We start from the raw sequence: 455,142 nt of genomic DNA, 5'->3' as shown, positions 1-455,142 counted from the left end.
AAGGTATAGGTACCGGTAGCGGTATTGCTTACTGTAGCCGGGCTCCAGGTGCCGGTAATGCCGTTATTGGATGTTGCAGGCAGCACGGGAGCGGTAGCGCCGGAACAGATCGGGGCTATGGCCGCAAAGGCGGGTGTTACCTGGGGGCTCACCGTGAAGGTCAGGGTAACGATACTGTCACAGCCTACTGCATTCGGCTGGGTATGGGTATAGGTGCCGGAGGCGGTGAGGCTCTGCCCGTTCCAGGGGTAAGGCAGCTGCGTCTCGCAGACCGTAACCGTTTGCGTGGTATGGATCGTAGGATTTACGGTAAACGTCAGGGTTACGGTGCTGTCGCAGCCATTCACATTAGCCTGGGTATGGGTATAGGTGCCCGCTGCTGTAAGGCTCTGCCCGTTCCAGGGATAAGGCAGCTGCGTCTCGCAGACCGTAATCGTTTGCGTGGTATTGATCGTGGGATTTACCGTTACCGTTAATGTTGCGGTTGTGGCACACTGGCCGGCATTGGGGGTAAAGGTATAGGTACCGGTGACTGTATTGCTTACTGTAGCCGGGCTCCAGGTACCGGTAATGCCATTGGTCGAGGTCGCGGGCAGCACGGGAGCGGTAGCGCCGGAACAGATCGGGGCTATGGTCGCAAAAGCGGGTGTTACCTGGGGGCTCACCGTGAAGGTCAGGGTAACGATACTGTCACAGCCTACTGCATTCGGCTGGGTATGGGTATAGGTGCAGGAGGCGGTGAGGCTCTGCCCGTTCCAGGGGTAAGGCAGCTGCGTCTCGCAGACCGTAACCGTTTGCGTGGTATGGATCGTAGGATTTACGGTAAACGTCAGGGTTACGGTGCTGTCGCAGCCATTCACATTAGCCTGGGTATGGGTATAGGTGCCCGCTGCTGTAAGGCTTTGCCCGTTCCAGGGATAAGGCAGCTGCGTCTCGCAGACCGTAATCGTTTGCGTGGTATTGATCGTGGGATTTACCGTTACCGTCAATGTCGTTATTGTGGCGCACTGGCCGGCATTAGGGGTAAAGGTATAGGTACCGGTGACTGTATTGCTTACTGTAGCCGGGCTCCAGGTACCGGTAATGCCATTGGTCGAGGTCGCGGGCAGCACGGGAGCGGTAGCGCCGGAACAGATCGGGGCTATGGCCGCAAAGGCGGGTGTTACCTGCGGGCTCACGGTAAGATTCAGCGTCGTCGTGGAATCACAACCACCTGAAGAGGTCGTGGTGAAACTATAGCTTCCGCTGGCAGAATAGGTGGTCCCGTTGAAGGTAACGTTTCCTCCCTGGCATATTGCCTGATCTATATTGACCTGTATCGTAGTACCGACCGTCATCGTCAGGGTCACTACCGAGTCGCAGCCGTTGGCAGCTGTAAAGGTCTCCGCATAGGTGCCGGCAGCAGTGATCGTTTGGCTACCGAAGGGATAAGTGCCACCGGGACAGATCTGTGCTGTCGTCGTATTATGCTGCACAGCATTTACCTCGACGACGATGGGTGTACGCGGACTTTCGCAACCATTAGCTGTCTGGCTTACATACCAGGTAGTATTACCGGGCGCGGTGGTAGAAGGCGTGGGTGCTGCTGCGCTACCGGTACCGCCGGCAGCTGCAGTATACCATAGGAGGCCGGTACCGGCAGCGGTAAGGGCTGTCGCTGCTGCACCCTGGCAATACGTTACGGGACTGACTACAGCGGGGGCAGTTGGCGGTAGCGTTCTTACCAGCAGCACCGAATCCGTATTGCTCAGCGCAATTCCTGAGCAAGCGGTATAGTTGGCTCTGATATAATACTGTGCGGATGTTCCACCAACGCAAATATTATTAAAGGAGGTGGTAAGCACACCGGCAGAAGCTGCAGAAGACACACCTGTGGCAATCACGGCCTGGCTCGAATCCAGCAACTGTACGCTGTTGAGCAAAGAAGGGCCGTTGGGGATAAAGCGCCACGCTTCGCTGCTGGCGGTAGTTGTGGTCCACACTGTTGCATTACGTCCCGGCGCGGCAATTGCCTGGTTACAGGCCAGGTTCTGGACGCCTATGGTCGCCACACCGCAGTTCCAACCGGAGCAAACCGGCTTCTTCTGTATGTACATTTCGATCACATTCGTGTTCTCGTACAGCACGCATTGAAAAGTCGAGCTGGTGCTGATACAGGAAAACTGCGGGATATTACGCCAGTTCACCACCAGCCTGCGGCAAGGCGCCGTACCGATGAGCGCAAATTCGATCCCTTTATCCGCCGGACCTACCACCGTCGGATCAATATCATGAAAACAGGCGAAGATGGCGTTGCGTGGAAAAGGGCTTTGCGTGGTCGGAATTGTATAGGGTGTTGCCCACCATGAGCACATCGAATAACCGCTGGCATTGCCCGCATAGCTTACATCGAAGCTGATCGTACCATTGGCACCTACAACAACCTGGTTATATTGCCCGCCATAAAAGCAAAAGGTGAACGGCAGGTTGATCACACCTGAATACACATCATCCTGATTCACGAGAATGGGCGTGGCTCCGGGTACCTGGAACTGCTCATGACCGGCATAGGGAATGGAATTGACCAGGTAAGCATTAGGTGCATCGACTGTCTGCCGGATGTCGGGATAGGTAGCCGTCAGGGTTGTACATTCTGTGCTATCAGAACAGGGAAAAGTAATCTGCGGAGCACCCGATATCTCTACATCAGGACACTGAGCCGACTGCCCCCACAGTAGCACCGGCAAAACACTCCATAAAAACAAACAGGATAAAGCTTTTGACATAGGCATTCAATTTTAGCATATTTTATGAATATGTTATCTGAATAGACAGCTCCCCTATATCCGGCAAATCGCTTGCGGGATACGCACTAAAACAGGATCGATACATCAGGAGAAAGGATTAGGAACAGCAAGCACGCGTAACAGCCGACGGAGGCTATACGGGCTCATTTGTAATCCGGCATTGGTTGGTGGTTTTGGAATGATCTTTGCCCTGGTTAATGAACCCGGGAAAGACCGGCATTCGACGATCCCATTTGGAAAAATCTATATGCCATACAATTTTACTCATTTTATATACGTAAGCAACGTTAATTAATGCAAACACTAAAATCGCCATGGGTAATTCATGAAAAATCAATTTCGTATATACAAACAAGAAAAGAAAGCCCCCATATAAGCTCATTTTATCAAATAATCGCCGGCGGGGAATACATATCCCACCCTTTTCGTATTTTTGACACCCTTAAAAAAATAGCTTTGCGCTTAAAATCTCTGGAAATAAAAGGATTCAAATCCTTCGCCGACAAGACACAGGTATTGCTCGACAACCCGATAACCGGTATTGTAGGTCCCAATGGTTGCGGCAAGTCCAATATTATCGATGCCATCCGCTGGGTGATCGGCGAGCACAAGATCAAATCCCTGCGCTCCGACAACCTCGAAGACCTGGTGTTCAACGGCTCCCGGAGCCGCTCCGCTTCAGGTATGGCCGAAGTGTCGCTGACCTTTGAAAATACACGCAATCTCCTGCCTACAGAATTTACTACGGTAACCATTACCCGTAAATTCTATAAAAGCGGGGAAAGCGAATACCGGCTTAACGATGTGACCTGCCGCCTTAAGGATATTCACAACCTCTTCCTCGACACCGGTGTCAGCAACGACTCTTACGCCATCATCGAGCTGGGTATGGTCGACGATATCATCAAGGATAAGGAAGGCAGCCGTCGTCGTATGCTGGAACAGGCCGCTGGTATTTCTATTTACAAAACCAGGAAGAAGGAAGCCAAGCAGAAGCTGGATGCTACGCTGCAGGATATTGCCCGTATCGACGACCTGCTGTTTGAGATCGGCAACAACCTGAGAACCCTGGAAAGCCAGGCCCGCAAAGCGGAACGTTATTTCCAGATCAAAGGCGAGTACAAAGAGGTGAGCATTGAGCTGGCCAAAGCCTCGCTGGAAGAGTTTAATGGGAAATACCAGGATCTGAACACGCAGCACGATATCGAGCACGATAAAAAGCTGAAGATAGAGACTGAGATTGCCGGCGATGAAGCCGAGATCGAAGCCAACAAGGTGAAGCTGGTACAAAAAGAGCAGGAGCTGAACGGACTGCAAAAGCAGTTCAATGAGCTGGTGAACCGCATCCGTTCGCTCGAAAGTGAAAAGAAGCTCGCTGCACAAAGGCTCGACCATCTCCAGGACCGGGAAAAGAACCTCAACCAATTCCTGCTGAACGCCGACCAGCAAGGCAAGCAGCTGAACGAATCGATTGCCTTCGCAGGGAAACAGATCGCGCTCGAACAGGAAGCCATCGAAGAGCTGAAAGAGCAGCTGGAAAATCTGAAAGATACACTGGAAGATAAGCGCGAACATTTTGACCGTAAACGGCAGGAGCTGGAGCAGCAGCGCAATCACCTGCAGCAATTCCAGCGCCGGCAGTTTGATGCGGAAAAGAAGGTGGCTGTAGCCGACACTTCGGTAATGAACCTGCAACGCTCTATTCACCAGGTGCAGGAAGAGAAGGCGCAACGCAACGCCCAGGTCGACCAGCTGCGCCGTGAAAAGGAAGATACAGAAGAGCAGGCACAGCAGAAGCAGGACGAGCTGCAGGCGCTGCTTACGCGCCATGAAGAAATCAAGAACAAGATATTACAGGGACAGGAACAGCTGGAAAACCTGCGCGCCCAATCGGTAGAGCAGAACCGGAAGCTGGATGCCCGCCGCAATGAGCATGACCTGCTGAAGTCGCTGGTCGACAGCCTCGAAGGTTATCCCGACAGTATCAAATTCCTGAAGAAGAATAAAGATTGGGACAGCGATGCTCCGCTGCTCTCCGATGTATTCGTGGTAAAAGATGAATACCGTACTGCCCTGGAAAATGTACTGGACAGCTATCTCAACTATTACGTGGTAGAAGATGTAGCTGAAGCCGCCCGGGCTGTACAGCTACTCGACACCCATAAAAAGGGAAAGGCCAATTTCTTTCTCCTGAACCAGTTCAATGGTAAGTCCGGGAAAGAGACACAGCCACAGGAAGGGCTTACCCCGGCGCTGAGCGTGGTGACCGTAGATCCGCAATACCAGGCGCTCGCCGACCATCTGCTCGGGCATGTTTATATAGCAGAGCAGGAGGCCGCGCTGACAGGGGCTGACGTGCACAACGGTAATGTGCTGATCGAAAAAAGCGGCAGGACCTTAAGAGGGAAGTATACCCTGGGCGGCGGCAGCATAGGCCTGTTTGAAGGCAACAAGATCGGACGCGCCAAGAACCTGGAACGCCTGGCCACCGAAATCGAAGAGCTGAGCCAATCGACCGCCTCGCTGAAGCAGCAGATCAGCGAAACGCAGGTGATGATCACAGGCTTCAACCAGGAGCTGAACGATAAAGCGATCGAGCAGAGCCGCAACGAGATCAACCGTCTCAACAACCAGTCCATCAACCTTACGCACCGGATCGAGCATCTCGAGCACCTCAACGGCTCAGGTGAGAAACGCCTGCAGGACCTGGAAGAGCAGCTGGCCGATACCCAGGACAATATCAGCGGTACCAGGGGCGAGCTCGACGAGATCACAGGTCAGCTGGAAAGCCTGCAGGACGCCATCCGCAAGGCTTCGGAAGAATTTGCTATGGTGGAGCAGGATTTCAATATGGCGCAGCAGCAGCACAACAACCAGAACCTTCAATATACCCGGCAGCAAAGCAAGATCGAGAACCTGAAGCAGGAGCTGAACTTCCGCAACAACCAGCTGAGCGACCTGGAAAAGCAGATCGACAGCAATAAGGAGCAGCTGAAAGAAACTGCCTTGCTCATCAGCGAAACCAGCGGCAAGCTGCACTTTGGCGACAACGAGCTTTATGAGCTGCTGCAGAAAAAAGAGACGGATGAAAAAGCGCTGAGCGAAAAGGACCGTACCTACTATGAAATGCGCAACGCCATCAGCGAGCACGAAAGCAAGATCAGCCGACAACGCAGGGAAAAAGAGCAGGCCGAGACCCTGCTCAACGGTATCCGCGAAAAGCTGAACGAAATGAAGCTGCAGGTAGCCGGCATGAAAGAACGGCTGAGCGTGGAATTCAAAGTAGACCTCGAAGCCATTCTGGAAGAGCCCCGCAAGAATGACATGACCGTGGAGGAACTGAACAGCGAAGCCGAGCGCATGAAGAAACGGCTCGAAAACATGGGCGAGGTCAATCCCACCGCGATAGAAGCGTACAGCGAGATCAAGGTGCGTCACGATTTTATCGTCGACCAGAAATCCGACCTGATGGAAGCACACGATACACTGCTGGCCACCATCGAAGAAGTGGAGAACACGGCCAACAGCAAGTTCCGGGAAACCTTTGACGCTGTGCGCACCAATTTCCAGCAGGTATTCAAGGCCCTGTTTACTGAAGAAGATACAGCCGACCTGAAGCTTACCGATCCCGACAATATTGCCGACAGTGGCATCGAAATCTATGCCCAGCCCAAGGGCAAACGGCCCAGCACTTTGACGCAGCTTTCAGGTGGGGAGAAGACGCTGACCTCAACAGCATTTCTTTTTGCTATTTATCTCATCAAGCCGGCGCCCTTCTGTATCCTCGATGAGGTGGACGCCCCGCTGGACGATGCCAACGTAGGCAAGTTCACGCAGATGATCCGCCGCTTCAGCGACAATTCGCAGTTCATCATCGTTACGCATAACAAGCAAACGATGGCTGCTGTCGACGTGATCTATGGCGTCACCATGCAGGAAGCTGGTGTGAGCAAGCTGGTACCCGTCGATTTCAGGAGCCTGAATTAGACAGAAAATATAATGGTACTGCTGCAGAGAGAGGCTACTCCCGAAGAGTAGCCTCTTGCTTTTTCCCCAAGCATGCAATGGGGATCTCCTTGCGTCGCCATGAAGAAGGACCGCTTATAGCTATCCGCGTTATAAGGCTCCATAGGAGCCGAACGTTTGTAGCGCCAGCATGAACAAACATAAATTGCTCCGTGGAGCAAAACCAGGGTTGCTAAGAAGAAGATCTGCATCCAGCCGCCGTTCAGGCCGTTGCACGTCCCGACCGGCCTGGCCGTGCCGGTGCGGTACAAACTCACCCATAAGTACTGAAGCGTTCCATCCTCCGGGTTCTGAACCGATGCTTCGCATTTCATCAGGACATACCTATATTGTATCCTCAACTTTTATGTTTGACCCATGATTACTTTGCGGCGTTAAGTGTCCTCCATTCTTCCACGATGGCTTCAAGCTCGGACAGGATCATAGCGGTAGCGCCCCATATGAATTGTACATCGTCCATCATATAAGCGATCGTATGAATGACGATATTGAGCCCGGAGGCTTTTACATCGACCATTTCTTTCCTGGAGAAGAGCGAGGATAGCGGCAGGCGCAGGATGCGCGCAACTTCTGCTTCAGAAGCGATCAGCTTGGGCTCCTCTTCCATGAAAGCAAGCACAGGCGTGACCTCAAAATTGCTGACCGGGATATACAGGCAGGACAGCTGCCCCATCACCGTTACCTTATTGGCATTGAGCGCTACCTCTTCGGCTGCTTCCCGCAAGGCCGTATCGATAATGGTGGCATCGGTATCTTCCTTGCGACCGCCGGGCAAGGCAATCTGGCCGCTATGTACGCCGCCATCGGCGCTGCGCTCGATCAATACTAGGCGCAGATCGCTCCCATCGGGATAGAGCAGCAACAGCACGCCGCTCTTACGCGCATGCGACGGTGCTTCATGTCCATCGGGACGGTTGACATTCATCATTCTCTTCTGCGCCTCATAACCGGGCAAAGGCCAGGCCAGGCGCTCCTGCAGCCATGGGATAAATCCTTTCCATTGATCCATATACTGCGAAGATAAAGGCAATTGGAACAACATATCCATGTTTAAGGCGTTTGATGGATTACGTTTTTTCGATAAATCTTATATTTGTCGTATGAGCACAAATCCAAACGAGAAACATATACATCAGGGACGAAACATCAAACGCTTTCGCGAAATACTGGGCATCAAGCAGGAGGCTATCGCTATGGAGCTGGGCGATGACTGGACGCAGAAGAAGGTATTGCAGTTAGAGGCTAAAGAAACGATAGAGCCCGCCCTGCTGCAACAGATGGCCGCTATATTGAAGATCCCTGTAGCGGCTATTGAAAATATGGACGATGAAGGTGCGATCAATATTATCTCCAGCACATTCAATGCTGATAATTCTTCCGTTGGCTTTTCTGTCCATACCGAAATTAATACTGCGGAAAAGTGGCTGGAAACCTTGGAAGAAAATAAAAAGCTTTATGAGCGCTTATTGCAATCAGAGCGGGAAAAAGTAGAGATGCTGGAAAAATTGATAAGGGAGAAGTAAAATTGCAATAAGTTTCCTTCTGCGTAGATATGTTGCATGCAACGTATCTACACACAACCAGGATATCAACGACAAAGCCAGCTCTTGAAAAGCTGGCTTTGTCGTTATGCGTATATCTGTTCTTTAATTTCCGTACTCGCTCAAAAACTTAATGCGCATCAGCTGCAATTGCTCTATGCTCACGTCGCGGTCGCGGAACTCTTCAAAAGCTTCCTCCAGGTCGTCGTCCGTCGCAGCGCGGAAATAGTCAAAGATATCTTCCTGCTCATGCTCGTCCAGTTCTTCATCCAGGCAATAACCCAGGTTGAGCTTGGTACCGCTGGCTACGATGCCTTCCATAGCTGCCAGCAGGTCGGCAACAGAGATATCTTTGTTACGCGCAATCGCTTCGAGCGGTATTTTCTTATCGATGTTCTGGATGATGTACACCTTCAGCGCGCCTTTGTTGGCCACGGTTTTCATTACAAAATCATCCGGCTTTTCGATGTCGTTCTCCTCAACATATTTGGCGATCAGGTCGACAAACTTGCGTCCGAATTTCAGCGCCTTGCCCTTGCTCACACCTTGTATCTTCTCCAGCTCTTCCATTGTTGTAGGATAGCTGAGGGCCATATCTTCCAGCGAGTTTTCCAGGAAGATCACAAAGGGCGGCAGGTTCTTTTCCCTGGCCACCTGCTTGCGCAGCTCGACCAGCATTTCCAGCAGGGCCGGATCAGCGGCCGCTGTGCCGCCGGCGTTGGTTTCCTCATCATCTTCTCCCGTATCCAGGTCTCGGTACTGATGGTTTAGCGCCACTTTGATAGAGAAGGGCTTTTTGAGGAATTTACGGCCGTTGTCGGTGATCTTCAGCAGGCCGTATTCTTCAATATCCTTGCGGATAAAGTCTTCCAGCATCATCTGCCGGATGAGCGACTGCCAGAAGGTGTCGTCCATTTCCATGATAAGACCCGCGCCGAAGGACTTCAGCTTATCGTGCTTGAAAGTCTTGATCTGGGGATTGTTCTTGCCCAGCACCAGGTCGACAATATAATTGATGCCGAAACGTTCGTCCAGCTCGTTGATGGCGTCCAGCACGATCTTCACGCTGTCTTTCACGTCCAGCTTCTCTTTGGGGTGGCAGCAGTTGTCGCAGTTGCCACAGTTCTCGATACGGTCGATCTCTCCGAAGTAATGCAGCAGCTGGCGGCGGCGGCAGGCGCCGCTTTCCACGTAGGCTACTGTTTCGGTGATCAGCTGGGCGCCCATTTCCCGTTCGCTCAGCGGCTTGTCGCGCATGAGGTGCTCCAGCTTTTGTACATCTTTGTAAGAATAATACAGGATACACTTGCTGTTACCGCCGTCGCGACCGGCACGGCCCGTCTCCTGGTAATAATTTTCCAGCGATTTCGGAATGTTGTAGTGCATGACGAAACGCACATCGGGCTTGTCGATGCCCATGCCGAAGGCGATGGTCGCCACGATCACCTCTACATCGTCTTTCAGGAACTGGTCCTGGCGTTGCGCGCGGGTAGTGGCATCCAGGCCGGCATGGTAAGCCACCGCCTTGATACCGTTGGCGCCCAGCATTCCGGCCAGCTCTTCAGTCGTTTTGCGGTTCAGGGTATAGATAATACCGCTCTTGCCTTTTACCTGGGAGATGTAGCGTACCATATGCTTCAGCACCTGTGCCTTCGAAGTCTTGGGTACTACTTCATAATACAGGTTGGGCCGGTTGAAGGAAGCTACAAAAGTAGCGGGCTCTTTCAGCTCCAGGTTCTTGACTATGTCATCCTGGACCTTGGGCGTAGCCGTAGCCGTCAATGCAATGATCGGCAGGTTGGGATTGATCTCACTGATCATATCGCGCAGCTTGCGGTACTCGGGCCGGAAATCGTGCCCCCATTCCGAGATACAGTGCGCTTCATCTACGGCAACAAAGGAAATATTAATATCGGAGAAGAAGTCGATATTCTCTTTTTTGGTCAGCGTTTCGGGCGCTACGTACAGCATCTTGGTCTTACCCTCGCTGAGATCGGCCTTTACTTTACGCTGTTGTACGCGGCTGAGGCTGGAATTGAGAAAATGAGCCACATTATCATCGTCGCTATAGCCCCTGATAAGGTCTACCTGGTTTTTCATCAGCGCGATGAGCGGCGAAACGATCAGCGCCACCCCTTCGCTGATGAGGGCCGGCAGTTGGTAACACAGGGACTTACCTCCCCCTGTAGGCATAATGACAAAAGTATCTTTTCCGTTCAGAATACTCTTAATGATCTGTTCCTGCTCTCCTTTAAAACCGTCAAAGCCAAAATACTTTTGCAATTCTTTCTTGAGATTCGGGCCTCCCTTGGTCTTTGTTTTTGCTACGGTTGTTTCCATAAATGGATCATTATTTCAATATAATCAAAGAAATTTCGCATCGCACCTGCTGTTTCAGAGGGACATTTTCAAAAATGGATGCGAATTTACGAAGGTTAAAGTAAATAACACGGCCGAGATATGCAAGTTTTCATTATTTTTCCTATAACCGGCACCGGATACAGCCTATCTTTATAAAGATAACGGTTTCCGGCTATACGCCGGAAACCGTTACATAATTTATCCTGCAAAATCCCCCGCTAATTCACCCTCAGGGCTTCGGGAAAGCTATCTTACTTCAGGAAAGGCATTTTCACCACAACAGCCTTCAGCGCCTTATCTCTTACAGACACCCATACTTCGGAGCCTTCACCGGCAAAAGCCTTCTCCACGTAAGCCATAGCGATAGCCTTGCCCAGGCTGGGCGCCTGCGTACCCGAGGTCACATAGCCGATCTCGCGGCCTTCTGCATCCTGCAGCTTATAGCCATGGCGGGGAATACCTTTATCTTCCATTTCGATACCCACCAGCTTGCGTTGAACACCTTCCGCCTTCTGTTTTTCCAGGATGTCTTTGGCCGTAAAGTCTTTGGTGAACTTGGTGATCCAGCCGAGACCTGCTTCCAGGGGAGAAGTCGCATCGTCGATATCGTTGCCGTACAGGCAGAAACCCTTTTCCAGGCGCAGGGTATCCCTGGCGCCCAGGCCGATAGGCTTCAGCCCTTTCGGTCCGCCAATACGAAAGACCTCTTCCCATACCTTTTGCGCATTGCCGTCTTTGTCTTCAAAGTAGATCTCGATACCACCGCTGCCGGTATAGCCCGTAGCGCTGATGATCACGTTATCCACGCCGGCAAAAGTGCCTTTGGCAAAGGTGTAGTATTTCAGGTTGACCAGGTCGACGTCGGTCAGCTCCTGCATGTATTCTACCGCCTTGGGTCCCTGTATGGCCAGCAGGGCTGTTTTGTCCGAAATGTTGTGCATCTCCACGCCTTCGGTATTGTGGCTGCTGATCCAGTTCCAGTCCTTTTCGATATTGGACGCATTGACCACCAGCATATAGCTGGCATTTTCTTCCAGGCAATAAACGATCAGGTCGTCCACGATGCCGCCTTCTTCATTGGGCAGGCAGGAGTACTGCGCTTTCCCGGCGGTAAGCTTGGCAGCATCATTGCTGGTTACCCGCTGGATCAGGTCCAGGGCTTTGGGTCCCTTCAATATAAATTCACCCATATGGCTCACATCGAACACCCCGGCATTATTGCGTACCGTAGCGTGTTCATCATTGATGCCTGTATAGGAAATAGGCATGTTGTAGCCGGCAAACTCGGCCATCTTTGCGCCCAGCGCAATGTGTTGCTGTGTAAATGGTGTATTTTTCATTATTGTTTTTTTCTGGTTCCGCCGCTGCGGAAAAGCGCCCAAAAATAGGATTAAGTGCGCATATTATGGCCGGTGTTAAAAAAATCCACAATAACTTTTTGTTCAAATTCGTTTATTTGCAGAGCTTTATTTTTGTCTGTAACCTGTTGTTCAGTGCTCTGTTGCAGCGCTGGCATACCTGAGAGACCGATATGTTCCGTTTTCAGCACATAGAAGCCCTATGGGCTCTTTTATTGATTCCCCTGGCTATTGCCCTCTATATTGCTTACCTGCAGTGGCGCGTCAGCCGCCTGCGCAAGCTGGGCGACCCCGCGCTTACCCGCAATCTGCTGGCCGGAAGGATCAATGGCCGCAGCACCACTAAGTTTGTACTGCTGACTGCTGCCCTTGGCCTGGCAGTCGTGGGCCTGGCCAACCTGCAGCGTGGCGCGCAAACAGAGAAAGCCCAGCGCAAAGGCGTCGATGTTTTCTTCGCGCTGGATGTGAGCCGTTCCATGCTGGCCAAAGATGTTCAGCCCGACCGGCTTACCCGCGCCAAGCAGCTCATCAGCCGCATGATGGATAAGATGACCAACGACCGTGTAGGCCTGGTCGTTTTCGCCGGCAAATCTTACCTGCAGGTACCACTTACTATCGATTACAGCGCTGCCAAGATGCTGCTGGAGACCGTAACACCCGACGTGGTACCCACCCAGGGCACAGTGCTGTCGGAAGCCATCTCACTGGCTGATGAATCGTTTAGCCAGAAAGAGAAAAAATACAAGACCATCGTCCTGATCTCCGATGGAGAAGACCACGACGAGAAAGCGCTGGATGCCGCAAAGAAGGCCGCCGAGCAAGGCGCGGTGATCCACGCGATCGGTATCGGTTCGCCACAGGGCGCGCCGATCATCGATGCAGCTACAGGCCAGCAAAAGCTGGACGAGAACGGGCAACCCGTGATCACCAAGCTGAATGAAGAAGAGCTGAAGTCGCTGGCCGGGGCCACAGGAGGTTCCTATACCCTGCTCAGCAATACCAATAAGACGGCCGATGAGCTGGTAGGTATTATCGACGAAATGGAAGGAAAAAATTATGGCAGCGTGCTGTTTACCGATTATTTCAGCTACTTCCAGTATTTCATTGGAGCAGCCCTGCTGCTGCTGATCGCCGAATGGCTGCTCCCGGCGGCAGCTGCTTTAAGAAAACAATTTGAGACCAGGAAAGCATGAGGAAATTATTGATCATTTTATTGCTCACTGCAAGCTGCGGCCTTAAGGCGCAGGCCCAGGCACCTGTGAAGCGGCAGAATGTACGGCCCGAGCTGCGTAAGGGCAACCAGCTGTACCGCGAGCAAAAATACAAAGAAGCGCAAGGGGCTTATCTGTCCGCATTACAGAAAGATCCGACTTCTTATACCGGCATGTTCAATATCGGCGATGCGCTGTACAAGTCAAAGCAATATGAGAACGCCCGCCAGGCCATGACCGCCAGCGCAAAAGCCACTACGGACAAGAAAGAACAGGCCAGGGCCTACCATAATGTGGGCAACACTTTTATGGAAGAAAAAAAATGGGAAGATGCCATCAACGCCTATAAGCAATCGCTCCGGCTCGACCCCACCGACGCCGATACCAAGTATAACCTTGCCTATGCCAATGCTATGCTGAAAAAGAACGGCGGCAAGGATAACAAGGACAATAAAGACAAGAATAAAGACAACAAAGACAATAAGGATAACAAAGACAATAAGGATCAAAACAAGGACAATAAAGACAACAAAGATCAGAATAAGGATAAGCAGGATAAAAAAGACCAGGATAAAAAAGAGGGGGATGATAAGGATAAGCAGGACCAGGGCGACAAAGACAAGCAGGAGCAGCAGCGTCCCCAGGGCCAGCCCAGCAAGCTGAGCCAGCAACAGGCGGAAAACCTGCTGAACGCGCTTCGCCAGGAAGAAAAGAAGCTGCAGGACAAAAAAGAGAAAGGCAAAGGTGTGCCGGTCAAGCTGGATAAAGACTGGTAGCTTTTATGCGCGATATACCGGAGCGCCGTCCCTGGCAGGGACGGCGTTTTTTTGTGATACCGCCGGGCCACCGTTAATGTAAGCCAGTCGTTATTGACGGGAGTTTAGCAAAACCCGGCCTCACCTCTCCGGGCCTGCTTTTGTCTTTCTGAGTAACCAATAATCCACTGATGAAATCAATCTTACTCCGGACCTTGCTGCTTTCCTGCCTGGCCGGCCACACATTTACCCTCAACGCCGGACAACCCGGGTTCCTTATTGCAAAAGGCCTGCGCGGAATTCCCGACAGCAATGCCAGGGAACTGCTGTATCGCTCGCTCGACGGTTTCCTGCAGCAGAAAGAAGGAGACAATGCCCGCAATACCTATATATGGCAGCCCGAGTTGGCAGCCACTTCCCTGCTGCTCGACGAAATGAAAGGCATCGGCTACCACAACAGCCTTAAAGTGCAGGACTTCTACAAAGCAAAGCTGACGAATGTCGTTGCCCTGAACGATCATGAATACCTGCTGCAGCTTGCTTACGAGGCGGTCGTCGATGACCAGGCCGTACAAAGGGCAGCCTTCCGGCTCATCGCCAGGAAACAGCGGGACGGCTACCTTTTCTATGCCCCGCTCCGTCGCCATACCCTGGGCTGGAAACAGCACAGGGAACAAGGTGTGCTCTTTTATTATAAGGATACGATCAACCTGGCTAAGGCCCGCGCATACAGCGATTACAATGACCGCTACCTGGGAAAGCTGAGCAAGCCGCAGCAAACGACGCTGTATTGCTGCGATGATTTCCCCGAAGCCCTGCAGCTTTGCGGAGTCGACTACAAGGCCGCCTATAACGGCTACAGGCGGAATACCCTTTCCACATTTGAACAGGGGCAGAACCTTATGCTCAACGGAACGCTGACCAGCGATTTCAACACATTTGATCCGCACGATATGTGGCACGACAAGCTGCGTACGGTACTGCCGGCGGCAAAGATCAACCGTGCCGTGGATGAGGGCTGTGCTTACCTATACGGCGGCAGCTGGGGGCTAAGCTGGGATTCGGTAAAATACCTGTTTAAAGCCTATGTCCGGGCGCATCCTCAGGCCGATTGGCTGCAGCTGTATCTTAACAGCAGCGACTTCCGGAGCGGCAATGAACCGCTGAAAGTCGCGTACTTCATCAATGCGCTCATCGTACAGCAGATAGAACAAGAGCGGGGCTTTCCCGCAGTGATGAAGCTATTGTCCTGCGGCAAGAGGGAGGACGACGACAATTATTTTGCGGCGCTGGAGCCGCTTACCGGGATCAGCAAACGCAACTTCAACAGCCGTATCGGGGAGCTGATCCGACGGCTGTAACAGAAACCGGCAAAAGGTGATATAAAAACAATCGCCTCCACTGGCCGTGGAGGCGATTGACAATAAGGTTTTAGAAGGGATCAGCTGGATTGTGATGCCGTTTCAAAAGTGCTGTAGAAGTAAGGCGTTCTGGCTTCAAACTCCGCGCTGCAGGTATCCACCATTTTGAAAACGCGGGTGATGCCTGCCGCCTTCCTTTTCTCATATACTTCTTCTGCGGTGCAGTCTTTGACCAGCTCTGCGATCTGCTCGTCGCTGAAGCCCATTTGCTTGGCCTCTTTCAGCAGGTCTACCGGCAGCTTGTCCAGGTGCTGGTAAGCTTGTATCTTTTGTTCCAGGGCGACAAGGTCCTGTATCTGGTAAAGGAACCAGCGGTCGATCTGTGTCAGCTCTCTTATGGTTTTAATGGAAATACCAGCCTGCAGCGCCTCCTTGATACGGAAAATACGGTCCCAGGTAGGGCGCTTCAGGTAGTCTATCAGCTCTTCGGGACGCATCTGGCTACGGCTGATGGAGGTCAGACCTGTGGCGTTGTTTTCGAGGCTCTGGCAGGCCTTCTGCAAAGCTTCGGGGAACGTACGGCCGATGGCCATCACCTCTCCTACCGATTTCATCTGGAGGCCGAGCGTGTCGTCGGCGCCTTTGAACTTGTCGAAATTCCAGCGCGGCATTTTAACGATCACGTAGTCCAGCGCCGGTTCAAAATAAGCGGAAGTCGTTTGCGTGATCTGGTTTTTCAGCTCATCAAGCGTATAGCCGATCGCCAGCTTGGCGGCCACTTTGGCAATGGGGTACCCCGTCGCTTTGGAAGCCAGGGCCGAAGAACGGCTTACCCTCGGATTGATCTCGATCGCGATGATCTCTTCGGTTTCGGGATTCAGCGCAAACTGGACATTACAGCCACCTGCGAAATTACCGAGATTGCGCATCATGTCGATAGCCGTATTGCGCATCAGCTGGAATGCCGTATCGCTCAGGGTCATTGCCGGCGCCACCGTGATGCTGTCGCCCGTATGAATGCCCATGGGATCAAAATTTTCTACTGTGCAGATAATGACCACGTTGTCGTTGACATCGCGCAGCAGCTCCAGTTCAAATTCCTTCCAGCCCAGAACAGCCTTTTCCACCAGCACCTCGTGAATGGGAGAAGCCTTTAAGCCTGCTTCCAGAGCGGGCTCCAGCTCTTCTTTGGATTTAACGAAGCCACCGCCGGTACCTCCCAGCGTAAACGAAGGCCGTATCACCAGCGGGATGCCGATCTCCTGGGCATACTCCTTGCCTTCCAGCATAGAATTGGCTACGCGGGCCGGAGCCACCGGGATATTCATTTCCAGCATCCAGTTGCGGAACAGGTCGCGGTCTTCCGCCTTATCGATGGCCTTGATGTCGACTCCGATCAGGCGCACTTTATATTTTTCCCACAAGCCCAGCTCTTCCACTTCCTTGGCCAGGTTAAGCGCTGTCTGGCCGCCCATTGTCGGCAATACAGCGTCGATCTCGTTCTCCTCCAGTATCTGCTCTATGCTTTCAGCTGTAAGGGGCAGCAGGTATACGCGATCGGCAACCAGCGGATCTGTCATAATAGTCGCCGGGTTGGAGTTGATCAGGGTCACCTTGATCCCTTCTTCCCGGAGGCTGCGGGCTGCCTGGGAACCGGAGTAATCAAATTCACAGGCCTGGCCGATAACGATGGGGCCGGAGCCGATGATCAGTACAGATTTGATGGAAGTATCTAATGGCATTGCGTTGCGGTAAATTGTGGATAGACAATCAGGCGGCAGGGCGCCTGTACGGCCCGCAAAAGTAACTAAAATTTCTGAGAGCTGAAGGCGGATACGGAAGCGGCGGACAGAATTCTCCGGACGACCATTCCCGCCTGTATCAGAAGAAAACGCCCCGGAAACGGGGCGCTCTCTTCTTCTTTTGGGTTCGATATGCAAAAGGATTAACGTTTTATCATTTTAGTGCTCCAGGATTTACCTGCAGCATCCTGGATCAGCAGCACATAGCTGCCGTCGGCTACAACAGGAATGTCCAGCTTATTCTGTCCGGATTTCAGGACCATTTTACCGTGGAAAACTTTCTGCCCCATTATATTGACGAGGCGTACCGTTGCATCGCTCTGCTGACGGCCCTTCCAGTCAATATTGATCGTATTGGCAAAAGGATTGGGATATACCGTAAAGTCCTGGTTAGCCGACAGAGGCTTTACAGACGAAGTCTGATCGTCATACGTTTCATAGTAGAAACGGTAAGCCACGATTTCCACAGGCATATCGACGGGAGCAGCGAAGAGCGTTTCCGGATTACCATAGCTGTTGTAGGCGAACCGCAGTTTTCCTTCCTGAACCCAGGGCGAAGTATTACCCGACAGGGAATAGAAATGCACAGAATCGACCAGGCCTGCTGCATTGCGGAATAGCACCTGGCGATCTCCGTAGCTCAGTACATCTTCTTCATATTGGGTTGTTTCATAAAAGGTGAAATCTGCTACTCCGGGAGTATAGCCCAGACTATCTATGCTGTAAAGGGAAGCCACTCCGTTAATTTCATCAAAATCGTAATTCTTGATTGTAACTATCTTACCGCCGCTGTTGTAGGCAATATAGTAGCCTTGCCTTCTTACCGGAGCTGCTCCCTGAAGGTCCCAGTTAATAAAAGAATCCAGCTGGTTCGCTGCATTGTAATAGTATACATTCGCTTCCCGGGGAACGAGGTCGGTAAAGCCAAACCAGAAACTGTCCCGGGTTACCTGGGTAAAGGCACTGTTGTAGCTGAAACGCTGAAGCGACATAGTATCCCAGTCTGTCCCTACTTGCCGCATAGCATAAGTCGCAGTGATATGCCCCTGGGGATTATACACATTTACGGTTTTCGAAGCGGAAGTGCTTCCGGTGCTTCTGTATATTACGGAGTCTATCTTTTTATCTGCCCGGTAGAAGGCTTTCTCTGCACTAGTCATACCTGAATTGTCATACAGGATAATGCTGTCGGCAAGCACATCCATGCTGCCGGGAATACCCGGCAGCTGGAACATTGGAGCATAAACGCTGGTAAACCCTTCGCTATAGTTCAGCTCCTCCATGTTATAGCTATACCGCGAGCCATTAATGCCAGAGTAAGCATAACGGGTAGAGTCGATATGATTATTGTTAATTTCGGGATTAAGCGCCTGTGCAATCACTCTTTGCTTGATTGCTGTGGGCTTCTGTACGGCACTGGTTGCCGGTTGAGATTGTAACAGGCGGGCGGTCATACCGGCATTTCTGCGTTCGGACCTGTGACGGCCTAAAAGGACATCCAGCGAATGCTGCGCGCTGGCTTCTGCAATGCTCAACGCCGCTATTGACGCCAGTAATAAGGCTTTTTTCATCGTGGGATTCTTGTTTTTGTCTATTAAAGGATAATGGTTATTCAGGTTAAAAGCTTTGCTGCATACGCTATAGCGGCAGGAGAGCGATGGTAAATCTTTTCATGGTTATTCCCGGCGATGGGCTAACAATAAGCAAGACGATGCCGCAATTTCTTTTAATCGATAGCTAAGGCCAGGGTCGCTACACTGATCAGCACTTCGCCGGCTTTCTTCAGCTCCAGCGCACAGGCTTCAAGCGTGGCGCCGGTAGTCAGTACATCGTCGACCAGCAGAACGTGTTTGCCTGCAAGCAGCTCTGGTCGCTTCAGCCGGAAGGCCTCCTGTACATTCGTGATCCTTTCGGTCCGGCTCTTTCGCGTCTGTGTTGCCGTAGCCTGCTTCCTGACCAGCAACCTGTCCCATACCGGCATTCCCGATGCTTTCGCAATGCCTTCAGCAAAGAGGCCAGCCTGGTTATAGCCACGCTGGCGTACTTTTGACCAGTGTAAAGGAACGGGCACTATGGCATCGATAGTATCCAGCCAACCGGTTTTTTTCAGCTCTTCTCCCATCAGGCTCCCCAGGTATACGCCGATACTAGGACGGTTGCTGTATTTGAGTCGATGCAGCAAATGCTGCATCATGCCTTGTTTTGTAAAGTAGACGAAGGAAGTGGCCCGCTCAATGGGTGCCCTGCCCTTAAAATTTTGATAGGCCCGGTTCTCGGCTATGTGGTGGAATGCTGTGCGGGGCAATGCCAGGGCACAACTCAGGCATAATATGGCTTCATCGCCTTTGAGCTCGCTGCTGCAGTTTTCGCAGCACTGGGGGAAAAACAGCCGGTCAAGCCCCCACAGGCCTTGCTTTAGCCATGCTTTCATAAAATACGATTGAAAGGGTGAATGATAACATGAGCTACCCGAAAACAGGTAGCGGCAGGCATCAGCGGGTATGGATTGGCTTGGCCGGGATAAGCTATCCCCGATCAAAATTAAATAAATATAACAGGCTCTTGTGCATTCCCATCCGGAACAGCATCCTTATTTTGCTTTAATTTGCAATCATTCAAACAACATATAACACTATGTGGCAACGTGTTTCTATTGCATTCCTTATCCTTTGCTGTATCCCTGCAGCATTGTTCGCACAATCCCGCACGATGAAACAGCCCTATCAGAAAGAATGGGAAAAGGCCGACTCCCTGATGGACAAAGGCCTGCCGCAATCCGCGGCCGAAGTGATCAACAGGATACTGAAAGATGCCGAAAGCCGGCACGACGGTCCCAATACGATCAAAGCGCAACTCTACCTGATGAATACCAACCAGGATGACAATGCGGAAGCGACCAACATCAAAAAGGCGGAAGCTTACATCCAGGCGACAACTGGTCCGGAAAAGGCCCTCTGGCAAAGCATTACCGCCTCGCTTTACTGGCGCTATTTCCAGCGCAACCGCTGGCGTTTTTACCAACGCACGGCATTGGCAGAAACCCAGTCAGGCGACATCGACACCTGGGATGCCCCGGCTTTCTTCCGTAAGATTTCCGGCTTGTACCAGGAATCCATAGCCGGCAGGACCGCGCTGCAGGAGATACCTGTCGAAAAATATGCGCCCCTGCTGGTCGAAGGTGTCAACACCCGCAAGCTACGTCCCACCCTGTACGATCTGCTGATCTTCCGTGCCATCGCTTTTTTTGAAAATGACGAAAAAGAAGTGATCAATCCTGCCGGCCAGTTCCAGATCGAGGGACCGCTGTGGTTTGAAGATGCGGCGCGGTTTAGCGAAGTAAAAGTAAAGGTAAAAAATCCGGAATCGCTGCATTTCCAGGCCCTGCGCCTGTACCAGGAGGTTATCGCCTTCCATCTGAAAGATGCGCAGCCCGACGGCCTTATCGACGCCGACCTGCAGCGCCTGCGCTTTGTATACAGCAATTCGGCAAATGCCGATAAGGACAGCCTTTACCTGGCTGCCCTGCAGCGCCTGCGCCAGCGATACGAGGGCCGGCCGGCAGTGGCACAGGTAGCTTACCTGATCGCAGAGCGGCAAATGGGCGAACAGCCCGCCAGGCCTTATTACGGGAAAAGGATACCTGCGCCGGCAAAAAACAAACGCCCCGAACGCGATCTGCGCCGTATCAAGGCCGACCTGGAGCAGATTGTAGCGAAATACCCGAGCACAGAAGGAGCAATCAATGCCAGGAACCTGATCAATACCCTCGATGCCGTAAGCTTTTCCCTCAACATGGAGGAAGTCAGCCTGCCCGGCGAAGCCATGAGAGCCCTGATCCATTACAAGAACAGGAACAAGGTATACCTTAGTGTTTTTCGCGTGCCCAATGCCATCGAGAACCAGAATTATGAGCAGGAAGCCGTGCTGCTAAAACGGCTTGCAGGACTGAGTCCTGTAAAAAAATGGGAGCAGGCCTTGCCGGCATCCGAAGATATGGAGGAGCATAGTGCAGAGATCAGGGTCGATGAGCTGCCTGCCGGCGCCTATCTGCTGGTGGCCTCTTCGGAACCCGGCCTGAGCGGCGGCATTGTCAACGCGACACCGTTCAAAGTATCTGGGTTAAGCTTTATCCGGAAAGCAGACAAAGGCTATGTGCTGGATCGCAAAACCGGCTACCCCGTAGCCGGAGCAACCATCCGCTTCTGGGGCCAGCAATACAACAACAAGGCCAACCGCTATGAGGCGCGCGCCCTGGGTACAGCCAGGTCAACGGCCGACGGCAGTGTAGATCTCCCTGCAGAAGAAGGGAACTATGAACACTATGTCCGTGCGCTTACGCTGATCAAGGACAAAGACTCGCTCCAGCTGGGCGGCTACCTCAATGGAAGGGATCCTGATGACTTTACCCGGAATGCGGCGACCACAAGAAGCTTCTTCTTTACAGACCGGTCGATCTATCGCCCGGGTCAGACGATCTATTTCAAAGGCATATTGCTCGATGTCGGTCCCGGTGGACGTAAGGCTGGCGTAAGAAGCAAAACGCCTTCCGTAGTAACGCTCTATGATGCCAATGGACAGGTTGTGCAGTCGCTCAACCTGGTCAGTAACGAGTTTGGATCAGTTACCGGGAAATTTACAGTGCCCGAAGGGGGGCTGGCCGGCGAAATGCGCCTCGGCGATGGTAGCGGCAACGCTTCTTTCTCAGTGGAAGAATACAAGCGACCCAAGTTCCACGTCGATTTTGATACGCTCAAAGGAAGCTATGCGCTCAACCAGGAGGTTAAAGTAAAAGGCTATGCCAAAGCTTATGCGGGCAACAATATTGACGGCGCCACTGTAAAATACCGCATCGTGCGTGCTGCCCGGTTCCCGTATTTCTGGTGCTATTATATCTGGGGCAGGCCTTCCTCTCCTGAAATGGAAATTGCCAATGGCACTGCTGTCACAGATGCTGATGGTGCTTTCGAGCTTTCGTTCCAAACGATTCCCGATAAAATGGTCGATCCGCAATCCCTGCCGGTATTCACCTACCAGGTTTATGCAGACGTAACGGATGTGAACGGGGAGACAAGAAGCGGCTCAGTGGGTGTCAACGCCGGCTACCGTTCCCTGCAGGTCAGCGCTGTACTGGGCGAGGACAGCCGTCCGGCCGATCTCAAAAAAATAATGGTGCGTACCGAAAACCTGAACGGCATATTCGTTCCGGCCACAGTTAAGCTTTCCGTTGCGCAGCTGAAGTTCCCCGGCTTTTACCGCAAGCGGCTCTGGGACATGCCCGACCAGTTTGTAATGACCGAGCAGGAATTCAAAGCGGCCTTCCCGCAGGACGAATACAAGGAAGAAAGCAATTACCTGAACTGGGAAAAAGGCAAGGTATTGCATGAACAAACCTTTACCAGCACGGAAAAAGGAGAAGTGGCTTTGCCCGAAGAGACCTGGTATCAGAATGGCTGGTATGTGATCGAGCTCAGCACCAGGGATGCCCAGGGTAACGAGATCGTGGAAAAGAAATACACCCATGTATGGGCGCCCGGCAAGAAAGAGCCGGTGCAGAAGCCGCTGGTGATCTACACAGGAAAGAACAGCTACCAGCCGGGCGACGAGCTGGAGCTTTGGCATGCGACCGCAGCCGACAACCCTTACCTGATGGTGATCTCGGCCCGCGCCGGCGAACGCCTTACAGTCGACCCGGCGATGAATCCCTGGAGGCTGAAGCTGACGGAAGCCGATCGTGGCGGCCTGGCCTTCGCCTGGATCTATGTGTGCAACAACCGGGTTTACACTTCCGAAAGGACCGTAGATGTACCCTGGAGCAACAAAGAGCTGCAACTGGAATGGGCTACCCACAGGGACAAGCTGCAGCCGGGCGCTACCGAAGAATGGTCGCTGACCATTAAAGGACCAGGCAAAGAAAAAGTAGCAGCGGAGATGGTAGCGGGTCTGTATGATGCTTCGCTAGACGCTTTCAGGCCCCATGGCTGGGAACGCGGTGGCATCTTCCCCAATGCTTATCTGCCCGACAGCTGGCAAAGCAATTTCGGCTTTGCGCTCAGCGGTTCGCGCCAGCTGCGCTATCCCCAGGGTAATAGCTACCAATCCTACGAAAAAAGATACGACCAGCTTATCGGGGATCAGATGCGGCCAGGCGGTTATGGCAATTTATACTACGACACGAGAACATTAAGCAGGAACATGACGATGGAGGACCGTGCAGCGGAGCCTGTTGCCGAAATGGCGGCCGGTGCGCCGGCACCTGGTGCCACAGATAAAGTAGCTACCCGCATGAGAAAAACGGAAGAAGCAAAAGCGTCTTCCGCAGAGCAGCAAAACGCGAAGGCGCCTGGCGATGCCCCGGTGCCGGTACGTTCCAACCTGCAGGAAACGGCTTTCTTTTTCCCGCAGCTGGCTACAGATGCGGAAGGCAATGTAAAGATCAAGTTTACGCTGCCCGAAGCGCTTACCGAATGGAAGCTGATGGCCCTGGCCCATACCAAAGAATGGCAGACCGGCTACCTGGAAGGTAAAGTGAAAACCCAGAAGGACCTGATGGTAATGCCCAACCTGCCCCGCTTCCTGCGCCAGAACGACGAGCTGGTGATCAGCACCAAGATCAGCAACCTGAGCAGCAATGCGCTGAACGGGGAGGCCCGCCTGGAGATCCTGGATGCCGCCACGCTGCAGCCGCTCGACCTGCCCTTCCGCCTGAAAGAGCAAAAGCAAAGCTTTTCAGCAGCAACAGGGCAAAGCACTACAGCAAGCTGGACCGTACACATACCAGAGAGCCGCTATACGCCTGTGGTGCTGCGCATCACAGCCAGAGCCGGCAACTTTACCGATGGTGAAGAAAATACGCTGCCGGTGATCACCAACCGTACGTTGGTTACCGAGACTCTGCCGCTGCCGGTACGGGGCAACCAGGAAAAGACCTTCACCCTGGACAAGCTGCTGAACCAGAACAGCAGCACCCTGGCCAACCACGCGCTTACCGTTGAATTTACCGGCAATCCGGCATGGTACGCCGTACAGGCATTACCCTACCTGATGGAATATCCCTACGAGTGCGCCGAGCAGACTTTCAACCGGTATTATGCCAATGCCCTGGCGGGTCATATTGCAGGCCAATCGCCTAAGGTGGCGCAGATCTTTGAAAGCTGGAGAACAAAAGATACTGCGGCTTTGCTTTCCAACCTGAATAAAAACCAGGAGCTGAAATCGGCCCTGCTGGAGGAAACCCCCTGGGTACTGGAAGCCAATAACGAAACGGAGCAGAAACACCGCATTGCGCTGCTGTTCCAGACCCATCAGCTGGCCAAAGAGCTCCGCCGCAACCTGGATAAGCTGAAGCAGATGCAGCTGGGCGATGGCGGCTTCCCCTGGTTTAAGGGTATGCCCAACGACCGGTACATTACACAATACATCGTTACCGGCCTGGCCCGGCTGAAGCACCTGGGAGTGGGATCAGCAGCGGATAAGGATGCCTCGGACATCGTTGAAAAAGCGCTGCCTTACCTGGACCGCAGGCTGAAGGAAGATTACGATGAGCTGGTCCGCAACAAGGCTAAACTGAGCGAGCAGCAGATCGGCTATACCCAGGTACAATACCTGTATATGCGTAGCTTCTATGGCAATAAGAATATACCGGCTGGTTCGCAAAAGGCATTTGATTACTACAGGAAACAAGCAGCGCAGTACTGGAACCGTTTCAATCCTTACCTGAAAGGGCAGATCGCGCTGGCGCTGCACCGCTTCGACGAGAAGCAGACCGCTGCGCAGGTGATGGCCTCCCTGAAGGAAACATCGACCAATAAGGAAGAGATGGGCATGTACTGGGCATCTATGCCATCCGGCTACTGGTGGTACGAAGCGCCGGTAGAAAGCCAGTCCCTGCTGATCGAAGCCTTTGCAGAAGTGAGCAAAGACCCGGTATCTGTAGACGCGATGAAAGTATGGCTGCTGAAGCAAAAGCAGACCCAGAACTGGAAAACCACCAAGGCCACTGCCGACGCCTGCTATGCCCTGCTGCTGGAAGGCAGCGACTGGCTTAGCGCCGAGCCCGTGGTCACCATTAACCTGGGCAGTGAAACCATACGCTCTGCCGAAATCAAGACGGAAGCGGGTACCGGCTATTTCAAGAAGCGGTATCCCGGCCAGGAAGTGAAGAACAATATGGGGACCATTAAAGTAAAAGTGGACAACCAGCAGGGTACCAACACCGGTGTCAGCTGGGGCGCCGTATACTGGCAGTACTTTGAAGACCTGGACAAGATCAGCGCTGCGGCTACACCGCTCAGCATCAAAAAGCAGCTGTTTATCGAACGCAATACCGATCGTGGTCCGGTGCTCACCGAGATCAAAGCCGGCAATGAGCTGCAGGTGGGCGACAAGGTAAAGGTGCGCATCGAGCTGAGGGCCGACCGCGATATGGAGTATGTACATATGAAAGACATGCGCGCCGCCTGCATGGAACCCGTCAATGTATTGAGCAGCTACAAGTACCAGGGTGGCCTGGGCTATTATGAAAGTACCCGTGATGTAGCAACGAATTTCTTCTTCGACTACCTGCGCAAAGGCACCTATGTCTTCGAATACCCTGTATTCGTATCGGCCAAAGGTGATTTCAGCAATGGCATCACTACGATACAATGTATGTATGCTCCCGAATTCAGCAGCCACAGCGAAGGGATCAGGGTGAAAGTGAAATAAGGACGGCTTACCTCCGAAGACAATATTTCTTAGGACAGAGAGCGGCTTCGACAATGAGGCCGCTCTTTTGGTTGTCTATCGTCGTATAATGATTGTCAATGTCTTCATTGTCACTTTTAATTTAAAATTCCTGTTACTTTAACCCTCACTTACGATTTCGTAACCTTCATTACCCTATCTTTGCCATAGTCATGAGAAAGGCGCTCGCCATATTGTTCCTAACAATTTTTACCATACAGATCCTCCCCATCAGAGCGATCGGTAAAATGCTTTGGAACAGCCAGATGACCGAAGAGGTCCACGAGCATGGCCCCTGCCACAAGAAAATGACCAACGATACCCACGATAAATTCTGGTATCTTCACTTCATTACTCCTCCCAATGCTGAACAGGAAACCCAAACCTGTTTCAAGCATGCCTTCCGCGACGAGACGCTGATCAAGTGTCCTCACCTGGAAGTGCCCTTACAGCCTCCCAACCTGGCATAATATGTTTGCTTCCTGTTTCCGGCCCGGCGGCTTGCATCGCTGTGCCCGGTAGCTGGTGTATCCCTATTATTTTATTGCTTAACACCCATGTTATGTCCACGGAAAAATCCTTTTTCGCGAATGCGAAGAATGACTTGACGGCAGGCCTCATTGTATTCCTTATTGCGCTGCCGCTCTGCCTGGGTATTGCCCAGGCCTCTAATGCCCCTTTGTTCTCAGGTATCGTTTCCGGTGTTATCGGTGGTATCGTGATCGGTTTTTTCAGCAAATCCAGCCTTAGTGTCAGCGGTCCGGCCGCTGGCCTGGTGGCGATCGTTATCGGGGCTTTAGCCTCGCTCAGCCCTGTCGTGAACGGCAAGCCGGACACAGCGGCCGGCTTCAGCTTCTTCCTGTGTGCAGTGATGATCGCCGGCTTCATCCAGCTGATCCTGGGCTTTATCCGCGCAGGCAGCATCGCCAATTATTTTCCCACCAGTGTGATCGAAGGAATGCTTGCCGGTATAGGCCTGACCATCATCTTTAAGCAATTACCCGACGCCTTCGGCTATATTAAGACGGCTGCTCATAATGCCGGCATTGAAGATGGCGAGGCCGGTGTAGCGCTCGATCCTATCCGCAGGCTGATCGACCATATTGAGCCTGGCGCTGTCATCATTGCGCTGATCGGCATCGCTATACTGGCGCTCTGGTCGACCAGGGCCATGAGTCGTTTCAAGATGATACCGGCAGGCCTGCTCGTTGTCATATTGGGTACATTGCTCAACGAGCTGTTCAAACATGCGCTGCCCGCTCTTTATGTGAGCGGTACACACCTGGTAAGCCTGCCTGTACCGAAAAGCGCCGGCGACTTTTTCAACCAGTTCCGCATGCCTGACTTCAGCGGCTTTGCCAATCCGCTGGTGTGGCAGACAGGCGCTACCATTGCTATCGTGGCTTCTATAGAGACCTTGTTGTGCATCGAGGCGACCGATAAGCTCGATCCGATGAAACGCTATACCTCAGGTGACGCTGAACTGAAGGCACAGGGTATCGGTAATTTGCTGAGCGGATTGGTCGGCGGCCTGCCGATCACTTCGGTTATCGTAAGATCATCGGCCAATATTAATGCCGGCGCACGCTCCAAGCTCTCGGCCATTACACACGGTGTGCTGCTGCTGGTTTGCGTCGCTACCATTCCCATGATACTTAACCTGATCCCGAAAGCAACGTTGGCCGCAATCCTGATCTTTACCGGGTACCGGCTGTGCCGCCCTGCAGTATTCAGGCATATGTGGCATGCAGGCTTGTCTCAGTTCATCCCCTTTGTGGTAACGGCCGTATGTGTGGCGCTTCCTTTCCTCGGCCTACTGAAAGGCGTGGGCATCGGTATGATCATCAGCATTTTCTATATCCTACGCAATAACCTTCGCATTCCTTTCTTCTATCACCGTACGGTGTACGAATCCGGGGAAGTCGTACGGCTGGACCTCGCGCAGGAAGTGTCTTTTCTCAACAAGGCCAGCATTAAGAAAACCCTGGAGAGCATACCGGAGAAGAGCACGATTATCCTGGATGCCTCCGGCACCGAGTATATTGACTACGATGTGCTGGAGCTGATCCGCGAATTCCAGATCACCAAAGCGCCGGACAAGGATATCAAGATGTCGCTCGTAGGCTTTAAGAACACTTACAAGCTGGCCGGCGATGAGGATGAGGTTCCGGAGAATGAAGAGCGGGAAACGGCGCATGGGCAAGCACCTATCAAACGCACTGCCGGCAGGTACAAAAAGCTTCTGAAGCAACTGACCTCCTCCTGAGGCCTGTAATACATACCCGTAACATACACGTACAGGGCGATACCCTGTACATAAGCATCACTGATCCTTAAAAACTAATTACATGACCTTTTATCAGAATGATTCCAACGATATGGCGCCCGACCTGGCTTTACAATTGCTGCAGAGCGGCAACGAACGTTTCATCAACGGCCTGAGCGCCAACCGCGACCTGCTGCGGAAAGTAGCAGAGACCAAAGACGGGCAGAAGCCCTTCGCTGCTATCCTCAGCTGTATGGACTCCCGCGCTCCGGCCGAGCTGATCTTCGATCAGGGCATAGGCGACATCTTCAATATCCGCATTGCCGGCAACGTTGTTTCTCCTTACGTGCTGGGCTCGCTGGAATACGCCGTAGCAATAGCGGGTTCCAAGCTCATCATGGTCATGGGCCATAGCGGCTGCGGGGCTGTAGCCGGAGCCTGCGACGACGTTAAGCTGGGCAACCTTTCCGGCCTGCTCGACGAAGTGAAGGTCTGCCTGCCTCAGGAAACCACGGAGACGGAAGATCGCAGCAGTAAGAACAAATCGTTCGTCAATAAAGTAGCGCTGCTGAATGTACACCATTCCGTACAGCAGATACTGGCACAAAGCGAGATCATCAGGGAACATGTAGCCACCGGCAAGATCCGCATCGTTCCGGCCATGTATGATATCGCTACAGGCATCGTATCCTTTCACCATGAAATGGTCCCCGCCTAAGTCATATAAATAGTCTCAGTAACAAGGCGCTGCTCCACCCAGGCGGCGCCTTGTTGTTTTCAGCACGTAAAGGCAGGACTTCCGCAGCCGTTTGGCACATCCATTATTCATTAAAAAATACAGGAGCGGATCAGGGTTTTGCCTTTGTGCCCGTGTCTAAACAGGAGAACCGATAATACAATACTGAACATGAACGCCGTGAAGATTAACCGGCTGCTGTCGCAGGCGGCCCTTACTTTTATTTCCGTCGCTATCCTGTTTATCTTCAGCCACGCAGGAAAGAACAAAGAATGGTTTCAAAAAATAACGAGCTATTGGGAAGACTACAAAGAGCAAAGGGCCAGCACGGCTTCAACAGAGGAAATCAGGGAAGAGCGCTGGGGCCTTACTTACCAGATCTGCAAGTCGATCAGGAAGAATATAGCGGACAGGCACATCAAAAATCCCCTGATCCTGCTTGAGCCCAATAGCTATGTCGAGAAAACGATAGGTATAAAAATGCCGGAGCCGGTGGTCTTCTATTATTTTACCGGGCTGCGGGCTGTATGGACCAATGCAAGCAACGTAAACGAGGCCACACATATCCTCCGTTTCCAGAAAGGCGGAACGATGCGGATAGACAGCATCGCATCGCCTGAACAGCTTCAGCAATTTCTTAATTTCTACAAACCCTACCCGCAAGCATTATGAAGTACCTGCTGATACTGGCCGGGCTGGCAACACTGCATTTTATCACAGGCTATGGCATCCTGAACCTGTTCAGGATCAGGCTAAAGCTCTTTCCCCGTATAGGATTGGCCGTTATCCTGGGCATACTTGTCGCCTCGATGGTACCTTTCCTGCTCCAGCTTATTTATATCCCCATTACCGCCGGCAACGTTTTCGGTACATTGATCGCGCTTACAGGCTTGCTGAATATCCGGTCGGTAACCGATCTGAAGAAGCATCCACCCCAATGGACTTTTAAGTTCAGGCTGAGGCTCTATGAGCTCCCCGCCATGTTACTGATCAGCTTCATGCTCTTTGTAAGCGCATGGCGCTGCTTTTATTATCCACAATATACAAGAGATGGCATGTCGGGACCGGAACCTATTGCAGCTTATGCTGTCCGGGAACATTCGCTGATCAACTCTGTATTCAGGACCAATCTTGAATCGACCAACAACCAGTTTAAGTCGCCCTTCCTGGTCGACCTGCAGGTTATTTATACTTATGCAGGGTTCCCGTTTGCATCGATGTGGCTGCCCCTCCTGGTCATCGGCTTTTATATCTTTTTGTACCATGCCCTGTCGGAGCGCCTGCATCCGGTCATTTCCGGCCTGCTCCTTGCATGCTTTATCTTTACACCCGAAGCCTACGCCTATACCTTTCTGTGCCTCTTCGATTATACCAATATGGCACTCTTATTCCTGGGCTTTTATTACCTTTTCCGCTTTTTCAGAACAAGACAACTAAATGAGTTCTATTTCTCAGCCTTACTGATGTTCTTTGCAGTTTTCGTACGCTCGGAAACATTAGTACTGATCGCTATGGCGTCCCCGGCGATGCTCTATTCTGCCTGGCGTACGAAAGAGAACATGGCAAAAGCTGTGCTGCATATTGCCGCTTTCCTGCTCATCTGTGCGATCGGCTACCTGCTACCCGCGGAGATATACAACAACCTGTATCTTCCCAAAGGCCTGACCACAGAAAGTATGATGAACAGTGACCTGGGTAACCTGCAACCTTTCTTTCAACGCCTGTCAGACATGACTACCCTCCTTATGTTCGGAGGAAGCGGTAAAACGCTATGGGCCTACTTTATGCAGCTCTTTATACTCTTTCTTGCAGCCGAGCTGATCTTCAAACGCAAGCTGGACAAAGTTGCCCGTAACTGGCTGATCGCAGTACTGATCGTTTATATAGGCCTTCCTTTCCTTGGCTACCTGTTTCCGCTGATCACTCTATATGACACAACCAAACGTGGTCTTCTAAAAATTTTACCCTTAATGCTGTTTTTTATGGCCAATACCCAGCTCCTTATCCGGTTGTCGGAAAAGATCAGGAAATGGGAAGAGGCCTGAGCCTACCAGGCAAGAATAAAGCGCTGCACAGAGGTGCAGCGCTTTATATTCGTTTTATGTTGGGACTATCGGGATAAGCAGAAGGATCAGGCGGTAGGTACAGCTACCCAGCTTTCAACAAGCGCTTTTAAGATCGCACGGCCATCGGTGTTATTCAATGTATCGCTGCAAGCTCTCTCAGGATGCGGCATCATACCGTATACGTTCCGGCCTTCGTTGCAGATACCCGCAATATCGTTGATCGCACCATTGGGATTGAATTTACGGTCTACGGTACCGTTCTCGTCGCAATACTGGAATACGATCTGGTTATTCTGCTCCAGATGGGCCAGTGTGGCTTCATCGGCAAAATAGCGTCCTTCGCCGTGGGCAACGGGTATTTTCAGCGCTTTATCTTCCACGGCCTTGCCCATAAGATTCTGCTCGCTGGTTTTACGGATGTAGACATTCCGGCAAATAAACTTCTGGTTGTCGTTCTGCAACAGCACCCCTGGCAGCAATCCCGCTTCGCAAAGGATCTGGAAACCATTACACACACCCAGCACCTTACCGCCACGACGGGCAAAGCCGATCACCTGCTCCATCATTGGGCTGAACCGGGCCAGGGCGCCGCAGCGCAGGTAGTCGCCATAGGAAAATCCTCCCGGCAGCACAATGCAGTCGTCTGTAGAGAACATGCTCAGGTCCTTGTCCTTATGCCATAACATCACGACTTCCTGCTGCAGCTCGTCCTGCAGCGCATGCTGCATATCTCTGTCACAATTGGATCCCGGGAAAACGACAATTCCGAATTTCATAATATTTATATTGTATGTATACGATTACAGTTGATGATCAAGCTTGTCTTATGTGGTGTTATTGGTGCAGGTTTTTTCCCGGATGCAGGAGCGGACGCCCGTTCGGGCATTCCCGGGTACCATTGTGCAAAAATAACAACTGCTGCAAACAAATAAAAGAAAATCGTTGTGATCCACTTTTTCCGTTCTTCAAACCAAAGGTTGGCGACAATGAAGGATACCGGCACCAGCATAGCCATCCACTGGTGATAGCCGCGCGCTACAGTAAAGGCTCCGGCCAGCAGGCTGATGAGGAAAGACGCCACTACTACCCACCACCATTTTTTGTTCTGGAACAGCATGCGGCTCATAAAGTGATTCAGATACCAGGTACCAACAAGCAATAAGAGCAGCAGGAAACCGGCCGCCGTACCCACAATTTCGGGATGCTGCAGGCGCCCCGGAAGCTTAAAGCCGATAACGATCATTTGCCGTAGCAGCCCCAGGTTGTCGGTAAGGTATAAGATCCCGGTAAGGAAATAAAATGGAGTGATAATGCCGAGCAGGCCCACCATCCATTCCGACGCCTTGAAGGGACGCAGCACACCCAGAGCTACAAGCAAGAGCAATACAAAAAGGATATTGGGAAATACCAGCATCGCCGTCAGGGAAATAAAGCAGCCGATATTGAAGATCTGTTTCCGCACATCGGTAGGGGAATACAGCTGCAGCATAGCCGACAGCATAGCCAGCACCAGCCAGTTGGCGATCAGCTCAGCCGACAAGTAGTTCCAGTCTTTAAATAAAGAAGTGACCAGGATATAGGTCAGGGCAGGCAGGTACGTTGCTTTGGGATAAAGGTGATGCCGGTTGGCAATCCGGTTCAGAAAGATAGCCTGCCCGAAGAGATTTACCAATGCAAAAAAGGTGATCAGGAAAGCGGAGCCGCCCAGGAAGGACTCCAGGAAGCCGGCCAGCTTCAGCCATACTACCTGGCTATGTCCAGCCGCAAAAGCCATTTCGGGATGGATCAGGATGGCCAGTTTCAGGAAAATGGCCACAAGAAACAGTACGATTACCGAATAGGGATTATAACTCCTGAATAAATTAAGCACCTGGGATCAGATCAAATGTTTTTATCTGCTGAATGTAAAGCCGCGAAGTTCGTGAAAAGATTTGGTTATACGAAGCCGGTCCCTGGTTTAAGCTAAAATTAAGCATCCGCTATGGCATTCATTGATCCGGCTTCCGTTTCGTACCTTTGCAGCCCTTTACCGTCCAGAAACATCCATTTATGATCATTACTCCCGGTGAGATCAGCACCAAACAATTACATGCCTACCTGCTGGGCAGCGTGGCCCCGCGACCGATCTGCTTCGCCAGCACCATCGACAAAGAGGGCAACCCCAACCTGTCCCCGTTCAGCTTTTTCAACGTCTTCGGCAGCAAGCCGCCGATCGCCGTTTTCTCTCCCGCCCGCCGGGTAAGGGACAATACGATCAAACATACGCTTGAAAACATTTACGAAACCAGGGAAGTAGTGATCAATGTGGTTACTTACGACATGGTACAGCAGATGAGCCTGGCCAGCTGTGAGTATCCGAAGGGTGTCAACGAGTTCACGAAGTCAGGCTTTACTCCTGTCGCTTCAGAGCTGGTAAAGCCGTTCAGGGTGAAGGAATCGCCGGTGAGCATGGAATGCAAGCTGCTGCAGGTGATCGAAACCGGCACGGAAGGCGGTGCAGCCAACCTGATCATTTGCGAGATCATTAAAATGCACATCGATGACCGCATCCTGGGCGACGATCAGCAGATCGACCCGCACAAGATCGACCTTGTAGCCCGCATGGGCAAGGATTTTTACTGCAGAGCCTCAGGCGATGCCGTATTCGAGGTGCCCAAGCCCAACCTGGAGCTGGGCATAGGCATGGACGCACTGCCCCCGGCTATCCGCAACAGCAATATTCTTTCCGGCAACGACCTGGGCCTGCTCGCCAACAGCACAGAGATTCCCGTGGTATCAGGACTACAGGACGATGAAAGGCTGCGACAGATCATACAGGACTATATCCAGGACCGGCCATTGCTGCAAAAGGCGCAGCACCAGTATGCCAAAGAGCTGCTCGCACGCCATGAAGTAGACCGGGCCTGGCAGGTGCTCCTGGCCGAGCTCTAAATACTGCGCAACCTATCGTATAAAGATCCGGCCCTGTATGGCCGGATCTTTTTGTTTCCGGAGAGTATACCACGCATTGCGTTTATTTTTTAATTGTTATTTTTAATGCGTCTTTGTTTTCCCAAGTCCCGGTTTCGTTGATACCGCGTCCTGCTCTCCGGTCATTTTTTTTGCTATGGCTGCTGCTTTACGGGCAGCTGTCAGCTTCGCCTTGTTTGCCCGCTCTTACAAGATTATTCACTTTCAACGCAGCAACGGCTTCTCCGCCAACTACGTGCACCAGGTATTCCAGGATAGCCGCAACTATATCTGGATGGCGACGGATAATGGCCTGGTCTGTTACAATGGATATGCGTTCAAGTCATTTACGACCAAGGACGGCCTGCCCGACAATGAAGTGTTCGGCATCTGCGAAGATATCCGCCACCGGCTTTGGCTGACGCCCTTTGCAAAGGAAGTCTGCTATTTATGGAAAGGCAAGGTCTATAACCGGCATAATGATCCTGTATTGAGACAGGTAGAGCTCCGGAACATCGCGCTCCACCTGGGAACAGATCGCTGGAGCAATATCTTCACTCAAAGGAAGGGGTGGCTACATTACGCTCGACGATGATTCTTCGATACCTGTGGCGCGCTCCAAGAAGGAAGAATTCTTACGGCTCTTCCATGAAAAAACAGGATAGCAATAACGCATTATCGACAGGTCTGGCACACAGTAACCTTTTTATTGGGAAAAGCGGCTAACCGTATAAGCTATGCCAGCGTACGCTATCTTACTTTGCATTGGTCTATAAAATATTTATTTTAATAATGTACATTTTTTAAAGAAAAAAGGATCATTTTTGCACACGAAAGAAGAAATAATACAACATTATATTTTATTTTAATTTCAAATTCAGATTCTCTTTTTATTCATTCTTAACCCCATTTTATGTCCTCATTCCGTTTTGAGTCGATCGAAAATGTTGATGCGCACAGCAAGATGCAGATCAACAGCTACAATGGCAGGAAAGTGACCGCCATTTTTGGTTCCAACGTTTTTACCGGCGCCGCATTGCGACAGTACCTCACCGATGAAGCCTATAAAAGCCTGACCAAATCCATACAGGGTGGCACCAAGATCGAACGAAAAATGGCCGAGCAGATTGCGGCCGGGATGAAGACCTGGGCCGAAGAGCGCGGCGCAACGCACTTTTCGCATTGGTTCCAGCCACTTACCGGCACCACGGCAGAGAAGCATGATTCCTTCTTTACCCTGAAATCGGATGGCACGGCGATCGAAACCTTCGAAGGCGACGCGCTGATCCAGCAGGAGCCCGATGCTTCCAGCTTCCCCAACGGCGGCATACGCGCTACGTTCGAGGCCCGTGGTTATACCGCCTGGGATCCGGCTTCACCCGCTTTCATTATCGAAACGGCCCAGGGAAAAACGCTGTGCATCCCCACCATCTTCATCGCCTATAATGGTGAATCGCTGGACTACAAAGCGCCCCTGCTCAAATCCATCGAGGTGCTGGATAAAGCAGCAGTGGATGTGTGTCACTATTTTGACAAGAATGTATCTAAAGTAACCGCCACGCTGGGCTGGGAGCAGGAATATTTCGTGATCGACGAATCGATCGCTAATGCCCGCCCCGACATCGTGATGTGCGGCCGCACTCTTATCGGTCATACGCCGGCCAAAGGACAGCAGCTGGAAGACCATTACTTCGGCTCTATCCCCGAACGCGTGTTCGCCTTCATGCAGGATTTTGAGCAGGAGTCGTACAAGCTGGGCATTCCCCTCCGTACCCGCCACAACGAAGTAGCGCCGGCACAATTTGAATGCGCCCCTATATTTGAAGAAGTGAACATCGCAGTGGATCACAACACCCTGCTGATGGATGTAATGAATAAAGTGGCCAAGCGGCACAAGCTGAAAGTGCTGTTCCACGAAAAACCTTTTGCCGGTGTGAACGGCAGCGGCAAGCACAACAACTGGAGCCTGGCCACCGACACCGGCATCAACCTGCTGGGCCCCGGCAAAACGCCTCGTACCAACCTGCTGTTCCTTACCTTCTTCGTCAATGCCATCAAAGCCGTGCACGATCATGCCGACCTGTTGAGGGCAGCCATTGCATCGGCCAGCAACGACCATCGCCTGGGCGCTAACGAAGCGCCGCCTGCAATCATGTCCGTATTCATCGGCACTTACCTGACCAGCGTGCTGGACGAGATCGAAGAAAGAGTGAACGGTAAGTTCAGCGAGCAGGACGAAGTTATCCTGAAGCTCGATATCCACAAGCATATCCCCGAGCTGATGATGGACAATACTGACCGTAACCGTACCAGCCCCTTTGCCTTTACCGGTAACAAATTTGAGTTCCGCGCGGTAGGTTCCTCTGCCAACTGCGCCTCTTCCATGTCGACCCTGAATACTATTATGGCCGCTACCCTGAAGCAATTCAAAGTGGAGGTGGACGCCAAGATCGAGAAAGGAGAGAAGAAAGAGATCGCGATCCTGCAGATCCTGCGCGACTACATCAAGGCTTCCCGGAACATCCTGTTCGAAGGCGACAATTACAGCGAAGCCTGGGCCAAAGAGGCTGAAAAACGCGGCTTGAGCAATTTCAAAACCACGCCTGAAGCCCTGGAAGTGCTGATCAAGAAAGATACCCTCAAGCTGTTTACCGATCTCGGCATCTACAGCGAACGGGAACTCCACGCCCGTTACGAGATCGTAATGGAAGAGTATGTGAAGAAGGTACAGATCGAAGCCCGTATCCTCGGCTATCTCTGCACCAACCATGTATTACCGGTTGCGATCCAGTATCAGAATACGCTGATCGAAAACGTTCGCGGCCTTAAAGAAGTAGGGCTCAAGCCCTCCTCCTACAAAGCGCAGCTGAACCTGCTGGAAGTCGTGTCGGGCCATATACAGGAGATCAACGACAATGTTGAAGCCATGATCGGGGAGCGCAAGAAAGCCAACAAGATCGAGCATGCCCGCGATCGCGCCTTCGCCTATTGCAACAATGTCAAAACCTTGTTTGACAAGATCCGCTACCATGCCGACAAGCTGGAGCTTATCATCGATGATAAGCTATGGCCGATGCCCAAATACAGGGAACTGCTGTTCTTACGCTAAAGCATACCATCCATACGATAAAAAAGACAGCGCGGCTAGCCGCGCTGTCTTTTTTGTTACAGTCCCGTAAATTTTTGCCCGCTAACAAGCAGGCCCGGTGGTAATACAATACAGGCCCGTGCAGGGGCCGGTTTGTGTCGCCGGGCACTGGATCTCGTACGACAAGCGGAAAATTTCGATCGTGCAGCGCTGCCGGTCGCGGGTAGTCGTCGGCTGCGGCGCTGTTACTAGGTCCCCGCCAGCCAGTTGCTGCTGGCCGGCCACATCCAGGTTGGCAATGGTGCTTTTGTTCAGCCAGAGTTTACGGCTTAGGGCCATTTGCTTCTTTTTCATACGTCTTGGTGTTTATGTGTTTGGATAAAAAACCAAGTTAAATCAAAACCGGGGCGGCGACAGCCTTAACCTGCAAAGCGGCCGTTTTCTTCGGCAGAACGCCTGGCTTTCTCTTTTATCCGCAAAAGGAGCACTACTATTGCCTGTTCCCTGCATCGCGTCCTCGCCGCTGACGCCGTGCCTCCCGTAATGCTTTCAACGTGGGCATCGTTGTGCCCTCCTCCCATAGCAATCCCTTAGCGCCGGCAACACGCTGCGCACCGTAAATACCGTTGTGCCCACTGAAGTAGTAGGCCGTAAAGCAGGCGATGGCATAATACAGCGCATGATCGCCACCAAACAATTCTACCGCCATCAGGGTACAGGCCAGCGGCGTATTGGTAGCGCCGGCAAATACCGCGACGAAACCCAGACCGGCCATCAGGTCGACGGGCGCGCCGGTCAGCCCGGCCAGCATATTGCCCAATGCAGCGCCGATAAAAAACAGGGGCGTTACTTCTCCACCTTTGAAGCCTGTCCCCAGCGTGATCGCGGTGAACAGGATTTTCCAGAACCAGCTGAAGGCATCGGCCCCATCTTCACGAAAACAGCTGAGGATGGTTACGGCGCCGGGGTCGGGACTGCTGACACCCAGGCCGAGGTAATCCCTGCCCAGCAAAAAGGTCAATACAATAACCGCCAGGCCGCCGCCAACGGGGATGAGCCAGGGAACAGGCAACAACCGTTGCCCCAGCTCCTTTACCCTATGCGTGGCCTCCGCAAAAAAGGCGCCCACCAATCCGAAACAGGCGCCGGCAAAGATTACCTTCAGCAACAGCAGCAGATCAAAATGCAGGAAAGGAATATTGCCGCGGAATTGCTCCCGGAACGAAATAGCATAGACAGTATGATGAATGCCCCACATTCCGCAAACCTTATCGGCCAGCACAGCGGCAATCAGGGAAGGCAGCAGGGCTTTGTAATGCATACGGCCGATGTACACCACCTCCAGCGCAAATACGGCGCCTGCCAATGGCGTACCGAATACCGCCCCGAAACCTGCCGCAATACCGGCATAGAGAATGATACGGGTATCTTCCCGGTTTAGCCGGAACTGCTTACCCAGCCAGCCGGACAAGCTTCCGCCGATCTGGACAGCGGTCCCTTCACGACCTGCAGAGCCTCCGAAAAGGTGCGTAAGTATCGTTGAAAGCAATACCAGCGGCGCCATACGGAGGGGGACGCCGCCACCCGGCTCATGGATCTCGTCCAGGATAAGGTTGTTGCCGCTATCGGCCTGCTTACCTGCCAGCCGGTACAACCACCAGATGAGCACGCCTGCTGCAGGCAACACGTACAGCAGCCAGCCGTGCCCGTAACGCAACGAAGTTACCGTATCGAGCAGCCAGAGGAACAGCGCGACGACAGAGCCGGTGAAACCGGCGACCGGCAAGGCGATCAGGCTCCAGCGCAGCAAATGCAGCGTAATATTATAGTGGGAATAAAAGGGATGACCGGGCTTCATATACCTGCAAGCATTTAGCGGGACTTTAAGCCCCGTGTTAACATTTTGCAGGCGTCATCATCCCTGGGCGGGCGGTTCAAATAGGTGGAGCACCATCACCTTGAACGGCAAAGGTAATATGATAGGGCTTATCAACAAAATATCGCGTTCGGCCTGGGTCCTAAATGCATTATCTTTGCGCCTCACTTTGAGAGCATTCATTTTGACAAAGATTGAGCTTACGGCATTTGAGCAGCAACTGTTGGAAAAGGTATCGCATGCGGCGCAGCGTCTGAAGGTGCCGGCCTATGCCATTGGCGGGGTAGTACGGGATAAAATACTTGGCCGCCCTGTTAAAGATATCGACATCGTATGCGTAGGCGATGGCATTGCCCTGGCACATGAAACGGCGACCGCCTTCAAGCCGAAACCCAAAGTCAACTTTTTTAAAACGTACGGAACGGCGCAGATCAAGCTGCCTTCGATAGAGCTGGAATTCGTAGGCGCCCGCCAGGAATCCTACGAAAGAGGCTCGCGTAATCCGAAGGTGAGCACCGGCACCCTGGAAGATGACCAGAACCGCCGCGACTTCACCATCAATGCCATGGCCATTAGCCTGAACCAGGAAGATTTTGGCCGGCTGATCGACCCCTTCGACGGATTGCAGGACATCAAGGACAAGATCATCCGCACTCCTTTAACGCCCGATCAGACCTTCAGCGACGACCCGCTGCGGATGATGCGGGCCATCCGTTTTGCCACCCAGCTGCAGTTTCACATCGAGACCCATTGCTTTGACAGTATCAAACGGCAATCGGAACGGATCAATATCATCTCCAAAGAACGGATCGCCGATGAGCTGAACAAGATCATGATGAGCGGCAAGCCGTCGATAGGCCTCGACCTGCTGTTCCGCAGCGGGCTGCTGGCCCATATTCTGCCCCAGCTTACCGCGCTGGCCGGTACCGAATACGTAGACAACAAAGGCCATAAGGATAATTTTTACCATACCATCCAGGTGGTCGACAATATCGCCCGGCATACCGATAACCTTTGGCTGCGCTGGGCGGCTTTGCTGCACGATATCGGCAAGGCGCCGACCAAAAAATTCGAACCCGGCCATGGCTGGACTTTTCACGGCCACGAGGTGGTGAGCGGCCGCCTGGTGCCCAAAATATTCAACAACCTGCGCCTGCCGCTCAATGACCGGATGCAGTATGTCAAAAAGCTGATTGAGCTCCACCACCGGCCGGTATCCCTGACGAAAGAGAACATTACTGATTCGGCTATCCGCCGCCTGCTCTTCGATGCCGGCGACGATATCGACGACCTGATGACCCTTTGCGAGGCGGACATTACCTCCAAGAACAGGGAAAAAGTAGTGCGCTATCTTGAAAACTTCGAGCTGGTAAGGGTTCGGCTTAAGGAAGTTGAGGAAAAAGATAAGATCAGGAACTGGCAGCCCCCGGTGTCGGGCGAAGAGATCATGGAGACTTTCGGCCTGTCCCCTTCAAGAGAGGTCGGCACCATCAAGACTGCGATCCGTGAAGCGATACTCGACGGCATCATCCCTAACGAACATGAAGCCGCCAGGCAATTCATGCTGGAATTTGCTGCGACGCTGAACATCAAACCTGTGGCCTGAGTCCGGGACATCGATCCGTAAAGCGCTCAGACCTCTTTTCCCTGGTAGGTTTATAGCCGGCCTATGATACGTATAGCAGTTCAGTGTCCCGCCAGCAATATTTTTATGTAAACGATGTTCCAGCCCCTTTTTCCAACCGGAAACAAAGCTATTTTTCCAGCAACATAAAAAGGAAAGCTTATTTTTGCTTCCCTGAAAAAATTGAATTTAATTCCAAAAACAATGCGAACAAAGATCAAAGCAATTCTGCTCAACGAACAAACAGATTACGAGGTAACCATTAAAGGCTGGGTGCGATCCTTCCGCAATAACCAGTTTATTGCGCTCAACGATGGCTCTACCTTGAATAATCTGCAGATCGTTATTGACTTTGCGCATGCGGACGAAAGCCTGCTGAAGCGTATTACCACCGGTGCAGCGCTCGAAATAAAAGGCACAGTGATCGCCTCCCAGGGCAAAGGCCAGCGCGTGGAAGTAAAAGCAGCCTCAGTAACCGTGCTCGGCGATTGCAGTGGTGAGGAATACCCCCTGCAGCTGAAAAACCGTCCCTCGCTGGAATACCTCCGGGAAATCGCACACCTGCGTTTCCGCACCAATACTTTCGGCGCGGTATTCCGTGTGCGGCACAGCCTAGCTTATGCCATTCACCGCTTCTTCAACGAAAAGGGTTTCGTCTACCTGCATACCCCTATCATCACGGCTTCCGATGCGGAAGGCGCCGGCGAAATGTTTCGCGTAAGCACCTTGTCTCCCGAGAACCCGCCCCGGACCGAAGAAGGAGCGATCGACTATAAAGAAGATTTCTTCGGCAGGGCGACAAACCTTACGGTGAGCGGTCAGCTGGAGGCCGAGCTGGGCGCTATGTCCCTGGGCGAAGTCTACACCTTCGGACCTACCTTCCGCGCCGAGAATTCCAACACGGCGAGGCACCTGGCGGAGTTCTGGATGGTAGAACCCGAAGTAGCCTTCAATGATCTGAAAGACAACATGGACCTCGCAGAAGAATTCATCCAGTACATCATCGGCTATGCCCTGGAGCACAACCGCGAAGACCTCGAATTCCTGACGCAGCGACTGGCCGAAGAGGAAAAAGCCAAGCCCCAGGCGGAGCGCAGCGAAATGAGCCTGATCGAGAAGCTTGAATTCGTGCTGAACAATAAATTTGAACGCATCACTTATACAGAAGCCATCGACATCCTGCTGCAATCCAAACCGTACAAGAAAAAGCAATTCCAGTACGAGGTCCAGTGGGGCGCCGACCTGCAAAGCGAGCATGAGCGCTACCTGGTGGAAAAGCACTTCAAGAAGCCGGTAATCGTTACCGACTATCCCAAAGAATTCAAGTCGTTCTACATGCGTTTGAACGACGATGGCAAAACCGTTGCCGCCATGGATATCCTTGCGCCGGGCATCGGCGAGATCGTAGGCGGCTCGCAGAGGGAAGAAAGGCTGGATAAGCTGCAGCAGCGCATGGAAGACATGCATATCCCGGCAGAGGAAATGTACTGGTACCTCGACAGCCGGCGCTTCGGTACCGCGCCCCATGCGGGTTTCGGGCTGGGCTTTGAACGCATGGTGCTGTTCGTTACCGGCATGACCAACATCCGCGATGTGATCCCCTTCCCCCGCACACCCAAGAATGCCGACTTCTAGTCATTAGTACTACGAATCAATTATTTACCGGGCAGGTCTTCTGTAAGGCCTGCCCGGTGTCGTTTATGACTACATTACATCAAACGGAATCCTTTACCCTGCAGCACCGAGATATTGATCTCCAGCAGCACCCCATGCCGTCCGTAGCCCGGGAACAAGTCTTTATCGCGCAGCAGGAAATTGTGCAGATAATAGATACGCAGCAGGCCTGTAGCGAGTGAGAAACCGGCTTTGGGCGTGAGCATGACCGAGGTCTGCTTAAAATCGGTAAGCAGACCGGCATCCAGTCCGAGGTTGAAGCAAAGCAGCTCCTCACGGTCGATGGGAAAGACAGCAGCCTGCAGATCCAGCTTCGGCATAATCATCATATGTCGCCCGATATAGGTCATGATGCTGATATTGGCATCGTAATACCGGAACTTCGACTTATCGGGAATATAGCTGTAGCCGATCAGCCCGAGGTCGACGAGGAAATTGCGGGACATGCCCAGGCCCAGCTTGGGCAACACCTGGAAACCGGCGCTGGACGCTGGCTTTCGATCTGTAGTAGTAATAGCCGCCGCTTTCAGGCTGTCCTGCCGGGAAGCGGCCGGGAAGCAAAGCAACAGGCCGGCCAGGACCGGTATTCCGAACAAAAGACGCATAACATGCATTATATGTGCTGATGACAAACAAAGAGAGGAAAAGTTGCCCGCAAACGGAAACGAATGAGGTGCCCTATATTTGCTTACCAAACGCTATCCACATGCCCCTGCTGAACTATAATGGTGTGATCTGTTCCGACGAAGAGCCTTTGAGCGATGCCCGGAACCGGGCGCTTCGCTACGGAGAAGGCCTTATTGAAACCATGCTCTGGCAGCAAGGCCGGATAAGGTTCCAGGGCCTGCACGAACGAAGAGCGCAGGAAAGCCTTGCCTGTCTTGGCTTTCCGCACGCCGACCTGGAGGCCTGGCGAAAGGCGTTGCTGCGGACCGTCTCCGTCAACCCGGCAACCACTGCAGGCATTCTCAGAACACAGTTCTTCAGGGATGATCGCATGGACCTGTTGCAATACATGGTCGAGCTGCAGCCCCTGCCCGATACGCATGGCGCCTGGCCCGAAAGCGGTCTGCATACCGGTGTATGCAGGCAGGTAGTCAAAAGCCAGGATCACATTTCCCATTTAAAAACTACATCCCGGCTCAATTATATACTCGCAGCCAGAACGGCTGCGCAGCAGGGCTGGGACGATGCACTGCTGCTCAACCCGGCAGGCCGCATAGCAGAGAGCACCATATCCAATGTCTGGATCATCAGGGATAGCACTATGATCACGCCGCCATTAAGCGAGGGTTGCATTGCTGGTATTTTCCGTAGCTACCTGCTGGAATGTAGAACTGTGGCTGGCCTGGCAGTACGGGAAGCGCCGCTGGGTGAACCGGATCTGGAGGATGCCGATGAACTTTTCCTGACCAATGCCATAAGAGGAATCCAACCGGTGCACCGCTTCGGGGAACGGATCTATACTTCCGATCTGACCCGGGCCATTTTTGAAGACCTTAGCACCCGGCTATGAAAATCGCAGCATTCTGGTTCCGGCGCGACCTGCGCCTCGAAGACAACGCCGGGCTTTACCATGCCCTGAAAGGAGAACACCCCGTATTGCCGGTGTTTATATTCGACACCAATATTCTCGAAGAGCTGGAAGAAAAAGCGGACCGGAGGGTACAATTTATCCATCAGCATATCGTCGCGCTCGATAAGCAATTGCAGCAATGGGGTTCAGCCCTGGAGGTACACCACGGCACACCGGGCGAGGCCTTCGCCCAGCTCACCGCCAAGTATGACATTGCCTGCGTATACACCAATCGCGACTACGAGCCTTATGCCAGCCGGCGTGACGAAGAGATCGCCCGCTTCCTGAAGCAGCACGACATCGCTTTCCGCACCTTCAAGGACCAGGTTGTCTTCGACTACTCTGAAGTGGTTAAAGACGATGGCAAACCTTATACCGTATTTACGCCCTACAGTAAAAAATGGCTTTCCCTACTGACGGATGATCATTTGAGATCGTATTCTACCCTGAAGTACAAAGACCATTTTCACAAGGTTAATCATAAGGCCATACCCTCGCTGCAAAGCCTTGGCTTTACTGCAGGCAGGCAGGCATTTCCTCCCGAAGCGATAGACGAGGCCCTGATACGGCACTACAGCAAGACCCGCGATATTCCTGCCATAGAAGGCACCTCAAGGCTGGGCGTTCACCTGCGTTTTGGCACGATCAGCATCAGAACGTTGGCGCGCCGGGCGGGAGCCTTGAGTGAGACCTTCCTCTCAGAGCTCATCTGGCGCGAGTTCTTTATGATGATCCTCTGGCATTTTCCACGGGTGATCAACACTTCTTTCCGCGAGGAATACGACCGGATCAAATGGCGCAACCACGAAAAAGAATTTGAACGCTGGTGCACCGGGCAAACCGGCTACCCCATCGTCGATGCCGGCATGCGTCAGCTGAACGCTACCGGTTTTATGCATAACCGCGTGCGCATGATCGCTGCCAGCTTCCTTACGAAGCACCTGCTGATCGACTGGCGCTGGGGAGAAGCTTACTTTGCCAAAAAGCTGCTCGACTACGACCTTGCCGCCAACAACGGCAACTGGCAGTGGGCCGCAGGCTGCGGCTGCGACGCTGCCCCTTATTTTCGTATCTTCAGCCCGCAAAGGCAGACCGAAAAGTTTGATCCCGGTGGTCAGTACCTGAAGGCATGGCTCCCCGACCTGGGCAGCGAAGACTACCCGGAACCTATGGTAGACCATACGGTAGCCCGCGAGCGCTGCCTGGCTGCTTATAAGAAAGCCTTGCAACGATAAACGTTACACTGATATGAAAGACCTTATCTTGCTTCATGGCGCGCTGGGCCATACACAGCACTTCGATCCCTGTATGAGCTGGCTGCAGCAGCATTTCAAGGTACACACTTTCCTGTTTGCAGGGCATGGCGGCACAGCACTGCCGGGGAACGACTTAAAGATAGACGACTATGTGCGGCAGCTGGAACAATATTGCGCACAGCAACAGCTGCAGCAGTTCGACGTCTTTGGCTACAGCATGGGTGGCTATGTGGCGCTGTGCTATGCACTGCGGCATCCGGGCACTATCGGTTCGCTGCTGACCTTAGCCACCAAGCTCAGCTGGACGGTCGAAGGCGCAGCGAAAGAAACACAGATGCTGCAGCCCGACAAGATCGCGGAAAAGATACCCAAATACGCGGCGCAGCTGGCCACTTTGCATGGCGAGCAGGAATGGCGCATGCTGCTACCCGCGATAGCCGGTATGATGAACGACCTCGGCGCGCATCCCTTGCTGGATGCTGCGGGCTACGCGAACATATCCGCCAGGATACAGCTGATGGTAGGCGATAAGGATAACATGGTGAGCCTTGATGAAACCCTTGCCGCAGCCCGGCTGATCCCCGGCGCCCGCCTGGCAGTGCTGCCTGAGACCAGGCATCCTTTGGAACAAGTACGCCCTGAGCTGCTGATGAGCCTGATGAAAGATTTCTGGAACCATTCTATTCAAAGAGCGCCCCGGCTTATAAGCCGGGGCGCTCTTTGAATAGAATGGTTATCGCTTAAGCACACTGTTATTGCTATGAGAGGATCATCAGCTTGGCATAAGCCAGCATGATCTTCTTGTCGCCGCCGCCGGTGGGAAAGCTGATCGTTGCAATACGGTTATGCGCGCCACCTTCCAGCTTTTTGATAGTACCGATACCGAACTTCTGGTGCTCTACGCGCATGCCTTCTTCCATATCTTCCGGATCGCTGGCCGTAAAGTTAGCCGAAGGCACATGAGTAGTTATCTGCGCCTGGGCCTGCTTCTGGGCCATCACCCGCGCTACATCGCTGGTACCGCCGGACGCTGCCGGACGCGCCTGCTGGGGCGCCTTTTCCCTGGGGGTGAAAGTCCTTTGCTGCGCAGCCGCATTACGCGCCACAGCGCCGGTACGGGCGCCGGCCAGGCCGGCAAAGCTGCGGTCGATGTACTCCTGCGGCACCTCGTCGATGAAACGGCTGGGCTCGTTCTGCACCAGCGAGCCAAAGCGGTAGCGGCTGTTGGCAAAGCTGAGCCACAAGCGGTGCTTGGCCCTGGTGATCACCACGTAAAACAGGCGACGTTCTTCTTCCAGGTCTTCCCGGTCGTAAAGGCTCATTGCCGAAGGGAAGATATTTTCTTCCAGGCCCACGGCAAATACACAGGGAAACTCCAGGCCCTTCGCCGCATGAATAGTCATCAGCTTTACTACATCCTGGTCTTCATCACCATTTTTGTCCGCATCCGTCAGCAAGGTAATGTTCTGCAGGTAGGTGCCGAGACTTTTATCGGTCAGCTCGCCTTCTTCATCAGGCGTTTCGGTGTACTCCTTGATGGCGTTCAGCAATTCCTGCACGTTCTCGTAGCGGGCAAGGCCTTCCACCGACTTATCGTTATACAGCTCTTTGACCAGGTTGGTATGCTTGCCTACAGTGAAAGCGACTTCATAGGCATCCGACTTGGTCAGCATAGCCTGGAAGCTTCTGATCATGATGACAAACTGTTCGATCGCGGCTGCTGCCGCACCTTTGAGACCCGCCAGCTGCGGTTGCTGCAAGGCATCCCAGAAGGTGATGTTCTGTTCATTGGCGACGATAATAACCCGCTCCATGCTGGTTTTACCGATACCCCTCACGGGATAGTTGATGATCCGCTTCAATGCTTCTTCATCCTGGGGGTTGACCACCACGCGGAGATAAGCGACGAAGTCTTTGATCTCCTTACGCTGATAAAACGACAGGCCGCCGAAAATACGGTAAGGAATATTGAGCCGGCGCAGGCTTTCCTCGAAGGAGCGGCTTTGCGCATTGGTCCGGTACAGGATCGCAAAATCTTTATTGTGATAATGATTGCGCAACTTCTGCTCGGCTATGGCATCGGCCACGAAGCGGCCTTCGTCGTTGTCAGTAAGCGTGCGCACCAGCTTCAGCTTTTCGCCTTCGCCATTATCGGTCCACAGGTTTTTGGGGATCTGGTTCTTATTCAGCCCGATTACCTTATTGGCCACGTTGAGTATGTTCTGAGTGCTGCGATAGTTCTGCTCCAGCTTCACCACTTTAGCGCCTTCATAGTCCTTCTGGAATTTCAGGATGTTCTCGATGGTGGCGCCGCGGAAGGAGTAAATGCTTTGCGCATCGTCGCCCACCACGCAAATGTTCTCGTGTACAGCACCCAGCATTTTAATGATCTGGTACTGCGCAATATTGGTATCCTGGTACTCATCAATAAGAATGTAGCGGAACTTATGCTGGTACTTGGCCAGCACATCGGGATGCTTCACCAATAGCTCATACATCTTGAACAGCAGGTCGTCAAAATCCATAGCGCCGTTGCGGAAACAGCGGGCTGCATACTGGGCATACAGCTGGCCCAGCAAGGGGCGTCCGCTGCGGGCATCCTCCTGCTGGATAAAATGGTCCTGCATATATTCAATGGGACCCATCAGGTTGTTTTTGGCAGCAGAGATACGTCCGTATACATACTGCGGCTTGTACAGCTTGTCGTCCAGGTTATTTTCATTGATCACGCTCTTCAGCAGGCTCTTGGCATCGTCTGAATCGTAGATCGTAAAGCTGTTGGGATAACCGATCTTATGCGCTTCCGCACGCAGGATACGGGCGAATACGGAGTGGAAGGTACCGATATACAGGTTCCGGGCCTCGTTGTTACCCAGTATCTTTTCAATACGCTCCTTCATTTCGGCGGCAGCCTTATTGGTAAAGGTGAGCGCCAGTATATTGAACGCATCGATACCCTGTTTCATCAGGTGGGCGATACGCGTAGTGAGCACTTTTGTTTTACCGCTGCCGGCGCCCGCTACGATCATCAGCGGCCCGTCCATATGCGCAGCAGCCTCTCTTTGCTTCTCATTCAGTTCTTTTAAATAATCCTGCATAGAGCGCGAAGTTACGGAGGAAATTCTGCATCGGCAGGAGCAGGTTATCCCCATATAGAGAGAACACATGCCAATTGAATCCCATACGATTATCCTGACCCCGGCGTGCTTAACTTTGGGGTAAACTCGGAAATAAACGGCTCTTACTATCCCAATATAGGAAATGGACCGAAGCTTATTTGTTTCTGATATCGGGATAATCAGCTAAACGGAAATATTATGCATGAAAACAAAACACCCCGGCAATTGATCGAACAATGGGTAGCCGCCTTCAACCGCGGCGATGCCGACACCCTGGAAAGCCTTTATGCGGAACAGGCGGTCAACCACCAGATGCCCAATGAGCCTGTGAACGGCAAAGCCGCTATTGGCCGTATGTTCCGCGGAGAGTTTGCCGCCGCACCGGAAATGCATTGTATCCCTGTACAGATCATCGCAGAAGGTAGCTGGGCCGTACTGGAATGGCACGATCCGAAAGGCTTTGGCGGCTGCGGATTCTTCGAGATCAAAGAAGGATTGATCCATACCCAGCGGGGCTACTGGGACAAGCTGACCTTTATGAAGCTTTATGAGCTGTAAATGCAAAAAAAGACCGCCCGGCAGGCGGCCCCGGTCACTTCAATGACAGTTTAAGATAGCTCTCCATTGTCGTGATCGCTGTCGGAAGGATAAGCCATGGTTACCTCATCGGAATCCGTAGGATATTTCCCGGTTGTAAATTCATCGTTATCCGAGGGATGCTTCAGGGTTACATAAGGATTGTCTCCGCCTTGCAGTGTTTCCTGCTTTACCTGGCTTTCCAGGAAAAGGGAAAAGAAGGGCTTGCCGCTTTGTTGCTTCTTCATAATGGATCGATTTAATAAGATTAAGGAATACAAATTTACCGGGCTTCACTGCAGGAATGGTGCAGTGCGCTTAGTGGTGAACCGGCTTTTTCCTGACAGAAATTGCGCTTACTTTTGGGGCTGCGCTACCGGCGTCGCCGGAGTCTTCACCAATCGACCTTTAAATGAATAAGCTACTGTTTTTTTTGCTGCTCTTTGCCGCCGGACAGGGATTTGCCCAGCAGGCGCCTTCTACCAGGCCTTTTGCTATAGGAGTGATCGACTCGCTTCGCTCGGGCATCCTGGGTGAGACACGCCCGCTGAATATTTATCTCCCGGCCAGCTACGGGCAAGACCTCAAGGCAACTTATCCCGTTATTTACCTGCTCGATGGCTCAGCCGATGAAGATTTCATTCATATCGCCGGGCTGGTGCAATACTATAATTTTCCCTGGATCAACCGCTTTCCCGAATCCATCGTGGTTGGTATCGCCAATACCAACCGCAAGCGCGATTTCACCTTTGCCGTTCCAAACCTCGATTTCCTGAAGGCGATGAACTTCGATAAATCGTTGTTCCCTGCCTATGGTGGCTCCGCCGCATTCATGGACTTTATCCAAAAAGAGCTGCAACCCTATGTTGCCGCACACTATCGCACAACATCCGGCAAAACGCTGATCGGTCAATCGCTTGGCGGCCTGCTGGCTACGGAGATCCTGCTGAAAAGGACCAGCCTGTTCGATACCTATATCCTGATCAGCCCCAGCCTGTGGTGGGGCGCCGAAGCCCTGCTGCAGCAGAAGCCGGCCCCCGGCAAGCCCAGGGTTTACCTGGCTATCGGTAACGAGGGAACGATTATGGTCTCCGATGCCAGGAGGCTGTCGTCATGGCTGAAGCAAAACGGTATTCCCGTCCTCTTCGACTACATGGGCGACGAAGACCACGCCACGATAGGCCACCAGGCAGTCATGAATGCCTTCAAGCGGCTTTATCCTGCACCGAAACACTAAACACACCCTATCCCACAACACCATGCAGCTTACATTATTCTGCTGAGCCTGATAGCAGCCTGTATATACTTTCCCCGCCTTGGGGGGACTGTCCACAAATGACCTTATATTGTCGCAATCACACCGCAAACGACGAGGGACAGGGTATTACTTTTGCAGGATCAGCTCATTTTTGAAACCTGCTAAAACAAAATAACATGAACACCCTGGGAAACAACACACAAAAAATTGTCACCTTTTTATGGTTCAACGATCAGGCCGAAGAGGCCATGAACCTGTACACCAACCTTTTCAATGATTCGAAGATCCTATCGGTCAACCGTATGGGAGAAAAGGTGCTGACCGCTACCTTTGAGCTGGCCGGACAACAATTCATTGCGCTCAACGGCGGGCCGCAGTTCCCCTTCACAGAGGCGGTATCGTTGTTCATCAAATGCGACAGCCAGGAAGAAGTAGATTTTTTCTGGAACAAGCTCACTGCCGACGGTGGCCAGGAAGGCCGCTGCGGATGGCTGAAGGATAAATTCGGCCTTTCCTGGCAGGTAGTGCCTACCCGGATGGGCGAGCTGCTGGGCGATCCCGATCCGGCAAGGGCAGGCCGGGCCATGCAGGCCATGATGCAGATGAACAAGCTCGATATCGCCGCATTGGAAAAAGCAGCGAACGGAGCATAGATTTTTTCCGCATATAAAAACGGGATGCCTGGCTTTGCTTTTCAGCACTGCAGCATCCCGTTTTTTTTGCTTGACCAGATTTTTCTATTTTTATTCCAAATTCAATTTATATGGCTATCGGTTCCTGGATCATTTTCGGCCTGCTGGCCGGCATTATTGCCAAACTGATCATGCCCGGCAAAAATCCCCAGGGTTGTATCATTACTATTGTACTGGGCATCCTGGGCGCTATGGTAGGCGGCTTTATCGGCACGCGCATCGGCTGGGGCACTGTAAAAGGCTTCGACCTGCGTAGCTTCGGCCTGGCCGTAGGCGGCGCGTTACTGCTGCTCTTTGTCTACCAGGGCTTCCGGGGCAAATAGGCCGCTATACCCTTATCAGGAGAACCGTTTCCTTTTTGCTCAAAAAGGATTAATTTTGCTGCATAATTGTCTTAAAGATGAAAGAAAAGAACAATCTCCGTATTATCTTCCTTTGCGCTGCGCTAATCCTGGTTGCGGCTATTTCCCGTATCGTCAATGCGGAAACTCATTGGTATAACTTCGGACCCCTGGTTGCTATCAGCCTGTTCAGCGGCGCTATCCTGAAAAACAAGACAGCAGCTTACCTGATGCCCCTGGCAGCCTATTTCCTTTCAGACCTTTATCTTCAGTTGGTGCACCACAACGGATTTTATGGTGTGAGCCAGTTCTTCGTCTACGGAGGTATGGTGCTGGTCGTATTCCTCGGCACCCTGATGCGTAAGGTCAATGCACTTAAAGTGCTGGGCTTTACTATTGGCGGCTCACTACTGTTCTGGCTCATATCCAATTTCGGTGTATTTGTGAGCGGCTATTACGGTCCCGGTCTGAGCGGTTTATCTGCGACCTACCTGGCCGCCATTCCTTTTTACAATCAGGACGGCGTAGGTACAGAGCTGTTTTTTAATGCAATCATCGGCGACCTGATCTTCAGTGGTGTTTTGTTCGGCGCCTACGCTTTGCTGAAGAACAAAGTAACAGCATCAAGGGCTATTGCCAGATAATTTGTCTATTCGTATTTCTCATTATAACAACGCAGATTATTTTTCCCGGAAAAGTAATCTGCGTTATGCTTAAAAGGCCTGTCGTGGCCGATAAACGATCAACAGTGAAATCAGTAGCGTTCCATACCTTAGGCTGCAAGCTGAACTTCTCCGAAACCTCCACGTTGAGCAGAACGCTGGAGGCGGAAGGTTTCTTGAAGAAAGAATTTGAAGAGGAGGCCGATGTGTACGTGATCAATACCTGCTCGGTAACCGAAAACGCCGATAAGGAGTGCCGGCAGCTGGTGCGTCGCATCCAGCGCCGCGCCCCCGAATCCCTGGTAGTGATCACAGGCTGCTACGCCCAGCTGAAGCCGCAGGAGATCGCTTCCATTCCCGGTGTAGACCTGGTGCTGGGCGCGGCGGAAAAATTCAATATTGCCGAGCACCTGCGCGAGCTGTCAAAAGGGGACAGCGCCAAAATATGCAGCTGCGAGATCGAGGATGTGGAAGGCTTTCACGCGTCCTATTCCGTCAACGACCGCACCCGCACGTTCCTCAAAGTGCAGGACGGCTGCGATTACAACTGCAGCTTCTGCACCATCCCGCTGGCTCGCGGCCACAGCCGCAGCGACAGCATCGAAGGTGTATTGGAAAATGTGAAAGCGCTATCGCAATCAGGCACCCGCGAGATCGTGCTTACCGGCATCAACCTCGGCGATTTCGGCAAAGGCACTCATGGCGGCAAAAAACGTGAGGAGACTTTCTTTGAGCTGATACAGGAGCTGGATGCTACCGATGGTATCGATCGCTACCGCATCTCTTCCATTGAACCCAACCTGCTCAGCAACGAGATCATCGATTTTGTAGCGCAAAGCCGGCGGTTCATGCCTCATTTCCATATTCCGCTGCAGAGCGGTAGCAATGAAGTGCTGGGCCAGATGCGCCGCCGTTACCGCCGGGAGCTCTACGCCGATCGCGTGGCCCGCATCAAGGAGCTGATGCCGCATTGCTGCATCGGTGTCGATGTGATCGTAGGCTTCCCCGGAGAGACCGAAGAGCTGTTCCGTGAAACGTTCGATTTCCTGCACCAGCTCGATGTTTCCTACTTCCACGTATTTACCTACTCCGAAAGGGCCAATACACTGGCTGTAGATATGCCCGGCGCAGTACCCATGCACATCCGCCAGGAGCGGAACAAAGTGCTGCGCAACCTTTCCTACCAGAAGATGCAATACTTCACGCAGCAGCAGATGGGCGCCAAACGCGCTGTGCTGTTTGAAAGCGCTGAAAAAAGCGGCATGATGGAAGGCTTTACCGACAACTATATCAAAGTAAGAACACCTTACCGGGAAGAATGGGTAAATGAGATCGTAGACTGGGAGCTGCGGTAGGTGGTTTTTTCGGCCGGGACGCACAGCCAACACCTTCCCGATAAGAAACCGTTACTTAAAGACCTGGTACACCAGCAGGGCCGCGAGATAAGCCAGGCCGGTCATATAGGCCAGCTGGACCAGGGGCCATTTCCAGCTGCGGGTCTCTCTTTTTACAATCGCGATGGTGCTCATGCATTGCATGGCAAAGGCATAAAAGATCATCAGCGAAAGCCCGGTGGCTAAGGTATAGACCTTCGTTCCATCGGCACGGCGGGCGTTGGCCATTTTCTGCCGCAGCGGCATACTGGTTTCATCTGCGCCGCCGACGCTGTACAAAGTAGCCATTGTACCCACAAATACTTCCCTGGCGGCGAATGAAGAAATGAGGGCTATCCCCATTTTCCAATCATAGCCCAGCGGCCTGATCACCGGCTCTATTGTCTTACCCAGGATACCGGCATAGGATTGCTCCAGCTTGTCTGAAGCTTTCTGCTCCTCCTGCTCTATCGTCAGCTTACCGCCATTGCTTGTGTTGAGCGCTGTATAATGTTCTTCAACGGCTTTCATTTTGCCGGGCGGTCCGTAAGTGGCCAGGGCCCAGAGCACCAATGCGATGACCAGGATCACCTTACCGGCATCGGTTACGAAGATGCGGGCCTTTTCATACATGGTGATCAGGGCGTTCTTCCAGCGCGGAGCGCGGTACACGGGCAGCTCCATCAAAAAGATGCTGTGCTCGCGGCTTTTCATGACCCAGCTCATGACCTTGGCAACGACCAGCGCCATAAAAAAGCCGAGCAGGTACAAGCCCATCATCACCAGGGCCTGTAGCTTAAATACGCCCAGCAGCATCGTATCGGGTATGACCAGCGCAATGAGGATCACATAGATGGGCAAGCGCGCAGAGCAGCTCATCAGAGGGGTCACTAATATGGTAATCAGGCGTTCTTTCCGGTTTTCGATCGTACGTGCCGCCATTACCGCGGGAATGGCGCAGGCCATGCCGCTGATCAGGGGCATTACGGAGCGGCCGTTGAGCCCGGCCGAGCGCATCAGGCGGTCAGTCAGGAAGCTGATACGGGCCATGTAGCCGCTGTCTTCCAATAAGGTGATGATCCCGAACAGCAAGGCAATCTGCGGCACAAATACGGCTATCCCTCCGATCCCGGCTACGAGGCCATTGACCAGCAGGTCGCTCCACCAGGCTTCGGGCAACCCCCGCGACAAACTACCCTGCAGCCAGGCAAAACCGCCTTCAATCCAACCCATGGGAAATTCAGCCAGCCAGAAGACACACTGGAACATGAGGAACAGCACCACCAGCAGGATTACATTGCCCCATACACGATGCAGCAGCACTTTATCCAGCCGCTCGGTAAAGAGCTGCTTCTTTAAAGGGCTTTCCTCTACTACAGTGCGCTGCATGATGCGGCTGATGCGCTCGTAACGCAACATCACTTCTTCGGCCTGTACTTTTCCTTTATGGAAGGCATGATGGCTGAGCGCCGACTGGATCTGCGCCTGCTGCCCGTTGCTGAGGAAGTCTATTTTATCCACACCCGAAGCCAGGTGCAGGGCGCCGTAATCGCTTTCCACACCCGACAATTCTTTCACAGCCTTTATCGCATGCGCCGCCAGCATTCCCACCGGCACGAAATCGTTCTGTGGCTGAAAAGTGCTCTGCTGCACCTGGACGATCACCTTTTTAAGATGGTTGAGCCCTTTATTCTTCCTGGGATTGACGACGACTACGGGCACGCCCATTTCCCGCTCCAGTCCTTTCACATCGATGGTGATGCCCTTTTGACGGGCAATGTCCATCATGGTCAGTACGATGATGACCGGGAGCTTGAGGTCGATGATCTGGGAACAGAAAAGAAGATTGCGTTTCAGGTTGGAAGCGTCGGCTACAACGAGGGTAAGGTCGGGACGGTCTTTACCGGCGGGGTTCAGCAGCACTTCATAGGCCACGTATTCATCTGCGCTTTTGGGATACAAACTGTAAGTGCCCGGCAGGTCGATGATACGGGCCTGAAGCTCCGGCGTCAGCACAGCACGGCCTGTCTTTTTATCTACCGTGACGCCGGGAAAGTTGCCCACTTTCTGATTCAGACCGGTAAGGGCATTGAATAAGGAGCTTTTCCCGCTGTTCGGATTTCCGGCTAATGCTATCTTGTACGTTCCTGTCATGAAGCTGTGGCGCGCAAAGGTACTAAATAGATGAGGCCAAAATCCAGCCGCAGCAGAGAAATGACAATTGTATGATAAAGTTGCATACCACTGAGAACAAGGCTGCTATACCGTTACCGACCAGGCAAAATCGGCTTCTATACCCCCATGCAGGTGAATATGCACAGCCGGCTCTTCGCGCAGGAATTCCATTTTAATCGTCGCCATTGTCCCATCGACCTGCATTTCACGGATGGGCATATGCCGGATGAAGTCGACTGCGCCCAGGCCGTAACGCTTGAAGGCGGCCTCTTTCGCCGCCCAGGCCAGGGTAATGCGCGCGGTATGGTTATCGCAAAGCGCCTGCTCTTCGGGCGACAGGAATTTATACTGGATCTTCACGATCTTTTCCTGCAGGGTTTGCACATCGATGCCCACGTCGCTGCCCGATACCGCTACGCCGACAAAGGGAAAAGAATGAGATATGGAAAAACAGGGGCCGTTGCCCCGAAAAAAAGGCTTTCCCAGGTGACTGACTTCAATCTGGTTCAGGGAAGCGCCCGGCAAAAGGTACCGGAGCAGGAAACGCCCCGCCAGGTGCTCCAGCCGGCGCACAGCACTTTTTTTATCGGATTGCAATCCCGTTCCCTCTTCAAAAAAGGACTCCGGCTCTTCGATCTTCCAGATAGCAACGCGAATATCCTTTCCCGGCTGCCATTCCTGATACATGGGCATGGCGCAAAGATAGCACATTACAACGCAAGGGCGGAGCCGGTCAGATGGCATCATAGATCACCACCCGCTCAAAGCTGGGACTGAAGCGGGCCAGGAAGGCCTTATGTACCGGATCGACCTGGTAAGCATCGTGCGCAGCCAAATCTTCAAAAAAGATCAGCAGGGAGAAAGTATAGCTGCGATCGACCACGGCACGGTCAATGGCCGAAGGCGTACCGATGTGAAAGCTCTTTACCGAACCGATGTCCTCCAGGGACTGCAAACCTTCACGAAAGGCCTGCTTTTCAGCGTCTGAAGTATCGGGCTTCAGCCAGAACAGAACATGATGTGCCAGCATTTTTCTTTTTTACGCCAAAAATAGCCGATTACAGGACTAAGAACGCGGACTGCTATCAATTTCTTCTTTTATACTATCACGATTGTTTCGCTTGCCGGATGATTGTATTCCGTACCTTTGCCGTACAAATGCTATAATTATGTTGAAAACCGGAAGCACTATCGTAAGCATATATACCGAGATGACTCCTAACCCGGAGACCATGAAGTTTGTCGCCAACAAGCTGTTGTACCCCGGCAAAAGCATCGACTTCCCCGAGGAAAAGGATGCCGCTCCTTCGCCCCTGGCCCAGGAGCTCTTCGGCTTTCCCTTTGTACGTGGTGTCTTTATCGCCAGCAATTTCGTCACCCTCACCAAAACGCCCGAAACCCTTTGGGAAGAGGTGATCCCTTCCATCCGCCAGTTCCTGAAGAACTACCTGGAAGAAGGAAAAGCAGTGATCAATGAAGAGCTGGTGCCGGCGAAAGAACCGGATTACGTGGTAAATGCCGACGACAAAGATGTGGTGGAACGCATTAAGGAAATGCTGGAAAACTATGTGAAGCCTGCAGTAGAAATGGATGGTGGTGCGATCAGCTTCCGCGGTTATGATGATGGTGTGGTGAAGCTGATGCTGCAAGGCAGCTGCTCCGGCTGTCCTTCATCTATGATCACCCTGAAATCGGGCATCGAAGGCATGATGAAGAGAATGATCCCCGAAGTGAAAGAAGTAGTAGCAGAAGCAGAGTAATATATTCCAATAAAAAAAACGAGAAGTCAAGTTTTGATCAAAACTTGACTTCTCGTTTTTTTTATCCCTATTCCGCGTCCCGCTTAGCCGCCCACATCATGTCAAACACTTTCTGCTTCAGGCCGGCAATATCATCGACAGCAAAATTGTCTACGGCAACTTCAGGCAGAAAGATCGCCCGGTTGACGCCCGGCGACCAGCTCCAGAAGCTGCGGTAGTGCCAGCGTTTCACCGCATCGGGGAACACCACCGGCAAAATAGGCGTCCGTGTACGCAGCGCCAGCCGGAAAGCCCCGTCATAAAAGAACTTCAGCGGATCGGCCGTTTCATTAAAGGTCCCTTCGGGAAAAATAAAAATGCTGCCTTCGCGCTGCAGGGTACGGCGCAGCATGTGCACGCTCCTGTATTTGCTTTTAGCATCATTGCGGTCGACCAGCACGGCCATTTGCCGGTACAGGAAACCAAAAAGCGGGATGCTTGCCAGCTCCTTTTTGGCCAGCGGCCGCACAAAGAAAGGGATCGCGCGAAAGATCAGCGGCGTGTCAATATAGGAGGCATGATTGGCAACCACGATATAAGGCTTTCCTTTTACCGGTCTTTGCTGATAGATACGCCTGACCGGCATGCCGATCAGGAAGAACCATACATAGCTCCAGCCCCGGATCAGCTGCCATATGGCTTTCCTGCCCCAGCTTTTAAAGAGGCTGAGCAGCAGGAAAAAAGGAAAAAGCAAAAGGAAAAGGGCCACAAACCACACCATGGCCCAGATCACATACAGGTAACGCATGCAAGACTCGTTCGTTAAGCACCAGGCATCCATCCGCGGCCCAGCGCCTCGCGGAAGGGCCAGGGTATAGTAACCAGGATCAGTATCAGCGCAATAAGGAAGCACCAGAAAGCTTTATTGAACTTCTTCTGGTCGCTGACAGCTTTCTTAGTGGCGGAGTAGCCGATATGCACCAGGATCACGCTGATGAGCATCCCCAGCAGGTGTTCTACTGCGAAGAAACGCAGGGCTTTATCGTGCATCACCACACCCATATCGTTGTTCTTCAGGCTGGCAAATCCCCATACCGGGCTGCTGAAATACAGGTACAGGCCGATCAGCAGCTGAAGGTCCATAACGATGAGAAAGAACAGCGCCGGGCGCTTATCGGAAGGGGAGAAGGCTTTGCCGCCTTTCCTGCCCGAGGCCATTTTAATGATCGCCCAAAGGGCCACAATCAATACGATCCAGCGTAGGATGGCGTGCAGGTGCAACATTCCGGTATGCATAAGCCAATGCGTTTTAAAAGCGTTTGAAGAAAAGGGTATTTACAAAATCAGCATAAAAAGCATGCTGGTACATCCTCTTTATGCTGAAAAGATATTGCGTTGAGAAAGCAGGTGCTATCCTACCAGGGCTTCATAAGCTTTGGCATCCAGCAATGTTTCCACATCTGCGGGATTGCTTACCTGCATTTTGATCATCCATCCGCTGCCATAGGGATCCTGGTTCACCGACTCGGGCGCACCGCTCAGACCGCTGTTCACCTCAGTAATCTTACCGCCAACCGGCAGATACAGGTCAGATACTGTTTTTACCGCTTCTACAGAACCGAATACATCGCCGGCATTGAGGGCCTGGCCTACCGTTTCGATCTCTACATAAACGATATCGCCCAGCTCGCGCTGTGCAAATTCAGTGATGCCTACAGTGGCGGTATCTCCTTCGAGCAACACCCATTCGTGTTCTTTGGTGTATTTCAGATTTTCAGGAAAATTCATTTCTGTTCAATTTTTTATGGGGCGAAAATAAGCGAAAAAAATCACAAAGCGACAAAATCATTCCCTCAACGGATCAGGTGTCTACACTCCTGCGCAGCTCACGGGTGGAAGTAAGCCTGCTGATCGTAAGACCCTGGACGAGGATAGAAAACAGTACGATAAAATAGGTGATCGCCAGGAAGAGGTTCTTGTTCAGACCATCATCGATCGACAGCGCCAGGGCTATAGATACCCCGCCCCGCAAGCCGCCCCATACGAGGATAGTGATGGTCTTTCGGTCAAATTTATTGCTTCGGAAAGGAATGATCTTGGAAGGGATCCATATAGAAAAGAAACGTGCTGCCAGCACAATGCCGATGCAAAGCATACCGATCTTCCAGTACAGAGTCAGATCGGGAATGACCAGCAACTCGAAGCCGATAATAAGGAACAGCAGGGCGTTCAGTATTTCATCGATCAGCTCCCAGAACTTATCCAGGTAATCTTTCGACACTTCGCTCATGGCTTTGGTACGACCATAGTTGCCCACTACCAGGCCTGCCGCCACCATAGCCAGCGGACCCGACATGTGCAGGCTGTGTACGATAAGATAACCGCCCATAACAATGGCCAGGGTAATAAGCACATCGACTTTATAATTGTCGATCCGCTTCATCATGCGCGAGCCCAGGAAGCCCAGCAGCAAACCGATAGCCAGCCCGCCCAGGGCCTCCTTGGCCAATAGCAGCGATACGCTGCCGAAAGACAGGTCCACCTCTTTACCTTGCGCCACCTGCAGCAAGGTAACAAATACCACGACAGCTACACCATCGTTGAACAGGGATTCGCCGGCCACTTTCGTCTCCAGCGATTTGGGCACACCGGCCTGCTTCAGGATGCCCAGCACAGCCACAGGATCGGTAGGCGAAATAAGCGCGCCGAAGACGAGACACTGGATCATCGGCACATCGAAACCCAGCCAATGCAAAGCGTAATAGCTCAGTATGCCGACAAAGAAGGTAGAGATGATCACGCTTACTGTAGAGAAGACCACAACGGGTATGCGTTGTTCTTTCAGGTCGCTCATATTGATGTGGATAGCGCCGGCAAAAAGCAGGAAGTTGAGCATAGCGCCCATCAGGATATCGGCGAAATCAAAATCGTTAAGCAGGCGGGACAGCCGGTCGAAGGTATGCGGGAAAATATTATTGGTAGCGAAAAGGCCTATAGACACCATTAAAGCAATAAGCATAATGCCGATAGTAGCGGGCAGCTTCAGGAAGCGGGCGTTGATATAGGCGAAAATTGCAGAAAGGACGATGAGGATAGAGAAAGAGTAGTACAGTTCCATAAGTCAAAAAGCCGTTAATAAACAATGCGATCCGGCCGAAGATACGAAATCTATATCTTTGTTTTCTATGAGCGAAACAGCGGCCGTACCGGCCATCGAGATCATCAATGTCTCCAAAAGCTACGACAGGCCTGTATTACACAATATCAACCTGACGATCCCGCAAGGGCAGGTCATCGGTTATATCGGCGCCAACGGCGCCGGGAAATCCACTACTGTAAAGATTCTTACCGGCCTTATCACCGAATACCTGGGACAAGTCAACATTATGGGCAAAGACTTCCGGCAGCATATGCAGGAGCAGAAAGCCCTGATCGGCTACATCCCGGAAAACGCTATGCTGTACGAGATGCTGACGCCGATGGAATACCTTCACTTCATCGGCGGCTTGTACAATATGGACGAAGCGGTAGTCGAAGAACGTGGTCACCGCATGCTGGATATGTTCGGCCTTACGGAAGCGCTGCACCAGCGCATGGATGGCTTTTCCAAAGGCATGAAGCAAAAGGTCCTCATCACTTCGGCCTTACTGCACGACCCTCAGATCGTGCTGATGGACGAACCGCTTTCAGGGCTGGATGCCAATGCAGTCATCCTGCTGAAAGAGATCATCGGCGGTTTGAAGAAAGCCGGGAAGACTATCCTTTACTGCTCGCATATTATGGATGTGGTCGAAAAAGTATCCGACCGGATCGTGCTTATCCGCGACGGCCGCATTATGGCCAACGGTACCATGAGCGAGCTGCGGGCGCAGGCAGGTACTGAAAGCCTGGAAGATATTTTCGCGCTGCTCACCGGACGCGACCGCAGCCACGATCATGGCGGCGATTTTATTTCGATCTTTAACCGGGAAGGAGGAGCAGTATAATGGACCGGATATTTTTAGCGCTGGTAAAGCTGCTTAGCCCTTTCTGGACGTTGTCCGGCGCCGACAGCCGCCAGCTCCTGCTCATCCTGAAGCTAAAGACAACGCTCTCCAACAGGGAGCCTATATCCTGGCGGGCGGGCGGCAGTAAAAAGCAATACAATCTTCATCCTGTGCTGCGATCTTTGCTGCACATGCTGCTCCCTGCGCTGCTGGGCCTTACCTATGTACCCTTGCTGCTGATCATCCCCGACAAGGAGATCGGCCTGCTGCTGGTCACCTTTTCCTATTTCCTGTTCGCGGCGCTGATGCTGGTGATGACTTTCTCCAGCCAGCTTACCGACACCAGCGACAACAGCATTCTGCTGCCCCGGCCGGTCAACAGCAGAACGATGATCCTGTACCGCCTGCTGTTTATGGGCTACAAATTCCTGACCAGCGCCATTCCCTTATCCTTTGCAATGATTATCGCGCTGAGCATCAGGGATGGCTGGCTCCGTGGCCTGCATTACCTGGCGCTGCTGCTGCCGGGGCTTACGATCCTGTTTGCAGCGGTACAATTGCTGCTGATCTTGGTGCTGCGCTTCGTTTCAGGGCAGCGGTTCAAGAAGATAGTTTACTGGCTGCAAGCCATTTTCATCGGCTGGATCTACCTCAGCATGCAGCATTCCTTTATGGATAAGCTGGAAAGCGCGAACCTCTCGGTGGTGCTCCGGTATTCGCGCCTGCTCTCCTGGATGCCCCAGTACTGGATCACTGAAGCCTGGATGCATAAAGCAACCTGGCGGATGCACCTTGCACTATGGGGGAGCCCGGTCATAAGCCTGCTGTTCATTGTGCGGGTATTGGCGCCTAAATTTTCGGAACGCCTGAGCGAGATGGGATCTGGCTTTGAAACGGCAGCGAAAGGTCGGACCAGGGAAGCCCGCAGCACAAGAGCAAAGCAGAAGCATTACCTGCTGCTCAGGCACCCCGCCGCTCAAGCGGGCTTCCTGTTCGCACGCAGGTTCGCCAGCCGCACTACCGAGTACAAAATGATGGTGCTTCCCGCTTATGCCTATGTCATTTTCACCGCCTTTCCCCTGCTGTCGGATATCTGGAAAGTGATCAGTACCGGCGAAGGCAGCATCAAGGCCGCCAAATGTCTCCTTCCGGTGTATATGCTGATGTACCCGGTTACCGCAGCGCTGATGAGCATCAAAGCATCGGCGCAGTATAAAGCAGCCTGGGTTTATGAAACCGCACCGGGATCGTTCAGGGGACATGTACGGCTGGGTACCGGCTGGGCATTGTTCACCCGGTATTATTTCCCGGCCTTCCTGGCCTGGTCGGTTGTCCTGCTCATCGCTACCAGGGGCGCGCTGTGGAGCAATCTTATCCTTATGGCCTGCAATTGCATCGCCGTTTATTTTGTACAGGTGCTGGTGCTCTTTAAAGAGATGCCGGCTTCTGTATCGGCCGAAAGCCTGAAAGAAGAAAAAAGCCAACGTTTCTTTACGACCATTCTTGTGCTGGCGCTGACGGCGCTCGTGGGCGTCCTGCATGCCTTCCTGCTGCTGCCGCTGTACTGGTGGGTGCACCTGCTGGTTGCGTCCTTGAGCCTTATCGCGGCCTGGCTGCTGTGGGACAAAATTGCCAGAACGCAATAAAATTCATAACAGGTACGCATTCAAAAGCTTGCTATAAAAGATAAACATCGTCAATAGTTTTATAACTGCCCCTGAAGGGGCATGTTATATATTCTTTGTAGCTTTGCGGCGCAAAACTGAGCATATGCAAATACAGGTAATGAAGTCGAAGTTGCACCGGGTGGTGGTGACAGAAGCCGATCTGAACTATATCGGCAGCGTGACCATTGATGAAGACCTGATGGATGCCGCCAACTTTATCGAGCATGAAAAGGTACAGATCGTAAACCTCAATAACGGCGAACGGCTGGAAACTTATATCATCAAAGGTATAAGGGGTAGCGGCAAGATATGCCTGAACGGACCGGCAGCCCGGAAAGTGAGCCCCGGCGACCTGGTGATCATCATTTCCTATGCGCTGATGGACTTTGAAGAAGCCAGGTCTTTCAAGCCTACGGTGATCTTTCCCAAGGAAGGTAACAAATTGTAATCTTGATTTTTCTCAGTGGAAATCAGAAATTGAAAATTTATTTTTGATTTTTGGTTTCCATCTTTTATTACGGCCAACCGGTACCTTTACGCCTAATCCCTGTTAAACAACAATGACCAAAAAGACTATATCCACGATACTGCAGCTGATCATTTTCCTGGGACTGGGTATCGGATTGATCGCCTGGCGCTATAACGCGATGAACGACGTGGAGAAGGAGGCGATGTTTGCCGCCTTTCGCCATGTACGCTGGTGGTACGCGCTGCCCATCTTTACCATCGGCTTCCTGTCGCATTTTTTCCGGGCGCTCCGATGGAAGCTTATCCTGCAGCCGCTTGACATTTACCCTTCCACTGCCAATACTACCTTCTCGGTGCTGATCGGCTACCTGGCCAACACGCTGGTTCCCCGCCTCGGAGAGGTCGCCAAATGCACGGTGTTGGCCAAGTATGAGAAGGTGCCGGCCGATAAGCTGGTGGGTACCATTATTGCGGAGCGGGCCTTCGATATGGTATGCCTCCTGGCTATTGTGTTCCTTACCCTGGGCCTGCAATATGATGTGATCTACCCGATCGCCCGCGATCTTTACCTGAAATTATTCACCGATGCCGGCGGCCAATTCATATGGGCCAGGATACTGATCGCGCTCGGCGTTGTACTGGCGGGTATCGCAGCCATCGTGCTCCTTTACCGGAAGATCAAAAATTCTAAAGTAGGACACATTATCAAGGGTATTGGCGAAGGGCTCAAAGCTATCGCCTTAGTGAGAAAGAAAGGCCTGTTTCTGCTGTACACCCTGCTCATCTGGACCTGTTATACCGGCGCCATTATTGTCGGCTACCAGGCCCTGCCCGAAACCGAACACCTGCCGGCATTATCCGGGCTGGCGGTGATCTCTTTCGGCAGCGTGGGCATGATCGCGACTCCGGGCGGTATAGGCGCCTACCCGGTCATTGTTGCACAGGTGCTTATTCTATATGGCCTCAGCGAAGGCGTGGGTCTGGCCTACGGCTGGGTCAGCTGGGCGGCGCAAACCGCCATTGTGCTGGTGCTGGGCCTCTTCGCTTTAATCGCGCTACCTTTATACAATCGTAAACAACATGAAGCTTACCAAGAAGGAATCCGTACAAGCTAAGATCGTGAACCGGGAAGCCCTTGCGCATCTTTGTGCCGGCTGGCGGATAAAAGGTTATAAGATCGTGTTCACCAACGGCTGCTTCGATGTGCTGCACCAGGGCCATGTACAGCTGCTGCTGGCTGCTGCGGAAGAAGGCAGCAAGCTGGTGCTGGGGCTCAATACCGATGCGTCGGTAAAGAAGCTCAAAGGCGAAGGCCGCCCCGTCAATGACGAACATTCAAGGGCATTGGTGATAGCGGCGCAGCTGTTTGTAGATGCCGTTTGCCTCTTCGACGAAGACACCCCACTTGAGCTGATCCGGACGATCCGTCCCGACGTGATCGTAAAAGGAGGCGATTATACACCTGAAACCGTAGTAGGCAATGATTTTGTAAGCAGCTACGGAGGCCGTACGGTGATCGTACCTACGCTGGAAGGCTTTTCCACCACCGCCATCATCGACAGGATGAAGCAATAAGCAGATCGGCTATTTCAATGTGACCATAGCGGCATTAGCCTTAAATTTGTAAGCGCATGACTACCGAAAAGCTATCCATCCCGCAACTTTATGCCTGGCTGTCCGAGATCTCCGATCCCGAAATACCGGCTGTGTCCATTATAGACCTGGGTATTGTGCGCGACGTGATCCTGGTAGACGACGGCCGCGAAGTATCGGTAACCATCACCCCCACCTATAGCGGCTGTCCGGCTATGGATATCATCAGCATGCAGATCCGGATGGCTCTGATGGGACGAGGTATTCCTAAGGTAAATATCGAGCTTCAGCTGGCCCCGGCCTGGACCACGGACTGGATCACAGAAGAGGGCAAGGCCAAAATGAAAGCTTATGGCATTGCTCCCCCCATACGTCGCGCACAGCAGGCGCTGGATCTTTTTGAAGAAGAAGAGATCGAATGCCCCCGCTGCCACTCGCTTCATACGGAGATGATCAGCCAGTTCGGTGCAACGAGCTGTAAATCGATGTACCGCTGCCTCGACTGCAAAGAGCCCTTCGAGCATTTCAAATGTCATTAGTTTTCCGGACATTTTTCCATTTTTTTGAGAAATCCTGCGATAACAGCCCCTTTACGGGAAATTAATATGCAGTGTTTTGCAATTTATTTTTCCTTTATTACGTTTGTGGTCCAAATAATGTTCTATGCGTCCGCGCCGTTGGCTGCTTACCCTTTTCGCCCTTTCCCTGCTCTTCCCTGTTTTTGCTCAAAATAAAGTCGCTATTTATGTGGTCGCGCATCCCGACGACTGGCAGCTGTTCATGGGTAATGACGCCTATACCGATATCCAGGATACCAGCAACCGGGTGATTTTTATACTGACCACATCCGGTGATGCTACGGGCAACCGGCCCGGGCCCAACCTCCGTTTTGCGCGTTCCAGGGAAAGAGGCGTGCTCAATTCGGTCCGCTTCAGCGCAGATATGAAAACCGTAGTGGACTCAGCTTGCAAGACACGCCATGTCGCCATCAACGGCCATGAGCTGCTCTGCTATCCTTATAAGCATGTACGCACTTATTTCCTGCGGCTGCCCGACGGCTGCTTCAGCTCGGGCTATAGGGGACAAAGCCTGGAATACCTGCATGACGGCCGCATCGACCGTATTACTGCACTTGACAGCTCCACCACTTACGAGGGATGGAAAGACCTGGTGCAAACCATAAGGGCCATTATGCAGAAAGAAACCACCGGCTACACCAATGTGACCCTGAACTACCAGGATCATGATAGGCAGGTAAACACAGCCGATCATCCCGATCATCTCTTCAGCGGCCTGGCCGCGGCACAGGCGGGCTCGGCACTTGCCGTGCTGCAGCATACCGGTTATCAGGATTATTGCATTGCTGACAAGCCGGCCAACATCAGCGCCGAAGAGGTGGCCTTCAAAGCCGGTGTATTTGCCCTGGCTGACTTCGGCATTACCGAGCAGGGCGATGGCAGCTCCTTTAACCGGTCGCATCTTGCCTTCCTTACCCGTACCTATTCCCGCAAATTACCGCTTGTCGATTCTGCCGGGAATCCCCATTTCAGTTCCCATATTACGGTATATCCCAACCCCGCTGCAGGCAGCTCGGTACAGGTGAGCTATACGCTCAGTGCCGCAAAAATGGTGCAGCTGGCATTGACGACTGTGAACGGCACAACCGTCTGGCAGTCCGGGAATATTCCATCGATCAACGGCAATAACGAATATACGGTGCCACTCAACGGCATCGCCCCGGGCGTTTACTTCCTGTCGCTCCTCACCGCCTCCGGTGCAGAACAGGTGAAGCTGATCCGGCTCTGATGCGGTTTTAATGATTTTACCACAACAATCGGGAGCTGCTCCTGTTTTCCAGGGCAGCCGCTTCTTTATTGTCGCAAGCGCCCCCTTATTTTGTCAGGTTACCACGCTATTTTACCAGACAGAACGAAGCACCTTTGTATCGTAAACATAGGGTGCGCGACACGGCCGCTCATTATTCATTCTTTAAACAGCAACAAAATGGAAGCGCTACTGCAGCAATCGATCAGGAAAACGTTCAATGAGCTTACCGGCATGCTGGACAGCCTCAGCCAGGATCAGATCGACCGTAAGCCCGCACAGGGCTGGTCGGCCGGCCAGGCAGCCGAGCACATCATCAAAGCCTCTTCAGGCATGACGGGCTTGTTCCGCGGCCCTGCGGAGCCGGCACAGCGCCCGCCCGACGCACAGATCCAGCCCCTGCGCGAGCTTTTCCTGGACCGCAGCATTAAGATGCAATCGCCCGACTTTATCCTGCCTACCGAAGAGGCGCATCCCAAGACAGAAATGCTCGGCACCCTGAGAGGCATCAGTACAGAGCTTGAAGGCCTGGCAGACACGATGGATCTCGACCTGGTCTGCAGCGCGTCGGAATTCCCTGGTTTCGGTACCCTTAGCCGCAGGGAGTGGCTGAACTTCGTGCTCTTCCATACCCAGCGGCATACAGAGCAGATCAGGGATATCATTAACCAACAGGCCTGACATGAGCCCGCAGCAAGGAACGAAGCGTGTTTGCCCGCAGGGACACGTTTACTACAAAAGCAGCGACTGCCCTACCTGCCCTCTATGCGAGCAGCTACGCAAGCCTGAAAACGGCTTCCTGGCTTTCCTGAGCGCACCGGCACGACGGGCCCTGGAGCATGCCGGTATCAACACTCCGGAAAAGCTTGCGACCTATACACAAAAGGAGATCCTGAAGCTGCACGGCATGGGCCCGGCCAGCATACCTGCGCTGAAGAAAGCATTACAGGAAGCCGGACTGGATTTTAAAGCAGCGGAATAACCTGCCAGGAATAATGCCTGTAGCATTGGCTAATCAAAAATTTAAAACGCAAACATTATGACACCAAAAATGATATGGGCCAACCTGACCGTAAGCGACCTGGAGCGAACTAGCCGGTTTTATACAGAGCTCGGGTTTAAATCCAACGGCGCCTCTAAAGAGCTGACCAGCTTTTTCTTCGCCGAAAATAATTTCATCATTCACTTTTTCCTGAAAGAAGTGCTCCAGGCCAATATGAAGATCGACATCGCCGACGCGCAGAAAGCAAGCGAAGTGATGTTCTCCCTTTCCGCTGAAAGCCGGGACGAAGCGGATGGCTGGGCGAAAGCTGTAGAAAGTGCCGGCGGCCAGATCATCGCCCCGCCGGAAGCTTTCGGGGAAAACTATTATGGCTTCACCTTTGCCGATCCGGACGGCCATAAATTCAATGTCCTGTGCAGGTGAGGTCCTGCAGCGGATAGCCAAGAATCCCTTTACGCTTGTGCATAAACGACCGGCATGCTGTCCGGCAAAGTGTGACATCCTGAAAGATACAAAATGCTCCGGCGCGATCGCGCCGGAGCATTTATAATTTAACACGGTAACCTTAAAGCTCGATACAAACATTCTTGGGCTCGGTAAAGAAGCGCAGCGCTTCCCAGCCGCCTTCACGCCCTACACCGCTGTTCTTAAAACCACCGAAAGGTGTACGCAGATCGCGCAGGAGCCAGCAGTTTACCCATATAATACCGCTGTGCACCATGGCAGCCATGCGATGAGCGCGGGTTACGTTTTCCGTCCAGATGGTTGCCGCAAGGCCATAATCGCTGGCATTGGCCAGGCGCAACGCCTCTTCTTCCGTTTTAAAGGTCTGGAGGCTCACTACCGGGCCAAAGATCTCTTCCATATTGGTCCTGCTGTCAGGACCAATACCTTCGATAACGGTCGGCTCAATAAAATATCCGTTGGCACAGCGCCCTTCGGGATGAACGGTATTGCCGCCCAGCAATATCGTTCCGCCTTCCTGCCGTGCCAGCGCTATGCAGCCCAGCACTTTGTCGTAATGCAGCTTGCTGACCACGGCGCCCTGCTTCGATTCCGGGTTAAGCGGATCTGCGGGACGCAGCGCCTTTACCTTTTCGATAAATTCCGCTTTGAATTTTTCATAAATGCTTTCCTCCACCAGGATACGGCTACCGCAAAGGCATATCTGGCCCTGGTTGGCGAAGGAAGATTGCAGGGTGGTCCGCATCATCTTATCCCAGTCGCAATCGGCAAAGATGATATTGGGATTCTTGCCGCCCAGCTCCAGCGAGAGCTTCTTGAACATAGGCGCTGCGGTAGCGGCAATGTCTTTACCCGCGCGGGTGCTTCCGGTAAAAGAGATCGCTTTGATATCCGGGTGGGCGACAATGGCCGATCCGCAGCGGGGACCACCACCATGTACTATGTTGAGCACGCCCGCGGGCAGGCCGGCCTGCTGCGCGATCTCGCAAAGCAGGTAAGCTGTCATGGGTGTTACTTCCGAGGGCTTGGCGACAACGCAGTTACCCGCAGCCAGCGCCGGCGCTATTTTCCAGGTAAATAAGTATAAAGGAAGATTCCAGGGAGAGATGCATCCGACCACACCGATAGGATTGCGCAAAGTATAGTTGATCGCTTTGCCCTGCATGCTGTGACTTTCAGAAGCAAAATGCATCAGTCCTGTAGCGAAGAAGCGAAAATTGTCAGAAGCCCGGGGAATATCCACTTTTTTACTTAGCCAGAGCGGCTTGCCGTTATCGTTGGTTTCAGCAAGAGCAAAATCTTCAAGATTTTCTTCGATCAGCTCGGCAATGCGGTTCAGTATTTTAAAGCGGAATTCGGGCGTAGAAGTGCTCCAGGCGGGAAAGGCCTTTTGCGCAGCATCGACGGCTAATTGTACGTCTTCTTCATCGCTGTCGGGTGTTTGGCTGTAGACCTCGCCGGTAGCGGGGTTGACGTTGTCCATGAACTGCCCTTTTTCAGGATCGCAAAATTCGCCGCCGATATAGTTCAGTATCTGCTTGGGTGCTGCTATTTTCATCATACAAAGATAAAATACAAAAGGGAGGAAACACCATCCCTTTTGCATTTGTCTTCAGGGCAGGGCATATAGGGGCCGCTGTGCCACAACAGCAGCCGGCAACGGGGAAAACCGGGCTGGCCGTCAGTTCAGTGCTGGCTTGGAGAAATGAGGTGTATTGAAAAACAAGCAGGAACGGACCGGCGCGTTGGCCGCGTCGTACGGGTGCAGTGAGTGCGGCACTGCCCCGGCTGTCCAACGAATTCAGGCTATGGTGCATCCAAGTCTGGCCGGTTCCGTCAGCTGCGGTTTTCTGTTTATGGTTTAGCAGGCAGGCGGCGGTGTCAGCAATGACGCCTCTGCCGGTAACGCGTTTCAGGATCGGACAAGGCCGGCAGATCAGCGGAATGCTGCCGCAGGCAGTTGCCGTACCGGGATTCAGTCAATTGGTCGTGTTGGAAGGGATCGGCTACCGGCATCAAAACGGTAGTATTCCGTTGTATTTCTCGTTTCATGTTGCAGGTATGGGGTTTAATAAGGTAATACAAAGTTGATAAGAAAGACAATGTAGCGCAATAGGGATTCCTGCTTTAATCTATGGGTATATATACCTATTCCGGGCTGTTTTTCCTGCCCGGCCTCATTCGATCCCGTTCCTGATGGCAAACTTCACCAGTCCGATGGTTGATTTACAGTTTGTCTTTTCCAGCAGATGCGCCCTGTGATTGTCCACAGTCTTCTTGCTGATGAACAATTGCGCGGCGATCTCCTCGCTGGTATACTCCCTGACGATAAGCGACAATATTTCCCGCTCCCGCTGCGACAGCATCGCCAGCGCTTCCTCCTGCAGCTTTTCCTTTTGGTATTGTCCGTAAATGATCGACAGGATATCCTGGGTAAAGTAGGTACCGCCATCGGAGATACGATGCAGCGCCGTGAGGAGCTCAGTCTTACCAGTATTTTTCAGGATGTAGCCGTCGGCCTCAGCAGCAACCGCTTCTTTCACCACCGACACACTGTTGTACATCGATAAGATCAGCACCTTGATATCGGGATAGCATTGCTTTACTTTACGGCAAAGCGCCACACCCGAAAGCAGGGGCATGCTGATATCGGTGATCAGCAGGCGAAAACGGTCCGGCCCGGCCGATATCGTGGTCCAGGCCTGGCCGCCATCGTTGGCCTCCGCTTCAATACGATACTGAGGTTCGGAGGCCAGCATGCTTTTAAGCCCGTCGATGACCAGCTGATGATCGTCAGCGATCAGTATGGGTATTGTCTCCATTTCATTATGCATAGGGTATCGCGATCGTTACCTGGGTTCCGTTTATTTTTTCCGATTGAACGGTCATTTTCCCGTTCAGCAGCTGCACCCGGGCACAGATGTTCTTCCAGCCCAGGCCGCCTGTGCTATCCAGCATACAGGTGTCGAAGCCGATGCCATCGTCGGCTACAACCAATGTCAGACCGTCCTCCCGCGGTTGCAGCTGTACTTGTATTTGCTTTGCCCTGGCGTGTTTCAGCATATTGGTCAGCAGCTCCTGCACGATCCGGTAAAGGGAAAGGGCGAAGGCTTTTTCCCATTCCTGCCTGCTCATCTCCTCCGGTATATCCAGCTGCACATGGGTATCGCCGGCATCATTGATCTTTCGGCACAGTTCCCCGAGCGCGTTCACAATGCCGAAGTCAAGCTCTTCAGGAATCAGGTTATGCGAGATATGCCTGACCTCCTGTATCGTTCGGTCCACAATAGCCAGGGTATTGGCCGTGGGCTCCTGTTCGCCGGGCGGGGTATGATGATGGATGTTGGACACATTCATCTTGACGACCGATAGCATTTGTCCTATGCTGTCGTGCAGATCACGGGCAATGCGCATACGCTCCTTCTGCTCCGCCTCCAGCATCGACCGGAAACGCTCTTTCTGCTGGTTGGCCTTGCTGCGCTGGAAAAAGATAACACTACCGGCGCTAATGAGCACCATGAAGCCGGCAAGGCTGAACAAGGCTACTTTGGCCCTGTCCTGCTGATGCAATATCACAAGCTTCTGGCGACCGATCTCTCTTTCCTTTTTGTCGGTCTCATAACGGGCCTCCCTATCGGCCAGTTCTTCCTCCAGGTTTTTCCGGTACACGGAGTCCTTTATCGCCATGTGCTCCTGGTAAGTTCTTGCCAGGCTTTTGTAATCTTTTCTGCGGGCATAATTGGCTTCAAAAGCTGTATAGATCATCGGCAGCTTAGCCTGTATGCGATATTGCCGGGCCATAGCCATCGCCTCGCCGGCTGCAGCCAAACCATCCTCCGTGCGGCCCATGCTGGCATAGATATTAGAAAGGATACAGAGATCGGAGAGGAAGTAATAAGGGTCCTTCAGCATTTTCCGCAGCACAATTGTCTGCTTCATCAACGCCGTTGCTTCGGGATAGCGCCCTTCTGCAAGAACGATATTGGCTTTGATCACAAGAGAATTGGCTTCGGAAGTAAAGTCTTCATATTGCCGGGAGAAAGCCAGTGCCTTTTCGATATAGTAATGCGCCGAATCCTTTATCTTCAGGGCGCCATAGCAGGAGCCCAGGTTGCTGTACACCGGGCAGAAATTATTCTCCCGTAGCAAACGTCCCGGCACATCCAGCGCTTTACGGAACCATTTGATCGCTTCTTCGTACTGCACCATTTCCATATATACCCAGCCGATCCCGTTGAGCGCCCTGATCTGCAGGGCCGCGTCATGGCTCTTTTCCGCCAGGCTAAGTACCGTAAAAAAATCATCGAGGGCCAGCTTGTGATCATTCTTGCGCAGATAAATCCCGCCTTGCAGCAGCAGGTAGTACCGTCGCCATTGGGCTATGCTTTTGTCCCGGAGACCGGCTACAGCCTTCAGCCGCTGCGCCACAACCACCTGCGCCGAATCGGTCTTACCCATACGCAGGTAATAATATGCTCTTGCCTGGTCGATGGCCAGGGCGGCTTCCGCAGTAAAAGGAGGAAGCGCAGCAGCCTGAACAATGTAGCGATGCAAACTGTCCAGGTTGAGCGAACGCTGCAGCTGCAGGGCATCCAGCAACAGCTGTTTTTCCCGGGCAGGATCTGCAGCGCTGCAGATCTCCCGGCGTATGCTGTCGATCGCCCTGGTCTGAGAAAAAGCAGCCGCTACCGGCAGGAAAAACAATATGGCGAGCAGGCGTCTTTTCATACGGGCTGCGGCACAGGTTTAATGGCTTCGATATAAAAGTATAAAAACAAAGCGCAATTCAAAATACCCGTTCACGGTGATTCCGGAAGAAGAATCTACCCGAAACAGGAATATCATATACCTGAAAAAAGCCGGTGAGACCACCGGCTGCGGCAAAAGCCGGTATGCGGCTGCTGCCTGGGACTACTACCCTCTTCAGGAATTGCCGCTGGCGGCCCTGTTCTTTTCTTCTTCCGCACCACCACTGCGCTTGCGGATGGGCGAAACCGTATTTTTCCCGAAACGGTAAATGAAAGCAATGTTCGCTACCCGGATTTCCCTTTCCGCCACAAAATCCTCGCGGTACCCGGTATAGGTCGAAGTCGCCCTGGGATAGCCGGTAAAGAAGATATCCTGGATATTCAGCTTTATCGTCGCCCTTTTATCCAGCAAATGTTTTTGTATGCCGGCATTCAGCATCCAGAGCGGCTGTACATCCATGTAACCATATACCTGACGTGCCTGGTAAAACAATCCCAGCTCGGCTGAGCAATCACCCGGCAGCAGGAAGGTATTGCTGGTATTCAGATCGAAGGTGGGACTGCCGTTACGCAAAGGTGTATTGGCTATATTGCCTTCGTACAAAGCATAGTAAATATTGACATTGGTGACATTGCTCCACCAGCGTGTGAACTGGAAAGGATAAGCTCCGCTCAACCCCACAAAGGTCATCCGCTTCAGGTTCTTATTGGTCTGCACCGTAACAGAATCTTTGTTCTCGCTGGGCTGGATCACTTCCGTGATGATCCCTTTATTGACACCGAAGGTAAAGGTGGTTATGAAACGCTGATTAAAGGTATGCGCCAGCTCGACCGAATAAAAGGAAGCAGGTTGCAGATAGGGATAACCTTCACGGTAAGTTGTTTTATCGATGAAGTATTTGAACGGATTCAGCTGCTGGTAATTGGGTCTTTCGATCCTGCGGCTGAAAGTGACACCCAGGTCATGTTTGGGATGGAGATGATACTGCAGCGCTAGGCTGGGAAACAGCTGAACATAGCTGGTATCGTATTGCTGACCGGTGGCGCGCTGCTCCCATTGCGCATTGGTATTTTCCATTCTCAGGCCCAGCTGCATGTTCCATTTGGACCAGTCTTTACCGGCATTGACATAAGCGGCATTGATGTTCTCCTTATACAGGAAATGATTGCTCCTTTTCGTATCGAGCGTATAGTCGCCATCGATCTTTTCGTAGAACATCGGCTTATTATCAGCCTGGGCAAAGCTGGCTTTCAGACCACCTTCCAGCCGCAGCGTCTTATCCAGGGGATGAACATAGTCGGCTTTCAACGACTGTATCCGGGTAACGCCATCCAGGTTGCTTTTCAGGTAATAGTCGGGCTGGTAAACACTACCGTCAGGATTACGGTAAGCAGTTACAAAAAATTGCTTGCTCCTGGTGTCAAAAGCCGCATAGTCGGCATCTATGCTCAATGCTCTTCCGCTGCTGTCGAAGCTGTGACGCAGATTGAGGTTCGCTGCATAGTTATAGTAGAAACTGCTGTGCCGGCCGGCCGTATTAAAATCATACAATACCTTATTGTTGCCGTCAAGTGCCTGCGAAGCATTATCAGCTTTAGGATCGAAGCTATTGCTGCTGAAGCTCAGCGAGGTCCCGATGGTCGTGCGTGGCCCTATACTATAGTCCAGGCCAGTACCGGCAATGTGGTTGCTGAAATTGAACAGCGCATAATTGTCCTGGTTATAACGAAAGAGCTGGCGGCTGTCACCTGCTGTGTCCAGGAATTTCCGGTCCAGCAAAAGGTGGTTGAACCAGTAGCGATAAGCATAGTTATAGTTGGCATATACGTTCAGCTTCTTATTGCGGTAATTAAGGTTAAGCCCTGTCCCGTATTTAGGATACTTGCCCTGTCCGTAGCTCAGTGTGACCATGCCATTCGTGCCCAACCGCTTATCCTTCCGGGTTTTGATATTAATAATTCCTCCGTTTCCGGCGGCATCAAAACGAGCGCCGGGGTTGGCGATGATCTCTATCTTATCCACCGAGCCGGCAGGCATAGCCCTTAGCACCGTCGCCAGGTCGGCGCCCTGCATGGGCGAGGGCTTACCGTCGATCCAGATGGCGACGCCGTTCTTCCCCTTCAGGGAGATGTTATCGTTGTTGTCTACCTTGACACCCGGCGAACGCTGCAGCACGTCCATCACAGAAGAGCCGGCGCTGACAATGCTGCTCTCCACATTAACCACAATCTTATCGGCTTTCACTTCAATGAAGGGCTTCTGTTCCTGTATCGTGACCTCCTGCAGCTGGCCGCTTTGCGCTTCCAGGATAATATCGGGCAGCATAAGGTCTGTACGAAGCGCAATGACTTCCGAAATATACGGGGCAAAGCCAATCGAAGAGGCTTTTAGTATATAAGTATCTTCGGGTACCTCCTCAAGCATGAATTTACCATCGGCATCGGAGAGCGTCGTCCTCAGCAGAACCGTATCCCGGCAGAGCATCAGGGATGCACCGGCTAAGGGCTCCTGCTTGTCATCCATGAGCCGGCCTGAAAGAGAATGGCCGGTCTGCGCCAGGGCGATGCTACCGGAATAGAAACAAAGGAAGGATAACAGTAGCGGTAATTTCATAGGAAAGGTTTAGGGCTTAAAGGTAAGCCCGGCCTTTACCCGAAACCATAACCCCAACCGGGTGAAATGCTTTACCATAGCGCATTTCAGCATCACCCGGAAAGGGTGATTTTTCATTTCCCACATAAAAAGATCCCGGCCTGCAGGCCGGGATCGACTTCTTTTTGCCTTTATATCTTTACAGCTGAACTTCTTTTACCTGGTCGGAGATCACCAGGCGACCGGCCGTTTTGGCTTTGATCTCATCGATCGTAACACCAGGAGCATACTCTGTACAAAGGAAGCCTTCGGGTGTGATCTCAAACACACCCAGGTCGGTCACCACCTTCTTCACGCATTTCAGACCGGTGATGGGCAAAGTACATTCCGGCAGCAGCTTGGAGTTCCCGGCTTTATCGGTGTGCTGCATCGCAACGATGATGTTCTTGGCCGAAGCCACCAGGTCCATAGCGCCGCCCATGCCCTTTACCATCTTGCCCGGCACTTTCCAGTTGGCGATGTCGCCATTGTCCGCTACTTCCATTGCACCCAGCACGGTGATGTCCACCTTGCCGGCACGGATCATGCCGAAGCTTAAGGCGCTATCGAAATAGCTGCCGCCGGTGCGCAGGGTTACGGTTTGCTTGCCGGCATTGATCAGGTCAGCGTCCACTTCCTCTTCCGTCGGGAAAGGACCGATGCCCAGCATGCCATTCTCGCTTTGCAGCTCGATCTCGATATCTTCCGGTACAAAATTGGCGACCAGCGTGGGAATACCGATGCCCAGGTTCACATACATACCATCCTTCAGCTCCCTGGATATCCTTTTTGCAATCTGATTTTTATCTAAAGCCATATGATTTTTTTACAGCGTAATCATTTTTTATGCCGCACAAAGTAAGGGAATTTCCCCCAATTGCATTTCATCGCAACAATTTAATATTGAAAGAAGCAGCTCAAAAAAATTTGCTTTCCCTGTTCAAATGCTTATATTGTGTTTTCAATTGCTCATCACTTAAAATCGTTCCACTTCATGCTGGTAATAGGTGTATTGAAAGAGCCTGAACACGACACGCGCGTATCGCTGGTACCGGATATAGCAGCAGCCTTTATAAAGAACAAGCTTACCGTACTGGTAGAAAAAGGCGCCGGGAGCAGGGCCTTCCACTCCGACCAGCAATATGAACAAGCAGGCGCTGCTGCTGCCGGCAGGGATGAGCTTCTTTCGCGCGCCGATATCCTGCTTTCCATCAATGCTCCCACAGATGAAGAAATCGCTGCGCTGCTCCCCGGCCGTATCGTACTGGGTGTTTACCAACCCCTGTTCCATGCGGATAAGATGAAGCATTGGGCGGGTAAAGCGATCACCACCTTCAGTATGGATACCCTGCCCCGGACCACCAGGGCGCAGGCCATGGATGTATTGAGCTCGCAAGCCAATATTGCCGGCTATAAAGCTGTGCTGCTGGCGGCCAGTGTATACCCGCGCTATTTTCCAATGTTCATGACCGCGGCGGGTAGTATCCCGCCGGCCAAAGTGCTGATACTCGGCGCCGGTGTTGCCGGCCTGCAGGCTATCGCCACGGCGCGCAGGCTCGGCGCGGTAGTGGAAGTATTCGATACCCGGCCTGCGGTAAAAGAAGAGGTGATGAGCCTCGGCGCCAAATTCATTGAAGTGGAAGGTGCGGCCGATGCCAGCAAGGCGGGCGGCTATGCGGTAGAGCAATCGGAAGACTTCCAGCAAAAGCAAAAAGCAAAGATCGCCGAACATGCTGCTAAAGCAGATGTGATCATCACTACCGCGCAAATCCCAGGGAAAAAGGCCCCGGTGCTCATCACCGCAGAAATGATCGCTGCGATGAAAGCCGGCTCGGTCATTATCGACCTGGCAGCAGTTACCGGCGGCAATACGGCTTATACAAAGAACAATGAGACCGTAACCGAGCATGGCGTTACGATCATCGGCAACTCTGCCTTGCACACCACGGCGCCTGCCGACGCCAGCAAATTATACAGCAAGAACATCCAGAATTTCATGAAGCTGATCCTCGACAATGAAGGACAGCTGAACCTGAACTTCCGGGACGACCTGGTACAGGGCTGCTGCATTACCCACGACGGAAAGATCGTGAACGAACGCGTGGCGCAGCTGGTTGCAGGTTAAAATTTATCAAGCCATTATCCTTCTGCCGGAGGTTTTAAAATAGCACATTTGTTATGGAGCAGATCATTGCCTTCTTTACCGAACATTATGACAAGATCACCATCGTGATCCTTTCCATTTTCCTGGGCGTGGAGATCATCGGCCGGGTACCTTCCGTGCTGCATACACCGCTGATGAGCGGCGCCAATGCTATACATGGTGTGGTGGTAATCGGCGCGATCATCATTATGGGGCAGGCCGAAGCCGACAATTACCTCGCGCTGATCCTGGGCTTCCTTGCCGTAGTGCTGGGCACATTGAATGTGGTCGGCGGCTTCGTGGTTACCGACAGGATGCTGGAGATGTTCAAAAAGAAGAAAAGTGCAAATTCGAAATAACAAATTCCAAAATCCAAATTCCAAACTAAGTGTCGGATAACAACCAATACCATATGAGACCAAAAGAGCATTGATTATTGGATCAAACTTCATCTATGTCTTACAACCTGGAACAACGGTGCCTGGATTTTGCTATGGCGGTAAGAGGCTTCTGTCGTAGCCTAAAGAAAGACACTATAAAACCTGATATACATTAAACAGCTAATCCGTTCGTCGTCTTCAATTGGAGCGAACTATATCGAAGCCAATGAAAATCTGGGCAAACAGGATATTAAAATGCACATGCGCATTGCCAGGAAAGAAGCAAAAGAGACCCAGTACTGGCTGCAACTGATCTTTACCGATGATGAGCAGACAAGATTGCGCCTCTACCAGGAAGCAGAAGAATTGAGAAAAATACTTCCCTCGATCATCAATAAGCTGCCGTGAGGCATTATTTTGGATTTTGATTTTTTGTTATTTGGAATTTGATACTTGGAATTTGGATTTTGGAATTTGGTACCTGGAATTTGCTTATTGGAATTTGAACTGTAATAAAACCTTGTATTAAAAATATGAATGCCATCCTTCTGCTTTCCTACCTCATCGGTTCTATTACGTTTATCGTAGGCCTTAAAATGCTGTCGCATCCCGATTCTGCCCGGAAAGGTAACCTGGTAGCGGCTTTCGGCATGACCCTGGCAATCATCGCCACGATCTTCCTCTATGGCAGGGACAGCGGCGCTCCTTTGCACAATTACGGATGGATCTTCGGCGGGCTGGCTATAGGAGCCGTAGTCGGTACGCTAGCAGCAAAGAGGGTAAAGATGACGGCCATGCCCGAAATGGTAAGCCTGTTCAATGGTATGGGCGGCGCCTGCGCTATGCTCATTTCTATTGTCGAGTTCAATCACCTGCTGCATGCCGGTACGGAAAACATTGGGAAAGGTATCCTGCTCATCATTATCCTGGGACTGATCATCGGCACGGTATCCTTTGCCGGCAGCATTATTGCCTGGGGTAAGCTCAACGGCAGCATCAGGGATCGCCGTATCCCCGGCGGGCAAATGCTGAATTTCATTTTGCTGGCCGGTATTGTGGTGCTGGCCGTGCTGTTGTTGGCTGGTAGCGGCATCAACCCTGACGTGCTGTTCTATGCCACGCTGGCGCTGGCGGCTTTATATGGTATTCTTTTCGTGATGCCGATCGGTGGCGCCGATATGCCGGTGGTGATCTCCCTGCTGAATTCCTTTACCGGTGTAGCTGCAGCCTGCGGCGGCTTCCTGTACGACAACCCCGTTATGCTCACCGGCGGTATCCTGGTCGGCTCCGCAGGTACGATACTTACCATTATGATGTGCAAAGCGATGAACCGCTCGCTGAAGAACGTGCTGATCGGCGCGCTGGGAGGCAATAAGACGGCAAGCGCGGGTGGCAGCAAGGAACAAGGCAATTACAAAGAGATTTCCATTAACGACTCGGCAGTACTGATGGCGTATGCCCGTAAGGTGTTCATCATCCCGGGCTATGGCCTGGCGGTCGCCCAGGCGCAGCACGTATGCCACGAGCTGGAAAAGCTGCTGGAAGAAAAGGGTGTAGAGGTCAAATATGGCATTCACCCGGTGGCCGGCCGCATGCCGGGACACATGAATGTGTTGCTGGCCGAGGCCGATGTACCTTATGAAAAGCTGCTGGAAATGGAAGAGGCCAACCAGGAATTTTCCACTACTAATGTAGTGCTGATACTGGGCGCAAACGACGTGGTGAACCCTGCAGCCAAAGAAGACCCTTCAAGTCCTATTTACGGTATGCCTATCCTGGAGGTAGAGCTGGCCGAGCACATTATCGTGAACAAACGCAGCATGAAGCCAGGCTATGCCGGCATTGAGAACGACCTCTTCTTCAAACCCAAAACATCTATGCTGTTCGGCGATGCCAAAAAGGTGCTGCAGGAGCTGGTCAGCGAGCTGAAAAATCTGTAATAGCCTTGCCTGGGATGACAGTAAATTGCAAGGTCATACCAAGCCCGGGCTAAAGGTTTTCCACCACCAGCTTGAAGCCGAAGCCCCGGATATTTACGATCGACAAAGCGGGATCATGCTTGAGGTATTTGCGCAGCTTGGCAATGTACACATCCATGGTACGGCTGTGAAAAAAGCTGTCGTCGCCCCAGAGCTGCAGCAGTATCTCTTTACGGGGCATCAGCGTATTCTTGTAGGCGATGAGCGCATTGAGCAGCTCCGACTCCTTGAAGGAGAGCTTGAACGTCTCCTCTTCAGACCGCAATATCTGGGTCACCGGGCTGAACTGGTATTTACCGATCTGGTGCTGCTCGGACGGAGCCGTATCGGGAACCGGCTGGCTGTTGCGGCGCAGCAGCTCTTTAATGCGCAGCGTCAGCTCTTCCAGGCTGAAGGGTTTTTTCAGATAGTCGTTGCCGCCTACCTCAAAGCCCTTGACCACATCATCAGTTTCCGAGCGGGCTGTCAGGAAGAGCAAAGGAATATCTTTGGTCAGGGATCGTATCATTTCCGCCAGCACAAAGCCGTTGATCGCCGGCATCATGACATCCAGGATGCACAGGTCGGGCTGATTGCTGCAAAACAGGTCGTAGGCCTCCTGCCCGTCCTTCGCCCAGAGCACCTCGAAGGATTTTCTTTCCAGGGCTTCCTTAACCAGCTTGCCCAATACGATTTCATCTTCTGCCAGCAGTATTGTTGCCATATGCTTAATCTTTTTCCGGTAGGGTAATTGTAAAGGTCGTGCCTCTTTTCACTTCGCTGTCCATCACGATATCGCCATGATGCAGCCGGACAATAGCATAGGCGTAGCTGAGACCCAGGCCGTAGCCCTTGATCTCGTGCTGATCGCCGGTAGGTACCCTGAAGAATTTATCGAAGATCCGGTCCTGGTATTGTTCGGGGATACCTTTCCCGTTGTCTTTTACCTGCAGGTACATTTTACCGTTGCGCCGGCCGGCGATGACCTCTATGTTGAGCCGTGGCTTATTCTTGTCGGCATATTTGATCGCATTTTCCAGGAGATTCTGCAGTACGCTGCTCAGCTGCTGCCTGTCCGCGTCAAACTGCAGCGTTTCGGGATATATGGCAATCCGGAAATGTGCCTGGTTAGCCTCGGCAAGGGGTCTTACCGAATGCATCACTGTATCGATCCATTCCCTGACATCGAAGGTCTGGGGATTGATCTTGATCTGCGTCCTTTCGAAAGCCGACATGCGCAGCACTTTATCGATCAGTCCTGACAGGCGTCCCAGCTCATTGCCGGCAATTTGAAAGTATTCGTCCTTCACCTCATCAGAAACGGTAACGGAATGGTCCTGGAGCAACTCCAGCGCTACTGAGATCGAGGCAATAGGCGTTTTGAGCTCATGCGTCATGTTGTTCATGAAATCGGTACGGACCTCGGCTTCCCGTTTTTGCTTATAGAACAAGGCCACCATGTAAGAGAAGGAAAAAGCACAAACCCCGATGAGGCAAAGCGACAGCACCAGCACCACCCACATACCTTTGAGCAAGTAAAAGCCGGCGCCCGGAAAAGCCAGTTGCATACGTCCTTCCAGATCCGGGCCCAGGGTAACAGGAATCGAGCTGTTGAGGTCCGTTTTCAATCCCGCCTTTTCAAAGGATCCTTGCAGCCCGCTGGTGGCGATGATACCACCGTTGCCATCGACAAGGGCCAGCTCGAAGGGCGCATCGAGGCCTATCTGGTGCAGGGTCTGCTCCAGCTGCTCCTTATAGCCGGAAAGCGTATAATGCTGACGTTGGGCACTGTCCACCTTCAAAGCTTTCATCAGGCGCTGCTTGATCTCGGCCCTTCCCGCGATCAGCGTTTCCGGCTGAATATTGCCTACAGAATATTGTTCGATCCCGTTCAGCACAATGGTATCCTTATCGGTCCCTTTAGGATCCAGCTTGTCCAGCATATCGGTCGCCAGCGATTGTACCGAACGGTTGAGATTAGCATTGACTCCTGTTCTGATATGCGTTTGCAGCAAGACGGCACTTGCAGCATTCAGCAGCTTCTCTTCCTGTTCCTGGTAGGCCTTGAACAACCAGAACACCTGCAGCGCAACGATACCGAGCAACGCAATACAGGTGATCCAAACCAGCCGGGTGAGTTTCAAACGCATCTAATACAGTTTTCAACCAAACAAAGATATTTGAATGTCAAGCGCTTTTCTATGCAGTTCGCACTATTTAACACAAATAAACGGTTTTTAACCCGGAATGCTCTGCGATTAAAGCGGACTCGTTGTGTCAACAGCAACAAGTGACCTGTTGCAACGTTTCAGAAAGGCCCGTAATTCCTTGTTTGTTTTTTTGTTTTCCGGACGCCCCTTACAGCTGCTCTATTCCCCCGGCGCCTTTCTTTGCACCGCTCAAAACAGGTTGCTAAAGGCCGGAGCCCTGTACGGTATTGAACAAAAAGACCTTCCGGTTGTTAAAACGGATATGAAAAAGCTATATAGTTTATTTTTCATGATCTTTGCTGCCGTGTATGTTTGCCCGGCGCAGCAGCGGCAGCAAGTAACGCTTACTGCCGAAGATTCGGTACGTAACCTTATAGAAGCCTTGCCAGAAGTAAAAGAAAAAGATCACGTGTATGATTCCCTGACCAACAGAAAGCAAAACATTATCATTAAGATCACCCCACCCGATTCGGCGGTGCCCATGTACCATGTCGAAGCCGGCTACCAGGGCAACAACCGCTTCCAGCCTCATTTTTACTTCTACGTGGACCTTGCCGGCAACATGATCTATATCGAAGATCTGGAGCGCGGAGACCGTACTACCCTCGATGAATGGCGCGCCCGCCGCAACCAGGCAAAGGACAAAAAATAGTTTTCCACGTTATGCACACCTTGTGTAAATCTTCGGTCTGCTTTTTATTTTTTCAGAACCATCTTTGTATTGCATTAGGTTGATTTGTTTTCAAATTCTGCTGAAAACGTCTCATCAAAAGGGAAGTCCGGTTCAGAGCCGGCGCTGTCCCCGCAGCTGTAAGTAGCTCCTGAATGGGATGATCGTTTTGCACAGGCCACTGATACCATAGAAACGGGAAGGCGCAAAAGGAAACGACTACAAGCCAGAAGACCTGCCTCAATGCTTACAATCATTTTTGCTTTCGGAGGAAAAGCGGTGCTTTATCATCTTCCTGTCTTTGATCAACAGAAACAGGAACGTTTTGCTGACCCCGCCATTTTCTCCCGGAGCATATCGCTGGAAAAAATAAATGCAATATGCAGATCGAACCTATACTTGAAGACAATAAAGACCGCTTTGTCATTTTCCCCATCAAGCACGATGACATCTGGCAATTTTACAAAAAAGCGGAAGCCAGCTTCTGGACTGCGGAAGAGGTGGACCTCTCTCCCGACCTCAACGACTGGAACAATAAGCTGAATGCCGATGAACGCTATTTCATCTCGCATATCCTGGCCTTTTTCGCAGCCAGCGACGGTATCGTGAACGAGAACCTGGCCATCAACTTCCTGCAGGAAGTACAGTATCCCGAAGCTCGCTGTTTTTATGGCTTCCAGATCATGATCGAGAACATCCACTCGGAAATGTACTCCCTGCTGATCGACACCTATATCAAAGACAACCAGGAAAAGGACCGTCTGCTGCGCGCCGTCGATACCATTCCCTGCGTTCAGAAAAAAGCGGAATGGGCTTTGCGCTGGATCCAGCAAGGAACTTTTGCCGAGCGCCTGATCGCCTTCGCCGCAGTGGAGGGTATCTTCTTCTCCGGCAGCTTCTGCTCTATCTTCTGGCTGAAAAAACGCGGTCTGATGCCCGGCCTTACTTTCTCCAACGAGCTGATCAGCCGTGATGAAGGCCTGCATTGCGATTTCGCCTGCCTGCTGTACCAAAGCCATATCATCAACCCGCTGCCGGAAGCTACGGTAAAAGATATTATCAGCAATGCTGTGGAGATCGAGAAAGAATTTGTCCGCGATGCGCTCCCGGTAAGGCTCATTGGCATGAATGCCGACCTGATGTGCCAGTATATTGAGTTTGTCGCCGACCGCCTGCTCGTGGCCCTCGGCTGCTCCAAGATATGGCATGCCACCAATCCTTTCGATTTCATGGAGCTGATCTCCCTGCAAGGCAAGACCAACTTCTTTGAAAGACGTGTGGGCGAATACCAGAAGAGCGGCGTAGCAAATAAAGATAAAGGCTCATCTTCTTTCTCGCTGGACGAAGATTTTTAGAAATTGTGTTGAGTTGTGAGTAATGAGTAGTAAGAACCCCAATACCCAATACCCAATACCCACACTATAAACCCCATTACATAACCCCCATCGACTAAAATACCTCCACATATGTTTGTAATTAAACGCAGCGGCAAGCCGGAAGCCGTACACTTCGACAAGATCACCTCCCGTATCATGAAACTGAGCTATGGCCTCCAGGTGAGCTCGGACGACATCATCGAGATCGCAAAAAAGGTGATCCAGGGTATTTACAACAACGTTACGACTACGGAGCTGGACAACCTGGCTGCAGAAACCTCTGCTTCCTTTACCACCCAGCATCCCGACTTTGCCGTGCTTGCGGCGCGCATTGCCGTTAGCAACCTGCACAAGAATACCCGCAAATCCTTTTCCGAGGTGGCGGAGATCCTGTACAACTATATCGACCCGAAAACGAACGAGAAGGCGCCGCTGTATTCCGACGAGGTATATGACATCGTGCAAGAGAATGCTGACCGTATCGATTCGGCTATTATCTACGAAAGGGATTATCACTTCGACTATTTCGGATTCAAGACCCTGGAGCGTTCCTACCTGCTGCGTACCGACGGGCAGATCACCGAACGCCCCCAGCATATGTTCATGCGCGTGGCCATCGGCATTCACAAGAACGATATCGACGCAGCCATCGAGACCTACAACCTGATGAGCGAAAAGTGGTTTGTGCATGCCACACCCACCCTGTTCAACGCCGGTACGCCCAAAGCGCAGATGTCTTCCTGCTTCCTGCTGAGCATGAAAGAGGACAGCATCGACGGTATCTTCGAGACCCTGAAGCGCTGCGCCGTGATCTCGCAGAGCGCAGGCGGCATAGGCCTAAACATCCACAACATCCGCGCCACTGGAAGCTATATCAAGGGCACCAACGGCGTGAGCAACGGCATTATTCCCATGCTGCGGGTATTCAACGATACCGCACGTTATGTAGACCAGGGCGGCGGCAAGCGTAAAGGCGCTTTTGCCATTTACCTGGAGACCTGGCATGCCGATATCCTCGACTTCCTGGAGCTGCGCAAGAACCACGGTAAAGAAGAAATGAGAGCCAGGGACCTGTTCCCCGCACTCTGGGTTTCAGACCTGTTCATGAAACGTGTGGAAGAGAATGGTGACTGGGCACTGTTTTGCCCCAACGAAGCACAAGGCCTGGAAGAGCTGTATGGCGCTGCATTTGAAGAACGCTTTATCCAATACGAACGGGAAGGCCGGGCGCGGAAAACGATGCCCGCCCGTGAGCTGTGGAACGCTATCCTGGAAGCGCAGATCGAGACCGGAACCCCTTATATCCTGTACAAGGATTCGGCCAACGAAAAGTCCAACCAGAAGAACCTGGGTACTATCAAGTGCTCCAATCTCTGCACCGAGATCATCGAATACACTGCTCCCGATGAAGTAGCGGTATGCAACCTGGCTTCGATCTCCCTGCCCCGTTTTGTTGACGGCAAGGCTTTCGACTTCAAAAAGCTGTACGAGATATCCAAGATTGTGACCCGCAACCTCAACAAGGTGATCGACGGTAACTACTACCCGCTGCCTGAGGCCGAAAACTCCAACAGGCGCCATCGTCCCATCGGCATCGGCGTACAGGGCCTGGCCGATGCATTCATGCTGCTGCGCCTGCCTTTTGAAAGCGAAGAGGCCGCGCTGCTGAACCGCGATATTTTTGAGACCATTTACTTCGGTGCCATGGAAGCGTCCATGGAGCTGGCTAAGGAACATGGCGCTTACGAAACGTTCAAAGGTTCGCCGCTGAGCGAAGGACAATTCCAGTTCGACCTGTGGAATGTAACGCCTACCGATCGCTGGGATTGGGATAGCCTGCGCAAGGAGGTCATGCAATACGGCGTGCGCAATTCCCTGCTGCTCGCACCCATGCCCACCGCTTCCACTTCACAAATCCTGGGTAACAACGAATGCTTTGAGCCTTATACCAGCAATGTGTACAATCGCCGCGTACTCTCCGGTGAGTTTGCGGTAGTAAACAAGCACCTGCTGAAAGACCTGATCGGGCTGGGGCTCTGGAACGACAGCATGAAGAACAGGCTGATCGCCGAGAACGGCTCTGTACAGAATATTGCGGAGATTCCCCAGGAGCTGAAAGACATCTATAAAACCGTATGGGAGATCAAGCAGCGTACCATTATTGACCTGGCAGCCGACAGGGGCGCCTACATCTGCCAGTCGCAATCCCTGAACCTGTTTGTGGATCAGCCCAACTTTGCCAAGCTGACCTCCATGCATTTCCACGCCTGGCGCAAGGGTCTGAAGACCGGTATGTATTATCTGCGTACCAAAGCGGCTGCCGATGCCATCAAATTCACGGTTGACGTTGCTGCGCTTAACCGCCCGCAGGTGGAAGCACAGGCTCAGCAGCAGAGCGAGATCGCCTGCTCGCTCGATAACCGCGACGAGTGCCTGGCTTGCGGAAGCTAAGTTTTTTTGAATAGTTATAAAGGCCCCTGGCCTTAACCCGAAAGTCCCCGGCATTGCCGGGGACTTTTTTGTTCGGACAAACCGATACAGCAGAGCGCTATACGCGCGGCGCTTCCTTCTTAAAAGCGGCCACTACGGCTTTCAGGCGGAGATCGTAGCCCGCGCTGACGTTCACATCATCAACAGCGATCGACTGTGCAAAGGCCATAAATTCTGCGGGATGCTCCTGCCGCTTGCCGGACTGGATGTTCACCGGGATAAATTTTGTCCAGAGCAGCGCCTTCAGCTGCGTCTGTGCTTCGTTCGTCATCTGCATCTCTACCAATAGACTCTCCGTGTCTGCGCCGATCAGCATGCTGCTGATGATTACCTGTTCCCGATAAGCTGCTGGTTTCAGGTAGGTGATCTGGTGCCCGCCCACCAGCCAGCTGAGCCCTTGCTGGTAATAATCGGCCAGGCTGAGCTGGTAAGCCTGCAGCAGGTGATCTTCCCGCGCCTGCAGGAAATAATCGAGGTACCGCGCATTATTCAAATGACCGAAGGGGTCACAATCGGCAAAACGGATACCGTAGCCGGAAGAAGGAATCTTATGCATAGTTAATTAATTTAAAGACCGATCGGTCTGTTTTTATTAAAAAAAACAGGATTGCCGTACGGAAACCCTTTGCTTAAGCGGATTGCGGCTGAAAAATCAAACGACAAAACGCTGTTCTACTTCTTTCTTTAAATGCCTCAGCAGCTTGTTCAGGATACCGGGCTGATCGGAGAGCTTGCTCATCATAATGCCTCCCTCTATGATGCTGTAGATGAGCATTGCTTCCTGCCGGGCATCCAGCTCCGGGTCGAACTCCCCGGTATCGATGCCCCTCCGGATAATGTACTGCAGCGATCCCAGCATTTCCTGCATGGCAGCCGCCGCTTTCTGCTTGAGAAAAGGTAGCTGATCATCCGTTTCCACGGCGGTATTCAGCACAGGGCATCCGCCGGGGAACAGTGGATTTACGGTATAATTATGATAAAATTTAAAGATCGCCTGCAGCTTGTCCTGCGCCGATCTTTTGCTCAGCACCCTGGCCCTGATCGCCGCCAGCACCGCCCGGTAGGCATAATCGAACACTGCCGCTGCCAGCTCATCCTTGTTCTGAAAATTGCCGTAAATGCCCCCTTTCGCCAGACCGGTCGCATCCAGTATGTCCTGCATCGAGGTACCGGCATAGCCTTTCCGGTTGAATACCGGCGCCGCCCGTTCCACAATCATTTGTCTCGTTCTTTCTGCTTTGGATAACATCAATACAAATATAGACCAATCAGTCTTATTTTCAAAATAATTCAGAGATCAGATGTTAGACATTAGGTGTTAGATACCAGAAGTTGGAAGTTTTGGGTTGGGGATACTTCGCACTTAATACCAGAGATACTTGATTCTTACCGTCTTGATTAATACCTGTTTCCCCGGGCGCTCAGATCTGGAAACCGGAAATTAGATTTTCGAAATTGGCAATTGTACTGTAAACTTTGATTTGGAATTTATTGCTTAGGCTCCTTATATTTGCCCCGTTGCTCCGCCAACATTGTTCTTTATCATATTTTCTCATAGCCTGGCGCCCTTTGGTAAAACCGTTACCGGAAGGGATTAAAAAGGAACCGTGTGCAATTCACGGGCTGTCGCGCAACTGTGATCCCGCAAGGGAGAGTCAGATACTTGCCTGCTATGTTTGGTTCATGCTTTCGCGATCTGAAGCTATGGCGCCGACGAAAAAGAGCAGACCCACCTGTCCATAAGGCAACCTACAGGTTGTTCCTGTCTCTTCGTCTTTCCCCTATCTTACTCTTCGCAAGCATATCGCAACCCTGTTTATTCATCTTTAAAAGCGATAACGCATGTTACTCAACAACCTGGGCTACCCGCGCATTGGTGCCCGACGCGAACTAAAAAAAGCCTGCGAACAATATTGGGCAGGCGAGATTAACCGGGATCAGCTGTACGATACAGCGCGCGAGCTGAGCCGCAGGCACTGGCAGATCCAGGCTGACAGCGGCATTGACCTGGTACCCTGCAACGATTTCAGCTTTTACGATCATGTGCTCGACATGAGCCTTACCCTGGGCGTTATCCCCGAGCGCTATACACCGGTTCTGACCAATGTGAAAGGCAATACGGAGCTCGATCTTTGTTTTGCTATGGCCAGGGGCTATCAGAAAGACGGCTTTGACATCACTGCCATGGAAATGACCAAATGGTTCGACACCAATTACCATTATATCGTGCCCGAATTCCAGGCGGAGCAAACCTTTCAGCTCTTTTCCCAGCGGGTGTTCGAAGCATTCAACGGCGCCAGGGAAACATTGGGCCGTGTGCCTAAACCCGTTTTGATCGGCCCGGTGTCTTTCCTGCTGCTGGGCAAGGAGAAGGGAGCGGGCTTTGACCGAATCGATCTGTTGCCCCGGCTGCTGCCGGTATATATCAGCCTGCTTAGCCGGCTGGCCGACTATGGTGCGGACTGGGTGCAGCTCGATGAGCCGATGCTGGGCCTGGATCTGCGGGAACAGGATAAAAAAGCTTTCGTAAGCGCCTACCAGGCCATCAAAAGAGCATGCCCGCAGATCAGGATCTTACTGACCACCTATTTCGAAGGACTAGAAGAGAACATGCCACTGGCGCTCAGCCTGCCGGTCTGTGCACTGCACCTGGACCTGGTGAGAGCGCCGCAGCAGCTGGAAGCCGCGCTTGCGGCCATCCCCGAAGAACGCATACTTTCGCTCGGCCTGATCGACGGGCGTAATATCTGGAAGAATGATTATGAGCAATCGCTGCAGCTGCTGCAAACCGCACTGGAACACATTGGAGCGGACCGCATCATGATCGCGCCTTCCTGCTCCCTGCTGCATAGCCCCGTGGACCTTAGCCTTGAAACCAGGTTGCCCGAAGAGATCAAAGACTGGATGGCCTTTGCACAGCAGAAGCTGCAGGAGCTGAAAGCGCTGAAAGACATTGTCAACGGGGATACCGCTTTGCTGGAAGCGCGCTGCCAGAGCATTGCCCGGCGCCGTGCTTCACCCCTGATCCATAAGGAGGCCGTACAGCAAAAGACCGCGGCGATCACTGATGCCGATGCCCGACGGCAACAAGCCTTTCCCGGCAGACAGGTATTGCAGCAGCAGGCCTTCGGGTTGCCGCTGTTTCCCACCACAACCATAGGCTCCTTTCCCCAGACGGCAGCTATACGGCAATGGCGGCAGCAATGGAAGAAAGGTCAGCTGAGCACAGCACAGTATGAAGCGCTGCTACAGGAAGAAACGGAACGCACCGTACGCCTGCAGGAGGACATTGGCCTGGATGTGCTGGTGCATGGGGAGTTTGAGCGCAACGATATGGTCGAATACTTCGGCGAGCAGCTCGAAGGGTTTACCTTCACTCAAAACGGATGGGTGCAGAGCTATGGCAGCCGTTGTGTGAAGCCGCCGGTGATCTACGGCGATATCAACCGTCCGGGCGACATGACCGTTGCCTGGAGCCGCTACGCCCAATCCTTGACCGATAAGCCTATGAAGGGCATGCTTACCGGACCGGTAACTATATTGCAATGGTCCTTTGTAAGGGATGATCAGCCGCGTGAAGCGACGGCCAACCAGATCGCGCTGGCGATAAGGGAAGAAGTGCTGGCCCTGGAAACGGCCGGCATCCGTATGATACAGATCGATGAGCCGGCTATAAGAGAAGGGCTCCCTTTACGCCGCCACAAGCAGGACCATTACCTGCAATGGGCAGTAAAGGCTTTCCGCATTGCCGCGGGCGGTGTGCAGGACAGCACGCAGATCCATACCCACATGTGCTATTCCGAATTCAACGACATCATCGCGCACATCGCTGCAATGGATGCCGACGTGATCACCATCGAGACCTCCCGTTCCCAGATGGAACTGCTGGAAGCCTTTGCCACATTCAGGTATCCCAATGAAATAGGGCCGGGTGTGTACGATATTCATTCACCCAGGGTACCTTCGATAGCAGAGATGAGCGAGCTGCTGCAGAAGGCTGCGGCTTTGCTGCCGGCAAAGAACCTGTGGGTAAATCCCGACTGCGGGCTGAAGACCCGCAACTGGCCCGAGACCGAGACGGCGTTGCGGCATATGGTCGCCGCAGCGACGAAAGCCCGCGAGATGGTGCCGACCGCCTGACAACACGGCTCCGGCACTTTCCTGACGGAAAGCGCCGGAGCTATACTCCTCTTAATTTCCAACCGCTTAACTTTGCCGGTATGCCCTGTCATGAAACCAAATATTGCCCGCGCTGCAATGCCCCCTTTGAATGCAAAGTGGGCAATGTGACCGAGTGCCAATGCAGCGGCATCAGCTTCAAGGATACCGAGAAGGACTATATCGCCCGCCGCTATGCCGATTGCCTGTGCCGCAAATGCCTGCTGGAAATCCGCCATGAGATGCGCGTCGAGACCTTCAATGAGAAACTAAACCAGATTTTTCCTCCCACACAAAAGCAATGACCTTAGAACAAAGAATCCTGGATTCGGAAACCCGTATTTTTAAAGCCGTTTTTCCCAACAATACCAACCATTACGATACCCTATTCGGCGGCACGGCCATGCAGCTGATGGATGAAGTCGCCTTTATTGCCGCTACGCGTTTCACCCGCAAAAAGGTAGTGACAGTATCCTCCGACAAGATCGACTTTAAAATGCCTATCCCGGGCGGCACCATTATCGAGCTGATCGGCAGGGTAACTTATATCGGCACCACCAGCCTTAAGGTGAAGGTGGATATCTACATTGAGGAAATGTATTCGGTAATGCGTGAAAAAGCGATCACCGGCACTTTCACTTTCGTCGCGATCGATGAAAACAAAAGGCCGGTGAAGATTGCCTGATCAGGCGAATCGCTTTTCTAGAAATCGAAGTTGATCCTGGCCCGGACACCCAGGTCGGAAATATAAGGATGATCCAGGTAGGAGAGGCGTTTCACCAGGTCGACCCGGAACAGGTTAAGAATATTCTCCACGCCTACGCTCACTTCCATATAAGGCTCCTTTTCGAGCGAATAGGTAGTTGTGCGTCCGTACTGGTCGACGGGGAAGCGGAACAGGCCCGGGTCGTTCTGAGGCCGGTTCTCAGCCCGTACGCCGCCATACAGCAGCTTGAAGGTGGCCACCTCACGCAGCTTCAGCTTTTTGAACAGGGGTATTTTGTTAAAGATAAAGCCATACATGTGGTAATCGATATTCAGGTTGACATAACGGTCGCTCACAAATTCCAGGAAGTTCATCAGCGAGTAGGCCTGCAGTTGGTAGGCATAGGTCTGGTTGGCTTTGGCGATATCCAGCAAAGGATAAGGTACTTTTCCGAAAATATAGCCGCCGCCGATAATCACGTCGGCCAGGCCCAGCTGCGATAAATAAAAACGCTTATAAATATTGCCCCTGATGGCCTGGTAGTTGTATTGCCCGCCAAACAAGCCTTTCACGCCGGCGTTAAAGCGCACGGTAATGATGGGATAAGCATTGGGAATGGGTGTGCGGTATAGCTTGCGCTGGAAGAACTGCTCGTGGGGCGCCCAACGCCATTCCAGCCCGACTTCGGAGTTGCGGTACGATTGCACGGTATCTTTCAGGCTGCCGTCGGCATAGATAAAGTCGAGGCCGCCGGCTGCTTCCTGCTTCTGGTTCTTGTACTGCGCCCTTACGCTCATATGGTCGCCGAATTCGTATACATACTCCAGTTTTAAGATGTCGTTATACATCCACTTATCATTGATGCCCCGCTTGAAGGAAAGCAGCAGGTTGTCCTCTTGTACAAACTGCAGATCCTGGCCGGGAATGCTCGTTTCCCGCTGGAAGCTGGCCCTGAAATAATTCAGGGGGTAGGTGTAGATGCTCTTATTGTTGATCGAATAAGTACCGCCGAGGTAGAACTTCCAGCGCTCATCCTTGAAACCGTAAGCGCCGTATGCCTCGGTATAGAAACGCTTGCTGAACTGGGTAGTGGTACGGCCACCGAAACGCAGGCGGAAGCCTTCGACCGGGTTGAAGCTGTAGAAAGTGCTCAGGGGGCCTATTTCTACGGGACCGTTTACATTATAACCGGCGAGGAAGGTAGTACCGATCCACATCAGCGTCTTGAACGACTTCATGTTGTTGAGGCTGTCCATGTTGCGGTAGGTATTCGCCTCCACGGCAGAGAGCGAGTCCGGGCGGTTTTGCAGCCAGTAATCGTTGCTGTGGTTGAGCGAGCTGTCGGCCCTTACGGTCTCCTGCCCTTTGAATATACTGTCGGCGATACGATCGGTCATGTTGAAGTTACGGATCGTTACCGAACGCTCTCCGAAGAGTCCTTTCTTACCCTGGAACAAGCCAAAGTTCACCAACAGATTGCTTTTGGAAGGATGGTAGCGGCCGTCAGCGCTGCGTTCGAAGTCCAGTGTAAGGTCCAGGCTGGTCACCCAGTTCAGGTTCACATCTTTGTTTACACCCAGCACCGCTTTCTGTACGGCGTAATTGCCGTCGAGCGTGACATACAGCTTACCCTGGAAAAGCAGGTCGTTCTTATTGCGCGGAAACAAAGACAGCTCCACCAGCTTGATCCCATCGGCAGATACGGTATCGGTAATATAGAATTTGTAAAAAGTGGGCGACATATCGGCAATAGGACTCAGGAAGGAGTTCGTCACTACGTAGACATTATTTTCATAAAGATCTACATCCTGGTACAGGTGCTTGAGATAAGTCGTAATGCTTTCGTTGTTGATATAGCGCTCGTCGAAATTGATGCGCTTGGTCGCCGTTATGATCACCTTTTTCTTTTCCGGGCTCTTACGGAAGTACTTCTGGGAAATATTTTCTTCAAGGTAAACCGGCAGCAGCGCCTTACCGGCGATCTTGGTAGTATCTACATTGTCCAGCACAAACTTATACTTCCGGAACAGGAAATTCTTCTTGATGGCTTCGGGCGTATTGTTGATGGCCACCTGCATCTTTTCGTATTCCTGGTAGGAAACATAGTCATAATGTTCCATCCGGTTCTGCTTCTTATGCTCGATCACCCTGCGGATGAGCTCTACGGCAGGATTATTCTTGTTACGGTATTTTTCTTTCTTGGGCTTGATCACTACTTCGTCCAGGGTCTTGTTGCTTTCCTTCAGTGATATATTGATCGTCTGTGTCTGCCCGATCACGAGGTCGCGGGTCTCGGTAATATATCCCAGGAAGGTGAATTGTATTTTAGCGGCCTGCTCAGAGGTCTGCAGCTCGTAATTACCCTGCACATCGGTAGTGGTGCCAGAAGTTGTTCCTTTGATGGCCACGCTCACAAAGGGCATAGGATCGCCCGAAGTCGCATCCTTTACAGTGCCGCGAACAATGGTCTGCGCCCATCCCTGCACCTGTCCGGCAATAAGCAGCAGCAATACCAGCGCCAGCCATTTGCCGGTCTTAAGCCCTTTGCTGTCGCTGCTTTCTGAAAACAAAAAATTTCTGAAGTACATAATTATAACCTATGCCTACGAGCAATGATATCGCGATCTTGGATATCCAATCCTCTAGTTTGATGATTTCGGTGAACACATACACTCCGCCGGCATTAAGCAGGAGATTACCGGCCCACACGATGATATATTTTAATGCCTGCCAACCTGCCCCGTTCTCCTTAGACGAAAAAACCCAGTTCCTGCCCAGCAAGAAATTGGTAATTCCGCCGGAGATATTGCCGACCACACTGGCTGCAAAAAACCACTCGAGCAGTTGCTTGCCAATAAAAGTGACCCCAAAGTCAACCCCGGTCGAGATCAGCGACGAGGCCTGGGCTTTTAAGAAAGTTCGCATTACCGTGATGAGCGGTTGTCCCGGCAGTTTAAAAAAACAATTATTTAAAAAGAACGACAATGATCTGCAAAAGGATGTTGGCATATATACCTGCCAGCACATCGTCCAGCATCACGCCCCAGCCGCCTTTGAACGCTTCCATCCTGCGGATGTAAAGCGGCTTGGCGATATCGAAAAAGCGGAACAGCACAAAGCCGGTGAGCAGCCACTGCCAGTCAATAGGAATGAACAGCACACTGATGAACATACCGGCCACCTCGTCGATCACGACCCGGTAGCTATCCTTGCCCCAGTCTTTCTCCACCACATTGCCGGCCCATACGCCCAGCAGGGTGATAGCCAGGGTAAGCACTACCTGCCATACAAATAATGTGCCATAGTTATGGAACAGGAGCCACCATACAAATGCAGCAAAGGCGGCAGCAACCGTACCACCGCCTTTGCGTATATATCCTATTCCGAAAATAGAAGCGATCCATTTCATTAATGAAGCTGCTTAATGCTTGCGCCGGTTTAGAGGGCCTCTACCAGGTCCTGGTAGTAATCGAGGCCCAGGTGCGTAATGAGGTCTTCGCCCATAATGTGGCGCAGCGTATTCTGCAGTTTGATCAATTGCTTGAAGATGTCGTGCTCGGGCTTCAGGCCTTCGGCAGTTTGCGGCGACTTGAAGTAGAACGACAGCCACTCCTGGATACCGCTCATATTGGCGCGCTGGGCCAGGTCCATGAACAGGGCCAGATCGAGTACGATAGGCGCTGCCAGGATAGAGTCGCGGCACAGGAAATTGATCTTGATCTGCATAGGATAGCCCATCCATCCGAAGATGTCGATGTTGTCCCAGCTTTCTTTGTTATCGCCGTGAGGCGGGTAGTAGTTGATCCGTACTTTGTGGTACAGCTCGCCGTACAGCTCAGGATTATGCTCGGGCTGGAAGATCTCCTCCAGCACGCTCAGCTTGGATACTTCCTTGGTCTTGAAGTTTTCGGGATCGTCCAGCACCAGGCCGTCGCGGTTGCCCAGGATATTGCTGGAGAACCAGCCGTTCACGCCCAGGGCACGTGCAGCCAGGCCGGGGGCTACGATGGTTTTCATCAGGGTCTGACCGGTTTTGAAATCTTTACCGGCAATGGCCACGTTCAACTCTTTGGACAGCTCTACCAGGGCGGGGATATCGCAGGAGAGATTGGGTGCGCCATTGGCAAAGGGAACGCCCATCTTGATCGCGGCATAAGCATAGACCATGCTGGGCGCGATACGGGGGTCGTCGTTCTTCATCGCTTCTTCAAACAGGGCGATATCGTTGTGGATATCGGCCGGCTCGATATATTTTTCTGTAGAAGCGCACCACACCATTACCAGGCGCTCGCAATTGTTCTGCTCTTTAAAGTTGCGGATATCTTCCATCAAAGCCAGGGCCCAGTTATATTTGGTATCCTTTGCCTTGATATGGGTACCGTCGAGGTTCTTCACATATTCGTGGTCGAATACAGCCTTCATCGGCTTGATCTGCTCGAGCTCGGTTTTGATCGCATCCAGCTGGTGCTGCTGCAGCACTTTGGCATTCGAAGCGGCTTCGTACACGTTGTCGCTGTACACATCCCAACCGCCGAAAACGATATCTTCCAGTGTAGCCAGGGGCACAAAATCCTTGATCTTGGGGTAACGGTTCTCGGTACGCTTACCCAGGCGGATATTGCCGAGCTGGGTCAGGGAGCCGATCGGCTTGGCAATACCTTTTTTTGTCGCTTCCACACCGGCAATGAAGGTAGTGGCTACGGCGCCCATACCGGGTATCAGCACACCCAGCTTACCTTTTGCTGCTTCGATTTGATAATCCATTGTATTCTGTTTTGTATGTAAATTGTATAAAGGCTAAAATGAAAAGCGTCAATTAATGCCGCAAAGATAATAACAATTACCTAATTTAAACAAACGTTTAATTAATTTTTTCAATTGGCTTATTCCTTTTCGTTGTATTCCCCAACGATTGTACTTTACAACCACTTCTGCTCCCGGTACCAGGCCAGGCTTTTCGCCATTCCTTCTTCCAGGAAATGACGCGGTTCATAATCCAGTTCCGTCCTCGCTTTTTCGATGCCCACGTTCCAGTTGGGCGCAGTGATCTCACCCACTCTTTCGGGGTACAGCAAAGGCAGCTTAGCGCTGTTACGATATATCCGCTCCAGAAGGACAGCCAAAGCCCTGACCACCCCTACCGGTATATAAAAGCGGAAAGTCTTCCTTCCCAATATCTTTTTGATGATCTGCGCTACTTCCTCCCGGGCATAGACCTTGCCGTCGCTGATATTGCAGGCAACACCAGCCGTCGTATTCTTCAGCAACACGTCGAGGCAAAGGTTTACCAGGTCTGCCACATAAACAAAGCTCAGCCATTGGCTCTGCCGCCCGATATAAGGCTCCCAGCCCTTCGACAGGCTGCGCAGCATTACAAACAGGTCTTTTTCCCCGGGGCCATATACCACTGTAGGCCGCAGCGTCACCAGAGGCAGGGCTTCCAGCCCGGACAGGTACTGCTCGGCCAGCAGCTTGCTGCGACCGTAAGCCGTGATCGGCTCAGCTGTTTTCGCTTCCGTGATGGGTGTTGGGCTATCGTAGGTCACGGGCCCCATCACGGCGAGGCTGCTCAGGAACACGAACTTCTTTAAAGGAATATTTGCCTGTAAGGCAGCCTGGGCCAGGTTCCGGGTCAACCCGGCATTGACCTGGTTGAAAGCCTCCTGGTTTTTGGCGCGGATAGCGCCGGCCATATGGATGATGTAATCGAACCGCCCGGCAGCCAGCACTTGCTGCAAGGAGGCTATATCGTAAAAATCGGGATAGACATATTGTACCGGGAAATCCTTTAGCTGATCGAGCCGGCTGCTTTTGCGCACCGCTGCTACGACCTCGAAGCCCCGCGCTACTGCCTCGGCTACCAGGTGATAGCCGATGAAGCCGGAAGCCCCGGTAAGAAAGATTTTACCCTGCGTCGCCACTCGTTTTCGTTTGGTTTTCTTTTCTCATTAACCTCCGGCAGCGCCGGAAGCTATCATCAGGACAATTGTTTTTCAAAAATCCGGTAGGTTTTATACCGCACACCATGCATATGCTCTATCGCTTTATTCATCAGATCATTATGCTCCAGCATCCAGGAAGCTTCAGCCATTTTGAAGCCCTTCTCCCTGCCCTTTTTCATAATGGTGGCATAGAAGCAGGCTTCAATCCCCATTTTGCGGTAAGGTTCCAGCACGCCCAATGCCAGTATCCGCAAGGCGTTGATCTTTTTGCGGCCAAACAGGAATTTGAACACACCGGCAGGAAACAGCCGGCCTCTTTTGATCTTTTTCAGTACCTGGTTGATATCGGGCAGGCATAAGGCGATACCCACCACTTCGCCGTTGTGCTCGGCGGCCAGGCAAAAGTCGGTATCGGCGATCATTTTCATATCCTTGCCCATAAAGTCAAACTCCTCTTTGGTCATGGGTACGAAGCCCATATTCTTATCCCACGCTGCATTGTACACTTTGCCGAACTGCTCCAGCTCTCTTTTGAAATTATGCTTGAGGTCGAAAGGGCGTACCACAATTCCCTTTGAGGCAAGGCGCTCGGTAAGCGCTTCCTGAAGACGTATTGGTTTATCGCCCAAATCGTTATCGTACAAAGCATAGGCCACAAGATCCACCTGCTTGGTCAGGCCGTAGCGCTCCAGCAAGGTTTTATAGTAAAGCGGATTGTAGGGCATCAGGATCATGGGCGAACTGTCGAAGCCATCGACCAGCAGGCCGCAGGGCTCGTTGGTAGAGGGGTTCACCGGTCCGATCATCGTGGACAGGCCCTGATCGCGCAGCCAGCCTTCCGCAGTCTGCAGCAGGGCATTAGCCACTTCCTGGTCGTCGATGCAATCGAAGAAGCCGAAAAAACCGTCGTTACCTTTATTAAAGGTGTTGTGGTTGCCGTTGAAGATCGCCGCCACACGGCCGGCAAGCTTCCCGTCCTTATGCGCCAGGAACAGCTGCATGCGGCCGTGCTTGAAAAAAGGATGCTTGTCGGGGTTCAGCAGGTCGCGCTGGGCCATGAAAAGCTCCGGTACGTAATAGGGATCGTCGCGGTGCAGATCGTGCGGAAAATCGATAAAGGTCCTCAGGTCTTTTCCTTTGGAGGGGATGGCAGCTACTTTGATCATTGCATGGTATGATTAAGTGCGTAAATCAATGGGTGGTTAATGGTCATTGGTGCAGGCGCTAAGGCCCTAAAAAAACAGAACGCCGATCATTGATCCGTTCAGCGTTCTGTTTTTATTATCGTTCATTTGCAGGGGGCAAATTATACTCTTTCTTTTACAGTGGCAATGTTCAGCTCTTTGGCCAGCTTGGTCAGCTTACCCAGGGCTTCTTCGATCTGGGCGAAGGTATGGGTGGCCATCAGCGAGAAGCGGATCAGGGTGCTGTCGGGCGGCACGGCGGGCGATACTACGGGGTTGACAAATACACCCTGCTCCTGCAGACCGCAGGTCAGGTTAAAGGTTTTAATGTTGTCCCGTACGTAGATCGGGATAATGGGGGTTTCCGTAGGGCCGAGGTCGAAGCCTTCATCAAGCAGCAGCTTGGTCGCATAGCGGGTATTGGCCCACAGCTGCTCGATGCGTTCGGGTTCGGATTCAATAATATCCAGAGCTGCCAGTACGCTGGCGGCGGAAGCCGGTGTCATGCTCGCGCTGAAGATGAGGGAGCGGGCATGATGCTTCAGGAATTCGATCACGGCTTTATCTGCTGCCAGGAAGCCGCCGAGAGAAGCCAGGGATTTGCTGAAGGTACCGGAAATGATGTCTACTCTGTCGGTCAGGCCGAAGTGGGAAGCGGTACCTGCGCCTTTTTCGCCGATCACACCGAAGCTGTGGGCATCGTCCAGCATAATACTGGCGCCGAACTCATCGGCGATGTCGACCATTTCGGGCAGCTTGACAATATCGCCTTCCATGCTGAAAATCCCATCCACCACGATCAGCTTTACTGCGTCTTCAGGAAGCTGGCTCAGCTTCTTGCGCAGATCGGCCATATCGTTGTGAGCATATTTAATGACTTTGGAGAAGGAAAGGCGGCTGCCGTCGATAATGGAAGCGTGATCGTATTCGTCAAGGATCAGGTAGTCGTTACGGCCGGTAAGGCAAGACAGGGCGCCCAGGTTAACCTGGAAGCCCGTGCTGAATATTACGGCAGCCTCTTTGCCTACATAGGCGGCCAGACGGCGCTCCAGTTCTTCGTGTATGTCGAGTGTTCCGTTGAGAAAGCGGGAACCAGCGCAGCCAGTACCATATTTGCGGGTAGCTTCTATTGCTGCTTCTGTGATTTTGGGGTGATTGGTCAAACCCAGATAAGAGTTGGAGCCGAACATTAACACCCTTTTCCCGTTAATATAAACTTCTGTGTCCTGTCCTGAGGATATTGGTCTGAAATAAGGGTAGATACCTTGTTCACGGGCTTGCGCCGGTGCGGTATACTTTGCTGCTTTCTGTTGTAACCGTTTCTGCATGTAAGGCCAATTGAAGGTGCTAAATTAATATAAATTTAATTTAGTGCTCCCTTTTTGTTTTGGGGATATAAGGCCGGCGTTCCTTCCTCATTTCCGCGCAAAGCACGACGCCGGGTTCCCAAAGCTAATTAAAAAATTAAGTACAAAAATAAATTAAACACTTGTTTAAAGGCAAAAAAGCGCATTAATAATTTACTAAGGAGAAGTTAATGAAATAAATTTAATACTAAAAAGCCCCGTTTCTTTCCTATACTTTTTGCCTTCTTTTCTTCAAAATTACCAATCTTTTCTCCTGTGTAACTTCTTCTCTGACAACCGCTTCTTCATATTCAACCGTTTTTCTACCACAGCTTTTGAGGGCTTCGACGCCAACCGCTTCCTGGGCTTCAGGACGCTCTGATTGACAAGGAGCAACATTTTTTCCACAGCCTTTTTCTTATTGCCCAATTGGGTGCGCGCCTCGCTTGATCTGACCTGCAGCCAACCTTCGCTGCTGATTCTGCCGGCCAGCTTTTCGCGGATCATCGCCTGTTGTTCCGCATTAAAGAAACCTGTGTTACTGATGTCCCAGAGCGCCTCGGCCAGCGTCTCTACCTTGTTCACGTTCTGACCGCCTTTTCCGCCGCTGCGGGCCGTGCGGAATGTTATTTCCTTCGAAAAATCGATCATGACCCTCTCTATTAATAAGGCAAAAGCCACCAGACCCCGGCAGCTTTTGCGTTGTTTTGTTCTCTTTTATAGTGGGAGCAGAACGATTGGCTACTACCTTAATAGTTTATTATCAATCTATTAAGCCTTCATCGTCTTGGCGTACTTGTTCCGCTCGTTTTCATCCAGCAAGATCTTACGCAGCCTGATGCTTTGCGGCGTACACTCGATGCATTCGTCCTGCTGGATGTACTCCATACATTCTTCCAGCGACATCTGGATCTTGGGGGCAATGCTGGTAGCTGCATCGCTGCCGCTGGCCCGCATATTGGTCAGCTTCTTCCCTTCTACCACATTAACGTTCAGATCGCCTGGTTTGATATGTTCCGCCACGATCTGGCCGGTATAGACTTCCTCACCCGGATCGATGAAGAAGGAACCGCGATCCTGCAGCTTGTCGATAGAGTAGCCGGTAGCGCTGCCGCCCTGCTTGGCGATCAGCACACCGTTGTTACGGCCGGGGATTACACCCTTCCAGGGCTTGTAAGCGGCAAAGTTGTGCGCCATTACAGCCTCTCCGGCAGTAGCGGTCAGCATCTGCGAACGCAGACCGATCAGGCCGCGGGAAGGCATATCGAATTCCAGGTGCTGCATTTCTCCTTTGGACTCCATGATCAGCAGCTCTCCTTTGCGGATGGTAACCAGGTTGATCACCTTGCTGGCAAATTCTTCGGGCACATCCACCACCAGGGTTTCAAAGGGCTCGCATTTCTGGCCATCGATCTCCTTGGTAATTACCTGGGGCTGACCTACTGTAAGCTCGTAGCCTTCGCGGCGCATAGTCTCCACCAATACGGACAAGTGCAGGATACCACGGCCATAGACCAGGAATTTATCAGCATCATCGGTATCTTTTACACGCAGCGCCAGGTTCTTTTCAAGCTCTTTGGTCAGGCGGTCGCGCAGATTACGGCTGGTAACGAATTTACCTTCGCGGCCGAAGAAAGGCGAGTTGTTAATGCTGAACTGCATGTTCATCGTCGGCTCGTCGATATGGATCACAGGCAGCGGCTCGGGGTTTTCGAAATCGGCAATGGTCTCACCGATCTGGAAATCGTCGATACCCACGACGGCGCAGATATCACCGGCTGCTACTTCAGATACCTTCTTTTTGCCCATACCCTCAAAGGTGTACAGTTCTTTCACTTTATTGCGCACCATGCTGCCGTCCAGCTTGCACAGCTGTATATTTTGTCCTTCTTTGATCGTTCCGCGGGCAACACGGCCTACGGCGATACGGCCCAGGAAGGAAGAATAATCCAGGGAGGTGATCTGCATCTGCAGGTTACCTTCAGACACTACCGGCTCGGGCACTTTTTCCAGCACGGCATCCAGCACAGCATTGATATTGTCTGTAGGCGTGAGGGAAGTATTGTACCAGCCTTGTTTAGCCGAGCCGTACAGCGTGGGGAAGTCGAGCTGCTCTTCGGTAGCATCGAGCTGGAAGAACAGGTCAAATACCTTATCGTGCACTTCATCGGGACGGCAATTGGGCTTGTCCACCTTATTGATCACCACGATCGGACGCAGGCCCAGACCCAGCGCCTTTTGCAGTACGAAACGGGTTTGCGGCATAGGGCCTTCGAAAGCGTCGACCAGCAGCAGCACACCATCCGCCATCTTGAGCACGCGTTCTACCTCGCCACCGAAGTCGGCGTGGCCAGGAGTATCGATCACATTGATCTTTACACCTTTGTAAGTCACAGAAATGTTCTTGCTCAGGATAGTAATGCCCCGTTCTCGCTCCAGGTCATTGTTGTCCATGATCAGCTCGCCGGTTTCCTGGTTGTCGCGGAATACCTGCGTAGCGTGGATGATCTTATCCACCAATGATGTTTTGCCGTGGTCAACGTGAGCGATGATGGCAATGTTACGAATGTTCATATGTGCAAAATAAAACAGAGAAAAGGTTTTACCGGCGATACCGGGTGTTAAGATGTCTTTACCATTTCCCCCAGATAGTTTCTAAAAAGTGCGCAAAGGTAAGGAAAATATGACAAAAAACCACAGGATACGGAGACCGGCTACGTGGCCTGTGGGCAACACCAGGAACCGCAGAAAGATTCAGCGGGTAAAAGCGCCCGGGTTCATCCCGCGGTATTTACGGAACAGCTTATTGAAATGGCTGGCGTCGTTGAAGCCCAGGCGTTCGGCGATCTCGCTGATGTTGAGCCGGCTTTGCTTCAGCAGCAATTCAGCGGCTTTGATCCGGGTCTGCATAATGTGCTGCTGCAGAGAAAGCCCGGTATGTTTTCTTACATAGATGCCGATATAATTGGGCGACAAATGAAACTGAGCCGCCAGGGCCTCCCGCGTTACTTTTTCCCGGTCGCCTACATGCAGGCGGATATAGCCCAGTATATCGCCGGTCCTGTCTTTTTCCCGGTTGAGCGGCGCAGGGTTATCATTACGTGCGATAAAGATCATCAGCGCACCGAACAGCTCCAGCACCGCTTCCCGGCTGTAAAGGCAGGATTTTCCGAATTCTGCGAGCAACAACCGGGCCAGCAGGAATACAGGACGGCGGTCTTCTGCCCGCCGCACGATACTGCCCGTAGTAGCATAACGCGGCCGCAGCAGCCCCCGCACAGCATCAGCCCACTTTCCTTTCCTGTTCCCGTCCAGCTTTTCAAACAGGATCTGTTCGGTAAATTTCACGAAAAGGAAACGGGTCTTCCGTGCCACAACAAAATAATGCGCGTCGTCGGGCCCCATCAGGAATACGTCGCCTTTGCGGTAGGGTATCTCGATATCATTCAGCAAATGCTTTCCCGAACCGCTTTCGATCAGGATCAGCTCGTAAAAGTTATGCCGGTGACGGGGATATTCCCAGGTATCCCTTTCCAGCACAAACACATTAAGCGCGTAAAAGCTATTAAAGCGTTCCATCCGGCAAAGATCGTTTTTTACAAAAATACCTTTGCTTTTTACCTGGTTTGCTATAGCCTTGTCCGGTACTTTTGCTCCCGTAAAAAGTAAAAAAAATGAGAACATACTACTTCATCCTGGTCCTGCTGCTCGGCACCCTATTTCCGGGCGCTGTGCCGGCACAGCAACGCAATCGCCCGGCAGGCGCCGATAAGCAGGCAAAGACCTATTGGCCGAACGGCGCCCGCCTGGTCATTTCCTTTTCCATGCAATTTGAAACAGGTGGCCAGCCCGAAGGCGCGGAAAGCCCCTTCTCGGGCAATCCCCTGCCCAAAGGGCGCCCTGACCTGCCTGCGGAAAGCTGGTTCCGCTACGGTGCTACGGAGGGTATCTACCGGATGCTGGCATTATGGAAGAAATACGACATCAAAGTGACCTCGCATGTGGTGGGCGTTGCAGCCGCACGTTACCCGGAGGTAGCCCGTGCTATAGCTGCCGGCGGACATGAGATCGCAGGCCATGGCCTGGCCTGGGATAACCAGTGGAACATGAGCTATGAACAGGAGCTGGACTTCGTCAGGAAAGGAACAGATACGGTAGCGGCCATTACCGGTCAGCGTCCGGCCGGTTACAACTGCAACTGGCTCCGCCGCAGTCCCAATACGCTCAAAGTGTTGCAGGACCTGGGTTATATATATCATATCGACGACCTGAGCCACGACGAGCCATTCATTACCAAAGTGCGCGGCAAAAACTTTGTGATCATCCCCTATACCTTGCGCAATAATGACATCGTCAATATCGAAGGCCGGCACTGGAGCCCCGATCAATTCCTGGCGCAGCTGAAGATGGAATTTGACCAGCTCTATGCCGAGGGGGCAACACAGCGCCGTATGATGAGCGTAAGCCTCCACGACAGGATCGGCGGCAGCCCGGCTATGGTACAGGCGGTCGAAGCGTTTATCCGTTATGCCAGGGCTAAACAAGGTGTAATCTTCCTGCGTAAAGTGGATATTGCCCGCATGGTACAGAACGATCCGGCAACTCCGGTCGATAATGCCGAACTTGAGTACAACCAATAACGCTGCAGGAAAGGCGAGGAGCGGGCTAACGATTTAATCACATGTTCCGTCAAGCCCATGCGGATACGGTTACGCTGCCGGTATTTTATTAACCTGGTAGGTGATCAACTTGCTGATCCTGCCTCCGCGCATTTCAAATACGTCGCAGAACAAGGCGTCCAGCACAAAGCCGCTCTTCATCGTGCACTGCACCGCGCCTTCGGCAATTACCACATCGCCTTCTTCTGTCATGCGGAAAATGGCTATCGCCGGGCTGCCGGTAAAGGCGTCGTTCTCGATCTCTTTGTCGAAGGCATCGATCCCTTTGTGATGAAAATAGCCCGGCATATACCATTCGACATCATCAGTAAGGCAGGCGAGAATACGGGCATGGTCCGTTTCGCGGAAGCCCTGCATGTATTCGGCTACAACTTCTTTATTGGTCATGGTTAGTGATTTTTAAAACAAGGTACCCTTATTATTGATCGCCTTCTTTCTTAATGCCTTTAAACAGGGCGAATAACGCCATCGCATGGCCATGCCCCAGCGCATAGTCGTCTTTGAGCCATTGCACGATCTCGCCGGCTTTAACGTCTGCTGCCAGCTTTCCCGCTTTCAGAAAGCCCTTTTGTTCGGCCAGCTGTTTAAAATCAGAAGGACTTTTACCGGTCTTGGCCCGGATATTGTCGAGATAAGCCTGGAAGGACATCGTATATCAGTTTTAAAGGTTCTGGAAACTTGTACAGGCAAAGATACCGGGACCGCACGGGCTCCGGCACGGGTTACACCGACAAATAAGGGGTAAAATCCGTCAATTTTGAAGAAAGACCTGTTTTCAGCAAAGACGGTGAAAAACTCGATACCTTTGCGCCCATGTTACCCAACCCGGAAAAGATACGCGAATACGCTATTCATACGATACAAAGTGAGATCGCTGCTTTGCAGCGCATGAACGAGTTTGTCGACGACAATTTTGTGCAGGCGGTGATGCTGATGCATGAGGCCAAAGGCCGTGTGGTGATCACCGGTATCGGCAAAAGCGCCATCATTGCCCAAAAGATCGTGGCGACCATGAACTCGACCGGCACGCCCGCCTTGTTCATGCATGCCGCCGACGCGATACATGGCGACCTGGGCATGATACAGCCCGACGATGTAGTGGTGGTGATCTCCAAAAGCGGCGAAAGCCCTGAGATCAAAGCGCTGCTACCCTTTGTAAAGAACTTCGGCAACAAAGTGATCGCTATCTGCGGCAATAAGGACGCTTACCTGGCTACTCATGCCGACTATTTCATCAACACGACCATCGATGCGGAGGCTTGTCCCAACAACCTCGCGCCGACCACCAGCACCACGGCCCAGCTGGTCATGGGCGACGCCCTGGCAGTAAGCCTGCTGCAGCTGAAGGGCTTCAGCGATCGCGACTTTGCGCGCTTTCATCCCGGCGGCGCCCTGGGCAAACGGCTTTACCTCACCGTTCAGGAGCTCAGCAGCCGGAATGCCCGTCCTAAAGTTGATGCCGGCGCTTTGCTGCGGGAGATCATTATCGAGATATCGGGCAAATTCCTCGGGGCTACCGCGGTAATGGAAGACGGGCTGCTGATCGGGGTGATCACCGACGGCGATCTTCGCCGCATGCTGGAAAACAATACCGACACTTCGCTGCTTACCGCGAAAGACATTTGCACCCGCAATCCCAAAAGCATCGAGGATAGCGAGCTGGCTGTCCAGGCGCTTGAGCTGATGCGGCAACACGACATTACCCAGCTCATCGTCACCCATGAGGGCGAGTATGCTGGTATGGTGCACCTGCACGACCTGGTACGCGAAGGATTGATCTGAAGACCGGCAGCAAATAGAACGAACATTTCCAGATATTCAACCGGCAAAGGGATACGACCAAACAGGAGGACAATATTTATATATTTTCTTTTCGCAAGGCGATTAAACTTTTGCTCCTGTAACTATTCTAATAGCCAGGTTCGATTATGCAAATTGGTTCAAATGAAGGGCCCGGCAAGCTTTTGCCGGGTTTCTTTTTGACCCTTAGCTTCGGATCGCACCACGGGCTTATTCCAAAAACGCCACCAGCCGGATCACTTTTCTGCCTGCCCCATACTTCTTATTTTTGCGCGAACAGAATTGATCGCCGTTGCCAAACGAAACCGTCTTAGATACACCCGTCGAATTTCTGAAAGGGGTGGGCCCGCTCAGGGGTGAGCTCCTGCGCAAAGAGCTGGATATTCATACCTTCGGCGACCTGTTGCAGCATTTCCCCCTACGCTACCTCGACAGCGCGCAGGTCCAGCATATCGGCGCTTTATCCCCGGAGCAGGATTATGTACAGCTCCAGGGCACTATTGTCAACCTGAGCGAAGAGGGCAAATCTTTCAAAAAAAGGCTCACCGCTACTTTATACGATAAGACCGGCCGGGTAGAGCTGATCTGGTTCCAGGGCATCAGCTATGTCCAGAAGAGCATACAGCCCAATGCCACGTACAGCGTGTTCGGCAAGCTGACCTATTTCAACGGGCTACCAACCATCAGCCATCCGGAAATAGAGCTGTTCCAGCCCAATGCGCAAAAGATCGGCGGTATGCAGCCTGTATATTCCACCACCGAAAAGCTGAAGGCCAAAGGCCTGAGCAACCGTGCTTTTGCCAAAGTGCTGCAGGCCCTGTGGGAACGACTACAGCCCAACGATATCCCCGAGATCCTGCCGGAAGCGCTGCGACAGCATTACAGGCTGGCCCCACGTTTCGAAGCTTACCGGCAGATCCATTTTCCTGCGGGTGAAGACCACCGCAAGGCAGCGGAACGGCGGCTCAAATGGGAGGAACTATTGATTACCCAGCTGCGCATTCAGCGCCTGAAGCTGAACCACCACCAGCAAGCGGGCTTTGTATTCCCCACAGTAGGCGCCTATTTCAACAGCTTCTTCGAAAAACACCTGCCCTTCGCGCTTACGGGTGCGCAGAAAAGAGTGCTGCGGGAGATCAGGCAGGATACTTTTTCCGGCAAGCAAATGAACCGCCTGGTGCAGGGAGACGTCGGCAGCGGCAAAACGATCGTGGCCCTCATGGCCATGCTCCTGGCCCTCGACAACGGCTTCCAGGCCAGCCTGATGGCGCCTACCGAAATACTGGCCCAGCAACACTATCACGGCATTAAAGAGCTGCTGGAGCCACTGCAGATCCCGGTTGCCCTGCTTACCGGATCCGTAAAAGGCAAAGAACGCAAACAAGTGCTGGAAGGCCTGGCCAAGGGATTGATCCCGGTGGTGATCGGTACGCATGCGCTGGTGGAAGATTCGGTAAAGTTCCGCAACCTGGGCCTCGCGGTGATCGACGAGCAGCACCGCTTCGGCGTTACCCAGCGGGCCAAGCTCTGGGCCAAGAATGAGCGTCCGCCGCATGTGCTGGTGATGACGGCCACACCTATACCCCGCACGCTCGCCATGACAGTGTACGGCGACCTGGATGTATCGGTGATCGACGAGCTGCCACCAGGACGTAAGCCTATCGAAACGATCCACCGCAGCGAGAATTTCAGGCCCAAAGTGATGCAGTTCATGAAGCACGAGATCGAAAAGGGCCGCCAGATCTATATTGTGTATCCCTTGATCGAAGAATCGGAAAAGCTGGATTACGAAAGCCTGAAGGCCGGCTACGAACAAGTGCGGGCCTGGTTTCCCGATCCCCAATACCGCGTGGCCATGGTGCACGGCAGGCAAGCCCTGGACGAGCGGGAGCGCAATATGGAGCGCTTTGTCGGCGGCGATGCCCATATATTGGTGGCCACCACGGTGATCGAGGTGGGCGTGAATGTGCCCAATGCCTCGGTAATGGTGATCGAAAGCGCCGAACGCTTCGGCTTGTCCCAGCTGCACCAGCTGCGGGGCCGTGTAGGACGCGGCAGCGAAAAAAGCTATTGCATCCTCCTTACCGGCTACGAACTGAGCAAAGAAAGCCGCCAGCGCATGCACATCATGACACAGACTAACGACGGTTTCCTGATTGCAGAAGAAGACCTGAAGATGCGCGGTCCCGGCGATATCTATGGCACCCGCCAGAGCGGTGCGCTGGATTTCAAGATCGCCGACATCATTCACGATGTCGATATTATGGAAGAAACAAAGATCGCCGCTCAGGAAATCCTGTCGGCCGATCCCTACCTGGAACAGCACCAGCGTCTGAAAACGGATATCCACCGGAGCCGCAACCAACAGATGCAATGGAGCAAGATCAGCTGAAATAGGGATGAAGAAGTCAAAAATATTTTTGACCCGATAGTTGTTTGTTAAAAAAATATCGACTTACTTTGTTTTTCAAAGTGCTTTTATGAACACGGAAGAAAAAGACAATTCGCTGGAAACCCTGCAACAGATCCGCAGTATTATGGAACGTTCGGCACGCTTTCTCTCGCTTAGCGGCTGGAGCGGCGTATGGGCGGGCACAGTGGCTCTTGCCGGCGCCGCAATAGCCTTTGGGTGGCTAGAAAAATCCCATGGTTTTACTTACTATTATGGCTCATTTGAGGCTGAGCTTTCTGCTGCTGGCGCTATTGAAAATTATCTTGAAGATTTCAGAAGCTATATGCTGCAGTTCCTCGTTCTTGCTATCAGCACCTTTACTGTAGCCTTTATCGGTGGCTTCTATTTCACCTACAGAAAGAATAAGCAGACCGAGGTAAAAATGTGGAATGCAGTTTCCCGTAAAATGGTGATCAACCTGGCTATTCCGCTAGTCGCCGGAGCTATTGTTACTTTAGCTTTTGCTTATCGTGGCGATTGGATCTACATTTCACCCGCCTGCCTGATCTTCTATGGTCTGGCGCTTATCAATGGCAGCAAGTATACCGTTTCGGATATTAAATACCTGGGTTTAACGGAAGTGATCCTGGGCTGCATCGGATTATTTCTTTCACCGGGATATGGGCTTTATCTTTGGGCTCTCGGCTTTGGCGTGCTGCACATTGTCTATGGCATTATCATGTGGCGCAAATATGATCAGTAAATGAGGAAAGAACTCGAACAGCTCAACAAGGTTTTCGACAGCCGTATCCGGATCGGCATCATGAGCGCCCTAATGGTGAATGAAGACATCAACTTCAACGACCTCAAGGCGCTGATCGATGCTACCGACGGTAACCTGGCTACCCACCTGAAAACCCTGGAGGAGCACAAGTATATTAAAGTGGAAAAAGGATTTATCGGGCGTAAGACCAATACCGTCTATTCCATTACCCGCGCCGGCGAGAAGGCTTTCCGCCAGCACCTCGACGCGCTCGAAAAGATCATCAAAAGCGTTAACTAAAGGCTGCGCAAGCCGGGCGCTCAACGCCGCCGGCAAAAAGCGCAGCTCTTATTTTATCTATTTACTTTGAAAAACAAAGTACTTTTAATGAAACAAGAATGGGCATACCCGATCATTGTCGCTGCAGCCTGCTACCTGCAGTTTGTGCTTGCCGGCATCAACCTGCTGAACCAAAGTATGGGCGGTAAAGGTGCTTGGGTGTTATTGACAGGCATACCGGTCAGCGCAAGTTGCGGCCTGCTGTTCCGGCTGCTGCAAAAAGGACGGCGATGGATGCGGCAGCACCGGCCGGGCGATTGGGCTGTCCTTTCTGCAGTAGGAACTGTCTTAGCGATCTTCTTCGGCATTGCTGCTTGTATCATTACACTGATCGTATTGGCAGCCGGTTCAGCAATGGGAGACCTTAAGTTCTAACAGGCCCACAGGCCAGCTCTTTTATACTATGATCTACAAAACATTCCTGATAAAAGCAAGATGGACAACAGCTACGATGATTGCTATCGGCTGCTTCCTCCTGTTTACAGTTGCGGTCATTACAGCTTGCCTGCGGTAGCTGGATGTACGCTGAGCAACCGGCAATACAAGCATTCCGAAGCCCTGACTATTCATTTCTCTCCCTCAAAAAAATGTCACTATTATGAAAATACAACTCAGTTCCCTGCGCAAACGGCTCCTGGTCTACCTTGCACATGAGGTCGCCCTGCCCTATTTCAAGCTTGTCCGTAGGGGCTACCGCTTTCCCTATTCGCTAAAGCAATTGCAAAAGCTACCTGATGGCACGGTAGGCAAAGCGCTGTATTCCTTTTTTGAAGACAATGATCTTCACCTGCTGCCTCATTACGAGAAGCACGACATCAAGCATGTGGTGCTGGGTTATCCGCCTACGGAAGAAGGAGAGGTATGCCTGCAATGCTTTATGCTGGCTAACGGTCGTATTACCGCCCCTGTGCTGTTCAGCGTAGCGGTGGGCCTGCTCCTTATGCCCGAGAAATGGGGTGTTTTCCGGCGGGCCTGGATCAGGGGCCGCAGCACGCCCTCGCTGAACCGGCTGAACTGGTTCAGCTTAGTACAGCAACCCATTGAGGCGGTACGTAACCGGATCCGGCTGGCCGCCTGAGCTTAGTATTACACCTGTTCTTTTTTCTACCCAAGCCCCTGCCCTATGCCGGTTGCCCTGCAGCTTATGCGTTGCGGGGCCAACCTTTTGGCAGCAGAATTGTCGCCTTTTGTAAAGGAAATTGCTTATGAGAAAGGAACTATCGCGGCTGGGGAAAAGCTTTCGTTACGCTTTTCAAGGCTTGTATACCTTAATCCGTTCGGAGCGCAATATGCAGCTGCATGCTCTGGCGACCGTGGTGGTGCTGTGCGCCGGCAGCATACGCGGCTTAAGCCCGCTTCGCTGGGCCTTGCTCCTGTTAGCTATAGGTGTTGTGTGGCTCACCGAAGCGCTTAACACCGCACTGGAACGGCTGGCTAATGCGGTGAGCAAAGCGCATCATCCGCTGATCGGGCAGGCTAAAGATATCGGTGCTGCAGCGGTACTGATCGCAGCGGTGCTGGCTGCAGCGATCGGCATCCTGGTATTCCTTTGCTGATATGCCTCAGGCTACCTGCTGGTAATAACCGTCCATAAATTTCTTAAAGCCGCGGGTTCTCAACAGTACACTGCGGAAAAGGGTGATCCCTATGATCGCGCACAGGATACCGACCAGCACATCCAGCAGGTAATGGTGATCGGTATAGAGGGCCGCAAACCAGGTACCCAGGCAAACGATGGTAAGGAATATTTTCCAGCCCAGGGCTACATTCTTCCTGAACGCATAATAAACCGAGAGCAATGCATAGGCGGTATGCAGGGAAGGCATCGCCGCAAATACATTGGAGCTTTTGGCGTAGAGACCGTGGAAGATCTGCACGCCAAAGAAATGATCGAAGCCTGCCAGTCCGGCAATATTACCGGGTGTGGCCGGATTGAAGGCGAGGCCATGCTCGTGGATATACCATGGCGGCGCCGCCGGGTAGCCATAATAGCCGATAAAGCCTACGAAATTGGTAAGCAGGAAAGTGAGACAGAATTCGATAGCTGCCCGCCGGTTCTTAAAAAACAGGTAGCCGGCAAAAGAAATGGGTACCGGCATCCAGCAAAGGTAGAAGAAGCCGTTGAGCACATCGAGAAAGGTGTTGCGGTTCTGGGTCCAGAATTCGTTAATGGTGTGCAGGCTACCCTGGTAGCTGAAGCCAAAGTACTTTTTTTCCAGGGCATACAGATCCCCGATATGCACTGTATTGAACCGGTAATTGGGAAAGGCCTTCATATAATCGAAGATCACCCAGAAAACGATAAAAGGCATCAGGGTAAGGACGAAGTTGCGTGTCTTCTTGGAAAGCGTATACAGGAGGAAGAACACACCCGATATAAAGATCTGCTCGGGACGGAAACCGATCAGGAAAAAGGAAAGGATCAGATACGCGACGCTGATACCTCCCGCAAGCAGCAGCCGCCGGTGCACGGGCATGGGACTGATACGGGAAACATTCGTTATGGTTGTTGAACTCATTAGTTTTTCTTCTTCGGGAAGCCGGAATTCAGCACTTTATCCCACAGTTCTGAACTCACGCCAAAGCCTTTGCTCGCGTCGGAGTAGTGATGCAGCATATGGTGCTTCTTGATCTTTTTCCAGAATTCACCTTTAAAATTGAAATGGTGCAGCGCGTAGTGCATAGTATCGTAAATGATGTAGCCTACCACAAACGCGGAAAAGAAGGGATAGAGGTATACAGGCGGCATCAGCGCGCGTAAAGCAAAATACACGCCAAATGCCAGGGGAATGCTTACGGAAGGCGGCATAACCAGCCTTTTCATGTCGTTGGGGTAGTCGTGGTGTACGCCATGGAATATAAAGTGCAGGCGCAGCGCCCATTTGGCCTTGGGTACATAATGGAAGATCCAGCGGTGCAGCACATATTCGAACAGGGTCCAGGAAAGCAGGCCGGCAGCAAACATACCCAGGAAAGTCAGCACAGGGGTATGCGCTACAAACAACCCCAGGTAGGCAAATACCAGCACCACCGGTACATACAGGATCATGGGCACCGTCCAGTGAACCTTTGAAAAGGTTTCCAGGAAGTTGCTTTTGAACATGCGTATGGATTCGGTAGAGTTGGAAACGTAATTCTTTTTCATTGTCTTTTTTTTTCTGATCAGGCCTTTGCCGGTATGCCGCTACTGCTTCGGGGGCTTCCACTTCGGGTTGATCCTTTTGATCACTTCCTTTCCGCTCGCGACTTCCGTCCCTTTGAACTCCACGTATTTTACATTGGGCGCCCAAAAGGTGCCACCCGGATCGATACGGATATACAACCTTTTCAGCACAACCATTTTGCCGTCCAGCTCCACGTAAGTGTGGTAGATACCGGCAGTGGATTTCATCAGGTAAAAAGGAATTTTGTCGTAAGCGGCGAAGAGGAGCTTGAATTTTTCATCCGCGATCTTCACCGTTTTAACACCATAGGCAAATTTACGCTGAATATATGATAATTCCTTTGTGCCGCCACCCTCCGTATATCTTATCCAGTACACATGAATGGGATTGTCTTCGTTCAGCTCGCCGTTCTTCATGTTCAGCTCGTACATGATTGTATTGGTATTGGGGGTACGCTGTACGTAGAACTGGGTCTTGGCATTGAACTTAGGTACCGGAAAAGTATCGACCGCTTCGGTAAAGGTTGCACGGCCGTCGTCGATACGCGGGGGATGCGCCATCGCCGGCGCGGCAAATAAAGTAGCACCCAGCAGGAGCACGGCGGCTATATTGGTGGTGGAAACTTTTTTCGCTTTTTCTGCATCGATCTTATCCAGTGCTTTTTTGGCATCGATAAGACGCTTGAACGCAGTGATATTGGTTAAAACAGCCATTATTGCTATGGGGATTGTAAAGATGCTCATTAATTCAAACACATGAAAACGGATACCAGGAATAAATACTTTGCCGTCGCCCTCTACAAATGCGGCTGCGACACCGGTGGTGATCGCCGACAGGGCGATCAGGATCACGCGCTCGGGCCTTTGCATCAACCCGCCCTTGTTCTCAATACCGAGCCCTTCGCTGCGGGCCCTGGTATAGCTCACCATCATCGAGCCGATCATGGCGATAAAGGCAAACAAAGAGCTTAAAAAATAGTGATGGGAGATAAGATAGTAACAGATACCGAGGAACAGGATCAGCTCGCTGTAACGGTCCAGCACCGAATCGTACAGGGCGCCGAAAGTAGAGGACATCTTGCCCAAACGCGCCACCTGGCCATCCAGCATGTCGAAAAGGCCTGCAAACAGGATCAGACCACCGGCCCAGCCGACATAACCCAGCTCGCCGCGGTTCCCCTTTTCTGCGCCGATGATGAAGATCACCGCCACCCCTATGTTCAGCAACAACCCTATTGTTGTTACCGCATTGGGCGTCAGCCCCAGCCGGATCAGAAAACGCACAAAAGGATTAATAATCTTATAAATGCCCTTTTGCGCCCTTTCCCTGAAAGAAACATCACTCATACACCAGATAATTGTCACTGTTTTCAGATGCAAAATTAACCAATTTCAGAAATTAAACAAACGTTTAATTAAACTTTCTTTGGCCGCATTCGCCGGTTGCGGTTGGGCTTAAGCCCGAAACGCGGGCAAAGGTCGTAATTGTTGGCGTAAATCCCGACCAAAAATATTATTGAGAATATTTATACCTCTACAAAAAGAGCTGTATAGGGGAAAGGGTATCTGTACACAGCGCATTTTTGCCGCCACGGAGCGGCAAGAAATGAGTGTGGGGGCTATTCATTTAATCCGTAACTTTCCCGGCAAATGATACAGTGGAAAAACCTCAGGACGCGTCTGCGTTATTATGGGCAATATTTTCCGTTAACCCTTAATGCCTTCGTTGTCGCAATAGCCTTGTGGCTATGCTTTAAGATCGTGAAGCCTGCAGAACCGGTAAAAGGCGAGGATATTTCCTCCTTCAAGCCGTTGATCCTCCTGATGGGTAAAACGGCGCTATGGTTCGTGGTAGCGCTCATCGGCTTTTCCGTCCTCACTACATTTCTCTGCTGGCTGCATTACCTGTGGCTACGCCGTCGTCACCGTTACCAGCTGGAATTTGAATTCAGACCTGCGGAAAAGAACAAGGGTCTGTGGATAGAAACCCTGTTGCGCAAAGCCCGGCGTCCCTTCCTGGGCTTTATTAAAGGCCGGCTTTTTTATGATGACCGCCACATGACCGATAAGTTCCCTCTGGCTTCCAACAAACGTAAGGCGCAGCAATTCTGGCGCGAAGGTGTGGCCGGCAAAAGCAGGATACTGCTGCCCGACATTAAAGAATATGCCATCAATGGCGGCGCGGTGTACTTTGAAGATATGCTGCAGCTCTTTTCCCTTCCCGTCATCCAGAAGGTCAAAGGACATTTTTACCAGGCGCCCGACCAGGTACAGCTGCATGAGAAAGAAGCCTTGCCCCGCAAAACCGAGCAGACCGATACCCGTATCGACCAGCTGAGGAAGGTCGAGGGAGAATACCTGAATTATAAAGGCTTTGAAGGCGGCGATGATGTGCGCCGCATTGTGTGGAAAGTATATGCCAAGAGCCGGGAGCTGGTGGTTAGGGTGCCTGAGATCTTTGATCCTTACGCCTCTCATGTTTATTTCTATGCCAGCTTCCATACCTCTATCAGAAGCGGGCAACGTCACAACGACTTTGCTGCCGAGATGCTGAACTATTATAAGGAGCGGGTATGGACTGCCTATGAGACCCTTACCGGCAGGGAATGGGAAGTCAGATTCATTCCCGATCAGCAATTGCAGGTGCCTGAGCAGCTCAATGGCGCTGCCTTCGTGCAAAGAGTGATCAGTAACAGCGCCTGGCACAGGGACCGCGAGCTCACCGGCTACTTCGAGCCGCGCTATGGCTCTGTCCTCTGTATTTCTTCCTTCAACGACCCTGCGGAAGTGGCACAGCTGCTGGATCAATGCAGCGCCGAAACGGTTGTGTATTACGTCAAGCTCTCCGACACCTTCCGCACTTTCCTTCCCTGGACCTGGCTTAAACGATTGTTCCTACTGACACCCGAAGACCGGCTGAAGCGTATCCGGGGGCGCTGGCTGCTCAGCCCGCTCCGCGTGCAGCTGATCCGCCGGGAAAAGGAGATCGAGCGGGCCTTGCAAAACAGCAACGTTACGGTAGGTAATATCTAAGCCCTGTCCTTTTAGCGGAGTTCCGGCTGCTTAATGCTCCAACCCGTCCCATCGCCCCGGATATAAATGTTCCGGCGCCTGCAGAAAGAGGCAGTGTAAATTAAATTATGATTTTTCATTAGGTAATTGTATCTTGGGAAATGGCCTTTCTTCAGCCATGATGCCCCATAAACCAATTCCGGTTTTTTAGTAACCAAAAAAACGTGAAAGATGATGACCAAACCATTTACACTGAACACTCCTATCAACCATTTATCCAGGAAAACTTTATTCAGGAAAACCTCCGGCAGTATAGGCCATGCCCTTCAGGCCTTGCTCATCCTGGCTATCCTGCTGAATCTTCCGCGCAGTGCTTCAGCCCAAACCTATTGCGCCGCTACGAGCAATACCAATACCGGCATCTATTATATCGCCAGCGTAACCACTACCGGCGGCTCAACGAACATCAATAACACCGGCACCACTGCTTCGGTGAACGGCTATGCCGACTACACCGCTATGGTGGTTACGGCAATTGCCGGCAACAGCTTCACGCTGACATCCAACTCCGATGCCCTGTTTACCTACAAATGGGCAGTATGGATCGACTGGAACCACGATGGCGACTTCGACGATCCCGGGGAGACGGTATATACGCTTTTATCGAGCACCGGTGTGTCGACCATTACCACATCGGTTACGATTCCGGCCACGGCCACTACCGGCAATACCAGGATGAGAATACGCATACTGAGAGACTGGGCTACCGATCCCTTGCTGCCCTGCACCAACGGCCTTTATGGCGAAATAGAAGATTATACTGTCAATGTGATGTCGGCTTCCTGCAGCGGCACCCCGACACCTGGCACAACCAATGCGGCCGCAACTTCCGTTGCCTGCAACGCCACCACTACCCTCAGCCTCACCGGCAATTCCGGCGGGCCCACCATCAGCTACCAATGGCAATACAATACCAGCGGCACCTGGGTCAATTTCGGTACCAACGCCGCCACCCAGACCACACCACCCATTACCCAGACCACCCAGTTCCGTTGCCGGCTTACCTGTACCAATCCCGGCGGCAGCAACAGCAATTCGGCACCGGTAACGGTAGGCATAAATGCTATCGGGGTCAACCTGGGCAACGATACAACCATTTGCCCCGGCATTAGCTATACCTTTAATGCCGGTAATCCCGGCGCTACCTATGCCTGGAACACCGGCGCCACCACACAGACGATCAATGTCGCCACCCCGGGTACCTACTCTGTGGCCGTGACCCTGCCCAGCGGCTGCAGCGGCTCCGATGCCATTACCATCACGCCGGGTATCGTTCCCGTCAACGTGCTCCCGGCCACCACCAATCTCTGCAGCGGTGAAACCGCCACGCTGAATGCCGGCAATGCCGGCAGCGCCTTCAGCTGGACACCGGGCAGCGCCACTACGCAAAGTATCAACGTTACCACTGCCGGCACCTATACCGCACAGATCAAAAGCGTAAACGGCTGTGTGATCAGTAGCAGCACCAATGTGGTGATCCGCCCGCTGCCCGTACCTTCCCTCGGCAACGATACGGCGATCTGCAAAGGCGATGCCATTACCCTCGATGCCGCCAATCCCGGCTACAGCTACGACTGGAGTACCGGTGCGACTACCCAAACCATTTCGGCCGCCGACTCCGGCGCCTATACAGTTACCATAACCACACCGTATGCCTGCGTGGCTGCCGACAGTATGCATATCGCCTACCTGCCCTCCCCTGTGGTAGAAGGATTCAACTTCGTTCCTCTCTTCTATGAAGACCTGGGCAAGGTGAGATTTGCCCCCCTGAACCCAACTAATGTATATGCCTATGAATGGGATTTCGGCGATGGTAGCGAGCATAGCACAGACACGATGCCATTACATATTTATGCAGCCACCGGCTTTTACAATGTTACACTTAAAGTATTCAACGGCTGCGGCGACTTCTCCATCAGCCAGACCATCAATGTCGACCTTGCCACGGGTATCGCCACCCTTAATGCCGGCCGGGCCGATGTAATGCTTTATCCGAATCCTTCAAAAAGCCGGGTGACGATCGACAACAGGAGCAGCAATATCCGTATGGAGCGCGTAGCAGTGTTCAACACGCTGGGCGCAATGGTCTGTGATCAAAAGGCCGACGGAGATCGGCAACATCAGCTGACCGTATCCGGACTGGCAGCCGGCATCTATACCGTCCGTATCCTTACGGACAAGGGCTTTGTTGTCCGTAAACTGGAAAAGATCAGGTAATTTTTTAATAGCGGCTTACGCCAAAAGCGGCCCCTTAAGGGGTCGCTTTTTTGTTTCGTCAAATAAATACTACATAATAATGTAGGTCAAAAATTTAATTGTATATTTACAGTTCACCTATTCCTTCGCAATGAAAAAATCTTTATCATTCCAGTTTTCACCGCATCTTTTACTCCTGCTTCTGTTCTTAGCGGCCTCCGCTCCGGGCCGTGCGCAATATTGTGTCCCTACGGGCGCCATCGACTGCACCGATGATGACCGCGCCACCAATGTTACCTTTGCCGGCATAAATCACAATCCCAGCTGTAATGCCACCACAGGCTACAATGACTACACCGCCAGCGTAACACCGGGCGATGTGGTCCAGGGCAGCAGCTACCCCATATCGGTAAGTGTGGGTACCACGAGCGATTATGCTGCGGTATGGATCGACTACAACCAGAACAATACTTTTGATGCCAGCGAATTCACCATACTGAACGGCGGCAGTTCTTCCACGACAGCGGGGCAGGCCATGACCGGCACCATTTCCATACCGGCCGGCGCGCTCTCGGGCACCACCCGCATGCGTGTAAGGGTCCGTTTTTCTACGGCGATCACCGGCGCCGATGCCTGCTTCATGTCAGGGCTCTACGGCGAAGTCACCGATTACAACGTCATTATCGGATCCCTGACCTGTAGCGGTACGCCAACACCGGGCACTACCAACGCTGCCGCCACTGCTGTGGCCTGCAATGCCACCACTACTCTCAGCCTCACCGGCAATACTTCGGGTCCCACCATCAGCTACCAATGGCAATACAATACCAGCGGCACCTGGGTCAACTTCGGTACCAACGCCGCCACCCAGACCACACCACCCATTACCCAGAGCACCCAGTTCCGTTGCCGTGTGACCTGCACCAGCACAGGCGGCGGAACGGCAGACGCTACCCCCGTAAGTGTGAGCGTCAATTCCATAGCGGTTAACCTGGGCAACGACACGACCATTTGCCCAGGTGTCACCTATACACTGGATGCCGGTAATCCCGGCGCTACCTACGCCTGGAACACCGGGGCAGCAACCAAAACGATCAATGTCAATGCTGCAGGTACCTACTCTGTGGCCGTGACCCTGCCCAGCGGCTGCAGCGGCTCCGATGCCATTACCATCACGCCGGGTATCGTTCCCGTCAACGTGCTCCCGGCCACCACCAATCTCTGCAGCGGTGAAACCGCCACGCTGAATGCCGGCAATGCCGGCAGCGCCTTCAGCTGGACACCGGGCAGCGCCACTACGCAAAGTATCAACGTTACCACTGCCGGCACCTATACCGCACAGATCAAAAGCGTGAACGGTTGCGTGATCAGCAGCAGCACCAATGTGGTGATCCGCCCGCTGCCCGTACCTTCCCTCGGCAACGATACGGCGATCTGCAGGGGCGATGCCATTACCCTCGACGCCGCCAACCCCGGCTACAGCTACGACTGGAGTACCGGTGCGACCACCCAAACCATTTCGGCCGCCGACTCCGGCACCTATACAGTTACCATAACCACACCGTATGCCTGCGTGGCTGCCGACAGTATGCATATCGCCTACCTGCCCTCTCCTCTCGTGGAAGGCTTCAATTTCATTCCTTTATTTTACGAAGACCTGGGCAAGGTAAGGTTCTCGCCCCTGAACCCGACTAATGTATATGCGTACGAATGGGATTTCGGCGACAACAGTCCGGGGAGCACAGACGTCAACCCGCTGCATGTGTACGCGGCCAGCGGTTACTACAATGTTACGCTTAAAGTATTCAACGGCTGCGGCGACTTCTCCATCAGCCAGACCATCAATGTCGATCTGACCACGGGGATCGTTCTCCTCAATACCAGCCAGGCCGATATGATACTGTATCCCAATCCTTCGAGAGACCAGGTAACAATCGGCAACAGGAGCCAAGACCTCCGTATGGAACAGGTAACGGTATTCAATGTGCTGGGCGCGGTGGTGTACGATCGCAAGGCCGATGGCGGCGGGCAGCACAAGCTGGCCGTATCCGGGCTGGCTGCCGGCGTATACACGGTGCGGGTCCGCACGGATAAAGGCTTCGTCGTCCGGAAGTTTGAAGTGCTGCATTAAATAATTAACAAGCCCCTCTCTACCCATAGCAGCCCTGTAGCATCTACCCTGTCAACGGGCTGCACACCACAAAACCGGAAACAACTCCAATTCTGTACCAAACAAAAAAGCGTTGCTCCTACCGGGGCAACGCTTCATGCTTATAAATCGTGTTCAACGCAGTGTTACAGTTCCAGCAAAGCTTTTACGGGATCTTTCCCGATGAGCAACAGCTCGGGGCTTTCCAGCAGCTCCTTCACCCTTACCAGGAACCCTACGGATTCGCGGCCATCAATAATACGGTGGTCGTAGCTGAGGGCCACATACATCATAGGGCGGATCTCTACTTTACCATTGATCGCCATAGGACGGTCCTGGATCTTGTGCATGCCCAGGATAGCCGACTGTGGGATATTGATGATAGGCGTGCTCATGAGGGAGCCGAACACGCCGCCGTTGGTGATGGTAAAGGTACCGCCGGTCATCTCTTCGATGGTCAGCTTGTTATCGCGGGCTTTGCCGGCCAGCTCCATCACTTTTTGCTCAATCTCGAACATGCCCAGGCTCTCGGCATTACGGATCACCGGCACCACAAGGCCTTTGGGGGCCGATACGGCGATAGAGATATCGCAGTATTCGTGGTAGATAATGGATTCACCGTCGATATAGGCATTCACGGCAGGCCATTCCTGCAGGGCGATGCAGCAGGCCTTGGTAAAGAAGGACATAAAGCCCAGGTTGACGCCGTGTGTTTCTTTGAATTTATCTTTATATACCTTCCTGATCTCCATGATGCGGGTCATATCAATCTCGTTGAAGGTGGTCAGCATTGCCGTTGTGTTCTTCGCTTCCACCAGGCGGCGGGAAACTGTCTTACGCAGATTGCTCATCTTCTCGGGACGGTTCTCGCGGCTGAACAGCGGCTTGCCCGGAGTTCGGCCGGGATTTTCCAGCGCGGCCAGCACGTCATGCTTCATGATACGGCCATTAGCGCCTGTTCCTTTCACGGTATCGGGCTTCACTTGTTTGTCGGCCATGATCGCATTCGCTACAGGAGAAGCCTTTACAGAAGGATCGGCAGCAGGCTGGGCTGCGGCGGCAGGCGCTTCCTGCCTGGGGGCTTCTGCTTTCTTTTCTTCCGCTTTGGGAGCGGCAGCTGCTGCGGGCCTTTCGGCAGTTTCATCGATCTTGCAGGCAATGTCGCCGATATTGAGGGTATCTCCTTCTTTGGCAACGGTTTGCAGTATGCCTGCCTGCTCAGCGTTCAGCTCGAACGTAGCTTTCTCTGATTCCAGCTCGCAGATGATCTCATCGCGCTCTACCCAATCGCCGTCATTTTTGATCCATTTTACAAGGGTTACTTCGCTGATGGATTCGCCAACGGGGGGCACTTTTATTTCAATCATGGAATGAAAAATATGATTAGCTAATTTTGTATCTCTCCAGAAAAAGAGCATTTTCTATCGGGCTGCTAAATTAGGAAACCACCTTCACTTCACAAAAGTTATTGCAAAATAGCTGCTCGGGACCAGGAATCTATTGAGCTTTGTCATGATACCGGCGGTTAAGTATTCCCATTGCCCTGCAATCACAGATCAAAAATTTTTTTCCCGTTTTGAAAAAGTTCTTTATCTTTGCGGACCAATTGCAAAAGTCAAAAGGCACTCTTTTGACTTTTTGTTTTGAGTTCTTTCCAATACACGGGTATGGTGCAACGGTAGCATACGGGTCTCCAAAACCTTTGATCTGGGTTCGAATCCTAGTACCCGTGCAAATTTTTTGATGCAAAAATTGATTTTAATTGTTAAATTTGATTTTTGCATTTTTAATTTACAACATTTTATGAGCAAATTCGGAACCTATATACAGGAATCTTACGACGAGCTGGTCCATAAGGTAAGCTGGCCTTCCTGGAGTGAATTGCAGCAAACCACCCTTATTGTTCTGGTTTCCCTGGCGATCATCACCCTGCTGGTGCTGGGTATGGACGCTGCCTCCAAATTCGTATTGAAAGACCTGATCTACAACATGGCGGGCAAATAAGCCGCCGGTAGCTATTCCAACCGGACCTAAGCAATTAAATTACAAAAATGAGTGACCTAAATACGCCTCAGACTGTCGAGCAGGAAACCAAATGGTACGTGCTCCGCATTGTGAGCGGAAAAGAAAGAAAGGTAAAAGAGCACCTGGACAAAGAGGTGAAGATTAACGGATGGGGTAACGTCATCCTGCAAATCCTTTGCCCTGTGGAAAAGGTATTCAAAGTGCAGAACGGCAAAAAGGTGCTGCGTGAAAAGACCCTGTTTCCCGGCTACATTATGCTGGAAGCAGTAGAAGGGAAACTGAACGATACCATGATCCAGGGCATCACCGGCGTTACCAGCGTGATCCACTTCCTGGGCAAGGAGCATCCCATCGCACTGCGCAAAAGCGAAGTGAACAAGATGTTCGGCAAGCTGGATGAAGTATCTGAGCAGGGTATCGGCTATGCAGAGCCTTACATCGTAGGCGAGACCATCAAAATCATCGACGGTCCGTTCAACGATTTCAACGGCACTATTGAAGAGGTGAATGAAGAGAAAAAGAAGCTGAAGATTGTGGTAAAGATCTTCGGACGCGCTACTCCGGTAGAGCTGAATTACTCGCAGGTAGAAAAGATCGCTTAATTTATTCTTACAAATAGAAAGCCAGGTTGTTATTTCAACCTGGCTTTTTTGTGTTCCCTGGTTTCTCAAAACGGACATTGGATCTGCAAGCCCTTCCCGATCCTATAGGAAAGGCTTGCAGATGATTCTATAGCTATCCACGCTATAGGGCTCCGTAGGAGCCGAATGTTTGTAGTACCAGCATGAACAAACATAAACTTGCTCCGTAGGAGCAAAACCAGGGTTGCATGTATCCAGCCGCCGTTCAGGCCGTTGCACGTCCCGACCGACCTGGCCGTGCAGGAGAGCACAAGCTCACCCATAAGTGCAGAAGCGTTCCATCCTCTGGGTAGTGTTCCGGATTTCATCAGGGCATACTTAAATTGCATCTCCCAACTTTTTCGCTTGATCCGACATGGCCTCCAATGCGCCCTGCTTCCGCTTAAAACAATCGCAGCGCTGAGCATGGATGCCGTAGGCTTTCAGCAGCCTGCTCGTACCGGGTATCTATGTGCGCATCACTTATACCGATCAGTCAACCGAAGCACGGAAAGTCAGCATCCATTAGCATGAAGACAACCGGAACGATCGCTTCATTTAGTTAAACAGGAAAGAGCCAGGCGTTGCCCGGCTCTTCTTTATTGATGAGCATCATACTATCGCTGGCCTAAAGCTTGTAGCGTAATCCCGCATAGATGCTCCGGCCCATGCCCGGCCCCCAGATAACGGAGCCGTCGAAGTTATGCCCGAAAGGATTATCAGCACCGGTGATCAGGTCGTGCTGCATGTAACCGGTCAGGTTCTCCCCGCCCAGGTACACTTCTATATTTCCCTCCTTCCAGCTTTTGCTGACCTGCGCATTCATTTGCACAAAGGAAGGAGAATCGCCGCCGGCCACTACGCCATGATCGTCGCTATACCGCTGTGGCAGGCGTTTCGGACCGATCCACTGTATCGTGTAGTCAAACTTCCAGCTGTTCTTCGTTTCATAGCCCAGGTTGAGAAAAGCCCTGTGCGCGGCAACCAGGGGCTTCAGCTTCTGTTCGCCGCTGTATGTGCTGCGTACATTGTAATAGCGGTAGGCCAACCGTACATCCAGCTTACGGAGCGGTTCGTAATCGAGCTGCGCCTGAAAGCTGTGGGCAAAAGAGCGCCCGTCCAGGTTGTAGAAGCGCACCTCACCCGGCTTTTCAATATCCACCACAACCTGGTTGGTAAAGTCGGTGTAGTAATAGTCCGTGCTGAAAGAGCCGTCGCGGTAGTTGAGCATGAACTTCTGCGTAAAGTTGACGCCCATGTTCCAGGCGACTTCAGGGTTCAGTCCATAAGGCTTGTCCGTAGCATTGCCCGATAGAACATAGTTTCTGCTGCTGGCCATATAGCCCAGGTTCTCGGCAAAGATATTGGCTGTACGCTGCGCGCGGCCTACCGATGCACGGAACACGCTATTGTCGGCCGGTGCATAGCGCACATGCAGCCGGGGTGTCACGAAAGCGCCGAAAAGATTGTGATAATCGGCGCGCAGCCCGGCCACCAGGTTGAACCGGGTGAGGTAGCTGTAGCTGTATTCCACAAAAGCGCCCGGCACATATTCCCGGCGGCTGTAGGGCGTTCCGGCAAAGTTTTCTTTATAGTTGTCGGCCACAAAGCTGGCGCCGCCTTTGATAATATGGTTCGTATTGCTAATGATCGTCTGGTAGATGTAGTTGGCATAAAAGCTCTCCTGGCGGCCCTTATAGCTCCTGCCGCCATAGGTGCTCTGCTGATCGTGGTAGACACCGGACAGCTGCAGCCCCATACTTTTCCATACTTTTTCGGAAAATACCTTCCCGATCTTCGCCCAGCCTTCGACCCGTTGGATCTTTTGCCGGTAGCCCCAGGGATTACCTTCTACCTGTTCCATCCCTTTTTCATAGCGCTCCTGCCCTCCGGTGTTATCGAGGTAGACGCCTTTGACGCCGCCCTGGATCTCGAAGCCCGATTTATCGAAGAAGAACCAGCGGTTGGAGCCCACGAAGGTCTGGCCCAGGGGCTGATCCAGAAAACCGTCGCCGTTCTGATCTACCTTGGCCCAGTCGCTGCGGCCATGCAGCAGCAGGTTGGTGCTCAGACTTTCGCCCAGGCGCTTGCTCAGCACCAGGTTACCTTCGGTGCGGCCCTGAGAGTTCTGGTAACCATTCAGGTATAAAGTCGGCTCTTTATCGGCAAAAGGCTTGCGCCACTCCACGTTGATCTGTCCCGTGGTTCCCTCGTAACCATTCACGACGCTGCCGGCGCCTTTGCTCAGCTGCATGCTTTCCACCCAGGCGCCGGGAGTAAAGGTAAGGCCGGTGATTGCCGCCAATCCCCGGATATCCGGTATATTCTCACGGGTAAAGGAAGTGTAGCTGCCCGCCAGGCCCAGCATCTGGATCTGCTTATAGCCGCTCACTGCATCGGTAAAACCGACATCGACCGAAGGCGTTGTCTCAAAGCTTTCGCTCAGGTTACAGCAGGCCGCTTTCATCAGCTCGCGCGAGCCGATCTTCTCCACTTTCGCCGTGCTCAGCAGGCTGATCTCCGTACTTTTTTTCCGGCTTTCGATCTTCACTTCGCCCAGGGTTTTTGCCGGCACCAGCCGCAAAGCGCCTCCCGCAGCCAGCCCGGCAGCAGGTAAGGTATCATTTTCAAAACCGACATAGCTGACCACGATCCGGCTTACAGTATCGGGCAGCTCCAGCTCGAAATGCCCTCCTGCATCAGATACGGTAGCATGAGTAGTATATAAAGCACGGATCGCCGCGCCGGGTAAGGCTTCCTTACCCTGTTCGTCGTATACTGTTCCGGACAATTGCCTGAAGGAAGCATCCTGCGCCGATGCATCCGAAGGCATAAGCCATAGTCCGGAAAGAACGCTGCATAATGCCTGGCGCAAAGTCCTGTGCCAGGCCCTTATCGTTATACCTGCCTTCATTAATGATCGGCAGCAGTTTCTTCTTTATAGGCGCAGCATTCAGGAAGATTGTTGTAATCCTTTTCGGAGGCTTTCACTTCCCCGGCATCATGGCCGGCCTTGGCGATGCTCTCCTCGATCTGGTGCAGAGAGGTTTTGGAAGCGCGGTAAGTGATGGTAAGCTCTTTGGTATTTTTATCCCATTCGGCGCGCTTAACGCCGGGAATATAGGCTGCGTTTTCAATGCGCTTTTTGCATTGGCCGCAGGTGCCGCTTACTTTGATCTTTTCGGTGGTTATATCTTTTTTCTCCTGGGCAGCAGCAAAGCTGAAGGAGGCGATAAGAAGGGCAAAAATGCCGAGGATACGTTTCATTTTTTTTGAAATTACGGGTTGAATAATAGTTGCTGTAAAAAAGAAGGGGAATGCCTTGTCTCAGGACAGGCACAGCAACTCAGCCGTAATAAGTGAAACGGGAATGCAGCTTATACAGGGGAATATCCTGCCATCGGCCGGGCGGGGCTTTGGCGCGGTAGGCGATTACAGGCCTTACCAGCGGCCGATCTTCAAAAACCTGCGCCGGCCATCCGGGCAGCAGAGCCACCTGCAAAGCAGATAGTTGCAGGAAGACACCCTGGGTCGTATTCTGGTCCTGGGCAATCTTTAAGGTAACCGTCTTGTCCTTGCAGCAATCATCATCGTCCGCCACCACAGCTTTACCGGGCCGGGCCGATGCTTTGGGACCACAACAGCAGGAAGCTTCTTTCGCTTCATTAACCGAGAACGAAGCCAATTCCTGTCCGCAGAAATGGAACTGCACCATCGCGCCGGACACGGCAACGAGATACAGGATCAGCAGCGGTATGGCAATCAGCTTCTTCATCGGATGCAGCAAAGCTACGGATTATCTTCATACTGCATGTTAACGGGCCGCAAAAGCAGAATTTTACAGCATTGATACCTTATTCCCGGCAGCTGGTGTAAAAAATGCCGGTGATCATCACAGCAGGGCAGCGGGTCTTCGTGCCGTTCTCTATCTTTATGGCATGAAGAAGACCCACAGACCAATAATCGCCATCGCAGCCACGCTGTTGCTGCATTCCCTATCTTATGCGCAATCCTTCAACCAGGCTAAAATGGACAGTCTTTTCAGTGCGCTGGAAAGCAAGGATAAAGCTATGGGCAGCATCTGCATCCGCCAGAACGGAAAAGAAATTTACCGGCGCAGCATGGGCTATAGCTTCGCAGATCTGCAGAAGAAAGCCGGAGCCAGCACCAAATACCGCATCGGCTCCATTACCAAAATGTTTACGGCAACCATGGTATTGCAGCTGGCCGAAGAGAAAAAAATCGACCTTGCTGCGCCACTCGCGCGCTACTTCTCCCGGGTACCCAATGCTGCAAAGATCACGATACGCCAGATGCTGCAGCACCACAGCGGCATTCACAATTTTACCGACGATGAAGCGTACCAGGGCTATATGCAGCAGACAAAGTCTGAAGCGGAAATGCTGGACATCATCGTCAAGGGCGGCAGCGACTTCGAACCTGGCACCAAAGGAGCATACAGCAATGCCAATTATGTGCTCCTGGGTTATATCGTAGAAAAAGTAACGAAGAAACCTTATGCCAAGGCGTTACAGGAGAGGGTATGCAGCAAAGCCGGCCTGAAAAACACTTATATGGGCGGCAAGGCTGAGGCTGCTAAAGACGAAAGCCGTTCATATGAATACAGGAATGGCTGGCAGCTGATGCCGGAAACGGACATGAGCATCCCGGGCGGCGCCGGTGGCATCGTATCCACGCCCGGCGATCTCGGCCTGTTTATCGAGGCTTTGTTTGCAGGCAAGCTGATTTCCATCGCCAGCCTGGAGCTGATGAAAACGATGCAGGATGATTACGGCCTGGGTATGTTCGTCTTTCCCTTCGATGATAAGAGAGCATATGGCCACAACGGAGGTATCGACGGCTTCAGCTCCCTGCTCGGCTATATCCCGGCAGACAAGCTGGCTTTTGCCTATTGCGGCAATGGCAGCAGTAGCTTCAGCACCAACGACATTGCAATAGGCGCGCTCAGCATTCTTTACAATAAACCTTACGTCATTCCGGCCTTCAATACCATAACGGTTAGCACCGAACAGCTGGACCGCTATACCGGCACCTATTCCAGCAAGCAGCTTCCGCTCAAGATCACGATCAGCAAAGAAGGCGCTACCCTGGTTGCGCAGGCTACCGGGCAAAGCGCTTTCCCGCTGGAAGCTACTGCAACAGATCAATTCCGGTTTGACGCTGCCGGCATTGTGCTGGAATTCAAACCCGATCAGAAAGAAATGACCCTCAAGCAGGGCGGTGGGACCTTTTTGTTTACCCGGGAGTAAGGGAAGTCAAGTTTTAAAACTTGACTTCTCTTAGGGAGAAGGCTGGCCATCAGCCTACCGGTCACCCGCTACCCAATAAGTAATCGGTATAACCGGCGTTTTTACATCTATAAAAAAGAAGTCGAGTTTTTAGAAACTTGACTTCTTCGCCGTCATCCGCAAAAAGCGCAGCGACAGGAAAAGTGCTGACAGTGTAAGACCGGTGATAAAGCCCAGCCATATGCCGGAAGCACCCATCTTAAAAGTGAAGGCCAGCAGGCAGCCGACCGGGATACCCACTACCCAATAGGCTACAGCGATCAGTATCGTAGGTGTTTTCACATCCTTAATGCCCCGCAGCAGGCCGGCAGCTATCGCCTGGGTGCTGTCGGATATCTGGAAGATGGCGGCAAACAGCAACAGCATAGCGGCCATTTCCACCACTACCTGCTCGTCATTAAAGGCAAAGGGCAATACATTCCGTAAAGAAATAAAGCTGATTGCGCAGAAAAGACCATACAGCAAAGCCATGATAAGGGTGCTCTTGCCGATGGCATTGATGTGTACCCAGCTGTTACGGCCGAAGGCATTGCTGGTACGGATAGAACCGCCCTGCGCCAGGCCCATCGATACCATAAAGGTAAAGGAAGCGCATACCAGCGCAATCTGGTGCGCAGCCTGCGCTACCGGGCTGATGGTACCGATAAGGATGCCCGATACCGCGAAGGCGCCGGCTTCCATACCGACCTGCAGGCTGCTGGGAATACCGATATGCAGCAGCTCCCGGATGGTTTTCCATTTCAGCTTCCACTGGTTGCCCCTTACGGCGATATAGCGACGAAACGTTTTATGCGTCAGGATAACGGCGCCCATAACGAGGAAGATCAGCGTACGGGTAATAAGCGTGCCCCAGCCCGCGCCGACCAGCTCCAGCCGGGGCGCGCCCAGGTTGCCGAAGATGAGCAGCCAGTTGATAAATACATTGACCGGCAGCGCCAGTACGGAGAGCAGCATCGCCGTGCGGGTAAATTCCAGGCCGTCGGTAAATTGTTTCAGGGCCATGAAAAGGATCATGGGAATTACCGACCAGCCCATCAGCTGCAGGAAAGGCACAGCCAGCCGGGCTACCTCCTCGTCCTGTCCCAGGTGAAAAAGCACATTTTTACCCAGCTCCAGCCCCAGGGAAATGAGCAGCGCAGACGCCGCGCACAGCCAGAAGCCGTTGTACAGGTAATGGGAAACCTGCTGACTATCCCGACGCCCATGGGCCATAGACACCATCTGCGATACGGCTATCGTAATACCGATACCGATCACGAAAGGAATATTGAGCACGCTCATCACCAGGGCAGCTGCGGCCAGCTCTTTATAGCCGACACGGCCCACCATAGCACTGTCGATAATGTGGAGCGCCATTTGCGCCAGCTCACCGAATATGATGGGCAGCGCCAGTCTGATCGTTTTACCTGCTTCTTCGCGTAACATAACCTATTGCTATAATTAAGGGCCAAATAATGCGGGGGAGGAAAGCCAAACCGCGGCAAAGCTGCCGGTCGGTTACCTTTTGAAAAAAGGGCTGCAAATATAGTAAAGCGTGGCGGCACTACCTTCTATTGCGATCAAAGGCGGCTTACTTTTTGTTTTATTTATCAATAGTTTATTCCTATTTGTCGTGAAAAGGAAAATTAAGTAGCTGTTTACATACGAATAACGAAAATTCGCCGCAATTATCTCTTCGTAAAGCTTAAACTAACTGATATTTGCCAAGTCAAAAAGCCTTCAAAACACAACTCATGCATTGCCGCCCCTTACTGCTTATTCTCCTTCTGGCGCTTTTTGCCGCACCCGCACAGGCACAGAACGGACACACGATCTCCGGGATCGTCAAGGACAATGTAAACGAGACGCTCATCGGCGCTTCTGTATCGCTTAAAAACAGTAAAGATTCTACGGTAGCCGGGACCTCGGTAGACCTCGACGGGCATTTTGCTATCAGCGATATTCCTGCAGGTCCTTACCGGCTGACGGTCTCCTACCTGGGTTACGAGGATTATAATAAAGAAGTAAATGTGCTGGATGCTGAAGTGAATCTCGGCATTATTAAAATGTCGGTATCCCAATCGACAAAGCTCAACGAGGTCAAGATTGTAGAGCGGGTACCGCCGGTGCAGCAAAAGGAAGACACGACGCAGTTCAATGCCGGCTCTTATAAAGTCAATCCCGATGCCACGGCAGAAGACCTGGTCCGTAAAATGCCGGGTATGGACCTGAGCAGCGGTAAACCACAGGCTCAAGGCGAACAGGTAGCCAAAGTGCTGGTCGATGGCAAGCCTTTCTTCGGCGACGACCCCACCTCTTCGCTCAAGAACCTGCCGGCCGAGGTGATCGATAAAATACAGGTGTACGACGAAAAAAGCGACCAGTCGCAGTTTACCGGCTTCGACGATGGCAATACCTCCAAAACGATCAATATCATTACCAAATCCAACCGCCGCCAGGGCGTTTTTGGCAAGGTATATGCCGGTGGCGGCAGCGATGGCGTGACCGATAACGATGCCAGCCGGGACTTCAAGTATAACGCGGGCGGTAACATCAACTTCTTCGAAGGTAACCGCAGGATCAGCCTGATCGGGCAGACCAATAATGTCAACATCCAGAACTTCTCCTCCCAGGACCTGCTGGGCATTTCAGGAGGCAGCGGCGGACGTGGCTTCGGCGGCGGCGGTGGTATGGGCCGCGGTGGCAGCGGCGGTGGCGGCATGATGGGCGGCGGCAACAACGCTTTCAGCGTAGGCACCCAGAACGGCATTTCCAAAACCAATGCTATCGGTCTCAACTATTCCGACAAATGGGGCAAGAAGATCGATGTGACCGCCAGCTATTTCTTCAACAACAGCAACAACACTACCACCCAAGACATTGAACGCAGCAATTATGTGCTGCCCGAAATGCAGGGCCTCACCTATCATGAGAACAACACCTCGAATACGATAAACAACAACCACCGCTTCAATATGCGGTTCAACTATACAATAGATTCTTCCAACTCCATACTCTTTGTTCCGTCTTTATCCTTCCAGAGCAACAACAGCAATTCGTTCCAGGACATCAGGACACTCAACAGCAACTCCGATGTGCTCAATTCATCCAACAATACTTATAACAGCGATCTTTCCGGCTATAACATGAATGGCTTGTTCCTGTACCGGCATAAATTCAAAAAGAGAGGACGGACCCTCTCGCTCTTTGCCAACGGAGGATACAACCGCAGCGACGGCAACAGTTCTTTATATGCACCCGTGACCAGCAGCGATTCCAGCTATGTGCTCAATCAAAACGCGAACTTCCTGAAAAACGGCTGGAACATCAACTCCAACGTAAACTATACCGAACCCCTGTCCCGCAAGAGCTTCCTGCAAGTACAGTATGGTTTAAATTATCAGCAAAGCAAATCGGATAAACGCACCTATAATTTCTCCGATATTACCCAGGCCTATACTGATCCGGATACCCTGCTGAGCAATACCTTCAATACCGATTACCTGACCCACAGGGGCGGCCTCACCTATCGCTACTCCGACTCCTCGTTTAATTTCAATGTTGGTGTCGATTTCCAGAATGCCAACCTGGACAACGAACGGATATTGCCCTACAGTAACAATTTACAGCGCAGCTTCAATACCATCATGCCTTCGGCCCGGTTTCAATACAATTTCGACAAGAAAAAGAACTTGCGCCTGTTTTACCGCACCTCGACCACAGCTCCCTCCGTCGACCAGCTGCAGGATGTAATCAACAACAGCAATCCGCTGCAGCAATCTTCCGGTAATCCCGACCTGGTGCAGAGCTACCAGCATACGCTAATGGCGCGCTACAGCGCGACCAACACCAAAGCCGGCAGCACGTTCTTTGCTATGCTTGCCGGTACGGCCACACAAAATTATATCGCCAACAGCACTACCATCGCCAGCACTCCCATGCAGCTGGACAACGGGGTAGTACTACGTGTAGGCGATCAGTTTACCCGCCCGGTTAACATGAGCGGCTATTATAACCTGCGCAGCTTCGTTACCTATGGCTTGCCCGTAACCGCGCTGAAATCCAACCTGAACGTGAATGCCAGCGCCACCTACACCCGTACGCCCGGCCTCGTGAATGAGCAAAAGAACTACGCCAACAATACCGGCCTGGGACTGGGACTGGTGATCAGCAGCAACATCAGCGAGAAAATAGACTTTACCCTGTCGAGCAACAGCAATTACAATATCGTCAACAATACCCTGCTTACCGCTTCGAACAACCGCTTCTTCAACCAGGCCAGCCGGCTCTCCATCAACTATATCTTCTGGAAAGGGATCGTGTTCAACACCGAGCTGAACCACCAGTACTATACCGGGCTGTCACAGGGCTTCAACCAGAACTTCCTGCTGTGGAACATGAGCCTGGCCAAAAAGCTGTTCAGGAAACAGCAGGGCGAGATCAAGCTGTCGGTATATGATCTGCTGAAGCAGAATAACAGCATTGTACCCACCGTAACGGAAACCTATACACAATATACCCAGACCAATGTGCTGCGCCAGTATTTCATGCTGACCTTCACCTACAACCTGCGTTTCTTTAAAGGCGGCGCCTCTATGAAGGACGTAGAGAACAGCAATCGTGGCCGCCGCGGCGACTTCCAGGGGCCAGGCCCCGGCATGATGGACGGACCGCCCCCGGGCGTCCCCATGATGCCCCCTCCGGGCGGTATGCACTAAGTGCTGAAAACATCTGCGAACATAAAAAGAGGCTGTCTCCTGTTTGTAGTGCACCCCAAAAGTTAGACAAAAAACTTTTGGGGTGTATTATTTATGGCAAGACACACATTTGAAGAGAAACCAGCTATACTACCACCTGTAAAAAGTACCACAAAACGCAGATTCGCTACCACTGCATCACCGGGACGCATCGTATCTTTGCTTCATGAAAAAGGACAACAGGATACCGGTCTACGATCTCTGCTCGCTACAGGAGCAGCAGCGGCAGGACGACTTCCTGATCGAGCCTTTTGCAGCCTATCTCAGGCGGCACCCCAACCTGTTCATCCCGCACCGGCACAGCTTCTACCACCTGGTACTTTTTACTGCCGGCAGCGGCGCCCATACCATCGACTTCGAACAGTTTGAAGTAAATAAGGGACAACTCTATTTCATGATTCCCGGCCAGGTACACAGCTGGCAGTTCCGCGACGATATCGACGGCTATGTGATCAATTTCTCAGAGGCCTTTTTCCCGTTGCAACAGGAGCAAGCTTCCCTACTGGAACGTTTTTCTTTTCTTGAGGGCATTGCAGCCCAGTCAGTGATACAGCTGGGTACAGAGGCCTGCAGGAGGGCAATACAATTGATGAAAGAAATGCTGCAGGAGCGAAAGACCACAGACCGGTGGCAGACCGACCGGCTGCAGCTCCTGCTGATGGAACTGTTCATCCTCACGGCACGGAACAGCCCTGCAGCCACAAACCCTGCGGGATCGGGCAGCGATATGACCTTAAGGCAATTCCGCAAGCTGGTCGAGCAGCACTATACCCGTTTGCATCTGCCCAAGGATTACGCTGCGCTGCTGTACATCACGCCCAATTACCTCAATGGCCTGTGTAATGAGCTCCTGGGGAAACCGGCGGGCGAAGTGATCCGCGACAGGATATTGCTGGAGGCCAAACGTCTCCTGGTCAACGCCTCGCTGCACATCAACGAGATCGCCTGGCAGCTTCACTTCGCCGACAACTCTTACTTTACCAAATTCTTTAAAAAGCAAACAGGGATCACGCCGGAAGCCTTCCGCAAATCGCTGGCGGCATCCCTGCCTAAAGCATCCTCTGTATGAATACTCCCGCTCCCGCCCGCAAGCCCGGGCTCCTGCTCAGCGTGCTGGGCAACAAATGTCCGCGCTGCCGCAAAGGCCACCTGTTTACCAGCGCCAATCCCTACCGCCTGAGCAAGATCACCGAAATGCCGGAAAAATGCCCTGTATGCGGGCAAGCCACCGAAGTTGAGATCGGCTTCTATTATGGCACCGGCTACGTGAGCTATGGCCTGTCCCTGCTCTTCAGCATTGTTTCCTTCCTGATCTGGATCGCCACAGTAGGTATCTCTCTGCATGACAACCGCATCTTCTGGTGGCTGGGCATCAATATTGCCGTGACGATATTGATACAACCCATCCTCATGCGGCTTTCCCGTTCGATATGGATCGCGTTCTTTGTCAAGTATGAAGGCGCACCAGGGCAACAGACCAAAGTACAAACAGCATAAGCGTTACAGGTTAAACGCTATAGCTCTTTCCGGTAAATGCCATTAATTTTTGCAGGTAATTATTATTCGCCCTTGCAAATAACTGACTATAAAAAATAAACAGTTCTTTACTTTTTGTGTTCCGAAAAAGAGCAGGATGTCACTGATCCCGGCTTTACGCAAATGGGATATCTTCACAGCAATACTTTATTTAAAACCAAACTAAAACCAAACAAAATGCGCAAAGCCACCTTCCTGTCTCTCCTCCTCCTGGCCCTGGTTTCCTTTAGCGGCTTCAAAGCTGCAGCTCAGAATTCTGCATGCGACCTTTGGGTTGAGAACAACACGGCGTCAACCCTGACGAACATCAGTTTTACTTCTCCTATCGACATGGTGACTTTCAGCAATATCGCTGCGGGCGGTACCCGGGCCGGCGTATTACAATACGCCATCCAGGATGATGCTACGGTAACCCTGTTTTTCAGCAACCCGCCGGTGGGCGCCAAAGCCAGCATTTACAACAGCAGCTCCAGCACACCCGATGGCGTGATCAGCATACAACCGGGTCTGAATATTTTCCAGCTGAACGGCCCCATTGCCTCCGGCGCCATATGGGTACGCATCAACTAGCGAACTGCCGCCGCTTATAATTCATAGAGAAAGGATATCTCCTGCAAATACCGGAGATATCCTTTCTCTTTTTAGTTCAGGGCGAAAGAGACGGGCAACATGAAATACACCTTTACCGGATGACCGCCTTGCCGGCCGGGCTTCCAGCGCGGCATAGCATTGACCACGCGTAAGGCTTCCTTATCGCAGCCGCCGCCAATACCCCTGAGCACCGTTGCACTTTCTATATTCCCGTCAACATCTACCACAAAGCGGATGATGACTTTTCCTTCGATGCCATCGCTGCGCGCGGCCACCGGGTAAGAGAGGTTCTGTTTCAGATAGGCCATCAGCGCTTTCCTGCCACCGGGAAACTCCGGCATCTCCTCTACGAAATCGTGTGGCTGCTCCTTGCCCGGTCCGCTGCCGGTTACCGATCCCGTCCGGTCGCCGCTGCCGGCGGGCCCTTCCGGCTTATCCGCAGTGGTCGCAGGGTGATCACCGCCATTACCGGGGTTGCTCACCGGCCCCGAAACCGCGTCGATCAGCTCGTCGCGTGTTGGCGGCTTGAGATCGGGCTTCACATCATTAGTGGGTACGATCTCCGGTTCTGTATTCCGTATGGTATTCGCTACCGATGGCGCGTCGGCAGCTTTGTGTTCCGGTGGCTTCGGCGCTTCGGGCGGCTCCGGCATATCGATGCTGTGGATCTCCACCTCGCGTACTACCGTGGACGCAGCTGCGGGCAAGGGTTTGGTATTCCCCAGCAGCGCCGGGATACCGATGCCCAGCAGCAGCAATGCACAGGTAAGAAGGAGCGCCTTCAACGCACGGCTGTTGTAATGCTTGCGCAGCTCATAGCCGCCATACTGTTTATTGCGGTGTGCAAAGATCAGGTCGAGATAGTCGGCCCTGAGAATGTTTTCGCTTTCCATAAGATAGTTATTTTATCTTACAGAAGCAGCTGGATCAAATTTCCATAAAACAGCGATGGAGCCTTCCGGTAAGGATAGCTCCGTCGCATGCTTTGTTTTTATAGTTGCTTATATGTAATTCAATGCAACAGATCAGAAATAGCGGGCTTGTTCGAGATAACGGACGAGGTAATCGCTGATGCCCTGCTCCAGTGTAAAGAAGGGTTTGTCGTAACCCGCCGCCCTCAGCTTGCTCATATCCGCTTCGGTATAATACTGGTAGTTGGCCCGTATATCTTCGGGCGTGTCGATGTATTCGATCTTGCCGGGGATATTCAATACCGAGAAGAGGGTATGTGCCAGGTCATTAAAGGTACGCGCCTTACCAGTACCCAGGTTATAGATACCACTGGCAGGATGTTGCTCCATCAGCCAGCTCATCACCGACAGCAGGTCTTTCACATAAATGAAATCGCGCAGCTGCTCTCCGTCCTTGTATTGCGGGTTATGAGATCGGAACAGGCGGATATAGCCTCTTTCCTTGATCTGCTGGTAAGCATGAAACACCACCGAAGCCATCCGGCCCTTATGGTATTCATTTGGCCCGTATACATTGAAGAACTTGAGACCGGCCCAGAAAGGCGGCCGGCGTTTCTGTTCCAGCGCCCATATATCAAATTCGTTTTTGGAAATACCGTAGGCGTTGAGAGGCTTCAGCTCAGGGATCAGCGTTTCATCGTCTGTATATCCCAGCTCACCATTGCCGTAGGTCGCCGCAGAGGAGGCGTAGACCAGGGGTACATTGTGCTCTACACAATACTCCCATACGCTTTTGGAATACTCCAGGTTAAGGCTGCGGAACACCTCATAATCAGGTTCGGTAGTATCGGTACGGGCGCCCAGGTGATAGATCACTGCGATCTTATCCGGGTGGGTCTTCAGCCATTCAGAGAATTGCTCGCGATGGACCTTATACAGGTATTTGCTGCCTTTGAGGTTATATACTTTTTTCTCGTCCGAGAAATCGTCTACCAGCACCAGCTGTTCAAAGCCGAGATGGTTGAGATGCGCCACCATGCAGCTGCCAATAAAGCCGGCGGCGCCGGTAATGGCAATGACATCTTCTTTTCCCATAGTATTATGGATAGATGAAATTAGTGATGCGCCTCTTCGTGAGCAGGCTTTTCCGCAGGCGCTTCATGAGCTTGCCCGGCAGCGCTGTCATGACCGGCAGCAGCGGGTGCAGCATGCTCGCCAGCCTCGTGGCCAGGTTGCTGTGCTTCATGGCCGGCCTCATCATGACCTTCGCCATGCGTAGCGGCGCCATCATGCTGCTCCGTAGCCGCACCATGGCCGCCATGGCCTTCGCTCTTGCTTTCGGCCTGCACGAAGTTAATAGCGGCAATAAGAAGGCCGACAAATATCAGCGTTGCCCACAATGCGGAAGCGCTCGAGATATTGGGTTTTTCAGCTTGTACTGGATGCGACATATGCTTTAAAAAGTCTTTTATAAAAGAGGTAGCAAAAGTAGCCCTTTTTAGGTAATGTAGTAGCGGAGCGCGGCTATTTTATTTGCCTGGAGAATAAATAAATAGCCACAATACCGAAAATAACATTGGGTATCCACATGGCGATCAGCGGATTTAGCCCTGCATTGGTGGAGAAGGTTTGGGAAAACTGCATGAACAGCATATATAAGGCACTCATTACAATACCCATGGCCAGGTGAAAGCCGCTACCGCCCCTTACTTTCCGGGAAGCGATGCAGGCGCCGATGATAGTGAGGATGAAACCGGCAAAGGGCTGGGCCGTACGCTTATGTAATTCGATCAGGTAAAAGTTAACGCTCTCGCGGCCGCGTTGCCGTTCCCGCTCGATATAGCGGATCAGCTCGGGAGTGGTGAGCGCTTCTTTATTGCGGTCGTCGTCGTCCAGGTCCTGGGGAGAGAAGGGGAATTTGCGCCGCAGCTCGGGCTGCACCACAAGCGTTTCCTTTAACCCATTGTTGGTGCGTACCTGCACATTGGTCAGCCGCCATTCTTTTTTGGCGCTGTCGTAATACGCGCGGTCGGCCATAATCTTCTCCTTCAGCACAGTTCCGTCCACGGTTTCAACGGAAAGACGGCGGCCATAGCCGTCGTTGAAGTTGTATCCTTCGATGTACACATAAGTGTGCGCATTGAGCCTCAGGTGCACATTGTTATCCGTGGCTACTTTTTTCGGCCAGATGTATTTGATGTGGAATTCGGTAATGTTCTTATTGGCCTCGGGCACCACCCAGTGATTGGCCAGCAAAGAAACGATGCCCAGCAGGAAGCTGCCGATGACATAGGGACGCAGGAAGCGCTGGAAAGAAACCCCTGCGGCCAGGGTAGCGATGACCTCTGTTTTATAAGCCATTTTCGACGTAAAGAAAATGGTGGCGATAAAAATAAACAAGGGGAACAGCAGCGCCGTAATGTGCGGAACGAAATTGACGAAGTAAAAAATAACCTCCCCGGTGGGCGCCTTATTTTCTACAAAATAGTCGATCTTTTGCGAATAGTCGATCACACAGGCGATCACCGCCAGTATCAGGATGGCGAAGAAGAAGGTCGACAGGAACTTCTTCAGGATGAACAGGTCGAGTATTTTAAAGTATCGCTTCAGCAAAGGGGAACAGTTTCGTGCCGGCAGCCGCCGGGATTATAATCTTCTCTTCACGATCTCCAGCATTTCCCTGCGCCAGGCGCCGAAGTCGCCGGCAATAATGTGCCGGCGCGCTTCCTTCACCAGGTGCAGGTAAAATGAGAGGTTCTGCAGGCTGGCCAGCTGCAGCCCCAGTATCTCGCTGGCAGCAAACAGGTGGCGCAGGTAAGCTCTTGTATATACAGTGCTGGGACCATCTTCCAGTCCGGGATCGATGGGAGAAAAATCATCTGCCCAGCGCTTGTTCTTGATATTGACCACACCTTCTGTCGTAAACAGCATCCCGTTGCGGCCATTGCGCGTCGGCATCACACAATCGAACATATCCACGCCGAGGCCAATACACTCCAGTATATTCCAGGGTGTGCCCACGCCCATAAGATAACGCGGCTTTTCCCGTGGCAGTATGTCGCAGACCAGCGCACACATTTCGTACATGTCCTGCTCGGGCTCGCCTACCGATAGCCCGCCGATCGCATTGCCGTCTGCCTCCATCCCGGCGGCAAACTCGGCCGATTGCGTTCTCAGATCTTTATAAGTGCTGCCCTGCACGATGGGGAACAGGCTTTGGCTGTAGCCGTATTTCGGTTCGGTCTCGCTGAACCGTTTCATACAGCGTGCCAGCCAGCGGTGGGTCAGCTCCATCGACTGCTGGGCATAGCGGTAATCGCAGGGATAGGGAGTGCATTCATCAAAGGCCATAACAATATCGGCCCCGATGCTGCGCTGTATATCCATTACATTTTCGGGTGTGAACAAATGCCGGGAACCATCGATATGCGATTGAAAAAGGGCGCCTTCTTCCTTCAGCTTGCGGTTGGAGGAAAGGGAAAAGACCTGGTAGCCGCCGCTATCCGTAAGAATAGGCTTGTCCCAGCCATTGAAACGGTGAAGGCCTCCGGCCTGCTCCAGGATATCGGTTCCGGGCCGCAGATACAGGTGATAGGTATTACCCAGGATGATCTGGGCTTTTACGGTATCCACCAGCTGCTCCTGCATTACCGCTTTTACGCTGCCCACAGTACCTACCGGCATAAAGATGGGCGTTTCGATAGTACCATGGTCGGTATGCAGCAGACCAGCCCGCGCCCCGGTTTCAGGGTCCCGGGCAATAAGTTCAAATTCCATGCGGCTGCGAAATTAAGCATATTCTTCAAGACCGGGCAGACCCGGCGCACAACATCTCCTTTACATCTTGCTTACAGCGCGTAAATAATTTAAACTTATCTTTGCTTCATCCCGAAAGCGCTGGCAAAGGCCGGCCGATTGCAGATCGTATTTAAATTGCTTAATGAAAGATCAACTTCAGAAGATAAAACTGCGCGACTGGACCGAACCCCAGGCACACTCCAGCTGGCAGCTTTTTAAAATAATGGCCGAATTTGTAGAAGGTTTTGAGAAGCTGGCCAAAATAGGACCTTGTATTTCCATTTTCGGATCGGCCCGCACACAGCCCGGACACCACTATTACGAGCTGGCGGTGGAAGTAGCCCAGAAACTCTCCAAGGAAGGATTCGGTATCATCAGCGGCGGCGGCCCGGGCATTATGGAGGCAGCCAATAAAGGCGCCAACCTTGCAGGCGGCAAATCCGTAGGCCTGAATATCGACCTCCCTTTCGAGCAGCATTTCAACCCTTATATCGACAACGACAAAAACCTAAACTTCGATTACTTCTTTGTGCGCAAGGTCATGTTCACCAAATACGCGCAGGGCTTCGTGATGATGCCCGGCGGCTGGGGCACTATGGACGAGTTCTTCGAAGTAGCTACGCTGATCCAGACCCGTAAATTTACCCAGACGCCGCTGGTCTGCATGGGTACAAGCTACTGGGGGGGCCTTTTCGACTGGATGAAAAAGGTGATGCTGGAAGAAGAAAGCAATATCAGCCCCGGCGATCTCGATCTGGTGAAGATATACGATACTGCCGACGAGGTGGTCAACTACATTGGCGAGTTCTATACCCACAATAAGCTGAAACCGAATTTTTAAACCGTTCTCCCTGCCCGCACCCGGAAACCAGCCTAAAGCCAACTGCATAACGATAACCCATAAATTACCCAGCTATGCAACACATCATTACACCCGACCCGATCAATTTCTACGCGGAACAATATACAACACCCGAAGATACCGTGCAGGCTTCGCTTAACCGTGAGACACATGCTCACGTAAAAGGTGCGCAAATGATCTCGGGCCACCTGCAGGGAGTAGTGCTGCAAATGCTCAGCCAGATGATCGCCCCTATCCAGGCGCTGGAGCTGGGCACTTATACCGGCTATTCCGCCATATCGCTGGCCAGGGGTTTGAAAGCAGGTGGCAAGCTGCATACCGTCGATATTGACCCATACCTGCAGGAGATGCGCGACAAATACTGGAAAGAAGCTGGCGTGCAGGACCGCATCGTACAGCATATCGGCGAAGCCGCTACGGTAATCCCGAAGATCAAAGGGGATTTCAACCTGGTGTTCATCGATGCCGACAAGAAGAATTACGGTCATTACTTCGACTTGCTGATCGACCGTATTCCCGGCGGCGGCTTTATGATCGCCGACAATGTACTGTTCCATGGCGAAGTGATCCTGCCCAAAGATCAGCAGAGCAATACCGCTGCCTATATTCATGAGTTCAATAAAAAGATCGCAGCAGACGATCGCGTAGAGCAGGTTATCATGCCGGTTCGCGACGGTCTCATGCTGATCCGTAAAAAATAACCGATATCCAAGCCTTTAACCAGCTTTAGCAAAGCGCCTCATGGCCATTTTTCCAAAACAGAAAAATCTTATGATCCGCAAGTACTTTTTTTTACTCACCTTAAGCGCCTGTACCTTCAAAGGCTTTGCGCAGAAGTCGTACAACGAGCAGGTGCAGGACTATATCGCCCAGTTCAAAGAGCTGGCTATGGAAGAGCAGCGTCGCACCGGCATCCCTGCTTCCATTACCCTTGCACAGGGTATTTTTGAAACCGCAGCAGGCAGCAGCGAGCTTTGCCAGAATGCCCGGAACCACTTCGGCATCAAATGCAAGAATACCTGGGCAGGGGAAACCTATGCCTACACAGACGACGCCAAGGATGAGTGCTTCCGCAAGTATGCCTCCGCTACACATTCCTACAAGGATCACTCCGATTTCCTGAAGAACAATAAACGCTACAGCTCGCTTTTCGCCTTGTCGCCTACCGACTATGCCGCCTGGGCCTACGGGCTGAAGCGCTGCGGCTATGCAACCAACCCGCAATACGCCAAAAAGCTGATCAAAACGATAGAAGACTTCCGGCTGCAGGAATATACTTATGCTGCAGCGGAGCATACTAACGACGGCGACATTCTGCTGGCCTCGGCCAAGGCGATGCCCCTGCCCCGGAAAACAATGGCGGCGGGAGAGCATATCCCGTCAAATGACGGCTACAGCTCCGGCGATGCCGCTCCGGCCGAAGAACAAACCGACGAGCTGTATGTAGACAGAGCTGGCTACCAGGAGCAGACCTCAGGTAATGTAACCGATTATTATCGGGTAACCACTAAAAATAACATCAAAGGTTTTTATGGTAAAAAAGGCGACATGCTGCTGGAATACGCAATCAAGAACAAGATACGCTATGCCAAGCTGCTCGAGCTGAACGACCTGCCCGATGCGCCGCTCGAGGCCGATATGTTCATCTACCTTGAACGCAAAGCCAAAACCGGCCAGAACCCGACCCATTCCGTTGAAGACGGAGAAAGCCTGATCCAGGTCGCCCAGCAGGAAGGGATCCAGCTGCAGCAGCTTCGCCTGCTCAATCACCTGGAAAAAGGAGAGGAGCCGGTTGCGGGTACGGTACTTAACCTGCAGACCAGCGCCGACAGTAAACCGGAACTGTATGCTGCCGGAACCACACCAGGGAAAAATACTTATGCTCCGAAGACCAAACCCCGACTCAGCAACGACAGTGGTTTTGTGCCTGCCGGCAAAAAGACCGACTCTGTCCCGGAAAGGAACATCGGCGATGATCCGGAACCGAGCACAGCCGAAGCACAGGCCAGCGCAGCCAATGACAGGGTAAACATTGCCAACGAGCGCCCTGTTGAGGAAACCATGGCCGAAGAACGCCGCAGCCAGGTCCCGTCAAAAGATGAAAGTAAGATGACCGCGCTGGAGAAACTGAAGGCACATATGGACAAGACCGTTTATGCCAACCGGGATTTTGAGCCGAAAGCTTCGGGTCATTACGATGAGAACAGCAATACGGAAAGCGATGTTACTGTGCCTGCACGCAGCAACACGGCACCGCTGGCAGCAACAAGCCGCCGCGCGAAAGAAGAAGTAAAGGTTACGAGCAGGAAAGAGGCGGAGCGTCAGAAGAAAGAGACCGTAAAATCCAAAGCACGCGCCAAAGCCAAAAGCCATACGGTGCGCAAAGGAGAAACCCTGTTTGAGATCGCCCAGAAATACGACCTCAGCGTTGCTGAGCTGCAAAAGATGAACAAGCAATTGCACGGCGCCAAAAAGATCCAGCCGGGCATGAAGCTCAAAGTGGCTAAATAAGCACACTAACCGAATTACATGCATAAGCTGCTCAGGGGAAACCGGGCAGCTTTTCTTTTAATAATACCTACATCTGCGCAGCCACCAGGCCTATACCCGCCAGCAACAATACGCCAGCCCTTATGGCCAGCCACAGGTAGAAGGAAGAGGGCTGCAGCATGTGCTTTGCCAGGGCGAGCGCGCCTACAGGCACAGTAAAGAACATACCCAGGCACCAGAAAAAAGAAGCCAGCCGCCAGTAATTCAGCACGAACAGGATACCTGTCAGGGCGATGCAAAAGATAATACCGGCAGCCACAGCAAGAATCCTGCGAAAAGCCGGCTCCCTTTGTAACGACAGGGAGGCAGCGCCATTCGCAGGCAAGGAAGCGGGATCAAACCTTCGCCGGGCAAATACAAGATAGTACAAGGCCAGCAGGGCAAAGGCTGCTGTGGCTATCCATTCGCTTCCCGGCACGGAAGAGACACGCAGCACCAGGCTGAGCAGGGCCAGCAATACAAGCGCTAATTCTGTTTTCTTGATCATTCCCGATGAGACAACGGAGGTGCTATTCCTTCCGGCCCTTAAAATTACGGCATTCGGATTGATGTTAAGCGCGATAAAATACATTGATATTTTTTCCGAACGAGGAAGCAAGACATAGCGCTTAAGGCACGATCGTGACATCGCCCTTAACCGTCTCTTTAGTCCCATCAATAAACTCGACGCGAATGAAGTAGAAATAAGTTCCGGGCTCCGCGCGCTTGTCCTTATTGTAGTAATAGCCATTCCAGCTAGCTTTGCGTGTACCCTCGGCCAGGTACACCAGCTGTCCCCAGCGGTTGAAGACTTTAAAAGATTTGACCACATAGCCGCTCTTGTTCACAAACTTCGGCTCGAACACATCGTTAAGCCCGTCGCCATTGGGCGAAAAAGCATTGGGCATGATAAATACTGGGATCAGTGAATCGGCCTTGATATAGAGCACAGCGGTATCCACGCAACCGAGCGCGCTGGTCCCGATCACTTTTACCGTATCCGATTCCTGGATCAGGATGCTGTGGTCTTTCCCGAACTGGCGGGGAAACACATGCCGGGGATACCAGGCATTAATACTGTAGTCAGGCACATTGGCTGAGGTCGTGAACAGCACATAGTCGCCCTTCACCGGCTCGGGAGGGTCGGCCGTTACCGTAAGCTCGAAATGCTCTACGTAAATATTGTAGATATGCAGGAAGCTGTCGCAACCCTGCCGGCTACGGAAGGTGTCCGTCACCGTAGCATTCTCCAGGTACATCTTTCCGCGGAAGATCACAGTATCGCAATCGCCTACGGTCTCTTCAAAACGCTCCGGCTCACTATATACTTTAATATTGGTCACATTGTAAATGCTGTCGCAGCCACCCTGTCCGCGTATGGTATCGCGCAGCACAGTGCTTTGTGTGTAGGTCACACCCTTATAGATCACGGATGTGCAGCCGGCTGTATCTATCGTATGCGTTACGCTGTTGTTGGAAAACACATTCAGCACAAGAGAAGCCGGCAGCGCCAACGGATTATCGCAGAGGTCCAGCAAGGTATTGCCATCACTGCCGGTCCTGGCCTGGAGGCTATAGACACCGCCGCTGAGCGGTGGGCTGAAGGTCAGCTGTATCTTATCAGTATAGCCCTGGTTGCTGGCATTGCAATTGATGCCGGCAGCGCCGCTGATGGTTGCGCCGGGTATTGCGAAATCGCTGCCGTTAGCAGCAATGGACGAGCATTTTATGGGTTCAGATAACTGGACTGTAGCGTCTGTCGCAGTGAAGCAGGAAGAAGTGACGCTGACCATGCGGGGTGGGATCTGGTCGTTGAAGACCGCTGTGGAGCCCGAAAAGTCGATACGGAACCCTGAGCTCAGAGAACCATTGGCGCCGAAATTATTGATCATGATCAGGAACACTTCGCCGGCGACGGCATCTACCCGGCGGCAATAGGGGTTTCCAGAAAAGCCGGCAGGTACTGAAGTAATGGTAGAAGTATTGTTTAGCCCCGTAACCCCATTATTGGGTGGCGTGCCGCCTATAGGGATATTGTTGTTGAAATTGCATCGGATCACATTAGCCGAAGACACAGCGCTGCAGGGTGTATTGCCTAAAGACAGCATGGCCCAGTCATAATCATCAAAATTATCGACAGGTGTTATAGTGAATACGATCGTTCCAGAGGCGGTTACCCGCAGCTTCAGCCACATCGCATTATCTTCGCCCGCTCCCGGAGGCGATCCTCCCGGTGAAGTGCAGGGCGTTGATGTAAGGTCGAAAACAACACCATGGCCCTGATAGCTGTAAGGACTGTAAAAGCCATTCCCGCAAATTTCCAAAGCGCCACAGGCATCCTGCTCCGGCCGGTTGGGCGGCAGCAGCTGCGCCCCCGCGTGCATAACGCCGAGCACAGAGATCATCAGTAAAACGAACCTATACCAATATTTCATAAATGAATACAGCCAACACACTGTAACGGACAAGGACATAATTATAGTATGCATAAGGGAAACGCCCCCTGCAGAAAAGATCATATTGCCAGCAGCTGGCCGGCAACCACTTTGTCGATCGGCAGGCTCAACAGACCGGGCAGGTCATCGGTAAGGGGAAGAAAATAAAAATGCTCCTGCCCGTTCCTGTATGGTAAAGATACGGCATTCAGCGGCTCCACCAGGTAGTAAATACTGATCACCTGCGACTGATCCCATGCCGAGGGCTGAAAAAAATCGGTCGTATAGAAATGGCTGCGGATATGAATAGCCTGGCCCATTTCCTCCATCCATTCCCGTTTCAGGCCATCCAGGGTACCTTCGCCCCACTCCAGGCCTCCACCAGGAAACTTAATGATCTGCTGCCCGTGGATCAGCTCCTCGCTGACCAGCACCTGTCCCTGCTCCCGCCATATTCCATATACCCTGACATTGAAACGTTTCATAAGATTCGTGATCTGAAAAAACAAAGGCCCCTTCCTGGATGGAAGGGGTCTTTAAACTTATATGTTGCTAACATTATCCTCTGCGTTTGCGCTTGCCGAAGTGATTGCCACCAGCATCGTTGTTGAACCCGGGGCTGCCCAGACGGTCCATCACACAGCGGAAACCTACTTTGCTGCTGGTATGGTTAGCCTGCATGAAACGGCGGGTACCAGGAGAGAGCCAGTAAGCGCGGTCGTTCCAGGAAGCACCTTTAATTACGCGGCTATCATTATTGATCAGGGTAGTTCTGCCATAATCGTAAACAAAGCCGGACAAGGTATCACCATCTTCAACGGCACGGGCATCATAACCAACGTAAGCACGATCATAGCGGCCGATCAGGTTAGTAGAATCGATGGGGACTTTAGTGAGGTTACCCAGGCTGTCTTTTTCGGTCAGGGTACCATCAGCCTCATAAGTATTTTTGTAGAACTCGTTACCACGGAAAGGATTGAGATCGTTTACGTCCTGGTGCGAGGTAGGACGATATACATCCAGCACCCATTCGCTCACGTTACCAGCCATGTTATACAGACCGAAGGCGTTGGCGCCGTAAGAGTACACGGGAGCAGGCCTGTCGGCATTATCGTTCAAGCCGCCGGCTACACCCATCGCGTCGCCACTGCTGCGCTTGTAGTTGGCCAGGTATTCGCCGCGATAGCTGCCACGGTTCTGGTAGCGGGTGCTGCGTACGTCACCCCAGGGATATACTTTACGATCGGTGATCGCTTCTTCACCACGACGACGCTTGGTGCGGGGAGCAGGGTTTTTATCGATCAGGCCGTAGGCTGCATATTCCCATTCTGCTTCTGTAGGCAGGCGGTAGTTGGGCAGCATATAACCATCAGCATAACTGGCGTTCCTTTTACCGGCGCCATTGGGATCCAGGTCGCGCTTCTGATTGCGGCCGGGTGTACCCAGGTATTGTCCGCTGACATAAGCTTCAGAATTGAACACGTCCTCATTTACCTGGTTCTGGTTCTTTTTCAGCATGCCATTTTTGATGAGGATCATTTCGTTCACCCTGTCTGAACGCCATTTGCAATAAGCGTTGGCCTGGTACCAGTTCACACCCACTACAGGATAGTTATTATAGGCAGCATGACGGAAATAATTCGTAACTAAAGGCTCGTTGAAAGCCAGGGCTTCGCGCCAGGCGGTCGTATCGGGCAGCGCTTTGCTGATTTCTTCAGGATAGTCCGCTCCGTAAGACCGCTGCAGCCAGTAAATATATTCACGGTAGTGCACATTGGCTACCTCCGTTTCATCCATATAGAAAGAAGAAACTGTTACATCGCGCGGGATGTTATTACGCTCATAAGTAATGTCCTCTTCGGTCTGCCCCATAGTAAAGCGTCCACCCTCAACAGGTACCAGACCTGGCCCTGTCTGTTGGCCGGGGTAGTTGGCTACATCGAATCCACCCAGGCGGGGGTCGTTGTAGTTCCATCCGGTCTTATCCGAAACGCCCTTCGTTTTGGACGAACAGGCCGGAAAGATGGTCGCTGTTCCGACACACAACATACTCAAGCCTAATAGTGTTCTTTTCATAATAAAAAAACAGTTTGTTTTTGCTGAACAAAACAATTGCAATGTAAAATTCCCTGCAATGATAAATGTTAACTTGTATAAAATGAGTTACAATGATAGAATATTCTTTTTGAAAAGCAAAGCCATTTCAAAAATTTCTTTGATTTTTTTTTGAACAAAAGGGAAAAGCGCCCTGGCAGGCGCTTTCCTTAAAAACAACTGGGAAATTCAAAATATTTAACGGCCACGGGGAGCTGCTCTTTCTACCCGCTGCGGCTGGGCCCGTTCCACACTCCGTTGCTGCTGTTGTTGCTGCGACCGTTGCATTTGCTGCTGTTGTGCCCGCTGCTGCTGCATTTGTTGTTGTTGCTGTGTCCGTTGCATTTGCATCTGCTGTTGCTGCGCCCGCTGCTGCTGCATTTGTTGCTGCTGCTGCGCCCGTTGCATCTGCATCTGCTGATCGCGCTGGGCCTGTTGTTGCTGCGCCCGCTGCATCTGCATTTGCTGATCCCTTTGAATCCTTTGCTGCTGTTGCTGCTCGCGTTGCATTTGCATTTGTTGATCGCGTTGCGCCTGCTGCTGGACTCTTTGCTGCTGCATCTGCTGATCGCGCTGAATCCGTTGCTGTTGTTGCTGGTCACGCTGTACCTGCTGTTGTGCACGTTGCTGCTGCATTTGCTGATCGCGCTGAATCCTTTGCTGTTGTTGCTGATCACGCTGTACCTGCTGTTGTGCACGTTGCTGCTGCATCTGCGGATCGCGCTGAACCCGTTGCTGCGCCTGCGGATCGCGTTGAGCACGCTGCTGGCCATTCTGCATCTGCTGGCGTGCCGCCGGAGTTGCTACTCTGGCTGGCGGACGTCCGCCGCCGGCATTGGTGATTACAGAGCGTTCCACATTCTTCACCTGCCGGGGCGCCGGCATTTCCCTGCTGCTGCTCACCGCACGGATAGTGGGACGATACACGTTTACCTGCCGGCCGCTTACTTGTACCGCCCCGGCGCGGGTACGGTTGCTGACGTTATAAACCGGCACCCTCTGGCGGGTATAAGCCTCTACTTCACTACGGCGCGGACCGGAAATATAAGTGGACCGGCTACGGTTATCGACATAAGTGTTATTAATGATCGTCGTATTGTTGATAATATTGACCGTACGGCGCGGAGAATAATACCGGGAATAGTTACCGGAGTAGATGTTGCCACAGGGGATAAAGGTCCACCAGGGTGTAGGTATGTTATACCCGGAACCAAAAGAAATATTGATGCTGATGCCGGGTCCCATAGGCGCCCATCCGTAATAGCCGCCCCCCTGGCGCCAGTTTACCCACGCGGGGCCCCATTGCCGGCCCGGTATCCAGATCCAGCCGTAGATGCCGCTCTGAGCCCAGCGTCCGTAGTGGAAAGGCGCCCATCCCCAGGGATAATCGGACACCCACATATTACCATATTCGGTCATTACCCAGTGACCATTGGTATAATAAGGCCTGAAGCCGGCATCGACGCCGGGCGCCCATACATAACCATACTGGGGGTCGTTCAGCCACTGACCGTAAGGCGAAAGATCGTCGTAGAACTCCTGGTAATCGCCGTAATCACTATAGTTGTCATCGTAATAGTCCTGAGCATTAACTTTCGAAACCGTCAATCCTGTCGTTGTTATCATCAGAACAGCAAAAATGAGAGCAGGAATCCATCCGCCTGTCCGGTTGCTGAGCATTTTCATAGCTGTGTAATTTTTAAATAATTGGAACATTCTGCTTATATAGACCTTGACCAGAAGTATTCGTTTAGTAAAGGACGGTAAATTTTCCCCAAAAAATTGTTATTGCCAATCGCAATTATGCTGCAACACATTGATCCAGCGCCGCCAACAAAATAGTGCAAGCCTGTTTTATTTCCGCCTCAGAAATGGTGAGCGGCGGTACCAGGCGGATACAATTGGGCGCGAACAGGAACCAATCGGTAAAGACGCCAGTTGTTTCGCCCGGCGTATTCAGGCAATAGTTGATCGCCTTTTTTACCTGTTCGTAGCTGTCCAGCTCCAGGGCCAGCATCAGTCCGCGGCTGCGCAATGCCTTTATCGTTTTATGCTGCAGCAGGTCTCTGAACAATCGTTCTTTTGCCGGTACCGCTCTGACCATCTGCTCGTCCAGCAGCGCTTCCAGCGCCGCTTTACCCGCGGCGCAGCTTACCGGGTGTCCGCCGAAGGTAGTAATATGGCCCAGCACCGGCTTATCGGCCAGGACCTGCATGCGCACGCCGGAGGCAATAAAGGCGCCAAGCGGCATACCACCGCCAAGCGCTTTACCTAATAACAGGATATCGGGAATAATATTGTATTGTTCAAAGGCCCAGAGAGAGCCGGTACGGCCAAAGCCGGCTTGTATCTCGTCAAGGACCAGCAGGGCGCCGGTATCGCTGCAGCGTTGTCTCAGGGCCTGCATCCAGGCGGGATCGGGGGCAATAACGCCGGCTTCTGCCTGCACCGTTTCCAGCACAATGCATGCTGTATGCACGTCGATATGCGCCAGATCCTCCTGGTTGTTGTAGCGGATATGCCGGATGCCTGGCAGCAGTGGCCGGTAGGCGCTGCGCCAGTATTCGTCGCCCAGCAGGCTGAGCGCGCCTTGCGTCGAGCCGTGATAGCTGTTGTGGCAGGCAATAATCTCTGTCCGTCCGGTAAGCCGCTTGGCCAGCTTCATTGCGCCTTCGACGGCCTCGGCTCCCGAATTGGTAAAGTACACGCAATCGAGCGTATCGGGCAGATGCTTTGCCAGTAGCGCCGCATACTGCACCTGGGGGCTTTGCACCGCCTCGCCGTACACCATTACATGCAGGTATTCGGCAGCCTGGGCCCGGATAGCCGCCACTACCCTGGGATGGCAATGCCCTACATTGCATACGCTGATGCCCCCGATGAGATCAATAAAGGTCTTACCGGTATCGTTGTACAGCAAAGCACCTTTTGCGCGGCTGACAGGAAAGGCCATAGGCTCTGTGGAAGTGGGCGCCAGATGTTGCTGGAATAATTGTCTTTCGGTCATTGAGATAAGAAAAGCCGCTAAATTAAAAAGGAATATCAGCAAACAAAGCGCCCGCTTTTTCCAGGCTCTCCGGCTTACCGACATCGATGAGCAGGTCGCCGGTATGCTCCCAGCCCCTGATCTGTCCCGAGGCACAAAGATCGAGATAAACATCCACCAGCGAGAATTTACCTCGCTGCCGGATCTGCTGCAGCAATACCGGGCTGATGACATGGATACCGGAAAAAGCATAGGAAGACCAGGAGGGTATACGCTTGCCGGAGGGAATACGTTCTTCTCCGGTCTGCACATTTTCCCAGCCTTTCAGCACCAGCTGATCGTCGAATATAAAGTAGCGGGACGACTTGCGCTGCTGTATCGCCAGGGTAGCCCAGCAGGGATGTGCCTTATGCCGGGCGATCAGTTTACTGATATCTGTATTGGTAAGGATATCCACATTCATTACCAGGAACTCCGGTTCCTGCGCCAGGAAATGGGCCGCCTTTACCAGGCCGCCGCCGGTCTCCAGCACAGCATCGCTTTCATCGGATATCTCGATGCGGCTGCCAAAGCCGTTTTCGGCTTCGAGTATATCGATGATCTGCTGTGCGAAATGATGCACGTTGACCACGATATCGTAAATACCGAAACGCTGCAGGTTGCGGATGTTCCATTCCAGCAGGCTGCGGCCGTTGACCGGCGCCAGCGCCTTGGGATGATGATCGGTAAACGGCTTCAGCCGTGTACCCAGGCCGGCAGACAGAAGTAAAGCTTTCATGCGTTATGACTCAGTGGCTGCAAAATAAGCAATGATTTTCCGAACAACAATGCATAGCGGCCCGACCGAACAATTCGGGAACACGCCTGTTGTAATCCGTTTTTCTTAATTTTGAATTCTTTAGAAGAGCTAAAAGGCTTTCCGTACCCAATCAAGCGCTTATGAGTGAATATCGCCTTGGAGGATTCCAGATCCTTCCGCCGGTTATCAAAAACCTGATCATTATTAATGTTCTTGTTTTTGCCGCTACTTATGTTTTCAAAAAAGCCGGGATCATCGACCTGGATTATTACCTGGCGCTTTTTCACTGGCGTTCCCCTTTGTTCAAGCCCTGGCAGGTGGTGACGCATTTGTTCATGCACGCCAACCTAACACACCTTCTCTTCAATATGTTCGCCCTGTGGATGTTTGGGAATCTCATTGAAAACACACTTGGCCCCAAACGCTTTCTTATCTTTTACTTTGTATGCGGTCTCGGCGCAGCGTTATGCCATATGCTTGTATTCAGTTGGGAAAATGCGCAGGAGATTGGCTTTTATGCCAACCTGACCAACGTAGACAAACAGGCTATTATGACCCAGTTTCTCAACTCTAACAAGGAGTATGTGTACGCTCAGGTAGCTCCATTGTTTGTGCCTATGGTCGGTGCTTCCGGCGCCATTTTCGGCGTCCTTTTCGCTTTCGGGTACTTATTCCCGAATATGATGATCTATATCTATTTCTTTATTCCGCTACGTGCTAAATATTTTGTAGCAATCTATGCTATTATTGAACTCTTCTCAGGATTCCGCAATAACCCTGCAGACCAGGTAGCCCACTTTGCGCACCTGGGCGGCATGCTCTTTGCCTTCCTGCTGCTGCGGGCCTGGAAATTATCCAGCCGCAATATGTGGCGATACTAAGAGGACAAAGCGATCGTTAAATTGGTTGTGAGGCAACCGTTTTCATCGAATTATTGTTAATTTGCTATAGAATCGCCTCGGTGCTTTATGAAAACAGTGTTTACCAGACAGCGGAGCAATCTGATGTCCAATTACGGGCAGAATGCATTGATACAGCTTATTATCGCCAATGCCGTCACCTTCATATTGGCTTATGCCATGTATGTGATTATACTGGTGCTGAGCCCTAACCAAATGATCGAGATCAACCATGTAGCGCAAAAGGTGACCTTTCATAATGTGATCAGCCCTAATATCGGCTTGCAGCCCTTTCAGCTTTTCCTGCACAAGCCATGGATACTGCTGACTTACGTTTGGGCGCATGCCGGATTTTTTACCCTGCTCAGCAATATGCTGTGGCTGTACTGCTTCGGTTCTGTGATCCAGTCGCTGGTGGGCTACCGTGAAATTATACCGCTGTTCCTCTTCAGCTATATCCTTGGCGGATGCCTTTACCTGGCTGCTACGGCAATATGGCCCGGTCTCATTTACACAGGTCCCGCGCTGGGCGCTACGCCCGCTATTATGGGCTTTGCCATAGGGGCCATTACGCTGGCGCCCAAATTCCGCTTCTACCTTGGCGACCGCTTCTCCGTGCCCCTGTGGGTAATGCTCTGCATTTACCTCGTGCTGAGCCTGATGAACTATGCACCCAACCGCTATGATATGATGATCCTGGCAGGGGCAGGCGGTCTTACAGGATTTGCTTATATCCGCCTGCTGCGTACCGGCAGCAAGCCCGGCGCCTGGTTTTACCATCTTGGCGGCCGCATCCAGGGCTGGTTCACACCCGATGAATTCAACGCGGAAAAGCATCAGAAAAAAAGGCTGGAAACCTTTCGCCAGTTGCAGCAAAAGACCCGTAGCCGCGAAGAATCGATCGACCTGCTGCTGGATAAGATCAACCAGAAAGGTTATGATTCGCTGACACCTGAAGAAAAAGAGCAACTGATGAAAGCCAGCAAAGAAAACTGATGCTGCGTACGCCTGGTTCTGGCCTGTCCGTTTTTTTATCTTTCCTCATCCGACTGTTTTGAAAAAACCTTCCCTTCTTTCCCGCATCATCAGAAGCACACTCCTGATCTTGAATATCGGTGCAGCAGTATGGCTGCTGCTGTGCAAATGGGTTTCTATAGCGGATGTTGCAGGCAAGCCCACTGTACTGAGCTTGCTGAGCTTTACCTGCTCCTTCGCCGTGATGGCCAATCTTTTCTTTATCCTGGCCTGGCTGTTTACCCGTAAGAAGATCCGTATCCTGCTGTCCCTTGTTCCGCTGCTGCTTTGCTGGAGCCTTATACGGCCATTGTTCGGACTGAATTACTTTGGCGCCAACCATATTTCTCCTACCAGCACCGAAGGACTTAAGGTTATGAGTTGGAATGTACACCTGTTTGACCTGGGCGAATGGACCAAAGACAAGACAGCCAAAGCCAGAATACTGAAGCTGATCAAGGAGGAAAATCCCGATATCCTTTGCCTGCAGGAATTTTACTGGGACGACCAGGACAATACACAGCCTTATACGGAAATACTGCAGCAGCTCGGCTATCCCTTTGTCGCTTTTGCTGAAGAGGACAAGATGCGCAAGCGCGTGATCACCAGCGCCGCGGGAAAGGATGAGCTGATCAATATCGGCCATGCCATATTTTCAAAATATCCCCTGCGCAACCAGCAGCGCTACCCTCTGTTCCGGCAAACCTATAATATGCTGGGCGTGGAGGTCGTGGTCGACAGCAGCAATATTTTCAACCTGAATGTCGTACACCTTACTTCCGTAGGATTTGGCCGGAAGGAAATGGAGTATATATCGGATGTAAAGGCCAAAGGCATTGATGCCCAGGACGAAAGCCGCTCCAAATCCCTGATGCGCAAGCTGCGCGATGCAGCGGCCAGCAGGGCTATGCTGGCCAACAGGATCGATTCGCTGAAACGCCGCATGGATTATCCCCAGATCATCTGCGGCGACTTCAACGATGTACCCGGCTCCTATACCTACACCACCGTTAAAGGAAAGCTTTCGGATGCTTTTGCAACAAAGGGCACCGGCCTGGGTCGTACCTACCGGCATATCTTCCCCACCCTGCGTATCGATTATATTTTCTACGATCCGGCCATGCTGAAGATCGAGGGCTATAAAAGGCCAGACGTCGATCTTTCAGACCATTATCCCATCATTGCCAACTTCTCTCTCCGGAAAGTCAAAAAAGTCTAATCCTTGCAATGTCATAGTCAAACTTTTTTGATTAACAAAAATATATATTCAAAAAGCACCCAACGAGCCTTCCTGGCGCTTCGTCTATACAATTAACAAAAGGAAAAATTAAATTTTCGCAGGCGGAGATCTTGATTTTCTTTTGTGGAAATAACTATATTTGCCACCTTCTTATCGACAACGCTTATAGGCATATTATCTACACTTTTCATTTTAATCAATCCCAAGGCGTAAGCACACACGCTGTTATTGTTTAAATCTTTGTAGACAAACTATATGAATAGCCTGAAGCAGCACTCAGACCAGGACCTGGTACATTTATTCCGTAACGGAAGCGAAACAGCAATAACAGAGTTGGTTTACCGGTATCAAAGCAATGTCTATACCTCCATTTACCTGATGGTAAAGGATAAGTATATCGCTGAGGACCTGTTTCAGGATACCTTCCTGAAGATCGTGAACAATATCCGGAACAACAAGTATTCGGAGCAAGGCAAATTCCTGCCCTGGGCCTTGCGTATTGCGCACAACCTGTGTATCGACCATTTTCGGAAGGTCAAGCAGCAGGTGAAGATCACCTTATCAGACGGTTCCGACTTTTTTGCCCTGCTCCCGCTGAAGGAAGAACATGTAGAAGAGCGGATCATCCGCCGCCAGTCGGAACATAGCGTGCAGCAGATTATCGACCGCCTGCCCGAAGAGCAGAAGGAAGTCGTGATCATGCGTGTGTACGGCGATATGAGCTTCAAGGAGATCTCCGACATTACCGGCGTGAGCATTAATACCGCCCTGGGCCGTATGCGCTATGCGCTCATTAACCTGCGCAAAATGATCAATGAATATAAAATGGTGCTGCGCTAAGCGCACCTGGCTATCCTATAAAAAAGCAAACAGCCCGCAAATAGATTGCAGGCTGTTTTTTTACCGTCGAACTTAATTTTCCGGCTTTATTTTACTTCTTCGTAATCGATATAATCGCCGTCTACTCTTTTGGACGGCCGGCTGCCTTGTCCCTGCTGCATTTCCTCCATTTTTTTCCGCATATCATTCATATGCTGGTGTGTCATGCGGGTCATCTTCATAATAGGAAGAACAAAGCGCATGAGAAAACGGAGCAGCAGGAAAACAACGACCAGGAAAAGAACAATTCTGAAAATCATAACCCAAAGTTACGGCAATCGGAAGGGAAATGGCTGCGACGCAGGCCTTTTAACATAAACCTTATAAGAAGCTGTAGCTGGCCCTGATGCCGAAGCTGAACAGGCTCATTTCCACTTTTTCCCTCGTGATCACTTCATAGGCGTAATTCTTGTACTCCAATGAGGAATACCCCACCTGCTGCACATACATGGGCAACACGGCCTGGATGCCTATGGCAAAGTGGTTCAGGAAATCGGAAGTAGTCTTGTACCAGCGCAGACCTACATAAATATTACCGGTAACGCTTCCCCAGGTATTGGGCTGGCCAAAGGAAGCCTGCTCGGTATTATAATATTGATAGGTATAGCGGTTTTTGGCATCAGTAACTTTGCCTTCTCCTTTGGCAATTGAATCTTTGCTTTGCGCCAGGTAAGCATGCAAACCTACGCCGCCGCGCAACTCCACCAGGTACACTTTTTTAAACGGGCCAAAAAGATAGCCCAGGTCGATCTGGGGCATTACAAAGGCCGAACCATGCTTGACCGTAGTATATTTATCGAATTTCTTGCTGATCATCGGCGTAAAATTATCGGTAAGGCTGTCGAAGGTCTTGGCATATTTATAGGCATAGGAGCTATAACCGAAGGCAAGAGAACCCCTGATGGAAAGCCGTTGCCCCAGGCCTATCTGTATAAAACCGCCAAGGCTGGGCACGGTACTCAGCGCGCCTTTGGCCGTATGTGAATAACCATCGCCTTTTTTAACCATAGGAGCGGTGGAATTGAGGGAAAGCGATGCAAGGATACCTGCTTTGACGCCGTTGGCTGCCACATCGTCGTAGTCAAATATACTTTGTGCCCGGCCGGCAAAACAAAGAAGCCCTCCCAGCAGGGCAAGCAAAATAGTCTTTTTCATCCAAGAGGTGTGTTACTCAAATATAAGACCGCCGGGAGGATAAAAAGTACTACTATATTACATATACTTTATGCCCATTTAAAAAACAGCATGCTGCTTAGGCCAGCTGCTGCTCGGAAGCCATAGCCGTAGTGTACATTTTGTGGTAAACGCCTTTAAGGTCGAGCAGCTGCTCGTGATCGCCCTGCTCGATGATCTGTCCTTTGTCCAGCACGATGATCTGGTCGGCCTTGCGTATGGTAGACAGGCGATGGGCGATGACAATTGCCGTGCGGCCGGAGATCAGCTTGTCGATCGCCTGCTGGATCAGTATTTCAGACTCGGTATCGACCGATGCGGTCGCTTCATCGAGAATAAGGATAGCCGGATCATATAAAAGCGCTCTGGCAAAGGAAAGCAGCTGGCGCTGGCCCTGGGATAGCATATTTCCCCTTTCCCGCACGTTGAAATGATAATCGCCGGGCAGGCGCATGATAAAGTCGTGTATGCCGAGCAGCCGGCAGGTTTCCTTTACCTGCTCCAGCGATATGCTGTCGTTCCGCAGCGTAATATTCTCGTAGATGGAACCGGAAAAAAGGAATACATCCTGCAGCACGATACCGATGCGGCTGCGCAGCGATTCGATATCATATTCCTTCAGATCGTGGCCATCGATCATTATTTTTCCTTCCTTGATCTCGTACAGGCGGTTCAGGATACTGATGATCGACGTTTTGCCGGCGCCGGTATGGCCCACCAGGGCAACCGTGTCGCCCGGAGCCGCGTCAAAGGAAATACCGCGCAGTACCGGCACATCTTTCTTGTATTCAAAATGCACATGGTCGAAGCTTACGCTGCCCCGGATCTCTTTGGGTGCATAAGTGCCGTTGCCATGCAGGTACTCCTCGCTGTCCAGCACACCCAGCACGCGCTCACCCGCCACCATACCCATCTGCAGCGTGTTGAACTTATCGGCCAGCATACGCAGCGGGCGGAAAAGCAGGTTGAGGTACATGATAAAGGCAATGATCACGCCCTGGGTCACATGGTAGTCCAGCATACGCGAAGCCCCCGACCACACCAGCATACCCATCGAGATCGCCAGGATGATCTCGACTATGGGGAAGAAAACGGAGTAAGCAAAAATGGCTTTGATATTCGCGTTGCGGTGATCCTTATTGATCTCTGTAAACTTTTTCACTTCCCTGTCTTCCGCGGCAAACACCTGCACCACATACATCCCGGCGATATGCTCCTGTACAAAGGCATTCAGCCGGGCCACGGCATTGCGCACCTGGTGAAAAGATTTGTTGACGCTTTCCTTGAAGAAATAAGTGGCCAGGATGAGCAGGGGAAAGACTGCCAGGCTGACGAGCGTCAGCTTCCAGTCGGTGTAGAACATGATGCCGATAATGGCGATAATAGTGAGCACATCAGCTATGATAGAGATAAGCCCTTCGGAAAAGATATCGTTGATCGCTTCGATATCGTTGACCGTACGCGTGGTGAGCGTACCGATAGGGGTGTTATCAAAGTAGGAAAGGTTCTGGTAGATAATCTTCCGGAACACCTGCTGCCGCATATCGTTCACCACCGTCTGCCCCAGCCAGTTGGTAATATACATAAAGATGAAGCGGAGCAAGGTCTCGATCAGCAGGATACCCAGCTGGATCACGGTGATCCAGATAAGGCTCTGCAGCAGGCCGTTGATGATATAGTGGTCAACGGAAAGCTGGATCAGGTAGGGCCGTACCGGCGCCAGGGTCGCCAGCACAATGGCAAGGGTAATGCTGCTGACCAGCCGTACCTTGTAAGGACGTGTAAAAGAAAAAATCCGTTTTAAAGTATTGAGGCCGCCGCTCTTCTTAGAATCCAAGATTATTTTTTTAAATTGCTATCAGGTAATCGCTAAACGTTTGCCAATATTGGAAGGCCGTTTTTAGGACAAGCCGGCATTTGATATTTTCGCAAAATTCCCGGCAAAGTTACGTGGATTTCAGGCACGGAACAGGGCCGCAATAGCGGGATTAATTCAATCTATAATCAAAGGAATTAGGGTTAATTTTGCCGGGGCATTATTCCCCCTGTATAAAATAGTTCCCGGCATATTTTTTAAAATGGCAGCTCCAAAAACAAAGAAAAACAATACTTCAGGCTCAAAAAAAGCGGCTCCGGCGGGTAAAGACCCCAAAGCGGCGGCAGCCCAGAAAAGGAACCTCCGGCTGGCCGCAGGCTTTATCTGTCTGCTTATCGGCTGCTTTTTCACCTTATCTATCATCAGCTATTGTCTCACCTGGCAGCAGGATCAGAACCACCTGATCTCTTCGCGGGGCTTATTCAACTTCCTGTTCCACGACAAATCGCCGGTAGAGAACTGGTGCGGCCGCCTGGGCGCTGCTGCTGCGCACCTGCTGGTGTATCGCGGCGTGGGCATTGCCGCGCTGCTGTTCACGGTATGGCTCAGCGCCTGGGGCATCAACCTGGTGTATGGCCGCAAGGTGATCCCTACGTTGAAATGGGTACGCTGGATGGCCCTCGGCTTCCTGTTCATTTGCCCGCTGCTCTCCTTTGTTTTTCCCAACAGCGCTTTCCCCCTGGGCGGCGCGCTGGGCAATGGCCTTGTCGACTGGAGCAATGGTTTCCTCGGCAAAGCGGGCAGCCTGTTCCTGCTGATCACGGTGTTTTGCTTCTTTGCCTTTATCGTATTCCAGTGGGACATCAAGCCCTTGCTGCAAAGAGCCCGCGACCTTATTCCCGCCCGCCGTGTGGATGTAACCGATGTTCCGTTTACCGGAAACCTCCAGCCGGCAACTACGACGCCACAACAAACCGTACCGGCAGCAGCGTTCGAGCCGGAAACAGAAGAGGAGACGCCGGAACCCTCCAGCCAGGCCGCCAGCAGCAATAAGCTCAAAGCCGGCATCGCTGAAGAGCCCCTGTTTGAAGAAGAGGAAGAGGATGACGTTCCTTTTGAAATGACGATCATTGAAAAGCAGGAAGAACGACCCTCTGCTCGTGAAAATAGCAAGGAGAAGAACGGCATCCACCTGGAGCTACCACAGGAAGAAGCCTTGCTGAACGAGCCGGGAACGGATGATGCTATGGAAAGCTACGAGGAAGAAAGCTATGAAGAAGAGGAAGAGCTGCCGGAAGAAGAGGCCGTAGCCGATATGGACTTCGAGATCCGTACGGTTGAAGAGCCTGCAGCTGTTCCCGCGCATGGCGCGCATATCACGGTGCAAAGCGGCGAACCTTACGACCCGGCGCTGGACCTCCCCAGCTTTAAATTCCCCACACTGGACCTGCTGGAAGACATAGAGCAGGGCGCTATCTCCCTCGACAGGGAAGAGCTGGAAAAGAATAAGAACCAGATCATCAATACCCTGCGCAGCTTTGGCATCGAGATCCAGCGGATTACGGCTACGGTAGGTCCTACGGTAACCCTGTACGAGATCGTTCCGGCCGAAGGTGTGCGTATTTCCAAGATCCGCAACCTGGAAGACGATATCGCGCTCAACCTCGCAGCCCTGGGCATCCGCATTATTGCACCGATACCGGGCAAAGGCACCATCGGCATCGAAGTACCCAATACCAATAAGCAGATCGTATCGATGCGTACCCTGCTGGCCAGCGACAAGTTTGTCAACAATAAGATGAGTCTGCCTATTGCCTTGGGTAAGAAGATCGACAACGAGAACTATATTGTAGACCTGGCGACCATGCCGCACCTGCTGATGGCGGGCGCTACCGGCCAGGGTAAATCGGTGGGTATTAATGCCATCCTGGTATCGCTGCTGTACAAGAAGCATCCTTCGCAGCTGAAGTTTGTGATGGTCGATCCCAAAAAGGTAGAGCTTTCTATTTATCGCCTGATCGAAAAGCATTACCTGGCCATGCTCCCCAACGAGGAAGAGCCCATCATTACCGATACCAAGAAAGTGATCAATACGGTGAATGCGCTCTGCATCGAGATGGACAACCGCTACGAGCTGCTGAAAGATGCCGGGGCCAGGAACATTAAAGAATACAACGACAAATTCATCCGCCGCAGGCTTAACCCCAACAACGGGCACAAGTACCTTCCCTTCATTGTGCTGGTGATCGACGAGTTTGCGGATCTCATTATGACGGCAGGCAAAGAGGTGGAAATGCCGATTGCCCGCCTGGCGCAGCTGGCGCGCGCTGTAGGCATTCACATCATCATTGCCACGCAGCGTCCTTCGGTGAATGTGATCACCGGTATCATCAAAGCCAACTTCCCGGCCCGTATGGCCTTCAAGGTATCGGCTAAGGTGGACAGCCGCACCATCCTGGATGCCGGCGGCGCCGAGCAGCTGATCGGCCGCGGCGACATGCTGGTATCGCATGGTAGCGAGCTCCTGCGCCTCCAGTGCGCTTTTGTGGATACACCCGAAGTGGAGCGCATTGTAGAGTTCATCGGCAGCCAGGCCGGCTACCCTTCCGCCTTTGAGCTGCCCGAATACGAAGGCGCCGAAGAAGAGCAAAGGGAAAGGGAAGCAGTAGATCTCAGCAAGCGCGACAAGATGTTTGAAGAATGCGCCCGCCTCGTTGTCAATTCTCAAAGCGGCTCTACGTCGATGCTGCAACGGAAATTCAACCTGGGCTACAACCGCGCCGGCCGTATCATGGACCAGCTGGAAGCCGCCGGTATCGTAGGCGCCGCTTCGGGCAGCAAGCCCCGCGATGTGCTCATCACTACGGAATACGAGCTGGAGAAGCACCTGGAAGAACTGTTTTAGCACCCGGCAATACTTACCTGTGGTAAGCTCCTGTTGCGTATCTTTATCTTCAGAACCTGTTACCATGGCCGGAATCCTCCACAGCTTAGCCGGGCTCATCTTCCTGGCAGGCATTGCCCGTTGCTCCTGGCGCCGGGCAGCATCGCTATCCCATTTGTACCTAAAATAAGTTATCTTGCAGATCATCATTTGCCCTTCCCGGTCGCAATGCCGGAAGGGCAACAGATTTGAGCATGAAATGTTACTTAGCATTATTTTTCCTGAGCCTAGGCTTGTCCCATTCCCTGTGGGCGCAGCAAGACTATCCCCAGGGTTATTTCCGTAACCCGCTGGACATACCTATCCTGCTGGCAGGCAATTTCGGCGAATGCCGTCCCAATCACTTCCATACCGGTCTCGACCTGAAGACCATGGAGAAGGAGAACCTGAAGGTTTACGCTGCAGCGGAAGGCTACATCTCCCGTATGTCTATCTCCCATTCCGGCTATGGCAATGCCCTTTACATTACACATCCCAATGGCTACACTACACTTTACGGCCACCTCAACGACTTCTTCCCCGAGCTGCAGCGCTATTTACAGCAGCAGCAATATGAGCGGGAAAGCTGGAACGGCGATTTTTATCTCCAGCCGGGCCAGTTCCCGGTAAAGAAAGGACAACTGATCGCCTATTCCGGCACCACCGGCGGCAGCACCGGCCCGCACCTGCATTTCGAGATCAGGGATACCCGTACCGAGCATGTGCTGAACGCTGCTTTGTTCGGCCTGCCCATCAACGACACCAAAGCCCCGGTGCCTAAAGGCGTGGCCGTGTACAGCAGTGGTAGCATTTATGAGCAGCAGCCTGTGCTTTACCCGATATTAAAAGTGGATGGAAACTATATGATACCCGGTATCACGGCAATGGATACCCACGTACGCCTGGGTGTGCTGGCCGACGATTTTATGGAAGGTAGCCCCAATCCGCTGGGCGTGTACAGTATGAAGCTTTACCTCGATGATGTATTGCAGGCTTCCTGGGCGCTGAACGATATTAATTTTGACGAGAACCGTTATGTCAATGCCTTTGCAGACTACCGGCTGAAGGAAGATAAGAAGGGCTGGTACCAGACCCTGTTCCGGGTTCCCGGCAACCGTATCGCCAACTATACTTTCCTGAATGATGCCGACGGTGCACTCGACATCAGCGATGGCCTTACCCATATGCTTCATATCGAGCTCAGCGATGCGGCGGGCAATACGGCACACATCAGGGGACGCATTACCGCAGGGAAGAGCAAGCCAGGCACGGCCTGCAAAAACTGGAAAGCAGGCCAACCCTATGAGCTGAAGACCCATACGCTTTCCTTCAACGCCGGCGAAGATGCGCTGTACGACGATCTTTGCTTCCGGTACAGCGAGCAGGCTTCACCGAAATATTACTCGGCGGTGGTGCAGCTGCAGGATACCCGCATTCCCCTGCACAGCAATGCCCGCCTGGCCATCAAACTGAACCGGATGCTGCCGTTCGACCTGAGCAGCAAGCTGGTATTCATACACCGGATAAAAGCCGCGGCGCTGCCGGGCAATAACCCGCAGGATGCAGCAGCGGTCAGCTTCGAGCATGGCTGGGCCAAAGGCAACATACGTACCTTCGGCAACTATTACGTAGCCCTGGATACTATAGCTCCGTTGATCGTACCGTTACAGAAAAACACCGTGCTGACCAAAGCTAAACAAATCAGGTTCAAGGTAACCGACAATCTGACCTCAGTACAACAATTCAGGGCAGAGCTGGATGGCCGCTGGCTGCGCTTCGTCAGGGCAGGCAATACTTATACTTATATCTTCGACGAGCATTGCCCTCCGGGAAAACACAGACTGGTCGTTACTGCCGCCGACGAAAACGGTAATTCCCGGGAGTATAGCCTTATCTTTACCCGCTAAGCTTAAGCCACTTCCCCATTCCTGACAAAAGATTATCCGCGTGCAGCAGAACAAGATCATCCTCAAATTACTAAGACCCGGCCAGCAGAAAGGACGCATGTACGGCTCCTGGGCCGCCCTGTGCATCGGTATGCTGCTGCTGTTCGCTGCGGCGCTGGCCTGGTTCGACTTCAGGGCCATCCTATCCCGCAAAGGCAAAGAAGATACTATGGCGGCTTACCTGGTGATCGGCAAACAGGTGACCAATGAGCGCATGACGCAGGACCCGGCAAAGAACCTGTTTTCCGGCACAGAGATCGGCGAGCTCAAAAAGATAAAAGGCGTGAACGAGGTAGGTGCGCTCACATCGAACAGCTTCCCGGTATCGGCCAGTATGGGCGGCAATCTCCATTTTTATACAGAAATGTTTCTCGGCGCCGTCGAAGACAAGTACCTGGATGTGCTACCGGAAGACTGGGCCTGGCAACCCGGACAACCGTCGCTGCCAATCATTATGTCCAGCGACTTCCTTAACCTGTACAACTACGGGTTTGCCTTAAGCCAGGGCCTGCCCCAGCTATCACAAACCTCGATCAAGGCACTGCCTTTCGAGATCGAAGTCGCCAGGGGAAAAGAAAAATACCGTGCCCGGGTAGTGGGCTTTACCGACCGGATCAGCTCGGTGCTGGTCCCCCGCAGCTTTATGGAAGAAATGAACCGGAAGTACGGCAACAGCGCTACGCCCGACCCTTCCCGCCTGGTCGTTAAGGTGCAGGACCCTTCAGATAAAACCTTCGTTGATTTTCTCAAATCCAGAAGCTATACGACCAACGAAGAGCAGCTGCGCTGGAACCGGATACGCACCGTAGTGCAGGCCATCGTCAGCTCAGTGGGTGGGGTAGCTCTTATTGTGGTGGGCATGGCGCTGCTTTCTTTCATCCTTTTTGTCGAGATCACAATACAGCGTGCGGCAGGCCATATCCGGCTGATGAAGCAGCTGGGCTATGCGCCGCGCACCCTGCGCCGTATCCTGAACCGTTTCTTCCTTCCCTGGATCAGCTCTGCTGTAGTAGCAGCCGCGCTCATCACCTTTGGCATTCATTGCGTTATGATACAATGGCTGAATACAATGGACCTGCATATCCACCTGGAAGATGCCTGGATCATCGGCGCCCTGATGGTACTGATGCTGCTGGTATTGACTTTGCTGCTGCTGCGCTCGTCCAGGAATATGCTGCGCCGGATATAGCGACAGACTTCTTTTGTCTTGATGGCCGGTCCCTTTCGTTAATAACAATTCCCTACCCCACGATACCGGAGTCTGAATCTGTCTTTTTTCGTGTAATTTTGGTAGCCTTTTCGCTATACTACAGCTTGGTATTTTACGTTATATAGTACCCGGGAGCGGGATTACTATCCTAAAATTTTCAGAATGAAGAAATTTTTCTTGTGTGTTTGGTTGCTTGGCGCAGTTCCCTTTTGCCTCTCGGCACAACAAAAAGTAGTGGTATCCCATCATACCGTTAATAGCTACAATACCAATAAGGGCGTCGTATCGGAGAAGATCCAACTGAAATACAACAGCACTCCTATTGTAAAATTGATTAACGTAAAGACAGAGCCTGTAGCTGCTGTACCTGCCGGCGTCAGGAAGACCGGTGGCTTTGAGCCGGACATCTTTACGGGTATAGAGCGCAAACAAATGATGGCTTTTGTGCAGATACCTGCCTACCGTATCGTTGACGGTCGCGCGGAACGCCTGGTCTCCTTCGACCTGGAGGTAACCGAAACGGACGACGGTTCAGGCAACATTGTTCAAAAGCCGACGGATGTGCCGCATTCGGTGCTGGCATCGGGCACCTGGTACAAGATCGCGGTGCCTTCCCGGGGCATTTACAAGATCGATTACAATTTCCTGCAAAGCATGGGCATCAACCCGGCTGGCATCGACCCGGCCAATATCCGTGTTTATGGCAACGGCGGTACGGTATTGCCCGAAAAAGTAACCAACGATCAGCCCGAGGACCTGATCGAAAATGCCATCCTGGTACAGAGCTCCGGCAGCAGCTTCGCTCCCGGCGATTATGTACTGTTCTATGCCAATGGCCCCACCTTATGGAGCAAGGATTCTGTGAATCAAAGCTTCAATCACACCAGCAACTATTACGAGAACCAGAGCTATTATTTCCTGAACTTTGATCTCGGACCGGGCAAGCGCATTACCAGCGAAGCTGCCACAGCGCCGGCAACGCTCAATGTTTCCACCTTCGACGACTACTACCTGATCGACAGCGACAGCTTTAACCTTGGCTCTATAGGAAAGATGTGGTGGGGCTATAAAATGAACTCTATCGGAACCAGCAATCCTTCGCAAACCATGAATGTGAACCTGGGGCCTGCTGTTGGCAAGATCAGGATCAGGTCCAATGTAGGCAATATCAACACCAACAGTGGCAACAGCCTGAGGATGAGCTTTAATAATGTAACGGTAGCCACATCAATCCTGGGGCAGGCGCCAAATGAAGATCTGCTCATTTTTCCCAGCACCAGGCTTGATTCCGTCGACGCTCCGGGAGGCAGCGGCCCGGTTCCCTTAAGGTTCCAGTACTTCCCCTCCGGTACAGGAGCGGCTTATGTTGACTATGTCTGCTTCAACTATAAGCGGCAGCCGGTATTTTCCGGCCCCCAGCTTGCCTTCCGTTCCTGGCAGAGCACCACTATTCCGGCAGGCGAAAACGCTTCTTATACGCTGCAGAATGCACCAGGCAGCCTGAAAGTATGGGATATTACCAACCCCTTTTCGCCGGTCAACCTGGAGGGCAGCCCGGGCAGCGGCAGCTATACTTTTTCCAGGGCTGGTAAAAGCCTCAAGGAATTTATCGCATACGACGGCAGCCAGTACGGCACTCCTGTTGCTATAGGCAATGTGGCCAACCAGGACCTGCACGGCATGAGTCAGGTCGACTTCCTGATCGTAACGCCGGAAGCGTTCAGGGCAGCATCTGAAGACCTGGCCAACTTTCACCGCCAGAAAGACGGGATAACCGTAGCCGTGGTGCCCCTGGGCCAGATCTACAATGAGTTTTCTTCCGGCGGGCAGGACATCGGCGGTATCCGCAACTTTGTCCGCATGTTCTACAACCGCGCACAGAGCAGCGGAGCCGGTATGATCCGGAACGTATTGTTTATGGGAGCAGCTTCCTACGACTATAAAAACCGCATCGGCTTCAACACCAATTTTGTCCCCACCTACGAGACGTATAACAGCACGATGAGCACTTCGGCCTTTTCTTCAGACGACTTCTTTGCGCTGCTGGATGAAAATGATGATATCAATGCCGATCCTTTACTGTACCCGACACTTCATATCGTAGATGTAGGCACCGGGAGGATACCGGCCTATACTGCCCAGGAAGCTCAGGATTATGTCAACAAGGTAAAGCACTATGTCAGCCCGGCCTCCTTCGGCCCCTGGAAAAATGTGGTCACCTATATTGCCGACGACCATGACAACATGGCTACCGAGAAGAATAATTCGATGAACCACCTTGATGACTGCGAAACAGTAAACCGTTTTTTCTACGATTCGGCTAATGTGTATAATGTGTACAAGATCTATTGTGATGCCATGAGCGAGGTCAGCACACCTGCGGGACCCCGTTATCCTACGGCTAATAAAGCAACAGATGACCAGATTGCCGCCGGCACCGTGCTCGCCAGCTATACCGGCCATGGTAGTCCCGAGCGCTGGGCCCACGAAGCTATCCTTACCTCTGAAGACTATAATGCCTGGAAAAATAAGGATAAGCTGCCCGTAATGGTTACAGCCACCTGCGACTTCGGCCGCTTCGACGACCCCGGGCAGCGTTCAGCCGGCGCCAAGCTCACCATAAGCCCCGAATATGGCGCTATCGCCATGATCACGACCACGCAGGTGGTTTATCCCGGTCCCAATAAAAGCCTCAATACTGCCTACACGCATGCGCAGTTTGGTAAAGACGCACAAGGGAAATGGCGCAACCTGGGCGAAGCGCTGCGTACAGGAAAAACTACTTTTATCAACGACCCCATGAACAACCACAAATATGCCGTGCTGGGCGACCCTGCCCTCTATATCGCTATGCCCGTGCACAAAGTGGTTACCGAAAAGCTCCAGATGGAACAGGACGGCAGCGCATTTGATACGGATACCATCAAAGCATTGGGCCGGTATGTGCTCAGCGGCTTTGTGAAAGACCAGAACGATAATGTGCTGAACGACTTCAATGGTGTTGTATATGTGACTATCTATGATAAAATGCGCAAAGTCCAGACGGTAAACCCCGATCCAAACACTACTGCCAGCTTTCCTCTGCAGACCACTGTTGTCGCCAATGTACAGGGCACCGTGACCGGCGGCCACTTTTCAGCCAGTTTTATTGCGCCCAAGGATATCAATTACAGCTATGGCAAGGGCAAGATCAGCTATTATGCCAATAGCGACGTAACTGATGCATCGGGCATCGACAGCAGCTACACGGTAGGGGGCTACAACGATAAAGCCGGTGAAGACAATGATGCGCCCATCGTGCAGCCTTTCATAGACAACGACAAGTTCAGGAATGGCGGCGTAACCGGACCCAACCCGACGCTCTTTGTGAAGATGTACGATGACAACGGCTTCAACATTTCCGGAAGCTCTATCGGCCATGATATGGTTGCGATACTGGACGACGATGTTCAGAATCCCATGCCCATCAGCAGCTATTTCAGCACCGAGCCCAACGATTACAGGAAGGGTTATATCCGCAATTTTCAGCTGCGGAACCTCCCCGACGGGATGCATACCATCCGTGTAAAAGCATGGGATGTTTATAACAACTCCGGCGAAGGCACCGTAGTGTTTGAGGTAAAGAACCAGGACAAGGGCTTTATCAGCGACCTCTACAACTACCCCAACCCCATGACCAACATCACCCATTTTGTATTCCAGCATAACCTGGAAAATGAGGATATGGATGTAAGCCTGGCTATTTATTCCGCATCCGGCCAGCTGGTTAAAGTGATCAGGCAGAACCTGACCACAACCGGCAACCGTACGGAAATAACCTGGGATGGCCTGGGCGAAGGCGGCGTACCCCTGGTTAAAGGCGTATACTTTTACCGCCTGGATGTAAAAACCGCTAAAGGAATCAAGGCAAAAGCATACCAAAAACTGGTGTTGCTCCGTTAATAGATACATTGCCCGGTGACCGGGCAGAAACCCTGCCCGGTCATTATTATAATATTAATCCGCGATCTGGATATTTTTACCTTATCTTTGCCACCTGTTATTAACAAAACAAGATTGGTCAAATCCAAAACCTCTTCTGATAAAGCCTATTGTAGCAACACTTCTACATTAAACTTATATTATTAACTAACAAGAAGACGAATGGCTAAACGCTTTGCTATTGTCGGGCTGACTATGCTGACCGGCTTAATAGGTACCCAAACTTACGCACAACGAACCGGAGTAGATGGAAGGGTTGGTGCAATTACTACCGCAGTACCCTTTTTACGCATTTCACCCGATGCCCGCAGCGGCGCTATGGGTGATGTCGGCATCGCCTTATCTCCTGACGCAAATGCCCAATACTGGAATGTTGCCAAGCTGGCTATGAGCCCCAAGGATATGGGCATTTCCGTAACTTATACTCCCTGGCTGAAAGACCTTGTTCCCGATGTTTTCATGGGTTATCTTTCTGCCTACAAGAAATTCGGGAAGGAAAGCAACCAGGCTATCAGCGCCTCTCTGCGTTATTTCAACCTGGGTAATATCGACTATACGACTTTCGATGCCCAACCCGCCGGTAGCGGTAAGCCCAGGGAGTTCTCCTTCGACCTTGGTTATTCTATCCGTCTTTCCAACCAGCTTTCGGTAGGCGCGACAATGCGTTACATCAGTTCCAACATTGCAGCAGGCGCACCCAACGAGGCCGGCGCTTATAGCCCGGGTAAAGCCTTTGCTGTAGACGCAGGCGTCTTTTACACCTCGACCAAAGAAATGGCAGAAGACCGCAGCGGTACCTTCAGCGCCGGCGCCGTATTGTCCAATGTGGGCTCAAAGATCAGCTATTCGCAAAACCAGCGCGACTTCCTGCCGATCAACCTTGGCCTGGGTGCAGCATATACCTATAAGATCGATGCTTACAATAAAGTGACGGCCGCACTGGATCTGAATAAGGCCCTCGTTCCGGCTCCCCGTTACTATAAAGATGTGAACGGCGTGGATTCGGGTGGTTATATTCCCAATGACGGCGTGGTATCCGGCATGCTGGGCTCTTTCACCAAAGCACCTCCCGGCTACGGCACTACCATCTCTATAGGTGGTGAGTACTGGTACCAGGATCAGTTTGCGGTACGTGCCGGTTATTTTTATGAAAACAAGAATAACGGTGATCGTCAGTACTTTACCTGCGGTTTGGGTGTACGCTACAGCGTATTCGGCCTGAACTTCTCTTACCTGGTTCCCTCCGGATCCGGCGTAGCGCGTAACCCGCTGTCCAACACCCTCCGCTTCTCTTTACTTTTCGATTTCGATAAGTCCTTCTTCCAGAAAAAAGAAGGCTAAGCAGACTAAGGTGATAGGCTTGGGACAAAATTCAATTGGCTGTTTTCGTACCGGATAGTCTATCACCTTACCAAATTCTCTTCCTGAAGGAAGATACCCTTAAATAAAAAAGCCGTTTTTACATTTGCCCGGTAAAAACGGCTTTTTTATTTTTGCCATGCATACACCATAACATATTTTATCCACGGAATATTTATCATCATGCAATTACGTATTGGAAACGGAATCGATTTTCACCGTCTGCAGGAAGGAATACCCTTCTGGCTGGGCGGCATACAGCTGGAGCATCATAAAGGCGCTGTGGGTCATTCGGATGCCGATGTATTGCTACATGCCATCTGCGACGCCCTGCTGGGCGCGGTAGGCCTGGGAGACATCGGCACGCATTTCCCGGATACAGATGTCCGCTACAAGGGGATTGACAGTAAAGTATTGCTGCGCAGGAGCTACAATATGGTAAAGGAAAAGGGATACTGGCTTGTCAATATCGACAGTACGGTGTGCCTGCAGGAGCCGAAGATCAAGCCGCATATCCCCAAAATGATCGATGCCATTGCGACTACCCTGGGCATTCCACGCACCGACGTGTCTATTAAGGCTACTACTACGGAACAGCTGGGGTTTGTAGGCCGGGAAGAAGGGGTAATGGCCTATGCCAGCGTGCTGCTCAACAAACATTGATCTTATCATCCGTAATGCGCGAAGGGCGGCGCCTGCAGGCCTGAAACCCTGCTTGCACCGCGCTTGCCTGTAAAGAAAGCTATGCCTTGGTCTCTTCGTGATGATGCTCGTGCACATGCAAGCCGGCAATACCGCCGCTTACCGCGAATTTCATCGCTTCAGCGGCATTCATTCCTTCAACCGGCTTAATTGTATCGCTGTCCACAATGATCACCCAACCGGAGATCGCATAGGAATGCGGCAGGTATACGGCCACTTTGTCTCCCATACCCAACTCGCCCAGGTCCTGGCGGGTAAGAAAGCCGATACGCCATATTTCGGGCTGCTCGCTGGTACGTACCCACACGGGACTGTTGAATTTCTTCTTATCGCCGACAAAGGAATCGATCACATCTTTGACTGACGAGTAGATATGCTTGATCCCCGGCGTATGCTCGAGCAGGTAGCTGAACCCTTCTACGATCCAGCGCCCGAAAAAGAAGCGCGTACCCGTGTAGCCGACCAACGTGATAAAAACCACCACGATCATAAAGCCCACGCCCGGAGCCCATTCCGACACGTAGGGCACCATCCGGTCCAGGCTGGTGAATACAAAATAGATCGCATAAGCAGTAACGCCAATTGGCCCCAGGATAACTAAGCCCTGCAGGAACGAACGAAACAAGAATCCGGCGATACGGCGCATGGTGTACGATAGTTTAATATATAAGGATAGGAAATTGCTAAGCCAGATTTCTTAAGTATTCATTACTTTTGCCCATTATTTCTAGCTAGAATACTGAGATGGCAAAATTAACTTCTTTTCGCTGGTCGGACAACCCTGAACCACATAAAGCACGTACCAAGGAGATCATTCAGAAACATCCCGAGATCAGGACCCTTATCGGAAGGAATCCCTATACTTTACTGGTTATCCTGCTGTGCGTAGGCATACAGGTAGTCCTCTCTTATTTTACCAAAGACATGCCCTGGTGGGCGATTTTCGTAGTGGCTTACCTGGTAGGCGCCTTCGCTTGCCATACCCTCTATGTATGCGTTCACGAGTGCTCTCACAACCTGCTGTTCAAGAACCGCACCCTGAACACCATTGCGAGCCTTATCGCCAATCTGCCGCAGGTATTTCCCAGTTCGATCTCTTTTACCAAATACCACCTCAAGCATCACTCTTTCCAGGGCGTGGAAGCCGTCGACGCCGACATGCCTTTCCGCTGGGAAGCCAAGCTGATCAATAATGCCCCAGTAGGCAAAGCCTTGTGGCTGCTCTTCTATCCGGTGTTTCAGGCCCTGCGTCCCCTGCGCCTGACCAAAGAGATCAAGATCTTCGACGCCTGGACTGTAGTCAACTGGATCATCCAGATCGCGTTCATGGCGGCTGTCGTGTATTTCTTCGGTGCAAAGGGTACCGTTTACCTCGTGGCCAGCTTCTTTTTTTCCATCGGCCTGCACCCGCTGGGTGCGCGCTGGGTACAGGAACACTTCCTCACTCATGGCGACCAGGAAACCAAAAGCTATTATGGCCCGCTCAATACCGTTAACCTCAATGTAGGCTATCACAACGAGCACCATGATTTCCCTTCCGTTCCCTGGAATAAGCTGCCCAAGATCCGCAAATTTGCCGGACAATACTACAACACCTTGGGTTATCACACTTCTTATACCGTATTGCTGTTCCAGTTCCTTTTCGACAAGAAGATCTCGGTGTATTCACGCATGGCCCGCGACAACAGGGGCAAGAAAAAGGCAGAGAAAGCAACAGGAACCACGGAGACGGTGAGCGAACAGGAATAAAGCTGATCTCTTTCTAAAATAACTGCAGGGCTGCCCGGATCACCGGACAGCCCTTTTTCTTTTCTCCTCCTTTCGTGCCACAAAGCGGAACAGGCCTGCGACAAAGTATTCCCCACACGACACCAAACGGCAGTCCGGGCTGCAAAGCGATTATCATAGATTTGGAAATACTGTTGCTTTAACAACGCATCACCAACAACAGTAACGCTGAAAACTCCTTATGGCGGATAAGACAAGGGAGATGACCTAAAAACATCAAAACTTATGAAAAAGAAGGCCATGCAGCTCAAAAAGCTCGATCTGAACAAGCGTTCCATTACTGCATTAGACAACCCGGAACAAAACCAGCTGGCTGGAGGAGCCTCACAGTTCTGCTATACAGCAGGCATTTCTTACTGCGGCCCCTGTATTACCCAGAACCCGGTAACCGTATGCGGCAACTGCCCGACAGGAGCCCAGAACTGCCCGACCAGCGGCTGCGCCTGATAAGACGCCTGCTAATGATAGTCAGGAAATTACTTAAGCCCGAAAGCATCCCTGGCACCTTTTCCTTGCAGCAACATTGAGATGCTTTCCCTAAGACAAAAAGAAAAGCGGCCGGATAAACCGGCCGCTTTCTTATGATCGCAATATCTGCGCTTTAAAACGTGTACCTCAAGCCCAGCTGCATACCCCAGGTGCTGCCGGTAGAGAACAGGTTGCGGAAGGGATCGGAAGGCAGTATGGTTTTACCTGCCTCATCCTTCACCGTGATCATCTGGAAGGAAGGCTTGCTGGAGGGCGTGTAATCCTTATCGGAAGTCGGCCTTCCGTTGGCATCCACTACGTTAAGCAGGGGGAAGTTGTAATCGGAACCACCGCTCAGCTGCTTGTAGAGCCCCCATTTCTTATTCAGCAGGTTGCCTACATTGATCATATCGAGGCTTACCTGCAGGGTGTGCCTGCGGTTATTTTTACCTGTGGAAACAAATACATCCTGGAGCAAACGGAAGTCGAAACGATTGATCCAGGGCATCAGGCCGTTGTTGCGTTCTACATAGCCGCCTTTGCTGTTAGAAAGCGCTTTGCTGCTGGCCACAAACTGCTCGTAAGCCTGCCTTTGCTGCTCGGCGCTGAAAGTGGTATTACCATTCTTATCCTTGATCGGCACGAAGTTCAGATCGGCGGCATTGCTGGGAATGTACAGCAGGTCGAGGCTCACACCATCGGCATTGATATCGCCATTGTAAGTGTAAGCAAAGCGACCCTGGTTAGATCCCTGGTAAAACAGGGAGAATGTAGTGGCCAGGTGATTCAGGTATTCGATGCGGTAAGAGAGGGTTCCTACAATGCGATGCGGTACGGCATATTGCGACCAGCCCATCAGCAGCTCATTGGGATCGTTGACCGCATAGTTGTTGCTCCAGGCCGAACCCGCTGCTGAACCCGGGTTACCGGAAATGTCCTTGGCATTGGTATAAGTATAGAACAGGCTACCGGCAAAACCATGGAAAGGATTGAGCGTTACGCCTATCGAAGAGGTAAAGGAATAGCCCTTACCAGTATTGCTCAGCACTGGAATAACGGTTCCTGTAGCGGGGTTATAGGTAGCATTCCTGCTGCCGCCCCAGTAGTCGCGGTGATCGCCGGAATAATCCAGCTGCTGGGGCGCATCTTTGCGGTTGGCATTGAACTGGTAGACGGCGTTGATATCTTTACTGTAGATCACATCGAGGGTGGCAACCAGGGGCAGACCTGGCAGCTTGTAATCGGCGCCGATATTAGAGCGCCATATCTGGGGCATTTTGAAATCGGGATCGATAAGGGCTACGCTACCCGGCGCTTTGGCACCCGGCGACTTCGGAAAGCGCTCGGGCAGGTGATCTACCCAGTAGCGCGGATCCTTTTCCAGGTGGGTAATCTGGCTCAGCGTCGTGTTATCTACCGGCTCAAAGGTATTCTGCAGCACACCGGCATTGGTAGGCATATTGGTTAACCACACGAAAGGAATATTACCAGTAAAGATACCCGTACCGCCCCTCAGCTGCAAGGTCTTATCGCCCAGCACGTCAAAGTTCACGCCAACCCTGGGAGAGAACAGGGGTTTTGATTTGGGCCAGGAAGCGGTAGTATAGTGTGTCGGCTGCCCGTCTTTGTTCAGCAGGGACAGTGTGTCTACAACAGGATTTGCCGGCGGCTTATCCAGGTAGATGGGCAGGTCGGCGCGAACACCCAGGGTAATGTTAAGTCTTTCATTAGCAGCAATCTTATCCTGTATATAAGCGCCTGCCAGACCGAACTTCACTTTGGCATAGCCATCGCTTCCGGCGAAAGGATAAGTAACTGCATAGCTGGAAGGACGGCCGCCGCTAAGGAACTGTGAGAGTGAGTCGTAGCGGTAATAAGAAGTGCCTTCACGCAGGTAGCTGTTTGCGTAGCTCATGGTTTGGAAGCTCGCACCGGCAGTGAAGGTGTGCCGGCCTGTGATATAAGTAATGTTATCGGTAAAGTTGAAGTTGTGGTTGATCACATCATTATTGTACGAAAACAGCTCGGTGCCAAAGCTGATGTAGTTCCGTCCTTCCTGCCAGATATCAACAAAGGGAAAGATACTTCCAGGGGTTTCGCGGGTATCCTGGATACGGCTGTAGGTAGCCAGAAACTGGTTGCTGATGCGGGAACCAAAGGTGCTGTTCAACTCAGCCGCAACAGAATATACGGTATTTTTGAACGAGTAGTTGGCGTTTTCAAAGGAGATCGACTCGCTGCTGATACGGTTAGCCGAAGAACGGGGATTGGGACCGGAGTTGTTATTGGTACCCTGATCGTTGGTACCGTTCATCTGGTTGTACCGTATAGAAAGCTTGTGCTTATCGTTGATGTTCCAATCGAGGCGCAGCAGGGCCTTGGTGTTCTTGTTGGTATAATTGTTGGCATATCCTTCATAGGCCCCGGGATCGTAGCCGTAATTGGACTTCAGATAGGAACTAACGGCATCGAGATCGGCAGCCGACACGCGGGTAACATTACCACCTTGCGGAAGACCGGGACGCGTAGCCAGCCAGGTATTTCCCGAGGCCTGGCGGTTTTCATATTCGAAATTGGCGAAGAAGAAGAGCTTATCCTTGATGATAGGTCCGCCCAGGCGTGCACCGATAATTTTATTGGAGATACGGGCATCCTCTTTCAGCTTCTGGTTACCTACATTTAAGCCGGTAAAGCTCTTTGGCCTGAGAAACCCGTAGGCCGATCCGCTCAGCTCGTTGGTACCGCTGCGGGTAACCGCATTGATACCGGCGCCGGTAAAGCCGCTCTGGCGCACATCGTAGGGCGCCACATTCACCTGCACTTCATCGATCGCATCCAGCGAGATCGGCTGGTTGCCCCCTCCGGGCAGCGGATCGGAGCTGAGACCGAAACCGTTGTTGAAGTTGGCGCCGTCGATCTGGATATTGTTGTAGCGGCCGTCCCTTCCGGCAAAACCGCCGCTGCTGCTGGCAGGGCTGATGTTACCGCTGGATTGCGGCGTGAGGCGGGTAAGGTCGGTAAGGCTCCTGTTCACATTGGGCAGGCGGCTGATAGACCGGGAGTTGATATTGGTCGCCGCGCCGGTACGGTCGCTGTTCAGGATCGCACTCTTATTACCTACGATCTGCACCTCTTTAATTTCTTCGCCTTCCGTTTCTTTCAGGCTGCGGTTCAGCGTATAGCTTTCGCCCAGGCTCAGCTCGATACCTTCTACTTTTTGCGGGGTCATCCCGATATAAGTAATTTCCACTGTGTAGGGACCACCGGGACGCATACCCTGGATAACGAAGTTACCGTCGGTTTGCGTCATTGTTCCGTAGGTGGTACCTGAGGGCGTATGAACGGCCTTGATAGTAGCGCCGGGAAGCCCTTTATTTTCACTATCCTTAATAAAGCCGTGAAGACCAGCTGTTGTTACCTGCGCCCGGGTTATCCAGGCGCCGCAGAGGAACAGCAGGGTAAGCAATGAACGTAAAGTAAGTCGCATAATGGATTTTGTTGATTATGCTGCAAAATTCTCCCGTTCATATTAAGGCTATATTATCGCCCGTATTAAGATATTGTTTAACTATTGTGAAAGAAACGTGTAATTTTCTTTTAAAAACCGGTTTTTTACCTGAAAATGCGTATTGAAGAAATGCCAATCCAAGGCAATCGTTAGCTGTGCACAAGAGGCGCCTGCAAAGGCAGTAGGGGCAGCGCTGTACCACAATGACTGTTCAGCCGTTCGACCAGGTACCGGATCAGCTTCGGGGCATGCCGTTCGTCACGCTGGTGCACCAGGAAATAGCATTTTTCCAGGCCGGCATCCATCCATTGCTTTATCCGTTCCACCCAATTGTCGATACGGCGGTAATCAGTAGCATGCAAAGCGTTGCCGATAAAGCGGATATAGCATTCCGGCCGGCTCAGCTGCATATGCAGGGCTTCGGGGCTGACGGCCGAATCGGTGATCACCGTTCCTCTTTTTTTCTGCTTCAGGAATTGAAAAAGCTTTGCATCATAGTTTCCCGAGGGATACCAGGCTTTATTGTGCAATTCCAGGAACAAGTCGACGGATGAGGGAACGCTCTCAATAAAGGCTTCCAGCGTATCCCTTTCCTGTGGCTGCATCTGCGGATGCGGCATCAGGAAAACCGGCCCCAGGTTCCTGCCGAAAACGGAAACCAGGTCTACGAATTCGGCTACCTGGCGCTGCACGTCTTTCAGACGCCGCACATGGGTGATGTATTGGGGCAGCTTGGGACAGAAGAGGAATCCCGGTGGGACGGCCTTTTTCCATTTCAGGATCTGCTCCCTGCTGTGGAGGTTGTAGTAAAAGCCGCTGAACTCAATGGTATTAAAGAGCCGGGAATAGTAATGGAGCAGGTCCTGCTCGCCTATCCCGGGAGGATAAATGGCGCCCGCCCAATCCTTTTTTCCCCATTTCGCACAGCCGATATAAAAACGTGTTTTCCCTTTCCCTTTGGCCAGGATCGGCCGGTTGGTCTCAGGATCCGGGGGTAAGCAAAAATCAATCTGATCCAATTCTTGTTGGGTAACCTTTCCAAATTCCATCGCCGGGGGTGTTTTGTTTGGTAACGACAGATCCTATTCTCTGCAAAAAGAAAACCGCTATACAATTTCTGTGGCTGGCAAAACTTTGTCAAGGTACAAAAATTGCCGCGCCTAATAGCAAGACAAAGATAACCCGCCAGGGTACTAACGCGCCGGAGTAGAAAATAGTGTTGGCCGGAAGCATATTTTCTGCTTCCGGCCAATACATACCTTTCATAATCCGGTCATTAAAAATTAATCCTGTCCATCAACAGAAGATCCGGCCACGGGCCGGATCTGGTCATACAGTGGTGTCTGGATGATTATTTTAGTGCTGCCACCAGGCCCATTTCAGGCCCAGGGTTACCCAGCGGCCGGGCATTGGTACAGCGCCTGTTTCAATGTACTGCACATTAGTCAGGTTGGTTACGTCAGCATAAATGCTGAAACGGCGATGCACATAAGCAATGCGGGCATCGAGAAGGCCGTAGTCCTTATAGCTTACCCGCTGCTGGTAACGGGCAGCGACAGTTACTGTAAGCATATGGAAAAACTCCGCGTTGATGTTGGCGCACAGCTGGTGACGCAAATGCTCCAGCGCATACTGTGATAAAACCGGCTTCGCATCTCCTGCTGCCGCATCGGCGCTGATAGAAGCATCAAGATAGGTATAGGAAAGGCCGGTGATCAGCGCTACCGGAGCCTGAGATTCATCGGGGCTGCGCCAGCGGTAATCGGCCGACAAGGTAATTCCCCGCGTGTTGATCTGGCTGAAGTTGCGCGGCTGCCAGGGCGCCGTCACGGTATCTTTCACCCAATCAATAAACCCGTCGGTATGCCGGGTAAAGTAGCTCAGCGAAGCATTGAGCCTGCGGTCGTTGTATTTGACACCGCCTTCCACATTGTAGGCATACTCGGGCCGCAGCTGGTCGTTCCCGATATTTTGCGGTCCCTTATAATACCAATCGGTATAGGTAGGCAGGCGTTGTCCCGCCCCGGCATTGGCAAAGATCCGCCAGCCTCCGTAAATACGGTAACCGGCATCGATGCCCGGCAATACCCGCCAGCCAAACTCGGAATTATAATTGGCGTAGGCGCCCAGGTTCACGAGCAGGTTCTTCACTTTATTAAAGCTGTACTCTCCGAAAAAACCGTAGTTGCTGCGTTGCCAGTTGCCCAGGCTGCTGCTGTTGATCCGCTCGTTGCGCAGCTCCAGCCCCAGGCCAAACATGCCCAGGTCTGTCTCGAAAGTATTGTTCAGTTCGGCATCGATCACATGCGTCTCATGACGGTTATGATAGACCTCTGGCTTCTGCCTTATGTAAATGTAATCGTCGTGGTTGTACCGGTAGCTCACCCTGGGCTTAATGGTCCAGTAAGGATTGGCCTTTACGGTAGCGCTCACGCCCAGTAAACCGGTCTCTACTTTCTCTTTCGACTCCTTATCGCCGGGAGCGGAATAAAAGCTGTTGGCCCCGAAATCGTTACCGGTATAGCCGCCCAGGAATTGCAGGGCGCTGCCTTGTCCCAGCTCAATATTGTTCTGGTAAAAGACCTTGTTGTTGTAGAAAGCCGTGTTGTACCGGTAGCCGGAAGCCTGCTCCCGGCTCAGCGCGATATAGTGCTGCACCTTTTCTCCGGCCAGGCTGGCGGTCATCTGTACGCCATAGCCACCATACAGCTTGTTGTCGCTGCTATCGCGGTTAAAGCTGCTGCCGGCATATACATTGGTTGTAACGCCGGTGCGCTCCGGCTTTTTGGTGATGATATTGATAGCGCCATTAAGCGCATTGACACCATAGATACGGGCCGCGGGGCCGCGCAACACCTCGATGCGATCGATCGCTTCCAGCGGTACCGGGATATTCATCATGTTGTGACCGGTTTGGGGGTCGCTGATCTTGATCCCGTTGATGAGCACCAGTGTCTGGTCGAAAGTGCCGCCGTCGATACCGATATCGCTCTGAACGCCCCAGGGGCCACGCTGGCGTACGTCAACACCAGAAACATAGCTCAACAGCTCATTTACTGATTTCACCGGCAATGTACGGATCAGGTTCTGGTCCAGGATACGGATATTGCGGTTCTGCTCTGCAAAAGGGATCTGCAGGCGGTTTTCCTGGATGGTGATCTCGTTCAGAGGTTGGATATAGTATTTACGGTCGCCGCCGGTATCGGCTGAACCCGTAGTGTACAGCTCGTCGTCTTCACCCATCAGCGGGTTGATATACTGTGGTTCTTCTTCGGTATTTACCGGCGTTTGGGCAAAGGCCGGCGTTACAGCCAGCAACGCCAGGGCAAGCGGAAAGGTAAATTGTAATCGCATAGCGGACATTTGCGGGCAAAGGTAATACGCTACGCCTGTTCTCAAAATGGCCAGCAGCAAGGCCTGGCGGAGCAGCCCGGCATACATGAATATTTTCCGGTACATGCCCTCTTTTCATTAGTACTACTAACATTATTTGCCAGAGCCGGAAACACGGACTGTTTCCAAAACCCTTATCTATTCCATTTCGTTAGTATTACTAACTTTGTCCCGATATTACATCATTTACAAATCATTAACATCATGTCCCGATCGGTATTTGCTGCAAACGATGCTACAGCCCGCATTGTTACAGGACTGGAACGTATCAGCCATCTCATGGAGCAGCTGCTTAAAGCCCAGGCCATAGAGCATGGCCTCAGCCCGCTGCAGGTCAATATTCTTATTCATATTCATTTCAGGGAAAGAAACTGCCAGCTGAACCAATTGGCCTCCTCCTTCCGTTTGAGCAAGGCTACGCTGAGCGTTGCTCTGAAATCAATGGAACAAAAAAAATTGATCCAACGGAAAGCAATGCCAGGCGACAAGCGCAGCCACCAGATCAGCCTTACAGAATGGGGACGTCGCCTGGCACATGTCGCCGGCTTTTATCCCGAGCCGCTACGTCGCATTGTAGCACCTATGGCAGTCGCCGACAAAGACCATCTGTTGCACTATATCGAAGGGCTGCTGCAGCGCATGGAGCCATATGAAGATCCGATGCCGGAATAAGCGGCCAGGCCGTACAAAAAAAGGGCTGTCCGGACACTCCCGGACAGCCCCTGGCATCCCCATCGCCTGTATTACCAGATCTTATTTCTCGTATTCCTGAATTCCTTCGGCCTTACGATGGTGAATATCCTGGAGATATTGAACCCGAAATGGATGTCGCCCTTTTCCCATCTTCCCGTCGTTTGCCCGATCACTGTTCTTTCGGTAATACCGGTCGAATTGGTGAACATCAGCTGAAATACGTGTCCGCCAGTCTCGATATCGAATCCAAGCGTCAGCGAATTGCGGGTATTCCGCATCTTATCGCCCAGCAGCATATAGTATTCACCGGTAAAGGCAATCCGGTTGGTGAGCTTGATCCGTCCGCCTACGCCCATGGCAAACACATCGTTGGGCTCGTCGCGGAACTGCACGAAGTTATAATGAACATGGGTAGGCATCAGCTGCAGCGAAAGCCAGTTTGAAAACTTGCGCGCGATCAGTAGCTGGTTCACATAAGCCACGCGGTTGCTGAAAGGATAATCGGCGCCTTCAGGCTGCTCCAGCAGCTTGACATCCTGCGCCGACACTGCGCCCATATAGCTTACGCTCACCGGCATGCCATTGTTCTCGGTTTGCCGCAGCAGCTTCACTTTTACAAAGCCGTCGACATCTTTCATAAAGGTGCTGCGGCCGATGCCGACCATCAGCCAATCGGTGATGCCGTAATCCAGGCCGATACGCGTGGTGGCATTATCCAGGCCAAAGAACTCCTTAACACCCGCATTCAGCTGACCGAACCGGTGGTTGATCCTCAGGTCCAGGATGCCTTTGCCCACGTTCTCAATGCTGTGCCCATTGGCAATACGGGTGGTTTTAAAGGTAGCAATTGTGTATTCCTTTTTGGCTGCGCCCGGTTCATCGGCCAGCATGGCCATCAGGTCGTCGCCATCGTGTGCCGTAGTATCTTTTTCCTGCGCCTGTACCACTTGCGGGAACAGCTGGAGCAGCAATAAAAGAGAGAAAAGCGTAGTGGTTCGTTTCATATGCGGTCAAATGATTGTTTGCTGGGGGGAGTGAAGCAGCTCATTGCTGCGCGGGACAATGAACTACGGGAATTATTTGGCTTCTTTCAGCACGCTGTCTACCGTGATCTCGATTTTAGAAGCGATCTTGGAAGCGCTTACCGCCGGTATCCTGATACCGAAATCAGCGGGCGCCACCATAAACCTGGACTTCACCGTGGCCATACCCGACTTTACGACAATCGTGCCGCTGGCAGGCACTTCTTTAGTGACGCCATGCATGGTCAGCTTGCCTGTGGTCTTCACGTTGTAAGTACCGTCCTTGCTGAAGTTCACGTCGGAAAGATTAGTGATCCGGCCTTTGTATTCTGCTTTGGGATACTTGCTGCTTTCCATATAGTTTTCGTTGAAGTGCTCCTGCATCAGCGCCTTATCGAACCGGAAGCTTTTGATGGGCACAATAAAGGCGACATCACCGCTCCTGGCATCGATCACGCTGGCTGCTTCATTGTTAAAGGCCTCAATATTTTCAACCGAAGTGGCGGAAAAGAAGGAAACCTTACCGGTGCGGGTCATCCATTTCTGTGCATGCGTAAAGGATGCCTGAAGGCACAACATCGCTACGATTACTGCTGCTTTATTCATCTTGTATGATTTTATGTTTTCTGTGAGGACAAAAGCAAAGGTTAATTATTGGGTGCGCCGCTGTTTACCCACTTTACGATCTTGGCTATGCTGCAATCGTCGAGCTTGGGCAAGCCTTTGGGCATAAAGGAAGCCTGCCCGTCGTGCGTAATGGCTGAGACCAGCTTTCCCGAGTTAGCCACAGCAGCCACACCGCTATAGTGGAACAGGTCAATACCGGTAACGCTGGCATCGAAGTGACAACCTGAGGTAGCGCAATTGGCATCGATAATCGGCTTGACGGTACCGCTGAAGGTAACATTGGCGGTATCGCAGGTACCACCGCTGTTGCCACCGGAAGGGTACATATCTTCGGCATTGTCTTTGTAGCAGGCGGTTGCCCCTGTCAGGATCACGAGTGCGGCGAGTATCCGTTTTTTCATATGCTATCTTGTTTGCTTAAGAGAATCAGTTGTTGGGCGCTCCGTTCCTGATCCAGTTGCGGATCAGGGTAATGCGTTCTGCCGACAGGCGCGGGTTGGGCGTCCTGGGCATGCGATCTTCTTCATCATCGTCGGTAATCGCTTCGTAGAGTTTGGTATTTCCCGGGTCGCCGGGAGTAAATTTCTTAGCGGTAATGGTTTCGTAGCTCACGAATATAAAGCCTTCGTTATTGGTGGTCTGGTTGTGACAGCCGCTGCAATAGGTAAGGAATATCGGCAGTATATCCGTTTTAAAGCTGGGGTGCTCCGGATCGCTTGCAGGACCGGGACCTGCGGGCGGCTGCTCGGGGTCGGGGTCCGAGGGCCGGGGCGAAGGGCTATGCGTACATCCCAGTGCTATGGCCATTGCCAGGCAGGCAAAGCTAGTCGTGCGTTTTCTATTCATTACATTGAAGACTTTAGGGAACAATACAGTCGCTGAGCAGCACTACCAGGGTATAGCCGTTGCAGAATCCTTTTATCGTCATCTTGTCGCCGGCTGCAGCCTTTACACCATCCTCTCTCATGGTGCACTGCACGCCGGACAGGGGATCGCTGCCGGCCAGCACAATCACCGTCTTGCCATCCTGGTTTTTGCTGACCTCGCTCACCGTGCCGCTCACGGCCAGCACCTGGTTGAGGTAAATGCTGTTTGCCTTTTGCTCACTCTCCGTAAAGGCACCGGATAGCGTCATTGCGGTTACGACCATGGCTTTACGGTCTTCTGCCTTCTCATGCGGCTTATTCCACAGGTACAGGCCGGCGCCCGCACAGGCAGCCACAAGGATAAGCAGAATGATAAGGATCTTCTTCATAGGCAAATGATCAGGAAACAAATGTATCCCATCAGCCTGCCGCATAAAAGCCTAATGCTATGAAGCGGGAAAATGCAACAACGAAACGGGAATAGGACCCCTGATCAGCGCTCACCGGCCAGCCATTGCTTGAAATGGGCCGAACGCTCGGAGCTCACTACCGGCTGCTCGGTTGCCTGGGGCTTCAGGGTAACGATCACCCTGGCTTTGGAATAGGTTCTCATCTCGGAGATGGCCTCAAGGCTGATGAGAAACTGTCGGTTGATGCGGAAAAAGAGAGCAGGATCGAGCATAGCCTCCAGCGCGTCCAGGTTGTAGTCGACAGGAAGATTGCGGCCATCGTGGTTGCGAGCAAAGGTGGCCCTGTTCTCGCTGAAGAAGTAAGCGATCTCTTCCACGTTCAGGGTTTTGATATGCTCCCCGAAGCGGATCAGGAAACGTTTCTTGTATTCCTGCCGGCTATCGGCTGCGCTTGCCGGCACTGCATTAACTTTGAACATATCCCGGAACTGCTTCAGCTTGGCGAAAGCCCGCTGCAGGTCATCCCGCTTAACCGGCTTCAGCAGGTAATCGACACTGGATACTTTGAAGGCGTCGATCGCGTACTGATCGTAAGCCGTAGTGAAGATGATGGGACAATCCAGCTTTACCCGTTCCATCAGGTCAAATGCGGAGCCGTCGGCCAGGTGTATATCCATAAAGACAACATCGGGCAGGGTATTGGCAGCCAGCCAGCTGCTGGCAGCAGCAACACTGTCCAGCTGCCCGGTAATATCGGCCAGCGGGGCCATTTCCTGGATCAGCTTGCTGAGCCGGTTATAGGCCGGTACTTCGTCCTCTATGATCAATACTTTCATATCCTGTGCTCTAAAATACAGCTTTTTTACAGCAACGGCAACCTGACGATCCAGTGATCACCCTCCTTTCCGTAATATACCTTTTTCTGGGTAAGCAAAGCATAGCGGTTGCTGATATTGGCTAAGCCTATACCCGACTGCGGCTCCGTTTTGATCTTAGGATGGATCTCATTCTTTACGATCAATTCCTCTTCTGTAGCGCTGACATGGATGACCAGCGGAAGCGACGATGACACGACATTGTGCTTGATCGCATTTTCCACCAGCAATTGCAGGGCCATTGGCGGTATCCGTCGCCGGATCTTCAAGGTTTCGGGAATCTCCTGCCGGAACTGCAAGGCTGCGCCAAAACGGCTTTGCTGTATATAAAGATAGGCGGACAGCAGCTTTAGCTCTTCATCCAGGAAGATTAGCTCTTTGTTGTGATAGGTAAGCATATTGCGGTACAGGTCGGACAGCTGCTCGGTATACTGTACAGCGCTTTCGGGATTTTCTTCAATAAGATTGGTAAGCGTATTCAGGCTGTTGAACAGGAAATGGGGATTGACCTGCCCTTTCAGATGCTCGTAGTCAAACAAGATCCTTTCCTGCTCAAGCAAGGCCAGGCGCTGCATCTTGCGATCGCGAAAACGGATCAGCGCATAAACGACAGCGACAAACGCTAGCCCGGCTATAACCAGGAACCAGGGGCGCCGCCACATAGGTGCGGCGATGCTGAAAGTATAAACTGCTTCACTGGCATTGTCGAAGCCGCCATTCAGCGAGGCCTGTACCCTGAAGGTAAAGGTGCCGGCAGGCAGTTTAGGAAAGGTCGCCACCGGATCATTGGTATAGACCCAGTTGTCACTATAGCCTTCCAGGCGGAAACGATAGTTGAGCCGCTCAGGATTGGTATAGCTGATACCGTCGAAGTAAAAGCTCAGGTAATTCTCATCGGGCGCAAATGCGGTGTGCCCTGTGGCAACCTCTTTCGAGTTGTTGCTGACGCGCAGAATATAAATACCCGGCCGGATATCATATACCGCGTTTTGGTTTTTGAAGATGAGTATCCCTTTTTCAAAAGGAACATAAACATTGCCGGCCGTATCTCTCGCACTGCAATTCAGCACACGGGAGGTGCTGTCCATACCCATACTGTGACGGCTGTTGAAATGACGGAAGAAGCGGCTGCCGGGGTACCACAGGTCGATACAGCGCTGGTACACGGCGACGACCTGCCCGGTGGCATTCGCATTGACTGTCGACAGGTTCACATCAATATCCTGCACTTCTTTTCTCCGGATATTTTCCCACTGATCGCCGGCATACCGGAAAAGATCTTTGTACAAAGTGCCCGCCCAGATAGCTCCTCCCGCATCTTCGGTAAGGGTATAGGCCACGGTGCTGTTGGCACTCTTAAAGGTATTCCAGTGCTGGTATTGCCCGTTATGGAGCAGGCAAACGCCGGCGCCGTCGGTGGCCATCCACAGGCGTTGCCGGCTATCGGCATAGAGCTGATAGATGTAATCGCTGCCGATCCCGGCCATCTTATCATGTGTCCGCAAAGCGCGCAGACCTTCGGGCCGTATTCCAAATTCCTGTACGCCGTTCAGTCCCGATACCCAAAGTGTTTGTCCCGATATCGCAATGCTGAGGATATTCTCGGTGCCGGCTACCGCTTTTACTTTTTCAAAGGTTGTTTTATTGCCCTCTTTGCGCCAGAGACCGTCGCCCGAAGTGCCCAGCCATAAAGTATTGGCCTGGTCGCAGAAAAGCGCGCTCACCGGCTCTGCGGCATGAAAGACTTTCTGCAGCATTTTGATCCCGTCGGCAAGATCGATGTGATACAGGTCGTTCTTCAATGCCAGCCACAGGCGGTTGTCCCGGTCGCAGCACATGGCGGTAACCCCGGTAAGGCTGTAAGGTGTGCTCAATGAAAAATAGTCCAGGAACTCGGCGGTGACCAGGCTGATCCCCTTTGTGGTCGCACACCAGATATTCCCCGATTGATCGAGCGCCAGGTCATTGATTTTTTTATCGGGATGGGCAAAAGAATTGACCCTGGCCGAATCGCGTCCCACAAGAATCAGCTCCAGCAGGTAGCCGTCCTCCGTTGCCACCCACATGCGGTTACCCGGCACCGGGAGAATATCGTTGACCTGTCCCCATTGCCAGCCGCCGGAGACGTTCAGCTTCCGGCATTGTCCTGCCCTGCTATCAAACAAGGACAAGCCTCCCTGCTGTGCGCCGATCCAGTATTGCCCCGCAGCTCCTGTGCTCACCACCACCCTTGCAATATTATCCTGCAGGCCTTCGCCGGAAGAGTAGGCGGTAATTTCCCTGCCGTCCTTCGTTAAGCGGATAGCATTGATCCCCTGGTCGGTGCCCGCCATCAGGTAATGGTCGTCGCGGAATACCAGCTGGTAGATAAAATCGTCGCTGAGACCGGCATCCCTGCCAATAATAGTAACGTGCCCCTGCCGGATCTGTACGATACCAGCCTCCGTACCCAGCCAGAGGCTGCCGTCGGGACGGGGACAGATCGCGGTAACGGCAGCTTCGGGCTTATACTGCTTCGGAACATACTCTGCTATGGAATCGGGTGTCGCCAGGTAACCGATACGCCCGTCTTTATAGCCCAGCCACACGATCTCTTTATCATGCGCCAGGGCCGTTACGGGGGCTTTTATAGCACTCCGTGGCGATTTGAAGGTCGCACCGTTGTAACGGAACAAGCCCTGGTCGGTGCCAACCAGCAGGTAGCCTTTGCTATCGAGCAGCAATACATTCGCTTTGAGCGGGGTCCGATTCTCATTCAGCCATATATCCTGCATAAAAGGACGCTGCGCCGCTACAGCCAGGGGCGCGTAGCAGGCGATCACGATCAGCAGGAATCGGGTAAGGATCATTTGACTTGAGGTTGCAGGCTGGCCTCTACGGTAACTTTTATTTCCGGAGATAATTTGTCGGTCACCACCCTTGGAATTTTGATATTGTGATCGGTAAGCAATACCGTAAAATCGCTTTTTGCTGTAAGCTTACCCCTTTTTATGGTCAGGATCACTTTGATAATACGCTCCTGCTCCACACCATGAATGTTTAGTTTCCCTTTGGCCCTGAGCTCGTAGCTGCCCTCTTTTCCGAAGTCGGCATCCTCGATGATCTTGCCTTTAAAAGTAGCCGTGGGATAGGTCCCGCTTTCCATATAGTTTTCGTTGAAATGCCCCCGCTGCAGGGGATTATTAAAGCCTACGAAGGAAGGTATATCGATCTTGAAGGCAAAGGTCTTGCGACCGGCATCCACAAACCCTTTCAGTTTTTTGGACGAAGCGCTGATCAGCTCCTTGGGGGCTTCCGAAAAAAAATGAACCGCTCCCGATTTCACTTCATAAATACCGGTTTGGGTATAGCCGGCCAGCGGCAGAAACAGGAAGAGGCAAAGCAGCACACGTAGCATAAGCCGGTCGGTTGACAGAAGATTTGGTGCTTAAATATAAGAAAGCCATCCGACATAGATGGCTTTTCTTCCCTAAACAAACAAATCAACGTACAACTTCTTATCGTGCAATAGTAAACTTGCTGATATAGTGCTTGCCATCCTGGCTGATGTTCAGAAAATACATGCCGGCTACCAGGGTACTCACATCGAGCCTCATGTTGCCGTTCGTGATCGCCGATTGCAGCAGCTGGCGGCCGTTTACGTCCATAACGCTTGCTGCTGCGGGCTTAGCCATACCTTTCTGGGTCACCTGCAGCACATTCTTCGCCGGGTTGGGGTAAATATTAAACAAGGTGCTGACGATCTCTTTATCTGAAATACCCACAGGTACATTTACGGTAAAAGTACCCACCATACCAAGGGACTCATGTGGCTTACAAACGTAAGCATAAGTGCCGGCTACTGTGGGCACATAGACAAATGTAGTGCTGCTGGCGGTCAACGGCGCATCCCAGGCCGCTGCGCCTGAAGGGATCGTCTTGCTGGTAGTCGTATGGTCCATGCCGCTTACGTATACAAACTTAACAGTATCGCCCAGCGTGATCGTTACACTTGCCGGATTGAAAACAAGGCCCGCCGCGTTGATCGTTGTAGTGGTCGCCTTTACTGCTCCCGCGGTAAGAAGCATTGCGGCCAGTAAGAATAATTTTTGCTTCATAACATTGTGGTTATTGGATTGAGGTTTTATAAGATGCAAGATAACGCTATAGCCACCATGCCCCTCACCATTGAAGCTTATACAGGAATATCGGCTGCTGAAACGGGAATATTCCGGATCGAAGGAAAGGGGCTGTGCCGGCGGCATACAGAACAAAAAGGCGCTGCATGCTGCAGCGCCTTTCGGTCAATGATTTCTCTTTATCGCTTTATCGCAGGGCAATCTTCTGTGTCATGCGGGCGCCCGTGCTTTCGTCCAGCACCTGGATAAGGTAGCTACCCCGGGCAAAGCCAGTAGTTTGAATATCTGTACTGCCTGATAGCGTTCCGTCCCATACTCTTTGGCCTACGGCATTGTACATTACCGCTTTCAGGGTATTGCCGTTCTGCTTTTTCAGCTGCACATGGATCCGGTCTGTTGCGGGATTGGGGTAGAACGAGAGGCTTTCAGCCAGCTGCTGCTCCCGGATACCGTTGGGGTTGCCGTTAATTGTAATAGCCCCCTGGCCGATATCGAAGAAAACGTTGCCGGCGCCTTTTACTTTGATCCTGCCGGTGGTCGTGACCACATCGGGTACTTTCACTTTGTAGCTGCCATTATTGGGCACATTGGAAGCCAGCTGGTAGGGAAAGGTCATGCCGTTATCGAGCGACAGGTAGATATTCACCTGCTTGCAATTTACCGGCGCGCCGTCTGTACCTGCTACCGACCAGGTCACATCTTCCTTTTCATTTACATCCCAGGTCACATCGGTGTTCGGACCAGTAACCCTGAAATCGCCTGAATTTTCAGTAACCTTAAGCCGCAGCACGCTATCAATAAAGTTGAAGCTGCCCCATCCCTGGAATACGTTGCGGGCAGTAAGCTTAAAGCGCACAGTCCTTTCTTTTTGCGGCAGACGCTCGCCGGGTGCGGTATAGGCAGCAGACAGGATATTGGCGACCGCAGGATAAGTCCTTGTCCTGGAAAGATCAGGAGGATAAGAGCGCACAATAGGGCCATCCGCAGCATTGCCATTCGAAGCTTCGACACCTTCAAAATTGCCCAGGTCGTACTGCTCCCAGGAATAGCGGATCGGCTCGGATGAATAAGTCGCTGTCGCTATCGGCGCCAGCAGCTCAAAGGGTGTATTTCTGGGAATATTGTACGTATCGACAATGGCAGGCAGCGACACGACCGAAACCAGCGCGTTCTCTCTTTCACCGCAGCTGGAACCCTGTGCGGCAAGGAAAGTGCTGATCTGGCTGAAGCTGCTGACATGGAAGTAATCAGCTCCGGGACCGGTATTGTTGGGCGTACAGCCGCCGGAGTAAGACATTACGGAGTTACCGGCGCCGGGTTCATAGGCGGTCAGCGCATTACCGTTGCCGGAGCAAGCGCCCGTACCTGCGCTGAAGGTATGGTCAGAACCGTACTGGTGGCCCATCTCGTGCAGGATCACATGGATATCGTCGGGACCTGAGGAAGTGCTGGTACCGCTGGCCTTGCCGCCACCGCATACGGCTGCCAGCTGGGCCAGGCCGCCGCCTGCTGTACACAGAATGTGACCAATATCGAAGTTGGCTGCGCCGATCACTGCCGTGATATTGTTTTGCGCTTCGCCGATAAGACAGTTTAACGCCGTATTACAGTTATAGGGATCTGTCGAGGGATTTACGTAAAGCACCTGGTCGGTAGTACCGATGAGCTTCATCGATACCGACAATTCTCTTTCGTAAAAACCATTTACACGATTGACAGTGGTAATGATCTTGCTGAGCACCTGCGGCACCGTAGCCGTAGGGCCTACGGCATTCAGCGCATATTCGCCGGTACAGGACATGGCCAGGCGGTAGTAGCGTTTCACACTTCCATTTGTCTTTGCTGCCGTTTTACCCTGTTCCTGGCTGCCTACGTTAACCGGGGCGCCGTGATCGGAGGGGCCAAAGGCCTGACCGACGCCACAGGGGGCGCTGGGCACGCCTGTAGGGGTAAAATCTTTCTGAAGGAAAACGATATAGTAGCCATCCGCTGCATTGCTGTACGGATCGATCATATAGGTCTTATCGCCGTCGAATACATAGCCGGTAAACCCGAAGAGGGTCCACTCCAGCTTGGCGGTCACACCGGGATCGTCCGTTGCTTCGGCTGTAAAGGTTTGCATTTCCGGATAACGCGCCGCAAGCGCCGGCTCCATGGCAGGCGTTTTCCATACACGGAAGCTGCGCCAGGTATTGCCGGGGCCGGGTAGCTGGATCTGCCTGGCCTGCTCATAACTCGAACCCAGGCCGAACAGGAACTGGCGCATGCCCTCCTGGTTGAGCGTAAAGAGGCTGTACTCTTTGGGTGTAACTGCCATCGGCAGGCGTGAAGGAGCGATTTTGCCGTCGAATTTGCTCCAGTACTGATCACTTCCGTAGCTGTGGGTGACGGCCAGCATCATTAGTCCCGCTGTCAGTCCCGTGAATAAATTTCTCTTCATGTTTATTGTGCTTATACCACCGTTTTTCACTGATTATCGCGGCAGGTTCATCCACCAAGATAGTGTTTTATTGAGAAAAAGTTGGGATATGAATCCTTTTTTTGTTGTTGGAAAAGAGGTTAATTAATTATCAAGGAACTGGTCAAGATCCCGGCGCTGCAATTTGGTTGGCCGTCCCACTTTGCTCAGGCGCTTGCCTGTGTAGAAGCTGGAAGCCTGGCTGCCGCCCGCCTCGAGCTCTTCCGGGGGAGTAAGGTCTTTGTAATATTGGATTGCTTCGGCGTAAGCTTTCCGCGTGTGCAGCAAACCGGTTACCTCGATCACCCATTTACGGTCGGGGGTCCGTATGTCGTACTGTTCTCCTACATGAACATGTTTGGAGGCCTTTACCGCATTACCATTCCATTTCACCCGGCCATTGTCGCAGGCGTCGGCTGCCTGCGCTCTTGTCTTGAACAACCGGATCGACCAGAGATACTTATCAATTCTCAGCTTTTCGTTTTCCATAGATCATCTGCATGTTTAATACACTCCCGTCCATAAGTACCAGGAAAAGATTTAAGGGGTGAGCCGCCAATCTATCGGCTGCTTACCCTGCTGCTCCAGCAGCTTATTGGTTTTGCTGAAAGGCCTTGAGCCGAAAAAGCCCGCTGTGGCAGAGAATGGCGAGGGATGCGCGGCTTTCAGCACAAAGTGCTTGCCGGTATCGATCAGCGCTTCCTTCTGCTGGGCAAATTTACCCCAGAGCAGAAAAACCACGCCTTCCTTTTCTTCCGATACTTTCCGGATCACCGCATCGGTAAACTGCTCCCAGCCGATCTTGCTATGCGACATCGGCTTACCGGCTTCTACCGTAAGCGAGGCGTTCAGCATCAGCAAGCCCTGCTGCGCCCATTCTTCCAGGAAGCCATGCCCGGGAGAATCGATGTCCAGGTCGGCTTTCAGCTCTTTATACATATTCACCAGCGAAGGTGGTATGGTGACACCTTTGCGTACCGAGAAGCAAAGGCCGTGGGCCTGCCCGGGGCCGTGGTAAGGGTCCTGCCCCAGCAGCACGGCTTTGACATTACCGAAGGGCGTCAGGCTAAAGGCGCTGAATATCTCGGGGCCGGGAGGGTAGATAACCTTTCCGGCGGCCTTTTCTGCCTTCAGGAATTCGGCAATGCCTTTGAAATAATCTTTCTCAAATTCTGCGGCCAGCACTTTGGCCCAGCTGGGTTCTATTTTTACACTCATTGGTATTTGCGCTATTGTTCGGAAGGCCTGATGTCGATGACCTTCATTTGTATGCTTTTATTCCCGTTCCATTCGTTCTCATCCACGGTATATATAATATCGAAAGGCCGGCCCGATGACAGTATCCCGAATTTGTCGGCCATACCGAAACCGATGCCGGAAAGCACGCAGTCGGGTCCCTGGCAAACGACAAAACGGATATGCATCTCCTTTACAATACGGCTGTAGCCTTTATGATCCGTAACGCCACGGCTGATGAATACAGGACGCAGGTTGGTTGGCCCGAAAGGCTCGAACTGTCGTATGATATTGTAAAAACCGGGTGTAATATCTCTCAGCCGCGTTTCCACATCGATCTCGATCCCTGGCTTCAAAGAGGCCGGCAATATGGTTTCGCTGACCACCTGCTCAAACCTCCGGCTGAAGGCTTCCAGATTTTCGCGCTCCAGCGTCATGCCTGCCGCAAAATAATGGCCGCCATAATTTTCCAGCAGGTCACCGCACTGGTGGATAGCTTCGTAAATATTAAAGCCGGTTACAGAGCGGGCTGAGCCCGTTACTTTGCCATTCGATTCGGTCAGCACAATGGTGGGGCGGTAATAATGATCGATCAGCCGCGATGCTACGATGCCGACAACGCCTTTGTGCCAGTGCGGGCGGAACAGCACAGTAGACCGGTTGCCGGCTGCTGCGACATCCTGCTGCAGGATGTCCAGCGCCTCATCCGTCATGCTTTTGTCCACTTCCTTCCGGTCGAAGTTATCGGCATGAAGGATCTCTGCCAGCTCGCGGGAGCGCTGCGGATCTTCCTCGATAAAGAGCTCTATCGCTTTGCGCGCATCGTCCATACGTCCCGCGGCATTGATCCTCGGCGCTACGATGAACACCAGGTCGGAAATGGTGAACGAGCGGCTCATGCCTGCGATCTCCTTAATGGTCTGCAGCGCCAGGCAGGGCTTTTCGTTGGCTCGCCGCATACCATAATACGCCAGCACCCGGTTTTCGCCATCCATAGGCACAATATCGGCGGCAATGCTGGTGGCCACCAGGTCCAGATAGCATTCCGTGGCTTCGCCGGGAAGCCCCGCGCGGCCGGCCAGGGCGCAGATCAGCTTATAGCCGATGCCGCATCCGCTAAGCTCTTTATAAGGATAGGCGCAATCCGATTGTTTGGGATTGAGGATCGCCACGGCCTCTGGCAGCTGGGCTTCATCGGGCGTATGGTGATCGCAAATAATGATCTCTATGCCTTTCGAAGCGGCATAGGCGATCTTGTCGGCCGACTTGATCCCGCAATCCAGTGTGATCATCAGCTGGATACCTTCTGCGGCGGCAAAATCGATCCCTGCCGCTGAGATACCATAGCCTTCGCGGTAACGGTGCGGCACATAGTAGCTGATGTCAATTCCGGGATTGTTTTTTTTCAGGAAAGAATAGACTACTGCTACTGCCGTAGTGCCGTCTACATCATAGTCGCCATAGATCATGATCTTTTCGCCCTGCTCAATGGCTTGTTCAATGCGCCGCACAGCCGTTTGCATTCCTTTCATCAGGAAAGGATCGGCAAGGTGTGCAAGCGACGGTCTGAAGAATGCCTTTGCACTGTCGTAATCCCGGATCCCTCTTAAAGCCAGCAACCGGCATAGGGCAGGATGGATCCGCAGGTCTTTCTCTATACGGGCAACGGCTGTTTCATCGACCTGCTTTAATTTCCATATTTTCGTCATAGCGTTTTTGTCAGTCCTGCCGGGTTAGAGATCGGGGAGATGTTTCAGGAGAATAGGGAAGTGGGATGGACGCCGGCTCAGCCGCCGCTCATTACGCCATCGATAGGCGCCTGGCCATCCTGCAGTTTCAGCACGGGTACCGCATCTTTCACGAAACGGTAAACATCGCTTTCCTGCTTCAGCCCATCGATCTGCCCCGTAGGGATATAGGTGCTTTTGCGGTTGGGATCGGCAATTTCAGAAGTGATGCGGCTGTACAATATCATTTTCTTGCTGTCGTCGTAATTGAGATAGATCTGGGCGTCTTTCTTGTATTCCAGTATAAACCGGCTGACCTGTGTCATGCGTTCCCCGCGATCGTCGGGCACTACAAATACCGGCGCGCCGAACATCGGTCCCTGCGGATCAAAGCTCAGCACATCGATCAGCTTTTTATTGCTGCCCATAGCTGCCGAATTGAAACCGAAGAGCAGGTACACTTTCTGCCCCCCGATGGTTTGGCTAAGTATTTTGTAGTACTCGCAGCCATACCAATGGTCGGCATTCAGGGTAGTGGTTGCCGCATCCTTCTCCAGGTTGCTGGAAAAATCTTTCAGCGGATAAAAGCGCGGCTCTTCGCCGGCCATCTGGATAGCGCCGTAATAGCGGCGTATATTTTCCGAAGGTGCAATCAGCCAGTTGAAGATGCGGAAGCTTTTATCATCGGCATTGAGAATATGTATCTTACCGGCCAGGCGGGAAAAGGGATAATCAAATGAACCGGCAATCTCAAAAGCCGAGCGCAGCTTTTTGGTAAACCGGACGCAAAAGTCAATCCGGTCGTCGGGCACCGGCGCCTGGATCATGGAATCGGCCAGCGCGACCAGGGAATCTTCGAGCTGTCCCAGCGTTTCCTGGCTTTCCTTACTCAACGAAGAAGTACCTTTTTGCGCAAAGACGGCCGGTCCGGCAAGTATAACCGTCAAACTTAAAAGAACATAAAAAAACTTTCCTTTCTGCATCACCGCTAAGGATTTAAATCAACAATGGTAAGAAGGGTAAAGTTAAGGTAAATATCTTATCTTTGTTAAGCAACCGGCCCAGCGGCCGGTTGCTTTGTTTAATCCCGTTATCTACCGGGAGATTTATTGCTTAAAATACGATCGATGTTACCGACCGCGGCCGCCGGAAAGGTTTTTACCACCCGCCTGCTACAATGGCATTTTGAGGCGAATAACAGGGATCTCCCCTGGAAAAATGAAAAGGACGCCTATAAGATCTGGCTCTCCGAGGTTATTTTGCAGCAAACCAGGGCCGACCAGGCCCTACCCTACTACGAACGCTTTACCACACAGTATCCCGATGTACACCTGCTCGCAGCTGCGCCGGAGGATGAAGTATTCCGGCTGTGGCAGGGGTTGGGCTATTATAACCGCTGCCGCAACCTGCTGCATACGGCCCGTATCCTGAGCAGGGAATATGGCGGGCGGTTTCCCGGCACATACGAAGAGATCCTGGCCCTGAAAGGTATCGGCAGCTATACTGCGGCAGCGATCGCCTCTTTCGCCTTCGGACTTCCTTATGCGGTGCTGGATGGTAATGTGTACCGCGTACTTTCCCGCTATTTCGGTATCAGCACGCCTATCGACAGCCCGGCCGGCAAGCAGGAATTCCAGGAGCTGGCCACCCGCCTGCTGCCTCAGGGGCAAGCTGCTGCCTTTAACCAGGCTATTATGGACTTCGGGTCTTCGGTATGCAAGCCTAAATCACCTGCCTGTACCGCCTGCCCCTTGTCGGCGGGCTGCTTTGCCCAGAAGAAGGGAATGGTCGCACAGCTGCCGGTCAAAGCCAAGAAGCTGAAGGTAAAGGAACGGCACCTGCACTATTTCGTGCTGCATACCGAACAGGAGGTTTACCTGCAGCAACGTACGGCAAAGGACATCTGGCAAAACCTGTACGAATTCCTGCTGATCGAGCCCGTCGGACCTTATACCGGGACGGATACCTGGAAGGCCCTGCAACGTTATCATCCGGATGCGGCAGAAAGTGTATTCCGGAACAGGCAGCGCCTTACGCACCAGCTGGTTGTGAGCGATTTTTACCTTATTCCCCTTGATACGAAACCAGGGCACCTCACCACAGGAATATGGGTACCGAAAGACCAGCTCAAAAATTATGCATTCCCCAAAACAATTCTTTCTTTTTTTAACAGAAAAAAGTATTTTTAGATTCCCATCCTGAAAACGAGGGTCATTGATAACAGATAAATTGATTTAACATGAGAGGTGTCAACAAAGTTACATTAGTGGGGAACCTGGGGCGCGACCCCGACATTCAATACATCGAGGGAGAGATACCGGTTGCTAAATTCCCACTGGCCACTACAGAGATGCGGAAGGAAAGAAATGGCAATGTCGTATCGGAAACGGAATGGCACACAGTGGTTTTATGGAGGGGGCTGGCTGAACTGGCGGGAAAATACCTGCACAAGGGCAGCCTGGTGTACATTGAAGGACGACTGAGAACAAGGACCTGGGAAGACAAGGAGAAGAACCGGCGCTTTCAGACGGAAATCGTGGGAGAGAACCTGGTGATGCTGGAAAAACGCAGGGACGGAGAGCACGACAATACACAACAGGAGGCAGTCAAATCTTCCTCAACTTCAGACAATATTGATTTTGGTTTTTCAAAAGATGATAACGATATCGGAGAAAACGCTACACTTCCCTTTTAAGTTGTCGCCATTATAACGGGACAATCTTATATATTTGCTGCGCTATTGCACCAAGCTACCGCAACGATCATATGCACGAATCCTTTTCAGCAATTTTCCTGGATCCGGTAATTTTGCCTGCGACCCATGTTACGGGATTTGTTATCCTGATACTGGTACTGCTGTTCCTGGCGGCCATTGCCGCAGGGGCAGAAGTGGCATTCTTTACGCTTACGGTAAAAGACATCAACTACCTGAAGACCCGGGAGCAGCCCGGCTCCAGGCAGGCCATCCAGCTGCTGGACGATCCCGATGTGCTGCTGTCGACCCTGAGGGCATCCAAGTATACCCTGGCTATCGCGATCATTATCGCGGCCAATTATATGACCCATATTTTCCTGCCCCCGCTGGAAAACCCTTATTTGTCCTTTGTGGTCAACCTGGTCGGCATTACCTTCCTCCTGCTGCTCTTCGGCGAGATACTGCCCAAGGTTTATGCCCGGCAGAACAATGTGCGGCTGGCGTTGTTCTCGGCGCCTATTGTCAAGGTCATGTTCAGCATTTTCCGCCCGGCGGCCAGCATACTTACCGACTCCAACGAATACAGCGACAAGAAAAAGGCGCGCAAGAAGCTGCTGGATATGGACAGCCGTGAATTTGAGGAAACAGTGGAGCTAAGCATGGGTCATACTGCCACCAAAGAAGAAGTTGATATTTTCAGGGGTATCATGAAATTCGGCAGCATTACCGTAAAGCAGATCATGCACCCGCGTCTGGATATCAGCGCGATACGTGAAAGCTGGACCTTTCCCAAGGTAAGGGAGAAAATGCTGGCGGCCGGCTATTCCCGCATGCCGGTGTACAAATCCAATATCGACGAGATCGTGGGCATGGTCTATACTAAAGATTTTCTTCCTTACACAGAGATTGACGATTTCGACTGGCATTCCCTTATACGGCCGGCCTACTTTATCCACCAGCAAAAGCTGATCGAGGATCTGCTGCACGAATTCCAGCAGAAGCGTAACCACTTCGCTATCGTAGTCGACGAGTTCGGCGGCACTTCCGGTATCGTTACCCTGGAAGATATTATGGAAGAGATCATCGGCGATATCCGCGATGAGTTCGACGAGGAGGAAATGAATTACCGTAAGATCGACGATGACAATTATATTTTTGAAGGCAAAATGCTGATCAACGATATGTGCCGGGTGATGGGGCTGTCCTTCGATACCTTCGACGAGGTACGCGGCGAAAGCGATTCCCTGGCGGGTCTGGTGCTCGAGATCTCGGGCAAATTCCCTACCGTGAACGAAAGGATCAGCTACAACAATTTTGACTTTACAATTTTATCCATCGACAAGCTCCGTATCGGCAGAGTAAAGGTGGAACGCTCGGCGTAACCTGGTATACCTTAATTAAAGAGGGCTGTCCAACCAGTTGGGACAGCCCTCTTTGTTTTCCGGAGCCGGCAATGCCTGCCCAATTCACTACTGTATTATTTCAGTTTGCAGTTATCGCCCCAGGTAAAGCGTTCGCAGGTCAGCTTGGCCTCCGGCTTACGGGCATCGCTGACCTCGAATTCATAGGTTTTATTGTTGGAGGAATCGGTGCAGACGCAGGTCCAGTCTTTTTTGCATGAAGGCAAAACGATAGCAGCTGCACCAGCAATGATAATAAGGCCCAGTATTTTCTTCATATGATCTGTTTTACCGGACAAAGATATACTATTTGAAAAATCAGTTCATACAGGGGAAGCATTAAAAAATAAGCGCAGGTGTTTAAAAGAAAAGCTCCGGATCCCGGACCGGAGCTTTCTGCTATATAGTATCGGGACTATTTACTGTTTGTGCAAAGTCTGATCACCGTTAGTGCCGTTCTTTTTCTTTTTGGCCTTATCCATCCACAGCAGCAATGCGGGCTGCAGGGTGAGGTTAAAGATCATCGCCAGGAAAAGGGTGAGCGAGGTAAGGTAGCCCAGCGATTTGGTACCGTCAAACTCGGAAACGGCAAACACCGCGAAGCCGGCCATCAGGATCAACGAAGTGAAGATGATGCTCAGCCCTGTATCGTGGATACTGCGCCTGACGGTCATTTCTATATCTTCATTATGCGTGGCCAGCTCCTGCTTGAAGTTAACCAGAAAGCGGATCGTGACATCGACCGTGATGCCCAGCGCTACGCTGAACACCAGCACGGTAGAGGGTTTCAGCGGTACCTTCAGCCAGCCCATGATACCGGCAGTGATGAGCAGCGGTACGATATTGGTGACCACGGCGATAAGCACGATACGCCAGTTGCGGAACAATACGATCATGCACACCAGGATCATACCGAAAGCCCAGATCAGGCTGTCGCGGAGACTGTTGATGATAAACTTGCTGCCCTCGAGGAAGGTAATGCTGGTACCGGTGAAAGTAAGCTTGTAATCGGCCGTATCGAAAAGCTGCTCGGCCTGCGGGCGGATCTGGTCCAGCAGCTTCGGCATCTCAACCGAGCCGATATCGGCGACGTTCACACTGATACGAACGTTCTGGATATTGGTATCCACGAAAGAGTTCAGCAGTTTGCTCATCGGGTTGGGATTATTGTTGTCGCGCTTGCGCAGCATGCTGACCAGGTAAGGCTTCAGTGCGCCGAACTCGAACTGGTCGGGCAGGCGGTAGTCTTCTACCGCGCCGCCGGAAAAGCCCTGGCGGGCGAATTTGATGCCTTTGATCAGGGTAAGCCCGCCGCCGATCTCAGGACGGCTTTCCAGCAAATTGGTCAGCGAATCCATTTTCTCCCAGGTCTCCAGGGAACCCAATGCACCAAATTTTTTCTTTGTATCGACAATAATTTCCAGCGGCATAACACCTTTGAAATTCTTTTCGAAAAACTTAAGGTCGGTATAGATCTTATCGGAATGCGGCAGATCGTCGACGATATGCCCCACAGCCTTTAGCCGCAGCATACCCACGACCGATACCGCGCAAACCGCGATCGTGAGCAGGTACAGGACCTTCCGGTTATGGAACACCAGCGTGCTTAAAGAGTCCAGCAGCTTGTTCATCCATTTGCTTTCCAGGTAGCTGGTATGACGAGTATGAGGCGCCGGCAGGAAGCTGTACACTGCGGGAATAAACACCAGGGAGATGAAGAACAGCCCCAGGATATTGATACCCGATACGAGGCCGAATTCTTTCAGGATCACACTTTTGGTAAAGAAGAATACGCCAAAGCCAATCGCAGCGGTAAGATTGGTAAACAGGGTGACAATACCCATTTTACCCACCATGTTGCGTAGCGATGAGATCTTGCTGTTCAGCTGCGCATATTCGGTATGATATTTATTAAGGAAATAGACACAGTTGGGGATACCAATCACCACCACCAGCGGCGGGATTACGCCGGTAAGGATGGTGATCTTGTAGCCCAGCAGGGCCAGCGTACCGAAGGACCAGATCACACCGATCGCTACCACGATCATGGAGGTGAGCACCGCGAGCACCGAACGGAAGAAGATCAGCAGGATCACTGCAGTAAGGGCAAAAGACAGCATCAGGAATACCCTCAGTTCATGCTGCACCTTATTGGCCATCTGCGTACGGATGTGGGGCAAACCGGAATAGTGGACCTCGAAGCGGTGCTTTTTACCGAAGGCATCGCCCAGGGCAATAATATCGTTGATCACGCGGGTCCTGTCTTTGGAGGCCAGGGTCTGCTTGTTGATCCTGATCGCCATCACATAGGCATTGGTCTTCTCATTGTACAAAAGCCCCTTGTAAAAGGGAAGATTCTTAAATATGCCTTCCAGGCTATCGATAGCGCCCGGATTGAGGTTATCGGGAAATATCCGTTGTACATTCAGCTTTTTGACGCTGTCCTGGACGATGGAGACGGCAGCGGGAATACCCAGCACATTCTCAACCGATCTCACTTTGCCGATGTTGTTGGCGAGGGCAACATAATCCATGAATACCCCGGGCTTGAACAGGTCGGGCGTTTGTATGCCCACCATCATTGTATTGCCGTCTTCACCGAACATGGCTCTGAACTTCTGATAATCCTGGTATTTAGGGTTATCGGTAGGAATAGCGCTGGTAAAATCGTAGCTCAGTTCTACCTTGGAGGCATAATAGCCCATGACTCCAGTAACAGCAAACAATAAAACCAGCAAAAGAATGCGGAAGCGTAATACAAAATCAGCGATGCGATGCCACATAGAGGGAAGATGAATATGAACGACAAAAGATCATTTTGTCATTGCAAAATATTGATAAATAAATAATTAACAATTCAATTGATGACAATCTATGATTAAAAAAGTTCAAATAGGTGCGCAAAAGTACGCAATGAAATGCTTTTTAACGGCATTAGATTTGTTAGCGCGCCGATAATATGTAGCTAAGACCCTGGAGATGATATACAAAATACCGGCTGTATAAAGACCGCCGGTATTAGACTGTTAAAATTTCAATCGTTTAATGCTGCGGCCACTACATTCAGGGAATACTTGCAGCATTCCTATCCGGCAGCCGCCATAAGGCAAGGTGCAGCGAACGCAGAAGGTGACCTGGTTGGTCTGCAGACAGGGTGAAGAGACAGAAGGCAGGCATCAGCCCAGCACGCCTCAGCTGCGCAAAGGCTTCAGCAGATATTCCAGCCCGTTCAGCTTTATCTCGTACATTGTTTGCAGCAGCATACCAAGTTTTCCTTTGGGAAAACCTTTCTGCGAAAACCAAACGAGATAGGGTTCCGGGAGGTCGGCAATGAGCCGGTCTTTGTATTTGCCGAAAGGCATCTTAAAAGAGACCAGTTCGGTCAGGAGCTCGGGATTCAATATAAAATATAAGAGGAGTTAAACAGCAAAAATAAGAGAAAAAAGGCACTGGCTATAGATAAGCTTGGCTGTTGGTAAAAACACCGACAGCGGCGGAAGCATTTCAAATCGCCATCTCCTGATCCGTGAATTTTGTTCACAAGCTTCGCCGTCCTTCGGTCATCCCGAGCGGAGTAGAAGGAGACCGGAAGGAACGGGGCATCCCTGTCATGGTTTGACTTCGCTCACCATGACAGTCACGTTATAAGGTTAGCGGTCGCTACCGCCTTTGCGCCGCAGCGAGATCTCTATCTCTACAGAAACGGGCGATCTCATTGAGATCACCCGTTTTGAATTTTTAATTTTGAATTTTGGATTAGAACCAGCTGCCGATAAAGGCTTCGTTCACATCGTTGCGCTTGGCCAGCCTTGCCTTCCTGCGACGTACATCTTTGCGATGCTTGAAAGCAGAGTAGATCATCATCGGGATGAAAAGGAAGATCAGCGGAGGAATGCCCATAAAGGACACCCACTTACCACCAAAGTGACGGCGCATCGGGCGCTTCAGCCTTTCATAGATGAGGTACATGCTCGGCACCATGATCAGCGTCATGAAGAACGCGAAGGTAAGACCGAAGATGATCGTCCAGGACAAAGGCTTCCAGAACATTACATTGTCGCCGCCGAAGAAGATCCGGGGATTCAGCTCGGAGAACAGGGTAATGAAGTTGATGTTGAAGCCTACTGCCAGCGGGATGAGCGCCAGGATAGCCGCCAGGGCAGTCAGCATTACGGGTATGATCCTCGTTTTACCCGCCTGGATCACCGCTTCCCTGGTCTTGAGGCCGCGTGCTCTCAGCTCATCGGCAAACTCGATTACCAGGATACCGTTCTTAATTACGATACCGGCAAGACCCAGGATACCTACACCCGTCATTACGATCGACACCTGCATGCCTGTGAAAGCAAAGCCCAGCAATACACCGATCACGCTGAACACGATCTCTGTGAGGATGATCACCGATTTACCTACGGAGTTGAACTGGATCACCAGGATCAGCAGGATCATCATCAGGGCAATCACCAGGGCCTTTCCAAGGAAAGCGCCGGTCTCAGCCTGCTGCTCGCCTTCGCCCGTCTGGGTGATGTTTACGCCTTCTGTTTTACCAAAGGCTTTGATGTCTTTGGCCAGCTCCAGGTTGACCTCGGTAGGCGTATAGCCCTGCAGCACATTGGACCTCAAAGTAATTACCCTTTTCTGGTTCTTACGCTTTACGCTACCCAGCGTGCTGGTATAATCTATCTTCACCAGGGAGCTGATGGGCACGCTCTTTACCGCACCGCCGGCAGCCATGTCCTGGAAAGTAATATTCATATTCAGCAGGTCGACAAGGTTCTTTCTTTGCATGAACTCATTGCGCAGCTGTATCTTGTACTCGTCTTCACCTTCTTTTACCTTGGATATCTCCTTACCGAAGAGGGCCGTGCGCAGCTGGGCGCCTACCTGGGCCGAAGACACACCTTCGATCAGGGCACGCTCACGATCCACGGTAACAGAGATCTCGGGATTGTTGAGATCAATATCCATTTTCAGTTCTTCCACGCCGGGTACTTTCAGGGAATCGAGGTAATTCTTCAGACCTACAGCCGTCTTGATCATATTGTCAATATCCTCGCTCGCCACTTCAATATTTACAGGAGGATCTGTGGGCGGACCATTCTGCTCCTTGTCTACCGAAAGCTCGGCGCCGGGAATACCTTTGACCGCTTCACGGATCTTCTGCAGGTAAGGAGCGGTTTTGCCGCCATGCCTTTTTTCATATTCCACGAAGGACACCTGGATACGTCCCAGTTCAGGACGGGTACTACGGTCGCCGCTGGCCGGATCGGAAGCGCCGATGGCTACGTTGGCGATCACACTTTCCACCATAGGGTTCTTCTTGCCGTTCTCCATACCCAGCACTTTATTCACCTTGGCTTCCAGTGTACGGGTCATCGAGTCGGTGTATTCTACGGCAGTACCTACAGGCAGCTTAAGGTATACATAGATTTGATTAGGCTCGCCTTCAGGGAAGAACACCGGCGATTTGCCTATTGCCCCGAAAATGAAGAAGGACAGGAAGAACAGGCCTACGGCGCCCAGCAGCAGGTGAACCGGCCTCCAGCCTTTCAGCGCCCAGCGCAGCAGGCTTTCATAGTGGCCCATGATCCAGGGCAGCACCCTGTTCTGGAAGCTATGAATGGCATCGTCCAGTACATATTTGTTCAGCACCACCAGCATCGCAAAGAACAACAGCAGGTTGCCGGTGAAGAAGTAGAAGGCATAAGGCTTGCCGGGTTCTGCTTCCAGTGAGTTGGCTACATAATGTACCTCGGGAGTAGCTGCTTTGATGAGGAAACCGAATATCAGCATCAGCACACCGATGATCACAGGTATCAGGAAAGCCCTCTTCTTAAAGATCGCAGACTTGCGCGGCTTTTCATGCTCCCCTTCAGGATGGTTCATGAAGTCCACTGCAAATACCGGGTTCATGATAAAGGCCACGATGAGCGATGCCGCAAGGGTAAAGATCAGCATGGTCGGCAGGTAAATCATGAACTTACCAATGATGCCGGGCCAGAACAACAACGGGAAGAAGGGCGCCAGGGTGGTGAGCGTACCGGCCAGCACAGGCACAAATACTTCGCCTGCCGCCGCCATAGCCGACTTCTCAGAGTTGACCTTGCCCTTCCCTTCCGTAAAGATACGGTGGGTATTCTCGATCACCACGATCGCATCATCCACAATGATACCCAACCCGAACAACAGTGCGAACAGCACCATGAAGTTGAGGGTTACATGCGTCCCGATGATCATATCGGCTCCGGGAAGACAAACGAAGGCCACAAACATACTCAGCGGTACCGACAGCGCCACGAAGAAGGCATTGGTCACCCCCATAAAGAACATGAGGATAAGCAGCACCAGCAGGAAGCCGATCACGATAGAGTTCACCAGGTCGTTGAACGAGGTCCTGGTCGATTTACTCATGTCGCCGGTAACCACTACATGCAGGTCGGGCGGGAACTGGCTCGCCTTCATCTCCAATACGGTCTTCTTTACCGCATCAGAAGTTTCGATCAGGTTCTCACCGGAACGTTTGATGATGTTCAGGGTAACCACGTTCTTGCCATCCAGACGGGCAAAGCTCTCATGTTCCTTAATGGTATCTTTGATCTGGGCTATGTCTTTCAGGTATATGGCAGCGCCCTTGGTATTACGCACCACTACCTTTTCGAGATCAGCTGCCGTCTTCACCTGGCCTTTCAGCTGCAGGGTCCTTTTCATATTGCCTACCTGCAGCAGACCACCAGTAATATCCATGTTCTCGCGGGCTACCGCGCTTTCGATATTGTCGAAAGTAATGCCCGCCGCCAGCATGCGCTGGTTGTCTACGTTGATCTGAAATTCCCGTTCAGGGGCGCCAACGATGTCGACGCGGTTGATCTGCGACAGCGATTCCAGGCGATCCTGGATATCGTCGGCATACTTTTTCAATCGCACCATGTCATAGTCGCCGCTCACGTTCACATACATGATCGGCTGATCGGAGAAGCTCACCTCCTGTACGGTCGGCTCCTGGGTAAGATCGGTAGGCAGATCCTGTTTGGCTTTATCTACCGCATCTTTTACCTTCTGCAGCGCGACGTCCACTTTCACATTGGCATCAAACTCCACCATGATCGCCGAGAAGTCCTGCAGTGAAGTACTGGTCGTCTTGGTGATCTTGGCGCCGGTAATACCCTTGATCTGCTTCTCGATCGGCTGGGTAATCAGGTTCTCCATATCCTTAGGAGAGTTGCCCACATTGATCGTTTGTATATAGATGGTCGGAATAACAATATCCGGGAATTGCTCTTTGGGCAGCGTCATGAACTGGAATATCCCCATGACCGTGATGATGACCATCAGCAGGTAAATGGACGATTTATTCTTGACGGACCAGCTCGTAGGTTTAAACTCCTTAAACTTTCCTGTGAAGTTTTCTAAAGCACTCATATTTGTTTATGATTTAGCTACGCCCGCACAGACCTTTTGGCGCTGCGGAAGGATAGCGGTAGAGTAATGAGAGGTATAAAGCATGCCGCCTGCTATTGCTGCGCAGCAGCCTTTTCCTGGCTGCCGACACTCTGCGCGTTTTCAGTGATCCGCTGACCGTCGTAAACACTCTGAAATCCCTGGGTGATCAGCCGGTCGCCTACATTCAGGCCACTCCTGATCTCCAGCTTGTCGCCATACAGCTCGCCTATCTCGACCTGTTTCTTCCTGGCGATCAGCTTGCCGCCCTCTTCGGTAGCCACCAGCACAAACTTTCCTTTATCATCCGTCTGCAGGGTGTTCATTGGTATCGTGATCGCATCAGGCTTGCTGTAGTCCATAATCCGGATCATCGCCAGCTGGTTGGCGCGCAGCTTCTTATCCGAAGGTATCTTGCCTTCTACGTAGAAAGAGCGGGTGATGGGGTCGATTACTTTACCCGCAACATTTACTTTGGTGGTGATCGTTTCATTATCCGATTCGGGCAGGGTTGCAACCAGGGTGCTGCCCAGCTTTACGCGATCGGCATAGTTCTCGGGCACGTTAACCGTAAGCTTCAGGTCGCTGTTGTTCACTACCTGTATCTGCTGCCCGCCGCTGAAGAATTCACCGACTTTAACATTCAATATATTGACGGTACCATCGATCTCGGAAACGACATTGGTGGTGTTCAGCTGTTCCTGTGCCAGGCGGATGTTTGCCTGCGCAGCATTGTACTGGCTTTGCAGCGCCTCCATATTTGTCTTGGCGTTCAGTACCTGGATCTCGGTACCGATGTTTTGCTTCCACAAGTTCTGCTGGCGTTCGTAGATGCTCTTTGATTGGTCCAGCTGGGCTTTTACACCGCTCAACTGCTGTTGCGCAGCGGCCAGGCTCTGGCTCAGCACGGCAGCATCCAGCTTCAGTATAGTCTGCCCTTTACGCACATAGTCGCCCTGCTTTACATAAATGGCCTTTACAAAACCACCCTGTCCGCGGGGAGCGATATAAGCCACATTATAGGCATCTACCTTACCCTGCAGGTCGATATAGTGATCAAACGCACCCTGCCCAACCGGTGTTGTCGACACCAGCTTGGCATTGGCATTTGCAGCAGCCGGATCAAGCTTGTCGATCTCGTCCTGCAGTTTGGATATTTTATCAGCAAGTTTTTTCTGGTCCGCTTTCAGCTTTTCCAGGTCTGCTTTCTTTTGACCCAATGCGCCTTTGTCTTGCTTGCCACCGCCGCAAGCCGCAAGCGTCAATAGGAAAGATGCGGCGAAAGCCAGTTTCAGAATCTGTCGCATATATTTTGTTTTGTTGTTCAAAGACTGTTTTAAAGGATTATAATTTACCAACTGCTTTCAGGTAATCGACCTTGGCAACGACGGCGTCATACAGCGCGCTGATATAGTTGGATTGGGCTGTCTTCAGGTCCGTTTGCGCGGTATTGATCTCGGTCTGCGAACCGGTACCCACCTCGTATTTCTTTTTGGTCTGGTTGTACACGGTTTCTGCCAGGGCCATATTCTTCTTCTGGTAGTCCATGATCGAAATAGAGCTCCTGAAAGTATTCTTAGCTGTCTCTACTTCATTGTCGATCGTGTTCCTCAGGTTTTCCAGCTGGTTGTCCGTTTGCTTTACGGCCAGCTGCGCCTGCCTGATCTTGGCATTGGTACCAAAACCCTTGAAGATGGGAATGGATAAACGGAGGCCGACATAGGAGGCTTCAAACCATTGGCCGTTGAAACGGAAATCATTCTCCATGTTCATCCTGTTATAGTTAAAAAAAGCGCTCAATGTGGGGATCTTGCTATACTGATAGCGTTTTACATTAAACTCATTCAGCTTCTGGGACAGCTTAAGGTATTGGTAGTCCCTGCGGTCCTCATAGCTGTAGCCGGCATTTTCGAGCACCTCGGAGCGGATCTGCTCATCGTTCATGCTGTCGGTAAGCACCAGCTGATCCTTTACCGGTATGCCCAGCAGTATCTTAAGGCCATTGTAACCGTTGGCTACCGACACCAGCACCTTTTCCTTTTCGGTATGCAGGTTGGTCAGCTGCACATCGTTCTTGTCCACATCCAGCTTTTCTGCAAAACCATTCTCATACATGATCTGGGCATCGTGCTTCAGCTTTTCAATGAGGGCGATATTGGCATCCAGCAGTGCAACCTGCGTTTTGCTCAGCACCAGCTGGTAATATACTTTATAAACATTGGCCCTTATGGTTTCGTCGGTGATCTCCGCATTTTTCTGCTTCCACTGAATGGAAGTCTTGCGGGCCTGCAGCCCGACGAATACCTGTCCGTCGAACAGAATCTGGGATACATCTACCGCACCGGTAGTCACGTACTTGGTACCGAAGGTAATAGGTACGAAAGTACCCGCCGGCTGACCAAAGAATTCACCTGGCAGCAGTTGGGTCTGCAGCTTCAGGTTATCGGTAAAATTTCCGGTAGCCGATACCTGAGGATAAGCTGCGGAAGTGACCTCCCGGTTGACCTGCTGCTGGATCTGCACATCGATCAGCGCATTCTTTACCTGGACGTTATTCCGGGCGGCGTATTCCAGCGCCTGCTTTACCGAGAGCTCGTGCCGGACCGGTGCAGCCGGTTGCGATTGGGCCTGGGCGCCGGCAAGCGGCCAGCTTAGGCCAAAGGCAGCGATCAATACTTTTAAGGGTTCTTTCATCATTGTATTTCAAAATAAAGGCTGAAAATTGATTCGGTTGACACTTCAACTATACCTTCAGAAGCTCCAGCTTATCGGCTGTTTCCTTGATGGTATTGATCGTGTTCAGTTTGTCTTCCGATTTAAAGGCGGAGAAAATCTCCTCTTCCACTTTCTTGACGATATCTTTGATCTGCTGCGCTACAAAAGTTCCGGTTTCCGTAGTACGCAATATATTCTTCCGCTTGTCGGCCTTGTCCTGGCTTACCGATATCAATCCTTTCTTTTCCAGTGTCACCACCGTGCGCTGAACCGATGACTTATCGCGGTGTACAATATCCGCAACCTCTTGCTGGGACACGCTTCCACAGTTGTAGATACACATCAGTATCGGTAGCTGCTCCATCTTAACCGGCACCGAAGCTTCGTGTATCAGCCCGTTGGCTACCCTGAACATCACACTGTGTATCCGGTGCATCTGAAAGATCAGAGTGTCGTGCATCTCCGCAAAGAAATTGTCCCAGTGCATCGATTCCATCTCACATTTCTTTTTCATTTGCATGATTCCTGCATAACTAGATTTATAGTAAAGTAAATTTTTCATCAGCATTGTAGACAGGACAACTAACTATAGAAATACCCTTACTTGATCATTCACAATCTACAAGCCTGCTGTTAAGGCGCAAAGGTAAAATCCAGTTGATATATCAACCAAAAGTAAATTTTGGCATTTGGATTTATTTAACGTAGCAAAAATAGATTCAATCAAAACAAACGGGAAACATTATTATGCCAAACAGCGCCATTCTTCGATGAATGATCATTTTTTTTCGGTGAATGACGACCGGATCTGGGGGAATTATATCCGGTGATACTTCATCATTCTCCTAATTTTTCTCTTTTTTCACTTGCTCGTATACTCTCGGGTATTCCTTTTCCAATGTCTTAAAAAAGGTGATCGTGCGGGTCAGCGACTCGGAAAACTCATCCTTTTTCTTACGCAGCTTACGGATATCTTCCAGGATCAGCCGGGTCTCCCTGTATTTCTTGACAGCCGTTTCCGGGGCAAAAAGACGCTCCAGCGTTGCTTTGAAATAACGCTTACGGGCGCCGGCTTTAGTCTTCTCCGTAATCACTTCCATAGCCGACAATATTTTAATGGCCCCGGATATCGCACTTTTGCTTACCGCAAAATACTGCACCAGCTCGTCAAAGGTGGCTTCTCCGTCGGGATGCAGGAACAGGTAGCTCATTACTCTTGAAGCTACCGGCGAAAATCCCTGCCGCTCATAGTAGTGACCATATTCCTCAATTTTCTCCCGATACTGTTCCATAAACCGGCGCAAAGCTAAAGTAACTTTTTGGTTCAAAACCAAAAGAACTAAAATATTTTTTAATAAGAAAGAACGACCCAAAACCGCCGTCGAAATTTTGAAAAACAGATTTCCCTTTCTATCTTCGCCGTCCGACCGACGTATGACAAGGCATAAGGTATATAAGAATATGAAACGTTTTACCACTACCAGGTAATCCCGGCATTGTATTGTGTACCCAAAACAAGATACAGGAGGCTTACCAGAATGGTGAGCCTTTTTTTAATTGTAAATAGCTACCCGATGAGCAAACTGAGCAAGCTTGCAGAATCACTAATTGGTTCTGAGATCGTGAAACTCGGCAACGAGATCAACAACAGGATTCGCAATGGCGAAAAAATTTACAACTACACCATCGGTGATTTTGCTCCTGCTATTTTCCCCATTCCCGAAGCGCTGGAAGACGGCATCGTAGAAGCATACCGTGCAGGCATGACCAATTATCCCCCGGCCGACGGCATACTGGCTCTCAGGGAAGCGGTATGCGATTTTATCGATCATTATGAAGGTGTCCGCTATGAACCCGGCGAGATCCAGATCGCCAGCGGCGGCCGTCCGCTGATCTACTCCCTGTTCAGTACAATTGTCGATCCGGGCGATAAGGTGATCTATGCCGTACCCTCCTGGAACAACAACCACTATACACACCTGAACCATGGCACACCTTGCGAGATCACGGCGCTGCCGGAGAACGACTTCATGCCTACGGCCGAGGAGATCGCACCACATATAAAGGGCGCCGCATTGCTTTGCCTTTGCACGCCGCAGAACCCGACCGGCACTACTTTGAGCAAGGAAGCGCTGGAAAAAATATGCGACCTGGTGCTGGCCGAAAACCGCAGCCGTGGCGAGGATGAAAAGAAATTATACGTATTGTTTGACCAGATGTATTTTACGCTTACCTATGGCGATACCCGCCATTATCATCCGGTGGCTTTACGGCCTGAGATGAAAGCTTATACGATCACCATCGATGGCATCTCCAAAGCTTTTGCCGCGACCGGCGTGCGTGTGGGATGGGCCATGGGACCGGCCCCTGTTATGGCCAAGATGAAAGCGCTGCTGAGCCACATCGGCGCCTGGGCGCCTATTGCAGAGCAAAAGGCCACTGCCGATTTCCTGGCCAATACCGAAGATGTGGATGAGTTCCTGGAATTCTTCAAGGAAGAGCTGGAAGTGAGGCTCTGGAAAATATTCAGGGGCTTTGAAACCCTCAAACAAAGAGGCCATGCCGTCGATGCTATCGCCCCCCAAGCCGCTATCTACCTCACCGTTAAGCTCGACCTTAAAGGAAAAACAGCCAAGGGCAAAGTCCTGGATACACAGGAAGCGGTAACACAATATATCTTAAGCGAAGCCGGCCTGGCGATAGTACCCTTCCATTGTTTTGGAGCAGACCGGGAGTCGCCCTGGTACCGCATCAGCGTTGGCACCTGCCGTATGGAAGAGCTCGACGATGTATTTGAAAAGCTGGAACAGGCGCTCCTGGCACTGCAATAAAACCGGCAGCTTTTATCTTTATTCCGGGGCAGGCGCCCCGGCCAACAACCGTTTATTCATCACTGTCTATACAAAAAAAGAACATGCAGGTTTACAAATTCGGTGGCGCATCAATAGCCAACCCGGAACGGATGCAGGCGCTGTTACCGATCATCGCTTACGGCGGCACGCCGTTGGTGGTCGTTGTTTCAGCCTATGGAAAAACAACCAATGCGCTCGAGGCCATTGTTAAGGAAGCGCTGGAGGACCGGCGGGAAGCCGCTTTGGAAAAGCTCGCCACGCTGGAGGCCGCCCATAACGATTATGCCAAGGCCTTGCTGAGCGCTCCAGGTTACGAAGCCATGATGCACCGGCTCAACGAATACTACACCGAAATGCATTGGGCCATCGACGATGCGGGCGTGCAGCATCCGGATTATGTGTACGACCAGATCGTGTGCATCGGTGAGATCCTGTCCACCACCATCTTCAGCGCCTACCTCAAAGAGCAGGGGTACACTAACCAGTGGATCGACGCCAGGGACCTCATCCGCACCGATGATACCTACCGCGACCCGGTGGTCGATTTTGAATTTACAAGGAACCAGGTACAGAAAAACGTGGTGCCTGCGCTGGAGAAAAGCGGCATCGTGATCACCCAGGGCTTCATCGGCAGCACCGCCGACAATAATTCCACCACGCTGGGAAGAGAGGGATCGGACTACACCGCAGCGCTGCTGGCCGCGATGCTTCCGGCACAATCGGTAAGCATATGGAAGGATGTAGAAGGCCTGCTGAATGCCGACCCCAAGCTTTTTCCCAATACCGTAAAGATCGAGGAGATCACCTACCATGAAGTGATCGAAATGGCCTACTATGGCGCCCAGGTCATCCACCCCAAGACCATCAAGCCCCTGCAGAACGCCAATATCCCCCTGTATGTAAAATGCTTCCTGGATACCCGCCTGAAGGGAACCGTGATCCAGAATACCACCGATACATTCGTTTACCCGCCGTTGATCGTGCTCAAGAAGGACCAGATCCTGCTTCAGGTCACCAGCCGCGATTTTTCTTTTATTACGGAAGAAAACCTGCGCAACCTGTACGACATCTTCCATGCCCAGCATGTCAAGATCAACCTTATTCAGAATGCCGCCATCAGCCTTGTGGTCTGCGTCGACAATCGGGAAGACAAGATCCGTTCACTGGTAGAAGCCCTGGAAAAAGACTATAAAGTGCTGAAGAACGACGATGTGCAATTGCTTACCATCCGTCATTATACACCCTCTATACTGGAAGAGCTGACCAAAGGCCGTGTGCTGCTGCTGGAGCAGAAAACCCGGAACACGGTGCAGGTCGTGGTAAAATAAGGTTTTTCCTCTCTTATAGGGTTTCAAACCCTATAAGAGGGGAAAACCAACAAGTGTCTGCCGGAATACTTAACTTAGCTTTATTCAAAAACCTTAAATCTTAATGTTATGAACGAAGAGCAAAAGAAAGAGGAGGGATTCTTCGACAAGCTGAAGGATACCCTGAACGACCTGAAAGACAAAGCAGGCGAAACCTGGGAAAAGGTGGAAGATAAAGCCGAGCAGGTATGGGATAAAGTTGAAGACGCTGCCGGAGATGCCTGGAGCGCCACGAAAGAAAAGGCATCGGAGCTGAAAGAGAAGCTCACCGACAAATTCGACGAGCTGACGGATAAAGATAAGAAAGACCCGCCGAATGCGTAACTCCTCATAACGCTTATAGGGTTTGAAACCCTATAAGCGTTATGAGTTAAAACGTTAAATACGTTGCAGTAGCCTCCCCCACCCGCTCCCCGTCCATCGCCGCAGAAATGATCCCACCGGCGTAACCCGCGCCTTCCGCACAGGGGAATAATCCTTTAACCTGCACATGCTGCAGGCTATCCTTATCCCTTGGAATACGCACCGGCGAAGAGGTACGGGATTCCGTCGCCGTTACGATGGCAGCATTGGTATAATATCCTTTCATTTTTTTACCGAAAGAAACGAATCCCTTGCTCAATGACTGGTAAACCTCGCCGGGCAATACTTCGTGCAGCAAAGCGCTGGTCACACCCGGCAGGTAAGAACAATCGGGCAAGGTCGCTGAGCGTTTTAGGCTGACCATATCCGTCATCCTTTGGGCCGGCGCTTTAAGCAAGCCACCTCCCGCCGTCCAGGCTCTGCGCTCGACCATCTGCTGAAAATGCATGGCGGCCAGCGGTCCCGTAAATCCATAACGTGCAAAATCTTTTTCATCGACCGCGACCACCATACCGGAATTAGCGTAGGGATTATCTCTTTTTGAGGGCGACCATCCATTCACCACCAGCGCTCCTTCTTCGGTAGAGGCCGGCGCGATGATGCCCCCAGGGCACATGCAGAAAGAAAATACACCGCGGCCCAGCTCCTGACTTACCAGAGAATAGGAAGCCGGTCCTACCATATCGCCGAATGCCGAAGGATCGCAGCCATATTGGATGTCATTGATCAGCTCCTGCGGATGTTCGATACGCACACCCAGAGCAAAGGGTTTCGCTTCGATATGGATATTACGACGATGCAGCAGCTCAAAAATATCCCGTGCCGAATGCCCTGTCGCGAGGATCAGCGCCCGGGCTTCGATCCGCTGCCCACAGTTGACCACAGCGCCTTTCAGCGTGTCCCCCTCCAGGATGAAGTCTGTAAGCCTGGTATCGAACAGCACCTGCCCGCCGCAAGCCTCGATCGCTTCGCGCATGGCTACGATGATACCCGGCAGCTTATTGGTACCGATATGCGGATGCGCCTCGTACAATATCTTTTCTTCCGCACCGAAATTGCGGAACCATTGCAGGCTGCGCAGCACGCTACCCCGCTTGGTCGACCGGGTGTACAGCTTACCATCGCTGTAGGTTCCGGCGCCACCTTCGCCGAAGCAGTAATTCGATTCCGGGTTCACGATACCCTGTTTGTTCATGGCCGCCAGGTCGCGGCGCCGGTTGCGGACATCCTTGCCCCGTTCCAGTATGACGGGACGCAGTCCGCTTTCGATCAGCTTCAGCGCAGCAAACAAGCCGGCCGGGCCTGCGCCCGCCACGATCACCGGCTCTTTTCCGCTGACGTTCTGCAGCCGGTGTGAAAAAGCAAACGCATCTTTAAAAGGCTCCTCAACGAATACATTGACCAGCAGCTGCATCATGATCTGGCTGCCGCGGGCATCTACCGAGCGGCGCAGCACCTGCACGGCATTAATTCTTTCGGGCTTTATCTGCAGCTTTTGCGCGGCGTAGCGCCGCAAAAGAGGCTCCTGCGCAGCTTCGGCAGGACTGAGGCGAAGGGTGATTTCCTGTGGCATTCTATTTAGGAATGAAGAACGATCAATACGGCGGCAAAAATACGGCTATTCCGGCACTATAGTCCGTACGGCAATTCCTATTACGGCATTCCCAACTATCCCTTATTTTTGCGGTTCACCTTTTGGAATATGTCGACCTTACATTTATACAACTCCTATACCCGCCAGAAAGAAGCATTTGTCCCCATTACCCCGGGCCATGTAGGCCTCTATGTCTGCGGACCTACGGTAAGCGGCGAGTCTCACCTGGGGCATGCGCGCCCCTACATTACTTTCGATGTGGTGAACCGCTACCTGCAGCACCTGGGCTATAAAGTGCGTTATGTGCGCAACATTACCGATGCCGGGCATTTTGAAGAGGAGGGACGCGAAGCGGAAGACAAGGTCGCCAAGAAGGCCTTGCTGGAAATGCTGGAGCCTATGGAGCTGGTGCATAAATACACCAGCCTTTACCACTGGGGCATGCGCAAGTTCAACAACCTGGAACCCTCTATAGAGCCTACGGCGACCGGCCATATCATCGAGCAGATCAACATGATCGAAGATATTATCGCCAAGGGCTTTGCTTATGAGGTGAACGGTTCGGTATATTTCGATGTCAAAAAATATGCTGCGGAATATCCTTACGGCAAATTGTCGGGACGCGTGATCGAAGACCTGCTGGAAACCACGCGCGAGCTGGAAGGCCAGGAAGAAAAAAGGGACCGTGCCGATTTCGCCCTATGGAAAAAAGCGCCGCCCGAACATATCATGCGCTGGAAAAGCCCCTGGGGAGAAGGTTTTCCCGGCTGGCACATCGAGTGCTCGGCCATGAGCAGCAAGTACCTGGGCCAGCGCTTCGACATACACGGCGGCGGCATGGACCTGCAGTTCCCTCATCATGAAAGCGAGATCGCACAAAGCACCATCGCGCACGGCTGCGCGCCTGTAAACTACTGGATGCACAACAATATGATCACCATCAATGGCCGTAAGATGGGGAAGAGCTATAACAATGTGATCAAGCTTACCGAGCTCTTCAGCGGAGACCACCCCATGCTCGAGCAGGCTTACCATCCTATGGTGATCCGTTTCTACATCTTGCAGACGCATTACCGCAGCACGCTGGACTTTTCCAATGAAGCCCTCCAGGCATCCGAAAAGGCGCTGCGCCGGCTATGGGAAGCCTATGAGGTCTTGCAGAAGCTGCCCCTGACGGGTAGTACGACAGCAGGAGATCCAGAACTGGAAAAGAAAGTACTGGACTACTGCCATGCCTGCGCCGACGATATGAATGACGACTTCAACACGGCCAAAGTGATCGCTAATCTGTTTGAGCTCGCCCCGGTGATCAATGGCATTAAGGGCGGCCAGATCAAGGCCAATGCTATCAGCCAGGATGCGCAACAGCTGATGCTGGATACCTTCCACACCTACCTGGAAAATATCCTGGGCCTGCAGCCGTTGCAGCAGAACGATGACAGCAAGCTGGACAGCGTGCTGCAGCTGGTGATTGAAATGCGCCGTGAAGCCCGTGCCCGCAAAGATTATGCCGCCTCCGACAAGATCAGGGATATGCTGGCGGCTGCAGGTATACAGCTTAAAGACGAAAAAGATGGCGCAGTAAGCTATTCTATAGATTAAAAAGAGAAAAGTTGAGATCCGGTCTCAACTTTTCTCTTTTGCCCCTTGCGATGCAGTAAGTTGTCCTGCAAACATCGCCTTCTTTCAATCTGCGCTCTACTGCAGGTAGGGCAGCTTCAGGCATTGCGTTCCAGCACCCCCTTAACGAAGGCCTGTACCAGGTAGCTCAGGAGCTTGCCCGTAAATACATCCTGCTGCCCGTCGGCTCTTTCCACCACACCTTCTGGCAGGTGCAGGTAAACGGCGTTGACCGCAAGGCCGCAATGGTACAGGTATTGAAGGGCATGATGCGTAGTCATACCCACCGGAGTGGCAGCACTGCTCAGCGCCTGCTGTATGCAATCCACATCGAGCTCAACACCAAAGGCATTGCCCTTTACAAAGTCCAGCGCCTGCTGCAGGCTTTCCTTCCAGCGCATTTTTCCCCTTACAAATATATCGTCCCAGAACAGGGGTAGCAGATCGGGATTGGCTTTCAGCTCAGCAGCTACGGGCTGGCTGTTGTACGCTTCATGCAGGCCCAGCATGGCATAGCGGGTCAGGAAATGCTCCTGGTGCGCGTAACGGAAACCGTTGCCGCTATGTCTTCCCTCCATCACCCTGTAGTCAGAATGCGCATCCAGGTTGATGACGTTAAGTGATTTTCCCAGCGCCAGCGCCGTTCCTTTAAGCAGGGGATAAGCATTGTTGTGACCACCGCCGATCACGAGCGGTATCTTACCGGCAGTAACAATCTTATGGATCAACGGGTGCACTTCGGCGTCGATATGCGCAGTATAGCTTCGCAGCTGCTCAATCCCCGCATCGCTGCAATTCAGCAACCAATCGTTAAAGTTGTATTCGCCCAGCAGCAGGAAATCTTCTCCCCGGAAAGCAGCCGTTTGCTGGATATGCAGAAAGCTTTTGAGGAATCCCGGCCAGGCGGTATGTGCCCCGCCGATCCCGCCGTTGGCCCTTACGCCGATATCCTCGGGCAGCCCCAGGATCACGAAGCGGGCGGGCGAGCCGGCCAACGCCTCATCGGCATTGCCTGCAACAGCGGCCAACCCAATCGTTTCTCCCAGCCGGGTTTCCCCTTCCCGCCGGGCAACCAGCGTCTGCCGTTCCTCTTCATGATAAATGCGGAGTTGTACCATCGGAAATTAGTTGCTGTTTAAGGCACAAACTTAGCAAGCCTGTGCGAAAATTTTATTCTGCTATAGAAAAACCTGAACCGCTGCTTTCGCCAATGCCGGGGAAAAGGACTAATTTTGCTGCAGAATCATATTAAAAATATAGAATATTATGTATCCCGCAGAACTCGTTAACCCCATGAAAGCCCAGCTGACGCAAAGCGGCTTTCAGGAACTGCTGACTCCCGAGCAAGTAGACAGTACTTTACCCCAACAAGGCACCACCCTGCTGGTGATCAACTCCGTATGCGGATGCAGCGCAGGCACTGCCCGTCCCGGCGTATTGGAATCCCTGCAAGGCGATGGCAAGAAGCCGGATCGTACCGTAACTTCTTTTGCCGGTTTCGATCTTGACGCCGTCAAGCAGGCCCGTACCTATCTGCTGCCTTACCCTCCGTCTTCACCGGCTATTGCCCTGTTCAAAGACGGCCAGCTGGTGCATATGATCGAGCGCCATATGATCGAAGGCCGCTCTGCTGCCATGATCTCGGCCAACCTGAAACAAGCTTACGACGAATATTGCTAAGCCATAAATAAATTTTTCTCAAAGAGCTGCCTTCCGGCAGCTCTTTTTTTGTACCTGTCACAGCCGGGAGGAATTTTATTTTTGCCAAACCTTACAGAAAATTAATCGTTAATATTTTTTGTGGCATGTATTTTGATTAAAACACTTGTGTATTTTGCTGACGTACTCTTTTGTTTCTTTTAAACACTTACTCCAAAAAAAGAACGCTTATGAATTGGAAACACACCGCAATGACCCTTACCCTCGTAGCCGGACTGGCTGCTGGTATGACTTCCTGCAAATCCCAGGAAAAGAAGGACGCCGAAGCTAAGGCTAAGATCGAAGCCGCAGCGCCCGGCGTAGTCGTAGACGTTAAAGATGGCGTCGCCACCCTGAGCGGCGAAGTAACCGACGAGGCCGCCAAAGCAGCGGCTGAAGAGGCCGCTAAGAAAGTAGAAGGCGTAAAATCCGTAGTGAACCAGACTACCGTAGCACCGCCCCCCGCACCGGCACCCGCGCCTGTAGTCGTAAATCCTGATGACGCCCTGACTACTGCCGCTACCGCTGCTATCCAGGAATATCCCGGTGTAACCGTTACCGTAAAAGAAGGTGTTGTGACCCTGAACGGCGAGATCAAAAAAGCCGACCTGCCCAAGCTGATGCAGAAAGTGAACGAGATCAAACCTAAAAAGGTTGAGAACAAAATGACCGTTAAATAATCCTTCCTTCTTTAAATTCAAAACAGACAATCATGGCATTGCAAGATAAATACGCAGAGCTGATCAATACAGCCAATGCAAGCGGCGCAACCAACCTGCAGGTACGCGAGCAGGACAATGTTCTTTATATCGACGGCGAAGTACCCACCGGCGAGGTCAAAGACAAGCTGTGGAATGTTTACGACAAGATCGATCCCGATTTCCGTTCAGGCGACGTGGTGATGAATATTAATGTATCGCCCTCCGCTGCTGCCACACAGCTGAAAGTAACGACCCAGAGCTCCAACCTGAACATCAGGAAAGGCCCAGGCACCGACCAGCCTATACTGGGCAAGGCCGCACACGAATCGATTGTGACCCTGCTGAGCAAGTACAACGATGCCTGGTACCTCATCCGTACCAATGATGGCGTCGAGGGCTATTCTTCAGCAGAATACCTGACAGCGATCTAAATTTTCGCTTTCCAATAGAACAAGCCGCCCCTTAAAACGGGACGGCTTGTTTGCATTTTCAGAACCGGAGAATGATGTCGGGGAAAGATTGCGTACTATTTTTTCCCTTCATATAGTATGACCGGCGGGGCCGTGTGTCTCATTCATACCATGCATTTCAGCTGCATTGTTTTCTGTTTATAACGGGCGCCTTTCCAGGCAGCCCGTTTTTTAATGCAACGGGGATCAGAATATCGACCCTTCTTTTTCCTTGGCTTCCCGCACCTGGTCCAGCGCATCGGGGATCACATCGCTGATGATCGTAATAAAAGAATCTTTACGGGCATTAGCGAGCGCGAATTCGATCGCTTCCCGCTCTTTGGGAATGACATGAATCGGCAGATCTGTATTGATGTTGCGAATCCCTTTTTCAATAAGCCCGATGATTTCCTGCTCGGTACGGCCACGAAGGTTCTTGTCCTGGCGAATGATGATCTCGTCAAACATTTTAGCGGCCTCTTCGCCCAGCTCGATGGTATCCTCGTCGCGCCGGTCGCCTACACCGGCCACAATGCCTACTTTATGGGAAGCGTTGACCTGCGAAACAAATTTGCCAATTGCTTGCATACCATGGGTATTGTGGGCATAGTCGAGCATCACGGTAAAATCGTTGAACTTAAATATGTTCATGCGGCCGGGCGTCAATGCCGGAGAAGGCACAAAGGTTTGCAGCGCCAGCCGTATGTTCTCGATCGATACGTCCGATACATAGGCCGCCAGGATCGCACCCAGCGCGTTGGCGATATTGAACTCCGCCGTACCGGCAAAGGTAATGGGTACATTGCCGGCCTTTTCCACCCTTATCTTCCACCCGCCTTTGATAATGGTCAGGAAGCCATCTTCGTATACCGCACCCAGGCCGCCTTTCCTGCAATGGTCCAGCACACGGTTGCTCTTTTCATTGAGGGAAAATAAAGCGATATGGCAGTCCAGCTCTTTGCGCATAGCATACACCAGGTCATCGTCGGCATTTAAGATCACATGGCCCGAAGGAAAAACGGTTTTGGGCACCACGGCCTTCACCCGCGCCAGCTTCTCGATCGTGTCGATACCGCCCAGGCCCAGGTGGTCGCCGGCCACATTGGTTACAACAGCCACATTACAGTTATGAAAGCCCAGACCCGCCCGTAGAATACCGCCCCTGGCGCATTCCAGCACAGCTACCTCTACCGTGGGATCTTTGAGAATGAATTCGGCAGAAACCGGGCCGGTACAATCCCCGGCCTGCATCAGCTGGTTCTGGATATAAATACCGTCGGTGGTAGTGAAGCCTACCGTAGCGCCGGTCTGCTTCATGATGTGCGCGATGAGACGGGTTGTCGTGGTCTTGCCATTGGTACCCGAGATCGCGATGATAGGAATACGCGCCGATTTACCGGGAGGGAACAGCATATCGATCACGGGTTCGGCCACATTACGGGGCAGGCCTTCCGAGGGATCAAGGTGCATACGGAAGCCCGGCGCTGCATTGACCTCCAGCACCGCGCCGCCGTTCTCGGTCAGCGGAGTGGTGAGGTCGGGTGCCATTACATCCACGCCGCAGATATCCAGGCCTATGATGCGGGCAATGCGTTCAAACAGGATAATGTTGCTGGGATGCACCTGGTCGGTAAGATCGGTGCTCGTACCGCCTGTGCTCAGGTTGGCCGTAGGCTTCAGCCACAGATTTTCTCCTTTGGGCAATATGCTCTCCAGGGTCAGCTCCTTATCCTTTAGTATATTTTCCGTTTGCCCGTCGACCACGATATGGGTCAGCACCTTTTCATGGCCGAAGCCGCGGCGGGGGTCGCTGTTCACGATGTCGATCAGCTGCTGTATCGTGCTTTTTCCATCGCCCGTAATGGCAGCGGGTGTGCGGCGGGCGGCGGCCACGAACTTATAATTGATCACCAATGCTCGGTGGTCGAAACCGGTGATGAACTTTTCACAGATCACAGCCCTCGAATATTTCTGTGCGATGGCCATGCCTTCCTTCAGCTCCTCCCAGGTTTTCAGGTTGGTGGTGGCGCCTTTGCCATGGTTGCCGTTCAGCGGCTTGGTCACCAGGGGATAGCCGATACGCTTCACTGCTTTTTCCAGGTCTTCCTCATCGTATACGATCAATCCTTTGGGCACCGGTACCTGCGCGGCCTCGAGCAGGTTCTTGGTATCTTCCTTATCGCAGGCCAGCTCTACGGCAATGGAGCTGGTGGTCCCGGCTACCGTTGCCTGTATGCGCTGCTGGTTCTTGCCATAGCCAAGCTGCACCAGCGAATGACGGTTAAGACGTATCCAGGGTATCTTACGGCGGCTGGCTTCTTCCACGATAGAACCGGTGCTGGGCCCCAGGCGCTCTTCTTCCCGCAGCTCGCGCAGCTTCTGGATATCGCTGTCCAGGTCGTAAGGCTTACCGTCGATCAATGCCTGTGCCATCGCCACCGAAGCTTTGGCGGCATAGATGCCGGCTTTGGCCTCATAATAAGAGAACACGACATGATACACCCCGCGTTTATCGCTTTGGCGCGTGCGGCCGAAGCCCACATCCATACCGGCCAGGGTCTGTATCTCCAGGGCAATGTGCTCGATCACATGCCCCATCCAGGTCCCTTCCTTTACCCTCATGAAAAAGCCGCCTTCGACACCTTCGCTGCAACGATGCGAATACAGGGAGGGCATCAGCGCCTGCAAGCGCTCCAGGAAACCATCAATGGTATTGGTGGGCCTTTCTTCCAGCGATTCCAGGTCGAGCAGCATTACAATCAGGTGATGGCGCTTCGTCGACCAGTAATTAGGCCCCTTCATTACTTTTATATCCAGTATTTCCATGAGAACAGTCCGGGTTTAGTTTTTTACATAAAATAAGATTAGCTCAGTTAAAGTATGATTTTATTTTTTCAATTAAAAAATTTCTGTTCGTAAAAAGAGAAAAATCGGGAAACTTAAGCGAGGGCAACAACCAAAGCCTGGGAAAAAAGTTGAAAAATGCTTAAATTTAATAGAGCCGGCAGCGAAAGGGAAAGCAATGGGAATAGCTTTACTTTTGCCCGGAAAAACCAACAGAAATACAAGCGACATACATGATCCGGAACGAAAAACTGTTTCTTGAACGATACCAGCAATTGAACAGGCAGCAGAAAGAGGCGGTAGATACCATAGAGGGACCGGTAATGGTCATAGCAGGGCCGGGTACCGGCAAAACGGAGATCCTGGCCATGCGCATCGCCAACCTGCTGAGAAGCGATGCACAAGTAAAACCCTACGAAATCCTTTGTCTTACTTATACCGACGAAGGCAGCGTTGCCATGCGCAAGCGGCTGCTGCAGATCATCGGCGAGGATGCGCACCGCGTACATATTTTTACTTTTCACGCCTTCTGCAATAACCTGATCCAAAGCAATGCCGAGTATTTCGGCATCCGCGACCTGCAGCCCATCAGCGAGCTGGAGCGCATCGCCTTGCTGCATGCGCTGCTTGAAGACTTGCCCGAGGGGCACGCGCTGCGCCGCCTGAAAGGCAATATCTATTACGATGCCCGCAACCTGCAAGCCCTCTTCGACCTGATGAAGTCGGAAAGCTGGACACCGGAAATGGTGACGGAGGCTGCTGAAGAATACCTGGCTAGCCTGCCAGAACGGGAAGGCTTTGTCTATAAAAGAGCCAATGCCAAGCAAGGTATTAAGGTAGGCGATCTTAAGCTGAAAGAGATCGCCAAAGAAACAGCCCGTATGGAGCGTACCATCGCCTCTGCAAAATTGTTTGACCAGTACCAGGCCCGCATGCAGGCCATGGGGCGTTACGATTTCAGCGATATGATCCTGTGGGTGCTGAGGGCTTTTAAAGAGAATGAAAATTTCCTGCGCAATTACCAGGAACGCTTTCAATACGTGCTGGTCGATGAGTTCCAGGATACGAGCGGCGCCCAGAGCGAGCTGCTGACCCTGCTTATGGATTTCTGGAACAGCCCCAATCTCTTTATCGTAGGAGACGACGACCAAAGCATTTTTGAATTCCAGGGCGCGCGTCTCCAAAACATTGTTGACTTCTATGACCGCTACGAGGCAGAGATCAAAGTGATCGTTCTGAAGGAGAACTACCGCTCCACACAAGCCATCCTGGATAAGTCCGGCCGCCTGATCAACTACAATAAGGAACGCCTGATCGTGAAGCTGCAGCAGCTGCAGCTGGACAAAAATATTATTGCGGCCAATGCCCGCTTCAGCAAAGAAGAGCGGGTAGAACCGGTGATCCGCGCTTACCACAATATACTCCACGAAGAAGCCGACATCGTAGAGCAGATCGGGCAGCTGCAGCGCGACGGCGTCGACCTCAGCCAGGTGGCTATCCTCTACTCCCAGCACAAACAGGCCGGCAACATTATCGACCTGATGGAACGCAAAGGCATTCCTTATTGGGTCAAGCGACCGGTGAATGTGCTCGACCTGCCGCTGATACAGCACCTCATCGGCATTTTGCGCTATATCGATACCGAACAGCGTAAGCCGTTCAGCGGCGAGCAATTCCTGTTTGAGACCCTACATATCCCCCAGCTGGGCATTTCGTCCATCGACCTGGCCCACCTGAGCCTGTACAAGCAGGGAAAAGAGAGCAAGCACAAGCACTGGCGTCTGCTGCTGCTCGATACCTTCCTGCTGCATTCCCTGGAGCTCCGCACCGCCGAAGAGCTGGTGCGCACCGGAACGGCCCTGGAAGCCTGGATACAGCAATCGAAGAACCTGACCATTGCCATGCTGCTGGAGAAGATCCTGTACGAGACCGGCATTATGGCACAGGTGCTGCAGAGCGAACAGCAGATATGGGAAATGCAGGTGCTGCATACCTTCTTCAATTTTGTAAAAGAAGAATGCACACGGCAACCCAGGCTGACGATCGCCGGCTTCCTGCAAATGATCGACCAGATGCAGCTGGAAGACATCAGCGTGCCGGTACAGAAAGTGGTCCGCCAGGAGAACGGTGTCCGCTTCTACACGGCCTTCAGCGCCAAGGGGCATGAATTTGAATACGTGTTCCTGATCGGCTGCACCAAGAATTTCTGGGAAAAGAAAAAGGGCGGCAGCCGGGGCTTTAACCTGCCTGATACGCTCACGCATACCAATGACAGCGAAGAAGGCAGCAGCGCTGAGGAAGTGATGCGCCGCGTATTTTTCGTCGCGCTTACCCGCGCACGCAAATACCTCCAGGTATCCTATGCCGTAAAAGATAATGCCGGCAAAGACCTCGAAGCCTCACAGTTTGTTGATGAGCTGGGCCCGGAAGAAAGGCAGGCTGCAGAAAAGCAATTATCCTACCTCGACGACGGGCAGGTGATCGCTCACCTGCAATGGGCCTTTGTGCCGCCGCCGCCGGTACGCATCGAGCTGGCCCGGAAAGAGCTGCTGGACCGCCGTCTTGAACGTTTCGAGCTGAGCGCCTCGGCCCTCAACAAGTACCTGCGCTGCCCGGTAGCTTTTTATTACGAGACCATCCTGCAGGTGCCTGTGGCTAAAAATGACGCCATGGCTTTCGGTACCGCGATACACTACGCGCTGGAAAAGTTGTTCAAAAAAATGCAGGCGGCGCCCGACAAAAGCTTCCCGCCCAGGGAAGAGCTGATCACCGACTTTGAACGCATGCTGTGGCGCAACGAGGACGCCTTTACCGAAGTGCAGTATAAACGCCGGAAAGAGTTGGGACAGCAGCTGCTCAATGACTACTACGACAAATATATTCACACCTTCAACAAGGTTGTAGCGATTGAAATGATGCTGGGCAATATGGAAGTGGCGGGCGTTCCCGTAAAGGGCAAGCTGGATAAGATCGAGTTCAACGGCAACGCCTGCACTGTAGTCGATTACAAGACCGGCAACCCCGAATACAGCAAGAAGAAGGAGCTGCTGCCGCCCAATGAAGGCAATCCGAATGGCGGCGACTATTGGCGGCAGATGGTCTTTTACAAGCTATTGCTCGACAATTATCCTATGGCCCGCAACAGCGGCTGGCATATGGAAGCAGGCCTGTTCGACTATGTGGAGAAGAATGATGCCGGCGAATATGTGCGCTATATCGTTCCTATTGCCGATACCGACCTGACCACGGTGCGACAGCAGATCAAAACAGCCTACACGCAGATCATGAACCATGAATTTGACCGGGGCTGCGAGCAGGAAGATTGCCCCTGGTGCACGTTTGTCAAAACGCATAAGCTGATCAGGCCTGCAATAGACGAAGAAGTGCTTTAATGCAAAGGGACGCCTGCGGCGTCCCTTTGCATCGAATAACATTACTCAGATCAACCCTCACCGTGCAGGCGCACTTTCAGGTTATGCATCTTATTGTTGAGCTTCAGCTGGCAGGCCAGGCGCGAGTTGGGCAGCAGATCGGGAAGGGTGTCCAGCATCGCGTATTCATCATCGCTCATCGCTTCCAGAGTTTCTTCACCTTCCAGCACATCCACACAGCAGGTAGCGCACAGCGCCATGCCGCCACAGGTGGCCAACACATCGTATTCATTGGCCACCAGGAGCTCCATAAGGCTAAGGCTCATATCGGTGGGCGCTTCAAGCGGATTGACCGTGCCATTACGGTCTTCTACAAAAACAGTGATCGTATTTTCCATAAAACAAAGCCGGAACCGGCTAACTGAGCCGTATTCCAGGCTGCAAAGCTATACAATTTTACGGTTAAGCCCTATGGCAAGGCGCTATGAAGGGATAATCGGCGCCTGCATATTTCATCGGTACCTGCTGCGGTAATTATTAATCCAGGGTTCATGCAGATTGCCTTATTTTTACTTCAGCTAAATCAAACCAATGAAAAGCATAACCGTCTTCTGCGCTTCCAGCCCGGGCTTCGACGCCATTTATCATACTACAGCCTTTGCCCTGGGCCAGCTGCTGGCCGAGAAAGGCATTACCGTCGTTTATGGGGGCGCCAGGGTCGGCCTTATGGGCGCAGTAGCCAATGGAGCGCTGCATGGCAGCGGAAAGGTGATCGGCGTGCTGCCACATTTCCTCCGCACCAAAGAGATCGCGCATAATGAGCTGACCGAGATGATCCTGGTAGAAAGCATGCACGAGCGCAAAACGAAGATGAACGAGCTCTGCGATGGCGTAATTGCTCTGCCCGGCGGCTTCGGTACCATGGAAGAGCTTTTCGAAATGCTGACCTGGGCGCAGCTGGGCCTGCACCGCAAGCCTATAGGTCTGCTGAATATAAACGGCTTTTATGACAGCCTGCTCGCGCTGCTGGAACACATGACGGAAAGCGGCCTGCTGAAAGAGACCAACCGCCGCATGCTGCTCGTCAGCGATAAAGCAGAAGACCTGCTGCAGCAGATGGCCAACTATAAAGCGCCCGAAGTAGGCAAATGGCTTTCGGAAGAGACGACCTGAACAAAGGCTTTTATGTAAATAAAAAGCCCGCTTTTTTTGAAGCGGGCTTTGTCTTATAACCATTTCGTACTTAGAACTCGCTGATACCATTTACCGTAGTGTACTTCATCGTATATTTCACACCGGGATTGATATACTTGTACACGCTGTGGCTCATGAGCGCCGCTTCGTGGAAGCCGCAGAGGATCAGCTTCAGCTTGTTCTTGTAAGTATTGATATCGCCGATGGCCCAGATACCAGGGATATTGGTGGAGTAATCTTCGGTATTGACCTCGATGGCGTTCTTATCGATATTGAGATTCCAGCCTTCGATAGGACCCAGCTTGGGGCTGAGGCCGAAGAGCGGGATCAGGTAATCGGTTTCGATGGTCTTCTGCTCTTTGGTCTTGCTGTCTTCCATCGATACGCTGTGCAGGCTTCCGTTGCCATGTACCTGGGTCAGGTTGGTGTTCAGGATCAGATCGATCTTTCCTTCCTCGGCCAGCTGCATTACCTTATTGACGGAGTCGGGCGCGCCACGGAAGCTTTCGCTGCGGTGCACCAGAGTTACCTTTTTGGCGATATTGGCCAGGTGGATGGTCCAGTCGAGCGCGCTGTCGCCGCCGCCGGCCAGCACCATATGCTTGTCGCGGTATGCTTCCGGCTCCAGGATCATGTAGTTTACCCCTTTACCGTTCTCAAAGGCTTCCAGGCCTTCCACAGCAGGCTTACGGGGCTCAAAGCAGCCCAGGCCGCCGGCAATCACCACCGCTTTGGCTTCGATCTGCGTACCCATATTGGTTGTCAGCACAAAATCCGCTTCTCCGCGCTTTTCCAGGCCCTCTACACGCTCACCCAGGGTATAGGAGGGATGGAAGGGGGCGATCTGCTCCTTCAGATTATCGATCAGCTCCTGTGCCAGCACAGAAGGGTAACCGGGAATATCATAAATCGGTTTCTTAGGATAAATCTCAGAAAGCTGGCCACCGATCTGCGGCAGGTAATCGATCAGGTGGCAACGCATCTTCAGCAACCCCGCCTCAAACACGGCAAATAAACCCACAGGGCCGGCGCCAATAATGGCTATATCAGTCTGTATCATTTTTCCAATTTGGCGGCAAAATTAAGCAATCATTGCGATATAGCAGCAATATCGATATAAGGCTTTCCGATCGGGAGCCCAGCAGCGCCAAATAATTACAAATCCGTGACAGTACGCCGGGCCAGAGCCGGGTCAGGCCGGATGAGCCCTCCCGACGCAGCTTGGCCTTCACCAGCAGGACATACAGCACCCGGCGCATAGCTTTCAGCAGCAGGGAAGGCAGCGCCGTGGTCAGCATTGGCTTGAGTCGTTCATGGAAAATGTTCTCCTTTCCTGCACATTTATCCTTCAGACAAGCATGGCACTTCAGAACCCAGGTTAAAATGGGCAGAGCATATAGAAATATAGCTTCCGGCGTAATCCAAAAGCGCGGCCAGATTCAAGGCGATTTTTTAAAGGTATGCCATCAAAAATCAAGCGGCGCCCGGTGAAAAAAAATTTACCGGAAGAGGCCGGCACCAGGCTTTTGCTGCAACGGGAAAAATGGAAGCGCAGACAGGACATATATCCCGTTCATAATTATACTTTTTTTAGGAAAACTCTTGGCAAAACCGGTTTATTTTTCGCACTTTTGCATGATATTTTACAGACAAGTAAGTTTTCACCTCTTTTTATAATATCGAGTTCCGATCAATAATGGGATTGTTTAATTTTTTAACGCAAGAAATTGCGATAGATCTTGGCACCGCCAATACTTTAATTATTCATAATGACCAGGTTGTAGTAGACGAACCCTCCATCGTTGCTAAAAACAGGACCAGCAATAAAATCGTGGCCGTAGGCAAAAAGGCCATGATGATGCACGAAAAAACACACGACGATCTGAAGACCATCCGCCCGCTGAAAGACGGGGTGATCGCCGACTTCGATGCAGCCGAAGGTATGCTGCGCGAAATGATCAAAATGGTTTATCCCAAGAAGCCTTTGTTTCCTCCCAGCTGGCGTATGGTGATCTGCATTCCTTCCAGCATTACCGAAGTGGAAAAACGTGCCGTGCGCGACAGCGCCGAACAGGCCGGCGCCAAGGAAGTGTATATGATACACGAGCCTATGGCGGCTGCACTGGGTATCGGCATCGATGTTGAGGAACCCACCGGCAATATGATCATCGACATCGGCGGCGGTACTACCGGTATCTCTGTTATTTCCCTGGCCGGTATTGTATGCGACCAGAGCATCCGCATCGCGGGCGACGAGTTCACTACCGACATTATGGAAGCAATGCGCCGTTACCACAGCCTCAACATCGGCGAACGTACGGCCGAGCAGATCAAGATCCACGTTGGCTCTGCACTGAAGGAGCTGGACAATGCCCCTGATGACATTGCCGTTAACGGACGCGACCTTGTAACCGGTATTCCCAAGCAGATACAGGTATCTTACCAGGAAGTAGCCGAAGCCCTGGACAAATCTATTTTCAAAATTGAAGAAGCTATTCTGAAGGCGCTGGAAAGCACACCGCCGGAGCTGGCTTCTGACATCTACCGCCGCGGTCTTTACCTCACCGGCGGCGGCGCCCTGCTGCGCGGGCTGGACAAGCGTATCTCCCAAAAGATCAAGCTGCCGGTGCATGTGGCCGAAGATCCGCTGCGCGCTGTGGTGAGGGGTACGGGGATGTCGCTCAAGAACATTAACCGTTTTACTTTCTTAATGAAATAATCTGCAAAGCCCGCTATCAACGGGCTTTGCGTTTTGATCCCCGTTTGCCGGCGCCCTCATGCGTAACTTTATCCTTCTCATACGCCGATTCTGGAACGTTATCCTCTTCCTGATCCTGGAAGCAGTCAGCTTTTCCATGATCTCCAAGAGCCGCAACATGCAGGGTATGGACATCGTGAGCTCTTCCAACGCTGTAGTCGGCTATGTGTACAAAAAGCAGAACGATGTTGTTTACTATTTCCAGCTGAAACGACTTAACGATAGCCTGCTGGATGAGAACACACGCCTGCGCAACCAGCTGGCACAGTATAAAGCAGATACCTTCAGGGATATGATCGCCCGTATTCCCGTTACGGTCAGGGACACTACCCGCCGCGACAGCAGCGGCGTTACCCTGGCGCCGACCGGCGCCGTAAAAGTGATCCGCTATGCCAACTACCGGTATATCCCGGCCCGCGTGATCAACAATTCGATCTCAGGCGACCGCACCAATTATATCACGATCAATCGCGGCGCTGCCGACGGCGTGCGCAAGGAAATGGCCGTTGTAACAGGCAATGGAATTGTAGGCAGGATCAACAATGTATCGGAACACCTGGCTACCGTGGTTTCCGTGCTGAGCGACCGGAAGGTAAGCACCAAGCTGAGCGATGGCACGGCTGGGCTTTTCACGATATGGAATCCCGGCTCGCCGGAATATGTGGTTACAGAAAAGGTACCGATCTATGCGAAAGTAAAAAAGGGCGACAGCGTATTTACTACCGGCTACTCCTTTTTTCCGGAAAATATATTGATCGGCACAGTGGCAAAAGTGGACACCATGAAAGCCACCAACGCGAAGAACCTGAAAGTAAAGCTATCGACCAATTTCAGGAATCTCCAGTATGTATATATAGTGGAAGACAAGATCAGCGCCGAGCGTAAGGAGCTGGAAGCAAAAAACAAACAGAATTAAGTATCCATAAGGGCATATGAGCATTTACCTTCGCAACGTCATCCGGTTTATCTTACTTGTGCTGATTCAGGTCTTATTGCTGAATAAGATACCGCTGCGCTGGTGGTCCAACCCCGGTGGCCTGCCGCCTTATACGCCTTATATCTACCCGCTTTTCATCTTACTGCTGCCTTTATCCACGCCCATCCCCTTCCTGCTGATCGCCAGCTTTACCATGGGCATTACGATCGATGCTTTTATGGATACCGGTGGTATACATGCCGCCGCCTGCGTGCTGATGGCTTTCCTGCGTACCAATGTATTGACGCTGCTGCTGCCCAAGCGGATCTCTGAGTATCAGAATATGTCGCCCAATACCAAGTCCATGGGCTGGACCCCGTTCATGACCTATGCCGCTATCCTGCTGGCGCTGCATCATGTGGTCTTTTATGTGATCGAGATATGGAGCTTCCACAGCATCGGCTATATGCTGATGAAGGTCTTTATCTCCCTGCTCACCAGCCTCGTGTTCGTGGCTTTGTATTCGTTGTTCTTCTCCAGCTCGATCAGCACTGTTTACTACGACAAATAGACCGGCCGACCCTCGGCCCCGGCATTAAATCATAACTGTAAGGGCAAACAATCTGCTGTTAAAGGTAACGCAAGGGCAAAAAAATAACGGAACAAAGGTTGTTGCCTCTGTTCCGTTAGCTGAGCTGAGCCCCTCTTTAGTATTCATCTTCGTTAAAGAAGAAATCTTCCTGAGTAGGGTAATCGGGCCATATATCTTCTACGCCTTCGTACATCTCGCCTTCATCTTCCAGTTCCTGCAGGTTCTCCACTACTTCCAGCGGTGCACCTGAACGGATAGCATAGTCGATCAGTTCATCTTTAGTTGCAGGCCAGGGCGCATCTTCAAGGTGTGAGGCCAATTCAAGTGTCCAAAACATATCTTAAATAATTTTATTCAAAATTCAATTTGTGCAAATGTAAGGTTTCCGTTTCAATTATGAACAAGGAGGAAAATATTGAATCGTTTTATTTTTGTTATCTGTTTTCTTCCCGCTCATCCTCAAAACGCAAGTTAGGATCGAATAGTTTTCCAAAGGTTTAATTTCTTTGAAAAAATAAATCCGGCGCGGCTTTCGGCCGTCATCAGCAGCTGCCCGATTGGATTTAATGTGGTACATTTGGGCTCTTTGTCTGATACGGCTTTCATGAAAATAAGTGGTTTTACCTACGTACGCAATGGTTTCCGGTACGGTTATCCCTTCATTCCTTCCATCCGCTCCCTGCTGCCCCTGGTGGATGAGCTGATCGTGGTTGTAGGCGATTCGGAAGATGGTACGCGGGAAGCGATCACAGCGCTGAATGAACCAAAGATCCGGATCATCGATACCGTATGGGACGACGCTCTGCGGGAAAACGGCAAGATCTTTGCGCAGCAGTCCAACCTCGGGCTCGACCAGGTAAGCGGCGACTGGGCCATACACCTCCAGGTAGATGAAGTGCTGCACGAGCAGGATCATGCCCGCCTGCTGCAGCAGCTAAAGGAAGCCGACAAGGATCCTGCGGTAGAAGGCTTATTGTTCCCTTTCTATCATTTCTGGGGCGACTTTAACCATATCCGCCATACCCGAAAGACACATCCTTTCGAGATCAGGGCGTTTAAGAACACCGGCAATATCCGCTCCTACAAAGACTCCCAGGGATTCCGCAAATACCCTTCCCGCACTGCTTATGAAGAAGGCGCTGAAGGCAGCAAGCTCAGGGTCATCAATTGCGGTGTGCCGGTATATCATTACTCTTACTCCCGCAACCCGGCATTGATGAAGAAAAAGGCAGAGTACTTCAATCGTTTCTGGCACGACGATGCCTGGGTAGCCCGGAACAGCAAAGATGTGCCCTTCGACTTCAACGAGGTCGACCGGCTCGACTATTTCGACAAGCCGCACCCGGCCTATATGAAAGAGGTGATTGCGGCGAAGGACTGGGAATTTACTTACGATCCGTCCCGTTCTAATATGAGCTTTAAAGACCGTATGATGTATCTGCTGAACCGGCTGACCGGTAAGCGCCTGTTTGAATTTGAGAATTATAAACTGATCCGAAAATAACCGCTATGCTCAGCGCCCGGCAACTTTCAAAGAAATACGGACAACTTACCGTACTGAATCATGTAACGCTGGACATCCATAAAGGAGAGTTCGTCGCCATTGCCGGCCCTTCGGGCGCCGGCAAAAGCACTTTGCTGCATTTGCTGGGCGCGCTGGATTTTCCCGACAAGGGACAGGTAAAGCTTATGGACCAGGAGCTCTTCCGGCTTTCCCGCAAGAAGCAGGCGGCCTTCCGCAACAAGCACATGGGCTTTGTTTTCCAGTTCCACCACCTCCTCCCCGAGTTTACAGCGCTGGAAAACGTATGTATGCCGCTATGGATCGGCAAGCAGCCAAAGGATGAAGCCATTGCAGCAGCGAAAGAAATACTGAAGACCGTAGGCCTGGGCCATCGGATGGAGCATAAGCCCTCAGAGCTCTCGGGCGGAGAGCAGCAAAGGGTAGCCATTGCCCGGGCCATCGTGCACCGGCCCTCCGTCATCTTTGCCGATGAGCCTACAGGCAACCTCGATACGGCCAATGCCCAGGCTGTGCACGAACTGTTCTTCCAGCTAAGGGCTCTGTACCAGCAAACCTTTGTTATCGTTACGCACAACGAGCAGCTGGCGGCCATGGCCGACCGTACCCTGATGATGAAGGATGGAAAGATCGTAGCAGAGCGGCTTCGCGAAGACCGATAAAGCCCGGCCGGTAATTTATCCAGGGAAACCTGTAGGTCCAAAAACAATATTTCCCCTTATTGCCCCGGAAAAAGGGGGCATGTATCTTGCAGGTATTAAAACACCTGATTATGAAAAAGAAGCACCTCAGCGGCAGACTGTCTTTAAACAAGAAGACCATTTCCTTACTTACGTCCGGCATACAAAGCGCTGTTATCGGCGGCGATGTCGAAGATCCCACCCGTATTACCCTCGTTTCTGTGTATAACCCCTGTGCCGTATCTTATGACTGCGGAAAGGAGACTTGCGATAAAACAGGATGTCCCGAGCTTACGGTGTTGACCATACGCAACCCGGGCTGCAATGTGGGCGCATGAGTAATGGACCAGGACCGGATACAAGTACAAAGGCGGCTGCTTTCGCATCCGCCTTTGTACTAAATTAAATTTTCCTGTCTGAAGTATGTTATCCGATCTTACAGTTCATTCTGTGGTTGATCTTCTCCGGCTCGCTGGGCAAGAATCTGTTTTTTACCCTCCGCCGCGGATACCGCTTCTATTTTCACTTTCGTGGTTCCTCTGCGGATAAATTTCAGATCCTGTGCGGCAACTTCTGCCAGATCAATCATTCGGCCCTGGTGGCCCATACGGTCGTTTACCTTTACATATACCACTTTACCATTAACCTGATTGGTTACCTTTACATAGGTACCCAGCTTAAAGTGATTGCTGGCTGCGGTATATTTGTCGTTATCGAAAACCTCGCCGGTAGCAGTCTTTCTTCCTTCAAACTTGTTGTGGTAGAAACTGGCTACGCCGGTTTTCTGTTCTGTCTTTATTTCCTTTTTCTCGGCAACCGGCTGCGCGGGCAGCTTCTGTTGCTGAATTGGCAAAGCAAAGGTAAGCCAGGACCAAAGTACGAAATCAAAACCCATTACACATAAACATTTGGTACGGGGGCAAAAGTAGCACAATACGGGAAAAATCCGCCCCAAAAAATGTTAATATTTATTCTGAGGCTTCCGTGCCCGGGTAAATTTGTGGGGCTCGGATCCGTAGTCTTTTTTCTCATAACCGCCCTTACGGTAGCTGTCACGGGGCTTTCCGTAGCCTGAGCCGCCTCCGAAACCGGGTTTGTTATCGGCTTCTTCGATCCGGATTTTTCTATTGTTAAATTTACGTTGTGTCAAAGACTCAGCAATAAATTCTGCAGCGTCGGCGGGCACGTTAAAGAAGCTGCTCAACTCCCTTACCGTCACGCGGCTTACCATACGCGGTTCAATATCAGTCATTTCCGCGATAAACCGGATCAGGGAATCGGTAGAAGCGCCATCTTTGGTACCGATATTGATAAAGAGGCGTACCGAGCCGCTGCGCGTGCCTGAAGCCTCGCGCTCGGCACGACGGTCAACATAGCCGGCATTCAGATCCGGTGCATTTTCATAATCTTTAATGGTATCTTTCAGCTGCAGCCACAGCAAACGGTTGATCAGCTCATCTTTGTCCATGGCCTCAAACTTCTCGTGGATGCTCTTCTTGTATATCTCACCGAAACCGTGCTCCGGCTGGGCCTCTTCGATCTTATCGAGGAAATGGAACAAGCGCTTGCGTACCACTTCGGCGCCATCCGGAATGTCGCTTTTGTGGAAACGGGTCTTGGCCATGCGCTCTACCTGGCGGATGCGGCCGATCTCCTTAGAGGTCACCAGCGACATACATACGCCTGACTTACCGGCACGGCCGGTACGGCCGCTGCGGTGGGTATACACTTCCGGATCTTCCGGCAACTCGTAGTTGATCACATGGGTAATGTCGTTCACATCGATACCACGGGCAGCCACATCGGTAGCCACGATGGCCTGGAACTGGCGGCGCTTGAAGCGGTCCATTACCTTGGTCCGCATCTTCTGGTCCATATCGCCATGCAAGGGACTTACATGATAACCTTCGCGCATCAGCTTCTCCGACACATCCTGGGCATCCTGCTTGGTACGGGTAAAAATGATACCATAGATATCCGGTGCAAAGTCGAGGATACGACGCAGCGCATCGAAACGCTGGTGGGCATGCGTTACAAAGTATTGGTGGTCGATATTTTCGTTGCCCACGTTCTCACGGGCAACAGCGACTTCCTTGGGCGACTTCATATAGCGCTTGGAAATACGGCGCACATCGGCGTTCATCGTTGCAGAGAACAACCATGTGCTTTCCCGGACCGGCGTATTTTTCAGGATAAAGTCAATGTCGTCGCGGAAACCCATGTTCAGCATTTCGTCGGCTTCATCCAGCACGATCATCTTCACTTCTTCCAGGTTGATGGCATTGCGCTCCAACAGATCGATCAAACGGCCGGGGGTAGCCACGATAACCTGTGTGTGGCCTCTTTTCAGCTCCCTGATCTGGGACCCGATAGGGGTACCACCATAGACAGCCAGTGTGTGAATGCCGCGGCTGAACTTGCTGTATTTTACAAATTCTTCCTGGATCTGCATACACAGCTCACGGGTGGGGCTCAGCACCAGCGCCTGAACACCATGGTCATTGGGATCTATTTTATGCAGCAAAGGCAGGCCGAAGGCAGCGGTCTTACCGGTGCCGGTCTGTGCCAATGCAATAATGTCGGTGGTTTCCTGTACGAGCAGAGGTATAGCTTGCTGCTGGATGGGGCTCGGAGTGGTAAACCCTAAAGCCTGCACCGCCTGCACAAGCTCGTCTTTCAATCCAAATTCTTGGAATGTTGTCATACTCTTCAAATGTCCTTTTTAAAAAACAAGGCGCGAAGGTACGATTATATTATGGGAAACGGACAATTAATATAGATACAATCATTAATTTAACAATGCTTCCTGTTCGTCACTGCCGGCTAATCAGGAAAAAGAAAGACGGGTCTGCAGGTTTTGCCGGAGCCCGTCTTCCTAAATCATGTACGGTAACCTGATCAGCCTCTCACGCTCACCGAAACGTGCCTGTCCTTTACACGATCCGTTTCCGGGGCATCGGCCGGGAACTGTGCAAACTGCGAGCCATATCCTTCGGCGCCATCGATCTGGGCGCCCACGCCCGCTGCGTCCAACGCCTTTTTCACGGCTGTTGCGCGCGCTCCGGATAGTTTCACATTACCCGGTTCATTGCCGGTTTTGTCGGTATAGCCGCCAATCTTCAGCCTGGCCTGGGGAAAGGCCTTCAATATGGCAGCAAGGTTGTTGATCTGCACCTGGCTTTCGGGGGTAATGTCCGCGTTGCCGGTTCCGAAGTTGAGGTTGTCGAAATCGAACCAGATCTTCTTCAGCGAATCGGTGCCAAGCGCTTTATAATCGGTCTTCAGAAAAGCGACGAGGCGGTCTTCGATCCCGCCTTTAAAGGCATTCAGCTCGGTGCCGTCGGGCAATTGTACTTTCATCGATTCCCTGGCACCCGCAGCAGGAACTGTGGCCATACCGGTATCGGCCGGAGCCATCATGGTCGTGTCGGCCGGGGTTGTATCGGGATGGTCCTTACCGCAGCCTTTTTGTCCCAGCAGGTACCATAGCACCAACGCCAGCAGCGCCAGCAGCAGGATCCAGAGCCATCCGCCACCACCTTTCTTTCGTGGTGCCGAACTATTTGCCGTGTATGCCGGTCCGGAAGCAGCGGCTACACTACCGGCGCCCAGGAGCCCGGCAAGGGAGAACCCGGCGGGGAAGCTGTTCCATATCTGGTCTTTAAGGCTTATGAGGTAGGCCCACAAGCCATGGTCACCGCTTTTGTTCTCGGCACGGGCTTCATCCGCTGTAAGGCTCAGCACGGCAGGCGTTGCCGCACCCAGCAGGGATTCGGCCGAGCTCGCCTTCAGGCCCGAGTAAGCAGAGATCAGCCCCACGGTTTCCCTGGTCTTACCGTCAAACAAACGATCCATCAGTGCCGCATTCTTGTAGCGCCAGGATTCCTCGCCGGTACCGGCAGACTGATCCAGCAAGCCTGAGATATCGTGCTGAGCGGATAAGCTGCCGGCTTCGTTTAGCAGATCGCTCAAACCGGCGCCGTGACTGGCTTGTCCTTTGGAGAAAAGCGCTGCCAGGATAGTGGGGACCAGGGCCTCGATTGCTTTACGAATACCTGTTTCGCCTTCGCCCAGCAAGGCGCCGGCCCTGCCGATGAGATTGGAGTTGAAAAGGCTCTTCGCCGATTCGATAAGATTGACTGCCATAGAGTAGGTGGTTTTAGAAGTGAAAACATGTATGGGATATACGGAAACGCTAAAAAAATTCGACCTGATTCAGTGCAGCTATTGGTAGCGCAATATTAACTGTTTATTTTTAATATGAGTGTTATTTTTTTGTATATCCTTGATCCGAAGCCGATGGAAGGCCCGGATGTTCCAGTCCGGGACTATAATTTAATAGTACATTTGATCTTGTGCCGCGTCGACGGCCTGCAGCCATCTGTTATGATACCACTACTCGAATGCGTACCCAATTTCAGCGAGGGCAAGGACTTCCGCATCCTTAACCAGATACGGGATGCTATTGTCTCCGTACCGGGGCAAAAACTCCTCCATATGGACCCAAGCCCATCGGCCAACCGTACGGTGTTCACCTTTGCCGGGCAACCGGAGGCGGTTGTGGAAGCGGCTTTCCGGGCCATAGCTACCGCAGGCCGGCTGATCGACATGCGCACCCAGCAAGGTACGCATCCCCGCATCGGCAGCACGGATGTATGTCCCCTGATCCCGCTTGGTGGCCTACCGTTGGAGATTGCGGCCGGGCTGTCGGAGCAGCTGGGGCAGCGCGTAGGCAAGGAGCTGGGCATACCCGTGTACCTGTATGAGCATTCGGCAAAGGAGGATTACCGCCGGGCCCTGCCCGATATCCGGAAAGGGCAATATGAAGGACTGAAGGCTAAAATGCAGCGGGCCGGGTGGCAGCCCGATTACGGCCCTTCGGTGCAGGCCTGGGAACGCATTGCGGCAACAGGCGCCACGGTGATCGGCGCCCGCGACATTCTTGTGGCCTTCAATATTTCACTGAATACCCGCGATGCGGGTATCGCTGCGGATATTGCCCGGCAAATACGTAGCCGCAACGACGGGCTGCTGCCGATGTTGCGTGCGATCGGCTGGTACATGGCCGATTTTGACTGTGCCCAGGTATCGATGAACCTGCTCGATTACCGTGTTACCTCACCGTTAAAAGTATGGGATACCTGTACTGCGCTGGCCGCCGCTTACGGCGTAGCGCCTACAGGCTGCGAGGTGGTAGGCCTTATTCCGGAAGCTTGTGTGGTGGAAGCCGGGGCGGCAGCACTTGGAAGCTCCTTCGCCGAAACCCGCACTGAAGAGGCGGTTGCTGCGGGCATACACTACCTCAGGCTCGATCGTGTCAAGCCGTTTATCCCCCGCAAAAAGATACTGGAATATGTGCTAAAGGATGCCGGCCTCCTTTAGCGGACAGCGGCGTCCTTAGCGATCTGCTCGATCGTACCGGCGGCATAATAATGCACGCCGGGAACTCCTGCCAGCGCCTGTGCGATCATCGCGGCGGCTACTTTTTTTGCCTCTATACTGCGATATTGGCGCAGGCTCCCGGTCATAAGCGGACGTACCAGGCGAAGAAGCGCCACGCCTATCCGTTCCAGCAGACGCCGTTCTTCGCGCGGGCCATCGAGGAACGAAGGCCGGTAGATGTGCACCGATTGAAAAGGCAACGCAGCGATATCCCGATCGGTCTCGCCTTTCATCTTCAGGTAAAAATTAGAAGACCGGACATTAGCACCTACCGCCGAGATAATATGGAATTGCGGCATGCCATTGGCCGAAGCGATGCGGGCCATAGATAGCGGATAATCGTGGTCGATCTGGTAATAATGCCGCTTATCGGGTGTTTTTTTACGGGTGCTGCCCAGGCAGGAAAAGAAAACGTCGCCGCTGATCGCGGCGGCATATTGCTCCATATGATCGAAGTCTACGATCACTTCTTTTACTTTGGCATGGATAAAACCCGAAGGACGGCGCACCAGCAGGGTAACCTGGTGAAAGGCTTTACTGGCGCAAAGCTGATGCAGCAGCTCCCCTCCTACCAGACCCGAGCTTCCTGCAATGACGGCTGCTTTTGACATGATAATGCTCCTCTTCTTTCAAAATTAACCCATTGGGGGCAAGGATGTTGTTAACCGGGAAGCTATTAACATGCATTTATTCCCCGGCGAGAAGGAGATGGACAGAAACGCTTACCAGGAGCGGCGCAGCAGGCGACGGTAATGCACAGCGGCTTTCTGCCCGATATAAATAGCACCGTGCAGAACGGACAGGAGCAATGAGAAGGCCAGGAATTTCATGCCGGTTATTTTGCACAAAAGAACAAACTGCATATTAACGGCCGGTTAAGGAATGCGGTGTTTGCACAAAATTAATACGGGCTTATCCTTACTTTCACGGCACCTTCATGTAATGCTAACGGACGCATCATCAATTGTTGGCAATTGTCTCCCATCTTTGTACTGCCATTCCGCCTTGCCCAAATGAGATAATGCCCACCAAACACAAAAGCATAAGGCGACCCCACTTCCTTTATCCCATTGAAACTACTGTGGAGCTGTTTCCGAGCAGGAGACGGCTCTGCTATTTGTTCCGGACGAGTGGTAAAGCCAGGCGCTGCTGCTGCCTCCTTTACTGCGCTTTTCCTTTACCTTCGTTCCTTATTCGCATAACCATGAATCCCCTGATGCTCCTGATCCGCCTGCTCAAACCCCTGCTCTACCCTCTTTCCCTGCTTTACGGAGCCATTATGTGGCTACGCAACAAGCTCTATGATGCCGGGCTGATCTCGTCAATACAATTCAGCGTGCCGGTGATCTCAGTAGGCAATCTTTCAACAGGAGGTACCGGCAAAACGCCGCATATCGAATACCTGATCCGACTGCTGCAATACGAATACAAGGTGGCAACCATGAGCCGCGGCTACAAACGCAATACCACCGGCTTCTTCCTGGCGGGCCCGCAAACCGATGCCCGCAGTATCGGCGATGAGCCCATGCAATTTCACCGCAAATTTCCGGAAGTCGTGGTCAGCGTATGTGAAGACCGTATGACAGGTATTCCCCGCCTGCTGGGCGAGCGCCCCGACGTGGACGTCGTGCTGCTGGACGATGCTTTCCAGCACCGTTCCGTTAAGCCGGGCCTCAACATCCTTATCATCGACTTTGCCAAACCTTTCTACAAAGATTTCATCCTGCCCTTCGGCAGCCTGCGGGAAAGCCGCAAAGCTTATCGCCGCGCCGACATGATTGTTGTGTCCAAATGCCCCCCGGAGCTGGACCGCAGCGCACAGCAGGAAATGATACGGCGCATCAGGCCCCGGCCGCACCAGCAGGTCTTTTTCTCAGCAATCGTCTACGACACGCCTGTCGATTTCTTCACCGGCGAACCGATGTCCTTAACTGCAGCGGATCATGTGGTGATGGTCAGCGGTATTGCCAAACCTGAGCCTATGCTGGCGCACCTGAGGCTATCGGCCGCTGAGGTACATCTGCTCCGCTACCCCGATCATCATTATTTTACGACCAATAACCTTGAGGAAATCCGCCAGACCTACAGCAACTGGGATGTAGCCGGGAAGCTCATTATGACCACGGAAAAGGATGCTACCCGACTGGCGATGCACCGCGACATCCTGGAGCAATGGCAGGCCCGCATCGCGGTGCTGCCCATTAAAGTGCAGCTGCTGCAGGATGCGCCGGTATTCGATCTGCGGGTAAAGGACTATATCATTAAAGAAAAAGAGGACATGTTGTACAGCTAAAATTTCATTTTTGAAAAATGAACTTACTGTTTATCTTTGCACCGTTCAATTTTTAAAAGAGATCACGTATGCCCAAGAAATTACCCGCAACCGGCAAGCAAGTAGGCGGTTGGTTCCTACACTTAGTCGTATTCGCCATCGTTAATATCATACTGTGGTATATTTGCTATGCAGGTGCTACCGGCTGGGTATATCCCTGGCCTATCTGGATCACTTCTGCCTGGGGGCTGCTGATTATCGGCCATGCCTGCATGGTATGGGCCAATTACGAAGACAAAGGCCTCGACGAGTGGAAACGCCAGGCCGCCAACGGTTAATTATTATTCCGGAATTTATAGAGAAAGCAGCTGCACTTGTGTGGCTGCTTTTTTTATTGCGCTTACACAAGATTACCTTCAGCACAATATAGATTTTTTTATATTCGAGCGACAATTTTTTGCACGCTCATGACCCTATCCAGATCCATACACCCCGACTTCCGGGTCCTGCTGGACCTTAAAAGCAAAGCAGTCATCGACCTGTTCACCGACCTGCGGCAATATATACTGGAACTCTGCCCGGATGCCAACGAGCTGCTGTACCATACCCATGCGCTGACCGCGGTTTTCTCTCTTTCTGAAAAGCTTTCGGATGCCTTCTGCATGCTGACCATCTACACCGGCCATCTCAACCTGGGCTTTAACAAAGGCACGCTGCTCCATGATCCGCATGGCTTGCTGACCGGTACCGGCAACCTTATCCGGCATATAGATGTGGCCCAAAGCAGCGACTATCGGAATGCCAGCGTAAAAGCCCTGGTTCAGGAGGCCATACAGCAGGCCCGGAAGGATATGGAAAAACCGTCGAAGTCAACCGGAAAAACGATCTCAAAGATCAGGAAATCCTGATCCTTATTATTCTGTACTATTCATTGGTGGTACTGCGCAACACAAAACGGGCCATACGTTCAGGGGCTATCATGGCAACCTATTCGGCACCACAAATAATACACGATGCGAAAAATAATAGCAAAGAGGCTGACCTTTTGGGACAGCCTCTTTGGCGATGAGCAGCCTGGATATCCTGAGCCGTCAATGTATTATTTCACGATTACGATTTTCTGCGCCGGCAGCACATCGAGTGCGGTATTGCCCGATCGCAGCCTCAGATAATACATTCCGGCCGGCATACCTTTTAGCTGGATGATGGTTTCATTCCGGCCTTCCTGTACGGCTATCTTTGAAGTATAAACCTGTCTGCCGGATTGGTCGGTCACCGATACCATTGCATTCGCCTGCATGCTGCTATTGATCGCCAGCTTAACCCGCTTATCTGCACCTAATGGATTGGGAGAGACTGACAGCTGATCGGCCGGAGCTACATCTACCTGGATTGTCCTGATCATACTGTACGCGACGGAGCCATCAAGATCCGTTGTCTTGATCCGGTAATAGTTAAGTCCTCTCCGGGGTGTGGTATGGATATATTCGTAGCTTTTCAATCCTGTAGCATCCCTGCGCCCGATGAAAGCAAATTCTTTGCCATCGTCAGACCATTCCACCGCGTAATGGCTTACCTTATTTTCTGTTCCTACATGCCATAGCAGCCGCACACCTTCCTGCACCTTTGCTGCGTTGAAGTCGGATATCAAAACCGGTAAGGGCACGCTTGCGCCATAATCTTCCACCTCACCGACAGCGAATATATTGTCATAATCGGCAAAGGAGAGAGGAACATCGGATACGATCAGCCTTGTCTTATAAGCAGGCAAGGCTCCGCCGGGTATCAACACATCGACATTTTGGGAAGATGGGGTACCGGCAACGGTAACGATACCATTACCCGAATAAAAGGCCCTGTTACCTCCGGGCGTCTCATAATCGTCCGTGAAATCGCCATTATTATTCCAGTCGAACCATAAGCCATAATAAACCGTTTTACCCGCAGTATTGCTGTTCAGCAAAACGCTGAAGGTTGATGTGTCGCCTCTTGTTAATGAAGTGCTGGCATTACTTAAGCCATCATCATAGCTATCTTCCTCTACGAAGGTACCATGGGCCCACTCTACACTGATGGCGTTGCCTGCCCAAACGGCATGGGCAGCCAGAGGCGCCCCTCCGGCTGTAGTGCACCCGGCAGTACCGGCCTGTGCCGCAGGCCAGGGAGAAGGCAGATCGGAATAATCATAGCTTACCGCTTTTTCGACCTGGTAAAATTTAAAAGATGCGCATCCGTTATCGGCTACCAGGCGATACGCCCCCGGCGTGGTTACGGACAGGCTGGCGCCGGTGCCTACGGTATCGCCCGTAGTCTCATTGATCCATAAATAGCTCAGTCCTGCCGGCGCTGTACCGCCCGGCATGAATAATACCGATGCCGGCAGGGGCGCTTTGGCAATGGCAGGGCCCTGCCAGGACACCGTGAGCGCCGCCGCAGCAGCAGCGGACCCTGTAAAATAGTTTGTCTCTATGGCATGGTAGCCTCTGCTCAGCGTTACATTACCCGATACCTCCGCCAGCGCATGGGTGCCGTCGTTGGAAACGACCTGGGCTCCATCGATATAAAGGTTGCTGCCATCATAGCTGTTGAGGTAAAAGGTATAAGCGCCGGCAGTGTCGATATGGATAAAGCCTTTATATTTTATGCCAAAATTATTGCTGGCGGCAGTGATGCCGGTCAGGCCGGAAAGGTTTGGCTGCGATACGGCGCCCCGTGTTGCCGGCAGCTGGCTGTAAAAGCCGGTGGTAACGGCATCGAAATTATTGCTTGCCAGCAATGATGGCGCTGTATAGCCGGTAAAGGTCCGGTAGGCCAGTCCCGGAATATAGCCCGCCACGCTTAGGGTAGTGGCGGTATCATCGCAGCTCAGCAGATCATTTCCATTAATGGTAAATTCCGGAATCGATGAAGCCGCGTTTACAGTAAGCGAGGTGCTGTCTTCCACATAGCAGCCGTAAGCATCATAATACCTGCAGATATAGGTGCCGGAATTGGCAGCCGTTGCGTTCAGCAAATTGAATCCTGCCGTGTTGCTGGTAAAACCATTGGGACCTGTCCAGCTGATACCCGTTATCGCAGCACCCGGCGTAACCCGGGAATTAAAGAGCACCGATGAGCCTTCGCATGCCGACGATGGATTGCGAACGATAGTGACACTATCCACCGGCAGGCTTACATGCATGCTGTCGACGATGGAGCAGCCATTATCGCCATAGATACGGACATGGTACCAACCGGTGTCGGAAGCGGCGACACCGGCCAATGTAATGGCAGAGAGGGTGTTCCCCAGGGCTAAGGTATCTCCATCCGGTGCTGTCCACACATGGTTAGTGATAGTGGCATTGTAGGCCACGCTGCGGCTGTCTAAAGTTATTATCCCTGTGCCGCAGTCGCGGGTTACTTTGGGATAGGCCAGCAGGTTACCGAAATCGGAAAAGTTGCTGAAGTCTCCGCCACCGCCGCCGGCTGCTGAATACAAATTCTGATAGAAGAAAAATTTGCTGCCGGTATTTTTGATAATTATCGTTTGACCTGCGGTAAAAGTGCTGGTTACATTTTTCCTGCAATATTTCCACCCTGCATAGCCGGGCACATCCAGGAAGTCGGCTGCGGTGACAATGGTCGCACTACCATTAAGCAAAAAATTACTTTCATAGCCGGCGGGTACGATTATATTGAAAAAAGTAGTGCTGGCGCTGGCGGGGCGCTGAAAGGCAACAATGTCCGTACCCTTGCAGTCAACGACCGGGGTCAGTATACCTGATCCCAGCTCGCCGCCCGATCCGCCCAGCTGATAAGCGCTAATGGATTTGGTCGAATGGATATAGGCGGCATTGATCCCTGCAGGCAGGGCGTAAGATTTCAGCTCTCCCTTATCGAGTATCAGAGTGGTAGTGCTGGTGCCGTTATTGATAGTTACTTCGGTTCCGTTGTAAATACCGGTAAGGAATACTCTTTCGGGAATCGTTAAGCTGGTCCGGATATGTACATAATCCGTGCCCAGCCCGGTAACAGGGATGAGCTGGTCGCCGCCGTTATCGGCAGGGCCGCCTGTGGCAATCAAGTCGTCTACATAAGAAACCACGACCAGGTTGTTGGCGCTGATGGTAGAGCCTGCCAGGTGCACACCGGTTTTCACTGTGTTGGCAGCCTGGTAGCTTTGTCCCCGGTTCAGGGTAATGGTAAAGGGTACATTGGCGCCATGGCCTATAATGGGTTGCGTGGGTACAATCGTCACCACCGTATTGTCTTCCGTAGCCGTAACGACAAATGAGCTCACGCCTGGCGTATAGGTCGCGCCGTTGGCATAGACGTTTTGCCCGGGAACGATAAAATCGGTTCCCAGCGCGTTAGGACCTCTTAAGGGCAGCGTGCCATAGTTATTGCCCGTCTCATTGGCATAATAGGCGCCCATTTTCCCCCATATCCGGATACGCAGCCCCCGGTTGACTACCGCATCGGCCGGTACCGTCTCGATCTGGCTGATAAAGCTGGTCATATTTACGATGCCGGAGGAACCTGGCGGTACAGCGCCTGCAATAGGTGCAAACGAGGCCTCTGCCGGCATATCAATCTCGTAATAGGAGGTATCGGTCCCGGAACCTGTAAAATGTATTTGCTGCGGGCTTTTGTAGCCGGTGCCCCATTGCGGCACGCCAAACCAGAATTCGAAATCGTGAGGACCAGTTTGAGCGAAGGTGAAAAACGACGTATGCAGGAAGCATACTGCTAATAGGAAACGTCGCCGGAAGAGATTGGTGTTTTGGAAAGGTTGGTTCATTGGAGTTGGAAATTATGGGTTACTAATATCGGCATCATCAACGAATTGATATGATCGGGCCTGTGTAAAGAAACTGATTTGCATGTAAAGGACTATAGCTTTACGGTGATAATTAATGAAAGAGCAAACAATACCTTAAACAGGCTTATGTATGGCTGTCAGCACCTGGTGCAGGAATGCCGGTATATGAATATTGGTTTCAGCAAACCGGCAGTAAGGAATTACAATGGGCATTCTGAAAACAAAACATTTTCCCGGTTGTTACTCATAAATGAAATACCCGGATATGATTTGGAATGGATTTCAGGAGGTAGCTGCGCTGGCCTCCAGGTGGAAGCTTCCCAAAGCTTGCATCAGGGAACTAACCGCATTGATGCATCTGGAATATAACGCCGGGGCCAATGATCATTGGAAATACTTACAGCAAAAAGAAGCTACAGAAGGCAAGCCTTCGCTGGTAATGCCGATCCATAAAAAGACAGCCATAGTTGCCCGTTGATTCTTGTTTGCTTATACATGACCTGCTTATGCTGATGTCCGTAACCGGCATAAAGGTATACAAGGTAAAACCAGGGTATTTATACTGCCTTATTCATTGCGGTACGAGCTAATTTTAGATTGTCGGGCCATAGCTACCTGATAAGGGTTACATCACCTTTGAACGACCGGGTTCTGCCGCCGGGATACTGCAGCTGAATAAAGTAGAAATAAGTGCCCAGCGGCATCGGGCTTCCGTTAAAGGTGCCGTCCCAGCCATTCTGGTTAAGCCCGGCGCGATAGACCTCTTTCCCCCAGCGATCGTAGATCATAAAGGCATCGACCTTCTGAAACTGCAGGTGCTCCACCCTGAAGATGTCGTTAACTCCATCCCCATTGGGACTGAACGCCGAAGGAATTAATATCTTCCCATCCCGATCTACATTTACCCATACCGAATCTTTTACGGCACATCCTCCGGGAGCAAAGCCAGTAACAACATACAAGGTATTTTCACGGGGACTTGCCAGGGGCGAGCCCGACCGTGGATTATCGACAGTATTGCCAGGGTCCCATAAATAATAAGAAGCACCTTCTGCAAATAGCCGGATACTGGAACCATAGGTAATGGTCGTATCAGCGTTGCGTATTTTGGTCGCAGGGATCGGGTTTACGTTTACAGAAGCATCCAGAGTATCGCTGCAGCCATAGCCATCGGCTATCACTACCTTATAGGGATGAACCCCTAATGGCAAGCTGACGTCGGGATCGGGGCATGTAGTGCAGCTGAATCCTTGTGGCGCCTGGAACAGCGTATCGGTCCAGCTGAAGGAAGCGCCGCCTGTTGCTTCCAGCTTCAGTACTTCGCCTATACAAATTTCAGCATGGGGAGGAATGACGGCAAATGCCTTATCAGCTACATACACGAGGATCGAGTCTTTTAGGGTACAGCCGTATTTGCTTTGGGTGCTTACCGTATACCATGAAGTATGATCGGCCATAAGGCCTGTGCCGGCCGCCCCGGGATTATCCATTCCGGTCTCCGGACTCCAGCTGTACTGAAAGCCGGCTTCGGGTGGGGGAGTATAGTAGAACCTGGTATCCGGCTTCCTGTGGGAAGTTACGACAGTTCCCAGGTTGTTCACGCAGCTGTTGCCTGTGCCCTGCTGTCCGGCGCAGATTGAGGCATTGTAGGTATTCGTGATGTAGTAGACAGGCAGCATGTTGGAATTGATATGCAGTGAGACCGGAGCTGTACCGCTGTAGCAGAATTGAACCACCAGGTTCTTGGAAGTGTCATAGTCGTACGGAACATTGAAGGTAAATTCGTTCCAGCCCGGGTGCAGGGTTACTGAAGGCGCAGAGAACACCTCTATAAGGCCGGTTTCGAATTCGCTATGGTTGGCCGCCACAAATTCGAACTTATCGGTACAGCGCAAGGCTATCTTTACATTCTGGAAAGTTGGATTGGCGCCGTTGAAGCTGCCGTAATGAAGCGCTATTTTCCGCAGGGAGCCTGCCCTGGAGCCACCGGCCTGCAATTCCTCCTTGCGATAGAGCATCTGCATTTTCTGGGTCCGGAAATAAGCGTAGAATGGCCCCCAGTACCTGCCCAGCCCATGCCAGTCTACCATATTGCTGTTGCCGCTTTCTTCTGCATAATCGAACGAATCGATAGCGCCGCTGCCCGCTGTTCCGTTAGCGCCGCATGCCATTATTTTTAAAGGCTGCGGTCCTGTTGTGGTTGCATTAAGCTGTACATAAGTGCCGCCATTGCACAGCACTATCGTGTCGGGCGAGGCTTTAAGCACGTTAGCCCGATCTATAGCAATGCGTATGGTGTCGGCTGACGGGCATCCGTTGTTCAAGTTTGAATTGACAATATATTTAGTGGAATCGGTAGGTGTTACTATTGTTGTATCGCAGGTCGTGCAGGAGAAGGCAGAGGGGGGATAGCCGGGCATCACCGACCAGCTGTAAGAACTTGCTCCACCTGTAGTGGTCAGCCTGACGGAGGCGCCGGGACAAATAAGCGTGTCGCCGGCCAGGATCTGCATACCTGTACGAACGACAACCGGAATACGGAATGCCTGTACTACCGGGTAGCTGCCGGGCGTACAGGCGCTGTCCCTGGCGTAGATGATCAGCTGCTTAAAGCCGGTATCGTTGCCGGCGGGTTTCCAGTTGATGCAACCGGCAACCTGGCTGCTGCCTTGATCCTGGTAGCTGACGGAAGCGCCATCCAGCACTATGGCACTATTGTCGCTTACCACCATCGATGTTCCGCCGGATTGCATAGTGAAGCAAAAATTAAGATCGTTGTTGCCGCAAACCACGATCGTATCGTTGACAAGCGTTCCTCCGGTAATGCTTGACGGATCAATATCCAGCTGCGGCTGAAAAGAGATATCGGCATTCCGTATTTCTATCCGGGCATCCCGCATAACAGAACCGATAAACTGTCCGTTCCTGTATTTCTCCACGGCATAAGCAAGATAAGCTACCTGTCCGGGCAACGGTGTAAAATCAAAGTTCCCCGTTTGCGGATCCAGAGCGAATGTATTGTTGGTCAGCAGCGGATTATTGCTGAGGTTGTACTGAGGTCCGGTAAAGTTCATGTTATAAGGCGGATAGCCGGCGCAGATCACAAACATGTCTGTATATGCGGCACGAGGCTGGATCATCTTATACACCAACGAGTCGCCGTCGGGGTCCATAACGCCGTTGTTATAATGGAAAGGTGTATTGGCACAGGCAAATACGGGTACCGGCGAAGTAAAATAAGGCGACGACTGCTGCGGTGCATTCAGGTTATCCAAAGTGGCTTCTACATACAAATTATGTTCAAAAGGAGGCAGTATGGTCAAATTGGTAATCGAATCCCGGTCACGCTCATCAATATTTACCGAGAATATCCAATGATTACAAGGCTGGCGTATGGTTACTACAGCAGTATACCACCAGTCGCGGTACATTTCAGATGTGCCTGCCGGATCGGAGCAGGCGCTGGGGTTGCTGGCGCAGCTCTTCAATACCTCCTGGCCGTTCGGTGTGTTCCAGGGCGTAAACGTTGCCCGGTCCATAATAGCAGTGCTCCAGATAAAATTGCAGGTATTCCGGTAGCAAAGGCTTACTTTATCAGGTTCAGGTATACCCGTACAGGTGCGCTGGTAACGAAAATAAAAACGGTATGTGGTATCGTTGATGTACTGGTATATGATCTCGCCGCCTGCTGCCGGCCCCACGGCTGCGGCCTTATGCGTCGCAAAAAGCTGGAATAAAACGACGGTCGTCAGGAAAAAAGAAAAAAAGGATTTCATTGGTTGGTATTTAAGAGGAATCCGGATACGGCATGACAGCGCCGCATCCGGAATATCAGGTATTGATAAGAATGCGCTACGCTATTGCAAAACAACCTTTGCCATATGGCTTCCTTTGCCCGATGTTATTTTGATGAAATAGATGCCTTTACTGTAGCTATGAAGGTCAAGCGTTACGACCTGCCCGCGTTTCAGGCTTCCGAGGTGCTGCACCTGTATCGTCTGGCCGGTAACTGTCTGAACCAGCAGATCGGCGTTTTCAAGCGTAGCCCCGTTGTAGGCTACAGCGACCGTGCCTCCGGATGGATTCGGAAACAGCGTAAGGTTATCCCTAAGATCGGGGGCCTGGTTTATTCCTACCATATTCGATTGAAATTTCACCAGGTAGTCCTCGGTCTCGCCCGATACAAAGGTCCCGCATCCTTCGTCGGAAGGCGCATTGGCAGCAGTATCGTTATTAATTATCATACGCAGGCCGGTCACTGTATTCAATACAGCAGCTGCAGGAATGGTGATCGTAGCTGTTTTATGCCAGGTGGTTGCGGTGGTTTTTCCTGTATAAATACGCTCTTCCGGTATATCATAGACGCCGTTGCAATTAAAGTCGGCAAACATGGTGATCCTGGCGTCGGCATGGGTATTGCGCAACAGGATATGATCCAGGCTGAAATTATAAGTGCTGTCAACATAAAGCGATATTATGCCTTCTCTGCTAAAGTCAGTATTCCTGCGAATAGCCAGAGCATTATTCAAATGTCCTCCGGATAAAGGATGATCAACAGTGCTCAGGGCAAAGCCGCCGATATCGCTGCTGTCGGCCTTTGCGGAGAACCCGCCGTCGGCATAGCTGGTGCAATAGCAAAGTGTGCTGGCCGTTAGGGCTATTGCATTGGAGAAGGCTTGGGTACCCGATGCCCTGCACGTTGCTTTTATCCTGTACCAGGCTGCAGCAGCAAAGGTGCCCGATAGCTGAGCCGTATTTTCTGTTCCGGGTACATCGTTCCACAGCGTACCATTCGTCGAAGCTTGCCATATCCTGCTTGTCAGGCCCGGTATCGTATCGAACCCGCTATGGACGAGATTAAACAGGTACCCGGGACAAAGCAGGGTATCCGAAGCATTTACTATACCTGCATTGATATTGCCGGTACAGGGAGCATTATGGATATGTACCAGGTAGTCTTCCGTTTCACCACCATAATACGGGCCGCAGGGCTCTACTACAGTGGGATCGTAGTACCCGTCAGTATTGGTGACGATACGCATACGGGTAATGCCGGTCATAACGGTACCCGGTACCGTATAGCTACCGGTAATATTGTAAGTATCTTCTGGCTTGGAGCCTTCCCAGGCAATTTCATCCGTATCAAATATGCTGTTGTGGTTGTAGTCGATATAGATTTTGGTATAGGAACCCGACATTACCGGCCATGCCCAGGGGCCATTGCTCGTTATGTAGCTCAGGTCGAAGATGTAAGTGCTGTCTTTGATCATATCGGCAATGCCTGTATTCGTATAGTCGGTATAGTGTTGTTTGGCATTCAGGTTATTGCTTTGGGGTAAAGGATTACCATTATTGATCAGGGTATCGATGCCCGACGCGGTTATTAGTTTTACATTGCCCATATTCACCCATGCGCTTGGCGCGGTAGACGCGGAGTTGCAATAGCAGTTGTAGAACGGTTGCAGGTGCAGCAGCCTGGGCGCGGATGTATCGATCGCTCCCGAATTAGCACAAGTAACGATAGCGCGGAACCAGGTATCCTGGTTCAGAGGCGTCGTAGATACTTCCTGCGTTCCGCCGATCACGTCGTCCCAGGTGATACCATTGGTAGACTGCTGCCACTGCCAGGTAAGTCCCCCGGCCGCTGTGGTTCCGGTAAGCGAAAGTGCCACGCCCGATCCCAGGCAAGCTGTAGCGGAATCCACGGTGCCAGCTAACGGCGTTCCGGTACAGGCCGGCAGGATGCGGAGATTGTCTATACCCATATCGAAATCGCCCCACTGAGGTTCGCCATGCCCGGTGAACTTGATAATCGTAGTTACCGAACCCGATGTGATATCAAACGTTTGAGCTTCCCATCCGGCGCTGACGCCCATACTGTTCAATACGGCCAGCTGCGTAAACGTAGCGCCGGCATCGGTCGAAACCAGTATTTCCATATTGGCGTTGCTGCCAGCGGTGGCCTTGTTCATATAGTCAAAGCGCAATGTTTTGACACCCGCTCCGCTGCAATCGGCATATACGCTCAAGCTGCCCGAAGAAGCCGTCTCCGTAGTATGAAAGCGGGCCGAATGTGCATTGGCGCTGCTCACCGGCATATAGTAAGTGGGCACCACGGAACCTGTCCATGAGGCGGAGTCGCCCTGGTCTTCTCTTCTCCACGAGGCATTGCCGGTGGCAGGAAACGCGGCCCAGTTTGAATCGGGCAATTCCAGGTTGCTGCACCTGCTTTGCCACTGTTCGAAATCCTGGCTGTAAGGAAGCGGCCTGTATATTAGTCCGCTGGTGTTCGGATTGACCTGAACGGGAAGGCTGGTTGCAGTTTGATTGGTATTGCTGCAGGTAAGCTGCACGCGGAACTGTGTGGTATCTGTACCTACGGCGAAGGTAGCCATGCTACCGGAGACGCCTGTAATATTTTGCCATGTAGCACCGTTGTCCACAGATTGCTGCCATGTATACGATAGTCCGCTGCCTGTTGCAGAAGAGACGGCATTTAAAGTAACCGGCTCCGATGGACATATATTGAACGGACCGCCGGGAAGAAGATTGGGCGTAGCCGGGGTACCGGTACAGGCCGGCGCGGACCGCATGCTCAGCTTAATATTAGTCCTGTTGTTGAACGGTTCTGCATCATTGTAGTCATTGCAGGCCGAAGCAACAGACCTGAACACAGCGGTGCCCCCGGTCAGGCTTTCCGAATAGCGCAGCTTGCCTGTAAACCCTGCAGGGGTAGCCACAGTAGTGTCAAAGCAGAAATCGATGATCAGGTTGCTGCTGCCATCCCAAAAAAACGGGTTCTGGAAATGCAGCCAGTTCCACTGACCGGCAACAGGCGTAAAAGTAGCTGCCGTATATACCTGGCTGAGCGCCAGACCATCAAAGGCGGCTATCGATGCGGCCGCCGTATTTTTGATCTTGACCGCGTATCCCGGCAAAGGCAGCTGTGGTGCCTGGTATACATTTATAGCCAGCGAGTCGATGATTGACGCACCCGTTACGCCCAGCGTATTGAGCTCCGCAGCGGTGTACAATTGCTGAAAGTGCGTATTCTTTCCCCAGGGAGAAATAGAGATAGGGGAATAGATATTGTCGTAAGTGGTATCGGTACCCAGCTGCACGATTTGCTGGGCGGAAGATTTCCAATAGCTGCCTGCCAGCAGGCCAATGGTAAAAAGGACTCCGGTTAAAAGGTTTTGTAATGATTTCATCATCCGGGATTCATTTAGCATTTAGGATTATTGTTTCTATTAGTAGCCTGAAGCAGATGTTTGGAATAAGCGACTATAAAAACAAAATTAGCCGGGAGGAAACTGCAGCAATAGAGTATTACTACTCCTTTTATTTTTGCCGGTATTTTTTCCGGATAAGCATAAAATGCGCTACTTTGGTATCCGCAGGTCGCTCCTCAGGGCCTGGAATCTTCGCTGTTTAATTCAATTTGAGATCAGTCTTGATAGGGAGCCGGTATCCATATATTCAGCTGCTGCTGCTCTTGCTGGCGGGAAGCTTGGCGTCCTGGAAAGGCTATAGCCAGCAGGCAGCCTGGCCTGCGTTTTTGTTTGTTCCAGAAGAAAATCAATTACCGCCCGACTGGCCCCTTTCCCCGACGACCACTTACGATTATGGCATACTGGGTCCCGCCAAAGAAACCGCGATCACGCCAGCGCAAAAGAGCAGGATAAGCCGGCTAAAAAAAACAGGAGAAGCTTTGCAGTGGGTGCATACCGACAGCGCTATGCACTACTTCGATTCGGCTTATGCCGAAAGTATCAGGATAGGATATTATACCGGGGTGGCGCAGGCGCTCAACAGCAGGGGAATGACCCTGCTGGGTCAGGGCCGGTTCGCCGACTCCCGTCTAGCCTTTAAAAGAGCTTACTACTACGCGCTTATATCTGCCGAAAAGCAAAGCCTGCTGTCGGCCTTATATATTAATCTGGGCGCCTCTTACAGTTACCAGGCCAATTTTGAGAAAGCCTTTGAATACTACTATGCCGGCCTGCAGTACATGCAGCAGCATAAGGCCGACGATTACAATCTTATCATGACCTACAACAATATATCTGATGTCCTGATACACATGGCGCAATTCGAAAAAGCAGCTTACTACCTCAACCTGGGCGAAAGGCTGATGCTGGACAGGAAAATGGAAGAGATATATGGTTACATATGGTCCAACAAAGCCGATCTGGCGCTTGCAGGCAAGGACTATAAGCTGTCGGCGATGTACCGGGAAAAAGCGTTCCTGGTTGCCCGCAAGTATAAGCTGATAGAAGTGCAGCAGGCGGTTTACCTGGTAGAAGCGAAATATTACCTCGCTACCGACCAGCTACATGAAGCTATTGTGGCGCTAAAAAAGATCATCGAAATATCGGATGCTACCTTTCCCCTTTACTCGCTGATCATGCCCTATTATACCTTAGGTCTTACCTATTACAGAACAGGGGACTACAAGAATGCGGAGAAAGTGCTAGTGCTGGCCCTGGCAACAGCCCACAAGACAGGCATCTTAACAGATAAACTGGAGGCACTATCCACGCTCACCAAGGTGTACACGGAAACCGGCCGGTACAAAGAAGCGGCTGAGCAGCAGAAAAATTATATTGCGCTGCAGGATAGCCTGAACAACAAGGAAAAACTCAAAATTGCCAATGAGCTGGAGGCCAAATTCAGGACAGCGGAGAAAGACAAGAACATCGCAGAGAAAGAGTTGCTGATCGAAAAGCAGAAACGGGATCTGGAGCATAAAAACTTTTTAATATCGGCTGCAGCTGTCGGTGCTATTATCTTTATTGTGCTTTGCTTAGGGTTTTACTGGAGCCTTAAAGCCAAGAACAGGATACTGGCCATGAAAGCGCATATGGAGGGCGAGGAAAATGAACGTATGAGGATAGCCAGGGAGCTGCACGATGGCATCGGCGGACAACTGGCCGTGATCAAAATGATATTAAGCTCCTGGCCCGAAGACAGGAAAATGCAGGTAGTAGCTTTGCTTAATGAGACATCGGAGCAGGTACGCCAGACGGCCCATAATCTTATGCCCGATTTTATCAAGGGCACCGAGCTGGCAGAGGCCCTTACTTTATATGTCGAAACGCTGAACCATACTTTTCCGCAATTGAAAATAGACCTTCAGATATATTGCAAATTTGATGTACAGGATAATACCGTAAAGCTTTCCATCTATCGCATGCTGCAAGAGGTTCTGCAAAACATCATACACCATTCGCAGGCAACGGAGGCCGTAGTGCAGGTATTCGGACAGCAAGGGAAATTGCAGCTGCTGATAGAGGACAATGGCATAGGGTTCGATCGTTCCAAAGTAAAGGCAGGCCTGGGTATCGTCAACCTGGAAGCCCGTGTCAGGATGCTGAAGGGAAAAATGGAGCTGAATTCAGCGCCAGGCAGGGGTACAACTGTAAATATTGAAATAAACAAGTGACCTGTTCTTGTTGCGCCGGGTTACGCGCTGATAAAATTCACATTAATATCGTCCAGATGATTACTGTATTTATAACCGATGACCATCCGCTGGTATCCAAAGGGATCAGGGATATGCTTTCACCCTATCCATCTATCCAGATCATTGGTACGTTTCTGAGTGGTGCAGCATTGCTTGCCGGCATCAAAGTGCAGCAGCCCGATGTGCTATTGCTCGATATACAGCTGCCGGATATGAGAGGCGAAGAAATTACGCTGATGCTCAGGAAAAATTTTCCGGATGTAAAGGTATTAGCGCTTACCAATTTTAACAATACCCTCTATGCGAGCAACATGCTGAAGAGCGGCGCGTTCGGCTACCTGCTGAAAAATACAGATGAAGAAACGCTGGTCGATGCCATCGAAACAGTATACCGCGGGGAGACGTACCTTTCACCGGATATGAAGATCAGGGTCGAAGATTTCCGAAAGAAGATACAGCGTAAAACATCGTCGAAAGCATCGCTTACGATCCGTGAAATCGAAATACTGACCTTGCTCACCAAAGGTTTCAGCAATCAGCAAATTGCGGATGAACTTTTCTTAAGCAAACGTACCGTTGAGAATTACAGGTTGAACCTCACTTTAAAGCTTGAAGTCAAAAATACCGCAGGTCTTGTGAAATATGCCGTAGAGTTGGGATTAGATAAGTAGCATTCCACAGCAAACCACGCCTGGTGGTGTGGCTGCGCCGCTTTTGTTTTGGCCTGTTCTGTTCGCAAGCAAGCTTGTGCTGTCGGGATGACTGGACACATTTCGAACCATTTTATAGGCGATTTAAATGAAATTCACCAGTTCATAGTAACCTATAAATAGCTGCCTTATTTTGTGTGCAGTCAATATTAAATGTAGCATTTTGTAGCATACTTCTTATTTTTTGAAAAGCCATAATATTTATGATTTAATCCGGTTAGTTGTTTTTAGTTATGACCTTGCAAAGTTTATTAGAGGTTGAATATCTCCTTTATCTGCTTCTTTAATGGCGCTGAGGTAAACATTGCGTTGATCACCTTGTTCTGCTAAATTACCTGCCCCCCATGTATAATGGGGCCGCTTGTAAATTTTCTCAATCACAATATCAGCCATCAGACGGCTATGCCTGCCGTTGCCATTAGGGAAGCAATGTATGCTTACCAAACGGTGCTTAAAACGTATAGTAGTTTCATCAGGACTGTAAATGCCGTTAGCATACCAAAACTTTACATCATCCAGCAGGTATCTCAATTCGGTTGGTATCTGGTATTTATCTACTCCGATATTTTTATTGGTTTTGCGAAACTCGCCTGCCCATGCCCATACATTGCTGTACATACGCTTATGTACTGCTTTTAAAAATTCTTCGGTAAAAACATTTTCAACTTTAAAAGAACGATTGAGAGACCACAATACTGCCTGTTCAATATTTTGCTGTTCAAACTCGTCCAGTTCTCCACGGGTGGCAATGGTAGGAATGAGCAACCCTTCTTTCTCGCCTTCATCCAGTGGTGTTTGCCCGTCTATGTAATCTAAATCTAATCCCATAAGGTTTTAGGCATTTCGTTTTTAATAGCTATTGCCCTTTCCTGAATTGCTTTTTCAATACGTTGCTTTGTGTTTTCCTGGTCTTCCAGTTTCATATTATTACTGGTACGCATCACAATTTGCATAGCAAGCTCTTTTGCTTTTCGGTCTATCAATTCTTCCAAACTACCATCTATCGGGACAAAACCGTACACTAACTGCATATCCAAAGCCTTCGCTGCTTCCCGAAGGGATTTTATGGTAATGGAACCGTCTTTTTCTCTGCGCTCAATATCCTGCACACTTTGTTTGGTAATAGAAAGTCGGTTGCCCAACTGCTGCATACTCATACCAATAGCGGTACGGATGGCTTTTATCCATCCAGTAGGTGGTGAGGCTACCTGTTGCAGGCTGGCGTAAGCCAGCATTTTGCTGTTAAGCTGCTGTATTTGTAACGACTTTTTACCCATGGCAGTAAAGGTATATTTTGACTAAATAATAGCAAATGTATGGCTATAATATGACAAACAAAAGAAAAAGTAAGCCTTTAGACTGACTTATTAACATGAATCAGGATAAATATATAACATTCATTCGCATATACTGCAAAAATATATCTTCAAACTTGCCTTAAGCACTCCCTGGCTTTTGCTGAAGCAAACGGTTATATGGTTTAGGACGTTTGTGTCTCGAAGTGCCATATATTTATATTATTTTTAAATCCTTCCGTTCTTCTTCCAGGGGTGTAAGAGACATCCCTTTCTTCCTCTTCAGGCTCGTAAATATCTATGCTTAATTATCTTCTCCCCCCAACTTTTACGATTGATCCGCAATAAGGCCTAAACTTAAAAATGCCTGAAAACAAAAATCCCCGCTTGAAGCGGGGATCTGTCTCGTGGTGCCCAGGACTGGATTCGAACCAGCACATCCTTGCGAACGCTGCGACCTGAACACAGTGCGTCTACCAATTTCGCCACCTGGGCAATCCGTTCAGGAATTTTGAGGTTGCAAAGGTAAGGGAAGTTTTGAGAAAAAGAACAAAAAGGGAAGATTTTTTTAAAAATTTATTGTTTTCCAACTCATTACTAAAATTGCGTGTCTGTACACTTACGCACCTGTCCTTAAACCGCTCAAACATATCGCCTGCCACCATGAAAAGATGGATATACTTCTGCCTCTTTGGCCTTCTTTCCTTTACCTTGACGGCCAAAGACGGGAATATCGATTTCATCAGGAACAACAACCAATTCCCCGACCCTGTACGTTATAAAGCCTTCCTTCCCGGCGGCGCCGTATTCCTGAGGAACGACGGCTTTACCTACAATTACTACCAACCGGAAGACCTCCGGCGCATTCATGAGATGAAGCACGAGGGTAAAGATATCCTGTCGGCGCAGGTACACTTCCATGCTTACCAGGTTACCTTCAGCAATGCCAGCCCCAATACGATCATTAAAGAAGACGGGCTGCTGCCTTATTATCACAATTATTTTATCGGCAACGATCCCTCCCGGTGGGCAACGAAGGTACCTTTGTACAAAAGGGTTACCTGGCAAAATATTTACCCCGGCATCGATGCTATCGTATACAGCCGTGAACAGTCGCTCAAATACGACTTCCGGGTAGCTCCCGGCTCCAACCCTTCCGCTATTCTGTTGGCTTTCGAAGGGGTAACGCCAAAGCTGATGAAGGACGGCAGCCTCAGGATCAGCACCACGGTCAACACCGTAACCGAACAGGCGCCTTATGCGTACCAGCTGATCGATGGTAAAGAAAGGACAGTTTCCTGTCACTACCGGCTGCTGCCGGGCAACCGAGTGGGCTTCAGCCTTCCGCAGGGGTATGATCGAAGCCAGCCGCTGATCATCGACCCGGTGCTTGTATTCAGCACCTTCAGCGGCAGCACTGCCAATACCTATGGATTCAGCGCCACTTACGACCTGGCCGGCAATCTCTATGCCGGTGGCGAATGTTTCGACGTAGGATGGCCTTCCAGCCCTGGCGCTTTCCAGGGCGCATTCTCCGCCACAGTCGACGCCGGTATCAATAAATACAGCAGCAACGGCAACACACTTGTCTATTCGACTTATTATGGCGGCACAGGACGCGACCTGCCCAACAATATGATGGCGACAACCGCCCAGGAGCTGGTGATCTGCGGTACCACTACCTCCTCCAACCTGGCGACAACCACAGGCTGCTACGACAATACCTACAATGGCAATACGGATATTTATATCGCCCGCTTCAGCCAGGACGGCGCCATACTGAAAGCCGCAACTTACCTGGGCGGCAGCGGCACCGACGGCCTGAACAACGGCCTTAGTCCCAATTACGGCGACAACAACCGGGGCGAGGTACTGACTGCGCCTGACGGTCATATCTATATTGCGGGCAGCACCAGCTCGCCCAACTTCCCCGTTACTGCGGGCGCGCTGCAGCCTGCACACGGCGGCGGGCAGGACGGCATTGTCTGCCGCTTCGACTCCAGCCTCACAACGCTGCAATACAGCACCTTTATCGGTGGCAACGGCGATGATGCTGCTTTTTCGCTGGTGCTGAACAGCAATAACAATGTCGCTATCTGCGGCGGCACGCAAAGCAGCAATTTCCCTACCACAGCCGGTGCATTGCACACCACAAGCCAGGGCGGCACCGACGGCTTTGTAAGCATCATCAGCCTCAGCACTGGGCTGGTACGTTCTTCCTACCTGGGCACCGCTGCCTACGATCATGCTTTTAAGATACAGAACGACGCTTCTGACAATATCTATGTCATGGGACAAACCGATGGGGCTTATCCTACGACTCCCGGGGTGTTTTCGGTAACCGACGGCGACATCTTTATCACCAAGCTGAGCCCGACCTTATCCGGCATTTTGTTGTCCACCCGTATGGGCAATCTTATCAACAACGTCCGTTTTGTCCCCACAGCTTTTATGCACGACATCTGTGGCAATACCTACCTCAGCGGGTTTGGCGCCAACAGCAACCAGCCGCTCTCGCCGGGGGCTTACCAGACTACACCCGGAAGCTTCTGGCTGGGCGCATTGAGCCCTGATTTTACCAGTCTGCTGTATGGTACTTATTTTGGCCCCCTGGGCACACACGTCGACGGGGGCACCAGCCGTTTTGATCCGCAGGGGATCATCTATCATTCGGCCTGCACCAATAACGCCAGTTTCCCGACAACACCCGGTGTTGTCTTTCCAACCAAGCTGACCAGCTTCGGCGATTATGATATCGCCAGCTACAAGTTCAACATGGAAGTCGGCGCAGTCGTCGCCGATTTTGTGCTGGGCAATAATGCGAAAGACACCGGCTGTGCCGATTATGAGGTAATGTTCGACAACCATTCCGTAGGCGCCAACGACTATCTCTGGGATTTCGGCGATGGCACTACCAGCACTGCAACTTCGCCCACACATACCTTTCCTGAGGGTAGCTATACCATTACGCTCGTGGCTTCACGGGCAACCGGATGCAACCTGCATGACACTGCCACACACAATATCGTGGTCAGGCATACCGACAAACCTTTGCTTGCCTTCAGGGATACCTTTCTCTGTGATCCGCACCCCATCACGCTCTCCGCAAATGTCAGCAACCTGAACAGCCATATGAGCTTCCGCTGGGAGCCTGCCGGCGCCGTTACTTCAGGCGGCAACCAGCAGCGGGCTACTGTGGATCCTTCAGTCAGCACAACCTTTATCGTACATGTAGGTAACAGCTCGACGGCATCCTGTGTCGATAGCGCTACAGACACGATCCATATTTCCCTGTTTGACTACAGCCGCATGTACGCCCTTCCCCTGGATACAACCATCTGTCCCGGCGACAGCCTGCAGCTGCGGGCGTATGGCGGTACCAGCTACCTGTGGACGCCCGATGAGACTATCGACCAGACGGATGCAGCGCTGGCCCGGGTGTGGCCTTCGCGGAATATCGACTACAAAGTGCATATCGTAAACGACACGGGCTGCGCCATCGACCGTACGGTAATGATCAAAATGCAACCTCCTGTAACGGTCGACGCCGGCCTGGACCAGGACATTAAGCGCGGCGAATCGACTCAGCTCGACGGCCGGGCATCGGGTTCCTTCATCTGGCTGCCTGCCGGCAGCGTATCGCCCGATAATATGCTGAATCCACCCGTAGCACCGGAAAAGACAACTACTTATTATCTCAGGAGCATATCATCCGAAGGCTGCAGCGCTATAGATTCGGTAACCATACATGTGACCAATGCCCTGCTGCCCAATGCCTTCAGTCCTAACGGCGATGGCAGGAACGATGTATTCAAGCTGGTTCCCCAGGACGAGCGTGTACGGCTCAAAGATTTCAGCGTCTATAACCGCTTCGGTCAAAGGGTATTTTTCACCAGGGACGTGAATCAAGGCTGGGATGGCTTTTTCAACGGCAAGCCTGCCGATCTTGGCACTTATTTTTACCTGGTGCACTACATCATCGGCGAGCATACCTATAAGCTTAAAGGTGACGTGACCCTGATACGGTAATTGTCTTTTCGGGCTAAGGCGCGTATCTTTGTGCTATGCATTTCAGCGAGGTTACCGGCCAGGCGCTGGCCAAGCAGGGATTACTCAATCTCTGGCATTCGGGCAAGCTGCCTCATGCCCTGATGATCACGGGCAAAGAAGGCACCGGCGGCCTGGCGCTGGCGCTGGCACTCACACAGTACATCTTTTGCGAACAGAAGGGTGACCAGGATTCCTGTGGCCATTGCGCCGGCTGCACCAAGGTGCAGAAGCTGGCCCACCCCGATCTGCATATCAGCTTTCCTTCCATACCGCCCAAACCAGGCGTCAAAGCATCGAGCAAAGTTTATATGGGCGAGTTCCGGGAATTTGTACAGCAATCGCCCTACGGATCGACCTTCGACTGGCTGCAGTTCATCAATGCCGAAAACAAGCAGGGTAATATCACAGCTGAAGAGTGCCGCGACATTATCGAAACACTGAACATGACGGCCTTTGAAGGCGGCTATAAAGTACAGCTGATCTGGCGGCCAGAATACCTGGGCAAGGAGGGGAATATTTTGCTGAAGCTGATTGAGGAACCGCCGCAGCAGACCCTTATCTTCATGATCGCGGAAGAGACCGAAGATGTGCTCAACACCATTCTCTCCCGTACTCAGCAGGTGAACCTGCTGCCGCTTACCGTAGCGGAGATCACCGATGCGCTCGTCACCCGTAATCAGGCCGATCCGCGGCGGGCCGCGCAGGCGGCGCAGCTGGCCGAAGGCAGCTACAGCAATGCCCTGCAGTTGCTGAACTATACCGGCAGCGATCTGCTGTTGCCCCTGCGGGAGTGGTTCAACGGCGTCTTTACCCATAATGGCATTACCGTCAACAAATGGGTGGAGGATATGGGTAAGACCGGGCGTGAGCAGCAAAAGAACTTTCTCCTGTTCACGCAGCAATTACTGGGCCATGCCCTGCGTATGACGCTGATACCCGGCTATGTGCCCTCATTGCCTGAGGATGAAGCAGCCTTTGCCGGGAAGCTGGCCCAGCGCAACTTTGCACCGGAGATCTACGAAAAGATCGATGAAGCGATCAATAAAACGATCTATCATATCGAACGCAATGCACACTCCAGGACTCAGCTGCTGTACTTGTCCCTACAAGTGCAATACCTCATCCAGGGGCAGGAGCTGAAGGTATTCGCCTGATCTTTTTCTTCCTCTCTCGCGCGGCGTCAATGAGCTACGGAACAAGAAAAGACATTTCTCATACCTATTTGGTCTCCGGAGAAAAAAACAAGATCGATCCTTCATGTCGCATGCTATCTGGATGACAAAGGGCGTCTACAATTAAACTACTTCGAATCAAAAACATCCCATTGTCACGCTGAGGTCTGCGTAGCAACCGAAGTGTCTCCTTATGCTGTCCACAAAGTGCTAAATTTATTATTGCTCGCGACGGCGCAGTGGCGCTGCGAAATAAATAAACCGGGACAACTTCGGCGAGCGGCTTTTATAAGCTATTGCATAATTGGAAACTGCTTTAGCGATCCTATTTTTCTCACAAAGACACCAAGACGTTGTATATTGCCCGCCGTGACCTGCGAGATAAGTACAAATCTTACGGAAAGTTTTACCAGCTCACCTTCTTCAGGTCTTTAAAGAACTGTTTCTCTTTGTCGCCGATATCGTGCAGCAGCTTGCTGAGCTCCGTATAAGACACCAGGTCGCTGTTGCGGGCCTTGCAGATACGGGCAGCGCTGTAGGCGAAATGGCGCCACTGATCGCCGATGGCGGTATAGCGCTCGGAAAGGGTGCCTAACTCGTTGTTGCCGGTATGTTGCGCGGCCTCCTGGAGGAAAGCCGCATAGAGAAAGCGGAAGCCGCCACCGCCGGTACCGATCTCTTCCTGCATCCGGATTATGTTACCGAGGTACAGCGTGCATTGCCGGGGTGTAAGCTTCTTCGGGTATTGTTCGATCTTCTTTGCCAGGAGGTGTATCGCGTTTACGCCGAACCAGGGTACGGGCGGCGAAGACATAAAGAAGCAGGTTTGTTTAATACCGTCTTTGATGCCCTTGGCCAGGTCGATCGATCCGGGTACTTCTTTGATATAATACATCTTACCTTTAGGCTCGGGCATTCCCCTGGCGAAACGGGCGCGCACCAGGGCTTCGGGACCTATAGTGGCCGTGGCTTCCAGCACCGGGTCGCTGACCAGGTAACGGTCGTTTTCCTTGCCATAGATCACCAGGTTATGCGCATTGAAATGAAAGCGAAAAGCCTCGGGCAGGTAATCGAGATAATACACGCCGGTGATCATACCCACGGGTATATTCTGCGAGAGCGCCGTATCCAGCGCTTCCATAGCTTTGGCCTCGCTGTCAAACTTTTCGGTATGGATCTTAATGCCCAGCCGCTGCGTGACACGCTTGAAGATATAACCCGGCCATATACGGAAGGTAGTACCAGGAATACCGCTCACTTTGACAAAAGGCAGGTGCCCGAAGAAAATGCCGGCGCCGATACCAAAAGCCATTGGTTCGGAAAGCTGAATCCCGTTATGCTGTAATAGGTTGGCCGTAACACCGCTTTCGCAGTGCGCATGCTGATGATGTTGAAACGGAGTGGTCAATGGGCGGCAAAAAATTAAAGGTCTTGTGCAAGCCGGCGGTTATCGGCCGAAATCCTGCAGCTCGGATAGGGTGATGCCGAATATGCGGCAATATTTAGCGAGGGTCTTGTCGTCCAGCTTACGGAATACTTCGGGTTTGAAATGCCTTTTGATCTGCCATTTCCACTTACCCATATACCGGGCCAGCACAGACAGCTCCATCAGGTTTTTTTGCATAAAATAGGCAATGGGACTCAGCTCACCGCGCTTTACTTTAGCTTCGGTTTCCTTCAGCTCCTCCAGCACCGCCTCCCAGGCCTGGGTCGTGGCAAGGTTCTCGGCCTCCCAACCTTCCGAATTGACAGAGGTATAGCTTCCGTCGTCGCCGGTGGCGTACAACAGCTTGTGGACATTGCTTTTCCCTTTAAATTCTTCCTTATCCTGGGGGACTTCGTTCAGTTTCATAGGACGGCTGTTTGGATAGCCAGATAAAAATACTCCCGTGCCTGCGCGGGCAGACCATGGCCCAAAAATAACAATTCCCGGTCAAAGAGCATGCTGCCGGTTAAGGCTACCAGCAAAAAGCGCTTCACCCGGTCAGGGATGAAGCGCTTCCGGTATTGTTCGGGACAAGATTTATTTATTCATTACCTTTTTGGCTTCGATGCTCAACGTAGCATGTGGTACGGCACGCAGGCGGGCTTTGTCGATCAGCTTGCCGGTAACGCGGCAAATGCCATAAGTTTTGTTCTCGATACGGATCATAGCCTTTTCCAGGTGGTTAATGAACTGGATCTGGCGACCGGCCAGCTGAGACAGCTGCTCGCGCTCCATGGCGCCGCTGCCGTCTTCCATATGGTTAAAGCGGTTGTCGGTATCGTCGGTACCCGCTTCATCCTTACGGGTGATCAATCCCTGCAGATAGGCCAGCTCTTTACGCGCATTGTCCAGTCTTTTGGTGATCAGCTCTTTAAATTCATTCAGCTCTTCATCACTATAGCGATAAACAGGCCCGGAGCTTTGTTCCGGTTCGTCCAATAAGGATCGTACAGAAGGATTGTATTCTTTCATAGTTAGTCCTGGTTCTTCCTGGGTTACTTTTTTTTCAATTTTACGATGAGCAATCACTACACCCGGTTTGGAGGGCGTTTTTCTGGGTAGCTGGCGCACCGCATCGATGATCTCGGAACGTGCCGAGGGCACAGCGGGAACCACAGGCTTATTCTGAATTATTTTTCTGGCAGTTTCGGCCGGTTTGCCTGCTGTGGGAGCAGCTGTTTTGGCCGGGGCCTTAGGCGTTGCTTTTACAGGAGCAACGGGCTTGGGTGCTGGTGTAACCTTAGCAACAGTTTTTGGGGCAGAAGGTTTAGCAGCCGCCTTCACCGGGACCGGATTTTTTTTCAGGACCGGCTTTACCGGAGCAGCTTTCTTGGCAGCAGCCTTAGCCGGAGCCGGTTTTGCTACCGGTTTAGTTACTTTTTTTACAGGAACGACTTTTGCAGGAGCTGCTTTTTTAGGCGCTACCTTTGCAACCGCTTTCTTGGGCGCCGGAGCGGCCTTTTTGGCCGGCACAGCTTTTTTCACCGGTTTCGGAGCTGCTTTTACCTTAACAGGAGCGCTTTTCTTAGCAGGTGCGGTCTTTTTGGCGGCAGGTTTGGGCGCTACTTTCTTTGCAGGAGCCGGCGTCGCTTTTTTCGTAGCCACAGTCTTCTTTGCGGGCGCCGCCTTTTTTACAGGAGCAGCCTTTTTTGCTGTTTTGGAAGCTGTTGTTTTTTTTGTGGCCATGATTATGAGTTTTTAGTAATTAATACTTTTAGGGTTACATCGTTCACTTCGATTGCGATGGCGTTGCCGTTCAGGGCAGGCACCAGCTCTATCGTATCGGCCAGTATTTCCGCACGAATATAATCATTAAAGTTTACGATGGCCGGTTTGAGGCTTTCAAATTCTTCAATACTTACTGCTATCCTGTCTGTAAGCTCCAGGCCGCTATCCTTCCGTATCTTTTGTATCCTGTTGATCAATTCTCTTGCATTGCCTTCATCCTGCAGCTCGGGGGTTACGGTAATATCCAGGGCTACGGTGAGGTTGTCTTTATTGGCTACCGACCAGCCGGGGATATCTTCAGCGATGATCTCCACGTCATCGACCTGGATCAACACTTTGTGTCCGTCTAGGTTGAGCTCCAGCTGTTTTTCCTGTTCCAGTTGCGCGATGCTGTGCTGGTCCAGGAGACCGATAGCGGCAGCGGCGGCTTTCATCTGCCCGCCCAGGCGCTTGCCCAGGGCCTTGAAATCGGGCTTGATCTTTTTCTTGATAAAGCCTTCGGTATCGACCAGGTATTCGATCGATTTCACATTCACTTCGGAAAGGATGATGTCCTCAACCTTTTCGATCTGGTGGCGGATGTGCTCGCTGAGCACCGGTACCAGTATTTTCTGCAAAGGCTGACGCACTTTGATATTGACTTTCTTGCGCAGCGACAGCACCAGGGATGATATATCCTGGGCCAGCTGCATGCGTTCTTCCAGGTCGCGGTCGATCGCTGCGGCGTCGCTTACCGGGAAATCGGCATGGTGTACCGAGGCCACAGGCACCCTTCCGGCAACGGCGTTCAGGTTGTTGAACAGCCAGTCGGCAAAATAAGGCGCTATGGGCGCGATCAGCTGCGACAGCTTTTCCAGGCACTCAAACAGGGTCTGGTAGGCGCTGATCTTATCCTGCTCGTATTCTCCTTTCCAGAAACGGCGGCGGCAAAGGCGTACATACCAGTTGCTCAGGTGCTCGTCGAGGAAAGTCTCGATAGCCCTGCCGGCCTGGGTAGGCTCGTAGTCGTCAAACGATTTTGTAACTGTATCCACCAGGGTATTGAGCGAGGAGAGGATCCAGCGATCGATCTCGGGACGCTCCGCCAGGGGTATATAGCTTTCTTCGAAGGCAAAGCCGTCGACATTGGCATATAAGGCGAAGAACTGGTAGGTATTATATAAGGTACCAAAGAATTTGCGCTGAACTTCGCGGATCCCTTCGATATCGAAACGAAGGCTGTCCCAGGGCGAAGCATTGGTAATGAGGTACCAGCGGGTGGCATCGGCGCTGTATTGCTCGATGGTTGCAAAGGGGTCCACTACGTTGCCTTTGCTCTTACTCATTTTATTGCCATCCTTATCGAGCACCAGTCCGTTGGATACCACCGTTTTGTAAGCCACGCCGGGATATTGCTCTTCACTTACCGGCAAACCGGCTTTCTTCAGCTCTTCCTGTACCGATTCTTTCAGCAGGGAACCCAGGGCATGCAGGGTATAGAACCAGCCGCGGGTCTGATCCACACCTTCGGCGATAAAATCGGCCGGGTAGTTTTGTGCAAAAACCTCTTTGTTTTCAAAGGGGAAATGCCATTGCGCATAAGGCATGGCGCCGCTGTCAAACCAGACATCGATCAGGTCGGGCTCACGGTACATGGTTTCTCCGGAATCGGATACCAATTTGATATTATCAACAAAAGGCTTGTGCAGATCGGAGGTCAGCGTTTCGACGTCACTGCCGGTCGGCATTATGCCTGCAGCAATCGCTTTTTGCAACTCTTCCTTTAATTCGGCAACAGAACCGATGCATTTACGCTGTGAACCGTCTTCGGTGGCCCACACCGGCAGGGGGGTGCCCCAGAAGCGGCTGCGGCTCAGGTTCCAGTCCACCATATTTTCCAGCCAGTTGCCAAAGCGGCCTTCGCCGGTAGCCCTAGGCTTCCAGTTGATGGTCTTGTTCAGCGCTACCATCCGGTCTTTCAAGGCGGTAGTACGGATAAACCAGGCATCCAGGGGATAGTACAGCACAGGTTTATCGGTACGCCAGCAATGGGGATAGCTGTGCTCATATTTTTCTACTTTGAAGGCGCGGCCCTCCAGCTTCAGCCTTACGGCGATATCGACGTCGACATCAGCATAGTTCGGATCGTCTTTGTAATTCTTGACATAGCGGCCCGACAGCTCACCGCTGCCTTCGACAAATTTGCCCTGCTTATCTACCAGGATAAAAATGCCGATATTGTTCTTCATGCCTACCTTATAGTCATCGGCGCCGAAGGCCGGTGCCGTGTGCACGATGCCCGTACCATCTTCCGTGGTCACGAAATCGCCGGTGATCACCCTGAAGGGGTCGCCGCCGCTCAGTTCGGCTTTATTACTGTCAAAAGGCAGCAATTGCTCGTAACGGATGCCTTCCAGTTCCCTTCCCTTATATTCCGCCATCACTTTGTAGGGCAATTGCTTTTTCTTCAGCAGCTGGTCGAAGGCTGTCTTCAGCTCAGGGTTGCCTTCAATCAGGCTTTCGTCGCTGCCGCGCTCCAGCCAGTTGGTGATGGCATCGAAGAGGCCATTGTTCCCCCCCTCGGTCCATTCGTCCAGGTGCTCGGGAAAATATTTGTGCATCAGGGCTCTGGCCAGTATTACCGCACAGGGACGACCGCTGTAGGGATTGAAGGTCTTTACCAGCACATAATCGATATCGGGTCCTACGGTAAGACCCGCATTCGAAGGCAGGGTCCAGGGTGTTGTAGTCCAGGCCATGAAGAACACTTCATGGCTGTGCTCCACTTTTACCACATCGTTGGCCACCATTTTGAACATGGCTACCGCCGTAGTGTCTTTCACATCTTTATAGGTGCCTGGCTGGTTGAGCTCGTGCGAGCTTAAACCGGTACCGGCTGCGGGTGAGTAAGGCTGGATGCTCACGCTCTTATAAAGGAGGTCCTTTTTATACAATTCTTTCAAAGCCCACCAGAGGCTTTCGATATAGTCGTTCTTAAAGGTGATATAGGGATCGCTGAGGTCAACCCAATACCCCATTTTCTCCGTCAGCTCGTCCCAACGGTCTTTATATTTCATCACCTCGCGGCGACAGGCAGCGTTGTACTCTTCAACAGAGATCTTCTTACCGATATCTTCCTTAGTAATACCCAGCAGCTTTTCCACGCCGAGCTCAACAGGCAGGCCATGGGTATCCCAACCTGCCTTCCTTTTCACCTGAAAGCCCTTCATGGTCTTATAACGACAAACGAGATCTTTAAGGGTACGGGAAATAACATGGTGAATACCGGGCATACCATTGGCGCTGGGCGGTCCTTCATAGAACACAAAGGGGGCTTTACCTTCCCGGATCTCGATGCTCTTTTCGAAAAAACGTCCTTCTTTCCACTTTTTAAGCCATTCCTGCTCGATTGCAGGCATATTTAATTGCTTAGATTCCAGATATTTCGCTGCCATGTATAGTACTCCCTAAACTAAAAATTAGGCGCAAAGGTATGAAGAATTATCTTATAAATAAAATGCTAAAACGCTCATTCGTTCTGCTGAACCGCAGAAAAGCCGAAAGAAAATGTTAATTACCGGAATCCATTAAGGCATGATCCTTAATTCATAATATAAAGGCAACAACAATAGCGATTTACAGAAAGAGGACGCGCTATATGGAAAAGAAAACGGTGCATAAATGTTTATTATATTGCTGTTATGTTTCCGGAGTATTCCAGGTATCAAGTATCAAATTTCAATTTTCAAAATCCAATTCCAGGTATCTTGTATTAAGCAACCAATCTCCCGATCTCAATTTCCAATTTGTATTTTCAATCTTCCAATACAATACTTACAACTGCTTACATTTCCAACTCGACACCAATCTAACATCTAATAACTAACATCTAATAACCAGAAAGTCCGGGGCGACGCCCGGACCCTAAAACAATTCAATCAGCATTTCTGTCAGGCTTGTGACAGGACTGCGATCAATTCGTTGATCTCCAGTTTGCGCTGCTCGCCGCTTTGCATATCTTTAAGGTTAATCCGGCCTTCTTCCAGTTCGGAAGCGCCGACGATACCCACATAGGGGATATTACGTTTATCAGCATACTTCATCTGCTTGTCAAATTTGACCCTGTCGGCGTACAGCTCGGCAGGAATACCGGCGGCCCGCAGCTGGTTCAGGTAGCCGAACAGCACCGGCTCGGCCTGCGGCTCGATGTTGACAAAAATGATGCGGGTACCGGAAGCCAGCTGCGCGGGAAACAGGCCCAGCTCTTCCAGCACATCGTAGATACGGTCGACGCCGAAAGAAATACCCACACCGGAGAGCCCTTTGAGTCCAAACAGGCCGGTAAGGTCGTCGTAGCGGCCGCCGCCGCCAATGCTGCCCATTTTTACCGCCGAGGTGGTGACTTCAGCAATCAGGCCTGTATAATAATTAAGGCCGCGGGCCAGGGTAAAGTCGACAACGATCCTGCTGGTCCAGGCATCATTCTGCAGTTGCTTGTGATAGGCCAGCGTTTGCCTCAGCTCGGCAATACCCGTTTGTGCGGTTTCGCTTTGGCTCAACAACCCGGCCATAGCTTCCAGCCGGCTTTCGTGATCGGTGGCTCCGTATTCCGACTGGATCGACAGGAAGCGGGTGATGTAGCTGATATTTTCTTCATCCAGACCACGTTGTACCAGCTCTTTCTGCACACCGTCGAGCCCTATTTTATCGATCTTGTCGATGGCTACGGTAATATCGGTGAGCGCTTCGGCCGCGCCGCAGCATTCGGCCAGGCCAGCCAGCACTTTACGGCTGTTGATCCTTACCTCGATGCCCGGCACCTGAAGGCGATGAAAGGCTTCACGGTAAATGCCCAGCAATTCTGCCTCGTTAACCAGCGAGGTGCTGCCCACTACATCGGCGTCGCATTGCCAGAATTCGCGATAACGCCCTTTTTGCGGCCGGTCGGCGCGCCAAACCGGCTGCATCTGGTACCGCCTGAAGGGAAAGGCCAGCTCATTCTGGTGCATAACCACATAACGGGCAAAGGGAATGGTCAGGTCGTAGCGCAGCGCCCTTTCGGTCAGGCCGGGATCATTTTTCCCTTCCAGCACGCGTTCAAATGCTGTTTTGGCCTTTGCTGCGTTCTTCGGATCATTAAGGCCGTTATTGAGTATCTTAAAGATCAGGCGGTCGCCCTCCTCTCCGTATTTTCCCATCAGCGTGCTCAGGTTTTCCATGGAGGGCGTTTCCAGGGGTTGATAACCATACAATTCGAACACACCGCGTATCGTTTGCAAAATGTATTGCCGGCGTCGTACATCGGCAGGGGAAAAATCTCGCGTTCCCTGGGGTATAGAAGGTTTCATGTTTGCTTATTATAATAAAAGGTCTGCGGAAGTCCTGGTCCTGTATTTTTCCAGGATAACCGAGCAGGTATGGTGGATCATGTCGAATACTTCGCTATAACCTGCTTCGGGCCCGTACCAGGGATCGGGTACGGAACGGCCGCTACCGGGGTGGCTTTCTTCCAGGAAGAGGATCACTTTGCGGGCGTCGAAGGCAGATCCGGCAATATGCTTCACCGATTCCATCACATCGCGGGCCATAACATAAATAAGATCAAAATTTTCCAGATCAGCCGCAACAAATTTCCGGGCTTTTTGTTGAGAAATGTCTATCCCGTTTTTCTGGCATATTTTTTGAGAGTAGCTATGCGGCGGCTCGCCGATATGGTAACTTTCTGTACCAGCCGAATCAACCCTCCAATCCAGGTTGCTCCGGTTAACCAGGGTACGCATCACCCCTTCGGCTATAGGCGACCGGCAGATGTTACCAAGGCAAACCATGAGTATACGCATGAGAAAATTATTTTTTAACAAAAATTCTTAATTGAAGTACCAAGGCAATTCGCTTTTTTTGCGTCTAAAAGCTGCAAACCAGATTACCTGCCTGCAAAACTAGTGCAACAGGACAAATTTTTCTCGAAGCCAATAAAAATATTCTCAGAGGCGTTAAGGAAGTATAAATCAAAAATTTAAATTATCGTAATTTATTTGGTATTTAATCAGATTTTATTTATACTTTTGCAATAGCCTCTATAAACCCCCGGACTGATTCCTTATGGCCACTCAAAGAATACGTCTCGCGCCCAGATGGATTATATTTCTTTTGGATTTATGCTGTTGTGTTGTTGCCATGTCCATGGCCTTCCTGCTGCGGATGAATTTCAACCTGAAAGAAATTGACCATTATCCTCTTTTTAAAATCCTGAGTATCACCATTGCTGTTAACGCCTGCCTGCTGGTTGCCTTCAAAACCTACGCCGGTATCGTGCGCTATACTTCGGTAGAAGACACCGGCCGTATTCTCTCGGTAAACACTATCGTATGTCTTATTTTTCTCTTGATCGAGAATATTTACCCCAAGACAGAGGGCGTACCGGCGGCAGCACTGTTCCCCACTTCGGTATTATTCATTTATTACCTCAGCATCAACTTCCTGCTGATTATCTACCGGCTTTTTGTCAAGCGGATATTCCATTACCTTTTCTCGGTCAGGAAGAAAACGATTAAAGCAGCGCTTTTCAGTGCCGGCTACGAGGGCTTGCTGGCCAAAAAAATGATCTCCGACAACCAACGTTCCGAGATCAAGATCATGGCGTTCCTGGAAGATAACGAGCGCCTTATCGGCAAGATCATTGAAACAACTTCAGTGGTAAGGGCCAATAAAGCCAGTCTTGAGCGCCTGAAAAGAGAAGGCCTTGAGCTGCTCATTATTGCCGATCCCTATATCCGCAAGCAGCGTCTTAACGATCTGGTGGATATTTGCCTTGAGCTGAACCTCAGGATACAGCAGGTGCCTTCCAGCGAAAAGTGGATCAACAATACGCTTCAGGCAGACCAGCTTAAAGATGTGAATATCGAGCAATTGCTGGAAAGGGATGTGATCAAGATCAAGAATGAGCAGGTCGGTACAGAAATCCGCAACAAAAAGGTGCTGGTGACCGGCGCTGCGGGTTCTATCGGCAGCGAGATTGTACGGCAGCTATTGCAATACAATCCGGCCATTATCATCGCCTGCGACATGGCAGAGACGCCCCTGCACGAGCTGCGTCTGTCGCTGCCCGAAGATGCGCGGGTAAAAACGTTTATCGGCGACATCTGTGACCGTGTGCGTATGGAGCAGATTTTTGAAATTTATGCACCCGATATTGTTTACCACGCCGCTGCATACAAGCATGTGCCGCTGATGGAAGAGCATCCTTCCGCTGCGATTGTAAACAATGTGCTGGGAACCAAAATACTCGCTGAGCTGTCTGTCAGCTATAGCGTGGAGAAGTTCGTTATGGTCTCTACAGACAAGGCTGTGAATCCTACCAATGTGATGGGCGCTTCCAAACGTATCTCGGAGATCTTTATCCAATCCTATTATAAATACATTTCCCGCTCGGGTAAGTCGTCGCTCAACCCGGGCAACGGCAACCTGCCCATGCGCAATACCAAATTTATTACCACGCGTTTCGGCAATGTGCTGGGTTCCAACGGTTCTGTAATCCCGCGATTTAAAAAGCAGCTGGAAGAAGGCGGCCCGATTACAGTAACCCATCCCGAGATCACCCGCTACTTCATGACCATACCCGAAGCCTGCCAGCTGGTGCTGGAAGCAGGCGCCATGGGTAAAGGCGGCGAAATTTTCGTATTCGACATGGGCAGCCCTGTGAAGATCGTGGACCTGGCCAGGAAGATGATACGACTGGCCGGCAAAGAGCCTGACCGTGACATCCACATCAGCTACAGCGGCCTGCGCCCTGGTGAAAAGCTGTATGAAGAGCTGCTCAACAATGCGGAAAACACTATGCCCACCTATCACGAAAAGATCATGATCGCTACTGTAAGGGAATATGATTTTGCTTCGGTGTATACACAGGTGGACGACCTGATCGATCTCGCACAGAAGCATTTCCTGATGGAGACGGTAAGCAAAATGAAAGAGATCGTTCCTGAATTCATCAGCAACAATTCCATTTACCAGAAACTGGATGCCAATGGCAATAAGTCCTGATACGATCCTGCCTGAAGAATAATATTACAGCGGCTGCCTGAGGCAGCCGCTGTTCTTTTTCCGGCTCCCGCGCAGGAAGTTATCAATCTCTTCTCCGGCAGCCACGGCATCACGGATCAAGCGGAAAAGTTAGGGGATACAATATTGGTGTGTCCTGAGGAAAATCGGGGGCATGGTTCTGAACCCAGAGAATGAAACGCTTCAGGCTTATGGATGAGCTTGTACCGCAACCGCACAGCCGGACCGGTCGGGACGGGCAATGGCCTGAACCGCGGCTGGATGCATATTCATCTTAGCTACCTGGTTTTGCTCCTACGGAGCAATTTATGTTTGTTTATATTGGCGCTACAAACATTCGGCTCCTACGAAGCCCTATAGCGCGGATAGCTACAGGATCATCTGCAAACCTTTCTTGTCTTATAGGATCAGGATGGGAGTATAAGCGGTCCCGCCTGTCGGGCCCGTGGTATCTTGTCCTTTCGTAATGATTGAAGGCCTCATAACCTCGTTCCGTACACCTCCTGTAATCCCCCGGATTTTCTGCTTGATCCGGCATCACCGCAGGAAGGAGGGAATTCCCGCACCGTCAATGCTTATGGCTGAGCATGCTCCACACCTGCACAGCAGGCTGACGGGACATAACGGCTTACTGGGCTTATTCAAAAAAGTAAGCCACCGGTAGACACCGGTGGCCGTAGTATAGAACCAATAAAACAATACTTAGTTAAAGATCAACCGTGCCATACCGCCGACACCGGGAGCTGGCACCCAGGTAGCCGTGATGTTACCGCAGGGAGCGCAGTTGGGTGTGGTAGAGGCATAAGGTCCCCAGCCAGACAGCATACCGGTGCAGGCTTCACCTACGCGGCCTATAGCAAAACCGCTGCAGCTGGCTGGACTGTTGTTCAACCCAGCGCCCAGGATAAAGGGAACGCCACCAGGGAAACCGGGAACCATAGAAGGGCTGGTATAAGTAACGGTGGCGCCGGGAGCTATGGACACCACTGTACCAAATACGGAAAGGCTGCAACCAGGGCCGCCCATGACAAAATAGTGTGCCCAGCAACCGGAATTGTTCCTTACCTGGAGAGATCCGGCCTGAGCCATGGCGCCGAAGCTGAGGCAACTCAGCAACAAAAGGGAGAATAAGTACTTCATTGTTAGGTGTTTGGTTTTTGGTTAACAATAGACCCAAAAGTAGGCTGCGCCCGGGAGAAAGAAAAAGGAGAAAATCAGTAAAAGTTTCAGGGTATTACCTGTATGCAATAAACCGGCAATGCGGCCCATCAGCGCCTTCACGGAAAATACCGGGAATAAACCGCTTTATGCATTCCTTTAACCGAAACACGCTAGACAATATATGATTATCTGCCTATATTTGAGCCAAACCAAGTAACGATTAACCACAAGTATGAAAAATCTGTCGATGGACCTTTCGGATGGCAGATCGAAAGAGCTGAAGATGGACACGGCCATTTCCTTCATGCCTTTTATCCGCTTCCTGGAACAACGCATCAGGGAAGAGCGTACGCTGAAGACCTCTTTTTACCAAACCATCCTGGATTATTTTTATGCAAAAGAAATACCTCAGGGTGATATTCCCGTTGCAGAAGCGCATCGCTACAGCGATTTCTGCGAGTATATTTATGCCAGCCTTTCGCCAGCACTATTTTCGGAGCAGAACCTCGCCTGGGGCCTGAGCGCTCCGCTGCGGCCGGAGATATTTTACGGCACCGACCTGCTATATTCCGTGCTGAATCACAGGCCGTCCGACGCCACTGTTTATGCCTTGCCCAAAGCGCCCGAGCAATACCATAAGGAGCGCATGCATGTGATCTATGCGCTTATCCTGCAGCGGTTGTATAATTTCCAGATCCCGGTTAAGATCGAGCAATACCAGGCATGGACCCACCCCGATACCGGCCTGCTCCGCTACAACCAGGTGCATGTCAATGTCGACTTTATAGAAGTGAGCGCGCTGGGGCCTTTGCCCGTCCTCAGCTTCCGCGAGCTCTATACCTATTTTACCGAAGCGGGCGGACATGAGCAGCTGGAACAGGTGCTCCCCCTTTCCCTTTTCCGGCTGCGGGGGTTTGCCGTGGTGACGATCAGCGATGTTACCGCACAAATGGCAGTGGAAAACATACAGCGGATCCGCTTCCAGCGTAGCGACGGCAACACGACCGATCATTACCAGGATGTGATCCGCTCGCTGAAGACCCTGGTGCAGAACAACCGTATGGAGTTTGATCTCTTTCCCTTTGTAAGGGTGAACAACCAGGCCGTATATGGCTACGAGAAAGCCGGCAACGGTATCCTGTTTTCCGTATGGGGCGAGCACACCTTGTCCCCTGATGCTTTCCGCAAGCAGGCGGAAGGCTATGCTGCCAACCCGATCTCTTTTTTCTCGCCCGATATCCATGGGGAAAGCGAAATGCAGATCGGCTTCCTGGACGCCTTCCGTCGCGCAGGTGTACGCTCGCTGGTGCTGATACCTTTGTTCTACAACAAAACGCTGGTAGGCGTACTGGGCATGCATACCTGGATGGACGAGCAATTCGATGAGAAAATGCTGGCGATGCTGGATCCTGTGCTGCCTCCCCTGGCCCAGCTGCTCCAGATCTATATCGATGAATTCAATTCGGAGCTGGACCAGATCATTAAAGAGAAGTTCACTTCGATACAACCGGCAGTACAATGGAAATTTAACGAAGCCGCCTGGCATTACCTGCATCAGAAAAAAAAGCACCTGCCTGCGACAATGGAGAATATCCATTTCAAGGAGGTCTATCCCCTGTACGGTGCGATCGATATCCGCAACTCCACGTTGGAAAGGAATGCCGCTATTAGGGCCGACCTGGATCATCACCTGCTGCTGCTGCAGGATACTCTGGCTGCGCTAAAGCCTTTCGACCAGTCGTCGCTGATGCAGGAGATCAGCTACCATTGCCAGAAATGGCAGGAAACCTTGCAGAGCGGCACGTTCAGCAGCAACGAAGAAAACAGCCTGAGCTATTTTCTCAACGAGCAGACCCGCGATTACCTTATGCACCTTTTCCGGCAAAGGCCGGAGACCGGCGCTATCATAGGTGACTATCTCCAGGCTATGGACCCTGAAGAAGGTGCAGTACACCAGCACCAGCAGGAGCTGGAACGTTCGATGCAGCTGATCACGCACACGGTCAACAATTATTTTGAGGCCGGTAAAGAACAGCTGCAGCAATCTTATCCCTGCTATTTTGAAAAGTTCAGGACCGACGGCATCGAATACGATATCTACATCGGCCAGAGCATTGCGCCGGAAAAACCTTTCGATCATTTTCACCTGAAAAACCTGCGCCTGTGGCAGCTCTCTTCTATGGCTGAGGTGGCGCGGCTGAGCCACAGCCTGCTGCAGGAAATGAAGAAACCGCTGCAAACCACCCAGCTGATCTTTGTGCACAACCAGCCGATCGACATCAGCTTCCGCGCCGATGAACGTAAGTTTGATGTAGAAGGCGCCTACAACATACGCTACCAGATGATCAAAAAGCGCATCGACAAAGTACACATAAGACATACCAGGGAGCGGCTTACACAACCGGGGACCATTGCGCTGATCTATTTTCATGAAAAGGATGTGGCCGACTATCGGCCCTACATCGGGTACCTCCAGGACACCGGCATGCTGGCGCCGCAGCTGGAAGAGCTTGAGCTCGAAGACCTGCAGGGGCTTAGCGGCCTTAAGGCGCTGCGCATAGGTGTTGTTTGCCACGAGCCTGCTGCAGGATAAGCAGCATCTGTTTCCTGTATATTCTTACGAGGGCTGTCCCAGTGAGACAGCCCTCATCTTTTCCCCTACAGAGATTTAATGGTATCATAATCCTGCCTTCATTAACGCATAATAAGGCCGCTCGTTTTTGTGACCAGTAAACGTTCACCAAAACCAGCTATATGCACCAACGCTACAAAGGGCTCCTCGCAGCCCTGACCCTGAGCGGCATGACGCCGCTTGCCGCCCAGACCAATCCTGCGGCCGTAAACCTTCCCTTCAGCCTTAGCAGCCAAAGCAGCGCTACTTTGCCGGCCGGCGTGGCAGTACACCGCTTTAATACGATACCTTCATCCCGTACCACATTGCCTGCAGTAGGCGACCTGGCTACAGCGGGCAATTCTCCTACCGGCGTCACCGGCGGCTGGTACTACCTGGGTAATGATGGTATCGGCATCCTGTCGACGGGTACCGTATCGGCCGGTGCGCTGGTGGTAGCGATCAACACCACAGGGCTCAACCACGTCAATGTTTCCTGGCTCTGTAAGACCATTAACAACCAGGCTTCCCGCAGCAACAGCATTGCCCTCCAGTACCGTATCGGCACTACCGGCAACTTCACCAATCTCGGCACGACCACCACTTATACCAGCAATGGCAAAGTGAACGGGGATGTGTCTCCTTTACTTAGCGAAACCCTGCCGGTAACCGCCGAGAATCAGCCCGTGGTTCAGCTGCGCTGGATCTATTGGGAATCCAGCAGCCTGAGCGGCAACAGGGACAATATTTCTGTCGACGATATATCGATCACCAGCACGGCAAACACCTGCGCCCGGCCGGTTGTAAGCTCAGGCAGCATTACTGATACATCGGCTGCATTCAGCTGGGCTACTGTAGACTCTGCCGGCAGCTACGATTACGCGATCAATACCGATCCCGGCAATCCCGCCAGCGGCGCCGCAACCAGCAGCACCAGCTATACCGCCAATGGCCTTATGCCCGGCACAACCTATTATTTCCACCTGCGCAGCGACTGCGGCAATGGCAATATCTCCAATTGGATAACCGATACCATTACCACAACCGGCAGCAGCCCTGAGTTTACGGTAATGACCTACAACCTGCTGAATTATCCCGGAAGCACTGCAGCGCTGAGAGAGCCGGCTTACCGGACGATCGTACAGGCCGCCCAGCCGGATATCCTTGTCGTACAGGAATTATCCAACAGCTCAGGCATCACCAGCTTCCTCAACAATGTGCTCAACTTCTCCGGAACCGCCTATAGTGCCGGTGCTTTTGCCGATGGCCCCGACAGCGACAACGGCATCTTCTACAGGACCTCCCGTTTCCAGTTCATCAGCAATACGCCTATCCATACTTCGCTGCGCGACATTAACCAATTTATGCTGAAGCACCTGGCTTCGGGCGATACCCTCATCATCTATTCGGCTCACCTGAAAGCCAGTAATACCGCTGCGGACATCGCACAGCGCGATGCGGAAACCCAGACCCTGCGTGCCGTAACCAACGCTATGTCTCCCGGCAAATACTTCCTGGTATGCGGCGATTTTAATATCTATACAGCCAATGAAGCTGCGTACCAGAACCTGGTGCAGGACGGCAGCAATGCCACGGGCAAGTTCAACGATGTGCTGAACATGACCGGCACCTGGAACAACGCGGTTTACGCGCCTTACCATACGCAATCACCGCGTACCACGGCTTTCGGCGGCGGCGCTACCGGTGGTATGGACGACCGCTTCGACATGCTGCTGTTCTCCAGTGCCATTGTGCAGCCCGGCGGCTTCGATGTGGTGAGCAATTCCTACAAGGCATTTGGCAATGATGGCCTGCACTTCAACCAGGCGCTTAATATCCCGCCTTATGGCATGTATGACTCGGTGCTGGTGTCGGCGTTGCACGACGCTTCGGATCATATTCCGGTAGTAGTGAAGCTACGTAACAACGGCACAGGCCTGAAACCCGCAGCAGCTAACGGCATCGCGGCAGCACAGGCTGAAGAGATCAGCAATCTGCTTACGGTTTATCCCAATCCGACACACCATAGCCTGACGATAAGGCTCAACAAAGATTGCCATCAGGCGGCCAGCCTCCAGCTGTACCAGATGAACGGCAGCCTGCTGCGTGAGCTGACCCTCCCCGATGGTAGGGCCGGAGCAATTGTCGAAACGGACCTATCGGGCATACCGGCGGGTATCTATTACCTCAGATCATCAATTACCGGCGGCGTATTTAAGATCGTTAAATACTAAGCGCTGCATCCTTTGTACTAAAATAACCACTGCATATTGCGGTGGTTATTTTATTTTGCAGCAGGAATACAAAATTTTTATGCATCCTGTTTATATCATTACCACGGAACATCCTTTGTATGCTCAGGTGATCGGCTTAAGGCAGAAAGTGCTGCGCGAGCCCCTGGGCATGGACATTCACAACGACGATCTTGCTACAGAGGTCGATCAGATCATCTTTATATATGAAGAGGGCCAGGTGGTAAAGGGCTGTGTGCTGCTGCAGCAGCGCGATGCGGAAACCTTCAAGCTGAGGCAGATGGCCGTGGATCCGGCGCAGCAGGGAAAGGGTATAGGCTCCCAGCTCATTCATGCCGCCGATCTGTACGCGGTACAGGTGGGCAAGCACCGTATTGTGCTGCATGCCAGGGAAACCGCTGTACCCTTTTACCAGGGCCTGGGCTATGAAATAACGGGCGAACCGTTTACGGAGATAGGTCTTCCCCACCGGAAAATGGAAAAGCTGCTGGTATAATTCCTAAAGCACATTCACTACAGCAATCGCCTGCTGCAGCCGCTGCTCCGGGTTGCCGCTGATAATGGTAAAAGGTGTACCGGAACGCTGTACCAGGTCCAGGTAGATGTTGAAGAAATATTGCCGCATTTCCGGCGCACCATGCTCCCGCAGCGGATCGTCAACCCAGAGCATATCAATATCGGTAAGCAGGTAAAGGTCGTACCGGCGGCGGGCGATCTGCTCCAGCACGGCAGGATCGCATACACCGTATTTGTTCTCACTCCATACTTTAATTACATACAGATCCGTATCCAGGAATGTAAGTCCATGTTTTGCCCTGGCCACTGCCTGCTCTTCCAGCTGCAGCTGGCCTGCGGCAATGAGCGGCAGATCGGCCTGTACATAAGGCCTGCCAAGGGTTTCAAGGTAGACACGGGCATATTCGTCGGCAAAAGAGGTATGGAAATGTGCTGCAAGCTGTTGCGTGAGCGTGCTTTTACCGGTCGACTCCGGGCCGATGATCACAACTTTCCTGGTGTTTGTCTGCTGCAAAAGGTCAAGCATTAATTGGCGCAAAATTCGGTAATCTATTCGCTATTTCCAGCCGGAAATTGCCTTTAAAATGCGGCTTTTCATAAAATACCCTTTCCTGAAGAAGGAAAGCGCTGTCTTTGTATAGTATGTTTCCATGCCAGGTTTGTCTTTTGTTAAGAGCGCCCTATCCAGGCGGCGTACAAAAGGGAATTGCCCAAAAATCGCTAATTTGCTAGTCTATCAAGCTAAACTAGTATGAAATACATGACAAGACATTCAGGGAAATGGAGCGCCGCCATTGGCGCAGCTTTAGGCTTGCTCCAGCTGAATGCCGCCGCGCAGGGAAATGACCAGACGGACAAATATTTTGAGATATCCAAGAACCTGGAAATCTATTCCAATGTGTTCAAGGAACTAAACCAGTACTATGTCGATCCTATCGAGCCGGGAAAGATGGTAAAAACGGGTGTGGATGCCATGCTGAACGATCTCGATCCTTATACCAACTTGATCACGGAGGCCGAAGCTGAAGATTATGAGCTGCAGACGACCGGCAAGTACAGCGGTATCGGGGTAGCTACCCGTGTGATCGGCGACAATATCGTGATCGCTGAGCTGTACGAGAACGGGCCGGTAGCCAAGGCGGGTATCAAGGCCGGCGACATCATCGTGTCGATCGACGGGCAGAAAGTAAAAGGCAAAGACTCGGATGATATTGGCCTGCTGATGCGCGGCGCTCCGGGCAGCAAGCTCAGCATTGTTGTCCGTGACCCGTTTACGCAGAAAGAGGAAAGCAAATCTATTATCAGGGAAGAGATCAAAATATCGAGTGTGCCTTATTCCAGCCTGCTGGGCGCTAACAATGATGTCGCTTATGTATGCCTGTCGCAGTTTACACCCAATTGCGGCCGCGATGTGCGCAATGCGCTGGATAGCCTGAAGAAGGCCCAGCCGGCTTTGAAAGGTGTGGTATTGGACCTCAGGGGCAACCCTGGCGGCCTCCTCGATGAAGCGATTAATGTATGCAATCTTTTTATCGACAAGGACCAGCTGGTTGTTAGCACCAAAGGCAAGAATAATGAATGGAACAAGCAATTTAAGACCAGCAATATGCCCTGGGACCTGAATATACCGCTGGCAATATTGATGAATCATGGCTCCGCGTCGGCATCGGAGATTGTTGCCGGCACCACGCAGGATCTTGACCGGGGCGTCATTATCGGCACGCGCTCTTTCGGTAAAGGATTGGTGCAAAACGTACGCTCTCTTGGCTACAACACACGCCTTAAAGTGACTACAGCCAAATACTACACGCCTTCCGGCCGCTGTATCCAGGCCCTGGATTACTCACACCGCAACGATGACGGCAGCGTTTCCTCTGTACCCGACTCGCTGAAAAAGATGTTCAAGACCAGGATGGGCCGTACGGTTTATGATGGTGGCGGCATAGAGCCGGATGTAAAGATGGAAGATGAGAACCTGAGCCCCTTGACCATTACGCTGCTCACCAAAAATTACATTTTCGACTATGCCACCAAATATTACCATAGTCATCCCACAATTGCGCCTGCTGCCGATTTTGCATTGAGCGAAAGCGATTTCAATGATTTTGAAAAATGGTTGAGCGACAAGGACTATTCCTATAAGACAGAAAGCGAACAATTGCTGACCAGCCTTAAGGAAACTGCCGAAAAGGAAAAGTACTTTGACAATGTAAAGAATGAATACAGCGCACTGGCCGTGAAGCTGTCACACGACAAAAAGCAGGACCTGGTCAAAAACCGGCAGGAAGTAATGCAGGTACTGGCCAATGAGATCGTAAGCCGTTACTATTATCAGCGCGGACGCGTGATCAACAAGCTGAAAAGAGATGACAAAGACCTGAAAAAGGCGCTGCAGCTACTTTCCAACAGCAAGGAATACCAATCGGTGCTTAAAGTATAGCCCGCTGCCTATGACCCATACCATTTGAAACACAGAAGAGAACCCGTTCGATGAAAGTGATTTTTCGTTTTTTTGTTTCCCTGTTACTATTGGCCTTGTCTCTTAAGGTCTCGGCTAATCACTTGTTGGGCGGGGAGCTCCGCTACAGCCTGGCTTCTGTCAGCGGCCAGATCCAGACCTATAAGGTAACCCTGGTGCTTATCGGCGACTGCTCTTCCAACACGGGCAATAATGTTGCCTTCAGCGCCTTGCCCGGCGCCAATCCCCTGGTGAAGCTGTTTAAAGGAACGACACAGACCGACCAGCTCAGGCTGAGCTATAATGCGGCAGAGAGCAATATCGAGATCACACCGGTTTGTCCCGATGAGGCCGGCAATACAGCCTGCAGCAATATCAACAACCCGCTGCCGGGGATCAAGAAATTTGTGTACAATGGTAATTTTACCCTGGACAGTCCCTTCGACAACTGGCGCTTTGTATTTGATGGTTCTATTACCGATGGCACTTTCCAGACGTCGGCCGGCAGAAGCTTTATTATCCAGAATGCGGTGATCGTGGATCCTACCACCAGCGGCGCATCGATCATGTACCTGGAAGCCATGCTGAACAATGTTCCCGGCCCCAATAATTCCACGATCTTCACCTCGTTGCCTACACCTTTCTTTTGCCTTGACAAAGCCTCTACCTATAGTCTGGGTGCGGCCGATGCTGATAATGATCAGCTGCAGTTCAGCCTGATACCGGCAAAGACATCGGCATTTACCGATATCGATTACATCGCACCCTTTACCGCTATAAGGCCTTTGCCTACCGCTCCGGGCGCCTTCAATTTTAACGGGACCAACGGGCAAATGAACTTCACGCCCAACGAAGTCAAAAATTGCCTGGTCACCAACCTGGTGGAAGAATACCGGAACGGGATAAAGGTCGGCAGCACCATGCGGGAAATGACCTTCATTATCCTGAATAACTGCAATAACGATGCGCCGCTGACCCCGGTATCCGGTATTACCAATGCCGACGTTGCCTTTGACTCAGCCAATAACCTGCTGCTGAGCGTATGCGAAGGACAGACAGCCGATATTGCATTTGATATTAAAGCAACCGACCCCAACGGCGACAATACTACCATTACCTACAGCAACCTGCCGGCCGGCGCTACCCTCAGCGTATCCGACAATGGCACACAAACGCCTGTCGCCCACTTTGTATGGAACGTGATCGACGCTGCGCCGGGCAATTATATCTTCTATGTCACCTATACCGACGATGGCTGCCCGCTGGTGACGACTAAAACAGTAGCCTATACCATTACGATCATACCCCATATCAATAAGTTCGCCGGCGGCGCCGATTCGGCCTGCAGCGATGGCAAGAATGGACTGGCCTGGGCTATTCCTCAAAGTAATGTAGTGCTCGATTACAATTACAGATGGGTGGATAGCAATGGGAATACCTTGCGCAGCGTCAACAGCACCGATGGCGATACGCTGGGTAATATTCCTGCAGGGACCTATAAGGTCTACATCCGCAATGCAGAAGGCTGCGGTACCAATTTGATCGTCCATGTAGGCGCCGTACCGCTGCCCGAAGTCACGCTCAGGGGAGACACTACTCTGTGTTTGGGTATGCCCATCACACTGGAAACAACGCAGCAAAGCGATGTCCGGTATCTCTGGAATACAGGCGATACAAGCTGCTGCATCAAGGTAAGCCAACCGGGCAGGTATAGCGTACAGGCCATTAATAAATGTGGCGCCAAAGAAGCGTCGGTACAGATCAACTACATTAAGTGCAATTACTGCTTCTTTGTTCCCAATGCTTTTTCGCCCAACGGCGACGGCCGGAACGACCAGTTCAACATTAAGCAGACCTGCCCTGCCGACAAGTACAAGCTACAGATATTTAACCGCTGGGGAGAGCTGGTATTTACGACGCTATCCGTAAGCAACAGCTGGGATGGCACCTATAACGGCAGGCCGGCAGAAAGCGGCACTTATTTTTATATGCTCCAGGCCTGGCCTGAAGACCGTTCGCAGGAAGAGATCAGGATGAAAGGCGATCTTACGCTTATCCGGTAAACAGCAATACGCTATAAACAGGTACAGAAAGAGGGGCTCCGGCGGAACCCCTCTTTTCTTATGGAATCAGCTCTTATTCAAACCGCGCATTAAGCGCCGGCAGGAGCATTCAGCACATCGTTCATGCTGCGTACGGCTTCAGCAGACTTATTGAATAATGCCTGCTCTTCTTCACTCAGCTTGTAGTCTACGATCTTTTCCCAACCGTTGCGGCCGATCACTACAGGAACACCCAGGCAGATATCGGACTGGCCATATTCGCCTTCCAGGAATACGCAGGAAGGGATCAGCTTTTTCTGATCGCGTACGATTGCCTCAACCACCGCGGCTCCGGCAGCGCCGGGAGCATACCAGGCAGAAGTACCCAGCAGCTTGGTCAGCGTAGCGCCGCCTACCATCGTATCGGCAACCACTTGCTTTTGCTCCTCTTCGCTCAGGAAGTTGGTTACAGGAACACTGTTCCAGGTGGCAAATTTGATCAGTGGGATCATGGTGGTATCGCCGTGGCCGCCAATCACGACGGCATTCAGATCGGAAGGGCTGGCGCCGAGGCGCTGGCTCAGCTGATACTTGAAGCGTGCACTATCCAGCGCACCACCCATACCGATAATGCGGTTCTTGGGCAGGCCGCTGCTCTTCAGCGCCAGGTAGGTCATGGTATCCATAGGATTGGAGATCACGACAATGATGGCGTTGGGAGAATGCTGCAGTATATTTTTGGTTACATCTTCAACGATACGGGCATTGGTTCCGATCAGCTCTTCGCGGGTCATGCCGGGTTTGCGGGGCAGGCCGGAAGTAATCACGACAACATCAGAATCGGCAGTTTTGCTGTAATCGGCAGTGGAGCCGGAGATCTTGGTATCAAAACCCAGCAGTGCAGCGGTCTGCATCATATCCTGGGCCTTGCCTTCAGCAAATCCTTCTTTAATATCCAGCAATACCAGCTCTTCAGCCAGCTCCCTGCGTGCGATATTGTCGGCACAGGTAGCGCCCACGGCACCGGCACCTACTACAGTTACTTTCATTGTTTAATCGGGTATTTTAAGTGAATAAATCTGGAATGTAGCGCGAAGTTACTATGTAATGAGCAAAAATGAACAGTTAACACTGCTATAATGCCTTTATTCATAACCCATATACGCCCTAAAGCGGCGGGAACCGGCGCGGGCGGTTTTTCGGAAGCGGCACTTTGCTGCCGGCCGTACCACCCAGCCGCTGTCTGAAGCTCTCCCGCTTTGTAATGGAGATAAAGCCGGGCTTGTAGGCCGGGGCCGGATCGATCACCGGTTCAGGCATAGGTTCGGCATCCAGCATCGCCTCATAAATAGGGAATATCTTTATATAGGTACCAAACCGCCGGTGGGCAAACCCTTTCAGCAGGATGGCCTGCTCATACTCGGTAGCCAGCGCTATGGACTTGAATCCCAGCTTGCGTGCGAGCTCGTAGGAAAAATAAACATTTTCGGTGCTGTGCTCGGCCAGGGTATCGTAATAGATATGATCTGCCGGTATGCCCAGCTGCTGCGCATAGAGTCCCATGATCTTCGCTTCGTAGTAAGGCGAATAAACGGCCGCACCGGAGTAGATGATATTTTTTACGCTGCCGTTGCGGTACAGGAGCCAACTCCAGAGCACCCGGGCCCGCATGGTATTGCTCCAGGTAATACTGTCGAAAGGCACGCCCGGCACGATCAGCGCATCATAAACTTTCTGTTGTGCTACCGCCTTGCGATATGCCCTGCGCGGGCTTTCCAGCGTAAAGCAGCCCCACTGGGTCCACAGGAGGAAAACGATCATAACCACCACGCAAGCCTTCACGATCAGCCCTTTGGTCCTCATACAGGATCTTTATTTGAAGTTGTGGGTACGCCCTTATTATATATTATATACGTTTAAAGGCAGCCGATTGTTTTCCCTTGATACCGGCGCGCAGCAAAAAGATAAAGCCCAGCAGGAAGAATATGGTCAGTGCGAAGATAGAATTGCGCATATTTCCCGTCATATGCTCGATGAAGCCGAAGGAGAACATACCAATGACAATGGCGATCTTTTCAGTTACATCATAAAAGCTGAAAAAGGAAGCAGTATCTTTTGTTTCCGGCATCAGCTTGGAATAGGTGGAACGGCTGATCGATTGTATACCGCCCATCACCAATCCCACCAACACAGCCAGCAGGTAGAACTGCATCGCCGTGCGGGTATAGTAGGCAATGACGCAGATCGCGATCCACAGGAGTACCGTAAGCATCAGCACTTTTATATTACCAATGGCCTTGCTCAGACGGGCCATCAGCATAGCGCCGCCAATCGCCACCAGCTGTATCAGCAGGATGGTCACGATCAGGTCGCTCGTAGCCATGGGCACCTTTACCCCGTTTTCTATCTTATAGATCTCCTTCTTTCCAAACTCTGCTGCAGCCAGCATTACAGTCTGCACGCCCATACTGTAAAAGAAAAAGGCTGCCAGGAAGGTTTTCAGCAAAGGCATGGTTTTGATCTGTTCCCATACCTTGCGCAGCTCGTGAAACCCGTTGGACAGCAAACTATGATCAGGCCGTTTTTCTACACCGCCCTGGCGTACCGGTAAGGTGCGGAAAGTGATCTGTGAAAAGCCGATCCACCATAGTCCCACCAGTAAGAAAGAAATACGCGCCGACAAGCCGCCATCGGATAGTGTAAAGACGAAGGCCAGGCAGATGATCTGCAGCAGCACGCTGCCGATGTACCCGTAGGAGAATCCCTGGGCGCTCACACGGTCCTGGTCTTCAGGCGCCGCGATCTCGGGCAGGTAGGCATTGTAAAAGACAAGGCTGCCGCAATAACCTACGGCTGCCAGTATTGACAGGATAATACCCAGCTCTATATTTCCCTTCTCAAAGAAGAAGAGACCACAGCAGGCCGCTGCGCCCAGGTAGCAAAACAGCTGCATGAATTTCTTCTTATTGCCTTTATAGTCGGCGATGGAAGACAGCACCGGCGACAGGAAAGCAATAATCAGGTAAGCGAGGGCCAGGGCGTAGTTCAGCAGGGAGCTGTTAATAACCCGCCAGCCGAAAAAGGAAACATAATCCTGCTCTTTGCCGCCCGAAGTGGTGATGGCAATATAATAGGCCGGGAATATCGTAGAGGTAATGACGAGGTTATAGGCCGAGTTGGCCCAGTCGTACATGCTCCAGGCGCGGTGCAGCTTCTTTGCAGAAGGCTGCTGCTCGGTAGAAAGGTTGGTCATGGCGGTTATGGGAGATGGTTGGATCAGTTATTCGGGAAGATATACATATCCACTTCCTTTTCTGTAATGGCTTTGTCTGAAAGTATGATCAGCCTTTCGATCACATTGCGCAGCTCGCGTATGTTGCCTGTCCAGTGATGCGCCTGCAGCTTTTTGATCGCCGAGGTGTCGATCGTTTTATCGATCATACCATACTCGCTGCAGATCTGTTTCAGGAAGTGCTCCGACAGTGTCTGTATATCTTCAATGCGATCATTCAGGGAAGGCACATGGATCAGGATCACACTAAGCCTGTGGTAGAGATCTTCGCGGAAACGCCCGGCTTCAATCTCCTTTTTCAGGTCTTTATTGGTAGCGGCCAGCACCCTTACATTCACGCTGATCTCCTTGTCGCCGCCTACCCTGGTGATCTTTCCTTCCTGGAGGGCGCGCAATACTTTTGCCTGCGCCGAAAGGCTCATATCACCGATCTCGTCGAGGAAAAGCGTACCGCCGTCGGCCTGCTCAAACTTACCGATGCGTTGCTTGATGGCGGAAGTAAAGGATCCTTTCTCATGTCCGAACAGTTCGCTTTCGATCAGCTCGGAGGGGATGGCTGCGCAATTGAGCTCTACCAGCGGCGACCGGTTGCGGTGGCTGAGATCATGGATGCGCCGGGCTACCAGCTCCTTCCCGGAACCGTTGCCACCGGTAATGAGCACGCGGGCATCGGTAGGCGCTACTTTATCGATCATGTCCAGTATTCCTTTCAGCGCCGGCGCTTCGCCGATGATCTCGTATCCTTTGGATATTTTTTTCTTCAGGGTGCGGGTTTCCGTTACCAGAGTCTTTTTCTCCATGGCATTGCGGATGGTGATCAGCAGCCGGTTCAGATCGGGTGGCTTGGAAATATAGTCAAAGGCTCCTTTTTTAACCGCCTCCACCGCTGTATCGATATTGCCGTGTCCCGAGATCACGATGAAGGGTGTATCGGGCGCCATGATCTTCGCCTTTTCCAGCACCTCTATACCATCGGCCTTAGGCATTTTGATATCGCAAAGGATACAATCGTAAGTCCCGTCACCGATCTTCTTGATCGCATCCTGTCCGTCTACCGCTTCAGAGACGGTATATCCTTCGAATCCCAGTATTTCTGAAAGTGTGCTGCGGATGCTGCGTTCATCATCTATAATAAGGATATGTCCTGCCATTGTAATTACTGATAACTTTAGCCGCAAAGATAATAGTATGAAAATTATTTATGGTATTCTGTTCGTTAACGTTGCTGTGGTCCTGACATTAATTCGCTACAGGTTCGTATATTATCCTTACCTTAAGGGTACAAAAGCTAATGGCCGGCTATGAGGGCGCGTCTGCAACCGTTTTTCCGTTTTCTTCCCGTGCAGCTGTTCCTGCTGCATTTCCGCAAGTACCAGATGATCCTTATCTTCTGGTTCCTGCTGTTTGCTGTAGTCGGGGCGAAAGCGGCCACGCATTTCGGGGCGGTATCGTTGTTCCTCTCGCCCGAGTACCTGGGCAAGATCAGCGTGCTCAGCTTTTCTTTGCTCGGCGGTGCCACCGCTATCTTTGCCATGAGCTGGCATATCACCACGTTTATCATCCACAGCAAAAGGGTTCCTTTTCTCGGCGCCACCCGACACTCTTTCCTGAAGTACTGCATCAACAACTCGGTCATCCCGCTGTCGTACCTCATTACCTACGGTATACTGGCTGCCCGTTACCTGATGATCGATGAAGGCGCACATACCTGGACGATCATTTTCCTGCTTAGCGGATTTTACCTGGGCTATATTTTTGTACTGCTGCTGTCTTTTCTTTACTTCTTCCGGGCCGACCGTAATATCCTCAAGGTGGTGCTGGGCACGATCGCCAACCCTTCTGTCATCCGGGAGCTGATCCCTTACGACACCCTTGATACCGAATTCGAGCTGGTCAAGGCAGATAGCTACCTCACCCATATTTTTAAGGTGGAAAAGATCAAAACACCTTATGAGTACAATACCCGCTTCCTGAATACGGTATTGCGGCGGCACCATCGCAATGCGATCTTTGCCATCTTCTTTGCTGCGGCCATGCTGCTGATCCTCGGCATTTTCATGGATGAGCCTGTGCTCAGGATTCCCGCTGCAGCCGGCTTCCTCATCCTGTTCAGCATTCTATTGGCAGCTGTAGGCGCCTTCAAGTATTTTCTACGCAGCTGGGAGATCATTGGCTGGCTGTTCATTTTTACGCTGGCCGGCTTTATGGCCAAGCACAGGGTATTTGACCTTCGCAGCATCGCCTATGGTATGAAGTATGATCGCGCAACGGCGCCAGTGTATGATTATGTCAATCTGAAAAATACATTCAATGACTCGGCATACCAGCAGGACAAAAGAATGGAAGAAGCCCGGCTGAACCGCTGGAAGCAGCGCCTCAACACAGACACGGAAGAGAAGCCGAAGATGGTTCTTATTACCACCAGCGGCGGCGGCTCGCGGGCAAGCTACTGGACCTTTCGCTGCCTTCAGTATGCCGACAGTCTTACCGGTGGCAAGCTGTTCCGGCAGAACGTGATGATCAGCGGCGCCTCCGGCGGTATGATCGGCGCCGCCTACTGGCGCTCCGTTCACACACAGTATTTATTGGGCAAGATCCGTACGCCTTACAACCCTTACTACCAGGACCTCGTGGGTAAAGACCTGCTCAATGCCGTGATCTTCTCACTTGCCTGTGTCGACCTGGTTTCGCCATTCAATAAGATCACCGTGGCCGGCCGCCGCTACAGCAAAGACCGCGGCTATGCCTTCGACAAGGAGCTGGCGTCTAATTCGGAAGGCCTCCTTCATTACCGGCTGAAGGATTACCAGTCCTACGAAGCGCAAGCCCTTGCGCCCTTGCTGCTCATCAACGGAACCATCATTAACGATGGTCGCCGGCTGCTGATCTCCCCGCAGCCGATCAGCTACCTTACCCGGTCGGAAAGCAGCCTGGGCAAGCCCAACCCGATTATCGACGCCGTCGACTATACCCGTTTCTTTTCCCGGCAGGATCCGCTGAACCTGCAGATCATGTCGGCGTTGCGGATGAGCGCTACCTTTCCGATCGTACTACCGGTAGTCAAAATGCCATCGGCACCGGAAATGGATATTATGGACGCCGGTCTCAGGGACAACTTCGGCATGGAAAGCGCTGTACGTTACCTCAGCACCTTCCGTGACTGGATCAATGAAAACACCAGCGAAGTAATCCTGCTACAGATAAGGGATACCCGTGAGTATGAACCTTCGGAGGGTGAGACAGAAAACTCAATGTCCGGCATGCTGTTTGATCCCATGTTTGCGATCCAGAAACGCTGGGGCGCCTTTCAAACCTATCACCAGTCCTACGTCGAAGATTTCATGAACGAGGATTTTCCGCCGGGAAAATTCAGGAAGATCACCCTGCAATATATTCCGGCCAATAAGGATAAAACAGCGGCGCTCAATTTCCACCTTACCAGCCGCGAGAAAAACGACCTTATCCTGTCAGTCTTCAATGCCGACAATCAGCAAGGTTTTATGGAGCTGGTGAAAATATTGAAATAAGCGGCGGTGCATACCCGCGGTATGTTTGTAGCTACGTAACACTGCTACGTATCTACAAACACCAGCCTTTCGGCAAAGGGCATAAAAAATCCCGGCTCTTTACGAACCGGGAGCTCAACAAATTTCTATGCTTATTTTAGTAAAGCTTTCACCTGCGCGATCGCTTCTTTCAGCTGGCCGGCATCCTGTCCGCCGGCAGTTGCCAGCGTCTTCTGTCCGCCACCACCGCCTTTGATCAGCGGGGCAATGGTATTCTTAATGATCTTACCAGCATCCAGTGTGGTAGCATTGGTTACTGTTTCGCTAATGCCGACCGCTACCTGGGGCTTGCCGCCGATGTTGGCACAAAGCACGACCACATGATCACGAAGGTGATTCTTAAAATCAAAGCAAAGCTTCTTCAAGGCATCAGGGCTGCTCACTTCCACAATATCACCGATGAAGTTGATGGCAAATTCCTGGCCGGCCTCCGTACGGATGGTGATCAGCTCGTCTTTCTGCATCAGCTCGTTGCGGATACCCACCAGCTGACGTGCTTCCAGGCTTTCGATACGCTTTTCCAGGGCAGCTTTATCTTCGATCAGCTTCTCTATCGCCTTCAGCGGATCTTTCGCTTTCAGCAATTCGGTGATCTGTTTGCTCTGTGCTACCTTATCGGCAAAATACTGTATCGCTGCAGGGCCGGTCAGCGCTTCGATACGGCGAACGCCCGCTGCTACGGCGCTTTCAGCTGTAATGGTAAACACACCGATCATGCCGGTATGCCCCACGTGGGTGCCGCCGCACAGCTCGATGCTGTATTCCGGATCGATGATCACTGCGCGGACCACATCGCCATATTTCTCGCCGAACAAGGCCATAGCGCCCATAGCAATAGCCTCTTCTTTCGGCATTTCCTTAATAATCACCGGTATATTGGCCCTGATCTTCGCATTGACGATCTCCTCTACCCTGCGGATCTCCTCATCGGTCATTTTTGCAAAATGCGAGAAGTCAAAACGCAGCACCTGGCTCGACACCAGCGATCCTTTCTGTGCCACATGTGTGCCCAGCACTTCACGCAGAGCAGCATGCATCAGGTGCGTCGCAGTATGGTTATAGCTGGTCAGGATACGGTTTTCCCAATTCACCTTGGCCCATACGGCTTGTTCCGGCTGCGTAGGAAGTCCCTCCGTAAAATGAATGATCAGGTTGTTTTCTTTCTTGGTGTCCGTAACGGCTATCTCTTCTTCTCCAAACAGCAGCACACCGGTATCCCCTACTTGGCCACCGCTTTCGGCATAGAAGGGCGTAGTTTCCAGCACCAGCTGGTATTGCTCTCTACCTTTTGCCTTTACCTTACGGTAACGGGCCAGGCGGGTTTCAACGACCAGGTCATCGTAGCCGACAAATACCGATTTGGGTGTATCGTGTACAACCACCCAATCGCCGGCATCGATAGCCGTTGCTGCTCGGCTCCTTTCCTTCTGTTGCTTCATCTCAGCTTCAAAGCCTTTCATATCTACCGACCAGCCAAGCTCCTGAGCAATTAAACTAGTGAGGTCTATAGGAAACCCAAATGTATCATTTAATTCAAAAGCAAATTTTCCGTCAAAAACGGCTACCTTATTGATCGCTTCTTCAAAATTTTGCACAAAGTCGTCAGAAGACATTCTTTGGCTGGCAACTTGACGGTTGAAGGCATCTACATTACCTTTGATCGCATTTTCATAATATTCACCAATACGCTCCAGCCCTTCTATCTTAAATGTAGGATGTTCATTAATAAAATCCCTGAGCCTAACAAAGTCTTCAAACTCCTCATTTGTCAAATTGCCTTTCAAAGATTTTTCGAAATACTTTCTGAATTTTGTCCAGCTCTCATGATATTCCTTCACCTTATCAAGCCCTTTTTGAAGCGTTTTTAGAAACGACTCCTCCTCTTCCCTGATCACTCGGGTTACAAAGTCTCTCTGCATATGCAGCTCGGGGAAGACTTGTTCGAATTGTTCCGCGATCAGCGGCAGCAATTGATGCAGCAGTGGCGATTTATAATCCAGGTAAGAATAATAATACCGTACCGCACGACGCAGGATACGGCGGATCACATAACCGGCGCCGGTATTGGAAGGCAGCTGGCCATCGGCGATCGTGAAGGCAATCGCCCTGATATGATCGGCCAGCACGCGGAAAGCCACATCTTCGCGGCTGTCGTTGTAGCCATACTGCCTGCCGGTGATCTGCTCGGTAAGCCTGATGGTACCGGCAAAAACATCGGTGTCGTAGTTTGAAGTCTTGCCTTGCAGTACCCTTACGAGGCGCTCGAAGCCCATACCGGTGTCCACATGCGTAGCCGGTAAAGGCTGCAGGCTGCCGTCCTTCAGGCGGTTAAACTGCATGAATACATTGTTCCATATCTCGATCACCTGCGGATGGTCGGCATTTACCAGGCTGGCGCCGTTCACCGCTGCTCTTTCCTCCTCGCTGCGGCAATCCACGTGGATCTCGCTGCAGGGACCACAGGGGCCGGTATCGCCCATTTCCCAGAAATTATCTTTCTTATTGCCTTTCAGGATGCGTTCTTCGGGTATCCATTTTTTCCATTCGTCGTAGGCTTCCTGGTCGAAGGGAAGGTTTTCTTTCGCATCGCCTTCGAATACGGTCACATAGAGACGGCTCTTATCCATACCATACACTTCGGTAAGCAGCTCCCAGCTCCAGGCGATGGCTTCTTTTTTGAAATAATCGCCGAAGCTCCAGTTGCCCAGCATTTCAAACATGGTATGGTGATAAGTATCCACGCCTACCTCTTCCAGGTCATTGTGCTTACCGCTGACCCGGAGACATTTTTGCGTATCCGCGACCCTTGTAGCTTCCGGTGTTTTATTGCCCAGGAAATAATCCTTGAACTGGTTCATCCCTGCGTTGGTAAACAGGAGGGTAGGATCGTTCTTGACCACTATAGGAGCTGAAGCTACTATAGTATGTCCCTTGGAACGGAAGAAATTCAAAAATTGCTGACGGATCTCAGAAGCAGTCATTGTGATGCGTATTGTTGCGGGTGTCTTTACCCCTTTAAATATAAAAGAGTGCAAATATCCATATTCCTTGCCAATATTCACAAAGCGGGAAAACAAGGACGGATTTTTTTTGCGGATTTAGCCCTTACATTTGCAGCGTCATCACAACGGGGTACATGCGGTATTTCTATTGCTTCTTATTGTTGCTCATGTTCAGCCTGCCGGCGCCGCAGGCCAATGCCCGTATGCTGTATGGCTTCAATATCCCGGAAAATGTGCTGGCTGCACGCACGCAGGAAAGAGTAAAGCAGGAAATGGCCCAACATCCGATGCTCCGGCCCAAAGAGCGGATCGATGCACGCATTAAGCTGCATCCCTTCAGGGACCGCTCCTCCGATTTCCTGATGATCCTGGTCCTTATTGCTTTTATCGGCATCTTCCGGCTGGCCAACCCGTCTTACATGCGCAACCTGTTCCGGGCCTTTCGCAACCCGACGCTCAGCACGCGGCAGCTCAAAGAGCAGCTGCGGCAGGACAGTGCCGCCAGCCTTACCATGGATCTTATTTTCTGCATTTCCATGGGGCTGTACCTTTATTTTACGCTCAACCATATTCATAACAAAAACATCATCCTGGAATACCCTACGATCATTATCCTGCTGGGTTTCATGCTGTTATTTGTCGTTATCTATGTAGTGCGGTTCCTGTTCCTCAAGTTTACCGGCTGGGTGTTCAATATTTCCGAGATCACGGACAATTACACGTTCAATGTTTTTTTGATCAATAAGATACTAGGCCTTTCCCTGATCCCGTTTACCATTATATTGGCTTTCGGGCAGGGACAATGGGTCCAGGCAAGCCTTTTTCTTTCCTTTTTAGTGATCGCAATACTGTTTCTCAACCGCTATTTGCGATCAGGCGTCGTATTCGGATATTTTATTAAGTTTAGCAAATTCCATTTTTTTATGTACCTTTGCGCCTCCGAATTATTGCCTCTTGCTGTACTGATGAAATTGGTAAATCAATGGCTGATTTCCTGAGTACGGAGCCGGGCAGATGAGCATGATAATATTTTTTGAATATTTCCTTTGCAAACACAATGGCTAAAGCAGCAAAATCATCGTCGCAGATCGTAGAAAAGAAGAGGATTGAGCACATTCTGATCACCCAGCCCAAACCGGAGAGCGACAAATCCCCCTATTTTGATCTGGCCAGGAAATACAACGTGCAATTGGAATTTTTTCCTTTCATTCGTGTGGAGGGACTGAATGCCAAAGAATTCAGGAAGCAAAAACTGGACCTTGCCGATTTTACCGCTGTGATCCTGGTCAGCAGGAATGCTGTAGATCACTTTTTCCGCATCTGCGAGGAAATGAAATTCAAGGTATCGCAGGACATGAAGTACTTCTGCGTTACCGAAGCCGTAGCGCTTTACCTGCAGAAATTCATCCTGTACCGTAAGCGGAAAGTATTTTTCTCTCCCGACGGCACTTCAGAAGGGCTTATGGATGTGCTGAGCAAATACAAAGACCGCGAACGCTTTATGCTGCCGGTATCGGAAAACACCAAGAACGACCTCTCCCCCCTGCTTATCAATAAAGGATTCAACTTTTCTGAAGCGGTGCTGTACCGTACGGTAAGCAACGAAGTGGATACCATACTTAAAAAAGGCTATGATGTCATCGTCTTCTTCAGCCCCTTCAGCGTGGACACCCTGTTCCAGAGTGACCCCAAATACAAGCAGAACGGCACGCTGATCGGCGCCTTCGGCAACACGACCTCCAAAGCGGTGGAAGATGCCGGCCTGAAGCTCACCATCAAAGCCCCGGCGCCCAATACGCCTTCCATGGTGGCTGCGCTGGAGCAGTTCCTGGGAGAAACCAATAAAGTAAAATAAACCATAGCCTGGAAGCTATGACTGAACATACGGAAGGGCTGTAATGAAATATTACGGCCCTTTATTTTTGTTTTTTTACGTATACCATGCGGCTGAATCGGTATCTTGCAGGCCAAAGCCCGGAAACCGTTCCCCGTTCCTGATTCATGACACTTGCTTATGCTGTTTGCGCCGTATCTGTGATGCCCTTGCGGGCAGAGCCCGCTCATCGGGCCGAACAGGTGTCGCAGCTGCTGTTCGGCGAGCGTATGGAGGTGCTGGCGGAAGAAAAGAATGGCTGGCTGCAGGTACGTTGCGAGTGGGATGACTATGAGGGCTGGGTCAAAAAGGGACAGGTAGCCATCATCACCTACAAGGAGTACCGCAAGCCGCTCCACTACTACAATACGGGCATTAGCGACCTGGTCGGAGTAGAGCAGGGACAATTCCTGCTGAGCCCCGGCAGCAGCCTCTTCCTGATGAAGCGGCGCGATATCCAATGGGGCAGCAAAGCTTTTCAATTTAAGGGAAGGAAGATCGCGCTGAAGCAAATAGAAGCGTCACCCGAGGGCATAAAAGCTTACAGCAAGCTTTTTATGGGCAGCCCTTACCAATGGGGCGGCCGTTCGCTGATGGGGATCGATTGCTCTGGACTCACACAGGTAGTGTACAAGCTGATGAACAGCCGTATTCCCCGCGATGCCTCCCAGCAGGCGCTGATCGGCGAGACGGTCGACTTCCTCCAGGAAGCCCGTTGCGGCGACCTCGCTTTTTTTGATAATGAAGAAGGGCGCATCACTCATGTAGGCATTCTGCTCAATGATCACACTATTATCCATGCCACGGAGACCAGCGGCTGTGTGGTGATCGATCCGATCGACAACGGCGGCATCATCAGCAAGCAGCTGCGGATGCGCACCCATAAGCTACGCCTGATCAAGCGTATTTTTTAAATGGTAAGTACCGGAACAACCGGGAAAAGATTATTTTTAGCATCGTCCTTTTACCGATCGTCTTGCAACCCACTTCAGCTCATAACAACAATTTTGATTTTCTGCGCCTGCTGTTCGCTTCCTTCGTGATCCTGACGCATGCTTACGCTTTGCTGGGGCATATTGAAGGCGATCCTTTGTATGCACATTCGGGCAGGGTGTTTTCAGAGATCGGGGTCTGCGGCTTTTTCGTCATCAGCGGCTACCTGATCCATCAAAGCCTGGGGCGCAGCCGTACGCTATTCTCCTTTGCCCGGAAACGGTTGCGACGCCTCTTCCCCGGCCTGCTGATTGCCGTGCTGTTCACTACGCTTGTCCTGGGACCTGCTGTGAGCTCACTGCCTCCCATAGCTTATTTCAGTCAAAAGGATACCTGGTTGTATGCACTCGACAACAGCCTGCTCTTACCACGCCACCAGACGCTTCCAGGCGTGTTCAGCAATCATGTGGAAACGGCTGTCAATGGCTCGCTTTGGACATTACGCTACGAGATCCTGTGCTACGGCCTGCTTTCCCTGTTGTTCCGCGCCAGCGTCCCGGCGCAAAAACGTATCCTTCCTGTCGTATTCCTGCTGCTGCTGTGCAGCTATTATGTATTACATCATGGCCTGCTCCCGCTTTCCGGCGGCTGGTCCAAGTTTCTCTTATATGTCGCCAGCCTGGGCAGCTATTTTACTGCCGGCGCGCTGCTGTCCCTGTTCCCCGCTTTTCTGCAGCGGTACAAGAGCCGGCTGCTCCTGTTCAGCGGCCTGCTGTTCCTGCTCACCTTATTTGTACGGCAGCCGGGAATGGAGATCGTAACGATACCTGCCTTTGCCGTCGCTGTGATCGCCTTCGGGCTGCATTATATGCCGGCGCTGCAGTTCAGCCGTTTTACCGGCGACATTTCCTACGGCACCTATATTTATGCTTACCCGCTGCAACAGGCCCTGATCGTGTGGCTGCAGCCGCAGCAGCCGCTCATGCTGCTGCTGGCCTCCCTGCCCTTGTGTTGGCTGGCCGGGCTGTTGTCCTGGCACCTGGTCGAAAAGCGCTTTCTCCGGAGTCCGTCAGCCCCTACCCGCGAAGGCATTGGGCTTAGCCGGTAATTGTTCTACCTTTGCCACAATAAAACAAGCATCTATCCGATAAAGAAACAGGGCCGCCCTAAAAGAGCAGCTTTTGTTATCGGAACAGCACACAATGAAAAACATTCCCAAACTGCTCAGGTATCTCAGCCCTTATAAGAGCAAGATCTTCCTATATTTTTTTACCAGCCTTTTATCCGTTGTCTTTGCATTGTTCTCTTTCACGATGCTGGTACCAGTGTTGCAGGTCCTCTTCAACGGCGAGCAGCAAAGCGGGATGACCGGCACAAACCTGGTCGCCACCATAACGCACTACATTAACGGTATCGCACAGGAGCACAATAAGCTCACGGCCCTCACCTATGCCGTGTTGCTGCTCATTCTCGCAACGATCCTGAAAAACTTTTTCATCTATTGCTCCCAGCTGATCCTGAATCCCCTGCGGCACACTGTAATGCGGCAGCTGCGTGATGATCTCTTTGCCAAAACGCTGGCGCTGCCCATCGGCTTCTTTACCGAGGAACGCAAAGGCGACCTGATCTCCCGCATGACCAATGACGTGAATGAAGTAGAAGTATCGGTCATGAGCGTAATCGAGACAATCATCCGTGAACCGCTGACCATACTGATCACCCTGGCAACAATGGTGGTCATCAGTCCGGTGCTGACACTGTCCTTGCTGCTTTTTCTACCTCTCGCCGGTTTCGTGATCGGCAAGGTGGGTAAATCGCTGAAACGGCCATCCAACGAGGCCCAGGAGCAATTAGGCGAAATGCTGTCTAATGTCGACGAAACCCTTTCGGGTATGCGTGTGATCAAGGCCTTCAATGCCGAAAGACAGCAGCAGCTGCGGTTCCGGCATATCAACAACACCCTGCTGCGTATCCGTAACAAGATATCCGCGCGCCGGGACGCCGGGTCGCCAATGTCCGAAACCCTGGGCATTATGGTGGTTTCGGCGATCCTATGGTATGGCGGCTATCTTATCTTTTCCGGCAAAACCACGCTTACCGGTCCCTTCTTCATTCTTTTCCTGACCTTATTTTACCAAATCATCAATCCGTTGAAAGCCTTATCCTCGGCCTTTTACAACATGCAGAAAGGTGCTGCGGCCCTCGATCGCATCCAGGAATTGATGAGCGTGGAAAACACCATTACCGAGCGCCCCGATGCCAAACCGGTCAAAACCTTCAGCAGCAGCATCGAATTCAGGAATGTAGGCTTTTCTTATGGCGCCAAAGAGATCCTGCGCAACATCAACCTCACCATAGAGAAAGGGAAAACGGTAGCTCTTGTAGGCGCTTCCGGTGCGGGAAAGAGCACGATGGCCGATCTGATACCGCGCTTTCATGATGTGAGCTCTGGCTCGATATTACTTGACGGCGTCGATCTGAGGGAGTATAAAATATATGATCTGCGCAAGCTTATCGGCATGGTATCCCAGGAACCGATCCTGTTCAACGACACCATCGCCAATAACATTACCCTGGGTACAGGCGGCGCAACGCAGGAGCAGATCGAGGAGGCAGCCAGAGTAGCCAATGCCCACAGCTTTATCCAGAAAAAGAAAGAAGGCTATGAAACCATAGCAGGCGACCGCGGCTCAAGGCTCAGCGGCGGCGAGCGCCAGCGCATTACCATTGCCCGGGCCGTATTGAAAAATCCGCCGGTGCTGATCCTGGACGAAGCTACCTCTTCGCTCGATACCGAATCGGAACGGATCGTGCAGGACGCAATCAACCAGCTGATGCAAAACCGTACCTGTATCGTGATCGCGCACAGGCTGTCTACAGTGCAGCATGCCGACGAGATCATCGTGCTCAACCAGGGCGAGATCGTAGAACGCGGCACGCATCAGCAATTGATGGCGATCGACGGCACTTATAAAAAGCTGGTCGCGCTGCAACAGCTGAAATAAGCTACCACTTCACGAAGCGCTTATAGGCCATCTCATTCTTTTCATTCCACATCTTCAGGAAATAAACCCCGGGGTATAAGGCGCCCACATGGAGCGTGCTGTATTCCAGCCGGTCTTCCTGGAATACCTGCCCCTGCATGTTGGTTACTACATATTGCCATTGCTGCCCCACACGCTTACCATCGTAGAAAGCAATACTGAGCAGATCGGTAGCCGGGTTGGGATAAACCATCATCATATCGCTTTCCGGATGCGTGCTGAAAATGGCCGTCATTCCCGGATCGGAGAGTTCAATGATCTTATCGGCAGGGGCTCCTGTACCGGAGGCATCGGAATTGCTGGTAGAAAGGAATACCCGGCCATCCGGCGCTACTGCTATTGCCCGTAGCCGGCCGAAGTCGACGGCATCGACCATGCTCACCGAGACGATCGAGTCGCCATCGGGGGTAAGGCTCAGCCGGTATAGCTTGCTGTCCTTCAGTGTCGTCAGCAACAGGGAATTGGCCCAGCCGGGGAACATAGGATGATTGTAATAGGCCATACCGGAAACCGCCAGCGTAGGAGTCCAGGCATACAAAGGCTCCACGATATTCGAATCGGCGCAGTACTGCATTTCACCAGGCTGGTCACAAAATCCCTGCACCTGCGGCCAGCCGTAATTGCGTCCTTTAAGAATGATATTTACTTCATCATCATTGTTAGGTCCGTGCTCCGAGCTATACAGGAGGCCATTGTAGGCCGCCAGGCCCTGTGCATTGCGATGACCCCAGCTCCACACCGGGCTGCCGGGCAATGGGTTGTCGGCAGGAATGCTGCCGTCAAGATTGATGCGCAGTATCTTGCCATTGATCGCTGTGGTATTTTGCGCCAGCGCCGTATTGGCTGCATCGCCGGTAGAGATAAACAACTTATCGCCTACAATGGCGAGGCGGCAACCGTTGTGGATCGAGGCGCCGGTAATATCGTCCAGCAGCACCTGGGGCGACAGCAGCGTGCTGTTGGCATAAGTATACTTTACCACCCTTTCTTTGTAATCGCCGCTTTCTTCATACTCATAAGCAACATAAACGTAGGGATTATCGGCAAAAGCGGGATCCAGGGCCATACCCAACATCCCTCCTTCCCCCCTGATTACCGTCTGCCCTTCGTGGTAGACCGTGTCGGTTTGCCCTGTCGCAGGATCGAGGCGGCAGATATAGCCATTCTTTTGGGTAAACCAGAGGTAATCGTCAGGGCCGTAAACCATTTCCCAGGGGATGAACAGGCTATCCTTAACCACCCTTGACGTAAGCCCGGTCTGTGCCTGCAGGCCGGTAAGCGGTCCCAGCAGGGCAAGCGATATAGCGTAAAGCAAGCGTTTCATGATCTGATCTTTGAAATTTCCGGCGACGATGCCCGAGTTCTCCAGGGCATGTTTATCTTTATATACGATCTTAACAAATAAGGGGAAAGTATTGTTTTGTAAATATGTGGGAACAGATTCTTAAACATTATCCAACGGTGTCCCTGGTGTTCGTAGTGCTGCTCTCTGTATTCACCATCATCCGCATCATTATGGATACCAGCAATTCGGCCAAGACGATGGCCTATATACTGCTGGTCTTCCTGGTCCCGGTAGGAGGCGCAGTGATCTACTTTATCTTCGGCGTCAATTATCGCCGCAGGAAGCTATTCTCCAAAAAGGTCATAGCCGATGAAGCGCTGTTTATCAAAATACAGGACCGCCTGGAAGCGGCTTCGCTGAAGATATTGGAAGAGCGGCCATCCAATATCGCCGGCAATGAGGACCTGATCCGGCTGTTGCTGAAGGATTCCCGGGCGCCGCTCTCCTACAATAAAGTGAAGTTACTGATCAACGGGGAGCAAAAATTTGAGGCAGTGTTCAAGGCTATTGAAAAAGCGACCCGCTTTATCCACCTGGAGTACTATATTTTTGATGATGACGAGATTGGCAAACGGCTGCTGGACCTGCTGGCAAGCAAAGCCAGGGAAGGCGTGACGGTACGCCTGATCTACGATGATTTCGGCAGCCACGGAATGAGTAACGACGCCATCGCTGCGCTGCGGGCAGCGAATGGATTGGCTTTCCCCTTTTACGAGGTTAAATTTTACCTGCTGGCCAACCGCCTTAATTACCGCGACCACCGCAAGATCATTATCGTAGACGGGGAGGTCGCCTTCACCGGCGGCATCAATGTCTCGGACAAATATATCAACGATGGCAACCCTGAAAAGCTTTACTGGCGCGACACCCATGTGATGATAGAAGGACCGGCCGTGAACAACCTGCAATACCATTTCATTGCCAACTGGAATTTCTGCGCAGACGAGCCCCTGGAGGTAGACCGGCAATTTTTCCCCGCGCTGTTTGAACGGCAGGAGGGGTACGATGACCTCATCCAGATCGTCGCCGGCGGCCCCGATTATCCCAGTTCTGCGATCATGCTGAGCTTCTTTACGGCAATCGTCTCGGCCAGGGAACGGGTCTATATTACCTCGCCTTATTTTATCCCCAACGAAAGCATTTATGATGCGCTGAAAAAGGCGGCCCTGAGCGGAAAAGACGTACGGCTGCTGCTGCCGGGCATTTCCGACTCACGAATCGTGAACGCTGCGGCTCGGTCTTATTTTGCCGAACTGATGACCTGCGGTGTACGGATCTTCCTTTACCAGAAGGGATTTGTGCATGCCAAGACCGTTGCTATCGACGACAACCTCTCCATCGTAGGCAGCGCGAATATGGACGGGCGCAGCTTCGAAATGAATTTCGAGATCAATGCTGTTATCTACAGCAAGCGGATCTGCGCCGAGCTGATCAGCAATTTCCATACCGATATTGGCTTCAGCGTGGAGCTGTCGCCGGAACAATGGGCCAAACGCCCCTGGTGGAAGGAACTGATCGACGACGTCGCCCGCTTGCTATCGCCGATCCTGTAAAAGGGATATTTCATTTGCCAGGATGTTTTCTGTAGATATTATATAGTATCGTTACATGAAAACAGGTATCTGCAACGATCACCGGAGACGTTGCATGCAACGTCTATACACAATAAAATCGAATAGGGCCGCAGCGTTGCTACGGCCCTATTCATTACAGACACAAAAAAGTATTCGCCTTATTTTTTGTCCCCGAACATGTCGTTCAGCTTATCGAGCGGGCTATCGCCGGCAGCGCTGCCGCCGCCAAAGCCGCCAAACATTGACCCAAGGTCGAATTTTCCGGCAATCAGGTCTTCTACCTTATCCGACAAAAAGGGAGGTAATTTGGATTTAACGAAATTGATAGTGGTCTCCACGGCTTTGGCCGCAGCTTCCGGGCTCAGGTTGGCTTTTTCAACCAGCTCATTGATCAGTTCCTGCATGTTAACGCGGTATTTTTAGGATAAATGTTTTTGTTTCGGTCAGGCGGCCTTCATGTATTCCAGCTTGGCCCTTTCCAGCTTTTGCATAGCATAGTCGAGGCTGAGGTGGAACACGTCGGAATGCTCTTCGGAGGGCAATTCGAACATGGCATCAGTCAGGATCATCTCGCAGATGGTCCTCAGGCCACGGCCGCCCAACTTATAGGTAAAGGCCTTGTCGACCATATAGTCTAATGCGGCATCGTCTACCTCCAGCCGGATGTTCTCATATTCGAACAGGCGCTTGTACTGGCGGATCAGGGCATTCTTCGGCTCGGTAAGGATGCGTTTCAGCGTTTCCTTGTCCAGCGGGTTCAGATAGGTGACTACCGGCAAACGGCCCAGCAACTCGGGAATAAGGCCGAAGGTGCGCAGGTCCTGGGGATTGACATATTGCAACAGGTTGGTACGGTCCAGCTTATCTTTCTGGTCAACGTTCTTAAAGCCGATAGTCGAAGCTTCCATACGGCGTGCGATCATTTTGTCGATACCTTCAAAGGCGCCGCCGCAGATAAAGAGGATATTCTGTGTATTGACCTTGATCAGCTTTTGTTCCGGGTGCTTGCGGCCGCCTTGCGGAGGCACCAGCACTTCCGAGCCTTCCAGCAGCTTCAGCAGCGCCTGCTGTACGCCTTCGCCGCTCACATCGCGGGTAATAGAAGGGTTATCGCTTTTACGGCCTATTTTATCGATCTCATCGATATAAACGATACCTTTTTCGGCAGCGGCCACATCGTAATCGCAGGCCTGAAGCAGGCGGGACAGGATGCTCTCTACATCTTCGCCTACATAGCCGGCCTGGGTAAACACCGTAGCATCGGCGATAGCGAAAGGCACCTGCAGGATACGGGCCACGGTTTTGGCCAGGAGCGTTTTACCGGTACCAGTCTCTCCTACCATAATGATGTTGGACTTTTCGATCTCGACATCTTCAGTGGCAGGATGCATCAGCCGCTTGTAATGGTTGTACATGGCCACAGCCATAACCTTCTTGGCATCGTCCTGTCCAATGATGTATTGGTCGAGGAACGATTTGATCTCTTTGGGTTTATAAACCTTATGCTTTTTGACGTCGTATTTGGAGGAGCTGCTTTTCTGCTTCACGTTTGCATCTGTAACCATCAGATGCGCCTGCTCCGCACATTCGTCGCAGATGTTCCCTTCTATGCCGGTGATCAGCAGGGCTGCCTGACTTTCCGGTTTACCGCAGAAGGAACACTTCCTCGCATTATTTTGTTTTGCCATGAATCTTGATTCCTGTTTAATTTACAAAGGTACGAATTATACCCCAATAGCCGGGCAGGGCATCTGTCAGACCGTCATAGGGTTTTAGCGCTGTAACCGGTATTTTTGCAGCATGGATTGGAGCTTGATTGCACAATATATCACACAGGAATGGCAGACCATTTCTACCCTGGAGATCGTAGCCGTTATGTTCAGCGTTATGGAAGTGCTCCTGTCCTACAGGAATAACGTTCTGCTTTACCCTTCTGGTATCATAGCCTGCAGTTTATCTATCTGGCTGATGGGCCGGTCGGGGCTATATGCCGAGGCTGTCCTGAGCCTGTATTATCTCGTCATGAGCTTTTACGGCTGGTACAAATGGGTACAGCGGAATAAAAAAGCGGAGCAGCTGGCTATTTCAGCCTGCACGTCTTCCGACTGGCGGATCGTCGCCGGTATCTGCGTGGTGTCTTTCGTGCTGCTCCTGTTTACGCTCAAGACATTTACCGATTCTACCGTCCCGATTATGGATGCCTTCGTGTCAGCCACGGCCTGGGCGGGCATGTGGCTGCTGGCCCGGCGCAAAGTCGAGAACTGGATATTGCTCAATATTTCCAATATCGTCGCTATACCGCTGCTGTTTTACAAGCACCTGCCGCTGATGTCGCTGCTGACCGTCTTCCTTTTCATCGTTGCGGTCCTGGGCTATTTCCGCTGGAAACGGATCATGAAGGAAACGGCGTTGCACCAGGACAGTTCACTGCCGGACCTGGCGCCTTCCGGCCGTTACCCCGATCAGCCTTAGTCCAGGGCGGCAACGAGCTGCTGCTGTACCGCTTTGAACTCTTCCTCGCTTAATTGCAGCTTGGGCCGGGAAAAATTCATATCGCCTACGCCTTTGATCGGGATCAGGTGAATATGAGCATGCGGCACTTCCAGGCCCACAACGCTGATGCCGCAACGGTTGCATTCAAAAGCTTTCTCTATCGCCTTGCCTATTTTTTTGGCAAAAAGAATGCCTTCGGCCAGCAGGTCGTCGTCGAGGTCAAATATTTTATCCACCTCTATCTTGGGCACCACGAGGGTATGCCCCTTGGCTAAGGGGAAAATATCGAGGAAAGCGAAGAAACGATCGTTCTCGGCGATCTTGTAAGAAGGGATTTCCCCGGCTATAATTTTGGAAAAGATGGTCATTGTCCTTTGTTTGTATGAAGCGGCCACAACAGGCCGCCCATGCAATTTAAGGAATTACCCGACCACAGCGCATACAGAGGTAGATTGGGGCATCAACAGCCACAAAAAAAAGAAAGAGACTACATAGCCTCTTTCCTCCTGTTGCTATGTTCCGGTTGATCAGATGCTGATAGCTTCGATCTTGAATTTCATCTTTCCTGATGGTGCATCCACCTCTGCCGTTTCTCCTACCGTCTTGCCCAGCAGACCTTTAGCAATAGGAGATCCTATGGATATCTTACCCGATTTCAGATCGGCTTCCGTTTCGGATACGATCTGGTATTCGAATGTTTTTTTGGTCTTGGTATTGGTGATCTTCACCTTGCTCAGGATCGAGACTTTACTGGTATCAATATCTTTTATGTCAATTACCCTGGAATTGATCACCGCGGCTTCCAGCTGGGCGATTTTTGCCTCGTGGTAGCCCTGGGCCTCTTTGGCAGCATCATACTCTGCATTTTCCTTAAGATCTCCTTTTTCTCTTGCGTCAGCGATAGCCCTGGCAATTTCTGCACGACCTGCGGTTTTCAGTTGGGTCAGCTCATCTTTCATTTGCTCCAGGGTCTCTTTCGTAACATAATTTACTTCTGCCATATCAAACAATAATTTAGTGGATAGTAAAAGAAAACATGCAACGCATCCGGGCAGGATGCGTTGCATGTGCTTTCCAAAGGTAAGCAATTAATTTTAATTTCCAAAAGCCGGATTTCCGGTTGCGACAGCTATTTTCTGCGCCAGGAACCAGCTCATTTTGTACAAGGCCTGTACCGTATAGCCGGCAATATGCGGTGTACCGATAAAATTGGGCATCGCGATCAGCTCGTCGAAAACAGCCCTTTCTGCACCAACCATTTTGGCCACAGGTTCCTGTTCCCACACATCCAGCGCGGCTGCTTTGATTTGCCCGCCCTTCAGCCCGCGATAAAGGCTCTGCTGGGATACGATGCTGCCCCGCGACAGGTTCAACAGCACAAAGGGCCGCTGCATCCGTTCGAGAAAGGTATCGTCGAAATAGTGGCGGGTCTCGTTGTTGAGCGGCAAATGAAAGCTGAGGATATCCGCTTTGGTGGTTATCTGTGTGATGTCCCCGCACTCTTCTATACCCGGTTCGGCAAAACCGGTCTTGTATTTGTCCAGCGCCAGCACGCGCACATCCATAGCACGCAGCTTGCGGGCAAAAGCGCTCCCGTTGTGCCCATAGCCGATAATACCGGCCGTAAGGCCTTCGATCTCCAGCCCCCTGTTCTCTTCACGCAGCCATAGTCCCTGCTGCATCTCCACATGAGCGCTGAAGATCCGGTGCTGCAGGGCCAGCAGCATGCCCAGGGCCTGCTCGGCCACTGCATTGGCATTGCCTTCAGGGCTGCTGAAGCATTGTATACCTTTTTCCAGGGCATAGGGCAGGTCGATCACTTCCATGCCGGAACCCATGCGGCCCACCCATTTCAGCTGCTCAGCCCTGTCTATAAATTCCCGGTCTACTTGCAGGCGCGTCGAGGTGACCAGTCCTTCATAGCTGCCGATAGTACCCAGCGCGACTTCCCGGCTGATATCTTCCTGCAGCACGCAGCTATAACCCAGCCTTTCCAACTCCCGGACCAGGACTTCATGCACGGGCGCCACGATCAATACCTTCCTGTTCATACCTTCAGTTTTATATAGTCACGGTATAAGCCTACGAAGTCGGCTACAGAAAGCTGCTCCGCTCTTTTGGCAAAGAGCTCCTGCTCCAGGTGTTCCGGCGGGAACAAGCCCTTCAAGGCATTGCGCAGCATCTTGCGCCGCTGGTTGAAGGCTGCCTTCACGATCTGCACAAAAGCCTTCTTGTTTTCAATGCCATAGGGATTGTGGCTATTGGTTAATTTCAATATGCCCGACATCACTTTGGGCGGCGGGGTAAAGCAGCCGGGAGGCACATCAAAGAGGTATTCCGTTGTAAAAAAGGCCTGGATCAGCACGCTGAGAATGCCGTACGTTTTGCTGCCTTCACGCGCAGCTACCCTTTGCGCGACTTCCTTCTGGAACATACCGGTCACTTCATCCACCTGGTCTTCCCAATCCAATATACGGAACAGGATCTGTGAGGAAATGTTGTAGGGAAAATTACCGATGATGGAAAAATCGCCTTCAAAAGGTACCGGCGCTTTCAGGAAATCCATATGGATCAGTTTGCCGGCGAAGGCCGGGAAGGCTTTGGGCAGGTATTCCACTTTTTCATCATCGACCTCAATAGCTTTGTAATCGGTATCGTCCCAGGTCAGCAGGTATTTGCTGATCGCGCCGCCACCAGGGCCTATTTCCAGCAGCTTCAGGCCGGGATATCGCGTTACCTGCGCCACGATCCGCCTGCACATATTTTCATCGTGCAAAAAGTGCTGCCCAAGGCTTTTCTTCAAGGTTAGTGCCATATCGGTTCTTTGTCACAGATCAGGCGCCGGCGCCGATCGATCGTTTTATTTTATCTGATGCGCAAGCATCGCTATGCTTCAATGACCGCAATTACAAGGCCGCTTTTACTGCCTGTACCAGCTTTTCCGCCCGCTCTTTCACTTCTTCTTCGCTCCAGGAAAGGTTGATGGGCGTACAGATGCAACGGCTGATCAATGCATCGGAAACCGGGAACTCCCGCGTAGCATATCCTGCCATGGCGGCCTCCAGCTGCGGATGGAAGCGGTTCAGGGTCTTGCCTTCCTTAAAATGGTCCCATTTGCGGATGTAATGCCAGTTATTATCGAAGTAATAAAAGTTTACGATGCCTGCTGCCTTCAGGTTAGCTGACGCCCGCTGCGCCTGCGCAGCTTCGGGCAGGAAGAAGCCCAGGAAAGTGGCGCTGTCGCCTTCCGGATCGGGCAAGCGGCGGAAAGAGACTTCAGGCAAAGTTGCCAGGGCATCTTTCAGTATTTTTTTGGTCTGACGTTGAATAGCCAGGAACTGGTCCAGCTTGCGCAGCTGCGCCAGGCCCACTGCGGCATGCAGCTCGGAGATACGGAAGTTGTACCCGAAGTGCGGATGCAGGTCGGCGCCGCGGTCAACGCCCAGGTGGTCGTGCCCGTGATCGCTGTAGGCATCCGATTTGGTGTACACGTCCCTGCTATGGGTCACAATGCCGCCGCCTTCAGCGCAGGTGATCGTCTTCACGAAATCGAAAGAGAAGGTCCCCGCGTGGCCGATAGTGCCCAGGGCCTTTCCTTTATAGCTGCCGCCGAAAGACTGGCAGGCATCTTCGAGAAGGATAAGGTTATGCTTGTCGCAGATTGCCTTCAGCGCATCCAGGTCGGCCATGGCCCCGCACATATGTACGGGCATTACCGCTTTGGTCCTGGGCGTGATGGCGGCTTCTACTGCGGCCGGGTCGAGGGTCAGCGTATCGTCGATATCGACCAGCACCGGTATGGCGCCTACAGAAAATACGGATTCAAAGCTGGCGACAAAGGTGAAGGTGGGCATGATGACCTCATCGCCCGCACCCAGGCCCAGCGCTGCCATCACGGTGGTCAGCGCCGTGGTACCGGAAGAGGTCAGCTGGGCATAGGGCACCTGCAGCTTGTCGCAGAGCGCCTGTTCCAGCTCCTTCGCTTTCCATTTACCTTTGCGTTGCGCGTCGAAGCCGTAGCGCATCAGGATTCCTGTTTCCAGGACTTCGTTCACCTCTTTCCTTTCCTCCTCGCCGAAAAATTCAAAACCGGGCATACTTGTTTATTGTTTTATTTTTGTGTTCGCAAAAGTACGGCAAATATGATTGCCGCTTGATGATCCCTATTCATTAGACATCCTCTTAACGGCTTATGTCCAGGAAATATTTGCAGGTGCTGGCTTTAATTTTATACCTGGTAGCATGTGGCTTACCTGTGGCCGCACAATACAAACAAGGCCGGACAAAGAGCATCTCCGATCCCCCTATCGTATCTGCCGACTTAAGAGATTACGAATGTGTAAGGCGGCCGGTTTCCCTGCAGGAACAGCGGAAAAAATATCCGTTCAACAGAGCCCGCCGCGTAGTACTGGCTTCCTTCTTTACGCCGGACACACCTTTATTTCCGGTCGATTCCCTGGATATGCGTAACTACGATTATGATTATGTCCATTTGCCTTTTGATAAAGACGAAGGCACGAAAGGCGTTATCGATGAAACGGTGACGCTGGAAAAAGATCAGATCGATAGCCTCACAGCTATTCTTTATGGCTATGGCTACCGGGATTGCAACCTGCACCCGCCCAGGGCGATCAGCGCTTGCTATGCACCGCATAACGCGATTCTGTTTTACAATGAGCGAAATGAATGCTTCGCTTTTATCGAGCTTTGCTTCAGCTGTAAGGGCATGCGGGAAAGCAATTGTAAGATAGACGCCGGTAATTTTTGCATAGAAAAATACGAGATACTCCGTTCATTCTTTCAAAAAAATCAGGTCCGGGTCGGTGTTACACAGGTTCCACTGGTCAAACTTTGCTGCGACGCACTTAAATAAACCTTATGAAACGAATATTCCTTTGGGCTTTTGCCCTTCTTACAGGCACTGCTGCCTTGCTGCTGGAGCAGATCGTAATCGCCTGCGGTGGCGGCGAAGACCCCTACGACTACTACACAACCTTCTTCCACAACAACCTTGCCGGCAGCCCGGCTTACATGCCGTTCTACTTCGTTACGGGCTACCAGTACTACGATGACTGGAACTACGGCTATACGCCGGATATGGAAACAGATGAGAACCTGAAAGAATGGATGGCCTATGGGAACAATCAGTTTACGGCAAAGGATGCTCATGCTTTCATTTATGCTTATCCCTACGCTCAGCTGAGCAATCTCTATTACCATATTGAAAAGGGCAATCCGCTGCAGCTTCCCGATTCGGTGCAACGCAACACCATGACCAGGTGGTTCCTGGCCGGTAAAGATCTTGAGGCGCTGGGCTACCTGATGTATGCCAAGAAATGCGAGGTGCATGCGACCCGTGGCTCGGATTGGGATGCTTCTCCCAAAAATGTTGCGGCCATGAACAACAGCATCAAGGGCGGCCAGCAGCTCTGGAAAGCGGCGAAAAAGGATTTCTTCCAATGGCGCTATGCTTACCAGGTGCTGCGGATGACCTTTTACAGCGGCGACTATGCCCGCACCACAAGTCTTTACCAGGAGCTGGTGGGCGAAAAAACAGCGGCGAACATCATGTATTACCGCTGCCTGAGCCTGAAGGCGGGCGCCGCTTATAAGACGGGAGACTATAATATGGCTGCTTACCTTTATTCCCTGGCCTTCAATGGCACCGACGACGATAAACCCTCCAATTATGTCAGCTACGACTGGTGCTTCCGACCGCATGGCGAAAACGATAAAGGTCCCCGCGCCGATCGCAACCGTGTGCTGGCGCTGACCAGGAACGCCGGCGAAAAAGCAGTGATCGCGGTAATGGATGCGCTGCATGAATACGAAGACGGACTGCCATTGATGGAAGAGGCTTACCAGCTCGACCCGAAAGTAAATGGCCTCGATGTGGTGATGACGCGCGAGATCAACAAGCTCGAGCTGTTCCTGCTCGATCCCAAACTGAGGCGCCAGAGCGGCTTTCAGAACTACTATTACACTTATACCAATTACTACTACAATACACCGGCTTACGAAAGCGAACGTTCTGCCCGGCAAAGCGAAGTATTCAAAGGCTATGAACGGCAGCTGCAGCAGCTGATCCGTTTCGGTACGCGGCTCCATACCGAAAAGAAGGTGGCCAATGCCGCTTTCTGGCCCTTATCGGTAGCTTATCTTTACTTTATACAGCAAGACTGGAAAAGCTGCGAAGACTGGATCGCCAAAGCGACACAGCTGAATCCTGAAGGAAGGTTGAAGAATATGCTGGAAGTGGAACGCCTGTTGCTGACGATCAATAAAAATGCAAAGCTCGATGCCGCGACCGAAGCGCAGATATTGCCTTCGCTGCAATGGCTGGAGCAAATGTCGACCAAGGATTTCCGCTTCTGGAGCAGCTATCGCAACCTGATGACGACCGTGCTGCCCAACGTTTATATGCGTCAGCAGGATACCGTGAAGGCCTTGCTGTGCATTGCCAAAGGTACTACAGGCCCTGATGGGAAAGGCGGCTACTACAGCCCCTGGGGAGAGCAGGAGCGTGGCACGCAGCCTGTTTACGTCGACCCCGGTTTTTCGGTTGAGCTTGAACAGGTGACCACTGCCAAAGTGATCGAGCTGAAACAATGGATCAAAGAAGGCCGGAAGACGGCATACGAAACCTTCCTGGTGAAATATGCGCCCTACGAGCAAGGCGCGCTGGAGCTGTATATCGGTACGCGTTACCTGCGCCAGCTGGACTTTGCCCAGGCAGCCGACATGATGAAGCAGGTTCCGGCGGGCGTTATGAGCCACTACCGCTTTCCCGATCCCTTCACCGAACGCTGGATCGACACCCAGGAGCCTGTCGACACCACCTCAGTTTCCGACAAATATCGCTTTGCCCGGGATATGCAACAATTAAAGGAACAGGCAGACAAGGGCAGCGCCGATGCTGCTCAACTTTATCGCTACGCGAATGGCCTCTACAGCATGACCTATTACGGCCTGGGCTGGAAGGCGGCTATGTATTACCGCAGCGGTACTGACCTGCTGGCCTATTATGCCGATACGACCCGCAAGCACCTGCTGCCCGAATACCGCAACTATTATACCGCCGAAAAAGCCGCCTACTACTATCAGCAGGCTTTCGACCGTTCAAGCGACAAGGAGCTGAAGGCAAAATGCCTCTTTATGCTCTCAAAATGCTGGCAGAAAAATGCGGATATTACTAATAGGAATATCTGGGACCCGGCGGCTAACGACGAGTACTATTTGTACACCTTAAAAAGCCCGTTTTTTAGCCAACTCACACAGAATTACGCGCAAACGAATGCGTTTAAATCTTTGCACGAAGAATGCAGTTATTTAAGGCTTTATGTCCGGAAGACACATAAAAAATAAGTTAAGCTAAATTAAAATAATTCTTAAACCAAACCAATAATTGCCTCTTTAACAAAAGTTTGCACCACAAAATCATGGTTTTGGCGTTTATGTATTGTATGTTTGGTGTACAGGAAAATCAGCACTTGTTTTCCCATGATTCAGAAGCAAATATTTGAACAATACCACACCTAATAACGATTCAAAAAAACACATTCCAAGTTTATGAGAAAGGCAGACATGGTTGCCCGCATCGCCGATAAAACCGGCATTCCAAAAGTTGACGTTCTGGTCACCCTGGAAACCTTTTTTAAAGAAGTAAAGACTTCGCTCACAGAAGGAGAAGCGGTATATGTTAGAGGATTCGGAAGTTTTATTGTAAAGAAGAGAGCAGCTAAAATAGGCCGTAACATCAAAAAGAATGTTGCCGTAGAAATTCCGGAACATTTTATTCCGGCATTCAAGCCTGCGAAGGAATTTATGCAAACCGTAAAAGAACATGCTACGGGGGTTACGGAATCTTCTTCCGACGAAGATTAGTTCCTGTATATATCAGTTATTACTAGAGGTATAAAGAGACTGCAATCTGAGCGCATCCCGCGTGAAGGTTGCAGTTTTTTTAGGCTCCCGGATTGAAGATGGAGCAATGCATGAGGGGGAGCAATACCCTACCCGGCGTGAGGTTCCGGGAAAAGGGGAAGTAAAGGAAAGGATAGACCACTTATTAGTTGATCACCTTGTCGGCGCAGCTGCTGCTGGCAAAGGCTTCCGGCTTGGCTTTAAAAGCGAAACCCATACCCAGGATATAGCCTGTGGCTTCCCTGAGCGCCTCATTGCTCTTGAATTGCGGATTGGTGTTGATATCGGCATGAACTTCCATATCGACATCGTAAGTGTTGAACAGGTCGCAGAGCTCGTAAGCGATCTCGATGCTCCTGGCCACTTCCACCAGCATGCGTTCTTTAAGCGAGTAAGGATGCGAAGTACGGTCGTTCTGAATAAACATGAACCCGCCATGCTTTTCCCGCAGGAAAACGATCACGGTAGCAAAATCGGTATGCGCTCCGTGCACCTGCGAATCGGTGCCGATACATACCTTCAGCTTGTAGCCGGCCTTGGTTTCCCTTATAATAGCTTGTTCGACAGCTGATTTGATCGGGAGGGTGATCGTGTCGCCTTTAAATGTTCTCCATCGCATAAAATGCTGTTTTATGTAAAAAATGTTTATTAAAGTTAACCATAATTATCTTACGTAATTTTTATCCTAACATTATAATATAGTAAAATGCACAGGTTATAAACATTATCGATTGTACCGGAGCCGCTGGAGCTGTTACAACCTTTATAACCAGCATGTTGAACTCCGGCTTCAGCAACAATTTGTCCACACCTGTGCATTTCTTTTTACGCAGAGATAACAAGGCAGTAGTATTTTCGGGGAAGAATTATCGCATAGCATATGGAAATGGAACAATTAATGCCGCATGTGGAGGCCCTGATTTTTGCCAGCGAGCGCCCCCTGCCGCAGATGGAGATGATCGAGCTGCTGGGTAATGTAATGGAAGAACAGCTGGAAAGTGAGAAAGTCGCCATTTGCCTCGAAGCAGTGAAGGAAAAATATGATACGGACTACTATCCTTTTGAACTGAGGGAAACCGGTGGCGGCTACCAGTTCCTGACCAAGAAAACCTATCATCAGACCGTGCTGCAGCTCAATGGGGACAAGTACATTAAGAAGCTGTCCTCCGCCGCTATGGAAACGCTGGCCATCATCTCCTACAAGCAGCCGATCACTAAATCGGAAATTGAATTCATCAGGGGCGTAAGCTCTGACTATTCGATCCAGAAGCTCCTGGAAAAAGAGCTGATCGTGATTGCCGGTCGCAATGAAGAAGCTGTGGGCAAGCCCCTGCTGTATGCAACCACCAAAAACTTTATGGACTATCTCGGCGTTAATTCGCCGGCCGACCTTCCCCAGCTGAAAGAGATCGGCAATACCGATATCGTGCTGCCTACCAGCGGGGAAGAAGCCTTGCCCGATGAGCAGCCTAACCGCCAGATGATTGTCGACAATAATGGTGAGCTGAAGATCGAAGCCACAGAAGCGGAGGAAGGAGAAGAAAGCGCTGTAACAAACACAGCCGACGCAGATATAGAACCCGCCGGTCAATCGGATGCAGAGGAACAGGAAGAGAAGAGAGACGGCACAGAAGAAGGAACAGACGCTGACGGCGACCAGGAAGAAGGAGAGGAAGAAATCAACTGATCATCAATATAACTTTAAGACGAAAGCAGCCGCCGTGGGTGGCTGCTTTTTTTATCTTCCTTGCTCCTGCTCTTGCGCCCACACAATGTAGCCAATGCGGCAAAGGCCGCGCCCTTTCGTCCTTACAGTTCCTGTTCTCTTCTCATCCCTTAAAGCCAACTAGAAGCGATTTACAGGAGGCTTTAGGCAAAGCCTGAAAAGTGGAGGGCATAAAGCTTGCATTAATGAAAGCTGAAAATACCAGCTCCGGACCAGGGGCTTAATTTCCCAGCTTTTTGTCACTTGAATAAGGACAGGGAGCCATGCATGCCATATAGCCACAACCTTGGTTTTATAGCCACAGCGGAGCATACGATACGGGAATAAAATAAGGAATAAAAAAGAGAAGCCCCGGATCTCCGGGGCTTCTCATTATAATCATTGCCGAAGCAACATCTTATTTTTTAGTTCCGAGCTGCGGGTGGGGAGGAGGCAGGTTAGAGGGGCCTTCTTCACCAGGCATTGCAGAGCGATACATTACACAGTTTACATCACCAGTACCACCTTGATATTGGAAGATGAACTGATCGCGGCTGATCTGCTGAGTTTCGCTCATGTATTCGATTACAGCATTTACGCGATCCCATGAACGTTGCTGCTGAACTTTGCTGTTACCAGCGTTGCCCATTACAACTACTTTACAAGTGGGAGCAGCTTTCATCTGAGCAGCCAGGTTAGCCAGTTGGTTTTGTGCTTCAGAGCTCAGCTTAGCAGAGTTGGATTTGAAGCAGATAGAACCGGCACCCAGGTTGCAACCAGCAGCAGTCATGTTTTTGCAGCACTCAGGATCAGGGCATTTGCCTACACCGTCAGCGTCAACAGGTTGACATTCAGTCGGAGTGATCAGTTGCTTGTCTTTGTAGTCAGGAACACCATCACCGTCAGTATCCAGCGGGCAACCGTGAGCGTCAACAGCTACACCAGCAGGAGTATCAGGGCATTTGTCGAACTGATCAGTTACACCGTCGCCATCAGCGTCAGGCAGTACCGGATCAGGCAGTTTCATGTGACGAGGATCGGCCAGCTCGTTGTAGATGTGATCCATCGGGTTAACCCACCACAGAGGCAGTACGCTGCGCTTTTTGTTGCCGATGTTGAAAGACAGGCCAACAGAAGCATAGTTGATGAAGTCTTTGTCAGAAGACAGACCGCCACCGACAACAGGATCCATAGTAACACCGTCCAGATTGTCCAGACCGGCATAGGTGATCTTGTCTTCGAAGTTCAGAGAAACACGGTTACCGAGTTTGAACTGGATACCCAAACCACCTACCAGAACAGGCGTTACAGAATTGTCGCCGATAGACATACCAGCCTGGCCTGAACCAGTGTAGTCAGATTTAGTTACCAGGTAGTTGTAGTTATCAGCGTCTTTCAGCCATTGCTTGTACAGGTCGTTCTTGGCTTTAGCAGTAGTCTGCCTGTCCAGGGTAGCGAAGTCGTAGTTCTGGCCTTGTGCATTTTTGGTAGACACTTTGGTCTGCCAGATCAAAGCACCACCACCGATGAAGCCGTAGAGGCTTACTACGTTCTTGGCTTTGTGGAACTTGATGTTGTTGATAGAACCTACCAGTTGCAGGGTAGCTTCGTGACCGTTGAACTTGTAGTTGTTATACACTTTTCCGCTGTAAGTGCTGCCAGGCAGGTTCCAGGGAGCTTCGTTTCCTGCATCACGGCCGCGGTAGTCGAAACCGGTAGCGCCCATGTAGTTATACTGCAGACGTACTGAAGTTGCATAACCCAAAGCTTTACGGATAGTAGCACCGAAACCAATGGAATTCAGGAATTTAGGAGCATTCCAGGGACCTTTGCTGGGCACGTCGCCAATGATGTTTACCAGACCGGCATTGATACCGATTTCCCACATGTTGCGGGGCTTTGCGGGGAATGCATATTGGTGGTTCAGGTATTGGCGCTGCTGCTCCATCCTTGAAGCGGGAATGTAGGCAGTGTCCAACGCATCATAGCTCTGACCGCGGTAAGTCATATCTCTACCGCTCCAGGAAGCCTGGGTTGATTCTTGTGCGAATGCGGGCTGTACAGCTAGAGCTGAACACACGCCGGCAAGCAAGATGTACTTTTTGTTGACCATAACGAGAGTTGTTTATTTAAAAAAAGTTTACGCGTTTACTTGCTAAAGTTCGGGACAAAGGTAAAACACGCTTTTCAAAAAAAAAAAAAAATGTATTATAGGCAATCTTTAAATTCTTGTCAAAATAATCTAAACAATATACAAATACAATGCATTAATAAAAATTATGGGTGTTTTCTTTCAATAATAATTAATGCTAATTGCAAGGTAACCTTTGCCTGTCTGAATACGATTAATTCATTTAACAAGAATCATGCCAAAGAATATCGGTCCTTAAATTATTTCCGGGCGCCGATTCAATTTCCTTGTCTATTTTAGCTGCCCGAATGTAAAGACGAGAAAACCGCCAAAAACCGGGGCAAAATAGAAATAATTTTAAAAAAAGTATTCTTTGCCGTATTAATAATATATCTGTGTGAAAAATGTAAAAAAACCGATAGCCGAAGAGCTGGACCTGTTTGAAAAGAAGTTTGCTGAAAACGTGCGCAGCCGCAACCCCATGCTCGACCGGATCATGCGTTTCATTATCCGGCGCAAAGGCAAGCAAATGCGCCCGATGTTTGTGTTCCTGGCGGCAAAGATCAGCGGCACGGTTACTGAAGCGACTTACCGCGCCTCATCCCTCATCGAGCTGCTCCATACTGCCACCCTGGTGCACGACGATGTGGTCGATGACGCCAACCTGCGCCGGAACTTCTTTTCCATTAACGCCCTTTGGAAGAATAAAGTGGCTGTGCTCGTAGGCGATTACCTGCTGTCCAAAGGCCTTTTGCTTTCGCTGGACAACGATGATTTCCGTATTCTCAAAATCGTCTCTACAGCGGTCAAGGAAATGAGCGAGGGAGAATTGCTGCAAATGGAAAAAACACGCAAGCTGGACATCAAGGAAGAAGTGTATTTTGAGATCATCCGCAGCAAAACGGCCTCGCTGCTGGCCTCGGCCTGTGCGGCCGGCGCATGGTCGGCCACCGGCGACGAAGAAAAAACCCGGCTCTTTCACAGCTTCGGCGAAAAAATAGGGATCAGCTTCCAGATCAAGGATGATCTTTTCGACTACGGACATGATAATATAGGTAAGCCTACCGGCATCGATATCAAAGAGAAAAAGATGACCTTGCCCCTGATCTACACTTTGCAGCAGGCAGATGATTCCACAAAACGTAGAATAATTTACATAGTCAAAAACCACAATAAGGACAAACAAAAAGTAAACGAGGTGATCGAGCTGGTAAAGCAAAGTGGTGGTATCGCCTATGCACGCGAAAAAATGCTGGCCTACCAGCAGGAAGCGATGGCGCTGCTGCACCAGTTTCCCGAGTCGGAAGCCCGTACGGCCATGGAAGAGCTGGTACAGTACGTCACCGAACGGCGCTATTGATCGCCTTACCGCCCTTTGCAACACCATTATTAAGCTATTCTGATCTTTGGCAGTATATTTTTTTCATCTGGTCTTTTTTCTCTAATTTGATCAAAAAAAATATACGCTTATGGAGAAGCAAAAATATATTGCTCTGGTAACCGGCGCTACCGGGGGACTGGGAACTCATATTTGCAAAAGGCTTTCTGATGATGGCTATGTTGTATGTGCCAATTACCGCAGCAGGGATAAGGCAGAAGCCTGGCAGGCCCAGATGCGGTCGGAAGGTTACGAATTCCATCTTTACCAGGCCGACGTATCCGATTACGATGCCGTAGGCGCTATGGTAGAAGCGATCCATAACGACCATGGCGCGGTAGATGTGCTGGTCAACAATGCCGGCATTACCCGCGACGGTGCGTTTAAGAAAATGAGCCGTGACAACTGGGATGCGGTGATCGGCGCCAACCTCACCAGTGTATTCAATTGCTGCCGCCACGTGATCAACCCTATGCTTGACCGCTCTTATGGCAGGATCATCAACATTTCTTCCGTAAACGGCCAGAGGGCCCAGTTTGGACAGGTAAATTATGCAGCCGCCAAGGCAGGCATGCATGGCATTACCAAGACCCTGGCTATCGAAACCGCATCAAAAGGAATAACCGTCAATACGATCTCGCCCGGCTATGTGGCTACAGATATGGTCATGGCCGTTGCACCTGAAGTGCGGAACAAAATTATCGAAGGCATTCCCGTAGGGCGTATGGGCGGTACGGAAGAGATTGCCCACCTGGTGTCTTTCCTGACTTCGCCGCATTCCGCATTCATTACCGGCGCCAATTATGCCATTAACGGCGGACAGCACGTATATTAAAACAGGGAACATCCTGCACTAAATTATTAATACTCACAGTTTGCACTTCCTCGCAGAAAATTTATTTTTGTGGCACGGAGGTGCTTTTTGTTCCCTTTACTTTTGAGATGATCAAAGAGCTCAGGGCTGTACAATTCCCGGGGCCCCGGAATATGCTATGCTACAAAAGAAGGTTTCGGTTATTATTGTCAGCTACAATGTGCAGTATTTTCTTGAATTGTGCCTGCATTCCGTTATCCGGGCTACTGCGCCGGTAGATGCCGAGATCATCGTGATCGACAACCAGTCTTCCGATGACAGCTGCAACCTGGTAGCCGAAAAATTTCCCGGGGTAATGCTCATTGCCAATAAAGAGAATGTCGGCTTCTCGAGGGCCAACAACCAGGGTATTGCCGTGGCAAACGGAACCTATATTCACTTCCTGAATCCCGACACGGTTGTTCCTGAGGATTTCTATACCCGGACCCTGGACTACCTGGACAGGCATCCGCAAACAGGCGGCCTGGGTCCAAGACTGATCGACGGCAGAGGCGTTTACGCACCCGATTCCAAAAAATCCTTCCCAACCTTCTGGACTTCCATTTATAAGCTGACCGGACTGTCAAAGCTGTTTCCCCGTTCGACAGTCTTCAACCGCTACTATGCTGCACAGGTAAATGAAAGCGAAACAGCGGGGGTGGATATTCTTTCCGGATGCTGCCTGCTGGTGCGGCGCAGTGCGCTGGAACAGGCCGGCGGCCGTTTCGACGAAAGCTACTTCATGTATTGCGAAGATGTGGACCTGTGCCATCGCATCAGGCTGGCCGGTTTTCAGAATATTTATTTCCACGAAGTTTCGGTAATCCATTATAAAGGAGAAAGCACCCGTAAGCTCAGCTACCGGTACATGAAGGTCTTTTACGAGGCGCATGCCTTGTTTGTCAGAAAATATTATCCCAGGCGGCTTGCCGCCATCTATATCGCCGGGCTGAAAATGGTGCTTGGCCTCCGGAACGCCATGAAATGGGGCGAACATCTTTTCTCTTTGTTCAAAATGTTCCTGCTCGATGCCATTTTACTGACCCTGGTCACTTTGCTGATCAAGAATTTCTGGTTCGATACCATATTGCAGGTTTCGCCGGCAAGCACCCAGGCCCACATCCTCATCCGGACCACACCCCTATTCATCGTGCTCTGGCTGCTGAGCCTGTTCCTCAACGGCGCTTACGACAAGCCTTTCAGCTTATTCAAGGCCGGCAGAGGCATGGTATTGGGAACTATATTGGTATTGGCCGGATATGGGCTTATGCCGCTGGAATACCGTTACTCCCGCGGAATTGTTCTCTTCAGCGGCATGACCGGCACCGTAGTGCTGCTCCTTAGCCGCTGGCTGCTGTCGCTGCTGCATTGGATACGGCTGGTGCCCAGGGGCAAGGTCGACTACAAAACGGCCATTGTAGGCAATCCCGATGATTATGCAGAGACTTTGTTCCTGATGGAGCGTATGCAATACAACCTGGAAGTGATCGGCAGGATCACGCCGGCGGGAGAGCCTGCCCAACGGGTATTGGGGCCGGTTACCGACCTTCCCGGCATCCAGCGCCTGTACCGCATCAACGAGATCATCTTCAACAGCGGTTCCGTTACCTATAAAGAGATCATGGAGCAGATGGAAGCTTGCGCCCCTGCTCCTTTTTACAAAATACACGTTCCGGGCGGCGAAGTATTGCTGGGCAGCAACAGCTCCCGTCATCATGCCGAGGAGTTTTCCCTGGATAAAAAATACCGCATTGCCACAGTAGCCGCACGCAGGAACAAACGGATCGCCGATATTTCCAGCGCGCTGGTATTTCTGGCCGGTTTTCCGTTGTGGGCGCTGAAAGTAAAGAGCAGCAAGGTTTTCTTCCGGCAGATCATACAGGTGCTTGGTGGGAAAAAAACCTGGATCGGCTATACCGATGCCGTGTCTGCCTCGGCCAAGCTTCCCTTCCTGAAGCCGCCTGTGCTTCCACCCTATGCCCTTAAAGGTACCCGGCCTCCCGATACCTTTAATGAAGAGCAGCTGGCCGAGCTGTATGCTGTGAACTACAATGCGCTGGACGACCTGCGCATCCTGTGGATCAATCTCTCTTTCCTGGGAGAAAAAAACTGATTTTTGATCAAAAAAATTCCTTCTTTTTTTTGGCCGTTTAAAATTAATATTTACCTTTGCACTCCTTTCAACAAGGAACACACATTCTTCCTTAGCTCAGTTGGTTAGAGCATCTGACTGTTAATCAGAGGGTCGCTGGTTCAAGTCCAGCAGGGAGAGCAAGACAGATAAGGGTTTCAAGCGATAACGTTTGAAACCCTTTTTTATTTGCACGCCATTTGCGCACATTAATTGGTTTATATTGACGCACATTCTTATGCTACCATTACTAAATCGCACATAATATCTAATAGTTTTTCTTCCTCATATGTCTGTCAATAATATGCCTTCCTATTATAGGATTAATAGAAACTAAAGTCGTTCTACCCGACCTTACTTTTATTTTTTTACTATCACCATCTATTTTAATCGTCACAATTTCGTTTTCATACGCACCCCTACTCTCTTGTATCAATCTAACCTCAGCAGGCAGTATGTATACAGTTTCTCTATTAGTAACACTAAAAGTATCGCTGTAGTCATCGATAAGCTTCTCATATGCTGCGCTACAGTAGGTTCCCAGTTCAATGGCACTACTTTGTTTCCTGAAAAAGTCGAGCAATACTTCTCTATTTTTTTCGCTTGTATCTACGCTCGTTTCAAAGAAAAGCAGCGAAAATTTATTTTCTAAATTGGCCAATCTATTTAAATAAATGTCGTCGGAATAACTTGTATCCATTGTCCTTCTTTCTAACAATAAATACCCTTTATATTTATGAACAAAGCTATCTTCACTTACAAAAAGATGTAGCCGTGAGCAAGAAGAACCTATAAAAGCCAAGACTAATAATATTCCTGCAATTTGTTGAATCTTCATTATTTAGTTGATCGTGATTTAACGTCAATGTAATCAGCACAAGGTTGAAAGTAGTAATCATAGCCTAGATCAATTACATACCCTTTAGCGCAATTGTACTATTTTCTTTTTGACGAGTGGAAAAACTTGTGCAGCAAACTAAGGCATAAATAAAAAAGCTACTACTCTTATCATTAGATATTTAAAAATAAAAGAATTGCTACTTGAAAATTATTTCATTGGCACAAAATCTATGCACTCTTGTACGAATCCGCTGAATATAGGATACAAGTATGTTTTATCTTGGTTTAACAACAAGTAGTGTTCCCCTATGTTATAATTCTCTGCGGGCAGATAAGCAAGTCCCTCTAAGGATAGCTTTAGTGTTATACGCGCTTTAAAATAGGGAACCGATCTTTGCTGGCGAACATTGCCCTCGTATATTTCACACTCTTTAATAACTTTCACATAGTCTGGAAAAGTGTCTTCTAACATCATTTTCTTCAATTGATCGCTGTTTATATAGGAGAAGCGAACGTATTGGTTATCTTTAATGCATGTCTTTAAGTCAACGGCGTTTGAACTAATAAAACTATATATATGATGAAGACCAGAAAGAACGATAAAGCCAGTATCACAATAATATACACTTTTTCTGCTACCAAAAGTTAAGGAAAGTGAATCCTGCTGCCTATTCGCCAGTTCCATTAACTTCAGGGCCGAATCCGGCAATAGCTTCTTAAATTCTTCTTCTCTCTTTGTTGTGATAATACTTGATTGTTGAGCATTTCCGTTACCGGCGCTTATATGGACAACAACTAATACTAAGGCAAAAACAATAACCCGTTTCATAAACCAAATTATTTTACACTGTTTTGAATATTTGAAGGAGCATTATTAATATTGACTTTTACATTCTCGTTTACCAGACCGGAGGCTTGTTTTTGTGGTGTATCAATATCGCCCTGGATTACAAAGTCACTTTTTTGTCCATTTGCTTCATATTCTTCCAAGGCCTTTCCTGCCATAATATCAATTGTGCCTTGCGTATATTTTTTAGCTCCTTTCTCTATAGATATAGAGCCATCACCATTAAATCTATAATCTCCACCTAATATATCTCCTTCAAAACCTGGCTCGGATACACTTGCTCCATCATAAGGAGTATTAACTCTAAAGCCCTTATCGTCTATAAATCTCATATTATCGTAACGATCATGAAGCCCAAAATTATGTGTCCCCTCATGCATGTAATATTCAACATTTTGAGAAGCCGCGCCAGCCATATCAATTCTATTCCCACCAATATCTCCTCTAGAATAATTGTTTCCTCCTGTTTTAATCGACACTAAACTCTCTGCCAGGGTAGCATTGGCACTAACAGCATTATTAATTCTTGCTACATCCTGAGCGGTTGCCAATTTGAAATCCATTTTGTACTGCACATTCCAGGTCTTGCCATCCTTATCTGTGTATTGTCCGCCTAATTTACCTTTATAAATTGCATCATACTGGCTTTGAATTGTCGCCAAAGTTAAATTGCTTGCACCATCCAAATAAAAAGTGTTAGTAAACGTGATAACATTGCCTGCAATCGACACTCCAACATCTCTTCCTTGCTGGTCCTTTAAATAAATTGGTGAATTCAAAGAAAAGCTATAAGGGCTAAAGGTTGGATACTTCGCCGCCAAAGGATCAATATTCAGAGCGCAAACAACAGGATCAAAATCGTAATCTTTGTATAGCTTCTGCTCTGCTTCAAAAGCTATGATCTTTTTCGCTTTGGTATCAAAGACTGTATTCCCATAGCGTTCTGTCGGTTTGTTCTGGTGCCGTTCATCAAAAAGCCCCCAAGACACGGTTGCATTCTTGATCATGTTCCCGTCTTTGTCCATTGCTAATGCTGTATCAAAAGGCACAGCCTTTTCCTTACTGTAAAGCCTTAGCAGATTATTCTTCATGTCCAGCGGCATTTCACGATAGCCCCAATCATAAAGTTGTGTCAGCAGATTTTGATAGCTTACGAAGTCTGGTAGTGCTTGCAATTGGGCGAAAGGTTTATTTTGTGCTGCAAGTTTTGTTTCCAGATACTCTCCTTTTAATAAAAGTGCATTCAAATTCCTGGGATCGAATTTTAATGCTACAGCCGCACATTGCTCTATAAATTCATCTGTACTGGTATTGAATTTATGCTCATAGCCTTTGGCAAGGTAAACCAAAGCTAAAGCTATTTCCTGATTGGCGTTAAGCGTTCTTTGTGCAATCCCATTCTGGATAGCCTGATCCGTGCTATAGGTAATGGCATTAATTGTACCCGTTCCCGGGAAGTATTCAGAGCCTAATTCGACATTGTACTTTACCCCTTTTTCATCGGCATGGCTGATATAGATGTGGGAAGGGGCTGTACACAATCGTGCATCTGATTGCAACCTGTCTGCCAATATTTTAAACAAAGAAGCCAGTGCAAAGCAATTGCCCTGGTGCGTATTGTTTAAATGAACGACCTGTGCATTCTCCCAATTGCTTGTCGCCATAGGATCGCCATAGGAGTAACAATAAGCATTGTGACGGGAGATACCCGAATCATGTAAAAACGCCAAGGATTGCGTCATATAGGTGTAGATCGCCCAATTGCTTAATACTTTTTTATATTGCTGTACCAACTGTTCTTTTGTATGCAACAAATCTGGCTTTTGCTTAATGGCGGACTCATCATAATGCTCTGAAATGAGCTGTTGAATATGCTGTACATGAAAAGCAATGGCGCTGTCAAAATCTGACCGCCTTATGTTGTTGCCATACCAGGCATTTTCGATCAGGAATATTGCGTCCTCAAAGTTTGCTTTCTTCTTGCCGTTCAGCATATCTTCCAATGATGCTTGGGCTTCGTAGTAATACTGTTTCTGATTATTTTGTGCCTTTGCAGCATATGCGCATAGCGTCATAGCAAATACAAGCAAAATATGTTTCATAATAGGGTATGTTTATAGATCATGTTTACTGAATACTGCTAAAAAGATCGCGCTTTTCTTTGCCGGATAAATGGATTTGTTTTTGCATTTCATTTCTTGCCCTGCCTTCCCGTACAACGGCCTCATACACCCCTTCGGGCAGATCACGATATCCTAACTCTTGTATATAGGCTTCATTCTGCTGATACTCTTTCTGAAGATCGTACGCCCAACGGTCTTGTTTGATCTTCTCCAGATCGGTAATATTACGCAGCGCAATGTATTTGGAAAGCCATCCTTTAAGCAGGCTGCTGTATATGAAATAGGCATAAATATTATTGTTCCTGGGGAAATAGAAGTGAGATTCCCAAAGACAATCCTGGATAAATTTGCCATTATCATTAGGCATTTTGCGGATGTATTCATTGGCAAGGTCTAACATGCAATTGGCTACGATCTTTTGCTTATTGAAGGTATCCAGGAATATACCTGAACGTACAGCATCAGCACTGATAAACAAATTTTCCTCGTACCAGGAATTATTGATGTGCCAGTTCGTTGTTGCCTCATAGTTGACAACCTCCCCATTGTTCTTCACGTACTTTACCAAAGCATGTTGCGGCGCAAAGCTTAGATAGGCAGGAACATTCAGCTTCTCGGCCAACAGCAGATAAACCATCGGCATACTGTTACATTGCCCACCTCCCGTAGCGAGGCACTTGGTGACAAAGAAATTTCGATGATCGCTTTTCCCCTCGAAGTCATCAAAATCATAAAAGAAAGGCAAATGCTCCGATTGCTTTACTGCTTTTGTCCCGTCTTTGCTGGTATAGGCTTCGGTAACCGTCAGTCTTTCCGACATAAACTTCTGTATGGCCAAATGCTTGTCATCATTATTATTTAGGTCGTATTTATTTTGCTGCATCCAGGTTTCAATAAATGCCGCCGATCTATTCAGTAGATTATCGTATTCTTTCCGGGTTAGGTAGGGATCACCATAGGCGCTTTCCGTGATATAAAACGCATCTGCCAATGATGGATTGGACTGATCATAGGCCAGTAATTTTTTTAGTTGTCCTAATGCCATTTGAAAAACAGCGAGGTCTTTGCCGTATTGGCTAGTATCAATATATCGTTTTATAGAATTAGGTTGTAGAGCCGATCGCTTGTACTTTTCTACTTCTGAGGTAACCAGATCAACTTCTTTTTTCTTCTGCTTTTGTTCTTCCTGGCTGCGTATATAAACCGAAGTGCTTTGACGCGGCACATCAAGACGATCAACCTTACTTGTAGCGTTAGTTTGGGAATTTATATTTACAGGGTTAAAGGTTTCCGATTTTGGCGGTGGGGGTGGGACAATTCCTGTTGTGCTGCCAGGCGCAGTTTGTGCCTGGCAGTTCAGTAACGTAAAAAGGCAAAAAATCGACAAAAGGAGTTTTTGCATGATTCGGGTTTGGCAGGGTAAAATAGGAAGAATAAATAAAGATTGAAAAATTATATTATAAAGCACATAAGGACATGCAACATCTCATGACTCAATGAATAAACAAAGAGCTCTGCGATTTGCAGGCTCTTTTGCTATCAGGCAAACCGGAAAAATTCAAAAATTACCTGTTACCAGCGCCAACGTCGAAAACAAGATCGTAAATGCCTTTCCCACCCTGCATTTCAAGATTTTTTGTTACCTGAATACCAAGGTATCTAGGTGAACAAACCGCCGCTAATCTTTTCCGAGTTCTCAAATATCTAATCCTTTGATCCTTGCCTCTGGCAAGGATTCCGGCTATTTTCATCTTGTTGAAAACAACAGATCAAGCGGAAAACCTGGGGATACAATACTGGTATGTCCTGATGCTTATACCGGATCTGCACGGCCAGGCCGGTCGGGATCTGCAACGGCCGGAACAACGGCCGGATACCAAAACACCCCGCTACGAAGCGGGGTGTTACTGATTCGGGTCTTTCTTGCAATTTAGTTCATACGCAGGTTTTTCCTCCGAAGTTGGGGCCGGACCTGCGCCGGAATATGGCGGAGTTGCTAACGACAACCACTTAATGCAGGACCAGACGCTGGGCGCTTAGCCGAGACAAGGTTGCACCAGCGAGCAATTGGGTGGCCAGGTAGGGCAAGTATAGGTATTGCAATTAAGCTGGGTGTCGCAGTTCTGCTGTGTCTTAAGGCAGTCGGTTGCAGTGCAGGCAATACCGCAGGTAGCTTCCCCGGTACAGCTGTAGTACTGGCAGATGGTAACCGTACCACCTTTTTCTCCGCCTATCATGGTTTCGGCCTGGAGGGGTACAATATTTTTTTTCTTCAAAGAAAGCTTTGCGGCGAGGTGCTTCTTTTTCATTGTGCTGCTGTTTGGTGAGCTGTAAAATTGCATTGCAGAGCTGCATCTTCTCTGCAGTGCAAAACATTTTAAGGCAGCTTTAGCAACAGCATGCACGGCAAAATAGATATTTGTTTTTTTGTGTATCGCCTGCATTTTTTTCCCGATCGACGCATTTACAGAACCAATCCGTAAAACGACTAAAAAAAATGTTATCTTGGGGAAAAGCTATTTGTTTATGTGGAAGAGTATGAGGCGGAATATATGGGTTATCGCCGAGCTGGCCGTGGTGAACATCGCCATAATGAAGTATAACGATATCCGTTACCAAAGCAGGGAAAAGGTAAGCGCCTGGATTGCAGCCGATGCAACAAAACCTGTCACCGACAGTTTGCCCAGACCGTGACAGGACCAGGCAGTTATTGGCAGCTATACACTAACAAGGTATTGTATCAGCACAGGACATCGGAAATTGCGTTGGTCATACAGGTCTGATAAAGACCATGGCAAGAAGCCGTTGTAAAGCTGGCCCTTCTTCGCTCCTGTCCTATGCTATTGCAGCCCCGGCGTGACAATGAAGACATCCGCCATCCTAAAAAAACAGGAGCCGCCCTTTGCTGGGCGGCTCCTTATCTATCAGGGGCTTTGCGATTAATTATGAGAAGCCTTGAATTTATTTACGGCTTCGGTAAGCCTGGGCAGCACTTCAAAGGCATCGCCTACAACGCCATAGTCGGCAGCCTTGAAGAAAGGCGCTTCGGGATCTTTGTTGATCACAACGATCGTCTTGGAGCTGTTCACACCGGCCAGGTGCTGTATCGCGCCGGAGATACCTACCGCTATATACAGGTTGGGACGGATGGTACCGCCGGTTTGTCCTACGTGCTCGTGGTGCGGGCGCCAGTGCGCGTCAGCTACAGGACGGCTGCAGGCCAGGGTAGCGCCCAGCGCTTTACCCAGGTCTTCCAGGATACCCCAGTTCTCGGGGCCTTTCAGACCGCGGCCACCGGATACCACCAGCTCTGCTTCGCTCAACGGTATCTCTCCTTTCACTACATCTTCTGATATTTTCTTAACGCCGAAATCGGCATCGCTCAGGCTTACATTCAGCGCTTCCACGCTAACGCTGCCTTCCCCCTTGGTAACACTAAAGGTATTGGGCACCAGCGCAATTACTTTGATGTCCGAATTGATCTTCACAAAAGCGAAGGCCTTACCGGAAAATACGGTTTTCTTCACCACGAAGCCATTGTCGGTAGTGGGATAATCGATGGCTCCTGATACCAGGCCGGCCTTCAGCTGAGCCGCTACCATACCGGCTACCGCTTTACCGCTGACATTATAGGAAACCACGGTCACCTTGGCGCTGCTTTGTTGTGCCGCAGCAGTGATCGCCTTGGCATAAGCCCTGGCATTGAAGTTGTCGAAACGCGCATCGTTGCCATGCAACACTTTGGTAGCGCCGTACTGGCCCAGCTGGTTCAGCTCTTCATTGCTTACGGTACCCAGCACCACTGCTACGACATCACCACCGCCGATGCGTTTGGCTGTTTCCGCAGCATAGTTCACGGTTTCAAAGGCTTTCTTTTTGAACGAGCCCTGTGTATGATCGACAAATACGATTACTGACATATCTTTTTGAGATTGGAAATTTGAAATGTGGTTTGATGATTAGATCACTTTGGCCTGGCTGTGGAGGGCTTCCACCAGCTCATCCATCTGGTCTACGGTGAACAGCTTCACTCCGGTTTTGGCCGGGGGCATCTCATAGGATACGATCTCCGTCAAAGCATTGGCAGCAGCGGGCTCTACCACGTTCAGCGGTTTGGTACGGGCAGCCATAATACCGCGCATGTTGGGGATACGGGCTTCAGCCATACCTTTCTGACAGGATACCACCAGGGGCAGAGCCGCTGTATCGGTTTCTTCGCCGCCTTCGATCTCCCGCTTCACAGTTACAGCGCCGCCTTCCACGTTCAGGCTGGTAGCAAAGCCGATATAGTTGTAGTCCAGCACGCCGGCAATGGTCGCGCCGACAGAAGCATTGTTGTAATCGATCGACTCTTTCCCGGTCAGGATCAGGTCGTAGCCTTTATCGCTGGCAAAAGCAGCAATCTGGTCGGCTACCATATACGTATCGTGACTTTCAGCATTGATACGGAAGGCCTGATCGCCACCCAGGGCCAGGGCTTTACGCATCACGGCCTCAGCGCCGGCATTACCGACAGTGACCAGGTGCACTTCTGCAGCCGCGCCCGATTCTTTCAGCTCCAATGCACGCACCAGCGCATACCATTCATCATAAGGGTTGATGATATAGGTAACACCTTGCTCATTGAACCTGGTATTGTTATCGGTAAAAGCGATTTTGGCCGTAGTGTCCGGAGCCTGGGCAATACAAACAAGTATTTTCATTGAACAGAATATTTTTGCTTAAAATAGTAGTGAAATGTGCGCAAAGATAACTAAGAATTATGATTGGCCGGTAATTTAACTGTCAAAAAAATGAACGTTTGTTCATTTTTTTGACCAGCTGCCACAATAAAAAAGAGGCTGCTGCGCAGCCTCTTTTTTATGCTAAACGGGTATAAGATGATTACCTGCGGCCGAATATACGGGGACAGGTTGTTTGAATGTATTTCTTTACATTACCGAAGGCGTCAAAGTAGATCGTAACAGAAAGGCCGGCAGTCCAGTACCAGTCGTTACGCTTATAGTCGCCGCGCTGGAACTCGTAGTTGGGGTAATTGCCATCCCACTGACGGGTAGTATTGCCGCGGTAAGACATGTCCACCGACTTTTGTCCTTTATACGCCAACAGGGTATCCATATTCACATAGGAGCGGCTTACATCATCAAGGTAGTCGGTCGAGGTATAGCGAAGCCCTACCTCGGCGGAGATCACCAAAGTATTGCCCACAAAGCATTTTACACCACCTCCGAAGGGGAATGCAGCATTCACCAGTGGGTACACCTTGCGGTCGGGGTATTGCGGCAATCCCTGCCCCTCGGTGCTGAGATTGCGCAGTACTACCTTATCTCCGTTGGCATCTTTGGTATAAGGACTTCCGTAAAAAGCACCGATACCTGCGAACACATAAGGCGTGAAATGGAATTTCTCCATATCGATCGGCAGCAGGTTCAGCTCGATGCCACCATATACTTCTACCAGGTTATTCGAAAAATCGAGGTTGCGTCGCTTGTTCACCGCTATTTCGGAAAGGCTGTCGGCTGCAGTAACCCTGATGTAGGAGGCACCGAAACGGAAACCTACACTGGGATTGATGAAGTACTTATATATAATGCCGCCGCTTGGCTTATAAGTCCTGCTGTTAGCTGTCCCTGTAGGGATCCACTTGGATTGTAGGTCGCCGTAATAGTTGGCCACCCCTCCCCAAATACCGATCTCATGATGCTTTTGAGCGGAAGCAAATAGTGGAAGGGCAATAAGACAAGAAAGTAATAGTCTTTTCAAGGGAACAATTTTAGTATTTAAAAAACACTGTGGCATGTCCTTTCGGACAAGCCAATTTAATACGCGATTAACAAAAGACGTTACAAATATAATTTTTAGAATCGAAAAACAAAAGCCGGGCTGATATTTTTTTAAACCGTCATTGAGCGCGGCCTCCGGGGCAGAATTAGCGCTACAGGACGGCTAATACCCGGAATCTTCCTGCTCCTGCTTGTTTTCCGTAGCCGTTAGCCCACGTTTGGAAGCTGTAGCCATAAACACAATGCCCGTGATCAAACCCAGCAGCACAAAACCCAGTATCCATACTACTTTCTCTCCTCCTTCCAGCAGCGGGTTCCGGGCAATAAATACGATGCCCAATATACGGTAAAGCAAACTGCCGATGCCCAGCAGGATACCGGAAATAATAATGCCCGGCGAAAACAGCTCCCGGAATACGGCTTCCGGCTCCCGGGGTGTACTGGTCGCCATTACCAGGTGAGTGATCATATGTACATAGTAATACAGGAAAACAGCCAGCGCCAGCGCCGACACAATAAAGGCAATGACGAAAATGCGATACAGGCTCATCGTTCCGGGTTTTGAATGCTAATATACAAAAGGAATACCAGCAATGGAAAAAGAGCTTACACCTCTGCATTTTCTTTTACCTTTGCGCCAAATTTTTGGAATCTATGCAGTTTTCCCGCGAAGGAATATCGGATGATATGCTGAGGGCGCTTTACACCGCTATTGTAAAGCCCCGTATGATCGAAGAAAAAATGCTGATCCTGCTGCGGCAGGGACGGGTGAGCAAATGGTTCAGCGGTATCGGCCAGGAAGCCATTGCTGTGGGCGCCACGATGGCGCTGGACGAGGACGAGTATGTAATGCCCCTGCACCGCAACCTTGGTGTATTCACCGTACGCAATATGCCTTTCTCCAAATTGTTCCTGCAGTGGCAGGGCCGCAAAGAGGGATACAGCAAGGGCCGCGAGCGGTCCTTTCATTTCGGCAGCAACGAGCATCATATCTGTGGCATGATCTCTCACCTGGGTCCGCAGCTGGCCATTGCCGACGGCGTAGCGCTGGCACATAAGCTGCGCAGGGAAAATAAGGTATCGCTGGCCTTTTCGGGTGATGGCGGCACCAGCGAAGGCGACTTTCACGAGGCGCTGAACACCGCAGCCGTATGGGGCCTGCCGGTGATCTTTCTTATCGAAAACAATGGCTATGGCCTCAGCACGCCCGTCAACGAGCAGTTCGTATGCAGGCAGCTGGCCGATAAAGCGGTCGGCTACGGCATGAAAGGGATCACCATCGACGGCAACAACCTGCTCGAGGTATACCGCACCATAAAAGAAGCCCGGGAATACTGCATCAACGAGCAGAAGCCCATCCTGATCGAGGCCATGACCTTCCGTATGCGGGGACACGAGGAAGCCAGCGGCACCAAATATGTACCCAAAGAGCTGTTTGAAGAATGGGGCAAAAAAGACCCGGTAAAGAACTTCGAAGATTTCCTGCTGAAGGAAAAGGTGCTGGACGCCGGCAGGATCGAAAAAATAAGAGAAGCCATCCAGCAGGAAATAGAAGAAGGCCTTGAGATCGGCTTTGCGGCAGCGCCCATCGTTCCGGATACGAACGAGGAGCTGGGCGATGTGTACAAGCCTTACAGGGCCGCATCGACCGACACTTCGGCCATGCCCTCAAGTGAGAAAAAGATGATACAGGCGCTGAGCGACGGCCTGCGCATGGCTATGGAGCGACACGACAACCTGGTGCTGATGGGACAGGATATTGCCGAATACGGCGGCGCCTTTAAAGTGACCGAAGGCTTTGCCGAAACCTTTGGCAAAGAACGGGTACGCAATACGCCACTGTGCGAAAGCGCCATTGTGGGCACAGCTCTGGGCCTGTCGATCAAGGGTTTTAAATCGATGATGGAAATGCAGTTCGCCGACTTTGTAACGGTGGGCTTCAACCAGATCATCAACAACCTGGCGAAGATCTATTATCGCTGGGGACAGCATGCCGACGTGGTGGTACGGATGCCTACCGGCGGCGGTGTAGGCGCCGGGCCCTTCCACTCTCAAAGCAACGAAGCCTGGTTTACCCACACCCCGGGCCTGAAGGTGGTCTACCCCGCTACGCCCGAAGACGCGAAAGGCTTGCTGCTGGCTGCGTTTGAAGATCCCAATCCTGTTATGTTCTTTGAGCACAAGGCCCTGTACCGCAGCATCAGCGGCAAGGTACCCGATGGCTATTACACCATCGAGATCGGCAAGGCCAGGGTAGTGCAGGAAGGCGATGACATAAGCATTATTACTTACGGAAGCGGCGTACACTGGGCTATGGACTATGCCCGCCAGCACCCCGAACGTTCTATATATATACTGGACCTGCGCACGCTGCTGCCCCTGGACTACGAGGCCGTACGCAAAGCTGTTGAAGCGACCGGCAAAGTGCTGCTGCTGCATGAGGATACCCTTACCGGCGGTATCGGCGGAGAGCTGAGCGCCTGGATTGCCGAACATTGCTTCGAGCATCTGGATGCGCCGGTAGTACGCTGCGCCAGCCTGGACACGCCCGTGCCTTTCGCGATAGAGCTGGAACAAGCTTTCCTGGCCAAGCAACGGCTTGATGAGGCAGTAGGCAAACTGGTCCAATATTAAGGACGATCAACCTATAACTAATGAAGCAGCCAGATAATACCCGGCTGCTTCATTAGTTATAAAACCTTTCATAAGCGCACCTTACCGGCGTTCCTGGCCGGAGCTGACTAGCTTCGTATCCTTCGGCTCCGGGACAAAGCGTAAATATTTCATCAGGCTTACCTTCATAACCGGAAGCATGATTTTCCTGCTATAAAATAATCTCCAATGCTTAATTTCGCAAACCGGGATTAAAATCAGATAAAAAATCTTTTTGCCATTCTGAAAAATACATATACCTTTGCAGTCCTTTTGGAAAATGAGCCCAGCAAGCTCAGGACCGCCGGAAATTTGCATCATTTAAGAATTAGCATATTATGAAACGTACTTATCAACCTTCGCGTCGTCGTCGTAAATCAGTTCACGGATTCCGTAAGCGCATGGAAACAGCTAATGGCCGCAAAGTATTGGCTGCGCGCCGTAAGAAAGGACGCAAAAAACTGACTGTTTCCGACGAGCTGCGTCTGAAATAAATCATTGACTTAATCATCCGTTCGTTTTGAGTACCAATAGTATTCATCAACGGTTCACGCTGCAGGCGATCGAGAGATTGAAGCTGCGTAAACAGATTGAGACGCTTTTCCGGTCCGGAGAGGCGTTTTCTGTTTTTCCCCTGCGCCTGGTCTGCCGGCTGACATCTGCCGGCGAAGCTGAAGCGCCGGTACGGGTAGGCTTCAGCATACCCAAAAAGAGAATACGCAAAGCCACAGGCCGCAACCGTATCCGGCGCCTGCTCCGGGAAGCCTGGCGCTTGCAGAAGCATGCCCTGTACCAGCAGGTGCCCGAAGGCAGCCAGCTGCACCTGTTCTTTATCTACAGCGGCGCCGAAAAGTTCAGCTTCGAAGAAGCAAGCGTGGCTGTGAAGAAAGCGATCGGCAAGCTGATAACCCGCCTGGGTACCCCGGCAGATAATCCAGGCGTATGATCAGCAGGTTCTTTATATTCCTCATCAGGCTTTACCAGAAGTTCCTTTCTCCCTTGCTGGGTGCCCAGTGCCGTTATACACCTACCTGTTCCCAGTATGCAGTGGAGGCGCTCAGGAAATACGGCATTTTCAAGGGCGGGTGGCTGGCATTCAGGCGTATCCTTTCCTGCAATCCCTGGGGCGGCCATGGCCACGATCCCGTGCCCTGATCTGTTGCCGTGATCCGTTAATTTCACATCATATTTCCAAAAGTTCCGGGGCCTAATTTGTACTTTTGCGGCACATGTCTGTCGATCTCTTTTCACTCATCACGTTTATTGGTTCCTTTGCTGCAGGCTTGCTGGGCGCGCTTACCGGCCTGGGTGGCGGCATTGTCATTATTCCGCTGCTCACCTTGCTGCTTGGGGTAGACCTTCATTATGCCATAGGGGCATCGCTGATCTCCGTCATCGCCACTTCTTCCGGCGCCGCGGCGGCTTATGTTAAGGAAGGCATTACCAATATGCGTATCGGGATGTTCCTGGAAATCGCCACGACGCTGGGCGCGGTCATTGCCGGCGCCTACCTCACCAACTATCTGCCAAAAAGCATGCTGGGTATTATTTTCGGCGCCATCCTGCTGTTTTCGGCTTTTATGTCGATACGTAAAAAGATCAGCCATGAAGATCATGGTCCTTCGGGATATTGGGCTTCGCTGTTCAAGCTGAACGGCAGCTATCCTACTGCTCAGGGGCTGAGCTTCTATACGGTGCGCAATGTGGTCGGCGGGTGGTTCATGATGTTGTTTGCCGGGATCATGTCGGGGTTGCTGGGTATCGGCTCCGGTGCGCTCAAGGTAATTGCCATGGACAATATTATGCGCGTCCCCTTCAAGGTATCTACCACCACCAGCAATTTCATGATCGGCGTTACGGCAGCCGCCAGCGCGGTGATCTATTTTCAGAAAGGCTACATTATCCCCGGCATAGCCGCCCCTGTAATGCTGGGCGTGCTTCTCGGCGCCATGCTGGGCGCCCGGGTACTGGTAAAGGCCCAAACGAAATGGCTCCGCTGGGGCTTTGCTGTTGTCGTTACCTTCCTGGCTATCCAGATGATCTACCGAAGCGTCAACGGAAGCGTATAACGGCGGCGCAAATTTTACTTATATTTACAGTATCGGCGCGTGCCGCGCCCGACACGACTCATCTTTACACTCGAAAAACACAGCACTATGTTATCAAAAACGATGCAGGAGGCGCTCAACAAGCAGGTTGCCATGGAGGCCGAATCTTCGCAGGCATACCTTGCCATGGCATCCTGGGCCGAAATTCAACCGGGCCTCGACGGGATCACCGACTTCTTTTACAAGCAATCCGACGAAGAGCGTATTCATATGCTGAAGCTGATCCGCTTCATCAACGAAAGGGGCGGCTTTGCCGTAGTACCGCCGCTGCCCCAGCCCAACATCACGTTCCAGTCGCTGAAACGTGTATTTGAAGAGCTGCTCAAGCACGAGCTGAAAGTATCGGAAAGCATCAACGATATTGTCGACCTGGCGCTTAAGGAAAAAGATTTCTCCACCCACAACTTCCTGCAGTGGTATGTCTCCGAACAGCTGGAAGAGGAAAGGCTGGCCCGCACGCTTAATGACAAGCTGGAGCTGGTAGGCGACGATAAGGGCGGGATCTACCTGTTCGACCGGGATATCATGCTGTTCCGCACAGCGGCAGCCAAAGATAAAACAACCAGCAACTGATCTGATCAGCTGCCGACCTTATAGATACTGTTGGCCTGCTGGGTGCAGGTGATCGTAAGGTCGTTGATACAGACGTGCGGGGGAAGTGTAGCGCAATAATACACAGTATCGGCTATATCCTCCGCACGTAAAGCTTCAAACCCGTTATATACCTGTCCGGCACGTGCTGCATCTCCTTTGAAACGCACCAGCGAAAACTCTGTTTCTGCCATACCCGGGTTGATCGAGGTCACTTTAATGCGGTAAGGCAGCAGATCGATACGCGCACTCTGGCTTATTGCATCCACAGCAAATTTGGTGGCGCAATACACATTGCCATTCTGATAAACAACTTTGCCGGCTGTAGAGCCGATGTTGATGATGTGTCCCGATTGTTGCTGCCGCATCATAGGCGCAATAGCGCGGGTTACATACAGAAGCCCTTTTACATTGGTGTCGATCATATCATCCCAGTCAGCGGTATCTCCCTCATCAATGCTGCTCACCCCCAGGGCCAGTCCGGCATTATTGACCAATATATCCACGCCGCCCCATTCTTTACCGACGGCATCGGCCAGGGTATTTACCATTTGTTTGTCCCGCACATCAAGCCCGGAAGTTCTGACGGTGATACCTTTTTGTTCCAGCCCCTGCTGCAGGAGATCGAGACGTTCGGTACGCCTGCCGGTGATCCATAGCTCATTTCCGGGCAGGGCAAACCGTTCTGCAATCGCTTTTCCAAATCCGGAGGTAGCTCCGGTGATCAGTATTTTCATCTGTTGTTTATGTCTTGTTATTCGGCGGCGTCACCGGATCAGCGTAACATCTCCTTTCTTGGTCACCTTCGTGCCATCGGCCGCTGTGGCATTAAGCACCCAGAAGTAAGTGCCGACATCGGCCACTTTACCATTCTGACGCCCATCCCAGGCAGGATAATTATCATTTACCGTACCATATACCTGCTGACCATAGCGGTTAAAAATGCGGAAGTAATTGATACGGGAGTACCCCACAATGCGCGGAACAAGGAGATCGTTAACCCCGTCGCCATTGGGCGAAAATGCGTTTGGAACAAAGATCTGGCCATAGGTCACCACCCATATGGTTATGGTATCATTGGCCAAACAGCCTTCTTCGCTGGTACCGTGCAAAACATAAGTATAATGGCCGGTATCGGGGAAAGCAACAGATGGATTGGCAATATTGGGATTGCTGAGGTAATCGGAGGGTATCCATTGGTAGAACTGGCTTCCGGTCCCGTTGAGGGTATAGGGATAGCCCAGCACGACAATAGTATCATTACCGGCAAAAGGATCGAAATAAGGCATGGGCAATGTCTTGGTCACTACATCGCGGCAGCCGAGTCGGCTTTTTGAAGAAAGGGTGACCTGCTGCGGGCCTCCGGGCTTGGCATAAATATGCACCGGGTTCTGATCGGTAGAAGTACCGCCGTCACCGAAGCTCCAGTCCCACTTCACGATCGGGGGATAGGTGGCAGTGGAACGATCATTGAACTGTATGGGTGAACCGGGGCACAGTTTCCCGGACCAGTCGAAATCGGTGTGAAACTCAGGATATATCTTTACCAGGCGGCTGATGCTGTCGGGACAGGTGCTTCCCGCGTTTACAGTAAGCCGCACCACATAGGTTCCGGTATCGGGATAGGTAAAGGTGGGCTCAAATTCGGTAGAAGTAGCGCCCGGGACACCGAATTCCCACAAGTAGCTGAAACCTCCGGTACTCTGGTTGACAAAGTGGACAGTATGGCTTTTACACTCTACGGTATAAGTATTGGGCTCATCGGCAAGCTCGGGTATATTGGCTACCACGGCCTTGGAACAATTGGTCACCACAAATTGCACATCACGGGAGATCGTATTGATCACGACGCCGTTACGCCACTCATCCACACATACAGTCACCACGAAACGACCTATAGTGTTGGGCGTACCGGTCATGAGCCCCGTAACGGGATTGATCTGCAGCGGCGGCACACCTGACATGGGGGTTGCTGCGCTGTATGGCGGCAGATAGTTTACGGAATTATTGCCCGGCGTCGGATCCATAGCCCCGCCATAAGGCTTGGCATCGGTTGTAGAGCCGCCGGGACGTGCAGAGCATAAGCGATAGCTGAGCGAATCGTTATCCGGGTCGGTAGCGGAAAAATCGTATACCAGGGGATTAAGAGCACAGATGATCTGCGGTGGAAAATTTTTAAAAACGGCGCTGTTATTGGGGCAGGTACCAGATGTAAACGGAGGAATAGTAGCAAAATAAGTTACTCCTACGTTGCCCGGCGTAATAATATTGTTGATAGACGCATTGCGGCAGCAGCGTTCGTAAACAATGGTATAGCCGGTATTGGTTGGGGGAAGGGTCTGGTTAAAGCGGAACACCTGCTTACGCATACAGGTGTTGGGATAATTGTTAATGCAGGCATTGCTGAAATTGGGATCGACGATCTCGGTCGAGAGCGCATAGACGCTGTCGGCTCTTACCAGGTTGGTCCCGGAAAAAATAGAATAGAAGGCCGGGTTATCCTGGGACAGGGCCCCGGGCTCGCCATAAAGACAATCCTGGAACAAGGTAATGGTGATCTCAAAACTATTGCCGCCAAGACATTTGTAGGTGATATCTCCCCCGATCATATGCGAAGCACGGGTCAGGAGCGGAAAACATGCGGCCATGAATAGCATAAAGGGCCGGAACCATCTGCTTAAATGCTTGCTCATCGTATCGTTTGTCTTTTCTGGTAAGCCTTTGAATATCTATGTCTATGCAAAAGTAAGACACTAACAACAATAAAACCGGTTGGTTCTATAAAGTTAAGGTATCAGCGTAACAAAAGCATATTATCCGGACAGCAGCGGCAACAAGTCCCGGCTTCCATTGCGAAAATTTGCTAATACCTCACCCAACCTTTCTTTTTTTTCGCAGGTCATTTCATAGACTGTGGCGCTGCTGTTCCGTAAATGAACAAAACAATACCACCACATTAACCGGATGTTACGTTTATTTCCGCTATCTTGTAACCTCCAATATCTAAAAACGTCAGATTAAGGCCAAATATCATTCATCGTTTTATGAAAAAGCTTTTACTTTTTTCTTTTGTCGCGCTGTCCTGCTTCAGTGCCCGCGCACAGATCACTGTAGCAGACGGACACACCGCCCAGCAGTTGGCTGAAATGCTGGTGGGCCAAGGGGTCAATATCTCCAATCCTACCCTGAACGGCACCTGCCCCACTACGGCAAGGGGCAAATTCGACTTTACCGGGCCCAGCGTTATCGGCATCGATAGCGGCATCGTGCTCACCTGTGGCCGGGCCGTAACGGCCGGTACCGATTTCGGGGTAAACGGGACCTACAACGACTTTGCCACCAATGCCTTTCCCCCGGGCTTCCCTATGGCTCCCGGCGATCCGGACCTGACTGCGCTGATCAACCAGTTTACCAATGCCGGCACACCCACCAATGACGCTTGTGTGCTGGAGTTCGACTTTATCCCTTCGGGCGATACCGTAAAATTTGATTACGTTTTTGCTTCTGAAGAGTACAATTGCCCCGGCTGCAACGGTTTCGGCTGGAATTACAATTGCAGTAACTTCAATGACATTTTCGGCTTTTTTATCTCCGGGCCCGGGTATACCGCGCCTACCAATATTGCCCTGATCCCCGGCACCAACGTGATGGTAGGTGTAACTACCGTTAATGACGGTGTGCCCGGATTCCCAGCAGTACCCGATCCCTGCTTCGCCAATACCCTCGGCGCAGGTCCTTACACAGGATTCTACAACAGCAATGCGGGGGGCACTGCTATTACCTATACCGGCTATACCGATGTATTTACGGCCGTTGCCAGGGTGAAGCCCTGCGAAACCTACCACCTGAAGCTGGCCATCGCCGATGGTAGCGATAACTCCTACGATTCCGGTGTATTTATCAAAGCCGGCAGCCTGATGACTACGAGCGTGAAGCTGACCCCGGCTACAGGCGGCGGTCAGAACAACGATAAAGCCCACTCGGTAAGGGGTTGTAAGCCCGCCAAAGTCGCTTTCGGCCGCAGCACCTGCGATTCCACTGTGTCACTCACCTACCAGCTGGAGATCGGCGGTACAGCCGTGAACGGCGTTGACTACACCTTCCTGCCCAATACCTTTACGATCCCGGCCAACACCAATACCGATACCCTGATCGTACAGGCCAGGAATGTGCAATATCCTCCCGGCAATCCCATGTATGTTACCATTGGCGTATACAACCCCGATTCAGTTGCAGCCGGTGTTCCCAATCCGCCTATCGTATCCCGCGATACCGTATGGATCTATGACTCTCTGTATGTAGCCCTGCTCACAGATCCGATGGTGAAATGCCCGAGAGATACTTTTTACATCAACAGCGAAATAGCGCCGGGACTTAATTTCAGCTGGTCGCCTGCTGCCCTGATCCTGAACCCGAGCCAGCAGAACATAAAAGTAGTACCTTCGGTAACCACCCCTTATAAGATTACGGTAACCCAGCCAGGCGCTCCCGCTACCTGCCCGCCGGTAAGCCGTACCTATATGGCTGTAGTGGAACCCATACCGCAGATATCCCTGATCAAAGAGCGTACCGAATGCCTACCCGATTCGCTCAATATTAACCTGTATGCGGAACCGGGTGATGTTAACTATACCTGGAGCTGGACGCCTTCCGACTACCTGAGGGATAATTTCTCTCCCAACAATAAGTTCTATGCACCTCCCGGCGACTATAAATATGTAGTGACCGCGACCACACCCATTGCGCATTGCAGCAACAAGGATAGCATGCTGATCCATGTGGTGCCGCCTTTCGAATTTGAATCGGTGACCCCGACTGATACGACGATCCGCTATGGCGACCCGATCAAGCTCAGCTCAAGGAGCGAAGCCATTTACTGGCGCTGGGATCCCGGAACTTATCTGAACGATCCGCTGCTGAGGGAGCCTACGGCTACACCGCTTGAGGATATCCAATATACGCTGGTAGGTATGAACCAATATGGCTGTACCGATACCGCCCTGGTAAACATCAAAGTACAGTATGACACCCGCAGCGGTATGCCCAACGCCTTCTCACCCAATGGCGACGGCCTCAATGATGTGTTCCGTATCGAAAACCTCCGTTTCGATAAAATGACCGAATTCAGGATATTCAACCGCTGGGGCCGCCAGGTATTCGAGACCAATATCCCGACCAAAGGCTGGGATGGCAATATCAACGGGAAACCCGCGGCACCGGATGTTTATTATTATTTGATTAAGCTCACGCTGCCCGATGGCACGCCCAAAGTGCTGAAAGGCGATGTGACGCTCGTGAGGTAAGTCCCGCAAACATCAGAATGAAACCCAGGCGGCCGGAAATATCCGGCCGCTTTTTTCATGGTAAAAAAAATTTTTTCTCATTACAAAAAATCATTACCTTTGCAGGCCAAAATTTCTTATAAAAAGGAGGACTTTAACTTGGAAGAAAACCAAATTGTTAACAATCAAACCAGCGCGCATGACGATTTCGACTGGAACGTCGATAAGCGCAACGTAGCTTCTTACCCTAAAGAAGTACGCGAACAGCTTGAACAAAGCTACGAAGGGACTTTTAAGACCATCCAGGAATCAGAGCTGATCCAGGGTACAGTAGTAGGTCTTACCAAAACCGATGCTATCGTAAACATTGGTTTTAAATCAGACGGTCTGGTATCACTGAACGAATTCCGTGATATCCCCAACCTGAAAATCGGTGATGAAATCGAAGTTCTGGTTCTGGAAAAAGAAGACCGCGATGGTCAGCTGAGCCTCAGCCGCCGCCAGGCGCGCCAGGTCCGCAGCTGGCAGAACGTTGTGGATTATTTCAAATCCGGTGAAGTGGTTACCGGTACTATTACTTCCAAAACCAAAGGCGGTCTTATCGTGGACGTTAATGGTCTGGAAACCTTCCTGCCGGGCTCTCAGATCGACGTGAAGCCGGTTACCGACTACGATCAATACGTGGGTAAGACCATGGATTTCAAAGTGGTAAAAATCAACGAGCAGATCCGAAACGCAGTAGTATCGCACAAGGCGCTTATCGAAAGCGACCTGGAGCAGCAACGCGGCGAGATCATGTCCAAGCTCGAAAAAGGCCAGGTGCTGGAAGGTACCATCAAGAATGTTACCGATTTCGGCGCATTCGTGGATCTGGGCGGCGTAGACGGCCTGCTGTATATCACTGATATCAGCTGGGGTCGTATCTCTCACCCGAACGAAGTACTGAGCAACGGTCAGAAACTGAACGTTGTGGTGCTGGATTTCGATGATGAGAAAAAACGTATCAGCCTCGGCCTCAAACAACTGACTCCTCACCCCTGGGACAACCTGCCTGAAGAGATTCAGGAAGGCGCTACCGTAAAGGGTAAAGTAGTGAATATCGAAGATTATGGCGCCTTCCTGGAAGTGCTGCCCGGCGTAGAAGGCCTGGTGCACGTTTCAGAGATCACCTGGAGCAGCCAGCCCATCAATGCCAAGGAATTCTTCAAGATGGCTGATGAGTACAGCGCCAAAGTAGTGACCCTCGACAAAGAGGAACGCAAAATGAGCCTGTCCATCAAGCAGCTGACCGATGATCCCTGGGGCGCTATCGAGGAGAAATTCCCGATCGACAGCCGCCACAAAGGCATCGTGAAGAACATTACTCCCTATGGCGTATTCGTAGAGCTGGAAACCGGTATCGGCGGTATGATCCACATCAGCGATCTGAGCTGGACCAAACGCTACAACCATCCCAGCGAATTCACTAAAGTAGGCGACGAGATCGAAGTAAGCATCCTGAGCATCGACAAAGAGAACCGCAAGCTGTCCCTCGGACACAAGCAGCTCGAAGACGATCCCTGGAACACATTTGAAAGCGTATTCCCCATCGGCTCTCACCACGAGGGCACTGTGATCCGCAAAGATGAAAAAGGCGCTGTAGTTCAGCTGCAATACGGCCTGGAAGCTTTTGCTCCCGCCCGTCACCTGCGTAAGGAGAACGAGACCACAGTAAGCGTGGACGAGACCCTGCCTTTCGTTATCATTGAATTTGATCGCAACGACAAACGCATCATGGTATCCCACAGCAAAGTATGGGAACAATCCAGGGCCGATGAAAGGGAAGCTGAGCACAAAGCCAACCAGGCTGATGCTGAGAACACCAAGAAAGCCGTGAAGAACATCCAGTCCAAAGTAGAAAAAGCTACACTGGGCGACCTGGGTGCACTGGCCGACCTGAAAAACAAAATGAAGAACGAAGAAGAAGGAAAATAAGCCTTTCTTTTAAGTCTTAATGGTATAACAGCCCGCTCCCGGAGCGGGCTGTTCCTTTTTAGTAGAAGCAGTAAGCAGGCAGCCCTTTGCGGCATGACTACCGGCAAAGGCTACCAGAATACCGGTAGTTTTCGATCTAAACCCGGGAAGCATAGACAATTTTCATCATAAAAATGGGGAACAAACCGGCCAAACGCAATATCTTGCAACGTCTTTGCACCCGGCCATTACAACCTATGAAACGTTACAAAAACCTGCTTTTTTATGTGATTACTGTAGCCGCTGCCATAGTGCTGATCTGGATGACCATCGACCGGGGCAGCCAGCTCCAATCGAACAAGGCCATCCCTTCGCTTATCGAGAGCAAACGACCGACCGGCCAGCCTTTTACTGCCGTGCTGAAGGCCAATATACAGGCCCCGCTGACGGTGCTGCTGCTGCAGATCACTACAATACTCGTGGCCGGCCGCTTTATGGGCTACGTGTGCCGCAAGCTGAAGCAACCCGCCGTTATCGGTGAAATGATCGCGGGGATCCTGCTCGGCGCTTCCTTCCTGGGGCATTATTTACCCGGTGTATCCCACTTCCTGTTTCCCCCGCAATCGCTCGGCACCCTCAACCTTCTCAGCCAGGTAGGCCTGGTGCTCTTCATGTTCATTGTGGGTCTGGAGCTTGACCTGGGTATGCTCAGGGGCAAGACCAATACAGCCGTTGTCATCAGCCATGCCAGCATCGTTGCGCCCTTTACCATGGGTGTGGGCCTGGCGTACTTCACCTACCGCGATCATGCGCCGCAAGGGGTGCAATTTTTGTCTTATGCTCTTTTTGTCGGTATTTCTATGAGCATTACCGCCTTTCCCGTGCTCGCCAGGATCATCCAGGAACGAAAGCTGGCCAGAACCAACCTGGGCACGATTGCCATTACCTGCGCTGCCGCCGACGATGTTACCGCCTGGTGCATCCTGGCTTTGGTGATCGCGGTGGTAAAAGCCGGCAGCATCTGGAGCGCCACCTACACTATACTGTTGTCCATTGCCTATGTGCTGCTGATGCTGAAAGTAGTGAAACCCCTACTGGGCAAGCCGCTGAAGCAGAACGAAGAAGCAAAGTTACCCGCCGGTGTGCTGGCCATATACCTCATTGTGCTCATTGCTTCCGCTTACCTTACCGATGCTATAGGGATCCATGCGCTATTCGGCGCCTTTATGGCAGGCATTGTGATGCCCGCCGATATGCGCTTCCGCAACTTCATTATCGAAAAGATCGAAAGCGTTGCCTTGTTCCTGCTGCTTCCCTTGTTCTTCGTTTCCACCGGCCTACGGACCGAGATCGGCCTGCTCAACAGCCCCGGCTTATGGCTGCTGTGCCTGGTAGTGATCGTGATCGCCGTGGTGGCCAAATTCGGCGTCAGCACCCTGGCCGCCCGTTTTACCGGCCAGAGCTGGAGCGAAAGCCTTAAGCTGGGCGCCTTAATGAATACACGCGGGCTTACCGAGCTGGTAGTGCTCAATATCGGCTACGACCTGGGCGTTATCACACCGCAGGTCTTCACCATATTGGTGATCATGGCCCTGGTCACTACCGTGATGACCGGTCCCCTGCTGGACCTGATCCATAAAATCTTTAAAAAAGAAACAGCCGGTCACCCTGCCGGCTCAGCTGTCTGACGACTATGCGGGCATTGTTTACCTCCTTATATGACTACCTGGCAAAGCACAAAACACTATATTGGCTTTGCTTCATTTCCCTGTTCGCCCTTTGCATCCTTGGCGCTGCCCGCATCCGTTTTGTCGATGACATCAATAAGATGATCCCGCACGATCCCTCTATAGAAGCTATGAACGAGGTGCTGAGCAAGACCAAAACGGGAGAACAGATCATTTTCAGCTTATCCTTTACCGACACTGCAATCAGCAATCCCGACAGCCTGATCCTCGCCAGCCAGGCCCTGGAACAGGCGCTTACCCAAACCGGCAAGGGCTACATCAAAGCGATACAATCGCAGATCGATGAGGAAAAGGAGCAACAGTTCTCTGCCCTCGCCCTGCAATACCTGCCCCTGCTGCTGGAAGAACAGGATTACCGTACCATCGATTCGCTGATACAGCCGGGGCTGGTGAAAGCCACTTTAGCCAAAGAGCATAAGATACTGCTCTCTCCCGCGGGCATGGTCGCCAAACAATGGATCGCCCGCGATCCGGTTGGAATCGTGCCGCTGGCCTTTCGCAAGCTGCAGGCTCTACAGTTCGATCCCGGCTACGAGCTCTACAACGGCTATATTTTCAGCCAGGACGGCAAGCGGCTGACCCTTTTGCTCGATCTCGTACACCCGGCCTCAGAGACCGGCAGGAATGCTGCTTTTTTCAAAAAGGTCGATATGCTGCTGGCACAATGGCAAAAAAACCAGCCGGGACTGCATATCAGCTACTTTGGCGGGCCGGTCGTGGCCGCGGGCAATGCCGTTCAGATGCGGGCAGATACAATACTTACACTCAGCATTACCGTTGTGTTGCTGCTGGCGCTCACCTTCTATGTGTTCCGGCGCAAGCGCGCGCCCCTGCTGCTGATGATTCCGGTGGTGTTCGGAGCGGTGTTCGGCCTCGCAGTTACTGCGCTGGTGCAAGGCAGCGTTTCTGTCATCGCGCTGGGCGCGGGAGCGATCATTCTCGGCATCGCCATCGACTTTTCTGTGCATTTTATGAGCCATGCCCGCAGCCATCCCGATATGCGGGAGAATGTGCGCACGCTCGTCTTCCCGCTGACGCTTGGCGCCATTACCACTATTGGCGCCTTCCTGGCGCTTCGTTTCGCCAATGCACCGCTGCTGCAGGATCTCGGCCTGTTTGCCGCAGCCAGTCTTGCCGGCGCGTCTTTCTTTACCTTAGTCTTCCTGCCTCACCTGCTCAAAGGACAAACAGACAATACCCACATCCCTTCCGGGCCTAACCTGATCGACAAGCTGGCCACGCTGCGGCCTGAAGGGAACAAATGGTTGCTGGCCCTGGTGCTTTGCGCCACTCCTGTGCTTTGGTACTTTGCCGGGAAAGTGCAGTTCGACAGCGACCTGATGCACCTGAATTATATGTCGCCGGAGCTGAAAGCCGCACAGGATGAGCTTAACCACAACAATGCCTATGCGCTCAGCTCGGTGTTCGTGGTAGCGAAAGATGCCAGCGCAGAAGGCGCTGCTCAGAAGCTGGAAACCGCTACCGCAACCATAGGCGCGCTCCATACAAAAGGCCTGGTCCGCAGCAGCCTCAACCCTATGCTGCTGCTACCTTCCGAACAGGAGCAGCGCACCAGGATACAGCGCTGGCAGCGCTTCTGGAATGAAGACCGGAAAACCACAACCCTGGCTGCGGTAGCCGCTGCCGCAAGGGCTGAAGGTTTCAGCGCCGATGCTTTCGACGGCTTCAGAGAAACGCTGCAGCAGCAGTATACGCCATTCGACACAGCGGCAAGAAACTTCATGCTGCAGCTATTCCCCAACAACATCAACGAAAAGGGCGGGCTGCATTATGCAATAGCTGCCTTAAAAGTAACACCGGGCGCCCGTAAAGCCGTACTGCAGGCCTTTACAGACAGCGAGGCCATAACGGCCACCGACAAGCAGGCCGTATCGGAGCGGCTGCTGGCTCTGCTGCAGCAGGATTTCAATAAGCTGCTGCTCTATTCGGGGCTCCTGGTTTTCCTGGCGCTGCTCATTGCTTACGGCCGCATCGAGCTGGCGCTGATCTCCTTCCTGCCCATGGCTCTCACATGGGTATGGATACTGGGCATTATGCGCTTGCTGGGCCTGCAATTCAACATCGTCAACATTATCATCTCGACCTTGATCTTTGGCCTGGGCGACGACTACAGCATTTTTATGATGGACAGCCTCATGGAAAAATACCGTACGGGCGAGAGCAAGATCAACCATGCCCGCTCGGCTGTATACCTATCTGTACTCACGACCCTCATTGGTCTCGGCACACTTATTTTTGCCAAGCACCCGGCGCTGCATTCCATTGCCGTGATCGCCATGCTGGGCCTGCTCAGCGTCGTATTCGTATCGCAGGTGCTGCAGCCCTTCCTGTTCAATTTCATGATACAGCGCAGAGCCGACAAGGGGTTTATGCCCTTCACTTTATGGAGCCTTTCCAAATCGGTATTTTCCTTCATCTACTTCTTCACAGGCTGCATGCTGGTGACCCTGTCGGGCTTGATTCTCGTAGGACTGAAGCCTTTCGGCAAAGCCAGGAGCAAATATCTCTTCCATTACTTCCTCAGCAAGTACACCGGCAGCGTGATGTATATCATGACCAATGTGACCAAGAAGGTATTCCGTAACGGAGAGACTTTCAGCAAACCGGCGGTGTATATCGCCAATCATTCTTCCTTCCTGGATATCCTGCTTACGACCATGCTGCATCCCCGGCTGGTCTTGCTGACCAATCGCTGGGTATGGCGTTCGCCGGTATTCGGCAAGATCGTCCGCATGGCAGAGTATTACCCGGTTGCCGACGGCGCGGAAGACAGCATAGAACCTTTACGGGACCTGGTAGCACGCGGCTATGGGATCATCGTCTTTCCCGAAGGCACGCGTTCTTATGACGACACGATCCATCGCTTTCACAAAGGGGCATTCTATATTGCCGAGCAATTGCAGCTGGATGTGATCCCGCTGGTGCTTCACGGTGTACATTATACCATGCAGAAAGGCGACTTCCTGCTGAAAGATGGCACGACGAGATTAACGCTCCATCCGCATATCCGTTCCGGTGATCCCGCTTTCGGAGAAGGCTACAGCCAGCGTACGAAAATGATCAGCCGTCATTTCCGCCAGCTGTTCGCCGCAGAAAAAGAAGCCAACGAGACGCCGGGATATTTCCGCGAGCAGATCATTAAAGGCAACATTTACAAAGGCCCGGTATTGGAATGGTACTGCCGCATCAAAACAAAGCTGGAAGACAATTACGAACCGTTCCATAAGCTGCTGCCCCGCGCAGGCCGGTTCTACGACCTGGGCTGCGGCTATGGCTTCATGACCTATATGCTGCACTGGGCTTCGGAAGAGCGACACTTCATCGGTGTCGATTACGATGAAGGTAAGATCACTACCGCGCAGCATCACTACTTGCGGGAGAAAGTCAGGAAGCTGCAATACCGCAAGTACAAAAAACAGCAGATACCCGCATCTGCTACTGGAGATGCAGCACCTCTCATTCGCTTTGAACAGGCCGATATTACGCAATACGAGCTGGAAAGCTGCCAGGGTATCATCATCAGCGATGTGCTGCATTACCTTCTTCCGGAGCAGCAACAGTCAGTGCTGGATAAATGCTACGCAGCGCTGGCACCCGGAGGCGTGCTCATCCTGCGCGACGGCATAAAGGAGCTGAAGGAGCGGCACGAAGGCACCAAACGGACAGAAGTATGGTCGACCCGGATACTGGGCTTTAATAAAACGCAGAATGCGCTGCACTTCCTGAGCAGGGCCTTTATAGAACAGTGGGCTGCGGAGAAAAACATGAGCGTTGCCACCCTGGACCTGACCCGGAAAACCAGCAACCTGATCTTCGTGCTGCATAAGCGGGAGGTTTAATGCGGAACTATTGGAAGAAATGTATTCCAACTTAATTACCGGGACCTTTCCGGATAAGCCGAAGGCAGACCATTCAGTCTGCCTTCGATATAATACAAATAGAATGATTATTAGCGCACAATAAACACCTTACCACCAGGATTGAACTGCCTTCTCAATGAGTCGATCAGGCGGGTTGTATCAGCGGTTGCCGTTACAGGCATCACCACATAATAATTGGTCGAATCCATTGCATAGAGCTCAACATTGTTGCCATACGATTTCAGTTTGGCAACCCTGCTTTCCGCTTTATCTCTTGTGGGATATTGTTGCAATACGACCTTATAACTACCATCGGTGCTTGCAGATGGGGCTGGTGAAGACGCAGTGTTGGCAGCGGTATCCGGAGATACAGGCGCTGTTCCGGCCCGCTGTTCTCCGCCAGTGCTGGCTTCAGCAGGCTGTACTGCTTCCTGCTGCTGTTTTTCAGCAGTCTTGTCTTTATTCAGGTACATGAACAGGTAGACAATACCGCCGATCACGATCAGCAGGATTACGATCAAAGCAATGATCTTACCCCAATTCACCGAGGGCGCTTTGTATTCGATCTCTTCATCGGCTTTCGGTTCGCGTATGTTTGTTCTTTCAATAATATTGCTGATCGCTTCTTCCTTTTTCTGGTTCACGGCAGGGCTGTTCCTGAAGAAGGGAATAGGCTTACCTTCGATTTGCAGTTGCGGATCGGTAACGAACTGGATACTTTCATTGGCGCCGCCCGTAAACTTGCCGATACCGGGTATGATCACTTCACGCCCTTCGCGGAGATCCATGCGCGCCCGGGCGCAAAAATCCTTCAGATGATTGGCAGCATGGGCAATACTGATCCGCTCATTGTTGGCAATGAAATTGGCAAAGGAATCGTCGATTGAGCCTCCTGCCTGTCGGTATTTCACCTCGTAGACCGGCGCAGTCATCTTCTGTGCTTCTTTATCATAGACAGAAGGCCGCTTCTCTACCTGGAGGCTCCCGATACCCGGCATGAAACAGTATTCATTTTTCAGGAGAAACAATCCTACATAGTTGGCTATATCCATTTCAATTACGATGTTGTATGCTGTAATGTGTTTTTGCTAAATGCTTTTGATGGCTGCAAGGCTTTAAAATTTAAAGCGCAGGCCGCCGATGATGTTGAATCCGTAGGTTTGGTATTGGTTCCAGCGCTCGTATTTCGTGCCCAGGATATTATTCAATTGTAAAAATATAGATAAACGGGGAATAATATTGTATTCCGCGCCGGCGCTCAGATCAAAGAAAGCCTTCAGCTTATGGCTGTCGCCGTTGCGCTCCATAGCATAGATACCATCCCAGAAGTCGCCGTTGATATTAATGTGCAGCTGCTGTAGAGGATGAATGTACATGCTGCCACCCAATCGCAGCATCGGCTCGTGAAAAGCCTTATCGAAAGTAGTGGTCTTATAAAAATTATACCAGGTACCGCTGGCGCTGAGTCCGAATACATTACCCACCTGGTAGCGGATAAAAGCATCCAGGCTGATGGCTTGCACCTTGCTGTCATATACCACGGCAAACTGCTTACCGTCAGTGCTCAGCCCGTAGTCGTTCACAAACAAAGCCAGGTCTTTCCACTGCCGCCAGCTCAGGGTACCGCCGAAAGATACGTGCTGCGCCAGGGCACTCTCAAAGCCGCCGTATACCTGGTCGGTCTTGGATTGCTTTACATCGTAGATGTTGTACAGGAAAGGGTTCTTGGTGCTGAGCTGCTGGTAGGTATTTTGTACCAGGTCGCCTTTCCAGCCGCCTACCAGGGCCAGCCCGCTGTTGAAGAGATTGGCTTTCAGGCGCAGGTCGGGCAACAGGTAGCAGGTATTGTCCCTGCCCCAGGTGGGGCTGATGCCGATATGAATGCTGGTATTGCTGAAATGCACATCCAACGCGGGATTGACTTGTATCAGGTTATTCCCGATATTGGAGGAATCGTTCTTGAACTGGGTAAAATTACCCCTCACACCCAACGAAAAGCTCAACGTAGAATCGATAGCGATGCTGGCGGGCACATCGAAGGCAAAAACCCTTTCCCTGGCATTATACTTATCACTGTACATACCGAATTCCAGCATGGGCTTATACCAGATATTCCAGCGGTTGGCTTCGGTATTTTCCATGCCTACTTTTACATTGGCCCCGGTAAACACCTGCTTGATGCCGTTCTTCGCAAAATCAAAGGTATCATGATCATAACCGTAGAAGGTATTGCCCCGACGCAGCACATTCAGCTCCGCGCTTAAGGCATGCCCTCCGGTATAATACTTACCGGTCGCATCGAAGCCCGTACGGGACGATTGCTGGTTGGTCAGCGGCCCTTTCTGCGACAGGTGGGAAAAATGGAAACTGGTTTCATATTCTTCCGAGCGCAGGCTGCCCACACCGGCATCCACATAGATGGAGCTCAGGTTGCCGAAACCGGCCTTAATATAATTCTGAAAAGGCATTATCCGGTCCTGCCGGCCCAGCGCCAGCGGCCGTATCGGTACCGAGTGATAGGTATAGCTAAGGGTCTGCTGTGGCACTTCGTACTGGAAGCGCGGACGCGTGGTATCGATATTGGGCAGGGTGGGTGTGATCACCGGCTTCACCGGCCTGGCGATCTCCGGCTTGTACGACTGCGTAATCTCGATCGTTTGTCCCGCGATCGTGGTATCGGATCTCCGTTGCTGGCCATGGGCCGCCGTGGCGGTCAGCGCAAGCGCTCCGGCAAGGAAGGGAATATATTTACAGATCAGGTTCATTAATAAATGGGATTAAGCGCGTCAAGGATTATTCTTCAGTCAGTTTGGATTTCTCTTTCTCCAGCGCCTTCACTTTTTCCAGCTTCTGGTTGGCTTCGTCCTTTACTTCTTTATCCTTGTTGTTCTTGATAATACTTTGCAGGGTGGCCTTCGCATTGAAATAATCCTTTTGCTCGGTGAGGATGTCGGCGATCAACAGGAACGAACGAACGACCCAGTAGTCCGAGCCGCCTGCCGCCTGTGCAGCGTAGCTGGCCTGGGTTTCGGCTTCTTTCAGCTGCTTCTGCGCCAGCAGGATCTCGGCCACACGGTAACGCGCTTCGGCGCTGGCCTCTCCTATGTTTTTCTTATCGATCACCTGGTACAGTGCCCTGGCCTCCTCCAGCTTATTGTTCCGCTGCAGTGCCTTGGCCTTATACAGCTGTGCTTCGTTCAGCACAGCGCTGTTCACGCCGGGAAGACTGATGAGGGTATCGGCATAGGCGTCTGCAGCTGCGTAAGCCTGCTGCTCAAACGACGACCTCAGCAAGCCGGCATAGGCTTTCTGCAGGCTGGTATTATCCATTGTCGCATTACGCAGGGCGGTATAATATTTTTGCGCAGCAGCATAATCCTTGTTCCGGAACGTAATATCTGCGGCCCTCGCAGCGGCCTCGTCGGTAAAGTCGCTCCAGCCGCCGTTCACCACCGCTTCAAAATCAGCAAGAGCATTGGCCTGGTCCTTCATCTGGTAGTAGGATTCACCACGATAATAATGCGCCTTCGTCGCCATACCGCCATTGGGGAACTGGCCGAGGTATTTGGAAAAGGCTTGGGTGGCCTTGCTCCAATTGCTGTTACCATATTCCGTTTCCGCAACCGCATAGAAAGTACGTTCTACACCGGCATCATCCTGGGCTGGCATGTTGTTCTCTTTCAGGAAGGCGGCATAGGCCTCCGGCTGGCTGGTGGCGATGTACAGGTTCCGTAGCGCCTCCAGGGCAACGTTCCGGTCGGTAGCCGACGGGTAATCGGCTATATAGCGCTTCAGAGTAGCAATGGCTTCATCATTGCGGTTGGCCTCCTGGTAAGCGTAAGCCAGCTTGAGCAAGGCTTTGGCTTTCAGGTTGTCGTTGATGGCGCCATTTCCCGAAACGGTTTGCAGCAGGGTGATCGCCTCGGCAGGCCGGTCCAGCTCCAGGTAAGATACCGCCAGCTCGTATTGCGCATCATTCTTGTATTCCGAAGGCGGCGTCTTGCTCACGATACCCTGCAGCAGGGTCACTTTTTCTTCCTGCTTATTCTGCAAGCCCAGGATCAGGGCCTTCTGGTAGCGGGCGTAATCGGGATTTCCGGCATTGCCGGCAATTGCTTTATCGTACAGCTGTGCTGCTTTATCAAAATCTTTCTGCATGAACATAGCATCTGCTTCACGCACAACCGCGTCGGATACCATCTGGCTGTTGCTACCGTCATTGTTCTTTTGCGCCTGTGCAAAAGCGTCTCGGGCATTACCATAATTCTCTGTTTCCAGCTCGGCATAACCGATATTCAGGTTCGCATTCGGAACGGTAGCCTGCGGGCTGATCCGGCGGATGCTTTCCTCCTGCCCGGCTGCTTTAGCAAGGAAGGATTTGCTGTATTGCACCGCCTGCGGGTAGCGCTTTTCACGATAGGCGATGTCGCCTTTCCAAAAATAGGCGATCGCTTCATATGCAGGATTGATCGGCTGCTGGAGGGTCAGGTTCAGCACACTGTCGGCCGTATAATACTGGTTGTTCTGCATCAGCTGCAGCGCCCGGCCCAGTCCTACCTGCTGGTACACCGCCCAGGTTGCATTGTCCTTCACCGCCATATCGCTCATAATGGCAAAGGCTTCGCTGTAATTGCTGCTTTTGGCCAGCAGGCCGGTCAGCAGCTTCTGCGCTTCACCTGTGAAAGTAGAATTGGGATACTGTTTCAGGAAATCATACAGCTTGCGGGTGGCAATACTTTCGCTACCCAGCTCATAAGAAAGTTTGGCATACAGGAAAGAAGCCGCTTCTTTCTGTGTAGCGCTGAAATCCATATCGGCGCAAATGCCGAATGCATTGCGGGCCCCTTTCTTGTCTCCGGTCTTCAGGTAGCAATCGCCCAGCAGGTACATGGCCGTTTGTCCCAGCGAATCCTGCGCATTGCTCAGGGGCTGGAACTTTTCGATCGCCTGGGGCCATTTTTCCAGCCGGTAGTAAGCATAGGCCAGCTCATAGAGCTCCTCCTTCCTGATCTTTTCCGAGTTATCGTAATAGTACTCAAAATAAGGCAGCGCCTCCTTGAATTTTTTCTGCTCAAATAAGGTCTGTCCCGTCAGCAGGCGCATTTCCTTATCGTAAAACAGCTTGTCCTTCTTACGCAGGTAGCGGTTGGACAAAGTAAGCACCTCATCGTACTTACCCTGGAAATAAAGAATCTCGGCTTCGTAATACGGAACAATGTCTTTGTAAGCATCCTGGTTATGAATGCGCTCAAAGCTTTTCAACGCTTCCCCGTAGTTTTTGTCATTATAAGCCAGCAAGCCGTAATAGTAATTGCCGGCATCGTAGTATTTGTTGTCTGGCAGCTCCTTGATCACGGCAAACAGCGGCTTGGCTTTATCAAAATCGCGCTCGTTGAAATAGCAGTAAGCCAGCTCAAACTTGGCATCGGCGATCTCGCTGTTGCTGAGGTTATCGATACCCGCCAGCTCATAGTTACGGATCGCTGCCGGCAGGTTGTTCTGCTGGAAATAGTATTGGGCCAGGGCAAAGGCAGCCCGCTGGCGGTATACGGGATTTACCGTTTCATCGATATAACGGGTAATCTCCTCTACAGCGCCGCGCGCATTGCTCTTCAGGTTGCTCAGCGCGAGTATATACTTTGCCTGCTGCACCGCCAGCAGCAGAGTCTCTTTGTTCAGGCTTTCAGTAGGTTGGAAGGGTTGTTTGAGAAAATCAGTTACGGAAGCTGCAGCCAGCACATAGTGCCCCTGCTGGAATTGCTCCACGCCATGTTTCAGCTGGGCGTATTCGCCGCGGTTGCTTACCGGTACCTGGGCCAGAGCATCGGGAGCGAGCGAGGTGAAGGAGACGGCCGAAAGGATGCCGGAATATAAAAAAAGGCGTTTCAAAGATGCGCTCATTCAAAGCTCGTATTTAACGTAAAACAGTGTATCTTACTGAATATTAGATTTTAATCTTTTTTGAAATGCAGCAAAGATAAAGAAATGGCCCCTGTATTTTGTGTAACCAAAATATAAAGATTTGTTAGCCAGGAAAGAGACCGGATGTGCCTGCTATTGCCTAACACGAGGACGAAAAAAGAGACCAGCCGGCCTCCTTTTAGCCCATTCATCAGTATATTTACACCACATTCAAAAACCACGTCACTATGCGTTTACGTTCCCTGCCGCTGTTCCTGGCGACCCCCTTGTTTTTGTTTTCCTGCAAAAGCGGCTTTGAACATAACCGCGCGGGCATGGAAAAGCTCAATAAGGAGCTGAAAGAAGAATTCAATGCCGAGGCCTGGTACACCAGCGTTGAGCTGGCCAACAGCGGCGGCTCGGATGATGTCGTAACGATAGATATGACCAAGGATCCCAATTCGCTGAAGCAGGAGCAATGGTCGCAGTTTCATGGTTTCTGGGACAAAAAGGCGGATATTACCCTATCGATACAAGGCGCGGAACCCAAATCGTTCATGTTCCAGCTCGACAAGGAAGTGAGCCTGGGCAAGCTGGGCGACTTGATGGAGGCCTCGCGCAAACAGCTGGCGGCGAAGGGCGCCGACGATGCGCAGGTGATCCTGGCGCAGATCAAGGCCAGCACCCAGATGAACACAAAAGAAGAAGGGATCTACTATTCCATATCCTTCGAGAGTAAAAAGCAGAACAAGAGCTACAATTTTGTCTACAATCTCGACGGCAGCCTCAGGAAGCTGAACGAGTAAAGCGGAATGATGCTATAAAGCGGCATACCGGTCCAGCAGCGCCGCGATCAGCCGCTTACGATCGTATTGTTCCTCCATCAGCTTGCGCGCTGCGGCACCCAGCTCCTGTATTTTTTCCGGCTGCGCCACTACTTCGAGAATCCGGCGGGCAAATTCTTCCGGCGTCCGGGCGAGGAGCACGTGTACGCCGTCTTCCGCATCTATACCTTCCAGGCCCACAGGTGTGGTAATGACGGTCTTGCCCATGGCCATGCCCTGGAATATCTTGATCCGTACCCCACCACCCGAAAGCAGCGGCACGACAAGGATGCTTTTGTCCCGCTCGAAGGCCAGCGCATCGGACACTTCTCCCAACACCTCGACCAGCGGCGCTTTCAGCCGCAGGTAGCGCTCGGGCATGTTACGTCCCGCCAGGTAGAGCTTTGTTTCCTGCAGCCGCTCGCGCACCAGGGGCATTACTTTTTCGAGCAGCCAGTCCATGCTTTCCTGGTTGGGCAGCCAGTCCATGGCACCGATATGGTACAGGCTCAGCGGCTGATGATCCGAAGGGCAATAAGGCACTTTGTCCACATCGATGCCGAAGGGATGCAGGAACATAGGTTGCTGTGCGCCCAGGGCTTTATACAGACGGGCATCTTCACGGGAAATAGGCAGAATCAGATCGTAGTCCTGCAGATGCTGCAGCTCAAACTGCTTCAGCCGGCGCGCCAGCAGCCCGAGATAAGCTTTCTTCAATGGATTGCGGGCCTGCGCGGCCAGTCGTTCCCAGATGCGGTATTCGATATTGTGCTGGCGGATGCTGACCTTTGCTTTGCTGTATCGCCTGATGACCGGAATATAAGGCGCCAGGTACAAGCCTTCCAGCTGGATCACATCAAAAGTTTCGCGCTGCAGTAGCCGTACCAGAGCCTGCTCATATTCCGGAGTAATAAAACGGTCAATATTGTAAGAAGTGCCTTTGAACAGGTTCAAAAAGGCGTAGAGAGGCTTAATGCGGTTATCTACCTTTATCGCCTCAAAATGTGCCAGCTGCTTGTACAGCGACGGCAGCTGCGCCACATCGACCCAGTGCCGGGTCGTATTCATGGCCAGCATGCTGAGCGACACGCCTGCCTGCAGGAAGCCTTCCGTATAGTAGTGAATACCGATGCTGCCCCCATCGTTGAGGGGGTAGGGAACCCGGTTAACCAGCTGCAGGATCTTCATAGGCAAATAGAGAAACGATATGAGATTTGGCGCTGCAAGATAACGATTCCCTTTCCCTTTTGCCTAACTTTGCAGGCCATGCTGCCCGCCTGCATAATTCAGCGGCGGTACAAGGGCATCATTCATAAAACAAAACGATATGTCTGCTACGACAAAGCTCGATATAGCCAAAATAAGAACGGATTTTCCCATCCTGAATACACAGGTATACGGCCGCCCGGTCGTGTACTTCGACAACGGTGCTACGACCCAGAAACCCGTACAGGTGCTGAAGGCGCTGGAAGACTATTACAGCAGCTACAACAGTAATGTGCATCGCGGCGTGCACTTCCTTAGCCAGAAAGCGACAGATGCACAGGAAGCGGCCCGGCGGAAGGTAGCACAGTTCATCAATGCCAGGCACGAGCACGAGATCATTTTTACCCGTGGCACCACGGAAAGCATTAACCTGGTCGCTTATTCCTTTGGTAAAAGATTCCTGCAGCCCGGCGATGAAATTATCATCTCGGCCATGGAGCACCATTCCAACATCGTTCCCTGGCAGCTGGCCTGTGAAGACCGCGGCGCGGTGCTGAAGGTTGTTCCGATGGACAGCAACGGCGACCTCGTGCTGGATGAGTACGAAAAGCTGTTTACGGAAAAGACAAGGATCGTAGCCCTCACCTGGGTGTCCAATTCACTGGGTACGGTAAATCCTGTGCAGAAGCTGATCGACCGCGCCCACGCGCGCCAGGTGCCCGTGCTGCTCGACGCCGCCCAGGCCATACAACATACGCATGTGGATGTGCAGACGCTGGACGTGGACTTCCTAGTCTTCAGCGGCCACAAGATCTATGCGCCCACCGGCATCGGCGTGCTCTACGGCAAGGAAAACCTGCTGAATGAAATGCCTCCCTACCAGGGCGGCGGCTCGATGATCAAGCAGGTGACTTTTGCCAAAACGACCTGGGCCGATCTTCCGTTTAAGTTTGAGGCCGGAACCCCCGACGTATCCGGCATTATCGGCCTCGGCGCAGCGCTGGATTACGTGAACGAGACCGGTCTCGATGCCATCATCGAAGCCGAGCACGAGCTGATGCAATACGCTACGGAGCAGCTGCAAACCGTTCCGGGGCTGCGCATCATCGGGCATCCCAAAGAGCGGGCCGCTACCCTCTCCTTCCTCGTAGACGGCATCCACCCTTTCGATCTCGGCGAATTGCTCGACAAGCAAAGCATTGCCGTGCGCACCGGTCACCATTGCTGCCAGCCCGTAATGGAATTCTTCGGCATACCGGGTACCGTGAGGGCTTCCTTCTCTTTCTACAATACCAAAGCAGAAGTGGACCGCCTGGTGGAAGGTATCCGCAAAGGCATAGCTATGCTACAATAGTACCAATATAACTGATAATATTTACCGGCCCGGTGAGCGATGCTCACCGGGCTTTGCACTGGTGTTGACCGCAAACAATTATCTTTACAGCTTATATCGACGACCCACATGTACCAACCCGAAGATGAACAACGCCTGTCCCTCTGGGCGAAAGAGTTGCTGGGCCAGACCGACAAGGAAAGCCCGGCAGAGAAATTAGACCGCCTTCGGGCTGTAATCAATTACAACGACTGGAAGTATTATGTACAGGACAACCCGGTGCTGGCCGACGTGGAATACGATGCGCTGTTCCGGCAGCTGAAAGACATAGAGGCCGCCAATCCTGACCTGGTCACGGCCGATTCGCCTACACAGCGTATTGCGCTGGGCCTCAGCGAGCAGTTCAATGCGGTGGCCCACCTGGTACCGATGCTCAGCCTGGAAAATTCCTATAATGCAGATGATCTGCGGGAATGGGACCGCCGCTGCCGGGAGAGCGCCAAAACAGGGCACATCGAATACACAGTAGAGCCTAAGTACGACGGGGCGGGCATTTCGCTGTATTACGAAGATGACAAGCTGGTACGGGGCGCTACCCGCGGCGACGGCATTATGGGCGAAGATATTACACCCAACATCCGACAGATCAAATCGATCCCGCTATCGGCGCCCTTGTCGAAGCAGCACGTTCAGTCGCTGGAAATCAGGGGCGAGGTGATCATCCATAAAGAAACTTTTAAAAAATACAACGAGCAGCGGGTAGCCGAAGGCCTGCCTCCCCTGGCCAATCCGCGCAACGCCGCCTCAGGCACGCTGCGCATGCTCGACCCAAGGGAAGTAGCGAAGAGAGGCCTCAGCGCCGTACTGTATCATGTGAGTTATCATACCACGGAGAACAATCAGCCCGACCCGGAAGTGCTGCTGACGCACTATGGTACGCTGGAATGGCTGTACAGCATGGGTTTCAACTCTCCGGTAAAGAACATGAAACGCTGCAGCACCATCGATGAGGTGATTGAGTATTGCCTTGACTTTGAACAGCGCCGCGACGACCTTCCTTTCGAGATCGACGGTATGGTGGTCAAGATCAATCACCTCGACATACAGGATCAGCTGGGCATGACCACGCATCATCCCCGCTGGGCCATCGCCTACAAATTCAAGGCGCGACAGGCTACCAGCAAGCTGCAGCGCGTGGAGTTCCAGGTAGGCCGTACCGGCAGCATTACACCGGTAGCCAAGATCGACCCGGTACCCATCGGCGGCGTTACCGTAACCAGCGTATCCCTGTTCAACGAAGAGGTGATTAAAGAGAAAGACCTGAAGATCGGCGATACAGTGCTGGTAGAACGCGCCGGCGACGTGATCCCCTATATCGTTAAATCCAATCCCGAGCTGCGCGACGGCACCGAGCAGGAGATCATCTTTCCCCGGCAATGTCCTGTATGCAGCGAAGACCTGTTCAAGCCGGAGGGCGAGGCGGCCTGGCGATGCATCAACCTCAGCTGCCCGGCACAGGTAGTGGAACGCATCATCCATTTCGCATCCAAAGATGCGATGGATATCCGCAGCCTGGGCGATGCCAATATCCGCCGCTTCTACGAGATGGGCCTGCTGAAAGATATTGCCGGCATTTACAAGATCGACTTCGATGCGATACGGCAGCTGGATAAATTCGGCGAGAAGTCTGTAGTGAACCTACAGCAAGCGATTGAAAAGTCCAAGCAGCAGCCCCTTAACCGGCTCATTTTCGGCCTGGGTATCCGCTATGTGGGCGAAACTACTGCCAAGACGCTGGCCAATGCCATCGATCACCTACAGGATTTCGCCACCTGGTCCGTGGAGCAATTGTGCACCCTGGAAGATATCGGCCCCAAAGTAGCCGGCTCGGTACACCAGTTTTTCCAGACCCATGAGAACATCCATTTGCTGAATGAGCTGGAAGCCCTTGGCCTTACGCTGACCAATACCCACAAACGCAATGCTGCCGCCGAAGACGGCGCCCTGAGCGGGAAAACTTTCCTGTTTACCGGCACCCTGTCTCATTTGAAGCGCAGCGATGCGGAAACAATGATAGAGGAGCGCGGCGGCAAGCTGCTCAGCGGTGTCAGCAGCAAGCTGAATTACCTGGTGGTGGGCGAAGATGCAGGCTCCAAGCTGGAAAAGGCCAAGAAGTTAGGCACCGTTAAGGTGCTGACCGAGCAGGAATTCCTGGAACTGATCAAAGAATAAGCTTGCGTCCCTGACTTAATTCAAAATGCCTTCCCGGCTCCGGGAAGGCATTTTTACATATGAACATAAAATAATATATAAGCATCTATTCGCCGGGAAAGCGGCAATATGCAGATCGACAAAAAAATATCGGGCTGCGGCCCTCATGTCGTAACTTTACCTGCCAAATATCGTAGCACAGGTTTACCCCGAAGCCTGTTTTAATTCAAGCAAAATAATCGATGCCAGCAACAGGAGCCCCTCCGAAAAAAAGAACAAAAACAACCGCGGCCGCACCAGAGCAGAATGCCATTGTGATACAGGGTGCACGCATGCATAACCTTAAAAATATTACAGTTTCCATTCCCCGTAATAAACTGGTGGTGGTTACCGGCGTTTCCGGTTCGGGCAAATCGTCCCTGACTATGGACACCTTGTTTGCTGAAGGCCAGCGCCGCTATGCGGAAAGCCTTAGCGCCTATGCACGCCAGTTCCTGATGCGTATGGACAAGCCCGATGTCGATTTCATCAAAGGCATTTGCCCGGCCATCGCTATCGAGCAGAAGGTAACCACACGTACACCCAGGTCTACCGTAGGCTCGATGACTGAGCTACAGGATTACCTGCGCCTGCTTTACGCCCGCGTGGGCCGCACTTATTCGCCCATATCCGGCAAGGAAGTCAAGAAGGACGACGTGACTGATGTGGTCGACTTCATCCAGGGACTAGTTCCCGGAACGAAGGTGCAGATCATGGTCCCTTTCCGCACGCTGAGCGGCCGTAATGCCGCCGAAGAGATGAACATCCTGCTGCAGAAAGGCTTTTCCCGGATCTATGTACAGGAAAAGAAAAATACAGCGGGCGAAGTGGTGCGTATTGAAGATGTGCTGGAAGACAGCAGCCTGATGCCCGGCGCTAAAGCCCATATCTACCTGCTGATCGACCGTATCGTAGCCAAAGAGACCTTTGATGAGGATGACCTGCATCGCATTGCCGACAGTGTGCAAACGGCCTTCTACGAAAGTGATGGCGAGTGCCTGCTGGAAACAGACGGCGCCAAGCTGCATGGCTTCAACAACCGATTTGAGGCCGACGGCATGACCTTTGAAGAGCCCACTCCCAATTTTTTTTCGTTCAACAATCCTTACGGCGCCTGCCCGGTATGCGAGGGCTTCGGACAGATACTGGGCATCGACGAAGACCTGGTAACTCCCGACAAAAGCCTGAGCGTATATGAAGATGCAGTGGTTTGCTGGAAAGGCGAAAAGATGTCGGAATGGAAGGACGCCTTTATTCGTACCGAAGGCAAAAAAGGTTTCCCTATCCATAAGGCAATATCCGAGCTGAATGCAGAGCAAGCCAGCGTTCTACAGAAATGGATCGACGATTTCTTTAAAATGGTCGAGGAGAATCTTTATAAGATTCAATACCGTGTGATGCAGGCCCGCTACAGGGGCCGCACCAAATGCCCTACCTGCCGGGGAACCCGACTGCGTCCTGATGCCTTGTACGTGAAGATCAACGGCCAGGACATTGCCGCATTGAGCGATATGCCGGTATCCGACCTTAATGAATGGTTTGAGCGGGTCAAGCTGACACCGCATGAAAAAACCATAGCAACCCGTATCCTTACTGAGATCAACCAGCGGCTGAAAACCTTGCTGGATGTAGGCTTGAGCTACCTCACGCTTAACCGCCTGGCTAACTCGCTTTCCGGCGGAGAAAGCCAGCGTATACAGCTCACCAAATTTCTCGGCAGCAATCTTACCGATTCGCTGTACATTCTCGACGAGCCCAGCATAGGTCTGCATCCCAGGGATACCGCCCGGCTGATCAAAGTGCTGAAGCACCTGCGCGACCTCAACAACACAGTAGTGGTGGTAGAACATGATGAGATGATGATGGAAGAAGCGGATCACATTATCGATATGGGCCCGCTGGCCTCGCACCTGGGTGGTGAAGTGATTGCCAGCGGCAGCTATGCCGAAATACTGAAAGCGCCGGCAAGCCTTACCGGACAATACCTTTCAGGCGCACTAAAAGTGATCAGCCGCAAGGAAGAGCTGAAGCCGGTCAAACGCAAAGCGGTCCAGTTCATCAAGCTCGAAGGCTGCCGTCAGCATAACCTGAAGAATATCGACGTGGCTTTTCCCCTGAACATGCTCTGTGTGGTTACAGGTGTGAGCGGATCGGGCAAGACCACGCTGGTGAAGCAAACCCTGTATCCTGCGCTGATGAAGCATTTCGGAGAAGGCACCGAGCGGCCGGGCTTACACCGTGCACTTGGCGGCGACCTGAAAAGTATCGCCCAGGTGGAAATGGTGGATCAGAATCCTATCGGTAAATCGAGCCGCAGTAATCCCGTTACATACATCAAGGCCTACGACGAGATCCGCAACCTGTTTGCGAAGCAGCGGGTAGCCAAAATGCGCGGCTTCCAGCCCAAACACTTTTCCTTCAACGTAGATGGCGGCCGCTGCGATACCTGTAAAGGCGAGGGCGAAGTGATCGTGGAAATGCAGTTCCTGGCCGATGTGCACCTGCTGTGCGAAAGCTGTAAAGGCAAGCGTTTTAAAGACGAAGTGCTGGAAGTGACCTATCGTGAAAAGAACATCCATGACATACTGGAGATGAGCGTGGATGAGGCCATCGAATTTTTCAAAGAAGAGACAACTTTGGCCCAGAAGCTGCAACCCTTAAGCGATGTAGGCCTAGGCTATGTAAAGCTGGGGCAGTCGAGCAATACGCTGAGCGGTGGCGAGGCGCAGCGCGTGAAGCTGGCTTCTTTCCTGGGCAGGGGCATTACCAAGGAGAAGATCCTGTTCATTTTCGACGAGCCTACTACCGGCCTTCACTTCCACGACATCAATAAATTGCTGCGCTCTTTCAACGAGCTGATCGAGCACGGGCATTCCATTATCGTGATCGAGCACAATACCGATGTGATCCGCAATGCCGACTGGCTCATTGATATCGGCCCGGAAGGCGGCGCCGCCGGCGGACAGCTGCTGTACAGCGGCGAGCCGGAGGGTATTAAAAAAGTCAAAGAAAGCTATACGGCACAATATTTATAAATGAATCGCAGCCATCTTATAGGTGGCCGCGATTCATTTTATATCATTTAGACATTCCCTTGTTCAACCCTTACAGACAAGAAGGTATTTTTTGACAGGATTATCAAAGCCCTGACTGGTGACTGTTATCAAAGCCCTGACTGGTGACTGAATACCCAGATAGTTATCAGGAAAGTTTGAACCGCACCGGTACGGCCAGAGACTGGTCGGGACCTGCAACGGCCTGAACAGCGGCTGAATTCAGATCTTTCTTAGCTGTTCTGGTTTTGCTCCTACGGAGCCTTATAGCATGGAAAGAGATGCCCATCTATAAAATTGCGCAACCTGTGTCTGTAGTGTAAGCCGCATCGGCATAGCCCTTTGCTTTACCTTCTACAATGGGGAAGATGCTCTTAAAGCTCGCTAATATTTATACTTAATTTCCATTACTCTTAACTTTCTGCCTGAGCCCATTTCATCAAGGATAAAAGGGCATTTTAGGTACGATTATCACCAAAAAATGACACACCTTTTACTTACATAATGTCATCTGGCAAACCAGCGCCAGTATTTTTTTCTCTTCCCTTTATGGAATCCTTCGATTCCGCTCATCCTGTTGTTATAAAAAGCAATGGACATGAATAAGAGCATCCAGATTCCGAAGCCCTGTCATGAGAACTGGGACCATATGTTGCCTGAAGAGCAAGGCAGGCACTGCCTGAGCTGCTGCAAGACGGTAATCGACTTCTCTACATGGGATAAGGAAAGTATCCTTGCCTATCTGCAAAACAAAAATGGGGAGCGGGTCTGTGGCCGTTTCAATGCCGAACAGGTAACGACAGCGCCGGCGCCATCACAGCAGGAACTATTGCAGGGCGTATTAAGTTCGGCGATGCCATTGCTACGCAAAATAGCGGCGGTGATCGTACTTTGCTTCGGCTTGGGTTATACTCAGGAAGCACAGGCGCAGAAAATGCTGGGTAAGATCAAAGTAACGCAGCAGCAGCCTGCGGAACAGCGCCTCCTGGGCGAACCGGCAATAGTGCAACCCGCCGATACAGCCAAACCACAACCCGTACCGCAAGTCGATACGTTGAGGCCGCAGATCATGGGTATGATCATGCCTGTCGATCCGCCAAAGAAAGAGCCGGTGAAAAAATCCAAATCTACTAAGAAGCCTCCCCGATAAGGGGTAGCGGAATATGCCCATAGAATGGTATTGACCAGCCTGGAGAAAATTTCCAGCTTTGCGGGAAACATCATTTTATGAAGAAAAGACAAATAAGTCTGAAGAGGCTAACCCTTGGCAAATCTGTTGTAAGCCGCTTGGGCATTGCTCAAATCAAGGCCGGAGATGCCTTCTCCCGCTACAGTTGTGGCGATGCCGGCTGCATTCCGCCCGTTGATGTCACCCTCGATCCGGGATGCCAGTTTGAAACGGCCGGGTGCGGAAGCCAGGATTATACCTGCAAATGTGATACTGTGCGGGAAGCTTCCTGCGTACTTTTTTGCAACTGACAGATGACAAAAGACGAGCTCCTGAAAAAGCTCGTCTTTGTTTATGATATCAATGCAGCGTCCAGCCCAGCAACAGCCAGCCCAGCACAATGAGCGGCGCCGGTATGCGGGTGAACTGCAACAGGCAAAAGGTGATAATAACCACCACTAGGCTCATAAAGTCAAAACCAGCCCTGTTGATCTCCATAAAGAGGATGATACCGGAAGCCCAGATGACACCGACGATCACGGCATTAATGCCTTCCAGCGAGCGGTAGATCACCACATGCTGCTTCAGGTTCTGGTACACCGGAAAAAGAAAAAGCAGCAGCAGGGTGCTGGGAAGAAAGATAGCGATGATGCTAACCAGGCAGCCGGCAGCCTGCCATAGCGGCCCGAACTTACTCATCGCTAGTCCGCCCACAAAGGCACATACCGAGAACACCGGGCCCGGCATCGCCTGCACCAGGCCGAAGCCGGTCATCAGCTCACCAGGTGTCATGTAGGGCGTCAGTCCGCGCTTGGCCGGCAGGGTAACGAACTGGACCAGCATCATAGGGATCAATGCCTGGCCGCCACCGAAGACGATGCTGCCGAAACGGTAGAAGTTCTCGAAGAGGTTCACGATACGCCGGTGCTCCCATTGCTGCCGCCGGGCAATTTCGCTGACGATACCGGCGGCCAGGAACACCAGGGCAAACACCAGCAAGTTGATCCACCTGACCGGCTTGGGCTTTTCCACCTTACTCACAATACGCTTATTGCTGAAATTGGTAAGGATACCAGCGACGAGAAGCAATACTGGAAAGAGCCAGGGTGATCTGATGAGCACCGTGAGTATAGCACCGCCGATCATAATAGCCATGGTCGCTTTATTGGACACACTACGCTGCATCATATTAATGGCAGCATAGCAGACGAAACCTACCGACATAGGTCGTACATACAGGAACAGGTTCTGCTGTATCGACTTTGTATCCAGGAAGTAAACCAGGAAGGAGAAGGCCGACATGAGCAGGGTGGCAGGCAGTATCCAGATGAGCAAGGTAAGGATGGCGAGCGGGATACCTCCGCGCTTCCAGCCGATCAGCATCACCGTTTGTGTCGACGAAGGACCGGGCAGCATCTGGCAAAAAGAGTTATACTCAATCAGCTCTTCTTCCGTTACATCTTTACGCTTGCGGACAAAGGTCTTTACCATCATGCCGATATGCCCCTGCGGTCCGCCGAAGGCCGTAAGCGAGTAGGCGAAGACCGCCTTGAGGAAAGGGATGTGCCGGAGGAACATGTGTCAGAATAAAGCTAGAAATAAGACCGGTACCTAAAGCTCAGCCAGCCGGAGCACCTCGTGGGAACGAATGCCTTTGTCCGTCTGCTGTATGCTGCACAGCTCATTCTTATAATCATGCTCGAAGAAGAAGAGCCAGTCTCCGGCCGCAGCTTCTCCCAGCAACCGTTTCTTTTCATTCAGCGTATCGAGCGGGCGCATGTCGTAGCCCATGATCCAGGGCAAGGGAATGTGGTGCATGCTGGGCAGCAGATCGGCCGCGTAAAGGATCGTCTTGTCCTTATAGCGGAGCTGGGGCAGCATCATGGCTTCTGTATGTCCCTGCACATAACGGATGCGAAAATCCGGCAGCCACTCCTCTCCTTCCTTTGTCTCTATAAATTGCAATTGCCCGCTTTCTTCCAGGGGCAGGATATTTTCTTTCAGGAAAGAGGCTTTCTCCCGGTCGTTGGGATGAACCGCCCAATCCCAATGTGCCTTATTGCTCCAGTAAGTCGCCTTTTCAAACGTGGGTACCAGGCGCTCGCCTGCTCTCTTTACGGCGCCGCCCACATGGTCGAAATGAAGGTGGGTAAGGAATACATCGGTGATGTCGTTCAAGGCAAAGCCATGCTTCTTTATCGAGCCTTCGAGCGAATCGTTCCCGTGCAGGTAGTAATGACCGAAAAATTTTTCATCCTGCTTATTACCGATACCGGTATCAACGAGGATCAGGCGGTTATTCTGCTCGATCAGCAGGCAGCGCATGGCCCAGGAACACATATTGTTCTCATCGGCCGGGTTGAGCTTATTCCATAAGGATTTAGGCACTACGCCGTGCATGGCGCCGCCATCGAGCTTGAAGAGGCCGGTATCGATCGTATACAGCTGCATAAAGGTATCTTTTAAGGGAATAAAAGTAGTAAATAGATCAGGGTATGCCAAGCCTGCCTTTAAGTTTATACGGCTATCTTATAAAAGGCAAGGCGCTCCGGAACCGGAACGCCTTTTGTTAGCCATATAGCGGATCAATCACTAATCCGGTTTCTTGCCATCGAGGAACGTATTGATGGTACTGATGTTAGCCTGCTTACCCTCCTTGTCTGCATTGATCGAATAGCCTGACAGGAAGTTATCCGAAGAATTCACCGTATTGTCGAGGTTGGTCTGGCGACGCATGTAGGCTGGCACATTTTCCACTTCATTGGCATTCTCGCTGCCCTGTATATTGAAGCTCATGCGGCGCAGGCGGTCGGCACGCTCTTCCAATGCTTTTTTCTGCTCTTCAAAGCGGCGTTGTTCTTCGATCTCTTCCGAGGTCAGGTAGCGTTCGCCTCTCTTTACAGTCTCCTGAGGCGCAGGCTGTTCCTCATTTTTGATGATCAGCTCCAGCTCAGGTGCTTTGTATTCCTGGGGCTTTTGCTGCTCTTGCGGTGCTTTAGGCTCTTCCGCCTTGGGCAGCTCCAGGTTGAAGGTGGTTCTGTTCTCTGCTACCGGTATGGGTTCCGGAGCAGGGGCAGGCTGCTGATAATAAGCGGTTGGCGCTTCCACCAGTACCGGGGCCATAGGGTCAGCTTGCGGCTTAGGCAGTTCAGGCGCTTTGGCTTCTACCAGGGCTTCCGCTCCGGCCTGGCCCAGGGGCACAACGATTTTTTCCTGTACCGGTTGCTTCCGCTCAAGGATATCGACATTGATCTCGTGATGATGGAAACCGGTAGCGATAATGGTTACGGCAATGTTCTCGCCCAGGTTGGGATCGTGCCCCATACCGAGGATGATATCGCAGGTATTGCCCGCCTGCTGCTGTACATAGCCTTGTATGATCTCCAGCTCGTCCAGGGTATGCTCGTGGTCGCCAGATGCTGAAGTCACATTGAGCAGGATCCATTGTGCACCTTCGATCTCGCTGTCGTTCAGCAGGGGTGAGCTCAACGCTTCTTCTACCGCCTGGCGCGCACGACCTTCGCCGCTGGCCATGGCGCTACCGAGGATCGCCACACCACCGTTCTTCATTACCGTCTGCACGTCGTTGAAGTCGAGGTTTACTTTACCATCGACAGTGATCAGGTCGGTGATGCACTTGGCTGCCGTAGCCAGCACATTGTCCGCTTTGGAAAAAGCCTGGGTAAAGGGCAGGTTGCCGTACTGCTGACGCAGCTTATCATTGGAAATGATGAGGATGGTATCTACATGCTCCCGCATGGAGGCAATGCCATCCTGCGCCTGCTTCAGGCGTTTGCGGCCTTCATAGGCAAAGGGCGTGGTTACGATACCAACAGTAAGGATACCCAGCTCCCTGCAGACTTTGGCAATGATGGGCGCACCGCCCGTACCCGTACCACCGCCCATACCGGCGGTAATAAAGGCCATGCGTGTATTCACCTTCAGTATCTTGGATATTTCATCCACCGACTCTTCGCCGGCCTGCTTACCGATCTCGGGATTGGCGCCCGCGCCGAGCCCCTGCGTGAGGTGAGGCCCCAGCTGTATTTTATTGGGTACCGGGCTCTGGGCCAGAGCCTGTGAATCCGTATTGCAGACGATGAAATCCACACCGTCAATACCCAGGTTGTACATGTAATTTACTGCGTTGCCGCCGCCGCCGCCCACACCGATCACCTTGATGATCGATGATTGATTTTTCGGGATTTCAAAGTGTATCATATGCTACTGTTGTTTTAACGTTGTCTACACTCTATACAGAATGTTGATCGATGGGTTAGTAATTAATGGGGTTAGTAACTGGCTTGCTCATTTGCGCTTTATATAGACGGCTCAAACCTTCTTCTTTTAAGCCGGAACACCGTTGTTATTCCATCTTCTGATCTTCGGGCTCTTCGAAAAAGCTCATGAAGCCGTTCTTGATCTGGTTGAAGACTTTCTTGATCGTTTCAGAGCGCTTGTTGTTCCGCTCCTGCTTTTCTGCGCGCTGCTCGGGTGTTTCATAAGCAACGGCAGCCGGTTCTTCCACGTGCCTTCCCTCCTTAGGCAGCTCCATCTTGATAAAGATATCTTTGGACGGTGCTTCCTTCATGACGCTGATCTCCTTGTTGCTACTGTTGAAATTCAGCTTACCGGTTTCGAAATCGGAATAGCCGCGAAGGATCAGGCCGATACAGGTCGCATACATGGGATGATTCAGCGCTTCATGATGGCCGCCGGCCAGGTGCTCGTTGGGCTGGCCGATGCGCGCACCCAGACCTGTCTTGTATTCCGTCAGCTGGATCAGGTGATTGAGCTGGCTGCCGCCGCCGGTAAGGATGATACCACCGAACAGGCGCTTATCCAGGTTCACCTGCTTCAGGTGATACATCACATAATCGAGTATTTCTTCGGTACGGGCCTGGATGATATGGGCCAGGTTCTTCACCGATATTTCCTTGGGCGGCAAGCCACGCAGACCCGGGATGGTAATATAGGCATTGGTCTTCGCCTCATCAGCCAGCGCCATGCCGAACTGAACTTTCATCGCTTCGGCCTGCGCACGCAGCACGCCCAGCCCCTGGCGGATATCGTTGGTGATATTGGTACCGGCATAAGGGATCACTGCGGTATGCTGCAGAATGCCATCGTAGAACACAGCCATGTCGGTCGTACCGCCGCCGATATCGACAATGGCCACGCCCGCTTCCAGGTCTTCATTGTTCATTACCGCCGCCGCCGAAGCCAGGGGCTGCAGCACCAGGTCGTTTGTCTTGAGACCCGATTTATCCACACAACGCTTGATGTTGCGGATCGCATTGCGGTCCCCGGTAACGATATGAAAATTAGCGCCTACTTTGATACCGCTCATACCGATCGGGTCGAGGATATTGGGCGTATTGTCGATCATGAAATCCTGCGGGATGATATCGATGATCTGGTCTCCGGCAGGGATATAGGTCTTATACTGATCCTTGATCAGCATATCGATGTCTTCTTTGGTGATCTCGTCGTCAGTCATAGAACGTACCCGGTCTCCCCTGGTCTGGAGGCTCTTGATGTGCTGACCGGCAATACCGACGTACACTTCATTAATCTCGAGGTTAGGGTTGGACTGGATACACTTATCGATAGCCTGCTCGATAGAGCGGATGCACTGCTCGATATTCAGCACCACACCATGGCTTACGCCGGCTGAATCGGCCTTGCCGAAGCCCAGTATCTCCAGTTTTCCGAATTCATTTTTGCGACCGGCGATAGCAACTACCTTGGTGGTACCGATGTCGAGGCCGACGATGATGGGTTGTTCTTTTCTATTCATAACGATTACTTCTAAGAATTAACGATTACCGGAATGCTTACCTGGGTAAATATATTTCGGCGTTTGCGTTTGGGGGTTTTTATGATTGTCCTTTGTTTCCTTCTTTTTCTCTTTGGTTTTGGCCGCGGCCTGTAAAGCAGGTTTGGCCTTTGCCACCTGGCTTGCTTTTGCCGGACTTACCTTCGCCGATGCCGGCTTGCTTACCGTCCTGGGCTTCACTGTGGCCGCTACTGCAGGCTTGATCGCATGCGTTGTGGCAGCTGGTTTGACTGCATGCGCTGTGGCGGCCTGTGGCTTCACTTGGGTTGCGGCAGGTTTTACGGCATGTGTAACCGCCGCTGCAGGCACTGCAGCAATATCCGGCTTTACATCCGCTCCGGGTGCCGTGGTGGGCACATCCATCGCTACCGGTGTAGTATCTGTGACACGCGGCGGTATCCATCCCATCGAGGGACTGGCCACAACCTGCCCTTTGAAACGCGCGTCCAGCACGGTGTAGCGGTCCCAGCCGATCTTGTTGGATACATTCTTGTAGAAGGCCAGCAGGTTATCCAGCTTTTCCTGGAGCCTGGCGGTATCGCCCAACAGTATTCTCTGGTCGCCCATCAGGGGTATCAATACAAAAGTATGATCGGGCTGCACTTCGACCTGTGTTACCTGGGCCTGCCAGAAGCTGTCTCTACTGATCTCTTCGCTCAGCCTTGCTATTTTCTGCAGCAATGATTTGCCCGTGCTGTCCTGCTTTGCTACCGGCACATTGGTAAACACGGGTGCGGCATAGGCATAGCCCGCGCTCACCGGCATGGTATGCAATGTGCTGTCCATATAGTAGCTGGCTCCGTTCACATCGAAGATCCTGGCGACAGGGTCCCGCTGGGTGATGTTGACCTGCAGCACCTGCCGGCTGTCCACATAAATTTCAGCATTGGCTACCCATGGATTGGTACGGGCGATACGCTCCATTAATTCCAGGTCCAGCTGTGCAACGGAAGCCTGCGCCAGGTTGATATGCCTGTTGCCCAGCAGCAAGGCTTCGATATCCTTACGTTGCAGGAAGCTGTATTCTTTATCATCGTTCAGGTGCACTTCAAGTCCTTTGATCGCTTTGTTGCTCTGGCTGCGCGATGCGGCCACCAGCGCCACCATAAAGATGATCACGAGCAAGGTACCCACTGAGAAGCGGATCACTTTTTTGGTCGATATGTTTCTTTGTTCGCTCATGTGCTCTTTACCTGTCCTGCGCTTGCCCGATCCTTCCGAGGATCGCTTCTTTTATGGGTGTTACCAGCTTATCAATATCTCCTGCGCCGGCGGTGATCAGCAGCTCCAGCGGCGCTGTTGCGGCATATTGAACCAATCCTTCCTTCGACAGCACGGTATGATTGGGATTGCCCATCAACCGGCCGATGGTATCAATGCTCACTCCCGGCATCGGCTTTTCCCTGGCCGGGTAAATATCGAGCAGTATCACTTCGTCGGCCATATCGAGACTATGGGCAAAGCCTTCGGCGAAGTCCCGGGTGCGGCTGAACAGGTGCGGCTGGAAAGCCACCACACAACGTTTTCCCGGGAATAAAGTCTTAGCGCTCCGGATCAATGCTGCCAGCTCTTCGGGATGATGCGCATAGTCGTCGATATAAGTTACTTCTTTGTTCCTGATGATGTATTCAAAACGGCGCTTTACGCCTTTGAAGCCCGCCACTGCCTGCCGTATGAGCGTATCGTCGATCTCCAGCTGCTTCGCCACCGATACCGCCACGACACAGTTTTCCACGTTGTGCATGCCGCCGATATTGAGCCGCAGCTCTGGTAAGTACCAGCCGGGGCCATGCACATCAAAATCGTAGCCGCCGTCGTGGATGCGCACATTGGCTGCATATGCAGCAGCAGCGCTGTTCTGCAGGCTGTAGGTATACTTATGCGTGGCCTGCAGCTTGTCGCCATGCTTCAGGCCATGCTTGCTCCACAAAGTGCCTTCCGGCTTGATGTTCTTCGTGTATTGCACAAAAGCTTCTTCCAGCGCTTCGATATTACCATAGATGTCCAGGTGGTCGGCATCCATCGCGGTCAGCACGGCGATATCCGGCCACAGCTTCAGGAAGCTCCTGTCATATTCATCCGCTTCGATCACCGCTACATTCCGTTCATTGCCCCAGTAGTTCGTATCATAGTTCGTGGCGATCCCGCCCAGGAAGGCATTGCAGCCATAGCCTGTTTCTTTAAGCAGGTACGCGATCATAGTGCTGATCGTGGTCTTGCCATGCGTACCGGCCACGGTAATGGCAAACATGCTTTCGGTGATCCACTGCAGCACATCGGAACGTTTAAACACCGGGTAATTGTGCTGCCGGTACCAGCTGAGCTCTTTGTGCTCGGCAGGCACAGCGGGCGTATAAACCACCAGCTGCGCCTTCTGCTCCAACAAGTCGGTATTGTCCTCATAATGGATATCCATTCCTTCGGCCGCCAGCTTAAGGGTAAGCTTCGTCTCCGTACGGTCGTAGCCGCTCACCGTGGCGCCGCGTTCTTTGAAGAAGCGGGCCAGGGCGCTCATACCGATACCGCCGATGCCGATGAAGTAGATATTCTTTATGTTCGTAATGTTCATTACTGCTCTGTTAGTTATTGTTATTGTCCGCAGATCTCGATCACTTTACGGGCGATCCGTTCGTCTGCATCTTTAATGCCATGCTTCTGTATATTAGCAGCCATGATCTGCCGCATATTATCATCTCCGAGCAAGGTGTGCAATTTGCGTACCAGCTCTGTCCGGGTCTCATTATCTTTTACCATCATCGCCGCGTTGTGCTCTACCAGGGCAAGCGCATTGCTGGTCTGGTGATCCTCTGCAGCGAAAGGATAGGGCACAAAGATCACAGGCTTACCCGCGATACACAGCTCGGCGCTGGCCAGGGCACCCGCACGCGAGATCACGACATCGGCAGCGGCATAGGCATACTCCATATTCCTGATAAAGTCCTGCACGATCATACCTTTACCTAAAGGGGCAGTTACCTTTTTCGCTTCCTCTATAAAGAGCTTACCGGTTTGCCAGATGAGCTGCACGTTCCAGCCGGCGATTTCCTGTATATGCTGTGCAATGGCTTCATTGATGCTCCTGGCGCCCAGACTGCCGCCAACAATCAATATGGTTTCCCTGTCGGGGCTGAGGCCAAAAGCGGCCAGGCCTTCCTCTTTACTGATGTTGGACTGCGCAATGCTGGCCCTTACAGGATTCCCGGTGATAATGATCCTGTCTTTGGGGAAGAACCTTTCCATGCCTTCATAGGCAACACACACTGCCTTCGCTTTTTTGCCGAGCAGCTTATTGCTTTTACCGGCAAAAGAATTCTGCTCCTGGATCAGGGTCGGTATGCCCTGCGCCTGCGCTGCGTTCAGCATAGGGAAACTGGCAAAGCCGCCTACACCAACTACGGCATCGGGTGCAAAGTCCCGGATCACCTTATTGGCCTGCTGTCTGCTTTTCCAGAGCTTGAAGGGGAGGCTTATATTCTTCAGGAGATTGCTCCGGTTGAAGCCTGCAATGTCCAGGCCTATGATCGGGAAACCTTCCTGCGGTATTTTCTCCATTTCCATTTTACCCTTCGCCCCTACAAACAGCAGTTCCGTTCCCGGCCGCAACCTTTGTAATGCGTGGCCGATAGCCACCGCCGGGAAGATGTGCCCGCCTGTACCACCGCCTGCTATTACTACTTTCATGATATTTAATTCAAAAGGTAAAAGTCAAAAGTCAAAATTCTAAAGGTAATTGTCTGCGATAATCGTCTTTGCGCTGTGCGACCCCTTCGCACTTTTCAATCTTTACTTTTTAATTTTTAAGGGCCTCGCTTCCTTCCATTTCGTCGACGTACCGGCTTACGCTGAGTATGATCCCTATCGCTACGCTGTTGAACCATATGGATGATCCGCCCATGCTCACCAGCGGCAGGGTCAATCCGGTTACCGGTACTAGGTGCACATTCACCGCCATATTCATCAGCGCCTGGAACACCAGCGTAAAGCTGAGCCCTACGGCAAGGAATGCCCCGAAGGCATAGGGACATCGCCTGAAAATAAGGATACTGCGCCACAGGAAAAGCAGGTACACGCCGATCAATACGGTTGCGCCGATAATGCCGTATTCTTCTATAATGATGGCAAAGATGAAATCGGAATAAGGGTGAGGCAGGAAATCCCTGGCCCAGCTTTTTCCCGGTCCGCGGCCGGTAATACCGCCGCTGGCGATCGCAATCTTAGCTTGGGTGATCTGGTAATTGCTGTCGCCGTCCTTCTCATCAGTGCCTTTGCCCATGTAATTCTCGATACGCTTTTCCCAGGTAGCGCCGCGTCCTATGCCCAGGGCCTTGGACACCATGAACAACATGAGCACGCCAACAAGACCAACACCTGCCAGCAGCATGATATGCTTGATGTCTACCCTGCCAATGAAGAACAGGATACAGCAGGTCAATCCCAGCAGCAAGGCTGTAGACAAGTTGGCGGGGGCAATAAGGCCACAAATGATGAGCACTGGTATCAATACAGGTAAAAATCCTTTCTTAAAATCCTTGATCACCTTTTGCTTGACGCTGAGCTGTCGGGCCAGGAACATGAAAATAGCCAGGCGGGCCAGGTCAGAGGTCTGGAAGGTAAGATTGATCAAAGGCAGGCGTATCCAGCGCGATCCTTCGTTCAGCTTGGTACCGAAGAAGAGGGTATAGATCAGCAAGGGGATACAGATCAGGAAAAGCATCACCGAAAAGCGGGCGAACTTGGTATAGTTGATCCGGTGTACCACAAAGATGATACCCAGGCCGGCAACCAGCACGCCCAGCTGCTTCACCATGTAGAAGCCCGAGCTTTTATCCATGCGCCAGGCCAGCGATCCGGTTGCAGAGTATACGGCAAGCAGGCTCAGCAGCGATAGTACCAGTACTACCGACCATATGACCTTATCTCCCTTTATTCTTTGCAATACCTGTTGCATGTCAGATCTTAGCTATTAGACGTTAGATAATAGAGGAATGGAGCTATAGCTCTCTTACTGCTTGCTTGAATTGCGTTCCCCTGTCCTCATAATTTTTAAACAGATCAAAGCTGGCGCAGCCGGGCGACAGCAGCACGACATCCCCTTTCTCTGCCAGCGCATAAGCTGCTTTTACAGCATCCGCGGCGCTGGAGGTATCTACGATATTCTTGATCACGTTCTCAAATGCTTTATGGATCGGCGTATTGTCCACGCCCATGCAAACGATTGCTCTTACCTTTTCCTGTACCAGGTCCATGATCTCGTTGTAATCGTTGCCCTTGTCCTGCCCGCCCAGGATCAGCACCACCGGCTGCTTCATGCTTTCGAGGGCAAACCATACCGAGTTGAGGTTGGTCCCCTTGCTATCGTTGATAAAATCCACGCCTCTTATGGTCGCCACGAACTCCAGCCTGTGCTCCAGTCCTTCAAAAGTGGAAAAGCTCTCCCTGATCTTTTCTTTGCGGATACCCGCTGCCCTGGCTGAAATCCCGGCTGCCATTGAATTATATTGATTGTGCCGGCCTTTCAGGGCCAGGTCGTGTATAGATAGGTTCATGTCGTCACCCTGGTACTTCAGGTGTAAATCTTCATCTTTCATAAAAGCTCCGTCCTCCTGGGTTAGATTGTGTTCGCTCATCGTTATAGGTATTATTTTCGGTTTAATTGTATTTTGGTTCAAATAGGCTATAATCGCCGGATCGTCCGTATTAACGATCAGCAGGTCCTCAGGCTGCTGATTCATGGCGATTCTGAATTTAGAGGCCGCATATTTTTCAAACTGGTACTCGTAACGGTCCAGGTGATCCGGCGTAATGTTCAGCAGTATCCCGATCTCCGGCCTGAAAGTTTGAATATCGTCCAGCTGGAAGCTGCTGATCTCCATAACATACCATGCTGCGGGCTTCAGGGCTACCTGCCTGGCAAAGCTGATGCCGATATTGCCGACCATCGCTACATCCATGCCAGCATCACGCAACAGGTGGTACAGCAGGCTGGTCGTGGTACTCTTCCCGTTGCTGCCGGTAATGGCAATGATCTTTCCGTCCCCTTTGTACCAATAGCCGAACTCGATCTCGCTGATGATCTCTTTGCCCGCAGCTCTCAGGGCCTTGATCAGCGGCGCTTTTTCCGGTATGCCGGGGCTTTTGATAATAAGGTCGGCTGCCATGATCCGTTCCGTATCGTGCCCTCCTTCTTCAAATGCGATCCCTTCTGTCTCCAGCTCTTTCCGGTACCCCTCCTTTATCGTCCCATTGTCTGATACAAACACCGGGAGGCCTTTCCGTTTCGCCAGTATAGCTGCGCCATTGCCGCTTTCTCCTGCGCCCAGCACTACGATACTGTTATACATCCTTTGCATCTGCTCTTTTTATTGCGTTTTCAACGACACTACGCAAAGGACCACCAGTATGATGCCAATAATCCAGAACCGGGTCACGATCTTGCTCTCATGATAGCCGAGCTTCTGGTAGTGGTGGTGCAGCGGCGACATCTTGAAGATGCGTCGTCCTTCGCCGTATTTCTTCTTGGTATATTTAAAATAGCTGACCTGTATCATCACCGAAAGATTCTCCACGATGAAGATGCCGCATATGATGGGGATCAGCAGCTCCTTGCGCACAATGATCGCCAGCGAGGCAATGATCCCGCCCAATGCCAGGCTACCGGTATCGCCCATGAATACCTGCGCGGGGTAGGAGTTGTACCATAGAAAGCCGATACATGCCCCCACAAAGGCGCCGACGAAAATCGACAGCTCGCCCAGGTTGGGAATGTGCATGATGTTCAGGTAGCCGGCAAAAACATAGTTGCCCGACACATAGGCAAATATTCCGAAGGCCATGCCGGCGATGGCCGAAGTACCTGTTGCCAGGCCGTCGATACCGTCGGTTATATTGACCCCGTTGGAGATCGCGGTAATGATCAGGATCACAAACAGGATATAGATCGTCGGCGTCAGCCAGCCTACTGCCTTTTCGCCGAAGATGGAAGCGATCTTGGCATAGCTGAGCTCGTGGTTCTTGGAAAAAGGCACGGTAGTAACAGCAGCCTGCACCTGTACATAGGTATGGAGATTGCCCTGCTCGTCGAGGCGTGTATAGGGCTCACCAGCAATCGTCTCCGATTTGTTGTACAGGATGGGCTGGTCAGGGCGGATCTCGCGCGTGGTCACCACATGCTGGTTATAATACATAGTAAAGCCGATAATGATGCCCAGCCCCACCTGGCCTAATATCTTGAAGCGGCCGGCAAGGCCTTCCTTATTCTTTTTAAATACTTTGATATAGTCGTCCAGGAAACCAATGAGGCCCAGCCATACGGTCGAGAGCACCATCATCAGGATATAGACATTACCCACCCTGGCGAAAAGCAACGTCGGCAGCAGGATACCGGCAATAATGATAAGCCCGCCCATAGTAGGGGTACCGCGCTTGGTTTCTTCTCCCTGCAGGCCAAGGTCGCGGATGGTCTCGCCGATCTGCTTGTGCTGCAGGTAACGGATCAGCCGCTTACCGAATATCAGGGTGATCACCAGCGACAGCACCACAGCCATACCTGCACGAAAGGTGATGTATTGAAATAATCCGGCGCCGGATAATCCAAACTCATCTCTTAAGTATTTGAATAAATAGTACAGCATGTAAACTTCTGTTTATAAAAATTTGTTTTTCGCTCGTGTTTTATTTTTCCAGTAGGGCAAACATCTCCTGCAGCACTTCCTTATCGTCGAAATGATGTCGTACGCCTTTCACTTCCTGGTAGGTTTCGTGTCCTTTGCCGGCCACCAGGATCACATCGTCTTCATGCGCCAGGGAACACGCCGTTTTAATAGCCTCGCGGCGGTCGGTGATGCGCAGGGTCTTTTTCTTTTGGCCGAAGCTAAGCCCGCTCTCCATATCGTTCAGTATCGCTTCCGGATCTTCGCTCCGCGGATTGTCGGAAGTAAGGATCACTTTATCGCTGTGCTCGCAGGCTACTTCGGCCATTACGGGGCGCTTGGTCTTATCCCTGTCGCCGCCGCAGCCCACCACCGTGATCAGCTGGCGCTGGCCGCCGAATTGCTTTATAGTCGCCAGCACGTTCAGCAAGGCATCGGGCGTATGGGCATAATCGATGATGCCCAGGATTCTTTCGTTAACTGAACGATAAGTCTCAAAGCGGCCGGGCGCTCCTTTCATATTGCTCAGCAGCGCCAGCACTTCCATCTTATCTTCTCCGATCAGTTCGGCAGCGCCGTATACGGCCAGCAGGTTATAGGCATTGAACAGGCCGCTCAGCCGGAAATGCACGTCCGTTTTGTTGATGTTCATCTGCAGCCCGTCCAGCTCGTTCTCCAGCACCTTGCCTTTAAAGTCAGCGGGAATGCGCAGCGAATAGGTTTTGCGTTCTGCTTTCGTATTCTGCAGCATCACCATGCCCCGCTTGTCATCGGCATTGGTCAGCGCAAAAGCTTGCTTGTCCAGCCCGTCGAAGAAAAGTTTCTTTACCCGGATGTATTCGTCAAAAGTGGCGTGATAATCCAGGTGATCGTGCGTGATGTTGGTAAAGATGCCACCATCGAAACGGATACCGGCAATACGATGCTGGTGTATGGCATGAGAGCTTACCTCCATAAACACGTGGCTGCAGCCCGCATCGGCCATCTTCCGGAACAGGGCCTGCAGGCTTATGGGGTCGGGCGTGGTATGGGTGGCCGGCACCACTTTGGCGCCTATATGATTCTCTACGGTCGATATGAGCCCGCAGGTATGACCCAGAGCCGAGAACAGCTTGTACAGCAGCGTGGCTACGGTTGTTTTACCGTTGGTGCCGGTAACGCCTACAACCTTCATACCGGCCGAGGGCTCGTCATAGAAGGCAGCAGCCACCAGACCCACTATTGCGGCGGTATCGGCGACCTGTACATAAGTTACCCCGGGCGACTGTGTCGGCGGTAAAGTTTGGCAGAGCACAGCCACTGCTCCGGCGGCTACGACCTGATCTATATATTGATGCCCATCGGTCAAGGTTCCCTTTTGGGCAAAGAACAAAGTGCCTTTGCCTGCTTTACGGGAGTCCAATGTGAGGGACAGGACCTGCACGTCGCTGTTGCCGGCGATCTGCAGAACCTTTATTCCTTTCACTATTTCCTTAAGGCTTTTCATTGCTGTCTTTCTTTGTCTGTGTTCTTTTATCCTAACTGTATATGAATCTTCTGCCCTTTCACAATACGATTGCCTGCGGGCAGCGATTGCGATACTACCTTGCCGTTGCCGCTGGTGCTCACCTGGAGGCCGGAGCTTTCGAGCAGGAACAAGGCGTCGCGCAGTCCCATGCCGCTGACATCGGGCACGATCTCTTTTACGGTTGCCGTTTTACGGAGACTGTACCTGCCGCTGGAATCCGGCTGCAGGTTTACGATCCCGTTCCAGCCGGTTACTGCCGGCGCCGCAAAGCCCAATGCCGCCATTGCAGTGTTGAGGTGATCGCCGGTGCTCTTTTTCGCCACCAGCTTCATTTGCTTTGCCAGCGAATCGGCCTGTGCCTTCCAGCCACCGATATGACTGGCGTAAAGCTTATCGGCGATAGTCTTGAAGACCGGTGCGCCCACTACCGCGCCATAGTAAGCGCCATGAGGTGTAGACCGTACGACAACGGTGATCGTGTATTGCGGATTCTCATAGGGAAAGTAACCGACAAACGAGCCCTGCCTTACGCCATCGGTATAAGTGATCCCTTTATCCGCCACCTGGGCAGTGCCGGTTTTACCGGCCGCTGTATAGTAAGGCGACTTAATGCCTTTCGCTGTCCCTTCTTCCACCACCGCGCGCATAGCCTGCTGCATCTGCCTGATGGTTGAAGGCTTACCTATGCTTTCCACCAGTACCGTAGGCTTGAATTCCTGCACTGGCAGGCCATATTCCTGTATCGCGCTTACCAGGTAAGGCTTCATCATTTTACCATTGTTGGCTACGGCATTGTACACCATACAGGTGTGCAGCGGCGTAATGAGGCTTTCATAACCATAACCGATCCAGGGCAGGGAGGTTACTTTATTCCAGCTCCTGCTCTTTGTCGTTTTGATGGTAGGGCCACGTTCGCCGGCCAGGTCAATACCAGTACGTTTGTTCAGCTGCAGGTGCTGCAAATGCCCGATGTATTTCATCGGATCATTGTGGTAGTACTGGTTCACCAGCTTGGCAAAGGCGACGTTTGACGACAGGGCAAAAGCCTTCTTGATGCTGATCACGCCCAGGCCGTGGTGATCGTCGACCACACGCTGGTTGCCAAAGACGGCTACACCACCCTGGGCATTTACATTGTCGTTGATCGTTACATAACCATCTTCCAGCAAGGAATACAGGGACATCAGCTTGAAGGTCGAGCCCGGCTCGGTAGGGATCATGGCATAATTGAAATCTTCCCAATAGCTACCGTCAGCCTGCCGCCCCAGGTTGGCCAATGCCCTTATCTTGCCGGTCTTCACCTCCATCACGATAGCGGTGCCGTACTGGCAGTTATTTTTGGTGAGCACATCCAGCAAAGCATGCTCTGCCGCATCCTGTATATTAATATCGATCGTCGTTACAATATCGCGGCCGTTAACAGGGTCTACTTCCGAGCCTTCGATCGGCATCCAGGTACCGCCGGTTACTTTACGAATGATACGCGTACCTTCTTTACCACAGAGCACGGAGTCGTACCGCTTTTCCAATCCTATATTATCAGCATTCTCACGCCACAGTCCGATGGTACGATAAGCCAACATCCCGTAGGGATTGACCCGCTTAGAACGCGGCTCAGCAATAAAGCCGCCTTTATTCTTCCCTTTGCTGAACAGGGGAAAATTGCGTACCGCCTGGTACTGGTAATAGGGTGCATTCTTTTTGATCAGCCAATAGCGTTCCTGGTTCTGGAATGCGCCTTTCAGCTGCCGCTTGTAATTGTCTGCCGAGTTTTCACCAAACAGCTTCGCCATACATTGCGACAAGGTATCGAGATAAAACTTAAAGGTATCCTTATTGATGGCCTTAAAATCGACACGAAGATCAAACTGTGGTATGGTGGAAGAAAGTAGCGTACCATCTTCACTATAGATATTACCCCGCTCGGGAAGCAGGGTCTCTTTCTTGGTATGCGCCTTCTCCGCTTGTGCGCGCAGCGTTTTCCCTTCGCTTACCTGGATCATCATGGCCTTGACAATGATAGCCACAGCCAAAAGCACGATCCCGGTAAAGGAAAGGTACACTCTGAATCGTATGTCGCGTTTTACATCCATCACTTATACTGCGCTGCTGCTTAATCTTCTTTTTCTTTTACCGGCACCTTTACCTTGATCTCGAAAGCCGGTTTGTCGAGAGGCTTCAGTCCTATGGCAGCTGCTTTAGGGATCAGCTGCGTTTCGGAAGTCTGGTACATCAGTCTCGACTGAATGTCCATATAGCGCCAGCGTAATTCTTTCAGCTCTTTGGATTTGCTGTTGATGCTGCGCGTGAGCGAGATCGCTCTGTTGTTATTGGTGATATACAGGATGCACAGCAAGGTCAGGAACATCAGGTAGGGCATATTACGCACGATGCCCTGGTAAGAGATACGCTCGACAATATCCTTCCAGCTGGCCCACTTCGCTCCCGGTGCGTTTTTGGACGCTTGCTGTTCCGGCGCCGGCGCCTGCACGGCTATTGCAGGCGTTTCCTCCTGCACTGCAGCTATCGGGGCTTCCGCTTCGGTTATGCTATTTAATCTGTTGCTGCTCACGCCTGGTTCTAAATTCTTGTTAAGTACGCTACTGGTTACTGATATGTTATAAGCGTTCTGCTACTCTTAGTCTTGCGCTGCGGGACCGGTTGTTGACGCTCAGCTCTTCCTCCGAAGGCACGATATCTTTCAGCACCTTGAAAGGGCGTTCCGTAAGGTTGCGGCCAAAAGGATCGGTCTGCTGCGGGCTCAATGTTCCCTGCTTGATGAACTGCTTCACCATCCGGTCTTCCAGCGAATGGAAGGTGATCACCGCCAATCTTCCGCCGGGCTTCAGGCAACGCGGCGTTTGCTCGAGGAAATCGCCCAGCACACCCAACTCATCGTTCACTTCTATGCGCAGGGCCTGGAACACCTGTGCCAGGTAGCGGTTCGGGTTTCCTTTGATGCAATCTGCGATCAGGTCCTTGAAGCCGGCGATCGTATGCACCGCCATTTTCTTACGGCCTTCCACGATGGTTTTCGCCAGGGTGCGTGCATTCCGCACTTCACCGTATTGCTCCAGCAGCTTATGCAACCTTTCTTCCGGGTAATCCCGGATAAGGTCGGCCGCAGTAAAGTCGTTCCGCTCATCCATCCGCATATCCAGCGGCGCATCGAAACGGATAGAGAAGCCCCGCTCTGCAGTATCAAATTGAAAAGAGCTTACACCCAGATCCACCAGTATGCCATTGACCTGAGGCACGCCATGCAATTGCAAAAACCGGCGCAGGTAACGGAAATTCTCTTTGACCAACAGTATCCTCGGATCATCGGGCAGGTTTTTCCAGGCATCCTTGTCATGATCGAAAACGATCAGCCTGCCTTTCTTACCCAGCCGCTTCAGTATCTCCCTGCTGTGTCCGCCCCCGCCAAAAGTGCCATCCACGTATACACCCGCTTCCTGTATGTTAAGGGCATCCACCGCTTCATGCAGCAATACAGAAGTATGATAATGCGAAGACTCAGTCATGGTACGATTTGTCGGCTAAGAAAGATCTGATTGGTGGTGTACGGACGGTTTACTGGAACGGATCCATGAAGCTATTTCCAAATACACTGTTGGCCAGCTCCGTAAGGTTGGCGCTTTGTTGCCTGATGTGCTCGTAATAGGTATCTTTATCCCAAATTTCCACTTTGTTGTCTACCGCCAGAAATACCAGGTCCTTTTTGAGCCCGGCAAAGTCCTGCAAAGGCTTCGGGATCAGCAAACGACCTGCCGCATCCAGCTCTACCCGGTTGGCGCCGCCCAGCAATACTCTTTTGAGGGCGCTGGCCTGGCTGTTGAACTCGTTGAGCTTGGCAAGCTTGGCAGCGAATTGTTCCCAGCTTTTTTCAGGGTACAGGGTAACGATATTGTTCAAACCCCTGCTGATAATGAAGCAGGTATCCTCCCCTTCCGGCAATTGCTTGCGGAAGCCGGCAGGTACCAGAACGCGACCTTTCGCGTCCATCGATACTTCATATTCTCCTAAAAGGCTTGTCATTACAGGCTTTGATCCAATTCAACCACAAAATAACACAATTTCCCACAATTTACCACTTGGATTTATTGAAGATTTTTTCCACATATTAAAATGACGGAAAAGCAAGCCTGCATTACCTTTGCGTAAATAGAGCTGTTTTTTTGCTAAATAATTGTGGATAAACATATTTTCAATGTGCAAAACCCAAAAGAAACTGTGCTTAACCGCTTTGACAAAGTGAATAGTCAGCGAGAAATTTGTGTATTTTTTTTCAAAATGATACAGACATGAAGCGATCCGACATCCATAACCGCACCGATATTGAGCTTTTGGTCAATAAATTTTACACTCATGTGCGTGCAGACGAGCTGATCGGCCCCATATTCCAGGAAGCCATTGGCGATCAATGGCCAAAACACCTTGCCAAAATGTACACTTTCTGGGAAACAGTGCTGCTGGACCAGCATACGTATTCCGGTGCGCCATTTATGCCCCATGCCCGGCTGCCAATCGGGACACAGCATTTCGATCGCTGGCTGCAGCTATTCGATCTCACGCTGGATACCTATTTTGACGGGCCGGTAGCCGACGATGCCAGGGCCCGCGCCGCTAAGATGGCAGTTATGTTCCAGGCCAAGCTCCAATATCTTAAAGATCACGGTTCTTTCAGGCCCATATTCTGATGTCCTGTTCGGAAGATTTGTCCCTGGAAGTAGCGAATTGGAAATATAATTTGTTAAAAAACAAAAGTTTATGCACATAAACAAGCATACGTAATTCCTGTTATTTTCAAATAGAAAACTCTTTTTTTTGAATTAATAAAAAAATAAAAGCTTGTATTTAACTTTTTCTTTTATTTTGCGGCCATAATATATTCTTTGGTCACATGAAACATTTTCTTCTACGCTCTTTTTTATTCCCGGCCCTGCTGATTTTTACATCTCTTCCGGAAATCCGGGCACAATGGTTTGGCCTTCCCGGTGTGCTGCAGCGTTATGAGCTGGGCTATTCTTATTCTATTGCTACAGCGACCTACAAGAGGACCGAGACCAGCAATAATGGCCTGGACACCTCTTTTTCACAGAATGTCACTTCCAAGAACGGATTTGGTGGCATGATCGGTACCGCTATTCCCCTGAAGCGTCTGAGCGACCGGTGCATGCTGGCGCTGGGCCTCGGTTATACTTACAATATGTATACCTGGGACTACAATACGCCTTCCTTCAACGGCCTCATCACCGATGAAAACGGGAAAAAGATCTACGATTTCAGCCACAGTATTTATTTCTCGGGAGTATCGATGCAGATGGGCCTGCCTCTCAGCGCCGACTTTAAATTCGGCAACGATGCTTTCCTGAACAAGAATGTACGCTGGGGCACCACGCTGGGTATAGGCGTGCTGCCTACCGCCGCTATGACAGCAGATTTTGACAATGCTGGCTTTGGTTTCGGCGCGGCGCCTTTTGCCAAAGCCGAGCTGAGCTTCTTTGCCGGCATCTGCTTTAAGCTTCGCGCGCAATATGCTTATGGCTATATCCCCTTCTACGATGGCAAAAACACCATTGCCGGCTGGGGCGGTTACAATACGAAAAGTACCCTTATCGGTAAGCAGCAGGTTACCTTCTCGCTGATCCTAATGCCCTTCTCCTGGGCCTGGAATGAGCGGGGCTGGTGGAATTCCTACTAATTGGGGAGCACGATCATTTCCGGTAAAGGCCATAAATTTGATGCGGCAGCACAGGTTTATGGCCTTTGGTGCATGAAAGCCATACCCTTTACCCTATGAAAAAATTCCTGATCAAAACAGCCCGGCGGCTGGGCTACCTGGTGGCCGGCCTGGTGCTGTTCCTCCTGCTGTATGCCGGCGGCGCCTGGCTCTGCTCCCGCATCGCCGTCAATGCCGATGCCCGCACAAAAGGCCCGGATGAGCTTTCCATCTATATCCGTACCAATGGTGTCCATACCGATATTGTAACGCCGGTACACAACGAAATTATGGACTGGCGGCCGCTGGCCCGGTTTGAAGATACCGAATCAAAGGACACTACCTTTACTTATGCTTCTTTCGGCTGGGGCGACAAAGGCTTTTTCCTGCAGACCCCGCAATGGTCCGATCTCAAGTTCAGCGTAGCTTTTAAAGCGGCATTTCACCTCAGCTCATCGGCCATGCATGTTACCTTTTACCATCAGATGCATACAGGAGCGCAATGCCACGAGATCCGTATCAGCAAAGCTGAATACCGGAAACTGGTACGGTTCATTAAGGCCAGCTTCGATTACGACAGCCTGGGCCATGCGATCAATATCGTTACTCATAACGACGGCTATGGTACCGACGATGCTTTCTACGAGGCCGCCGGCGCCTACGACCTGTTCCATACCTGCAATACCTGGGCCAATAATGCGCTGAAGGCCTGCGACCAAAAGGCCTGCCTGTGGACACTGCTGGATAAAGGGATCTTTTACCAGTACCGGTAGTGCGGGTTGGTATAATATGTGTTAATGCGTAGAACCGCTGCGGGCAATGGTTCTGCACATTAATATCTGGCAGAATACAGACGTTGCATTGCAACCATAATAGAGCCTGGACATGTGGAGACATTGCATACCAGGTCAGTATAATAGGCATGTATGTTGTAGAGACGTTACATGCAACGTCTCTACCCAAACAAAGGATTAAAACAATAAGATCAGGAATAATAAGGCGCGATCATCCAGTAGACCAGCACACCGGTAATGGCAATGTAGAACCACAAAGGCCAGGTATAACGGGCCAGCTTCTTGTGGCGGCTGTATTCCCCGGTGAGTGCGCGATAGGCCGTAAACAGGATGAACGGCAGGATCACCGCGGCCAGGATGATGTGGGTAATGAGGATAAAATAGTAGAAATAGCGAATGCCGCCGACGGCAGCCTTCTCTGCTTCGGTGAGGACATTATCGTGATTGATGTCGCCGAATTTGCTGTCGCCGGCAAACAGGTGATGCCCGATATAAAAAACAAGAAACAGGACAGACAGCACGATGGCTACCATCATGATGTTCTTATGCAGCACGTATTGCTTCTGCTTTACGGCCACCAGCCCTGCAATCAGCAGTATCGCCACGGCCGAATTAATAAGGGAATTGATAAGGGCAAAAATATGCACATTGAAGTCGAAAGGAAACCTGGGCGGCGGTATACGGCTAAGCGAGGCCACCACCAGGAAGATCACCAGCGAGACGATCGCGATAATCAAGTTGGCTCTTTTATCATTCTTCTTCAGTACAGGATTGGGTATCATTGATATGTATTGATTCGTGGAAAATCCGGATTGATGATCAGCGATGGTGCTTCCTTTTTTCTACATTCAGGATATAAATATCGTCGGCGATCTTCTTGGTCTGCGCCTTATCCAGCCCGTCGAAATAGCCTCTTATATTCCTTGCTGTATCGATCAGGATCATTTTTTGCGAGTGGACAAAATCGCCCGGCACATCAGCATTTTCAAGCAGCAGCCCCAGCTCATTCTTGGCATAGTCAAAGATGCTGTCCTTATTCCCGGTCAGGAACCACCAGCGGTCATGATCGGCATCATAGCGGTTGGCATATGCTCTCAGGGCCTTTACCGAATCCCTGTCCGGATCAACCGAGATCGAAATGAACTGAACCATTTCGGGATTCTTCTTGATATAGGCCTTCTGCAGTTCCTTCATATTGGCGCTCAGACGGGGACATACAGAAGGACAGGTGGTGAAAATGAAATCGATCACCAGCACTTTTCCTTTCAGGTCTTTGTTCAGACTTACCTTTTGCCCGAGCTGGTTGGTAAGCGTAATGTCTTTTACCTGGTGAAAGAGGGTATCTCTTACCGTCTTTCCTTTCTCCATACGGCTGATGATCTGCTCGGGACGGTAATAAGGAGGGATGTTCAGCTTGGCGCTGGGCGTCACAAAAAAAAACAATAGCGGCACAGCTGCCGCTATTGATATTGCTAAAATGTACTTGATGATTTTAGTCAAACGCATGTTACTGTTTCTTAAGCTCGGCTACAGGTTATGAACACAGATAGGGCTTCACCAGGCAGTCATTACCATTTCTGCACCTGTTCGGTCCGGGTATGTGCCTGCGTATTGTTCATACGCAGCCAGAAATCACCGTCTGCCAGGAAAGCAATAATGAACCAGACAAACAGTGTCAATGGGATGATGATCGCCATGACAAAGTTCTTTTTCTCATCTCCAAGGTGCATGAATACCCTAACGATCAAAGCCGCTTTTACTACAGTAAGCCCGAGGAAGTAAAAGGCCAGGAATACTTTGGGGAATGCACCGGAATGGTGCGCCCAAAGACCCACTGCAACTTCAGCAATGGTAATGATCGTCAGCCAGAGGGTAATCTTCCAGATACGCTTTACCTGGCCTTTGCTTTCTGTAGAATTGATATCGTGATGATGGCTCAGTACTCCGGAATATAATTTGGACTGATCGCCTTCGTAAAGTTCCTGTACGTTGTCGCTATGATGATGTGCAGACATGATATAGATGCTTTAAATATTATTTTGAAAGGATGAGGGCTCGCTTGCGGTACCTTAACGGTTACAGCAGGTAGAAGCAGGTAAACACGAATACCCATACCAGGTCTACAAAGTGCCAGTAAAGACCAACCTTCTCGATCATTTCGTAGTGACCGCGGCGCTCGTAGGTACCGTTAACAGTATTCACCAGAATCATCACATTCAGCAGCACACCGGAGAGTACGTGCATACCGTGGAAACCGGTAATGGTAAAGAAGAAATTGAAGAAGCTTGTGGTTGCATTTACACCGTCCTGGATGCTCATGCCTGCAAATACCTTCGGGTTGTAGAAATGTTCCAGGCTGGCTTTGGGTGTAGTGGCCGGATCTACAAAACTACCCCACCAGGCGCCTTCGCCATGGAGATGCACCCATTCCCAGCACTGGCAGCTTAAGAACGCAATACCACCGATAATGGTGAACAGCAGCCATTTGATAACGGCCTTCTTATCTTTATAGTGACCGGCGTGCACAGCCAGCACCATGGTCACCGAGCTCAGGATCAGGATAAAGGTCATCAAGCTCACAAACATCAGCGGGAGGTTCTTGTCGCCAAGACCGGGAAATGACTTGAATACATGGTTGGAATCGGGCCACACATTGCTGAAGAAACGCTTGGTACCGTAGCTGATCAGCAGGGCACCGAAAGTAAGCGCATCCGACAGCAGGAAGAACCACATCATTATTTTACCATAACTCAGGTTGAAAGGGGAATGACCGCCATCCCACTTTTTGATCTCCGCTGTAGTTGTAGTCGCTTGTGTCATAAAACGGTAAAAATTTTTTAATAGCTCAAAAGACGCTGCAAGTTAGTGTATGTTGTTTATTATTAAAAGCAACGGCAGAATATTTTTTCAAAACAGCTATGTTCCGGCCGCGCTGCTACCGGGATACAGGCAATTAACGGTTCAGGATAAAAAAGATGAACAGGTAGATCCAGAGCACGTCTACAAAATGCCAGTAGGTGCTGGCGATCTCCAGTCCTGTGCTGCTGTACGTCTTCACCTTACGGCTGTAGGTGCGCAGCCAGAGGATCAGCAGCGCCACTACACCGCCGAGTATATGCAGCGCATGTACCAGCACGATAACGATCAGGTATTGAAAAGAAACATTATTGTTCCATTTCATCTGATAATACAGATCCTTGAATCCGAAATATTGCAATACGGTAAAGGCAATGCCCAATAAGAAGGTGAGTGTGACCAGGCTGCGGTGCAGCGGCATGCGACGCTGGCGAAAGGTCCGCAGGGCCATATGCAGCGTAAGACTGCTGATAAGGATCACGGCGGTAGAAATATAGAACTCGACCGGCAGCTTGAAAGCTTCCCAGTTACCCTGTGAGCGGCGCACAATATAACCACTGGTCAAACCACCGAACATCATGATGATGCTGCCGATAGCAATCCACATGGCAAACTTCTTCGGGTGTATCTTTCTTCTTTGTGTACTCTTTTCAACCGTCATCATATGCAAATGTGCTCTTGGATATCCTGTCTACAGCTTGTCGATAAGCAGCGCCAGCAATACGGTAGGTAAATAAATAAAGGAGGCGTACATCAGCCTTTTAGCCGAAGTACGGTCGTTCCGGAGATAAAAAATAAAGGAGGCAAAGGTGTACAGCAGACCGCAGGCGATGGCAACCCACATGCCGGCGCTGCCGCTGAGGCCCAGCTGATGGGGCAGCATAGCCAGGGGAATAAGGGTAAGGCTGTAGAAAATACACTGCAGACCGGTGAAGGAGGTTTTTCCTTCTCGGGAAGGCAGCATGCGGATACCGGCTTTGAGGTAATCTTCGTAGCCGACCCAGGCGATGGCCCAAAAATGCGGAAACTGCCAGAAGAACTGGATAAGGAAAAGAGACCAGCCGCCGATCCCAAGGGAACCCGTGGCGGCCACCCAGCCGATCAGCGGCGGCAGCGCCCCGGGGATCGCACCGACGAAAGTAGCAATGGGATGGATCTTCTTCATCGGCGTATAGGCAAAGCCGTACAGCAGCAGGGAAAGCAGGCTGAGCAGGGCCGAGGCCAGGTTGAAGCAATAAGCCAGCAAACCGACGCCGGCGGCGGCCGACAGGATGCAAAGTATCCATGCTTCGGTAGTACCCATGCGTTCATCGGGCAGGGGTCGCAGCATGGTGCGCTTCATCAGGCGGTCGCTGTAGCGTTCCAGTATCTGGTTGATGATATTGGCGCCATTGGTCACCAGCATACCCCCCAGGAACAGCAGCAATACATTCTTCCAGATCAGCTCTACTCCGGGGACCATCAGGTAGCCTACCACACTTGAGAATACTACCATGAAGCTCAGGTTGGGCTTCATCAGCTGCGCATAATCGCGGATCTTGGCGACGGCAAAGGAGTATTCTTTTACTTTTAACGGCTCTTCCCGAAGCATGAAAATGAATTAAAAAGGATAAGGTGGAAAGATGAATCGGTGTGCAAAGGTAAAAGTTTTACCGTTTTTTTATACAGAAATTTAAAACGTTTCTACCAGACGCTGCTCACTTCCTGGCTTCCGGTTGGTTGTTACCTCAACTTTTCCCGGGAAGAAAACACGTTATTAACCTGCTCCGCAGATGATAAAAACCGCTTTAAAAGTCCTGGTCAAAAGCGTGCAGCAATCAACCTTCGGCCGCATATACGGGTAAAGAATATATACCGGGCAATACAGGAAGCCGGCTCTGTAAAGGACATCAGAGTGAACAAGCAGGACCTTTCTATGGTGTCACCTCAATCGGGGGAACACGCACACCAGTAAGCCTTTTATGATTTGATCATATAAAAAGGCGGGAGAAAATCTCCCGCCCGATTGCAGTTTAGGCTTAGTTCCGCTATGGCCAACGTTCATTATAACACCTACACCGCAAAACTTTCTCCGCATGCGCACGTACGGCTGGCATTTGGATTGATAAAATGAAAGCCTTTACCATTCAGGCCCGCTGTGAATTCTAACGTAGTATCACAAAGATACAAAAAACTTTTGATATCCGTGACCAATTTTATGCCTTTATCTTCAAAAATCTGGTCACCCTTCTGAGGCTCGTTGTCAAAGTCCAGCTTATAGGAAAGACCGGAGCAGCCGCCACCTACTACACTGATACGCAGGAAATAATCCGCCCCAAGATGCTCTTCCTCGTGTATTTGCAACACACGTTCCTTCGCTTTATCAGTAATGTATATCATAAAGGTATAATTTATTCTTATGCTTTTTCTTTATTGCACAAGCCTAAACTATTCGTTTGAGGCAAAGTTAAATTTTATTTAAAAATCCACAAAACAAATATATGCTTATGCTTTTTCCCGTTTTACAGCCTCGGCAATCCAGGCAATAGCCTGGTCCGTTTCGGCTTCTGTGGTGAATTTTCCCAGGCTGAGCCGTATTGAGCCTTTAATCCGCTCCTCGCCTAAGGCCATGGCCTCCAGCACATGCGAAGGCTCCCTGCTGGCCGAAGTACAGGCCGACCCCACAGAGAAAGCGATCCGGCTGTTAAGCGCAGCGATCAGCCGCTCCGCTTTTATCCCGGCAAACGACAGATTCGTCACATGCCCCATACGCCGTTCGGGATTACCATTCACCATGGCCCCCTCCAGCCGGAGCAAAGATCGTTCCAAATGATCCCGCATCCCGCGTAGCCGCTTCTCTTCGGTGTCCATGCTTTCCATAGCCAGCGCTGCCGCTTTGCCCAGCCCTACGATACCCGGCACATTCAGAGTACCGCTCCGGAATCCGCGTTCATGCCCTCCGCCATCCATCTGCGCCAGCAGGCGCACCCTCGGATCGCGTCGCCGTACATACAGTGCACCCACACCCTTGGGGCCATAAAATTTATGCGCGCTCAGCGCCAGGATATCTACCTGGTCCCGGTTCACGTCCAGCGGTAACTTACCTGCGGCTTGTGTTGCATCGGTAAAGAAGAGCACGCCATGCTGTTTGGCCAGGCGACCGATCTCCGCTATGGGCTGCAGCACACCGGTTTCATTATTGGCGTACATTACCGCAATCAGGAACGTATCCGGTCTTATCGCAGCAGCCAGAGCCTCCATATCTACCAGTCCCTGGTTATCCACAGCGAGGTAAGTGACCTCGGCGCCACGGCGCTGCAGCTGCCTGCAAGTATCCAGCACCGCTTTATGCTCCGTAGCGACCGCAATGATATGACGGCCTTTCGTCCCATACATTTCATAAGTGCCTTTCAGCGCCAGGTTACAGCCTTCGGTAGCGCCCGATGTAAACACGATCTCCTGCGGTTCGGCTTGCAACAGCAATGCCAATTGTTTTCTCGCCTGTTCTACGCCTTCATCGGCAATCCAGCCATAGGCATGTGTTTTGCTGGCAGCATTGCCAAACTTCCCGCTGAAGTAGGGAAGCATTGCTTCTACTACAGCAGGATCGCAGGGTGTTGTTGCATTATAATCGAAATAGATCATCAGGTATTTTCAGCAGCGTCAAAGATCTTGCAAAAAACTTCGGGGACCAAACCCTTTTACCAGGTGGTCAACCCCGCAAAATTAGCCTGAAAGTTTTACTTTCGCCCCTTTAGAAGTATCTCCTGTATTGATTTTCCCATTTATAAAAACTATTGTAAAATATGATCAGAGTAGAGCATATTGGTATAGCGGTAAAAGACCTGGCAGCTTCAGTGCCTTTATTTGAAAAGCTGCTGAACACCAGCTGCTATAAAACGGAGCAGGTGGAGACTGAAGGCGTCAATACCGCGTTCTTTCAACACGGGGAAACCAAGCTGGAGCTGCTGGAAGCGACTAAGGAAAACAGCCCTATTGCCACCTTTATTGCCAAAAAAGGCGAAGGCATGCACCATATCGCTTTTGAGGTAGCCGATATCGGGTCCGAAATGAAACGCCTTGCCGGCGAAGGCTTTACCCTGCTGAACGAGCAACCCAAACCCGGCGCCGACAACAAGCTCGTCTGCTTCCTGCATCCCAAAGGCACTAATGGCGTGCTGATTGAGCTCTGCCAGGAACGGAAATAGATTTGGTAAAGCTTTCCTACTTTTGCGCTCCTTAAAAAAATCAGGAACATGCCGCCGCAAACACCGACGAGAACCGTGCCTGTAGCCACCCTGGTGCTGTGCCCGGAAGAGATATTCAGCCACAACAGCATCTTTAACTCCCTGCATATCCGGCAGGGCGCCCATGTGCCTTTTGAAATGTTCCCGCTGGACGAAGTGCAGATCGAGCGTTACTTCGGCAAATACAGCGCGGAAGGAAAGCAGCTGCTCGCCCGCTTCAATGATGACGATATCGCTTTTGAAGTCGGCCAGCTGAAGAAACGGCATGCAAAGGAGAAATCGGGTATGCCCCTGGACAAATTCCTGGACAAGACCGTAGCCCGTTATATACAGGAGCTGCTGGGCAACCTGCTGAACGCGGTGCCCAAGCTGAGAAGCTACCACCGGGTGAAGAACCCTGCTACAGGCAATTACCTTATCGCTCGCTGCAATATCCTGAAAGAGACACCGGAGCTTTCCTTCGAGGTCATAAAAGCTGCAGATGGGGGCCTGGTGGTAATAACGCATATCCGCTGCGGCAATGCCAGCTATACCCTCGACCAGGTGAAACGTTATAAATTCCTGGTAGAAGCTGAAAGCAATTATTATTCGCTGCGCCACAACGACCACCTCACCCTGGAATGGCTGGAGCAAAGCCAGCCGCAGCAGTTTGCCCGCAACCCGGCATTGCTTTCCCAGCGCATTGTACAGAAGCTGGAAGAAGGTTATAAGGTTAACCGCAACAATCTTTTTGAAAAAAGGGAGATCAATACCGCGCCGGTCAACTGTGTTTACCTGAGCGAGATCAGCGATTCGATGCTGATGTTCACACCCAAGTGGAAATACGAAGGCATCATTGTTGAAGGCGAATGGAAAGAGCGCCACGAAACCATCCGCAACGGCGAAGCCTATAGCATTGTAAGGCATAAGGAGGCGGAGCTGGCCTTTACCAGCTACCTGCAGTCGCTCCATCCCAATTTTGCGAAACAATCCAACAAGTTCTTTTACCTCACCTTCGCCGATGCCAAGAAAAAGCAATGGTTCCTGAAGGCCTACCACGGCCTGCTGGAGCAGGATGCAGAGATGATCGGACTGGAAATGCTGCGGCATTTCCGCTACTCCGCTCATCCGCCGGTAACCGAGATGCAGATCTTAAAGCAGGAGGAAGAAACCCTGACCTTAAGCCTGAAGATCCGCTTCGACAAAGAGCAGATCTCCCTTACAGAGCTGCAGAAATTACTGATCGCAGGACAGAATTCCATCCTGCTCAAAGATAGCACCATCGGCATTTTCAACGATGAATGGGTAGCGCAGTATGCCCCTGTCATCAAGCATGGCAAACTGTCGAAGAACGAGGTGGTGATCCCCAAATGGATCATGCTGAGCCTGGAAAAAGGTGAGGCCAAAGAAGCGCTTGAGCCCTCCATCAGTGAAGCCTGGCTCCAAAGCTGGCTGCAATGGCAGGATGAGCAGCAACGTATCTATGCAGTACCTTCCCTGCTGCAGGCCAGCCTGCGCCCTTACCAGCACAAAGGCTTTGAATGGCTGTCGCTGCTGGCCGAGATCGGCGCCGGCGCATGCCTGGCCGACGATATGGGACTGGGTAAAACGCTGCAAACGATCACTTTCCTCTGCCGCCGGCTGGAGCTGGATCCTGCGGCCCGCCACCTGATCGTTTGCCCTGCCTCCCTGATCTACAATTGGAAAATGGAGCTGGAAAAATTTGCCCCATCCGTGAAAACCTTTGTCTACAACGGCTTACAGCGCAATATAGAAAGCTTCTTCCGCCTGGAAGGCCAGGTGCTTATCTGCAGCTACGGTACCCTGCGCAGCGATATCGAGCAATTGCACATCAGCCCCTGGGATGCAGTCGTAGTGGATGAAAGCCAGAATATCAAGAACGTGCAGGCCCAGGTAACGAAAGCCGTTCAGCAGCTTACGGCCAGGGCCAGGGTAGCGCTCAGCGGCACACCGGTCATGAATAATACATTCGACCTGTATGCCCAGCTCAACTTCCTGCTGCCCGGCATGTTCGGCGGACAGGAATTTTTCCGTAAGGAGTATGCCAACCCCATCGACCGCGACGGCGACAAGGATAAGATCAAAGCGCTGCAGCAAATGACTGCGCCCTTCGTGCTGCGCCGGACCAAGGAGCAGGTAGCGCCCGATCTGCCGGAAAAAACAGAAAGCGTGCTGTGGTGTGCTATGGGCGAAGACCAGATGGCGGCCTACAACGAGATCAGGAACCAGATCAGGGACAGCATCTTTCTCGATATTAAAACCGGCGGCCTCGAGAAGAACAAGCTGAATATCCTGCAAGGCATTATGAAGCTGCGCCAGGTGTGCGGCGCTCCCCAATTGCTGAGCGAAAGCAGCGCTTGCAACGATTCTATCAAAGCAGATATGCTGATGGATGAGCTGCAGAACCTGAAGAGCAACAAGACGCTCGTCTTCTCCCAGTTCAAAGGCATGTTGCACCTGATCGCGGAACGTTGCCGGCAACAAAACATCAGCTTCTTCCATTTCGATGGCGATACACCGGTAGCAGAGCGACAGGCCATGGTCAACCGCTTCCAGTCGACCGAAGATCAGACCAGGGTATTTCTCATCAGCCTTAAGAGCGGCAACGCCGGCCTTAACCTTACGGCGGCCGATTATGTGTTCCTGGTAGATCCCTGGTGGAATACAGCAGTGCAGCAGCAGGCTATAGACCGTACGCACCGTATAGGCCAGACCAAGCATGTGTTCGCCTACAAAATGATCTGCAAAGACACCATCGAAGAGCGGATCATCGCGCTGCAGCAGAAGAAGCAGCTGTTGTCAGAAGAGCTCATCAGCGCCGAAGAAGGCTTTGTGAAGAACCTTACAGAGGATGATGTGGCTTATTTGTTTGGGTGAGATATTAGATGTAAGATGTGAGATATTAGATGTAAGATGTGAGATATTAGAAATGGGTTCTTGATTCTTGCTTCCTGGCTCTTGATACCTGGTTCCTGTTACTTAATACCTGACACCAACGCAAAGCGGGACGAGCCTATGGCATCGTCCCGCTTTGCGTTATCTCTCATCGCATTTAGTGCTTTACAATGATCTTCTTATTGCTGGTTCCCTGATCGGTAACCAGGCGCAGGTAATAAATACCATTGGCCAGCTGGCTCACAGGTATAGTCGTTACGTTTGCAGAAGATGCGGTCGCGACTTTTTGTCCCTGGAGATTAAACAGGTCTATGCTGCTGATCTTACCCGAAAAACCTTTCCGGTCGATAGTCAGGTAAGCGCCGGCGGGCACGGGATACACATGGAAAGAGTGGTCCAGTGCGGTTGCCGCGATACCGGTAGGGTCGGCATTTACCGTAAAAGGCACGCTGTTGGTGAAGCCCAGAGTATCGGGCAGCACCTGCCAGTCGGCATTGCCATCGCGGTACAGCAATTTGATATTGTAATGGCCAGCAGGCAGCGCGCTGGTATTATCAGCATTAAAGGTCATCGCGCTATCAATGCCTTTCAGTATCGACATGCTGCCCAGGGTGGCTACATAAGCGGTAAAAGTATTGTCGGTGCTGGTGTACAGCGCAGCAGTAATTTCTCCCACAAACCTCCGGGTACCCCGGTTACCGACCTTACCGTTCACGCTGAACGCATCACCCTGGGTAATTGCCGGTGTAGATACGGTAAGTGTGGCTTTGGTTACCAGGTCGGAGGCATTGGCTGGTTCTATCTTGGTCAGCGCCTGCTGACCATCGTTAAAGTTACCGCCGCCGCCGCCAATGCCCAGCGCAGAAGGGGCCAGGTTATCCACGGTGAAATAACCGTTGCTCATACCGCCCCAGCCCCAGTTGATATGGTACAGACCTGAGGCATCATACCCGTCAAATACGAAAGCGTGTCCGCCAAGCTCGCCAAAACCGGCATAGAGAATAGGACGGCCGTTGTCGATCTCTGCTTTCAGCAGGGCATTCCATTCCGCGTCGGTATGCTCTTCGCGGTACAGGCCCTCAATCGTTGGCTTATATCCGAAATAATTTTTGAAAGCATTCTCAGCACATTTAGAATTGGCGCTCCAGGCCAGCACCTGAGATCCGCTGCCTGCCGGATCAAAGTCCATCCGCACACTTACAGCGCAATGATAGCCCAGCAGGGAAACTGCCTCTTTGGATGCCAGAGGAGAGGTGGCGATCAGGTTATTAGGCATCAGGTCCCATTGGTAAGTCGTAGCACCGAAATCGGCCGACTGCTGTCCATAAGTAGCATGGCTATAAGAATAGGCGCCGGTACCGGTTGTGGGTGCATCCCAATACTTCATGATCTGCGCCATGGCCGTAGCCACGCAGCCTACCGGTGCTTTGGTGGACCCTGTGCCTGGTGTATAAATGTTGTAGTAAGTTCCCTGGTTCCAGGTAGTGGTCAGCATAGGCGCTACTTCTGCCGTAGGCTTATTCGCCGTTCCGGTAGTCGTTTCGCTGGTATAGTGATGCCAATCGGCTATCGCTTCTTTAGTGGCATCGAGGTGATGCTGTACGGCAAAGCTGATCTGGTCGCGGTAAAGGCCCAGCCAGTAGCTGGCTTCGGGCGAGGCATCCGCACCTTCCTGGAAAGTTTCTTTCAGGGAGTAAGCCAGGATCGGCTTCACGATATCGTCGGCAGCCACGATCACAAAGCCTTGCCGGTTATTCAGATCAAACACGTAATAGGTATTGATCGCCGTTCCGCCGGGTTGGTCAGCAGTGGAAGTGGTCAGCAGCTTAAGCGTAGGCTGATCGCTGCTCTTCGTTTTGGAGGCGACGAAACTGCGGGCAACCGCAGCCGCGCTTTGCTCATCCACCTGCCGGGCCAAAGCCGAAAAACCGGCAATGCAACCCAGGGACAAGAGAAGTACCGTTCTTTTCATTATTTGTTTTATTGGTTTTTGCAATAAGTTAAGATCGATGAAATTAACATTTTGCAAATAAGTAACCAAAAAAAACTGTGGTACCTACATGAATATGCCAGCGCCGGTACGTCCTTCGGGCAGGCTGATCTCCGCCCCGTTATAGATCAGTCCCTCTCCTACCCGCTCTTTCAGCAGCAGCGGGCCATCGATGTCGGCGTAATTGGCCAGCGGAAGCAGGTGAGCCAATACTGTAGCGCCGACCACATTTTCGCACATACCGCCGAGCATGATCTTCTTCCCCGCTTTCAGGGCAGCACGGATCATACTCAGGGCCGGTGTAATGCCTCCGCACTTAGCCAGCTTGATATTAATGCCATCGTACATCTCCAGGCAGGCGGCTACATCTTTTTCCTCCCGGCAGGCTTCATCGGCAATAATGGGCAGGCGGGTCAATTGCTTCAACGCTTTCATCCCTTCTTTGTCGTCACGGTGCAGGGGCTGCTCGATGAGCTCGACATCGAGCCGCTCCAGCTCCGGAACGATCCGTTTCGCTTCCTCCAGGCTCCAGCCTTCATTGGCGTCGACACGGACGGCGGAGGAGGTCACGCTGCGCAAAGCCTCCAGCGCAATCAGGTCCTGGCCACCTCCCATCTTGAGCTTATAAATAGGATAGGGCCTTCCAATTACCCTTTGCCGGATTGCCTCCGGATCATTGATCCCTATTGTATAATCGGTGAGGGGAATATTTTTCCACTGCAGCCCGATAAGAGCATACAGAGGCTTACGGTTCAGCTGCGCCCACAGGTCCCAGCCGGCCATATCCAATGCCGCAATAAGAAAGGGCTGCCCGGGCAGCAGGTGATGCAGGAAATGCCAGAACCGCTCGGGGCCGTTGAGCGCATAGCGTTCGATCGTATGCCGGTTTTTTTCCAGCAACACAATCATTTCGTCGAGGTTAGCGTTATAGTACCCGATCTCGGTAGCTTCACCGTAGCCGGTAAGCCTGCCCAGGCCAAGGGAAAGAACCAGCGTCGGCTGATGGGTTTTCGTTCCTTTGGCAATAGCAAAGGGATACTCAAAGGGGAGATCGTATCTCCGGTATTTCAATTGAAGCATAAGCCAGATAATACCGCAAATCTCCTGAGATCGCAACAAAAGAAGAAAAAATATTTAAAAAGCCGCGCAACAGTTATCTTTGCGCCTCAATTGCACTTACTCTCATATGAAGAAAATCGCAGGTATGCTGGCCATCGCGCTGGCTTTCTCACTGGGCGCGCAGGCGCAGGAAAGTACTACTGATACCAAAAGCGAACCCACAAAGAAAAAGTCCGTGATCAAACCATCACGTGATTTTCTCATGATTCAGCTGTCTTATGACAACTGGGCGAAGACACCGGATAACGTTAAGATCGGTGGTATCGGCCGTGGATTCAACGCCTATCTCTGCTATGATTTTCCCATTTCCAGGTCCAACTTCAGCTTTGCTGCGGGCATTGGCGTGAGCAGCAATAACATTTATTTCGATGATCAGCGCCTGGTGATGAATACTTCGTCCAGCACAGCAGTATTCCAGAACGTGGATACCAATGGCACCAACGATTACAAGAAGAACAAGCTGAACACAACTTACCTTGAAGCGCCATTCGAGCTTCGCTTTTTCGGCAACAAAGAGAACCGCAACCGCGGGTTCAAAATGGCGATCGGGATGAAGGTAGGCATACTTGTGGGCGCTCATACCAAAGACAAGCACAATGTAGGCGGTACCTATGTAGTGGAAAAAGTGAATACCAAGCGTTACTTCGAAACCTGGCGCTTCGCCCCCACAGCGCGTATCGGCTGGGGCAACTTCGGCATATTCGGTTCCTATAACCTGAGCCAGCTGTTCAAAAATGGCGCCGGACCCGAGGTATATCCTTATTCAATAGGCATCAGCATTACCGGTCTTTAATTGGCCGGTACCGGATAATATAAGACGAGGGCGATCCTTTGGATCGCCCTCGTCTTATATTATTGAATGAGCTTAACCCTGTTTCCACTTCCGGAGAATGAGGGAAGAATTGGTGCCGCCGAAGCCGAAAGAATTGGACAGAAAGACGTCAAAACCACGCTGCAGGGTTTCGGGCAGCACATTGATCTTGGCCGAGTGTTCATCAGGATGCTCGAAATTGATGTTCGGCGCCATAAAATCGTGCTGCATCATCAGCAGGGAATACACGATCTCGCTCGCCCCGGCCATCCAGCACTCATGTCCCGTCATCGACTTGGTCGAGCTCACGGGCACTTTACCGCCGAACACTTCAAATATCGCTTCCGCCTCGCTGCCATCGCCGGCAGGGGTCGAGGTCGCATGGGCATTCACATATTCTACATCGGCTGCCGACATGCCAGCATCTTTCAGCGTGCGGTGGATAGACCTCACCTGTCCTTCGACACTGGGATTGGAGATATGCTCGCCATTGGAGGAAAAGCCATAGCCCAGCACTTCGGCAATGATGTGCGCGCCCCGGGCCTGCGCCGACTCCAGGCTTTCCAGTATAACCGTCGCCGCACCGCCGCCCGGCACCAGGCCGTCGCGGTCCTTGTCGAAAGGCCTGGAAGCCCTCGTAGGCTCCGACTCTCGGGTGGAAAAGGTACCCAAGGCATCAAAATTGGGCATGGAATAATCGTTGATCTCCTGCGCGCCGCCACAGATCACCCTTTCCTGCAGTCCGTTCTTGATAAACAGGTAGCCCATACCGATCGCATGCGACCCGCTGGCGCAGGCGGCGCTGATGCTGAAATTGACGCCTCTCAGCTTGAATATGGTCGCCAGGTTCATGGTCACGGTAGAGTTCAATACCTGGAATACAGAACCGGAGCCGATCAGCATGGAATCCTTTTTTTCCCTCAGCAGGTCGATGCCTTCGATCACGGGCTTGGCGCAGCTGTCGTTGCCGTAGATGATACCGGTTTCCTGCTGTTGAAAGTAATCGATATCGACGCCGGCCTGCTGCATGGCCTCGATGGTAGCCATATAAGCAAACTCGGCCTGCTCGGGCATCATAATGCGTGCGCGCCGGTCGAGCAGGCCCTTGAGGTTGGGGCGGTTCACATAGCCCGTCAATCCGGAGCGATAGCCCATGGCTTTACGCTCGGGGCGGAAAATGATACCGGAACGGCCCTCAAATAAGGATTTTGCTACTTCTTCCCGGTTGATGCCCAGGGAAGAGTAAATACCGATACCGGTGATGACAACTCTGTTCATTCCTGTTTATTTACAGCCGCAAAGGTCTGTTATTTTAGGATAAGAAGTTTATACGCGCTACTCATAACGCAGCGCCTGTATCGGATCGAGCCGGGCGGCTCTGGCTGCGGGATACAGCCCCGAAAATAAGCCCACAAAAGTGCAGGAGGCAATACCGATACTGATCCACATCCAGGGAACGATAAAACCGCTTTTCAGCAGCACCGATACAATATTGCCGATAAGAATGCCGGTAATTACACCGATCAGGCCGCCGGCAAGGCTGATCATGACCGACTCGGTAAGGAACTGCCTCCGGATCGAACTGCTGCGGGCGCCGAGCGCCTTGCTCACCCCGATCTCCCGCGTTCTTTCGGCCACAGACACCAGCATAATATTCATGAGTCCTATCGCAGCGCCTAGCAAGGTAATCAGCCCGATAAACAAGGCAGCGCCGGTAACATAGGTCACATTTTCCATCACCATAGCGGCGAGATTATCGTTCTTATTGACGCCGAAATTGGACTCGGCATTAAGGGGCACCCGGCGGATGATCCGGAACGTTCCTTCAGCCTCCTCCGCTGCGATGTCGATCAACGCCACATTGTCGACCCGCACACTGATCACAAAAGATTTATCGCCACCATATACGGCCCGGGCATTTTGCAGCGGCACAAACACGTTATTGTCCAGGTTGGAGATCATGCTGCTCCCCTTGCTCTCGGCCACGCCGATCACGCGGTATTTGACATAACCAACCGATACCAACGCATTGATCGCATTCCCGATCTTGCCTTTAAAAAGCTTTTTGGCGATACCGTTACCCAGCAGGCATACATAGCCGCCATTATCTATTTCCGTAACGGAAAAATTGCGCCCGGCAGCAAGCGTGGTCGACGAGATGGTAAGGTAGCGGTCGTCGACGCCCATGACGTGTATGTTCGGATTGGTCTTTTCGGAAGCGTACCTTACAGTTGCCACACTGGTACCCGACATAGAAATACCTACCGTAGCGGGGAAAGAGAAACGTTTCTTAAAATCCACAGCATCGCGGTAGCTGATGCTGCGCTGATCGACGGAAGTAATATTGATACCGCCACCGCCTCTTCTCTTCTTCAGTATTTCGTTGGTGATCTGGAAAGTATTGGCGCCCATACCGCTGAAGCTGGAATAGATGCTGGCTTTCAACCCTTCGATGGCCGTAAGGATACCGATAAGCGCCATGATGCCCAACGCGATAATGCCTACCGTGATACCGGTACGCAGCTTATTGGTACGGATCGAGCGGTAAGCAAGTGTTGTATTGAAAAGGAAATTATTGGCCATCGTAAAACCGGGCTCAGGCAGTTTTTGTAATGCGAATGTACGCCATTAGCGGTTTTGAACGGCTCCGGCGCTTTTACTTAGCCGGATCATAGTTATAGAGGATAATGAACTCTACCCTCCGGTTCCGCCTTCTGCCTTCTTCGGTATTGTTGTCGCCTATCGGGTTACTCATACCCAGCCCCCAGGTATACATCCTCGTCTTCTGTACCTCAAAGCGCGCTAGCATACTTTGCGCAGAATCGGCCCGCTGTTTGGACAGCTTTTCATTGATCCCGTCAGTACCGGTATTGTCTGTATAGCCGTTGATCAGAATGCTGGTCTTATCATATTTATTGAGCGCATTTCCGAAACGCTGCATCAAGGGAGAAGTCGTTTCGTTGATCTCGGCCGAACTCTTCTTAAACAGCAGGTGCTCGGGGAACAATACCTTAATGGTATCGTTCAGGATCGTTACTTCGGCTTCGTTCACGGCTTCCTTTAAAGTAGCGTAGGCCGACTCCATATAGGTGTGTTTCTTCCTGGCCGCTTTTTTTGCCGGGCTGCAGGAATAAAACAGGGCCGGCAGCACCAGAAGGGTCAGCAGGTAAAATATACGGCGGTGGTTCATACGAATGGTTTTATTGGAGACGGCAAAGTTATACATTATTCCTGTTTGGCAAGGATCAATTTAAAGCCGACACCGTGAACCGTCTGCAGGTCCACCCCTTCGGCATCCTTCAGGTACTTCCTGATCTTGGTCATAAATACATCCATGCTTCTTCCCAGGAAATAATCTTCCTTACCCCATACGTTCATCAGTATATCTTCCCGTTTCACCACGGCATTGGCATGCAGGCAAAGATATTGCAGCAGGTCGGCCTCCTTTTGGGTAAGCTGCTGCTTATGCGTTCCGTCGATCAGCAGCAGGTTGTTGTAGTCGAATACCAGGTTGCCCAACTCGAATTTTTCGGCCTGCTCGCTCGGTTTCTTCCGGGTCCTTTTCAGGAAAACTTCTATACGCAGCAACAGCTCCTCCATGTTAAAGGGCTTGGTGATATAGTCGTCGCCGCCGGCTTTGAACCCTGCGATACGGTCCTCATCCATAGACTTGGCGGTAAGGAACAGGATCGGGATCTTATCGTTCTTCTTCCTGATCTGGGCCGCCAGCGCCATGCCGTCCTTTTTGGGCAGCATCACATCCAGCAGGCAGATGTCGATATTGTGGCGCATGAACTGCTGCCAACCGTTCTCACCATCAGAGCTGAAAATCACCTCATACCCGTGCTCCTCCAGGTTATCTTTCACTACAAAGCCCAGAGAGCTGTCATCTTCTACTAAAAGGATCTTTGCTTTTGGTTGCATATAGGAGTTTTAATTCGTTATTTTTTAGGAAAGATAAGGGAAAAGGTGCTTCCTTTACCCGGCTTGCTATTGCAGACCACTTCGCCACCGTGGGCCTTCACAATGATCTTGACGTAGTTGAGCCCCAGACCAAAGCCTTTTACATCATGAATATTCCCTGTCGGCACACGGTAAAACCGCCTGAACAGCATTTTCTGGTGGTTCTTGTCGATCCCCACGCCGTTATCGCTAACGTCGACCCTGATCTGTTTATTGTTTGCCTTCAGGTGTATATCAATAACAGGATTTTCCGTAGCATACTTCAGAGCGTTGTCGATAAGGTTGCTCACCGCGTTTTTGAGGTGAAGCTCGTCACCTGTCGACTCCACATTGGCTTCGGGCAAATGCAGGTGCAGCGCGGCATTTTTCTTCAGCAGCATATGCTCAAACCCTTTTACTGCATCCTGGAGCAGCTGCTGCCACACGATAGGCTGCTGCCGCAGCTGGATCTCGCCCTTTTCGGCATGCGCCATCTGCAATACCCGCTCTACCTGCAGCGCCAGCTGCGAGGCTGCATTGTCGATGATCGTAGCATAGTTGAGCAGGCGCTGCGGCTTCTGCACAATATCAGGATTCTTCAATACCTCGGCAGAAAGCTGTATGGTCGCCAGGGGTGTCTTGAATTCATGCGTCATGTTATTGACAAAATCTTTCTGCACTTCGCTCAGCCGCTTTTGCTTCAGGATCACAAAGACCACATAGCCCAAAAAGATCAGCACGCACAGCAGCACCAGCGAAGATAAGATCCAGATCGACAGCTGTGACGCGATATAATTTTTCCGGTGCGGAAAGAACACCCCGAAGTAGTAGTTTTCGCGGGCCAGGCTGGGAAAATTCATGACAGGGGTAAAGGGCTCGTTACTCCCGCTCATGTGGATGTAGTGATAATTCATGAGGCTATCGCTCATGCAATCGTACATGCCGTATTCAAAATCCGTGATCACATTCCTTCGCTCAAATTCCATGGAAAGGAAATGCCCCAGTACATCGGCATCCACATGATCGTTGATCTGCACAATAAAATAGTCCTGCTCTACCTGGTCTACCACGTTATATACCAGCGGCTGTATTTTCTTCAGCTCCCATATCTTGAACGCTACATTCCGCAGGGCGGTATTCACATTGAGACTGAATTCCTTTTCTTCCAGGTCGTAAGCTCGTTTGACCCAATATACCTGCGTGGCGATGATACCTGCCGCCAGCAACAAGGCCAGGGTGAGGATCAGCCGTATCGTTGCATTTTTCATTATCTGTAACAAATGTACTTGTAAACGAAGAGGTGAACAAAATATCCGCCTGCATTCACATTTAGTTAAAGATTATAGATAAAAGGCGTGGGCTTAATAAAAGCGCCGCCCTGCAATTGCGGGCGGCGTGTGAAAGACTATAAATGATCAGCCGGACTGACTTCCCGGTAGCAATAATCGAGAAAAGCGTTCAAATCGGCGGCCAGGCGGCCGGTATGCTCGATGAAGCTCATATGACCGCAAGGCTCATACAGCGATACCGCATTGACCCTGGCCTTGTAGCATTGTGCCAGGGCATCTTTCATCGGCGTTGCCGTATCTTCATTGCCGATGATCCATTGCAGGGGGCAATCAAGGGTTTCCAGCAGGGCCTGCTTATCGCTGCGCTCCATAATGGCCTGGTAAAAAGCAGCCAGCGCATCGGCGGAGAGCTTCATGCCCAGATCGACAACGTTTCTCACTGCTGCGGGATGGCTGGCCGCAAACGATTCGGCAAACAGGTTCTGGGCCATTCCCCTGAGAAACATTTCTTTTTCCGCTTCTCCTTTCCTTATCAGCGCAATAGCCTTGCGCCGGTTTTCTTTCTTTTCCGCGCTGTCGGCCGAAGCGAGCGAATGGACAAGGCATATTCCCTTCAGCCTGCCGGGATAGCGGGCTGCAAATTCCAGGGCCGTATAGCCGCCCATCGAATGCCCGGCCAATACAGCTGCGGGTATCTGCTCCCTGTCGAGCATAGCTGCGATAGCCGAAGCCATATATTCCAGGCTGAGCGGTGCGGCCGGCAAAGGGCTTTGCCCCGCGCCGGGAAGATCGGGCAGCAATACCCGGTAACGGGAAGTCAAAGCCGGGAGCAGGGGCTCCCAGGCGCTGCTGTCGTTGGGGAAGCCGTGGATCAGCACCAGGGGCTGTCCCTGGCCTTGTACTGTATAATGAATTTTACTCATGAAGATCTTCAGGTTGCGGAAGCACCGGTTTCCACCGAAAAAGCCGGGCTGCCGATATTTTGCTTGTACATGTCGATATAAATATACATCAAACACAGCAGGAGGGGTGCAAGTTCAATCAGCGGCATCCGCTGGAAGCCCAGCAGGTGCACAATAAGGGCAACGATGACCAGGCTGATGGCCGCCAGGGCATAAATGCGGAGACCCGGTTTCTTTTTATGCGCCACAAAAGCCACCACCAGGTTGAATGGCACTGCCCACAGGATATTGAGATTGCCCGAACAGGCCTGATGATCGGTACCCAGCCACATAAAGAGCATGAAGATACCCAGCAGGCCGGTAAGGAAAAGCAGGAGGAAACGGAGCACCGATTTCAGGTAGCGGAACGACGGGACCAGGAAGGATAGCGCCGTCAGGACCAGCAGGCCGATCATCATCCATAGCGGCCCGTTAAAAGTAGTACGGAAAACGTGCTTATGATCGAGGATGGTGCTGCTGCTCTTCACCACATGCTGTCCCCGGTATTTGGCATGCACCAGGCCTTTGTGTATGAAATCGGGCAGGAACATCGCCCCTTCCCCAGTCATGATGCTGTCGACTTTGCTGCCCAGCAGCAGGTTGATCCCAAACCGTTCCCAATGCTTGTCGGCCAGGTACTGGTTGAGGATGTCGCGGTAGCTGATCTTTTTGCCGTCCAGCACGTCGCCGAAGTAAAACTCATCGCCCAGCACGCGGGGAAAGATGTCGCGCACACGGGTCGCACAGTTGTCGAAAAGGAAGTCGTATTTGTACTCGCGGTATTCGGGCTTCAGGTTGTTTTCAAGATAGCGGATCATTCTTTGCACTTGGTCGGGGCTCAGGGCCAACACCTGCTCCTGCACATTCCGTTTTTCCTCCACATAAGTGTACATGAAATCGTCATAGCTACTTTTATCGAGGTAGTACGGCAGCTTGCCCAGGGTAAATTTTTTATAGAACTCCGGGTCGCTGAAGTTAAAGGTACCGTAATTGTACACCTCATCTTTTCCGCTGCGGGTATCGGTAACCCGCACGCCGGTATGACCGAAAGAAGAATACAATTCATCGCCCACACCGCAGGTCAGGATGCTGATGCGGAAAGGGCTGAGGGTGTCTGCTGCCGGCGTAGCCGCACTGTCGGCCTGGGCAAAGGCATAGAGGGAGCACAGGACGAGCAGCAGGGATAAAAGATAACGACGCATGAAAAGGCTTGTTTGGAAAAACACGCAAACCTACAAAAAGATGAACAGAATATGATTCTTGGCGGATAACGACCTTAAGAGGATACCCGTACCGTCATTACCGGCGCTACCACTTTATTGCTGCTACTGTCTTTTCCAGCCATTGCTTGTCGGTATCGTCAAATTGCGCCAGCTGCTCGCTGTCTACATCCAGAACGGCGACCACCTGTCCTTCTTTAAACACCGGCACCACGATCTCTGAGCGGGAGCTGCTGCTGCAGGCAATATGCCCCGGGAACTGCTCCACATCGGGCACGATGATCGTTTCGCCACGCGCCCAGACAGTACCGCATACGCCGCGCCCTTTTGCAATACGGGTACAGGCGATCGGTCCCTGGAAAGGACCCAGCACCAGCTCATTTTCCTTTACCAGGTAAAAGCCCGTCCACAGCCAGCCAAACTGCTCTTTCAGCGCTGCGGTAACATTGGCCAGGTTGGCGACCAGGTCGGGCTCATATGTCACCAGCGCTTCGATCTGGGGCAGCAGCGCGGCATATTGCTCCTCTTTGCTGCCGGTTACGGGCATTAATTCTTCAGCCATAAAACAAATAGGTTATTCGGTGAGCGGATCAGCATTCCTGCAAAGAACGGAGATTAAGGTTACCTTTGCTATCAATTTTTACAATACCATGGCCAACCGACCTTCACTGCTTCCCGGTATCCTGGGTATGAAATGTCCCAACTGCCGCAAAGGAAATATGTATATCAACAAGAGCATATTTCCCCTGAAAGAAATGATGCATATGCCCGAACGCTGCCCGGTATGCGGGCAGAAGATGGAGCTCGAAGTTGGCTTTTATTACGGCACGGGCTATGTCAGCTATGCCTTATCGGTGGGCGTAGCCATTTTCAACGCGGCATGGTTCGGGTTCTTTGTCGGTTTTTCCTGGAAGAACAACAGCATCTGGTGGTACCTTGGCATTACAGTGGCGATGCTCCTCCTGCTGCAACCTTTGCTGATGCGCTATTCCAGGGTGCTCTATCTCTACATGTTCGTGAAATATGGCAGCAGCCCTCACCGGCCACCCGGACAGGAAGAACAGACCTCCGTAGAATAACGTATTTTTCCCAAACGCCATCTGCCGGCGCAGGAGTTATAGTACCTTTAGGGGGAAACCTAATCCTGACAAATGGCTCCCGTATGCTCAAAAGGAGGACGCTGCCTGCTTACCGCCCTGATGCTGTACACCGCCCTGCCCGCAGCCGCGCAGAACAGCACGCCTGAATTCCCCAAAGGCTTTACCGGGTATCTGAACCTGCAGCAAGGCCTGGTATCCGATTTCAAGACCACGCCCGACAATTACCAGATCGGCTTCAGCTTTGCGCCGCAATATACCGTAGTTCCTACACGGTTGCGGATCGGCGCGCAGGTCGCGGGCATCTATACCCGGGGACGCTGGGGCGTGCAGACCGGCCCCATCGCCTCGCTGAGGCTGTTCGATATGCGCGCCGGTGTTTTCGGCACGGTACTGAATGTGCAGCTTACCGGCGGTCACTTCTGGGGCTCCTTCAATCAAAAGCTGGCCGGCGGCGGCATACAGGCTGAGATTTTCCAGCTCTTCAACCTGGCTTTTACCGGCTACCGCGATTACGGCAACCATCAATGGTGGCTGCAATCCAGCCTTGGTTTCAACCTGGTCCGGCCCAAAAAGAAAACGACATCCGATCCTTTTAACCCTTAAAGCCTTTTTATGTCCACTGCACTTGTTATCAGCGGCGGCGGCTCCAAGGGAGCCTTTGCCGTAGGGGCCATCAAAGCCATGTTCCGGCAACGGCCCGGCCTCAGCTTCGATATGCTGATCGGCACCAGCACCGGCGCATTGATCGCGCCACTCGCTACCGCTAAGGATATTGCCCTGCTCGAACAACTCTATACTTCTGTAACCACCGAACAGGTGATCACAACGCATAATGTCGGCAACCGCATCCTTACTGCCGACAGCATTTTCGGCGTGGAGCCGCTGGCCAGGCTGCTGACACAGTACTATACCGACGCCTTTTTCAGCGACCTGGTGGCAAGACCGTACAATGTCGTGCTGGCTACTACCTGTCTGCAAACCGAAGCGGCGGTATACTTTTCTTCAAGGAACCTGTCCAAGCCAACGGAACATGAAGTCGTAACCCTGAAGCAGGCCGATCATTTCCGGCGGGCAGTGCTGGCTTCGGCCTGCCAGCCGGTATTCATGACGCCCATAGAAGTGATCCCAGGCGCACAACCCTTGCGCCAGTATGTCGATGGCGGCGTACGCGAGTATGCCGGCATCCAGCTGGCCATCGAGCAGGGCGCCGATGAGGTGTTCGTGATCCTGCTTTCCCCGGAGATCAATCCGCCGGTCGAGAAAAGATATAACAGTGTGCCCGACATCCTGATGCGTACCATTGAGATCTTCAGCGAAGACGTGGGCGAGAACGATCTCCGGATGCCCCAGCTCTACAACAAGGGGCTGAGCTATATCGATACGGTGCGGCAAAACCTTTCGGATCACGGCCTGCCTGCATCCCAGATCGATGCGTTGCTGAATGTTCCCGGCAACCCTTTCAGCAACCAGCGCAGCGTAAACCTGCACCTCATCCGCCCGGACGGTCACCTGGGCGGCGGCCCCGGCGGACTTACCTTCGACCCTGCAGAGATGAAAGGCATGGTGGCAAAGGGCGAGCGTACCATGAACCAGTATATTGCCGGTCTCTCTCCCGGCAGCAGCATACTGGTCTAAAGACAGGTTAAATCCCAGGCTGTATATTTGCAGCATTAAAGCAATAACTATGCAATTATCTCTTACAGGCAAACATGCGCTGGTGGGCGGCAGCACACAGGGCATAGGCCTGGCTATAGCCCGGGAACTGGCTCTGCTGGGCGCCACCTGCACCCTGATCGCACGCAACGAAATCTCATTACAGGCGGCTGTTGCCGGCCTGGACACTGCTGCAGGCCAGCAGCACGATTACCTGGTGGCCGACTACAGCGATTATACCGCTGTAAAGAACGTGGTTGCAGCTTATGTAGCACAGCAACCAGTCCATATCCTGATCAACAACAGCGGCGGTCCTGCCGCAGGGCCTATTACTGAAGCCACGCCGGAAGCCTTTCTCCAGGCCTTCCAGCAGCATCTGATCTGCAATCAGCTGCTCGCGCAGCTGGTAACGCCCGGCATGAAAGCGGAGCAATACGGACGCATTATCAATATTATTTCCACATCGGTAAAGATCCCACTGAAGGGACTGGGTGTAAGCAATACCATACGGGGTGCCGTGGCCTCCTGGGCCAAGACGCTCTCCAACGAGCTGGCCGCTTTCAGCATTACGGTAAACAATATCCTGCCCGGAGCTACAGCCACAGCCCGTCTGGAAACCATTGTCAACAATAAGTCGGTCAAGACCGGTACAGCTAAAGCGGATGTGGAAGAAGAAATGCTTGCCGAGATCCCGATGAAGCGCTTCGGGCAACCGGAAGAGATTGCTGCGGCAGCCGCTTTCCTGGCAACGCCGGCAGCCGCTTATATAACCGGGGTCAGCATTCCTGTAGACGGCGGCCGCACCGGTAGCCTTTAACAGACATTTATGTACGGCATTATCGGCTACCCATTGCTCCAGACCTTTTCGCCCGGCTATTTCAACCATAAGTTTGAGCAGCTGGGCCTGCCCTTGACGTACAGCAAGTTCCCGCTGGCGCATATCAGTGAGCTGAAAGCCTTGCTGGCAAGGGAGCCCCGGTTACTGGGCCTCAATGTAACGATACCGCATAAAGAGGCTGTGATCCCCCTGCTCGACGAGCTGGACGATACCGCGAGGGCCATTGGCGCGGTCAATACGATCCGCATCAGCAAGGGCAGGCTTAAAGGTTTTAATACCGACGCCACCGGCTTTACCCAAAGCCTGAAACCCTTGTTGCAACCCTGGCATACCCATGCCCTGGTGCTGGGCACCGGCGGCGCCTCCAAGGCCGTAACCTACTCGTTGCAGCAACTCGGTATCGCATTCACGCTGGTATCGCGCAGCGCTGCCCCGGGGCAGCTGACCTACGGAGCGGTCGACAAAGCCATGATGGAACGGCATTTGCTGATCATCAATACGACCCCGCTGGGCATGGTGCCGGATACCGGGCATTGCCCCGGCATCCCCTATGCACATATTGGCAGGCAGCACCTGCTTTACGACCTGATCTATCATCCTGCCGAAACGCTTTTCCTGGGAAAAGGGAAAGCACAGGGAGCGCAGATCAAGAACGGCTACGAAATGCTGATCGCGCAGGCCGAAGCTGCCTGGGCTATATGGAACAGCCATTAACACACGACGATGATGAACAAAACCCTCCGGCTTGGAATACTGCTACCTGTTTGCGTCTGCCTGTTCTCCTGCAAAGGCAAAAGCGGCAACACGACTGCGCAGCGGGCACAGCCGGCCACCTTTGCCGCCAGATCCGGCTTTGACCTTTCGCGGATCCCGTTTGGCAAGAATGTTCTTCCGCTTTTCGGTGCAACGCTGGACACGGTCAATAGCGACTGGTCAGAAAAACATTACGAGGCCTTTCGCGAAAAGGATTCCTTCGCCCGCGGGGAGCTGCCCGAACATGTCTTCGTGTGGAAGGAGAAGCGATATTATTTCTTTACGGAGACGCTGGATAGTATCGCCCGCTTCGACAGCATTTTCTTTTACCGCGTGAACGTTGAGACCGATGAGCGTTATCGCCCGCTGGCTATTTTCGCTCAAACGAAATTCCGGGACAAGAAAGACCTTGATTCGATGCTGCTCCGCCTGTCCCGTAAGCTGGGCAAGACCACGGAAGCATTGGACGCCGAAGCCGAGCACAAAGCCCGGATCGATACCATGAAGGCCCAGGGTATGGCAGAAGAGCAGATCGCGTTCATCAGCAACAATGACCCGGAAACACCGTCCGACCTGCTGAACTACGGTGATAACAGCTATTTCGAATGGAAGCTGAGCGACCGCTATTTACAGGTAAGCCTGTCGAAGGACCGCGAGATCACGATCAGCACGAACCCTGCAGAGAACAGGAACGAAGAATATTATTATGCTGATCTCCTCTTTATCAAAAAGGAAGTGTACGAAGGCATTGCGGCAAGACAATACGAACGTTCGGTGAAGACCGGCCGGCAAAAGCAGGAGCTGAGGCCTTATACTCTGCGCCGGCTCGACCCTATGGACAACTGGCGGTTGATGGCGCAGCTGGAAGCTGCCTGGAAAAAGCAATAACAGCGATATAAAAATATAAGGCCTGGACAAGATACCTAATTTGATTAGGTATCTTTTTTTATCTATCTTTGACAATAGATTATGGAAACAGATCGCATCATAAAAGGGAGCTTATCGGCGGTAGTGCTGCAGCTGCTGCAGCTCAACGGCCGCATGTACGGATACGAGATCACCAAAGCAGTGCAGGACGGCAGCAGGGGTAAAACCAGGATCACTGAAGCCGCTTTATATCCCGCCTTGCACAAGCTGGAGGCAGCGGGCCTGCTCGATACGGAGACGGAGATGGCTGATGGCCGGCTGCGGAAATACTACAAGCTGAACCGGAAAGGAAAAAAGGAATCCGTACAACAGCTGGAAGCCTTACAGGAAGCCATAAGCTCCCTGCAGAAGATCCTGAAATACCGTTTGAAAAATGGATAAAAAAATATTGACCGCGGCAGAGCTGGCCCGCCTGCGTCAGTTCATCAGCACCCGCTCTTCCCGTTTTGCCGAGCCGGCCCTGCTCATGGAGCTGACCGATCATTTTGCCTGTAAGGTAGAAGAGCTGCTGCAGCACGATAGCCGCCTCAGCCTGGACGAAGCCATGGCACAGGCGCACCGTTCCTTCGGCGTTAAGGGTTTTGCCCCGCTGGCTGAGGCTTTTGAAAAGGGGGTTTACCAGCGGTATAAGACATGGTACCGCAGGGAACAAAAGCAGTTCCTGCTTTCGCTGCATTTCCCGGGGATGATCCTGCTGGGCCTGCTCGCGGGTAAGCTCTTCCTGGCCTTATCGCAGCGGCACCTGCTGCAGGAGGGCCTGGGCTTGCTGCTTGGTGCAGAGCTTTTGTATGGTAGTCTTATTTTCATACTACGTCAGCGAACAAAAGCAGGTGGCCTGTTTATGGAAAAGGCACATGAAGCCAGCATCGATACGCTCTTCTGGCTTTGGGCCGGCCTGGGCGTGCTCCTGGTATCGGAGTTTGCAGGCACATGGCTCCAGGCTTGCCTTACAGGGATTATGGTTGCTCTTCTCAGCGCCAACCTGATCCTCTTTGCCCGATTGATGCGTAAAGCAGCCGCAGACACCAGGGAACTCCAGGAACAAATGGGCACAACCTATGCCTAAATAGCCGGATAACAAGATGATCATGCACAGGACCATATCGACAATATGACCACCTATTTTATCGGCGGCATTGCTACTGATGAACGGTTTTACGCCTATCCTCTGGCGCAGATTCCCGGTGCCGTCTACCTGCCTCTCCCCCGGCATGAAGCCGGCGATACGATGTCCCGCTATTGCTTACGTTTCCTTCCCCTGATCGATACGATACGCCCCTTTAACCTGGTAGGCAATTCGATGGGTGGGATCATGGTCATGGAGCTGCTGCGGCACACCCATCCTGAAAAAGTTATTCTGGTCTCCTCTGTAAAATGCCGGGCGGAAATGCCCTGGCGGCTGAGGCAGCTCCGCTACAGCAAGCTGCACCGGCTGTTATCCGGCAGGGCCTTTATCGCCGGTACCCGTTGGGGCAGCCTGCTGCTACCCGAGCTGCGCACGGCTCCGGTTGTACGGCAACTGGCCATCAGCATGGCTGAGGGTAATGATCCGGCATTTCTGTCCTGGTGCGTCAATGCTATCGTCAACTGGCAGGGCAGCAATCATTACCGCAGCGATATTGTCCATATTCATGGTACCCGCGATGGCATGTTCCCCTACCGGAACCTGTCGCAGGCAATACCGGTAACAGGCGGCACCCATCAGATGCAGCTTACCCGAGAGGAAGAGATCACCGCCCTGCTGAAGCATTATCTTGCCCTACCGGACACCATATAACCGCTTTTTCATATTTAACGGCTGCTTGCCCCCATTTTCTTATTTTTGCAGCCGCATTTAAATTATCAGAAAGACTAAATGACCGAACAGGAACTCGAACATGAGGAACACAGCGCGCCGTCCATCAACAGGATGTACGAGAGCTGGTTTCTTGAATATGCAAGCTATGTGATACTGGAGCGTGCTGTACCTGCGGTTGAGGACGGGCTGAAACCCGTTCAGCGCCGCATTCTTCATGCCATGAAGGAGATGGATGACGGTCGTTTCAACAAGGTGGCCAATATTATCGGCCAAACGATGCAATATCACCCGCATGGCGATGCTTCCATAGGCGACGCCATCACCAACCTGGGCCAGAAGGACCTGCTGATCGACATGCAGGGCAACTGGGGAGATATCCGCACCGGCGACAGCGCTGCTGCTGCCCGTTATATCGAAGCCCGGCCTTCCAAGTTTGCCCTTGAGGTTGCCTTCAACAACAAGACCACGGAATGGCAGCTGAGCTACGACGGTCGTAAGAACGAGCCGGTGACGCTGCCGATGAAATTTCCGCTGCTGCTGGCGCAGGGCGCTGAAGGAATCGCTGTCGGTCTGTCGACAAAAATATTACCGCACAATTTCTGCGAGATACTGGATGCGGCCATCAAACACCTGAAAGGCCGCAAATTTGAGCTCTACCCCGACTTCCAGACCGGCGGCACGATCGATGTGAGCAATTACAACGACGGCAGCAGGGGAGGCAAAGTAAGGGTGAGGGTACATATTGAAGAGCTGGACAAAAAGACCCTGCTCATTAAATCGGTGCCCTACGGCGTCACTACCCAGCAGTTGATCGACAGCGTGCTGAAAGCCAACGACAGCGGCAAGATCAAGATCAAGAGCATTACCGACAACACGGCAAAAGACGTGGAGCTGGCGGTACAGCTGGCTCCCGGCGTATCCAGCGACCAGACGATCGATGCCCTCTATGCCTTTACAGATTGTGAAATATCCATCTCTCCTAATGCCTGTATCATCATCAATGAAAAGCCGCATTTCGTTGGCGCAAGCGACCTCCTGAAGTATTCGGTAGACCATACAAAGGCCTTGCTGAAACGGGAGCTGGAGATCAAGCTGAAAGAGCTGGAGGACGACTGGCATTATTCTTCCCTGGAGAAGATCTTCATTGAAAAGCGGATCTACCGCGACATTGAAGAAGAAACAACCTGGGAAGGTGTGCTGGCCGCTATCGACAAAGGCCTGAAGCCTTACAAAAAACTTTTCCGGAGGGAGATCACGCAGGAGGATATCGTGAAGCTGACGGAGATCAGGATCAAGCGTATTTCCAAATTCGACTCCTTCAAAGCCGACGAGCACATCAAAGCGACTGAGGAAAATATAGCGCAGACCAAGCATCATATCGAACACCTCACCGAATTTGCCATAGCCTATTACGAAGGCCTGCTGAAGAAATACGGCAAAGGCAAAGAACGCCAGACAGAGATCAAGCTGTTCGATACGATACAAGCGACCAAGGTGGCGATCGCCAATGCGAAGCTGTACGTAAACCGTAAAGAAGGCTTTATCGGGACGGGCCTGAAGAAGGACGAGTTTGTCTGCGACTGCTCTGATATCGATAACATCATCGTCTTCCGCAAGGACGGGGCCATGATCGTAACCAAGGTAGCCGACAAGACCTTCGTGGGCAAAGACATCATCCACCTGGACGTATTCCGGAAAAATGACGACCGCACCACTTACAACATGATGTATATGGATGGGGGCAGTGGTGTGGTTTATGCCAAGCGTTTTAATGTAACCGGTATTACACGCGATAAAGAATATGACCTGACCAAAGGCAATAAGGGCAGCAAGGTGATGTATTTCTCCGCTAATCCCAATGGCGAGGCAGAGGTGGTAACAGTAACCCTTTCGCCCGGCAGCTCGGCCCGTGTCAAGGTCTTCGATTTTTACTTCGAGGAGCTGGTGATCAAAGGCCGCAGTTCACAGGGCAACCAGGTCACCAAATACCCGGTAAGGCAGATCAAGTTCAAGGAGCAGGGACGCAGTACGCTTTCTGCCCCCAGGATATGGTACGACGCACAGGTAGGACGCCTTAACACGGATGGCTACGGCAAATTGCTGGGCAGCTTCGAACAGGACGATCGTATTCTTGTATTCTATAAGGACGGGCATTACGAGCTGACCGATTTTGACTTGGGTAACCGCTACGAGGTAAGCCAGGTGCTGCGTATCGAAAAGTTCAATCCCGAAAAAGTAATTACTGCAGTGTACTTTGATGCGGATAAGGCACAATATAGTGTTAAACGTTTCCATATCGAAACGCAGACGCTGAAGAGCAAATTCCTGTTCATCAAGGAAGGTCCTAAGAATAAGCTGGAGCTGGTAACGACAGATCCGCATCCTATTGTAACGCTAAGGCTGGGTAAGAAGAAGGCAGATGCCAGGGAAGAAATGGTGGATCTTACCGAGAAAGTGAATGTAAGCGGGTGGAAGGCTGTCGGAAATAAGCTAAGCGACAAAGACCTGCTGGACATCTTATTCGAAGAGAAGGAAGAGGAGCCGGAAACCGAAAGCAAAGTTGAAGAGGCCGGTCCCAGGGAGGCAGACCAGCACGACGATGCGCCCACTTTGTTCTGATCAATATGCAGGGCAACCGTAGTATCGCTTGTCCAAAAAAGTAACTGAATAACTCAAAGGTTTATTAACTTCACATCTCGTAAGGCACAGAGGCTGTATGAGCCGGCGACCTGGATATGGAGCGATATTATAGCAAATGAAAAAAATCGAACTTGAAATAGTGGCTTTGTCCAGCAGCGTGACACAGACCCACTCTTACGCTGTCGTATTGGGCGAGATCAACGGCCTGCGCCGTCTGCCTATCGTTATCGGAGCATTCGAGGCCCAGGCGATTGTCGTTGCGCTGGAGCGGATCAAGCCAAGCCGTCCGCTGACCCACGACCTGTTCTACAACTTTATGCTGTCGTTCAACATTGAATTGCAGGAGGTACTTATCTATAAGCTGGAAGAAGGCATCTTCTTCGCACAGCTGATCTGCTCCAACGGTAAAGAGATCATCGAAATCGACTCCCGCACCTCCGATGCGCTGGCGCTGGCAGTACGCATCGGCTGTCCTATCTTCACTTACGAGAACATACTGGAGGCCGCCGGCCTGTTTATGGACCAGCCCAGCGCGGGCAGTACGGAAGAGACTTCCGACACTGCTGAAGAGCCCCAGGAAAGCAACACACAGCCTTCATCCCATAATCTGAAGACTATGACGATCGACGAGCTGAACGAGCTGCTGCACCAGGTACTGGAAAACGAAGATTATATACAGGCTATCGCGATCCGCGATGAGATCAAGAACAGGGAAGGGAAAAAGTAGACATGCTTCCACCCGGCAATATAACTTATACCCTGGCCCGCCAGGGTATTTCTTTGCCCCCGTTTTTGAATACGATAAAGCGGGCAAGCACAAAAAGGAAATCGGAAAGCCGGTTCAGGTATTTGAGCACATCTTCCGATACGAATTCATCATTATGCTGCATGTGCACACACAGGCGTTCGGCGCGCCGGCATATACAACGCGCTACATGCGCATGACTGGCCGCCAGTTGACCTCCGGGCAGGATGAACGATTTCATCTGCGGCAGCGTATCGTCCATTTCATCGATCCTTTTTTCCAGCCATTCAATATCGCCGGCATGCAGATCGGGCAGCTTCATTTTAGGTGCCTTATCGGGATCGGTAGCCAGCGAGGAACCGATAGTAAAAAGACGGTCCTGTATTTCCAGTATCCATTCATTCACCAGCGGATCGCCCAGCTGGTCGGTCACTACGCCCAGGTAGGAGTTCAGCTCGTCTACTGTACCATAAGCCTCGATGCGGATATGGTCTTTCGGTACCCGTGTGCCACCGATAAGCCCGGTGCTGCCTTTATCTCCTGTTTTGGTATAGACCCTGAAAGCCATGACTTATTTGCTTAATTCAATTTTGAAATTCTTATTGACGCGATCATTCTCTACCACACCATCTTTGATGCGGACAATACGCCGGGCATGCTCGGCAATATCTTCTTCGTGCGTTACCAGGATAACCGTATTGCCATTTGCCTGTATGCTGCCGAAGAGCTCCATGATCTCCACGGAGGTTTTGGAATCCAGGTTACCGGTAGGTTCATCAGCCAGGATCAGGGAGGGATTGTTGATCAATGCCCTTGCGATGGCCACGCGCTGGCACTGCCCCCCGGAAAGCTCATTGGGCTTGTGGTGTGCCCGTTCGCCAAGGCCTACCTGCTTCAGCATGGCATGGGCCCGATCTGTCCTTTCTTTTTTACCGACACCGGCATAGATCAGCGGCACAGCTACATTTTCCCAGGCAGTGAGGCGGGGCAGCAGGTTGAACTGCTGAAAAACGAAGCCGATCTCAACGTTGCGCACATTGGCCAGCTCATCGTCCGCCATCCGGCTCACATCCTTCCCGTTCAGAATATATTGCCCCGAGGTAGGCGAATCCAGGCAGCCGAGGATATTCATCAAAGTGGACTTGCCCGAACCGGAAGGCCCCATCAGCGCCACATACTCGTTCTTCTCTATAGAAAGCTCAATGCCTTTTAATACGGGAACAGGCTCCTTGCCTAAGTAATAGTTCTTGCGGATGTCCTTAAGGGTAATGATCTGTTGCATGAAGGGTAGCGGCACTGCCGGCATTAAAGTTCAAATTTATCGATAATTTGCAGCCCGCAGAAATAATTATACCGTATCTGCTTATAATTGCATAGCCTATGCTTACTTTCCCCAATGCCAAGATCAATATCGGCTTATACATCACCGGAAAAAGGAACGATGGTTATCACAACCTGGAAACGGTGTTTTACCCAGTTCCGTTCAGGGATGCCCTGGAGCTGATCGATGCAGCGGATAGCGCAAGCAGCCTGTCCCTTTCCGGCCTTGCAGTAGCGGGAGACCGGGAGAGCAACCTGGTATGGCGTGCTTATAACCTGCTGCAAACAGCCTTTCCGAAGCTGGTAAAGCCTTTACAGATACGGCTACACAAGATTATCCCAATGGGCGCAGGCATGGGTGGTGGTTCGGCTGATGCCGCCTTTATGCTCAATATGCTCAACGAATATTTCCGGCTGGGGCTCGATGACGATACGCTTGAAAGCTACGCGTTACAGCTCGGCAGCGATTGCCCTTTCTTTATCCGTAACCGGCCGGCTTTTGCCGCAGGCAGGGGCGAGCTGCTGGAACCGCTGGCACTGGATCTCTCCGGCTATAATATCCAATTGGTCTGCCCTTTGCTGCACGTCAGCACTGCCCTAGCTTTCAGCGGCGTAAAGCCTGCCCCCGCACCATTCGACCTGCGGCGTATCGATACGCTCTCCCCCGAAGAATGGAAGGCGCATATCCGCAACGACTTTGAAGATACGGTGATGGCACAGTACCCGGTACTCCGCGATATTAAGGAGCAGCTGTATCAGCAGGGCGCTGTCTATGCATCGATGAGCGGCAGCGGATCATCGCTCTATGGCATCTTCAGCCAGGGCAGCAAGGCCACCATTCATAGCACGGTTCCTTTTACAACCTTCTGCAGCCGCCCGGACTGACCGGACCTGTCTTCAGAAAAGTATTTCAGGAAAGTAGCTAAACAAAACGAAGGCCGCCCGGGTTTTACCGGGCGGCCTTCGTTTTGTATGGACGCTGGTTACTTCATGATCTCCAGCTTCCGGGCAACCGTTCCTTTATCGGTAAAGACTTCGATGGTGTACATACCCGAGGCAAAGCCTTCCAGCTTCAGAGTATGCTTATCCCTGCTGTCTGCCTTGGCATCGTAGATCACTTGTCCAAGCACATTATACACCTGGATACGTTCCATCTTCAGCTCGCCCTTGTTCAGTATGGTAGCCGTGGCCCTTGTGGGGTTGGGGTAAACAGTCATTTCATCATTGCTCACATTAAGCTGCCTTATGCCCACTATGTTGGCGGCAGTAGAATCGGTGTAGAAACCGCAGCTGCTGCTCAGCTTCAGCACAACGATATACTCGCCTATCGTATCGTAGGTATGTACCGGGTTAGCCAGGTTGCTGTGCGGTGAGCCATCGCCGAAATCCCAATCGTAACCGATCACGTTCTGCGGGTTCACAGCAGTGAAGCTAAAGGTATTGATACCATTGTTGTCGATAACGATACCATCTACCCTGGGCAGCTGACCGGCAGTGCTTACATTGATCGTATCCGATTTGATACAGCCTACATCATTGGTCACAAAAACAAAATAAGTACCCGCCGATGCCACATTGATGGTCTTGGTTACGGCGCCTGTGCTCCAGAAGTAATCGATACCATCGTCGCCGGCATTCAGCTTCAGTACAGCGCCGTTACAAATTGAGGTATCATTACCCAGCTGTACTTCAGGGTTAATCCGGAAGTTGATATTAACGGTATCTGCCTTAGCACAGCTGAATTCGTTGGTCACTTTTACCCAATAGCTACCGCTTTGATGAACGGCGCGCACCTGCTGTGTGCTGGCATCATCCCACAGGTAAGTACCATTGTCGGGCTGCAGAGCGGCGTCCAGCACCAGCACTTCCTGTCCTTCGTCTACGCAGATATCTACGTCAGCACCCAAATCTACAACCGGCACGGGGTGTACGGTAGCGACTACCGGTTCTTTTGCCGTTTCACAAGGCAATACCATTCCGATCTGGATGATCGGCATATCGGTTGAAGTATTCGTATTCGCAAGCGGGTTGGCGCAGTGGTCAGCCTCATTGGCGCTGTTGGTCAGCGTAGAGCCGAAGGTCCTTTTTACATCTGAGCTCCAGCCACCGGAGAAACTATTGTTATGACATTCTTCCAGCACAATATTGGAGGTGCCATCCCAATAAAAAAGGGAGGTCAGGTTGTGTACATTGACAGAGCTAGATACCGGCTGGTAAGACGGCGCGGAGAATACTGTCTGCAAACCGGTTTCCAGGCTGGGTCCCAGCGTAGTCGCTGTAGTCAGCTTCATGCTCAGAGAGAAGTTCTCCACTTCATCACCAGCCGATTCCACATCGAAGCCGACAGAGTTGATATAGCCGGCGTTGAACCCTGCAGCTTGCAATGAAGAAGCTTTGATGAGCCATTGCACCTTATTGCCCATATAGTTTACGTTATAGGGCATTTCAGTCCAGCTGCTGGTAGAGTTGCCGCTGCCGATCAGGGTAGGTTCGGGCTGCGGAGCACCGGTAGCAGCAGAGGTGTAGAAAGTTGTGGTACTGGCGAGGTAAGGTGTATTGAACGGGCTTCCTTCGCCGATAGGATCAGTAGCTGCAGGGTCATCATACCAACGGATCACCGCGTTTCCGCCGGACTGCGCTTCCAGGGTCACGACACCTGGGCCGCAACGGGAGCTGTCTTTGGTCGATACCACTTCAGGATGCGCTACCACCACTTCCTGCTCGAGAGTGTGACAGTCGGCGGTGCCCGCTTTGACCACTACTTTATAGAAGCGGCTGTCGGTCAGCGTAGGCGTGGTAAAGTTGGGATCAGAAGCTCCGGGGATCGGTGCATAGGTAGTACCATTGGGTGAATCCATCCAGCTAATGCTGCCGGGGAAATAACCGCTTCCCGGCATAAGAGAGATAATCGATTCCCCGCTATTGCAGAGGGTATCCAATACAGCCTTCACCGTTACGGTACCTGGCTGATTCCATATGCGCACGGTATCGGCAAATGTACAGTTGGTCGTTGTATTTTCTGCAAAGAGATAATAAACATGCTCGCCCGCATCGGCAGCTTTAAAGAAAAGCGAAGTAGCGGAATTGGTTCCTACATAAGGCACGGTAGCGCCGGCATCGGTATAGATATCGCCTTCGTTCCAATGGTAGGTAGTATAGGGCGTACTTTGGGGCGTTACCGTAATGGGTGCGATGGTTCCGTTGCAGATCACATCCGGTGCGGTCACGGTAAGCGCCGGAGAAGCCGTAACTGTAGCGACTACAGGCACACGGGGTCCCTGGCAGGAAGCAGTGTAGCCGAAGACCATTTTGGGTCTCGATTCGTAGGAGGTCCAGCTTATATCGGGCGGCGCATCGCAGAATACACTGGCAGGCATATCGTAGCCGGTGCCGTACTGTGTGGCATTGAAGGATACGTCATCATAGCGCACTTCGCTGGTGTTGTTAAAGCTGTTGTTATTGCTCCAGCAAGTTTGCACCAGCAGGTTATCTCCGGTCCATACAAAAGGCGTTCCGGAATTAAACACGAAGGTGTTCAGACCGGTTGAGGTTGTATGGTTAGCAGGCGTATAAACCTGTACGGCACCGCTTTCCAGCGCAACAGGCGAGCTGGAGAATGCTGTAGTGGTCGTATTTTTAAGGGCTACGGAAAAGTCATCGTAAGTATTACCGGAGGTAAGCACATCGAACGCCAGCGAGGTGAGCACCGTGCCCGGCTCGATTCCCATCGCCTCAAGCTCTGAAGCATGGATCAGGTATTGGTGCTTGAAACCGCCGTTCCATCCGGTGAAGGGCGTAATATCGTAGAAGTTAGTTACGTTCAGACCTGCACCAATTGTTTTGGTTCCGGCAACATCGGGCGCACCCGCTGTAACATAGAAAGTAGTGGTTGCCGGTACATAAGGCGTGGTCCAGGTGCTGGTGGTACCGATTGGCGCACCGCCTGTGGGATTGGCATACCACTTGATCTGGGGGCCACCAGCTGTTCCGGTCGCCGACAGCTGCAGGGTACCCGGGCCGCAGCGCGTAGCGCCGGTAGCCGTAGGCGATCCGGGATTGTTGACCAGTACCTGGGGGGAATTGCCCGAGGTCCATACAGGCGTAGCGCCGCCGTTGCACAACACATTGCAGCGGAAATAACGGGGCGTGGTCACCGGCGCCGACTGGCCCGGCAGGTTGGTGGGCGGGCCGACATTGGTCCAGGGCGCAGCACCCGTTTCAGAGTATTGCCACTGGTAGGAAAGACCGGTAAGAATGGGCATCGGTGTGCTCAGGCTGAGATCCACATTACCACTGATACATACTGCTGCAGGTGATACTACAGCTGCGGTTACAGCGGGAAAAGTTCCTCCCGAGCAATTGGGCGGCGGACTGAAGCGATAGATCTGCCCGTTAGCCGGCTTGGTCGTGATTCCGGTATAGAACGTAGTGGATGATGCCGTGGGCGTAGCCGAGGCATTGTTCAGAGTAAGGTATGTCGGCAGAGGGTCGCCATCGACGATACCGATCGTTGCCGCAGGGAACCAGCCGCTGATAGAACCGGTTTCCTGCTTGTAGCAGAATTCGATCACATTGGTGGTCTCATACAGCTTAACCTGGAAAGAGATTACCGGAGTGCTGGCGCTGTAATTCCAATACCAGTTTTTAAATTCAAAGGTAAAAACGCGGTTGGGCGCTGTACCTGTAGTGGCGTAAGAGGCCGTACCGCCGTCTCCTGCAAGATCCTGCCAGAGCGGGAATAATGCGGGCTTGACATCGTTCAGCGAAGAAGCATCATTGTAGCTCGTGCTCGAGCTTGGTGAACCAAAGCTCAACCAGCCGTTGGAGCTGGCTACAACTTCGGTATAGGTATTGTTACAATAGGTAAAATTAAATCCGATAGGTACAGCATCCGAGTAGTCTTCATCACTTTCAATCTCCGGCACATCCGTCGCGCCGGTAAGGGCGGTGAACGTTCCCGCCTGCGCGGCAAAGCTATAGCTTGATGCCGGCACCTGAGCTTGTGCCTGGCTGGCCATAACGATTAAAAACGCAGAAAGAATCGTGTTCCGCAGGTACCTACAAAATGTAGTTTTCATCTCAATAAGCATTTACAATTGGTTTGGGGAGAGGATAAAAAAGTTAACGAAGCTAATTGATAAATCAATCCAATACTATTCTATACTTAAGAACAAAAAAATTTAACGCAGCGTTATGTTTAGCTAATGACTTTAAATCGTATGTGATGCCCCTAAGGACACGAAAAACGGGATGTCCGCCGGATAGAAGACACCCTGTTTTTAAAAAAGGAAAGTACTATTTTCATATTTTAAGCTTGCGCATAGCGCTGCCTTTCCCAATAAAAGACAACTACCGATAGATGACGGTAGCCAGACTGGATACACCAATCCTGTGGTCGTTATCTATATGCAATTGCTGTCCATAAAGATTATACAAAACTACTTTCAATATTTTTATATCATCAGGCGCCTGAACGGTAACCATATCCTTTACCCGGGCCAGGATAAATATTAACTTCTTTTTTTCAAGCGTCTTGTTTTCGACGCCGGTTGCCAGGTAATCCTGATCTTTTTCTTTGCTATCGCTTTTACAGTCGTTGCTTATTGAGCAAAGTAGCAGCCCCCTTGTTCATACAGCGCTGTTACCTTCATCCGCTATATCCTGCAAAGACTGCCCGGAAGGTTTAGAAGCCGGTAAGGATTGAAAAAATAAGAGAAAGGAGCAAGATTCATAAAATCAAAAGGCCGCAGATGGGAGAAGGTTTGCAGATGATCCTGTAGGGCTCCTTAGGAGCCGATCGTTTGTAGCGCCAATATGAATAAACATAAATTGCTCCGTAGGAGCAAAACCAGGATTACCAAGAAGAATAAGCATCCGGCCGCCGGCCCGGCCGTGCAGATGGGGCACAAGCTCACATATAAGCACTGAAGGGTTTCATCCTCGGGATGCTGAACCGATGCCCGGATTTTCCTCAGGACATACCTATATTGCATCCCCCATCTTTTACGCTTGATCCCGCAGATGCCCGTCTGCACGCTGTAATATCATGAATAAAAAAGCAAAAGAGCCGTCCTGTTACGGACAGCTCCTTCGGGCTTGCTTGTTTATTGGTTATCGGATGACTTCAAGTTTCTTGGTCACTTTACCTTTTTCAGTGCCGATCATAACGTTGTAGATACCGGGCGCCAGCACAGAGATATCGATCTGCTGCTGAGCTCCTTTCATGGGAATGCTCATAATGCGCTGGCCTGTCAGGTTATAGACCTCAACCTGGTCAAGCTTTACACCACCGCTGTGGCTGATCACGATGGTTTCTTTACCTGGATTGGGATAGATACGGATATCTTTCCTCAACGCATCCAGCTCGTTTACACCCGTAGGAGGAGGGCCGGCAATATGGATCACAACTTCCCTGGTCACTTCGCTGCAATTGTTGTAGAGCGTAAGCGTCACCGTATAATCACCCGGAGTAGTGAAAGCATGAATTACCTGGGTAGGCATGCCGTTTGCTTCAACAGGGGCAGAGCCATCGCCGAAATCCCATTTATAGCTGGTCACGTGCTGCGCACCGATAGCATTAAAGGTAAAAGAGTTGTCGCCATTGTCCACAACAGCTACGGAGTTCAGCAGAGGATCGGGATATACCGCTACCGTAACCGTATCGCGGTCAAAGCAACCATCCGTATTCTGCACTTTCACACTATAGCTGCCTGCGGTGCCTACGGTAATGAAGGAGTCGAGGCTGCCCGTGCTCCAGATATAGATCGGGTTATTAGGATAGCCGCCTGCGTCGAGAACGAAGTGATCGCCCTGGCATATCGTTGTATCCTTGGGCTGCAGATCGACAACCACACCTTGCAGACCAGCGGCGATCGCCCTGGTAACGGTGTCGTTGGTGGGCACCTCGTCGGCATTGCCGTTAGGCTGTTCGGTCCATACCTTAATCGTACGCGGGCTGGCATCGGGGAAGAAGACATCGCCCAGCGCAAGCGTAGCAGTATTATTAGGTGCAGTTGTAAAATTGGTTATGGCCGCTGCACTGTAGGTTACCGGTGTTTGCAGCACACCATCTACCGACCATTGTACCGTAACCGAATTGATGGTAGCAGTACCCAGGTTTACGATCCGTGCAGATACCGGCTGTGTTGAGTTGGAGCAGAAAGGTTCGGCTACAATTACGCTGTCGGCTTTCATATCGAAAGGCGGCATCGGCTTGAACCGGTAGATCTGGCCGGTAGCAGGACGGGTAGCGATGCTGGTGGTCAGGGTTGTGGAAGAAACGGTAGGCGCCGCGGTAGCGTTGTTCAGCACCAGGTAGCCTACAGAAGCGTCGTTATCGGCCAAACCGATAGTAGCGCTGGAGGGGTTGCCGGCATCCGGCTCCTGGCGGTAGATAAACTCGATCAGGTTGCTGGTCTCGTACAATTTCACCTGCAATGACAAATTGGGAGGATTGCCGGAAGACCCACGCCAGTTCCAGTTTTTCAGCTGGATGGTAAACACCTGGTTGGGTGCTGTGCCCGTAACAGTATAAGAGGGCGCTGCGCCGGTACCCCAGCCTGCTAAATCGTCAAACAACGGCATCAAAGCAGGTTTGATCGTTCCAAGATTGGACAGGTCGTTTGTCCAGGTCGTGCTGGTAACGCTCGTATTAAAGGTAACCCAACCGTTGGAACAAACTTTCACCTGGGTATAATCGGTACCGCAGTAGTTAAAAGTAAACCCGATAGGAATGGCTGCAGAGGTACCATCATCCTGAGAGATACCGGCAATCGCGGTACCACCGGTAATTTCGGTATAAGTGCCGCTTATGGCGCTGAACTGGTAAGTATTGGCAGCGAGCTGTGCAAAAGTATCCTTAGCGCCAAGACTGCATACAGCCAGGGAGAGGGCAAGTCCCAGGCGCTTGATAGGTAGAGCTCTGTTTTTCATATAAAAGTTAAATAAGAAGTCAACGAATGCGCACCGGATGTAACCGGTATTACAGGACACCGGCGTGCCTGTCCGGGTATTAAGATCACTAAAGCGTGGGGAAAAGAAGTATACAGGGACAAGCCGTCAGCGTGCCGGCTTACCTTGCTGCAGGCCGCAGTGGTTTGTCCGGCAGCAAGAACAGTAACGGGAATAAAGAAAAGAATAGCAGGCAGCAGACAAGACAACAGGCATACTCTTCGGTTCAGCGTAAAGTTTCTTTTCATAGGCACGAAACCAGGGGGCTAAATTGTATCCGTACGGCAGATAAGCACCTCTTAAAATAACAAACCAAGCGCTGTTATTTCAAGAGGTACCTAAATGAAACAATGGGACTCATTTTGTAAAGACAGTATAATAGCGATTTCGGTTTGTTAACGAAATGCAAAAGCTTGGTGTCGCTTCAGGCATTTCCCCGTCTTCTTCCGCGTCAAAAATCGAAAAGCAGGAACAGGACCGGTGGTAACTTCACCTAAGTCAGGCTAAACCCGCCTGTAAAGGTTAAAGGCCACCCGAAGGGCAGCCCTTGCTATAGCAATAACACCTCGTTATTTCAGGAGCTCCAGCTTGCGGGCAACCGCACCTTTGTCGGTATATACCCGTATAGTGTACACGCCCGGACCCATACTGCCGAGAGTAAGCATGTGCTTGTCCCTGCTATCGGCAGCTGCACGATAGACGATCTGCCCCAGCACATTATATACTTCGACCTTCTCCATTTTCAGACTACTCTTATTGAGAATGGTCGCTGTGGATTTGGCAGGGTTCGGGAAAACGGTCATCTCATCATTACTTACATTCAGCTGGTTGATGCCTACGATATGAGCTGATGTGGAATCGATCACGAAACCACAGCTGCTGCTCATGCGCAGCACTACTGTATAGTTAGCCTGGCCCATGGCATAGGCATGTACCGGCGACTGCTGGAAACTGTGCGGCGACCCATCGCCAAAGTCCCATTCGTAACCAATGACATTCTGCGGATTCATGGCGGTAAAGCGGAAAGTATTCACCCCGTTATTGCTGATGTTGATACCGTCGATAGCCGGCAGCTCACCCGACATATTCACAATAATGGTATCGGATTTAATGCAGCCCAGGTTGTTGGTCACAAATACATTGTAGGTCCCGGCGGTATTGACATCCAGCATCTGCCCGGTAGATCCGTTGCTCCAGAAATAGCTGACGCCGCCGTTGCCGGCATCCAGGGACAGCGCTGTACCGTTACATACCGAAGTATCATTGCCCAGGTTCACCACCGGGTTCTTACGCAGCGTTACATTGATCGTATCGCTGGTAGCGCAGGTATATTGATTCGTTACGGTAACATGGTACCGGCCGGTTTCCACCACTGCGCGTACGCGGCTTGCGGAACCGTTATCCCACCGGTATTGCGGGGTATCGGGCTGCAGACCGGCATCGAGCACGGTGGCTTCACCGGCATCGATACATTTATTGATGTCCGGCCCCAGGTCAACAACGGGCTTTGGATAAATGCTGGCGACAACGAGCCGGCGAGCCGGCTCACAGCGGTTGTTGTAGCCGATAATGAATTTGGGCCTTTGAGAAAGCGTACCATAAACAGAAGTATTACCGCAGATAGTAGCTGGTGTTACGCCATCCGTGCGCTGATAAGCGGTGGCTGCATAGCTCAGGATATCGTAACGTACCGAATTGCTGGTACCGCCGCTGTTGTTGTTGCTGTAGCAGGTCTGGATCACCAGGTTGCTGGTACCGTCCCAGGTGTAGGGATTGTCAAAGGTAAGCGTGTTCACGCCGGCTGTTGTCGTCACATCGGCTGCTGCCCGTACCTCGGTCATATTGGGCTGCCAGGTGGTGGTCAGCACATTGGCCGTGGTCTGTCCCGCACTTACGGCGAAGGATTTGTAGGTAAACCCGGATATAACAACATCCAGCCCCACGGAGGTGATCCTGGCGCCGGCGGGAATGCCCGAAGCCAGCAGCTCTGCAGCCAGGATCAGGTATTGGTTCTTCTGCCCGCCATAAGCATGATGGAAAGGCGATACATAGCCTGTAGCCGTTGCAGCGCCCGTGCCGATAGTAATATCGCCTGAAGCACCGCCGCCATTTGCCGTTACATAGTAATTGGTGGTCGCACCCAGGTAGGGCGTAACAAAAGTAGCGCCCGTACCTACCGGCGTGCCTCCGGCCGGGGCATCATACCACACCGGCGTACTGTTGCCGCCGGTAACAGCAGCAAGGCTAACATGACCCGGACCGCAATGAAAACTATCTGTGGTACTGATGATAGTCGGATTGGTTACCACTATATATTTCACCGGATTTTCGCATACAGAGGAGCCGGCGCGGATCAGGGCGCGGTAATAACGGTTCTGCCCGAAAGAAAGGCTGGGCGTAGTATAGCCGGGACCGGTCGCCCCGCCAATATCGGCATAGCCGGTGCTGGCGCCGGGTATGGAGTCCTGCCATTGAATGGCGCCGGGCGCATAGCCGGCAATGGGGGCCAGCGACAGGGTTGTCGCGCCGCTGGTACAGATCGTATCGGGAAGCCCCTTTATGGCAACATTGCCCGGCTGCACCCAAAGCGTCACGGTATCGGCAAAAGTACAGCCTGTGGCCGAGGCAGGGTTTCCGGCCATCAGGTAATAGATCTGCGGGCCGGCAGTGGAAGTTTTCAGGTAGATCGTCTGCGCACTGCCGCCGGTATAGGGAACGGTGCCTGCCGCATCTGTATAAAGATTGGTCTGCGGGCTCCAGGAATAGCCGGAGTAAGGCGGCGATGGCGGGGTGAGCGCAATAGCGCCAACGCTGTTGTTACAGATTACCTCAGGGAAAGTCCGGACTACCGGTGTGCTGGCATTGATGGTTGCTGTTACCGGTACCCGCGGGCCTTCGCAGGTAGCAGATACCTGCCAGTTGTAAAAATAATAATGCGCCGAGCTGTTGATCGATCCGCCACCGAGGCCTGCAGTAATATTACCGACGGTACCGATAGGTAACGGATAGCTCCAGCCGGAGATAGGATTGTCGCGGATAATGCTCCCGGTACGGGCGCTGTCTACCAGGCGGTAACCGGTGCCCGGGCTCACATTAAAGTTAAGAGGCAGTACAGCAGGTGTGGCGCCACCGGCCACCGTGGTTCCTGTACCGATGGGCAGTGCAAAGGGCCCTGCAGTCTGTAAAGTAACACCGGCACTATTCTTCAGCAGCACATAAGTAGAACCGGCGGTCGTGCTGGTAGGATATACCTCCACCGATTGTATTGTAAAGGGCTGTGCCGCATCGAAGATCATTCCGTAGTTGACGCTGAAGGAAAGGCCGGTCGATGAGCCCTGGGGCGCAGGCCGGCCGGCAGTAATGCCGGTAGCCGCAGAAGCAGCCACGGCATAGTAAGTAGTGTTCTGTGTAAGATAGCCGGTAGTATAGCTGCTGCCGGTAGCCAGCGGGGCGCCGCCTGTAGCATCCTGGTACCAGCGGATACCAGCGCTGCCGGCGGGCGGCGTTACTGCAAGGGTTACCATGCCCGGGCCACAGCGGGTGCCGTTGATCGCTACCGGCGATCCGGGGTCAGTTACCACCACCTGCGGCGTATTGTCTGAAACCCATATAGGCGTGGCACCGCCATTGCACAGTACTTTGCAACGGAAATAGCGGCTGCTGGTGATATTGGAAGCCGTATAGAGAGGTGTTGTCAATACCGGGCCGATATTGGTCCAGCCCAAAGTGCCATTCACCGACCATTCCCATTGGTAGGTGAGGCCGGTAGCCACGGGCAGAGCAGCCACAACATTGAGGCTTACTGTACCACCGATACTACAAATGGTGGTTGGCGCAGCGGTAGCAGCCGTAGCTGCAGGCCACGAGGTAATGGTATTGCAGGCAGGCGGCGGGGTAAACCGGAAGATCTGCCCGGTAGCAGGCCGCGTGGATATATCGGTTGTAAAGGTAGTAGAAGAAGCAGTAGCCGCAGCGCTGGCATTATTCAGCGTCAGGTAAGTGGGCGTAGCCGCGCCGTCAGCGATGCCTATGGTTGCTCCGCTGGCTCCGGAGGGATTGCCTCCATTGGCTTCCTGACGGTAGCAGAACTCAATCACATTGGTCGACTCATACAGCTTTACCTGGTAGGAAATGTTCACTGCGCCGAGCCGGTACCACTGCCAGTTTTTCCATTGTATGATAAAAACGCGGTTGGGCGCTGTGCCTGTCGTTACGTAAGCAGCGGTAGCAGCACTGTCGGCGTTGCCCCGGTGATCGTCCCATAGCGGCATCAATGCCGGCTTTACATCGCTGGCACCGGAGCCGGTAAGGTTACTCAGTGTGTTACCATAAGCCGTCGATGTTGTCGCTGCATTGAAGCTGAGCCAGCCGTTGGTACAGGCAACAACATCGGTATAGCCGATACCACAGTAATTAAAGATGAAGCCGATGGGCAGCGCCGCGCTGCTCACATCATCGCCCAGAAAAGAACTGGGTAGCACGGTAGCGCCGGTGGTACCGGTAATATCCGTAAATGTTCCGGCCACCGCAGTATGGCTGTAGGAAGACGCAGGGATCTGCGCATAGACCGACGACCAACCCAGCAGGAGGAGCTGGGTCAGCAATGAAGAGGTTATCCTTTTGAAGGATAGATTTTTATTCATTAGTTGGTTGGTTTGTGGCAAATCCCCGGACCACAATTACATATAATATGTAAACAAACCACTACCAGACGCTTCCCTTTAGTAGCGTGATCCAGGTTTTTACCCGTACTAATTGCTGGTTTAAGCCTTAAAATTAATGGTAAACGGGCTAAAATCAGGAAGAAATTAACCTTTGGCAGAAAAAGGTAACAATGAAAAAGAGCCTCCCAAGCGCATATGAGATGCTTTTTGAAGGTAAAAGAAAAGCGTATATAAAAAAAGAGGCAGCTTAACGCTGCCTCTCTTAAATATTTACACTTGCCAAGTGCCTAGCGGATCACTTCAAGCTTCCGGGCAAGCCTGCCTTTATCGGTGGAGATTACCATATGGTAAATACCATTGGCCCATGAGGAAACATCGATCGTTTGCTTGTTGCCTGCAGGCAGATTCAGCACCCGCTGACCGGTAAGGGTATAGATGTCGATCTGGCTGATGACAACATTGTTGCTGGCATTAACGGTTACATAATCCTTGCCCGGGTTGGGATAAAGCCTGATCTCTTTTTGCAAAGCAGAATGGCTGCCGATACCGGTAGGCGTACCCACCAGCACCACGCTTTCCGATTTGATCTCACCACAGTCATTGGATAGCGTAAGGGTAACGGTGTACTCACCCGGAGTCGTATAAGGATGGATAACCTGGGTAGGTAAGCCGGTACCGGTTACCGGCGTGGAACCATCGCCGAAATCCCACTCATAGGCGCTGATGTTCTGTGCGCCGATTACATTAAACGTAAACGAGTTGTCCCCATTGTCAACAATAGCAATGGAGTTCACCAGGGGATTGGGGTGCAGAGAAACCGCCACCGTATCACGGTCGAAGCAGCCCAGCGTATTCTGGACTTTCACACTGTAGCTACCTGCAGCGCCTACAGTAATGAAGGAGTCGAGGCTGCCGGTGCTCCAGATATAGATGGGATCATAGGGGAAAGAACCTGCATCAAAGGTAACAGATCCGCCCTGGCATATCGTGGTATCCCTGGGCGAAAGGTGCACGTCCACACCTTGCAGCACAGCCGCAGCCGATGCTTTTAGCGTATCATCCGAATGATCCGCGTCAGTGGTAGCATTCGGCATATCAGTCCAGGCTACGATCTGAAGAGGTGTAGTGGAGGGAAACAGCACATTGCCCAGCACCACGGTCACACTGTCCTTATAGTTGGCCAGGGTCGAAGGCAGCGTCACGGCAGGCTGCACCACGCCATCAACCGACCAGTTGATATTGGCCGAATTCAGCGCATTGGAACCCAGGTTGATCACGCTTACCGAAACCTCCTTCATCGAATTGGAACAGAAGGGCGTAGCATCAGGACTGATGAGGCTGCCGACACCGGCGTTGTTGGGTGGCGCAGGAGGCTGCAGGGTCACCTTATAATCGTGGCACTCTCCATAAGAAGCATTGTTACAGGGATCGATGCTGGTAGCGCTTGAGGTATAGACCAGCCTTACCCGCATACGGGTAACGCCTGCAGTAGCCGTCAGCGGCACAGCTACTGTGATCGCGCCGGTGCTCGTATTGCTGATCGCATTCAACGTGGCCACCACTTCGGTAGATTCGAATGTACCATTGTGGTTGAAGTCGATCCACACTTTCACCGATTCGCTGGCATAGGCATAGCTGGTGGTTACATTACCATTATACGAATTGCCCATGATCAGTATCGCGCTCATATTCGGCGCGGTGGAAGTGGTATAGTCCTGGTAGCCTGTCGAGGGGCAGGGATTATTCAGATTGTTGATCATGGTACCGGCAGCACCGTTCAGGATCATGTCTTTAATGTCGTCGCCCGAAGAACAGTTGTAGGTATAAGTCGGAGTACAATAGGTCTGGGCAGCCGCTTCCTGTGCCAGAGCGAAGAAGGAAACGCCCAGCAGCAGGTTTTTGAAAACGCGTTTCGAAGCTGCCGTGTTGCAGTAAATTCTTTTCATGCACAAATGATTTTAGGATTATTGACTGGGGTAATGGAAATAAACCCCTTCATCGCCATATGTCGATGAAGGGGTCTGTAGAAGATAATTATCTGAGTATTTCCAGTTTGCGGGCAACAGTTCCCTTATCGGTGTACACCTGGATAGTATAAACACCTGAAGCCATGCCGCTTAACGAAAGCGTATGCTTGTCTTTGCTGTCGGCAGCCGCGTGGTAGACCACCTGACCCAGCACATTGTACACTTCTATTTTCTCCATCTTCAGGTTGCCCTTGTTGAGGATAGTAGCCGTGGCTTTAGCCGGGTTGGGATAAACGGTCATTTCATCGTTGCCTACGTTCAGCTGGTGAATACCTACGATATGGGCGGATGTGGAATCAGTGTAGAAACCACAGCTGCTGCTCAGGCGAAGCACCACGATATAGTTGGCCGGGTTAACGTCGTAGCTATGGGTGGGCGATTGCTGGAAGCTGTGTGGCGATCCGTCACCGAAATCCCAGTCATAGCCGATCACATTCTGCGGGTTCATCGCGGTGAAATGGAAAGTATTCACCCCATTATTGGTAATGTTGATGCCATCGATAGTCGGCAGCTCGCCTACCATATTCACCTGTATTGTGTCCGACTTGATACAACCCTGGTTGTTGGTCACAAATACATTGTAGGTACCGGGACTGTTTACATTCAGCACCCGGTTGGTAGAGCCGGTGCTCCAGAAATAGCTGATGCCGTCTCCGCCGGCGTCCAGGGGCAGCACAGCGCCGTTACAAACGGTGGTATCATTACCCAGGTTCACTACAGGATTCTCGCGCAGCGTCACATTGATGGTATCGCTCTTTACGCAGGTATACTGGTTGGTTACCTTCACATAATACTGGCCGGTTGTGCTTACAGCGCGCACCTGGCTCACGGAGCCATTATCCCACAGGAACTGGGGCATATTGGGCTGCACACCGGCATCCAGCACCTTGATCGCACCGGAATCCACGCACTCGTTGATATCAGCGCCCAGGTCTACATCAGGTACCGGACGGATAAAGGCTGTAACGGCTTGCCTGGGCGAACGGCATCCGCCCAGCATAGTCAGACGGATATTAGGCCTGGTCGAAGAGCTGTAAACACCTCCCGGGGCAGTACAGTTATTGGCGCCATTGCTGGAAACATAGTAATAGAGCGCAGGAGCGGAATTGTATTTCACATTCACATAGCCGTAATTGCTGGTCGGATTGGTGCTGCATTCTTCCAGTATAATATTCGAGCTGCCATCCCAGAAGAAAGGACTCTGAAGCGTATGGGTATTGACCGCATTGGCTGTGGGATTGTAATTGGTAGTCGTGTACACCTGCTGCATACCGGTATTGAAGGTAGCGCCGAGCGTAGCCGTGCTGGCCACCTGCTTCATGCTGTAGGTGAGCGTCGCGATCGATATGGAACCCGACTTGGTTGTCACTTCAAAGCCAAGCTCGGTAATGAGGCCTGGAGAGAAGCCCGCAGCCTGCATCTCGGAGCCTTTGATCATCCACTGCACTTTGTTGGCGGCATTGTACACGGCAAAATAAGGCAGGTATCCCCAATAGGTAGCGTTGGTTCCCGTACCGATAAAGGTAGGCGCGGGCTGGATAGCACCTGTACCCGACTCAGCATAATAGGTAGTCGTCGCGCCGAGGTAAGGCGTGGTCCAGGGACTTCCCCCGCCGATAGGTGTGTTATCGGTAGCGTTGGCATACCACCTTACATTACCATATCCGCCGGCAGTTGCTTGTAAAGTTACGGTACCTGGTCCGCAATTGAAGCTGTCGGTCCAGCTGGTCAGGGTCGGATTGGCCACTACGATCAGCTTAACGGGGGCTTCGCAATTGACGCCCGGGGTGTTGGACTTGATCAGGGCTTTGAAGTAACGGTTGGCAGACAATGCAGGCGTAACATAGGTAATGCCTGTCGCACCAGGGATATCAGTATAGGTGATATTGTCGTTCGACTGCTGCCATTGTATCCCGTTGGGTGCATAATCTGCTGAAGGCACCAGCTTAAGCGTAGTACTGCCCGAAGGAGCACATACGGTATCGGGAATCGCGCTGATGCTCACAGAATCAGGCTGTACCCAGGTACGCACGGTATCGGCGAAAGCACAGTTGGGCGCTGCAGCGTTGGTTGCATAAAGCGCAAACTGGCGGGCGCCTGCAGTAGAGGATTTAAAATAAACGGTAGGCGCATTGCTGCCGGCCACATAAGGAGTGGTAGCAGCAGCGTTGGTATACAGCTCAGCGGCCGGAGTCCAGGCATAATTGGAATACTGACCTACAGGCGAAGTTACCTGGAAGCTGCCTATAGCCCCGCTACAAACGATAGCCGGAGCAGTTTTGGTGAGCGCAGGAGGTGCCGTGACGGTCGCCTGTACGGCTACCCTCGGGCCCTGGCAGGCCGTATTGTAGTTAAATTTGAACTGGGGGCGGGTATTCTCCGGCGTACCATTGTTTGACGGCCCTGCGCAGATCACTGAAGGCGGCTGACTATCCTGGTAGGCATAGTGAGTGGCCGGGAAGGTCGTATTGTCGTAACGGATGTTGGAATAAGGATTGGAAGTAGTCGCATTGCTCCAGCAGGTTTCGATCAGGAGGCTGCCCCCTGTATAAGTATAAGGTGCTGTAAGCGTAAAGGTGTTGATACCGACAGTAGTCGTATAGTTGACAGGGCCGAATACAGCGCTTGCGCCTACTTCAAATGTAGAAGACAGCGAAGTAACGGTAGTACTGTTCAGGCTTAAGGTAAAGCCGTTATAAGTTCCGGTACCATTGGCATTGTCTACGCTGATGGAATTGATCGCATCGCCGGGCATGATGCCAGCCGCGATCATTTCCGATTCACGGATCAGGTACTGGTGCTTGTAGCCACCCCAGCCGCCGGCGAAGATCGTCAGGTACTGGAAGGAAGGCACCAGGGCGCCTGCGCCTACTGTGGCATTTGCCGGAGCCGGCGGCGTACCGGCAGTCACGTAGAAATTCCGGGTAGCGGTAATGTACGGTGTGGTAAAAGCAGTACCGGTGCCCAGCGGCGCGCCGCCGGTAGCAGCATCATACCAGCGCAGCGTGGTTCCGGAAGCGCCGGTGGCCGACAGGTTCACAGTACCGGGACCACAGCGGGAACCGGGTGTGCCGGTGGGCGAACCCGGATTGGATACAACAACGGCACTGGATGCGGAGGAGGTGAGCACTGTACTTGTATTACACAATACCACACACTTGAAAAAAGTGTTTGCGGCAGTCAGTGTTCCTGTAGTGTAAGTAGGCGTTGTGGTCACAGCGCCGGGAATATCGGTATAAGTACCACCGGCTGTAGGGCTGGATTGCCATTTGTACGTGATCCCGCTGGCAGCAGGCATCGGTGTTGCCGGGTTAAAGGTAAGCGTGGTGGGACCTGAAATACAGATGTTAGCCGGGAAGGCCGTAAGGGTACCGCTGGAGGGCAACGTCAGGGTATTACAGGGCGGGAATACATAATCGAACCCAATGTAAGGCCTGCGGTAATTGCTCGAGCCCAGGGTTGCCGGCAAGGTGCCCGAAGTATTGTAAGTATACTTGGTTGTATTGCTGTTGCTGGTATTCACGCAGGGAGAGGTGTACTCATAAGACCAGTTGATCGTATTGCTGGCTGTGGTGTTCTGGTATTCTACGAATACCGCCAGGTTTTGCGTACCGCCGGCATAAGGGAAAGGCGTGCTGAGCGGAAAATTTTTCCAGCCAGTTGTAGTGCCTACAATAGTTGCAGGGTTACCGTCATATACCAGGCTGGCTGTAGCAATCTCCGTTGCCCAGGTGAGCGCACCGGCGCCGAAGTCCGCATTGGTCACCTGCTTCAGGTATATTTTGCAATTGGGCGTACCCAGCATGGCATTGCCCGCCGAAGCCCGGTTGAAATAAATGTTGTTGATAGTGGAACCGGCAATAGAAGCCAGCTGCGAAGCAGGATAGATGTAGGCAAAGCGGCTCGTAGCGTTGGTGGTCGATGAAGAATACATCGGACCATAGGTAGTGGACGTGGTGGAAGAGGGAGGACCTCCGGAGCAAAAGGGCACAATAAATCCGGGCTGTGCCATTGCGGGCGAGAACATACAAAGCAGGAGCAAAGCCATTGCTGCCTTTGTTTTGTACCGTTGCCAAACATGTTTCAGTGTACTTGTTTTCTGCATAATTTCTGTTTTATTGTTTCAACAATAGTGTTACGAATTTAAAATATTATTTTATCATTAACGAATGATTTACGGAGATATTTATGCGCAAAAACTAGTAAAATAGGCACCTTTTATCACATTAATAATGTTCATTATTCATATATGATCCTGACTATGAATCAGATTGGTAAGTAAATAAAAAGCTCCGGGACAAAAATCCCGGAGCTTTCACAATATATTTTCTTATTCTTACTTTATTATTTCCAGTTTGCGGGCTACCGTTCCTTTATCGGTATACACCTGGATGGTATAAACACCCGAAGCCATGCCGCTTAAAGCAAGTGTATGCTTATCCTTGCTGTCGGCTGCTGCACGATAGACCACCTGGCCCAGCACATTGTACACTTCTATTTTCTCCATCTTCAGGTTGCCTTTGTTGAGGATAGTAGCCGTGGCTTTAGCCGGGTTGGGATAAACGGTCATTTCATCGTTGCCTACGTTCAGCTGGTGAATACCTACGATATGGGCGGATGTGGAATCGGTATAGAAACCGCAGCTGCTGCTCATGCGCAACACGACAATATAGTCGGCCGCACCGGGAGCATAAGTATGTGTCGGCGATTGCTGGAAGCTGTGCGGCGAGCCGTCGCCGAAATCCCAGTCATAGCCGATCACATTCTGCGGGTTCATCGCCGTAAAGTGGAACGTATTCACACCGTTATTGGTAATGTTCACACCATCGATGCTTGGCAGCTCACCAGCCATTGTCACTACTATGGTATCCGATTTGATACAGCCCTGGTTGTTGGTCACAAACACGTTGTAGCTGCCGGGAGTATTCACATTGATCACCTGGCTGGTAGCGCCGTTGCTCCAGAAATAGCTGATGCCGTTGCTGCCGGCATTCAAAGGCAGCAACACACCATTACATACCGAAGTGTCGTTGCCCAGGTTCACTACAGGGTTAGCACGCAGCGTAACATTGATGGTATCACTTTTTGCACAGGTGTACTGATTGGTTACTTTTACATAATACTGCCCGCTTTCGCTTACGGCACGTACCTGGCTGGCCGAACCGTTATCCCACAGGAATTGAGGGGTATTGGGCTGCACACCGGCATCCAGCACTTTAATCGCACCGGCATCCACACACTCGTTGATATCGGGACCGAGGTCAACATTGGGTACAGGATGAATGTAAGCGATCACTTCCTGGCGGGGCGACTCACAACGGTTGTCGTACCCGATATAGAATTTAGGACGTTGGTTGTAGTTGGCCGATGAACTGGGAGAAGTCGCAGCGCACATATTCGCAGGAGTAATATCGTCTATCTGACCACGGCGCGATGCGGCATAGGTAGTATTGTCATAACGGACCGTGCTTCCGGTAGCGTTAAATACGCCGGGGCCGTTGCTCCAGCAAGTCTGGATCAGCAGGTTGCCGCCTGTCCATACAAAGCCTGGAGTCGCGTCAAAAACGAAAGTATTGATGCCGGGGCTGGTCGTATGGTTGGCTGCAAGCCTTGCCGGCACTACGCCGGTCTCATACGAAGTGGGCAGAGCATTGGTTGTGGTATTCTTCAGGTAGATCGCAAAGCCGGGATAGGTGGTGCTGCCGACAACAATATCGAGACCAAGAGAGCTCAGGCGGGCGCCTACCGGTATGCCTGCTGCAGTCAGCTCTGCTGCGCGGATCAGGTATTGGTGCTTGCTGCCGCCCCAGCCGGAAGAGAAAGGCGTTACGCTCTGGGTAGCGCTCACCAGGGCACCCGCTCCTATAGCCGGAGTACCCTGGCTGCCCCCGCCGCTGGAGGCCAGGTAGTAGCTGGTGGTAGTGGCCAGATAAGGTGTTACAAAGGGAGAGCCGCTGCCGACAGGTGTGGTGCCGGTGGGGGAATCATACCATACGGCGGCTCCGTTACCACCGGTTACCGCGGTAAGCGTTACCGGGCCGGGACCGCAATGGAAGCTGTCCGGCGCGCTGATGATGGTTGGATTGGCGATCACCACATATTTGACAGGGGTTTCGCAGATAGCCGAACCGGCGCGGATCTGTGCACGGTAATAGCGGTTCTGCCCGAAGTAAAGGCTGGGCGTGGTATAAGCAGGATTGGTTGCACCGGCAATATCGGCAAAGCTGGTGCTGGTGCCTGGTATAGAATCCTGCCATTGGATGGTGCCTGGCGCATAGCCAGCTACAGTATCCAGCGACAAGGTACTAGTACCGCTCACGCATATGGTATCGGGCATTCCTTTAATGGTGACAGCCCCCGGCTGTACCCACACTTTTACAGTATCTGCAAATGTACAGCCGGTAGGCACATTGGGATTGCCGGCCATCATATAATAGGTCTGGGTGCCTACATTGGTTGTTTTCAGGTATACCGTTGTTGCTGAGCCGCCGGTATAAGGTGTTGTAGCGGTGGCATTGGTATACAGGTTGGTCTGCGGACTCCAGTTGTAGCTGGGGTAAGCAGGTGTGGGCGGCGTTAAGGTAATGGTCGCTATGCTGTTATTGCATACTACCGCAGGAAAAGTTTTGGCCACGGCCGTGCTGCTATTGATCGTCGCCGTTACCGGTACTCTCGGGCCTTCGCAGGCAGCAGATACCTGCCAGTTATAAAAATAATAATGGGTTGTAGTGCTGATACCGCCTGCCGCAAGACCCGAGGTAATGTTACCTACCGTACCGATTGGCAGCGGATAGGTCCAGCCCGAGATTGGATTATCGCGGATAATGCTTCCTGTACGGGCGCTGTCCACCAGGCGAAGGCCGGTGCCCGGGCTTACACTCAGGTTCACGGGAAGAGATACAGGTGTGGCGCCGCCGGTCACTGTAGTGCCAGTGCCGATAGGCAGTACAAAGGGCCCTGCAGTCTGCAGGGTAACGCCGGCGCTGTTCTTCAGCAGCACATAGGTTGAGCCTGCAGTAGCGCTGGTTGGGTAAACATCTACCGACTGGAGCGTAAAGGGCTGTGTCGCGTTAAAGACCATACCGTAGTCGTTGCTGAAGGTAAAACCGGTAGAAGAGCCCTGGGGCGCCGGCCGGCCGGCGGTAATACTGGTTGGCGTCGAGGCCGCTACAGCATAGTAAGTGGTATTGGCAGTCAGGTAAGGCGTCGTATAAGTATTGCCTGTGCCCAGTATGGCGCCGCCGGTGGCGTTCTGATACCAGCGGATGGTTGCGCTTCCTGCCGGCGGGGTGACACCCAGGCTTACTACGCCGGGACCGCAACGGCTGCCATTGATCGCCGTAGCGGAACCGGGATTGGTCACGACCACCTGGATACTGTTGGAGGTCCAGACGGGTGTCGTGCCGCCGCTGCAGAATACACGGCAGCGGAAATAACGGGTGCTGGTCACACCGGTAGCCGTATAAGGCGGTGCGCTGAGCGAGCCGCTTAGGGCGCCCCAGTTCGCAGTGCCATTGGCCGAGGTATCCCATTGATAGGAAAGACCACTGACGACAGGCAGCGCTACAGCCGGGAGATTGAGGCTGACCACGCCGCTGGACACGCATACGGGATTAGGCGAGGCTATTGGTGTTACAGCTACGGGCCAGGTGGTCACCGAAGAGCAGGGCGGCGGTGGCGTGAACCGGTAGATCTGCCCGGTAGCCGGCCTGGTCTGAATATCAGTAGTGAACGTAGTAGAGGAAGCAGTAGGCGTAGCAGTGGCATTGTTCAGCGACAGGTACGTAGGTGTGGCTGCACCGTCACCGATACCAATAGTACATCCACTGGAACCACTGGGTGTACCGGCGCTGGCTTCCTGGCGATAAATGTACTCGATCACATTGGTGGTTTCATAGAGCTTTACCTGGTAGGAAATATTAACGGCGCCGTTCCAGTACCATTTCCAGCTTTTCCATTGAAAAGTAAAAACCTGGTTGGGCGAAGTGCCGGTCACCAGGTAACTGGCATTGCCTGCATTACCGTTCAGATCGTCCCAGAGCGGCATCAGCAGCAGCTTGATCGTAGCCAGGTTAGCGGTTGTGTTTTCCCGCATGGTCCCGGAGCTGGTCGTGCCGCCACCAAAGGTGAGCCAGCCGTTGGAATTAGCCCGCAGGCTGGTATAAGTGTTTCCACAATAAATAAAGTTGAATCCGATATTGATCACGGCGCTTTGCACATCATCATCCTGGACAGAGGTTACCGCGGTTCCGCCGGTAATCTCAGTAAAGGTTCCAGCCTGGGAGGAAAAAATATAAGAGCTGGCCGGGATCTGGGCATGCAAGGGGTAGCATACGCCTAAGAGCAGAAGAGCCAGCATCAGGGGCGCCAGCGAACGGCTCCATTTCACAGTAAATACTTTTTTCATAAACGGGGCGCTTAATAAATGGATAAAGAATCAGTCATGACTAAAAAGTGATTTCAGGACCAGGCACAGATATCCCGCAACGGTAACCTCCGCCTGGTAGAAAAGACAGGCAAAAGCCTGAAATTCGTTGGTTAATTTTTGGTTAATTTTAACTAAATTTTAAAAATAAAAAGTGTGCTCCTCTTCAGGAACACACTTTTAAGAACATAAAAATGTCCTATACTATCTCAGAATTTCTATCTTTCTGACGATCACTCCTTTATTGGTTCGGATCTGTACCTGGTACATTCCGGGCGCAAAAGCCGACAGATCGATATCGTGGGAAGCTCTGTCCTGTGCTTTTCTTTCATACAAAGTCTGTCCCAGCATTGTGTTCACGATCACTTGCTCCATTACCAGCCTACCTTTATTACGGATGTGGATCGTATGCTGCGCCGGGTTGGGATACAAGGCCAGCTCGTCTGGGCCTACCCGGATCTTCTCAATGCCCACAGTATTCGCCGATTGCGTATCGACGATCGAACCACAGCTGCTGAACAGCTCCAGCATAACCCTGTACACGCCTTCGGCAGCATAGGTGTGCGTGGGTTCGGGATCGGTAGACTCCGGTGTTCCGTCGCCGAAGTTCCAGCGGTAGGCCACTACATTTACCGGGTCAATAGCAGCAAAGGTATAAGTCAGCAGGCCGTCGTTGCTTACGCTGATGCCGTCGTAAGCTGGCAATTGCCCGCTCATGCTCACTGTGATCGTATCCCGGACAGAGCAGCCGTCGGCGCTGGTTACGATTACCGCATAAGTTCCCGGCTCTTCCACCAGCAATTGCTGCTGGTCGCTGCCGGTATTCCAGAAGTAATCCGTACCGGTAGGCCCCGCATCCAGCGTTAAGGTTGCTTCCTCGCAGATCGTCGTATCGTTGCCCAGCTCAACCACCGGCGATTCCAGCAGCGTAATGTTCACAGTATCCGACTGGCGGCAGCCAAAAGTATTGATGGCCGTCACATAGTAGGTTCCGGATGCGTCGATCTCACGTGTTTGCCCGGTCGAAGCATCATCCCAAAGGTAGCTGCTGCCGGGATTACCCGCATCCAGGGTAGCTGTCTGCTCTGCATCGCCACAGATCGAGGCATCGTTGCCGAGATTCACATCCGGCACGGGATAGATCATCGCCACAACCTCTTCCCTGCTGCTTTCACAGGGTGAGCGCATGCCAAACTGGATATTGGGGCGCGATGTGGTCGTATACCCGGTACCGGGACTGGAACAGCTGTTGGCAGCATTGGAATAGAGGTAGTGCACCGATGTAAAGGGAAGAGCTGAGGTATAGCGCACGGCAGTTGTGCCCGTAGGCGGCGCCGTATTCTGGTAGCAGGTTTCAACAATGATATCGTCGATTCCGTTCCAGGGGAAAGGTACTGGGAGCACGAACTGGTTTACCGACAGGGGCGTGATCACATAGCCGGCAGTGGTAAATACCGGCGTCATACCGGGCTCCCAGGTGGTGGTCAGCCCGCTGAAGGTACCGGCTTTCAGCTTGACGGTAAAGTCGGTAAGCGGTGTTGTCGTTGCTGAAGACAATACATCAAAGCCGATAGAGGTGATCTCCCCCGCATTGAAGCCCAGCGCCTGCAATTCCGAAGCTTTCACCAGATATTGCACTTTGGTCGACTGGTAGCTGGCATAGAAGGGCGAGTACGAGCTGGTCGTAGTGCCGGTACCATTGCCGACAAAAGAAGGCAGGGGCTGCGCCGAGCCGATATCCGCCGCAACATAGTAGCTGGTGTTGGTGCTCAGGAAAGGCGTATTGAAAGGGTTGCCGGTACCTACAGGCACTGTAGCCGTCGGGCTGTCGTACCATTTCACGTTGGCATTGGCCGATGCCGTTGCATAAAGCGCTACGGAACCCGGACCACAGCTACCTGTATCCGGCGCAGAAACGATCTGCGGGTCAGCTACAGAAATTTTCAGGGAGTCAGTATAGCAATAGTCGACGCCACCGGCGATGCGCACCCGGTACCAGGCATCCGCAGTAAGACCCGCCGCTACATAGCGTATGGTATCCGTGTTCAGGATATCATTCCAGGCAGTGCCGTTGGCAGAATGCTGCCACAGCAGCTGTCCCGGAGTATAACCCGTGCCGGGTGCGAGCGACAGGTAGGCATTGCTGCCGAGACAGATCGTATCCAGGTTGGAAGCAAGGCTGAAAGCAGCAGGCTGTACTGTTGCCGTTAGGGTATCGTTGCCGTTTTCGATATCTGCAGCACCATTGGGCAAATAGGTCCATGCCTTTATCGTTGCCGGCGCACCCGCCGGAAAATTGGCAACGCCCAGGATCACGGTATCGATGCTGGGGCCCGCAGGATTGGTCAGCGGCACCAGGAGTGTATTGTGGGTTGCAGGAGGCTGGGCCACGCCATTCACTTCCCAGCGCACCTGCACGGAATTGATATCGTTGGACCCGCCGTTAACGATCGCTACCTTCACTTGCTGCTGCCCGGCGCAAAAGCTGCCCGATGGCGTTACCAGGGCTATAGTTCCGGCATTGTTGACACCAGTAACCGGTATCTCAAACGCACCAACCATGGGCGCCGGCGGGCGCGGCCGACCCAGGATATCGGCCGGCACTACAGCGGTCAGGTCCTCTCCGGAAGCAAACAAGGCATAGTTACCCGGCGTCAGGTCTCCGGCGGCAACATTGACGAATTGCGGATCGACCGACGGCGAACCTATTTCCAGCGTGGGATAGGCTGCCTGGAAAGCCGCCTGGGTAGCATAGGCTGTGGTATAATAGCCGTAATTCTGTGCTCCGGACTGGCTGGAATTGACATAAATATTGTTGTGCTGAGCGTCGGCTATGCTGGCCGCCGCGCTGTAATAAAAGCCGTATTTGGTACCGCCGGTACCGCCAGTGATGTTGATCATGTTGTTCTTGATCACGACATCGGTATTGGTACCCGAGGCATAAATACCGTAGTTCGTGGACGTGCCGGTCAGCACCTGATCTATATTGACCGTATTGTGATAGGCCTTGGTATAAGCGGCAGAGCTCAGGTAAAGGCCGTAGATAATACCATTGGAAGTAAGATTATACACCGCATTATTGTAAACCAGGCTGCCATTACCACTGGTGGCATCGCCCAGGAGATATAAGGCATAAGTGCTGCCGGTGCCGGACGATCCTGCTGCAGCCGGATCGTGCAGCCGGTTGCCCGCGATCAGGGTTCCCGGCGTCGTACCGGTGGTATAGATACCGTAGAAAGTAGTCGTACTGGTCTTGGTGGTCCGGTTCAAATCATTATTGAGGATACGGGTGCCGGTAGCGCCGTTTACATAAATACCATAATAATAGAAGTTCTCAATACGGTTGCCTTCGATAGTGTTGCTGTCGCATGCGCCGGCCAGGGGCAAGGCATAGTAAGGCCCTCCTGCTCCGGTAGGTCCTTTCAGGTAGTTGTGACCGATATAGCAGCGTGAGCCGTTGCTGCCGGTGCTGGTAGCCGAAGTATTTGATGCGGAAAAACAGATACCGCTCGAATTGGCTGATGAGGTAGCTGTAATACCGCCCAGGTCGAACGTGCAGCGGGTAATGCTGTCCCAGGCGGCGTTCTGGGTAATGAGCGCCGCCCATCCGTAATCGGGGGCCAGCGTTTTGAAGTTAAGGCTGTCGACAGTAACATAACGCGTGCCGGAGAAGGTCAGCATTTGCCGGTTGGTACTGGTATTGGCAAACTGTACCGTAGCGCCGTTACCATTGAAACGGATCGTATTGACGGCGCTCGTCCCCCCGATAGCGCCGAAGGAGAGGGTCTCTCCATAAGGCGTCGCAGGATTGACATTAAAAACCACAGGCCCTGCAATGCCGCAGCTCAGGGCAGCGATGGCATCGGCAAAGGAGTTAAAGTTGGCGCCGGCGGTGGGCAGGGCGTTATCAATGGTATACGTCCCTCCGGGAAAAGCGGGGTTAACCACAACCTGTACCGGGGTGCTGTACACCGGGGCATTGGCGCCGCACACGATCCTGGCACGATACCAGGCGGTAGCGGTAGCGGTGATGGTGAGGTTGGAAGAAGCACCGGCTGCCCCCAGGCTGGTAGGTACAAAAGGCGTATTGGTGGGCGAACGCTCCCATTCATAAGTTTGTCCCGACCCGGTGGAGTTGCCGGTTAAAGACAGCTGGATGCTGGTGCCCGTGCAAAGGCTGCCGGCAGGCGCCACCTGGGCTGTACCTGGCGTTGGCGGATTAACGCAGGGCGGCGCCGGTGTAATTTCAAGGCCCAGATCGCTCCAGGTGCTTGATAAAGTGCCCGTCGCCGCCGTATTGGAAGAGGTGCTGTATAGCCTTTTATTGGAAGATGAGGTATTATAGCAGGTTATCCCACCCGTTTTGGCGGAATAAGAGATCTCCACGACCAGGGATTGCGTATTGTCATAAGGGAAGGGGGTTGGCAGTACGATTTCAAACCAGCCGCCGGAGGTCGCGGCCCCCGTTACCGTAAAGGAGGGTGCAGAAAGAGCGGACACGGCGCCGGTAAGAAAAGTAGTATTGGGAAAAACAGTGAGGTTGTTTTGAAGAAAGGCGATATTGAAATTGGTATAGGTACCGGTGCTCGCTGCAGTAGAATTCCTCAGGTATATTTTGCTGATCAGCCCTGGTGGCGGGGGAATATTAAAATCGCCAGGCAGGTAAATCTGCTGCGATCGCATTGCTGTACTGTTGAGCGGGATGGTGCTGGTGGTTGTTCCGGTTCCCTTATAGTAAGGTGGTGTTTGCGCAAAGGACAAGAGCACCTGCGTGACCATAAGAGAAAGGAGTAGCCATTTTTTCATAAGCTTATTGGTTTTAGAGACGTACGGAGCCTCAGGGGCTCCGGCATCAGTTAGCAGAAAAAAAATGTCGCATATTTCCCCCGCGAAGAGGGGTATGCGACTGAAATTACACCAAAAAAAGCAGGGGGACAAATAGCGAAACCCCGAATCTATTAACAATTATTTTACAATACTCAATAAATTAAATCTTCATAAACACTGCGCAGCTCGCTCAGGGCATGGTTATCGCCCGCGGCGGCAGCCTGCTCCATACCCAGGCTATAAATGCGGACCGCCTCATCGGTATCTCCGGCACGTTCCAGCAATTTTCCCAGATGGTAATAAGTAGCGACATATTGCGGCGACCGTTCAAGGTTCTGCTCAAAGCAGGAACGGGCTCCGCCATCATCTCCGGCTTTGATATACTCCAGCGCCAGCGCATGGAGCAGAAAACTATCTCCCGGGCTATCCTTCAGAAAGGCCTGCAATTGTTCTATCCTGTTCATACATTCAAAAGTAATAATTATCATTTTATCATCGCGACGGAATGTACGCCAATGCTTACCAGGCAATAACTAAAAAAGCTATTTTTGTCCACATTAAACTATCAACAGCGCTTTATGCAACAACAGGAAGGATTTAAGAAGTATTTGCCGCATTTGTGGGCCATCGGTATTTTTCTGGTGATCAGCTGTATCTTCTGCTACCCTGCCCTCCAGGGAAAGATCCTGGATCAGCACGATACCAAGTCGTGGCTGTGGAGCTCCAAGGAATCCCGCGATTACATGGAGAAGACCGGGCATTACCCCCAATGGACCAACAGCACTTTCAGCGGTATGTTCCAGGCAACACCTTCGGGCGCCAATTGGTACGGTAAAGTCCTTGAGGTCATCTTTGCCAGTGTAGAAAAGACGCCTGTATCCTTTTTCCTGCTGGCCATGCTCTGCTTTTACGTGCTGGCTTCCGTGCTGAAGATCAACCGGTGGCTGGGCGTCATCGGCGCCGTTGCCTTTGCCTTCAGCACCTACAATCCAACGCTTATTGCTGCAGGACACAATACCAAAATGATTGATCTCGCCCTTTTACCAGGGCTTATGGCCGGGATTATCCTGGCTTACCGGGGTAAATACTGGCAGGGAGCAGCTATTACAGGCATTTTCCTGGCGCTATTCCTTATGGCCAATCACCTGCAGATCATTTTTTATTCCATTTTCCTGGTGGCAGCTCTTTCGGTGGCCGCGCTTGTTGACGCTTTGCGTAAAAAGGAAGGTGCCAGGTGGTTGAAGGCATCCCTGGTGCTGGCACTGGCAGCCGGAGCGGCCTGCCTTGTGAATGCATCATCACTTTTACAAACGGAAGAATACAGCCATTATTCCATTCGCGGCGGCGCCAGCGAACTTAAAGAAAAAGGAGCCGCGGCTCAACAAGAGCAATCTACCGGCCTCGACAAGGAGTATGCTTTTTCATGGAGCAACGGGCGTGCCGAGGTATTAAGCATATTGGTGCCTAATCTTTATGGCGGTTCCAGCAATGAAAATATCGGGGAAGATTCCCACTTCGGGAAAAAGCTCGCCGACATGGGCGCCGCTCCCGACGCCATAGAAATGATGACCCGCCATTCCAGCCTCTATTGGGGACCGCAGCCTATGCTCTCGGGCTCTATCTATTTCGGTGCGATCATCTGTTTCCTGTTCGTGCTTTCCCTGTTCGTTATCCGTAACCCCTATAAATGGTGGCTGGCCGGCGCAGCGGTTTTCTTTATGCTGCTTTCCATGGGCAAGAATTTCTCCACGCTCAACTATTTTCTTTTTGATCACCTGCCCCTGTTCAACAAGTTCCGTTCGCCCAACATGGCGCTGAGCCTTAGCTCGGTGATCTTCCCGCTTATGGCGATCTGGGCGCTGAATGATATTTTCAATGACAGGATCAGCAAGGAGGAATTGCTGAAAAAACTGAAGCTTTCGCTGCTGATCACCGGTGGTCTTTGTGTCCTTCTTCTTATCGCCACCCAGACTATGATGGACTTCAAAGGTATGCGGGACGATCAGATGGCGCAGCAGTATGGTGGCGAAGCCGGTAAAGAGCTGGTAAAAGCCTTAAGAGAAGACCGTGCTTCGCAGGCCGCCGGCGATGCCTTTCGCAGCCTTATTTTTGTATTGCTGGCCGGGGCCGCTCTTTGGGCCTACGACAAGGGAAAGGCAGGCCGGAATACGATTATTGCTGCGCTGGGTGTGCTGATCGTTATCGACCTGCTGCCGGTAGGTTATCGCTGGATGAACACCGATAATTACCTGGATGCTGAAGAATTCCAGGCGCAGAACTTTGCTCCCAGCCCGGCCGATGCCCAGATATTGCAGGATAAAGACCCTTATTACCGGGTATTCGACATTTCCAGCGGCGACCCTTTTTCGGAAGCTAAGCCATCCTATTTTCATAAATCGGTAGGTGGCTACTCTGCCATGAAGATGCGTATTTACCAGGACCTGATCGAGCACCAGATCGGCAAGCTGAACAGCGCCGTCCTCAACATGCTCAATACCAAATACCTTATCGTGCCACCGCAGGGACAAAACCAGCCCCCGGGCGTTGTTCCGAATCCCGGCGCCCTGGGCAATGCCTGGTTCGTATCCCAGGCAAGATGGGTACAGACCGCCGATGAAGAAATGTCGGCCCTCAATGCACCACCCATCAATAATCCCGGCGATACAACAGCAGGCTCCTTCAACCCGGGTCAAACGGCGATACTGCGCGAAACACAGAAAGCGATACTGGGCAACTACACTTTTGGCAAGGATTCTGCCGCCTATATCAGGCTGCAGCCCAACGGCTATGCGCCGGACCACCTGAAGTTCGAGTCGAACAACAGTAAAGACGGCCTGGCCATTTTCTCCGACATATACTATCCCCTGGGCTGGAAGGCCACCATCGATGGCAAGGAAACGCCGATAGCAAAGGCCGACTACGTGCTCAGAGCCATTAAGGTTCCCACCGGCAAGCATATAATCGAGTTCCACACGGTACCCACACCTGCTATGGCCAAAGGCGACCGGCTGACCCTTATCGGTTCTATCCTGCTCACGCTGCTGCTGGCTGCCGGAATTTATTTCGGCCTGAAAAAAAAGAATAAGCCGGCTGTCGCTCCTGGGAATAAGGTCTGATGACATTATGCACATTCTTAACAATCCCCCCGGAATGAAGTTTCATTCCGGGGGGATTGTTTTTCAGGAGACAAATTGCCGGAAACCTTTATCAATAAAGGTTGAAGACCCTACCTTTAACCAGCTGTTATCCTTATAATTATTTCTTTGTTACCTATAGACAGATGTTGATAACTTGCCCGGCCGGGAATAGGTTTATTCCCTTATATTTGTAAAAACCGTACGCTTATGTTTAATGACGATTCCTGGGACGACGATGAAGAAAACGGCTCAATTGAAGATCTGCTTCGGGATTATGAGCTGATAAAGAATGGGAACAAAAGCCGCTTTTTAGACGAAGAAGATTACGAGTACATTATCGAGTATTTTTTTCAGAATAATAATGAGGCCGAGGCCGTGGCTGCCTGCGAACTGGCCCTGTCTTACTACCCCTATTCCACTGCAATCTTACTGTCCAAGGCCGAGATTCTTTTCCAGGCACAAAAATACGGGCAGGCGCTGCATGCCCTTGATGCGCTCGATAGCCTGGACCAGGAAAATGTGGAAGCAGTGCTGCTGCGTTCCGACATTTACCTAGCGCAATACAAATATGACCAGGCCGCTCTTCTGCTGGAAGAAAAGTGCAATCGCTTTGAAGGTCGCGATAAGATCGAGCTTATGCTGGAGCTTTCCGATGTATACGATGAATGCGAGGATTTCGAAGCGGTCTTCAATATCCTGAAAAAGATACTGGAGCTCGATTACCAGAACGAAGAGGCTTTACACAAGATCAGCTTCTGGGCCGACTTTGCCGATATGCAGCAGCAAAGCGTAGAACTGCATACCCGCATCATAGATGAAGACCCCTACAATGCGCTGGCCTGGTTCAACCTTGGCGCCGCGCTGCAGGGTCTTAAAAAGCACGAAGAGGCGATCGACGCTTATGAATACTGTGTGGCCATCGACGAGAAGTTTGAGTTTGCCTACCGCAATATGGCCGATGCCTATATGCGCTTGCACTGGTACGACAAGGCGATCGAATCGCTGGAAAAGAACCTGGAGCTGGGCAAGCCTGAAGATGTGATCTTCGAAGCCATGGGACATTGCTTTGAAAAGCAGAAAGACTTCGATCGTGCCCGTTATTATTACCGCCAGGCGGTGCAATTAAACCCTGCTGACGACGGCATCTTTTACAGAATAGGGGAAACCTACTCCAGGGAAAAGCAATGGGAAAAAGCCATGAAGGCTTACTCTGTTGCCCTCAATCTTAATAAGGACAATGCAGCCTATTCGCTGGCCATCGGCAACTGCCTTATGGAGCTTGAAGCTTATAACGAAGCGCTGGTATGCTTCATCAATGCCGTTCGGCTGAAGCCCAACAATAAATCGCACTGGATCGCGCTGGTAAAGGGACTGTACAAAGGCGGTGATTTTGAAGAAGCGCTTACCCAGGTGCTGCTGGCCAAAGAAACATTGGGCAATAAGCCCGACCTGAACTACTACCATGCCGGTATCCTTTTTGCCCTGGGCAAATCGAAAGAAGCCCAGCTTTACCTGGAGCAAGCCCTTGAAGAAGCACCCTCCCGCCTGAAGCTGCTTACCGAGATCAATCCCGAAATCCTGCAACGCAAAGCAGTGGCCGACCTGGTTGCCCGCAGCAAGCGAAAAAAATAGCAGAAACAGCAATATTGTCGTTTCTTACTAAAAAGGCGCTGCTCTATAACGGAGCAGCGCCTTTTTAGTAAAATGATTTGGCCACTTATTTACGCACGCCTATAGAATAATAGACACAGGTGGTTACGAAATTGCGGAAGAAAGGCAGCCAGAGCAGAGGCTTCCACTGTTTGCGGGGCTTGAGTCCGAACTTATACTTGTAAATCGGATTGATAAGATAAGCCTGCTTATGCAGGATCTCCAGCTGGCTACGCCGTACGATGCGCTCAAAACGCTCGATACTGATCTGCGTATCCCATATCTCCGTCAGCTCTTTTATGATTCCCTCCGACTCTCCCGCCATCTTCAGCACACGGCGGTACAGCCCTTTGGGTAAAATATGATACCAGGGCAGCTTACTGGTCCACTTACCCTCACAGATCTGCTGGTGACCGCCAAAGGGCATGTACCAGGGCGGGAATCCAAAGAAGATCTGCCCGCCGGGCGCCAGTAGCGTGGCCAGGTATGGAATAAAAGATTCCTGGTCGGGTACATGTTCAATCACATCCTTAAGGATGATGACATCAAAGAACCCGCTGTACTTCGTCCTGAAATCTTCGTCGTAAATATTTTTGGTTTGCAGCACTACCTGTCCGCGGCTCAGTTCATCAGCCAGGTTTTCCTTAGCCAGCACAATACGCACATCGTTAAGATCGACGCCGACACAGAAGGCCTTCCGGTCCAGGAAAGGCTTCAGCACACCCCCTTCCGCGGTCCCTACTTCCAGCACTTTTGTCTGTGCTCCTATTTTCGTACTGGCCTCGATAAATGGAAGAACATACTGTTCCGAATTATCTACTTGTTGCTGATAACGTACTTTTGGATTGATATGCTGTTCCAGAGCCATGGTTCTTGCATCACTTTATAGCGGAGGCAAATATAACCAGCCTTTCCTATTATCCAAAATGCTTTATTTCCCACGATGACGCTTACAGGAGCGCAGAGAACCAGCATCAACGGGATGGAATAAAACCCGGAGCAGTTCCCTGGCGCTGCTGCAATATTTTCCCCGAAACCCCATCGAGCAAGTAATATTGCTCATAGGACCGGCCATTATGCTCAGCGACCCAGGTCAGCCGCCATACATATTGCTTCAGCGTCGTATCGTAATCCCGCTTTACGGAACCCGTCGTCCTGAGATCAGCGCCCTTTTGCCCGGCAAAGTCCAGCACCTGCCGCAAAGTAAATGGATAGGATTTGTCTTTGTCCGTTTCCTCGATCATTTGTCCCTGTGCGTTCCATCGGCGCCATATACCCATCTCCAGGTAATCGTTGAAGTACGTGCGCGTTGCCCTCAGCCGGCCTTCCCGGTCAAATTCTGAAGTTTCTTTTATGGCCTCCAGCCGGTCTTCCTCCGTACGGGCATAACCGGCGATCAACGTTTTGTTATAGCCTTCATCCAGGTAGGCAGGGTCGGGAATGTAGGCTTCCCATATAAAATGATCTTTATCCGGCGCATGGCCTTCGTATTCCGGGTCGGCTTTGATTTTCTGCTCGTAGCGGGCGATATCGAAATGTTTCATAGGTATGGGGTTAGCGGCTACGGTATCCGAGTACTTTGCCGGTGTATCTTTGCCGGGCGCCTGCTGCGCCGGAGCAACACCGTTACAGGCCGCAAGCCCACATAGGATAGCCGCCGCGATCATATATTTTAAAGCATTTTTCTGAGCTGATCCCATTGCCATTTAAACAGTTGTATTCCTTTTATTCTCGTGGAGTGACTGTTGTAATAATCCATAATATTATCGGTGCTGTACTGCCTGAACACATATTTGCTGCCGTTGACAAAGGAGTGCTGGAATCCCGAAGTATGCAGCAGCTCATGGGTTACCGTATTGTCGCCGGAATCAGCAGAGGTACCTGTTGCACGGCAGGTAGCCTGTATATCCAGGATGATGACGCTTCCTTTTTTGCTTTGCTTTTTGCCCGGGATACCCGACGCCTGTCCCAACAGGTAGCCATCGCTTCCGCATTGATGCAGCCGCAGCACTTCGGCCAGGAAATACACCTTCAGGTAGCCATCGAAGGTGCTGCCGACCATTTTGCCGCTGGCCGTTTTCCGGGTAGCCAGCTTCTGATCCAGCTCCGTCAGCAGCGCCCAGGTTTCCTCTTCCAGCAATTTACGCAGTCGTGCATGGTCTTCAAATACAAGGCTGCTGTATTGCACTTCCGGCGTTACATAAGCCTGCCGCAGGTATTTTTCAAGCCGCGCTTTTTCACCTGTTGTTTTGCCGGTACGGCCGCCTGAAGTCACCCGCACAAAAAGGACTTTCATTTTACGGTGGAACTTAGGATGATTCCGCACGACGACAAGCCGGCCGGCCAGGCTGCGTTCTTCGCCTTTAATGGCATAGACCTCGATAAATTCATCAACCTCAAAATAGCTCAGGCAGCTGATCTGCAAAGTATCAGCCAGCTCCTGTTTTCCCTGTGCAAGAGGCAGGCTGTCATGCCCCTTCAGGCTGAACTTTTCTTCATTGTAAACCCACTCGAAACGTTCGGGCGCTTCTTCCACCTCCAGCTTCAGGGTCAGCAGCGCCGCTTTTCCGGGCAGCAGCGACAAGTAGGGCACACAGTAAAGATAGGGCTTTTGGTTGCCATACAATTTCCAGGGCACGCTGAAGGTTTTGAACTCGCGTTGCAGCAAGGTATCATACTCCTTGGTCGATTGCCTGAATTTGGGATTACAGAAGTCCGGCATACCATTCTTTTCCGGATATTGGTAATAGCCCATAATATCTCTGTACCAGGTATCGCCTTTCAATCCCGAATCGCCCAT

At 51.7% G+C, this 455,142-nt stretch carries 355 protein-coding genes, 3 tRNA genes, 1 pseudogene and 3 riboswitches (1 of these 362 cut by a window edge); of the genes and pseudogenes, 167 read left to right on the top strand and 192 right to left on the bottom strand.

Features of this window, described 5'->3' with window-relative positions; all coding sequences use genetic code 11:
• A partial coding sequence (locus DZC79_RS07725; protein ID WP_449452782.1) for an Ig-like domain-containing protein occupies positions 1-2,765 on the bottom strand: 2,765 nt, incomplete at its 3' end.
• A 477-nt stretch (positions 2,766-3,242) separates the two neighbouring features.
• On the opposite strand from DZC79_RS07725, the gene smc reads away from it, so the two are divergent.
• Complete coding sequence (gene smc / locus DZC79_RS07715) at positions 3,243-6,773, top strand: chromosome segregation protein SMC (protein WP_118950973.1); 3,531 nt, start codon at positions 3,243-3,245, stop codon at positions 6,771-6,773.
• A 400-nt stretch (positions 6,774-7,173) separates the two neighbouring features.
• Here the strand turns inward: smc and DZC79_RS07710 are convergent, their stop codons facing one another.
• Positions 7,174-7,860 carry an NUDIX hydrolase gene (locus DZC79_RS07710; RefSeq protein WP_118950972.1) on the bottom strand — a complete coding sequence of 229 codons (687 nt, stop codon included), beginning with the start codon at positions 7,858-7,860 and terminating at the stop codon, positions 7,174-7,176.
• A gap of 52 nt (positions 7,861-7,912) precedes the next feature.
• Between DZC79_RS07710 and DZC79_RS07705 the strand changes: the two genes are divergently transcribed.
• Positions 7,913-8,335: a helix-turn-helix domain-containing protein gene (locus tag DZC79_RS07705; protein ID WP_118950971.1), complete on the top strand. Its 423-nt coding sequence runs from the start codon at positions 7,913-7,915 to the stop codon at positions 8,333-8,335.
• A gap of 123 nt (positions 8,336-8,458) precedes the next feature.
• Here DZC79_RS07705 and recQ read toward each other — a convergent pair whose 3' ends face one another.
• Both recQ and gcvT read right to left on the bottom strand, forming a co-directional pair.
• Positions 8,459-10,693 (bottom strand): DNA helicase RecQ, encoded by a 2,235-nt coding sequence (recQ, locus tag DZC79_RS07700; RefSeq protein WP_118950970.1) that lies wholly within the window; start codon positions 10,691-10,693, stop codon positions 8,459-8,461.
• A 272-nt stretch (positions 10,694-10,965) separates the two neighbouring features.
• Positions 10,966-12,054, bottom strand: coding sequence for a glycine cleavage system aminomethyltransferase GcvT (gene gcvT, locus DZC79_RS07695; protein ID WP_118950969.1), 1,089 nt, complete (start codon positions 12,052-12,054; stop codon positions 10,966-10,968).
• A gap of 191 nt (positions 12,055-12,245) precedes the next feature.
• On the opposite strand from gcvT, the gene DZC79_RS07685 reads away from it, so the two are divergent.
• From DZC79_RS07685 to DZC79_RS07675, 3 genes are all read left to right on the top strand, one after another.
• A complete protein-coding gene (locus tag DZC79_RS07685; protein WP_118950967.1) occupies positions 12,246-13,265 on the top strand; it encodes a VWA domain-containing protein in 1,020 nt (339 codons plus the stop codon).
• Positions 13,262-14,059, top strand: coding sequence for a tetratricopeptide repeat protein (locus tag DZC79_RS07680; protein ID WP_118950966.1), 798 nt, complete (start codon positions 13,262-13,264; stop codon positions 14,057-14,059). The genes DZC79_RS07685 and DZC79_RS07680 overlap by 4 nt, the downstream gene beginning before the upstream one ends.
• A gap of 170 nt (positions 14,060-14,229) precedes the next feature.
• Entirely contained in the window at positions 14,230-15,399 is a 1,170-nt protein-coding gene (locus tag DZC79_RS07675; RefSeq protein ID WP_118950965.1) for a hypothetical protein, read from the top strand.
• An 80-nt stretch (positions 15,400-15,479) separates the two neighbouring features.
• Here DZC79_RS07675 and carB read toward each other — a convergent pair whose 3' ends face one another.
• The 3 genes from carB to DZC79_RS07660 form a co-directional block, all read right to left on the bottom strand.
• Positions 15,480-17,141, bottom strand: a complete 1,662-nt coding sequence (carB, locus tag DZC79_RS07670; protein ID WP_118950964.1) for a carbamoyl-phosphate synthase large subunit — start codon at positions 17,139-17,141, stop codon at positions 15,480-15,482.
• Positions 17,142-17,344: 203 nt separating this feature from the next.
• Positions 17,345-18,772 carry a T9SS type A sorting domain-containing protein gene (locus DZC79_RS07665; RefSeq protein ID WP_118950963.1) on the bottom strand — a complete coding sequence of 476 codons (1,428 nt, stop codon included), beginning with the start codon at positions 18,770-18,772 and terminating at the stop codon, positions 17,345-17,347.
• Positions 18,773-18,927: 155 nt separating this feature from the next.
• On the bottom strand, positions 18,928-19,632 hold the full coding sequence (locus tag DZC79_RS07660) for a ComF family protein (RefSeq protein WP_118950962.1): 705 nt from the start codon (positions 19,630-19,632) through the stop codon (positions 18,928-18,930).
• Positions 19,633-19,910: 278 nt separating this feature from the next.
• On the opposite strand from DZC79_RS07660, the gene DZC79_RS07655 reads away from it, so the two are divergent.
• The 6 genes from DZC79_RS07655 (at position 19,911) to DZC79_RS07630 (ending at position 30,969) form a co-directional block, all read left to right on the top strand.
• Positions 19,911-25,904: an alpha-2-macroglobulin family protein gene (locus DZC79_RS07655; protein ID WP_198666813.1), complete on the top strand. Its 5,994-nt coding sequence runs from the start codon at positions 19,911-19,913 to the stop codon at positions 25,902-25,904.
• Between the two features lie 191 nt (positions 25,905-26,095).
• On the top strand, positions 26,096-26,392 hold the full coding sequence (locus tag DZC79_RS07650; RefSeq protein ID WP_118950960.1) for a hypothetical protein: 297 nt from the start codon (positions 26,096-26,098) through the stop codon (positions 26,390-26,392).
• A 92-nt stretch (positions 26,393-26,484) separates the two neighbouring features.
• Entirely contained in the window at positions 26,485-28,188 is a 1,704-nt protein-coding gene (locus tag DZC79_RS07645; protein WP_118950959.1) for a SulP family inorganic anion transporter, read from the top strand.
• A gap of 82 nt (positions 28,189-28,270) precedes the next feature.
• Positions 28,271-28,906: a carbonic anhydrase family protein gene (locus DZC79_RS07640; RefSeq protein ID WP_118950958.1), complete on the top strand. Its 636-nt coding sequence runs from the start codon at positions 28,271-28,273 to the stop codon at positions 28,904-28,906.
• Positions 28,907-29,095: 189 nt separating this feature from the next.
• Positions 29,096-29,596, top strand: a complete 501-nt coding sequence (locus DZC79_RS07635; protein WP_118950957.1) for a hypothetical protein — start codon at positions 29,096-29,098, stop codon at positions 29,594-29,596.
• Positions 29,593-30,969, top strand: a complete 1,377-nt coding sequence (locus DZC79_RS07630; RefSeq protein ID WP_118950956.1) for a hypothetical protein — start codon at positions 29,593-29,595, stop codon at positions 30,967-30,969. Before DZC79_RS07635 ends, DZC79_RS07630 begins: the two co-directional genes overlap by 4 nt.
• Positions 30,970-31,055: 86 nt before the next feature.
• Here DZC79_RS07630 and purQ read toward each other — a convergent pair whose 3' ends face one another.
• Together purQ and DZC79_RS07620 are read right to left on the bottom strand one after the other, a co-directional pair.
• Positions 31,056-31,766, bottom strand: coding sequence for a phosphoribosylformylglycinamidine synthase subunit PurQ (gene purQ / locus DZC79_RS07625; RefSeq protein WP_118950955.1), 711 nt, complete (start codon positions 31,764-31,766; stop codon positions 31,056-31,058).
• 5 nt (positions 31,767-31,771) lie between these two features.
• Positions 31,772-32,806: a DUF6427 family protein gene (locus DZC79_RS07620; protein ID WP_157976996.1), complete on the bottom strand. Its 1,035-nt coding sequence runs from the start codon at positions 32,804-32,806 to the stop codon at positions 31,772-31,774.
• A gap of 233 nt (positions 32,807-33,039) precedes the next feature.
• On the opposite strand from DZC79_RS07620, the gene DZC79_RS07615 reads away from it, so the two are divergent.
• The 3 genes from DZC79_RS07615 (at position 33,040) to DZC79_RS07605 (ending at position 37,048) form a co-directional block, all read left to right on the top strand.
• The gene (locus tag DZC79_RS07615; RefSeq protein ID WP_118950953.1) at positions 33,040-33,921 is read left to right on the top strand and encodes a flavin reductase family protein; all 882 of its coding nucleotides are present in this window, start codon (positions 33,040-33,042) and stop codon (positions 33,919-33,921) included.
• A gap of 175 nt (positions 33,922-34,096) precedes the next feature.
• Positions 34,097-34,534 (top strand): two-component regulator propeller domain-containing protein, encoded by a 438-nt coding sequence (locus DZC79_RS07610; protein ID WP_118950952.1) that lies wholly within the window; start codon positions 34,097-34,099, stop codon positions 34,532-34,534.
• 318 nt (positions 34,535-34,852) lie between these two features.
• Positions 34,853-37,048 (top strand): glutamine synthetase III family protein, encoded by a 2,196-nt coding sequence (locus DZC79_RS07605; protein ID WP_118950951.1) that lies wholly within the window; start codon positions 34,853-34,855, stop codon positions 37,046-37,048.
• Between the two features lie 81 nt (positions 37,049-37,129).
• On the opposite strand, the gene DZC79_RS07600 is transcribed toward DZC79_RS07605, so the two are convergent.
• Both DZC79_RS07600 and DZC79_RS07595 read right to left on the bottom strand, forming a co-directional pair.
• On the bottom strand, positions 37,130-37,381 hold the full coding sequence (locus tag DZC79_RS07600) for a class I lanthipeptide (protein ID WP_118950950.1): 252 nt from the start codon (positions 37,379-37,381) through the stop codon (positions 37,130-37,132).
• A 136-nt stretch (positions 37,382-37,517) separates the two neighbouring features.
• Positions 37,518-38,885 (bottom strand): voltage-gated chloride channel family protein, encoded by a 1,368-nt coding sequence (locus DZC79_RS07595; protein WP_118950949.1) that lies wholly within the window; start codon positions 38,883-38,885, stop codon positions 37,518-37,520.
• A 41-nt stretch (positions 38,886-38,926) separates the two neighbouring features.
• Positions 38,927-38,994: riboswitch (Fluoride riboswitch) on the bottom strand.
• A gap of 93 nt (positions 38,995-39,087) precedes the next feature.
• Here DZC79_RS07595 and DZC79_RS07590 point away from each other — a divergent pair.
• Entirely contained in the window at positions 39,088-40,509 is a 1,422-nt protein-coding gene (locus tag DZC79_RS07590; RefSeq protein WP_232831786.1) for a CCA tRNA nucleotidyltransferase, read from the top strand.
• Positions 40,510-40,731: 222 nt separating this feature from the next.
• Positions 40,732-42,162: an asparagine--tRNA ligase gene (gene asnS / locus DZC79_RS07585; protein WP_118950947.1), complete on the top strand. Its 1,431-nt coding sequence runs from the start codon at positions 40,732-40,734 to the stop codon at positions 42,160-42,162.
• Positions 42,163-42,236: 74 nt separating this feature from the next.
• Here the strand turns inward: asnS and DZC79_RS07580 are convergent, their stop codons facing one another.
• Positions 42,237-42,806 carry a hypothetical protein gene (locus DZC79_RS07580; protein ID WP_157976995.1) on the bottom strand — a complete coding sequence of 190 codons (570 nt, stop codon included), beginning with the start codon at positions 42,804-42,806 and terminating at the stop codon, positions 42,237-42,239.
• Between the two features lie 101 nt (positions 42,807-42,907).
• Here DZC79_RS07580 and DZC79_RS07575 point away from each other — a divergent pair, with 101 nt between their 5' ends.
• From DZC79_RS07575 to DZC79_RS07565, 3 genes are read left to right on the top strand one after another with little or no spacing between them, the layout of a single operon-like run.
• Entirely contained in the window at positions 42,908-43,717 is an 810-nt protein-coding gene (locus DZC79_RS07575; RefSeq protein WP_157976994.1) for an aminotransferase class IV, read from the top strand.
• Complete coding sequence (locus DZC79_RS07570; protein WP_118950944.1) at positions 43,714-45,012, top strand: cryptochrome/photolyase family protein; 1,299 nt, start codon at positions 43,714-43,716, stop codon at positions 45,010-45,012. The genes DZC79_RS07575 and DZC79_RS07570 overlap by 4 nt, the downstream gene beginning before the upstream one ends.
• 13 nt (positions 45,013-45,025) lie before the next feature.
• Complete coding sequence (locus DZC79_RS07565) at positions 45,026-45,757, top strand: alpha/beta fold hydrolase (protein WP_118950943.1); 732 nt, start codon at positions 45,026-45,028, stop codon at positions 45,755-45,757.
• A 34-nt stretch (positions 45,758-45,791) separates the two neighbouring features.
• Here the strand turns inward: DZC79_RS07565 and DZC79_RS07560 are convergent, their stop codons facing one another.
• Entirely contained in the window at positions 45,792-48,131 is a 2,340-nt protein-coding gene (locus tag DZC79_RS07560; RefSeq protein WP_118950942.1) for an ATP-dependent helicase, read from the bottom strand.
• A 219-nt stretch (positions 48,132-48,350) separates the two neighbouring features.
• Here DZC79_RS07560 and DZC79_RS07555 point away from each other — a divergent pair, with 219 nt between their 5' ends.
• Entirely contained in the window at positions 48,351-48,710 is a 360-nt protein-coding gene (locus DZC79_RS07555; protein WP_118950941.1) for a nuclear transport factor 2 family protein, read from the top strand.
• A gap of 50 nt (positions 48,711-48,760) precedes the next feature.
• On the opposite strand, the gene DZC79_RS07550 is transcribed toward DZC79_RS07555, so the two are convergent.
• Positions 48,761-48,976, bottom strand: coding sequence for a microviridin/marinostatin family tricyclic proteinase inhibitor (locus DZC79_RS07550; protein ID WP_118950940.1), 216 nt, complete (start codon positions 48,974-48,976; stop codon positions 48,761-48,763).
• A gap of 164 nt (positions 48,977-49,140) precedes the next feature.
• Here DZC79_RS07550 and DZC79_RS07545 point away from each other — a divergent pair, with 164 nt between their 5' ends.
• From DZC79_RS07545 to mtaB, 5 genes are all read left to right on the top strand, one after another.
• Positions 49,141-49,965: an alpha/beta hydrolase gene (locus DZC79_RS07545; RefSeq protein WP_118950939.1), complete on the top strand. Its 825-nt coding sequence runs from the start codon at positions 49,141-49,143 to the stop codon at positions 49,963-49,965.
• Positions 49,966-50,162: 197 nt separating this feature from the next.
• On the top strand, positions 50,163-50,639 hold the full coding sequence (locus tag DZC79_RS07540; RefSeq protein WP_118950938.1) for a VOC family protein: 477 nt from the start codon (positions 50,163-50,165) through the stop codon (positions 50,637-50,639).
• A 110-nt stretch (positions 50,640-50,749) separates the two neighbouring features.
• The gene (locus DZC79_RS07535; RefSeq protein ID WP_118950937.1) at positions 50,750-51,001 is read left to right on the top strand and encodes a GlsB/YeaQ/YmgE family stress response membrane protein; all 252 of its coding nucleotides are present in this window, start codon (positions 50,750-50,752) and stop codon (positions 50,999-51,001) included.
• Positions 51,002-51,078: 77 nt separating this feature from the next.
• Entirely contained in the window at positions 51,079-51,663 is a 585-nt protein-coding gene (locus tag DZC79_RS07530) for a DUF6580 family putative transport protein (RefSeq protein ID WP_118950936.1), read from the top strand.
• 104 nt (positions 51,664-51,767) lie between these two features.
• Positions 51,768-53,036, top strand: coding sequence for a tRNA (N(6)-L-threonylcarbamoyladenosine(37)-C(2))-methylthiotransferase MtaB (gene mtaB / locus DZC79_RS07525; protein WP_232831785.1), 1,269 nt, complete (start codon positions 51,768-51,770; stop codon positions 53,034-53,036).
• 51 nt (positions 53,037-53,087) lie between these two features.
• Here mtaB and feoB read toward each other — a convergent pair whose 3' ends face one another.
• From feoB to DZC79_RS07510, 3 genes are all read right to left on the bottom strand, one after another.
• Complete coding sequence (feoB, locus tag DZC79_RS07520; RefSeq protein ID WP_118950934.1) at positions 53,088-55,208, bottom strand: ferrous iron transport protein B; 2,121 nt, start codon at positions 55,206-55,208, stop codon at positions 53,088-53,090.
• Between the two features lie 105 nt (positions 55,209-55,313).
• Positions 55,314-55,922, bottom strand: a complete 609-nt coding sequence (locus DZC79_RS07515; protein WP_157976993.1) for a 4'-phosphopantetheinyl transferase superfamily protein — start codon at positions 55,920-55,922, stop codon at positions 55,314-55,316.
• A gap of 40 nt (positions 55,923-55,962) precedes the next feature.
• Positions 55,963-56,259: a Dabb family protein gene (locus DZC79_RS07510; protein ID WP_118950932.1), complete on the bottom strand. Its 297-nt coding sequence runs from the start codon at positions 56,257-56,259 to the stop codon at positions 55,963-55,965.
• Positions 56,260-56,398: 139 nt separating this feature from the next.
• Between DZC79_RS07510 and DZC79_RS07505 the strand changes: the two genes are divergently transcribed.
• Positions 56,399-56,989 carry a NifU family protein gene (locus DZC79_RS07505; RefSeq protein WP_118950931.1) on the top strand — a complete coding sequence of 197 codons (591 nt, stop codon included), beginning with the start codon at positions 56,399-56,401 and terminating at the stop codon, positions 56,987-56,989.
• Between the two features lie 67 nt (positions 56,990-57,056).
• Here DZC79_RS07505 and DZC79_RS07500 read toward each other — a convergent pair whose 3' ends face one another.
• From DZC79_RS07500 to DZC79_RS07485, 4 genes are all read right to left on the bottom strand, one after another.
• Positions 57,057-57,776 carry a lysophospholipid acyltransferase family protein gene (locus tag DZC79_RS07500; protein ID WP_157976992.1) on the bottom strand — a complete coding sequence of 240 codons (720 nt, stop codon included), beginning with the start codon at positions 57,774-57,776 and terminating at the stop codon, positions 57,057-57,059.
• 14 nt (positions 57,777-57,790) lie between these two features.
• Positions 57,791-58,264 (bottom strand): hypothetical protein, encoded by a 474-nt coding sequence (locus DZC79_RS07495; RefSeq protein ID WP_118950929.1) that lies wholly within the window; start codon positions 58,262-58,264, stop codon positions 57,791-57,793.
• A gap of 114 nt (positions 58,265-58,378) precedes the next feature.
• Complete coding sequence (gene gcvH, locus DZC79_RS07490) at positions 58,379-58,756, bottom strand: glycine cleavage system protein GcvH (protein ID WP_118950928.1); 378 nt, start codon at positions 58,754-58,756, stop codon at positions 58,379-58,381.
• Between the two features lie 73 nt (positions 58,757-58,829).
• Positions 58,830-60,086: a cation:proton antiporter gene (locus tag DZC79_RS07485; RefSeq protein WP_118950927.1), complete on the bottom strand. Its 1,257-nt coding sequence runs from the start codon at positions 60,084-60,086 to the stop codon at positions 58,830-58,832.
• Positions 60,087-60,153: 67 nt separating this feature from the next.
• Between DZC79_RS07485 and DZC79_RS07480 the strand changes: the two genes are divergently transcribed.
• The 10 genes from DZC79_RS07480 (at position 60,154) to DZC79_RS07435 (ending at position 67,932) form a co-directional block, all read left to right on the top strand.
• Positions 60,154-60,954 carry an ABC transporter ATP-binding protein gene (locus DZC79_RS07480; RefSeq protein WP_118950926.1) on the top strand — a complete coding sequence of 267 codons (801 nt, stop codon included), beginning with the start codon at positions 60,154-60,156 and terminating at the stop codon, positions 60,952-60,954.
• On the top strand, positions 60,954-62,600 hold the full coding sequence (locus tag DZC79_RS07475) for a hypothetical protein (protein WP_118950925.1): 1,647 nt from the start codon (positions 60,954-60,956) through the stop codon (positions 62,598-62,600). The genes DZC79_RS07480 and DZC79_RS07475 overlap by 1 nt, the downstream gene beginning before the upstream one ends.
• Positions 62,601-62,724: 124 nt before the next feature.
• On the top strand, positions 62,725-63,069 hold the full coding sequence (gene panD / locus DZC79_RS07470) for an aspartate 1-decarboxylase (protein WP_118950924.1): 345 nt from the start codon (positions 62,725-62,727) through the stop codon (positions 63,067-63,069).
• Between the two features lie 112 nt (positions 63,070-63,181).
• Positions 63,182-64,204, top strand: coding sequence for a lysylphosphatidylglycerol synthase transmembrane domain-containing protein (locus DZC79_RS07465; RefSeq protein WP_118950923.1), 1,023 nt, complete (start codon positions 63,182-63,184; stop codon positions 64,202-64,204).
• Positions 64,170-64,664, top strand: a complete 495-nt coding sequence (rfaE2, locus tag DZC79_RS07460) for a D-glycero-beta-D-manno-heptose 1-phosphate adenylyltransferase (protein WP_118950922.1) — start codon at positions 64,170-64,172, stop codon at positions 64,662-64,664. The genes DZC79_RS07465 and rfaE2 overlap by 35 nt, the downstream gene beginning before the upstream one ends.
• Before the next feature lie 56 nt (positions 64,665-64,720).
• On the top strand, positions 64,721-65,221 hold the full coding sequence (gene paaD, locus DZC79_RS07455) for a 1,2-phenylacetyl-CoA epoxidase subunit PaaD (protein WP_118950921.1): 501 nt from the start codon (positions 64,721-64,723) through the stop codon (positions 65,219-65,221).
• Between the two features lie 124 nt (positions 65,222-65,345).
• A complete protein-coding gene (locus tag DZC79_RS07450) occupies positions 65,346-66,488 on the top strand; it encodes a T9SS type A sorting domain-containing protein (RefSeq protein ID WP_118950920.1) in 1,143 nt (380 codons plus the stop codon).
• A 198-nt stretch (positions 66,489-66,686) separates the two neighbouring features.
• Positions 66,687-67,187: a DinB family protein gene (locus tag DZC79_RS07445; RefSeq protein WP_118950919.1), complete on the top strand. Its 501-nt coding sequence runs from the start codon at positions 66,687-66,689 to the stop codon at positions 67,185-67,187.
• Position 67,188: 1 nt separating this feature from the next.
• A complete protein-coding gene (locus DZC79_RS07440; RefSeq protein WP_118950918.1) occupies positions 67,189-67,488 on the top strand; it encodes an RNA polymerase alpha subunit C-terminal domain-containing protein in 300 nt (99 codons plus the stop codon).
• A gap of 57 nt (positions 67,489-67,545) precedes the next feature.
• Positions 67,546-67,932: a VOC family protein gene (locus DZC79_RS07435; protein WP_118950917.1), complete on the top strand. Its 387-nt coding sequence runs from the start codon at positions 67,546-67,548 to the stop codon at positions 67,930-67,932.
• Between the two features lie 142 nt (positions 67,933-68,074).
• Here the strand turns inward: DZC79_RS07435 and DZC79_RS07430 are convergent, their stop codons facing one another.
• The 5 genes from DZC79_RS07430 to DZC79_RS07410 all read right to left on the bottom strand — a co-directional run bounded on the left by DZC79_RS07430 (position 68,075) and on the right by DZC79_RS07410 (position 76,171).
• Positions 68,075-69,535, bottom strand: a complete 1,461-nt coding sequence (locus tag DZC79_RS07430) for an aldehyde dehydrogenase (protein WP_118950916.1) — start codon at positions 69,533-69,535, stop codon at positions 68,075-68,077.
• 616 nt (positions 69,536-70,151) lie between these two features.
• Positions 70,152-70,796, bottom strand: a complete 645-nt coding sequence (locus DZC79_RS07425; RefSeq protein WP_198666812.1) for a response regulator — start codon at positions 70,794-70,796, stop codon at positions 70,152-70,154.
• 4 nt (positions 70,797-70,800) lie between these two features.
• On the bottom strand, positions 70,801-72,702 hold the full coding sequence (locus DZC79_RS07420) for a tetratricopeptide repeat-containing sensor histidine kinase (RefSeq protein ID WP_118950914.1): 1,902 nt from the start codon (positions 72,700-72,702) through the stop codon (positions 70,801-70,803).
• Between the two features lie 195 nt (positions 72,703-72,897).
• Complete coding sequence (locus DZC79_RS07415; protein WP_118950913.1) at positions 72,898-75,336, bottom strand: outer membrane beta-barrel protein; 2,439 nt, start codon at positions 75,334-75,336, stop codon at positions 72,898-72,900.
• Positions 75,337-75,514: 178 nt separating this feature from the next.
• On the bottom strand, positions 75,515-76,171 hold the full coding sequence (locus DZC79_RS07410) for a CoA transferase subunit B (protein WP_118950912.1): 657 nt from the start codon (positions 76,169-76,171) through the stop codon (positions 75,515-75,517).
• A gap of 177 nt (positions 76,172-76,348) precedes the next feature.
• Between DZC79_RS07410 and DZC79_RS07405 the strand changes: the two genes are divergently transcribed.
• The 4 genes from DZC79_RS07405 to DZC79_RS07390 all read left to right on the top strand — a co-directional run bounded on the left by DZC79_RS07405 (position 76,349) and on the right by DZC79_RS07390 (position 79,817).
• On the top strand, positions 76,349-77,479 hold the full coding sequence (locus tag DZC79_RS07405; RefSeq protein WP_232831784.1) for a Re/Si-specific NAD(P)(+) transhydrogenase subunit alpha: 1,131 nt from the start codon (positions 76,349-76,351) through the stop codon (positions 77,477-77,479).
• Positions 77,480-77,532: 53 nt separating this feature from the next.
• The gene (locus DZC79_RS07400) at positions 77,533-77,856 is read left to right on the top strand and encodes an NAD(P) transhydrogenase subunit alpha (RefSeq protein ID WP_118950911.1); all 324 of its coding nucleotides are present in this window, start codon (positions 77,533-77,535) and stop codon (positions 77,854-77,856) included.
• A gap of 183 nt (positions 77,857-78,039) precedes the next feature.
• The gene (locus DZC79_RS07395; RefSeq protein WP_198666817.1) at positions 78,040-78,285 is read left to right on the top strand and encodes a four helix bundle protein; all 246 of its coding nucleotides are present in this window, start codon (positions 78,040-78,042) and stop codon (positions 78,283-78,285) included.
• 125 nt (positions 78,286-78,410) lie between these two features.
• Positions 78,411-79,817 carry an NAD(P)(+) transhydrogenase (Re/Si-specific) subunit beta gene (locus DZC79_RS07390; RefSeq protein WP_118950910.1) on the top strand — a complete coding sequence of 469 codons (1,407 nt, stop codon included), beginning with the start codon at positions 78,411-78,413 and terminating at the stop codon, positions 79,815-79,817.
• A gap of 49 nt (positions 79,818-79,866) precedes the next feature.
• On the opposite strand, the gene DZC79_RS07385 is transcribed toward DZC79_RS07390, so the two are convergent.
• Positions 79,867-80,559, bottom strand: a complete 693-nt coding sequence (locus tag DZC79_RS07385; RefSeq protein ID WP_118950909.1) for a response regulator transcription factor — start codon at positions 80,557-80,559, stop codon at positions 79,867-79,869.
• Positions 80,560-80,563: 4 nt separating this feature from the next.
• The gene (locus tag DZC79_RS07380; RefSeq protein ID WP_118950908.1) at positions 80,564-81,985 is read right to left on the bottom strand and encodes a sensor histidine kinase; all 1,422 of its coding nucleotides are present in this window, start codon (positions 81,983-81,985) and stop codon (positions 80,564-80,566) included.
• A 322-nt stretch (positions 81,986-82,307) separates the two neighbouring features.
• On the opposite strand from DZC79_RS07380, the gene DZC79_RS07375 reads away from it, so the two are divergent.
• From DZC79_RS07375 to DZC79_RS07365, 3 genes are all read left to right on the top strand, one after another.
• Positions 82,308-82,697 (top strand): hypothetical protein, encoded by a 390-nt coding sequence (locus DZC79_RS07375; protein WP_157976991.1) that lies wholly within the window; start codon positions 82,308-82,310, stop codon positions 82,695-82,697.
• A 59-nt stretch (positions 82,698-82,756) separates the two neighbouring features.
• A riboswitch (cobalamin riboswitch) is annotated at positions 82,757-82,972 on the top strand.
• Between the two features lie 123 nt (positions 82,973-83,095).
• Complete coding sequence (locus DZC79_RS07370; RefSeq protein WP_118950906.1) at positions 83,096-84,070, top strand: ribonucleoside-diphosphate reductase small subunit; 975 nt, start codon at positions 83,096-83,098, stop codon at positions 84,068-84,070.
• Positions 84,071-84,181: 111 nt separating this feature from the next.
• Entirely contained in the window at positions 84,182-86,542 is a 2,361-nt protein-coding gene (locus DZC79_RS07365; protein WP_118950905.1) for a ribonucleoside-diphosphate reductase subunit alpha, read from the top strand.
• Positions 86,543-86,639: 97 nt separating this feature from the next.
• On the opposite strand, the gene DZC79_RS07360 is transcribed toward DZC79_RS07365, so the two are convergent.
• Both DZC79_RS07360 and DZC79_RS07355 read right to left on the bottom strand, forming a co-directional pair.
• Complete coding sequence (locus tag DZC79_RS07360) at positions 86,640-87,137, bottom strand: acyl-CoA thioesterase (RefSeq protein WP_118950904.1); 498 nt, start codon at positions 87,135-87,137, stop codon at positions 86,640-86,642.
• A 96-nt stretch (positions 87,138-87,233) separates the two neighbouring features.
• A complete protein-coding gene (locus DZC79_RS07355; protein WP_118950903.1) occupies positions 87,234-87,830 on the bottom strand; it encodes a TetR/AcrR family transcriptional regulator in 597 nt (198 codons plus the stop codon).
• Between the two features lie 293 nt (positions 87,831-88,123).
• Positions 88,124-88,266, top strand: a riboswitch (cobalamin riboswitch).
• Between the two features lie 157 nt (positions 88,267-88,423).
• Between DZC79_RS07355 and metE the strand changes: the two genes are divergently transcribed.
• The 3 genes from metE (at position 88,424) to DZC79_RS07340 (ending at position 91,424) form a co-directional block, all read left to right on the top strand.
• Positions 88,424-90,721: a 5-methyltetrahydropteroyltriglutamate--homocysteine S-methyltransferase gene (metE, locus tag DZC79_RS07350; RefSeq protein ID WP_118950902.1), complete on the top strand. Its 2,298-nt coding sequence runs from the start codon at positions 88,424-88,426 to the stop codon at positions 90,719-90,721.
• 80 nt (positions 90,722-90,801) lie between these two features.
• Entirely contained in the window at positions 90,802-91,044 is a 243-nt protein-coding gene (locus DZC79_RS07345) for a cysteine-rich CWC family protein (protein WP_118950901.1), read from the top strand.
• Positions 91,041-91,424, top strand: a complete 384-nt coding sequence (locus tag DZC79_RS07340; protein WP_118950900.1) for an acyl-CoA thioesterase — start codon at positions 91,041-91,043, stop codon at positions 91,422-91,424. Before DZC79_RS07345 ends, DZC79_RS07340 begins: the two co-directional genes overlap by 4 nt.
• A 17-nt stretch (positions 91,425-91,441) precedes the next feature.
• On the opposite strand, the gene DZC79_RS07335 is transcribed toward DZC79_RS07340, so the two are convergent.
• The 10 genes and pseudogenes from DZC79_RS07335 to DZC79_RS07290 all read right to left on the bottom strand — a co-directional run bounded on the left by DZC79_RS07335 (position 91,442) and on the right by DZC79_RS07290 (position 103,496).
• The gene (locus tag DZC79_RS07335; RefSeq protein ID WP_118950899.1) at positions 91,442-94,033 is read right to left on the bottom strand and encodes a DUF5686 and carboxypeptidase-like regulatory domain-containing protein; all 2,592 of its coding nucleotides are present in this window, start codon (positions 94,031-94,033) and stop codon (positions 91,442-91,444) included.
• A complete protein-coding gene (locus tag DZC79_RS07330; protein WP_157976990.1) occupies positions 93,981-94,370 on the bottom strand; it encodes a GtrA family protein in 390 nt (129 codons plus the stop codon). The genes DZC79_RS07335 and DZC79_RS07330 overlap by 53 nt, the downstream gene beginning before the upstream one ends.
• 40 nt (positions 94,371-94,410) lie before the next feature.
• Entirely contained in the window at positions 94,411-94,854 is a 444-nt protein-coding gene (locus DZC79_RS07325) for a phosphatidylglycerophosphatase A family protein (RefSeq protein WP_118950898.1), read from the bottom strand.
• A gap of 29 nt (positions 94,855-94,883) precedes the next feature.
• On the bottom strand, positions 94,884-96,209 hold the full coding sequence (locus DZC79_RS07320; protein WP_118950897.1) for an inositol-3-phosphate synthase: 1,326 nt from the start codon (positions 96,207-96,209) through the stop codon (positions 94,884-94,886).
• A gap of 155 nt (positions 96,210-96,364) precedes the next feature.
• Entirely contained in the window at positions 96,365-97,366 is a 1,002-nt protein-coding gene (locus tag DZC79_RS07315; RefSeq protein ID WP_118950896.1) for an NAD-dependent epimerase/dehydratase family protein, read from the bottom strand.
• Between the two features lie 56 nt (positions 97,367-97,422).
• Positions 97,423-98,553: a hypothetical protein gene (locus DZC79_RS07310; RefSeq protein ID WP_118950895.1), complete on the bottom strand. Its 1,131-nt coding sequence runs from the start codon at positions 98,551-98,553 to the stop codon at positions 97,423-97,425.
• 140 nt (positions 98,554-98,693) lie between these two features.
• Positions 98,694-99,899 (bottom strand): serine palmitoyltransferase, encoded by a 1,206-nt coding sequence (gene spt / locus DZC79_RS07305; RefSeq protein WP_118950894.1) that lies wholly within the window; start codon positions 99,897-99,899, stop codon positions 98,694-98,696.
• Positions 99,900-100,175: 276 nt separating this feature from the next.
• Positions 100,176-100,553, bottom strand: a pseudogene (locus DZC79_RS07300) (peptide chain release factor-like protein); the annotation flags it as partial.
• A 135-nt stretch (positions 100,554-100,688) separates the two neighbouring features.
• On the bottom strand, positions 100,689-102,491 hold the full coding sequence (gene typA / locus DZC79_RS07295) for a translational GTPase TypA (protein ID WP_118950892.1): 1,803 nt from the start codon (positions 102,489-102,491) through the stop codon (positions 100,689-100,691).
• 180 nt (positions 102,492-102,671) lie between these two features.
• The gene (locus DZC79_RS07290; protein WP_198666811.1) at positions 102,672-103,496 is read right to left on the bottom strand and encodes an AraC family transcriptional regulator; all 825 of its coding nucleotides are present in this window, start codon (positions 103,494-103,496) and stop codon (positions 102,672-102,674) included.
• Positions 103,497-103,591: 95 nt separating this feature from the next.
• On the opposite strand from DZC79_RS07290, the gene DZC79_RS07285 reads away from it, so the two are divergent.
• The gene (locus DZC79_RS07285) at positions 103,592-104,557 is read left to right on the top strand and encodes a polysaccharide deacetylase family protein (RefSeq protein ID WP_118950890.1); all 966 of its coding nucleotides are present in this window, start codon (positions 103,592-103,594) and stop codon (positions 104,555-104,557) included.
• A gap of 69 nt (positions 104,558-104,626) precedes the next feature.
• Here the strand turns inward: DZC79_RS07285 and DZC79_RS07280 are convergent, their stop codons facing one another.
• Positions 104,627-104,983, bottom strand: coding sequence for a nuclear transport factor 2 family protein (locus DZC79_RS07280; protein ID WP_118950889.1), 357 nt, complete (start codon positions 104,981-104,983; stop codon positions 104,627-104,629).
• Positions 104,984-105,014: 31 nt separating this feature from the next.
• Positions 105,015-105,245 (bottom strand): DUF4287 domain-containing protein, encoded by a 231-nt coding sequence (locus tag DZC79_RS07275; RefSeq protein ID WP_118950888.1) that lies wholly within the window; start codon positions 105,243-105,245, stop codon positions 105,015-105,017.
• 164 nt (positions 105,246-105,409) lie between these two features.
• Here DZC79_RS07275 and DZC79_RS07270 point away from each other — a divergent pair, with 164 nt between their 5' ends.
• From DZC79_RS07270 to DZC79_RS07240, 7 genes are all read left to right on the top strand, one after another.
• Positions 105,410-106,378, top strand: coding sequence for a KpsF/GutQ family sugar-phosphate isomerase (locus DZC79_RS07270; RefSeq protein WP_118950887.1), 969 nt, complete (start codon positions 105,410-105,412; stop codon positions 106,376-106,378).
• 310 nt (positions 106,379-106,688) lie between these two features.
• Positions 106,689-108,788: an ATP-dependent DNA helicase RecG gene (recG, locus tag DZC79_RS07265; RefSeq protein ID WP_118950886.1), complete on the top strand. Its 2,100-nt coding sequence runs from the start codon at positions 106,689-106,691 to the stop codon at positions 108,786-108,788.
• Positions 108,789-108,876: 88 nt separating this feature from the next.
• A complete protein-coding gene (locus DZC79_RS07260; protein WP_118950885.1) occupies positions 108,877-109,551 on the top strand; it encodes a hypothetical protein in 675 nt (224 codons plus the stop codon).
• Positions 109,552-109,851, top strand: coding sequence for a winged helix-turn-helix domain-containing protein (locus tag DZC79_RS07255; protein ID WP_118950884.1), 300 nt, complete (start codon positions 109,552-109,554; stop codon positions 109,849-109,851).
• Positions 109,852-109,938: 87 nt separating this feature from the next.
• The gene (locus tag DZC79_RS07250) at positions 109,939-110,265 is read left to right on the top strand and encodes a hypothetical protein (protein ID WP_118950883.1); all 327 of its coding nucleotides are present in this window, start codon (positions 109,939-109,941) and stop codon (positions 110,263-110,265) included.
• Between the two features lie 223 nt (positions 110,266-110,488).
• Positions 110,489-110,968, top strand: a complete 480-nt coding sequence (locus DZC79_RS07245; RefSeq protein WP_118950882.1) for a Coq4 family protein — start codon at positions 110,489-110,491, stop codon at positions 110,966-110,968.
• Between the two features lie 127 nt (positions 110,969-111,095).
• A complete protein-coding gene (locus tag DZC79_RS07240) occupies positions 111,096-111,446 on the top strand; it encodes a diacylglycerol kinase family protein (RefSeq protein WP_118950881.1) in 351 nt (116 codons plus the stop codon).
• 6 nt (positions 111,447-111,452) lie between these two features.
• Here DZC79_RS07240 and DZC79_RS07235 read toward each other — a convergent pair whose 3' ends face one another.
• The 3 genes from DZC79_RS07235 to DZC79_RS07225 are packed head-to-tail and all read right to left on the bottom strand — an operon-like array spanning position 111,453 to position 114,400.
• On the bottom strand, positions 111,453-112,409 hold the full coding sequence (locus DZC79_RS07235) for a phosphatase PAP2 family protein (protein ID WP_232831782.1): 957 nt from the start codon (positions 112,407-112,409) through the stop codon (positions 111,453-111,455).
• Positions 112,409-113,035, bottom strand: a complete 627-nt coding sequence (locus DZC79_RS07230; protein ID WP_118950879.1) for a sterol desaturase family protein — start codon at positions 113,033-113,035, stop codon at positions 112,409-112,411. The genes DZC79_RS07235 and DZC79_RS07230 overlap by 1 nt, the downstream gene beginning before the upstream one ends.
• Before the next feature lie 39 nt (positions 113,036-113,074).
• On the bottom strand, positions 113,075-114,400 hold the full coding sequence (locus DZC79_RS07225) for a DUF4833 domain-containing protein (RefSeq protein WP_118950878.1): 1,326 nt from the start codon (positions 114,398-114,400) through the stop codon (positions 113,075-113,077).
• A gap of 303 nt (positions 114,401-114,703) precedes the next feature.
• Here DZC79_RS07225 and DZC79_RS07220 point away from each other — a divergent pair, with 303 nt between their 5' ends.
• The 3 genes from DZC79_RS07220 to DZC79_RS07210 all read left to right on the top strand — a co-directional run bounded on the left by DZC79_RS07220 (position 114,704) and on the right by DZC79_RS07210 (position 120,452).
• Positions 114,704-116,086: a DUF58 domain-containing protein gene (locus DZC79_RS07220; protein ID WP_118950877.1), complete on the top strand. Its 1,383-nt coding sequence runs from the start codon at positions 114,704-114,706 to the stop codon at positions 116,084-116,086.
• Between the two features lie 210 nt (positions 116,087-116,296).
• Positions 116,297-118,342, top strand: coding sequence for a GEVED domain-containing protein (locus DZC79_RS07215; RefSeq protein WP_118950876.1), 2,046 nt, complete (start codon positions 116,297-116,299; stop codon positions 118,340-118,342).
• Between the two features lie 130 nt (positions 118,343-118,472).
• Positions 118,473-120,452, top strand: a complete 1,980-nt coding sequence (locus tag DZC79_RS07210; protein ID WP_118950875.1) for a GEVED domain-containing protein — start codon at positions 118,473-118,475, stop codon at positions 120,450-120,452.
• Between the two features lie 164 nt (positions 120,453-120,616).
• On the opposite strand, the gene odhB is transcribed toward DZC79_RS07210, so the two are convergent.
• Positions 120,617-121,837 (bottom strand): 2-oxoglutarate dehydrogenase complex dihydrolipoyllysine-residue succinyltransferase, encoded by a 1,221-nt coding sequence (odhB, locus tag DZC79_RS07205; protein ID WP_118950874.1) that lies wholly within the window; start codon positions 121,835-121,837, stop codon positions 120,617-120,619.
• 294 nt (positions 121,838-122,131) lie between these two features.
• On the opposite strand from odhB, the gene DZC79_RS07200 reads away from it, so the two are divergent.
• The 3 genes from DZC79_RS07200 (at position 122,132) to nusG (ending at position 123,097) form a co-directional block, all read left to right on the top strand.
• Positions 122,132-122,202: transfer RNA gene (locus DZC79_RS07200), tRNA-Trp, on the top strand.
• 71 nt (positions 122,203-122,273) lie between these two features.
• A complete protein-coding gene (gene secE, locus DZC79_RS07195; protein WP_118950873.1) occupies positions 122,274-122,474 on the top strand; it encodes a preprotein translocase subunit SecE in 201 nt (66 codons plus the stop codon).
• A gap of 47 nt (positions 122,475-122,521) precedes the next feature.
• Positions 122,522-123,097, top strand: a complete 576-nt coding sequence (nusG, locus tag DZC79_RS07190; RefSeq protein WP_118950872.1) for a transcription termination/antitermination protein NusG — start codon at positions 122,522-122,524, stop codon at positions 123,095-123,097.
• A gap of 646 nt (positions 123,098-123,743) precedes the next feature.
• On the opposite strand, the gene DZC79_RS07185 is transcribed toward nusG, so the two are convergent.
• The 3 genes from DZC79_RS07185 to DZC79_RS07175 all read right to left on the bottom strand — a co-directional run bounded on the left by DZC79_RS07185 (position 123,744) and on the right by DZC79_RS07175 (position 126,890).
• The gene (locus tag DZC79_RS07185) at positions 123,744-126,029 is read right to left on the bottom strand and encodes a TonB-dependent receptor (RefSeq protein ID WP_118950871.1); all 2,286 of its coding nucleotides are present in this window, start codon (positions 126,027-126,029) and stop codon (positions 123,744-123,746) included.
• Positions 126,029-126,382 (bottom strand): heavy-metal-associated domain-containing protein, encoded by a 354-nt coding sequence (locus DZC79_RS07180; protein WP_118950870.1) that lies wholly within the window; start codon positions 126,380-126,382, stop codon positions 126,029-126,031. The genes DZC79_RS07185 and DZC79_RS07180 overlap by 1 nt, the downstream gene beginning before the upstream one ends.
• Positions 126,383-126,461: 79 nt before the next feature.
• Positions 126,462-126,890, bottom strand: a complete 429-nt coding sequence (locus DZC79_RS07175) for an HYC_CC_PP family protein (protein ID WP_118950869.1) — start codon at positions 126,888-126,890, stop codon at positions 126,462-126,464.
• A 163-nt stretch (positions 126,891-127,053) separates the two neighbouring features.
• Here DZC79_RS07175 and DZC79_RS07170 point away from each other — a divergent pair, with 163 nt between their 5' ends.
• Entirely contained in the window at positions 127,054-128,385 is a 1,332-nt protein-coding gene (locus DZC79_RS07170) for a serine hydrolase domain-containing protein (RefSeq protein ID WP_118950868.1), read from the top strand.
• A gap of 129 nt (positions 128,386-128,514) precedes the next feature.
• Here the strand turns inward: DZC79_RS07170 and DZC79_RS07165 are convergent, their stop codons facing one another.
• On the bottom strand, positions 128,515-129,849 hold the full coding sequence (locus DZC79_RS07165; RefSeq protein ID WP_118950867.1) for an MATE family efflux transporter: 1,335 nt from the start codon (positions 129,847-129,849) through the stop codon (positions 128,515-128,517).
• Positions 129,850-130,157: 308 nt separating this feature from the next.
• Here DZC79_RS07165 and DZC79_RS07160 point away from each other — a divergent pair, with 308 nt between their 5' ends.
• The 4 genes from DZC79_RS07160 to DZC79_RS07145 all read left to right on the top strand — a co-directional run bounded on the left by DZC79_RS07160 (position 130,158) and on the right by DZC79_RS07145 (position 135,266).
• Positions 130,158-133,121, top strand: coding sequence for a TonB-dependent receptor (locus tag DZC79_RS07160; protein WP_118950866.1), 2,964 nt, complete (start codon positions 130,158-130,160; stop codon positions 133,119-133,121).
• Between the two features lie 205 nt (positions 133,122-133,326).
• Positions 133,327-134,229, top strand: coding sequence for a helix-turn-helix domain-containing protein (locus DZC79_RS07155; protein ID WP_118950865.1), 903 nt, complete (start codon positions 133,327-133,329; stop codon positions 134,227-134,229).
• Complete coding sequence (locus DZC79_RS07150) at positions 134,226-134,657, top strand: DUF983 domain-containing protein (RefSeq protein WP_118950864.1); 432 nt, start codon at positions 134,226-134,228, stop codon at positions 134,655-134,657. The genes DZC79_RS07155 and DZC79_RS07150 overlap by 4 nt, the downstream gene beginning before the upstream one ends.
• Positions 134,658-134,873: 216 nt before the next feature.
• Positions 134,874-135,266 carry a hypothetical protein gene (locus tag DZC79_RS07145; RefSeq protein WP_157976989.1) on the top strand — a complete coding sequence of 131 codons (393 nt, stop codon included), beginning with the start codon at positions 134,874-134,876 and terminating at the stop codon, positions 135,264-135,266.
• Between the two features lie 71 nt (positions 135,267-135,337).
• Here the strand turns inward: DZC79_RS07145 and DZC79_RS07140 are convergent, their stop codons facing one another.
• The 5 genes from DZC79_RS07140 to tgt all read right to left on the bottom strand — a co-directional run bounded on the left by DZC79_RS07140 (position 135,338) and on the right by tgt (position 139,975).
• On the bottom strand, positions 135,338-136,180 hold the full coding sequence (locus tag DZC79_RS07140; protein ID WP_118950862.1) for an energy transducer TonB: 843 nt from the start codon (positions 136,178-136,180) through the stop codon (positions 135,338-135,340).
• A gap of 132 nt (positions 136,181-136,312) precedes the next feature.
• The gene (gene rfaD / locus DZC79_RS07135) at positions 136,313-137,293 is read right to left on the bottom strand and encodes an ADP-glyceromanno-heptose 6-epimerase (protein ID WP_118950861.1); all 981 of its coding nucleotides are present in this window, start codon (positions 137,291-137,293) and stop codon (positions 136,313-136,315) included.
• A gap of 20 nt (positions 137,294-137,313) precedes the next feature.
• On the bottom strand, positions 137,314-137,649 hold the full coding sequence (locus tag DZC79_RS07130) for a hypothetical protein (RefSeq protein WP_118950860.1): 336 nt from the start codon (positions 137,647-137,649) through the stop codon (positions 137,314-137,316).
• Positions 137,650-137,722: 73 nt separating this feature from the next.
• Positions 137,723-138,811: an LptF/LptG family permease gene (locus tag DZC79_RS07125; RefSeq protein ID WP_157976988.1), complete on the bottom strand. Its 1,089-nt coding sequence runs from the start codon at positions 138,809-138,811 to the stop codon at positions 137,723-137,725.
• A gap of 33 nt (positions 138,812-138,844) precedes the next feature.
• Positions 138,845-139,975, bottom strand: coding sequence for a tRNA guanosine(34) transglycosylase Tgt (tgt, locus tag DZC79_RS07120; RefSeq protein ID WP_118950858.1), 1,131 nt, complete (start codon positions 139,973-139,975; stop codon positions 138,845-138,847).
• 163 nt (positions 139,976-140,138) lie between these two features.
• Here tgt and DZC79_RS07115 point away from each other — a divergent pair, with 163 nt between their 5' ends.
• The 3 genes from DZC79_RS07115 to DZC79_RS07105 all read left to right on the top strand — a co-directional run bounded on the left by DZC79_RS07115 (position 140,139) and on the right by DZC79_RS07105 (position 143,369).
• Positions 140,139-140,837 carry an LOG family protein gene (locus DZC79_RS07115; protein ID WP_118950857.1) on the top strand — a complete coding sequence of 233 codons (699 nt, stop codon included), beginning with the start codon at positions 140,139-140,141 and terminating at the stop codon, positions 140,835-140,837.
• Positions 140,838-140,911: 74 nt separating this feature from the next.
• Positions 140,912-141,559, top strand: coding sequence for an O-methyltransferase (locus DZC79_RS07110; protein ID WP_118950856.1), 648 nt, complete (start codon positions 140,912-140,914; stop codon positions 141,557-141,559).
• 70 nt (positions 141,560-141,629) lie between these two features.
• Positions 141,630-143,369, top strand: a complete 1,740-nt coding sequence (locus tag DZC79_RS07105) for a glucosaminidase domain-containing protein (protein WP_198666810.1) — start codon at positions 141,630-141,632, stop codon at positions 143,367-143,369.
• 67 nt (positions 143,370-143,436) lie between these two features.
• On the opposite strand, the gene DZC79_RS07100 is transcribed toward DZC79_RS07105, so the two are convergent.
• The 7 genes from DZC79_RS07100 to DZC79_RS07070 all read right to left on the bottom strand — a co-directional run bounded on the left by DZC79_RS07100 (position 143,437) and on the right by DZC79_RS07070 (position 151,680).
• Entirely contained in the window at positions 143,437-143,895 is a 459-nt protein-coding gene (locus tag DZC79_RS07100; RefSeq protein ID WP_157976987.1) for a hypothetical protein, read from the bottom strand.
• Positions 143,896-144,016: 121 nt separating this feature from the next.
• The gene (locus DZC79_RS07095) at positions 144,017-145,822 is read right to left on the bottom strand and encodes a gliding motility-associated C-terminal domain-containing protein (RefSeq protein ID WP_157976986.1); all 1,806 of its coding nucleotides are present in this window, start codon (positions 145,820-145,822) and stop codon (positions 144,017-144,019) included.
• 80 nt (positions 145,823-145,902) lie between these two features.
• Positions 145,903-146,307: an NUDIX domain-containing protein gene (locus tag DZC79_RS07090; RefSeq protein ID WP_118950852.1), complete on the bottom strand. Its 405-nt coding sequence runs from the start codon at positions 146,305-146,307 to the stop codon at positions 145,903-145,905.
• Between the two features lie 73 nt (positions 146,308-146,380).
• Positions 146,381-147,898, bottom strand: coding sequence for an SUMF1/EgtB/PvdO family nonheme iron enzyme (locus DZC79_RS07085; protein ID WP_118950851.1), 1,518 nt, complete (start codon positions 147,896-147,898; stop codon positions 146,381-146,383).
• A gap of 216 nt (positions 147,899-148,114) precedes the next feature.
• Positions 148,115-149,524 (bottom strand): DUF6600 domain-containing protein, encoded by a 1,410-nt coding sequence (locus DZC79_RS07080; RefSeq protein ID WP_198666809.1) that lies wholly within the window; start codon positions 149,522-149,524, stop codon positions 148,115-148,117.
• 193 nt (positions 149,525-149,717) lie between these two features.
• The gene (locus DZC79_RS07075) at positions 149,718-150,923 is read right to left on the bottom strand and encodes an aspartate aminotransferase family protein (protein WP_118950850.1); all 1,206 of its coding nucleotides are present in this window, start codon (positions 150,921-150,923) and stop codon (positions 149,718-149,720) included.
• A 22-nt stretch (positions 150,924-150,945) separates the two neighbouring features.
• Positions 150,946-151,680, bottom strand: coding sequence for a nucleotidyltransferase family protein (locus DZC79_RS07070; RefSeq protein WP_118950849.1), 735 nt, complete (start codon positions 151,678-151,680; stop codon positions 150,946-150,948).
• Positions 151,681-151,841: 161 nt separating this feature from the next.
• Between DZC79_RS07070 and DZC79_RS07065 the strand changes: the two genes are divergently transcribed.
• From DZC79_RS07065 to DZC79_RS07050, 4 genes are all read left to right on the top strand, one after another.
• Positions 151,842-152,582, top strand: a complete 741-nt coding sequence (locus DZC79_RS07065; RefSeq protein ID WP_118950848.1) for a rhomboid family intramembrane serine protease — start codon at positions 151,842-151,844, stop codon at positions 152,580-152,582.
• 87 nt (positions 152,583-152,669) lie between these two features.
• The gene (locus DZC79_RS07060) at positions 152,670-153,596 is read left to right on the top strand and encodes a rhomboid family intramembrane serine protease (RefSeq protein ID WP_118950847.1); all 927 of its coding nucleotides are present in this window, start codon (positions 152,670-152,672) and stop codon (positions 153,594-153,596) included.
• A gap of 58 nt (positions 153,597-153,654) precedes the next feature.
• Entirely contained in the window at positions 153,655-154,833 is a 1,179-nt protein-coding gene (locus DZC79_RS07055; RefSeq protein ID WP_118950846.1) for an endonuclease/exonuclease/phosphatase family protein, read from the top strand.
• A gap of 276 nt (positions 154,834-155,109) precedes the next feature.
• Positions 155,110-155,694 (top strand): RNA polymerase sigma factor, encoded by a 585-nt coding sequence (locus DZC79_RS07050; RefSeq protein ID WP_118950845.1) that lies wholly within the window; start codon positions 155,110-155,112, stop codon positions 155,692-155,694.
• 86 nt (positions 155,695-155,780) lie between these two features.
• On the opposite strand, the gene DZC79_RS07045 is transcribed toward DZC79_RS07050, so the two are convergent.
• The 3 genes from DZC79_RS07045 to DZC79_RS07035 form a co-directional block, all read right to left on the bottom strand.
• Positions 155,781-155,993, bottom strand: a complete 213-nt coding sequence (locus DZC79_RS07045) for a hypothetical protein (RefSeq protein WP_118950844.1) — start codon at positions 155,991-155,993, stop codon at positions 155,781-155,783.
• Between the two features lie 61 nt (positions 155,994-156,054).
• Complete coding sequence (locus tag DZC79_RS07040) at positions 156,055-156,888, bottom strand: hypothetical protein (RefSeq protein WP_118950843.1); 834 nt, start codon at positions 156,886-156,888, stop codon at positions 156,055-156,057.
• Positions 156,889-156,985: 97 nt separating this feature from the next.
• Complete coding sequence (locus tag DZC79_RS07035) at positions 156,986-158,743, bottom strand: ABC transporter ATP-binding protein (RefSeq protein WP_232831781.1); 1,758 nt, start codon at positions 158,741-158,743, stop codon at positions 156,986-156,988.
• 241 nt (positions 158,744-158,984) lie between these two features.
• Between DZC79_RS07035 and DZC79_RS07030 the strand changes: the two genes are divergently transcribed.
• The 6 genes from DZC79_RS07030 to ispF all read left to right on the top strand — a co-directional run bounded on the left by DZC79_RS07030 (position 158,985) and on the right by ispF (position 170,804).
• On the top strand, positions 158,985-161,627 hold the full coding sequence (locus DZC79_RS07030) for an FtsK/SpoIIIE family DNA translocase (RefSeq protein ID WP_118950841.1): 2,643 nt from the start codon (positions 158,985-158,987) through the stop codon (positions 161,625-161,627).
• 233 nt (positions 161,628-161,860) lie between these two features.
• Positions 161,861-163,552, top strand: a complete 1,692-nt coding sequence (locus DZC79_RS07025) for a M23 family metallopeptidase (protein WP_157976985.1) — start codon at positions 161,861-161,863, stop codon at positions 163,550-163,552.
• Positions 163,553-163,592: 40 nt separating this feature from the next.
• The gene (locus DZC79_RS07020; protein ID WP_118950839.1) at positions 163,593-164,780 is read left to right on the top strand and encodes an ABC transporter permease family protein; all 1,188 of its coding nucleotides are present in this window, start codon (positions 163,593-163,595) and stop codon (positions 164,778-164,780) included.
• A 183-nt stretch (positions 164,781-164,963) separates the two neighbouring features.
• Complete coding sequence (gene porU, locus DZC79_RS07015) at positions 164,964-168,743, top strand: type IX secretion system sortase PorU (protein ID WP_118950838.1); 3,780 nt, start codon at positions 164,964-164,966, stop codon at positions 168,741-168,743.
• A 201-nt stretch (positions 168,744-168,944) separates the two neighbouring features.
• Positions 168,945-170,123: a type IX secretion system outer membrane channel protein PorV gene (gene porV, locus DZC79_RS07010; protein ID WP_157976984.1), complete on the top strand. Its 1,179-nt coding sequence runs from the start codon at positions 168,945-168,947 to the stop codon at positions 170,121-170,123.
• A gap of 201 nt (positions 170,124-170,324) precedes the next feature.
• Entirely contained in the window at positions 170,325-170,804 is a 480-nt protein-coding gene (ispF, locus tag DZC79_RS07005; RefSeq protein ID WP_118950836.1) for a 2-C-methyl-D-erythritol 2,4-cyclodiphosphate synthase, read from the top strand.
• A 79-nt stretch (positions 170,805-170,883) separates the two neighbouring features.
• Here ispF and DZC79_RS07000 read toward each other — a convergent pair whose 3' ends face one another.
• The gene (locus DZC79_RS07000) at positions 170,884-171,489 is read right to left on the bottom strand and encodes a DUF502 domain-containing protein (protein ID WP_118950835.1); all 606 of its coding nucleotides are present in this window, start codon (positions 171,487-171,489) and stop codon (positions 170,884-170,886) included.
• 98 nt (positions 171,490-171,587) lie between these two features.
• On the opposite strand from DZC79_RS07000, the gene DZC79_RS06995 reads away from it, so the two are divergent.
• Positions 171,588-172,592, top strand: coding sequence for a fatty acid desaturase (locus tag DZC79_RS06995; protein ID WP_118950834.1), 1,005 nt, complete (start codon positions 171,588-171,590; stop codon positions 172,590-172,592).
• 264 nt (positions 172,593-172,856) lie between these two features.
• Positions 172,857-173,078 (top strand): class I lanthipeptide, encoded by a 222-nt coding sequence (locus tag DZC79_RS06990; RefSeq protein ID WP_118950833.1) that lies wholly within the window; start codon positions 172,857-172,859, stop codon positions 173,076-173,078.
• Between the two features lie 154 nt (positions 173,079-173,232).
• Here the strand turns inward: DZC79_RS06990 and DZC79_RS06985 are convergent, their stop codons facing one another.
• The 3 genes from DZC79_RS06985 to DZC79_RS21650 all read right to left on the bottom strand — a co-directional run bounded on the left by DZC79_RS06985 (position 173,233) and on the right by DZC79_RS21650 (position 180,066).
• A complete protein-coding gene (locus tag DZC79_RS06985; RefSeq protein WP_118950832.1) occupies positions 173,233-176,586 on the bottom strand; it encodes a TonB-dependent receptor in 3,354 nt (1,117 codons plus the stop codon).
• A 170-nt stretch (positions 176,587-176,756) separates the two neighbouring features.
• Positions 176,757-177,656, bottom strand: a complete 900-nt coding sequence (locus tag DZC79_RS06980) for a DUF72 domain-containing protein (protein WP_118950831.1) — start codon at positions 177,654-177,656, stop codon at positions 176,757-176,759.
• A gap of 307 nt (positions 177,657-177,963) precedes the next feature.
• Positions 177,964-180,066 carry a TonB-dependent receptor plug domain-containing protein gene (locus tag DZC79_RS21650; protein WP_157976983.1) on the bottom strand — a complete coding sequence of 701 codons (2,103 nt, stop codon included), beginning with the start codon at positions 180,064-180,066 and terminating at the stop codon, positions 177,964-177,966.
• Positions 180,067-180,204: 138 nt separating this feature from the next.
• On the opposite strand from DZC79_RS21650, the gene DZC79_RS06970 reads away from it, so the two are divergent.
• Positions 180,205-180,672, top strand: coding sequence for a MarR family winged helix-turn-helix transcriptional regulator (locus DZC79_RS06970; protein WP_118950830.1), 468 nt, complete (start codon positions 180,205-180,207; stop codon positions 180,670-180,672).
• A 71-nt stretch (positions 180,673-180,743) separates the two neighbouring features.
• Here DZC79_RS06970 and DZC79_RS06965 read toward each other — a convergent pair whose 3' ends face one another.
• From DZC79_RS06965 to DZC79_RS06900, 14 genes are all read right to left on the bottom strand, one after another.
• The gene (locus tag DZC79_RS06965) at positions 180,744-181,697 is read right to left on the bottom strand and encodes a DUF5777 family beta-barrel protein (protein WP_157976982.1); all 954 of its coding nucleotides are present in this window, start codon (positions 181,695-181,697) and stop codon (positions 180,744-180,746) included.
• A 72-nt stretch (positions 181,698-181,769) separates the two neighbouring features.
• Positions 181,770-182,321 carry a YceI family protein gene (locus DZC79_RS06960; RefSeq protein ID WP_118950828.1) on the bottom strand — a complete coding sequence of 184 codons (552 nt, stop codon included), beginning with the start codon at positions 182,319-182,321 and terminating at the stop codon, positions 181,770-181,772.
• 41 nt (positions 182,322-182,362) lie between these two features.
• The gene (locus DZC79_RS06955) at positions 182,363-182,743 is read right to left on the bottom strand and encodes a hypothetical protein (RefSeq protein ID WP_118950827.1); all 381 of its coding nucleotides are present in this window, start codon (positions 182,741-182,743) and stop codon (positions 182,363-182,365) included.
• Positions 182,744-182,768: 25 nt separating this feature from the next.
• A complete protein-coding gene (locus DZC79_RS06950) occupies positions 182,769-183,188 on the bottom strand; it encodes a c-type cytochrome domain-containing protein (RefSeq protein WP_118950826.1) in 420 nt (139 codons plus the stop codon).
• 13 nt (positions 183,189-183,201) lie between these two features.
• Positions 183,202-183,597: an OB-fold protein gene (locus DZC79_RS06945; protein ID WP_157976981.1), complete on the bottom strand. Its 396-nt coding sequence runs from the start codon at positions 183,595-183,597 to the stop codon at positions 183,202-183,204.
• Positions 183,598-183,701: 104 nt separating this feature from the next.
• Positions 183,702-184,454 (bottom strand): LytR/AlgR family response regulator transcription factor, encoded by a 753-nt coding sequence (locus tag DZC79_RS06940; RefSeq protein WP_118950824.1) that lies wholly within the window; start codon positions 184,452-184,454, stop codon positions 183,702-183,704.
• A gap of 26 nt (positions 184,455-184,480) precedes the next feature.
• Positions 184,481-187,342: a sensor histidine kinase gene (locus DZC79_RS06935; protein WP_118950823.1), complete on the bottom strand. Its 2,862-nt coding sequence runs from the start codon at positions 187,340-187,342 to the stop codon at positions 184,481-184,483.
• Positions 187,339-187,890, bottom strand: coding sequence for a YceI family protein (locus DZC79_RS06930; protein ID WP_118950822.1), 552 nt, complete (start codon positions 187,888-187,890; stop codon positions 187,339-187,341). The genes DZC79_RS06935 and DZC79_RS06930 overlap by 4 nt, the downstream gene beginning before the upstream one ends.
• Before the next feature lie 100 nt (positions 187,891-187,990).
• Positions 187,991-188,590: a T9SS type A sorting domain-containing protein gene (locus tag DZC79_RS06925; RefSeq protein ID WP_198666808.1), complete on the bottom strand. Its 600-nt coding sequence runs from the start codon at positions 188,588-188,590 to the stop codon at positions 187,991-187,993.
• Positions 188,591-188,798: 208 nt separating this feature from the next.
• Positions 188,799-191,051 carry a zinc-dependent metalloprotease gene (locus DZC79_RS06920; protein ID WP_118950820.1) on the bottom strand — a complete coding sequence of 751 codons (2,253 nt, stop codon included), beginning with the start codon at positions 191,049-191,051 and terminating at the stop codon, positions 188,799-188,801.
• 123 nt (positions 191,052-191,174) lie between these two features.
• A complete protein-coding gene (locus tag DZC79_RS06915) occupies positions 191,175-191,558 on the bottom strand; it encodes an RNA-binding S4 domain-containing protein (protein ID WP_118950819.1) in 384 nt (127 codons plus the stop codon).
• A gap of 51 nt (positions 191,559-191,609) precedes the next feature.
• Complete coding sequence (gene ung / locus DZC79_RS06910) at positions 191,610-192,287, bottom strand: uracil-DNA glycosylase (RefSeq protein ID WP_118950818.1); 678 nt, start codon at positions 192,285-192,287, stop codon at positions 191,610-191,612.
• 11 nt (positions 192,288-192,298) lie between these two features.
• A complete protein-coding gene (gene recJ / locus DZC79_RS06905; RefSeq protein WP_118950817.1) occupies positions 192,299-194,014 on the bottom strand; it encodes a single-stranded-DNA-specific exonuclease RecJ in 1,716 nt (571 codons plus the stop codon).
• 77 nt (positions 194,015-194,091) lie between these two features.
• Entirely contained in the window at positions 194,092-194,979 is an 888-nt protein-coding gene (locus tag DZC79_RS06900) for a hypothetical protein (RefSeq protein ID WP_157976980.1), read from the bottom strand.
• Positions 194,980-195,159: 180 nt separating this feature from the next.
• On the opposite strand from DZC79_RS06900, the gene mutY reads away from it, so the two are divergent.
• From mutY to gldE, 3 genes are all read left to right on the top strand, one after another.
• Positions 195,160-196,221: an A/G-specific adenine glycosylase gene (gene mutY, locus DZC79_RS06895; RefSeq protein ID WP_118950815.1), complete on the top strand. Its 1,062-nt coding sequence runs from the start codon at positions 195,160-195,162 to the stop codon at positions 196,219-196,221.
• Positions 196,222-196,271: 50 nt separating this feature from the next.
• On the top strand, positions 196,272-196,727 hold the full coding sequence (locus DZC79_RS06890) for a single-stranded DNA-binding protein (RefSeq protein ID WP_118950814.1): 456 nt from the start codon (positions 196,272-196,274) through the stop codon (positions 196,725-196,727).
• Between the two features lie 71 nt (positions 196,728-196,798).
• Positions 196,799-198,109 carry a gliding motility-associated protein GldE gene (gene gldE / locus DZC79_RS06885; protein WP_118950813.1) on the top strand — a complete coding sequence of 437 codons (1,311 nt, stop codon included), beginning with the start codon at positions 196,799-196,801 and terminating at the stop codon, positions 198,107-198,109.
• A 95-nt stretch (positions 198,110-198,204) separates the two neighbouring features.
• Here gldE and DZC79_RS06880 read toward each other — a convergent pair whose 3' ends face one another.
• The 8 genes from DZC79_RS06880 to DZC79_RS06845 form a co-directional block, all read right to left on the bottom strand.
• The gene (locus DZC79_RS06880; RefSeq protein ID WP_118950812.1) at positions 198,205-198,405 is read right to left on the bottom strand and encodes a hypothetical protein; all 201 of its coding nucleotides are present in this window, start codon (positions 198,403-198,405) and stop codon (positions 198,205-198,207) included.
• A 141-nt stretch (positions 198,406-198,546) separates the two neighbouring features.
• Positions 198,547-200,910 carry an efflux RND transporter permease subunit gene (locus tag DZC79_RS06875; RefSeq protein ID WP_118950811.1) on the bottom strand — a complete coding sequence of 788 codons (2,364 nt, stop codon included), beginning with the start codon at positions 200,908-200,910 and terminating at the stop codon, positions 198,547-198,549.
• Between the two features lie 408 nt (positions 200,911-201,318).
• Complete coding sequence (locus DZC79_RS06870) at positions 201,319-201,528, bottom strand: DUF3820 family protein (protein ID WP_118950810.1); 210 nt, start codon at positions 201,526-201,528, stop codon at positions 201,319-201,321.
• A 355-nt stretch (positions 201,529-201,883) separates the two neighbouring features.
• Complete coding sequence (locus DZC79_RS06865; RefSeq protein ID WP_118950809.1) at positions 201,884-205,546, bottom strand: efflux RND transporter permease subunit; 3,663 nt, start codon at positions 205,544-205,546, stop codon at positions 201,884-201,886.
• A gap of 92 nt (positions 205,547-205,638) precedes the next feature.
• Entirely contained in the window at positions 205,639-206,871 is a 1,233-nt protein-coding gene (locus tag DZC79_RS06860) for an efflux RND transporter periplasmic adaptor subunit (protein ID WP_118950991.1), read from the bottom strand.
• Between the two features lie 37 nt (positions 206,872-206,908).
• Positions 206,909-208,261, bottom strand: a complete 1,353-nt coding sequence (locus DZC79_RS06855) for a TolC family protein (protein ID WP_232831780.1) — start codon at positions 208,259-208,261, stop codon at positions 206,909-206,911.
• Positions 208,262-208,307: 46 nt separating this feature from the next.
• Positions 208,308-208,793 (bottom strand): MarR family winged helix-turn-helix transcriptional regulator, encoded by a 486-nt coding sequence (locus tag DZC79_RS06850; protein WP_157976979.1) that lies wholly within the window; start codon positions 208,791-208,793, stop codon positions 208,308-208,310.
• Between the two features lie 331 nt (positions 208,794-209,124).
• Entirely contained in the window at positions 209,125-209,571 is a 447-nt protein-coding gene (locus DZC79_RS06845) for a GbsR/MarR family transcriptional regulator (protein ID WP_157976978.1), read from the bottom strand.
• Positions 209,572-209,853: 282 nt separating this feature from the next.
• Here DZC79_RS06845 and DZC79_RS06840 point away from each other — a divergent pair, with 282 nt between their 5' ends.
• The 3 genes from DZC79_RS06840 (at position 209,854) to DZC79_RS06830 (ending at position 212,822) form a co-directional block, all read left to right on the top strand.
• A complete protein-coding gene (locus tag DZC79_RS06840) occupies positions 209,854-211,110 on the top strand; it encodes a pyridoxal phosphate-dependent aminotransferase (RefSeq protein ID WP_118950806.1) in 1,257 nt (418 codons plus the stop codon).
• Positions 211,111-211,193: 83 nt separating this feature from the next.
• A complete protein-coding gene (locus tag DZC79_RS06835; RefSeq protein WP_118950805.1) occupies positions 211,194-212,459 on the top strand; it encodes an aspartate kinase in 1,266 nt (421 codons plus the stop codon).
• Positions 212,460-212,567: 108 nt separating this feature from the next.
• On the top strand, positions 212,568-212,822 hold the full coding sequence (locus tag DZC79_RS06830) for a YtxH domain-containing protein (protein WP_118950804.1): 255 nt from the start codon (positions 212,568-212,570) through the stop codon (positions 212,820-212,822).
• A gap of 46 nt (positions 212,823-212,868) precedes the next feature.
• Here the strand turns inward: DZC79_RS06830 and DZC79_RS06825 are convergent, their stop codons facing one another.
• Positions 212,869-214,434 (bottom strand): NAD(P)/FAD-dependent oxidoreductase, encoded by a 1,566-nt coding sequence (locus DZC79_RS06825; RefSeq protein ID WP_118950803.1) that lies wholly within the window; start codon positions 214,432-214,434, stop codon positions 212,869-212,871.
• A 129-nt stretch (positions 214,435-214,563) separates the two neighbouring features.
• Between DZC79_RS06825 and cysS the strand changes: the two genes are divergently transcribed.
• Positions 214,564-216,057 (top strand): cysteine--tRNA ligase, encoded by a 1,494-nt coding sequence (cysS, locus tag DZC79_RS06820; RefSeq protein ID WP_118950802.1) that lies wholly within the window; start codon positions 214,564-214,566, stop codon positions 216,055-216,057.
• Positions 216,058-216,173: 116 nt separating this feature from the next.
• Here cysS and DZC79_RS06815 read toward each other — a convergent pair whose 3' ends face one another.
• Positions 216,174-217,193, bottom strand: coding sequence for a formimidoylglutamase (locus tag DZC79_RS06815; RefSeq protein WP_118950801.1), 1,020 nt, complete (start codon positions 217,191-217,193; stop codon positions 216,174-216,176).
• Positions 217,194-217,341: 148 nt separating this feature from the next.
• Between DZC79_RS06815 and DZC79_RS06810 the strand changes: the two genes are divergently transcribed.
• From DZC79_RS06810 to DZC79_RS06800, 3 genes are all read left to right on the top strand, one after another.
• On the top strand, positions 217,342-217,755 hold the full coding sequence (locus DZC79_RS06810) for a BrxA/BrxB family bacilliredoxin (RefSeq protein ID WP_118950800.1): 414 nt from the start codon (positions 217,342-217,344) through the stop codon (positions 217,753-217,755).
• Positions 217,756-217,964: 209 nt separating this feature from the next.
• The gene (locus tag DZC79_RS06805; RefSeq protein WP_232831779.1) at positions 217,965-218,453 is read left to right on the top strand and encodes a BON domain-containing protein; all 489 of its coding nucleotides are present in this window, start codon (positions 217,965-217,967) and stop codon (positions 218,451-218,453) included.
• 32 nt (positions 218,454-218,485) lie between these two features.
• Positions 218,486-218,905 carry an SH3 domain-containing protein gene (locus DZC79_RS06800; protein WP_118950799.1) on the top strand — a complete coding sequence of 140 codons (420 nt, stop codon included), beginning with the start codon at positions 218,486-218,488 and terminating at the stop codon, positions 218,903-218,905.
• 225 nt (positions 218,906-219,130) lie between these two features.
• On the opposite strand, the gene cphA is transcribed toward DZC79_RS06800, so the two are convergent.
• Positions 219,131-221,749 (bottom strand): cyanophycin synthetase, encoded by a 2,619-nt coding sequence (cphA, locus tag DZC79_RS06795; protein WP_118950798.1) that lies wholly within the window; start codon positions 221,747-221,749, stop codon positions 219,131-219,133.
• 251 nt (positions 221,750-222,000) lie between these two features.
• Between cphA and DZC79_RS06790 the strand changes: the two genes are divergently transcribed.
• Entirely contained in the window at positions 222,001-225,159 is a 3,159-nt protein-coding gene (locus DZC79_RS06790; RefSeq protein WP_118950797.1) for an ATP-dependent helicase, read from the top strand.
• Between the two features lie 50 nt (positions 225,160-225,209).
• Here DZC79_RS06790 and DZC79_RS06785 read toward each other — a convergent pair whose 3' ends face one another.
• A complete protein-coding gene (locus tag DZC79_RS06785) occupies positions 225,210-225,536 on the bottom strand; it encodes a 2Fe-2S iron-sulfur cluster-binding protein (RefSeq protein ID WP_118950796.1) in 327 nt (108 codons plus the stop codon).
• A gap of 193 nt (positions 225,537-225,729) precedes the next feature.
• Between DZC79_RS06785 and DZC79_RS06780 the strand changes: the two genes are divergently transcribed.
• Positions 225,730-226,311, top strand: a complete 582-nt coding sequence (locus tag DZC79_RS06780) for an LOG family protein (protein WP_118950795.1) — start codon at positions 225,730-225,732, stop codon at positions 226,309-226,311.
• 70 nt (positions 226,312-226,381) lie between these two features.
• On the opposite strand, the gene DZC79_RS06775 is transcribed toward DZC79_RS06780, so the two are convergent.
• On the bottom strand, positions 226,382-227,392 hold the full coding sequence (locus tag DZC79_RS06775) for an NAD(P)/FAD-dependent oxidoreductase (protein WP_118950794.1): 1,011 nt from the start codon (positions 227,390-227,392) through the stop codon (positions 226,382-226,384).
• Positions 227,379-227,630, bottom strand: a complete 252-nt coding sequence (locus DZC79_RS06770; RefSeq protein WP_118950793.1) for a hypothetical protein — start codon at positions 227,628-227,630, stop codon at positions 227,379-227,381. The genes DZC79_RS06775 and DZC79_RS06770 overlap by 14 nt, the downstream gene beginning before the upstream one ends.
• A gap of 398 nt (positions 227,631-228,028) precedes the next feature.
• Here DZC79_RS06770 and DZC79_RS06760 point away from each other — a divergent pair, with 398 nt between their 5' ends.
• The 3 genes from DZC79_RS06760 to DZC79_RS06750 are packed head-to-tail and all read left to right on the top strand — an operon-like array spanning position 228,029 to position 230,577.
• On the top strand, positions 228,029-229,051 hold the full coding sequence (locus DZC79_RS06760; RefSeq protein WP_118950791.1) for a rod shape-determining protein: 1,023 nt from the start codon (positions 228,029-228,031) through the stop codon (positions 229,049-229,051).
• Between the two features lie 58 nt (positions 229,052-229,109).
• On the top strand, positions 229,110-230,006 hold the full coding sequence (mreC, locus tag DZC79_RS06755) for a rod shape-determining protein MreC (RefSeq protein WP_118950790.1): 897 nt from the start codon (positions 229,110-229,112) through the stop codon (positions 230,004-230,006).
• Between the two features lie 16 nt (positions 230,007-230,022).
• Positions 230,023-230,577 carry a rod shape-determining protein MreD gene (locus DZC79_RS06750; protein ID WP_118950789.1) on the top strand — a complete coding sequence of 185 codons (555 nt, stop codon included), beginning with the start codon at positions 230,023-230,025 and terminating at the stop codon, positions 230,575-230,577.
• A gap of 136 nt (positions 230,578-230,713) precedes the next feature.
• Here DZC79_RS06750 and DZC79_RS06745 read toward each other — a convergent pair whose 3' ends face one another.
• Entirely contained in the window at positions 230,714-230,935 is a 222-nt protein-coding gene (locus DZC79_RS06745) for a DUF2795 domain-containing protein (protein WP_106521565.1), read from the bottom strand.
• Positions 230,936-231,202: 267 nt separating this feature from the next.
• On the opposite strand from DZC79_RS06745, the gene DZC79_RS06740 reads away from it, so the two are divergent.
• From DZC79_RS06740 to DZC79_RS06730, 3 genes are all read left to right on the top strand, one after another.
• Positions 231,203-232,102 carry a glycosyltransferase gene (locus DZC79_RS06740; RefSeq protein WP_118950788.1) on the top strand — a complete coding sequence of 300 codons (900 nt, stop codon included), beginning with the start codon at positions 231,203-231,205 and terminating at the stop codon, positions 232,100-232,102.
• A gap of 5 nt (positions 232,103-232,107) precedes the next feature.
• Positions 232,108-232,782, top strand: a complete 675-nt coding sequence (locus tag DZC79_RS06735) for an ABC transporter ATP-binding protein (RefSeq protein ID WP_118950787.1) — start codon at positions 232,108-232,110, stop codon at positions 232,780-232,782.
• Positions 232,783-232,892: 110 nt separating this feature from the next.
• The gene (locus tag DZC79_RS06730; RefSeq protein WP_157976977.1) at positions 232,893-233,138 is read left to right on the top strand and encodes a class I lanthipeptide; all 246 of its coding nucleotides are present in this window, start codon (positions 232,893-232,895) and stop codon (positions 233,136-233,138) included.
• 98 nt (positions 233,139-233,236) lie between these two features.
• Here the strand turns inward: DZC79_RS06730 and DZC79_RS06725 are convergent, their stop codons facing one another.
• The 3 genes from DZC79_RS06725 to DZC79_RS06715 all read right to left on the bottom strand — a co-directional run bounded on the left by DZC79_RS06725 (position 233,237) and on the right by DZC79_RS06715 (position 236,946).
• On the bottom strand, positions 233,237-233,653 hold the full coding sequence (locus DZC79_RS06725) for a septal ring lytic transglycosylase RlpA family protein (protein WP_198666807.1): 417 nt from the start codon (positions 233,651-233,653) through the stop codon (positions 233,237-233,239).
• A 108-nt stretch (positions 233,654-233,761) separates the two neighbouring features.
• Entirely contained in the window at positions 233,762-235,504 is a 1,743-nt protein-coding gene (locus tag DZC79_RS06720; RefSeq protein WP_118950784.1) for a DEAD/DEAH box helicase, read from the bottom strand.
• Positions 235,505-235,698: 194 nt separating this feature from the next.
• Positions 235,699-236,946 (bottom strand): OmpA family protein, encoded by a 1,248-nt coding sequence (locus tag DZC79_RS06715; RefSeq protein ID WP_118950783.1) that lies wholly within the window; start codon positions 236,944-236,946, stop codon positions 235,699-235,701.
• 240 nt (positions 236,947-237,186) lie between these two features.
• Here DZC79_RS06715 and ftcD point away from each other — a divergent pair, with 240 nt between their 5' ends.
• Positions 237,187-238,182 (top strand): glutamate formimidoyltransferase, encoded by a 996-nt coding sequence (ftcD, locus tag DZC79_RS06710; RefSeq protein ID WP_157976976.1) that lies wholly within the window; start codon positions 237,187-237,189, stop codon positions 238,180-238,182.
• On the opposite strand, the gene DZC79_RS06705 is transcribed toward ftcD, so the two are convergent.
• Complete coding sequence (locus tag DZC79_RS06705; protein ID WP_118950781.1) at positions 238,179-238,853, bottom strand: NAD(P)H-binding protein; 675 nt, start codon at positions 238,851-238,853, stop codon at positions 238,179-238,181. The genes ftcD and DZC79_RS06705 overlap by 4 nt on opposite strands.
• A gap of 593 nt (positions 238,854-239,446) precedes the next feature.
• On the opposite strand from DZC79_RS06705, the gene lpxK reads away from it, so the two are divergent.
• From lpxK to DZC79_RS06690, 3 genes are all read left to right on the top strand, one after another.
• Entirely contained in the window at positions 239,447-240,535 is a 1,089-nt protein-coding gene (gene lpxK, locus DZC79_RS06700; RefSeq protein ID WP_157976975.1) for a tetraacyldisaccharide 4'-kinase, read from the top strand.
• 68 nt (positions 240,536-240,603) lie between these two features.
• Entirely contained in the window at positions 240,604-240,852 is a 249-nt protein-coding gene (locus DZC79_RS06695) for a 2TM domain-containing protein (RefSeq protein ID WP_118950779.1), read from the top strand.
• Between the two features lie 129 nt (positions 240,853-240,981).
• Complete coding sequence (locus DZC79_RS06690) at positions 240,982-241,422, top strand: DUF1801 domain-containing protein (protein WP_118950778.1); 441 nt, start codon at positions 240,982-240,984, stop codon at positions 241,420-241,422.
• A 191-nt stretch (positions 241,423-241,613) separates the two neighbouring features.
• Here the strand turns inward: DZC79_RS06690 and DZC79_RS06685 are convergent, their stop codons facing one another.
• The gene (locus DZC79_RS06685) at positions 241,614-245,294 is read right to left on the bottom strand and encodes a PA14 domain-containing protein (RefSeq protein ID WP_118950777.1); all 3,681 of its coding nucleotides are present in this window, start codon (positions 245,292-245,294) and stop codon (positions 241,614-241,616) included.
• Between the two features lie 286 nt (positions 245,295-245,580).
• On the opposite strand from DZC79_RS06685, the gene DZC79_RS06680 reads away from it, so the two are divergent.
• The gene (locus tag DZC79_RS06680) at positions 245,581-245,793 is read left to right on the top strand and encodes a hypothetical protein (RefSeq protein WP_157976974.1); all 213 of its coding nucleotides are present in this window, start codon (positions 245,581-245,583) and stop codon (positions 245,791-245,793) included.
• 133 nt (positions 245,794-245,926) lie between these two features.
• On the opposite strand, the gene DZC79_RS06675 is transcribed toward DZC79_RS06680, so the two are convergent.
• Entirely contained in the window at positions 245,927-249,091 is a 3,165-nt protein-coding gene (locus tag DZC79_RS06675) for a gliding motility-associated C-terminal domain-containing protein (protein WP_118950775.1), read from the bottom strand.
• Between the two features lie 81 nt (positions 249,092-249,172).
• Positions 249,173-252,529 carry a GEVED domain-containing protein gene (locus DZC79_RS06670; protein WP_157976973.1) on the bottom strand — a complete coding sequence of 1,119 codons (3,357 nt, stop codon included), beginning with the start codon at positions 252,527-252,529 and terminating at the stop codon, positions 249,173-249,175.
• A gap of 227 nt (positions 252,530-252,756) precedes the next feature.
• On the opposite strand from DZC79_RS06670, the gene DZC79_RS06665 reads away from it, so the two are divergent.
• Both DZC79_RS06665 and DZC79_RS06660 read left to right on the top strand, forming a co-directional pair.
• On the top strand, positions 252,757-254,760 hold the full coding sequence (locus tag DZC79_RS06665; protein WP_157976972.1) for a tetratricopeptide repeat-containing sensor histidine kinase: 2,004 nt from the start codon (positions 252,757-252,759) through the stop codon (positions 254,758-254,760).
• A gap of 56 nt (positions 254,761-254,816) precedes the next feature.
• The gene (locus tag DZC79_RS06660) at positions 254,817-255,452 is read left to right on the top strand and encodes a response regulator (protein WP_118950772.1); all 636 of its coding nucleotides are present in this window, start codon (positions 254,817-254,819) and stop codon (positions 255,450-255,452) included.
• Between the two features lie 270 nt (positions 255,453-255,722).
• On the opposite strand, the gene DZC79_RS06655 is transcribed toward DZC79_RS06660, so the two are convergent.
• The 3 genes from DZC79_RS06655 to DZC79_RS06640 all read right to left on the bottom strand — a co-directional run bounded on the left by DZC79_RS06655 (position 255,723) and on the right by DZC79_RS06640 (position 257,281).
• Positions 255,723-256,319 carry a mobile mystery protein B gene (locus DZC79_RS06655; RefSeq protein ID WP_118950771.1) on the bottom strand — a complete coding sequence of 199 codons (597 nt, stop codon included), beginning with the start codon at positions 256,317-256,319 and terminating at the stop codon, positions 255,723-255,725.
• Positions 256,310-256,768 carry a mobile mystery protein A gene (locus DZC79_RS06650; protein WP_118950770.1) on the bottom strand — a complete coding sequence of 153 codons (459 nt, stop codon included), beginning with the start codon at positions 256,766-256,768 and terminating at the stop codon, positions 256,310-256,312. The genes DZC79_RS06655 and DZC79_RS06650 overlap by 10 nt, the downstream gene beginning before the upstream one ends.
• Before the next feature lie 426 nt (positions 256,769-257,194).
• A tRNA-Leu gene (locus DZC79_RS06640) sits at positions 257,195-257,281 on the bottom strand.
• Between the two features lie 168 nt (positions 257,282-257,449).
• Between DZC79_RS06640 and DZC79_RS06630 the strand changes: the two genes are divergently transcribed.
• Positions 257,450-260,815 (top strand): DUF7948 domain-containing protein, encoded by a 3,366-nt coding sequence (locus tag DZC79_RS06630; protein ID WP_118950768.1) that lies wholly within the window; start codon positions 257,450-257,452, stop codon positions 260,813-260,815.
• Between the two features lie 35 nt (positions 260,816-260,850).
• The gene (locus DZC79_RS06625; protein WP_118950767.1) at positions 260,851-261,990 is read left to right on the top strand and encodes a DNA polymerase III subunit; all 1,140 of its coding nucleotides are present in this window, start codon (positions 260,851-260,853) and stop codon (positions 261,988-261,990) included.
• Positions 261,991-262,414: 424 nt separating this feature from the next.
• Here DZC79_RS06625 and DZC79_RS06620 read toward each other — a convergent pair whose 3' ends face one another.
• The 3 genes from DZC79_RS06620 to DZC79_RS06610 all read right to left on the bottom strand — a co-directional run bounded on the left by DZC79_RS06620 (position 262,415) and on the right by DZC79_RS06610 (position 264,598).
• Positions 262,415-263,416: a BtrH N-terminal domain-containing protein gene (locus DZC79_RS06620; RefSeq protein WP_118950766.1), complete on the bottom strand. Its 1,002-nt coding sequence runs from the start codon at positions 263,414-263,416 to the stop codon at positions 262,415-262,417.
• A gap of 39 nt (positions 263,417-263,455) precedes the next feature.
• Complete coding sequence (locus DZC79_RS06615) at positions 263,456-263,860, bottom strand: hypothetical protein (RefSeq protein ID WP_118950765.1); 405 nt, start codon at positions 263,858-263,860, stop codon at positions 263,456-263,458.
• Between the two features lie 171 nt (positions 263,861-264,031).
• Complete coding sequence (locus tag DZC79_RS06610) at positions 264,032-264,598, bottom strand: TraR/DksA family transcriptional regulator (RefSeq protein ID WP_232831778.1); 567 nt, start codon at positions 264,596-264,598, stop codon at positions 264,032-264,034.
• 52 nt (positions 264,599-264,650) lie between these two features.
• Here DZC79_RS06610 and DZC79_RS21130 point away from each other — a divergent pair, with 52 nt between their 5' ends.
• Positions 264,651-265,196, top strand: coding sequence for a hypothetical protein (locus DZC79_RS21130; RefSeq protein ID WP_157976971.1), 546 nt, complete (start codon positions 264,651-264,653; stop codon positions 265,194-265,196).
• Here DZC79_RS21130 and ileS read toward each other — a convergent pair.
• The 3 genes from ileS to DZC79_RS06590 all read right to left on the bottom strand — a co-directional run bounded on the left by ileS (position 265,183) and on the right by DZC79_RS06590 (position 271,041).
• The gene (gene ileS, locus DZC79_RS06600) at positions 265,183-268,620 is read right to left on the bottom strand and encodes an isoleucine--tRNA ligase (RefSeq protein ID WP_317124959.1); all 3,438 of its coding nucleotides are present in this window, start codon (positions 268,618-268,620) and stop codon (positions 265,183-265,185) included. The two genes, DZC79_RS21130 and ileS, sit on opposite strands and share 14 nt — an antisense overlap.
• 531 nt (positions 268,621-269,151) lie before the next feature.
• Entirely contained in the window at positions 269,152-270,549 is a 1,398-nt protein-coding gene (hisS, locus tag DZC79_RS06595) for a histidine--tRNA ligase (protein WP_118950763.1), read from the bottom strand.
• Between the two features lie 9 nt (positions 270,550-270,558).
• Positions 270,559-271,041 carry a low molecular weight protein-tyrosine-phosphatase gene (locus DZC79_RS06590; protein ID WP_232831777.1) on the bottom strand — a complete coding sequence of 161 codons (483 nt, stop codon included), beginning with the start codon at positions 271,039-271,041 and terminating at the stop codon, positions 270,559-270,561.
• A 310-nt stretch (positions 271,042-271,351) separates the two neighbouring features.
• Here DZC79_RS06590 and DZC79_RS06585 point away from each other — a divergent pair, with 310 nt between their 5' ends.
• On the top strand, positions 271,352-273,244 hold the full coding sequence (locus tag DZC79_RS06585; protein WP_232831776.1) for a polysaccharide biosynthesis protein: 1,893 nt from the start codon (positions 271,352-271,354) through the stop codon (positions 273,242-273,244).
• A gap of 720 nt (positions 273,245-273,964) precedes the next feature.
• Here DZC79_RS06585 and DZC79_RS06580 read toward each other — a convergent pair.
• Complete coding sequence (locus DZC79_RS06580) at positions 273,965-274,402, bottom strand: hypothetical protein (RefSeq protein ID WP_157976970.1); 438 nt, start codon at positions 274,400-274,402, stop codon at positions 273,965-273,967.
• A 253-nt stretch (positions 274,403-274,655) separates the two neighbouring features.
• Here DZC79_RS06580 and DZC79_RS06575 point away from each other — a divergent pair, with 253 nt between their 5' ends.
• The 3 genes from DZC79_RS06575 (at position 274,656) to DZC79_RS06565 (ending at position 279,782) form a co-directional block, all read left to right on the top strand.
• Complete coding sequence (locus DZC79_RS06575; RefSeq protein WP_118950759.1) at positions 274,656-277,016, top strand: GAF domain-containing protein; 2,361 nt, start codon at positions 274,656-274,658, stop codon at positions 277,014-277,016.
• A gap of 161 nt (positions 277,017-277,177) precedes the next feature.
• Positions 277,178-279,268 (top strand): T9SS type A sorting domain-containing protein, encoded by a 2,091-nt coding sequence (locus DZC79_RS06570; protein WP_118950758.1) that lies wholly within the window; start codon positions 277,178-277,180, stop codon positions 279,266-279,268.
• Positions 279,269-279,347: 79 nt separating this feature from the next.
• Positions 279,348-279,782 (top strand): GNAT family N-acetyltransferase, encoded by a 435-nt coding sequence (locus tag DZC79_RS06565; RefSeq protein WP_157976969.1) that lies wholly within the window; start codon positions 279,348-279,350, stop codon positions 279,780-279,782.
• A gap of 3 nt (positions 279,783-279,785) precedes the next feature.
• Here DZC79_RS06565 and DZC79_RS06560 read toward each other — a convergent pair whose 3' ends face one another.
• Positions 279,786-280,316: an AAA family ATPase gene (locus DZC79_RS06560; protein WP_232831775.1), complete on the bottom strand. Its 531-nt coding sequence runs from the start codon at positions 280,314-280,316 to the stop codon at positions 279,786-279,788.
• 246 nt (positions 280,317-280,562) lie between these two features.
• Between DZC79_RS06560 and DZC79_RS06555 the strand changes: the two genes are divergently transcribed.
• A complete protein-coding gene (locus DZC79_RS06555) occupies positions 280,563-282,242 on the top strand; it encodes a S41 family peptidase (protein WP_157976968.1) in 1,680 nt (559 codons plus the stop codon).
• Positions 282,243-282,292: 50 nt separating this feature from the next.
• Positions 282,293-284,323, top strand: a complete 2,031-nt coding sequence (locus DZC79_RS06550) for a gliding motility-associated C-terminal domain-containing protein (protein WP_118950754.1) — start codon at positions 282,293-282,295, stop codon at positions 284,321-284,323.
• Between the two features lie 89 nt (positions 284,324-284,412).
• Here the strand turns inward: DZC79_RS06550 and mdh are convergent, their stop codons facing one another.
• The 4 genes from mdh to DZC79_RS06530 form a co-directional block, all read right to left on the bottom strand.
• Positions 284,413-285,351 carry a malate dehydrogenase gene (mdh, locus tag DZC79_RS06545; RefSeq protein ID WP_118950753.1) on the bottom strand — a complete coding sequence of 313 codons (939 nt, stop codon included), beginning with the start codon at positions 285,349-285,351 and terminating at the stop codon, positions 284,413-284,415.
• A gap of 118 nt (positions 285,352-285,469) precedes the next feature.
• Complete coding sequence (locus DZC79_RS06540) at positions 285,470-286,165, bottom strand: YdcF family protein (RefSeq protein ID WP_232831774.1); 696 nt, start codon at positions 286,163-286,165, stop codon at positions 285,470-285,472.
• A 43-nt stretch (positions 286,166-286,208) separates the two neighbouring features.
• Positions 286,209-287,555 carry an MFS transporter gene (locus DZC79_RS06535; protein WP_118950752.1) on the bottom strand — a complete coding sequence of 449 codons (1,347 nt, stop codon included), beginning with the start codon at positions 287,553-287,555 and terminating at the stop codon, positions 286,209-286,211.
• Between the two features lie 23 nt (positions 287,556-287,578).
• Positions 287,579-288,745, bottom strand: coding sequence for a sigma-54-dependent transcriptional regulator (locus DZC79_RS06530; RefSeq protein ID WP_118950751.1), 1,167 nt, complete (start codon positions 288,743-288,745; stop codon positions 287,579-287,581).
• A gap of 150 nt (positions 288,746-288,895) precedes the next feature.
• Between DZC79_RS06530 and DZC79_RS06525 the strand changes: the two genes are divergently transcribed.
• Positions 288,896-291,121: a hypothetical protein gene (locus tag DZC79_RS06525; protein ID WP_157976967.1), complete on the top strand. Its 2,226-nt coding sequence runs from the start codon at positions 288,896-288,898 to the stop codon at positions 291,119-291,121.
• 131 nt (positions 291,122-291,252) lie between these two features.
• Here the strand turns inward: DZC79_RS06525 and alaS are convergent, their stop codons facing one another.
• Positions 291,253-294,141 carry an alanine--tRNA ligase gene (alaS, locus tag DZC79_RS21630; RefSeq protein WP_232831773.1) on the bottom strand — a complete coding sequence of 963 codons (2,889 nt, stop codon included), beginning with the start codon at positions 294,139-294,141 and terminating at the stop codon, positions 291,253-291,255.
• 188 nt (positions 294,142-294,329) lie between these two features.
• On the opposite strand from alaS, the gene DZC79_RS06510 reads away from it, so the two are divergent.
• The 5 genes from DZC79_RS06510 to DZC79_RS06490 all read left to right on the top strand — a co-directional run bounded on the left by DZC79_RS06510 (position 294,330) and on the right by DZC79_RS06490 (position 299,973).
• Entirely contained in the window at positions 294,330-295,160 is an 831-nt protein-coding gene (locus DZC79_RS06510) for a DUF4271 domain-containing protein (protein ID WP_198666806.1), read from the top strand.
• A 59-nt stretch (positions 295,161-295,219) separates the two neighbouring features.
• Positions 295,220-296,017 carry a uroporphyrinogen-III synthase gene (locus tag DZC79_RS06505; protein ID WP_118950748.1) on the top strand — a complete coding sequence of 266 codons (798 nt, stop codon included), beginning with the start codon at positions 295,220-295,222 and terminating at the stop codon, positions 296,015-296,017.
• A gap of 146 nt (positions 296,018-296,163) precedes the next feature.
• The gene (locus tag DZC79_RS06500; RefSeq protein WP_118950747.1) at positions 296,164-296,949 is read left to right on the top strand and encodes a C40 family peptidase; all 786 of its coding nucleotides are present in this window, start codon (positions 296,164-296,166) and stop codon (positions 296,947-296,949) included.
• Positions 296,950-297,011: 62 nt separating this feature from the next.
• Entirely contained in the window at positions 297,012-298,076 is a 1,065-nt protein-coding gene (locus tag DZC79_RS06495) for an acyltransferase family protein (RefSeq protein WP_157976966.1), read from the top strand.
• 94 nt (positions 298,077-298,170) lie between these two features.
• The gene (locus DZC79_RS06490) at positions 298,171-299,973 is read left to right on the top strand and encodes an ABC transporter ATP-binding protein (RefSeq protein ID WP_118950745.1); all 1,803 of its coding nucleotides are present in this window, start codon (positions 298,171-298,173) and stop codon (positions 299,971-299,973) included.
• A 1-nt stretch (position 299,974) separates the two neighbouring features.
• On the opposite strand, the gene DZC79_RS06485 is transcribed toward DZC79_RS06490, so the two are convergent.
• Positions 299,975-301,336 (bottom strand): PQQ-dependent sugar dehydrogenase, encoded by a 1,362-nt coding sequence (locus tag DZC79_RS06485; RefSeq protein ID WP_157976965.1) that lies wholly within the window; start codon positions 301,334-301,336, stop codon positions 299,975-299,977.
• Positions 301,337-301,473: 137 nt separating this feature from the next.
• On the opposite strand from DZC79_RS06485, the gene cls reads away from it, so the two are divergent.
• Complete coding sequence (gene cls / locus DZC79_RS06480) at positions 301,474-302,910, top strand: cardiolipin synthase (protein ID WP_198666805.1); 1,437 nt, start codon at positions 301,474-301,476, stop codon at positions 302,908-302,910.
• Between the two features lie 179 nt (positions 302,911-303,089).
• Here cls and DZC79_RS06475 read toward each other — a convergent pair whose 3' ends face one another.
• Complete coding sequence (locus tag DZC79_RS06475; protein WP_118950743.1) at positions 303,090-303,335, bottom strand: hypothetical protein; 246 nt, start codon at positions 303,333-303,335, stop codon at positions 303,090-303,092.
• Between the two features lie 39 nt (positions 303,336-303,374).
• Positions 303,375-304,619 carry an ATP-dependent Clp protease ATP-binding subunit ClpX gene (clpX, locus tag DZC79_RS06470; protein ID WP_118950742.1) on the bottom strand — a complete coding sequence of 415 codons (1,245 nt, stop codon included), beginning with the start codon at positions 304,617-304,619 and terminating at the stop codon, positions 303,375-303,377.
• 112 nt (positions 304,620-304,731) lie between these two features.
• On the opposite strand from clpX, the gene pnuC reads away from it, so the two are divergent.
• On the top strand, positions 304,732-305,403 hold the full coding sequence (gene pnuC, locus DZC79_RS06465; protein WP_118950741.1) for a nicotinamide riboside transporter PnuC: 672 nt from the start codon (positions 304,732-304,734) through the stop codon (positions 305,401-305,403).
• Here pnuC and DZC79_RS06460 read toward each other — a convergent pair.
• The 5 genes from DZC79_RS06460 to DZC79_RS06440 all read right to left on the bottom strand — a co-directional run bounded on the left by DZC79_RS06460 (position 305,400) and on the right by DZC79_RS06440 (position 309,521).
• Positions 305,400-305,792 carry an HIT family protein gene (locus DZC79_RS06460; protein WP_118950740.1) on the bottom strand — a complete coding sequence of 131 codons (393 nt, stop codon included), beginning with the start codon at positions 305,790-305,792 and terminating at the stop codon, positions 305,400-305,402. The two genes, pnuC and DZC79_RS06460, sit on opposite strands and share 4 nt — an antisense overlap.
• Before the next feature lie 159 nt (positions 305,793-305,951).
• Complete coding sequence (greA, locus tag DZC79_RS06455) at positions 305,952-306,425, bottom strand: transcription elongation factor GreA (RefSeq protein WP_118950739.1); 474 nt, start codon at positions 306,423-306,425, stop codon at positions 305,952-305,954.
• A gap of 93 nt (positions 306,426-306,518) precedes the next feature.
• A complete protein-coding gene (locus DZC79_RS06450) occupies positions 306,519-307,475 on the bottom strand; it encodes an NAD(P)-dependent oxidoreductase (protein ID WP_118950738.1) in 957 nt (318 codons plus the stop codon).
• Positions 307,472-308,239 (bottom strand): 16S rRNA (adenine(1518)-N(6)/adenine(1519)-N(6))-dimethyltransferase RsmA, encoded by a 768-nt coding sequence (gene rsmA, locus DZC79_RS06445; protein ID WP_118950737.1) that lies wholly within the window; start codon positions 308,237-308,239, stop codon positions 307,472-307,474. Before rsmA ends, DZC79_RS06450 begins: the two co-directional genes overlap by 4 nt.
• A gap of 91 nt (positions 308,240-308,330) precedes the next feature.
• Positions 308,331-309,521 (bottom strand): DegT/DnrJ/EryC1/StrS family aminotransferase, encoded by a 1,191-nt coding sequence (locus DZC79_RS06440; RefSeq protein ID WP_118950736.1) that lies wholly within the window; start codon positions 309,519-309,521, stop codon positions 308,331-308,333.
• A gap of 95 nt (positions 309,522-309,616) precedes the next feature.
• Between DZC79_RS06440 and DZC79_RS06435 the strand changes: the two genes are divergently transcribed.
• From DZC79_RS06435 to DZC79_RS06425, 3 genes are all read left to right on the top strand, one after another.
• On the top strand, positions 309,617-310,297 hold the full coding sequence (locus tag DZC79_RS06435; protein WP_118950735.1) for a hypothetical protein: 681 nt from the start codon (positions 309,617-309,619) through the stop codon (positions 310,295-310,297).
• A 5-nt stretch (positions 310,298-310,302) separates the two neighbouring features.
• Positions 310,303-312,789, top strand: a complete 2,487-nt coding sequence (locus DZC79_RS06430; RefSeq protein WP_118950734.1) for a hypothetical protein — start codon at positions 310,303-310,305, stop codon at positions 312,787-312,789.
• Positions 312,790-312,993: 204 nt separating this feature from the next.
• Positions 312,994-313,308, top strand: a complete 315-nt coding sequence (locus tag DZC79_RS06425; RefSeq protein ID WP_118950733.1) for an HU family DNA-binding protein — start codon at positions 312,994-312,996, stop codon at positions 313,306-313,308.
• Between the two features lie 184 nt (positions 313,309-313,492).
• Here the strand turns inward: DZC79_RS06425 and DZC79_RS06420 are convergent, their stop codons facing one another.
• On the bottom strand, positions 313,493-313,966 hold the full coding sequence (locus tag DZC79_RS06420) for a ribonuclease H-like YkuK family protein (protein WP_118950732.1): 474 nt from the start codon (positions 313,964-313,966) through the stop codon (positions 313,493-313,495).
• Between the two features lie 267 nt (positions 313,967-314,233).
• Between DZC79_RS06420 and scpB the strand changes: the two genes are divergently transcribed.
• Positions 314,234-315,034, top strand: a complete 801-nt coding sequence (gene scpB, locus DZC79_RS06415; RefSeq protein ID WP_232831772.1) for an SMC-Scp complex subunit ScpB — start codon at positions 314,234-314,236, stop codon at positions 315,032-315,034.
• Between the two features lie 436 nt (positions 315,035-315,470).
• Here the strand turns inward: scpB and DZC79_RS06410 are convergent, their stop codons facing one another.
• Positions 315,471-317,060 carry an OmpA family protein gene (locus tag DZC79_RS06410; protein ID WP_157976964.1) on the bottom strand — a complete coding sequence of 530 codons (1,590 nt, stop codon included), beginning with the start codon at positions 317,058-317,060 and terminating at the stop codon, positions 315,471-315,473.
• Between the two features lie 520 nt (positions 317,061-317,580).
• Here DZC79_RS06410 and DZC79_RS06405 point away from each other — a divergent pair.
• The 4 genes from DZC79_RS06405 (at position 317,581) to DZC79_RS06390 (ending at position 321,686) form a co-directional block, all read left to right on the top strand.
• Positions 317,581-318,543 (top strand): polyprenyl synthetase family protein, encoded by a 963-nt coding sequence (locus DZC79_RS06405; RefSeq protein WP_232831771.1) that lies wholly within the window; start codon positions 317,581-317,583, stop codon positions 318,541-318,543.
• 109 nt (positions 318,544-318,652) lie between these two features.
• Entirely contained in the window at positions 318,653-319,396 is a 744-nt protein-coding gene (gene phbB / locus DZC79_RS06400; protein ID WP_118950729.1) for an acetoacetyl-CoA reductase, read from the top strand.
• Between the two features lie 157 nt (positions 319,397-319,553).
• Complete coding sequence (locus tag DZC79_RS06395) at positions 319,554-321,527, top strand: glycosyltransferase family 2 protein (protein WP_118950728.1); 1,974 nt, start codon at positions 319,554-319,556, stop codon at positions 321,525-321,527.
• Positions 321,528-321,612: 85 nt separating this feature from the next.
• Positions 321,613-321,686: transfer RNA gene (locus tag DZC79_RS06390), tRNA-Asn, on the top strand.
• Between the two features lie 127 nt (positions 321,687-321,813).
• On the opposite strand, the gene DZC79_RS06385 is transcribed toward DZC79_RS06390, so the two are convergent.
• The 5 genes from DZC79_RS06385 to DZC79_RS06360 form a co-directional block, all read right to left on the bottom strand.
• On the bottom strand, positions 321,814-322,383 hold the full coding sequence (locus DZC79_RS06385; RefSeq protein WP_157976963.1) for a hypothetical protein: 570 nt from the start codon (positions 322,381-322,383) through the stop codon (positions 321,814-321,816).
• A gap of 210 nt (positions 322,384-322,593) precedes the next feature.
• On the bottom strand, positions 322,594-323,214 hold the full coding sequence (locus tag DZC79_RS06380) for a hypothetical protein (RefSeq protein WP_118950726.1): 621 nt from the start codon (positions 323,212-323,214) through the stop codon (positions 322,594-322,596).
• 8 nt (positions 323,215-323,222) lie between these two features.
• The gene (locus tag DZC79_RS06375; protein WP_157976962.1) at positions 323,223-325,334 is read right to left on the bottom strand and encodes a hypothetical protein; all 2,112 of its coding nucleotides are present in this window, start codon (positions 325,332-325,334) and stop codon (positions 323,223-323,225) included.
• Between the two features lie 25 nt (positions 325,335-325,359).
• Positions 325,360-326,757, bottom strand: coding sequence for a transglutaminase family protein (locus DZC79_RS06370; RefSeq protein WP_118950724.1), 1,398 nt, complete (start codon positions 326,755-326,757; stop codon positions 325,360-325,362).
• A 634-nt stretch (positions 326,758-327,391) separates the two neighbouring features.
• Complete coding sequence (locus DZC79_RS06360; RefSeq protein ID WP_157976961.1) at positions 327,392-327,664, bottom strand: hypothetical protein; 273 nt, start codon at positions 327,662-327,664, stop codon at positions 327,392-327,394.
• Positions 327,665-327,881: 217 nt separating this feature from the next.
• On the opposite strand from DZC79_RS06360, the gene DZC79_RS21125 reads away from it, so the two are divergent.
• Positions 327,882-328,049: a hypothetical protein gene (locus DZC79_RS21125; RefSeq protein ID WP_157976960.1), complete on the top strand. Its 168-nt coding sequence runs from the start codon at positions 327,882-327,884 to the stop codon at positions 328,047-328,049.
• 245 nt (positions 328,050-328,294) lie between these two features.
• Here DZC79_RS21125 and DZC79_RS06355 read toward each other — a convergent pair whose 3' ends face one another.
• The 4 genes from DZC79_RS06355 to DZC79_RS06340 all read right to left on the bottom strand — a co-directional run bounded on the left by DZC79_RS06355 (position 328,295) and on the right by DZC79_RS06340 (position 331,688).
• Entirely contained in the window at positions 328,295-329,275 is a 981-nt protein-coding gene (locus DZC79_RS06355; protein ID WP_118950721.1) for an electron transfer flavoprotein subunit alpha/FixB family protein, read from the bottom strand.
• A gap of 39 nt (positions 329,276-329,314) precedes the next feature.
• Positions 329,315-330,058 (bottom strand): electron transfer flavoprotein subunit beta/FixA family protein, encoded by a 744-nt coding sequence (locus tag DZC79_RS06350; protein ID WP_118950720.1) that lies wholly within the window; start codon positions 330,056-330,058, stop codon positions 329,315-329,317.
• Positions 330,059-330,239: 181 nt separating this feature from the next.
• Entirely contained in the window at positions 330,240-331,118 is an 879-nt protein-coding gene (gene porG, locus DZC79_RS06345; protein ID WP_157976959.1) for a type IX secretion system protein PorG, read from the bottom strand.
• 183 nt (positions 331,119-331,301) lie between these two features.
• On the bottom strand, positions 331,302-331,688 hold the full coding sequence (locus DZC79_RS06340) for a hypothetical protein (RefSeq protein ID WP_118950718.1): 387 nt from the start codon (positions 331,686-331,688) through the stop codon (positions 331,302-331,304).
• 104 nt (positions 331,689-331,792) lie between these two features.
• Between DZC79_RS06340 and DZC79_RS06335 the strand changes: the two genes are divergently transcribed.
• From DZC79_RS06335 to DZC79_RS06305, 6 genes are all read left to right on the top strand, one after another.
• Positions 331,793-333,772, top strand: a complete 1,980-nt coding sequence (locus DZC79_RS06335) for an alpha-ketoacid dehydrogenase subunit alpha/beta (protein ID WP_118950717.1) — start codon at positions 331,793-331,795, stop codon at positions 333,770-333,772.
• Between the two features lie 356 nt (positions 333,773-334,128).
• Entirely contained in the window at positions 334,129-334,284 is a 156-nt protein-coding gene (gene rpmH / locus DZC79_RS06325; RefSeq protein ID WP_118950715.1) for a 50S ribosomal protein L34, read from the top strand.
• A 26-nt stretch (positions 334,285-334,310) separates the two neighbouring features.
• Entirely contained in the window at positions 334,311-334,736 is a 426-nt protein-coding gene (gene rnpA, locus DZC79_RS06320) for a ribonuclease P protein component (protein ID WP_118950714.1), read from the top strand.
• The gene (gene yidD / locus DZC79_RS06315) at positions 334,733-334,945 is read left to right on the top strand and encodes a membrane protein insertion efficiency factor YidD (RefSeq protein ID WP_118950713.1); all 213 of its coding nucleotides are present in this window, start codon (positions 334,733-334,735) and stop codon (positions 334,943-334,945) included. Before rnpA ends, yidD begins: the two co-directional genes overlap by 4 nt.
• 74 nt (positions 334,946-335,019) lie before the next feature.
• Positions 335,020-335,859, top strand: coding sequence for a sulfite exporter TauE/SafE family protein (locus DZC79_RS06310; RefSeq protein WP_118950712.1), 840 nt, complete (start codon positions 335,020-335,022; stop codon positions 335,857-335,859).
• 87 nt (positions 335,860-335,946) lie between these two features.
• The gene (locus DZC79_RS06305) at positions 335,947-336,471 is read left to right on the top strand and encodes a ferritin (RefSeq protein WP_118950711.1); all 525 of its coding nucleotides are present in this window, start codon (positions 335,947-335,949) and stop codon (positions 336,469-336,471) included.
• A 5-nt stretch (positions 336,472-336,476) separates the two neighbouring features.
• On the opposite strand, the gene DZC79_RS06300 is transcribed toward DZC79_RS06305, so the two are convergent.
• Together DZC79_RS06300 and DZC79_RS06295 are read right to left on the bottom strand one after the other, a co-directional pair.
• Complete coding sequence (locus DZC79_RS06300; protein ID WP_118950710.1) at positions 336,477-337,226, bottom strand: SDR family NAD(P)-dependent oxidoreductase; 750 nt, start codon at positions 337,224-337,226, stop codon at positions 336,477-336,479.
• 30 nt (positions 337,227-337,256) lie between these two features.
• A complete protein-coding gene (locus tag DZC79_RS06295; RefSeq protein ID WP_198666804.1) occupies positions 337,257-339,137 on the bottom strand; it encodes a PKD domain-containing protein in 1,881 nt (626 codons plus the stop codon).
• A gap of 396 nt (positions 339,138-339,533) precedes the next feature.
• On the opposite strand from DZC79_RS06295, the gene DZC79_RS06290 reads away from it, so the two are divergent.
• The 4 genes from DZC79_RS06290 (at position 339,534) to DZC79_RS06275 (ending at position 349,332) form a co-directional block, all read left to right on the top strand.
• Positions 339,534-341,792 (top strand): choice-of-anchor L domain-containing protein, encoded by a 2,259-nt coding sequence (locus DZC79_RS06290; RefSeq protein WP_118950708.1) that lies wholly within the window; start codon positions 339,534-339,536, stop codon positions 341,790-341,792.
• A 138-nt stretch (positions 341,793-341,930) separates the two neighbouring features.
• Positions 341,931-343,745 (top strand): 30S ribosomal protein S1, encoded by a 1,815-nt coding sequence (gene rpsA, locus DZC79_RS06285; protein ID WP_232831770.1) that lies wholly within the window; start codon positions 341,931-341,933, stop codon positions 343,743-343,745.
• A gap of 236 nt (positions 343,746-343,981) precedes the next feature.
• The gene (locus tag DZC79_RS06280; RefSeq protein WP_118950706.1) at positions 343,982-345,412 is read left to right on the top strand and encodes a cation:proton antiporter; all 1,431 of its coding nucleotides are present in this window, start codon (positions 343,982-343,984) and stop codon (positions 345,410-345,412) included.
• A 5-nt stretch (positions 345,413-345,417) separates the two neighbouring features.
• Entirely contained in the window at positions 345,418-349,332 is a 3,915-nt protein-coding gene (locus DZC79_RS06275; RefSeq protein WP_118950705.1) for a trifunctional MMPL family transporter/lysophospholipid acyltransferase/class I SAM-dependent methyltransferase, read from the top strand.
• Positions 349,333-349,442: 110 nt separating this feature from the next.
• On the opposite strand, the gene DZC79_RS06270 is transcribed toward DZC79_RS06275, so the two are convergent.
• The 3 genes from DZC79_RS06270 to DZC79_RS06260 all read right to left on the bottom strand — a co-directional run bounded on the left by DZC79_RS06270 (position 349,443) and on the right by DZC79_RS06260 (position 355,254).
• Positions 349,443-350,405 carry a hypothetical protein gene (locus tag DZC79_RS06270; RefSeq protein WP_118950704.1) on the bottom strand — a complete coding sequence of 321 codons (963 nt, stop codon included), beginning with the start codon at positions 350,403-350,405 and terminating at the stop codon, positions 349,443-349,445.
• A gap of 63 nt (positions 350,406-350,468) precedes the next feature.
• On the bottom strand, positions 350,469-352,118 hold the full coding sequence (locus tag DZC79_RS06265) for a TonB-dependent receptor (RefSeq protein WP_118950703.1): 1,650 nt from the start codon (positions 352,116-352,118) through the stop codon (positions 350,469-350,471).
• A gap of 28 nt (positions 352,119-352,146) precedes the next feature.
• Complete coding sequence (locus tag DZC79_RS06260) at positions 352,147-355,254, bottom strand: tetratricopeptide repeat protein (protein ID WP_118950702.1); 3,108 nt, start codon at positions 355,252-355,254, stop codon at positions 352,147-352,149.
• Between the two features lie 248 nt (positions 355,255-355,502).
• On the opposite strand from DZC79_RS06260, the gene DZC79_RS06255 reads away from it, so the two are divergent.
• The gene (locus tag DZC79_RS06255; protein WP_118950701.1) at positions 355,503-356,060 is read left to right on the top strand and encodes a hypothetical protein; all 558 of its coding nucleotides are present in this window, start codon (positions 355,503-355,505) and stop codon (positions 356,058-356,060) included.
• 12 nt (positions 356,061-356,072) lie between these two features.
• On the opposite strand, the gene DZC79_RS06250 is transcribed toward DZC79_RS06255, so the two are convergent.
• Entirely contained in the window at positions 356,073-357,266 is a 1,194-nt protein-coding gene (locus tag DZC79_RS06250) for a glycosyltransferase family 4 protein (protein WP_118950700.1), read from the bottom strand.
• A 139-nt stretch (positions 357,267-357,405) separates the two neighbouring features.
• Between DZC79_RS06250 and DZC79_RS06245 the strand changes: the two genes are divergently transcribed.
• The 4 genes from DZC79_RS06245 (at position 357,406) to DZC79_RS06230 (ending at position 365,070) form a co-directional block, all read left to right on the top strand.
• The gene (locus tag DZC79_RS06245; protein WP_118950699.1) at positions 357,406-358,638 is read left to right on the top strand and encodes an aminotransferase class V-fold PLP-dependent enzyme; all 1,233 of its coding nucleotides are present in this window, start codon (positions 357,406-357,408) and stop codon (positions 358,636-358,638) included.
• 108 nt (positions 358,639-358,746) lie between these two features.
• The gene (gene ligA, locus DZC79_RS06240) at positions 358,747-360,849 is read left to right on the top strand and encodes an NAD-dependent DNA ligase LigA (protein WP_118950698.1); all 2,103 of its coding nucleotides are present in this window, start codon (positions 358,747-358,749) and stop codon (positions 360,847-360,849) included.
• A gap of 311 nt (positions 360,850-361,160) precedes the next feature.
• On the top strand, positions 361,161-363,902 hold the full coding sequence (gene uvrA / locus DZC79_RS06235) for an excinuclease ABC subunit UvrA (protein WP_232831769.1): 2,742 nt from the start codon (positions 361,161-361,163) through the stop codon (positions 363,900-363,902).
• Positions 363,903-364,518: 616 nt separating this feature from the next.
• Positions 364,519-365,070, top strand: a complete 552-nt coding sequence (locus tag DZC79_RS06230) for a hypothetical protein (RefSeq protein WP_118950696.1) — start codon at positions 364,519-364,521, stop codon at positions 365,068-365,070.
• 378 nt (positions 365,071-365,448) lie between these two features.
• Here DZC79_RS06230 and chrA read toward each other — a convergent pair whose 3' ends face one another.
• The 15 genes from chrA to mraZ all read right to left on the bottom strand — a co-directional run bounded on the left by chrA (position 365,449) and on the right by mraZ (position 384,121).
• Positions 365,449-366,666: a chromate efflux transporter gene (chrA, locus tag DZC79_RS06220; protein WP_118950694.1), complete on the bottom strand. Its 1,218-nt coding sequence runs from the start codon at positions 366,664-366,666 to the stop codon at positions 365,449-365,451.
• Between the two features lie 33 nt (positions 366,667-366,699).
• Complete coding sequence (locus DZC79_RS06215) at positions 366,700-367,539, bottom strand: MBL fold metallo-hydrolase (RefSeq protein ID WP_118950693.1); 840 nt, start codon at positions 367,537-367,539, stop codon at positions 366,700-366,702.
• A gap of 141 nt (positions 367,540-367,680) precedes the next feature.
• The gene (gene ftsZ, locus DZC79_RS06210; protein WP_118950692.1) at positions 367,681-369,309 is read right to left on the bottom strand and encodes a cell division protein FtsZ; all 1,629 of its coding nucleotides are present in this window, start codon (positions 369,307-369,309) and stop codon (positions 367,681-367,683) included.
• 145 nt (positions 369,310-369,454) lie between these two features.
• Positions 369,455-370,888 carry a cell division protein FtsA gene (gene ftsA, locus DZC79_RS06205; protein ID WP_118950691.1) on the bottom strand — a complete coding sequence of 478 codons (1,434 nt, stop codon included), beginning with the start codon at positions 370,886-370,888 and terminating at the stop codon, positions 369,455-369,457.
• An 18-nt stretch (positions 370,889-370,906) separates the two neighbouring features.
• A complete protein-coding gene (locus tag DZC79_RS06200; protein ID WP_118950690.1) occupies positions 370,907-372,109 on the bottom strand; it encodes a cell division protein FtsQ/DivIB in 1,203 nt (400 codons plus the stop codon).
• A 7-nt stretch (positions 372,110-372,116) separates the two neighbouring features.
• Positions 372,117-373,496, bottom strand: coding sequence for a UDP-N-acetylmuramate--L-alanine ligase (murC, locus tag DZC79_RS06195; protein WP_118950689.1), 1,380 nt, complete (start codon positions 373,494-373,496; stop codon positions 372,117-372,119).
• Between the two features lie 20 nt (positions 373,497-373,516).
• Positions 373,517-374,608, bottom strand: coding sequence for an undecaprenyldiphospho-muramoylpentapeptide beta-N-acetylglucosaminyltransferase (gene murG / locus DZC79_RS06190; RefSeq protein ID WP_118950688.1), 1,092 nt, complete (start codon positions 374,606-374,608; stop codon positions 373,517-373,519).
• Between the two features lie 109 nt (positions 374,609-374,717).
• Positions 374,718-375,875: an FtsW/RodA/SpoVE family cell cycle protein gene (locus DZC79_RS06185; protein ID WP_118950687.1), complete on the bottom strand. Its 1,158-nt coding sequence runs from the start codon at positions 375,873-375,875 to the stop codon at positions 374,718-374,720.
• A 43-nt stretch (positions 375,876-375,918) separates the two neighbouring features.
• Positions 375,919-377,277: a UDP-N-acetylmuramoyl-L-alanine--D-glutamate ligase gene (gene murD, locus DZC79_RS06180; protein ID WP_232831768.1), complete on the bottom strand. Its 1,359-nt coding sequence runs from the start codon at positions 377,275-377,277 to the stop codon at positions 375,919-375,921.
• Positions 377,278-377,286: 9 nt separating this feature from the next.
• Positions 377,287-378,558, bottom strand: coding sequence for a phospho-N-acetylmuramoyl-pentapeptide-transferase (gene mraY / locus DZC79_RS06175; RefSeq protein ID WP_118950686.1), 1,272 nt, complete (start codon positions 378,556-378,558; stop codon positions 377,287-377,289).
• 40 nt (positions 378,559-378,598) lie between these two features.
• Positions 378,599-380,062 carry a UDP-N-acetylmuramoyl-L-alanyl-D-glutamate--2,6-diaminopimelate ligase gene (locus DZC79_RS06170; RefSeq protein ID WP_118950685.1) on the bottom strand — a complete coding sequence of 488 codons (1,464 nt, stop codon included), beginning with the start codon at positions 380,060-380,062 and terminating at the stop codon, positions 378,599-378,601.
• A gap of 26 nt (positions 380,063-380,088) precedes the next feature.
• The gene (locus tag DZC79_RS06165; RefSeq protein WP_118950684.1) at positions 380,089-382,176 is read right to left on the bottom strand and encodes a penicillin-binding protein; all 2,088 of its coding nucleotides are present in this window, start codon (positions 382,174-382,176) and stop codon (positions 380,089-380,091) included.
• 20 nt (positions 382,177-382,196) lie between these two features.
• Positions 382,197-382,655, bottom strand: coding sequence for an FtsL-like putative cell division protein (locus DZC79_RS06160; RefSeq protein WP_118950683.1), 459 nt, complete (start codon positions 382,653-382,655; stop codon positions 382,197-382,199).
• 46 nt (positions 382,656-382,701) lie between these two features.
• Positions 382,702-383,607 carry a 16S rRNA (cytosine(1402)-N(4))-methyltransferase RsmH gene (rsmH, locus tag DZC79_RS06155; RefSeq protein WP_118950682.1) on the bottom strand — a complete coding sequence of 302 codons (906 nt, stop codon included), beginning with the start codon at positions 383,605-383,607 and terminating at the stop codon, positions 382,702-382,704.
• 49 nt (positions 383,608-383,656) lie between these two features.
• On the bottom strand, positions 383,657-384,121 hold the full coding sequence (mraZ, locus tag DZC79_RS06150; protein ID WP_118950681.1) for a division/cell wall cluster transcriptional repressor MraZ: 465 nt from the start codon (positions 384,119-384,121) through the stop codon (positions 383,657-383,659).
• A gap of 266 nt (positions 384,122-384,387) precedes the next feature.
• Between mraZ and DZC79_RS06145 the strand changes: the two genes are divergently transcribed.
• From DZC79_RS06145 to DZC79_RS06135, 3 genes are all read left to right on the top strand, one after another.
• Positions 384,388-384,783 (top strand): group III truncated hemoglobin, encoded by a 396-nt coding sequence (locus tag DZC79_RS06145; RefSeq protein WP_118950680.1) that lies wholly within the window; start codon positions 384,388-384,390, stop codon positions 384,781-384,783.
• Between the two features lie 203 nt (positions 384,784-384,986).
• Positions 384,987-385,787, top strand: a complete 801-nt coding sequence (locus DZC79_RS06140) for a hypothetical protein (RefSeq protein WP_118950679.1) — start codon at positions 384,987-384,989, stop codon at positions 385,785-385,787.
• A 95-nt stretch (positions 385,788-385,882) separates the two neighbouring features.
• Positions 385,883-386,578 (top strand): TIGR02117 family protein, encoded by a 696-nt coding sequence (locus DZC79_RS06135; protein WP_118950678.1) that lies wholly within the window; start codon positions 385,883-385,885, stop codon positions 386,576-386,578.
• A 212-nt stretch (positions 386,579-386,790) separates the two neighbouring features.
• Here DZC79_RS06135 and DZC79_RS06130 read toward each other — a convergent pair whose 3' ends face one another.
• The 8 genes from DZC79_RS06130 to DZC79_RS06095 form a co-directional block, all read right to left on the bottom strand.
• Positions 386,791-387,381, bottom strand: a complete 591-nt coding sequence (locus DZC79_RS06130; protein WP_118950677.1) for a DUF420 domain-containing protein — start codon at positions 387,379-387,381, stop codon at positions 386,791-386,793.
• A gap of 37 nt (positions 387,382-387,418) precedes the next feature.
• The gene (locus DZC79_RS06125; RefSeq protein ID WP_198666803.1) at positions 387,419-388,051 is read right to left on the bottom strand and encodes an SCO family protein; all 633 of its coding nucleotides are present in this window, start codon (positions 388,049-388,051) and stop codon (positions 387,419-387,421) included.
• Between the two features lie 116 nt (positions 388,052-388,167).
• Complete coding sequence (locus DZC79_RS06120) at positions 388,168-388,614, bottom strand: cytochrome C oxidase subunit IV family protein (protein WP_118950675.1); 447 nt, start codon at positions 388,612-388,614, stop codon at positions 388,168-388,170.
• A gap of 61 nt (positions 388,615-388,675) precedes the next feature.
• Complete coding sequence (locus tag DZC79_RS06115) at positions 388,676-389,419, bottom strand: cytochrome c oxidase subunit 3 (RefSeq protein ID WP_118950674.1); 744 nt, start codon at positions 389,417-389,419, stop codon at positions 388,676-388,678.
• Between the two features lie 133 nt (positions 389,420-389,552).
• On the bottom strand, positions 389,553-390,119 hold the full coding sequence (locus tag DZC79_RS06110) for a cytochrome c oxidase subunit 3 (RefSeq protein WP_118950673.1): 567 nt from the start codon (positions 390,117-390,119) through the stop codon (positions 389,553-389,555).
• 27 nt (positions 390,120-390,146) lie between these two features.
• On the bottom strand, positions 390,147-391,046 hold the full coding sequence (gene cyoE / locus DZC79_RS06105; RefSeq protein WP_118950672.1) for a heme o synthase: 900 nt from the start codon (positions 391,044-391,046) through the stop codon (positions 390,147-390,149).
• Between the two features lie 461 nt (positions 391,047-391,507).
• Positions 391,508-391,834, bottom strand: coding sequence for a HesB/IscA family protein (locus DZC79_RS06100; RefSeq protein WP_118950671.1), 327 nt, complete (start codon positions 391,832-391,834; stop codon positions 391,508-391,510).
• A 105-nt stretch (positions 391,835-391,939) separates the two neighbouring features.
• Positions 391,940-393,079, bottom strand: a complete 1,140-nt coding sequence (locus tag DZC79_RS06095) for a cysteine desulfurase family protein (protein ID WP_118950670.1) — start codon at positions 393,077-393,079, stop codon at positions 391,940-391,942.
• Between the two features lie 161 nt (positions 393,080-393,240).
• Between DZC79_RS06095 and mce the strand changes: the two genes are divergently transcribed.
• Both mce and DZC79_RS06085 read left to right on the top strand, forming a co-directional pair.
• Positions 393,241-393,642 (top strand): methylmalonyl-CoA epimerase, encoded by a 402-nt coding sequence (gene mce / locus DZC79_RS06090; protein ID WP_118950669.1) that lies wholly within the window; start codon positions 393,241-393,243, stop codon positions 393,640-393,642.
• Positions 393,643-393,690: 48 nt separating this feature from the next.
• On the top strand, positions 393,691-396,558 hold the full coding sequence (locus tag DZC79_RS06085) for a DEAD/DEAH box helicase (protein WP_118950668.1): 2,868 nt from the start codon (positions 393,691-393,693) through the stop codon (positions 396,556-396,558).
• Positions 396,559-396,733: 175 nt separating this feature from the next.
• Here DZC79_RS06085 and DZC79_RS06080 read toward each other — a convergent pair whose 3' ends face one another.
• Together DZC79_RS06080 and DZC79_RS06075 are read right to left on the bottom strand one after the other, a co-directional pair.
• The gene (locus DZC79_RS06080) at positions 396,734-398,548 is read right to left on the bottom strand and encodes a thiol protease/hemagglutinin PrtT (RefSeq protein WP_118950667.1); all 1,815 of its coding nucleotides are present in this window, start codon (positions 398,546-398,548) and stop codon (positions 396,734-396,736) included.
• Between the two features lie 84 nt (positions 398,549-398,632).
• Entirely contained in the window at positions 398,633-399,646 is a 1,014-nt protein-coding gene (locus DZC79_RS06075) for a dipeptide epimerase (RefSeq protein WP_118950666.1), read from the bottom strand.
• A gap of 106 nt (positions 399,647-399,752) precedes the next feature.
• Between DZC79_RS06075 and DZC79_RS06070 the strand changes: the two genes are divergently transcribed.
• Complete coding sequence (locus DZC79_RS06070) at positions 399,753-400,478, top strand: outer membrane beta-barrel protein (RefSeq protein ID WP_118950665.1); 726 nt, start codon at positions 399,753-399,755, stop codon at positions 400,476-400,478.
• A 72-nt stretch (positions 400,479-400,550) separates the two neighbouring features.
• Here DZC79_RS06070 and DZC79_RS06065 read toward each other — a convergent pair whose 3' ends face one another.
• The 8 genes from DZC79_RS06065 to DZC79_RS06030 form a co-directional block, all read right to left on the bottom strand.
• On the bottom strand, positions 400,551-401,774 hold the full coding sequence (locus DZC79_RS06065) for a beta-ketoacyl-[acyl-carrier-protein] synthase family protein (RefSeq protein WP_118950664.1): 1,224 nt from the start codon (positions 401,772-401,774) through the stop codon (positions 400,551-400,553).
• A 57-nt stretch (positions 401,775-401,831) separates the two neighbouring features.
• Positions 401,832-403,079: an ABC transporter permease gene (locus tag DZC79_RS06060; protein ID WP_118950663.1), complete on the bottom strand. Its 1,248-nt coding sequence runs from the start codon at positions 403,077-403,079 to the stop codon at positions 401,832-401,834.
• Positions 403,080-403,152: 73 nt separating this feature from the next.
• The gene (locus DZC79_RS06055) at positions 403,153-403,686 is read right to left on the bottom strand and encodes an OmpA family protein (protein ID WP_157976957.1); all 534 of its coding nucleotides are present in this window, start codon (positions 403,684-403,686) and stop codon (positions 403,153-403,155) included.
• A 35-nt stretch (positions 403,687-403,721) separates the two neighbouring features.
• Positions 403,722-404,420, bottom strand: coding sequence for a response regulator transcription factor (locus DZC79_RS06050; protein ID WP_118950661.1), 699 nt, complete (start codon positions 404,418-404,420; stop codon positions 403,722-403,724).
• Between the two features lie 17 nt (positions 404,421-404,437).
• On the bottom strand, positions 404,438-405,706 hold the full coding sequence (locus tag DZC79_RS06045; protein WP_118950660.1) for a sensor histidine kinase: 1,269 nt from the start codon (positions 405,704-405,706) through the stop codon (positions 404,438-404,440).
• A gap of 137 nt (positions 405,707-405,843) precedes the next feature.
• Complete coding sequence (locus DZC79_RS06040) at positions 405,844-406,650, bottom strand: alpha/beta fold hydrolase (protein ID WP_118950659.1); 807 nt, start codon at positions 406,648-406,650, stop codon at positions 405,844-405,846.
• Between the two features lie 8 nt (positions 406,651-406,658).
• Positions 406,659-407,870, bottom strand: a complete 1,212-nt coding sequence (locus tag DZC79_RS06035; protein ID WP_118950658.1) for an Lnb N-terminal periplasmic domain-containing protein — start codon at positions 407,868-407,870, stop codon at positions 406,659-406,661.
• A gap of 106 nt (positions 407,871-407,976) precedes the next feature.
• Positions 407,977-408,450, bottom strand: a complete 474-nt coding sequence (locus DZC79_RS06030) for a GAF domain-containing protein (RefSeq protein WP_118950657.1) — start codon at positions 408,448-408,450, stop codon at positions 407,977-407,979.
• A gap of 19 nt (positions 408,451-408,469) precedes the next feature.
• Here DZC79_RS06030 and DZC79_RS06025 point away from each other — a divergent pair, with 19 nt between their 5' ends.
• From DZC79_RS06025 to DZC79_RS05975, 11 genes are all read left to right on the top strand, one after another.
• Positions 408,470-408,967 (top strand): DUF983 domain-containing protein, encoded by a 498-nt coding sequence (locus DZC79_RS06025; RefSeq protein ID WP_232831767.1) that lies wholly within the window; start codon positions 408,470-408,472, stop codon positions 408,965-408,967.
• Between the two features lie 72 nt (positions 408,968-409,039).
• Positions 409,040-409,591, top strand: a complete 552-nt coding sequence (locus DZC79_RS06020; protein ID WP_118950656.1) for a hypothetical protein — start codon at positions 409,040-409,042, stop codon at positions 409,589-409,591.
• A 9-nt stretch (positions 409,592-409,600) separates the two neighbouring features.
• Positions 409,601-410,623 (top strand): patatin-like phospholipase family protein, encoded by a 1,023-nt coding sequence (locus DZC79_RS06015; protein WP_118950655.1) that lies wholly within the window; start codon positions 409,601-409,603, stop codon positions 410,621-410,623.
• A gap of 49 nt (positions 410,624-410,672) precedes the next feature.
• Positions 410,673-411,458, top strand: coding sequence for an SDR family oxidoreductase (locus tag DZC79_RS06010; protein WP_118950654.1), 786 nt, complete (start codon positions 410,673-410,675; stop codon positions 411,456-411,458).
• Positions 411,459-411,467: 9 nt separating this feature from the next.
• Positions 411,468-412,193 carry a shikimate dehydrogenase family protein gene (locus DZC79_RS06005; protein ID WP_118950653.1) on the top strand — a complete coding sequence of 242 codons (726 nt, stop codon included), beginning with the start codon at positions 411,468-411,470 and terminating at the stop codon, positions 412,191-412,193.
• Between the two features lie 9 nt (positions 412,194-412,202).
• Positions 412,203-413,120, top strand: coding sequence for a hypothetical protein (locus DZC79_RS06000; RefSeq protein WP_118950652.1), 918 nt, complete (start codon positions 412,203-412,205; stop codon positions 413,118-413,120).
• A gap of 81 nt (positions 413,121-413,201) precedes the next feature.
• Positions 413,202-413,540 carry a PadR family transcriptional regulator gene (locus tag DZC79_RS05995; RefSeq protein WP_198666802.1) on the top strand — a complete coding sequence of 113 codons (339 nt, stop codon included), beginning with the start codon at positions 413,202-413,204 and terminating at the stop codon, positions 413,538-413,540.
• On the top strand, positions 413,533-414,225 hold the full coding sequence (locus tag DZC79_RS05990) for a hypothetical protein (RefSeq protein WP_118950650.1): 693 nt from the start codon (positions 413,533-413,535) through the stop codon (positions 414,223-414,225). The genes DZC79_RS05995 and DZC79_RS05990 overlap by 8 nt, the downstream gene beginning before the upstream one ends.
• Before the next feature lie 45 nt (positions 414,226-414,270).
• Complete coding sequence (locus tag DZC79_RS05985; RefSeq protein WP_118950649.1) at positions 414,271-414,936, top strand: alpha/beta fold hydrolase; 666 nt, start codon at positions 414,271-414,273, stop codon at positions 414,934-414,936.
• A 78-nt stretch (positions 414,937-415,014) separates the two neighbouring features.
• Entirely contained in the window at positions 415,015-417,576 is a 2,562-nt protein-coding gene (locus DZC79_RS05980) for a DNA gyrase/topoisomerase IV subunit A (protein ID WP_118950648.1), read from the top strand.
• A 136-nt stretch (positions 417,577-417,712) separates the two neighbouring features.
• Positions 417,713-418,324, top strand: a complete 612-nt coding sequence (locus DZC79_RS05975; RefSeq protein WP_118950647.1) for a bifunctional nuclease family protein — start codon at positions 417,713-417,715, stop codon at positions 418,322-418,324.
• A 25-nt stretch (positions 418,325-418,349) separates the two neighbouring features.
• Here the strand turns inward: DZC79_RS05975 and DZC79_RS05970 are convergent, their stop codons facing one another.
• Entirely contained in the window at positions 418,350-418,910 is a 561-nt protein-coding gene (locus DZC79_RS05970) for a cob(I)yrinic acid a,c-diamide adenosyltransferase (RefSeq protein ID WP_118950646.1), read from the bottom strand.
• Positions 418,911-418,913: 3 nt separating this feature from the next.
• Complete coding sequence (locus tag DZC79_RS05965; protein ID WP_118950982.1) at positions 418,914-419,624, bottom strand: ABC transporter ATP-binding protein; 711 nt, start codon at positions 419,622-419,624, stop codon at positions 418,914-418,916.
• Positions 419,625-419,722: 98 nt separating this feature from the next.
• On the opposite strand from DZC79_RS05965, the gene ispE reads away from it, so the two are divergent.
• Positions 419,723-420,547 carry a 4-(cytidine 5'-diphospho)-2-C-methyl-D-erythritol kinase gene (ispE, locus tag DZC79_RS05960; protein ID WP_118950645.1) on the top strand — a complete coding sequence of 275 codons (825 nt, stop codon included), beginning with the start codon at positions 419,723-419,725 and terminating at the stop codon, positions 420,545-420,547.
• Positions 420,548-420,645: 98 nt separating this feature from the next.
• On the opposite strand, the gene DZC79_RS05955 is transcribed toward ispE, so the two are convergent.
• From DZC79_RS05955 to DZC79_RS05920, 8 genes are all read right to left on the bottom strand, one after another.
• Positions 420,646-424,740 (bottom strand): Ig-like domain-containing protein, encoded by a 4,095-nt coding sequence (locus DZC79_RS05955; protein ID WP_157976956.1) that lies wholly within the window; start codon positions 424,738-424,740, stop codon positions 420,646-420,648.
• 1,033 nt (positions 424,741-425,773) lie between these two features.
• Positions 425,774-427,594: a T9SS type A sorting domain-containing protein gene (locus tag DZC79_RS05950; protein WP_118950643.1), complete on the bottom strand. Its 1,821-nt coding sequence runs from the start codon at positions 427,592-427,594 to the stop codon at positions 425,774-425,776.
• A 587-nt stretch (positions 427,595-428,181) separates the two neighbouring features.
• Positions 428,182-432,255, bottom strand: a complete 4,074-nt coding sequence (locus tag DZC79_RS05945) for an Ig-like domain-containing protein (protein ID WP_118950642.1) — start codon at positions 432,253-432,255, stop codon at positions 428,182-428,184.
• A 308-nt stretch (positions 432,256-432,563) separates the two neighbouring features.
• Positions 432,564-434,222 carry a GEVED domain-containing protein gene (locus DZC79_RS05940; protein ID WP_118950641.1) on the bottom strand — a complete coding sequence of 553 codons (1,659 nt, stop codon included), beginning with the start codon at positions 434,220-434,222 and terminating at the stop codon, positions 432,564-432,566.
• An 88-nt stretch (positions 434,223-434,310) separates the two neighbouring features.
• On the bottom strand, positions 434,311-438,351 hold the full coding sequence (locus tag DZC79_RS05935) for an Ig-like domain-containing protein (protein ID WP_157976955.1): 4,041 nt from the start codon (positions 438,349-438,351) through the stop codon (positions 434,311-434,313).
• 288 nt (positions 438,352-438,639) lie between these two features.
• On the bottom strand, positions 438,640-442,710 hold the full coding sequence (locus DZC79_RS21955) for an Ig-like domain-containing protein (RefSeq protein WP_118950639.1): 4,071 nt from the start codon (positions 442,708-442,710) through the stop codon (positions 438,640-438,642).
• Positions 442,711-442,932: 222 nt separating this feature from the next.
• The gene (locus DZC79_RS05925; RefSeq protein WP_118950638.1) at positions 442,933-447,534 is read right to left on the bottom strand and encodes a PKD domain-containing protein; all 4,602 of its coding nucleotides are present in this window, start codon (positions 447,532-447,534) and stop codon (positions 442,933-442,935) included.
• Positions 447,535-447,707: 173 nt separating this feature from the next.
• Positions 447,708-448,019, bottom strand: coding sequence for a heme biosynthesis protein HemY (locus DZC79_RS05920; RefSeq protein ID WP_118950637.1), 312 nt, complete (start codon positions 448,017-448,019; stop codon positions 447,708-447,710).
• Between the two features lie 114 nt (positions 448,020-448,133).
• Here DZC79_RS05920 and DZC79_RS05915 point away from each other — a divergent pair, with 114 nt between their 5' ends.
• Both DZC79_RS05915 and DZC79_RS05910 read left to right on the top strand, forming a co-directional pair.
• A complete protein-coding gene (locus DZC79_RS05915) occupies positions 448,134-450,671 on the top strand; it encodes a YfhO family protein (RefSeq protein ID WP_118950636.1) in 2,538 nt (845 codons plus the stop codon).
• Positions 450,672-450,899: 228 nt separating this feature from the next.
• Positions 450,900-452,324, top strand: a complete 1,425-nt coding sequence (locus tag DZC79_RS05910) for a tetratricopeptide repeat protein (protein ID WP_118950635.1) — start codon at positions 450,900-450,902, stop codon at positions 452,322-452,324.
• 85 nt (positions 452,325-452,409) lie between these two features.
• Here the strand turns inward: DZC79_RS05910 and DZC79_RS05905 are convergent, their stop codons facing one another.
• From DZC79_RS05905 to DZC79_RS05895, 3 genes are all read right to left on the bottom strand, one after another.
• The gene (locus tag DZC79_RS05905) at positions 452,410-453,210 is read right to left on the bottom strand and encodes a class I SAM-dependent methyltransferase (RefSeq protein WP_118950634.1); all 801 of its coding nucleotides are present in this window, start codon (positions 453,208-453,210) and stop codon (positions 452,410-452,412) included.
• Positions 453,211-453,316: 106 nt separating this feature from the next.
• Positions 453,317-454,009 carry a hypothetical protein gene (locus DZC79_RS05900; RefSeq protein ID WP_118950633.1) on the bottom strand — a complete coding sequence of 231 codons (693 nt, stop codon included), beginning with the start codon at positions 454,007-454,009 and terminating at the stop codon, positions 453,317-453,319.
• A gap of 5 nt (positions 454,010-454,014) precedes the next feature.
• On the bottom strand, positions 454,015-455,142 hold the 3' portion of the coding sequence (locus DZC79_RS05895) for a zinc metalloprotease (RefSeq protein WP_118950632.1). Its footprint extends 249 nt past the window's final position; the window shows 1,128 of its 1,377 coding nt (coding positions 250-1,377); its start codon lies off the right edge, out of view; its stop codon occupies positions 454,015-454,017.

Origin of the sequence: Taibaiella helva, from assembly GCF_003545695.1 — a bacterium.
GTDB classification, from domain to species: domain Bacteria; phylum Bacteroidota; class Bacteroidia; order Chitinophagales; family Chitinophagaceae; genus Taibaiella; species Taibaiella helva.
The sequence above is the reverse complement of the archived record's forward strand: the minus strand, read 5'-3'. Positions and strand labels throughout refer to the sequence as shown.

Bases quoted from the DNA above. Each gene is read 5' to 3' on its own strand.
- DZC79_RS07710 (WP_118950972.1), bottom strand. From the start codon at position 7,860: ATGGATATGTTGTTCCAATTGCCTTTATCTTCGCAGTATATGGATCAA.
- DZC79_RS07705 (WP_118950971.1), top strand. From the start codon at position 7,913: ATGAGCACAAATCCAAACGAGAAACATATACATCAGGGACGAAACATC.
- recQ (WP_118950970.1), bottom strand. From the start codon at position 10,693: ATGGAAACAACCGTAGCAAAAACAAAGACCAAGGGAGGCCCGAATCTC.
- gcvT (WP_118950969.1), bottom strand. From the start codon at position 12,054: ATGAAAAATACACCATTTACACAGCAACACATTGCGCTGGGCGCAAAG.
- DZC79_RS07685 (WP_118950967.1), top strand. From the start codon at position 12,246: ATGTTCCGTTTTCAGCACATAGAAGCCCTATGGGCTCTTTTATTGATT.
- DZC79_RS07680 (WP_118950966.1), top strand. From the start codon at position 13,262: ATGAGGAAATTATTGATCATTTTATTGCTCACTGCAAGCTGCGGCCTT.
- DZC79_RS07675 (WP_118950965.1), top strand. From the start codon at position 14,230: ATGAAATCAATCTTACTCCGGACCTTGCTGCTTTCCTGCCTGGCCGGC.
- carB (WP_118950964.1), bottom strand. From the start codon at position 17,141: ATGCCATTAGATACTTCCATCAAATCTGTACTGATCATCGGCTCCGGC.
- DZC79_RS07665 (WP_118950963.1), bottom strand. From the start codon at position 18,772: ATGAAAAAAGCCTTATTACTGGCGTCAATAGCGGCGTTGAGCATTGCA.
- DZC79_RS07660 (WP_118950962.1), bottom strand. From the start codon at position 19,632: ATGAAAGCATGGCTAAAGCAAGGCCTGTGGGGGCTTGACCGGCTGTTT.
- DZC79_RS07655 (WP_198666813.1), top strand. From the start codon at position 19,911: ATGAAACAGCCCTATCAGAAAGAATGGGAAAAGGCCGACTCCCTGATG.
- DZC79_RS07650 (WP_118950960.1), top strand. From the start codon at position 26,096: ATGAGAAAGGCGCTCGCCATATTGTTCCTAACAATTTTTACCATACAG.
- DZC79_RS07645 (WP_118950959.1), top strand. From the start codon at position 26,485: ATGTCCACGGAAAAATCCTTTTTCGCGAATGCGAAGAATGACTTGACG.
- DZC79_RS07640 (WP_118950958.1), top strand. From the start codon at position 28,271: ATGACCTTTTATCAGAATGATTCCAACGATATGGCGCCCGACCTGGCT.
- DZC79_RS07635 (WP_118950957.1), top strand. From the start codon at position 29,096: ATGAACGCCGTGAAGATTAACCGGCTGCTGTCGCAGGCGGCCCTTACT.
- DZC79_RS07630 (WP_118950956.1), top strand. From the start codon at position 29,593: ATGAAGTACCTGCTGATACTGGCCGGGCTGGCAACACTGCATTTTATC.
- purQ (WP_118950955.1), bottom strand. From the start codon at position 31,766: ATGAAATTCGGAATTGTCGTTTTCCCGGGATCCAATTGTGACAGAGAT.
- DZC79_RS07615 (WP_118950953.1), top strand. From the start codon at position 33,040: ATGATCATTACTCCCGGTGAGATCAGCACCAAACAATTACATGCCTAC.
- DZC79_RS07610 (WP_118950952.1), top strand. From the start codon at position 34,097: ATGGCTGCTGCTTTACGGGCAGCTGTCAGCTTCGCCTTGTTTGCCCGC.
- DZC79_RS07605 (WP_118950951.1), top strand. From the start codon at position 34,853: ATGTCCTCATTCCGTTTTGAGTCGATCGAAAATGTTGATGCGCACAGC.
- DZC79_RS07600 (WP_118950950.1), bottom strand. From the start codon at position 37,381: ATGAAAAAGAAGCAAATGGCCCTAAGCCGTAAACTCTGGCTGAACAAA.
- DZC79_RS07595 (WP_118950949.1), bottom strand. From the start codon at position 38,885: ATGAAGCCCGGTCATCCCTTTTATTCCCACTATAATATTACGCTGCAT.
- asnS (WP_118950947.1), top strand. From the start codon at position 40,732: ATGCGAACAAAGATCAAAGCAATTCTGCTCAACGAACAAACAGATTAC.
- DZC79_RS07580 (WP_157976995.1), bottom strand. From the start codon at position 42,806: ATGCGTCTTTTGTTCGGAATACCGGTCCTGGCCGGCCTGTTGCTTTGC.
- DZC79_RS07575 (WP_157976994.1), top strand. From the start codon at position 42,908: ATGCCCCTGCTGAACTATAATGGTGTGATCTGTTCCGACGAAGAGCCT.
- DZC79_RS07570 (WP_118950944.1), top strand. From the start codon at position 43,714: ATGAAAATCGCAGCATTCTGGTTCCGGCGCGACCTGCGCCTCGAAGAC.
- DZC79_RS07565 (WP_118950943.1), top strand. From the start codon at position 45,026: ATGAAAGACCTTATCTTGCTTCATGGCGCGCTGGGCCATACACAGCAC.
- DZC79_RS07560 (WP_118950942.1), bottom strand. From the start codon at position 48,131: ATGCAGGATTATTTAAAAGAACTGAATGAGAAGCAAAGAGAGGCTGCT.
- DZC79_RS07555 (WP_118950941.1), top strand. From the start codon at position 48,351: ATGCATGAAAACAAAACACCCCGGCAATTGATCGAACAATGGGTAGCC.
- DZC79_RS07550 (WP_118950940.1), bottom strand. From the start codon at position 48,976: ATGAAGAAGCAACAAAGCGGCAAGCCCTTCTTTTCCCTTTTCCTGGAA.
- DZC79_RS07545 (WP_118950939.1), top strand. From the start codon at position 49,141: ATGAATAAGCTACTGTTTTTTTTGCTGCTCTTTGCCGCCGGACAGGGA.
- DZC79_RS07540 (WP_118950938.1), top strand. From the start codon at position 50,163: ATGAACACCCTGGGAAACAACACACAAAAAATTGTCACCTTTTTATGG.
- DZC79_RS07535 (WP_118950937.1), top strand. From the start codon at position 50,750: ATGGCTATCGGTTCCTGGATCATTTTCGGCCTGCTGGCCGGCATTATT.
- DZC79_RS07530 (WP_118950936.1), top strand. From the start codon at position 51,079: ATGAAAGAAAAGAACAATCTCCGTATTATCTTCCTTTGCGCTGCGCTA.
- feoB (WP_118950934.1), bottom strand. From the start codon at position 55,208: ATGACAGGAACGTACAAGATAGCATTAGCCGGAAATCCGAACAGCGGG.
- DZC79_RS07515 (WP_157976993.1), bottom strand. From the start codon at position 55,922: ATGCCCATGTATCAGGAATGGCAGCCGGGAAAGGATATTCGCGTTGCT.
- DZC79_RS07510 (WP_118950932.1), bottom strand. From the start codon at position 56,259: ATGCTGGCACATCATGTTCTGTTCTGGCTGAAGCCCGATACTTCAGAC.
- DZC79_RS07505 (WP_118950931.1), top strand. From the start codon at position 56,399: ATGTTGAAAACCGGAAGCACTATCGTAAGCATATATACCGAGATGACT.
- DZC79_RS07500 (WP_157976992.1), bottom strand. From the start codon at position 57,776: ATGCGTTACCTGTATGTGATCTGGGCCATGGTGTGGTTTGTGGCCCTT.
- DZC79_RS07495 (WP_118950929.1), bottom strand. From the start codon at position 58,264: ATGCATACCGGAATGTTGCACCTGCACGCCATCCTACGCTGGATCGTA.
- gcvH (WP_118950928.1), bottom strand. From the start codon at position 58,756: ATGAATTTTCCTGAAAATCTGAAATACACCAAAGAACACGAATGGGTG.
- DZC79_RS07485 (WP_118950927.1), bottom strand. From the start codon at position 60,086: ATGGAACTGTACTACTCTTTCTCTATCCTCATCGTCCTTTCTGCAATT.
- DZC79_RS07480 (WP_118950926.1), top strand. From the start codon at position 60,154: ATGAGCGAAACAGCGGCCGTACCGGCCATCGAGATCATCAATGTCTCC.
- DZC79_RS07475 (WP_118950925.1), top strand. From the start codon at position 60,954: ATGGACCGGATATTTTTAGCGCTGGTAAAGCTGCTTAGCCCTTTCTGG.
- panD (WP_118950924.1), top strand. From the start codon at position 62,725: ATGCAAATACAGGTAATGAAGTCGAAGTTGCACCGGGTGGTGGTGACA.
- DZC79_RS07465 (WP_118950923.1), top strand. From the start codon at position 63,182: ATGACCAAAAAGACTATATCCACGATACTGCAGCTGATCATTTTCCTG.
- rfaE2 (WP_118950922.1), top strand. From the start codon at position 64,170: ATGAAGCTTACCAAGAAGGAATCCGTACAAGCTAAGATCGTGAACCGG.
- paaD (WP_118950921.1), top strand. From the start codon at position 64,721: ATGACTACCGAAAAGCTATCCATCCCGCAACTTTATGCCTGGCTGTCC.
- DZC79_RS07450 (WP_118950920.1), top strand. From the start codon at position 65,346: ATGCGTCCGCGCCGTTGGCTGCTTACCCTTTTCGCCCTTTCCCTGCTC.
- DZC79_RS07445 (WP_118950919.1), top strand. From the start codon at position 66,687: ATGGAAGCGCTACTGCAGCAATCGATCAGGAAAACGTTCAATGAGCTT.
- DZC79_RS07440 (WP_118950918.1), top strand. From the start codon at position 67,189: ATGAGCCCGCAGCAAGGAACGAAGCGTGTTTGCCCGCAGGGACACGTT.
- DZC79_RS07435 (WP_118950917.1), top strand. From the start codon at position 67,546: ATGACACCAAAAATGATATGGGCCAACCTGACCGTAAGCGACCTGGAG.
- DZC79_RS07430 (WP_118950916.1), bottom strand. From the start codon at position 69,535: ATGATGAAAATAGCAGCACCCAAGCAGATACTGAACTATATCGGCGGC.
- DZC79_RS07425 (WP_198666812.1), bottom strand. From the start codon at position 70,796: ATGGAGACAATACCCATACTGATCGCTGACGATCATCAGCTGGTCATC.
- DZC79_RS07420 (WP_118950914.1), bottom strand. From the start codon at position 72,702: ATGAAAAGACGCCTGCTCGCCATATTGTTTTTCCTGCCGGTAGCGGCT.
- DZC79_RS07415 (WP_118950913.1), bottom strand. From the start codon at position 75,336: ATGAAATTACCGCTACTGTTATCCTTCCTTTGTTTCTATTCCGGTAGC.
- DZC79_RS07410 (WP_118950912.1), bottom strand. From the start codon at position 76,171: ATGGCTTTAGATAAAAATCAGATTGCAAAAAGGATATCCAGGGAGCTG.
- DZC79_RS07405 (WP_232831784.1), top strand. From the start codon at position 76,349: ATGCTGGTAATAGGTGTATTGAAAGAGCCTGAACACGACACGCGCGTA.
- DZC79_RS07400 (WP_118950911.1), top strand. From the start codon at position 77,533: ATGGAGCAGATCATTGCCTTCTTTACCGAACATTATGACAAGATCACC.
- DZC79_RS07390 (WP_118950910.1), top strand. From the start codon at position 78,411: ATGAATGCCATCCTTCTGCTTTCCTACCTCATCGGTTCTATTACGTTT.
- DZC79_RS07385 (WP_118950909.1), bottom strand. From the start codon at position 80,559: ATGGCAACAATACTGCTGGCAGAAGATGAAATCGTATTGGGCAAGCTG.
- DZC79_RS07380 (WP_118950908.1), bottom strand. From the start codon at position 81,985: ATGCGTTTGAAACTCACCCGGCTGGTTTGGATCACCTGTATTGCGTTG.
- DZC79_RS07375 (WP_157976991.1), top strand. From the start codon at position 82,308: ATGAAAAAGCTATATAGTTTATTTTTCATGATCTTTGCTGCCGTGTAT.
- DZC79_RS07370 (WP_118950906.1), top strand. From the start codon at position 83,096: ATGCAGATCGAACCTATACTTGAAGACAATAAAGACCGCTTTGTCATT.
- DZC79_RS07365 (WP_118950905.1), top strand. From the start codon at position 84,182: ATGTTTGTAATTAAACGCAGCGGCAAGCCGGAAGCCGTACACTTCGAC.
- DZC79_RS07360 (WP_118950904.1), bottom strand. From the start codon at position 87,137: ATGCATAAGATTCCTTCTTCCGGCTACGGTATCCGTTTTGCCGATTGT.
- DZC79_RS07355 (WP_118950903.1), bottom strand. From the start codon at position 87,830: ATGTTATCCAAAGCAGAAAGAACGAGACAAATGATTGTGGAACGGGCG.
- metE (WP_118950902.1), top strand. From the start codon at position 88,424: ATGTTACTCAACAACCTGGGCTACCCGCGCATTGGTGCCCGACGCGAA.
- DZC79_RS07345 (WP_118950901.1), top strand. From the start codon at position 90,802: ATGCCCTGTCATGAAACCAAATATTGCCCGCGCTGCAATGCCCCCTTT.
- DZC79_RS07340 (WP_118950900.1), top strand. From the start codon at position 91,041: ATGACCTTAGAACAAAGAATCCTGGATTCGGAAACCCGTATTTTTAAA.
- DZC79_RS07335 (WP_118950899.1), bottom strand. From the start codon at position 94,033: ATGTACTTCAGAAATTTTTTGTTTTCAGAAAGCAGCGACAGCAAAGGG.
- DZC79_RS07330 (WP_157976990.1), bottom strand. From the start codon at position 94,370: ATGCGAACTTTCTTAAAAGCCCAGGCCTCGTCGCTGATCTCGACCGGG.
- DZC79_RS07325 (WP_118950898.1), bottom strand. From the start codon at position 94,854: ATGAAATGGATCGCTTCTATTTTCGGAATAGGATATATACGCAAAGGC.
- DZC79_RS07320 (WP_118950897.1), bottom strand. From the start codon at position 96,209: ATGGATTATCAAATCGAAGCAGCAAAAGGTAAGCTGGGTGTGCTGATA.
- DZC79_RS07310 (WP_118950895.1), bottom strand. From the start codon at position 98,553: ATGATCAAAGTAGCTGCCATCCCCTCCAAAGGAAAAGACCTGAGGACC.
- spt (WP_118950894.1), bottom strand. From the start codon at position 99,899: ATGCAGAAACGGTTACAACAGAAAGCAGCAAAGTATACCGCACCGGCG.
- typA (WP_118950892.1), bottom strand. From the start codon at position 102,491: ATGAACATTCGTAACATTGCCATCATCGCTCACGTTGACCACGGCAAA.
- DZC79_RS07290 (WP_198666811.1), bottom strand. From the start codon at position 103,496: ATGGAACGCTTTAATAGCTTTTACGCGCTTAATGTGTTTGTGCTGGAA.
- DZC79_RS07285 (WP_118950890.1), top strand. From the start codon at position 103,592: ATGAGAACATACTACTTCATCCTGGTCCTGCTGCTCGGCACCCTATTT.
- DZC79_RS07280 (WP_118950889.1), bottom strand. From the start codon at position 104,983: ATGACCAATAAAGAAGTTGTAGCCGAATACATGCAGGGCTTCCGCGAA.
- DZC79_RS07275 (WP_118950888.1), bottom strand. From the start codon at position 105,245: ATGTCCTTCCAGGCTTATCTCGACAATATCCGGGCCAAGACCGGTAAA.
- DZC79_RS07270 (WP_118950887.1), top strand. From the start codon at position 105,410: ATGTTACCCAACCCGGAAAAGATACGCGAATACGCTATTCATACGATA.
- DZC79_RS07260 (WP_118950885.1), top strand. From the start codon at position 108,877: ATGAACACGGAAGAAAAAGACAATTCGCTGGAAACCCTGCAACAGATC.
- DZC79_RS07255 (WP_118950884.1), top strand. From the start codon at position 109,552: ATGAGGAAAGAACTCGAACAGCTCAACAAGGTTTTCGACAGCCGTATC.
- DZC79_RS07250 (WP_118950883.1), top strand. From the start codon at position 109,939: ATGAAACAAGAATGGGCATACCCGATCATTGTCGCTGCAGCCTGCTAC.
- DZC79_RS07245 (WP_118950882.1), top strand. From the start codon at position 110,489: ATGAAAATACAACTCAGTTCCCTGCGCAAACGGCTCCTGGTCTACCTT.
- DZC79_RS07240 (WP_118950881.1), top strand. From the start codon at position 111,096: ATGAGAAAGGAACTATCGCGGCTGGGGAAAAGCTTTCGTTACGCTTTT.
- DZC79_RS07235 (WP_232831782.1), bottom strand. From the start codon at position 112,409: ATGAGTTCAACAACCATAACGAATGTTTCCCGTATCAGTCCCATGCCC.
- DZC79_RS07230 (WP_118950879.1), bottom strand. From the start codon at position 113,035: ATGAAAAAGAATTACGTTTCCAACTCTACCGAATCCATACGCATGTTC.
- DZC79_RS07225 (WP_118950878.1), bottom strand. From the start codon at position 114,400: ATGAGTGATGTTTCTTTCAGGGAAAGGGCGCAAAAGGGCATTTATAAG.
- DZC79_RS07220 (WP_118950877.1), top strand. From the start codon at position 114,704: ATGATACAGTGGAAAAACCTCAGGACGCGTCTGCGTTATTATGGGCAA.
- DZC79_RS07215 (WP_118950876.1), top strand. From the start codon at position 116,297: ATGATGACCAAACCATTTACACTGAACACTCCTATCAACCATTTATCC.
- DZC79_RS07210 (WP_118950875.1), top strand. From the start codon at position 118,473: ATGAAAAAATCTTTATCATTCCAGTTTTCACCGCATCTTTTACTCCTG.
- odhB (WP_118950874.1), bottom strand. From the start codon at position 121,837: ATGATTGAAATAAAAGTGCCCCCCGTTGGCGAATCCATCAGCGAAGTA.
- secE (WP_118950873.1), top strand. From the start codon at position 122,274: ATGAGCAAATTCGGAACCTATATACAGGAATCTTACGACGAGCTGGTC.
- nusG (WP_118950872.1), top strand. From the start codon at position 122,522: ATGAGTGACCTAAATACGCCTCAGACTGTCGAGCAGGAAACCAAATGG.
- DZC79_RS07185 (WP_118950871.1), bottom strand. From the start codon at position 126,029: ATGAAGGCAGGTATAACGATAAGGGCCTGGCACAGGACTTTGCGCCAG.
- DZC79_RS07180 (WP_118950870.1), bottom strand. From the start codon at position 126,382: ATGAAACGTATCCTCGGCATTTTTGCCCTTCTTATCGCCTCCTTCAGC.
- DZC79_RS07175 (WP_118950869.1), bottom strand. From the start codon at position 126,890: ATGAAGAAGCTGATTGCCATACCGCTGCTGATCCTGTATCTCGTTGCC.
- DZC79_RS07170 (WP_118950868.1), top strand. From the start codon at position 127,054: ATGAAGAAGACCCACAGACCAATAATCGCCATCGCAGCCACGCTGTTG.
- DZC79_RS07165 (WP_118950867.1), bottom strand. From the start codon at position 129,849: ATGTTACGCGAAGAAGCAGGTAAAACGATCAGACTGGCGCTGCCCATC.
- DZC79_RS07160 (WP_118950866.1), top strand. From the start codon at position 130,158: ATGCATTGCCGCCCCTTACTGCTTATTCTCCTTCTGGCGCTTTTTGCC.
- DZC79_RS07155 (WP_118950865.1), top strand. From the start codon at position 133,327: ATGAAAAAGGACAACAGGATACCGGTCTACGATCTCTGCTCGCTACAG.
- DZC79_RS07150 (WP_118950864.1), top strand. From the start codon at position 134,226: ATGAATACTCCCGCTCCCGCCCGCAAGCCCGGGCTCCTGCTCAGCGTG.
- DZC79_RS07145 (WP_157976989.1), top strand. From the start codon at position 134,874: ATGCGCAAAGCCACCTTCCTGTCTCTCCTCCTCCTGGCCCTGGTTTCC.
- DZC79_RS07140 (WP_118950862.1), bottom strand. From the start codon at position 136,180: ATGGAAAGCGAAAACATTCTCAGGGCCGACTATCTCGACCTGATCTTT.
- rfaD (WP_118950861.1), bottom strand. From the start codon at position 137,293: ATGGGAAAAGAAGATGTCATTGCCATTACCGGCGCCGCCGGCTTTATT.
- DZC79_RS07130 (WP_118950860.1), bottom strand. From the start codon at position 137,649: ATGTCGCATCCAGTACAAGCTGAAAAACCCAATATCTCGAGCGCTTCC.
- tgt (WP_118950858.1), bottom strand. From the start codon at position 139,975: ATGGAATTTGAACTTATTGCCCGGGACCCTGAAACCGGGGCGCGGGCT.
- DZC79_RS07115 (WP_118950857.1), top strand. From the start codon at position 140,139: ATGAAAGATCAACTTCAGAAGATAAAACTGCGCGACTGGACCGAACCC.
- DZC79_RS07110 (WP_118950856.1), top strand. From the start codon at position 140,912: ATGCAACACATCATTACACCCGACCCGATCAATTTCTACGCGGAACAA.
- DZC79_RS07105 (WP_198666810.1), top strand. From the start codon at position 141,630: ATGATCCGCAAGTACTTTTTTTTACTCACCTTAAGCGCCTGTACCTTC.
- DZC79_RS07100 (WP_157976987.1), bottom strand. From the start codon at position 143,895: ATGATCAAGAAAACAGAATTAGCGCTTGTATTGCTGGCCCTGCTCAGC.
- DZC79_RS07095 (WP_157976986.1), bottom strand. From the start codon at position 145,822: ATGAAATATTGGTATAGGTTCGTTTTACTGATGATCTCTGTGCTCGGC.
- DZC79_RS07090 (WP_118950852.1), bottom strand. From the start codon at position 146,307: ATGAAACGTTTCAATGTCAGGGTATATGGAATATGGCGGGAGCAGGGA.
- DZC79_RS07085 (WP_118950851.1), bottom strand. From the start codon at position 147,898: ATGAAAAGAACACTATTAGGCTTGAGTATGTTGTGTGTCGGAACAGCG.
- DZC79_RS07075 (WP_118950850.1), bottom strand. From the start codon at position 150,923: ATGACCGAAAGACAATTATTCCAGCAACATCTGGCGCCCACTTCCACA.
- DZC79_RS07070 (WP_118950849.1), bottom strand. From the start codon at position 151,680: ATGAAAGCTTTACTTCTGTCTGCCGGCCTGGGTACACGGCTGAAGCCG.
- DZC79_RS07065 (WP_118950848.1), top strand. From the start codon at position 151,842: ATGAGTGAATATCGCCTTGGAGGATTCCAGATCCTTCCGCCGGTTATC.
- DZC79_RS07060 (WP_118950847.1), top strand. From the start codon at position 152,670: ATGAAAACAGTGTTTACCAGACAGCGGAGCAATCTGATGTCCAATTAC.
- DZC79_RS07050 (WP_118950845.1), top strand. From the start codon at position 155,110: ATGAATAGCCTGAAGCAGCACTCAGACCAGGACCTGGTACATTTATTC.
- DZC79_RS07045 (WP_118950844.1), bottom strand. From the start codon at position 155,993: ATGATTTTCAGAATTGTTCTTTTCCTGGTCGTTGTTTTCCTGCTGCTC.
- DZC79_RS07040 (WP_118950843.1), bottom strand. From the start codon at position 156,888: ATGAAAAAGACTATTTTGCTTGCCCTGCTGGGAGGGCTTCTTTGTTTT.
- DZC79_RS07030 (WP_118950841.1), top strand. From the start codon at position 158,985: ATGGCAGCTCCAAAAACAAAGAAAAACAATACTTCAGGCTCAAAAAAA.
- DZC79_RS07025 (WP_157976985.1), top strand. From the start codon at position 161,861: ATGAAATGTTACTTAGCATTATTTTTCCTGAGCCTAGGCTTGTCCCAT.
- porU (WP_118950838.1), top strand. From the start codon at position 164,964: ATGAAGAAATTTTTCTTGTGTGTTTGGTTGCTTGGCGCAGTTCCCTTT.
- porV (WP_157976984.1), top strand. From the start codon at position 168,945: ATGGCTAAACGCTTTGCTATTGTCGGGCTGACTATGCTGACCGGCTTA.
- ispF (WP_118950836.1), top strand. From the start codon at position 170,325: ATGCAATTACGTATTGGAAACGGAATCGATTTTCACCGTCTGCAGGAA.
- DZC79_RS07000 (WP_118950835.1), bottom strand. From the start codon at position 171,489: ATGCGCCGTATCGCCGGATTCTTGTTTCGTTCGTTCCTGCAGGGCTTA.
- DZC79_RS06995 (WP_118950834.1), top strand. From the start codon at position 171,588: ATGGCAAAATTAACTTCTTTTCGCTGGTCGGACAACCCTGAACCACAT.
- DZC79_RS06990 (WP_118950833.1), top strand. From the start codon at position 172,857: ATGAAAAAGAAGGCCATGCAGCTCAAAAAGCTCGATCTGAACAAGCGT.
- DZC79_RS06985 (WP_118950832.1), bottom strand. From the start codon at position 176,586: ATGCGACTTACTTTACGTTCATTGCTTACCCTGCTGTTCCTCTGCGGC.
- DZC79_RS06980 (WP_118950831.1), bottom strand. From the start codon at position 177,656: ATGGAATTTGGAAAGGTTACCCAACAAGAATTGGATCAGATTGATTTT.
- DZC79_RS21650 (WP_157976983.1), bottom strand. From the start codon at position 180,066: ATGTACCGGAAAATATTCATGTATGCCGGGCTGCTCCGCCAGGCCTTG.
- DZC79_RS06970 (WP_118950830.1), top strand. From the start codon at position 180,205: ATGTCCCGATCGGTATTTGCTGCAAACGATGCTACAGCCCGCATTGTT.
- DZC79_RS06965 (WP_157976982.1), bottom strand. From the start codon at position 181,697: ATGAAACGAACCACTACGCTTTTCTCTCTTTTATTGCTGCTCCAGCTG.
- DZC79_RS06960 (WP_118950828.1), bottom strand. From the start codon at position 182,321: ATGAATAAAGCAGCAGTAATCGTAGCGATGTTGTGCCTTCAGGCATCC.
- DZC79_RS06955 (WP_118950827.1), bottom strand. From the start codon at position 182,743: ATGAAAAAACGGATACTCGCCGCACTCGTGATCCTGACAGGGGCAACC.
- DZC79_RS06950 (WP_118950826.1), bottom strand. From the start codon at position 183,188: ATGAATAGAAAACGCACGACTAGCTTTGCCTGCCTGGCAATGGCCATA.
- DZC79_RS06945 (WP_157976981.1), bottom strand. From the start codon at position 183,597: ATGAAGAAGATCCTTATCATTCTGCTTATCCTTGTGGCTGCCTGTGCG.
- DZC79_RS06940 (WP_118950824.1), bottom strand. From the start codon at position 184,454: ATGAAAGTATTGATCATAGAGGACGAAGTACCGGCCTATAACCGGCTC.
- DZC79_RS06935 (WP_118950823.1), bottom strand. From the start codon at position 187,342: ATGATCCTTACCCGATTCCTGCTGATCGTGATCGCCTGCTACGCGCCC.
- DZC79_RS06930 (WP_118950822.1), bottom strand. From the start codon at position 187,890: ATGCTACGTGTGCTGCTTTGCCTCTTCCTGTTTCTGCCGCTGGCCGGC.
- DZC79_RS06925 (WP_198666808.1), bottom strand. From the start codon at position 188,590: ATGAAGCAAAAATTATTCTTACTGGCCGCAATGCTTCTTACCGCGGGA.
- DZC79_RS06920 (WP_118950820.1), bottom strand. From the start codon at position 191,051: ATGAAGAGAAATTTATTCACGGGACTGACAGCGGGACTAATGATGCTG.
- DZC79_RS06915 (WP_118950819.1), bottom strand. From the start codon at position 191,558: ATGGAAAACGAAAAGCTGAGAATTGATAAGTATCTCTGGTCGATCCGG.
- ung (WP_118950818.1), bottom strand. From the start codon at position 192,287: ATGAGTGTAAAAATAGAACCCAGCTGGGCCAAAGTGCTGGCCGCAGAA.
- recJ (WP_118950817.1), bottom strand. From the start codon at position 194,014: ATGACGAAAATATGGAAATTAAAGCAGGTCGATGAAACAGCCGTTGCC.
- mutY (WP_118950815.1), top strand. From the start codon at position 195,160: ATGTTACCGACCGCGGCCGCCGGAAAGGTTTTTACCACCCGCCTGCTA.
- DZC79_RS06890 (WP_118950814.1), top strand. From the start codon at position 196,272: ATGAGAGGTGTCAACAAAGTTACATTAGTGGGGAACCTGGGGCGCGAC.
- gldE (WP_118950813.1), top strand. From the start codon at position 196,799: ATGCACGAATCCTTTTCAGCAATTTTCCTGGATCCGGTAATTTTGCCT.
- DZC79_RS06880 (WP_118950812.1), bottom strand. From the start codon at position 198,405: ATGAAGAAAATACTGGGCCTTATTATCATTGCTGGTGCAGCTGCTATC.
- DZC79_RS06875 (WP_118950811.1), bottom strand. From the start codon at position 200,910: ATGTGGCATCGCATCGCTGATTTTGTATTACGCTTCCGCATTCTTTTG.
- DZC79_RS06865 (WP_118950809.1), bottom strand. From the start codon at position 205,546: ATGAGTGCTTTAGAAAACTTCACAGGAAAGTTTAAGGAGTTTAAACCT.
- DZC79_RS06860 (WP_118950991.1), bottom strand. From the start codon at position 206,871: ATGCGACAGATTCTGAAACTGGCTTTCGCCGCATCTTTCCTATTGACG.
- DZC79_RS06855 (WP_232831780.1), bottom strand. From the start codon at position 208,261: ATGATGAAAGAACCCTTAAAAGTATTGATCGCTGCCTTTGGCCTAAGC.
- DZC79_RS06850 (WP_157976979.1), bottom strand. From the start codon at position 208,793: ATGAAAAAGAAATGTGAGATGGAATCGATGCACTGGGACAATTTCTTT.
- DZC79_RS06845 (WP_157976978.1), bottom strand. From the start codon at position 209,571: ATGGAACAGTATCGGGAGAAAATTGAGGAATATGGTCACTACTATGAG.
- DZC79_RS06840 (WP_118950806.1), top strand. From the start codon at position 209,854: ATGAGCAAACTGAGCAAGCTTGCAGAATCACTAATTGGTTCTGAGATC.
- DZC79_RS06835 (WP_118950805.1), top strand. From the start codon at position 211,194: ATGCAGGTTTACAAATTCGGTGGCGCATCAATAGCCAACCCGGAACGG.
- DZC79_RS06830 (WP_118950804.1), top strand. From the start codon at position 212,568: ATGAACGAAGAGCAAAAGAAAGAGGAGGGATTCTTCGACAAGCTGAAG.
- DZC79_RS06825 (WP_118950803.1), bottom strand. From the start codon at position 214,434: ATGCCACAGGAAATCACCCTTCGCCTCAGTCCTGCCGAAGCTGCGCAG.
- cysS (WP_118950802.1), top strand. From the start codon at position 214,564: ATGTCGACCTTACATTTATACAACTCCTATACCCGCCAGAAAGAAGCA.
- DZC79_RS06815 (WP_118950801.1), bottom strand. From the start codon at position 217,193: ATGGTACAACTCCGCATTTATCATGAAGAGGAACGGCAGACGCTGGTT.
- DZC79_RS06810 (WP_118950800.1), top strand. From the start codon at position 217,342: ATGTATCCCGCAGAACTCGTTAACCCCATGAAAGCCCAGCTGACGCAA.
- DZC79_RS06805 (WP_232831779.1), top strand. From the start codon at position 217,965: ATGAATTGGAAACACACCGCAATGACCCTTACCCTCGTAGCCGGACTG.
- DZC79_RS06800 (WP_118950799.1), top strand. From the start codon at position 218,486: ATGGCATTGCAAGATAAATACGCAGAGCTGATCAATACAGCCAATGCA.
- cphA (WP_118950798.1), bottom strand. From the start codon at position 221,749: ATGGAAATACTGGATATAAAAGTAATGAAGGGGCCTAATTACTGGTCG.
- DZC79_RS06790 (WP_118950797.1), top strand. From the start codon at position 222,001: ATGATCCGGAACGAAAAACTGTTTCTTGAACGATACCAGCAATTGAAC.
- DZC79_RS06785 (WP_118950796.1), bottom strand. From the start codon at position 225,536: ATGGAAAATACGATCACTGTTTTTGTAGAAGACCGTAATGGCACGGTC.
- DZC79_RS06780 (WP_118950795.1), top strand. From the start codon at position 225,730: ATGAAAAGCATAACCGTCTTCTGCGCTTCCAGCCCGGGCTTCGACGCC.
- DZC79_RS06775 (WP_118950794.1), bottom strand. From the start codon at position 227,392: ATGATACAGACTGATATAGCCATTATTGGCGCCGGCCCTGTGGGTTTA.
- DZC79_RS06770 (WP_118950793.1), bottom strand. From the start codon at position 227,630: ATGCTGACCACGGCGCTGCCTTCCCTGCTGCTGAAAGCTATGCGCCGG.
- DZC79_RS06760 (WP_118950791.1), top strand. From the start codon at position 228,029: ATGGGATTGTTTAATTTTTTAACGCAAGAAATTGCGATAGATCTTGGC.
- mreC (WP_118950790.1), top strand. From the start codon at position 229,110: ATGCGTAACTTTATCCTTCTCATACGCCGATTCTGGAACGTTATCCTC.
- DZC79_RS06750 (WP_118950789.1), top strand. From the start codon at position 230,023: ATGAGCATTTACCTTCGCAACGTCATCCGGTTTATCTTACTTGTGCTG.
- DZC79_RS06745 (WP_106521565.1), bottom strand. From the start codon at position 230,935: ATGTTTTGGACACTTGAATTGGCCTCACACCTTGAAGATGCGCCCTGG.
- DZC79_RS06740 (WP_118950788.1), top strand. From the start codon at position 231,203: ATGAAAATAAGTGGTTTTACCTACGTACGCAATGGTTTCCGGTACGGT.
- DZC79_RS06735 (WP_118950787.1), top strand. From the start codon at position 232,108: ATGCTCAGCGCCCGGCAACTTTCAAAGAAATACGGACAACTTACCGTA.
- DZC79_RS06730 (WP_157976977.1), top strand. From the start codon at position 232,893: ATGAAAAAGAAGCACCTCAGCGGCAGACTGTCTTTAAACAAGAAGACC.
- DZC79_RS06720 (WP_118950784.1), bottom strand. From the start codon at position 235,504: ATGACAACATTCCAAGAATTTGGATTGAAAGACGAGCTTGTGCAGGCG.
- DZC79_RS06715 (WP_118950783.1), bottom strand. From the start codon at position 236,946: ATGGCAGTCAATCTTATCGAATCGGCGAAGAGCCTTTTCAACTCCAAT.
- ftcD (WP_157976976.1), top strand. From the start codon at position 237,187: ATGATACCACTACTCGAATGCGTACCCAATTTCAGCGAGGGCAAGGAC.
- DZC79_RS06705 (WP_118950781.1), bottom strand. From the start codon at position 238,853: ATGTCAAAAGCAGCCGTCATTGCAGGAAGCTCGGGTCTGGTAGGAGGG.
- lpxK (WP_157976975.1), top strand. From the start codon at position 239,447: ATGAATCCCCTGATGCTCCTGATCCGCCTGCTCAAACCCCTGCTCTAC.
- DZC79_RS06695 (WP_118950779.1), top strand. From the start codon at position 240,604: ATGCCCAAGAAATTACCCGCAACCGGCAAGCAAGTAGGCGGTTGGTTC.
- DZC79_RS06690 (WP_118950778.1), top strand. From the start codon at position 240,982: ATGACCCTATCCAGATCCATACACCCCGACTTCCGGGTCCTGCTGGAC.
- DZC79_RS06685 (WP_118950777.1), bottom strand. From the start codon at position 245,294: ATGAACCAACCTTTCCAAAACACCAATCTCTTCCGGCGACGTTTCCTA.
- DZC79_RS06680 (WP_157976974.1), top strand. From the start codon at position 245,581: ATGATTTGGAATGGATTTCAGGAGGTAGCTGCGCTGGCCTCCAGGTGG.
- DZC79_RS06675 (WP_118950775.1), bottom strand. From the start codon at position 249,091: ATGAAATCCTTTTTTTCTTTTTTCCTGACGACCGTCGTTTTATTCCAG.
- DZC79_RS06670 (WP_157976973.1), bottom strand. From the start codon at position 252,529: ATGATGAAATCATTACAAAACCTTTTAACCGGAGTCCTTTTTACCATT.
- DZC79_RS06660 (WP_118950772.1), top strand. From the start codon at position 254,817: ATGATTACTGTATTTATAACCGATGACCATCCGCTGGTATCCAAAGGG.
- DZC79_RS06655 (WP_118950771.1), bottom strand. From the start codon at position 256,319: ATGGGATTAGATTTAGATTACATAGACGGGCAAACACCACTGGATGAA.
- DZC79_RS06650 (WP_118950770.1), bottom strand. From the start codon at position 256,768: ATGGGTAAAAAGTCGTTACAAATACAGCAGCTTAACAGCAAAATGCTG.
- DZC79_RS06630 (WP_118950768.1), top strand. From the start codon at position 257,450: ATGAAAAGATGGATATACTTCTGCCTCTTTGGCCTTCTTTCCTTTACC.
- DZC79_RS06625 (WP_118950767.1), top strand. From the start codon at position 260,851: ATGCATTTCAGCGAGGTTACCGGCCAGGCGCTGGCCAAGCAGGGATTA.
- DZC79_RS06615 (WP_118950765.1), bottom strand. From the start codon at position 263,860: ATGAAACTGAACGAAGTCCCCCAGGATAAGGAAGAATTTAAAGGGAAA.
- ileS (WP_317124959.1), bottom strand. From the start codon at position 268,620: ATGCCTGCAATCGAGCAGGAATGGCTTAAAAAGTGGAAAGAAGGACGT.
- hisS (WP_118950763.1), bottom strand. From the start codon at position 270,549: ATGAAACCTTCTATACCCCAGGGAACGCGAGATTTTTCCCCTGCCGAT.
- DZC79_RS06590 (WP_232831777.1), bottom strand. From the start codon at position 271,041: ATGCGTATACTCATGGTTTGCCTTGGTAACATCTGCCGGTCGCCTATA.
- DZC79_RS06580 (WP_157976970.1), bottom strand. From the start codon at position 274,402: ATGAAGTACTTATTCTCCCTTTTGTTGCTGAGTTGCCTCAGCTTCGGC.
- DZC79_RS06575 (WP_118950759.1), top strand. From the start codon at position 274,656: ATGAAAAATCTGTCGATGGACCTTTCGGATGGCAGATCGAAAGAGCTG.
- DZC79_RS06570 (WP_118950758.1), top strand. From the start codon at position 277,178: ATGCACCAACGCTACAAAGGGCTCCTCGCAGCCCTGACCCTGAGCGGC.
- DZC79_RS06565 (WP_157976969.1), top strand. From the start codon at position 279,348: ATGCATCCTGTTTATATCATTACCACGGAACATCCTTTGTATGCTCAG.
- DZC79_RS06555 (WP_157976968.1), top strand. From the start codon at position 280,563: ATGACAAGACATTCAGGGAAATGGAGCGCCGCCATTGGCGCAGCTTTA.
- DZC79_RS06550 (WP_118950754.1), top strand. From the start codon at position 282,293: ATGAAAGTGATTTTTCGTTTTTTTGTTTCCCTGTTACTATTGGCCTTG.
- mdh (WP_118950753.1), bottom strand. From the start codon at position 285,351: ATGAAAGTAACTGTAGTAGGTGCCGGTGCCGTGGGCGCTACCTGTGCC.
- DZC79_RS06540 (WP_232831774.1), bottom strand. From the start codon at position 286,165: ATGAGGACCAAAGGGCTGATCGTGAAGGCTTGCGTGGTGGTTATGATC.
- DZC79_RS06535 (WP_118950752.1), bottom strand. From the start codon at position 287,555: ATGACCAACCTTTCTACCGAGCAGCAGCCTTCTGCAAAGAAGCTGCAC.
- DZC79_RS06530 (WP_118950751.1), bottom strand. From the start codon at position 288,745: ATGGCAGGACATATCCTTATTATAGATGATGAACGCAGCATCCGCAGC.
- DZC79_RS06525 (WP_157976967.1), top strand. From the start codon at position 288,896: ATGAGGGCGCGTCTGCAACCGTTTTTCCGTTTTCTTCCCGTGCAGCTG.
- alaS (WP_232831773.1), bottom strand. From the start codon at position 294,141: ATGACTGCTTCTGAGATCCGTCAGCAATTTTTGAATTTCTTCCGTTCC.
- DZC79_RS06510 (WP_198666806.1), top strand. From the start codon at position 294,330: ATGTTCAGCCTGCCGGCGCCGCAGGCCAATGCCCGTATGCTGTATGGC.
- DZC79_RS06505 (WP_118950748.1), top strand. From the start codon at position 295,220: ATGGCTAAAGCAGCAAAATCATCGTCGCAGATCGTAGAAAAGAAGAGG.
- DZC79_RS06500 (WP_118950747.1), top strand. From the start codon at position 296,164: ATGACACTTGCTTATGCTGTTTGCGCCGTATCTGTGATGCCCTTGCGG.
- DZC79_RS06490 (WP_118950745.1), top strand. From the start codon at position 298,171: ATGAAAAACATTCCCAAACTGCTCAGGTATCTCAGCCCTTATAAGAGC.
- DZC79_RS06485 (WP_157976965.1), bottom strand. From the start codon at position 301,336: ATGAAACGCTTGCTTTACGCTATATCGCTTGCCCTGCTGGGACCGCTT.
- DZC79_RS06475 (WP_118950743.1), bottom strand. From the start codon at position 303,335: ATGCAGGAACTGATCAATGAGCTGGTTGAAAAAGCCAACCTGAGCCCG.
- clpX (WP_118950742.1), bottom strand. From the start codon at position 304,619: ATGGCAAAACAAAATAATGCGAGGAAGTGTTCCTTCTGCGGTAAACCG.
- pnuC (WP_118950741.1), top strand. From the start codon at position 304,732: ATGGATTGGAGCTTGATTGCACAATATATCACACAGGAATGGCAGACC.
- DZC79_RS06460 (WP_118950740.1), bottom strand. From the start codon at position 305,792: ATGACCATCTTTTCCAAAATTATAGCCGGGGAAATCCCTTCTTACAAG.
- greA (WP_118950739.1), bottom strand. From the start codon at position 306,425: ATGGCAGAAGTAAATTATGTTACGAAAGAGACCCTGGAGCAAATGAAA.
- DZC79_RS06450 (WP_118950738.1), bottom strand. From the start codon at position 307,475: ATGAACAGGAAGGTATTGATCGTGGCGCCCGTGCATGAAGTCCTGGTC.
- rsmA (WP_118950737.1), bottom strand. From the start codon at position 308,239: ATGGCACTAACCTTGAAGAAAAGCCTTGGGCAGCACTTTTTGCACGAT.
- DZC79_RS06440 (WP_118950736.1), bottom strand. From the start codon at position 309,521: ATGCCCGGTTTTGAATTTTTCGGCGAGGAGGAAAGGAAAGAGGTGAAC.
- DZC79_RS06435 (WP_118950735.1), top strand. From the start codon at position 309,617: ATGTCCAGGAAATATTTGCAGGTGCTGGCTTTAATTTTATACCTGGTA.
- DZC79_RS06430 (WP_118950734.1), top strand. From the start codon at position 310,303: ATGAAACGAATATTCCTTTGGGCTTTTGCCCTTCTTACAGGCACTGCT.
- DZC79_RS06425 (WP_118950733.1), top strand. From the start codon at position 312,994: ATGAGAAAGGCAGACATGGTTGCCCGCATCGCCGATAAAACCGGCATT.
- DZC79_RS06420 (WP_118950732.1), bottom strand. From the start codon at position 313,966: ATGCGATGGAGAACATTTAAAGGCGACACGATCACCCTCCCGATCAAA.
- scpB (WP_232831772.1), top strand. From the start codon at position 314,234: ATGGAACAATTAATGCCGCATGTGGAGGCCCTGATTTTTGCCAGCGAG.
- DZC79_RS06410 (WP_157976964.1), bottom strand. From the start codon at position 317,060: ATGACTTACCGCGGTCAGAGCTATGATGCGTTGGACACTGCCTACATT.
- phbB (WP_118950729.1), top strand. From the start codon at position 318,653: ATGGAGAAGCAAAAATATATTGCTCTGGTAACCGGCGCTACCGGGGGA.
- DZC79_RS06395 (WP_118950728.1), top strand. From the start codon at position 319,554: ATGCTACAAAAGAAGGTTTCGGTTATTATTGTCAGCTACAATGTGCAG.
- DZC79_RS06385 (WP_157976963.1), bottom strand. From the start codon at position 322,383: ATGAAGATTCAACAAATTGCAGGAATATTATTAGTCTTGGCTTTTATA.
- DZC79_RS06380 (WP_118950726.1), bottom strand. From the start codon at position 323,214: ATGAAACGGGTTATTGTTTTTGCCTTAGTATTAGTTGTTGTCCATATA.
- DZC79_RS06375 (WP_157976962.1), bottom strand. From the start codon at position 325,334: ATGAAACATATTTTGCTTGTATTTGCTATGACGCTATGCGCATATGCT.
- DZC79_RS06370 (WP_118950724.1), bottom strand. From the start codon at position 326,757: ATGCAAAAACTCCTTTTGTCGATTTTTTGCCTTTTTACGTTACTGAAC.
- DZC79_RS06360 (WP_157976961.1), bottom strand. From the start codon at position 327,664: ATGAAAAAGAAGCACCTCGCCGCAAAGCTTTCTTTGAAGAAAAAAAAT.
- DZC79_RS21125 (WP_157976960.1), top strand. From the start codon at position 327,882: ATGTGGAAGAGTATGAGGCGGAATATATGGGTTATCGCCGAGCTGGCC.
- DZC79_RS06355 (WP_118950721.1), bottom strand. From the start codon at position 329,275: ATGTCAGTAATCGTATTTGTCGATCATACACAGGGCTCGTTCAAAAAG.
- DZC79_RS06350 (WP_118950720.1), bottom strand. From the start codon at position 330,058: ATGAAAATACTTGTTTGTATTGCCCAGGCTCCGGACACTACGGCCAAA.
- DZC79_RS06340 (WP_118950718.1), bottom strand. From the start codon at position 331,688: ATGAGCCTGTATCGCATTTTCGTCATTGCCTTTATTGTGTCGGCGCTG.
- DZC79_RS06335 (WP_118950717.1), top strand. From the start codon at position 331,793: ATGCAGTTTTCCCGCGAAGGAATATCGGATGATATGCTGAGGGCGCTT.
- rpmH (WP_118950715.1), top strand. From the start codon at position 334,129: ATGAAACGTACTTATCAACCTTCGCGTCGTCGTCGTAAATCAGTTCAC.
- yidD (WP_118950713.1), top strand. From the start codon at position 334,733: ATGATCAGCAGGTTCTTTATATTCCTCATCAGGCTTTACCAGAAGTTC.
- DZC79_RS06310 (WP_118950712.1), top strand. From the start codon at position 335,020: ATGTCTGTCGATCTCTTTTCACTCATCACGTTTATTGGTTCCTTTGCT.
- DZC79_RS06305 (WP_118950711.1), top strand. From the start codon at position 335,947: ATGTTATCAAAAACGATGCAGGAGGCGCTCAACAAGCAGGTTGCCATG.
- DZC79_RS06300 (WP_118950710.1), bottom strand. From the start codon at position 337,226: ATGAAAATACTGATCACCGGAGCTACCTCCGGATTTGGAAAAGCGATT.
- DZC79_RS06295 (WP_198666804.1), bottom strand. From the start codon at position 339,137: ATGGCCGCATGTTTTCCGCTCCTGACCCGTGCTTCGCATATGATCGGG.
- DZC79_RS06290 (WP_118950708.1), top strand. From the start codon at position 339,534: ATGAAAAAGCTTTTACTTTTTTCTTTTGTCGCGCTGTCCTGCTTCAGT.
- DZC79_RS06280 (WP_118950706.1), top strand. From the start codon at position 343,982: ATGAAACGTTACAAAAACCTGCTTTTTTATGTGATTACTGTAGCCGCT.
- DZC79_RS06275 (WP_118950705.1), top strand. From the start codon at position 345,418: ATGCGGGCATTGTTTACCTCCTTATATGACTACCTGGCAAAGCACAAA.
- DZC79_RS06270 (WP_118950704.1), bottom strand. From the start codon at position 350,405: ATGGATATAGCCAACTATGTAGGATTGTTTCTCCTGAAAAATGAATAC.
- DZC79_RS06265 (WP_118950703.1), bottom strand. From the start codon at position 352,118: ATGAACCTGATCTGTAAATATATTCCCTTCCTTGCCGGAGCGCTTGCG.
- DZC79_RS06260 (WP_118950702.1), bottom strand. From the start codon at position 355,254: ATGAGCGCATCTTTGAAACGCCTTTTTTTATATTCCGGCATCCTTTCG.
- DZC79_RS06255 (WP_118950701.1), top strand. From the start codon at position 355,503: ATGCGTTTACGTTCCCTGCCGCTGTTCCTGGCGACCCCCTTGTTTTTG.
- DZC79_RS06250 (WP_118950700.1), bottom strand. From the start codon at position 357,266: ATGAAGATCCTGCAGCTGGTTAACCGGGTTCCCTACCCCCTCAACGAT.
- DZC79_RS06245 (WP_118950699.1), top strand. From the start codon at position 357,406: ATGTCTGCTACGACAAAGCTCGATATAGCCAAAATAAGAACGGATTTT.
- ligA (WP_118950698.1), top strand. From the start codon at position 358,747: ATGTACCAACCCGAAGATGAACAACGCCTGTCCCTCTGGGCGAAAGAG.
- uvrA (WP_232831769.1), top strand. From the start codon at position 361,161: ATGCATAACCTTAAAAATATTACAGTTTCCATTCCCCGTAATAAACTG.
- DZC79_RS06230 (WP_118950696.1), top strand. From the start codon at position 364,519: ATGAATAAGAGCATCCAGATTCCGAAGCCCTGTCATGAGAACTGGGAC.
- chrA (WP_118950694.1), bottom strand. From the start codon at position 366,666: ATGTTCCTCCGGCACATCCCTTTCCTCAAGGCGGTCTTCGCCTACTCG.
- DZC79_RS06215 (WP_118950693.1), bottom strand. From the start codon at position 367,539: ATGCAGCTGTATACGATCGATACCGGCCTCTTCAAGCTCGATGGCGGC.
- ftsZ (WP_118950692.1), bottom strand. From the start codon at position 369,309: ATGATACACTTTGAAATCCCGAAAAATCAATCATCGATCATCAAGGTG.
- ftsA (WP_118950691.1), bottom strand. From the start codon at position 370,888: ATGAATAGAAAAGAACAACCCATCATCGTCGGCCTCGACATCGGTACC.
- DZC79_RS06200 (WP_118950690.1), bottom strand. From the start codon at position 372,109: ATGAGCGAACAAAGAAACATATCGACCAAAAAAGTGATCCGCTTCTCA.
- murC (WP_118950689.1), bottom strand. From the start codon at position 373,496: ATGAACATTACGAACATAAAGAATATCTACTTCATCGGCATCGGCGGT.
- murG (WP_118950688.1), bottom strand. From the start codon at position 374,608: ATGAAAGTAGTAATAGCAGGCGGTGGTACAGGCGGGCACATCTTCCCG.
- DZC79_RS06185 (WP_118950687.1), bottom strand. From the start codon at position 375,875: ATGCAACAGGTATTGCAAAGAATAAAGGGAGATAAGGTCATATGGTCG.
- murD (WP_232831768.1), bottom strand. From the start codon at position 377,277: ATGCAAAGGATGTATAACAGTATCGTAGTGCTGGGCGCAGGAGAAAGC.
- mraY (WP_118950686.1), bottom strand. From the start codon at position 378,558: ATGCTGTACTATTTATTCAAATACTTAAGAGATGAGTTTGGATTATCC.
- DZC79_RS06170 (WP_118950685.1), bottom strand. From the start codon at position 380,062: ATGAAAAGCCTTAAGGAAATAGTGAAAGGAATAAAGGTTCTGCAGATC.
- DZC79_RS06165 (WP_118950684.1), bottom strand. From the start codon at position 382,176: ATGGATGTAAAACGCGACATACGATTCAGAGTGTACCTTTCCTTTACC.
- rsmH (WP_118950682.1), bottom strand. From the start codon at position 383,607: ATGACTGAGTCTTCGCATTATCATACTTCTGTATTGCTGCATGAAGCG.
- mraZ (WP_118950681.1), bottom strand. From the start codon at position 384,121: ATGACAAGCCTTTTAGGAGAATATGAAGTATCGATGGACGCGAAAGGT.
- DZC79_RS06145 (WP_118950680.1), top strand. From the start codon at position 384,388: ATGAAGCGATCCGACATCCATAACCGCACCGATATTGAGCTTTTGGTC.
- DZC79_RS06140 (WP_118950679.1), top strand. From the start codon at position 384,987: ATGAAACATTTTCTTCTACGCTCTTTTTTATTCCCGGCCCTGCTGATT.
- DZC79_RS06135 (WP_118950678.1), top strand. From the start codon at position 385,883: ATGAAAAAATTCCTGATCAAAACAGCCCGGCGGCTGGGCTACCTGGTG.
- DZC79_RS06130 (WP_118950677.1), bottom strand. From the start codon at position 387,381: ATGATACCCAATCCTGTACTGAAGAAGAATGATAAAAGAGCCAACTTG.
- DZC79_RS06120 (WP_118950675.1), bottom strand. From the start codon at position 388,614: ATGTCTGCACATCATCATAGCGACAACGTACAGGAACTTTACGAAGGC.
- DZC79_RS06115 (WP_118950674.1), bottom strand. From the start codon at position 389,419: ATGACACAAGCGACTACAACTACAGCGGAGATCAAAAAGTGGGATGGC.
- DZC79_RS06110 (WP_118950673.1), bottom strand. From the start codon at position 390,119: ATGATGACGGTTGAAAAGAGTACACAAAGAAGAAAGATACACCCGAAG.
- cyoE (WP_118950672.1), bottom strand. From the start codon at position 391,046: ATGCTTCGGGAAGAGCCGTTAAAAGTAAAAGAATACTCCTTTGCCGTC.
- DZC79_RS06100 (WP_118950671.1), bottom strand. From the start codon at position 391,834: ATGATATACATTACTGATAAAGCGAAGGAACGTGTGTTGCAAATACAC.
- DZC79_RS06095 (WP_118950670.1), bottom strand. From the start codon at position 393,079: ATGATCTATTTCGATTATAATGCAACAACACCCTGCGATCCTGCTGTA.
- mce (WP_118950669.1), top strand. From the start codon at position 393,241: ATGATCAGAGTAGAGCATATTGGTATAGCGGTAAAAGACCTGGCAGCT.
- DZC79_RS06085 (WP_118950668.1), top strand. From the start codon at position 393,691: ATGCCGCCGCAAACACCGACGAGAACCGTGCCTGTAGCCACCCTGGTG.
- DZC79_RS06080 (WP_118950667.1), bottom strand. From the start codon at position 398,548: ATGAAAAGAACGGTACTTCTCTTGTCCCTGGGTTGCATTGCCGGTTTT.
- DZC79_RS06075 (WP_118950666.1), bottom strand. From the start codon at position 399,646: ATGCTTCAATTGAAATACCGGAGATACGATCTCCCCTTTGAGTATCCC.
- DZC79_RS06070 (WP_118950665.1), top strand. From the start codon at position 399,753: ATGAAGAAAATCGCAGGTATGCTGGCCATCGCGCTGGCTTTCTCACTG.
- DZC79_RS06065 (WP_118950664.1), bottom strand. From the start codon at position 401,774: ATGAACAGAGTTGTCATCACCGGTATCGGTATTTACTCTTCCCTGGGC.
- DZC79_RS06060 (WP_118950663.1), bottom strand. From the start codon at position 403,079: ATGGCCAATAATTTCCTTTTCAATACAACACTTGCTTACCGCTCGATC.
- DZC79_RS06055 (WP_157976957.1), bottom strand. From the start codon at position 403,686: ATGAACCACCGCCGTATATTTTACCTGCTGACCCTTCTGGTGCTGCCG.
- DZC79_RS06050 (WP_118950661.1), bottom strand. From the start codon at position 404,420: ATGCAACCAAAAGCAAAGATCCTTTTAGTAGAAGATGACAGCTCTCTG.
- DZC79_RS06045 (WP_118950660.1), bottom strand. From the start codon at position 405,706: ATGAAAAATGCAACGATACGGCTGATCCTCACCCTGGCCTTGTTGCTG.
- DZC79_RS06040 (WP_118950659.1), bottom strand. From the start codon at position 406,650: ATGAGTAAAATTCATTATACAGTACAAGGCCAGGGACAGCCCCTGGTG.
- DZC79_RS06035 (WP_118950658.1), bottom strand. From the start codon at position 407,870: ATGCGTCGTTATCTTTTATCCCTGCTGCTCGTCCTGTGCTCCCTCTAT.
- DZC79_RS06030 (WP_118950657.1), bottom strand. From the start codon at position 408,450: ATGGCTGAAGAATTAATGCCCGTAACCGGCAGCAAAGAGGAGCAATAT.
- DZC79_RS06020 (WP_118950656.1), top strand. From the start codon at position 409,040: ATGGCTCCCGTATGCTCAAAAGGAGGACGCTGCCTGCTTACCGCCCTG.
- DZC79_RS06015 (WP_118950655.1), top strand. From the start codon at position 409,601: ATGTCCACTGCACTTGTTATCAGCGGCGGCGGCTCCAAGGGAGCCTTT.
- DZC79_RS06010 (WP_118950654.1), top strand. From the start codon at position 410,673: ATGCAATTATCTCTTACAGGCAAACATGCGCTGGTGGGCGGCAGCACA.
- DZC79_RS06005 (WP_118950653.1), top strand. From the start codon at position 411,468: ATGTACGGCATTATCGGCTACCCATTGCTCCAGACCTTTTCGCCCGGC.
- DZC79_RS06000 (WP_118950652.1), top strand. From the start codon at position 412,203: ATGATGAACAAAACCCTCCGGCTTGGAATACTGCTACCTGTTTGCGTC.
- DZC79_RS05995 (WP_198666802.1), top strand. From the start codon at position 413,202: ATGGAAACAGATCGCATCATAAAAGGGAGCTTATCGGCGGTAGTGCTG.
- DZC79_RS05990 (WP_118950650.1), top strand. From the start codon at position 413,533: ATGGATAAAAAAATATTGACCGCGGCAGAGCTGGCCCGCCTGCGTCAG.
- DZC79_RS05985 (WP_118950649.1), top strand. From the start codon at position 414,271: ATGACCACCTATTTTATCGGCGGCATTGCTACTGATGAACGGTTTTAC.
- DZC79_RS05980 (WP_118950648.1), top strand. From the start codon at position 415,015: ATGACCGAACAGGAACTCGAACATGAGGAACACAGCGCGCCGTCCATC.
- DZC79_RS05975 (WP_118950647.1), top strand. From the start codon at position 417,713: ATGAAAAAAATCGAACTTGAAATAGTGGCTTTGTCCAGCAGCGTGACA.
- DZC79_RS05970 (WP_118950646.1), bottom strand. From the start codon at position 418,910: ATGGCTTTCAGGGTCTATACCAAAACAGGAGATAAAGGCAGCACCGGG.
- DZC79_RS05965 (WP_118950982.1), bottom strand. From the start codon at position 419,624: ATGCAACAGATCATTACCCTTAAGGACATCCGCAAGAACTATTACTTA.
- ispE (WP_118950645.1), top strand. From the start codon at position 419,723: ATGCTTACTTTCCCCAATGCCAAGATCAATATCGGCTTATACATCACC.
- DZC79_RS05955 (WP_157976956.1), bottom strand. From the start codon at position 424,740: ATGAAAACTACATTTTGTAGGTACCTGCGGAACACGATTCTTTCTGCG.
- DZC79_RS05950 (WP_118950643.1), bottom strand. From the start codon at position 427,594: ATGAAAAACAGAGCTCTACCTATCAAGCGCCTGGGACTTGCCCTCTCC.
- DZC79_RS05945 (WP_118950642.1), bottom strand. From the start codon at position 432,255: ATGAATAAAAATCTATCCTTCAAAAGGATAACCTCTTCATTGCTGACC.
- DZC79_RS05940 (WP_118950641.1), bottom strand. From the start codon at position 434,222: ATGAAAAGAATTTACTGCAACACGGCAGCTTCGAAACGCGTTTTCAAA.
- DZC79_RS05935 (WP_157976955.1), bottom strand. From the start codon at position 438,351: ATGGCTTTGCTCCTGCTTTGTATGTTCTCGCCCGCAATGGCACAGCCC.
- DZC79_RS21955 (WP_118950639.1), bottom strand. From the start codon at position 442,710: ATGAAAAAAGTATTTACTGTGAAATGGAGCCGTTCGCTGGCGCCCCTG.
- DZC79_RS05925 (WP_118950638.1), bottom strand. From the start codon at position 447,534: ATGAAAAAATGGCTACTCCTTTCTCTTATGGTCACGCAGGTGCTCTTG.
- DZC79_RS05920 (WP_118950637.1), bottom strand. From the start codon at position 448,019: ATGAACAGGATAGAACAATTGCAGGCCTTTCTGAAGGATAGCCCGGGA.
- DZC79_RS05915 (WP_118950636.1), top strand. From the start codon at position 448,134: ATGCAACAACAGGAAGGATTTAAGAAGTATTTGCCGCATTTGTGGGCC.
- DZC79_RS05910 (WP_118950635.1), top strand. From the start codon at position 450,900: ATGTTTAATGACGATTCCTGGGACGACGATGAAGAAAACGGCTCAATT.
- DZC79_RS05905 (WP_118950634.1), bottom strand. From the start codon at position 453,210: ATGGCTCTGGAACAGCATATCAATCCAAAAGTACGTTATCAGCAACAA.
- DZC79_RS05900 (WP_118950633.1), bottom strand. From the start codon at position 454,009: ATGATCGCGGCGGCTATCCTATGTGGGCTTGCGGCCTGTAACGGTGTT.